At 29.4% G+C, this 461,373-nt stretch carries 385 protein-coding genes, 2 tRNA genes and 2 pseudogenes (2 of these 389 running past the window's edge); 226 read left to right on the top strand and 163 right to left on the bottom strand.

The features are described 5' to 3' along the window. The 3 genes in view from R3X25_RS05260 to R3X25_RS05250 are tightly spaced (at most 12 nt apart) and all read right to left on the bottom strand, a layout consistent with a single transcriptional unit that may run on beyond the window. Positions 1-110 carry the start of a DUF4296 domain-containing protein gene (locus R3X25_RS05260; RefSeq protein ID WP_317672567.1) on the bottom strand. The gene continues 397 nt to the left of window position 1, outside the view, so 110 of the gene's 507 nt are visible here — the first part of the coding sequence; it begins with the start codon at positions 108-110; the stop codon falls past the left edge of the window. Beyond that, on the bottom strand, positions 110-1,450 hold the full coding sequence (locus tag R3X25_RS05255) for a dihydroorotase (protein ID WP_317672565.1): 1,341 nt from the start codon (positions 1,448-1,450) through the stop codon (positions 110-112). The genes R3X25_RS05260 and R3X25_RS05255 overlap by 1 nt, the downstream gene beginning before the upstream one ends. 12 nt (positions 1,451-1,462) lie before the next feature. After that, positions 1,463-2,182: a polyprenol monophosphomannose synthase gene (locus R3X25_RS05250; RefSeq protein WP_317672563.1), complete on the bottom strand. Its 720-nt coding sequence runs from the start codon at positions 2,180-2,182 to the stop codon at positions 1,463-1,465. 69 nt (positions 2,183-2,251) lie between these two features. Here R3X25_RS05250 and R3X25_RS15230 point away from each other — a divergent pair, with 69 nt between their 5' ends. Next, positions 2,252-2,917, top strand: a complete 666-nt coding sequence (locus tag R3X25_RS15230; protein ID WP_411556562.1) for a DUF4271 domain-containing protein — start codon at positions 2,252-2,254, stop codon at positions 2,915-2,917. 16 nt (positions 2,918-2,933) lie between these two features. Beyond that, on the top strand, positions 2,934-3,680 hold the full coding sequence (locus R3X25_RS05245; protein ID WP_317672561.1) for a uroporphyrinogen-III synthase: 747 nt from the start codon (positions 2,934-2,936) through the stop codon (positions 3,678-3,680). Positions 3,681-3,729: 49 nt separating this feature from the next. On the opposite strand, the gene radA is transcribed toward R3X25_RS05245, so the two are convergent. From radA to panC, 4 genes are read right to left on the bottom strand one after another with little or no spacing between them, the layout of a single operon-like run. Beyond that, positions 3,730-5,088: a DNA repair protein RadA gene (gene radA / locus R3X25_RS05240; protein ID WP_317672559.1), complete on the bottom strand. Its 1,359-nt coding sequence runs from the start codon at positions 5,086-5,088 to the stop codon at positions 3,730-3,732. A 25-nt stretch (positions 5,089-5,113) separates the two neighbouring features. Beyond that, on the bottom strand, positions 5,114-6,103 hold the full coding sequence (locus R3X25_RS05235) for a lysylphosphatidylglycerol synthase transmembrane domain-containing protein (protein WP_317672557.1): 990 nt from the start codon (positions 6,101-6,103) through the stop codon (positions 5,114-5,116). Between the two features lies 1 nt (position 6,104). Beyond that, positions 6,105-6,455, bottom strand: a complete 351-nt coding sequence (panD, locus tag R3X25_RS05230; RefSeq protein ID WP_317672555.1) for an aspartate 1-decarboxylase — start codon at positions 6,453-6,455, stop codon at positions 6,105-6,107. Positions 6,456-6,493: 38 nt separating this feature from the next. Beyond that, positions 6,494-7,333, bottom strand: a complete 840-nt coding sequence (panC, locus tag R3X25_RS05225) for a pantoate--beta-alanine ligase (RefSeq protein ID WP_317672553.1) — start codon at positions 7,331-7,333, stop codon at positions 6,494-6,496. 108 nt (positions 7,334-7,441) lie between these two features. Between panC and R3X25_RS05220 the strand changes: the two genes are divergently transcribed. The 3 genes from R3X25_RS05220 to glmS are packed head-to-tail and all read left to right on the top strand — an operon-like array spanning position 7,442 to position 11,720. Next, positions 7,442-8,248 carry a glycogen/starch synthase gene (locus R3X25_RS05220; protein ID WP_317672551.1) on the top strand — a complete coding sequence of 269 codons (807 nt, stop codon included), beginning with the start codon at positions 7,442-7,444 and terminating at the stop codon, positions 8,246-8,248. A 23-nt stretch (positions 8,249-8,271) separates the two neighbouring features. Further along, positions 8,272-9,858, top strand: coding sequence for a DUF4270 family protein (locus tag R3X25_RS05215; protein ID WP_317672549.1), 1,587 nt, complete (start codon positions 8,272-8,274; stop codon positions 9,856-9,858). A gap of 11 nt (positions 9,859-9,869) precedes the next feature. Beyond that, positions 9,870-11,720 carry a glutamine--fructose-6-phosphate transaminase (isomerizing) gene (gene glmS / locus R3X25_RS05210; RefSeq protein WP_317672547.1) on the top strand — a complete coding sequence of 617 codons (1,851 nt, stop codon included), beginning with the start codon at positions 9,870-9,872 and terminating at the stop codon, positions 11,718-11,720. A gap of 46 nt (positions 11,721-11,766) precedes the next feature. On the opposite strand, the gene R3X25_RS05205 is transcribed toward glmS, so the two are convergent. Both R3X25_RS05205 and R3X25_RS05200 read right to left on the bottom strand, forming a co-directional pair. Further along, positions 11,767-12,375, bottom strand: a complete 609-nt coding sequence (locus R3X25_RS05205) for an FAD-dependent oxidoreductase (protein WP_317672545.1) — start codon at positions 12,373-12,375, stop codon at positions 11,767-11,769. A gap of 20 nt (positions 12,376-12,395) precedes the next feature. Beyond that, positions 12,396-12,977 (bottom strand): MarC family protein, encoded by a 582-nt coding sequence (locus tag R3X25_RS05200; RefSeq protein ID WP_317672543.1) that lies wholly within the window; start codon positions 12,975-12,977, stop codon positions 12,396-12,398. Positions 12,978-13,063: 86 nt separating this feature from the next. On the opposite strand from R3X25_RS05200, the gene R3X25_RS05195 reads away from it, so the two are divergent. From R3X25_RS05195 to R3X25_RS05100, 20 genes are all read left to right on the top strand, one after another. Then, positions 13,064-13,633, top strand: a complete 570-nt coding sequence (locus R3X25_RS05195) for a DUF3109 family protein (protein ID WP_317672541.1) — start codon at positions 13,064-13,066, stop codon at positions 13,631-13,633. 65 nt (positions 13,634-13,698) lie between these two features. Beyond that, entirely contained in the window at positions 13,699-15,279 is a 1,581-nt protein-coding gene (locus R3X25_RS05190; RefSeq protein WP_317672539.1) for a tetratricopeptide repeat protein, read from the top strand. A gap of 156 nt (positions 15,280-15,435) precedes the next feature. Next, positions 15,436-16,758, top strand: coding sequence for an OmpA family protein (locus R3X25_RS05185; protein ID WP_317672537.1), 1,323 nt, complete (start codon positions 15,436-15,438; stop codon positions 16,756-16,758). 20 nt (positions 16,759-16,778) lie between these two features. Next, positions 16,779-17,303 (top strand): hypothetical protein, encoded by a 525-nt coding sequence (locus R3X25_RS05180; protein ID WP_317672535.1) that lies wholly within the window; start codon positions 16,779-16,781, stop codon positions 17,301-17,303. Positions 17,304-17,320: 17 nt separating this feature from the next. Further along, positions 17,321-18,133 (top strand): hypothetical protein, encoded by an 813-nt coding sequence (locus R3X25_RS05175; protein WP_317672533.1) that lies wholly within the window; start codon positions 17,321-17,323, stop codon positions 18,131-18,133. Between the two features lie 63 nt (positions 18,134-18,196). Continuing rightward, complete coding sequence (locus R3X25_RS05170) at positions 18,197-19,087, top strand: hypothetical protein (protein ID WP_317672531.1); 891 nt, start codon at positions 18,197-18,199, stop codon at positions 19,085-19,087. A 10-nt stretch (positions 19,088-19,097) separates the two neighbouring features. After that, positions 19,098-19,622: a DUF3592 domain-containing protein gene (locus R3X25_RS05165; protein WP_317672529.1), complete on the top strand. Its 525-nt coding sequence runs from the start codon at positions 19,098-19,100 to the stop codon at positions 19,620-19,622. A 28-nt stretch (positions 19,623-19,650) separates the two neighbouring features. Beyond that, positions 19,651-20,421 carry a TIGR00266 family protein gene (locus R3X25_RS05160; RefSeq protein WP_317672527.1) on the top strand — a complete coding sequence of 257 codons (771 nt, stop codon included), beginning with the start codon at positions 19,651-19,653 and terminating at the stop codon, positions 20,419-20,421. Positions 20,422-20,481: 60 nt separating this feature from the next. Continuing rightward, positions 20,482-21,585 carry a hypothetical protein gene (locus R3X25_RS05155; protein ID WP_317672525.1) on the top strand — a complete coding sequence of 368 codons (1,104 nt, stop codon included), beginning with the start codon at positions 20,482-20,484 and terminating at the stop codon, positions 21,583-21,585. An 11-nt stretch (positions 21,586-21,596) separates the two neighbouring features. Continuing rightward, entirely contained in the window at positions 21,597-22,541 is a 945-nt protein-coding gene (locus R3X25_RS05150; protein WP_317672523.1) for a lipocalin family protein, read from the top strand. After that, positions 22,538-23,980: a hypothetical protein gene (locus R3X25_RS05145; protein ID WP_317672521.1), complete on the top strand. Its 1,443-nt coding sequence runs from the start codon at positions 22,538-22,540 to the stop codon at positions 23,978-23,980. Before R3X25_RS05150 ends, R3X25_RS05145 begins: the two co-directional genes overlap by 4 nt. Positions 23,981-24,014: 34 nt before the next feature. Then, the gene (locus R3X25_RS05140) at positions 24,015-24,656 is read left to right on the top strand and encodes a hypothetical protein (RefSeq protein WP_317672519.1); all 642 of its coding nucleotides are present in this window, start codon (positions 24,015-24,017) and stop codon (positions 24,654-24,656) included. Between the two features lie 34 nt (positions 24,657-24,690). Continuing rightward, a complete protein-coding gene (locus R3X25_RS05135) occupies positions 24,691-25,362 on the top strand; it encodes a hypothetical protein (protein WP_317672516.1) in 672 nt (223 codons plus the stop codon). Between the two features lie 12 nt (positions 25,363-25,374). After that, positions 25,375-27,093, top strand: a complete 1,719-nt coding sequence (locus R3X25_RS05130; protein WP_317672514.1) for a carboxypeptidase-like regulatory domain-containing protein — start codon at positions 25,375-25,377, stop codon at positions 27,091-27,093. A 45-nt stretch (positions 27,094-27,138) separates the two neighbouring features. Beyond that, positions 27,139-27,597, top strand: a complete 459-nt coding sequence (locus R3X25_RS05125) for a hypothetical protein (protein ID WP_317672512.1) — start codon at positions 27,139-27,141, stop codon at positions 27,595-27,597. A 341-nt stretch (positions 27,598-27,938) separates the two neighbouring features. Then, complete coding sequence (locus tag R3X25_RS05120) at positions 27,939-28,910, top strand: ribonucleotide-diphosphate reductase subunit beta (protein ID WP_317672510.1); 972 nt, start codon at positions 27,939-27,941, stop codon at positions 28,908-28,910. A gap of 264 nt (positions 28,911-29,174) precedes the next feature. Continuing rightward, positions 29,175-31,556, top strand: a complete 2,382-nt coding sequence (locus tag R3X25_RS05115) for a ribonucleoside-diphosphate reductase subunit alpha (protein ID WP_317672508.1) — start codon at positions 29,175-29,177, stop codon at positions 31,554-31,556. A gap of 209 nt (positions 31,557-31,765) precedes the next feature. Then, positions 31,766-34,021, top strand: a complete 2,256-nt coding sequence (locus tag R3X25_RS05110; RefSeq protein ID WP_317672506.1) for an inorganic phosphate transporter — start codon at positions 31,766-31,768, stop codon at positions 34,019-34,021. Positions 34,022-34,115: 94 nt separating this feature from the next. Further along, a complete protein-coding gene (locus R3X25_RS05105) occupies positions 34,116-35,894 on the top strand; it encodes a Na/Pi symporter (protein ID WP_317672504.1) in 1,779 nt (592 codons plus the stop codon). Between the two features lie 107 nt (positions 35,895-36,001). Then, positions 36,002-38,248, top strand: a complete 2,247-nt coding sequence (locus tag R3X25_RS05100; RefSeq protein WP_317672502.1) for an inorganic phosphate transporter — start codon at positions 36,002-36,004, stop codon at positions 38,246-38,248. Between the two features lie 68 nt (positions 38,249-38,316). Here the strand turns inward: R3X25_RS05100 and R3X25_RS05095 are convergent, their stop codons facing one another. Beyond that, positions 38,317-39,507, bottom strand: a complete 1,191-nt coding sequence (locus R3X25_RS05095) for a porin (protein WP_317672500.1) — start codon at positions 39,505-39,507, stop codon at positions 38,317-38,319. Positions 39,508-40,095: 588 nt separating this feature from the next. On the opposite strand from R3X25_RS05095, the gene R3X25_RS05090 reads away from it, so the two are divergent. After that, positions 40,096-40,443: a hypothetical protein gene (locus tag R3X25_RS05090; RefSeq protein ID WP_317672498.1), complete on the top strand. Its 348-nt coding sequence runs from the start codon at positions 40,096-40,098 to the stop codon at positions 40,441-40,443. An 86-nt stretch (positions 40,444-40,529) separates the two neighbouring features. Here the strand turns inward: R3X25_RS05090 and R3X25_RS05085 are convergent, their stop codons facing one another. The 3 genes from R3X25_RS05085 to R3X25_RS05075 all read right to left on the bottom strand — a co-directional run bounded on the left by R3X25_RS05085 (position 40,530) and on the right by R3X25_RS05075 (position 45,273). After that, positions 40,530-43,355: a TonB-dependent receptor gene (locus tag R3X25_RS05085; protein ID WP_317672496.1), complete on the bottom strand. Its 2,826-nt coding sequence runs from the start codon at positions 43,353-43,355 to the stop codon at positions 40,530-40,532. Between the two features lie 73 nt (positions 43,356-43,428). After that, the gene (locus R3X25_RS05080; RefSeq protein ID WP_317672494.1) at positions 43,429-44,718 is read right to left on the bottom strand and encodes a hypothetical protein; all 1,290 of its coding nucleotides are present in this window, start codon (positions 44,716-44,718) and stop codon (positions 43,429-43,431) included. Between the two features lie 165 nt (positions 44,719-44,883). Further along, positions 44,884-45,273: a carboxypeptidase-like regulatory domain-containing protein gene (locus tag R3X25_RS05075; protein WP_317672492.1), complete on the bottom strand. Its 390-nt coding sequence runs from the start codon at positions 45,271-45,273 to the stop codon at positions 44,884-44,886. Between the two features lie 160 nt (positions 45,274-45,433). Here R3X25_RS05075 and R3X25_RS05070 point away from each other — a divergent pair, with 160 nt between their 5' ends. Continuing rightward, entirely contained in the window at positions 45,434-46,765 is a 1,332-nt protein-coding gene (locus tag R3X25_RS05070) for a deoxyguanosinetriphosphate triphosphohydrolase (protein WP_317672490.1), read from the top strand. Positions 46,766-46,768: 3 nt separating this feature from the next. On the opposite strand, the gene R3X25_RS05065 is transcribed toward R3X25_RS05070, so the two are convergent. Both R3X25_RS05065 and R3X25_RS05060 read right to left on the bottom strand, forming a co-directional pair. After that, a complete protein-coding gene (locus tag R3X25_RS05065) occupies positions 46,769-47,710 on the bottom strand; it encodes a DUF3078 domain-containing protein (RefSeq protein WP_317672488.1) in 942 nt (313 codons plus the stop codon). 48 nt (positions 47,711-47,758) lie between these two features. Continuing rightward, a complete protein-coding gene (locus R3X25_RS05060; RefSeq protein ID WP_317672486.1) occupies positions 47,759-49,531 on the bottom strand; it encodes a 1-deoxy-D-xylulose-5-phosphate synthase in 1,773 nt (590 codons plus the stop codon). Positions 49,532-49,588: 57 nt separating this feature from the next. On the opposite strand from R3X25_RS05060, the gene R3X25_RS05055 reads away from it, so the two are divergent. Beyond that, the gene (locus R3X25_RS05055; RefSeq protein ID WP_317672484.1) at positions 49,589-50,038 is read left to right on the top strand and encodes a nucleoside deaminase; all 450 of its coding nucleotides are present in this window, start codon (positions 49,589-49,591) and stop codon (positions 50,036-50,038) included. Here the strand turns inward: R3X25_RS05055 and R3X25_RS05050 are convergent. Together R3X25_RS05050 and R3X25_RS05045 are read right to left on the bottom strand one after the other, a co-directional pair. After that, the gene (locus R3X25_RS05050; protein WP_317672482.1) at positions 50,035-50,283 is read right to left on the bottom strand and encodes a hypothetical protein; all 249 of its coding nucleotides are present in this window, start codon (positions 50,281-50,283) and stop codon (positions 50,035-50,037) included. The genes R3X25_RS05055 and R3X25_RS05050 overlap by 4 nt on opposite strands. Before the next feature lie 10 nt (positions 50,284-50,293). Next, on the bottom strand, positions 50,294-52,084 hold the full coding sequence (locus R3X25_RS05045; RefSeq protein WP_317672480.1) for a chloride channel protein: 1,791 nt from the start codon (positions 52,082-52,084) through the stop codon (positions 50,294-50,296). A gap of 376 nt (positions 52,085-52,460) precedes the next feature. On the opposite strand from R3X25_RS05045, the gene R3X25_RS05040 reads away from it, so the two are divergent. The 3 genes from R3X25_RS05040 to R3X25_RS05030 all read left to right on the top strand — a co-directional run bounded on the left by R3X25_RS05040 (position 52,461) and on the right by R3X25_RS05030 (position 54,398). After that, positions 52,461-52,847 carry a hypothetical protein gene (locus R3X25_RS05040; protein WP_317672478.1) on the top strand — a complete coding sequence of 129 codons (387 nt, stop codon included), beginning with the start codon at positions 52,461-52,463 and terminating at the stop codon, positions 52,845-52,847. An 18-nt stretch (positions 52,848-52,865) separates the two neighbouring features. Then, a complete protein-coding gene (locus R3X25_RS05035) occupies positions 52,866-53,087 on the top strand; it encodes a YwbE family protein (RefSeq protein ID WP_317672476.1) in 222 nt (73 codons plus the stop codon). Positions 53,088-53,195: 108 nt separating this feature from the next. Further along, positions 53,196-54,398, top strand: a complete 1,203-nt coding sequence (locus R3X25_RS05030; RefSeq protein WP_317672474.1) for a GAF domain-containing sensor histidine kinase — start codon at positions 53,196-53,198, stop codon at positions 54,396-54,398. A gap of 12 nt (positions 54,399-54,410) precedes the next feature. Here R3X25_RS05030 and R3X25_RS05025 read toward each other — a convergent pair whose 3' ends face one another. The 5 genes from R3X25_RS05025 to folB all read right to left on the bottom strand — a co-directional run bounded on the left by R3X25_RS05025 (position 54,411) and on the right by folB (position 59,504). Next, positions 54,411-56,243 carry a M1 family metallopeptidase gene (locus tag R3X25_RS05025; RefSeq protein ID WP_317672472.1) on the bottom strand — a complete coding sequence of 611 codons (1,833 nt, stop codon included), beginning with the start codon at positions 56,241-56,243 and terminating at the stop codon, positions 54,411-54,413. 94 nt (positions 56,244-56,337) lie between these two features. Further along, the gene (locus tag R3X25_RS05020; RefSeq protein ID WP_317672470.1) at positions 56,338-57,984 is read right to left on the bottom strand and encodes a S8 family peptidase; all 1,647 of its coding nucleotides are present in this window, start codon (positions 57,982-57,984) and stop codon (positions 56,338-56,340) included. Between the two features lie 10 nt (positions 57,985-57,994). Continuing rightward, on the bottom strand, positions 57,995-58,855 hold the full coding sequence (locus R3X25_RS05015; protein ID WP_317672468.1) for an MBL fold metallo-hydrolase: 861 nt from the start codon (positions 58,853-58,855) through the stop codon (positions 57,995-57,997). Between the two features lie 144 nt (positions 58,856-58,999). Continuing rightward, positions 59,000-59,070: transfer RNA gene (locus R3X25_RS05010), tRNA-Cys, on the bottom strand. Between the two features lie 68 nt (positions 59,071-59,138). Then, entirely contained in the window at positions 59,139-59,504 is a 366-nt protein-coding gene (gene folB, locus R3X25_RS05005) for a dihydroneopterin aldolase (protein ID WP_317672466.1), read from the bottom strand. Between the two features lie 310 nt (positions 59,505-59,814). Here folB and R3X25_RS05000 point away from each other — a divergent pair, with 310 nt between their 5' ends. Together R3X25_RS05000 and R3X25_RS04995 are read left to right on the top strand one after the other, a co-directional pair. Next, positions 59,815-61,494, top strand: coding sequence for a glutamine--tRNA ligase/YqeY domain fusion protein (locus R3X25_RS05000; protein ID WP_317672464.1), 1,680 nt, complete (start codon positions 59,815-59,817; stop codon positions 61,492-61,494). 254 nt (positions 61,495-61,748) lie between these two features. Beyond that, positions 61,749-62,642: a hypothetical protein gene (locus R3X25_RS04995; protein WP_317672462.1), complete on the top strand. Its 894-nt coding sequence runs from the start codon at positions 61,749-61,751 to the stop codon at positions 62,640-62,642. Here R3X25_RS04995 and R3X25_RS04990 read toward each other — a convergent pair. From R3X25_RS04990 to R3X25_RS04930, 13 genes are all read right to left on the bottom strand, one after another. Next, positions 62,628-64,094: a hypothetical protein gene (locus R3X25_RS04990; protein ID WP_317672460.1), complete on the bottom strand. Its 1,467-nt coding sequence runs from the start codon at positions 64,092-64,094 to the stop codon at positions 62,628-62,630. The two genes, R3X25_RS04995 and R3X25_RS04990, sit on opposite strands and share 15 nt — an antisense overlap. Before the next feature lie 30 nt (positions 64,095-64,124). Beyond that, positions 64,125-65,099 carry a DUF4837 family protein gene (locus tag R3X25_RS04985; protein ID WP_317672458.1) on the bottom strand — a complete coding sequence of 325 codons (975 nt, stop codon included), beginning with the start codon at positions 65,097-65,099 and terminating at the stop codon, positions 64,125-64,127. Beyond that, on the bottom strand, positions 65,096-66,655 hold the full coding sequence (locus tag R3X25_RS04980; protein WP_317672456.1) for a lytic transglycosylase domain-containing protein: 1,560 nt from the start codon (positions 66,653-66,655) through the stop codon (positions 65,096-65,098). The genes R3X25_RS04985 and R3X25_RS04980 overlap by 4 nt, the downstream gene beginning before the upstream one ends. A gap of 7 nt (positions 66,656-66,662) precedes the next feature. After that, a complete protein-coding gene (locus R3X25_RS04975) occupies positions 66,663-67,613 on the bottom strand; it encodes an OmpA family protein (protein ID WP_317672454.1) in 951 nt (316 codons plus the stop codon). Positions 67,614-67,625: 12 nt separating this feature from the next. Further along, positions 67,626-68,387, bottom strand: coding sequence for an exodeoxyribonuclease III (locus tag R3X25_RS04970; RefSeq protein ID WP_317672452.1), 762 nt, complete (start codon positions 68,385-68,387; stop codon positions 67,626-67,628). A gap of 53 nt (positions 68,388-68,440) precedes the next feature. Next, positions 68,441-69,223, bottom strand: a complete 783-nt coding sequence (locus R3X25_RS04965) for a sulfite exporter TauE/SafE family protein (RefSeq protein WP_317672450.1) — start codon at positions 69,221-69,223, stop codon at positions 68,441-68,443. An 8-nt stretch (positions 69,224-69,231) separates the two neighbouring features. Then, positions 69,232-71,049 carry an AMP-binding protein gene (locus R3X25_RS04960; protein WP_317672448.1) on the bottom strand — a complete coding sequence of 606 codons (1,818 nt, stop codon included), beginning with the start codon at positions 71,047-71,049 and terminating at the stop codon, positions 69,232-69,234. Between the two features lies 1 nt (position 71,050). Then, entirely contained in the window at positions 71,051-73,333 is a 2,283-nt protein-coding gene (locus tag R3X25_RS04955; RefSeq protein WP_317672446.1) for a penicillin-binding protein 1A, read from the bottom strand. 1 nt (position 73,334) lies between these two features. Continuing rightward, complete coding sequence (locus R3X25_RS04950; protein WP_317672444.1) at positions 73,335-73,814, bottom strand: gliding motility lipoprotein GldH; 480 nt, start codon at positions 73,812-73,814, stop codon at positions 73,335-73,337. After that, a complete protein-coding gene (locus R3X25_RS04945) occupies positions 73,807-75,171 on the bottom strand; it encodes a regulatory iron-sulfur-containing complex subunit RicT (protein ID WP_317672442.1) in 1,365 nt (454 codons plus the stop codon). Before R3X25_RS04945 ends, R3X25_RS04950 begins: the two co-directional genes overlap by 8 nt. Positions 75,172-75,271: 100 nt before the next feature. Next, the gene (locus tag R3X25_RS04940) at positions 75,272-75,502 is read right to left on the bottom strand and encodes a ferredoxin (protein ID WP_317672440.1); all 231 of its coding nucleotides are present in this window, start codon (positions 75,500-75,502) and stop codon (positions 75,272-75,274) included. 8 nt (positions 75,503-75,510) lie between these two features. Further along, on the bottom strand, positions 75,511-76,788 hold the full coding sequence (locus R3X25_RS04935) for a peptidase U32 family protein (protein WP_317672438.1): 1,278 nt from the start codon (positions 76,786-76,788) through the stop codon (positions 75,511-75,513). A gap of 102 nt (positions 76,789-76,890) precedes the next feature. Continuing rightward, complete coding sequence (locus tag R3X25_RS04930; protein ID WP_317672436.1) at positions 76,891-78,237, bottom strand: carboxypeptidase-like regulatory domain-containing protein; 1,347 nt, start codon at positions 78,235-78,237, stop codon at positions 76,891-76,893. A gap of 208 nt (positions 78,238-78,445) precedes the next feature. Between R3X25_RS04930 and R3X25_RS04925 the strand changes: the two genes are divergently transcribed. Next, positions 78,446-79,435 carry an aspartate-semialdehyde dehydrogenase gene (locus R3X25_RS04925; protein WP_317672434.1) on the top strand — a complete coding sequence of 330 codons (990 nt, stop codon included), beginning with the start codon at positions 78,446-78,448 and terminating at the stop codon, positions 79,433-79,435. 92 nt (positions 79,436-79,527) lie between these two features. Here the strand turns inward: R3X25_RS04925 and trxA are convergent, their stop codons facing one another. Continuing rightward, positions 79,528-79,887: a thioredoxin gene (gene trxA, locus R3X25_RS04920; protein WP_317672432.1), complete on the bottom strand. Its 360-nt coding sequence runs from the start codon at positions 79,885-79,887 to the stop codon at positions 79,528-79,530. A gap of 159 nt (positions 79,888-80,046) precedes the next feature. Between trxA and R3X25_RS04915 the strand changes: the two genes are divergently transcribed. Next, positions 80,047-80,412 carry a DoxX family membrane protein gene (locus R3X25_RS04915; protein WP_317672430.1) on the top strand — a complete coding sequence of 122 codons (366 nt, stop codon included), beginning with the start codon at positions 80,047-80,049 and terminating at the stop codon, positions 80,410-80,412. An 83-nt stretch (positions 80,413-80,495) separates the two neighbouring features. Next, a complete protein-coding gene (locus tag R3X25_RS04910; protein WP_317672428.1) occupies positions 80,496-82,637 on the top strand; it encodes a prolyl oligopeptidase family serine peptidase in 2,142 nt (713 codons plus the stop codon). Positions 82,638-82,818: 181 nt separating this feature from the next. Here the strand turns inward: R3X25_RS04910 and R3X25_RS04905 are convergent, their stop codons facing one another. Further along, complete coding sequence (locus tag R3X25_RS04905; protein WP_317672426.1) at positions 82,819-83,274, bottom strand: 3-oxoacyl-ACP synthase; 456 nt, start codon at positions 83,272-83,274, stop codon at positions 82,819-82,821. Between the two features lie 87 nt (positions 83,275-83,361). Here R3X25_RS04905 and R3X25_RS04900 point away from each other — a divergent pair, with 87 nt between their 5' ends. Beyond that, positions 83,362-84,549 carry an ATP-grasp domain-containing protein gene (locus R3X25_RS04900; RefSeq protein WP_317672424.1) on the top strand — a complete coding sequence of 396 codons (1,188 nt, stop codon included), beginning with the start codon at positions 83,362-83,364 and terminating at the stop codon, positions 84,547-84,549. Between the two features lie 12 nt (positions 84,550-84,561). Beyond that, a complete protein-coding gene (locus tag R3X25_RS04895; RefSeq protein ID WP_317672422.1) occupies positions 84,562-85,503 on the top strand; it encodes a TIGR01212 family radical SAM protein in 942 nt (313 codons plus the stop codon). Here the strand turns inward: R3X25_RS04895 and R3X25_RS04890 are convergent. The 4 genes from R3X25_RS04890 to R3X25_RS04875 form a co-directional block, all read right to left on the bottom strand. Then, positions 85,480-86,244, bottom strand: a complete 765-nt coding sequence (locus R3X25_RS04890) for a membrane metalloprotease (RefSeq protein WP_317672420.1) — start codon at positions 86,242-86,244, stop codon at positions 85,480-85,482. The genes R3X25_RS04895 and R3X25_RS04890 overlap by 24 nt on opposite strands. A 17-nt stretch (positions 86,245-86,261) precedes the next feature. After that, positions 86,262-86,936 (bottom strand): hypothetical protein, encoded by a 675-nt coding sequence (locus tag R3X25_RS04885; protein ID WP_317672418.1) that lies wholly within the window; start codon positions 86,934-86,936, stop codon positions 86,262-86,264. Between the two features lie 109 nt (positions 86,937-87,045). Beyond that, positions 87,046-87,630, bottom strand: a complete 585-nt coding sequence (locus R3X25_RS04880; protein ID WP_317672416.1) for a porin family protein — start codon at positions 87,628-87,630, stop codon at positions 87,046-87,048. A gap of 73 nt (positions 87,631-87,703) precedes the next feature. After that, positions 87,704-88,642: a DUF4382 domain-containing protein gene (locus tag R3X25_RS04875; protein WP_317672414.1), complete on the bottom strand. Its 939-nt coding sequence runs from the start codon at positions 88,640-88,642 to the stop codon at positions 87,704-87,706. A 160-nt stretch (positions 88,643-88,802) separates the two neighbouring features. On the opposite strand from R3X25_RS04875, the gene R3X25_RS04870 reads away from it, so the two are divergent. From R3X25_RS04870 to R3X25_RS04825, 10 genes are all read left to right on the top strand, one after another. Further along, positions 88,803-89,315 carry an RNA polymerase sigma factor gene (locus tag R3X25_RS04870; protein WP_317672412.1) on the top strand — a complete coding sequence of 171 codons (513 nt, stop codon included), beginning with the start codon at positions 88,803-88,805 and terminating at the stop codon, positions 89,313-89,315. A 40-nt stretch (positions 89,316-89,355) separates the two neighbouring features. Continuing rightward, a complete protein-coding gene (locus R3X25_RS04865) occupies positions 89,356-90,264 on the top strand; it encodes a FecR family protein (protein WP_317672410.1) in 909 nt (302 codons plus the stop codon). Beyond that, positions 90,242-92,743, top strand: a complete 2,502-nt coding sequence (locus R3X25_RS04860; protein ID WP_317672408.1) for a TonB-dependent receptor — start codon at positions 90,242-90,244, stop codon at positions 92,741-92,743. The genes R3X25_RS04865 and R3X25_RS04860 overlap by 23 nt, the downstream gene beginning before the upstream one ends. Positions 92,744-92,923: 180 nt before the next feature. Continuing rightward, positions 92,924-93,487 carry a TetR/AcrR family transcriptional regulator gene (locus tag R3X25_RS04855; protein ID WP_317672406.1) on the top strand — a complete coding sequence of 188 codons (564 nt, stop codon included), beginning with the start codon at positions 92,924-92,926 and terminating at the stop codon, positions 93,485-93,487. Between the two features lie 163 nt (positions 93,488-93,650). Next, positions 93,651-94,784, top strand: coding sequence for an MBL fold metallo-hydrolase (locus R3X25_RS04850; RefSeq protein ID WP_317672405.1), 1,134 nt, complete (start codon positions 93,651-93,653; stop codon positions 94,782-94,784). A 9-nt stretch (positions 94,785-94,793) separates the two neighbouring features. Further along, a complete protein-coding gene (locus tag R3X25_RS04845; RefSeq protein ID WP_317672403.1) occupies positions 94,794-94,952 on the top strand; it encodes a hypothetical protein in 159 nt (52 codons plus the stop codon). A 114-nt stretch (positions 94,953-95,066) separates the two neighbouring features. Further along, a complete protein-coding gene (locus R3X25_RS04840; protein ID WP_317672401.1) occupies positions 95,067-96,233 on the top strand; it encodes a beta-agarase in 1,167 nt (388 codons plus the stop codon). Between the two features lie 389 nt (positions 96,234-96,622). After that, complete coding sequence (locus tag R3X25_RS04835) at positions 96,623-98,002, top strand: carbohydrate porin (protein ID WP_317672399.1); 1,380 nt, start codon at positions 96,623-96,625, stop codon at positions 98,000-98,002. A gap of 51 nt (positions 98,003-98,053) precedes the next feature. After that, positions 98,054-100,075 carry a glycoside hydrolase family 97 protein gene (locus R3X25_RS04830; RefSeq protein ID WP_317672397.1) on the top strand — a complete coding sequence of 674 codons (2,022 nt, stop codon included), beginning with the start codon at positions 98,054-98,056 and terminating at the stop codon, positions 100,073-100,075. Positions 100,076-100,197: 122 nt separating this feature from the next. After that, entirely contained in the window at positions 100,198-101,268 is a 1,071-nt protein-coding gene (locus R3X25_RS04825) for a LacI family DNA-binding transcriptional regulator (protein ID WP_317672395.1), read from the top strand. A gap of 27 nt (positions 101,269-101,295) precedes the next feature. Here the strand turns inward: R3X25_RS04825 and dinB are convergent, their stop codons facing one another. Continuing rightward, the gene (dinB, locus tag R3X25_RS04820) at positions 101,296-102,390 is read right to left on the bottom strand and encodes a DNA polymerase IV (protein ID WP_317672393.1); all 1,095 of its coding nucleotides are present in this window, start codon (positions 102,388-102,390) and stop codon (positions 101,296-101,298) included. Positions 102,391-102,467: 77 nt separating this feature from the next. Here dinB and R3X25_RS04815 point away from each other — a divergent pair, with 77 nt between their 5' ends. Continuing rightward, a complete protein-coding gene (locus R3X25_RS04815; RefSeq protein ID WP_317672391.1) occupies positions 102,468-103,769 on the top strand; it encodes a M18 family aminopeptidase in 1,302 nt (433 codons plus the stop codon). A gap of 128 nt (positions 103,770-103,897) precedes the next feature. On the opposite strand, the gene gdhA (R3X25_RS04810) is transcribed toward R3X25_RS04815, so the two are convergent. The 3 genes from gdhA (R3X25_RS04810) to gdhA (R3X25_RS04800) all read right to left on the bottom strand — a co-directional run bounded on the left by gdhA (R3X25_RS04810) (position 103,898) and on the right by gdhA (R3X25_RS04800) (position 109,876). Further along, positions 103,898-105,235 carry an NADP-specific glutamate dehydrogenase gene (gene gdhA, locus R3X25_RS04810; protein WP_317672389.1) on the bottom strand — a complete coding sequence of 446 codons (1,338 nt, stop codon included), beginning with the start codon at positions 105,233-105,235 and terminating at the stop codon, positions 103,898-103,900. Positions 105,236-105,388: 153 nt separating this feature from the next. Next, positions 105,389-108,421: a PEP/pyruvate-binding domain-containing protein gene (locus R3X25_RS04805; RefSeq protein WP_317672387.1), complete on the bottom strand. Its 3,033-nt coding sequence runs from the start codon at positions 108,419-108,421 to the stop codon at positions 105,389-105,391. 111 nt (positions 108,422-108,532) lie between these two features. Then, a complete protein-coding gene (gdhA, locus tag R3X25_RS04800) occupies positions 108,533-109,876 on the bottom strand; it encodes an NADP-specific glutamate dehydrogenase (protein WP_317672385.1) in 1,344 nt (447 codons plus the stop codon). Positions 109,877-110,135: 259 nt separating this feature from the next. Here gdhA (R3X25_RS04800) and pheS point away from each other — a divergent pair, with 259 nt between their 5' ends. Beyond that, positions 110,136-111,155: a phenylalanine--tRNA ligase subunit alpha gene (pheS, locus tag R3X25_RS04795; RefSeq protein WP_317672383.1), complete on the top strand. Its 1,020-nt coding sequence runs from the start codon at positions 110,136-110,138 to the stop codon at positions 111,153-111,155. Here pheS and R3X25_RS04790 read toward each other — a convergent pair. Continuing rightward, entirely contained in the window at positions 111,107-114,931 is a 3,825-nt protein-coding gene (locus R3X25_RS04790; protein ID WP_317672381.1) for a PAS domain S-box protein, read from the bottom strand. The two genes, pheS and R3X25_RS04790, sit on opposite strands and share 49 nt — an antisense overlap. A gap of 152 nt (positions 114,932-115,083) precedes the next feature. Here R3X25_RS04790 and R3X25_RS04785 point away from each other — a divergent pair, with 152 nt between their 5' ends. Next, positions 115,084-115,485, top strand: coding sequence for a hypothetical protein (locus tag R3X25_RS04785; protein ID WP_317672379.1), 402 nt, complete (start codon positions 115,084-115,086; stop codon positions 115,483-115,485). Positions 115,486-115,503: 18 nt separating this feature from the next. Then, positions 115,504-116,562 carry a lactonase family protein gene (locus R3X25_RS04780; RefSeq protein ID WP_317672377.1) on the top strand — a complete coding sequence of 353 codons (1,059 nt, stop codon included), beginning with the start codon at positions 115,504-115,506 and terminating at the stop codon, positions 116,560-116,562. On the opposite strand, the gene hemG is transcribed toward R3X25_RS04780, so the two are convergent. From hemG to R3X25_RS04760, 4 genes are all read right to left on the bottom strand, one after another. Then, positions 116,563-117,090: a menaquinone-dependent protoporphyrinogen IX dehydrogenase gene (hemG, locus tag R3X25_RS04775; protein ID WP_317672375.1), complete on the bottom strand. Its 528-nt coding sequence runs from the start codon at positions 117,088-117,090 to the stop codon at positions 116,563-116,565. Between the two features lie 80 nt (positions 117,091-117,170). Continuing rightward, a complete protein-coding gene (locus R3X25_RS04770) occupies positions 117,171-118,040 on the bottom strand; it encodes a hypothetical protein (protein WP_317672373.1) in 870 nt (289 codons plus the stop codon). Between the two features lie 23 nt (positions 118,041-118,063). Continuing rightward, the gene (locus tag R3X25_RS04765) at positions 118,064-119,059 is read right to left on the bottom strand and encodes an NAD(P)H-dependent glycerol-3-phosphate dehydrogenase (protein ID WP_317672371.1); all 996 of its coding nucleotides are present in this window, start codon (positions 119,057-119,059) and stop codon (positions 118,064-118,066) included. A 54-nt stretch (positions 119,060-119,113) separates the two neighbouring features. Beyond that, positions 119,114-119,983 carry a fructosamine kinase family protein gene (locus R3X25_RS04760; protein WP_317672369.1) on the bottom strand — a complete coding sequence of 290 codons (870 nt, stop codon included), beginning with the start codon at positions 119,981-119,983 and terminating at the stop codon, positions 119,114-119,116. 77 nt (positions 119,984-120,060) lie between these two features. Here R3X25_RS04760 and R3X25_RS04755 point away from each other — a divergent pair, with 77 nt between their 5' ends. From R3X25_RS04755 to dut, 4 genes are read left to right on the top strand one after another with little or no spacing between them, the layout of a single operon-like run. Further along, the gene (locus R3X25_RS04755; RefSeq protein WP_317672367.1) at positions 120,061-121,518 is read left to right on the top strand and encodes a polysaccharide biosynthesis C-terminal domain-containing protein; all 1,458 of its coding nucleotides are present in this window, start codon (positions 120,061-120,063) and stop codon (positions 121,516-121,518) included. Positions 121,519-121,525: 7 nt separating this feature from the next. Continuing rightward, on the top strand, positions 121,526-121,897 hold the full coding sequence (locus tag R3X25_RS04750) for a hypothetical protein (RefSeq protein WP_317672365.1): 372 nt from the start codon (positions 121,526-121,528) through the stop codon (positions 121,895-121,897). After that, a complete protein-coding gene (locus R3X25_RS04745) occupies positions 121,891-122,727 on the top strand; it encodes an alpha/beta hydrolase (protein ID WP_317672363.1) in 837 nt (278 codons plus the stop codon). Before R3X25_RS04750 ends, R3X25_RS04745 begins: the two co-directional genes overlap by 7 nt. 5 nt (positions 122,728-122,732) lie before the next feature. Then, positions 122,733-123,164 (top strand): dUTP diphosphatase, encoded by a 432-nt coding sequence (gene dut, locus R3X25_RS04740; protein ID WP_317672361.1) that lies wholly within the window; start codon positions 122,733-122,735, stop codon positions 123,162-123,164. Positions 123,165-123,217: 53 nt separating this feature from the next. Here dut and ccsA read toward each other — a convergent pair whose 3' ends face one another. From ccsA to R3X25_RS04710, 6 genes are all read right to left on the bottom strand, one after another. After that, complete coding sequence (ccsA, locus tag R3X25_RS04735; RefSeq protein ID WP_317672359.1) at positions 123,218-124,018, bottom strand: cytochrome c biogenesis protein CcsA; 801 nt, start codon at positions 124,016-124,018, stop codon at positions 123,218-123,220. A gap of 2 nt (positions 124,019-124,020) precedes the next feature. Next, positions 124,021-125,268: a cytochrome c biogenesis protein ResB gene (locus tag R3X25_RS04730; protein WP_317672357.1), complete on the bottom strand. Its 1,248-nt coding sequence runs from the start codon at positions 125,266-125,268 to the stop codon at positions 124,021-124,023. 69 nt (positions 125,269-125,337) lie between these two features. Next, entirely contained in the window at positions 125,338-126,828 is a 1,491-nt protein-coding gene (nrfA, locus tag R3X25_RS04725) for an ammonia-forming cytochrome c nitrite reductase (protein WP_317672355.1), read from the bottom strand. Continuing rightward, the gene (gene nrfH / locus R3X25_RS04720) at positions 126,821-127,438 is read right to left on the bottom strand and encodes a cytochrome c nitrite reductase small subunit (protein WP_317672353.1); all 618 of its coding nucleotides are present in this window, start codon (positions 127,436-127,438) and stop codon (positions 126,821-126,823) included. The genes nrfA and nrfH overlap by 8 nt, the downstream gene beginning before the upstream one ends. 191 nt (positions 127,439-127,629) lie before the next feature. Next, complete coding sequence (locus tag R3X25_RS04715) at positions 127,630-128,667, bottom strand: aldo/keto reductase (RefSeq protein WP_317672351.1); 1,038 nt, start codon at positions 128,665-128,667, stop codon at positions 127,630-127,632. A gap of 104 nt (positions 128,668-128,771) precedes the next feature. Further along, positions 128,772-129,959, bottom strand: a complete 1,188-nt coding sequence (locus tag R3X25_RS04710; protein WP_317672349.1) for a phosphoglycerate kinase — start codon at positions 129,957-129,959, stop codon at positions 128,772-128,774. Positions 129,960-130,105: 146 nt separating this feature from the next. Here R3X25_RS04710 and R3X25_RS04705 point away from each other — a divergent pair, with 146 nt between their 5' ends. Genes R3X25_RS04705 through R3X25_RS04695 form a run of 3 tightly spaced genes read left to right on the top strand, consistent with a single transcriptional unit; the run spans position 130,106 to position 132,173 of the window. Continuing rightward, positions 130,106-131,242 carry a DNA polymerase III subunit delta' gene (locus R3X25_RS04705; RefSeq protein WP_317672347.1) on the top strand — a complete coding sequence of 379 codons (1,137 nt, stop codon included), beginning with the start codon at positions 130,106-130,108 and terminating at the stop codon, positions 131,240-131,242. Continuing rightward, entirely contained in the window at positions 131,243-131,638 is a 396-nt protein-coding gene (locus R3X25_RS04700; protein ID WP_317672345.1) for a DoxX family protein, read from the top strand. Between the two features lie 10 nt (positions 131,639-131,648). Next, entirely contained in the window at positions 131,649-132,173 is a 525-nt protein-coding gene (locus R3X25_RS04695; protein WP_317672343.1) for a hypothetical protein, read from the top strand. Between the two features lie 79 nt (positions 132,174-132,252). On the opposite strand, the gene R3X25_RS04690 is transcribed toward R3X25_RS04695, so the two are convergent. The 5 genes from R3X25_RS04690 to R3X25_RS04670 form a co-directional block, all read right to left on the bottom strand. After that, positions 132,253-132,762, bottom strand: a complete 510-nt coding sequence (locus tag R3X25_RS04690) for an OmpH family outer membrane protein (RefSeq protein WP_317672341.1) — start codon at positions 132,760-132,762, stop codon at positions 132,253-132,255. Positions 132,763-133,135: 373 nt separating this feature from the next. Continuing rightward, positions 133,136-133,990: a class I SAM-dependent methyltransferase gene (locus R3X25_RS04685; protein ID WP_317672339.1), complete on the bottom strand. Its 855-nt coding sequence runs from the start codon at positions 133,988-133,990 to the stop codon at positions 133,136-133,138. A gap of 33 nt (positions 133,991-134,023) precedes the next feature. Further along, on the bottom strand, positions 134,024-135,895 hold the full coding sequence (gene mnmG / locus R3X25_RS04680) for a tRNA uridine-5-carboxymethylaminomethyl(34) synthesis enzyme MnmG (protein WP_317672336.1): 1,872 nt from the start codon (positions 135,893-135,895) through the stop codon (positions 134,024-134,026). A gap of 30 nt (positions 135,896-135,925) precedes the next feature. Next, a complete protein-coding gene (ybeY, locus tag R3X25_RS04675; protein WP_411556561.1) occupies positions 135,926-136,339 on the bottom strand; it encodes an rRNA maturation RNase YbeY in 414 nt (137 codons plus the stop codon). Between the two features lie 6 nt (positions 136,340-136,345). Continuing rightward, positions 136,346-139,669: a DUF4175 family protein gene (locus R3X25_RS04670; RefSeq protein ID WP_317672334.1), complete on the bottom strand. Its 3,324-nt coding sequence runs from the start codon at positions 139,667-139,669 to the stop codon at positions 136,346-136,348. 161 nt (positions 139,670-139,830) lie between these two features. Here R3X25_RS04670 and R3X25_RS04665 point away from each other — a divergent pair, with 161 nt between their 5' ends. Then, positions 139,831-140,745 carry a glutaminase gene (locus tag R3X25_RS04665; protein WP_317672332.1) on the top strand — a complete coding sequence of 305 codons (915 nt, stop codon included), beginning with the start codon at positions 139,831-139,833 and terminating at the stop codon, positions 140,743-140,745. On the opposite strand, the gene R3X25_RS04660 is transcribed toward R3X25_RS04665, so the two are convergent. The 4 genes from R3X25_RS04660 to R3X25_RS04645 form a co-directional block, all read right to left on the bottom strand. Continuing rightward, the gene (locus R3X25_RS04660; protein ID WP_317672331.1) at positions 140,742-141,389 is read right to left on the bottom strand and encodes a response regulator transcription factor; all 648 of its coding nucleotides are present in this window, start codon (positions 141,387-141,389) and stop codon (positions 140,742-140,744) included. The two genes, R3X25_RS04665 and R3X25_RS04660, sit on opposite strands and share 4 nt — an antisense overlap. A gap of 9 nt (positions 141,390-141,398) precedes the next feature. Beyond that, a complete protein-coding gene (locus tag R3X25_RS04655) occupies positions 141,399-142,175 on the bottom strand; it encodes a sensor histidine kinase (protein WP_317672329.1) in 777 nt (258 codons plus the stop codon). 3 nt (positions 142,176-142,178) lie between these two features. After that, positions 142,179-142,361, bottom strand: coding sequence for a hypothetical protein (locus R3X25_RS04650; RefSeq protein ID WP_317672327.1), 183 nt, complete (start codon positions 142,359-142,361; stop codon positions 142,179-142,181). Between the two features lie 463 nt (positions 142,362-142,824). Further along, complete coding sequence (locus R3X25_RS04645) at positions 142,825-143,232, bottom strand: hypothetical protein (RefSeq protein ID WP_317672325.1); 408 nt, start codon at positions 143,230-143,232, stop codon at positions 142,825-142,827. Positions 143,233-143,716: 484 nt separating this feature from the next. Between R3X25_RS04645 and gltX the strand changes: the two genes are divergently transcribed. Next, positions 143,717-145,240: a glutamate--tRNA ligase gene (gene gltX, locus R3X25_RS04640; protein WP_317672323.1), complete on the top strand. Its 1,524-nt coding sequence runs from the start codon at positions 143,717-143,719 to the stop codon at positions 145,238-145,240. A gap of 143 nt (positions 145,241-145,383) precedes the next feature. Here the strand turns inward: gltX and R3X25_RS04635 are convergent, their stop codons facing one another. Together R3X25_RS04635 and R3X25_RS04630 are read right to left on the bottom strand one after the other, a co-directional pair. Further along, complete coding sequence (locus R3X25_RS04635; protein ID WP_317672321.1) at positions 145,384-145,929, bottom strand: acyl-CoA thioesterase; 546 nt, start codon at positions 145,927-145,929, stop codon at positions 145,384-145,386. 5 nt (positions 145,930-145,934) lie between these two features. Further along, entirely contained in the window at positions 145,935-146,282 is a 348-nt protein-coding gene (locus R3X25_RS04630; protein ID WP_317672319.1) for a 6-phosphogluconate dehydrogenase, read from the bottom strand. A 177-nt stretch (positions 146,283-146,459) separates the two neighbouring features. On the opposite strand from R3X25_RS04630, the gene R3X25_RS04625 reads away from it, so the two are divergent. Together R3X25_RS04625 and R3X25_RS04620 are read left to right on the top strand one after the other, a co-directional pair. Further along, the gene (locus R3X25_RS04625) at positions 146,460-147,389 is read left to right on the top strand and encodes an SPFH domain-containing protein (RefSeq protein ID WP_317672317.1); all 930 of its coding nucleotides are present in this window, start codon (positions 146,460-146,462) and stop codon (positions 147,387-147,389) included. Positions 147,390-147,392: 3 nt separating this feature from the next. Further along, complete coding sequence (locus R3X25_RS04620; RefSeq protein ID WP_317672315.1) at positions 147,393-147,710, top strand: heavy metal-binding domain-containing protein; 318 nt, start codon at positions 147,393-147,395, stop codon at positions 147,708-147,710. 75 nt (positions 147,711-147,785) lie between these two features. Here the strand turns inward: R3X25_RS04620 and tatA are convergent, their stop codons facing one another. The 3 genes from tatA to rnr all read right to left on the bottom strand — a co-directional run bounded on the left by tatA (position 147,786) and on the right by rnr (position 150,996). Next, on the bottom strand, positions 147,786-147,983 hold the full coding sequence (gene tatA / locus R3X25_RS04615; RefSeq protein WP_317672313.1) for a twin-arginine translocase TatA/TatE family subunit: 198 nt from the start codon (positions 147,981-147,983) through the stop codon (positions 147,786-147,788). A gap of 66 nt (positions 147,984-148,049) precedes the next feature. Beyond that, positions 148,050-148,724 carry a head GIN domain-containing protein gene (locus tag R3X25_RS04610; RefSeq protein ID WP_317672311.1) on the bottom strand — a complete coding sequence of 225 codons (675 nt, stop codon included), beginning with the start codon at positions 148,722-148,724 and terminating at the stop codon, positions 148,050-148,052. Between the two features lie 58 nt (positions 148,725-148,782). Then, positions 148,783-150,996 (bottom strand): ribonuclease R, encoded by a 2,214-nt coding sequence (gene rnr, locus R3X25_RS04605; protein ID WP_317672309.1) that lies wholly within the window; start codon positions 150,994-150,996, stop codon positions 148,783-148,785. Between the two features lie 110 nt (positions 150,997-151,106). On the opposite strand from rnr, the gene R3X25_RS04600 reads away from it, so the two are divergent. From R3X25_RS04600 to R3X25_RS04520, 17 genes are all read left to right on the top strand, one after another. Further along, the gene (locus tag R3X25_RS04600; RefSeq protein WP_317672307.1) at positions 151,107-152,027 is read left to right on the top strand and encodes a diacylglycerol kinase family lipid kinase; all 921 of its coding nucleotides are present in this window, start codon (positions 151,107-151,109) and stop codon (positions 152,025-152,027) included. 76 nt (positions 152,028-152,103) lie between these two features. Beyond that, entirely contained in the window at positions 152,104-152,262 is a 159-nt protein-coding gene (locus tag R3X25_RS04595; RefSeq protein WP_317672305.1) for a hypothetical protein, read from the top strand. A gap of 575 nt (positions 152,263-152,837) precedes the next feature. Next, on the top strand, positions 152,838-153,275 hold the full coding sequence (gene rpiB / locus R3X25_RS04590; RefSeq protein ID WP_317672303.1) for a ribose 5-phosphate isomerase B: 438 nt from the start codon (positions 152,838-152,840) through the stop codon (positions 153,273-153,275). A gap of 151 nt (positions 153,276-153,426) precedes the next feature. Next, positions 153,427-154,335, top strand: a complete 909-nt coding sequence (locus R3X25_RS04585; RefSeq protein ID WP_317672301.1) for a cation diffusion facilitator family transporter — start codon at positions 153,427-153,429, stop codon at positions 154,333-154,335. Next, positions 154,335-154,778, top strand: a complete 444-nt coding sequence (locus R3X25_RS04580; protein ID WP_317672299.1) for a GNAT family N-acetyltransferase — start codon at positions 154,335-154,337, stop codon at positions 154,776-154,778. Before R3X25_RS04585 ends, R3X25_RS04580 begins: the two co-directional genes overlap by 1 nt. Before the next feature lie 4 nt (positions 154,779-154,782). Continuing rightward, a complete protein-coding gene (locus R3X25_RS04575) occupies positions 154,783-155,364 on the top strand; it encodes an NUDIX domain-containing protein (RefSeq protein ID WP_317672297.1) in 582 nt (193 codons plus the stop codon). Between the two features lie 162 nt (positions 155,365-155,526). Continuing rightward, positions 155,527-156,102, top strand: a complete 576-nt coding sequence (locus tag R3X25_RS04570; RefSeq protein WP_317672295.1) for a Crp/Fnr family transcriptional regulator — start codon at positions 155,527-155,529, stop codon at positions 156,100-156,102. Positions 156,103-156,185: 83 nt separating this feature from the next. After that, on the top strand, positions 156,186-156,662 hold the full coding sequence (locus R3X25_RS04565) for a heme-binding protein (RefSeq protein ID WP_317672293.1): 477 nt from the start codon (positions 156,186-156,188) through the stop codon (positions 156,660-156,662). Positions 156,663-156,685: 23 nt separating this feature from the next. Further along, a complete protein-coding gene (locus R3X25_RS04560) occupies positions 156,686-158,209 on the top strand; it encodes a Dabb family protein (protein ID WP_317672291.1) in 1,524 nt (507 codons plus the stop codon). 3 nt (positions 158,210-158,212) lie between these two features. After that, the gene (locus tag R3X25_RS04555) at positions 158,213-158,929 is read left to right on the top strand and encodes a 3-ketoacyl-ACP reductase (RefSeq protein ID WP_317673407.1); all 717 of its coding nucleotides are present in this window, start codon (positions 158,213-158,215) and stop codon (positions 158,927-158,929) included. Between the two features lie 243 nt (positions 158,930-159,172). After that, positions 159,173-159,736 carry a TetR/AcrR family transcriptional regulator gene (locus tag R3X25_RS04550; RefSeq protein WP_317672289.1) on the top strand — a complete coding sequence of 188 codons (564 nt, stop codon included), beginning with the start codon at positions 159,173-159,175 and terminating at the stop codon, positions 159,734-159,736. A 66-nt stretch (positions 159,737-159,802) separates the two neighbouring features. Next, positions 159,803-160,237, top strand: coding sequence for a hypothetical protein (locus R3X25_RS04545; protein WP_317672287.1), 435 nt, complete (start codon positions 159,803-159,805; stop codon positions 160,235-160,237). 17 nt (positions 160,238-160,254) lie between these two features. Then, the gene (locus tag R3X25_RS04540) at positions 160,255-160,815 is read left to right on the top strand and encodes a carboxymuconolactone decarboxylase family protein (RefSeq protein ID WP_317672285.1); all 561 of its coding nucleotides are present in this window, start codon (positions 160,255-160,257) and stop codon (positions 160,813-160,815) included. 31 nt (positions 160,816-160,846) lie between these two features. Then, positions 160,847-161,680: a haloacid dehalogenase type II gene (locus R3X25_RS04535; RefSeq protein ID WP_317672283.1), complete on the top strand. Its 834-nt coding sequence runs from the start codon at positions 160,847-160,849 to the stop codon at positions 161,678-161,680. A 15-nt stretch (positions 161,681-161,695) separates the two neighbouring features. Further along, a complete protein-coding gene (locus R3X25_RS04530) occupies positions 161,696-162,364 on the top strand; it encodes a haloacid dehalogenase type II (RefSeq protein WP_317672281.1) in 669 nt (222 codons plus the stop codon). A gap of 6 nt (positions 162,365-162,370) precedes the next feature. Continuing rightward, positions 162,371-163,141: a peroxiredoxin-like family protein gene (locus R3X25_RS04525; protein WP_317672279.1), complete on the top strand. Its 771-nt coding sequence runs from the start codon at positions 162,371-162,373 to the stop codon at positions 163,139-163,141. 126 nt (positions 163,142-163,267) lie between these two features. Further along, positions 163,268-163,981, top strand: a complete 714-nt coding sequence (locus tag R3X25_RS04520) for a 3-ketoacyl-ACP reductase (protein WP_317672278.1) — start codon at positions 163,268-163,270, stop codon at positions 163,979-163,981. A gap of 46 nt (positions 163,982-164,027) precedes the next feature. Here the strand turns inward: R3X25_RS04520 and R3X25_RS04515 are convergent, their stop codons facing one another. Together R3X25_RS04515 and R3X25_RS04510 are read right to left on the bottom strand one after the other, a co-directional pair. Continuing rightward, positions 164,028-164,267: a CBU_0592 family membrane protein gene (locus tag R3X25_RS04515; RefSeq protein WP_317672277.1), complete on the bottom strand. Its 240-nt coding sequence runs from the start codon at positions 164,265-164,267 to the stop codon at positions 164,028-164,030. A gap of 10 nt (positions 164,268-164,277) precedes the next feature. After that, positions 164,278-164,619, bottom strand: coding sequence for a cupin domain-containing protein (locus R3X25_RS04510; RefSeq protein WP_317672276.1), 342 nt, complete (start codon positions 164,617-164,619; stop codon positions 164,278-164,280). A gap of 93 nt (positions 164,620-164,712) precedes the next feature. Here R3X25_RS04510 and recA point away from each other — a divergent pair, with 93 nt between their 5' ends. From recA to R3X25_RS04465, 9 genes are all read left to right on the top strand, one after another. Beyond that, entirely contained in the window at positions 164,713-165,720 is a 1,008-nt protein-coding gene (recA, locus tag R3X25_RS04505; RefSeq protein WP_317672274.1) for a recombinase RecA, read from the top strand. 2 nt (positions 165,721-165,722) lie between these two features. Beyond that, on the top strand, positions 165,723-166,145 hold the full coding sequence (locus R3X25_RS04500; protein WP_317672272.1) for a hypothetical protein: 423 nt from the start codon (positions 165,723-165,725) through the stop codon (positions 166,143-166,145). 27 nt (positions 166,146-166,172) lie between these two features. Next, a complete protein-coding gene (locus R3X25_RS04495; RefSeq protein WP_317672270.1) occupies positions 166,173-166,616 on the top strand; it encodes an ATP-dependent zinc protease in 444 nt (147 codons plus the stop codon). 2 nt (positions 166,617-166,618) lie between these two features. Next, a complete protein-coding gene (gene rimK, locus R3X25_RS04490; protein WP_317672268.1) occupies positions 166,619-167,494 on the top strand; it encodes a 30S ribosomal protein S6--L-glutamate ligase in 876 nt (291 codons plus the stop codon). After that, the gene (locus R3X25_RS04485; RefSeq protein ID WP_317672266.1) at positions 167,484-168,443 is read left to right on the top strand and encodes a succinylglutamate desuccinylase/aspartoacylase family protein; all 960 of its coding nucleotides are present in this window, start codon (positions 167,484-167,486) and stop codon (positions 168,441-168,443) included. The genes rimK and R3X25_RS04485 overlap by 11 nt, the downstream gene beginning before the upstream one ends. Before the next feature lie 3 nt (positions 168,444-168,446). After that, positions 168,447-169,379, top strand: a complete 933-nt coding sequence (locus R3X25_RS04480; protein WP_317672264.1) for an ABC transporter ATP-binding protein — start codon at positions 168,447-168,449, stop codon at positions 169,377-169,379. A gap of 136 nt (positions 169,380-169,515) precedes the next feature. Continuing rightward, positions 169,516-170,895, top strand: coding sequence for a hypothetical protein (locus R3X25_RS04475; protein WP_317672262.1), 1,380 nt, complete (start codon positions 169,516-169,518; stop codon positions 170,893-170,895). Between the two features lie 196 nt (positions 170,896-171,091). Continuing rightward, on the top strand, positions 171,092-173,491 hold the full coding sequence (locus R3X25_RS04470) for a TonB-dependent receptor (protein ID WP_317672260.1): 2,400 nt from the start codon (positions 171,092-171,094) through the stop codon (positions 173,489-173,491). Between the two features lie 59 nt (positions 173,492-173,550). After that, on the top strand, positions 173,551-174,672 hold the full coding sequence (locus R3X25_RS04465; protein ID WP_317672258.1) for a PepSY-associated TM helix domain-containing protein: 1,122 nt from the start codon (positions 173,551-173,553) through the stop codon (positions 174,670-174,672). Positions 174,673-174,747: 75 nt separating this feature from the next. On the opposite strand, the gene trpS is transcribed toward R3X25_RS04465, so the two are convergent. Together trpS and R3X25_RS04455 are read right to left on the bottom strand one after the other, a co-directional pair. Next, the gene (gene trpS / locus R3X25_RS04460; RefSeq protein ID WP_317672256.1) at positions 174,748-175,716 is read right to left on the bottom strand and encodes a tryptophan--tRNA ligase; all 969 of its coding nucleotides are present in this window, start codon (positions 175,714-175,716) and stop codon (positions 174,748-174,750) included. Positions 175,717-175,798: 82 nt separating this feature from the next. After that, a complete protein-coding gene (locus R3X25_RS04455) occupies positions 175,799-176,038 on the bottom strand; it encodes a GlsB/YeaQ/YmgE family stress response membrane protein (RefSeq protein ID WP_317672254.1) in 240 nt (79 codons plus the stop codon). Between the two features lie 81 nt (positions 176,039-176,119). On the opposite strand from R3X25_RS04455, the gene R3X25_RS04450 reads away from it, so the two are divergent. The 16 genes from R3X25_RS04450 (at position 176,120) to R3X25_RS04375 (ending at position 211,405) form a co-directional block, all read left to right on the top strand. After that, entirely contained in the window at positions 176,120-176,866 is a 747-nt protein-coding gene (locus R3X25_RS04450) for a lysophospholipid acyltransferase family protein (RefSeq protein ID WP_317672252.1), read from the top strand. 26 nt (positions 176,867-176,892) lie between these two features. After that, positions 176,893-177,549, top strand: coding sequence for a PAQR family membrane homeostasis protein TrhA (trhA, locus tag R3X25_RS04445; RefSeq protein ID WP_317672250.1), 657 nt, complete (start codon positions 176,893-176,895; stop codon positions 177,547-177,549). Between the two features lie 87 nt (positions 177,550-177,636). Beyond that, positions 177,637-183,216: an alpha-2-macroglobulin family protein gene (locus R3X25_RS04440; protein ID WP_317672248.1), complete on the top strand. Its 5,580-nt coding sequence runs from the start codon at positions 177,637-177,639 to the stop codon at positions 183,214-183,216. A gap of 127 nt (positions 183,217-183,343) precedes the next feature. Next, positions 183,344-183,712 (top strand): endonuclease domain-containing protein, encoded by a 369-nt coding sequence (locus R3X25_RS04435; protein WP_317672246.1) that lies wholly within the window; start codon positions 183,344-183,346, stop codon positions 183,710-183,712. A gap of 156 nt (positions 183,713-183,868) precedes the next feature. Further along, on the top strand, positions 183,869-186,208 hold the full coding sequence (gene pbpC / locus R3X25_RS04430; protein ID WP_317672244.1) for a penicillin-binding protein 1C: 2,340 nt from the start codon (positions 183,869-183,871) through the stop codon (positions 186,206-186,208). A gap of 67 nt (positions 186,209-186,275) precedes the next feature. Continuing rightward, positions 186,276-187,013: a LytTR family DNA-binding domain-containing protein gene (locus R3X25_RS04425; RefSeq protein ID WP_317672242.1), complete on the top strand. Its 738-nt coding sequence runs from the start codon at positions 186,276-186,278 to the stop codon at positions 187,011-187,013. A gap of 4 nt (positions 187,014-187,017) precedes the next feature. After that, positions 187,018-188,349 (top strand): sensor histidine kinase, encoded by a 1,332-nt coding sequence (locus tag R3X25_RS04420; RefSeq protein ID WP_317672240.1) that lies wholly within the window; start codon positions 187,018-187,020, stop codon positions 188,347-188,349. A gap of 114 nt (positions 188,350-188,463) precedes the next feature. Beyond that, the gene (locus R3X25_RS04415) at positions 188,464-188,694 is read left to right on the top strand and encodes a hypothetical protein (RefSeq protein ID WP_317672238.1); all 231 of its coding nucleotides are present in this window, start codon (positions 188,464-188,466) and stop codon (positions 188,692-188,694) included. A gap of 315 nt (positions 188,695-189,009) precedes the next feature. Further along, entirely contained in the window at positions 189,010-191,334 is a 2,325-nt protein-coding gene (locus tag R3X25_RS04410; RefSeq protein ID WP_317672236.1) for a T9SS type A sorting domain-containing protein, read from the top strand. Position 191,335: 1 nt separating this feature from the next. After that, positions 191,336-192,052: a DNA repair protein RecO gene (gene recO / locus R3X25_RS04405; RefSeq protein ID WP_317672234.1), complete on the top strand. Its 717-nt coding sequence runs from the start codon at positions 191,336-191,338 to the stop codon at positions 192,050-192,052. 1 nt (position 192,053) lies between these two features. Then, on the top strand, positions 192,054-194,510 hold the full coding sequence (locus R3X25_RS04400; protein ID WP_317672232.1) for a TonB-dependent receptor domain-containing protein: 2,457 nt from the start codon (positions 192,054-192,056) through the stop codon (positions 194,508-194,510). 257 nt (positions 194,511-194,767) lie between these two features. Further along, complete coding sequence (locus R3X25_RS04395; RefSeq protein WP_317672229.1) at positions 194,768-199,630, top strand: LamG-like jellyroll fold domain-containing protein; 4,863 nt, start codon at positions 194,768-194,770, stop codon at positions 199,628-199,630. Positions 199,631-199,968: 338 nt separating this feature from the next. Further along, positions 199,969-200,802 carry a hypothetical protein gene (locus R3X25_RS04390; protein ID WP_317672227.1) on the top strand — a complete coding sequence of 278 codons (834 nt, stop codon included), beginning with the start codon at positions 199,969-199,971 and terminating at the stop codon, positions 200,800-200,802. 79 nt (positions 200,803-200,881) lie between these two features. After that, the gene (locus R3X25_RS04385) at positions 200,882-203,686 is read left to right on the top strand and encodes a GEVED domain-containing protein (RefSeq protein ID WP_317672225.1); all 2,805 of its coding nucleotides are present in this window, start codon (positions 200,882-200,884) and stop codon (positions 203,684-203,686) included. A 305-nt stretch (positions 203,687-203,991) separates the two neighbouring features. Beyond that, positions 203,992-208,764: a LamG-like jellyroll fold domain-containing protein gene (locus R3X25_RS04380; protein WP_317672223.1), complete on the top strand. Its 4,773-nt coding sequence runs from the start codon at positions 203,992-203,994 to the stop codon at positions 208,762-208,764. A 16-nt stretch (positions 208,765-208,780) separates the two neighbouring features. After that, positions 208,781-211,405 (top strand): M14 family zinc carboxypeptidase, encoded by a 2,625-nt coding sequence (locus R3X25_RS04375; RefSeq protein WP_317672222.1) that lies wholly within the window; start codon positions 208,781-208,783, stop codon positions 211,403-211,405. Between the two features lie 71 nt (positions 211,406-211,476). Here R3X25_RS04375 and R3X25_RS04370 read toward each other — a convergent pair whose 3' ends face one another. Continuing rightward, on the bottom strand, positions 211,477-212,655 hold the full coding sequence (locus R3X25_RS04370) for an acyl-CoA dehydrogenase family protein (protein ID WP_317672221.1): 1,179 nt from the start codon (positions 212,653-212,655) through the stop codon (positions 211,477-211,479). Positions 212,656-212,811: 156 nt separating this feature from the next. Between R3X25_RS04370 and rnpA the strand changes: the two genes are divergently transcribed. The 6 genes from rnpA (at position 212,812) to R3X25_RS04340 (ending at position 219,513) form a co-directional block, all read left to right on the top strand. Then, entirely contained in the window at positions 212,812-213,195 is a 384-nt protein-coding gene (gene rnpA, locus R3X25_RS04365; protein ID WP_317672220.1) for a ribonuclease P protein component, read from the top strand. After that, the gene (locus R3X25_RS04360) at positions 213,185-214,810 is read left to right on the top strand and encodes a S41 family peptidase (protein WP_317672218.1); all 1,626 of its coding nucleotides are present in this window, start codon (positions 213,185-213,187) and stop codon (positions 214,808-214,810) included. The genes rnpA and R3X25_RS04360 overlap by 11 nt, the downstream gene beginning before the upstream one ends. A 75-nt stretch (positions 214,811-214,885) precedes the next feature. Beyond that, positions 214,886-216,574, top strand: a complete 1,689-nt coding sequence (locus tag R3X25_RS04355; protein ID WP_317672217.1) for a DUF6909 family protein — start codon at positions 214,886-214,888, stop codon at positions 216,572-216,574. Positions 216,575-216,583: 9 nt separating this feature from the next. Next, entirely contained in the window at positions 216,584-217,180 is a 597-nt protein-coding gene (locus R3X25_RS04350) for a sugar transferase (protein ID WP_317672216.1), read from the top strand. A gap of 17 nt (positions 217,181-217,197) precedes the next feature. Next, on the top strand, positions 217,198-218,469 hold the full coding sequence (purD, locus tag R3X25_RS04345; protein ID WP_317672215.1) for a phosphoribosylamine--glycine ligase: 1,272 nt from the start codon (positions 217,198-217,200) through the stop codon (positions 218,467-218,469). 120 nt (positions 218,470-218,589) lie between these two features. After that, entirely contained in the window at positions 218,590-219,513 is a 924-nt protein-coding gene (locus R3X25_RS04340) for a glycosyltransferase (RefSeq protein WP_317672214.1), read from the top strand. Here R3X25_RS04340 and R3X25_RS04335 read toward each other — a convergent pair. Next, complete coding sequence (locus R3X25_RS04335; RefSeq protein WP_317672212.1) at positions 219,475-220,530, bottom strand: sensor histidine kinase; 1,056 nt, start codon at positions 220,528-220,530, stop codon at positions 219,475-219,477. The two genes, R3X25_RS04340 and R3X25_RS04335, sit on opposite strands and share 39 nt — an antisense overlap. Next, complete coding sequence (locus tag R3X25_RS04330) at positions 220,520-221,221, bottom strand: response regulator transcription factor (protein WP_317672210.1); 702 nt, start codon at positions 221,219-221,221, stop codon at positions 220,520-220,522. Before R3X25_RS04330 ends, R3X25_RS04335 begins: the two co-directional genes overlap by 11 nt. 230 nt (positions 221,222-221,451) lie before the next feature. Between R3X25_RS04330 and R3X25_RS04325 the strand changes: the two genes are divergently transcribed. From R3X25_RS04325 to R3X25_RS04310, 4 genes are all read left to right on the top strand, one after another. Further along, positions 221,452-223,179, top strand: a complete 1,728-nt coding sequence (locus R3X25_RS04325) for a T9SS type A sorting domain-containing protein (protein ID WP_317672208.1) — start codon at positions 221,452-221,454, stop codon at positions 223,177-223,179. A 249-nt stretch (positions 223,180-223,428) separates the two neighbouring features. Beyond that, positions 223,429-224,316: a T9SS type A sorting domain-containing protein gene (locus tag R3X25_RS04320; RefSeq protein ID WP_317672205.1), complete on the top strand. Its 888-nt coding sequence runs from the start codon at positions 223,429-223,431 to the stop codon at positions 224,314-224,316. A gap of 77 nt (positions 224,317-224,393) precedes the next feature. After that, positions 224,394-225,110, top strand: a complete 717-nt coding sequence (locus tag R3X25_RS04315; protein ID WP_317672203.1) for a 3'-5' exonuclease — start codon at positions 224,394-224,396, stop codon at positions 225,108-225,110. 359 nt (positions 225,111-225,469) lie between these two features. Beyond that, positions 225,470-226,468, top strand: a complete 999-nt coding sequence (locus tag R3X25_RS04310) for a DUF3365 domain-containing protein (protein ID WP_317672201.1) — start codon at positions 225,470-225,472, stop codon at positions 226,466-226,468. A 153-nt stretch (positions 226,469-226,621) separates the two neighbouring features. Here the strand turns inward: R3X25_RS04310 and R3X25_RS04305 are convergent, their stop codons facing one another. Both R3X25_RS04305 and R3X25_RS04300 read right to left on the bottom strand, forming a co-directional pair. Further along, complete coding sequence (locus R3X25_RS04305; RefSeq protein WP_317672199.1) at positions 226,622-228,484, bottom strand: ABC-F family ATP-binding cassette domain-containing protein; 1,863 nt, start codon at positions 228,482-228,484, stop codon at positions 226,622-226,624. Between the two features lie 76 nt (positions 228,485-228,560). Further along, positions 228,561-232,784: a reprolysin-like metallopeptidase gene (locus R3X25_RS04300; protein ID WP_317672197.1), complete on the bottom strand. Its 4,224-nt coding sequence runs from the start codon at positions 232,782-232,784 to the stop codon at positions 228,561-228,563. Positions 232,785-232,926: 142 nt separating this feature from the next. On the opposite strand from R3X25_RS04300, the gene R3X25_RS04295 reads away from it, so the two are divergent. From R3X25_RS04295 to R3X25_RS04275, 5 genes are all read left to right on the top strand, one after another. Then, the gene (locus R3X25_RS04295; RefSeq protein WP_317672194.1) at positions 232,927-234,591 is read left to right on the top strand and encodes an ABC transporter ATP-binding protein; all 1,665 of its coding nucleotides are present in this window, start codon (positions 232,927-232,929) and stop codon (positions 234,589-234,591) included. Positions 234,592-234,693: 102 nt separating this feature from the next. Beyond that, entirely contained in the window at positions 234,694-235,611 is a 918-nt protein-coding gene (locus tag R3X25_RS04290; protein WP_317672192.1) for a hypothetical protein, read from the top strand. Then, entirely contained in the window at positions 235,612-236,385 is a 774-nt protein-coding gene (locus R3X25_RS04285) for a DUF4292 domain-containing protein (protein ID WP_317672190.1), read from the top strand. It abuts the gene before it with no gap. Next, complete coding sequence (locus R3X25_RS04280; protein ID WP_317672188.1) at positions 236,385-237,602, top strand: murein hydrolase activator EnvC family protein; 1,218 nt, start codon at positions 236,385-236,387, stop codon at positions 237,600-237,602. The genes R3X25_RS04285 and R3X25_RS04280 overlap by 1 nt, the downstream gene beginning before the upstream one ends. A gap of 7 nt (positions 237,603-237,609) precedes the next feature. Continuing rightward, positions 237,610-239,121, top strand: a complete 1,512-nt coding sequence (locus R3X25_RS04275) for a hypothetical protein (protein WP_317672186.1) — start codon at positions 237,610-237,612, stop codon at positions 239,119-239,121. 133 nt (positions 239,122-239,254) lie between these two features. Here R3X25_RS04275 and R3X25_RS04270 read toward each other — a convergent pair whose 3' ends face one another. From R3X25_RS04270 to R3X25_RS04260, 3 genes are all read right to left on the bottom strand, one after another. Further along, complete coding sequence (locus R3X25_RS04270) at positions 239,255-241,861, bottom strand: glycoside hydrolase family 3 C-terminal domain-containing protein (RefSeq protein WP_317672184.1); 2,607 nt, start codon at positions 241,859-241,861, stop codon at positions 239,255-239,257. A gap of 219 nt (positions 241,862-242,080) precedes the next feature. Beyond that, positions 242,081-242,587, bottom strand: coding sequence for an acyl-CoA thioesterase (locus R3X25_RS04265; protein WP_317672182.1), 507 nt, complete (start codon positions 242,585-242,587; stop codon positions 242,081-242,083). 69 nt (positions 242,588-242,656) lie between these two features. Next, positions 242,657-243,589 carry an SPOR domain-containing protein gene (locus R3X25_RS04260; RefSeq protein ID WP_317672180.1) on the bottom strand — a complete coding sequence of 311 codons (933 nt, stop codon included), beginning with the start codon at positions 243,587-243,589 and terminating at the stop codon, positions 242,657-242,659. A 96-nt stretch (positions 243,590-243,685) separates the two neighbouring features. Between R3X25_RS04260 and dprA the strand changes: the two genes are divergently transcribed. Next, positions 243,686-244,789, top strand: coding sequence for a DNA-processing protein DprA (gene dprA, locus R3X25_RS04255; protein WP_317672177.1), 1,104 nt, complete (start codon positions 243,686-243,688; stop codon positions 244,787-244,789). 54 nt (positions 244,790-244,843) lie between these two features. On the opposite strand, the gene R3X25_RS04250 is transcribed toward dprA, so the two are convergent. Further along, the gene (locus R3X25_RS04250) at positions 244,844-246,403 is read right to left on the bottom strand and encodes an arylsulfatase (protein WP_317672175.1); all 1,560 of its coding nucleotides are present in this window, start codon (positions 246,401-246,403) and stop codon (positions 244,844-244,846) included. A 180-nt stretch (positions 246,404-246,583) separates the two neighbouring features. On the opposite strand from R3X25_RS04250, the gene R3X25_RS04245 reads away from it, so the two are divergent. After that, a complete protein-coding gene (locus R3X25_RS04245) occupies positions 246,584-247,180 on the top strand; it encodes a beta-phosphoglucomutase family hydrolase (protein WP_317672173.1) in 597 nt (198 codons plus the stop codon). Positions 247,181-247,236: 56 nt separating this feature from the next. On the opposite strand, the gene R3X25_RS04240 is transcribed toward R3X25_RS04245, so the two are convergent. After that, entirely contained in the window at positions 247,237-248,094 is an 858-nt protein-coding gene (locus R3X25_RS04240; RefSeq protein WP_317672171.1) for a DMT family transporter, read from the bottom strand. Positions 248,095-248,098: 4 nt separating this feature from the next. Then, positions 248,099-251,431: a transcription-repair coupling factor gene (mfd, locus tag R3X25_RS04235; RefSeq protein WP_317672169.1), complete on the bottom strand. Its 3,333-nt coding sequence runs from the start codon at positions 251,429-251,431 to the stop codon at positions 248,099-248,101. An 89-nt stretch (positions 251,432-251,520) separates the two neighbouring features. Here mfd and R3X25_RS04230 point away from each other — a divergent pair, with 89 nt between their 5' ends. The 15 genes from R3X25_RS04230 (at position 251,521) to R3X25_RS04160 (ending at position 269,193) form a co-directional block, all read left to right on the top strand. Beyond that, entirely contained in the window at positions 251,521-251,961 is a 441-nt protein-coding gene (locus R3X25_RS04230) for a TerB family tellurite resistance protein (RefSeq protein ID WP_317672167.1), read from the top strand. A gap of 64 nt (positions 251,962-252,025) precedes the next feature. Further along, complete coding sequence (locus R3X25_RS04225; protein WP_317672165.1) at positions 252,026-252,460, top strand: TerB family tellurite resistance protein; 435 nt, start codon at positions 252,026-252,028, stop codon at positions 252,458-252,460. A gap of 50 nt (positions 252,461-252,510) precedes the next feature. Then, positions 252,511-253,131: a hypothetical protein gene (locus R3X25_RS04220; protein WP_317672163.1), complete on the top strand. Its 621-nt coding sequence runs from the start codon at positions 252,511-252,513 to the stop codon at positions 253,129-253,131. A 33-nt stretch (positions 253,132-253,164) separates the two neighbouring features. Then, positions 253,165-256,329 (top strand): UvrD-helicase domain-containing protein, encoded by a 3,165-nt coding sequence (locus tag R3X25_RS04215; RefSeq protein ID WP_317672161.1) that lies wholly within the window; start codon positions 253,165-253,167, stop codon positions 256,327-256,329. A 38-nt stretch (positions 256,330-256,367) separates the two neighbouring features. Beyond that, the gene (gene kbl, locus R3X25_RS04210; RefSeq protein WP_317672159.1) at positions 256,368-257,561 is read left to right on the top strand and encodes a glycine C-acetyltransferase; all 1,194 of its coding nucleotides are present in this window, start codon (positions 256,368-256,370) and stop codon (positions 257,559-257,561) included. Between the two features lie 111 nt (positions 257,562-257,672). Next, the gene (locus tag R3X25_RS04205) at positions 257,673-259,052 is read left to right on the top strand and encodes an OmpA family protein (protein ID WP_317672157.1); all 1,380 of its coding nucleotides are present in this window, start codon (positions 257,673-257,675) and stop codon (positions 259,050-259,052) included. Between the two features lie 106 nt (positions 259,053-259,158). Further along, complete coding sequence (locus tag R3X25_RS04200; protein ID WP_317672155.1) at positions 259,159-260,547, top strand: OmpA family protein; 1,389 nt, start codon at positions 259,159-259,161, stop codon at positions 260,545-260,547. Positions 260,548-260,667: 120 nt separating this feature from the next. Further along, a complete protein-coding gene (locus tag R3X25_RS04195) occupies positions 260,668-262,089 on the top strand; it encodes an OmpA family protein (protein WP_317672153.1) in 1,422 nt (473 codons plus the stop codon). A gap of 76 nt (positions 262,090-262,165) precedes the next feature. Next, entirely contained in the window at positions 262,166-264,907 is a 2,742-nt protein-coding gene (locus R3X25_RS04190) for a PD-(D/E)XK nuclease family protein (protein ID WP_317672151.1), read from the top strand. Positions 264,908-264,910: 3 nt separating this feature from the next. Further along, positions 264,911-265,753: an alpha/beta hydrolase family protein gene (locus R3X25_RS04185; RefSeq protein WP_317672149.1), complete on the top strand. Its 843-nt coding sequence runs from the start codon at positions 264,911-264,913 to the stop codon at positions 265,751-265,753. A gap of 41 nt (positions 265,754-265,794) precedes the next feature. After that, positions 265,795-266,295 (top strand): GNAT family N-acetyltransferase, encoded by a 501-nt coding sequence (locus R3X25_RS04180; protein WP_317672147.1) that lies wholly within the window; start codon positions 265,795-265,797, stop codon positions 266,293-266,295. Between the two features lie 149 nt (positions 266,296-266,444). Then, positions 266,445-267,779 (top strand): MATE family efflux transporter, encoded by a 1,335-nt coding sequence (locus R3X25_RS04175; protein WP_317672145.1) that lies wholly within the window; start codon positions 266,445-266,447, stop codon positions 267,777-267,779. Between the two features lie 11 nt (positions 267,780-267,790). Beyond that, a complete protein-coding gene (locus tag R3X25_RS04170) occupies positions 267,791-268,546 on the top strand; it encodes an enoyl-CoA hydratase/isomerase family protein (RefSeq protein WP_317672143.1) in 756 nt (251 codons plus the stop codon). A gap of 2 nt (positions 268,547-268,548) precedes the next feature. Then, a complete protein-coding gene (locus tag R3X25_RS04165) occupies positions 268,549-268,731 on the top strand; it encodes a hypothetical protein (RefSeq protein WP_317672141.1) in 183 nt (60 codons plus the stop codon). A 9-nt stretch (positions 268,732-268,740) separates the two neighbouring features. Continuing rightward, positions 268,741-269,193 carry a 6-carboxytetrahydropterin synthase gene (locus R3X25_RS04160; RefSeq protein WP_317672139.1) on the top strand — a complete coding sequence of 151 codons (453 nt, stop codon included), beginning with the start codon at positions 268,741-268,743 and terminating at the stop codon, positions 269,191-269,193. Between the two features lie 311 nt (positions 269,194-269,504). Here the strand turns inward: R3X25_RS04160 and pth are convergent, their stop codons facing one another. The 3 genes from pth to R3X25_RS04145 all read right to left on the bottom strand — a co-directional run bounded on the left by pth (position 269,505) and on the right by R3X25_RS04145 (position 271,799). Continuing rightward, entirely contained in the window at positions 269,505-270,131 is a 627-nt protein-coding gene (gene pth / locus R3X25_RS04155) for an aminoacyl-tRNA hydrolase (protein ID WP_317673405.1), read from the bottom strand. A 74-nt stretch (positions 270,132-270,205) separates the two neighbouring features. After that, on the bottom strand, positions 270,206-270,835 hold the full coding sequence (locus R3X25_RS04150) for a 50S ribosomal protein L25/general stress protein Ctc (protein WP_317672137.1): 630 nt from the start codon (positions 270,833-270,835) through the stop codon (positions 270,206-270,208). 22 nt (positions 270,836-270,857) lie between these two features. Further along, entirely contained in the window at positions 270,858-271,799 is a 942-nt protein-coding gene (locus R3X25_RS04145) for a ribose-phosphate pyrophosphokinase (RefSeq protein WP_317672135.1), read from the bottom strand. A gap of 126 nt (positions 271,800-271,925) precedes the next feature. Here R3X25_RS04145 and R3X25_RS04140 point away from each other — a divergent pair. From R3X25_RS04140 to R3X25_RS04100, 9 genes are all read left to right on the top strand, one after another. Then, a tRNA-Leu gene (locus R3X25_RS04140) sits at positions 271,926-272,007 on the top strand. 160 nt (positions 272,008-272,167) lie between these two features. Further along, positions 272,168-272,641, top strand: coding sequence for a CYTH domain-containing protein (locus tag R3X25_RS04135; protein ID WP_317673403.1), 474 nt, complete (start codon positions 272,168-272,170; stop codon positions 272,639-272,641). A 708-nt stretch (positions 272,642-273,349) separates the two neighbouring features. Continuing rightward, positions 273,350-274,750, top strand: a complete 1,401-nt coding sequence (locus tag R3X25_RS04130) for an arginine decarboxylase (protein ID WP_317672133.1) — start codon at positions 273,350-273,352, stop codon at positions 274,748-274,750. After that, entirely contained in the window at positions 274,740-275,678 is a 939-nt protein-coding gene (gene speB / locus R3X25_RS04125) for an agmatinase (RefSeq protein ID WP_317672131.1), read from the top strand. The genes R3X25_RS04130 and speB overlap by 11 nt, the downstream gene beginning before the upstream one ends. Then, complete coding sequence (locus tag R3X25_RS04120; protein WP_317673402.1) at positions 275,665-276,639, top strand: deoxyhypusine synthase family protein; 975 nt, start codon at positions 275,665-275,667, stop codon at positions 276,637-276,639. The genes speB and R3X25_RS04120 overlap by 14 nt, the downstream gene beginning before the upstream one ends. Before the next feature lie 2 nt (positions 276,640-276,641). Further along, on the top strand, positions 276,642-276,929 hold the full coding sequence (locus tag R3X25_RS04115; RefSeq protein WP_317672129.1) for a hypothetical protein: 288 nt from the start codon (positions 276,642-276,644) through the stop codon (positions 276,927-276,929). 3 nt (positions 276,930-276,932) lie between these two features. Further along, positions 276,933-277,208, top strand: a complete 276-nt coding sequence (locus tag R3X25_RS04110) for a hypothetical protein (protein WP_317672127.1) — start codon at positions 276,933-276,935, stop codon at positions 277,206-277,208. A gap of 17 nt (positions 277,209-277,225) precedes the next feature. Next, positions 277,226-277,624, top strand: coding sequence for an NUDIX hydrolase (locus R3X25_RS04105; RefSeq protein ID WP_317672125.1), 399 nt, complete (start codon positions 277,226-277,228; stop codon positions 277,622-277,624). A 176-nt stretch (positions 277,625-277,800) separates the two neighbouring features. After that, positions 277,801-278,178, top strand: coding sequence for a hypothetical protein (locus R3X25_RS04100; protein ID WP_317672123.1), 378 nt, complete (start codon positions 277,801-277,803; stop codon positions 278,176-278,178). Between the two features lie 37 nt (positions 278,179-278,215). Here the strand turns inward: R3X25_RS04100 and corA are convergent, their stop codons facing one another. The 3 genes from corA to R3X25_RS04085 all read right to left on the bottom strand — a co-directional run bounded on the left by corA (position 278,216) and on the right by R3X25_RS04085 (position 280,914). Next, positions 278,216-279,274, bottom strand: coding sequence for a magnesium/cobalt transporter CorA (gene corA, locus R3X25_RS04095; protein ID WP_317672121.1), 1,059 nt, complete (start codon positions 279,272-279,274; stop codon positions 278,216-278,218). Then, positions 279,252-279,770, bottom strand: coding sequence for a mechanosensitive ion channel family protein (locus R3X25_RS04090; RefSeq protein ID WP_317672119.1), 519 nt, complete (start codon positions 279,768-279,770; stop codon positions 279,252-279,254). The genes corA and R3X25_RS04090 overlap by 23 nt, the downstream gene beginning before the upstream one ends. 124 nt (positions 279,771-279,894) lie before the next feature. Beyond that, positions 279,895-280,914, bottom strand: coding sequence for a family 16 glycosylhydrolase (locus R3X25_RS04085; RefSeq protein ID WP_317672117.1), 1,020 nt, complete (start codon positions 280,912-280,914; stop codon positions 279,895-279,897). Positions 280,915-281,258: 344 nt separating this feature from the next. On the opposite strand from R3X25_RS04085, the gene R3X25_RS04080 reads away from it, so the two are divergent. The 31 genes from R3X25_RS04080 (at position 281,259) to R3X25_RS03930 (ending at position 324,663) form a co-directional block, all read left to right on the top strand. Continuing rightward, positions 281,259-282,278, top strand: a complete 1,020-nt coding sequence (locus R3X25_RS04080) for a T9SS type A sorting domain-containing protein (RefSeq protein WP_317672115.1) — start codon at positions 281,259-281,261, stop codon at positions 282,276-282,278. A 268-nt stretch (positions 282,279-282,546) separates the two neighbouring features. Then, the gene (locus tag R3X25_RS04075) at positions 282,547-284,814 is read left to right on the top strand and encodes an alginate lyase family protein (protein ID WP_317672113.1); all 2,268 of its coding nucleotides are present in this window, start codon (positions 282,547-282,549) and stop codon (positions 284,812-284,814) included. Between the two features lie 10 nt (positions 284,815-284,824). Further along, positions 284,825-285,202, top strand: coding sequence for a cupin domain-containing protein (locus tag R3X25_RS04070; RefSeq protein ID WP_317672111.1), 378 nt, complete (start codon positions 284,825-284,827; stop codon positions 285,200-285,202). A gap of 295 nt (positions 285,203-285,497) precedes the next feature. Next, on the top strand, positions 285,498-288,611 hold the full coding sequence (locus R3X25_RS04065; protein ID WP_317672109.1) for a TonB-dependent receptor: 3,114 nt from the start codon (positions 285,498-285,500) through the stop codon (positions 288,609-288,611). 12 nt (positions 288,612-288,623) lie between these two features. Further along, the gene (locus R3X25_RS04060; protein WP_317672107.1) at positions 288,624-290,069 is read left to right on the top strand and encodes a RagB/SusD family nutrient uptake outer membrane protein; all 1,446 of its coding nucleotides are present in this window, start codon (positions 288,624-288,626) and stop codon (positions 290,067-290,069) included. A 46-nt stretch (positions 290,070-290,115) separates the two neighbouring features. Then, a complete protein-coding gene (locus R3X25_RS04055; protein WP_317672105.1) occupies positions 290,116-291,051 on the top strand; it encodes a PKD domain-containing protein in 936 nt (311 codons plus the stop codon). Positions 291,052-291,054: 3 nt separating this feature from the next. Then, the gene (locus tag R3X25_RS04050; RefSeq protein WP_317672103.1) at positions 291,055-292,992 is read left to right on the top strand and encodes a PKD domain-containing protein; all 1,938 of its coding nucleotides are present in this window, start codon (positions 291,055-291,057) and stop codon (positions 292,990-292,992) included. 111 nt (positions 292,993-293,103) lie between these two features. After that, the gene (locus tag R3X25_RS04045) at positions 293,104-294,024 is read left to right on the top strand and encodes a polysaccharide lyase family 7 protein (protein WP_317672101.1); all 921 of its coding nucleotides are present in this window, start codon (positions 293,104-293,106) and stop codon (positions 294,022-294,024) included. Between the two features lie 526 nt (positions 294,025-294,550). Further along, entirely contained in the window at positions 294,551-297,598 is a 3,048-nt protein-coding gene (locus R3X25_RS04040) for a TonB-dependent receptor (protein WP_317672099.1), read from the top strand. 23 nt (positions 297,599-297,621) lie between these two features. Next, positions 297,622-299,145: a RagB/SusD family nutrient uptake outer membrane protein gene (locus R3X25_RS04035; protein ID WP_317672097.1), complete on the top strand. Its 1,524-nt coding sequence runs from the start codon at positions 297,622-297,624 to the stop codon at positions 299,143-299,145. 273 nt (positions 299,146-299,418) lie between these two features. Beyond that, positions 299,419-300,126 carry a FadR/GntR family transcriptional regulator gene (locus tag R3X25_RS04030; protein WP_317672095.1) on the top strand — a complete coding sequence of 236 codons (708 nt, stop codon included), beginning with the start codon at positions 299,419-299,421 and terminating at the stop codon, positions 300,124-300,126. Between the two features lie 121 nt (positions 300,127-300,247). After that, complete coding sequence (locus tag R3X25_RS04025; RefSeq protein ID WP_317672093.1) at positions 300,248-301,540, top strand: MFS transporter; 1,293 nt, start codon at positions 300,248-300,250, stop codon at positions 301,538-301,540. 31 nt (positions 301,541-301,571) lie between these two features. Next, on the top strand, positions 301,572-302,336 hold the full coding sequence (locus tag R3X25_RS04020) for an SDR family NAD(P)-dependent oxidoreductase (protein ID WP_317672091.1): 765 nt from the start codon (positions 301,572-301,574) through the stop codon (positions 302,334-302,336). Positions 302,337-302,407: 71 nt separating this feature from the next. Further along, a complete protein-coding gene (locus tag R3X25_RS04015; protein WP_317672089.1) occupies positions 302,408-303,628 on the top strand; it encodes a 6-phosphofructokinase in 1,221 nt (406 codons plus the stop codon). A gap of 10 nt (positions 303,629-303,638) precedes the next feature. Continuing rightward, positions 303,639-305,945, top strand: a complete 2,307-nt coding sequence (locus R3X25_RS04010) for a chondroitinase-B domain-containing protein (protein ID WP_317672087.1) — start codon at positions 303,639-303,641, stop codon at positions 305,943-305,945. A 151-nt stretch (positions 305,946-306,096) separates the two neighbouring features. After that, positions 306,097-307,008 carry an NAD(P)-dependent oxidoreductase gene (locus tag R3X25_RS04005; protein ID WP_317673400.1) on the top strand — a complete coding sequence of 304 codons (912 nt, stop codon included), beginning with the start codon at positions 306,097-306,099 and terminating at the stop codon, positions 307,006-307,008. A 410-nt stretch (positions 307,009-307,418) separates the two neighbouring features. Then, on the top strand, positions 307,419-309,398 hold the full coding sequence (locus tag R3X25_RS04000; protein ID WP_317672085.1) for a protein-disulfide reductase DsbD family protein: 1,980 nt from the start codon (positions 307,419-307,421) through the stop codon (positions 309,396-309,398). 9 nt (positions 309,399-309,407) lie between these two features. After that, on the top strand, positions 309,408-310,907 hold the full coding sequence (locus tag R3X25_RS03995) for an aminotransferase class V-fold PLP-dependent enzyme (protein WP_317672083.1): 1,500 nt from the start codon (positions 309,408-309,410) through the stop codon (positions 310,905-310,907). A 51-nt stretch (positions 310,908-310,958) separates the two neighbouring features. Then, entirely contained in the window at positions 310,959-311,543 is a 585-nt protein-coding gene (locus R3X25_RS03990; protein ID WP_317672081.1) for a HupE/UreJ family protein, read from the top strand. Positions 311,544-311,598: 55 nt separating this feature from the next. After that, complete coding sequence (locus R3X25_RS03985; RefSeq protein WP_317672079.1) at positions 311,599-312,021, top strand: dCMP deaminase family protein; 423 nt, start codon at positions 311,599-311,601, stop codon at positions 312,019-312,021. After that, positions 312,021-313,649 carry a S41 family peptidase gene (locus R3X25_RS03980; RefSeq protein WP_317672077.1) on the top strand — a complete coding sequence of 543 codons (1,629 nt, stop codon included), beginning with the start codon at positions 312,021-312,023 and terminating at the stop codon, positions 313,647-313,649. The genes R3X25_RS03985 and R3X25_RS03980 overlap by 1 nt, the downstream gene beginning before the upstream one ends. A 48-nt stretch (positions 313,650-313,697) precedes the next feature. Beyond that, positions 313,698-314,444 (top strand): UDP-2,3-diacylglucosamine diphosphatase, encoded by a 747-nt coding sequence (locus tag R3X25_RS03975; RefSeq protein ID WP_317672075.1) that lies wholly within the window; start codon positions 313,698-313,700, stop codon positions 314,442-314,444. 67 nt (positions 314,445-314,511) lie between these two features. Beyond that, positions 314,512-315,345 (top strand): OmpA family protein, encoded by an 834-nt coding sequence (locus R3X25_RS03970; protein ID WP_317672073.1) that lies wholly within the window; start codon positions 314,512-314,514, stop codon positions 315,343-315,345. 261 nt (positions 315,346-315,606) lie between these two features. After that, positions 315,607-316,614, top strand: a complete 1,008-nt coding sequence (locus R3X25_RS03965; RefSeq protein ID WP_317672072.1) for a MoxR family ATPase — start codon at positions 315,607-315,609, stop codon at positions 316,612-316,614. Between the two features lie 48 nt (positions 316,615-316,662). Further along, on the top strand, positions 316,663-317,535 hold the full coding sequence (locus R3X25_RS03960; RefSeq protein ID WP_317672070.1) for a DUF58 domain-containing protein: 873 nt from the start codon (positions 316,663-316,665) through the stop codon (positions 317,533-317,535). A 5-nt stretch (positions 317,536-317,540) separates the two neighbouring features. Next, positions 317,541-319,142 carry a hypothetical protein gene (locus R3X25_RS03955; RefSeq protein ID WP_317672068.1) on the top strand — a complete coding sequence of 534 codons (1,602 nt, stop codon included), beginning with the start codon at positions 317,541-317,543 and terminating at the stop codon, positions 319,140-319,142. A 4-nt stretch (positions 319,143-319,146) separates the two neighbouring features. Next, on the top strand, positions 319,147-320,151 hold the full coding sequence (locus R3X25_RS03950; protein WP_317672067.1) for a VWA domain-containing protein: 1,005 nt from the start codon (positions 319,147-319,149) through the stop codon (positions 320,149-320,151). A gap of 111 nt (positions 320,152-320,262) precedes the next feature. Beyond that, positions 320,263-321,303, top strand: coding sequence for a VWA domain-containing protein (locus tag R3X25_RS03945; RefSeq protein ID WP_317672065.1), 1,041 nt, complete (start codon positions 320,263-320,265; stop codon positions 321,301-321,303). A 3-nt stretch (positions 321,304-321,306) separates the two neighbouring features. Continuing rightward, positions 321,307-322,125 (top strand): tetratricopeptide repeat protein, encoded by an 819-nt coding sequence (locus tag R3X25_RS03940; protein ID WP_317672063.1) that lies wholly within the window; start codon positions 321,307-321,309, stop codon positions 322,123-322,125. A 5-nt stretch (positions 322,126-322,130) separates the two neighbouring features. Continuing rightward, positions 322,131-323,909 (top strand): BatD family protein, encoded by a 1,779-nt coding sequence (locus R3X25_RS03935; RefSeq protein WP_317672061.1) that lies wholly within the window; start codon positions 322,131-322,133, stop codon positions 323,907-323,909. Position 323,910: 1 nt separating this feature from the next. Then, positions 323,911-324,663, top strand: coding sequence for a tetratricopeptide repeat protein (locus tag R3X25_RS03930; protein ID WP_317672059.1), 753 nt, complete (start codon positions 323,911-323,913; stop codon positions 324,661-324,663). Here R3X25_RS03930 and R3X25_RS03925 read toward each other — a convergent pair. Beyond that, the gene (locus R3X25_RS03925; RefSeq protein WP_317672057.1) at positions 324,660-325,763 is read right to left on the bottom strand and encodes a TlpA disulfide reductase family protein; all 1,104 of its coding nucleotides are present in this window, start codon (positions 325,761-325,763) and stop codon (positions 324,660-324,662) included. The two genes, R3X25_RS03930 and R3X25_RS03925, sit on opposite strands and share 4 nt — an antisense overlap. 47 nt (positions 325,764-325,810) lie before the next feature. Continuing rightward, positions 325,811-326,329 carry a CvpA family protein gene (locus R3X25_RS03920; RefSeq protein WP_317672055.1) on the bottom strand — a complete coding sequence of 173 codons (519 nt, stop codon included), beginning with the start codon at positions 326,327-326,329 and terminating at the stop codon, positions 325,811-325,813. A gap of 129 nt (positions 326,330-326,458) precedes the next feature. Here R3X25_RS03920 and R3X25_RS03915 point away from each other — a divergent pair, with 129 nt between their 5' ends. Continuing rightward, positions 326,459-326,812 carry a hypothetical protein gene (locus R3X25_RS03915; protein WP_317672053.1) on the top strand — a complete coding sequence of 118 codons (354 nt, stop codon included), beginning with the start codon at positions 326,459-326,461 and terminating at the stop codon, positions 326,810-326,812. 157 nt (positions 326,813-326,969) lie between these two features. After that, positions 326,970-328,433 carry a LysM peptidoglycan-binding domain-containing protein gene (locus R3X25_RS03910; RefSeq protein WP_411556560.1) on the top strand — a complete coding sequence of 488 codons (1,464 nt, stop codon included), beginning with the start codon at positions 326,970-326,972 and terminating at the stop codon, positions 328,431-328,433. Here R3X25_RS03910 and R3X25_RS03900 read toward each other — a convergent pair. Both R3X25_RS03900 and R3X25_RS03895 read right to left on the bottom strand, forming a co-directional pair. Beyond that, a complete protein-coding gene (locus R3X25_RS03900) occupies positions 328,430-328,789 on the bottom strand; it encodes a YraN family protein (protein WP_317672051.1) in 360 nt (119 codons plus the stop codon). The two genes, R3X25_RS03910 and R3X25_RS03900, sit on opposite strands and share 4 nt — an antisense overlap. A gap of 167 nt (positions 328,790-328,956) precedes the next feature. Then, complete coding sequence (locus tag R3X25_RS03895; RefSeq protein ID WP_317672049.1) at positions 328,957-329,283, bottom strand: helix-turn-helix domain-containing protein; 327 nt, start codon at positions 329,281-329,283, stop codon at positions 328,957-328,959. 134 nt (positions 329,284-329,417) lie between these two features. On the opposite strand from R3X25_RS03895, the gene R3X25_RS03890 reads away from it, so the two are divergent. The 4 genes from R3X25_RS03890 to R3X25_RS03875 all read left to right on the top strand — a co-directional run bounded on the left by R3X25_RS03890 (position 329,418) and on the right by R3X25_RS03875 (position 332,316). Beyond that, entirely contained in the window at positions 329,418-330,416 is a 999-nt protein-coding gene (locus R3X25_RS03890; RefSeq protein ID WP_317672047.1) for a YhdH/YhfP family quinone oxidoreductase, read from the top strand. A gap of 238 nt (positions 330,417-330,654) precedes the next feature. Continuing rightward, positions 330,655-331,482 (top strand): helix-turn-helix domain-containing protein, encoded by an 828-nt coding sequence (locus R3X25_RS03885; RefSeq protein WP_317672045.1) that lies wholly within the window; start codon positions 330,655-330,657, stop codon positions 331,480-331,482. A 91-nt stretch (positions 331,483-331,573) separates the two neighbouring features. After that, positions 331,574-331,720 carry a hypothetical protein gene (locus R3X25_RS03880; RefSeq protein WP_317672043.1) on the top strand — a complete coding sequence of 49 codons (147 nt, stop codon included), beginning with the start codon at positions 331,574-331,576 and terminating at the stop codon, positions 331,718-331,720. Between the two features lie 47 nt (positions 331,721-331,767). Further along, on the top strand, positions 331,768-332,316 hold the full coding sequence (locus R3X25_RS03875) for a carboxymuconolactone decarboxylase family protein (protein ID WP_317672041.1): 549 nt from the start codon (positions 331,768-331,770) through the stop codon (positions 332,314-332,316). Between the two features lie 237 nt (positions 332,317-332,553). Here the strand turns inward: R3X25_RS03875 and R3X25_RS03870 are convergent, their stop codons facing one another. Genes R3X25_RS03870 through R3X25_RS03855 form a run of 4 tightly spaced genes read right to left on the bottom strand, consistent with a single transcriptional unit; the run spans position 332,554 to position 335,632 of the window. Continuing rightward, entirely contained in the window at positions 332,554-333,714 is a 1,161-nt protein-coding gene (locus R3X25_RS03870) for an iron-containing alcohol dehydrogenase (RefSeq protein ID WP_317672039.1), read from the bottom strand. Between the two features lie 19 nt (positions 333,715-333,733). Further along, positions 333,734-334,366: a nitroreductase family protein gene (locus R3X25_RS03865; RefSeq protein ID WP_317672037.1), complete on the bottom strand. Its 633-nt coding sequence runs from the start codon at positions 334,364-334,366 to the stop codon at positions 333,734-333,736. Between the two features lie 16 nt (positions 334,367-334,382). Then, positions 334,383-335,051: an NAD(P)H-binding protein gene (locus tag R3X25_RS03860; RefSeq protein ID WP_317672035.1), complete on the bottom strand. Its 669-nt coding sequence runs from the start codon at positions 335,049-335,051 to the stop codon at positions 334,383-334,385. 2 nt (positions 335,052-335,053) lie between these two features. Continuing rightward, a complete protein-coding gene (locus R3X25_RS03855) occupies positions 335,054-335,632 on the bottom strand; it encodes a TetR/AcrR family transcriptional regulator (RefSeq protein WP_317672033.1) in 579 nt (192 codons plus the stop codon). 129 nt (positions 335,633-335,761) lie between these two features. On the opposite strand from R3X25_RS03855, the gene rlmF reads away from it, so the two are divergent. Further along, a complete protein-coding gene (gene rlmF / locus R3X25_RS03850) occupies positions 335,762-336,676 on the top strand; it encodes a 23S rRNA (adenine(1618)-N(6))-methyltransferase RlmF (protein WP_317672030.1) in 915 nt (304 codons plus the stop codon). A gap of 72 nt (positions 336,677-336,748) precedes the next feature. On the opposite strand, the gene R3X25_RS03845 is transcribed toward rlmF, so the two are convergent. The 4 genes from R3X25_RS03845 to R3X25_RS03830 all read right to left on the bottom strand — a co-directional run bounded on the left by R3X25_RS03845 (position 336,749) and on the right by R3X25_RS03830 (position 341,291). Next, positions 336,749-338,923, bottom strand: a complete 2,175-nt coding sequence (locus R3X25_RS03845; protein ID WP_317672028.1) for a beta-glucosidase — start codon at positions 338,921-338,923, stop codon at positions 336,749-336,751. A gap of 291 nt (positions 338,924-339,214) precedes the next feature. Next, the gene (locus R3X25_RS03840) at positions 339,215-340,450 is read right to left on the bottom strand and encodes a DEAD/DEAH box helicase (protein WP_317672026.1); all 1,236 of its coding nucleotides are present in this window, start codon (positions 340,448-340,450) and stop codon (positions 339,215-339,217) included. A 51-nt stretch (positions 340,451-340,501) separates the two neighbouring features. Further along, on the bottom strand, positions 340,502-341,020 hold the full coding sequence (locus R3X25_RS03835; RefSeq protein ID WP_317672024.1) for a TlpA disulfide reductase family protein: 519 nt from the start codon (positions 341,018-341,020) through the stop codon (positions 340,502-340,504). Between the two features lie 34 nt (positions 341,021-341,054). Continuing rightward, positions 341,055-341,291: a VF530 family protein gene (locus R3X25_RS03830; protein WP_317672022.1), complete on the bottom strand. Its 237-nt coding sequence runs from the start codon at positions 341,289-341,291 to the stop codon at positions 341,055-341,057. A 171-nt stretch (positions 341,292-341,462) separates the two neighbouring features. On the opposite strand from R3X25_RS03830, the gene R3X25_RS03825 reads away from it, so the two are divergent. Together R3X25_RS03825 and R3X25_RS03820 are read left to right on the top strand one after the other, a co-directional pair. Further along, on the top strand, positions 341,463-342,641 hold the full coding sequence (locus R3X25_RS03825; RefSeq protein WP_317672020.1) for an HYR domain-containing protein: 1,179 nt from the start codon (positions 341,463-341,465) through the stop codon (positions 342,639-342,641). Between the two features lie 59 nt (positions 342,642-342,700). Then, positions 342,701-343,444: an NYN domain-containing protein gene (locus tag R3X25_RS03820; protein ID WP_317672018.1), complete on the top strand. Its 744-nt coding sequence runs from the start codon at positions 342,701-342,703 to the stop codon at positions 343,442-343,444. Positions 343,445-343,448: 4 nt separating this feature from the next. Here the strand turns inward: R3X25_RS03820 and R3X25_RS03815 are convergent, their stop codons facing one another. Further along, on the bottom strand, positions 343,449-344,735 hold the full coding sequence (locus tag R3X25_RS03815; protein WP_317673398.1) for a DEAD/DEAH box helicase: 1,287 nt from the start codon (positions 344,733-344,735) through the stop codon (positions 343,449-343,451). A 103-nt stretch (positions 344,736-344,838) separates the two neighbouring features. Here R3X25_RS03815 and R3X25_RS03810 point away from each other — a divergent pair, with 103 nt between their 5' ends. Further along, complete coding sequence (locus R3X25_RS03810; RefSeq protein ID WP_317672016.1) at positions 344,839-345,645, top strand: Cof-type HAD-IIB family hydrolase; 807 nt, start codon at positions 344,839-344,841, stop codon at positions 345,643-345,645. Here R3X25_RS03810 and R3X25_RS03805 read toward each other — a convergent pair. Both R3X25_RS03805 and R3X25_RS03800 read right to left on the bottom strand, forming a co-directional pair. Next, the gene (locus R3X25_RS03805) at positions 345,626-346,843 is read right to left on the bottom strand and encodes an ABC transporter ATP-binding protein (RefSeq protein ID WP_317672014.1); all 1,218 of its coding nucleotides are present in this window, start codon (positions 346,841-346,843) and stop codon (positions 345,626-345,628) included. The genes R3X25_RS03810 and R3X25_RS03805 overlap by 20 nt on opposite strands. A 10-nt stretch (positions 346,844-346,853) precedes the next feature. Next, positions 346,854-346,985: a hypothetical protein gene (locus R3X25_RS03800; RefSeq protein ID WP_317672012.1), complete on the bottom strand. Its 132-nt coding sequence runs from the start codon at positions 346,983-346,985 to the stop codon at positions 346,854-346,856. A 212-nt stretch (positions 346,986-347,197) separates the two neighbouring features. Here R3X25_RS03800 and R3X25_RS03795 point away from each other — a divergent pair, with 212 nt between their 5' ends. Genes R3X25_RS03795 through R3X25_RS03780 form a run of 4 tightly spaced genes read left to right on the top strand, consistent with a single transcriptional unit; the run spans position 347,198 to position 350,936 of the window. Continuing rightward, complete coding sequence (locus R3X25_RS03795) at positions 347,198-348,142, top strand: NADP-dependent oxidoreductase (RefSeq protein WP_317672010.1); 945 nt, start codon at positions 347,198-347,200, stop codon at positions 348,140-348,142. 10 nt (positions 348,143-348,152) lie between these two features. Beyond that, positions 348,153-348,776, top strand: a complete 624-nt coding sequence (locus R3X25_RS03790) for a putative quinol monooxygenase (protein WP_317672008.1) — start codon at positions 348,153-348,155, stop codon at positions 348,774-348,776. 1 nt (position 348,777) lies between these two features. Further along, positions 348,778-350,298 carry an antibiotic biosynthesis monooxygenase gene (locus R3X25_RS03785; protein ID WP_317672006.1) on the top strand — a complete coding sequence of 507 codons (1,521 nt, stop codon included), beginning with the start codon at positions 348,778-348,780 and terminating at the stop codon, positions 350,296-350,298. Positions 350,299-350,306: 8 nt separating this feature from the next. Beyond that, positions 350,307-350,936, top strand: a complete 630-nt coding sequence (locus R3X25_RS03780) for a 4Fe-4S binding protein (protein ID WP_317672004.1) — start codon at positions 350,307-350,309, stop codon at positions 350,934-350,936. 3 nt (positions 350,937-350,939) lie between these two features. On the opposite strand, the gene R3X25_RS03775 is transcribed toward R3X25_RS03780, so the two are convergent. The 13 genes from R3X25_RS03775 to R3X25_RS03715 all read right to left on the bottom strand — a co-directional run bounded on the left by R3X25_RS03775 (position 350,940) and on the right by R3X25_RS03715 (position 367,247). Then, positions 350,940-352,508: an NAD(P)/FAD-dependent oxidoreductase gene (locus tag R3X25_RS03775; RefSeq protein WP_317673396.1), complete on the bottom strand. Its 1,569-nt coding sequence runs from the start codon at positions 352,506-352,508 to the stop codon at positions 350,940-350,942. Positions 352,509-352,569: 61 nt separating this feature from the next. Beyond that, positions 352,570-356,157 carry a choice-of-anchor L domain-containing protein gene (locus R3X25_RS03770; RefSeq protein ID WP_317672002.1) on the bottom strand — a complete coding sequence of 1,196 codons (3,588 nt, stop codon included), beginning with the start codon at positions 356,155-356,157 and terminating at the stop codon, positions 352,570-352,572. Positions 356,158-356,225: 68 nt separating this feature from the next. Then, positions 356,226-359,522 carry a T9SS type B sorting domain-containing protein gene (locus tag R3X25_RS03765; protein WP_317672000.1) on the bottom strand — a complete coding sequence of 1,099 codons (3,297 nt, stop codon included), beginning with the start codon at positions 359,520-359,522 and terminating at the stop codon, positions 356,226-356,228. Positions 359,523-359,571: 49 nt separating this feature from the next. Then, a complete protein-coding gene (locus tag R3X25_RS03760) occupies positions 359,572-360,147 on the bottom strand; it encodes a GDYXXLXY domain-containing protein (protein WP_317671998.1) in 576 nt (191 codons plus the stop codon). After that, complete coding sequence (locus R3X25_RS03755) at positions 360,137-361,420, bottom strand: DUF2157 domain-containing protein (RefSeq protein ID WP_317671996.1); 1,284 nt, start codon at positions 361,418-361,420, stop codon at positions 360,137-360,139. The genes R3X25_RS03760 and R3X25_RS03755 overlap by 11 nt, the downstream gene beginning before the upstream one ends. 12 nt (positions 361,421-361,432) lie before the next feature. After that, positions 361,433-361,885 carry a nucleoside deaminase gene (locus R3X25_RS03750; protein ID WP_411556559.1) on the bottom strand — a complete coding sequence of 151 codons (453 nt, stop codon included), beginning with the start codon at positions 361,883-361,885 and terminating at the stop codon, positions 361,433-361,435. 65 nt (positions 361,886-361,950) lie between these two features. Beyond that, positions 361,951-362,235 (bottom strand): hypothetical protein, encoded by a 285-nt coding sequence (locus R3X25_RS03745; RefSeq protein WP_317671992.1) that lies wholly within the window; start codon positions 362,233-362,235, stop codon positions 361,951-361,953. 2 nt (positions 362,236-362,237) lie between these two features. After that, positions 362,238-363,443: a cation:proton antiporter gene (locus R3X25_RS03740; protein WP_317671990.1), complete on the bottom strand. Its 1,206-nt coding sequence runs from the start codon at positions 363,441-363,443 to the stop codon at positions 362,238-362,240. A 4-nt stretch (positions 363,444-363,447) separates the two neighbouring features. After that, positions 363,448-364,350, bottom strand: a complete 903-nt coding sequence (locus R3X25_RS03735; protein ID WP_317671988.1) for a mechanosensitive ion channel family protein — start codon at positions 364,348-364,350, stop codon at positions 363,448-363,450. Between the two features lie 62 nt (positions 364,351-364,412). Continuing rightward, positions 364,413-364,697: a hypothetical protein gene (locus R3X25_RS03730; protein WP_317671986.1), complete on the bottom strand. Its 285-nt coding sequence runs from the start codon at positions 364,695-364,697 to the stop codon at positions 364,413-364,415. A 1-nt stretch (position 364,698) separates the two neighbouring features. Further along, positions 364,699-365,142, bottom strand: a complete 444-nt coding sequence (locus R3X25_RS03725) for a hypothetical protein (RefSeq protein WP_317671984.1) — start codon at positions 365,140-365,142, stop codon at positions 364,699-364,701. Between the two features lie 57 nt (positions 365,143-365,199). Next, positions 365,200-366,660: a flotillin family protein gene (locus tag R3X25_RS03720; RefSeq protein WP_411556558.1), complete on the bottom strand. Its 1,461-nt coding sequence runs from the start codon at positions 366,658-366,660 to the stop codon at positions 365,200-365,202. Positions 366,661-366,668: 8 nt separating this feature from the next. Further along, complete coding sequence (locus R3X25_RS03715) at positions 366,669-367,247, bottom strand: hypothetical protein (RefSeq protein WP_317671981.1); 579 nt, start codon at positions 367,245-367,247, stop codon at positions 366,669-366,671. Between the two features lie 193 nt (positions 367,248-367,440). Between R3X25_RS03715 and R3X25_RS03710 the strand changes: the two genes are divergently transcribed. Then, on the top strand, positions 367,441-367,860 hold the full coding sequence (locus R3X25_RS03710; RefSeq protein ID WP_317671978.1) for an OsmC family protein: 420 nt from the start codon (positions 367,441-367,443) through the stop codon (positions 367,858-367,860). Positions 367,861-367,896: 36 nt separating this feature from the next. Further along, entirely contained in the window at positions 367,897-369,594 is a 1,698-nt protein-coding gene (recJ, locus tag R3X25_RS03705; RefSeq protein WP_317671976.1) for a single-stranded-DNA-specific exonuclease RecJ, read from the top strand. Here the strand turns inward: recJ and R3X25_RS03700 are convergent. Beyond that, positions 369,591-370,637, bottom strand: a complete 1,047-nt coding sequence (locus tag R3X25_RS03700) for an endonuclease/exonuclease/phosphatase family protein (RefSeq protein ID WP_317671974.1) — start codon at positions 370,635-370,637, stop codon at positions 369,591-369,593. The genes recJ and R3X25_RS03700 overlap by 4 nt on opposite strands. A 120-nt stretch (positions 370,638-370,757) precedes the next feature. Further along, positions 370,758-371,804 carry an endonuclease/exonuclease/phosphatase family protein gene (locus R3X25_RS03695; protein WP_317671972.1) on the bottom strand — a complete coding sequence of 349 codons (1,047 nt, stop codon included), beginning with the start codon at positions 371,802-371,804 and terminating at the stop codon, positions 370,758-370,760. A gap of 169 nt (positions 371,805-371,973) precedes the next feature. On the opposite strand from R3X25_RS03695, the gene R3X25_RS03690 reads away from it, so the two are divergent. From R3X25_RS03690 to R3X25_RS03680, 3 genes are all read left to right on the top strand, one after another. After that, positions 371,974-374,712 carry a TonB-dependent receptor gene (locus tag R3X25_RS03690; protein ID WP_317671970.1) on the top strand — a complete coding sequence of 913 codons (2,739 nt, stop codon included), beginning with the start codon at positions 371,974-371,976 and terminating at the stop codon, positions 374,710-374,712. An 11-nt stretch (positions 374,713-374,723) separates the two neighbouring features. After that, entirely contained in the window at positions 374,724-376,775 is a 2,052-nt protein-coding gene (locus R3X25_RS03685; RefSeq protein ID WP_317671968.1) for a DUF5689 domain-containing protein, read from the top strand. Between the two features lie 302 nt (positions 376,776-377,077). Continuing rightward, on the top strand, positions 377,078-377,407 hold the full coding sequence (locus R3X25_RS03680; RefSeq protein WP_317671966.1) for a hypothetical protein: 330 nt from the start codon (positions 377,078-377,080) through the stop codon (positions 377,405-377,407). A gap of 82 nt (positions 377,408-377,489) precedes the next feature. Here R3X25_RS03680 and R3X25_RS03675 read toward each other — a convergent pair whose 3' ends face one another. Next, positions 377,490-378,458, bottom strand: coding sequence for an endonuclease (locus R3X25_RS03675; RefSeq protein ID WP_317671964.1), 969 nt, complete (start codon positions 378,456-378,458; stop codon positions 377,490-377,492). Between the two features lie 231 nt (positions 378,459-378,689). Between R3X25_RS03675 and R3X25_RS03670 the strand changes: the two genes are divergently transcribed. Together R3X25_RS03670 and hflX are read left to right on the top strand one after the other, a co-directional pair. Beyond that, positions 378,690-380,699, top strand: a complete 2,010-nt coding sequence (locus R3X25_RS03670; RefSeq protein WP_317671962.1) for a tetratricopeptide repeat protein — start codon at positions 378,690-378,692, stop codon at positions 380,697-380,699. Positions 380,700-380,741: 42 nt separating this feature from the next. Next, positions 380,742-381,965, top strand: a complete 1,224-nt coding sequence (gene hflX / locus R3X25_RS03665; RefSeq protein ID WP_317671960.1) for a GTPase HflX — start codon at positions 380,742-380,744, stop codon at positions 381,963-381,965. Here hflX and R3X25_RS03660 read toward each other — a convergent pair. The 18 genes from R3X25_RS03660 to R3X25_RS03580 all read right to left on the bottom strand — a co-directional run bounded on the left by R3X25_RS03660 (position 381,960) and on the right by R3X25_RS03580 (position 400,441). After that, positions 381,960-382,673: a LytTR family DNA-binding domain-containing protein gene (locus tag R3X25_RS03660; protein WP_317671958.1), complete on the bottom strand. Its 714-nt coding sequence runs from the start codon at positions 382,671-382,673 to the stop codon at positions 381,960-381,962. The genes hflX and R3X25_RS03660 overlap by 6 nt on opposite strands. After that, a complete protein-coding gene (locus tag R3X25_RS03655) occupies positions 382,670-383,779 on the bottom strand; it encodes a sensor histidine kinase (protein ID WP_317671956.1) in 1,110 nt (369 codons plus the stop codon). Before R3X25_RS03655 ends, R3X25_RS03660 begins: the two co-directional genes overlap by 4 nt. A gap of 94 nt (positions 383,780-383,873) precedes the next feature. Continuing rightward, positions 383,874-385,343: a CotH kinase family protein gene (locus tag R3X25_RS03650; protein ID WP_317671954.1), complete on the bottom strand. Its 1,470-nt coding sequence runs from the start codon at positions 385,341-385,343 to the stop codon at positions 383,874-383,876. Between the two features lie 186 nt (positions 385,344-385,529). Continuing rightward, on the bottom strand, positions 385,530-387,833 hold the full coding sequence (locus R3X25_RS03645) for a CotH kinase family protein (RefSeq protein WP_317671952.1): 2,304 nt from the start codon (positions 387,831-387,833) through the stop codon (positions 385,530-385,532). Positions 387,834-388,015: 182 nt separating this feature from the next. Beyond that, a complete protein-coding gene (locus R3X25_RS03640; protein ID WP_317671950.1) occupies positions 388,016-389,764 on the bottom strand; it encodes a carbohydrate-binding domain-containing protein in 1,749 nt (582 codons plus the stop codon). Between the two features lies 1 nt (position 389,765). After that, complete coding sequence (locus R3X25_RS03635) at positions 389,766-390,476, bottom strand: DUF2490 domain-containing protein (RefSeq protein WP_317671948.1); 711 nt, start codon at positions 390,474-390,476, stop codon at positions 389,766-389,768. An 11-nt stretch (positions 390,477-390,487) separates the two neighbouring features. Continuing rightward, a complete protein-coding gene (locus R3X25_RS03630) occupies positions 390,488-391,045 on the bottom strand; it encodes a DUF4956 domain-containing protein (protein ID WP_317673392.1) in 558 nt (185 codons plus the stop codon). A gap of 54 nt (positions 391,046-391,099) precedes the next feature. Next, positions 391,100-391,849 carry a polyphosphate polymerase domain-containing protein gene (locus R3X25_RS03625; RefSeq protein WP_317671946.1) on the bottom strand — a complete coding sequence of 250 codons (750 nt, stop codon included), beginning with the start codon at positions 391,847-391,849 and terminating at the stop codon, positions 391,100-391,102. 197 nt (positions 391,850-392,046) lie between these two features. Further along, the gene (locus R3X25_RS03620) at positions 392,047-392,448 is read right to left on the bottom strand and encodes a hypothetical protein (RefSeq protein WP_317671944.1); all 402 of its coding nucleotides are present in this window, start codon (positions 392,446-392,448) and stop codon (positions 392,047-392,049) included. A gap of 214 nt (positions 392,449-392,662) precedes the next feature. Further along, positions 392,663-393,877, bottom strand: coding sequence for a DUF1566 domain-containing protein (locus R3X25_RS03615; RefSeq protein ID WP_317671942.1), 1,215 nt, complete (start codon positions 393,875-393,877; stop codon positions 392,663-392,665). A 219-nt stretch (positions 393,878-394,096) separates the two neighbouring features. Then, on the bottom strand, positions 394,097-395,881 hold the full coding sequence (locus R3X25_RS03610) for an FAD-binding protein (protein WP_317671940.1): 1,785 nt from the start codon (positions 395,879-395,881) through the stop codon (positions 394,097-394,099). Then, the gene (locus R3X25_RS03605; RefSeq protein WP_317671938.1) at positions 395,878-396,507 is read right to left on the bottom strand and encodes a ferric reductase-like transmembrane domain-containing protein; all 630 of its coding nucleotides are present in this window, start codon (positions 396,505-396,507) and stop codon (positions 395,878-395,880) included. The genes R3X25_RS03610 and R3X25_RS03605 overlap by 4 nt, the downstream gene beginning before the upstream one ends. 2 nt (positions 396,508-396,509) lie before the next feature. Next, positions 396,510-396,725 carry a ferredoxin family protein gene (locus R3X25_RS15225; RefSeq protein WP_411556557.1) on the bottom strand — a complete coding sequence of 72 codons (216 nt, stop codon included), beginning with the start codon at positions 396,723-396,725 and terminating at the stop codon, positions 396,510-396,512. Positions 396,726-396,896: 171 nt separating this feature from the next. After that, positions 396,897-398,003: a hemolysin family protein gene (locus tag R3X25_RS03600; RefSeq protein ID WP_317671936.1), complete on the bottom strand. Its 1,107-nt coding sequence runs from the start codon at positions 398,001-398,003 to the stop codon at positions 396,897-396,899. Positions 398,004-398,113: 110 nt separating this feature from the next. Continuing rightward, on the bottom strand, positions 398,114-399,034 hold the full coding sequence (locus R3X25_RS03595; protein ID WP_317671934.1) for a DUF3078 domain-containing protein: 921 nt from the start codon (positions 399,032-399,034) through the stop codon (positions 398,114-398,116). An 83-nt stretch (positions 399,035-399,117) separates the two neighbouring features. Then, positions 399,118-399,624 (bottom strand): DUF2480 family protein, encoded by a 507-nt coding sequence (locus R3X25_RS03590; RefSeq protein WP_317671932.1) that lies wholly within the window; start codon positions 399,622-399,624, stop codon positions 399,118-399,120. Continuing rightward, a complete protein-coding gene (locus R3X25_RS03585) occupies positions 399,625-399,945 on the bottom strand; it encodes an SUF system Fe-S cluster assembly protein (protein ID WP_317671930.1) in 321 nt (106 codons plus the stop codon). It lies immediately after the preceding gene. A gap of 73 nt (positions 399,946-400,018) precedes the next feature. Continuing rightward, positions 400,019-400,441: a SufE family protein gene (locus R3X25_RS03580; RefSeq protein ID WP_317671928.1), complete on the bottom strand. Its 423-nt coding sequence runs from the start codon at positions 400,439-400,441 to the stop codon at positions 400,019-400,021. Positions 400,442-400,537: 96 nt separating this feature from the next. On the opposite strand from R3X25_RS03580, the gene R3X25_RS03575 reads away from it, so the two are divergent. Beyond that, on the top strand, positions 400,538-401,464 hold the full coding sequence (locus R3X25_RS03575; protein WP_317671926.1) for a PfkB family carbohydrate kinase: 927 nt from the start codon (positions 400,538-400,540) through the stop codon (positions 401,462-401,464). A 63-nt stretch (positions 401,465-401,527) separates the two neighbouring features. Then, positions 401,528-403,429, top strand: coding sequence for an amidophosphoribosyltransferase (locus R3X25_RS03570; protein ID WP_317671924.1), 1,902 nt, complete (start codon positions 401,528-401,530; stop codon positions 403,427-403,429). A gap of 124 nt (positions 403,430-403,553) precedes the next feature. Here R3X25_RS03570 and R3X25_RS03565 read toward each other — a convergent pair whose 3' ends face one another. Together R3X25_RS03565 and R3X25_RS03560 are read right to left on the bottom strand one after the other, a co-directional pair. Further along, a complete protein-coding gene (locus R3X25_RS03565; protein ID WP_317671922.1) occupies positions 403,554-404,162 on the bottom strand; it encodes a superoxide dismutase in 609 nt (202 codons plus the stop codon). A gap of 102 nt (positions 404,163-404,264) precedes the next feature. Then, positions 404,265-404,795 (bottom strand): RNA methyltransferase, encoded by a 531-nt coding sequence (locus tag R3X25_RS03560; RefSeq protein WP_317671920.1) that lies wholly within the window; start codon positions 404,793-404,795, stop codon positions 404,265-404,267. Between the two features lie 146 nt (positions 404,796-404,941). Between R3X25_RS03560 and mutS the strand changes: the two genes are divergently transcribed. From mutS to R3X25_RS03535, 5 genes are all read left to right on the top strand, one after another. Beyond that, complete coding sequence (mutS, locus tag R3X25_RS03555; protein ID WP_317671918.1) at positions 404,942-407,551, top strand: DNA mismatch repair protein MutS; 2,610 nt, start codon at positions 404,942-404,944, stop codon at positions 407,549-407,551. A 123-nt stretch (positions 407,552-407,674) separates the two neighbouring features. Beyond that, on the top strand, positions 407,675-408,133 hold the full coding sequence (locus tag R3X25_RS03550; RefSeq protein WP_317671916.1) for an RNA methyltransferase: 459 nt from the start codon (positions 407,675-407,677) through the stop codon (positions 408,131-408,133). 51 nt (positions 408,134-408,184) lie between these two features. Continuing rightward, complete coding sequence (locus R3X25_RS03545) at positions 408,185-410,629, top strand: hypothetical protein (protein ID WP_317671914.1); 2,445 nt, start codon at positions 408,185-408,187, stop codon at positions 410,627-410,629. Between the two features lie 79 nt (positions 410,630-410,708). Next, positions 410,709-411,017 (top strand): twin-arginine translocase TatA/TatE family subunit, encoded by a 309-nt coding sequence (locus R3X25_RS03540; protein ID WP_317671912.1) that lies wholly within the window; start codon positions 410,709-410,711, stop codon positions 411,015-411,017. Beyond that, positions 411,018-411,584 (top strand): phosphatase PAP2 family protein, encoded by a 567-nt coding sequence (locus R3X25_RS03535; protein ID WP_317671910.1) that lies wholly within the window; start codon positions 411,018-411,020, stop codon positions 411,582-411,584. 59 nt (positions 411,585-411,643) lie between these two features. On the opposite strand, the gene R3X25_RS03530 is transcribed toward R3X25_RS03535, so the two are convergent. The 5 genes from R3X25_RS03530 to R3X25_RS03510 form a co-directional block, all read right to left on the bottom strand. Then, a complete protein-coding gene (locus R3X25_RS03530; protein WP_317671908.1) occupies positions 411,644-412,285 on the bottom strand; it encodes an O-methyltransferase in 642 nt (213 codons plus the stop codon). Positions 412,286-412,357: 72 nt separating this feature from the next. Then, positions 412,358-412,594: a hypothetical protein gene (locus tag R3X25_RS03525; RefSeq protein WP_317671906.1), complete on the bottom strand. Its 237-nt coding sequence runs from the start codon at positions 412,592-412,594 to the stop codon at positions 412,358-412,360. 13 nt (positions 412,595-412,607) lie between these two features. Then, positions 412,608-413,174 carry a sigma-70 family RNA polymerase sigma factor gene (locus tag R3X25_RS03520; protein ID WP_317671904.1) on the bottom strand — a complete coding sequence of 189 codons (567 nt, stop codon included), beginning with the start codon at positions 413,172-413,174 and terminating at the stop codon, positions 412,608-412,610. A gap of 98 nt (positions 413,175-413,272) precedes the next feature. Then, entirely contained in the window at positions 413,273-417,313 is a 4,041-nt protein-coding gene (locus R3X25_RS03515) for a PAS domain S-box protein (protein WP_317671902.1), read from the bottom strand. Positions 417,314-417,376: 63 nt separating this feature from the next. Next, positions 417,377-418,165: a HAMP domain-containing sensor histidine kinase gene (locus R3X25_RS03510; protein ID WP_317671900.1), complete on the bottom strand. Its 789-nt coding sequence runs from the start codon at positions 418,163-418,165 to the stop codon at positions 417,377-417,379. 195 nt (positions 418,166-418,360) lie between these two features. Between R3X25_RS03510 and panB the strand changes: the two genes are divergently transcribed. The 4 genes and pseudogenes from panB to R3X25_RS03495 all read left to right on the top strand — a co-directional run bounded on the left by panB (position 418,361) and on the right by R3X25_RS03495 (position 420,833). After that, positions 418,361-419,179: a 3-methyl-2-oxobutanoate hydroxymethyltransferase gene (panB, locus tag R3X25_RS03505; protein ID WP_317671898.1), complete on the top strand. Its 819-nt coding sequence runs from the start codon at positions 418,361-418,363 to the stop codon at positions 419,177-419,179. A gap of 3 nt (positions 419,180-419,182) precedes the next feature. Then, positions 419,183-420,118: pseudogene (locus tag R3X25_RS03500) on the top strand (2-hydroxyacid dehydrogenase); the annotation flags it as partial. Continuing rightward, positions 420,104-420,535, top strand: a complete 432-nt coding sequence (locus R3X25_RS15220; RefSeq protein ID WP_411556569.1) for a VOC family protein — start codon at positions 420,104-420,106, stop codon at positions 420,533-420,535. The pseudogene R3X25_RS03500 and the gene R3X25_RS15220, both read left to right, overlap by 15 nt. A gap of 28 nt (positions 420,536-420,563) precedes the next feature. After that, positions 420,564-420,833 carry a TM2 domain-containing protein gene (locus R3X25_RS03495; RefSeq protein WP_317671897.1) on the top strand — a complete coding sequence of 90 codons (270 nt, stop codon included), beginning with the start codon at positions 420,564-420,566 and terminating at the stop codon, positions 420,831-420,833. 186 nt (positions 420,834-421,019) lie between these two features. On the opposite strand, the gene R3X25_RS03490 is transcribed toward R3X25_RS03495, so the two are convergent. Genes R3X25_RS03490 through R3X25_RS03480 form a run of 3 tightly spaced genes read right to left on the bottom strand, consistent with a single transcriptional unit; the run spans position 421,020 to position 424,607 of the window. Then, positions 421,020-422,837, bottom strand: coding sequence for a lysophospholipid acyltransferase family protein (locus R3X25_RS03490; protein ID WP_317671895.1), 1,818 nt, complete (start codon positions 422,835-422,837; stop codon positions 421,020-421,022). A gap of 42 nt (positions 422,838-422,879) precedes the next feature. Then, positions 422,880-424,127, bottom strand: a complete 1,248-nt coding sequence (locus tag R3X25_RS03485) for an aspartate kinase (protein ID WP_317671893.1) — start codon at positions 424,125-424,127, stop codon at positions 422,880-422,882. A gap of 3 nt (positions 424,128-424,130) precedes the next feature. Further along, complete coding sequence (locus tag R3X25_RS03480) at positions 424,131-424,607, bottom strand: GNAT family N-acetyltransferase (RefSeq protein ID WP_317671891.1); 477 nt, start codon at positions 424,605-424,607, stop codon at positions 424,131-424,133. Between the two features lie 123 nt (positions 424,608-424,730). On the opposite strand from R3X25_RS03480, the gene fbp reads away from it, so the two are divergent. Then, complete coding sequence (fbp, locus tag R3X25_RS03475; RefSeq protein ID WP_317671889.1) at positions 424,731-425,771, top strand: class 1 fructose-bisphosphatase; 1,041 nt, start codon at positions 424,731-424,733, stop codon at positions 425,769-425,771. On the opposite strand, the gene mgtE is transcribed toward fbp, so the two are convergent. From mgtE to R3X25_RS03455, 4 genes are all read right to left on the bottom strand, one after another. Further along, a complete protein-coding gene (gene mgtE, locus R3X25_RS03470) occupies positions 425,760-427,109 on the bottom strand; it encodes a magnesium transporter (RefSeq protein WP_317671887.1) in 1,350 nt (449 codons plus the stop codon). The two genes, fbp and mgtE, sit on opposite strands and share 12 nt — an antisense overlap. Next, positions 427,099-427,875 (bottom strand): 16S rRNA (adenine(1518)-N(6)/adenine(1519)-N(6))-dimethyltransferase RsmA, encoded by a 777-nt coding sequence (gene rsmA, locus R3X25_RS03465; RefSeq protein WP_317671885.1) that lies wholly within the window; start codon positions 427,873-427,875, stop codon positions 427,099-427,101. Before rsmA ends, mgtE begins: the two co-directional genes overlap by 11 nt. 17 nt (positions 427,876-427,892) lie before the next feature. Next, on the bottom strand, positions 427,893-428,225 hold the full coding sequence (locus R3X25_RS03460) for a DUF4286 family protein (protein WP_317671883.1): 333 nt from the start codon (positions 428,223-428,225) through the stop codon (positions 427,893-427,895). 71 nt (positions 428,226-428,296) lie between these two features. After that, entirely contained in the window at positions 428,297-430,084 is a 1,788-nt protein-coding gene (locus R3X25_RS03455) for a tetratricopeptide repeat protein (RefSeq protein ID WP_317671882.1), read from the bottom strand. Between the two features lie 138 nt (positions 430,085-430,222). On the opposite strand from R3X25_RS03455, the gene R3X25_RS03450 reads away from it, so the two are divergent. Continuing rightward, the gene (locus tag R3X25_RS03450) at positions 430,223-430,372 is read left to right on the top strand and encodes a hypothetical protein (protein ID WP_317671880.1); all 150 of its coding nucleotides are present in this window, start codon (positions 430,223-430,225) and stop codon (positions 430,370-430,372) included. Here the strand turns inward: R3X25_RS03450 and serS are convergent. From serS to R3X25_RS03435, 3 genes are read right to left on the bottom strand one after another with little or no spacing between them, the layout of a single operon-like run. Beyond that, a complete protein-coding gene (serS, locus tag R3X25_RS03445) occupies positions 430,365-431,639 on the bottom strand; it encodes a serine--tRNA ligase (RefSeq protein WP_317671878.1) in 1,275 nt (424 codons plus the stop codon). The genes R3X25_RS03450 and serS overlap by 8 nt on opposite strands. A gap of 56 nt (positions 431,640-431,695) precedes the next feature. Next, the gene (locus R3X25_RS03440; RefSeq protein ID WP_317671876.1) at positions 431,696-432,244 is read right to left on the bottom strand and encodes a hypothetical protein; all 549 of its coding nucleotides are present in this window, start codon (positions 432,242-432,244) and stop codon (positions 431,696-431,698) included. A gap of 18 nt (positions 432,245-432,262) precedes the next feature. Beyond that, positions 432,263-433,201, bottom strand: a complete 939-nt coding sequence (locus R3X25_RS03435) for a bifunctional riboflavin kinase/FAD synthetase (RefSeq protein WP_317671874.1) — start codon at positions 433,199-433,201, stop codon at positions 432,263-432,265. A 156-nt stretch (positions 433,202-433,357) separates the two neighbouring features. Between R3X25_RS03435 and R3X25_RS03430 the strand changes: the two genes are divergently transcribed. From R3X25_RS03430 to R3X25_RS03415, 4 genes are all read left to right on the top strand, one after another. Next, complete coding sequence (locus tag R3X25_RS03430) at positions 433,358-437,089, top strand: reprolysin-like metallopeptidase (RefSeq protein ID WP_317671872.1); 3,732 nt, start codon at positions 433,358-433,360, stop codon at positions 437,087-437,089. 204 nt (positions 437,090-437,293) lie between these two features. After that, a complete protein-coding gene (locus tag R3X25_RS03425; RefSeq protein ID WP_317671870.1) occupies positions 437,294-440,242 on the top strand; it encodes a TonB-dependent receptor domain-containing protein in 2,949 nt (982 codons plus the stop codon). Between the two features lie 284 nt (positions 440,243-440,526). Next, the gene (gene atpD, locus R3X25_RS03420; RefSeq protein WP_317671868.1) at positions 440,527-442,038 is read left to right on the top strand and encodes a F0F1 ATP synthase subunit beta; all 1,512 of its coding nucleotides are present in this window, start codon (positions 440,527-440,529) and stop codon (positions 442,036-442,038) included. A gap of 10 nt (positions 442,039-442,048) precedes the next feature. After that, a complete protein-coding gene (locus R3X25_RS03415) occupies positions 442,049-442,327 on the top strand; it encodes a F0F1 ATP synthase subunit epsilon (RefSeq protein WP_317671866.1) in 279 nt (92 codons plus the stop codon). 222 nt (positions 442,328-442,549) lie between these two features. Here R3X25_RS03415 and rseP read toward each other — a convergent pair whose 3' ends face one another. Continuing rightward, positions 442,550-443,872 (bottom strand): RIP metalloprotease RseP, encoded by a 1,323-nt coding sequence (rseP, locus tag R3X25_RS03410; RefSeq protein WP_317671864.1) that lies wholly within the window; start codon positions 443,870-443,872, stop codon positions 442,550-442,552. Between the two features lie 158 nt (positions 443,873-444,030). Between rseP and R3X25_RS03405 the strand changes: the two genes are divergently transcribed. The 5 genes from R3X25_RS03405 (at position 444,031) to R3X25_RS03385 (ending at position 448,267) form a co-directional block, all read left to right on the top strand. Next, positions 444,031-444,702 (top strand): SCO family protein, encoded by a 672-nt coding sequence (locus R3X25_RS03405; protein ID WP_317671862.1) that lies wholly within the window; start codon positions 444,031-444,033, stop codon positions 444,700-444,702. 79 nt (positions 444,703-444,781) lie between these two features. After that, positions 444,782-445,006 carry a FeoA family protein gene (locus R3X25_RS03400; RefSeq protein ID WP_317671860.1) on the top strand — a complete coding sequence of 75 codons (225 nt, stop codon included), beginning with the start codon at positions 444,782-444,784 and terminating at the stop codon, positions 445,004-445,006. A gap of 9 nt (positions 445,007-445,015) precedes the next feature. Further along, positions 445,016-447,127 carry a ferrous iron transport protein B gene (feoB, locus tag R3X25_RS03395; protein WP_317671858.1) on the top strand — a complete coding sequence of 704 codons (2,112 nt, stop codon included), beginning with the start codon at positions 445,016-445,018 and terminating at the stop codon, positions 447,125-447,127. Further along, the gene (locus R3X25_RS03390; protein ID WP_317671856.1) at positions 447,049-447,246 is read left to right on the top strand and encodes a FeoB-associated Cys-rich membrane protein; all 198 of its coding nucleotides are present in this window, start codon (positions 447,049-447,051) and stop codon (positions 447,244-447,246) included. Before feoB (R3X25_RS03395) ends, R3X25_RS03390 begins: the two co-directional genes overlap by 79 nt. Positions 447,247-447,319: 73 nt before the next feature. Beyond that, positions 447,320-448,267 (top strand): heparin lyase I family protein, encoded by a 948-nt coding sequence (locus R3X25_RS03385; RefSeq protein WP_317671854.1) that lies wholly within the window; start codon positions 447,320-447,322, stop codon positions 448,265-448,267. Positions 448,268-448,327: 60 nt separating this feature from the next. On the opposite strand, the pseudogene feoB (R3X25_RS03380) reads toward R3X25_RS03385, so the two are convergent. From feoB (R3X25_RS03380) to R3X25_RS03370, 3 genes and pseudogenes are all read right to left on the bottom strand, one after another. Then, positions 448,328-450,538 (bottom strand): annotated as a pseudogene (gene feoB / locus R3X25_RS03380) (ferrous iron transport protein B). Next, positions 450,519-451,559 (bottom strand): metal-dependent transcriptional regulator, encoded by a 1,041-nt coding sequence (locus R3X25_RS03375; protein ID WP_317671852.1) that lies wholly within the window; start codon positions 451,557-451,559, stop codon positions 450,519-450,521. The pseudogene feoB (R3X25_RS03380) and the gene R3X25_RS03375 overlap by 20 nt, the downstream one beginning before the upstream one ends. Positions 451,560-451,563: 4 nt before the next feature. Further along, complete coding sequence (locus R3X25_RS03370; protein WP_317671850.1) at positions 451,564-452,223, bottom strand: metal-dependent transcriptional regulator; 660 nt, start codon at positions 452,221-452,223, stop codon at positions 451,564-451,566. A gap of 187 nt (positions 452,224-452,410) precedes the next feature. Here R3X25_RS03370 and R3X25_RS03365 point away from each other — a divergent pair, with 187 nt between their 5' ends. Continuing rightward, complete coding sequence (locus tag R3X25_RS03365) at positions 452,411-453,340, top strand: 2-dehydropantoate 2-reductase (RefSeq protein ID WP_317671848.1); 930 nt, start codon at positions 452,411-452,413, stop codon at positions 453,338-453,340. On the opposite strand, the gene R3X25_RS03360 is transcribed toward R3X25_RS03365, so the two are convergent. Both R3X25_RS03360 and R3X25_RS03355 read right to left on the bottom strand, forming a co-directional pair. Next, positions 453,333-454,253 carry a DMT family transporter gene (locus R3X25_RS03360; RefSeq protein ID WP_317671846.1) on the bottom strand — a complete coding sequence of 307 codons (921 nt, stop codon included), beginning with the start codon at positions 454,251-454,253 and terminating at the stop codon, positions 453,333-453,335. The two genes, R3X25_RS03365 and R3X25_RS03360, sit on opposite strands and share 8 nt — an antisense overlap. A gap of 61 nt (positions 454,254-454,314) precedes the next feature. Continuing rightward, entirely contained in the window at positions 454,315-455,085 is a 771-nt protein-coding gene (locus R3X25_RS03355) for a patatin-like phospholipase family protein (RefSeq protein WP_317671844.1), read from the bottom strand. A gap of 108 nt (positions 455,086-455,193) precedes the next feature. Here R3X25_RS03355 and leuS point away from each other — a divergent pair, with 108 nt between their 5' ends. From leuS to R3X25_RS03330, 5 genes are all read left to right on the top strand, one after another. Then, positions 455,194-458,010 (top strand): leucine--tRNA ligase, encoded by a 2,817-nt coding sequence (gene leuS, locus R3X25_RS03350; RefSeq protein WP_317671842.1) that lies wholly within the window; start codon positions 455,194-455,196, stop codon positions 458,008-458,010. 140 nt (positions 458,011-458,150) lie between these two features. Next, a complete protein-coding gene (gene ald / locus R3X25_RS03345) occupies positions 458,151-459,218 on the top strand; it encodes an alanine dehydrogenase (RefSeq protein ID WP_317671840.1) in 1,068 nt (355 codons plus the stop codon). A 113-nt stretch (positions 459,219-459,331) separates the two neighbouring features. Continuing rightward, positions 459,332-459,589 (top strand): SemiSWEET transporter, encoded by a 258-nt coding sequence (locus R3X25_RS03340; protein WP_317671838.1) that lies wholly within the window; start codon positions 459,332-459,334, stop codon positions 459,587-459,589. A gap of 62 nt (positions 459,590-459,651) precedes the next feature. Next, entirely contained in the window at positions 459,652-461,112 is a 1,461-nt protein-coding gene (locus tag R3X25_RS03335) for a sensor histidine kinase (RefSeq protein WP_317671836.1), read from the top strand. 4 nt (positions 461,113-461,116) lie between these two features. Next, on the top strand, positions 461,117-461,373 hold the 5' portion of the coding sequence (locus tag R3X25_RS03330; protein WP_317671834.1) for an enoyl-CoA hydratase/isomerase family protein. The gene runs 520 nt beyond the window's last position; the window shows 257 of its 777 coding nt (coding positions 1-257); the start codon lies at positions 461,117-461,119; its stop codon lies beyond the right edge, outside the window.

Genomic DNA, 461,373 nt, shown 5'->3' with positions numbered 1-461,373 from the left:
ATTTCCTTTTTAGAAATTAAATTATCCGGTTTTTTTAAAATGGTATTACTAGTACAAAAGGTTAAAAAAACACAAGCTATAATAACAAATATGTATTTTAAAAATTTCATTATCTATTAAACAATAAACGTTTACCTTTTATTGTATCGTTAAATTTTCCGTTGTTATAAATTAAATTACCATTTACAAACGTATGTGTAATTTTTGAATAAAATGTAGAGCCCTCAAAAGGAGACCAACCACATTTATATAAAGTATTCTCTTTTTTTACTGTCCAAGGCGAAGCACTGTCTACTAAAACTAAATCTGCATAATATCCTTTTTTAATAAAACCTCTTTTTTCAATTTTAAAGATTTTTGCAGGATTGTGACACATTTTTTCAACAATTTTCTCAATTGAAATTTTTTCTTGTCTATATGCTTGTAACATTGCTGGCAACGCATGTTGAACTAGCGGTCCACCACTTGGTGCTTTTGTATACGGTTGTTGTTTTTCCTTTAATGTATGGGGAGCATGATCTGTTGCAATAACATCAATTCTATCATCTAGCAACGCTTTCCATAATCCATCTCTATCTTTTTCAGTTTTTACAGCTGGATTCCATTTAATAAACGTTCCCTTTGTTTTATAATCTTGGTCTGTAAACCACAAATGGTGTACACAAACTTCTGCTGTAATTTGCTTTTTTTCTAAAGGAGTTTTATTTGTAAATAATGAAGTTTCTTTAGCAGTAGATAAATGAAAAACATGTAAACGTGCACCTGTTTTTTTTGCTAAAGCTATAGCTTTGGAAGAAGATAAGTAACAGGCTTCTTCGCTTCTAATTATTGGATGTTTTTCTATTGGAATATCATCTCCAAATTCTTCTTTATACTTTTCTAAATTTGCTTTAATAGTTGATTCATCTTCGCAATGAACAGCAATTAGCATTTTTGTAGAAGAAAATATTTTTTTTAAAACCTCTTCATTATCTACCAACATATCTCCAGTAGAAGAGCCTAAAAACAATTTAATACCAGCAACATCTTTTGGATTTGTTTTTAATAATTCCTCTAAATTAGTATTAGTACCTCCAAACATAAAAGAATAATTGGCGTACGAAGTATTTGAAGCGTTTTTAAATTTATCTTCAAGTAATTCTTGTGTTGTTGCTTGTGGAACTGTGTTAGGCATTTCAATAAATGAAGTAATTCCACCTGCAACAGCTGCTCTACTTTCAGTTTCAATGTTTGCCTTATGCGTTAAACCTGGTTCACGAAAGTGAACCTGATCATCAATAACTCCAGGAATTAAAAATTTCCCTTCAGCATCAATTATTTTTGTATTTGCTGATTTTGAACTTATGGTTTGGTCTATATCAACAATATACTCTCCATCAATTAAAACATCTCCCTCAAATATTTCTCCTTCGTTAACTATTTGAGCATTTTTAATAAGCGTTAGACTCATAAATTTTGTTTTTTAGTTTGGTAATCCATTAAACCGCATTTTTAAAACTCCAAAAATAGCCTCTGAAATTATAGAGCCACTCATTTTCGAAGTTCCACGTTTTCGATCTGTAAAAATTACCGAAACTTCTTTATGTTTAAATTTTCTTTTCCAAGCTTTAAATTTCATTTCAATTTGAAAAGCGTAACCTACAAACTGAATTTTATCTAAATCTATTGCTTCTAGCACACTTTTGTGATAGCACACAAAACCTGCAGTTGTATCAAAAATAGGTATTCTTGTTATTATTTTCACATATTTCGATGCAAAATACGATAAAATAAGCCTTTTAATATCCCAATTAACAACATTAATTTTATTGTTAAGGTACCTAGATCCAATCGAAAAATCTGCTCCATCTTCAGCACACGCTTTATACAATTGAATTAAATCTTTTGGATTATGTGAAAAATCTGCATCCATTTCAATTATATAATCATACCCATTTTTTAAGGCCCATTTAAATCCATGAATATATGCAGTACCTAATCCTGTTTTTTCTTTTCTATTTTCAATAAATAAATTAGAAAACTCTTTTTGAATACCTTTTACAATAGTAGCTGTACCATCTGGTGAATTATCATCAACCACCAAAATATCAAACTTTTTCTCTTGTGAAAAAACCGATCTTATTATAGCTTCAATATTTTCCTTTTCGTTAAAGGTTGGTATAATAACTAGCGTATTTAGCATATTGCAATATTAAGCGCCAAAGATAACGTAAATTATTACTAATTTTGTATTAATATTATACCAAAATTAATGATTGAAGCTCACGAAATAATTAAACAAGATGATAATTGGATTACGTTTTCTTTTTTAATTATTCTAATATTAATTGCATTATTACGATTTGTATACAATGAAAGACTTGTAAATATTAGTACGCTTTTTTTTTCAAAAAAGTATTTATTAATCTACTTTAATAAAGAAAATAATAGTGTCCGAAATTTATTTCAAATTACATTGTTTATTGTTCAGATTTTAACAATATCTATTCTAATTTATCTATCAAGCACAATTTTTCTATCTTCTGTTTTAATTGAAAAAGGTTTAAAAACATATGTTTTTATAGTTTTGGGTGTACTATTTTATTTTAGTGTTCGATATTTAATAGGTAAATTTATTTCCTTTATTTTTAATTTAAATTTCCTTCACAACAAACTAATATACGAGAAGACAAACTACCTTAACAATCTAATTTTGTGGATTTTACCTTTTTTAGTCTTATCCTTTTACAATCCCTTAAGTAATAATTTACCTTTAAAATTTACAATTATAATTACAGTTATTTTATTAATAATGCGTTACATTTTACTAGTTATTAACAACAAAAAGTTAGTTTTTAACAGCTTGTTTTATTTTATTTTGTACCTTTGCGCACTTGAAATAGCACCTCTGGTAATTATTTTAAAATTAACAATTTAAGCACAAAATTGAAGTTATGAAAGTGAAGACAATTTTGGTTTCGCAACCCGCACCAAAGACAGAAAATTCTCCGTATTTTGATTTATCTGAAAAACAAAAAGTAAAAATAGATTTTGTACCCTTTATTCATGTTGAAGGTGTAAATGCAAGAGAAGTTAGATCTCAAAAAATAGATTTTTCTAAATATTCTGCTATTATTCTTACTAGTAGAAATGCAGTTGATAATTTTTTTAGAATAGCTGAAGAAATGCGTTTTACTGTACCTGATTCAATGAAATATTTTTGTCAATCTGAAGCTGTAGCTTATTATTTACAAAAATACGTGGTATACCGTAAACGTAAAATTTATGTAGGTACTAGAACTTTTGCTGAATTAACGGTATTAATTAAAAAGTATAAAGACGAAAAATTTCTTTTACCATCTTCCGATAAATTAAAACCAATTATTCCTGAAATGTTGGATGACTTGAAAATTAATTGGGATAGAGCCATTATGTTTAAAACTGTGGTAAGTGATTTATCTGATTTAGAAAATGTTTTTTACGATATTCTAGTATTTTTTAGTCCTTCAGGAATCGATTCTTTATTCAAAAATTTCCCTAATTTTAAACAAAACGACACAAAAATTGCGGTATTTGGAAATTCAACAATTAAAGCGGCAACTGAAGCTGGTTTAAAATGTAATATACAAGCTCCAACACCAGAAACACCTTCAATGACAATGGCTTTAGAAAAGTTTATTATTGAAAAAAATAAAAAATAGTATTTATATAAATATTTCTAAAAAAAGTCGAGTTTATTCTCGGCTTTTTTTATGAAAATAAATTATTAAATACATCGTCTACCTTTGTTATTTTAACAACCTGTATTTTAAAATTAGAAAGACTTATTTTGTTAAATTTGGAAACAAATATTTTATGAAATCCGAGTTTTTGCGCTTCTAAAATTCGTTGTTCAACTCTATTTACAGGTCTAACCTCTCCAGCCAAACCAATTTCAGCAGCAAAACAAAAATCTTGTGGAATTGCTTCATCTTCATTAGAAGACATAATTGCACTAATTACAGCTAAATCAATTGCTGGATCATCTACTTTTATTCCTCCAGCAATATTTAAAAACACATCTTTTGCTCCTAGTCTAAAACCTGCGCGTTTTTCTAAAACAGCCAGTAACATATTCAATCTTTTTGTATCGTAACCTGTTGCTGAACGTTGAGGAGTTCCATATACAGCTGTGCTAACCAAAGCTTGAACTTCAATCATTAATGGTCGCATTCCTTCCAAAGTTGCTGCAATTGCGGTTCCACTTAAATTATCATCTTTTTGAGAAATTAATATTTCCGAAGGATTTTCAACTTCACGTAAACCAGTAGATTGCATTTCATAAATACCCAATTCAGCAGTTGAACCAAATCTATTTTTATTAGCGCGAAGTATTCTATATGTATGATTTCTATCTCCTTCAAACTGAAGAACAACATCTACCATATGTTCTAAAATTTTTGGCCCAGCAATAGCGCCATCTTTTGTAATATGACCTATTAATAAAACTGGAGTTGCAGTTTCTTTTGCAAATTTTGTTAATTCTGCTGTTGTTTCGCGTATTTGAGAGATAGAGCCTGGAGAAGCTTCAATATAATCTGTATGTAGGGTTTGAATAGAATCTATAACCACAACATCTGGCTGAACTTCTTCAATAGCTCTAAAAATATTTTGCGTATTTGTTTCAGTTAAAATTAAACAGTTATTGTTTTCAATATCTAACCTTTCAGAACGCATTTTAATTTGCGCCTGGCTTTCTTCTCCAGAAACATATAAAACTCTTTTTGGTATAGCTAAAGCTATTTGTAATAACAATGTGGATTTCCCAATACCTGGTTCACCTCCTAACAATAGCATAGATCCTTTAACCAAACCTCCACCTAAAACTCTATTCAATTCACCATTTTCTGATGAAATTCTATCCTCTTCGTTTAAAGAAATATCAGCAATTTTTAAAGCTTTATTTGCTTTTTTTGTTGAAGTGGTTTGCTTCCAATTACGTTTTTCCTCTTTCTGAATTACTTCTTCTACAATTGTATTCCACTCTTTACAAGATGTACATTGTCCCATCCATTTTGCATATTGTGCACCACAATTCTGACAAAAAAATGAAGTTTTTGTTTTAGCCATTTTTAAAATTTAAACACTAAAGATATTAAGAATTTTTGTTTCCTACGTATCTATTATAAACAGGAATTAAAATAAGTGACAAACAACCAAAAAGTATTACCATAATAGTTTGCGCTGTCCACATAATCCAACCGAAAGCTAACGCAGCATTGTTATCAATTTTATACAAAACTAAAGCACTTGCAACAAATACTGGATATGAACCTAAACCACCATTAGTTAGAGCCATACTTAATGCTCCAACTACAAAACTAACAATAATAGCTCCAAAAGGTAAATTAGTTGTTTCTGGTAAAGCAAATGTTACTGCATACAACATTAAAATATACATTACCCAAATAAAAAGAGTATGAAAAATAAATTGCCACTTTCTTCGCATTGATAAAATACTTGTAACACCTTCTAACAATCCTTTTATAAAAGAAATAATTTTTATGACTATCGGATTTCTAGACTTTTTTAAATATCTATACGCTATAAAACCAATAATTGGAAGTACAACAAACATAACTATTTTAATGTAGATGTTGCTATTTCCTTCATCTTCTTTAAAAAGATAACTGCTTATTAAATCTGTTTGTAAAAAGAAAGCAATAGCAATTATACCCAAAAGCATTATTACATCAGCAACACGCTCGGCTACAATGGTTCCAAAAGCTTTTTCAAAAGGAATTTTTTCGTATTTTTTTATACTAGCAGCTCTTGCTATTTCACCAGATCTAGGAATAAATAAGTTTAATAAATACGCAATTAAAACAGTCATTACACTATTTGCATATCTTGGTTTATAACCCATAGGCTCTAACATAAAATGCCAGCGATATGCTCTTGATAAATGACTTAAAATACCAAATACTAGCGATAATACTACCCACCAATAATTTGCAGTTTTAAATGAATTTACAATGGAATCTTTGTCTGAAGGAGAAAGTTTAGATATAGAGTACCAAATTAAAAATACTCCCAAGGCTATTGGGAGTATTAGTAATGCGGTTTTTTGTGTTTTTTTATTCAATTTAGTTCAATGAATTGTTTTCTTCATTTGGAAAAACAATCCAAGGTTTAAATGTCTTTGCTTCTTCAAATTCCATACGAGCGTATGTAATTAGAATTAGTACATCGCCAACAGCTACTTTACGTGCTGCCGCACCATTAAGAGTTATTTCGCCACTATTTCTAGGGCCTGGAATTGCATATGTTTCAAGGCGCTCTCCATTATTGTTGTTCACAATTTGAACTTTTTCTCCTTGAATTATATTTGCAGCTTCCATTAAATCTTCATCAATAGTTATACTACCAATGTAATTTAATTCAGCTCCTGTAACTTTAACTCTGTGAATTTTAGATTTTACTACTTCAATTTGCATAGTGCAAAAATATATTTTTTTAGTTAATTAGTTAGTTTTTACAAACTTATATTATCTATAAGTCTAATATTTCCAGCAAAAACAGCTATAAAACCTCTGTACTTTTGCTTAAGTTCTTTAGTTGAAATTGTTTGAAGCGTAGCTTCATTGGCAATTTCAAAATATTCTAATTCTAACAATGGATGTTTTTTAAACTCGTTTTGAACCCATTGTACAACATTAACTGCATTTTCTATGCCAAATTTTAACTTGGCTTCTTTTAAAGTCTTAAAAATAAATGGAGCAGCTTTTCTATGTTCTTTAGTTAGTCGCACATTTCTCGAACTCATTGCAAGTCCATCAGTTTCTCTATAAATATCACAACCGATAATTTCAACAGGTAAATTATTTTTTTTAACCATTTTTTTAATAATTTGTAACTGCTGAAAATCCTTTTCTCCAAAATAAGATTTTGTTGGCGTAACAATTTCAAATAATCGTTTTACAATAGTACCTACTCCATCAAAATGTCCTACTCTATGCTTACCTTCCATTTGATGCTCTAACCCTTCAAAATCAAAAATTTCAGACTTAATATTTTTACTGTAAATTTCCTCTGCAGAAGGCATAAAAACCAAATCGCAACTAACTGATTTTAAGAGTTCTAAATCATTATCTATAGTCTTTGGATAATTTACTAAATCTTCTTTTTTATCAAATTGAGTAGGGTTTACAAAAATACTTACCACTACTAAATCATTTTCTTTTTTAGCCTTTTTTATAAGTGATAAATGTCCTTTATGAAGTGCACCCATTGTTGGAACAAAACCAACAGAAGTGCCTTTTTTTAACGACGAAATTTTTTGTTTTACTGATTTTATTTTAGCAAAAACTAACATATTCTTTTGTTAATAAACGTTAAAAGCGTGCAAACTTACGTTTTTCATCCGTAAATCTGTATAAATTTTTGTAATTTTGCATATTCTTTAGAGTTTAGAACATAATTTATGAAAGATAAAAGAGTATTAATTGTTTCATCGGAAGTAGTGCCGTATTTACCTGAAAATGAATTATCAACCACTTCATTTGAAACAGCAAAAAAAGTTCATAGTAACAAAGGTCAAACTAGAATTTTTATGCCTCGTTATGGGTTAATAAACGAAAGAAGACACCAATTACACGAGGTTATTCGACTATCTGGAATGAATTTAGTAATTAATGATATGGATATGCCATTAATTATAAAAGTTGCCTCAATTCCAAAAGAAAGAATGCAAGTTTACTTTATTGATAATGATGAATATTTTAAACGAAAAGCACTATTTACAGATGAAGATAACAACTTATTTGAAGATAATGATGAAAGAGCTATCTTTTTTGCTAAAGGTGTTGTAGAGACTGTAAAAAAATTGAACTGGTCACCAGATATTATTCATGTGCATGGCTGGATGGCAAGTTTATTACCACTTTATATTAAAGAATATTATACCAACGATCCCTTATTTGTTAACAGTAAAATTGTAACTTCAGTTTATAATAATGGGTTTGAAGGAACGTTAAATAAAGAATTTATTAAAAAAATAAATTTTGATAATATTGACGAGTCAAAATTAGAATCAATTACACATCCAGACTATAATAATCTTTTAATTAATGCAATCGAAAATTCAGATGCCGTAATTAAAGGAAGTGAAAATTTATCTAGTGAATTAGAAGAATTTATTAAAAGCTTATCCAAACCAGTTTTAGATTACTGCGCTAATGATGAAACTAATTGTGTTGTTACAGATTTTTACAAATCCCAAGTATTATAAGTTTACCAAAAAATTAGTTTTATATGACAACTAAAGTTGTAAAGAAATTAAAGTATGCGCTTTCCTTACTTTTTATAGCAAGTGCAATTATCTCTTGCGAAAAAGATATTGAAGATATTGGAGTAAGTCTAATTGATAATAATTTATTTGATTATAGTTCCACTTTTTCAAATGTAATTGTTGCAAATGAAAACATAGAAAAAACCGAAAGTTATATTGATACAAGAACTTCAAATAAAATTGTTAGACATTTATTAGGCGTTTATAACGATACTGAATTTGGCCAACTTAAAGCTTCAATAGCTGCCCAAATAACAATTCCCAACACAGGAGATTATTATGTGAATTTATTTCAAAATAGTATAGACGATTTAGAAAGTAACACTATAATAGACTCTGTATTAATAACAATTCCGTACACTACTCAATTTGATTCAATTCTTGAAGTAGATGGAGGTTCAGATGAATTAATTTACAATTCTGATATTATTACAGGAAATAAAACAGATAAATTTAAATTAGAAGTTTTTGAACTAGGAACTTTTTTTAATAGTTTAGATCCAAACGACCCTTCTCAACCAGCTGTTTATCAAACAAATAAGGTTTATCAAAAAGAAACCTTACTGTTTTCAGATAATTTCCAATTAAATGAAAATGATACTATATTTGAAATTAAAAGGTATTTAAGTGATGGAGTAACAGTATACGAAACGCAAGTAATTGATAGTGTTACTAAAAATGATTCTAGTAGATTTTTAAAAATTCCTTTAGATAAAGAACTAATAAAATCTATTTTTATTGATAACGCAGAAAACACTACTAACTTCGATTCTTTCGAGAATTTTTCTAGATACTTTAGAGGTTTTTATTTTGAAGCAACTCCAATAAATAACAACTCTCATTTAATTTCATTAAATCTAGAAAATGCCAAAATGTCTATTTACTACTCTTATGACGAAAAAGAAGCAGAAGGCGAAGATTTAGATGGTGATGAAACAACTGGAGAAAGTTTAGTACGAACAAAACACGTAAGTGATTTCACTTTTACCTCCTTTGCAACAAATGTATATGAAAGAGATTATACCAATTCAAAAGCAAGTGGTACAGATAAAATCTATATTCAAGGTGCATCAGGTGAAGAAGCAACAGTAGAATTATTCACAGATAATGATTTAGCAAATTTCCAAGAACAAAACTTATTAATTACCGAAGCTAATTTAACCTTCTATGTAGATCAATCTGCAGATAATAATATTGTACCAAGCAAGCTGCTAATTTACAATTATGACGACAAAGAACATATAATAGACATGTATACAGAGGGTAGCGATCTTGTTGGAGGAAACCTAGAATATGATGATAATGGAGAACCATTAAAATACGTATTTAGAATTACGGACTATGTTTCCGAATTATTAAAAGATTCTGAATATGAGCAAATAAAATTTGGTATTAAAGTTTACAATACCTCTACAGATACACCTTCCTCTTATGGAGAAATAGTAAAAGATTACAGTTGGTCTCCAAAAGGAGTTGTTTTATATGGCAGCGATGAAAGTGCTGGAGATAACAGAGTAAAACTAGAAATTAAATATACCGAACTAAACTAATAAATAACATTATGTGTGGAATTACAGGCTACGTTGGATTTAGAGAAGCATACCCTATTGTAATAAAAGGTTTAGAAAGACTTGAATATAGAGGCTATGACAGTGCGGGAATTGTACTTTTAAATGATAATAAAATAGATTTATACAAAACAAAAGGTAAAGTTTCTGACTTAAAAGAAATTGCTGAAAATAAAAATTCTAAAGCAACTCTTGGTTTAGGTCATACTCGTTGGGCAACACATGGTGTACCAAACGATGTAAATTCTCATCCACATATATCTAACTCTGGAAATCTTGTAATAGTCCATAATGGTATTATAGAAAATTATGACACTATTAAACAAGAACTAATTAAAAGAGGTTATACTTTTTCAAGCGATACTGATACTGAAGTTTTAATAAACCTAATTGAAGAAGTAAAAAAGAAAAACAATTGTAAACTTGGTAAAGCTGTACAGTTAGCATTAACTCAAGTAATTGGCGCTTATGCAATTGCAGTTTTTGATTTAGAAAAACCTAATGAAATTGTGGTTGCTCGTTTGGGAAGTCCAATTGCTATTGGAGTTGGTAAGGACAATAAAGAATTTTTTGTAGCTTCTGATGCTTCTCCATTTATTGAGTTTACTAGTGACGCTATTTATTTAAATGATGAAGAGCTTGCAATTATTCGCCTTAATAGAGATATTCAAGTATTTAAAATTGAAGACGATTCAAAAGTTACTCCGAATATTCAAGAACTTCAATTAAATTTAGAACAAATTGAAAAAGGTGGTTACGATCACTTTATGCTAAAAGAAATTCACGAACAACCTGATGCTATTAGAGATACTTATAGAGGAAGACTTTTAGCCGAAAAAGGAATTATAAAAATGGGTAGTGTTGATAATAACATTACCAAATTTTTAAATGCAAAACGCATTATTATTGTTGCTTGCGGAACTTCTTGGCATGCAGGTTTAGTTGCTGAATATTTATTTGAAGATATTGCACGTATACCTGTAGAAGTAGAATATGCTTCCGAATTTAGGTATAGAAACCCCGTAATAAACAAAGGTGATATTGTAATTGCAGTTTCCCAATCTGGTGAAACAGCAGATACTTTAGCCGCTATAAAATTAGCAAAATCACAAGGAGCATTTGTTTTTGGGATTTGCAATGTTGTTGGATCATCTATTGCTAGAGAAACAAATTCTGGAGCTTATACACATGCAGGACCAGAAATTGGAGTAGCTTCAACAAAAGCTTTTACTACACAAATTACTGTTTTAGCTTTAATTGCTTTAAAATTAGGAAACTTAAAAGGTGAAATTTCAAATTCAGCATTGCATACTTATTTACATCAAATGAGTTTAATTCCTGAAAAAATAACACACTTATTAAAAATAAATGATAAAATAGAAGAAATTGCTGCTATTTATAAAGATTCTCCAAATTGTTTATATTTAGGTAGAGGTTATAATTTCCCTGTAGCTTTAGAAGGTGCTTTAAAGCTTAAAGAAATTTCCTATATACATGCTGAAGGTTATCCTGCTGCAGAAATGAAACATGGCCCAATTGCTTTAATTGATGAATCTATGCCTGTTGTAGTTATTGCAACACGCAAGGGACATTATGAAAAAGTAGTAAGTAATATTCAAGAAATTAAATCTAGAAAAGGGAAAATTATTGCAGTAGTAATGGAAGGCGATAAAACAGTAAACGAAATTGCCGATCATGTAATTGAAATTCCGGACACTTTAGAGCCATTTACACCATTATTAACAACAATTCCTTTACAATTATTATCGTACCATATTGCAGTAATGAGAGGTTGTAATGTAGACCAACCAAGAAATTTAGCAAAATCAGTTACGGTAGAATAAAAAGTAACTTAACCATAAAAAAAAGCCAGCAATAAGCTGGCTTTTTTTATACTATGGCATCATGTATCATAGTATGTTTTCCTTCATTCCAAAGTGTTAAAATATCTGTTGCTACTTGCGCTCCACTTCCTGCTGCAATTGCATATTGACTTCTCCAACCAGCTAAAACTCCCGCTACATAAATTCCTTCATCAATCAAGTGGTTGAAATTTCGTAACATAATTTTATCTTTTTCAATTGGTATTTGAATGTGAGCTTCAACAAACTGCTCCAAACCAATAATGTTAATCATTTTTGAAGGTCCAACAGCAATAACTATTATTTTGGTTTTGTACGTATTTTTATTAGTAATAACCTCTAAAGTTTTATCTTTCAATCGTTTAACCTCAATAACTTTTTCTTTGTGAATTTGCTCAACATGTGAGTAATTTTCAGCTAACTGAATTAAACCTTCACTTAAAATTACAGTTCCTTTTGTTCCCATTTTAAAACCAAGAACATTATTTAGTTCAGCAGTATTTAAAGCAGAAGTTTTTTGATGAGCAATAATGCCAATTTTTTTCTCTTCTGCAAAGGGTTTTCCTTTAGCTGAACCTAATATTAAAGCACATGACAAACCTGCAGCACTTCCTCCTAAAATTAAAACATCGAACATAATTATATTTTTAATGTGTATTAATTAAATAAACCCATAATATTGGAAGCAAATAACTTTACTGAAATAGCTAATAGAATTACTCCAAACACTTTTCTAATTATACTAATACCGTTTTCACCTATAAATTTCTCAATTTTTTCTGAAGTTTTCAAAACAATATACATAAATATTATGTTAATAATAATTGCAATAACAATATTTATGGTTTCATATTCGGCTCTTAATGATAAAATAGTTGTTAAACTTCCTGGCCCAGCTATTAATGGAAAAGCCAAAGGAAATACCGAAGCCGTATTTGGAGTTGTACTATCCTCTTTATATAGCGTTATGCCTAAAATCATTTCTAATGCTAGAAAAAATAAAATTAAAGAACCCGCAACAGCAAAAGAATTAACATCAATACCAATTAAATTTAAGATGCTTTTTCCTAAAAACAAAAAAACAATCATAATAATTCCTGCAACAATAGAAGCCCTTTCAGATTGAATAATTCCAACTTTTGAACGTAAATCTATAATAATTGGAATATTTCCAATCATATCAATTACAGCAAACAATACCATAGCCGCTGTAAATATCTCTTTAATATTTAATATCATACCTTAAAAATTTAAAAGTGGGCAAATGTAAAAATTCAAACTATATAATAAGCAAAATTAGTGTAAATTTTACTTATTTTTGCCACATGTTTCAATTAGGAAAAACCATAGTCTCTGAAGACATTATAGAAAAAGAATTTGTGTGCAATTTAAGCGCTTGTAAAGGTCAATGTTGCATTGATGGTGAAGCAGGTGCACCACTTGAAGAAAGTGAACTTCAAATATTATTAGACATCTATCCAAAAGTTAAACCATATTTACGTAAAGAAGGTATAAAAGCTATTGAAGAACAAGGCTTATTTATAACTATTGATGGCGAGTATGAAACCACACTAATTGACGGAAAAGATTGTGCTTTTGTTATTTTTGATGAAAACAAAATAGCAAAATGTGGTATTGAAGAAGCGTATAACAACGGAGATATAAAATGGAAAAAACCGCTTTCCTGTCATTTATACCCAATTAGAATTACTGATTATTCTGAATTTACAGCATTAAATTATCATTCTTGGCCAATTTGTGATGACGCTTGCTCATTAGGAAAAGAATTAAGAGTTCCTGTATACAAATTTGTAAAAGACGCACTTATTAGAAAATTTGGCAAGGAATGGTATTCTGAATTAGAGAAGGTTGCAGAAAATATTGAAAAAAAATAGCACACCTTTTATAAATTTTAGTTTTTAAATTTTGTAATTTTAGCAAAGATTTTTAATCTTTTGCTATGCACTTTTCTAAAAAGTTTTATTTATTTTTTACAATACTTATTGTTTACTCATTTGCTTATAGTCAAAAAATAACTGAAGTACAAATTGATAGTATTTTTAATGAATTAAAGGTAAAACCAAATAGTATTCAAAAAGTTGATGATTTATTTTCATTATATAAAACTTCAGACAGAAATAAAGTACTGAATGAAAATATAATTGATGAAGCAATAATTGTAGCCAAAAAAATATTATATATAAAAGGTTTAGGTAAATGTTACGATAGAAAAGGATACGTTTCAAGAAAAAATTACGACTTCAGTAATTCGCTTATATACCACAAAAGAGCTTTAAATTACTTAAATAAAACAACAGATACACTAGCTATTATAAAGTGTTTGAATAACCTTGGGGTAACTTACAGAAAATTAAATTTAGAAAAAGAAGCCTTTGATTTTTATTTTCAAGCTTTAGATGTTTCCGAAAAAATAAAACATTCACGCAGTGTTGCAATAGCTCTAAATGGTATTGGGAATGTATTTATAGATACCAAAGAATACGACAAAGCATTGTACTACTTTAAAAGAGTGTATAAATTCGATTTAAGCTCTGAAAACATTAAAGGCCAAGAATATAGTTTATCAAATATTGGTGAAGCCTATTTATATGAAAAAGAATACGATTCAGCATTTTACTACTTTAACAAAGCGCTAAATTTATCAATAAAACATAAGCATAAATTAAGCGAAGCATATAGGTATAATTTATTAGGAAGGCTTTTTCTAAAAAAGGGAGATTTTAATAAATCAATTTCATATTACAACAAAGCAGTACCAATTTTAGAAGATTTTAACGAAGTAAGATATTTAAGCAATACACTAATTAACATTGGTGTTAACCAATTAAAAACAAAAGAACTTTCTAAAGCAAAAAACAATATTAATTTAGGGTTAACCAAAGCAAAATCCATTAAATCTAGAGAAAATATAATTATTGCACATGAAGCTTTAACTGAATACTACTCACAAACTAATAATTACAAAAAAGCTTTAGAATCTCAACAAATGGCAACCACTATTAAGGATAGCGTTTTAAATGAAGCTTCTCAAAAAAGTATTATTAGCACTCAAATTGCTTACGAAACTGCAAAAAAAGACGATGTAATTCAAGAGTTAGCAACTGAAAAAACTAAAATTGAAAAAGATGCTGAAACAAATTACCATAGATTATTAATTTCAATTTTTGGAGGCTCCACTATATTAGCGGCATTAGCGGTCATGTTTTATTTATATAGAAAAAATTCAGATTTAGAAATTGAAAATAAAAATAACGAGTTACAAAAATACATTCATCAAATTAACGAACTAAAAAACAATCCAAAAACAAATACTCTTACTGCTGAAAATTTTGAAGAATTTGGACTTTCAAAAAGAGAAATTGAAGTATTTAAACATATTACTAATGGCTTAAGTAACGATGAAATTGCTGAAAAAATGTTTGTTTCTAAAAACACTATTAAAACACATATTAAAAATATCTACTCCAAATTAGATGTAAAAAACAGAATACAAGCTATTAAAAAAATTACTACTATTTAAAAGCTTCTAATTTTCAAATTACCAATAAACACAAGGCTTTAAAGCTTAAAATCACCTTTATGGGTGAATCAAATCATACTTTTTTATGAAGTAAAATACTACTTCAGAATGTAATTTAGCACTATAATTAATTGCTAAAATTTCAATTAAAAAATTATGAGAAAAAAAAGCCAAAACAAACAGATTAAAATTATTGCTAAATTAATAATTGTAGCAATCCTATTTATTTTTACACCACAGCACGTAGAAGCACAATTTTTTAAAAAACTAAAAGAAAAAGCTGAAGCTAAAATTGAACGCGAAGCCGAAAAACGTGCAGAACGTCGCATGAACAAAAAAATTGACAAAACTTTTGACGATGCAGAAGATGTTATTGATGGAAAAAACACAACTAATAAAGATTCCGAAAAAAGTAACGACAATTCTGAAAATGGAGAAAACAAATCTGAAAACAATACAAATGGAAATCAAAAAAATGGAGCTAACAATAATTCAGCACCAGTAGTAAATAAACCAAACGTTGTTTGGAGTAAGTTTGATTTTGTACCTGGAGATACCGTAATTTTTGAAGATGGTCCAAGTACCAATGAAGAAAATGGCGAATTTCCAAGCCGTTGGGATTTATATAAAGGAGGTGCTGAAATTGCCGAATTTAATGGAACACCAGTTATAATGTATCTAGACGATGGTGGTGTAATAATTCCCTATTTAAAAAATTCAAGCGAAGATTACTTACCCGAAGTTTTTACAATAGAAATGGATGTATGGTTTGGTGAAGAACAAGAGTATAAAAGATATTGGATCGAGTTTTTTGATAAAAAAAATCAAAGACGTGGTGAAACTACCGATTTAGAATTATACCCAAATGGATTAGAATATGGAAATTCAAGTAAGAGATACCCAGGTAGAGAAAATGTTAATTGGGGTGTTGTAGATGTACCTATGTGGAGACATATATCTATAGCTTATACAAAGGGTAAATTTAAAGCCTATATGGATGATACTCGATTAATTAACATTCCTCGTCTAGAAGGTAATCCAACAGGTATTTCCATACGTTCAGAATCTGGTTCAACCACATATATTAAAAATATCCGTATCGCTAAAGGTGGTGTAAAATATTATGACAGAGTGCTTTCTGAAGGGAAAATAATTGTAAACGGAATAAAATTCGACATAAATAAAGCTACGTTAAAAGCTGAAAGTATGGGTCCAATCAATAAAATTTATGATTTGATGGTAAAAAACCCAGACATCAATTTTAGTGTAGAAGGACATACAGACAGTGATGGAAGCGATACAAATAACCAAACACTTTCTGAAGCAAGAGGAAAAACCGTAATGGACAAACTAATTGCAATGGGAATTACTCCAAATAGACTTAAATCAAACGGTTTTGGTGAATCTAAACCAATAGATAATAATAGCTCTCCAGAAGGTAAAGCAAACAACCGTAGAGTAGAATTTGTAAAATTTTAAATTAATAAAAAAATTAAATTATGAAAAACACAATCAAATTTTTAACAGTATTAGTAGCAGTATTTAGTTTCACATTTACTTCCTGTGACGATGATATTTTAGATGTAGATTTTAACACAACAATTACAGCTAAAATTCCTGTTCATGTAGACCAAGATCAAGAAACCGTTAATGAAAGTACTATTTTATCACTAGATAATAGTGATACAAATAAGTATTTAAATAAAATTAAAGGTGTAGAAATCACAAAGCTAACCTATAAAATTACCAACTTTTCTGGAGATGCTACAGGAACTATTAATGTAGATTTTAAAGCTGATAATTTAATATTACAAACCGAAGGTTTTGTTGTTGAAAACGCATATAACAATACAACAATTTTTGAAGTAACAGATATTGATAAATTAAACAATATGGCAAATCTGCTTAAAAACAACAAAAGTGTTACTGTTGGTGTTTCTGGAGATTGTGTAGCAAAAGAAAATTCAATGGATTTTAATGTAGAAGTTACTGCAGAATTAAAAGTTACTGCAAATCCACTATAAACTCTAAATTATAAAAAATGAAAAATCTAAATCTTCTAGCAATAGTCTTATTACTAGCACTCACATCGTGTTCAGAAAGCAAAAAATCAGAAAAAAGTAGTTATAAAAAATATCCTTTTAAATCTGCTGTAATTGAATACACAGTTTCAGGAAATTCAACAGGGACAAAAACTACATACATAGCAGATTATGGATATAAACAAGCCGAATTATCAGAAATTACAACCAACATAATGGGTATGAAGTCTACCGAAAAAAAGGATGTAATTACAATTGGATCTAACATAAATACAATAGATCATCAAACAAAAAAAGTAATAACAACCAATAATCCTTTCGCTGAAAAATATGCTGAAAATGTAGGTGAAGATTATATAAAAACTGGAGAAGATGTTTTAATTGCTTTAGGTTTTAAAAAAAGTGGAACTGAATCTGTTTTAGGTAAAGAATGTACTATTTGGAAAGGAATGAACACCATTTGGACATGGAAAGGTTTAGTACTTAAAAGCGAAACAAATATTATGGGAATGACAGTTGCTGAAACAGCAACAAGTATTAAAACCGATATCAATGTTCCTTCAAGTAAGTTTGAAATTCCATCTAATTACAGTGTACAAGAAGCTCCAGAAATGGAAGGTTTAAACGATGTGTTTTCTGAATTTGAAGATGCAAAAGATGAGTTAACTTCAGAAGATAAGGAAATGATTAAACAGGTTCAAAACATGTCTTTTGAAGATTTTGAAAAAATGATGAAAAAAGAAGATCCAGAAGTATCTGATGAAGAAATTAAAACTGCTTTTAGAATGATGCAGTTATTGCCTAAAAATTAGAATTTAGAATTATTAACAAGCATAATTAATCCTCTTAATACTGCATATTTAATTATAAAAAACATGAAAAAATTAACCATTATAATCGCATTATTTATAGTGTCCATAAGTTGTAAAGGAAACGACACTAAATCAACAGATAAGTTATCAATTAACACTAATCAACAAGATCCAATATTAAAACGATACAACGTAAAATCGGGGATTATTAAATACAAATTAACCGTAAGCGGAGGCACAATGGGAAGCGTAGTAGTAGGCGACGGAACTGAAAATGTATATTTTAAAGATTGGGGAAAGTTAGAATTTATGGAAGAGAAATCTACAACAACTACAACTATCAATATTTTTGGTCAAAAAAAGGTGGAGAAAGCTAACGTACACAAAATTTCAAAATTAGACAATGGCGAAGTATATAACGTAGATTTTGACAAAAAACAAATTTTATTACGTAGAGATATGGGAATGGAAGTAACTAAAGCCTTTGCTAGTGGTGATGCTAATAAAACAGGAATGGAAATGTTAGAAAGTATGGGTGGGAAAAAAATTGGGAATGAAAACTTTCTTGGTTACAATTGTGAAGTTTGGAGCATTCTAGGTGGTAAACAATGGATGTACAAAGGTGCTGTTTTAAAACTTGAAATTAATGTAATGGGAATCCTAACCGTTAAAGAAGCCACCAGTGCTAAATTTGATGTAAATGTACCAGATAGTAGTTTTAATTTACCTGATTTTCCTATTGTAAAAGAAGAAGGTTTTTTAGACAATGAAGAGTATAAAGATGAAATGGAAAATATGGACGACAAAATGGATATGTTAAGTAAAATGTCCTATGAAGATTGGAAGAAAATGGCAACTAAAAACGATCCTGAAATGAAAGAAATGAGCGATGAAGAACTATATGAAACGTACAATATGATTCAGAAAATGATTAAAATGAAACAAGGAAATTAAATAAACTGTTATGGCAAATCAAAAAAACTCTCCAATAGCCACCTTTATAATGGGTATTATATTTATTGTTAGTAGTTGGATGGTGTATAGCAATTTTAGCGCACCAATGGTTAAAGAGTCTGAAGCTTCAGAAAATTGGCCAACTACTTCAGGTATGATAACGTATTCTGAACTTTCACAAAGCATGAGCGACGGAAAAAAAATGTATGCAGCTAATGTAAATTACAATTTTACCGTGGATGAGAAAGCTTACACTGGAGATAGAATATCGCTTACTAGTAATGGTACATCTACAGGTAGTGTGGGTAAAGTAAAAGAAACATTACAAACCTATCCTGTTGATGCAAACGTAACCGTTTATTACGATCCTGAATTTCCTAATAATGCTGTATTAGAACCTGGAGCCGACTTCTTTATTTATTTTGTTAAGTACGGGCCACTTGTTTTAGGTTTAATTGGAGTGTTAATGATATTACAATTGGTAAAAAAAATTGGTTTACTAATACTTGCACTTTTTTTAAGCACTAGAAATTAATTCAATAAAAATTACATAAAAAAATAGAATGAAATCACACGATATAGATTATAAAATAAAAGGACACGATATTCAATTTGTAGAAATTGAGTTAGACCCACAAGAAACAGTAATTGCTGAAGCAGGTGCCATGCTTTACATGAAAGAAGGCATTGATTTTGTTGCAAAAATGGGCGATGGTTCTGAACCAGAAAAAGGCTTGTTTGGTAAATTATTATCAGCTGCATCACGTAAAATTACGGGCGAATCTATTTTTATCACTCATTTTACACATCAAGGTACAGGAAAAAGCCACGTAGCTTTTGCGGCTCCATACCCTGGAACTATTATTCCTTTAGATTTAGACGATGTTGGAGGAACTATTATTGTGCAACGCGATGCATTTTTGTGTGCAGCACTTGGAACAAAAATTAGCCTACATTTTAATCAAAAATTAGGTGCTGGTTTTTTTGGTGGTGAAGGGTTTATTTTACAAAAACTACAAGGTGATGGTAATGTATTTATTCACGCTGGAGGAACAGTAATTGAACATCAATTAAATGGCGAAACATTAAGAGTTGATACAGGTTGTGTTGTTGGTTTTCAACAAGGAATAGACTTTAGTGTACAACGCGCAGGAAACTTAAAATCTATGGTATTTGGTGGTGAAGGTTTGTTTTTAGCAACCTTACAGGGAACAGGTAAAGTATGGTTACAATCAATGCCTATTAGCAAGTTAGTTAACCAATTATCTCCAGGCGGCTCAAACAGCAAAAAAGAAGAAAGCAAAGGTTTGTTAAATAGTTTATTGGAATCATAGATTAGAGATTCTTCAGAATTAAATAATTAAAAAGTGGAATGTTGCTAAAAATAAATTGCTATGAAAATTAAATTACTGTTTTTATCACTTATTGTAACTGTAGCAGTACACGCACAAGATTTTAAACCGTACAAAGTAAAATCAGGAAAAATAATCTATGAAAACTTAAAATATTCAACCGTTTCAGGATATTCAAATAAAAATGGTGTTGAAACAAGTTATAGCAAACAAGTGCCATATGTAGCCGAACAAGTAATTTATTATTGGGATGAATTTGGAGATGTTGCGTTTGAAGAAACATATCAGGTTTCAAAATTTGGAGGAAAACCACTTCCTGAAAAAGTAAAAATAGCAGAACGTTTATGGGCAGATGAGCATCGTTACTATTTCAGCTTTAAAGACAATAAAGTAAGTGACGATGCTTTTCATTTAAGAATAAAATGTAGAGAGCATTTTCAATACTATCAAATAAAAGATTCTTGGATTGAAACTTTGTATATGGGAGCCGAAAAGTCTGGAACCAAAGAAATACTAGGAAAACAAGCCGATTATTACAACATAAGTAGATATAATGATATCTATGCCTGGAAAGGTTTGGTTTTAAAAGACGAAAGCTTCTCTACAAAAGGATCAAATGGTCCTAGAAACACTATTGAAAGAGCAAAAGTTGCTGTAGAAATTGATACTATTTCAGCAATAAATAAAGAACTGTTCAATCCTATTTGGTTAAAACGCGAAAGACTTTATCAATCTTTAAACAATCAAAAAATTGTAGAATTATTTGATGGTCGACAAGATGTACTAATACAGGCAGATAATATCAACGGGTTTAGAATTAGAAAAAACGATATTTTACTGTTTGTAACCACCAAACTAGCTACTGGGAAGCTTCAAGTTTTAGACATTGATCAAAATAATTTAACCATTAAATATCAACTCTATAACAACAATGGTTTTGAGTTAAATTCTAGAGATTCTTACAAAATTAAAGATGGCTCAATGGTAAATATGGATAACATCACTTATAAAAAATCAACCAATACGGAACTTGATTTTAAGTATGAAAAATCCATTATAATTCCACAAAACAATATCAGCGTTTTTTTACTAAAACCAAGCAGATCAAAAACACTAAAAATTAAGAAATACATTAGAAAACACTAAAAATAAAAATTATGAAAAATTTAATAAGTGCATTAATAATCATCCTGTGTAGTTTTTCTTCAAAAGCACAAGATGCTACTATTATTGGAAACTGGCAATTAACTACAGTTGCAGGAGTTGGAGAAACCGAAACAGGATTAGAAGTCGTTTTTATTTTTGAAGATAACGGCGTTCTAAAAGCAGGAAAAAACCCTAAATCAAGAACAATGAATGTTGGTACTTGGAAATACAATAAACAAAAAAAATTACTGGTTTTAACAAGCGAAATGGATCAAGATTTTAATGGAGAAACTACTGTTTTAAAATTAAACGATAAAGAGTTAGTCTATAAAAAAGGCATTACAACATTTAGCTTTATAAAATTCGATCCTCCAGCTAAAGTTATAATTACAATGAAAAAACCAACGCTTTCATTTGAAATAGAAGAAATGTATGATGAAGAAGGGAATTTTAATTATGAAGAAGCAGAAGCTAAATTACCTTGGAGAATTACAACCATTGTAAATTTTTTAAAGGACTATACCGAAATGGTGTACAATGTTACAAGTTTCCCTGATGAACAAGAACCTTTTGCTTGGGTTGAAAGCGAAAAAATAAAGTATGATGATGCTGCGCAAACTATTGATGTTAGAAGTTTCTCTCATTCTCAAAACGATTATATAGATATGATGGAAGATCCAATTTTGATGGATAATCTTCCAGAATATGAAGAAGATTTTATGTTCTTCCCTCAAGATAATTTAGATACTTATAAAGTAGTAGGAACAGAAAAAATAGAAACACCAGCAGGCACTTTTGAATGTACCATTGTTGAAGGTTTTGGAAGGTTTAATGCAAAAGTTAAATATTGGATGGTAACTAAAAAACCAGGTGTATTTGCTAAAGTAATTAATGTAAAAGATGCACCAGCACCTTACGGAAATACAACTGTATATATTTTAAAAGAAATAAAATGAAAACTATAGTAATTTCAATTTTAACATTCGTAAGTCTCGCTGCTTTTGGTCAAAACAATGCAGAACAAACAAAAATTAAAGACTATTTAGAAAGCTCTTTACTAAACAAAAATACCTTACTAATTAGTAGTGCTTGGCAAAAAGTAACCGCTTCAGACATTTATCAAAGCGAATTACTCTTTAGCACCAATCATCACGATGGGCATAACATAGTACAATTACAGTATTTTATAAAAACTGGAAATAAACTGATTGCTTTTAAAGATCAAAACGATCTATTGGCTTCAAATGCGTTTTTAGAAAGCCTAAAATCAAAAAAATTTAAACTAACAACTGAAGATGATGGTGTTGCTTTTCAATCTTTCTTAAAATTATTAGATTATAAAAATGGTTTAGGTTTTTTCACTGAAGATAACACTTGGTATTTTATAAGAGATAAGTTTTTTGATGATATAAAAGCGTATATAGTTACCACAGATAGTAAAGGTGAAATCGTATCAATAGTTTATCAAGATGAATTGGAAAAAAACTTACCTGAAACACTTTTACAAGCAGGAAAAAATATAGATTCTACAAATTCTGAAGCTAGTATTTCAAAAGCAGATAGTGATTTTATGCGCAATTATTTGTATAAAAACACAAATTATAAATTTGAGATTACACCACTTAATTTTTATTCCATAAATAAAATTTCAAACATTTCAATTAACAAATGTAACTTAAAAGTAACCGAAGGTGAAGAGGGCAACAGCTTTACAAATAATACGCCTTTTGTGTTAGTCTCAAGTAATAATGAGTACATAAAATCTTCTATAGATGTACTTTTAGAAATACCCATATTCTTAAACAGTTTACAAGAAAAATACACACTAAAAACAGAAGATGATGCCAGACTTTTTCAATATGTATTAGACGATCTTTCACCAGTTAGCAAATTTGATATAGAATTAAAAACCTTTTACAAAAAAGACAATATGTGGTTTTTTGTTCGCGAAAAATCTTTTGATGATTTAAAAGGCTACATCTTATTAGTAGATGAAAAAAACAAGGTTTCTCATCTAGAATATGCCAAAATTTCTGAAGAAAGCATCCTTCGTATAAAAATGAAAGATCCAAACTTTAAAGCAGATTATAAATTTAAATTAGAACAACCAACTACAACTAAAGTTAAAGTTAAACAAGGCGAAGATTTATATGTCGAAATCAGTTTTGATGCCAATATGGTAAATGCAGTAGGCGCTTGGGTACTTACCCAACGAGATGGAGAAAACGCAGGTATGTATGCAGGCACATCCATAGATTCACCTTTTACCAAAAGAATCCCTGGTGCGGCTTTAGAAAATCAGTTTCATACATATGAATATTATTTACTTAAAAATGGTGAGAAAAATGTTGAAAATGCCTTAGGAAAAGTAAAAATTGAAATTGAAGTAGAGTAATTAAAATATGTTCAACTAAATAAAATTTAAAATTATGAAACGCATCCTATATTTATTAGTAGCAGTAGCCTTTTTAGTTTCGTGTTCAACAAGCCAAAAAACTACAACAGCAATAACTAAAACGAAACCAATACCTCCTGAAGGTATCACTTTTACTGAAATTAATAATTTTAAAGGTTTTGCTTCACTCCAAAAGCCGTATCAAGGTGAAGGGTTTAGCAAGCAAGAATCTAGTGCATTCAATGATGCTGGAGAGCAAGTACCAACTAGCAAATACCTAGGGCAACATGTATATCAATTTAGTAATTTATCTACAAATCCATTTATAAAAGGTGAGAATACTACTATTAATACAGCACTTGAAAGCATTAAAAAATCCAGCATTTTAAGACCAATGCTTAAAAAAGAAAATGTATTAGAACATTACAGTGATGTTGTAATAGCAGGCAAAACATGCAAAAGATTTCTTGTTTCCTCTAATTTTAGTAGAAACGATTATTCTTGTGTGTATTATAGATTAGGTTATATAATTCCACATCACAATACTACGGCACTTTTTTATATAGATCAAGCAAAAAGTAGTCCAATAAAGGCTTTTGAAGGAGATGTTAAAAAACTTGAGAGTGTATTTAAATATATGATTGAAACTGTTGAATTTAGAGAATACAAAAATTGATAAAGTTATCTGTAATAAACGAATTAGAAATATTATGAGAAATCTGTTAATACTAACAATAGTTTTAAGCACTGCTTTTGCCGGTTTTGCTCAAACGTGTAACAGCAAAGCAAAACTTCAAGAAACCATAAATACAATTTCTGAAAAACCAAAGATGTTACTTTCAAACAAGTTCTTGTACATTATTCACCCAATGATTAAAAAAGAAGATCGCGAACGTGAATATAAGATAAATGGAAATCTAATTTGGGAAGCCAATTTGTGTAAAATTACATACACTTGGTACAAACAAACCAAAGGACCAACATCAAAGTCAACTATTAAAATTGGTGAAACTTTTTCGTTTAACTATCCATTAAATACGCTTAAAAATTTATTAAGTGAAAATGAATTTAAAGGATGGGAGTTTTCCGAAAGTTTAGCGTTGGATAAGCAAAATTTCAGCGGCTACAAAAGTACCGTTGTTATGAATGGAGTTGAAAAGAATTTTCAAGTGTATTTAAAAGGCAACCAACTTTACGCAGTATCGTTGGGGTTTGCAAACACTGGAATATCACATGAAAAAAATGTAAAAGAATCAGCAGATTTCTGGTATTTTTCAAAGGTTGGTGATCAACTTCGCTTTGTAAAAAAATTTACCATTAAAGCTTCAAAAAATAATTCGGTTCCAATAATCGAAAAAACAACAGACAATTATCAATATTAAAATTCAATTTTAATGAAACAACTATTTTTTATTCTAATAGCATTCATTGTATTTAAAATTAACGCTCAAAACGAAACAACAAACATCAATTTTGAGGTTCCTCAATCTTTTTTTAATGAAATGTTTAGAGGTCCAAGCGATAAATATTTAGTAGCATGGACCGGAGGCGTTAGTACCATTGTAAAAAATAAAAATGGTCAAGAAATTCAAATTAACGGAGTTATTAATATTGTTGAAGATTATTTAAATACTGAACTTACAAATCTAGACCGTAGGTATTTTAAATTTAACTTAAACTCACCTTCAAAAAGAATTACTACACCTAATGGTAAAACTTGGGCTGGACGTTGCGGGTACAACCCTTATGAAGGAATAACTTATAAAGATATTATGAATGGAGTTATAGCAGGTTGGCCACCTGAATTAACTACAGAAGTTTGGGCGTTACATGCTTCAAAAATAACTTCAAAAAAAGGAACTTATATAAATCCTAAATCTGGAAAAACAGAAGTAATTTCCGTATATTTTAATGCCAATTCTACTTTTTACTATCATAAAATTAAACCGCAAAGCTTAAAAGGTAAAATTACCAGAGATGATGATTATAAAGCTTGTGGTGAAATTAGAATGTATCGTTTAGGTCCAGGTTACCCAAGATTCAATAAAAAAACGGATGTTATTGCTGATAAATTTGAGTTTAACAAAGAGTTATTTTTAGGCGAATATCAAGTTCAATATTTATGGGAAGATGGAACTTTTGAAGTTTTAGAACAAAACTATATCTATGATCCCTTTAGTGTATTACCTGATGATTTAGAATATGAACTTAAAACTTTTGAAGGTGAAATTAGCGGAACTTTAGTAGATAAAGAAACGCATAAACCTATAAAAAATCAAAAAGTAAAACTACAACCTGTTTGTTCAGAATCTACACTACCAGAAAAAGAAACTATAACAGATGGTGAAGGTAAATTTAAATTTTCCGAAGTTCCAAAAGGCGTGTACAATGTTGTTACAAAAGGAGCTTTTAACACATTGGCAGGTTTAACTAAAGATCCAGCTTTAAGATTAAGAGAAATTGAAGTTAAACCAAATTACAAATACGATATTTATGCTACTTACACTGCTTCTGGTTTTGCAAAAGCAGAACTTGTTTGGAGAGCTGCAACCATTAAATTTCCAGAAGAAGGTGACAAAATTCAATTTTTTGATATGATGGCATTTAAAAATAGTGGCGATTATGATAACCCAACAGGAACTGATGGTGAGCCTTTAAAAATTCCGTATACAACAATAATTCCTGGTATAGGTAAACAAACTTTATATGGTTGGCCTGAAAGTGAAACAGCAACACCCGAAGTACTTTCTGTTTCTTCACTTGGCGGATATAAAGTTTTTCCAAGCTTTAAAGTTTCTTTAGATGAAGACGCATTAAATTCTTGTAATATTTCACAAGACAATAATGGACCTATTTACCTAGAATTAAATTTTGATTTATCTGGAAGATACCCAAACTCAACTGTTTGGCAACAAGTAGATGTAGGTACTAGAGAAGATAAAGTTTGGAACGCCACAAAAGGAAATTCTGCAAACGGATATCCTCAATCTTTTAAAAGGTATTATTTTACTAAAGCTGAAATAGAGAAATTTAAAAATGGAGAATTATTAGAAATAAACTTAACGGGTAAAGCAAACTTAAAAGTTGAATTTAAACCTTTAGAAAATCAATAATATAAATATCACAAACAGTAATACTAAATTTTATAAAAAAACACTATGAAAAATTATAAAACAATTTTAATACTAATAATCGCATTTACTACTATACTTTCTTGTTCTAAAAAAGATGATGAATTAACTTTTGATGAACTAATGGTTGAAAACAGCCCTTGGAGTTTTAATGGCGTTGAGCTTTCAAATGTAATAAATAACGGAACTGAAGATTTTGATAAAGATGAATTTGAAAAAAATGTTAAAGAAGCCAACGAAAACACCTCTTATAACTTTTATTTCGATGGAACAGGAGAAATATTTTATGGAAATGAAGATGGAACTACAATAAATTGGAAAATTATTAATAACAATCAATTAATACTATCTGATGATGAATGGGAAAGTACTTTCATCAATTTAATAGTAACTCAAACAAACCTAGAATTTTTAAGTACTAATATGACAGTTAATTTAGATGTTAATGCTGATGTAAAATATCTTTTTAGCAAATCTATTAATTAATAATTGAATTAATTTAACGCATTACAATTAGGAAATATAATAATTCCCCTAGTTTCATTTACACTTTTCTAAAGGCTCAAATTTAAAAACTTGAGCCTTTTTTAGTTTTTTAAAAAAAGAAACACATTCTTATACAAATAAAATTTACAATACCACATATAACACTGATATTCAGAAAGTAATAATTAAAACTAAAAAGTATTTTTATTCAAAATGTTAAAAACTTCTTAATAACTGTTTGTAAGTACACCTTTTTTTATGTGCAAAATTTTTCAATATTTGTTTCTCTCGTTTTAAACGAAAACTCTAACTATTTTCTAACTAAAATAATACTATTGCCAATGGCTGCTATTGAACCAATTTTGCAAGAAAACAAAGACCGATTTGTAATTTTCCCTATTCAACACCAAGATATTTGGGAATGGTATAAAAAGCAAGAAGCCAGTATTTGGACAGCTGAAGAAATAGATTTACACCAAGATGTAATTGATTGGGAAACTAAATTAAATGATGATGAGCGCTATTTTATTAAACATATTTTAGCTTTTTTTGCTGCTTCTGATGGAATTGTAAATGAAAATTTAGCAGAAAACTTTGTGAGCGAGGTTCAATATTCTGAAGCAAAATTCTTTTATGGTTTTCAAATTATGATGGAAAACATTCATTCTGAAGTGTACTCATTATTAATTGATACCTATGTTAAAAACGAAGCTGAAAAAGATCAGTTATTCAAAGCTATTGAAGTTTTTCCGGCCATAAAATTAAAAGCAGATTGGGCTTTAAAATGGATTGAAAGCCCAAGTTTTGCAGAACGTTTAATTGCATTTGCAGCGGTGGAAGGTATTTTCTTTTCTGGTAGTTTTTGTTCAATTTTTTGGCTGAAAAAAAGAGGATTATTACCTGGATTAACGTTTTCTAACGAATTAATTTCACGTGATGAAGGTTTACACTGTGATTTTGCTGTACACTTACACAACCACCACATAGTAAATAGAGTTCCAAAAGAACGTATTTCAGAAATTCTTGTAGACGCATTAGATATTGAGCGAAAATTTATAACAGAATCTTTACCCGTTAGTTTAATTGGTATGAATGCCAAATTAATGACTCAATATTTAGAATTTGTAACCGACAGGTTGTTACTAGAATTTGGTTGTGAAAAAGTTTACAATTCAACCAATCCTTTTGATTTTATGGAAATGATTTCATTAGAAGGAAAAACAAACTTCTTTGAAAAAAGAGTTTCTGAATATCAAAAAGCCGGTGTAAAAAGCGGTGGAACTGGAAGTATCAGTTTTGATGCAGATTTCTAAATCTATTTAGAATTAGGTTTATACAACGTTTATTTAACGCTCCAAGCATTAAATAAATAGAAATTTTAACATTGTATCTCCTGTATAAAAAAAATTATACGATGTTAAATTTTCGTCAACCTGAACTTGTTTCAGGTTCGCAAAATAATTAATTATCTGTATGGTGAGATGCTGAAACAAGTTCAGCATAACAAACTTTTACAATTAAAATAATAAGCTAACCTGATACTTAATACCAGTTACTAGCTACTAAAAAACTAAAATATGTTTGTATTAAAAAGAGACGGAAGAAAAGAGCCTGTGATGTTCGACAAGATCACAGCAAGAGTGAGAAAAATGTGTTATGGTCTAAATAACCTTGTAGATCCTGTAAAGGTTGCAATGCGTGTTATTGAAGGACTTTATGATGGTGTTACAACTTCCGAACTCGATAATTTAGCCGCTGAAATTGCAGCGACTATGACTGTACAACATCCAGATTATGCAAAATTAGCTGCCAGAATTGCTGTTTCAAACCTTCATAAAAACACTAAAAAAACATTTAGTGAAGTTATGACGGATTTATATAATTATGTAAATCCAAGAACTGGTAAAAAAGCACCTTTACTTTCTAATGAAACGTACAATGTGATTATGGACAATGCCAATAAATTGGATTCTACAATAATTTACAACAGAGATTTTGGGTACGATTATTTTGGTTTTAAAACATTAGAACGCTCTTATTTACTAAAAATTAATGGCGAAATTGTTGAGCGCCCTCAACATATGTTAATGCGTGTTGCGGTTGGAATTCATATGAATGATATTGATGAAGCTATTGAAACGTACGAGTTAATGTCTAAAAAAATATTTACACACGCTACACCAACATTGTTTAATTCAGGAACACCAAAACCACAAATGTCATCTTGTTTCTTATTACAAATTCAAGACGATAGTATAGATGGCATTTACGATACGTTAAAACAAACAGCTAAAATATCACAATCTGCTGGTGGAATTGGATTGTCTATACACAATGTTAGAGCAACAGGTTCATACATACGTGGTACCAACGGAACATCAAACGGAATTGTTCCAATGTTGAAGGTTTATAATGATACGGCTCGTTATGTAGATCAAGGTGGTGGAAAACGTAAAGGTTCTTTTGCTATTTATATGGAACCTTGGCACGCCGATGTTTTTGATTTTTTAGATTTACGTAAAAACACAGGAAAAGAAGAAATGCGTGCTCGTGATTTATTTTACGCAATGTGGATTCCAGATTTATTTATGAAACGTGTTGAAGAAAATGGAGATTGGACGTTGATGTGCCCGAATGAATGTCCACATTTATTTGATACGTATGGCGATGAGTTTGAAAAACTATACACTAGTTACGAAGAAGTTGGAAAAGGAAGAAAAACCATAAAAGCGCGTGAATTATGGGAAAAGATTTTAGAAGCTCAAATTGAAACTGGAAATCCGTATATGTTGTACAAAGATTCGGCCAACAGAAAATCGAATCAAAAGAATTTAGGAACCATTCGTTCTTCAAATTTATGTACAGAAATTATGGAATATACCGCAAAAGACGAAGTTGCAGTTTGCAACTTGGCATCTATTGCAATTCCAATGTTTATTGATGAAAATGAAAAAGGAAAGAAATTCTTCAATCATCAAAGACTTTTTGAAGTAACTAAAAAAATTACACGAAACCTAGATACTGTAATTGATAGAAATTACTATCCAGTAAAAGAAGCTGAAAACTCAAATGTACGTCATAGACCAATTGGATTAGGAATTCAAGGTTTAGCCGATGCGTTTATTATGTTGCGTATGCCTTTTACAAGTGATGAAGCTAAAAAACTAAACGAAGAAATATTTGAAACTATTTATTTTGCGGCTGTAACCTCTTCAATGGAAATTGCTAAAGTAAAAGAACCATATTCAACATTTAAAGGTTCTCCAATGTCTCAAGGTGAATTCCAATTTAATATGTGGAATGTTTCAGAAGACGATTTAAGCGGACGTTGGGATTGGAAAGGTTTACGTGAGGAAGTAATAAAAAACGGCGTTAGAAATTCATTATTAGTAGCACCAATGCCAACTGCTTCAACTTCACAAATTTTAGGTAACAACGAAGCTTTTGAACCTTATACTTCAAATATTTATACACGAAGAGTATTAAGTGGTGAGTTTATTGTGGTAAACAAACACTTATTAGAAGATTTAGTTGAATTAGGTTTATGGAACAATGATATGAAAGAAGATATTATGCGTGCCAACGGATCTATTCAACATATTGATGTAATTCCGCAGGAATTGAAAGATTTGTACAAAACGGTTTGGGAAATGAGTATGAAAGATATTATTGATATGTCTCGCCAAAGAGGATATTTTATAGATCAATCGCAATCTCTAAACTTGTTTATGCAAGATGCAAATTACTCTAAACTAACTTCAATGCATTTTTATGCTTGGAAAAGTGGCTTAAAAACTGGAATGTATTATTTAAGAACAAAAAGTGCCGTAAACGCAATTCAATTTACAGTTTCAAAAGATAAAAAAACAGAAGAAAAGCCTTTATCTCCTGAAGAATTAAAAGCAATGCTAATTGAATCACAAAACAATCCAGATGATTGTGAAATGTGTGGCTCTTAAAACTAAAAAAAGTTAATATTTTAAAACCTCTAATTATTTTTATTAGAGGTTTTTTTATTTAGGATTAAATCGTATTATTTTTTGTAATTTTATCACTTATTGTAATATTTTTATTAGAACGTGAAATAACATTGATTTAATGTTGATAACATTAACTTAACAATTGCGTAAAATAATGACACTATTTTTGCGCAACTAATTTTTAGAAAATGGGAGATATTTATATTTTAATGCTTGTAGCATTAACCGTACTTGCAATTATTGATTTAGTTGTTGGTGTTAGTAATGATGCTGTAAACTTTTTAAATTCAGCAATTGGATCTAAAGCTGTTTCAATTAAAACAATTATGGTAATTGCCAGTATTGGTGTTGCGCTTGGAGCAATTACATCAAGCGGAATGATGGAGGTTGCTAGAAAAGGGATTTTTAATCCTTCTGAATTTTATTTCAACGAAATAATGTTCATTTTTATGGCAGTAATGATTACTGATATTTTATTATTAGATGTCTTTAATTCGCTAGGAATGCCTACTTCAACAACCGTATCCATTGTATTTGAGTTATTAGGAGCAGCCGTAGCCATATCTTTAATTAAAATTTCGAACAATGGTGAATCCATGGCCGATGTTGGAAAATATATTAATACAGCTACTGCATTGTTAATTATTTCAGGTATTCTGCTCTCGGTATTTATTGCCTTTTCCGTAGGTGCTTTGGTCCAATTTTTATCACGACTCTTATATTCTTTTCAGTTTGACAAAAAAAGAAGTATCATTAACGCAGTTTTTGGTGGTTTTGCGATTACTGCAATCACTTATTTTATTTTTGTAAAAGGTATGAAAGGAACTCCTTTTTATGGAGATGTTAAACACTTAATTGAAGGAAAAACTTTTGAAATTATATTTTTTGGATTTTTATTCTGGACTATATTATCACAATTACTAATAATGCTTTTTAAAGTAAATATTTTGAAGTTTATTGTTGTAATTGGAACTTTTTCATTGGCTATGGCTTTTGCTGGTAATGATTTGGTAAACTTTATTGGAGTGCCAATTGCCGCTTTAAATTCTTGGCAAGAATGGAGTGCTTCAGGCATACCTGCAAATGAATTCTCCATGGGAGTTTTGGCTAAAAAAGTTCCATCAAACCCATGGTTATTATTTATAGCTGGAGGTATTATGGTAGTAACACTTTGGTTCTCTAAAAAAGCAAAAATCGTTATTGAAACAGGTATTAACTTATCGCGTCAAGGTGAAGGTCACGAAAAATTTCAACCTAATGCAGTATCTAGAACTGTTGTGCGTGGAGCTATTTTATTTAATACAGGATTATCGAAAATTATTCCTGAAAAAACTTTAAAATGGGTAGATTCTAAATTTCAAAGACCCGTTGTAGATTTACCAAAAGATAAATCATATGAATTACCTGCTTTTGATATGGTAAGAGCTTCCGTAAATCTTTTTGTTGCTGGTATTTTAATTTCTATTGGTACTTCATTAAAATTACCTTTATCTACTACATACGTTACGTTTATGGTTGCAATGGGTACATCACTAGCTGATAGAGCTTGGGGAAGAGAAAGTGCTGTTTATAGAGTTGCAGGTGTATTTAATGTAATTGGTGGATGGTTTTTAACTGCTTTTTCTGCATTTACTGTTGCTGCTATTTTTGCTTACATTATTTATTTAGGGGAAATAGTTTCGGTAGCTATTTTACTAATTCTAGTTTTATTTTTATTAGGAAGAAGCTCTTATAGACACGCCAAAAAAGCAAAAGAAAAAAAAGAAAAACGTTATATGGAGCGTGCTGAATTAATTACAATTAATGAAGTAGTTGAAGAAAGCTCTGACCATATTTCTGAAGTTGTTAAACGTGTAAATAAATTATTTACTAATGTTGTTGACGATTTAGCTAACCACGATTTAAACAAGCTTTCAAAAACTGAAAAACACGTTAAAAAACTAAATAAAGAAGTTAATGAACTTAAAAGCGATGTATTCTACTTTATAAAATCTTTAGATGATTCTTCAGTAAGAGCAAGTAGATTTTACATTTTGGTTTTAGGTTATTTACAAGATGTAACACAATCAATTGAATATATTTCAACTACAAGTTTCAATCATGTTAACAATAATCATAAAAACTTAAAAAAATCTCAAATTAAAGATTTAAAGGATATTAACAACAAACTACAATCTTTATTTAATAAACTTGAAAAAGACTTTACCGAAAGAGATTTTAATAATTTAGTTTCTATTCTTGATGCTAAACAAGAATTATTTAATGATGTTTCTGAATCTATTGACAAACAAATTGCAAGAATTAGAACTGAAGATACAAGTCCAAAAAATGCAACATTGTATTTTGGAATTTTATTAGAAACTAAAGATTTAATTTCTGCCTTAATGAGTTTACTTCAATTATATGAAGAATTTAAAATTCAAGAAAACGTAAAAAAAATATAATATTTAATCTATATTTTAAAAAGCCATCAACTAGTTGATGGCTTTTTTTTATACTTAAAAATATGTATGTTTACTTATAGAAATTTAAACCTTTATGCTAAAACGGCTTTTATTTGTTTCATTTTTAATTGTATTAGCAATTATATTATTCTTCAATCCTAATTTTAAAACAATCTCTGCCGGAGTTGCTATTTTACTTTTTGGAATGATAATGCTTGAAGAAGGCTTTAAAGTTTTTACCAAAGGTCCGCTTCAAAATATTTTAAAAAACGCTACTAATAAATTATATAAAAGTATTACTGCTGGAGCATTTGTTACAGCAATAATTCAATCTAGTTCTTTAGTTTCTGTAATCACAATTTCTTTTATAAGTGCTGGTTTAATTTCACTTTCAGGTGGTTTAGGATTAATATTTGGAGCAAATATTGGTACTACTGCAACGGCGTGGTTAGTTGCCGGATTTGGTTTAAAAATAAAAATTTCAGCATTAGCAATGCCTATGCTAATTTTTGGATTAATATTTTCATTTCAAAAAAAATCTTCATTTAAAGGTATTGGAAATGTACTTGCTGGTTTAGGGTTTTTCTTTCTTGGAATTCACTATATGAAAGAAGGTTTTGATGTATTTAAAAATTATATAGATTTAACTCAATTTGCTGTATCTGGATTTTTAGGAGCTTTAATTTATGCAGGTTTAGGAATAATTATAACAACTATTTTACAATCTAGTAGTGCAACTTTAGCTTTAATACTTACAGCATTAGCGGCAGGACAGATAGAATATGAAAATGCTTTAGCATTAGCTATTGGTGCCAATGTTGGTACAACTATTACTGCTATTTTAGGATCGTTAAGCTCTAATATTGCTGGTAAAAGATTGGCTGGAGCTCATTTAGTTTTTAATGTAACAACAGGATTGGTTACATTAATTCTTATATTTCCACTAGCACGATTGGTAAATGTTATGTCCGAAATATTTAATATTGCTTCGGATGATTACACGCTTAAGTTAGCCTTATTTCATACCATATTTAATACACTTGGTGTGGTGTTAATGATACCGTTTATTAATAGTCTTGAAAGATTATTAATGAGAATTTTTAAAGAAAAAACAGGTAAAGATATTGACGAACCAAAATATTTAAACGAAGCTGTTTTAGAATTTCCAAGCACTGCTATTAATTCTTTAATTGAAGAATCTAAATATTTATTTAAAAATGCCATTTTTGAGATTGTTGCTCATGGTTTAAATATTCACAAAGCTGATATTAAATCTGATTTAAAAATTAAAAAAATTATTAAAAAATCTACTGAAGATATGGAAACCGATGTAGAAGATTTATACTATAAAAAAGTGAAAACTATTTATGGTGAAATAATAAGATATGCCACTACGGCTCAAAGCGATTTAAAACTAAATAAAAAACAAAACCAAGCAATTACCGATATTAAAATTGCAAACCGTAAAATGGTTGAAGTAATTAAAGATGTAAGAGAATTAAATAAAAACTTAACATTTTCTCGAACATTAGATAATCCACACTTATTAAAACAGTATGATAGTTTCAGAAATAAAGTTACCAAGGTTTTACGGGTAATTTATTTGTTTAGAACAGAAGCAAATCACAAAAAATATGCAGAACAGCTTTCAGAATTAAAAATTGAAGCAAAAGAGAACATTAGAAAAAGTAATAAATCAATTGATAAATTAATACGTAAAAATTTAATTTCTCCCGAACTCGCCTCATCCCTTTTTAATGATTATACCAATGTAAATGATATGATTAAAAAATTGATTGAAGTTGCTGAATTACTTTACGGATTTAAAGATTCTTTATTAGATAATGGCACAACTAAAAAACAGAAAAAATAATCATTCATGTTTTTAACATAATTATAGTGTTAAAACTCCATTCATAACATTAAATTAATATTAAGCAATTCTATTAGGATTAATTTTGCATTATTATTAATAAAATTATGGGAGACATTTATATATTAATGTTAGTTGCTCTAACTGCATTAGCAGTTATAGATTTAGTTGTTGGTGTTAGTAATGATGCCGTAAACTTTTTAAATTCTGCTTTAGGTTCAAAAGCAGTTTCTCCAAAAACCTTAATGATTATTGCTAGTTTAGGAATATTTTTTGGAGCAGTATTTTCTAGCGGTATGATGGAGGTAGCCAGAAAGGGAATTTTTATTCCAGGTGAATTTTACTTCAATGAAATTATGATCATTTTTATGGCCGTAATGGTTACTGATGTAATTTTATTAGACTTATTCAACTCGTTAGGTATGCCTACCTCAACTACAGTCTCAATTGTATTTGAATTATTAGGTGCGGCAGTAGCAATGGCTTTAGTTAAAATTGGAGCGAACAGCGAACAAACAATTTCAGATTTAGGTATCTATATAAATTCTGAAAGTGCGTTATTAATTATTTCAGGTATTTTATTGTCTGTAGTAATTGCTTTTTCAATTGGTGCTATAGTTCAATACATTTCACGATTGTTATTTTCTTTTCATTATGAAAAAAGAATGAAACATTTTGGAGCTATTTTTGGCGGTGTAGCTTTAACTGCAATTACTTATTTTATTTTTATGAAAGGGTTAAAGGGAACTCCTTTCTACGGAAATGTTGAAAACATTTTAAAAGGAAACGAAGTTTATATAATGGCTGGAAGCTTTGTATTTTGGGCATTAGTATCACAAATATATACCTCTTTATTCAAAAAAAATATTCTGGTTTTAATAATTATAATAGGAACATTTGGATTGGCTTTAGCTTTTGCTGGAAACGATTTAGTAAATTTTATAGGTGTTCCAATGGCAGCATTACACTCTTACGATGCTTGGGCAGCAAGTGGAGTTCCTGCTACAGAATTTTCAATGGGTGTTTTAGCTAAAAAAGTTCCTACAGAATCTACACTATTATTTATTGCTGGAGCTATAATGGTAGTAACTTTATGGTTTTCTAAAAAAGCAAAATCTGTTACAGAAACAGAAATTGGTTTAGCTAGACAAGGTGATGGACATGAGAAATTTAAACCAAACTATGTGTCTAGATTTATTGTTAGAGGTACCGTAAATTTAAGTAAAGTATTAGGTTATGTATTACCTGCTTCATTTATAGAAAAAATAGACCAACAATTTCTAAAACCAGTAATTGAATTGCCTAAAGATAAATCTTATGAAGTTCCTGCTTTTGATATGATTAGGGCTTCTGTAAACTTAATGGTTGCAGGTATCTTAATTTCTATTGCAACTTCATTTAAACTTCCATTATCTACAACTTATGTAACTTTTATGGTTGCTATGGGAACATCTTTAGCTGATAGAGCTTGGGATAGAGAAAGTGCAGTTTATAGAGTAGCTGGTGTGGTAAATGTAATTTTAGGTTGGTTTTCAACAGCATTAATTGCATTTACAGCTGCGGCATTATTTGCTTATTTAATGTATTTAGGTGGAGCACCTATTATTGCATTATTACTTTGTTTAGTAATATTTTTATTAATAAAAAGTTACTTAAACCACTCAAAAAAACTAAAAGAGAAAAAAGAAACACAACGCCTAAAGCGTGCTGAAATTGTTACCATTAATGAAGTAATTGAAGATAGTTCTGGCCATATTTCTGAAGTAATTAAACGTGTGGATAAACTATATACCAATGTTGTTACGGATTTATCTAGACACGATTTAAACAAATTATCTAAAACTGATAAGCATGTTAAAAAACTTAAAAATGAAGTCAATGATTTAAAATCAAATATCTTCTATTTTATTAAATCTCTAGACGAAAGTTTGGTGAAAGCAAGTAGATTCTACTTATCAGTTTTAGACTACTTACAAGACATAACACAATCTATTGAGTTTATTTCTACAACAAGTTTTAATCATGTAAACAACAATCATAAAAACTTAAAAAAATCACAAATAAAAGATTTAGTTGAAATTAATAATAAACTTCAAGAAACATTTCAGTTAATAATTACAGGTTTTGAGAATAGAGATTTTACAAATTTTGTAAGTATTCTTGAAGATAAGCAACAATTATTAAATCATGTTTCAGATTCAATTGATACTCAAATTTCAAGAATTAGAACAGAAGAAACAAGTCCTAAAAATACTACCTTATACTTTGGAATTTTATTAGAAACAAAAGATTTAATTGAAGCAACAATGAGTTTAATTCAATTATTTCAAGAGTTTGAAAGCAGTGAAGCATAACATAAACAAACTTTTATAACACTAAAAAGGGGCGATTTACATCGCCCCTTTTTTTAATATTTTTAGAATTAAAAATGAATATCAACTTGTAGTCTATACAACAGTTCATTAGTACCACCATTAACTTCTAAATGGCTAATATCTGTTTGAACCTTTAGATTATGACCTGCAATATATTTAGATAATCCTAACGTATATTGACTTTCTTGATTACTTCCTGTTATACTTTTATCTAATTCAATATTTGTATAACGACCAGAAATTTCCCAATCTTTTTTAAGCAAGTACCCAGTTTGTAAATTTAATCCATTTCCTACTTGAACTATATCCCCTGTTAAAGATCCATCAGAATTTTTAGCAATTGCATCATCAGCTGTTCTATCTGAATATTCAGCCATAAAAGAAAACCCTCTATATTTAAACATTGCATCTATAAATAATGTGTTAATGTTTGTTTCAAAAAAACCATTGTCAGTTTCCATATAAGAACCTTGGTTGCTTCTAGTTTTTACTGCGTTGTTATTATGATCGTAACTTACACCAATAGCTAATTTTGGTTTAGGTTCACGTTGTAAATCTGCACCTTTATAATCACCTTTACCAGCAAAGTTTCCAAATGGTAACAATTCAACACGCCCAGTGTATTGGTGACCTCCTAGATTACCAGTTGTTACATTTCTACCTTCACCTTGTGCAATAGAAAAAATCTCTTTTACTACAAACTTATCCGTTAAATTAAAATGATGCCTTAACTGTACACCAAAATCACGGTCTATGGTAAAACGTCTATTTAATAAAGATCTATCAACTTGTTGCAAATTAGCTGAAGATATAACACGCTCTCTGTTTCCAGGTAGTTTACCTTGTCCAAACCATAATTCAAAATTTTCATAAAAATTCCATCTCAATTGAGCATCTAAAATATATCTTGGAGCATTACTTGTATATTCTGAAGCTCCAGATTGATCTCTATTAGATAAACCAAGCTCTACTTTATATTTTAATTTCGGACTAAATGCAAAACCATCAAATTTTAATCGAGCTCTTCGTGTTAAAAAATTTGCTTCACTTTTCCCATCTTCTTCCCATGTTGAAGTACCTAGAAGTTGCATTCTTAAACCAACTTTCATGTTCCAACTGTTATCTTCGCCTTTTAAATTAAATAAACCTTTACCAAATTTAGACGAATTAGCCTCTTGAGCATAAGATAATGAAACAGCCATTAGCCATAGCATTATCAGTAATACTTTGCATTTCATGATTTTATCGTTTTTGTCGCTGCAAAAATACTAAAAATCAATAATAAAAATATCACATAAACCTCTAATATTCAAGCTTTAGTATCAAATTAAACAATCCTAAATGCCTGATTTTCAGCTATCAAGCAAAAAGAGTGAATAATTTATAATAATTCAAAATATTATTGGTCTATTTCAAAGCAGAAACAGTCTTTAAACAACACAAAAAGACCACTAAATCAATAATGGTCTTTTCCATTTCAATTTATTGTTGACAAAAACGATATTTATGAAATGTCTTATCTTCTTTAAAAGAAGTATAAATATTAGATAATAATTTAAACTAAATTTAAATTAACCATTATCTAATTATTAAGTTTTTGAAGGTAATTATATTATTTATTAATGTTAAAAAAAACAACATTTTAAAATTCCAAATTTTAAGCGTATTTCAAACCACTTGTTAATTGTTTGTTTTTCAACGTATTAAAACTTTTTTAAAAAAACTTAATGTAAACTTAATGTTAAGAAATAGTGTTTTTAAGGTTAATTCAATAAATTTGATGTATCAAAACAAAAGGAAACTATTCACCCTAAAAAATATAAATTATGAAAACATTATTAAAATTAGTTGTTTTGTTGTTCTGTGTAACAACATTTGCTCAAGAACAAAAAGTAGATTACAAAAAAATTGACAACGACCTAACTAAAGCTACCTATTATTTTACTGACAACGCTAGTATAGTTGAACGTGAAGGCTTTTTTAATAAGGAAGGTAAATTACATGGTACTTGGATTAATTATGATGTAAACGGAACTAAAACAATTATTGCTAACTACAAAAATGGTAAAAAAGAAGGCACTTGGACGTATGTTAAAAAAGATAAAATTAATTTAGTTACGTATAAGAACAATAAAATAGTTAATGTAGAATCTAAAGACATTATAATAAATTAACACAATTCTCATTCAATAAAAAGTGTTATGTAAAAAAGGGATGCCAATTGGCATCCCTTTTTTTTATTTCAAACAATTATAATTTTTTAGAACTTATAAGTATATCCTAATGAGAACTCAAATCCAGGAGTTCTTAAAGAGTAAACTTGATCCATTGCCTTGTAAGATTGGAACACACTTTCTTTATCCTGATCTAAAATGTTCTTAATTTTTAAGTCAATTTTAGACTTTTTATCTTCTCCTAAAGTTTTGTTTAAAGTAAAGTTTAAGCTATGGAAAGGCTTAATGTACACATCAGGAACATCACCAGTACCAACAACTTCTAAAGTTTCACCTTGTACGTTATAGAATAATCCAGCTTCAAAACCTAGCTCGCTGTTAGAGTAATCTAATCCGGCATTTATTAAGTAAGGAGATTGTCCTTGTAAATCTCTTGTATTTTCAATAGTTTGGCCATCTCTAGCGGCATTTAATCTACTTTGGTATTCATCCTCTTGCATTTCCAACTCCGATTTCATAATTGAGACATTACCAGATAATTTAAAATTATCGAAACTATCAGAAATAAAATCTAATCGTTGTCTAAACTCTAATTCAACTCCATACACTTTAGCACTTCCTAAATTATCAACAGTAACTTGAGTAGGTGCTTGGAGGAAAAATACTTTTTCAATTGGATCTGTAAAGTCTTTATAAAAACCACTTACCGAAACCATTTGACCTCTTTCTCTAAAAATCTCGTAACGTAAATCAAAGTTATTAACATAAGTTGGTTTTAAATCAATATTACCAATAAATAAATAACCTGTAATTGGGTCAAATATTTGAGATTTAGAAGCTTCTTTAAACGAAGGTCTTGCAGTAGTTCTATAATATGAAGCTCTAATTTTAGAATCATCATTTAACTCATAAATTAAATTAGCTGAAGGAAATAAATCGTATTCATCTAGAACAGGTGTGCTATCATAAATTACATCATCATCTTGTCCTGTATAATAAGATTGGAATAATTCGCTACGCAAACCTAATACAGATTTAAATTTATCACTTAAGCTAAATTCAGTAGAAACATATGCTGAATATATATTTTGCTTCCCTTCATAAGAATCATTAGGGTTGTACTGATCACCAAAAATTAAGTGAGTTCCCTCACCTGATTGATATGTCCATAAATTTTCATCCGCCAACATATTATCAATATTTCCATCTGCTATAAATCCGTCATCTCCAGTAATTTTAAACGTATAATCATCTACTTCAAAGTCACGAAATTTCATAACATAACTTCCACCAACTTTAAATTTAGCTGACCTATTAAACATTTCATGGTTCTTTTTAAAATCAACTTTACCAACCCAACTTTCTTCTTGTAACGTTCTCCACAAACGTATTGGAAAAGTTGAAGCACTAGGGCTAATACTATATTCACCTTCACCAGAAATTTGTAATGGTGTAATTCTATGATCTTTATCGTGAACTTTAGAAAGTGTTGGAGAAAATTTCCAATCAAAATCCCAAGCATCATCGCTTTCTCCTAATTGATGTGAACCCGAAAATAAAATATTTGTTACTGATCTTTCAGTATATGTTAAAGCATGTTTAACTAATGGTTCTTGCGCACCTCCTGTACCATCTTGAGAAATGGATTGGTTAAAAAACCCTGCAGAAGATTCACCATTTTGAATATGCAATAAGTTTACACGAAATTTTGATAAATCTGTTTTATAAGTAAGTCCAAGTAAACCATTAGCAATTATATTATTTATACCGTAAGCTCCATTAGAGGTTAGCACTGGTCTTTGCTCATTTTCACTTTTATCTTGATTTAGAACATAAGCTCCATCAACTCTATTTTCGTAAAATTCTGTTGAATTTTTATAAGAGAATGATGTTAAAAATCCAAATCTATCATTCCCTACATCGTATTGATTTCCTAATGTAAAACCAAAATCATAATTCATACCACTAGTTTCCTTTTTAGCTGCTAGTTCCTTACCAAATCTACTTGTTAATGTAGTTAATGTTCTTCTGTTTTCAAAAGTACCAGGAATTGGTTGATATCGATTTATAGGTCTATCTCTTAAACCATTATCAAAACCAAAAATATCAGTATCACTTCCACTATACGAAAGGTAATTTTTGTTAAAGTGCATATCTGGGTTATAACCTACACCAACTTTAAGCGAAGCTTCAAATTGATTTGGAAAATCTTTTGTTACAATATCCACTAAACCTCCTGTAAAATCAGCAGGATATTCAGCAGAAGCCGCTTTAATTACAATCACGTTTTCCAAAATATTAGTTGGAAAAATATCCATTTGAATAGAGTTTCTATCAGGATCTAAACCTGGAATATCAACACCATTTAACATTGATTTGGTATATCTATCACCTAAACCTCTTACATACACGTATTTTCCACCTTGAACTGAAACACCTGGTACACTTTTTACAGCGGAAGCTAAATCACTAGCTCCTGTTTTACTAATTGTTTGTGATGATAAGCCATCTAGTAATGTAGCTGATTTTTTTTGGTAGTTTAGAACAGCTGCTTCTGTATTCTTTTTAACTGAAGTTGTAATTACAACCGTATCAAGAGTATTAGTATTTAAGGTAATATCTAAGGTATTTACCGCATTTTCTTTTATAACTACTTCTGTTATTTCTTGAGTATCATAACCAATAAAAGAGTAAAGTAGTGTATACGTTCCTGGTTGTAACGCTAAAGTATACTTTCCGTCAAAATCGGTAGTTGTTCCAATTGTAGTTCCTTTTACTACAATGGTAGCGAAAGCTAAAGGTTCGTTATACTCACCATCTATTACAGATCCAGCAACTCTACCATTTTGAGCATTCATTGAAAATGAAGCAGCAATAATGATAAATGTTAGAAATTTATATATTTTTTTCATATAAAATTATTCTATTAATAACTGCTCACCTTGTGAGCAGTTATTGTTTTAAAGTATTGTGGTTTATAATAGATTAGAAGCCTAAACCTGCTACATCATTAGCATAGGTCCAGCTTAAGCTAGATGTAGTTGCTCCTAAAGTTTGATTACCTTCAGTTACAGCAGAAGCTGTATCACCAAAACCAGTTACAGTAACTGTTTCAGCTTTATTAGCAAAAATTGAAGCCACATCAGAAACACCTGTTGGTAAAACAATTTCCCAAGTACCAAATGTTAATTTTCCATTGTTGTAATTTGTAGCAACACCATCATTATCTAACTCAACATCAGAACTGTCTTTAAAGCCGTAAGCATAAATATTAGTTGTTGTACCCATTGCTAAACTTCTAAAGTCAGCATATTCACCATTATCAGTATTAGTGTTACCAATTAAGGTTACATTTTGTAAAGTAAATTGACCTTCAATTGTACCTTCTGGACCATCAATTTCTAGTCCGTGATCTGAGTTATCACCTAAAACAACTACTGCATTATCAATTGTACCAGAATAAGCTTGGTCAATATCTAAAGCATCATCTCCTTGTGCCCAAATTAATACATTAGAAACATTAACAGTCCCTCCAAAAAATTCAATTCCATCATCAACATTACCTACAATTTCAATATTACTAATTGTAGTTCCTGAACCAACACCACCTAATGTTAAACCGTTAATTTCATTTCCTTCTCCAATTAATGTTCCTCCGTGACGGATAGAAACATATTCAAGTACTCCTGAGTTATCATCATCTGTAAACACATCGTCTACAGCTCCATACAATCCAAAAGTATCATCAGCTGGAATTCCTTCAATTTGTAATTGAGTTACATCATTTTTAAAAGAACATGTAGCTTTTCCTAAAACAATAACACCACCCCAAAGACCACTGTTAGTTTCGTCTAAATTAGTTCCTGCTGTTTGGCCTGGCTCAATATTATCTACTTCAGCAGTAAAAATAATTGGGTTTGAAGCTGTACCCTGCGCCATAATTTTTCCTCCTCTAGCTATAATTAAAGCGGTAGATAAAGATCCTGTACCTGCTCTACCTTTAATTATGGTTCCAGGTTCAATAGTTAATGTTACACCTTCTTGAACAACAACCTTGCTTGTTAATACATAAATATTGTCTGCAGTCCAAGTTTCATCTAAAGCAATACCACCTGCTTTAACAATTGTTTCATAAGTATCTTCTTCACCAGTTGTGCTCTCATTGGTGATGTTATATGTAACTTCTTCAATTATTATTGGAGTATCGTCATCTTCGAAACATCCTGTAAAAATAAATGACATAGCTACTAAAGCCGTTAACAAAACTTTTTTCATTATAATCTGATTTTAATTAATTTTAAATTTAATTTGTATTGCGTTTATTTGTCGATGCAAAGAAACTGTTCCCAAGTAAATGAATAGTTAATCAGATGTTATAAAAAAACAACTATAAAGTTAATTTAACGTTAAAGAGGTTGTGAGTTTTTATTTAAAGAAGTATTACTTATTTTCAATTTGAGCTACAGAATTATCTGTAAGACTTATACTTACAACATCTAAAGTTTGATTGTAAATACTTTTTCTGTTTGAAGCTATTTCAACATTAGTTACTTCTACATTATTATAACCAACAAAAGAAAACTCTAATGTGTATTTTCCTGGTTTTAAAGATATTGAATAAGAACCATCAAAGTCTGTCTCAACTTTTTTATCTAATTCTTTTACGGTAACAGTTGCAAAAATAAGTGGGTTATTATCAGCAGCCTTATCTAAAACAACACCTTCTACAATACCATTTTTCTCTTTTTTAATAAGAGATGTCATTTCAAAAGATTGCCCCATTGAAATTAAACTTGACATAAAAAATAAAATTGTAACTAGTGCTTTCATACTTAAATATTGATTAGTACAAAGAACTAATTTCAATGTTAATTAAACGTTATTTTAAACTTATACTTACGTACCTAAATTGTTAACTTTTAAATTTATTGATGTTGTAAAAAATTATTTTTAATAACTATATTGCAGTTACTTTTATAGCAATTTTATAATGAACTGGGAAAAACTACTTTCACTAAAAAGATTTGGAGATACACAACCAAGATTAAGAATAAACCAAAACGAAACTAGACTCGGTTTTGAAGTGGATTATGATAGAATTATTTTTTCAGATTCGTTTAGAAGTTTACAAGATAAAACACAAGTAGTTCCTTTATCTAAAACAGATTTTGTACATACTAGATTAACTCATAGTTTAGAAGTTAGTGTAGTAGCGCGCTCTTTAGGAAGAATTGTTGGGGAAAAAATTCTTGAAAAATATCCCGAACTAACTGAAAAGGGTTATAAAATGAATGATTTTGGAGCTATTGTTGCAACTGCTGCTTTGGCACATGATATTGGAAATCCTCCATTTGGACATAGTGGTGAAAAAGCTATTGGAGAATATTTTAAAAGTGGTAAAGGAGTTCAGTTTAAAGAAAATTTATCCAATAAACAATGGCAAGATTTAATTGATTTTGAAGGTAACGCCAACGGTTTTAAAATATTAAATGAAACTACTGAAGGAATTTCTGGTGGGTTACGATTATCTTACGCTACGCTGGGTTCGTTTATAAAATACCCTAAAGAATCACTTCCCAAAAAACCAACTTCGCAAATAGCAGATAAAAAATATGGTATATTTCAGTCTGAAATTTCATTTTTTCAAGAAGTTGCCAATGAATTAGGTTTAATTTCAACAGGTGAAAACGGAAACATCTCTTACAAAAGACATCCTCTAGCTTATTTAGTTGAAGCTGCAGATGATATTTGCTATACAATTATAGATTTTGAAGATGGAATTAATTTAGGTTTAATAGACGAAGACTTTGCACTTGAATATTTAATAAAACTAGTTAAAAACTCTATTGATAGCAAAAAATATCATCAACTAAAATATAAAAAAGATCGATTGGCATATTTACGCGCGCTTTCTATTGGAGCATTAATTAATGAAGCTGCCGCTATATTTTTAGAAAATGAGGAATCAATTTTAAAAGGTGAATTTTCAATTTCATTATTAGATAAATGTAAGTACGAAGCTCAAATTAATGACATTTTAAAAATAAGTGTAGCTAAAATCTATAAAAATAAACAAGTTGTAGAAAAAGAAATTTTAGGTTATACCGTAATTGCAACTCTTTTAGATGTATTTATAAGTGCTGTAAACGGAAAATATAATGGAAATATGTCTAACTACGAAAAGCTAATTCTAAATTTACTGCCAGAAAACTTTTTAAATCCTAAAGCAGATTTATACAGTAGATTATTAGCTGTTAGTAATTTTGTTGCTAGTTTAACTGATGGTTACGCGCTTCAGCTTTATAAAAAAATTAAAGGTTAATTTTTAAAAATTATAAGCAAAACCTACACCTAATAATTGTTTTAATTGAATTTTAGGACCTAAAGTTTCTAAACTTCCATCATCGTCAATATCTTCTTTAGCTAAAATATCATCATCAAAAATCATTTGAGAACCTACATTTGCTGTAATATGTTTATTTATAGTTAAATCAAAAGTTAATTCCCAGTTAACATCAACGTTACCATAATCATGTAAATAATCTGTATATAAGGTTAGTTTATTTTCCATTTTTATATTCTCCATAACTTTTGCTTCCCACTCGCCAGATACTAAAGTTCCAAATTCAATTTTAGCTTTTTCACCATTTTTAATAATATTGCCATCATCATCTGTTACAGCTGCTTCAACACCAAAAGCTCCTTCATCTGCTAATGTTGAACTAAAAACAAACGTAGTTTTATTTGTAATTGGAGACAGGTAAACTTTTATTTTTTGTTCTTTTGCAGAATATTCTGATCCAACACCCAAAAACAAATACGCTGGTGCAAAAAGGCGGGAAATAGGTTTATCGGTATTTGGGTAAGTATAACCATTAGAAAATTGAGTTTTAAAATTAAACTTTGCCGAATAATACCAACTAGATTCAACATTTTTTCTAAACCCAAAAGTAGAATTTAATTCAAACTTATCTTCAGTTTTTCGAAGCTCTCGCTCTTCTTCTTTATTTAAACCATAACTTCCTTTTAACTCATTAGACCAAACAGTGTGTTTGTTTTTATAATTGCGTTTCATGTTTAACTTTAAAATCCCCGCAATAGAATTATTCCCTCCAGAACTCCAATTAACAAAAGAGTTTTGAGTAAATAATAATGATACATTATTTTTACTAGTCCAATAACTAGTAGAATCTTTTAAAAATCTATTATTTGAAAACGAATTAATTGTAATTAAAAATGTGAAAATTAGAAGGGCTTTAACTTTCATTGTATACTGTTTTATTAATTATATTATTTACAAATTATTTATTGATAGTTAACATAACAAACTTAATAAATAAGTTTTAATTGCGTTTTTAGATAAGTTTTGCTTTTCGAATAGCTCTGTTACTTTTCCATGTTCAATAAATTTATCTTGTAATCCTAGTTGCTTTATGGTTCTATTTTTATAATTATTATTTGCTGAAAACTCTAAAATTGAAGTACCAAATCCTCCAATAATTGTGCCATTTTCAACTGTTACAATAATTTTATACGTTTTAAATATTTTATGAAGTATTTCTTCATCTAAAGGTTTTATAAAACGCATATTGTAATGCCCAATATTAGAATCTGAAATTTCATTTAAAACTTCAGAAATAGTATTCCCAATTGATCCTACCGAAAGTACAGCTAACTCATCACCTTCCATTAACGTTTCAGCTTTTCCAATTTTAATTTTTTCAAAAGGTTGTTTCCAATCTATTAATACACCTCTTCCTCTTGGATACCTGATAGCTAATGGAAAATTAATTCCTAATTGTGCTGTATAGAGTATGTTTCTTAATTCAACCTCATTAAGAGGATCAAAAATTACCATGTTTGGAATACAGCGTAAATAAGCGATGTCAAAAACTCCATGATGCGTAGCTCCATCTTCACCAACCAATCCAGCTCTATCTATACAAAAAACTACAGGTAAATTTTGTAATGCTACATCATGTATTATTTGATCGTAAGCTCTTTGTAAAAACGTTGAATAAATAGTGCAAAAAGGAATGAGTCCTTGTGTAGCCATACCAGCAGCTAAAGTAACTGCATGTTGTTCTGCTATACCAACATCAAAGGCTCTGTTAGGAACCTCATCTATCATAAGTTTTAACGAAGAACCTGTTGGCATTGCCGGAGTAATACCAATAATTTTTTTATTTTTTCTTGCTAATTCTACAATAGTTTCACCAAAAACATCTTGATATTTTGGTGGTTGGACTAACTTTTCAGATGGATAAAGTTCACCAGTAACTTTATTAAATTTTCCCGGAGCATGATACTTTACCTGATCTTGTTCTGCTTTTTTTAATCCTTTTCCTTTAGTGGTAATAATATGAAGAAATTTAGGTCCTTTTACGTTTTTTAAACGTTCTAATTCTTGAACCAAAGCAACTAAATTATGACCATCAATAGGGCCAGAATAATTAAAGTTTAATGCTTCAATTATATTATTTTTTCTTACCGATTTTCCAGCTTTTACATTGGTGAAATAGTTTTTTAAAGCACCAACACTTGGGTCTATTCCCATAGCATTATCATTCAAAACAATCAACAAATTAGCATCGGTAACACCTGCATGATTTAAACCTTCAAAAGCCATTCCGCTTGCAATAGAAGCATCTCCAATTACTGCAATATGTTGTTTGGTAAAATCGCCTTTAATTTGAGATGCAATTGCCATACCTAAAGCTGCCGAAATTGAAGTAGATGAATGTCCAGTTCCAAAAGCATCATATTTACTTTCCTTTATTTTTGGGAAACCTGAAATACCGCCTAACTGTCTATTTGTATCAAATTTTTCTCTTCGTTCAGTTAAAATTTTATGTCCATACGCTTGGTGCCCAACATCCCAAATTAATAAATCATTTGGAGTGTCAAATACATAATGTAACGCAATAGTTAACTCTACAACACCTAAACTTGAACCTAAATGACCTTCTTTTGCTGCAACAGCATCAATAATAAATTCACGTAATTCTTTAGCCACTTTTGGAAGTTGCTCTAATTCTAAATTTCGTAAATCCTTTGGATTGTATATGTTAGGTAATAATTTTTGCATTCATGCAAAATTACAATTTTTAATTGTTCGTACTTTAAATTTATTTACTTTTGAAGCATGATAAATCCGTTTGATGATATTTATTTTATGAAACGTGCTTTGCAAGAAGCAGAAATAGCTTTTGAGAAAAATGAAGTTCCTGTTGGTGCAGTAATTGTAATGAACAATCAAATTATTGCTAGAGCTCATAATTTAACAGAAACGTTGAATGATGTTACTGCTCATGCTGAAATGCAAGCGTTTACAGCTGCTGCAGATTTTTTAGGCGGAAAATATTTAAATAAATGTACTTTGTATGTTACATTAGAACCTTGTCAAATGTGTGCAGGAGCAAGTTATTGGACGCAACTTGGAAAAATAGTATATGGTGCAACTGAAGAAAAAAGAGGCTTTAAAGTTATGAATACTACCCTACATCCAAAAACTGAAGTTGTAGGTGGAATTTTAGAAAATGAATGTAGTATGCTGCTTAAAAAATTCTTTATTGAAAAGCGAAACCTGAATTAGTTTCTATTTTCTTCTTTTCGATTATGTTCTTCTAAATCTTTTCTGTATTTATCAAAAGTAAAATCGTTAATATTTTTATTTTTATAACGGTGATAAATAAATAATGGCATAAAAATAAATGCTATTGCCAAAACACCAATACCAATAATTAATTCTCCACTTGAATCTCCATTATTTTTTATATAAAATCCATAGATTAAAGTTCCTAGAATTATAATCAGCAAAAATATTAAAATAGATTTCATAGTAAATAAATTAAGTGCTTACCTGTATTAGTTTTCTTCTATAAGCTGTAAGAAGTCTAGATTTTGAAATAAAACCATAATATTTTCCATTTTTAATTACAGGTAAATTCCAAGCAACTGTAGTTTTAAATTTCTCCATAATTACTTCCATAGAATCTTTATCATAATCAATAATATCAGGTACACTCTGCATTAAATTTAATACTTTTTCTTTTTCATATAAATCTGTATTAAACATAATACTTCTAATATCATCAAGTGTAATAACACCTAAAAATTCATTTTCACTACTAACAACAGGAAAGTGATTTCTAGAAGATTTTGCCACAGCATTGTTCACAATTTCACCTAAAGTCATTTTTGGTTTAAGAACAATAAAATTAGTTTCAATAACTTTATCAACATCCATTAGCATTAACACGTTTTTATCTTTATCATGTGTTAATAACTGACCTTTTTTTGCTAATTCTGCAGCGTAAATATTATGTGGTATATAACGTTTGGTTATTAAATATGAGATAGAGGAAACAATCATTAGTGGCACAAATAATTCGTATCCACCAGTAAGTTCAGCAATTAAGAAAATTGCCGTTAACGGAGCTTGTAATATTCCTGCCATTAAACCAGCCATACCAACCATAGCAAAATTAGTAGAAGACAATTGATGACTAAAAATATTACTATAATTAATAATTGAAGCAAATACAAATCCGGTAATACTACCTGTAAATAGTGTAGGAGCAAAAACTCCTCCAACTCCACCAGCACCAAAAGTTAAGGCTGTTGCAATTACTTTAAACAGTACCAAACCAATTAATAAAGCAATAATAATTAAAATGTTATTAGCTTCAATATGAAAAATGTTATTTGAAACAATAGGATCTACATTACCTCTTAATATGTTATTTATAGTTGAATACCCTTCACCAAATAAAGGTGGAATTAAAAATACCATAACACCTAGTAAAATTCCTCCAAAAAGTAACCGTTTATGCGCACCTTTAAAATCTCTAAAAAAGGCTCCTATTGCAGAATAAATTTTACTAAAATATATTGATACCGCTGATGAACAAACTCCTAATAAAATATAAAATAAAACATCGTTTAAATGAAATTTATCTTCAATATTAAAGTGAAGTAATACATCATCTCCAAAAAAGAAATAAGAAGTTAAAACAGCCGTTATTGAAGCCAATAATAATGGAATCATAGAAACCATTGTTAACTCTAAACTAAAAATTTCAACAGCAAAAATAATTGCAGCGATAGGTGCTTTAAAAATAGAAGACATAGCTCCCGCAGCAGCAGCTCCAATAAGCAATGTTCTTGTAGCCTGATTTACATGCATTAACCGCGCAAAATTAGAACCTAAAGCTGCTCCTGTTGCAACAGTTGGACCTTCCAAACCAACAGAACCACCAAAACCAACAGTTAAAGGCGCTGTTAATATTGAGGACCACATTTGGTGACGAGGTAAAATTCCTTTTAATTTTGAAATCGCAAATAATGTCGATGGAATTCCATGACCCACTTTTTTCTTAATTCCATATCTTTTAATCATTCGAACTAAAAATAGCCCTATAAGTGGAAAAATAAAATAAAAAGCTACGTGAATATCCTTAATAAACTCAATCTCTAATAAATGTTGAATAAAGTGAGTTAAGTTTTTTAAAACTACGGCGCCTAAACCGGCTAATAAACCAATTATAGCACTCGCAATTCTAACAAATTGTTTGTCAGAAATATGTTGGTATTTCCAAATTAGAAATCTTTTAAGGATATATTTTAATTTCTGCGACATTATTTTATAAGAAAAGAATGTGCAAAAGTACCAAAATATACTTTATGAATTAACTAGTTTAGGGCATTTTTTACATTTCTTTTCCCCTTTCTTCTTGTATTTTTTACAACATTCATCTTTTAAATCTGACGTAGATTTTTTATTTTTGGAGTAATTCCAATCAAATTCGTAATTGAAAATATCTATATTTTTCTTTGTCAATTTTTATACAATTTAGATTTAACAAACATACATAAAGTTTTAATATATACTTATTTATAATTTTATTTGAATACAATATTATAACTCTGACAAATACGAGTTTAACTACAATTAACAATAGAAACTACAAATAATTCACTAACTTTAATATTATTGAATATATAGATTATTTAAAATGGAATTTTCAATATTTGTTGCAAAAGTTATAGCTGTAATTTATTTATCTTTAGGTGTTGGGTTACTGTTTAACGGAGGTTACTATCAAAAGGTATTTATAAAACTTATTAATGATGCAACCTACTTAATTTTAGGTGGAATTATTGCTATTATAATTGGTTTTATAATTATTACCAACCACAATATTTGGACAAAAAATTGGACGGTTATTGTTACAATTATTGGTTGGATAGCATTAATTAAAGGTGTTTTATTATTAGCATTCCCTTCATTCTCTAAATTTTTTAAACCTCTTTTTAATAATGGAAATTTAACTAAAATTTTAGCTCCTATAGTGTTAATATTTGGTTTAATTTTTGCTTATTTTGGTTTTTTTAGTAGCTAGAAAAGCTACATTTGTAAAATGGATACTTCAAAAATTAGTGGTAAAAACAGAAAAAATATTCAGATTGGATCTGAAGTTGAAATTGCACAAAAACACCATCAACGTTCTGGTGAATTAACCGACGGATTTGTAAAAAGACTTTTAACTAAATCTTCCTCTCATCCACATGGTATTAAAGTGCAACTAGAAACTGGTGAAGTTGGACGTGTAAAATGGGTAATTAATAGTTCAGATTTTTAATTAACACCTTAAACAAACAATTATAACAACCTATATTTTAGACAATTTATTTATACATTGATTTAGACTTTTAAAAAAACTATATTGTGCGCGAAATAAATAGAAGCCATGCTTAAGCCTGATACACCTCAAAATGAAAAAGAAAGACAAAACGAATTAAATTCTTTTTCAATTTTAGATACTATTTCGGAATCTGATTATGATAATTTAACAGCTATCGCTTCTCAAATATGTAATACTCCTATCTCATTAATAAGTTTAATTGATAATAATAGACAGTGGTTTAAATCTCACCATGGTATAACAGCGACAGAAACCTCAAGAGAACTAGCTTTTTGCGCACATGCAATTAACAGACCACAACAAATATTTATGGTTAATGATGCAAGAAAAGATGAACGATTTTTTGATAACCCATTAGTTACTGGAGACCCAAATGTGGTGTTTTATGCTGGTTTTCCGTTAACTACTAACGATGGTTTTTCTTTAGGAACTTTATGCGTTATAGACCATAAACCTAAATCATTAACTGATGATCAAATTAAAACTCTAAAAGCTTTATCTCAACAAGTAATGAATTTGTTGTATTTAAGAAAAAATAAAATTGAACTAGAAAAAACGCTTTCTACATTAGAAGAAAAAAATAAAACATTAGAAAAATTCGCATCCATTACAGCTCATGATTTAAAATCTCCATTAATTGGCATTTCAAGTTTAACCAAACTATTTTCCGAAAAATATGCCTCAAAAATTGATAAAAATGGTCATAAAATGTTAAATGTTATTGGAAATGCTTCAAATAAATTATCTAGATTAATTGATGGTTTATTAAAAAATAGTAAGAGTGAGAATTTACTTAAAGAAAAGAAAACTAATTTAAATTTAGTAGCATTATTAAACGATCTTCAAACAATTTTTTCTTATGAAAAAAACTTACAACTAAAATTAAAATCTGACCTTTCAGAAATCCACATAAACAGAGAAGTTCTTGAACAAGTTTTAATAAACCTAATAACAAATTCCATTAAATATTGTGATAAAAAAAATGTAGAAATAGAAATTGGTATTGAACAAATTGATTTATACTATAAATTTTACGTACAAGACAATGGTCCTGGAATAGAATTTAAACATCATGAACAAATTTTTAAAATATTTGAAGTAATTACATTGAAAGATAAATTTGGAATATCAGGCAATGGAATTGGACTTGCTACAGTTAAAAAACTAATTTCAAAAAGCGGAGGAGAAATTAAAATTCAATCTGAAATAGGTAAAGGAGCGCGATTTCTATTCACAATTTCTAAATAAGTTTTTAAAAAATTAATTTTTAAAAATATTATTCTCTCTATTTACATCAGCCATTAAACCTGAAGTGTCAATTTCAACAGATTTTACTTCTTTATTAGCCTTAAAAGTGTAGGTTGGATTTCCCCAAGCCCAATCTTTTAAAATAGTAGCTGTTGTAGGTTTTTCTCCACGCAATAAATTTAAAGGAATATAAAATTCTTCTGAAGTTCCATCAATATATTCAACAGTAATATCAATTGGCATTGGCATTTTACCTACTCTAGCAAGTTTAATATCTTTCCCTTCAACTTTAGCAACAGCATAGTCAATAGTATGCGTAGTTTCAATCCATTCATTTAAATACCAGTCTAATTGTAATCCTGAAACTTTTTCAGCTGTACGCTTTATATCGTTTGGTGTTGGGTGTTTAAATTTAAAATCGTTATAAAATTTCTTAATAGTATTTGCGGTGTTTTCTTCTCCAATAATATAATTTAATTGCGTTAAAAACATACTACCTTTTGTATAACTTCCAATACTATACGCAACATTTGTATTAAATCTATCTGCATGTGTAGTTAATGGTTCTTCAATTTGATTTTCAACAGCATATAAATAACCTCTATAACTTCTTCCTCCTTTTGGTTTTCCATCTTCTTTTTTCAAAATTTTATTAGACGCTAGTGTAGAAATATACGTTGTAAAACCTTCATCCATCCACGAGTGTTTACTTTCGTTTGAAGCCAGTAATTGTTGAAACCAAGAATGCGCTAATTCATGAAAAGCAGTACCTACAATTTCACCTAGTGTTTTTCCTCCAGCAACTAATGTACACATTGCATACTCCATTCCACCATCTCCACCTTGTATTACCGAATATTTTTCCCAAGCATATGGTCCAATATGTTCATTAAAAAAATCTAAAGATTGCTCCATATATGGTTGCATTTCTTTCCAAGCTTTTTTGTATTTAGCTTCATTTTTATAAAAGAAATGTAATTTAACACCGTTTTTAGCTATTCTAATATCGTGTACATAATTTGAATCTGCAGCCCATGTGAAGTCTAAAACTTTTGGAGCTTTAAAATGCCACGCTAATTTATTGCCTTTTGGTAAGTTTATTTTTTTTGTTTTATCCTCGTAACCATGACCAATTTCTTGTGGGTTTTGTAAATAACCTGTTGCTGCTACTGTATATTTTTTATCAATATGAAGTGTTACATCAAAATCTCCCCAAACTTGATGGAACTCTCTTGCAATATATGGGTGAGCATGCCAACCTTCAAAATCATATTCAGCCATTTTCGGATACCATTGTGCCATTGAAAGTGCGACACCATCTTCACTATTTCTTCCTGCTCTTCTAATATGCACAGGTACCTGACCTTCAAATTCCATTTCAAAAACAACTTGTTCTCCAGATAAAATTGAAGTATTTAAAGTTACTTCTAAAATTGTTCCTTCTATAGTGTATTGGAGATTTTCTCCGTTTTGTTTTAATGAATTTACTTTTAGATAACCTATTTCATTTGGTTTTAATTTTGCAATTCTACTTTCATAAACTGGATTCTCTTTTGCACCAATATTAGTTACCATTCTACCATCAGGATCAACAATATTTTGTAGGCGTAAGTCCATTTCACTACCTGGTTGGAATGCATTAAAATATAGGTGGTAAAAAACTTTTTTCAAATCATCAGGTGAATTGTTTGTGTAAACTAATTTTTGAGTTCCTTTATATTGATAATTTTCTACATCAATATCAACATCCATTGTATAATCTACATGCTGTTGCCAATAAGAAGTGTTATTTTGCGCTGTTATAAAAGTTGATGTGACTAATAATAGTAAAAGTATTCTCTTCATTTTAATTTTTTTGAGGGTTTGCAATATAAAAAATGCTTATAAAACAAAAAAGCGCACTCTAATAGAGTACGCTTTTTTAACAGAATATTATCGTTTATTTATCACCGTTAACCATTTTATCGGCTAAAACAAGTGCATTGTATGCGTTTACTACTTTTCCAGAAACAGATAAGGTTGAAAAATGTGCTTTTTTACCTTCTCCACCAGGAATTAAAACATCCATATCAATTTCAGTACCTGAATTCATAATAATATGTTTTACTTGGCTAGCAGATAATTCTGGGTAATAACTTCTAACTAGAGTTGCAATACCAGCAACTTCTGGAGAAGCCATTGAAGTTCCATTATAACGAGCGTATTCATTATTTGGAATAGTAGAATAAATTTGAACACCTGGAGCAAAAACATCTACATTTTTTTGTCCATAATTTGAAAACGTTGCTGGTAAATTTTCATCATAACTAGAGCTCATTGCACCAACTGTTAATACGTTATCAACAATTTCTGAAATTTTGTCCATAGAATCATTTGGCCAATTTTCTTTCACGTCAATATCTTTACTATCGTTACCTGCTGCATGTACTAACAGTACATCTTTTTCTTCGGCATATTTAATAGCATCAAATACCCAATTACGGAATGGAGACCAAGATTTACCAAAGCTCATATTTACAACTTTAGCTCCATTATCAGCTGCATAACGTATTGCTAATGCAACATCTTTATCACGCTCATCACCATCTGGCACAGCTCTAACAGACATAAGCACAGCGTTATTAGCAACACCTTGTAAACCAATTCCATTATCACGTTTTGCCAAAATAATTCCAGAAACATGTGTACCGTGAGACTCTGAATCTTTTGATCCAATTACATTACCATTTCCATAAACAACATCGTTAATATTTGTTGGTTGATCTCCAACAATTGCTCTACCGTCAAAAGTTAAATCGTAACTTTTATTTTGTAATTGTGTATTGTAATACTCATAAAAAGCTTCTTCATTAAAACCTCTATTATTTAATCCAATTACAGTTCCTATTTGAGCTTGTAATTCTTTATCTTCAGTTTTTACTGCTTGCAAATCTTCAATTGTAAAAGTTTCTTTACCTAAAAGTTTTTTAACACCTTTATAACTTGCATCAATAAATTTTAAACGCTCCATCATAACAACATGATTTTTGCTTGAAGCTTCATAAGCTGTTTTATATTTTTCATATACATCAAAATCAGCTTTTTCCTCTTCACTAACATCCGCTTTTGATTTTCCATCAAAACGATCTTTGTATTTAGCATATAAACGTGTAATTTCTAATTGTTCTGGAGCTGCAACACCGTTACCTCCTAAAAAATTCCATCCATAAACATCGTCTACATAACCATTTTTATCATCATCTATTCCGTTTCCAGCAATTTCTTTTGGGTTTGTCCAAAGTACATCTTTTAAATCTTCGTGTTCAATATCAATTCCAGAATCAATAACTCCAACTACTACGGTTTCTCCTGTTTTTCCTTCTAAAAATTTATATGCTTTAACTAAACTCATACCTGGAATGGTATCTGTTGCTAAATCTGCATGCGCCCAATGGTTGAAATCTTCATCGCCAATAGTTCCTATTTTTGCTGATGAAACATCAACTTTTGTATCCATTGTTGGAACTGCCATGTTTTTTATGGAGCTACAACTTACTAAAGTAGCTGTTGCAAAAACCGCTACATAAACTGATTTTATAATTCTCATGTTAAATTATTTAATTAAATACTTCGTTAAATTTATATGTTTCGTTCAATCGAACGCCTTTTTCTGTATGTTTTACTGTGCATAAATGGTTTGCTGCATCGTGTTCCAAAAACAGTAAGTAATTTTGATCTGCAGCTTTGTTTAAAAAGGTTGCTTTTTCATCTATTGTTAATAATGGTCTTGTATCATATCCCATTACATAAGGTAAAGGAATGTGACCAACGGTAGGCAATAAATCTGCCATAAAAACTATGGTTTTATTTTTATACTGAATATGCGGAATCATTTGTTTTTCTGTATGTCCATCCGCTAATAAAATATCAAAACCTAATTCTGAATTTTTGATGAAGTTTGTTTCAGGAAGATTTACAAAATTTAATTGACCGCTAGATTCTATTGGGTTAATGTTTTCCTTTAAAAAAGATGCTTTTTCACGAACGTTAGGTTCTACTGCCCATTGCCAATGGTTTTTATTTGACCAGAATTTTGCATTTTTAAATGCTGGCTTGTAGCCTGTTCTATCTTTATTCCATTCTATTGCACCTCCACAATGGTCAAAATGTAAATGTGTTAAAAAAACATCGGTAATATCATCTCTATGAAAACCATATTTTGCCAAAGAACTGTCTAATGAAAAATCACCAAATTGATAATAATAACTAAAAAATTTATCAGATTGTTTATTTCCGCAGCCTGTATCTATTAAAATTAATCTATTTTCATCTTCAATAAGCATGCTTCGCATACTCATATCAATTAAATTATTACTGTCTGCAGGATTTGTGCGTTGCCATAAACTTTTTGGAACTACTCCAAACATGGCACCACCATCTAATTTAAAATTCCCAGTTTCAATTGGGTAAATTGTCATATTACAATTATTTTTTCTGAAAAAAAATTAAGGTTTCCTTAATTTTAAGTGTTAATTTTCTGATTTTAGCAAAGATACATTAATTTATACTTAACAAAATGTTAAAGAAAACAAAAAACCAAAGCATATGCTTTGGTTTTGTTGAGGCGTCGAGCGGATTCGAACCGCTGTAGGAGCTTTTGCAGAGCCCAGCCTAGCCACTCGGCCACGACGCCATAAATTGGATTGCAAATTTACACAAATTTAGTAAGCCTACAATTTTTTTTTTATGAATGTTGATTTCTTATAAATCCTTTCTCTTTTTAAGCATTTCAATTGTTACCATTGCTACGTTTCCGCCAATAGGTGGATTAATTTTTGAAACCTCTACTTTTGCTAACTTTACAATAGGTATTTCAATTAATATTCTATCTAAAATGCGTTTTGCAACCTGCTCTAATAGTTTAGATCTAATTGCCATTTCCTGTTTTACTATTAAGTTTAAATGTACATAATCTACTGTATCAGCTAAATCATCTGTTTGGGCAGATTTAGATAAATCAGCTTTTACGGACAAATCTACTCGATAATCAGAACCTATTTTACCTTCTTCTACTAAACATCCGTGATATGCGTATACTCGAATGTTTTTTAATTTAATAGTTCCCATTTAGTTTTGTATTATAATTTACAAAGTTAGTTGTTTTAAATTTTAAGTGTTGAGTTTTTAGTTTTGAATTACTGTTTTTTTTTAATAATTATAACTAACAACTAATTATTTGCGTTAGGGATGAAGCGGTATGTTTGAGCTCTTTTTTTGTTGTTTTTACAACTAAAAAAAGCGAGTAGCGACAGCCCGACCTGAAAGGGAACGCCCATATAATTTTTACTTTTTATAACATTTACCTACTTGTGAAGATTATTTCTAGTTGTTTTGCCAAAAAAAATCGATATTTTTGTGCCTTATTAGTTTTAATATTATGAGTGAAGAAAAAAAATCGCTGAATTTTATTGAGCAAATTATTGAAGAGGATTTAGCAAACGGATTACCGAAAGATAAATTACGTTTTAGATTTCCGCCTGAACCAAATGGATATTTACATATTGGACACGCTGCTTCTATTTGCTTAAATTTTGGGTTAGGTTTAAAGTACAATGCGCCAGTTAACTTGCGTTTTGACGATACAAACCCAACGAAAGAAGAACAAGAGTATGTTGATGCTATACAGTATGATGTAAAATGGCTAGGCTTTAAATGGGATAAGGTTTTGTATTCTTCAAATTATTTTCAGCAATTATTTGATTGGGCTGTTAAATTAATTAAAGAAGGAAAAGCATATGTTGATGACCAATCTTCTGAAGAAATGGCGAAGCAAAAAGGTACGCCTACTGAAGTTGGAACTAATAGTCCGTTTAGAAATAGATCTGTTGATGAAAACATGGATTTGTTTTTACGTATGAAAAATGGTGAGTTTGATGAAGGTTCTCATGTATTGCGTGCAAAAATAGATATGGAGCATGTAAATATGCATATGCGTGACCCTATTATGTACCGTGTTTTAAAGAAACACCACCATAGAACTGGTAATGATTGGTGTATTTATCCGATGTACGACTGGACGCATGGTGAGAGTGATTATTTGGAACAAGTTTCACATTCTATTTGTACATTAGAATTTAAAAGTCATAGAGATTTATACGATTGGTATGTTGACCAAGTTTATGACGCTTCGCTTTTAAGACCAAAACAACGTGAGTTTGCTCGAAGAAATTTGAGCTACACCGTTATGAGTAAGCGTAAATTATTACAATTAGTTGAAGATGGTGTTGTTAATGGTTGGGATGATCCGCGTATGCCTACAATTTCTGGTTTACGTAGAAGAGGTTATTCGCCAGAATCAATAAGAAATTTTAGCGATATTGCTGGTATTGCAAAGCGTGATAATGTAACCGATGTTGCTTTATTGGAACATTGTGTTAAAGATCATTTAAATAAGACTGCACCACGTGTAATGGCTGTTTTAAATCCAGTTAAAGTTGTTATTACAAATTACCCTGATGATAAAGAGGAGTTTTTAGACGCTAATTATAATGATTATGCTGAAGGTTTTGGTAGTAGACCTGTACCTTTTAGCCGAGAAATTTATATTGAAAAAGAAGACTTTAGAGAGGAAGCTAATAAGAAATTTTTTAGATTAAAACTTGGTAAAGAAGTTCGTTTAAAAAATGCTTATATTATAAAAGCTGAAAGTTGTATTAAAGATGATAATGGTGAAGTAACTGAAATACACTGTACCTACGATGAAGACTCTTTAAGTGGAAGTGGTTCTGAAGCTAGTAAACGTAAAGTGAAAGGAACTTTACATTGGGTTTCTGTAAAACATGCAGAAAAAGCCGAGGTTCGTGTTTACGATAGGTTATTCTCTGATGAAGCTCCTGACGGACATAAAGAAAAAGATTTTAAAGAATTTTTAAATCCTGATTCTTTAAATACTATTAATGCTTTTGTGGAACCTAGTTTAAAATCTGCTAAAAATTTAGATAGATTCCAATTTCAACGTTTAGGTTATTTTTGCGTTGACAAAGACACTACTGAAGATAATTTAGTATTCAACAGAACTGTGCCTTTACGTGATAGTTGGGCGAAAATGGAGAAATAATAATGGACTTAATACATAGATTTAAAAATAGCATCTTTTTATTTTTGTATCTATGTATTAATAGTCTTTTTATATACAAATACGGCATTCGACAAAATTTTGTCAATGTATTTGTTCTATTATTAGCGTATCCAATTATTCAGTTTTCAGTTTTTTTTATTCTAAAAAAAATAACGATTAAAGAACAGCTTTTAAAATGGTTGTTTTTTGGAGTTGTTATTGGTTTTTTTGTTTTCTCTATTGTACTTAATAACATGGTAGATGGAAACACTTTGATTGTTGATAGATGGTCGGCAATTGATGTTTCGGTAAACGCTGTTTTAAATAATGAATATCCTTATTCAGTTCCAAATCATTTAGGACAATACAGTTCTAATTTACCTTCGTTGGTTGTAATTGGATTGCCTTTTTACTTGTTGGGTGATGTTGGCTACTTACAATCGTTTACATTTTTACTTTTTGCTTATATTGTTTATACATCATTTTCAAATTACAAGGTTCGGTTATTTGGAATTTTACTTTTAATTTCTTCTGTTTTTTATTTATGGGAAGTGTACACTAAAAGTGAATTAATGAGCAACTTTATTTTTGTTTTAGGGTTTATAATTTTATGGCAAAAAAAATATTTAAAATCTAATTTTGAAAAACCATTTTTATTAGGAATTGTTTCTAGTTTTATTGCTCTTACAAGAATTCCAACACTTATTCCTTTAATAATATTCTTGTTCAAAGATTTTATAAAAACTTCATTAAAAAAGAAAATATACTTTATACTATCATCTTTAATTACGGCTTTTTTATTAGGGTTTATGGTATTAAAAGATTGCCCTAGTTTTGAAGTTTTAAAAACGTATAATCCATTAACTTTACAAGGAAACAAAACACCTTTGTTAATTAGTTTAGCTAGTTTAATACTGCCTATTTTTTTATCTTTTAAAGTGAACACCAAAATTATTGACACTTTAAAATATAGTATTTTAGTATTGCTGATTCCTGTATTAGGACATTTTTTATTAAGATGGTTTAATTATGGTTTTGATGCTATAATTAATAATTCTATAGCCGATATAAGTTACTTTAATATGGTTAGTCCATTTTTAATCATCTATATTCTTTTTCAATTAGAAAAAGAGTTAGTTGCTGAATAAAATTAAAATTTTATCTGATTTATTTTCAAACTTTTCTAATAAGGTGTTCATAAAATCTGGTACTCCTTTACAAACTTCCTTTAGATTATAATCGCTAATTATTGTTTTGACTTTTTGAGAATTTAAATCTGATTTTCTGACAACTAAAAAAATAGTTTCATCACTTTTTATTCTATTTACCGTAGGTTCAGAATAATTATCTAGATTATTTATTATAATATTAGATTTGTTGTAAAAATTGGTGGTTAAGTTCCAAGGTTTATATGGATTACTATCATTCAAATAATAAAGATTTGCCTTTTTAGAAGGAGCAATTTCATTAATTTCTTTAGTAATTTTAACTCTACTATTTAACATAGCTGGATTAAGATTTCCAATTCCTAAAAACACTAAATTAATTAGAATTAAAATTCCTGCAATTAATAAATTAACTTTTTTATACTTAAAAAATAAAGTTGATTTCCAGTTTATCTTTGAAATACTAAACACAATAATAAAAGGCATTAAATTAATTATAGGAAATAGAAATCTTATTTCTTTATGAGGGATTAAAGAATGAATAATTATAAAAGGGAAAACTATCCAAAAAATTAAGTTTTTTGGGTTTTTATATAGAAAAAATCCTAAACTACCTACTAGTAGTATTCCAATTGGAGGTATCGAATATATTATTGAATGTGTTAAATAATAATACCATGGAGATACTCCAAATGAAGATGCCTTACCTTCAATTAAATTTGATTTAAAATAGTTCCAGAATACTAGTTGCGGCTCGTTATAAAACCACAAATCTAGAATTCCACCTAAAAACACTATAAAGGTTCCAGCAGCAATTAAAGTTATTACATTTTTAAATTTTTCTTTTTCAATAAACAACAACCATAGTACAATACTTAAACATATAATTGCAATTTGAAATCGAACTATAAAACTCAATCCTAATATTGCTCCAATTATCGCATACTTTAAAGTGCTTTTTTTTTCATTAAACAATATTGAAGTTGCCCAAAGTATAATAAGCCCTGAAAGTGTTTCGGAAGAAAATCGAACATTAATAAATGGTAAAAACCAAGTAAAATATGACACTATTAAAAATAGTTTCCAAAACTTTGGGTGAATAAATTTTCGTACAGAATTGGTAAAAAAATAAATTGTAAATACAGCAAATAACCCAACTATAAGTCGAAGTATAAACGCCTTGTTATAAGGGTTGGTTATAGAAAATACATCGCATATTTTAAAAATGAAATAGGTTATTGTTGGTTGAAATGAAGATCTAATTTTCGCACCATATTCCCAAGCTAAATCGTTTGGAGTATTTGTTTCATCAATTAAACCCGCAAATTCAATAATTTGGTAATGCTCATCTGGATGAAGATATCCTATACTAAAATAAGCAGTTAATGAATACCAAAAAATGGCAATTAATAGTATTGATTTTTCAAATCTCATTCATTCAAAAATAGCAATTTAAAAATGAATTTAATCTATAACCAATGTTTTTAATATTGCTTCAATTTCAAACATATAATCTCTTTTATTAACACCTGGAGCATATGTTAAACCTTCAGCAATTACCAATCTATTATTTGGCTTATCTACTACTGTATAACTTAAAAAAGGTCCAGCCATAAAAACGCCTTTAACTTCCCATTTTCCTCTTGTTTCAAAAGCTTTTTTTTCTTTAAAATTAATTTCAAAAATATGCGGAGTGTAAGCTTCTTCGGTTATCATGTGTGAGCCTTCAATTTGACCTGGAACATACTTTTTCCCAAACTCATTTCTAATAGTTACAATATTATTTCCATTTAAATCGTCTTCTGAAGTAATTGGAACAGTGTAAGTGAAAATTTCCATACTTTCTCCTCCGTTTAAATGATATCTATACCAAACAATATCACCATCATCTTCCACTTTTGTATAAGATTGAGGAATTTTAATTGAATAACCTTGCTTTTCAAAAGTTTTAATTTTTGTTGGGTTCCAAAACTTTTTTAAAATTCTTCGTTGAACAGCTACTAAATCTGCATTTTTAAATACAGAAACTAACTCACTACTATTCTCTTTTATTTGAGCAATTATTTCTTCATTAGAAGTTCCAGTAATAGTAATAATTTTTTGAGGAGCAGCATAAACATCTGTATTTGTGTTAAAAGCATTTTCGTCTCCAATTCCAACTTGTAAAACACTTCTAGAGCCTCTAAACATGCTTCCAAAATTTTCTGGTGGAATTTGCGAAACTACAAATTGTGCTTCAGGTTGAGGCAATCCAACAACTGGTTCTCCTAAAATTTTTCTCAATTCGTCTCCAATTTCACCTTGCCATTCGCTATTTTTAATTACAACTAATAAGCTGTTAACTCTACCGTTAGCAGATTTTAAAATCTTTTTTTGAGGTCCTGATTCACAACTAAACAATGTTGCAATTACTACTAATAAAATTCCTAGTTTTTTCATTTGCTAAATATTTTTAATTTGGTACCTGGCTTTAAACCTTTTACGCTCCAATTATCGTTCCAATCTTTTATATCTTGAACAGAAACATTGGGAAATTTTTGAGCAATTACCCATAAAGATTCACCCGATTTAACCGTATATATTTGATGTGGACCTGTTGGTAATGGTTTCTTTTTTGTTGAAGTTGGTTTTTTTACTGTACTTTTTGATGAAGAAACCGAAACTCCATTCATTCTTCTCGGATAAACGGTTAAATACTGCCCTATTCTCAATCTGGTGCTTCGCATATTATTCCAACGCTTTAGGTTGCTTACTGAAACGCCATATCTATTTGCAATTTTCCCTAAAAAATCTCCACTTCTAACTTTGTAACGAATTCTATCATTAAGTTCAGTATACTTTGGTAAAGGCTTTTCTCTTTTTTCTTCTTGTTTTTCTACAAAAGCATAAATTTCTTCTTCATTAGATAAAAAATTTCCAATAGATTCTACAGGTAAAGAGAGTGTATAATTTCTTCCTTCTACATAAGGAATAATATCTAACTTATATTGTGGATTTAAAAATTGAAGTAACTCAATATCAACATCTAAAGTTTCATTAATTTGTTCAAAAGTCATTTGTCGTTTTACTTGCACAGTATCTGTTTTAAACAAAGGTAAAGCGCTTTTTCTAGCAACAATATTGTGCTCTTTTGCATACTCAAAAATGTACAATGTTGCATAAAATGCTGGCACATAACCTGCAGTTTCTCTAGGTAAATTATGTCTAATGTTCCAATAATTTTTACTTCCGTTTGACCTTCTAATAGCTTTACTTACATTTCCTGGTCCAGAGTTATATGCGGCTAAAGCCAAATCCCAATCTCCAAAAATTTTGTACAAACTAGCTAAATATTTACACGCTGCTTCGGTTGCTTTGTATGGATCCTGACGTTCATCTACATAAGAGCTTACTTTTAAATCGAACATTTTTCCTGTTGGATACATAAATTGCCACAACCCTGTGGCACCAACTCTAGATTTTGCTCTTGGTTTTAATGCGGACTCTACAATAGCTAAATACTTAATTTCCAATGGAATGTCGTATTTATCTAATTGCTCTTCAAACATTGGAAAATAATATCGAGCCTTTTCTAATAATCCTGAAAACGATGATTTTCTTCGTTTTAAATATGTTTTAATAATTGATTCTAGTTGTGAATTATACTCAATATGAAATGGTGTTTTACTGTCTAAAACTTTTAAACGTTTCTTTAATAATTCAGTTGGTAATTCTTCTAATTCTGTTACCAATTTTTCATCATCTCTTAATACATATTGAATGGTATCATACAAAGGTGAATTAATTAATTCCGTTAACCATAAACTATCAATTAAAGCAGCTTCTTTATTAATTTTTAAAGTTATTAATGAGTCTACTTGCTTTAAAACAATAGAATCTCCTTCAGAAAATAACGTCTTTGTATCTTCAATTGGCTCTAACTTTAGCGTATCATTTTCTACCTGTGCATATCCTAAACTAGTTAGAATTAAAAATAAAAGAGTTAGTTTTTTCATGTATATATTAGTAGTTAAGAAGTTTTGATATCTCGTCTAAATTAGGCGCTAATATAATCTCTATTCTTCTATTTTTAGCTTTTCCTTCAGTAGTTTTATTAGAATCAACAGGAACAAATTTACTTCTACCTGCTGCTGTTATTTGTGTTGGATTTACACCTTTATTTTCTAAAATTCTAACAATTGCAGTTGCACGTTTAACAGATAAATCCCAGTTATCAATTAGTGTAGTTCCTTTGTAAGGTACGTTATCCGTATGCCCTTCAATTAAAACATTAATATCTTGGTTTTCTGAAAGTACTTGTGCTAATTGTTGAACGGCTTTTGTTCCTTCTGTTCCAACAGCCCAACTTCCTGAACCAAATAATAATTTGTTTTCCATGGAAACATAAATTTTACCGTTTTTATGTTCAACCGTTAAACCTTTACCTTCAAAATTATGTAATGCTTTAGAAATTGCATCTTTTAGTTTTTGCATTTGAGCCTCTTTTGCATTTATTAATGCTTTTAACTCTGAAACTTGTTCTGCTTTGTTATTTAATTCTTTCTGAAGTTTCTCTAAACGTTGACTTTCAGCTAGTAATGTTTTTTCTTTTTCTTCTAATTTAGAAAGCAACTCTTGATTTTTCTTTGCTTGATCTGCTAATTTTTGAGAGCTTTGTGTTGAAAGTACATCATAAGATTCTTGTAAATTTTTAAATTTATTTTGAAGTGCAGAGTATTCAACATCTAAAATATCTTTCTTTGTTTTTAAAGCATTATAATTTTTTTGAAGCTCGGCTAAATCGGCTTCCAACGTTTTTTTTGCAGCTAATAAATCTTCCTTTTCTTTAATTAACGAAGCGTTTGAACTACGTAAACCATTGTATTTCGATTCTAGCTCTTGATATACTTTTTTTGAAACACAAGAACTTAATAAACTAACTACTAAAACTAATAAACTAACTTTTTTAAACATACTTATTATTTTTTATGATTCTATTTCAACTACTATTGGACAATGATCTGAATGCTTTGCTTCAGGTAAAATATAAGCTCTTTTAATTTTATCTTTCAAAGGTTCGCTTACCATATTGTAATCTATGCGCCAACCTTTATTATTGTTACGTGCATTTGCTCTATAACTCCACCAGCTATAGTGATGAGGCTCTTTGTTTAAATGTCTAAAAGAATCTATAAAACCACTATCTATAAAACTACCAATCCATTCTCTTTCTACTGGTAAAAACCCAGAAACTCCTTTCATTTTTGGGTTGTGAATATCAATTTCTTCATGACAAATATTATAATCTCCACAAATAATTAAATTTGGTAAATCTTTCTTTAATTCGTTTACATACTCTTGAAATTCAGCCATATAATTTAGCTTAAAATCCAAACGAGCATCGTTAGTTCCCGATGGTAAATACAAACTCATTACCGAAACATTATCAAAATCAACTCTTAAATTTCTACCTTCGAAGTCCATGGCTTCAATTCCTGTGCCATACTCAACATTTTTAGGTTCAATTTTCGATAAAATTGCAACACTACTGTAACCTTTTTTTTGTGCTGAAAACCAATAATGAAATGGATAACCAGCTTCTTCAAAAAGTGTTAAATCTAATTGCTCTTTATGTGCCTTGGTTTCTTGTATACAAACCACATCTGGATCTGCAGCTACCAACCAATCTATAAAACCTTTTTTTAAGGCTGCTCTTATTCCGTTTACGTTATATGATATTATTTTCATTTTTAGGTTTTAAAATTAAATAGATTTAAAGCTTGTAAAGTTAATTGAAACATTTAATGATTAAAAATATTAATAATCATTAGTATTGAAGCTACTATTTGAGTTCCTGCAAACAAATATTTTAAATTTTTAGGTTTTGATTTTAAGGCTATTTTTGCTCCTGCAAAACCTCCAATTACTCCAGCAGCTGCCAAAGGTATTGCCAAGTTATAATCAAAAAACCCAGCTCCTAAATGTCCAAAAAATCCAGCTGCAGCAGAAATAAATACTAAAGTTGTTGACGTACCAATTGCTACTTGCATTGGCACGCTCATAGTTAAAATCATTAATGGAACTAAAAAAGAACCTCCTGAAACTCCAACCATACCCGAAATAAATCCGGTTAACAAAACTATTGGCACGCTTACTAACAAATTTACTTGATAAGTTTCGTTATTAGAAGTAAGAGAAATTACCCATTTATAATCGTTTTTTAGTTTCTGTTTTGGTTTGCGCAACATAAAAAGGGCTGCAATAAACATAACTATTGCAAATATTAATTTTAACATTTTTTCATCAAAATATTGACCTAAAAAACCTCCAGCCATTGCTGATATAAAAATTAAAACCCCTAATAAAATAGTTAATTTCCAATGATTCATTTTTTGCTTACTAAACAAAATAGCGGCCATTAACGAAGAACACATTAAAATAAATTGCCCTGTTGAAGCTGAAATATTCATACTTATTCCGGCAATTACCAATGTAAGCACGTAAAAATTTCCTCCACCTCTTCCAGTCATTGTCATTACAAATGCAATTAACATAATAATGGTTGCTAAAATCCAAATATTCATTGCTTATTTTATTTATTTAAGTATAAATCTCTTAATTTTCTTCGCATTACTTTATTTGAAGCTGTTCTAGGTAGTTTTTCTATTTCAACCAAATCTACAAGTTTAAATAACGGATTTAATTGTTTTTTAATACAATTTTTAGCTTCAATATATTTTTCTTCTGAAGTTTTTTCTGAAGTAAATTCTACACTATAAACTACTAATTCACTTGGACCTCCATTTTTAGGAGAAACAGCAATGGCAGCCGATTCATTTACAAAATCTAGTTTATTTATTACTGCTTCTATTTGAATAGAGCTCACTTTTATTCCGCCTAAATTCATGGCATCATCAACACGGCCTTGTGCTTTGTAATATCCATTTTCAAGTTGCTGCATTTGATCACCATGACGGCGTAATAATTTTCCCTTATATGTTGGAGTTCCTTCGTAATACGCCTTAAAATGATCTCTATTTATTAATCTATTTGATAAACCTAAAATAGGTGGTATTAAAAAAACTTCTCCTTTATCAGCTTTATTATTTTCTTCATTTAACAACACAAATTCACCACCTAAAGCTTGGCTAGAAAATGTACTTGCTATATTTTCTTGAACTACTGTACTTGTTATATAACCTCCACCAATTTCTGTACCTCCACAATATTCAATTACAGGTTTGTTATTTACCAATTGCATTAAATATTCCATTTCTGTTGGGTTTGAAACTTCGCCAGTAGAACTAAAACACTTTATGTTATCCCAATTGAATTGCTCCATACATTTTGAAGATTTCCAATATTTTACAATACTTGGTATTACACCTAGCATAGTAACATTTGCATCTTGAACAAATTTACCAAAACCATAACCTGTTGGAATTCCATAATACAAACCAATGGCTGCTTTATTTATTAATGAAGCAAAAACCAACCAAGGTCCCATCATCCAACCTAAATTTGTTGGCCAACACACCACATCACTTTTTTGTATATTTTGATGGTAATAACCATCACTTGCACTTTTAATTGGAGTTAAATGTGTCCATGGAATTGCTTTTGGTTTTCCTGTAGTTCCCGAGGAAAAAAGTATGGTAATTACTTCTTCTGGTTTTTGAATAACTGATTTAAAAGAAGTTTTTTTAGAAAGAAAATCGTTCCAAAAAATATCATTTTCCCTTAAATCAATAGTTTCTTCTATCGTTTGAATTACAATTGCTTTTGGAGCATTTGCCTCAACAACTTTATTAAATAAATGAAGTGTTTTTCCTGCTCTTTGCAAATAATCTTGTGTGAAAATTACTTTTGGTTTAGCTATGTTTAAACGAACTTTAATTTCGCTTGGAGTAAAACTATCCGCAATTGTTACAATTGGCATTCCGGCTTTAATTCCAGCCAAATATATAGCCACAGCTTCCAAAGTCATTGGCATATCAATAGCAATTGCATCACCAACTTTTAAACCATGTTCAATAAGTGAGTTTGCTATTTTATTTACTAGATTCTCAAGTTCTTTTTGAGTAACTTTTTTAATTGATTTTTCTTCTTCCTGAAAAACTACAGCTATGTCATCATCACCATTTTGAAAACAAGCATCTACAATATTAAATTCAGCACCTTTTAACCATTCGGCATTTTCAATACCTTTTGAAGTATCTAAAATTTTATCAAAATTTTTATGAAAAGGTATTCCTAAATTTTCAACGGTTTGTTGCCAAAATGCTTCTTTGTTTTCTACAGACCATCTCCAAAAATTAGTATAACTTTGAAAACCATTTTTTTGCATCATTTTATAAATGTTGCTGTTATTTATTATTTTATTAGTAGGTTTCCAAGTGTTTTTAGCCATTTTAAAATTCTGGTTCGTCTTCTAAAATAGTATCAGTAGCTTCTGCATCTTTTTTATCACAATCAATTTCAATATCTAAATTTTCAGGTTTTTCAAATTCTTCTTGACTAATTTCTAGCTCTTTATCAGCATATAATTTTTTATGGTATAAAGCCCAAATAGGTAAAGCCATTGAGGCTCCTTGACCTTTTCCTATTCCATAAAAATGCGCTGCTCTATCTTCAGCACCAACCCAAACTCCTGTAGCTAAATTTGGTACAATTCCCATAAACCAACCATCCGATTGATTTTGAGTTGTTCCTGTTTTACCTGCAATAGGATTTGTGAATTTATATGGAAAACCAGTAACCACATTATCTGGGTAATTTCCCCACGAAGTTCTTAATCTAATACCCGAACCTGCTTGCGTAACACCTTCTAATAAATTTATTATAACATACGCAGATTCTTCACTTAAAACCTCTTTAGATGAAGGTACAAATTGCTCTAAGACTGTCCCGTTTTTATCTTCAATTTTAAGAATCATCATTGGTTCAATTTGCAATCCTTTATTAGCAAAAGTTGCATAGGCGCCAACCATTTCAAACAATGATAAATCTACCGAACCTAATGCAATTGCAGGAACTGCAGGAATTTCAGATTTTATACCTGCGCTTGTTGCTAAATTCACTACATTTTCAGGGTTTACCATATCAATTAATCTTGCGGTAATTACATTTACTGAACCTGCAAGCGCTTGTTTTAAGGTTAATTCTCCACCGTATTTTTCACTTGCATTTTTTGGTGTCCAATCTTTTGGCATTCCATATTTATCTTTTGGAATAGTATAGAGCGTATTTGGAAATTTTTCGCAAGGTGAAAGTTTTAATTGATTAATAGCGGTAGCATATACAAATGGCTTAAATGTTGATCCAACCTGACGTTTTTGTTGTTTTACGGCATCAAATTGGAAGTGTTTGTAATTAATTCCTCCAACCCAAACTTTTACATGACCTGTTTGCGGCTCTATTGACAAAACTCCTGAACGTAAAAAATGTTTATAATAGAAAATGGAATCTTTTGGAGACATAATAGTATCAATTTCTCCTTTCCAAGAGAATACTTTCATGTCTGTTTTTTTATCAAAAGAAGCTTTAATTTCCTTTTCTGAAGCTCCATTTTTTTTCATTCGTTTCCATCTATTAGAGCGTTTCATAGCTTGTTCAATGGTTATATTTATTTGTTTTTTATCTAAATCGTAGAAAGGAGCAGTTTTATTTTTTTTATGTTCTTTGAAAAAAGCGCGTTGTAAATTAGACATATGCTGTTTCATAGCATCTTCAGCATATTCTTGCATTCTAGAGTCTAACGTAACATATATTTTTAAACCATCACGGTGTAAGTTATATTCTGTTCCATCTGGTTTTGGATTATTTTTAATCCAATTTTTCATAAAATCACGTAAATACTCTCTAAAGTAAGTTGCAGAACCATCGCTATGAGTTTCTCTATGAATATCAAGTCCTAAATCCTTTTTTTGCAATGTATCTTTTTGAATTTCAGTAATAAATTCATTTTTATACATTTGACCCAACACGGTGTTTCTTCTGTTTATAACTCTTTCGGGTCTTCGTAATGGATTGTATAATGAAGCATTTTTTAACATTCCAATTAACATTGCCGATTCCGAAACGGTTAACTCTTTAGGTTCTTTCCCAAAGTATATTCTAGATGCAGAACGAATCCCTACTGCTAAATTCAAGAAATCATACTTGTTTAAGTACATAGTCAAAATTTCTTGTTTAGTATATTGGCGTTCTAAACGAGTTGCAATAACATACTCTTTAAACTTTTGACCAATACGCTGAACAATATTTTTAGAACCTTCTCCGTGAAATAATAATTTTGCTAATTGCTGTGTAATAGTACTACCTCCTCCATCTTTACCTAATTTAACTACGGCACGTAATGTTGCTTTAAAATCGATTCCTGAATGCTCATAGAAACGTTCATCTTCAGTAGCAACTAAAGCTTCTAGCAAATTTTTTGGTAAATCTTTATATTTTACTGGTGTTCTATTTTCTTTAAAATATTTACCTAGTGTTTTTCCATCAATAGAAATAACTTCGGTAGCTAAATTATTTTCTGGATTTTCTAGTTCTTCAAATGTTGGAAGCGGACCAAAAACTCCCCAAGAAGCCATTAAAAACAATAAAATTAAGATAAATGTTCCTCCTAAAATGGCTGCCCAAAACCATTTAATATATTTTAAAAAATTTGGTGCTTCTGTTTTTTTTGTTGTCATTTTATTCTTTTTCTATGCTTAAACCAACATCTGTAATTCCTTGTAAAGGATTTTTACCTTCAACATCATTAATACTTCTTGTAACTTGTTGAATGGTGAAATTATAATCACCTTTTTCGTTAAAAACTACGTTTTCTTTATAGTAGAGTTTGTTCTCTTTAATTTCAGTAAATCCAGTTCCAAGCCATTTTCCTTCTGCATTTGTCATTTCATATTCCAATGTGTCAATTACTTTAATTCCACTTGGAAATTCAATATTTCCAATCAAATAAATAGAACTAAAGGAATACTTATTATTGTTTCTAATATTTATAAACACATTTTTTGAAGAAATAGTATCAGTATTATTAATTAGAAACTGAATTTTATTTTCAGAAGACCATTTATAGTTTTCTATAGGTTGGTATTGATTATAAATTTCGTTAGAATTACACGAAACTAACAGTAATAAAAAAACTATAATGGCTGCTAAATTACGCATTGTCTGGTTTATTATTGTTGTTTTTTGGTGGTCTTCTTTTTCTTCTATTATTTCTATTACCACTTGGTTTATTATTTTCAGTATTTTGATTTTTACTGTTTTGTAGATTTGGACCTTTTACGTTTGCAGCTTTTGGTTTTGGTTTACCCTTTGGCTTTTGTTGCTGTTTTTGCGGAGGTCTTGATTGTTTTGCTCTTGGTTGATTTTGATTTTGATTTGGTCTTTTAGGTTTTGATTTGCGTTTACGTTTGTTTTTACGCTTTGGAAGATCAAACCTAGTTAAACTATCTTGACCAACTAAATCTTCAACTTTATCCTTTTTAGAAATCTCAATATCATCCGTTTCATAATCTTCAAGAGATGAAATTACTTCACCATTCTTATTCATTTCTATAATTTCTTGAACTTGCTCTAACGTTAATTTAAACCATTTTGCGCGTTCTTCTTTATAGGTATACCAAAGCATTTCTTTAAAAATATCCATTTTTATAAAAACTGCTGAACCTTTTTCAGTTTTAAGAATTACATCTTGTTTTGGAAAACCTTTTAATGAATCTAAATAGGTATCTAATTCATAATTTAAACAGCATTTTAATTTACCACATTGACCTGCTAATTTTTGAGGGTTTAATGATAATTGCTGATAACGTGCAGCAGATGTATTTACTTTTCGTAAATCTGTTAACCATGTAGAACAACACAATTCACGTCCGCATGAACCAACCCCACCTAATCTGGCAGCTTCTTGGCGCAAACCAACTTGCTTCATTTCAACACGAATGCTAAAAGCGCTAGCTAAATCACGAATTAATTGACGGAAATCTACTCGATCATCGGCAGTATAATAAAACGTAGCCTTATTTCCATCTCCCTGATACTCAACATCTGACAATTTCATTTGTAAACCTAAACGGCTTATTATTTCGCGTCCTTTATATTGTGTATCATATTCTTTTGCTCTGGCTTCTTGCCAAATGTCAATATCTTTTTGTGAAGCTATTCGGTAAATTTTCTTTATTTCTTCACTGTTGATATCAATTTTCTTTTTTCTTAGCTGAACTTTTACTAATTCACCAGTTAATGAAACTACACCAATGTCGTGTCCAGGATTACCCTCAACCGCAACAATATCTCCCATTGAAATTTTAAGTTCGTCAACATTTTTAAAAAAATGTTTACGCCCGTTTTTAAAACGAATTTCAACAATATTAAATGGTTTTTGTCCGGTTGGAATAGCCATATTAGAAAGCCAATCGAAAACTGAAAGTTTATCACAACTTCCAGTTGCGCAGTTTCCATTACTTTTACAACCTTTTGGTACAGAATTTATATCAGTAGAGCAACTATTACAGCTCATATTTATTTTTATTAAATTATTAGGTGAACATACTAAATACCTTCACTAATTTGTAAAGATATAATTATATTACGAACTATAAAACGTAAAAAAATGAAATTTAGATCTGTTTTACGTCTATTATTTTTACTGGGCAAGCTTCTTTTGCCTTTATACTATCATTAAAAATAGTTTCATCAGGATATTTTATAGTAAAAAAACCTTTTTTTTCTTTTGAATGAAGTAAAACCGACTTGCCATCTTTTTTAGACATTTGAAATTGCCCTGGAGCAACTTCTACACAATAATTACAGCCAATACATTTGGCGCGTTGTAAAGTTATAATAACCATATTTAAAATTACAATACTTTGTTATGTCCACTTTCAACAACTTCTTTTGCTGAAACTATTTTATACAATTTATCTGACGGACGAATTCTAAACTCTAAAGGAATAGTAACTGAATCTCCTTTGCTACCTTTTTCGCCTTTTTGATCATTCACAAACATTTCTTTCACTTCCATTTCTTTTGCTCCAGTTGTTGGGCCAGTTATTAAAATAGTATCGCCAACCGAAATATCATACGCTTCAATTTTAAATTCACCTATGTTTGCTTTTGGGAAAAAATGCATTCCTTTTCCTAAATACACTTTTTTTTGTGTAGCGTGGCTACCAGATCCTTTACTCCATTCACCTAATTGTTGGCCTAAATAATAACCACTCCAAAACCCTCGATTGTATACTTTCTCTAATTCTTGCATCCAAGAAACTACTTTTTCTTTGCTATAGGTTCCTTCATCAATACTATCAATAGCATCACGGTAACATTTAATTACTTTTGCAACATATTCTGGCGCTCTACCTCTTCCTTCAATTTTTAAAACTTTTACACCAGCATCCACAATTTCATTTAGAAAATCGATGGTACATAAATCCTTCGGAGACATAATATACTCGTTATCCAACTCCATTTCAACACCTGTTTCTTGGTCTATAACTGTATATTTTTTTCTGCAATTTTGTTTACAAGCACCTCTATTTGCTGAAGAGTTATGGTTATGTAAACTCATATAGCATTTTCCTGAAACTGCCATACATAAGGCTCCATGACCAAATATTTCAATCTCAACCAAGTTTCCTGAAGGTCCACGAACATTGTCTTTTGCAATTTGTTCTGTAATTTTTTTAACCTGACGTAAACTCAACTCTCTACTTAACACCATAGTGTCCGCAAACATTGCATAAAATTTAGCAGTCTCGAAATTGGTGATGTTTATTTGTGTTGAAATATGAATTTCCATTCCAATTTCTTTAGCTGTAGCAATTACCGCTTGATCCATGGCAATTACCGCAGTAATATCTGCATCTTTTGCTTTTTGAATTAAGGTTTTAACTATTGTTAAATCGTGATCGTAAACAATGGTATTTAATGTAAGATATGTTCTTACATTTTTAGCTTTACAACGGTCGGAAATTTCTTGTAAATCATCTAACGTAAAGTTAATTGATGCTCTTGCACGCATATTTAATTGCTCAACACCAAAATATATTGAATCAGCTCCATTATCTAATGCAGCTTGTAACGATTCAAAATTTCCGGCAGGAGCCATTAATTCTATTTTTCCTGTAGTAGTCATTCTTTTTTTGATTTTTTGCAAAATTACGTATTTTCTAATAACTATTAGTATTTGAACGCTATAATGGTGTTTTTATACATTTTAGAATTAGGTTAAAAGAAACTAAAGTTTTTTTGATTTGTTAACTTTGGTATTGTTAAATTCGCTTATATCAATACTAAAAAGTCCACTTGAAGGAAAAATAGAATATTTGGTTTCTTTAAATCCTCCGAGTATGTATAAGGTATTGTTGTTAAAGCATAATTTAGCTGATTTTAATGATAAATCAATTAAATATTTTTTTAATTCTTTTGTAATTATATTGTAAGTGTAAATGTTTCCTTCATCAAAAAAATAGATTGTACTGCCATTACTAGTTACAGCAAGTTTACTTATAGCGTTAAATAATTCGCCTTCTTTTTTCCAAGTTCCAGTTAATAAATCATATGTTTCTATAGTATTTAATGCTTTTTTGTTATAACCTCCAATTAAATAAATTTTATTATTTATTAAAACACCTTGGGTTTCTTTAGCAACAGGCATATTATTTAAAAGGTACCAATAACCAGATTCTGTATTGTATAAATGAACCTTGTTTGTATATTCTTTTACTCCAAGTTTATTTTTTTTTATTGAACCTCCTAAAACAATAATATTATTATTATATGTGAATGAAGCAAAATTTACAGCTTGATGTGGATTTGTATGGTCAATAGTAATAGTATTATTTTCAAGATTAAAAATTTCTATTTTATCATCTAAATATTCTAATTTTTTGCTTTTTGAAAGCCTTTTTCCTCCTAAAACATATAATTTATTATTTAAATTAATTAAATTATGATATGCTCTTTTACTAAATTTAGGTTCAGATAATGTGCTCCAAGAATTCAATTTTAGGTTGTAAATAAGTAGATCTCTTTTATAACTTTCCCAATTATGATTTCCTCCTTTAGTAATAAATTTTGCTAATGCATTTTCTGGATCAAATTCCATTAGTTTTTTAAATTCATTATATTCAAAAGAAGCATCACCTCCAAGTACATATATTTTATCGTTTACTAACCTTTCACCAAAAGAATGTATGGCATTTTTCATAGAAGCTAACTTTTTAAACTGTATTGTAGGTTTTAAGTTCCTTTTTTCTGAAAGGTTTATTTGTTTAAGTACATTATTAGCAGATTGTAGATATACAGAATAGTCGCTTTTTTTATCCTTATAAGAAGTTTTTAATTCTTTATATGAAATATGTGAAAAATAGATAGTATCGTTTGTACTACTTTTAGGTGGAATTTTTAAATAAAAATATCCTTTATCATTAGTTATAGTTCCGCTATTTGCCTTTCTTATATATACACTAACATCTTCTATAGGCTTTTTGGTAATAGCATCTAACACTTTTCCTTCAATATGTTGAGAAAAAGATAAATACGCTGAAAAAGAAAAGAATACTAATAAAATATTTTTAATCAAATTTAAGTGTTTTAAGTTTCGTTAAAATTATCAAAAATTATACCTTTTAAATACTATTTGCGATTTATTCTATTTATTAAATGTTAGAAATAAGATAATCTCTTTTTAACAAAAAAAGAATTATTTGTTATTTTCCTATAATTCTATTGGTTAGTTCAGTTTTTTTCGAATAATTTGCAGTGTTATTAAAATTTAAAACCAAATAAAAATGAAAGTAGCTGTTGTAGGTGCTACCGGAATGGTAGGAAGTGTAATGTTAGAAGTTTTAGCAGAACGCAATTTTCCAATTAGTGAATTATTATTAGTTGCCTCTGAAAGATCAAAAGGTAAACAAATGGAATATAAAGGTAAAACTTATACTGTTATAGGTTTACAAAATGCTGTTGATGCTAAACCAGACATTGCTTTATTTTCTGCAGGTGGAAGCACTTCAGAAGAATGGGCTCCAAAATTTGCAGAAGTTGGTTGTACTGTTGTTGACAATTCATCCGCTTGGAGAATGGATCCTACTAAAAAATTAGTAGTTCCTGAAATAAATGGAGATGTTTTAACTGCTGAAGATAAAATTATTGCAAACCCAAACTGTTCTACCATTCAAATGGTATTAGCTTTGGCTCCTTTACACGATAAATATAAAATGAAACGTTTGGTTATTTCAACATATCAATCAGTTTCTGGAACAGGAGTACAAGCTGTTAGACAATTAGATAATGAAGAAAAAGGTATTGAAGGTGAAATGGCTTACAACTATCCAATTTACAGAAATGCAATTCCACATTGTGATGTGTTTTTAGAAAACGGATATACTAAAGAAGAAATGAAATTGGTAAAAGAACCTAAAAAGATTTTAGGTGACGACTCTTTCTCAGTAACTGCTACAGCTGTTCGTATTCCAACTGCTGGTGGACATTCTGAAGCTGTAAATGTTCAATTTGAAAACGATTTTGATTTAGCTGAAGTTCGTCAATTATTAACTGATATGCCAGGTATTATTGTTAGTGATGATTTAGATAATAACGTGTATCCAATGCCAATTCACGCTCACAATAGAGATGAAGTTTTTGTTGGAAGATTAAGACGTGATGAATCTCTACCAAACACTTTAAATATGTGGGTTGTAGCTGATAACCTACGTAAAGGTGCTGCAACAAACACTATTCAAATTGCTGAATATTTAATAGAAAATAAATTAGTTTAACAACAACTATTATATTTATTATACTTTAAAGTATAGTCAAAAAAAAGCCGCTCAATTTTGAGCGGCTTTTTTTATTATTTTATTAAATACTATTATTTATCTACTCCTAGTACATTTTTAATAATTTCCTCAAATTGAGGTTTTGGCAAAGCACCTTGCGCCATTTGAGGTTCTGCATCTTTAGGTACAAATAAAATTGAAGGAATACTTCTAATTCCAAATGCAGCAGCCAATTCTTGCTCTGCTTCAGTATCAATTTTATAAATATTTACTTTTCCTTTATATTCTTCACCTAATTGCTCTAAAACTGGAGCAACAGCTTTACAAGGTCCGCACCAATCTGCATAAAAATCAATTACACAAGGTAAATCACCTTCAAATTTCCACTCTTTATTTTCTTCGAAATTAAAAACTTTCTTTAAAAAAGTTTCTTTTGTTAATAATTCTGTCATTATATTATTTTTTATTGTTTGTATAGCAAATTCTATACCATCCTATTTAACGACAAATTGACACAAAAACTTACAACTTAATGGTAACCTTTGTTACACCTAATATAAATTTCATAACTTAACACATCAATAATCAAACTTTTAACTAAAATAAATCTTATGAATTCAACTGTTACTATGATAGTTCGCCTTCTATTAGCCATAATACTTTTAGTATTTGGAGCTAACAAATTTTTTAACTTTATTCCTATGGAAGCTCCACCAGAAGGTAGCTTTATGGATGCACTTATTAAAACTGGTTATATGATGCCTCTAATAGCTGTTTCAGAGATTATTCCAGGGTTTTTATTACTTATTAATAAATGGAAAGGTTTGGCCTTGGTTTGGCTTGCTCCAATTTCAATAAACATTGTTTTATTTCATATTGCCTTTGATATTTCAACCATAGCTCCTGCAGCTTTAGTTTTTACTTTAAATACTTTTTTGATTTATATTAACTGGAAAAAGTTTAGAACACTATTTTAATTCATAAAAAAATATTAAAACTAAAGACTTATTCCACTAGAATATGTCTTTTTTGTTAAATTTGAAATACTAAAACATTTACAATGAAAAACTTATTTTTATTAACTCTAATTGGAATTTTTATGGTTTCCTGTAATAATTCTAATACTCAAAAAATTACCGAATTGAAATACCCAACAACTAAAAAAGTTGATACTGTTACCAATTATTTTGGTACAGACGTGCAAGATCCATATAGATGGTTAGAAGATAATATGAGCGAAGAAACAGCCGAATGGGTTGGTGAGCAAAACAAAGTTACTTTTGATTATTTAGCAAACATACCTTACCGAAATGAATTAAAATCTCGTTTAGAAAAACTATGGAATTACGAAAAAATTGGTTCACCATTTAAAGAAGGTGATTATACTTATTTCTACAAAAATAATGGCTTACAAAACCAATATGTTTTATATAGATTTAAAGATGATGAAGAGCCTGAAGTGTTTTTAGATCCAAATACTTTTTCTGAAGATGGAACAACTTCTTTAGGCGGTATGTCTTTTTCAAAAGATGGCAGCTTGGTTGCCTATGCAATTTCTGAAGGCGGAAGCGATTGGCGTAAAATTATAATTATGGATGCGCTTTCTAAAGAAATAAAAGAAGATACTATAATTGATGTTAAATTTAGTGGAATGTCTTGGAAAGGAAACGATGGAATCTACTACTCTAGTTACGAAAAACCTAAAGGAAGTGAACTTTCTGCAAAAACTGATCAACATCGTTTATTTTACCATAAATTAGGAACAAAACAAACGAACGACCCAATTATATTTGGTGACAAAAATAAAAGAAGATACGTAGGTGGTGGAGTAACTGAAGACGAAAAGTATTTAATTATTTCTGCTTCTGTTTCTACTTCTGGAAACGAATTGTATTATAAAGATTTATCGAACCCAAACAGCCCAATTAAACCAATTATTTTAGGTTTTGATAACGACACTGGCGTAATTGCTCATAAAAACGGTTATTTCTACATGAGCACAAACGTAGATGCTCCAAATAAAAGAATTGTAAAAGTATCTGTAAAAAACCCAAGTAAAGAAAACTGGGTAGATGTAATACCAGAAACTAAAAATGTATTAAACATTTCAACGGCTAGCAATTACATTTTTGCAAAATATATGGTAGATGCAGTTTCAAAAGTGATGCAATATAATTTTGAAGGAAAACTAATAAGAAATATTGAATTACCAGGTGTTGGTACTGCCGGTGGTTTTAGTGGTAAAATTGATGCAGAGACTATCTATTATTCATTTACAAATTATATCACTCCAGGTTCTATTTATTCTTTTAAACCTAAAACTGGAGAAAGTAGCTTGTATAAAAAACCTGCAATAGATTTTAATTCAGATGATTTTGAATCTAAACAAGTATTCTATACTTCAAAAGATGGTACAAAAGTTCCAATGATTATTTCATATAAAAAAGGAACAGAATTAAACGGTGAAAACCCAACTATTTTATATGGTTATGGAGGTTTTAATATTAGTTTAACACCTAGTTTTAGTATTGCAAATGCTGTATGGATGGAACAAGGTGGTGTTTATGCAGTACCAAATTTACGTGGTGGTGGAGAATATGGAAAAGTTTGGCATAAAGCCGGAACAAAGCTGCAAAAACAAAATGTGTTTGACGATTTTATTGCTGCTGCTGAATATTTAATTTCAGAAAATTATACTTCATCAGAATTTTTAGCAATAAGAGGTGGAAGTAATGGTGGTTTATTAGTTGGTGCAACAATGACACAACGTCCAGAATTAATGAAAGTTGCTTTACCTGCTGTTGGTGTTCTAGATATGCTACGTTACCACACATTTACTGCTGGAGCTGGTTGGGCTTACGATTATGGAACTGCAGAAGACAATAAAGATATGTTTGAATATTTAAAAGGTTATTCTCCTGTACATAATGTAAAAGAAGGTGTTGAGTATCCTGCTACAATGGTTACAACTGGTGATCACGATGATAGAGTTGTGCCAGCACATTCATTTAAATTTGCTGCAGAATTACAAGCAAAACAAACTGGAAACAATCCTACAATAATTAGAATTGAAACCAATGCTGGTCACGGAGCTGGAACTCCAGTTTCTAAAACTATTGAACAATATGCTGATATTTTTGGCTTTACCTTATACAATATGGGCTATAAAGAATTACCTAGCAAATCTAAAATAAAAGGATAATTTTTCTCTTAAATTATAAAAAAAGTCGCTCAAATAAGCGGCTTTTTTTATGTACTTATGGATGAAACAAAGTTGAATAAAATATAAACGTCATTGCGAGGAATAAAATAACGAAGTAATCTGTCAATAAAAGAAACAGATTACTTCAGTTTTTACAAAACTTCGTAATGACGTTTGCTAATTACACTACTTCCAAAATTTCAGCAGAATTAAATGAAATGATTTCTCCTACACGTTTTCCTAATAATTGCTTTCCTATTGGAGATTGAGTTGAAACCACAAAATAAGTATCGTTTTCAACCCTCACTTGCCCAACACTTATTGCTAAAAAATAAGTGCCTTTGGTGGTTTTTACTAAACTACCAAGTTTTATAACTTCAAAATTTTCTTCAAAGGAAACTCTTTTTAAAGTTTCCTTCATTTCATTTATCACACTTAATTGCTGGCTAGCTTTTTCCATTTCTAACTGAATCATAGCACGTCCGGTTTCGTGCTTATCGCCTGCCGAACTTTTTGTTTCAGAAAATAAATCTCTCTTATTAGATGCTATTGTTTCTAAAACTGTAGATTCCTTTTCGCTTACAAAATCAATACACTTTTGTAATAATTGCTCTTTTATTTTTTGACTACTCTTCATTCAATTTCAAAAATAGATACTTTGTACTAAATAATACACAACAAACTTTTAATAATCTTAAATTTGTGTAACTAATTTAGAATTAAAATGATTTTAATTGACCATCCGTACGTTTCAGATTTTTTAATTGAAACTATAAAAAGTAATCGTTTTCCAATTGTATCAACAAAAGCTGCAAGAGATTTAATTTCAGAAGAAAACCTAAATTGGATTTCAGAAAAAGAAGCAATTCAAGCTTTTAAAGAAAACCCAAATCAGTTAATTTATTCTAATTCTGAAAACGTAATTAGTTGGGTGGAAAATAAGTTAGATTTTACAAAATTACCTTCTCAAATAGACGTTTTTAAAGATAAAATTAAGTTTCGGGAACTGTTGAAAGATGTATACCCAAACTACTTTTTTAAAGGAATCCCGTTTGAAGATTTAGATTCATTACCTATAGATAAAATGCCTTTCCCTTTTATTATAAAACCATCTATCGGCTTTTTTAGTTTAGGAGTTCATAAAGTTGATGAAGCAAGTGAATGGCCTATAACTTTAGAGAAAATTCAGAATGAAATACATCATATTAAAGATTTTTACCCTTCAGAAGTTTTAAATACAAACAACTTTATAATTGAAGAGTGTATTGAAGGTGAAGAGTATGCTGTTGACTGCTATTATAATGAAAAAGGTGAAGCTGTAGTTCTAAACATTATGCATCATATATTTTCATCAGGAAAAGATGTTAGCGACCGTATTTACTCAACTTCAAAAGAAATTATAGAAACAAATCTTCCAATAATTCAACAACTAGTAAATACTATTGGTACTAAAACCAATTTAAAAAACTTTCCTATTCATATTGAAGTTAGAATAGATAAAAACGAAACTATAATTCCTATTGAAGTAAATCCAATGCGTTTTGGTGGTTGGTGTACAACTAGTGATATTTCTCACTATGCTTATGGAATTAATTCTTATCAGTACTTTTTAAACCAACAAAAACCTAATTGGAATGAAATTTTAAAAGCTAAAAAAGGTAAAACTTATAGCTTGGTTTTGTTAGATAATAATTCGGGTATTGAAGCAAAAAACATTAAATCTTTCAACTACAATCAACTTTTAGCCGACTTTGAAAACCCGCTACTTTTAAGAAAAATTGATGTAACTAAATTTCCAATTTTCGGATTTTTATTTACTGAAACTTCAAAAGGAAATGAGGGAGAATTAAATAGAATTCTTAAGTCTAATCTTACAAAGTATATTACGCTTAAATTGAATAATGTTTGGTAATTTTGCAATCCAATGAAAATTACAGGAAACCGATATTTAGATTATAGTTCATTTATTAAATTGAATTTTGGTGAACGCGTACAAAAAATATCGTTAGACATTGGTTTTACCTGCCCAAACCGTGATGGTTCTAAAGGTTTTGGTGGTTGTACTTATTGCAATAACAATACATTTAATCCAGATTATTGTGAGCCACAAAAAAGTATAAAACAACAATTAGAAGAAGGTGTAGCATTCTTTTCAAGAAAAGGAAAAAACAATAAGTTTTTAGCATATTTTCAAGCCTACACAAACACTTATGGCGAATTTGAAGAGTTAAAAAAAATGTACCTAGAAGCATTAAGCGTGTCTAAAGTTGTAGGCTTGGTTATTGGAACTAGACCCGATTGTATTTCAGAAGAAATTATTAATTTTTTAGATGAATTATCTAAAAACTATTTTATTTCTCTTGAGTTTGGAGTAGAAAGCACCAACGAAAAAACATTACTCGAAGTTAATCGTTGTCATACTTTTAAAGAAACCAAAGCTACTTATGAATTATGCCGTAACAAAGGTTTTCATTTAGGAGCACACATTATTTTAGGCTTACCTGGAGAAAATAAAGAAGATTTATTAAATCATGCAAAGGAACTTTCCAAGCTACCAATTTCAACTTTAAAACTGCATCATTTACAAATTGTAAAAAATTCGGTAATGGCAGTTCAATACAAACGTACTCCAGAGAAATTCAATTTATTTACTTCGGAAGATTATATAAATTTTGTTTCAGAATTTATAACACATATTCGCCCAGATATTATTATTGAACGTTTTATAAGCGAGGCGCCAAAAGATCTTTTAATTGCACCAAAATGGGGCGGTCTCAAAAACTTTGAAATTGTTGCAAAAATTGATAAAAACTTAATTGAAAAAAATCTTTGGCAAGGTAAACTATTTCCCTCCATTAGCACGTAAATCTTCAATACAAAAAGAATCTAATTCTGGGATTTGCTCACCACCTAACCAATTAGAAAACTTAAAACCATTTTCAATTTGATAATTCATTAAACAATCTTCTATTGTGCAATGAGCACCATGTTCAATATCTTGATGGCTATTAACCATAGATGTACCTACATTTACTAAACCTAATAAATGACAAAATTCATGTAAAACTACTGTAGTTTCTAATACACTTCTACTAGGTTCAAAAGTATCATCTGAAAATGAATGTACTGTTTCTTCAAAAACCACAAAAGAAGTATTTCTATATGCAGTACCTAATATAACTGACGAATCTGTATTACTATTAGAGTTGCCATTTAAAAAAATTGCCGAAATAACCAATTGATTTTCATTAGTAAACATTGTTCTATTAGCATCTTCAATATCTCTAACATCGTCAATTGAATAGGTTTCTTGAGTTATAATATTTATTAATTTTTCTTCAATAGTAATATCTAATTTATAACTTCTATCACTTATAAAATTTGTTAAATTTGTTAAAACCGTTGAAGTTGGTTTAAACCCATCAACATACATTACTTCAATTAATATAGACGTATATGTATTGTTTGATAATATATCATTTGCTGAATAACCAACTTGTTCCTTGTATGGATAACTATTATTTACATTGCTCTCTATACCATCGTTTTTAGTACAACTAATAATTAAGAAAGAAAATAATACAATATTTTTAAATATATTTTTCATTTTGATTTTAGTTTTTTCTAAATACAATCATTTATTATAGATTTAAACTCACTATCATCAATTATCTCAATTGAATCAGTGTTATTTACCAACACATTTATTGGGTAATTTATACTATAAACTTCATTATTTGATAAGCTAGAAGTAAAACCATACAACTCTTGATCGTTTATAATAGTAATAATAGAGGCCTGATCATTGCCTATATTAAATAAAGAAATTTTAATTGGATATACCAAATCTACACAAGTAATTGCACTTAAATTACTTGTAATTAATTGACCACAGTTAGTTGTTAAATCATCTAATTTTTCTTGATTTGTAATTGTTGATTGGGTATAATCGTAATTAAAAATTGTTATTGGAAAATTAAAACCAATAGTATCATCATCTATTGATGATTGATTAAATATAGTTTCAACTAATTGATAATCATTTATTTCCTCAATAGTTAATGCTATGCCATTTGCTTTTAATGAAACAGGTAATTCTACTGAAAAACAAGAAGCATTATCAATTAGATCATCAAATGAACCATCATACATTCCAACTCTTTTGTAATAATTAGTGGTTTCTGAATTATTACTATTTGTATTTGGATTGGTTCCTTCATTAATATCAATTTCTTGTTGACAACCAATTACAAGGAGCAAAATTAGATAGGAAACATATTTTTTAGCTATTAAACTCATTTTTAGTTTTGAAATTTAAAACAAAATTAATTAAATTTTAATTATTCCACTTTTGATTGATAAACCTATGGTCTAACTTTAAATAAAAAGGCTAATAGGGGAATTTTAATTAAAATACAAATCCTAATGACAGTTGTAGTACATTGTTAAACTCGTTTGTATCTTCATACATCTTTCCTAAACCATAATGATATCTTGCTCCAAAAATTATGCCTGTTTCTGATTTAAAACCAAGTCCAACATTAGCGCCCCAATCTACAGAGTGTGGATCAAAATTACTATCGCTACTACCTATAAAAGTTTCTACATTTTCTTTGTGAGAAATTAGATATCCAATTTGTGGTCCAGCCTCTAGGTAAAAAGTTTTTGTTGGATATAATTTTAGCATGAATGGGACATTTAAATAATCTAATTTTTGAGTTAATTTAAAACTACTATTTTCAATTACATATCCTTGTTGCGAATATGTTAACTCAATTTGTATAGCTAATAAATTATTAATATTTGATTCTCCAAAAAAACCAATATGAAAACCTTGACGTTGGTCAGTTTCATTTCCATCAGAATTTCTAACAGAAGCTAAATTGTATCCTCCTTTTAATCCGAATGATGAATCATTCTTTTCATTTTGATTCCTTTGTGCATTTATTGTAAACGACGCTATAAATGCCATAATTATAATTAAATTTCTCATTTTTTAAGTGGGTTTTACTGCTAGCTATGTTAACATAAATACAGAGCTAGCAGCTAGTTAAATTAATATTATTTTATACTTTTAAATTTACTGATATATTTATATTTAATGATGATTCTACTGAAACATTATTTAAATCCAGACCTGTTACTGATTCTACTTCTAAAAGTGTAGAAAACTCTAATTTACCATCATTATCCTCATCTTTATAAGATGCATAGTGTAATTCGTAATCACCTTCAGCTAAAAAGTTTAACTCATATTTCCCTGTAACACTATTTACACTTGCACTATTTAAAGCATTGGCAAATAATACTCCGCTTCCTTGTTCTTTAGTTTCTTTTGATGAATCAAAAGTTCCTTTTGCGTAAGCATATACAATAATTTTATCTGAATTACTTTCGATATCATTTACATTTCCTTTAATTTCTCCAGATTTAACTTCATTTATAATTCTAATACTATTAGCTAATTCACTTTTTGATACAAAAACAAATTCACTTGTTCCTTCAGTAACTATTGCTTTTCTCACATCAAAATCTAAAACAATATTGTTAGTAGCTGTTGCAAGTACCTCAAAAGAGTCATTAATATTTATGCTATTAGATGTGTTTTGTAATGTTTCTATTGAACCATCTGTCATTAAAACATACGATCCAGGAGCGTCTCCATTGGCGTCTAATTCATTATCTAACTCTAGCGTTATATTAGAATAAGTTCCTGTATTTAATTCTAAATTTCCTAATAATTTAGTCATACCATTTTGGTATTGCATTAAATCGATTGTTGTTTTAGAGAAAGATTCTATAGAAACACCATTTACTTTTACATCAGCAACAGTAACAATTACACCTTTTACATTTGCATTGTCAGTTGGTGCATCAGTCATATAAAAATTGGTATCACTTTTTTCTCCTGATGAATAGATTTCATCATTATCATTTGAACATGAGATAATAAATGCTGAAAGCATTAAAATACTTGCTACGATTTTTAAATTTAATTTTTTCATAATTTTAAAGTTTATTTATTATTGTTTTTAAATTAATTATAATAACTCAATTGCGAGCTACATTAATTAGACAACATACTTTTAAAATACCCTACCCTGTATTTTATTTTTTTAGTTCATAATTTTATTTCTACTTTTACCATTTACTTAATAAATATTTATGGATTTCACCAATTTATGCGATGAAAAACAGTTTGATATCTTTTATAAACAACAGATTAACAATGTTTTCCGTTTTATTCTTATAAAAAGCAAAGACAATGATGAAGCACTGGATATAGTTCAAGAGGCTTTTATAAAAGTTTGGGAAAACTGTAATAAATTTAATCTACCTAAAGCAAAATCATATTTGTTTTCCATTGCAAGTAATTTATTTTTGAATGTAAAAAAGCACCAAAAAGTTGTAAAAAATTATGAAAATAATTCAACTGACCTATATATTGATACCGAAACACCTGAAGATACCTTAAGAGGTAAACAGTTTAAGCATAAATTAGAAAAGGCACTTAATGAATTGACCGATGCACAACGTGAAGTTTTTTTATTGAATAGAGTTGAAGGAAAAAAATACAGAGAAATTGCTGAATTATTAAATATATCTGTTAAAGCTGTTGAAAAAAGGATGAGTAAAGCATTGATTGTTTTACGTTCAAAAATTGAAGAATTTAAATAAAAGGTAGGGTAAAATTTAAATTGGTTGTCAAATATATAGAATGAAAGATATTAAAAACATAACAAAATGGCTGAATAATGAAATGTCTGAAGAAGAATTAGCAGACTTTCAAACTACCAATGATTATAAATTGTATAAAGATATTGTTGAAGAAGGTTCAAAAATTAAACTAACTTCTATAAATGAAGAGGATGCTTTAAAAGATTTTAAAGCCCGAATTAAATTCAAAACAAAGAAAAAATCAAAAGTAATTTCATTAAAAAATAACCTAATATTTAAAGTTGCTGCAAGTTTTGTACTATTATTTGCAATCTCTTACTTTTTATTAAACAATAATCAAACAACACTAAAAACTAATTTTGCTGAAAACAAATCATTTACTCTACCCGATGAATCAATAGTTGATTTAAATGCAGTTTCAACCATTGTATATGAAAAATCTTTTTTAAAAAACAGAACACTAAAATTACAAGGAGAAGCCTATTTTAAAGTAAAAAAAGGAAGTTCTTTTACTGTAAAAACTAGCCAAGGTTCTGTACAAGTTTTAGGAACAAAATTTAATGTGAAAAACAGAGAAAAAGCATTCAATGTTTTTTGCTATGAGGGTAGAGTAGATGTAAAACATGGTACTGATAAAATTATTTTAACAAAAGGAGAAGGTGTTAAACTTGTAAACAATAATAAACTTATTAAAATTGATAACACAAACTTAAGTGAACCACTTTGGTTAAACAATGAAATTTATTTTAACGAAGAAATTTATGCGGAAGTTTTAGATGAGTTTGAAAGACAGTTTGATGTAAAAATTAATACAAAAAATATAAATACCAATGTATTATTTACAGGTGGATTTAAAAAGAACAATTTGGAAACCGCGTTAAAATCTATTACATTACCTTTTAATATAAAATACCAATTAAAAAGTAATGAAATTGTTTTATCGAAATAAGTATTGTGTAACATTTTTAATTCTTATTTCTTTCTTTATTAAAGTAAACGCACAACAAAAATTTTCTTTTTCAAAAGAAATTAAACAACTTGAAACAAAATTTAATGTTAAGTTTTCGTATGCTATTACAAGTGTTGAAAACATTCAACTTCAACAGAAAATTTCTACTTTAGATACATTAAATGATGTAATAACATATATAAATTCTAATACGTTTTTAAAAGCTGAAAAAATTGATGACCGCTTTATTTCTATTGCTCCAAAATTAGAAAATATAAAAGTATGTGGTTTTATAATTGATAAAGAGTCTAAACCAATAGAAAATGTTTCTATTATAATTTCAGGTAACTATTACGGAACAATTTCTACAAGTAATGGTGAATTTGTTTTAGAAAATTTAAAAATTACCGATATTATAGAATTTCGATATTTAGGTTATTCATCACTTAAAAAAAACGTAAACGAGTTAATTTCCCCAAATTTTAATTGTATTAAAATTGTTTTACTTGAAGAAGAAATTGAACTAAACGAAGTTTTTATTCAAAACTATATCACTAAAAATTTATCAAAATCTATTGATGGAACTATTAGTTTAGATACCAAATCTTTTAACACACTTTCTGGACAAGTTGAACCAGATTTATTGCAAACTTCTCAAATACTTCCAGGAATTGAAAGTCCTAACGAATCTATTTCAAATATAAATGTTAGAAATGGTGTAAGCGATCAAAATGTTATTTATTGGGATCATATTAAAATGTACAATCCAACACATTTTTTTGGCCTAATTTCAGCCATTAATCCATATTTAACAAAAAATATTTCCATCATTAAAAATGGTACAAGCGCTAAATATATAGACGGAGTTTCAAGTACTATGCTTTTAGAAACTGATAGTAAAATTTCCGATGATTTTAATGGTGGAGCAGGTTCAAATTTTATTTTTTATGATGCTTTTTTTAACATTCCTATTTCAAATAAAATTGAATTAAAAACATCTTTTAGAAATTCAAACAATAATTGGTTTAGCACACCAACATACAAATCGTATTTTAAAAAAACGTTTCAAAATACTGAAGTCAGCAATCAACAATCTAAATTTAATTTTTATGATGTAAATATCAGCTTACTATATACGCCCACAAAATTTAGCTCCATTAAAGTTAACTATATAAAAATTAATAACAATCTAAATTACAACGAGTTTATTGACAACAATTTAACCGATAAAATAAATCAAAATTCAAATGCTATCGGAATTAATTACAATTTCAAAATTAGTAAAAAATTGAATGCTACTGTTTCAAGTTATTATTCAAAGTATGAATTATTGTCTAACAATTATCAAAACAACGAACAGTTTGTAAATCACGAAAATGAAGTAATTGAAAATAACATTAAAGCTTACTTGAAGTACACTTTTAATAACAATTTAAGTTTTGAAACTGGTTATCAATTAAATGAAACAGGAGTACTTAACAAAACCTATGTTAACAATCCATTATACAACAGAATTGAAAAAAATGTAATTTTAAATCACGCTACTTTTGCCGAAGTTAATTACCAAAACAATAATTGGTTTTTACGTTCTGGTGTATGTTTCAACTACTTCAGTAAAATAAATGAAACTTCAATTGAACCAAGATTAAATATGAGTTATTCACTTAATAAAAACTTAAGTTTAAATGCTCAATTCGAAAATAAATCTCAAAACACATCTCAGGTAATTGACTATTTAGATGAATTTTTGGGTGTTGAAACTAGGCGTTGGATTATTGCTGATGAAACAATACCATTAATAAAAAGTAATCAATTTTCTGTTGGTGTTACTTACAAAAATAATAACCTTTTAATTGATTTAAGCTTATTTCATAAAAATATCAACGGCATATTAGTCTCTGGGCAAGGTTTTCAAAATCAAGTTGAAAATAAAAGGTTAAATGGAGAACAACAATCTAAAGGAATTGAAATATTGATAAACAAAAAAATAAAAAAAGCTGATTTTTGGTTAGCATATACATTTAGTAAAAGTGATCTACTATTTAAAGAAATAAATCAATTCTATTTTCCAAGTAATAATGATATCAGACACTCTTCAACTATTGGTTTAAACTATTATTTTAATAAGTACTTTAGTACTTCAATTAGTGGTATTTTAAAATCAGGAAAACCATATACATCTATAGATAATAATGAGCAAACTACTGAAAAGAATGGATCAATTACGGTTAATTATAATACATTAAACAACAAGCGATTAAAATCATATAGTCGTCTCGATTTTTCAGTAAACTATTTATTTCTAGATAAGAAAAAAATACAATCAACATTAAAATTAGGTGTTTTAAATGCACTTAACAAAAAACAAAATTTAGATTTTTATTATATTGTTGATGAAAATGATACTTCAAAAGCTACAGAAATTAACGTTAAATCACTAGGATTTACACCCAATGTTTCTTTAAGAGTTAACTTTTAAGCTTTAATTTTCTTACTAATAATTTATAAGTAATATTAGCTACTATGTTTCTAATTAAAATAGTTCTACTCAAATTGGTTTATAAACATAAAGATTGTTTCAACTAAACACTAAATTATTAAAAAAATTTGTTAGTTCAAAAAAATATGATACTTTTGTTGACTGATTAGTCAATTAAAAATGAATAAAAGAGAACAATTATTAGAAACTGCGACCCGTCTGTTTGTAGAGCATGGATTTCATGCAACACCAACCTCAAAAATTTCAAAAGAAGCTGGTGTAAGTGCTGGAATTCTCTTCCATTATTTTAAAACGAAGGACGATTTAATTGAAAACTTATATGTTGAGATTAAAAAGGAATATACAACCGCTATTTTAAAAGATAACGATAAACTTGCTGCAGGAAGAAGTAAGTTACGTTTAATTTGGCAGAATTCATGGAATTGGGGTTTAGAAAACCCAACAAAATTTCAATTTCTATTACAAGCTGATAACTCTACCTATTCAGAAAGTATTAAGAATCACCCAGAAATAGAGGCTAAATATGCTATGTTTGAAACATTGATTCAAGGGTATATTCAGAAAAGATTTGTTAGAAATACAGATACTTATTTTATTATGAGTTCTATGTTCTCTTTAATCATTACTATGGTAAATAATTTAACTTTAAATCCGGCTCTTAAAAAAGATCCTGTTTTTATGGAACAAGCTTGGGATATGTTTTATAATTACTTAAAACCTTAAAAAATTTGATTATATAATTGAGTGAATAGTCAGTCAAATATATATAGAAAACAAAAAAATTAAAAAAATGGTTTTAAAACAAATTCTTCAAATACAGGAAGTAAAATAAAAATAGATTTTGTCTTTTTGAGGAAAGAAATGACGAAATCAATGAATATAAAAAATGATAAAAACAATATTAAAAATACTTAAGAAAATGCTTATAGGAATTTTAGGAATTATTCTTTTAATAGTAATTGCAGGAACTATATTTATAAATACGAGTCCGCAATTTGGAGGAAAACCTTCAGAAGAAAGTTTAGTGAGAATTGAAAATTCAGCAAACTATAATGGAGATGGAACCTTTAAAAATTTAGAATTAACTTTAGCAAGTACAGGAATGAAATTAAGTACCATTCCAAAGTTTTTTACCAATGGCAATAACAAAGTACCAGAAAATAAATTGCCACAAAAACAATTATCTAAATCTTATTTTGATAATGAACCTGACCAACCAAGAATAACATGGTTTGGGCATTCAACATTATTTGTTGAAATGGAAGGAAAAAACATATTTATAGATCCAATGTTAGGTGAAGTTCCTGCACCTCATCCTTTGTTAGGAAATCCACGTTTTAATAAAGAATTACCAATTTCAATAGAGAACTTACCAGAAATAGATTTGGTTTTAATCTCTCACGACCATTACGATCATTTAGATTATGGCTCAATTCAACAATTAAAAAACAAAGTAAAACAGTTCTATGTACCGTTAGGAATTAAAGCGCATTTAACAGAATGGGGAGTTTTAGAAGAAAAAATAAAAGAGTTTGATTGGTGGGAAACCTCAACATTTGAAGGTATTAACCTAGTTGCCACACCAGCTCGCCATTTTTCAGGAAGAGGACTTAAACGAAACAATACGTTGTGGTGTTCTTGGGTAATAAAATCAGAAAATAATTCAATTTTCTTTAGTGGAGACAGCGGATACGGAAAACATTTTAAAGAAATTGGAGAGAAATATGGACCTTTTGATTTTGCTATGATGGAATGTGGACAATACAACGAGCAATGGGCACACATACATATGACTCCTGAAGAAACAATCCAAGCAAGTGTTGATGTGCAAGCAAAAACTATGATGCCTATACATTGGGGAGCTTTTAAGTTGGCTTTACATACTTGGAATGACCCCGTTGAGCGTGCTTCAAAAAAAGCAAAAGAGTTAAATGTTCATATTTCAACACCTAAAATTGGTGAAGCAATAGTATTAAATGAAGAAAAAATTCCATCAGAAAATTGGTGGACAAACAATTAAATTAAAATTATGGTTTTAGTATTTAAAACAAATATTTTCGAACAAATGGAAATGCATGTAAGAGCTATTTTAGATGTTTTTAGTATAATTACAACTGTTGATTTTAACTTTGAAGATTGCGATAATATTTTTAGAACAATTGAATCTACAAATTCTAAAACAACATAATACATAATTAAATTCTTTTACAATTAAACGTTAAACCAAATGTTATACTTTTTAGGCTTTTTCTTACACTAAAGTTAATTGATTATGAATAGTTTTGATTCAAAATAAAACAATATGATATTTAAAAAAGTAATTCTGTTTTTAGTTTGTATAAGTCTATTTTCATGTGGTTCTGTGAATAATACAGAAAAAAAATCAACTGAAACAAGTAAAGATAATATTGAAACTATAGCGTTGCCTAGTAATTTGCAAGATGGAACAGTTTGGGAGTTTCAATCTGACTTATCTGATGATTTTAATTACAATTTTGCACCAAGCAATGAAAAAACAAATTTTGGAGATGGTAAATGGTATAATTTTTACCAAAGCAGATGGGATGGCCCAGGAACAACATACTGGAAATACAATCATGTAGCTGTAGATGGAAATGATTTATTAATAACCTCATCACGTTGGAATGAAGATAATGAAGATGCTCCAGTAGCTTTCAAATCCAATAAAATGAATAAACCAAATGAAGGAGTAAGTGCTGGTTGTATTACTTCTAACAAACAAGTTCTATATCCTGTTTTTATAGAGTCTAAAGCTAGTGTTGCAAATATTGTATTGGCTTCAGATGTTTGGTTATTAAGCCCAGATGCTACCCAAGAAATAGATATTATGGAGTGTTACGGAGGAAAAGAACCTGGCAATTCATATTTTGCCAAATCTATTCATATCAGTCATCATTCTTTTATTAGAAAACCATTTACAGATTACCAACCAAGAGATAAAGGAGCTTGGTTTCAAAAAGATGGAATTACAGGTTGGGGAGAATATTGTTGGAATAATGGAGATAGAAAATATGTTAGAACAGGCGTTTATTGGAAAAACCCTAAACACTTTGAACATTATATAGAAGGTGAATTGGTACGTGTTTTATACGACAAAGCTTTGGTGACTAAAATAAATGGAAAATGGGAATATGGTTACCCTACAATGACTGATGGAAAATTAGATGTTGAATGGGGAAAACAAAAAATAACAAAATTTAGTACGCTAGATAAATACTCTTTTGAAGAATTAAAAAAAGCAAGTGATGCATCTTCTGTAAGTATTATTGATCCGTATGAATATCAAGGAGGTAAAGGTTTTACAAAACCATTAAATATTATTATTAATTTAGAATCTCAAGATTGGCATGTAAAAGCAGGTAGAACACCAACCGATGCTGATCTTAAAAACAAGAATAAAAACACCATGAAAGTTGACTGGTTTAGAGTATTTAAACCTAAAAAATAATACTTTTCACAACAAATTTAAATCATCCCATAATTTCACCATCAAAATGTTTTCACAAACATTCTGATGGTATTTTTTTGATAAATATTATCATTACTAATAAAATGAACTTACATTATTAAAAAATATTTAATTTAAATAAGTTAACTTAAAATCATTCAATAAAGCTTGTATCCCAATATTTTCGGTTTGTTTCGATTACACAAACACTAAATAAAGTAACATTTCATTTATTTCACAAATTAAAATAACTATTTAAACGCTTGCTAAGTAAGCTTTCAGTTTGTATGTTTGCGTAAACATTAACAAGTTAAATAATGCAAGCCAAACCAAATATCACAAAAACGAATCTAACTTTACTAAGTAAAGGAAACTATTCGAAACTAAAAGTGGAGCAGAATACTTGGAAGTATACATCTCTATTTTTATTACTGAACCTACTGCTTTTATCTTCCGTAAAAGTAAATGCGCAAACTATTTTTGAGAATGCAAATCATAAGTTTAAAACTTCAGGTTATTTAAGAACTGGAGTTGGTAAAAGTGAAGGCGGAGAAACACAAGCTCATTTTCAAATGCCTGGCGCTCAAAATAAATATAGTTTGGGAAATCAAGCAGATACTTATGGAGAGTTGGAGTTCGATTATACTTACTATTTTAATGAAGATAAGTCAAAATCTATCGATTTAATTTGGATGACTTCTATTTATGAAGATTTTGGAACAGATACCGAAATGTCTTTCAATAAAACAGAACAACTATATACTCGTTTAAATAATTTTTTAGGAAAAGATGAAGTTATCTGGATTGGTAAACTATTTTATGATAGACGCGCTGTTCATATGATGGATAGACAGTGGGTGAATCCAGGACAAAGAGGTTGGGGATTTGGTATGGAAAAACTGATTCAAAAAGGAACAAAAGAAGATATAAAGTTTGGTGTTTGGACCTTTCAAGAAAAAAATGATGATGTTTCTTATATAAACGGAAATGTAGATAAGTTAAGAGCTTATACAGCTGACGTTCGCTATGTAAATTACCCGATAAGCGAAACTTTAAAAATGAACTTGTCGCTAAACTACACGTATAGAGCAGAAAATAAGGTAATGGATTATGATGGGAAGCACGGTTTTGGTATTGTTTCTTGGTTGGATTATGAAAAAAAATCAATTACAAATAGTACAGCTTTAATTTTTAGACAAGGAGCAACAATTCCTCTGCATCACTGGACAGGAATGTCGGAAAAAGAAAATCCAGGAAACGATAATATTGTTTTAAACAATTTAGATAGTTCATATTTTTTAGAGATAAATAACAACTTTTTGTATGACGATAAAGAGAACTTTGCTTTAAACGGAATTTTATCTGCAGTTGTTAGAGATTACGGAACAGATCCTTACGAGTACAACAGTGCAACTCCAAACAATCCCACTTATTTAGAAGGTAAAGGAAGCAAGTTTTATTGGTTAACTGCGGCGGCAAGAGGTATGTATTACATAAGTGATTACTTTAAATTAAGTTTAGAATACTCCTATGAATTTATAGATAATAAGCAGTTAGATCTTTCTGGAAATTTAAGCAAAATCTCTTTTACTCCAGAATTTTCATTGTCAAAAGGGTTTTATTCTAGACCAGTATTGCGTCCATTAATTACCTATGCTTTTTGGAGCGACGATTTAAAAGGTCATATAGGAAATACACCAAACGGAGCACCTTTTGGAAATAGCACTTCAGGATTTACGTATGGCTTGCAATTTGAAATCTGGTGGTAATTCAAAATAATTAAAATACAAAAACAATCTTAACCATATAAATTATTAAAAATGAAAAATACAATAACATTAATCGTCTTTTTAGCTACTTTCCTTTTAGGTACAGCTACTATGAGTGCAGGTGACAAAAAAATAACAGTAAAATCACCTGATGGAAAAACACAAACTGAAGTAACAGTTGGTAAAACAATTTCGTATACCGTTTCTCAAGATGGAGTGTTGGTTTTAGCACCTTCAAAAGTATCAATGACATTGTCTGACGGGAATGTTTGGGGAATAGGTTCAAAAATAAAAAGTATAAAAAAGCATAGTGTAAATAATATTATTGATGCTCCTTTTTACAAATCTAAAAAAGTAAAAGACCATTATAATGATGCAGTTATTACTTTTTCTGATAGCTTTAGTTTAGAATTTAGAGCTTATAACGATGGTATTGCTTACAGATTTGTTTCAACAAAAAAAGGAAACTATCAAGTAATAAATGAACAAGCGCAATACAAGTTTACTGAAAATGCTGATGCAACTGCACCGTATGTATATTCAGCAGGAAGTATGGAGCACCAATTATTTCAAGCTTTTGAAAACAGATATACACGTTTATCTATTTCAGAATTAGATAAAAACCGTTTAATGTTTTTACCGTTAAGTGTAAAAGCACCTAAAGGAAAACGCATTACTATTACAGAAAGTGATTTACGTAATTATCCAGGCATGTACTTAACTACAAGTATTGGAGAAAACACAATGACTGGATTTTTTGCGCCTTTAAGAGATAAAGTTGAAGAACATTCAGGATATAATAATTTACAAGTAATTGTAAAAAGTCGTCATAATTTTATTGCTGAAGTTGAAGGTTCACGTTCGTTCCCTTGGAGAGCTGCCATTGTAACCCGTAACGATGTAGAATTAGCAAACACAACAATGTCTTTTAAATTAGCTGAAGAAAATGTAATTGGAGATACAAGCTGGATTAAACCAGGTAAAGTTGCTTGGGATTGGTGGAATAACTGGAATTTAGATGGTGTAGATTTTAAAGCAGGTATTGACAATAGAACGTATAAGTACTACATAGATTTTGCTTCAAAAAATAATATTGAATATGTAATTTTAGATGAAGGTTGGGCTGTAAATAAAGTGTACGATTTAATGCAAGTTGTACCAGAAATTGATGTGAAAGAATTAGTAGATTATGCAAAAGAACGTAACGTAGATATTATTCTTTGGGCTGGTTATTACGCTTTTGATAAGGATATGGAAAAAGTGTGCAAGCATTATAGCGAAATGGGTGTAAAAGGATTTAAAGTTGATTTTATGAACGGTGATGATCAAGAGTTGGTATACTTTAATGAAAGAAGTGCGAAAATGTGTGCCAAATACAATTTAATAGTTGATTTACACGGTACCTATAAGCCCGCAGGCTTACAGCGTACATATCCTAATATTTTAAATTTTGAAGGTGTTCACGGTTTAGAGCAAATGAAATGGCAACCAAAAGAATGTGATCAAGTTACATACGATGTTACATTTCCTTTTATTAGAATGATTTCTGGACCAGTTGATTACACACAAGGAGCAATGAGAAATGCAGTAAAAGCATTGAATACAATTACAAATGAAGTTGAAACACAATACACACCAAACTTTTCAAAACCAATGAGTCAAGGTACACGTAGTCACCAATTGGCAGAGTATATTATTTTTCTATCACCATTAAATATGTTGTGTGATACACCAACAAATTATGAGAAAAACCCAGTAAGTACAACATTTATAGCTTCAATTCCAACAACTTGGGACGAAACAAAAACAATTCAAGGAAAAATGGGTGAGTATATAGTTACGGCTCGTAGAAAAGGAGATACTTGGTATGTTGGAGGATTAAACAATTGGGATGCTCGTGAAATTACTATTGATGTAAAAGAAATTACAGGAAAATCTGGCGAAGTAACTATTTTTAAAGATGGTCCAAATGCTGATATGAACGGAATTGATTTTGTTAAAAAAACAAAAAATGTAAATAACAAATTAACCATTAGAATGGCTCCAGGTGGAGGATTTGTAGTTAAAATATAAATTAATATTTCTTTTTAATAGTCTGTTTTCTTGTTTAATTATGTGAAAACAGATTATTTGTTTTCGAAAACTTCTAACTATTTAATTGAACTAATTATATTTGTTATTCAAAGAACCAAAATATGAGTAAACCAGTAACGTTTAAGGAAGTTGCAGAGTTAGCAGGCGTGTCTACACAAACTGTTTCTCGTGTAACAAATGGAGGAAAAGGAGTAAAGCCAGATACATTAAAACGTGTTCAAGAAGCTATAGATGAGTTAGGTTATGTACCAAATAAAGGAGCGCAATTATTGGTTCGAAAAAAAGCAAAAATAGTTGGTGTTATTTCTTTGGAAATGACTTTGCAAGGTGCGTCAAGTATTGTTGCAGGTATTCGTGTAGAAAGTGAAAAAGCGGGTTACTCTATGTCTTTAACTGTTTCAGATTCGAAGGAAGAAAATTTAGAAACAGCAATTAAAGAATTAAAATCTCAACAAGTTGAAGCTATTCTAATAAATTTACCTGTATCTAAAGAAGTTTCTGAAAAATTAGTAGAAAAGTACAAGCGCATACCGTTTTTATTTATTGATGTTCCTTCGGAAGCAAAAGTGAATCAGGTTTCAGCAGATCATTATGAAGGTGCAAGACGAATGATAGAATTAATGTTAGCACAAGGAAGAAGAAAATTTGCATTACTTAATGGACCTTCACATTCTCACGCAGCAAATTTAAGAAGGCAGGCTTGGGAAAATGAAATTAAAAAAGCAGATGCAGAGCTAATTATAAATGTTGAAGGAGATTGGAGTGCTGAAAGTGGTTATATTGAAGCTACAAAGCTATTATTAAAACCTCAAAAAATAGATACTTTACTAGTTGCAAATGATCAAATGGCATTGGGAGCATTAAGAGCTTGTAATGAGCAAAACATTGCAGTGCCACAACAAATTGCAGTTACAGGTTTTGACGACACGTTGAATAGTGAATATTTTAATCCGCCATTAACTACAATTCGTCAAGATTTTAAAGAAATTGGTAAACAAGCGGTTCAAAATATCTTAACTCATTTAGTACATAAAGAAGAAATTTCAAAACAAGTAATACCTATTGAATTAATTGAAAGACAAAGTACTATGATTGTTCAAAAAGAAGCTAATTCCGTTAAAAAAATAGAAGATCTTCTTCAAGAAATTCAAAGGTTGTTGCCCAATGTGTAACAACTTTAATACTAATAACACTTTAATTTAAAACTCAAATTTTAATTGAACAACAATAGGTTTTTCAGTAGCTTTTTTAGCATGAATATTTAAATTAGTTACTGAAATACCTAATAATCGAACCGAGTTTAAAACTTTTTCTTGATACAATAACTCTTTAACTGTTTCTAATAAAACAGCCTTTTCTTTTATAAAATAGGGCAACGTTTTACTACGTGTTTGTGTTTTAAAATCGCTATACTTAATTTTTAATGTAATTGTTTTTCCAGATACTTTAGATTTAAATAATCGACGTTCTAATTCTTCTGAAATTTTTTCTAACTTCTCTAACATAAATATTTCTGAAGTTAAGTTTTTTGAAAAAGTATGTTCAGCAGCAACCGATTTTCTAGCTCTATTTGGTTTTACTTGACTGTTATGAATTCCTCTAACAATTTTATAATAATATTCACCTGAATTATTAAAATGTTTAGTTAAAAATTTTTCAGTTTTAGCCTTTAAATCTCTTCCATAAAAAATACCCAGTTTATACATTTTTTGGGTAGTAACTTTGCCAACTCCATAAAATTTTTCAATAGGTAACTCTTCTAAAAACTGAATCACTTCTTCTGGTGGAATAGTTTTTTGTCCGTTTGGTTTGTTAATATCTGAAGCTATTTTAGCAACAAATTTACTGTTTGAAATCCCTGCGGAAGCTCTTAAACCAACTTCGTTAAAAATACGTTCTCTTATTTCTTTCGCAACTAGTGTTGCCGATGGATTTCCTTTTTTATTTTCTGTTATATCTAAATACGCTTCATCTAAAGAAAGTGGTTCTACCAAATCGGTATAATCTAAAAATATTTTTCGTATTTGCTGTGAAATTTCTTTATACCTGTCAAATCGTGGTTTTACAAAAACAAGTTCAGGGCATAATTCTCGAGCTATTTGGCCGCTCATAGCAGATCGCACTCCAAATTTACGTGCTTCATAACTAGCAGCAGAAACAACACCACGCTCACTAGAACCTCCAACAACAATAGGTTTTCCTATTAATTCTGGATTGTCCATTTGTTCAACAGAAGCATAAAATGCATCCATATCTACATGAATTATTTTTCTATTTATTATAACTTCTTTCACTTTATAAAACTACAAATAACCTTTAATAAATTGCTATATTTGTTCTTGTACTTATCACTAAAATATACTATTTTCTTATGAAGAAAAACCTAAAATACGCTCAAAATTTAATCGACTTTATTTACGATAGCCCAAGTCCGTATCACGTAGTAAAAAATGCTAAAAAAATTCTTTTAGAAAAAGGATTTTCTAAATTAAAACTAACTGATAAATGGGACATTTCAAAAGGTGAAAAATACTTTGTTAGTCAAAATAATACTTCCCTATTTGCTTTTATTGTTGGAACCGATGAAATTGAAGAAAATGGCTTCAAAATTATTGCAGCACATACCGATTCTCCTTCATTTAAAATAAAACCTTCACCTGAAATTAATGTTGAAGATAAATATGTAAAGTTTAATACTGAAATGTATGGTGGCGCCATTTTAAACACTTGGTTAGATAGACCTTTATCAATTGCTGGTAGAGTGAGTGTGAAAAGTGATAATTTGTTACAGCCAAAATCATATTTAGTAAACATTAATCAACCAATTATTACCATTCCAAATTTACCAATTCATTTTAATAGAACTGTAAACGAAGGAATTGAGTTAAACAAACAAATTGATATGTTACCTGTTACTTCAATTATTACTAATGAAGTGAACAAAGAAGGATTGTTGTTACATAAAATTTCTGAAGAAATTAACGTTCCAAAAGAAGACATTTTAGAGGTAGATTTAAACTTATACGATTTTACAAAAGGAAGTATTATTGGTATGAATAATGAGTTTATTTCATCAGGAAAATTAGATGATTTAGCTATGGTTCACGCTGGTTTAACGGCTTTTAGTGAAGCTTCAGCAAGTAAGGCAACCAATGTTTTAGCCTTGTTTGACAATGAAGAAGTTGGAAGCCGATCTAAACAAGGAGCAGGTTCGCCAATTTTAAAAGATATTTTAACTAGAATTGTTTCGGTACAAGATAAAAACGAAGAAGATGTGCAACGAGCTGTGTACAATTCGTTTATGATTAGTGCAGATATGGCACACGCTTTACATCCAAACAGACCAGAAAAACACGATCCTGTAACAAGGCCAATTATCAATAGCGGACCTGTAATTAAAATTGAAGGAAACCAAAAATATACTACAGATAGTGATTCTGGAGCAGCGTTTGAAATGATTTGCAAAAAAGCCAACATTCCTTATCAAAAATTTGTGAATAGAAGCGATATGCGAGGTGGTGGAACACTTGGGAATGTTTCTACTGGTCAATTAGCAATACGCTCTGTAGATGTTGGAAACCCAATGTGGGCAATGCATTCTGTTAGAGAAACCAGCGGTGTTGATGATCATACGTATATAACAGACGCTTTTAAGTGTTTTTATGAGATATAAGCACTAAAAAAATATGTCAACCTGAAATCAAAGATTCAGCATAGCTAAATAAATTCAGAATGACGATAGAAATAATAAAAAAGCCTGCTTTTCAGCAGGCTTTTTTTGTTTATAAAGTTTGGTTAAATTTAGATAACTCCTAAATCTAACATAGTATCTGCTACTTTAATAAAACCAGCAATATTTGCTCCTTTTACATAGTTAATATAACCATCGCTTTGAGTTCCGTATTTTTCACAAGCAACGTGAATAGAACTCATTATTTGATGTAATTTAGCATCAACTTCATCTTTTGTCCAGTTAATTTTCATGGCATTTTGAGTCATTTCTAATCCAGAAACTGCAACTCCTCCAGCATTTGCCGCTTTACCTGGTGCAAATGGAATTGAATTATTATGAAAACTATCAATAGCTTCTGGTGTACAACCCATATTTGAAACTTCAATTACATACTGTACTCCATTTTTTAATAACATTTCAGCATCTTCGCCATTTAATTCATTTTGAATTGCAGAAGGCATTGCAATATCACATTTTACTTCCCAAGGTTTTTTACCTGCAAAAAATTTAGCTTCAGGAAACTCTTCAGCATACGGTGAAACTATATCGTTATTTGAAGCACGAAGCTCTAATAAGTAATCAATTTTTTCTTCATCTAAACCAGCTTCATCATAAATATAACCATCAGGCCCAGAAATTGTAACTACTTTACCTCCAAGTTCTGTTACTTTTAAAGCAACTCCCCAAGCAACATTTCCAAATCCAGAAACTGTTACTATTTTTCCTTTAAATGAATCATTGTTAGTTTTCAACATTTGATTTGCAAAATAAGTTGCTCCAAAACCTGTAGCTTCAGGACGAATTAAACTTCCTCCCCAGTTTAAACCTTTGCCTGTTAAAACTCCTGTATTTTCCATTTGTAGTTTTTTGTACATACCATACATAAACCCAATTTCTCGTCCTCCGGTTCCAATATCACCTGCAGGCACATCGGTACTTGGTCCAATCATACGCCATAGTTCTAACATAAACGCTTGGCAAAAACGCATAATTTCAGCATCAGATTTACCTTTTGGATTAAAATCTGATCCTCCTTTTCCACCACCCATTGGCAGTGTTGTTAATGCATTTTTAAATGTTTGTTCAAAGCCTAAAAATTTTAAAATACTTAAATTTACACTTGGATGTAAGCGAATTCCACCTTTATAAGGTCCAATAGCGTTATTAAATTGAACTCTATAACCTATGTTTACATTTACGTTTCCTGAATCATCTACCCATGAAACTCTAAAAGTTAAAATTCTGTCTGGTTCTACTAAGCGTTCTATAACTTTTGCTGCTTCATATTGAGGGTTTTCATTATAAATATCTTCAATAGATTCTAATACTTCATGTACTGCTTGTAAGTATTCTTTTTCACCTGGATGCTTTGCTTCCAGGTTGTTCATTATATCATTTACATTCATAATATTTTGGTGTATAATTGGTGTGCTTAAATTATTGTTTTAAATTATATACAAATTTAATGTTTTATTCGATTTAATATTTAAAGTTTTCTTAAAATAACACTGCGCTTTTTGTTACTTTATTAATTTGAATTTTAACAACTTATGTTTAATTTACATAAAACCATCAGGTGGTAATTCATCAATAGATTCTTCTAAAGTATCTAAATGGTTATTTATTTCAATTCCTTCTTTAAAAATTGCAGCTTTATTTGTTTTTCCGTCTACTAAAATAGTTAGAGGTTTTTCAAATTTAATATGCCTTAAATATTCGTTTTCACAAACAGCATCTATACTGTTTAAATACTCTAAATCAAAAAAACCATCGTTTATAAATGGATTTATTGTTAAATATCCCACTCTAAATGAAGTTAAATTTTGAAAAAAATGTGTTCCTTGACTTGGATCAATTCTATAATCGTGTAGACCAGCTTCCACAATTATTTTTGCTGAAGAAATTTGAGACCAAATTACTGGTATTCCTAACCATGAATCGCTTGATCCCCAACGCCCAGGACCAACTAAAATATAGTTTTCATTATTTTCTTCAAATTTTTTATTAATTTCTTCAACAGCTTTGGCAATTTCTCTAGTATTTGCAGAGTTAAATGTTTCTGGTTTTACATACACAAAATCTGTAATATCTTCATATTTTCCATTTCCTAAAGCTGATTCTGAATAAATAATAGTATCATTTTCATTAACTATTTCTGGTAAAATACTTGCAGATTCAACAGTTTCTACAATTGGTCTAATTTGTAAAAAACTAAACTCTTTTGGGTAACCTGTTTCAACATCTAATTTTACAGCAAATTCCATTTCAATTGGATTTCGCATTTCGCGTTGTCCAACACGCAATAAATCTTTTAATATTTCTGCTAAAGGAAATGTATTGTATTTTAATATATTATCAAAGGTTAAAACTCTAATACCGTCATGTAAAATTCCTGGTCGAATTATGTTATTTTGTAAATCGTACGTTGAAGCTACGTATTTTAACGAACCATGATTTTTAGCTTTACGTAAACTTATTTTCTTTTTATTAATAGACTCATTTACTGAAGCTTTGTAGCTATCCGGATTCATATCTAATCCGTAAAAATACTTTTGTGTTTCGCGTTGTGCTGTTCCTGGTGAAGAAAGTTGTAATATTTTTTTTGGATGATAGGGTGAAAATCGAAGCGTTCTTCCACCTCCAACAATAATTTCACCTAAACCTAAAGCAATTTGAGCAATTCCTTCGTTTGGTTTTTCTTCACCAATAGGATAAAAATTGATAGAACGTGCTACTCCAGAAATGTTTGGATAATAAACATCATCATATTCTTTGCCTATTACTTCTTGTAAAATTACAGCCATTTTATCTTCTTCAACAGTTCTAGAAGTGGCTTTTAGATATGATTTACTGCTTTGAAAAAATGAAGAAGCAATTACTGATTTAACAGCATTTGATATCATATCTAACATTTTATATTTTTCAGCATTTGGAATCATATAGGTGGCAAATACACCTGCAAATGGCTGATAATGTGAATCTTCTAAAACACTAGATGATCGAACAGCAATGGGTGAAGTGCAAACATTTAAAAAAGCTTCAATATCTTTTAGCACCCAACTAGGTAATGGTTTTGATACAAATTTTTCTAAAATTTCTTCATCACTTTTACAATTTGCTGCAAAATGAATTAAATCATGTCGTTCAATAAATTCATCAAAAACTTCTGTACTAACAACTACTGTTCTAGGTATTGAAATTGTAACATCTTTAAATTTATTAAATAGTTTGTTTCTTTTTAAAAACGAATCTATAAATGCTAAACCTCTTCCTTTTCCACCTAATGCACCTTCTCCAATTCTAGAAAACCCTAAATATTCATCGTAATTATTACTATCAAATTTAGCTATTACACCTCTAGATTTGTAGAGGCGATATTTTTGTATAGATTTTATTAAAAAGGTTCGGATTTGGTTTGGGTTTGCAAAATCTTCGTATTCTATTTTACTAAATAAGTTTGCTAATGGAAATAGAGCTCTTGAACGTAGCCATTTAGAATACTCGCTTCGTTTAGCGTGATAGAACAAACAATCATCTGAAACAGAGGTTAAAGCCTCTTGAAATTCTTTTAAATTTTTAACTTTTGCTAAAACTTTATGAACCTTTGGATCCCAAAATTCAAAGTCTCCAAAAGCAAAATATTTTGCTATATAGTGTTTTATATCTACACCTAAAGTTTCAGAATATTTATGTAAAAATTTTCCTTTAAGTTCTAGTGTTTTTGCTTCGTTTTTAATATCAGAAGATTGAATTAAAAAAGGGAAGTATCGATCTACACTTCTTACATGTTTTAATAAATCAAAACCTGCTTCATTATTAGAAACTCCATTTTTAAAATATTTTACATCAGAAATTACGCCTAATAAGTTATTTTTATACTTTTCAAAAGCTATTAATCCATCTTCATAATTGGTGGTTAGTAATATTTTTGGACGTCCTCTCATTAATAACATTCTTCTATGTTCATTCAATCCTTCAGACATAAAAGCTCTAGTTTGCTTTAGTATAACTTTATATATCATAGGGATATATCGAGAATAGAAACGGAGAGAATCTTCAACCAACAAAATTGCTTTTACACCAATTTCATTAATGTCTTTTTTTGCATTCATTCTATCTTCAGTAAGCTTAATAATAGCTAAAAAAATGTCTACATTTCCATTCCATTGAAATACAAAATCAATTACATTTTTTTGGTCATTTTTTAACCTTGTTTTTAATTCAGATGAATAATAACTTAATGCCGCAATTGGCACTTGCGGAAAAATATCTTTTATTTGTTTTGAAGTTTCAAAAGTTTTATAATTTCCAACATCTAACCATGTTATAACCAAATCAATTTTAACAGTTTCCATTAATTTAATGGCTCTTTTTGCTGAATTTGCATGTATAAAATTTGGTGGATAACGAAGGTTTAAAGATGTGTATTCATTAAATAAACGTTCATCTATTCTTCCATCTTCTTCTAGCATATAATAATCGTAATTAGAACATACAATTACTACTTTATGTATACGATTTTGCATTAATTGGTTGAATTCAAACTCTTCGAATTCATAAGTACGTAAGTCTGGAAGTTGTTTTTTATCCATTGTTAATTGGTTATTGTTTTTGCAAGTTAAACTATTCAAAAGATTTTTAAAAGAAGAATAAAAAAAGGTTGACTTTCGACAACCTTTTTTAGTAATAATTAAACTTATTATTTAAACAACTCCTTGAGCTAACATTGCGTCTGCGACTTTTACAAATCCAGCTATATTTGCTCCACGTACATAATCTACATAACCATTATCTTGTTTACCGTATTTAATACAGTTTTTATGAATATTAGACATTATTTTTCGCAATCTTTGATCTACTTCTTCACGTGTCCAAACAATACGTAAAGAGTTTTGAGACATTTCTAATCCAGAGGTTGCAACTCCTCCAGCGTTTGAAGCTTTTCCTGGAGCGTATAAAATTTTAGCATCTTGAAACGCGTGAACAGCTTCAGGTTCAGAAGGCATATTTGCTCCTTCACTAATAACAAAACATCCATTAGCTAGTAATTTTTTAGCATCGTCTAAATTAACTTCGTTTTGAGTTGCGCATGGTAATGCTATATCACATTTTACTCCCCATGGTCTTTCTCCTGCAACATATTTTGCGTTTGGGTACTTACTAACGTATTCGCTAATTCTACCGCGTTTGTTGTTTTTAAGATCCATAACAAACTCTAACTTTTCAGTATTAATACCTTCTTCATCATAAATATACCCACCAGAATCAGATAAAGTAACAACTTTAGCTCCTAACTGAATTGTTTTTTCAGCAGCGTATTGAGCAACATTCCCTGAACCAGAAATAGTAACAACTTTTCCTTCAAAAGAATCATTTCTTGTTTCTAGCATACTTTGTGCAAAATATACTGTACCGTAACCTGTTGCTTCAGGACGAATTAAACTTCCACCCCAAGACATTCCTTTACCTGTTAATACACCCGTGAACTCGTTACGTAGTTTTTTGTACATTCCAAATAAATATCCTATTTCTCTACCTCCAACACCAATATCTCCTGCTGGTATATCTGTATTTGGACCAATGTGTCTAAATAATTCTGACATAAATGATTGACAAAAACGCATTATTTCACCATCTGATTTTTCTTTAGGGTCAAAATCTGATCCTCCTTTTCCACCACCCATAGGTAATGTTGTTAATGCATTTTTTAAAACCTGTTCAAAAGCTAAAAATTTAAGAATACTTAAATTAACTGTTGGATGAAAACGTAAACCACCTTTATATGGACCAATTGCTGAATTCATTTCAATTCTAAATCCTCTATTTACAACAATTTCACCCGTATCATCAATCCATGGAACTCTAAACATTAAAACTCTTTCTGGCTCCACCATTCTTAATAAAATGTTTTTACCATAATAGATATCATGATCTACAATATAAGGAATTACTGTTTCTGCTACTTCTTCAACTGCTTGTAAAAATTCTGGTTCATGTTGGTTGCGTTGCTTCACCAAATCCATAAACCCTTTTATAATTGATTCCATAATTTAAGTGGTATTATTTTATATATATAGTAATTTGTTACATAAATATAGTTATATTTTATTTTTTCCTCAAAAATATTAACTTATTTAACGAAAAAAACACGAAAACTAAAACGTTTTCGTAAAATTTAAATGTATTATTAAAAATACATGTTAGAAATGGTGTTTATTTTAAAAATAACTCTTCTTTTTTCAAAAGCTGAAAATGAAACAGAAACAAAGAAAAAAATTGTAAATTTGCAGCCTAATTTTATTGAGAATGTTAGATAAGGTAAAAGAATTGATTGGAGAAGTTTCAGCTTTTAACGCTGCAACAAAAGAAGAAATTGAAGTTTTTAGAATTAAATATTTAGGAAGTAAAGGTTTATTGAAAGATTTATTTGCTGAATTTAAAAATGTAGATCCAACATTACGTAAAGATTTTGGACAGGCTTTAAACACTTTAAAAAAAGCTGCGGAAGACAAAGTTTCATCACTGAATGAAAAAATAGACAATTCTATTGAAGAAAAAGGATTTTATGGAGATTTAACGCGTCCATCTGAACCTATTGAATTAGGCTCTCGCCATCCAATTTCTATTGTTAGAAATAAAATTATTGATGTATTCTCAAGAATTGGTTTCACAGTTTCTGAAGGACCAGAAATTGAAGACGATTGGCATAACTTTACTGCCTTAAACTTACCAGAATACCATCCGGCACGTGATATGCAAGATACTTTTTTTATTGAAACAGATCCGGATATTTTGTTGCGTACACATACCTCTTCGGTACAAGTACGTTATATGGAAAATAACAAACCACCTATTAGAACTATTTCACCGGGTAGAGTTTTTAGAAATGAAGATATTTCGGCTCGTGCACATTGTATTTTTCACCAAGTTGAAGGTTTATATATAGATACTGATGTTTCTTTTGCTGATTTAAAACAAACATTATTGTACTTTACAAAAGAGATGTTTGGGAAATCTAAAATTAGACTTCGTCCTTCATACTTTCCATTTACCGAACCAAGTGCAGAAGTAGATATTTATTGGGGATTAGAAACTGAAACAGATTACAAAATTACAAAAGGTACTGGCTGGCTAGAAATTATGGGTTGCGGAATGGTAGATCCAAACGTTTTGAAAAATGCTAATATAGATCCTGAAGTATATAGTGGTTATGCTTTTGGAATGGGAATTGAACGTATTGCAATGTTGCTATATCAAATACCAGATATTAGAATGTTTTATGAAAACGATGTACGTTTTTTAGAGCAGTTTAAATCTGTAATATAAACGTTAACTTTTTTAATAACCAAATACTTTTCAAATAAAGTATTTAATTCCATTTTATTTATTGGTTTAGTTATAAAATCGTTGCAACCAGCTAGTTTTGCTTTGTTTTTATCTTCGATGGTTGAATAAGCTGTTTGAGCAATTATTGGAATATTTGGAAGTTCTTTTTTAATAATTTTAGTTGCATCTAAACCATTTAATAAAGGCATTTCAACATCCATAAGTATTAAATCTATAGATTCTGATAAAGCAAAATCAACTGCTTCTTTTCCATTTTTGGCATGTATTAAATCACAATCTAAATTTAAAACATCTCTTATTATAGTTTCAAGTAATAAATAATTTACTTCATCATCTTCAGCAATTAAAATTTTTAATTTATTATTTAAATCCTTCTCAACATCATTATTGCCGCCTTCTCCCATTTTGTTATTTTTATTGTTTTGAGTAAAGGGTATAGAGACTTTAAATGTGGTTCCTTTTTTTATTTCAGATTCTAAAGTAATATCACCACCTAAAAGTTTTACATTTTCTTTTGCTATAGCTAACCCTAATCCAAGGCCTCCCATTTTTGCTGATAGTTTTTTATGGCCTTGCGAAAATTTATCAAATATTAATTCAAATTTATCTTTCATTATTCCTATCCCAGTATCTTTTATATAGAATACTACATTTTTATTTTCAATATTATAACCAAACTCTACAAACCCTTCATTTGTGTATTTTAAGGCATTTTCTAATAAATTACTTAATATTTTATTTAATTTACTTTTATCCGATTCTATATAGCTATGCTCATCACTTAAACCGCATTTTAGGTATAATGAAATATCTTTATCTTCTGTTTTTAAATCAAAAACAGAAAATAGTTCAAACAAGAAGTTATTAAGTGAAAATTGTTCTTTATTTAATTTAACTTGTTTGGTTCCTAATCTAGATATTTCAAGTAAATCATCAATAATATTTAGTAGCTGTTTTCCGCTATTTTGAATTATTTTAGTATATGTTTTTACACGTTTTAAATCTAAATTAGATTCGTTCAACAAGTCACTAAACCCAATAATTCCATTCATTGGAGTTCTAATTTCATGAGACAAATTATGTAAAAATTCTGTTTTTAGCTTATTACTTTCTTCTGCCTTTTCTTTTGCTTCTATTAAATTTTGAGTTTGTTGTTGTAATTTTATTTCAGTTTCTTTTCTTAAGGTTATATCTCTATGTGAGCCAAATAATCTAATTAATTTACCCTCTTCATTTTTAATACCTTCAGCTCTTGAACTAACCCAAATATAATGGCCTTTTTTATGTTTAAATCTAAACTCTAATTGAAACTGACCTTGAGGGTTTTTAATATAATTATCAACTGCTTTTATAGACCTATCACAATCATCTGGATGCAGGTTATTTTCCCATGTTTGCAAATTGTTTTCTAATTCATCTTCGTTATATCCAATTTGTTTTTTCCATTGTTTGGAATAAAACATTTTATCTTCTTTAATTTTCCAGTCCCAAATACCATAATTGGTTGCGGCCACAACTAATTTGTATCTCTGATCACTTTCCTCAATACTATCTTTAGCCTTTTTTAAAGCATTGTTTTGTCTTATTAATTTATTTTTAGCTGCTTTAATTGCACTTATATCGTAAGCAGCAACAATCCCGATATTGTTTTCAAGCATACTCACCTTTAATATAATAGGTACATTATTATTTTGAATAAAAGCTTCTGTCTCGCTAACATATTCTTTTTCATTATTAGCAATTGATATTATTTGATTTTTAAAAGAATCAAAAGATTGCTTAGAAAACTTAATATCTATTGTACTTTTTATTTCATCTTTACTTTTTAGTTTTAAAAATTTTAAAGTACTTTGATTAATATTTAAAAGTTTTACACTTTTTGCACATTCGTAAACAAAGGCCTTATTAATATTTACGTAGTTTTCAAAATTATCAACTTCAGTTTTCTTATTATTAATTATCTCAACTAATTGTGAATAATCTTGCTCCCATAACGAAACTGGATTCTGTTCGAATAGTTTTTGGTAAGATAGTTTACTCTCCAATAATAATTTATTCTTTTCAGAGAGTTCATTACTAATATTAAATAATTGATCGTTTTGATGTTCAAGAATTTGTTTAGACTGTTTTGCATAAGAAATGTCTGTAACCAAAGCAAAAGATCCAATTTTTTTATCATCCTCATTTCGAATTACAGAAGTTCTGAATTTACATGGAACATTACTACCGTTTTTATGTTGTAATTCAACGTCATAAATACTAGATTTTCCTTTGTTTCTAATAGCTATTTGACGTTCAAATATTTTTGTATTCTCTTTATCAACAAATTTATAAATAGACTCACCTACAATTTGACTTGTTTTATAGCCAATAATTCTGCAAAGTTCATCGTTTACAGAAGTAGTAATTAAATTATTATTAATAACCCAAAATCCTTCTTTAGCTGTTTTTAAAATACTTGAGAGGTATTGCTCTTTTTCTTTTATTGTTAAATAAGCATTTTCAAGTTCAGAATAGGCTTTTTTCTTTGCAGTTATATCTTCTTTTATCGCAACGTAATTTGTAATTTTTCCTTCTTTATTTTTTATAGATGTAATAATTGCATGTTCCCAAAATAATTCTCCATTTTTTTTCTTATTTTCTAATTCTCCATCCCATGTTCCTCCTTTGCTTATTTCTATCCACAATTTCTCATAAAAAGCATTTGACTGATTTCCTGATTTAAGTAATCTAGTGTGTTTGCCTATAACTTCATTAAATTTATATCCTGTTACATTTTCAAATTTAGGATTCACATAAACTATATGTCCTTTTTTATCAGTTAAAACTATTGAGTTTGCACTTTGATTAACACCTGCTTTAAATAATTGTAACTCTTGCTTCCCTTTTAATTCATCTGTAACATCTCTAAAAGCCGTTACTCTATACCCTTCAGCATTTTCTACTTTCTTTGTTTCAACTCTTATTTTTATTACAGAATTATCCTTTTTTATAGCCTCAAGAATGTAAGGTTTACCAGAATCTTCTCTTCTTTTTTCATAAACAATAGATTGGTTCTTTTTATTGTAAAGAAGTTCAGCGAAATCTAAACCTACAAGCTCTCTTTTTGAATAACCAAACAATTTTTCAAAGGCTAAATTTAAATCTATGGCAACTCCGTTTTTATGAATTAATATTCCTTCAAACGTTAAATTTGAGAGTAATTTAAACTTATTTTCCTGTATAATTTCTTTTGTTTTATTCTCTTTTAAAATAAAATCAAGCTGATCTATGTGTAAGAATTTTTCAAGAATTTTTTCAGCTTTTAAAGACACAATTTTAACAATTACTTCAATTTCCTTAACATTGTTAAAGGGTTTTGTATGCATAATTGATAAAAATCCAATTGGCTTTTTTTCTAGGTTAAATAAAGGATTTCCGCTATAGGAACGCACACCATTCTCCTGTAAAAAAAAATCATCCTTGAATTGCTCTGCAACATTGTCTGGGTATAAGCAAAACTCCTTTTTTCGTATAAAATTACAAGGTGTTTTATCTATCTCGTAAGTGAAATTTGGTTGGAATTTTTGTTGATTGTAAAAAGAAATAGTTTCAGCAATACCAGGTTTTTTACAATTATATTTTGCTATAAAAATATAATCAACTTCAAGTTTTTTAGCTAAAAAATCACAAATGCTATTTAGACATTCTTCAGGTTTAATATATCTGTTTTTAGATAAAAATTCTAAAGTTTCATTAATAGATGAATAGTCCATGAGGGAAAATATTGTAGGGAATATTTAAATATCAAATTTAAGTAATATTAGTTACATAAGACATGATTTTTATCATAATCTTTTTTTGCAAATAAATTGCGCTGTAGGGAAGTATTTCAATATATTTGATTTCTATTAAAATAACTTTTTTTATGAAAAAAGACATTGAAATACCAGAAGTTAGCGATGTTTTTATGGCTATTGTTAAAGAGTTTAATAATGAATTTAAATGTGACGATTGGAATGCATATATTATCAATAACAAAAATGTAGACCTTGAAATGGTATTAATAGTTTCAAAAGGATATGATGAAGATAAATTATTAGAAACTGCTGTATTAAGACATAAAATAGAGAAACTTCCGGCAAACTCATTTGCAAAGGTGGAACTTATACAACCTGAACTTTTGAAGCTTACCAACTTTTTTAACGTAACTTTTTTTGAAGATTCAAAAATGTATGACAAAAAATTTGTGTTTGAAAAAAACTCTATAAAAGATGGCGCATTACGATTGATTTCTCAATTAAATAAAAAAGGAGTTTTAGTTAAATAATTTTATTCTGTTTTACCTATGAAACCATTAATTTTTAGTTTTTTTCTATTATTTAGTAGCCTATTATTTGCACAAAACGTTGAATTGTATGTTGGAACATATACTGTAAACACTGGTGGTGAAGGAATTTACCGTTATTATTTTAATACTAAAACCGGAGAACTTCATCATAAATTATTAGTTACTAAAGTAAAAAACCCATCTTTTATAACGCTTTCAAAAAACAAAAAAAAACTGTTTACTGTAAGTGAAAATGGGGAAAATGGAGTTGTACAATCATATTCACTAAACAAAGGGAAATCTGCTTTAATTAGTGAAACTAAAAGTAACGGAGCTGCACCTTGCCATATATCTTTAAATAAAAATAATAGCACGTTAGTTGTTTCAAATTACGGTGGTGGAACTATTGCATTGTATAAAGTTTCAAAAACAGGAAAAATAGCTACAGCTTTTCAAGTTTTTAATCACAACATTAAACAAGATAAAGCACATGCACATTCAGCAAAGTTTTTTAAAAATAATTTATTTACTGCAGATTTAGGGAGAGATTTTTTAGCTCAATATGTAGTGAAACCTGATGATAGTTATCAATTGAAAGATACTATTTTAATGAAGGATAAAGCTGGACCAAGGCATTTTGAAATTTCAAAAAAAGGAAAATTTATTTATGTTATTAACGAATTGAATTCTACAATTAGCGTTCTAAAAAACAATAATAACAATTATACTAATATTCAGAATATAAACACCTTAAACACTACCTATACTGGTAAAAACTCATGTGCCGATATTCATTTATCTAAAAATCAACAATTTTTGTATGGCTCTAATAGAGGTGAAAATAGTATTGTTGTTTTTAAACGAAATAAGAAAAACGGGAAACTTACTAAAATACAATCTATTGGTGTTGAAGGAAATTGGCCACGAAATTTCACCCTTTCACCAAATGGAAAATTTTTATTGGTTGCTAATCAATACAGTAATAATATTTGTGTTTTTAAAGTGCATAAAAAAACAGGAAAATTAAATTTTGTGGAAGATTACAAACAGGCTTCACCCGTTTGTTTAATATTCTAATTAGAGTTTCATTACTTTTTTAGCAAACTCATCTACTTGTTCCCAATTAGTGTATTCTATTTTTACATTTTTATCTGTTGGTCCTTTGGTAATCCACATAATAAACTGAATCATAGTTCTATCAAAAATACCATATTTTTTATAATCTAACATTCCAGCAAAAACTTCTTTTAACGTAGGATTCCAATTAATTTTTTTGAAGAATTTTACAACATACGGATTTGTTTCTGGAGTATTTTTTTCAGGTTTTCTCGCCACTAAATTCACAGAAAAAAAAGCAGTTTTAATTGTATCTAATTTGGGTTTATTTTTTTCAATTAACTTTATAATAACCTCGTTATGAACTCCATATCTAATACTAGAACCTATTATTAGTGTGTCAAAATCATCAATATTTCCATTAAAGTCTTCAATATTAATAACTTCCAAAGGCTGATTATTCTTATTATAAACGTCTTTAATTCTAGCGGCAATTTTTATGGTTTGACCATCTACAGTTGCAAATATTAATCCTGTTTTAACTAACATATTAGCTTTTTTAAAATCTTACTAAAATTACAAATACTTATTGAGTAGTGTTATGATATTAATCAACAAAAATTAGGCTGCTATTTTAATTCGAAATAAAAAATATTATCGTTATTATCAAAACGTGAAGTTGTTAAATAACCAGACTTTTTATCTATAAAAAGCACATCTAAATCGTCAAATTCTGAATTAAAAACATGGACTTTTATTGGAATACTCCAACGACCATTTACTTTAGTTATTTTATAAATATTAAAACTGTCTTCTTCATAAATAAGTTCATCAACTACAGGTTTTCCATCTACAACACTAGTAACTACTTTTTGTAATTCTCCTTTTTTTATATTAGATGAATAGTAAATAGTGTTTTTATCTACTAATGTTGGATTTATTATAGCAAAATTTCTAGAGGTAATAAATGCTGTTTCACTTCTAATCCACTTACCATTGCTACTTTTATTAAGTATTTGAATGTGGTAAATACCTTTTTCGTTAGTTACAATAGCCATTATTTTTCCATCCTTTGAAATTGAAGGAAATGCGTAGTTAAATTCGTTTTTACAAAACGATACCTGTTTTACGTTTTTTACTTTTAAATCTTTTATTGTTCCTTTAAAAATAGTTGAATTTCCGTTTTCTAAATTTCCAGTAAAATAAATTTCATTGTTAAAAACAGCAACTTTACCTAAATCAAATTTTGAAGTAATTCTAACTTTTTGAGGTTCGTTTTTATCATCAAAAAAATAAAGTTTACTATACCCTGCATTATTAATTGAAGTAAACAATATTCCTTTATTATAAAGTGTAGGAGCTAAATTATTTTTCTCATTTTTAGATAAATACGTGTCGTAAATTCGAATACTATCTGTTTCTATAATTAGCTCTTTTTTTTGAGCATATGAAATTAAACTACTAATTAAAATTATAAAAAAAAATAGATTGTTTTTCATAGATAATTATTGATAGTCACAAATTAATCGAGTTGATCTGTTAATTTTTTAAATACAGTTTTTGGGTTTTTATTCTGATATAAAATAGCATAAACGGCATCAATAATTGGTGTTTTAGCTTTATTTTTTTCATTCAAAATATAGGCGCTTTTAGTAGCGTAATATCCTTCAGCAATCATACTCATTTCCATCATGGCACTTTTAACGGTGTATCCTTTACCAATCATATTTCCAAACATTCGGTTTCTACTAAATGTTGAATAACCTGTAACTAGCAAATCTCCTAAATAAGCAGAATTATTAATGTTACGTTTCATTTTATGAACCTTTCTAATAAAACGTTTCATTTCACGAATTGAATTTGAAATTAAAACTGCCTGAAAATTATCTCCATAACCTAAACCATGCGCCATACCTGCAGCAATTGCAAAAATATTTTTTAACATTGCAGCATATTCGGTTCCAATAATATCATCTGAAATTTTTGTTTTAATGTAATTGCTACTTAAATACTCCCCTAATTGCTGTGCTTTTTTCATATCTCTACAAGCAATGGTTAAATACGATAAACGTTCCATAGCAACTTCTTCTGCATGACAAGGACCTGAAATAACACCAATATTTTCAAATGGTACATTATACATTTTGTTAAAATGTTCACCAACAATTAAACCTGTTTCTGGAACAATACCTTTAATAGCTGAAAATATTATTTTATCTGAAAAATCTATTGAAACTTTATCTAATTCGCTTTTTAAAAACGCTGAAGGAATTGCAAAAATTAATATATCTGCATATTCAATCATTTTATTTATAGAACTAGTAAGGCGAAGTTGATCTAAATTAAATTGAGCCGAACTAATATAATTAGGATTGTGCTGATTTTCTAAAATATAGTCTACAGCATCTTGATTTCGCATATACCAGCCAACTTCTTCTACATTTTCGCATAACATTTTTACGATGGCTGTTGCCCAACTTCCGCCACCTAAAACGGCTATTTTTGGATTTTGGTTCATTTATAAATTAAGTTTTAGTGTTCCAAATGTAAATAAATTGAAACGATTGAATACTTAAAATTCTGTTATTATATTTTCAATGCTTTCTAAATAAGACTTTCCAAATGTATTTAAATGAATTAAAAGCGGATATAGATGATAAAAATTATTACGAAGATTAAAACAAGGTTCTAGCGGATATATTTCATTATACGTTTTATAAAACTTCTCTGAAAAACCACCAAAAAGTTGAGTCATAGCAATATCTACTTCTCTATGACCGTAATAAACTGCGGGATCAATAAATACCGCTTTTTCACTTTCTGAACATATAAAATTGCCATTCCACAAATCACCATGAATTGCTGAAGGCTTTTCTACAGGGAAAATTTGAGGAATTTTAGTATACAAACCTTCAAACTGTTTTAAGTGTTTCTTTTCAATTTTGTTTGAATCAAAAGCTAATTTAACTTGAGGTTTTAATCTGTTTTCAATATAAAAATCTGAAAACTTGTTGAAATATGTGTTTTTTTGAGATAATTGTCCCATAAAATTAGCATAATCTAACCCAAATTTATCACTTTTTTGCTGATGTAAATTAACTAATTGCATTGCAAAATTTTCCCAAAATTTTGGAGTTTCCTTTTTACTTTCAATCCATTCTAAAACCAAATAAGCTTGGTTTTGAAAAGTACCATCTAGAATAATATTTGGTATTAAAGCCTTATGTTTATTCAAAAATTGAAGTCCTAAAACTTCCTCTTTAAATCCGTTTTCAAAAACCGTAGTAGTATTTACTTTTACAAAAAATAAATGTGTGTTAGATAAAACTTGATATGTATTATTTATTGAACCTCCACCAATTGCTTTCCAATTAAAGTTAGATTTGGTTTGTAATTGCTTATTTAAGCTGTTTTCTATAAAATCTTTTAAATTTGAATCCATACTACATATTTAATGGGCAAAATTAATACTAATAGCTTTAATTTTTTACATTTATACAATATTTTATAAAACCTAATTTGAGCGCACTTAAACGATTTTTTAAAGACACAATAATTTATGGTATTGCAGCAGTTTTACCAAGAGCAATTAATATACTATTGGTAAAACTTCACACATCTAAATTAACCGCAGAAAAATACGCCGTAAATACAGATTACTATGTATATGCAGCCTATTTTAATGCTTTGTTAACTTATGGAATGGAAACTGCATTTTTCAGGTTTTTTTCCAAAGAAAAAGAGAAGGGAAAAGTGGTTTCAACATCGTTTTTAAGTTTAGCAACAACTACATTTTTGTTTTTAGTTGGAATGCTTATATTTAGTGAAAACATCTCTAACTTTTTTGGCTTTAAAAATCCACTTTTTTTTAAGTTACTTATTTGGACAACGGTTTTAGATACAATGGTAGTAATACCTTACGCTTATTTACGTGTAACTAACCGACCAATTCGATTTACTTTATACAAGGTTTTAAATATTTTAATTTTTGCATTTTTTAATGTGTTCTTTTTGTGGTTTGTACCGTATGCAATTCAGCAAAATATTTCGTTACCAGAATCTATAGTTTTAAGCTATCAAAATAATCCAAAAGTTATCTTTATTTTTATTGCTGGTACCATTGCAAGTGCTTCTACATTTATTTTATTATTACCAACATTTTTTAAATTTAAAATTCAATTTGATTTTGATTTATTGAAGAAAATGCTTCGTTATTCAACACCTATTTTAATTGCAGGTTTAGCCTATGTAACCAATGAAAATTTAGATAAATTATTATTGGGTGATATGGTTGGTGAACAACAAATGGGTGTATATGCAGCTTGTTACAAATTAGGCGTTTTTATGACGCTTTTTATAATGGCATTTAGATTAGGCGCCGAACCTTTCTTTTTTAATCATTCTGAAGAAAAAAATGCAACAACTACCTATGCAACTATATTAAATTGGTTTGTAATTGCAGGAGCGTTTTTTATGATTTTTATTGTGGCATTTTTAGATGTTTTTGCTTCCATTTTATTAGGAAGTGATGAATATTTTGAAGCTTTAATAATTGTTCCTATAATTCTTTTAGCAAATCTTTTATTAGGAATTTATCACAATTTAGCCATTTGGTATAAACTAACGGACAAAACACGATTTGGAATGTATTTTTCTATAATTGGAGCACTAATTACTATTGTTTTTAACGTAGTTATGATTCCAAAAATTGGTTTTATGGCTTCTGCTTGGGCTACTTTATTAGCTTATGGAATTATGATGCTTCTCTCCTACTTTATAGGAAAAAAATACTATCCCGTTCCATATAATATTAGTAAAACATTGAGTTATTTAATAAGTGCAATTGTAATATCATTTATTTCTTTTTACTATTTTAGAGAAAATTATTTAGTTTCTGTAGGTCTTATTTTAATTTTTGGTGTTATCATCTATTTCAATGAGAAACACGAATTAAAAGCAATTTTAAAAAGAAAATAATTCTGTTATGGTAGAGCATAAATTCAACATTAAAACAAATACATTAGAAGCAAACTATACAGGAAATGTTACTGCTAATGAAATTATAGACTACATAAGCGCTACTAAAAATAATACGCAATACCCAAGAAGTTTAAAAATTCTTTCCGATACAAGAAATGCAAAATTTGATTTTACTATTGAAGAGTTAGATCTAATTGTAGCAGAGAATTATAAATCACTAGAAAATTATAATGAAATTATAGATGCAATTATTGTTGATGATCCAAAAACAACTGTTTTAACTGTTTTATACAAGCAATTTTTTGAAACTAATAAATATAAATTCGAAATATTTGCAACAAAACACGCTGCTTTAAATTGGTTAAATCAATGGTAAATATTAGAACTTTATTTAGTGTAATTGTAGTACTATTATTTTTTAAGGTTACTAAATCTCAAGAGAAAAAATCAACTGCCGCATCTAATGTTACTATTTTAAAAAAGGAATTTATAATTGAAAACTTAAATAGTATTTCACATAAAGTTTGGCTGTATTTACCTCCAAATTATACCTCTTCAAAAAAGAAATTTTCAGTAATTTATATGCACGATGCTCAAAATGTTTTTGATTCAAAAACGTCGTATGCAGGTGAATGGAAAGTTGATGAACAATTAAATGAAATCTTCAAAAAAACAGGCAAAGGATTTATTGTTGTAGCTATTGAAAATGGTGGAGCAGAAAGAATAAACGAATACACACCTTGGACACACGAAAAATATGGTGGTGGAAAAGGTGAAATTTATATCAATTTTATTGTTAAAACTTTAAAACCATACATAGATTCAAACTACAGGACTAAAAATAAGGCAAAACATACAGCATTAATTGGCAGTTCACTTGGTGGATTAATTTCGTATTATGGAGGTTTAAAATACCCTAAAACTTTTGGTAAAATTGGCGCTTTATCAACATCATTTTGGTTTTCTAATAAGGTTGAAGAATTTACTAAAGAAAACGGTGATTTAAAGTGTCAGAAAATGTATTTATTGGTAGGTGGAAAAGAAGGTGAAAATATGGAATCTGATTCAGAAAAAATGAAAGAATTACTTTTAGAAACTGGCTATAAAAAGAAGAATTTAACACTAAAAATAAACCCTGAAGGTAAACACAACGAAGCTTTTTGGAGTTCAGAATTTACAAACGTTATTAACTGGTTATATAAATAAGAATTATGAAAATACAAATCATAAACAAATCTAAACACGAATTACCAAACTACGAAACCATTGCTTCAGCAGGAATGGATTTACGTGCAAATATTGATGAGGCAGTAACTTTAAAACCGTTAGAAAGAGCCATTATTAAAACTGGTTTATTTATTGCTTTACCTGTTGGAACCGAAGCACAAGTACGTCCACGTAGTGGATTAGCAGCTAAAAAAGGAATTACGGTTTTAAACGCTCCTGGAACTGTAGATGCAGATTACAGAGGTGAAATTGGTGTAATATTAGTAAACATTTCTAATGAAGATTTTATTATTAACGATGGTGAACGTATTGCTCAATTGGTAATTGCAAAACACGAACGTGCAGAATGGGATGTTGTTGAAGTATTAAGTGAAACAGAACGTGGAGCTGGTGGATTTGGCTCTACTGGAGTTTAGTTTTTTTATACTAAAACATTACTCAACAGATTAATTTACTATCACAAAAAATATTAATCTGTATATGTATGCACACTATTATTGGCTACCGGCAAATAGTTTACTCCAAACCAACAAACCAATAAAACAACAAAAGCAAGCGCCAAAATTGTGAGTGCTTGTTTTGATTTATTTGGATGAAAATGACGGTAATGAATGTAAATTAAATAGCCCATCCAAGTTAAAAATGCCCAAACTTCTTTTGGATCCCAAGTCCAATAATGTCCCCAAGCTTCTTTTGCCCAAAGTGCTCCAAAAAGTAATCCAAGCGTTAAAAATGAAAAGCCAATATAAACAAGGTTATCAGCTAGTTTTAAGGTTTCTATTTTGAAGTTTCCTTGATAATTATCGTACCAACCTTTTATGGCAACAATACTTGAAGCTGCTAAAACTGCGTACGAAAATAAATACACCAACACGTGAGGCACAAACCAAACACTTTGCAATGCCGGCATAAGCGTTTTTGAGTAGGTTTCAGGGTTTAAATAGTTAATTGCAAGGAAAACTATTGCCATTATAAAACTATAGCCTAAAAACCACTTGTATTTCCATCTAAAAAAAGTTATAAAACCAATTAATGGTAAAAATGTTGAATACCACAAACGAGTTTCGCCTAAAGTTCTCATTGGCGGTCTATCGAGTTCGATCCATAGTTTGACTACAAAAACTATTAATACTATCCAACCTAGCGTAAATAGAATGTTTGCTGCTTTTATTAAAGGTTTCTTTTTATACGAAATAAGTAATACTATTAAACCAATAACCCAAAAAGCAAATACAATTCCGCTGTATAAAGGAAAATCTATCCAAGTCATAATTATTGATTTTTAGTTATTTTATTTCCTACCCAAAACATATAAAAAGCTCCGGCAATCATCATAAATATTCCGGTATAAATTACAGGTAACCACGGATCTCGAACCAATTCTATAACACTTAATTGAGACCATTTTCCCATCTTATCGTTATAACTTAATTGGTACAATTTCCATCCGTCATATTTAAAAGGTTTATTAACTTCTAAAATGGTTGGTGTTTTTTCTCCATTTTTTGAAACAATATCAATATCTGAACTGAATTTTTTTGCTTCAGGAATGGTCATTACAAAAGAATAGTTGTCATCTAGTTTTAAAGATTGGTAAGGATGCGCAAAACTTCCACAAGAAATCCAACCTTTTACAATAGAATCGTTTTCAATATTTTTTACTGAAATATATGCTGAAGGTGGAGAACCTAAATCGTTCACTGGCATATACCTGTCTCCTATTCTACCTGAAGTAACAAAAAATTCTTCAACTTTTACTTCGTAATTATTGTAAATGTAATCTTCGCCTTTATCAATTAAATACAAGTTCTTTCCACTATTATCGGCAATGTTTCCAGTTTCATTATCAACCAATGCCAATTTTGGATTGTATTCTTCAATTAAAAAATCGTTCAAATAAATGGCAAAAGGTAATTCAACTATATTATTGTTTGCGTCTGTAGCTATCCAGCTATGTTTGTTTTCATAAGTATTTAAAGATAAACGTTGCAAATCTCCCGTACCTAACATACCTGCAGTTAATGCTAAAAATAACCCTAAATGATTTAGAATAAAACCAATATTTCCTACATTAAATTGTGTAATTCTTTTAATAGTTATTAAACCTAAACAAGTTAAAAACTGAAAAAGTACTAATAAAAATGCCCAATTACTTGTTATTTTATTTAAGCCAAGATTTGTTACAATTCCATTTTCTGAAGGAACTTGAGGAACAATTCCCATAATCATTACCAAAGAAGTAACAAGAACTATACTTGAAATTGACGCTGGTACTTTTGTTAACCAACGCACTAGTTGTGTATTTCCAAAAACAAAATACAAAACCAATAAAAAGGCAATAAAACCAGTTAAAAAGTAAAGGTTGTATGGGTACGATATAGTAAAATTAGAACCACTACTTGAAGCAATTTCTAAAAAGAAACCCGTTAGCATTAATCCTATTCCTATAAAAAAAGATTCGACGTAACCCCAGGGAGCTTCCCATAGATTACGTCGAATTTGTGTTGTATTATTATTCATAATAAAGTAGTTAGTAGTTGTAATAAGAGTATTTTAAAATATTTTATACTTTTCTAACTACATTTAATATTAATAATTTGCTTCACGTTTTTTAGCAGCTTCATCCCATTTTGGAGCTAACTCTTTTAAGAAACGTTGTTTTTCTTCTTTTAATTTTTCTACCGGTAACCCAATAAATTTTTGAGCAGCTTCTTTAGTTTCAATAGCTGGGTAAGGAACTTCACCTTTAAATCCAAGCTCCATTAATAATTTTGCTAATTTAATTCTAGTTTCTTGTGTAATATCAATTCCTTTACCTAATACTCTACTTAATTCAACAGGTGCGTGGAACGATCCTCCGTGAGATGCTGCAACATAATCCCAACGCCATTGTCCTAAACGAATACCGTTTAAAATGTCTTTCATTTGAGCTTCAGTAGCACCTAATTCCCAACATTTACCAGCTTCTACGTGAGCACGCACTAATAAACGTTCTAATTGATCTCGGTTACCAATAATTCTATCTTGATTATCGAATACATTTTTAATTAACTCCTCTTTTTCTTCTCTATGACAAACTTGACAAGAATTTGCAACATTGTTTAAAGGAGATTGAATATGGTGATCTGTAAATTTTTGTCCGCCTTCAGTTTTATAAGGCATATGACAGTCTGAACAAGAAACACCTCTTTGTCCGTGAATACCCATTTTGTAAGTTTCATAACCTGGATGTTGTGCCTTTAACATTGGCGCTTTACTAATTTTGTGAGTCCAATCTACATGCCCAACTTTATCGTAATAAGCTTCCATATCTTCAACTGTTTGTCCATCATCCCAAGGAAATACTAAATAAGGAATTCCTTCTTTTTCAGGTAAATTTTTATTGAAGTAATACTCAACGTGACATTGTGCACAAACTAATGTACGCATATCGTTATGAGAAGATTTGGTAATATCTTTTCCTTGACGCTCAAAAGCTTCAATTAAAGCTGGTTGCGTAATTGTTAATTTCATAGACTTCTCATCGTGACAGTTTGCACAACCTATAGGATTGATTATTTCTTCACCTTTACTTGCCCATTTACCTTTGTAATAATTATCAATACCATTTTCGCTAATATAACGTGGAACATCTGGAGATTTACATGTCCAACAAGTTGAAGGCATTGGTCCATCTTCTGGTCCTGTTGGTGCACCTGTACGTAATGTATTTCTAACATCGTTAATTGCATAAACGTGTCCACGACCTTGATTGTAATCTTTAGAAAAACCATAACCTGCCCAAAGTACCACTAACCTAGGATCTTCTTCTAACATATCTATCATTGCGCTACCATTATATTTTGATCTAAAAGTAGTGTCTGCAGTTTTGTAATATGATTGATATTCACGTGGAAAATTTTCGCCCCAAACTTCGTTTCTAGGTTCTAGTTTATTAATTTCCGTCATAGGAGTATATGCAAATTTAGCCTCCATTTTACGTTCTGTTATTGAAGAAACTAAAAGTCCTAACAAAAACACAATTACTAATGATGCTATAAATAGCACCCAGTTTTTCCAAGGTTTTCTTGTATTACTCATCTTTTTTATCGTTTTGATTATCTGATTTTTTTAAATATTTACTTAACCAATCTGGCACCGTTTCTTGATGTTCTTTATCTATTTTACCATAGTATTTTACTGAAGATAAACTATGAATACTTCCGTGAGGAACTTCTTGATGGCATTCCCAACATTTGCGTTCTGTTCTAGCTTCAAAATGATTTTCTACTGAAGCAGATAATCTGGCATCGGTAACTTGATCTCCGTGGCAACGAATACAATTATTTTGAACAACTTCATTACCAGCTTCTTTCATTCTAATTACTTCAGGTTCTCCACGTGTTAAAAATACAGATGCATGGTACATTCCATCTTTTGCTTTAAAAGCATAGGTTTTAAATATATTATCATGCGGTACATGACAATCGTTACAAGTGGCCCATTCTCTGTGCGAACTATTTTGCCAAGTGGAGTATTGAGGAGTCATTACATGGCAATTTGCACACGTTTTTGGATCGTCTGACAGATAAGATATCGCTTTCGACTCAACAAGTACATACAACGTAAGACCTGTAATAGCTCCCAATAAAATAATTACTGGAAGTCTCCATTCTTTTGGTGGTATTAGTATTTTGAATAGTCTTTTCATTATGAGTCTATCAGTTTATTAAAAGATTTTAAGACTTTTTTATCCTTTTTATAATTTATACAAAAATCATATTTTTTTTTATTCTAATCTATGACAAATGTCATAATTATTGAATTTATTAACTATAGTTAATACTGTACATATATTTAGTACATTTTTAGGGTAAATAATTTAAAATTATAAGCCTAATTTTAAGGTGCAGGATTGGGTTGTAATTCTTGAATTCTATCAATTTCAATCAACGTTTCTTCAGATAGTTCCACGTGGATACTTTCTATATTTTCTTTTAATTGCTCTAAAGTAGTTGCTCCAATAATATTTGAAGTTAAAAAAGGACGTTGATTCACAAAAGCCAAAGCTAATTGAGCTAAACTTAAATTTAACTTATTTGCTAGTTCTAAATACTTTTCAGTTAAAAATATTGCTTCTTTACTACTATATCTATTGTATTGTGGATATAATTTTATTCTAGATTTTTCAGGTAAAGAATTGTTTAAATATTTACCTGATAAAACGCCAAAACCTAATGGTGAATAGGCTAACAAACCAACATTTTCTCTCATAGATACTTCAGCCAAATTAACTTCAAACAATCTGTTTAATAATGAATAAGGATTTTGAATGGTTTTACAACGTGTTAAATTATTTTGAGAACTTTCATTTAAGTGGCGCATTACTCCCCAAGAAGATTCATTAGATACACCATAGTTACGAATTTTACCTTCTTTAACTAGGTTGTCTAACGTTTCTATAACTTCTTTAATATTATCTTGCCATTCTTCATTAAAATTATGAGTGAAATTACGCTTTCCAAAAAAATTCATGTTTCTATCTGGCCAGTGCAATTGGTATAAATCTACATAATCAGTTTGTAATCTTTTTAAACTTTTATGAATTGCTTCGTGAATTGCTTCTTTTGAAAAGCCAAGATTTTCTCTTATATAATTAAAGTACGGTAATGGTCCAGCAACTTTAGTCGCTACAATTAAATCTTCACGTTTTTGATCTTTCAACCAACTTCCAATATACTTTTCTGAATTTCCTTGAGTTTGCTTATTTCCTGGAACTGAATATATTTCGGCAGTATCAATAAAATTTACACCTTGCTCAACTGCGTAATTTAATTGAGAGTGTGCTTCTACTTCAGAATTTTGCTCACCAAAAGTCATAGTTCCCAAGCATATTTTACTAACTTTTATATCTGTATTTGGAATGGTTGTGTATTTCATTATTTGGTTGGATTATTTGTTTTTATGAAAAAAAACCACTTTCTGAATTATAGAAAGTGGTTGTATATTGTGCAATTCTGAAACAAGTTCAGAACAACGGTTTCTTATTTTAAAATTGCTTCAATTCCTGGTAATGTTTTACCTTCTAAACTTTCTAACATTGCTCCACCTCCAGTAGAAACATAACTTACTTTATCAGCAAATCCAAATTGTTTTACAGCTGCAACAGAATCTCCACCACCAACTAGTGAGAACGTTCCATTTTTAGTAGCTTCAGCAATTGAATTACCTAAAGCAATAGTTCCACCTGCAAACGATTCCATTTCAAAAACACCTAATGGTCCATTCCAAAGAATAGTTTTAGATTCTTTCACTATTTTATCAAAAATTTCTCTAGATTTTGGTCCGGCATCCACACCTTCCCAACCATCAGGAATACTATTAATATCACAAATTTGCGTATTTGCGTCGTTACTAAAATCATCAGCAGCAATTACATCAACTGGGATATGAACTTGAACTCCTTTTGCTTTTGCTTGTTTTAAAATATCTAAAGCTAATTCTTGTTTATCATCTTCACAAATTGAATTTCCAATTTTTCCACCTTGTGCTTTAATAAAAGTAAAACTCATTCCACCACCAATAATTAAGTGATCTACTTTGTCTAAAATATTTTCAATCACCGTAATTTTTGAAGAAACTTTTGCGCCTCCTAAAATTGCTAAAACTGGTTTTTCACCTTCTTCTAATATCTTTTTTAAGCTAACAATTTCTTGTGCTAATAAAGCTCCAAAACATTTATCATTTGGAAAAAATTGAGCTACAATTGTTGTTGAAGCGTGTGCTCTGTGAGCAGTACCAAAAGCGTCATTTACATAAACATCACCTAATTTAGATAATTGTTTAGCAAATGTTTCATCACCTTTTTTCTCTTCATCATGAAAACGTAAGTTTTCTAATAAAAGAACTTCACCCATTTGTAATTCAGCAACAGCATTTTCTGCTTTTTCTCCAACACAATTATCTACAAACTTTACAGCTACACCTAATATTTCTGAAACTTTATCTACAATATGTTTTAAAGAAAATTTAGCTTCTACTCCTTTTGGACGACCTAAATGAGACATTAAAACTGCTGCTCCACCATCTTCTAATATTTTAATAATAGTTGGTTTTGCTGCTTCAATTCTAGTAACATCTGTTACGTTAAAATCCTCATCTAATGGCACGTTAAAATCAACTCTAATTAACGCTTTTTTTCCTTCAAAATTAATGTCTTGTATTGTTTTCATTTTTATAATAATTTGTAGCACAAATATAACTCAATTTAACTTAAAGAGTTGAGTTTTTTACGAAAGCGATTTCAACTTTGTTAACTTTTAAACTTTATAAACTTTGAACTTTACAACTTATCTAAAAATATGTTACTTTCGTTGTAATGAAATTTGAAGACGTTTTAGGACACGAGCATTTAAAAAATCACTTGATTAAAAGTACCGATAATGGTAGAATTTCCCATGCTCAATTATTTGTAGGAAAAGAAGGCTCGGGAACGTTGCCAATGGCAATTGCTTATGCGCAATATATTTTAGCTTCTTCTAGTGAAAATCCTGAAATAAGCGATCTAAAATGTGAAAAATTACAACATCCTGATTTACATTTTGCTTTTCCTGTTGCAACTAATGATAAAATAAAAAGCAAACCCGTTAGTAATAATTTTTTAGAAGATTGGAGAAATTTTATTTCTAAAAAACCATATGCAAACTTATTTGAATGGTTACAATTTATTGGCGTTGAAAATAAACAAGGTCAAATTGGTGTTGATGAAGCAGAAGAAATTGTTAAAAGTTTAAAGCTTAAAAGTTATGAAGGTGGTTATAAAGTAATGATTATTTGGATGGCTGAAAAAATGAATAGTTCAGCTGCAAATAAACTGCTAAAACTTATTGAAGAACCTCCAGAAAAAACAGTATTTATTTTAATTACGGAAAACGAACAGCAAATTATTACTACTATTAAATCTCGTTGCCAATTATTACAATTTCCGCTACTTTCTGAAGCAGATATTACAAAAGGTTTAATTGAAAAAGAAGGTACAGATTTACCAATTGCTGAACAAATTGCCAGCCAAGCAGGTGGAAGTTTTAACAAAGCTTTACACTTATTACATAATGATAATGCCGATGAACAATTTGAACAATGGTTTATTACTTGGGTTAGAGCTGCTTTTAAAGCAAAAGGAAATGCAAGTGTTATTCAAGATTTAATTTCTTGGAGTGAAACTATTGCTAAAAGTGGTAGAGAAACTCAAAAACGATTTTTAAATTATTGTCTTCAATTTTTTAGACAGGCAATGCTATTAAATTACAATGCAGATGCATTAGTATATTTACAACCAAAAACTAATTTTCAATTGGAGAAATTTGCTCCTTTTATACACGGTGGAAATATTTTAGATATAAATACAGAATTAAACAATGCTATTTACCATATAGAACGTAATGGAAATGCCAAAATAATTCTACTAGATTTATCTATAAAATTAACAAGACTTTTACATACTAAAGAAGCATAAATGGAAGTATTAAAAAATGATACTGCTGAAATTTTAATCATTGTATTTTTTATAATTACCTATTTTATGTCTGTTTTTGAAAAAATAGCAGATTGGAAAGGAACTAAAACGTATTATAAAAATCATTTTCAACAAACATTTTTATTTAAGTTTATTCCAGTATTATTACTTAAAGTTGTTGTATTTGAGTTAGTTACGCTTATTTTTTTAACAATAGGTTTATATTTTATTTTCTCGAATTCTTCTTTTGAAATAGCAAAAATTGGATTAATATTTTCTGCAATTACACTATTATTTTTTCTTTTAGCACAACGTATTGCGAAAGATTATCCTGGCGCTATGAATATAACAGTTTACTTTATATTAAACTGTTTTGGTATTTTTTTATTAACTTAAAACATTGATTATGAATTTATTAGGTATTTCATCACGTATAAAACACCCTGAATTTGGTTTAGGAGTTGTAACCAATGTAACCTCAAAACATTATTGGGTTACTTTTATAGAAAACGGATTAGAAACAATAGATATAAATAGTGAATTTGAAGTAATTGAAGCTGTTGAAGACGAAGTTGATTCAGTTAGTTTTTATGAAGTTGAAACCATTTTAAAAAATATGCTTAAAAAATGGTCCGATATTTCAGAAATTATCCCAATAGCCGACCGTTGGAAAGGTGGAAAACTTATTTTAGAACCAAAAGACACAAATTTAGCAAGTAAAGAAATTCCTATTGATACATTTTTTCATAAAATAGTAATGGTGAGAGATAGAGTACGTGTAATGGAACAAAAAATAAATTCAAGCAAAGTACTAGACGATCAAGAAAAAGTAGATTTACAGCAATATATTTCACGCATTTACGGTAGTTTAACTACGTTTAACGTTCTATTTAAAATAAAAGAGCAACAATTTTCTGGACAAAAGAAATAAACTTTAATTATAACCTTGAAAAAATAAAAAAGCCTTTTGCAAGTGCAAAAGGCTTTTTTTATATCTAATTAACTAGAATTTATTCTTTCGAAAATTCAGCATTTAATTTTTCTAATAATGCATCTGTAACATTCATAGCATCTTCACCATACATTACTGTTCCTTGAGCAGCAGTACCTAGAATTAGACTATAACCATTTGCTTTTGCATAACTCGCAACAAAACTATCAACTCTTTTAGTTAATATCTCACTTTGCTTTTGGTTTTCTTCTTGTAAAGATTTTGTAGCTTCTTGTTGCTTTAATTGTAACAATTGATTTTCTTGTTGTAATGCAGCTTCAGTTTCTTGTCTTTTTTTAGCAGACATACGTTGCGCATTTTGATAATAGTTTTGAACTTTAATTTGAAAAGGAGCTCCTAAACTATCCAACTCTTTAGCCATTTTTTCTTGTTTGGCTTTTAAGTTATCTTCTAACTGTTTTGTTGCTTCATAATCTTTCATTAAAACTTCAACATCTATATAACCAATTTTTGATTGAGTACAAGAAGCTAAAATTAAAGCAACAACTATTACTAGTAATTTTTTCATTTTTGATTGAATTTAATTTTCCATTTAAAATAGCTGCGAAGATAAAACAAAAACTGTAGTTTTTACATTAAATTATTAGTATTAGAAATATTTATAGTAATTTAAATTAAATATAAATTTTCACTATTAAAAACAACCTTAAATAAAGAGTTTTAAGCTACTTTTAAAAAATTAGAATGTATTTATGTATTTCAACCATTAACAAAGAATTAATACTATTTAAAATTGATTTTTACTTTGATTTTAATACAATACCATTTAAACACTTACATTTTGTATAAAATTATATTAAACCAAATAGTTACATGTTGAAATATTTTTTATCTAAAAATTATAAACAAGTAGTTTTAAAATCTCTAAAAACTAAAATAAATTACTTGTCTGCTTTTAAAATATAAATTAATGAGGAATATTCTTTTGAAGTTATCGCTTTTAAATTTGAACGTAAGCCAATAAAAAAAGCTTTTATAAAATTAGAATTTCCATTTTTATATTTTTCACTTAATAAGGAAACATAAAAAGAATCAAAATACATAGGCAAAACTTTCTCAACTTTTAAATTAACTTTTGAAAAAAGGATTGAAATTGATTTTTGAGAAAAATGCCAAAGATGTCTTGGAACATCAAACGCAGCCCAAAAATTTTTATAATAAGAAGCATCAAAACTTTTATAGTTTGGAACTGCAATTACTAAAACTCCATTTGGTTTTAATAAGCTTTTTAATTTAGAAATGTAATTGTCTAAATCTGGAACATGTTCTAAAACATGCCACAATGTAATTACATCAAATTGTTTTGAATTAATGTTATTTAAAGTCTCAAAAACAGTTATTACTTTTAACTTCTCTTTTGTTAAGTTTTTTGCTTTTAAGTTTGGCTCCACTCCTACTACATTCCATCCATTATTTTTACAAGTCAACAAAAAATCTCCCGTTCCGCAACCAACATCTAATAAATTTTTATCTTCAGTTTGAAAAGAATTAATCAATTTTAATTTACTTTTTAAAGCATAACTTTTTACAAATTGATATACTTTATCTTGTAAACTTTTTTTAGAATCGGTATGTGAAATGTAATCTTCACTTTCGTAATAAAAAGGTAATTTTTCTAATAAAGGTTTTGGTGAAGTTTCTAATAAATCTAATTCTGAATTATACATTAATTCAAAATTTTCACCTGAAACTGAATAATCTTTTAACGCTAAATAAATCGATTTTTTATCACTCATTTTTTAAAGTGTTCCACGTGGAACATATAAAATTTATCTTCCCATATAAACTAAAAGAACAGAAACATCACTTGGCGAAACTCCACTTATTCTACTTGCCTGTGAAATAGAAGTTGGTTTAATTTTAGTTAATTTTTGACGTGCTTCAATTGATAAAGATTTTACTTTTGAATAATCAAAACTAGATGGTATTGAAACATTTTCTAGCCTATTTAATTTATCGGCTTGATTTTTTTCTTTCTCTATATAACCTGCATATTTTACATGAACTTCCGTCTGCTCCACAATTTCATGATCTATTTTTTCAGTTTCAATAAAGGCTTTTATTTTTGGAAGCTTTGTTAACATTTCAAAATTTAATTGTGGACGTGCTGCAATTTTATACATTTTCATAGACTGTGAAATTGAAGCTGTATTATTCTCTTCTAATAAAGGATTTATCTCTTTAGGTTTTACGCTTAATTCCTTTAAAAATTTCACAAACAAATCTGTTTTTTCCTGCTTTTCAATAACACGATCCATACGCTCTTTTGAAGCTAAACCAATTTTATAAGACAAAGGAGTTAATCTTAAATCAGCATTATCTTGTCTCAACAAAGTTCTATATTCCGCTCTTGAAGTAAACATTCTATATGGTTCTTCAGTACCTTTTGTAATTAAATCATCAATTAAAACCCCAATATACGCTTCGTTTCTTTTAAGTAAAAAAGGCTCTTTTTCTTGTACATTTAAAGCTGCATTTACTCCAGCCATTAAACCTTGAGCTGCGGCTTCTTCGTAGCCTGTAGTTCCATTAACTTGTCCAGCAAAATAAAGATTCTTAACTAACTTTGTTTCTAAAGTATGCTTTAATTGCGTAGGCGGAAAATAATCATACTCTATAGCATAACCATATCTTAAAAACTTAACATTTTCAAAACCTGCTACTTTTCTTAACGCTTTATCTTGAACATCTTCTGGTAACGAAGTTGAAAAACCGTTTACATAAATTTCAACAGTTTCCCACCCTTCTGGTTCAACAAAAATTTGATGCCTTTCTTTTGTTGCAAACCTATCAATCTTATCTTCAATAGAAGGACAATATCTAGGTCCAATACTTTGTATTCTACCATTAAACATTGGTGAACGATCAAAACCAGTACGCAACAAATCATGTACTTCTTTTGAAGTATAACTCATATAACATGAGCGTTGTTTTTCTAACGATTTAGTTTCTGGTAAATACGAAAATTTTTCAGGATTTTCATCTCCAGGTTGCTCTATCATTTTAGAAAAATCTAACGATCTTGCATCTACTCTTGGAGGCGTACCTGTTTTCATTCTTCCAGATTCAAAACCTTTTTTTACCAAGTCTTCAGTAATTCCAACGGAAGCACTTTCACCTGCTCTACCTCCACCAAAAGTTTTATCACCAATATGAATTAAACCATTTAAAAAAGTACCTGCTGTTATAATTACAGTTTTAGCTTTTATCTCAATTCCAAGTGCGGTTTTAACACCAATAATTTTATCTTCATCAAATAATAATCCATTTACCATATCCTGATAAAAGTCTAAATTATCTGTTTGTTCTAACATTAATCTCCATCTTTCAGAAAAACGCATTCGATCACTTTGCGCTCTTGGACTCCACATTGCAGGTCCTTTAGATTTATTTAACATTTTAAATTGAATAGCCGTTTTATCGGTTACAATTGCACTATAACCTCCAAGCGCATCTATCTCTCTAACTATTTGTCCTTTTGCAATACCTCCCATGGCAGGATTACAACTCATTTGCGCAATGTTTTGCAAACTCATTGTAATAAGTAATGTATGTGCTCCCATATTTGCACTTGCAGCAGCAGCTTCTCCACCAGCATGACCTCCACCAACAACTATTACATCATAAACCGTATCAAACATATTCTTAAAATAAGTGTTCCACGTGGAACATTAATTAGTTAAAAGGGCTAAACAACTATCTTCTTCAGCTCTCATTTTAAATTTTTCTTCTTTTGTTTTATCTTTAAAACCACAATAGTGTAAAATACCGTGTATTATTACTCTATTAATCTCATTATCATATGTTTGTGAAAGTTTTAAAGCGTTTTCACGCACTCTTTCTATTGAAATAAAAATATCTCCAGAAATTAAACTTCCCATTGTATAATCGAAACTAATAATATCTGTTAAAGTATCATGATTTAAAAATTCAACATTTAATTTATGAAGATAATCATCATCACAAAAAATATAATTTAATTCACCTTCGCTAAAGTTATATTTTTCGATACAACTTGAGATCCAATCTGAAATTTTAGCTTCATTCTCAAGTTTAAAATCTGTTTCGTAATTAAATACAATCATAATAATTTATTCACTTTTAAAATATTCTTGCACTTTCTTTTTATAAATTGTGCGCAAAGGTAATGATTGTCTGTTTAATATTTCTGTATTATTAAAATATGGTTTTTTAAGGTTTAGCTTTTTAATATTCTTTTGCTGAAAATCTTGTTTATTTGTTTCCGACTTTCTTTTTTCATCTTTACCTTGTTCTTGCATTGCTTCTTCGAGTTTCAATAACTCATACGATAGCTTTTGCATTTTGTCTACCACTTTAGAAGAAAAACCTTTTTCTAACATCTCTTGCTCTAACTCTTCCATTTTTTTAACAACATCTCCACCGTTTCTTTTACCATTTTCACCTTTACTTTCGCCCAACAAATCTTTTAACATCTGTTTTAATTCGGCTTGCTGTTTGTAAATTTCAAACAACTCACCGTTACTCATTTCTTGTTGTTCTCCATTTTCTCCTTCACCTCCAGGTTTACCATTTTCACCTTTTTCTTCGGGTTTACCATTTTTCCCTTTCTCCTTTCCGCTTTTCATTCCTTTCTTCATTTGTTCTGAAACTTCACCTTGTTTTTTAATAATATCTGGTAACGAAAAACCTTTACCTTTTCCGCTTTTTCCACTTCCAAAACTAGGAGATGCATTCATTAAAGCTTGTAAAATATCACTTAACTTGTTCGCCAAATCGTTAGTGCTTGTTATAACAAATTGTTGATTAGAATTTCCAAGATCTACTAAATTTTCTGATAAATTTGAAATGGATTCATCAATTTGAAAATGAACTTCGTTAACATCCTGTTGAATTTGTGCACCCATTTTTACCAATCTTAATGAAAGTGCATACAAACTATCATCAATATGCTCAAAGTATTCTTTTAAAACATGTTGCTTTTTTAAATTAGATGAATACTCTGGATGTTGATTTGTAGCATTAGAGAATTTATTAAATAAGTCTTCTTGCTGAAAAGAGAACTCGATTAGATTTTCTAGTATTTTTCGTAAATCTTCAATGTTTTCATCAATTTCTTCACCTTCCATTCCCTCCATAGACTCGCCCATTTTGCTTGCTAATTGTTTCATTTTTTTTGCGGCAGACTTTTGGCTTTTAGAAGCTTTACTTTTAGATTCTGAATTTTGTTCAGATTCTTCTTTTTGAAGTTGCTCCATAGCATCTTGAAGATCTTTCTCTATGTCTTCAACTTCATCATCTGGTTTTGGCAACTTCATTGGTCTTTTTAAACCTTTATTTTCTTTATCTAAATCTTTAAATTCTTCTTTTAGTTTATCAAACTCTTTGTTAATTTCTTCTTGTTTTTCAGAAGTGTTTTCTTCATTATTTTTTGAAAGCTTATTCTCCTCTTCAGCTAACTTTTCCAGTTTTTCTTGAATTTGAGCAGCTTTTTGTTCAACATAAAACCTCTTGGTTAACTCTAAAATTCGCTCTAAACTTTGCTCGTTTCGTTTATTTTTTTTTGTGAGTTCTTTTAATTTTTTTTGAAGTTCATCTTTATCAAATTTTTTTGTAAGCTCTTCTAATTCCTTTAATAACTTTTCTTGTTCCGCAAGTTTTTTTGTTTCTTCAATTCGCTTCTCTAAATCTTGCTTTTTTTTTGCTAATTTTTCTAGTTTAGGTTGTTCGTCTAAATTTTGCTGCAGTTTATCGGTTTGCTTTTGCAGCATTTGTTGATACTGATTTTGACGTTGTAAAAACTGTTCTAATTTTTGCGTATCGTTCCAATTTATTTCTCCTTTTTTCTGAAGCTCTTCCTGTAACTTTTTGAAATCTGAATTTTCTTTTTTAGATTTTGAAAGTGCTTTTGAAATATTGGAAATTGTTTCACTTTGCTCTTTCAACAACTCTTCTTTAACTTCTGTCTCTGTTTTATTGTAATAACTAAAAACCTTACTTTTTGTTTTTTTAGAACCGTTGACTCTATCGTTGTCAAAAACCTGAAAATACATTTCGTAATCTACACCTTCTTCAATGTTGATTCCTTCCGGAAAAATATAATAGAAATTGGTAAAGGAATTGGGTTTAATATCGATATTAAATCTATTTTTTTCTGATGGATTTTGCTTGTTATAATACACCAACTCTAATTTACTTACCAAGTAATCGTCAGTTAATTCACCTGCAAAATCTATAGGTCCTCTAGAAATAGAATCTATATTAGAAATAACTGATATTTTAGGGAATTCATCATTTACTACATCTACCGAAAAATTTAATTGCTCGTGATTTTTTAACTGTTTATTTGAAGTTGAAATAGTATAGTTTAACGGCTTTAAAATTTGTTTTTTAAAGTTAAAATGATTTGTTGTTGTTTTATTAAAATCTGAAACTTCTGTACCTTGCTTTAAAGAGATTGATTCTGTTTGATGTGTTTCTACTTGCCAATTAATTTGAGTTCCCTGTGGAACAATAGCATTTCCAGTATTTTCAATTACTTCAGCATTTTTTCCAGTATAATCGGGATAATTTAAAATCATTTTTAAATTGGTAATTACTGGAGTTGCAATACTATTTATTTGAAAATCTTGAGACACAACATTGTTTGCTTCAATATAAAAAACAAACGATTTTTTTATGTTGGAAAAAGTGTATTCAAAATTACCTAAACCATTGTTTTGTAAATAATAACTTTCTCCCGAAAACATTATTTTAGCGTTATTAGGAACTACATTTCCAATAGTTTTTACTTGAACAGTTATAGAGTTACCTTCTAAAACATCTAAATTTTTATTAATAATTTGATATATAAACGGAGCTGGTGGTTGGTATACTGTATTATGGTTTACTACACGTGTTAAACTGTCATTAAAAATATTTATGTTTCCTGTTACATATACTAGTAACCAAATTATTAATGGTAACAAAGCGTATTTCAAATACTTTTTATTACTTGAAAAATTTACTGCTTTAACAAATGGTATTGGTTGTAACTGTTTTGATTTTTGCTCAATACTTGCTTCAATTAACTCCGAATGCTGTGAAGTGCTTTCTAATTGCAACATATTCAGTAACTTATCATTAACTTCAGGAAAGTATTTACCAATTAGTTTAGATGCTTCTACTTCGGATATACCGCGTTTAAAACCAATTAATTTAATAATAGGAATTGCTACATAAATTACTAAAAGTAAAACTTCAACAAGTATAAATATCCAGAATAAAATAGTTCTTAACGTAGGTTTTAACCATAAAAAATGTTCAATAATTAAAGTGAAAATAAAATACAATAAACCTATAGATACAAATAGAATTGTACCTTTAATCAACTGATTTACATAATACTTACGTATAAATTGTTGTAATTTTTGTTTTATTAAATGTATGGAGCTCAAAATTATAATTATACTTTAATTGCTAAAAATAACGAAAAAACTAGAATAGGTTAGTTAATTTTTAGATAAGACGTTAATTATACAGCAAATATAGATGAAAATAAAATTTAAACTTTACAAATTTATAAATGCAATAACTATCTTCGTTAAAAATATTCTAAATGAATTTTGATCACATTTTAAACAATCTTCACGTTAAATGTAGCGCTGAAAAAGATACTGGTAAAATCGCCAATTATATACCAGAATTAAAAAAGGTAAATGCTAATAAGTTTGGAATTTATTTAGATACATTATCCACAGAACAAGTTGGTATTGGAGATTGTAACGAAAAGTTTTCCATACAAAGTATTTCAAAGGTTTTTACATTAACATTGGCACTTAAAATAATAGGAGATAAAATATGGAAACGTGTTGGAGTTGAACCTTCAGGAGACCCTTTTAACTCTTTAGTTCAATTAGAATTGGAAAAAGGAATTCCAAGAAATCCGTTTATAAATTCTGGAGCTTTAGTAATTGCAGACCTATTAGTTAGTAAATTAAAAAATCCTAAAGAAGATACTTTAAATTTTATTCGAAAAATTAGTAATAATCAAAACATATATTCTAATGAATCCATAGCAGCTTCAGAAAAAAAATATGGCTTTAAAAATGCAGCTCATATTAATTTAATGAAATCGTTTGGAAATATTAAAAACTCAGTTGATGAAGTTCTAGATTATTACTACCAAATGTGCGCTATAGAAATGAGTTGTAAAGAACTTGCTTCATCGTTTCAACTATTTGCAAATGGAGGTGTTTTACCTTATAATAATGAAGAAATATTAACACCAAGTTATACTAAAAGAATTAATGCAACTATGCAATTATGCGGTTTGTATGATGAAGCTGGTAATTTTGCTTTTAAAGTTGGATTACCTGGAAAAAGTGGAGTTGGTGGTGGTATTGTAGCGGTTTGTCCACATAAATATGCTATCGCAATTTGGAGTCCAAAATTAAATAAAAAGGGAAACTCTGTAAAAGCTTTAAAGGTACTAGAAGAATTTACAACACAAACAGAATTATCTATATTTTAAAGTATTACTATTTTATTTTTAATAGCAAATAATACCAATCCTATTCTAGATTTTGCATTTATTTTTTGAAATAAAGCTTCTCTATAATTTTCTATAGTTTTTGGACTTAAGCACATTTCTGAAGCAATTTCTTTATAGGTTCTTTCAGAACAACATAATTTTAAAAATTCAAGTTCTCTTTCTTTTAAAGTAATACCCGATTTACTTGAATCTGAATTGTTATTTATTAATGTTTTAGCAACTTCATCTGTATAATAAAAACCATTTTTATAAACTTCGTTTATTGCATGTTCTAATATTTCAGGATGAATATCTTTTAATAAATAACCTTTAGCTCCAGCGCGTAACATTCCAAGTACATTTTCTTCATCTTCTTCCATAGATAAAGCCAGTACTTTTATTGAAGGGTAATTATTTTTTAACCAAGTACAAGTTTCAATACCTCCCATTCGTTTCATTTTTACATCTAATAAAACAATGTCTGGAACTGGATTTTTAGCTTCTAAATATTGAACTATTTCATCTCCATCACTAAAACCTTCTAGCACTTTAAAACTTGAAAAACAAGACACTAAACCTTTTAACGAAGATAAAAACAACTGATGATCATCAACAATACATATATTAATTGGGCTATTACTCATGACTATTTTTTATTTCGAACAACTAAGATATAACTTTGTTCCCTTATTTTCTTCTGAAGTTAAATTTAATTTTGCTCCAATTAGTTCTGCTCTACTTTTTATATTTATTAACCCAATTCCTTTTTCTTTTGATTGGTCTACTATATCAAAACCAATTCCATTATCTTCTGCTAAAATTTCTAATTTAGAATTTAAATAGTTAAAAGTGATTGTAAGCTTTTGTGCTTTTGCATATTTTAACGTATTGTTACAAAATTCTTGTAATATTCTAAAAAGTATTATTTCTTTTTCGTTAGATAAATCAAAAGATTCACCTTTAATAATTAGTTGAGCATCAATAACATTTAAACGGTTAAAACGCTCAATTTCAAACTGTATAGAATCTAATAAGCCTTTATTTTTAATAGTTTCTGGGTTTAATGATTTTGATAAACCCCGAAGTTCTTCTAAACTTTTACTAATAATACTTCCCGTTTCAAAAACTTGCTTTTTTTGCGCTTCTGGAAGTGCATATTGAACCATATTTAATTGCATTTTTGCAACTGATAATAACTGTCCAACATTGTCGTGTATTTCCCAACTTATGTTTTGCAAAGTTTGCTCTTGAATTTCTAATTTAGATTTGTTAATCTCTTTTTCAAAACGTTGTTGAGTTTCTTTTTGCTTTAAAATATATGTTGTTTTTTTCTTCTGAAAGTACATTAAAAACACCACTAATGTTGCTGCTAAAACAATAACTATTATAGTAACTACTAAAACTAATATTTGTATTTCTGTTTGTTCCAAAACTTATGTGTTTAATTCTTTTTTACTAACAACAAATCCAGTAATAAAAGAGGTTGCCATTAATAGATTTAAAACTAAAATTATATAATTAAAAATGCCTTGCCAATCTATTAACTCCCCAATAACAAACACAGGTATTGAACCAATATTAATTACTAAAACTCCAACACTTAACCAAAAAAACAATGATTTTTGAAATTTTAAAATTGAGTCACTATTCAGCAATTCAGTATAATAAACCATTATAGTAAAAACTATAAAAAACATACCTAAAATAGCACTATAATTTAAGTTTTCGATTCTTATATTTTTATAAAATAAAACATTAATAGTTATAAATAATATGTAAATAAGTATTAATCCAAAAACGAGCCTTTTTTTGGCTAAAATCTTTATTTTATAACTAAAAAATAGTAAGTAAAATAGTGTATTCACTATATTCCAAATATTATATATTAAATAGGCTCTAATTTTTAACGTGTAAATTACATAAACCGCTGATACTTCGGTTAAAAAAGAATAAATTAAAAAATACAACCATAGTTTTAAAAGCAAACTTTGGTTGTATTTTTTATAATTTAATAGGCCAACAATAAGAGTAAATGCATATATTAATATATAAGTATACTTATCATTCATACACTATAAACTATTGTGGATATTGAGCTGAAGGTGGATCTCCAACATGTCCATTATTCAATCCTCCTAAATCAGGAATATCAGTTCCTCCTTGTTCCTCACTTTCTATACATTCTTTTTGTTTAGCTCCAACTTTAGCTTCAGTTGGCACTATAAATACAGTAGACAAATTTTTCTTTGTTTTATCTTTCTTTCCATAAGCTCCAAAATAAACTCTAAAACCATTAACATTAGTGTTTGCTTTTTTACAATCATCAATAAAGCTTTGTAATTCTTCAATTGAAAACCAGCTAGAACATGCATCTTTTTCTTTTGGCTTTTTATTCAATTTTTCAACAATTTCATCTAGCGCATTCCCTTTTGTATTAATAAAATTTTGATTTAATTCAATAGCTTCTTCTTTAGTAATTCTTTTCATGTAGGTTAGTTTTTTAATAATTATTAAATGTAATACATTCCTTTGAAAACTAGAAATAAAAAACACTAGGGGGAAAATCCCCTTTTAAAAGCGTTAAAACACCTAATAAATAAATGCCATTTCTACATACATTTGTCAAGCATTAAAGATGAAAGTTTTAAACGATGAAATTCAATACTATCTGTAGTCAAAAAAAATTAAGAGTAATTTTATACAGTGTTTTAATAATACTTGTAGTATTTCTTAATTTATATATGATTAATGCAGTAGTATCAAATTCACATCAAAACACTAATGTTAAAACATTAACTTCATTTAATAGTAAGAATTAAATTCCACTCCCCACGTGAAACTTATTCTTTGATGCTAGTCAGAGGGTTTAAAATCAATATTGGGCTGATTTTAAGAGGCTGTTGTAACAACAGCCTTTTTTTTGTGCTAAATTCTATTAGTTAAATTATCTTTGCACTTTAAAACTAAAGAAATGAACAACGTTAGAGTACGATTTGCACCTAGTCCAACAGGTCCGTTACATATTGGTGGTGTTAGAACAGCACTTTTTAATTACTTATTTGCAAAAAAATACAATGGAACTTTTGTGTTACGTATTGAAGATACAGACCAAACGCGTTATGTAGCAAATGCCGAACAATATATAATAGACTCATTAAATTGGTTAAACATTCCTTTTGATGAAGGACCAAATAAAAACGAAAAATTTGGACCTTACCGTCAATCTGAACGTAAAGATATCTATAAAAAATATGCTGAAGAACTTATTAAAAAAGGAAAAGCGTATTACTGTTTTGATACTGCTGAAGAATTAGATGCACACAGAAAAGATCACGAAGCTAAAGGAAAAACATTTATTTATAACTGGCATAACAGAGCAAAATTAACCAATTCGGTTTCACTTTCTAAAGAAGAAGTAGAGCAACGCATTGCTAATGGCGATAAATATGTAGTACGTTTTAAAATGTACGAACCAGAAAACAACGATGCTGAAACTATTGAAGCAGATGATATTATACGAGGACATGTTTCTTTTAAAAAAGAAATATTAGATGATAAAATTCTGTTTAAAAGTGACGGAATGCCAACCTATCATTTAGCAAATATTGTAGATGATCATTTAATGGAAATCTCACACGTAATTCGTGGTGAAGAATGGTTGCCTTCGCTCCCACTTCATATTGCTTTATACGAAGCTTTTGGTTGGAACGCTCCAGAATTTGCACATTTACCACTAATTTTAAAACCAGTTGGTAAAGGAAAATTAAGCAAACGTGATGGAGATAAATTAGGTTTCCCTGTTTTCCCATTAGCATATACAAATACTGAAGGTGAAGTTTCTAGAGGTTACAAAGAAGATGGCTATTTTTCTGAAACTGTAGTAAACTTTTTAGCCTTATTAGGTTGGAATCCAGGAACTGAACAAGAATTATTTAGTTTAGAAGAATTAATACAATCGTTCGATTTAGCACGTGTAAACAAAGCTGGAGCACGTTTTGATCCAGATAAAACAAAGTGGTTTAATCAACAATATATGCAACAAAAATCGAATGCAGATTTAGCTGTTACATTTGCTGAAAGTCTTAAAGAAAAAGGTATTTCTTTAGAAGAAAAAACTATTGAAAAAGTAGTTTCTTTAATTAAAGAAAGAGCCACTTTTGTAAACGATTTTTGGGATTTAAGTAGTTTCTTTTTTGAAGCTCCAACGGAATACGATGCAAAAGCTTCACGCAAACAATGGAAAGAAGATACGCCAATTTTAATGAATGAATTAATTGCAATTATTGAAACTATTGAAGACTTTAATTCAGTAAACATTGAAACTATTGTTAAAGAGTGGATAACTAGTAAAGAAATAGGTTTTGGAAAAATTATGCAACCTTTCCGTTTAAGTTTGGTAGGCGCCATGAAAGGTCCTCACCTATTTGATATTGCAGAACTAATTGGTAAAGAAGAAACTATTAGTAGAATTAAAAAAGCTATTAATACGTTGTAATATTCAAAACGTCAACCTGAACTTGATTCAGGTTCGCATAATAATTGACCATTGTGATGAGATGCTGAAACAAGTTCAGCATGACACTAAATCAATTTACTAAAGTTTAAAAAACTAAAAAAGGAGCTTTTCAGCTCCTTTTTTTATATCTCAATTTTAACATTATAATCTTTTAATGCGTCTTTATATTTTTCTGGTTGAAAACTCTCTGCGCTAAACTCTATATTTCGTTCACGTCTCATTTTAATATGTTTTATAGAGCGCAAAAATCTTCTCATATCTGTTTCATTAGAAAGAATTAAACCAGGAACTTCTACTCCTTTTCCATTTTCATCTCTCGCTACCATAGAAAAGTAAGACGAATTACAATGTTTTATAACTCCTGTTCTAATATTTTGAGATTCTACACGAATACCAACAACCATAGATGATCTACCCACATAATTAACTTGTGCATGTAATGTTAACAACTCTCCTACTTCAATTGGATTTAAAAAATCTACTCTGTTTACAGAAGCTGTTACACAATATTCACCAGAAAACTTTGATGCAGAAGCAAATGCAGCTTTATCCATAACAGATAAAATATAACCTCCATGTATTTTACCACTAAAATTGGAATGTGATGGTAGCATTAATTCCGTTAAAATAATTTCTGATTCTTCTGGTTTTTTAAATATCTTATTCATAAAGTCTATTCTGTTATTTTAACTCCAATTACAAAATATTTAGTATCTCCTAACCAGGGAAACGTTCCAAAACGTTCTTTATAGGTTAGTTTTACATCTTTACCTTGTAAGTCTTTTAACTGTTGAATTACTTCTTTTTCATTGTCTTCAACAGAAAATTGAAATCTTTGTGCTTCAGAAACTCCTTGGCTAATTTCTCCTTCCCATGTTTTAAAAACATACCCTTTACTACTAAATTTAACCAATTCTCCTGCTCTATATCCTTCACTATAGGTTATGTAATAAATTGCTGTAAAATAAAGCACTAAACCTAAAGCAATTACACCTATAATACTAAATAATATTTTTTTCATAATTTATTTTTAAAAAACAAATATAACCAATCATGTTTTGGTTTATGAATTTAACGGTAATTTTTATAAACTGTAACATTTTTAAAAATTAGTATACAAATAGATATAATTTACTTTTAAATACTATTTAAAAACATTGTATATTTAATATTTCATTAATATTTAAAAAATTTAGAAATGATTGGTACTTATATTACTATTTTTATTGTTGTTGTTATAATAGCAACAGGATTATTTACTGTTAAACAACAAACAAATGCTATAATTGAACGCTTTGGTAAATACCAAAGTATTAGAGGTGCAGGTTTACAACTTAAAATTCCTATTTTTGATAAAGTTGCAGGTCGTGTTAGTTTACGTGTACAACAATTAGATGTAATTGTTGAAACTAAAACAAAAGATGATGTTTTTGTACACTTAAAAATATCGGTTCAATTTTTAATACAAAAAGGGCATGTTTATGATGCTTTTTATAAATTACAAAATCCACATGAGCAAATTACATCTTTTATTTTTGATGTTGTACGTGCAGAAGTTCCAAAAATGATACTAGATGATGTATTTGAGAAAAAAGAAGAAATTGCAATTGCAATTAAACGTGATTTAAAAGAAGCTATGCTTGAATATGGTTACGATATAATTAAAGCATTAGTAACTGATATTGATCCAGATGAAAAGGTAAAAATTGCCATGAACCGTATTAATGCAGCTGATAGAGAAAAAATTGCTGCACAACACGAAGGTGATGCGCAACGTATTTTAATTGTAGAACGCGCAAAAGCAGAGGCTGAAAGTAAACGTTTACAAGGTAAAGGTATTGCCGATCAACGTAGAGAAATTGCTCGTGGTTTAGAAGAAAGTGTTGACGTTTTAAACAGAGCTGGAATTAACAGTCAAGAAGCATCGGCATTAATTGTAATTACGCAACATTATGATACGTTACAAAGTATTGGATCAGATACTAAATCTAATTTAATATTACTACCAAACAACCCGAATGCAGCAAGTAATATGTTAAATGATATGGTTACAAGTTTAGTGGCGGCTAATAAAATTCAAGAAGCTTCTCACGAAGAAGTAAATGATTCTAAAAAAAATAAAAAATAATTTATGATTTTAACAACCACACATACTATTGAAACACACCAAGTAAAAGAATATTTAGGAATTGTTACTGGAGAAACTATTATTGGTGCTAATATTTTTAAAGACTTTTTTGCAAGTATTAGAGATATAGTTGGTGGACGTTCTGGTTCTTATGAAAAAGTTTTACGAGAAGCTAAAGAAACTGCTCTAAAAGAAATGGAACAAGCTGCAAAAAAATTAGGTGCTGATGCTGTTGTTGGAATTGATTTAGATTATGAAACTGTTGGTAAAAATGGAGGTATGCTAATGGTAACTGCTTCTGGTACTGCAGTAAAATTTTAGTTTTTTAAAATTTTTCAATAAAAAAAAGCCTGCAATTTTTGCAGGCTTTTTTTATGTGAGTTACATGAACATTACTTATTTTTTATCTTCAATTTTTGTATCATCAACATCTTCGTCATCTTTTGTGGCTTTCTTAAATTCTTTAATTCCACCACCAAGACCTTTCATTAATTCTGGAAGTTTTTTACCACCAAAAAGTAGTAAAATAGCTAATCCAATAATTATCCATTGCCAAGGACCAACCATTCCTAAAAAAATATATAATGCGTTCATTTGTTTAAATTTTTGAATTACAAAGATATCAAATTAGTTCTAAACTTAAAAAGTTTAAAATTCTTTTTAATTTCTAGATTGAATAGAACCTCCTAAAGTTTTCTTTGTTTTTAATACTTCTGGTGTTCCTTTATATCTTACTTTACCACCAAAACGTACTTGTGCGTTTAAAGATTCATTTGCAATAACTTCTGCTCTAGCTCCAGATGCCGCTGTAACAATTACAGTATCAGCATCTAATCCATAAGCACTATAATTTCCACCAGTTGTAGTTTCTATAGTTTGATTTTCAGCTTTTCCACTTAAATTTATAATACCACCTGTTACACATTTAACTTCTAAATGTTTAACGTTAACTTCTAAAATAATACCTGCACCTTCTTGTACCTTAACTTCTAAATGTGGTTGTTTTAATTTTTTGCTTGAAGTAATTACTGCACCTTCATTTGCATCTATAACTGAAATAGGTTCGTTGTAAAATAATTTAATTTTAACATCATCTGCTACAAAACCTTCTGGAAATTTTAAACGAATTTTTAAAGTTCCATTTGAGTTTTTAACAGTTATGTCTTCAGCTTTATTTCCTGAAATTTCAATTTTTGATTGACTCGATTTTTCTAATTCAACATTTAAACCGTTAAATACTTTTAACTCATCAAAATCACCTAAACGTTTTGTAATAGTTTCTTGAGAAAAAGTTAATGAAACAGTAAAAAATAATAAGAATGCTATTTTTTTCATTGTATAAATTTTTTATATAACTATCAAAATACACAATAATTGTGCCTTTTAGAGTTAATTATTTATTAATCTTTTCTAATAATGTAAAATCTAAATGTTTACGTTCTAAATCTGTTTGCTTTACTTTAATTAAAACATGTTCACCTAATTGATATAAATTTTGTGTTGATTGTCCAACTAGTGCATATTGCTTTTCATCGTAAATATAATAATCGTCCTTAATTTCTCTGATTCGCACCATTCCTTCACATTTATTTTCAATTATTTCAACATAAATTCCCCATTCGGTTACTCCAGATATTACACCTTCAAATTCCTGATCTTTATGATCGGCCATATACTTAACCTGCATGTATTTTATAGAATCACGTTCGGCTTTTGAAGCTAAATATTCCATTTCTGAAGAATGTTTACATTTTTCTTCATAAACTTCAGCTTTTGCAGAACTTCCACCATCTAAATAATGTTGTAACAATCTATGTGTCATAACATCTGGATATCTTCTAATTGGTGAAGTAAAATGTGAATAATAATCAAAAGCTAAACCATAATGACCAATATTTTGTGTAGAATATTCTGCCTTACTCATAGTTCTAACCGCTAATGTTTCAATCATGTTAGATTCACCTTTTCCATGCACATCTTCCAATAACTTATTTAAGGTTTTTGAAATGGTTTTTTTGTTTTTTGTATCAATTTTATTGGTGTACCCAAACTTGCTAACAATGGTTTGTAACGAAGCTAATTTTTCAACATCTGGTTCATCGTGAATACGATATACAAATGTTTTTTTACTTGCAGTTCCGTTTTTATTAGCTCCAACAAATTCAGCAACTTTTCTGTTTGCTAACAACATAAACTCTTCAATTAGTTTATTAGCATCTTTAGATTCTTTAAAATAAACACCTTGTGGCTCTGCCTCTTCGTTTAAAATAAATTTTACCTCTACTCTATCAAAAGTAATAGCTCCTGCGCTTAAACGCTTTTTACGGAGTTTTTTTGCTAATTCATCTAATTTTAAAATTGCTTCTACAATTTCTGGCTGCACTTTGTATGATTCTCCAGTAATTGAAACGTCTTTTGAAACAGTATCTCCTTTAGATTCTATTATTTCTTGTGCTTCTTCATAAGCAAAACGTTTATCGGAATACGTTACAGTTCTACCAAACCATTGGTTAAGTACATGTCCTTTTTGATCTATTTCAAAAACGGCTGAAAATGTTAATTTTTCTTCATTAGGACGTAATGAACATACACCGTTTGATAATACTTCTGGTAACATTGGCACTACTCTATCTACTAAATAAACCGAGGTTGCTCTATCATAAGCTTCATTATCTAAAATAGTATTTTCCTGAACGTAATGTGAAACATCTGCTATATGAATTCCAATTTCATAATTACCATTTTCTAGTACTTTATACGATAATGCATCGTCAAAATCTTTAGCATCTTTTGGATCTATGGTAAACGTTAAATCATCTCGCATATCTATACGCTTTGCAATTTCGTTTTCTGAAATTTCTAATGATATTTTATCTGCTTCGTGCTCTACTTTTTCTGGAAATTTATATGGTAAACCGTATTCTAATAAAATAGAATGAATTTCTGTGTTATGATCTCCTGGTTTTCCTAATATTTCTTTAATTTTTCCGAATGGATTTTTAGAATTATCTGGCCATTCGGTAATTTTTGCTAAAACTTTTACACCGTGTTCAGCATCTTTTAATTTGTTTTTTGGAATAAATATATCAGCATACATTTTTGGATCATCTGGTATTACAAATCCAAAGTTTTTATTCAATTGTAAAACTCCAACAAATTCAGTTTTGGCACGTTTCACAATTTCAACAACATCACCTTCTTCTCTACTATTTTTTTTACGTTGATATAGGTAAATTTTTACCGTATCGTTATCCATTGCTCTATTTAAATTACGAGCCGGAATGTAAATATCGTGTTCTAATTCTTCACAAATAAAATATGCATTTCCATTTGAAGTAGCATCAATAGTTCCAATATAGTATTTAGATAAAGGAATTACTTTAAACTTACCTCTTTCTGTTTCTTCAACCTTTTCTTGACCTTTTAAATCTTCAAGCTTTTTTATTATTTGATTTCTTCCATTAGCATCTTCAATATTTAATTTAGAAGCAATTTGCTTGTAATTAAAAGATTGACTGCTAGATTGATTTAAAACTTGTAATATTTTTCTAGTTAAATCTTTAATTACGTTTCCTTTCTTTTTATAAATTTTTTTTCTTTTCGACATTTATTTTTATTTAATTGTATCCAAAAGTACAAATAATTAAACTTGAAATAAGTTAATAAAGCGTTATATAAATTAGTATTTGTATTTTAGACCGTTATTAAACAGTTTATATGAATTCTAAATGGTTTGTTATTGTAAATCCTACTTCTGGTAATGGAATTTCTAAAAAATTATGGCCTAAAATTGAAAAGGAATTAATAGTACAAAATATTGAATTTAAAGTTGCATTTACTAAATATGAAGAGCATTCTAAAGAACTAGTTCAAAGTGCTTTAAATAATAATTTTAGAAAAATAATAAGTGTTGGTGGCGATGGAAGTTTACATAATATTGTAAATGGAATTTTTAATGCAACATCTACCGATTATAAATCTATAAAACTTGGCGTTATACCTATCGGAACTGGTAACGATTGGGTAAAGAGTTATAACATTCCTATAAATTATAAAAAAGCAATAGCAATTATTAAAGAAGAATACTCTTATTATCAGGATATTGGAAAAATTTTATTAATTAATTCAAATACCTATTACTATTTTAATAATCTAGCTGGAATAGGTTTTGACGGACACGTTGTTAACAAAGTGCATAAGTATAAATATTTAGGATTTTTAGCGTATTTAACTGGAGCTTTGGTAAGTTTAGTAGGATTTAAAAGAAAATATTTAGAAATAAAATTTAATAAAACTACCATTTCAGGGAAAAGCTTAATGTTACTTATAGGAATTGGAAAATATTCTGGAGGTGGAATGCAATTAACTGAAAATGTGAAAACTAACGATGGTTTATTTGATATTTCATATATAAAAGATGTGTCTTTTTTAACTGTTATCAAACATATTTCAAAACTATTTAAAGGTACTGTTACTGATCTTCCAATAATTAAAACTTACAAAACTTCAGCTTTAAAAGTATCTATAAAAAACAAAAAAAATATTTACTTACAAGCTGATGGTGAATTACTTAAAACTGATAGTTTTACAGCTTCTATTTTACCAAGAGCTTTACAATTTATAATACCAAAACCTTAAAAAGTTAAATTTTTCTTAATAAAATTGTAACAACTGTTAATTTTTTTCGTCTTTATATAAATACAAGCACTGAAAAATGAAACGGTTATATAAAATAATCATCTTCTTTTTAATCATTTTTGGAATAGGAATCTATTCCACGGTTAAAAGTATAAATACTTCTTTCACTTCTGAAGATGAAATAGAAACAGTTTCTGCTAAACCACAATTACTAAATTTAGTTACTAAACTTTAATTTTTTATTTTTAAATTATATCTAAAGTTACTTTAAATAAGTTTTGTTTAAAACTAGTTGTTAACACTAGTAATTATAATAAAAAAGAAATTTAAAAATTTTAAAAAATATTTTTTGTTATTATAGCTTGTTAATATGTGCAATAACTAATTGTGTATTTATTTTTTTACTTCACTTATTAATAATTACTAACAGTTATTAATATAATAACTACTTAAAAATCAATAATAATTTTTAGTTTATTAACAAACTGTTAATAGTAATTAACAGTAATAAACTTAATAATTTTAAGCTCTAAAAATGTTAATAAGTGTTCTAAAACCTGTGTACAATTTTAAATTAAAAATAGATAAATAAATTTGCTTAATAATTTCTTAATCTGGATTAGTTAAAAACAGTTAATAATCAAAAAATAGTTGTCTTTTTTAACTCTAAACTTATCCACAATTTTAATTAAATGTAAAATTAGTGTTAATCAGTGTTTTATAAAATGCTATTAACATTTGTTAATTTAACTGTTAATAAGCTTGATTTTGTATTTTTGTACCACTATTTAATTAACAAAATATATAAATATGACTATTGCCATAGGAAATGATCACGCAGGAACTGAATACAAGTTCGAAATTATTAAATTTTTAGAAGAAAAAGGTTATAAAGTTTTAAACTTTGGAACCGATTCAAATGATAGTATGGATTATCCAGATGCTATTCATCCTGTAGCTGAAGCTGTAGAAACTGGAAAAGCAAAATATGGCATTATTTTATGCGGAAGTGGAAATGGAGCACAAATGACAGCAAACAAACATCAAGGTATTAGAGCTGGTTTAGTTTGGAATAATGAGTTAGTTGAATTAATACGTTTACATAACAATGCTAATGTATTAACTATTCCTGCTCGTTTTGTATCTTTACAACAAGCTTTAGGTTTTGTAGATATATTTTTAAATACTGAATTTGAAGGTGGAAGACACCAAACTAGAATTAATAAAATTCCAACAGGTTGTTGTTAATTTTAAAATATAAAAATTAATAATCATTTAGTACTTATTAAAAATCTCTTGTTTATGAAAATAAGCAAGAGATTTTTATATATAAAAGTGTTCGATTTAATAGTTATATATTTAGTAACTTTGTGTATATAAATATAGCTTTTAATATTTAATGTCTCACAATCATTCTCATCATCATCCAACATTAACGGGTAAAAACTTATTAATATCTATTGTATTAAATATTGTAATTACTGTTGCTCAAATTATTGGGGGTTTTTTATCTGGAAGTTTAGCATTAATTTCTGATGCTATTCATAATTTTTCTGATGTTGTTTCATTAATAATTAGTTATATAGCAAACATTTTAACTAAAAAAAAGAAACAAACTAAACAATATACTTTTGGTTTTAAGCGAGCCGAAATTATTGCAGCTTTTATAAATGCAGCTACACTAATTGTAATTGCAATTTTTTTAGCGAAAGAAGCAATAGAGCGTTTTAATAATCCACAAGAAATTAAAAGTAATTTAGTTATTTGGATGGCTATTTTAGGTATTGCAGCAAATGGGTTTAGTGTATTATTATTAAAAAAAGATGCCGAACATAATTTAAATATGAAATCGGCTTACCTTCATTTATTAACCGATATGCTAACTTCAGTTGCAGTGTTAATTGGAGGGTTATTAATGAAATATTACCAAGTTTATTGGATTGATGCTCTATTAACCTTAATAATTTCTATTTATTTAGTGTATATGAGTTGGAGTATTTTAATAGCTTCAACAAAAATATTAATGCTTTTTGCACCAAAAGATATTAATATTGATGAAGTTGTAAAAGAAGTTTTAAAGGTTGAAACAATAAAAAATATTCACCATGTACATATATGGCAATTAAACGAGCACGAATGTCATATAGAAGCACATCTTGAATTTTCAAATGATATTAAACTCTCTGAATTTGATATAGTTTGTGAAACTATTGAAGTTAAATTATTAGAAAAATTCGATATCAATCATTGTAATTTTCAGCCTGAATTTATTCGTGATGATAAAAAGGATGTAATATTTCAAGATTAATGCTAAAAATAAACACTAAAACATATTCAAATCTTACTAAAGAAGAAGTATACCAAATTTTACAATTACGAAGCGAAGTTTTTGTAGTTGAACAAGATTGTGTGTATCAAGATATTGATTTTAAAGACCAAAAAGCAATGCATGTTTTAGGTTTTAAAAATAATAAACTAGTTGCCTATACACGTATTTTTAAAAGCGGAGATTATTTTAAAAATGCAAGTATTGGTAGAGTAGTAGTAGCTAAAAAAGAGAGAATAAATGGTTATGGTCATCTAATTTTTGAAGCTTCAATAAAAGCTGTAAATCAATTTTTTAATGAATATTATATTAAAATTTCAGCTCAAAAATATTTAAAAAATTTCTACCAATCTCATAATTTCAAACAAATTGGTGAGGAGTATTTAGAAGATGGAATTCCACATATAGCAATGATAAATTTTTAATAAAATGAACAATCCAAAAGTTAAAATAAACAGTATCAAAAATTTATCTCATGATTATTATAAACTAGATAAGGTAAATTTTGATTACCAAACAAAAGATGGTAATTGGCAAACCCAAATTCGTGAAAGTTACAATAGAGGCGATGGAGCGTGTATTTTATTATATAATCCTTCAGAAAAAAAAGTATTACTAACTAAACAATTTAGAATGCCAAGCTATTTAAATGAAAATGCAGATGGTATGATGATAGAAGTTTGTGCAGGTTTATTAGATGAAGATGATCCAATTACATGTATAAAAAAAGAAGCTGAAGAAGAAGTAGGTTACAAAATTTCAGAACCTAAAAAAGTATTTGAACTGTTTTCAACTCCAGGAGCTGTCACAGAGAAAATTCATTATTTTATTGCTGAATATTCTAGCGACATGAAAATTAGTGAAGGCGGAGGTTTAGAAGAAGAAACTGAAGAAATAGAAGTATTAGAAACCGACTTTAATAAAGCTCTTAAAATGATCTCTACAGGTGAAATTTGTGATGCAAAAACTGTTATTTTACTACAATATGCGCAAGTACATAAATTATTATAATTATGCTATTAGCAGTCACTTTTATTGGTATTAAAACAGCATTAGTAAAACATATTTCCAAAATACATTTGTTAGTTAGTAATTGATATTTAAAAAAACTTTAAACTATCAATTTGGTAATTTTAGGTTTGTATTTTATATTAGAAACTGAAAAAAATAAAAATGCCATACCAACTACTAAAACAAAATATTCAAAAAAACATTCAAATTTCCACTAATGAATTGGATGAAATATGTAATAATTTTGAACTAAAAATTATAAATAAAAAAGAATTTCTTCTTACCCAAGGAAGTATTTTTAATTACGAAGGATTTGTAATAGAAGGTTGTTTTAGAATTTTTACAATAGATAAAAATGGTAATGAAAACACATTATATTTTGCTGTAAAAGATTGGTGGTTAATGGATATTGATAGTTTTATGAATCAGTCACCATCAGATTTAAATATTCAAGCTCTAGAAAACAGTAAAGTTCTTTTAATAAACAGAACTAATAAATATTCTCTTTACAAATTATACCCTATTGTAGAAAAATTATTTAGAATAATGTCGCAAAAAGCGCTTGTGGCTTGGCAAAGAAGATTAATACGTAACCATAGCCAAACAGCAAAAGAAAGATATTTTTATTTCATAAAAAATTACCCAAACATAGCTTCCAAAATTAGTAACAAACAAATAGCAAGTTATTTAGGTATTACGCATGAGTTTTTAAGTAAAATTAAAAAATTACCTAAATAATATATTTTTATATGAAGTTGAACTTGTTCAACTATTTTGTAATAAAGTTTTAGAATTTTTGTAAAATAAAATTATAAACTTTTATGAAAAACGCATTATTTCTATTTTTAACAGTAGCTTTTGTAGGTATAAAAACTGTAAATGCTCAAAAATTTTATAACATAACAGATGAAGAAGCTCTAAAAGTGATATTAGCAGCTAAAAAAAATGCCGAAGATATAAATGTACTTGTTAATATAGCAGTTGTCGATTCAGGATCTAATTTAAAAGCATTTATTAGAATGGATAACTCTTTTTTAGGAAGCATTGATATTGCTATTAAAAAAGCAAAAACAGCAAGGTATTTTAATATAGATACAGGAAAACTAGGAGAATTAACACAACCAGGAGGTATTATTTATAATATTGAACATTCTAACAATGGTTTAATTACCTTTCCTGGAGGATTACCAATAAAAAATAAAAAAGGTGATATTATTGGAGCAATTGGAGTAAGCGGTGGAACTATAGAACAAGATAGAGCTATTGCAACTGTAGGAGCAGAATCAATTATAGATTAATTCAATATTAAAAAATTTAAATTATGAATAGAATTAAAAGCGCAATAATAACAATATTACTTATAGTAGTTCAAGTAAGCTTTGCACAAGTTTCTGATGAATTGATGTTGTACAGACAAGATTTTAAAAATATATATGGTAAAAACACAGTATCTGTAACAAGTTATCAAAAAAACGGTTCGCACTACATATATGCAGGTGGAATTGGTAATGTAGATGTATATAGCTTAAATAAAAAAGGTATTCTTACTCCAATAAGTAACCATAAACTATATATGGAAAAAGGACCTGCAAGAGGTATGGTTGCTGATAATATTAATGGTACAGACTTTCTTTTTATAGCAAACAAACATGGAAATGTAATTGAAACTTTTAAAATTTTAGATAATGGTTCTATTGAGCGAGTTTCTTTAATCGAAGATACAGATAAAACACATCTTGGTACTGCAATTACTTTACAAGTAATTCATATGAAAAAATCGTCTTATCTATTTGTTGGCGGTTTAGAAGAAACACCAGGTTTAAGTTGTTTTAAAATTGAAGACAGTGGTAAACTTACCCATGTACAATCTATGAAAGATAACGAAACTATTCATACAGATGGAATTATAGGTATGTTTACACATAAAATTAAAGGTAAAACTTTTTTATACACTGGTGGTTTTCAAGATAATGGAGTTAGTAGTTTTAGAGTTTATGAAAACGGTAAGTTTAAAAATATTAACAATATAAGCGATAATACTAAAGATAGGTATTTAACAGGAACATATCCAGTTACTGGTGTTACTTTAGGTGAAAATAATTATGTAGTTGTTGGTCATAGGCATCATAAATATTACAAAAGAGGAGGTTTTATAAAAAGACCAAATTTTGTTTATCATGGCGATGGTGTAACTGTTTTTAAAGTAAATAAAAAAGGAGCATTAATACCTCATTTTGTTTTAAAAGATGATGAAACTACAAAATTACAAGGCCAAACAAGAATTGAAATTGTTTCAACAAATAACAATGAAGCCGTTTTAGCTGTTGGTACAAGAGATGATGCTAGTATTCAACTATTAAAACTAAATAAAGAAGGTATTCTTAGTCCTATTAACTATTTAGAAACTGGTTTTTCCATTTATTATGGCTTGAGGTCTCATAAAATTGAAGACCAAAATTTCCTAATTGCTGGATCGTTTAGATTTGATTTAGGAAAAGTGGCAACCTATAAAATATCTCCAAAAATTAACAGAGACGGAAAAATTTTAAGGCACATTGTAAATCTAAAATATAAAAAAGATGCTACAGAAGCACAAATCAATACTGCTGCTAGTGCTTTTGAAAATCTCAAAAATAAAATTCCAGAAATTGCTAACCTAGAATGGGGAATAAATGATAGTACAGAAGGAGCTAGCAAAGGTTTTACACACACTTTTACCTTAACATTTAATAATGAGCACGAAAGAGAAATTTATTTATTTCATAAAGCACATTTAGATTTAGTAAGTAAAATAGGCCCAATAATAGACGATGTTTTAGTGATGGATTATTGGATTAAAAAATAAATTATAATGAAATTAAAAAATAAAAAAGCCATTGTTACTGGTGGAAGTAGAGGATTAGGAAAAGCAACAGCTATTGCATTTGCTAAAAAAGGTATTGATGTTGCAATTACTGGTAGAGATGAAGAAAAATTAAAAAAAACAGTTACAGAAATAAAAGCGTTAGGTGTAAATGCTTTTTACGAAATATTTGATGTACGCAATTATAAAGAAGTACAAGTTGGAATAAAAAACATAATTTCAAATCTAGGAACTGTAGATATTTTAGTAAACAATGCTGGTATTGCTGCTATTGGTTCGTTAAATGAAATGGAAGTGAGTGTTTGGGAACAAATTATTCAAACCAACGTATTAGGAATGTACTATGTTACTAAAGAAGTACTACCTTATTTAATAGATAAAAATAAAGGAGATATAATTAACGTAGCATCAACAGCAGGGCTAAACGGAAATCCAAATATTTCAGCTTATTCAGCATCAAAATTTGCAGTTATTGGTTTGTCACAATCGTTAATGAAAGAGGTACGTAAAAACAATATTAGAGTAAACACATTAACACCAAGTACAATAGCCTCTGATATGACATTGGAATTAGGAATGACTGATGGAAATCCAGATAAAGTATTACAACCAGAAGATTTTGCCCAACTTATTGTTGCAGGTTTACAATTACCTAGACGTGCAATGCTGGCAAATGCATCATTATGGTCTACAAATCCATAAAACAATTTTTATTTAATAAGAGTTAAAGTGATTATTTTTTTTAGAAATTTTTAGAGGTACAATATTGTTTAAATTCAAATACACAATTAACTAACCTCTATAATGTGTTACGTAATTTTGTTATAATATGCACAAATAAATAACCTTTTAAAGTGTTAATTAAAGCTTAAATTTCACTAAAAATCAATATTTATTTTTTTATTACTAACCGATTGTTTAGTTTTGCATTGTAATTACAAATTAATGGCACGAAAAAAGGAATATATAGAAGAAGAAGTAATTGAAAAAGCTATGAATTTATTCTGGCGAAATGGTTATGAATCTACATCTATGCAAATGCTCGAAAAAGAAATGGGTATTAATAAATTTTCTATTTATTCTAGCTTTGGTAATAAGCACGGTGTGTTTGTGGAGAGTTTAAAAAGCTACAAACAAAAAGTAAGTAAAATTTTTCAAAAATTAAGAGATTCAAATAATGGAGTTGAAGATATTAAAGAATTTTTCTATAATTCTGTAGATGTTACCAAAAAACCAAACAATCAAAAAGGTTGTTTAGTTACCAATACTTATAATGAATTTGCTGAAAGTGAAGATAAAATGATTAAAGAACAAATGGAAACTTTTATGAAAAATTTAAAGCAAATTTTTATTGAAAAATTAAGAATGGATCCAAATAAAAATGAAGAAACTATATTAAAACAAGCAAACTATTTATTATTATCTAAACATGGATTAGCCGCGGCAGCAAGAGTAAATACTCAAAAAGAAATTGAAGATTATATTGAAATAATTTTCAAAAATTTATAAACTTTTTTTTAAACAATAACTAAACAATCGGTTAGTTATATAACAATCAATAAAACAGAAAATAACATGAACAAAGTATTAGTATTTATTACAAACGCATTAATGGGAATTATTTTATCACGGTTTGCCATTTCAAAATTAGCAGGATGGGAAATATCGGTAAATGCCTTTATAGAAATGGCAAAACCTATAGGAATTGATCCTACCTTTTTTAGAGTATTTACAGGAATAATTATTTCGGCAGTAGTAATTGGTTATTTAGCAACAGCAATTTTTTCTTTAGTAAAAAATAATACAATAACTAAATACAATATTCCTTTTTCAAAATGGGCAACAATTACTAACCTTTTTGGCTTACTTACAATGGTAGGAGCATTAATAGCAGAGTTTTCATTAAGAATACAACCTAAATGGTTATTGGTTTACATTGCATTAGGAGTTATACTATTTTCTGTATTAAACATCTTTATTTTAAATAAAAAAAAAACAATAATAAAATAATTAAAAAACAATAAATTATGACAAAATTAAAAATTCATACAATAGAATCAGCACCAGAAGCAAGTAAACCATTATTGGAAAACTCTTTAAAATCAAACGGGATGATACCTGGATTACACGGTGTTTTAGCTGAATCTCCAGAGTTATTTGAAGCTTACCAAACGCTTCATAAATTGTTTACAAATTCATCATTTAATGCTGAAGAATTAACTGTTGTTTGGCAAACAATAAATGTTGAACACGAGTGCCATTATTGTGTACCTGCACATACTGCAATTGCAAACATGATGCAAGTAGATCCTGCATTAACAGAAGCTTTAAGAAACGGTACAAAAATGACTTCTGAAAAATTACAAGTATTACACGAAACTACGCTAACTATTGTAAGAAATAGAGGTTATATTTCAGAAGAAGAAGTACAAGCATTTTTTGCTGTTGGTTATGAGCAAAAACAATTGTTAGAAATTATTTTAGGTCTTTCACAAAAAGTAATCAGTAACTACGTAAATCATATTGCAGAAACTCCAGTTGATAAACCTTTCGAAAAATTTGCTTGGAAAAAAAACGTATCTGTATAATTATATAAACTAATATTAAAAAAAATATTCAATGGTAAAATTTAATTTTTACATATTCATAGTTATTACTTTTACTTCTGCACTAATAACAGCTGCTAGTGCTCAAAATTCAGTGATAGAAAATAAGAATATTGACACTATATCAAATATTAATCAATCTAATAATTTAACAAAACCAAGAGTTATTATTTTTGATGTGAATGAAACATTATTAAATATGGCTCCATTAAAAAAATCAGTTGGTGAAGCACTAAATGGTAGAGAAGATTTATTGCCTTTATGGTTTTCTACAATGTTACATTATTCTTTAGTAGAAACAGTAACTGAAAATTATCATCATTTTGGTGAAATTGGAACAGCAGCATTAATAATGGTTGCCGAAACACAAGGAATAGCTATTACTTATAAAAATGCAAAAGAATCCATTGTAACTCCATTAAGATCACTTCCAGCACATACCGATGTGCTTCCAGGTTTAAAAAAATTAAGTGAAAGTGGTTTTGGAATTGTAAGTTTAACTAACTCTTCAGCAAAAGGTGTTGAAACACAATTTAAAAATGCGGGTTTAACAAAATATTTCGACAATCGTTATACCATTGAAACCATTCAAAAATACAAACCTCATTTAGATACTTATGCAATGGTTATAAAAGATCTAGGTTTAAAACCTGAAGAAGTTTTAATGGTTGCTGCACACGCTTGGGATTTAGCTGGAGCTAAAAAAGCAGGTTTACAAACCGCATTTATTAAAAGACCAGGAAAAGTGTTATATCCAAATGTTGAAAAACCAGATTATGTGGTAAAGGATTTAACAGAATTAGTTAAAATTTTTCAAGAAAAAGGATATTTTAAAATTGATTATTAAACTAAACATATTAGTATGAAATACACTTTAGCTTTTGATGTTTATGGAACACTAATAAATACTTCTGGAGTTTATACTTCATTAGAAAAAATGATTGGTAACAAAGCAAAACCAGTCATGGATACATGGCGAAACAAACAATTAGAGTATTCTTTTAGAAGAGGATTAATGAATAAATTTGTTGATTTTTCAGTATGTACAAAAAATGCTTTAGATTATAGCTGTCAATTATTTAAAGTAAATTTATCTGATGCTCAAAAAAATGCTTTATTGAACGAATACAAAGTGTTGCCGAGTTATCCTGATGTTAAAAAAGGACTTCAACAATTAAAAAATCAAGAACATAAATTATATGCATTTTCTAACGGAAGCGCAACTGCAGTTTCAAACTTATTAATTAATGCAGAAATTATTGATTTTTTTGATGGTGTTGTAAGCGTAGAAGCTATAAAAATGTTTAAACCTAGCCCAAAAGTATATGAGTATTTCAACAAAAAAACAAATTCTAATAAATCAGATTCTTGGTTAATTTCAAGCAACCCTTTTGATGTTATTGGAGCAGCTTCTTATGGTATAAAAACCGCTTGGGTACAACGTACACAAGAATTAATATTTGACCCTTGGGGAATTGAACCAACAACCATTATAAATAGTATGGAAGAATTATCTACTAAATTAAAATAACTAAAAATGATTAAAAAAAACGTATCTATCTTAATTGTAATTTTTGCAATAACAATTGGGTGTCAAACTAAAGAAAAAAAAGAAGTAAATTCTAACAATCAAATTAAAATGGAATCAACAAAAAAACAAGGAGAATTAGAAGCTTTACTTACCGAAAGAGCTGAAGCTTCAAGTAAAAAGTTTTCAGAAGAAAAAAGTAAAATTTATGCAGAAGGGCTTGCAGATATTAAAAATTCTGGAATTCTAGGTAAAGCCTTAAATGTTGGTGATAAAGTGCCAGATTTTACATTAAATAATTCATTAGACAAACCAGTTTCGTTGTATAATGAATTAAAAAATGGACCTGTAGTATTAACTTGGTACAGAGGTGGTTGGTGTCCATATTGTAATATTACATTACATAGTTTACAACAAAAATTACCAGAATTTAAAAAAGCTGGAGCAACGTTAATAGCATTAACACCAGAATTACCAGACAAATCGTTAAGTACTTCAGAAAAACACAATTTAGAATTTACGGTGTTAAGTGATATTGGAAATAAAGTTGGAAAAGAATTTGGTGTTGTTTATCAATTAACAACTGCTGTAGCATCTATTTATGAAGCAGGTTTTGGATTACACGAAAATAATGGAGATGATAGTAATGAGTTACCATTGGCAGCTACTTATATTATTGATCAAAATGGAATAATTCAATATGCATTTTTAGACGCAGATTATAAAAAAAGAGCAGAACCAGATGTGTTAGTAGATGCTTTAAATAAAATTAAGAATTAATTAAAGTAGCAAAAACATTAAAGTTAAATAAAATGGATAATTTTAAAAAACTAGCCATAAAATTTAAAATTGAAATTATAAAATTGCAACTTTGAATTTTAAAATACATTAAAAAGCATATAAACAATGAAATTAAAAAATAAAAAAGCCATTATTACTGGTGGAAGTAGAGGTTTAGGTAAAGCAACTGCTTTAGCATTTGCTAAAGAAGGTATTGATATTGCAATTACTGGAAGAAATGAAGAAAAACTAAAGCAAACTACTGCAGAAATAAAAGCTCTTGGAGTAAATGCTGTTTACGAAGTTTTTGATGTAAGTAATTACGAAGAAGTAAAAATTGGGATTAAAAATACTATTGCCAATTTAGGTGGTGTAGATATTTTAGTAAACAATTCAGGTATTGCTGCTTTTGGTTCTTTTACAGATATGGAAGTTAGTGTTTGGGAAAGCATAATTAAAACAAACGTGTTAGGTATGTATTACGTAACAAAAGAAGTATTACCGTTTTTAATAGATAAAAACAAAGGCGATATTATTAACGTAGCTTCAACTGCAGGTTTAAACGGTAACGCAAATGTATCTGCTTATTCTGCATCTAAATTTGCAGTTATTGGTTTGTCACAATCTTTAATGAAAGAAGTGCGTAAAAACAATATTAGAGTAAATACATTAACACCAAGTACTATTGCTTCAGATATGACTTTAGAGCTTGGAATTACCGATGGAAATCCTGAAAAAGTACTACAACCAGATGATTTTGCAGAACTAATTGTTGCTGGTTTAAAATTACCAAGAAGAGCAATGTTAGCAAATGCTTCATTATGGTCTACAAATCCTTAATATAGTATATTTAGATAAAGTAAAACAGCCTTAACTTTTATAAAAGTTAAGGCTGTTTTTTATATTGAAATAATGAAATAAGTGAAACAAATGCCCAAACAGCTTCTAATATAATAAAAGGGATATACTTCATAAGTACAGAAGCTAAACAAGCTAAACTTGCTCCAATTAAATTAAGTAATATAAAAGATAAATCGTTCTTGGAAATTTTACCAATTACATTTAAAACATAAGCTAGTAATATTTGAAAAACACCTATAAAACCTATCCAATCAATACTATTCATTTTTAAACTTTTATTTTTCAGAAACCTTAACAACACGTTCAACAGTATCTAATTTAGAGAGTGTTAATCGAATAACACTATCTTTTACAGCAACTAAATCGTGAGGTATACTAGCTTCTAGCGAAACCAAATCACCTTTTATTAATTTGTGCACAGTACCTGCAACACCAAAATCTATAGCACCTTCAAATATTTCAACAGTTATAGGGAATGGAGTTTTATGCTCTTTCATAAGTTGTCCTTTCTTCATTACTATTCTAATTTCTTTAGTAGTTTCTGTTTCAAACAAAACCAAAATTGAAACTTTATTTTTATTGTAAGTGATATTTTCTGTTAACGAAGATTTTTTCATAAAAATGGTTAATAGAATTATAAATAAACCATAAATATACTCAATACTTTTTTATATTTTAGCCACAAACAAATTAACGTATTTTAAAAGATTATGGCAGAAGACAAAGAAAAAGCAGCAAAATTAAAAGCATTACAACTTACACTAGATAAATTAGATAAAGCTTACGGAAAAGGAACCGTAATGAAAATGGGAGATGTTGCCATTGAAGATATAGATGCAATTTCATCAGGTTCATTAGGATTGGATTTAGCTTTAGGTGTTGGAGGTTATCCACGTGGTAGAGTTATTGAAATTTACGGACCAGAATCTTCAGGTAAAACAACGTTAACGTTACATGCTATTGCTGAAGCTCAAAAAGCTGGAGGTATTGCTGCGTTTATTGATGCAGAACACGCTTTTGATCGTTTTTATGCTGAAAAATTAGGTATTGATGTAGATAATTTAATTATTTCTCAACCAGATCATGGTGAGCAAGCATTAGAAATTGCCGATAATTTAATTAGCTCTGGAGCTATTGATATTGTTGTTGTAGATTCTGTTGCAGCATTAACTCCAAAAAGTGAAATTGAAGGCGAAATGGGTGATTCTAAAATGGGATTACATGCACGTTTAATGTCACAAGCACTTCGTAAATTAACAGGTACAATTCATAAAACAAACTGTACCGTAATATTTATTAACCAATTACGTGAAAAAATTGGTGTAATGTTCGGTAATCCAGAAACTACAACTGGTGGTAATGCTCTTAAGTTCTACGCTTCAGTACGTTTAGATATTAGAAGAAGAACACAAATTAAAGATGGAGATAAAGTAATTGGTAACAGTACAAAAGTAAAAGTAGTAAAAAACAAAGTTGCTCCACCATTTCAAATTGCTGAATTTGATATTATGTACGGAAAAGGAATCTCTAAAACTGGTGAAATTCTAGATCTAGGTGTTGAATTTGGTATTGTTAAAAAAAGCGGATCTTGGTTTAGCTATGGCGAAACAAAATTAGGTCAAGGTAGAGATGCTGTAAAAGGTCTAATACAAGACAATCCCGATTTAGCTGAAGAATTAGAAGGTAAAATTAAAGAAGCAATCAATAAGGAAGAATAAAAATGATAATTAAATATCAATCCTTTATCAATAAAAACCTGTTAGTTATTAAATATGAAGGTGAGTTTTGTATTGAAAAATATAAAAATCATATTATATATTTTACTCAACAACCAGAATGGGAATTTATTGATAAAGTTTTGATAGATTTAAGATTTTGCGAACTAAATCTTAAAATTGAAGATTTATATAAGATTGCTGAAATAAAAAAGAATTTCATAAAAAAGAAACATGCATCAGCTCAATTAGTTGATAAACCAATGATTACAGCTTTAGTGCATCTTTTAAAAAATGAATTTAACTCAGACGAAATTATATCTCTTGAGTATTGCAGTACAATAAACAAATTAATTCAATTATTAAATTTAGATTCTAACCAAACAGAAATTGATTTTATTTTGAATAATTTAAAGTATACATTTTAATAAACTTAATAATTAACTTTTTATTTATTGAAAACAGAATCTCTTAAAAAGCTACTTGGTAGAACAGATATACTAGATTTTCCTGAATTGGAATTATTCGGTATCGATATTAAAGTGGATACAGGAGCATACACTTCAAGTTTTCATTGCCATCATATTGAATTAGAAAACAATATTTTAAAATGTCAATTTTTAGATCCAAAACATGAAAAATACCACGATAAATTTTTTGAATTTAATGAGTTTGTTCAAAAAAATGTAAAAAGTTCTAACGGAATTACCGAAGAAAGATTTATAATAAAAACAAACATTATTATTTTTAATGAAATTCATACCATTGAATTATCGTTAACAGAACGTGGCTCAATGACTTTTCCAGTGCTGTTGGGAAGAAAATTCTTATCAAAAAAATTTATAATAGATACGGCAAAAAAAAATTTATCATTTAAAAAATTAAACAAGACATCATAAAAATGAAAATTGTTATTTTATCAAGAAATCCAAATTTATATTCTACTAGAAGATTAGTTGAAGCTGGTAAAAAAAGAAATCATGAAATGATAATTGTAGATCACACTAAATGTGATATTATTATTGAACGAAAAAAACCAGCCATACGCTATAAACACGAACTAATTAAAGATGTAGATGCAGTAATACCAAGAATAGGTGCTTCTGTAACTTTTTTTGGAACTGCCGTTGTGCGTCAATTCGAAATGATGAAAGTTTTTACAGCTGTAGAATCACAAGCATTAATGCGTTCTAGAGATAAATTAAGAAGTTTACAAGTACTTTCTAGAGCAGGTCTAGGCTTACCAAAAACAGTTTTTACAAACTACTCAAAAAATGTAGAAGATGTTATTGATAGTGTTGGTGGAGCTCCATTAGTTATAAAATTATTAGAAGGTACACAAGGTTTAGGAGTTGTTTTAGCCGAAACACGTACAGCTGCAACATCTGTTTTAGAAGCATTTAATGGTTTACAAGCACGTGTAATTGCACAAGAATTTATAAAAGAAGCAAAAGGAGCAGATATTCGTGTTTTTGTAGTTGATGGAGTAGTAGTTGGAGCTATGAAACGTCAAGGAAAAGATGGAGAATTTCGTTCAAACCTTCATCGTGGAGGTTCTGCTGAAATTATTGAATTATCTGTTGATGAAGAAAATGCAGCTTTAAAAGCTGCAAGAGTTATGGGATTAGGTGTAGCAGGTGTAGATTTACTACAATCTGAACGCGGTCCACTTATTTTAGAAGTAAATTCTTCACCAGGTTTAGAAGGAATTGAATCAGCAACTGGTAAAGATATTGCTGGGAAAATAATTCATTATATTGAGCGTCATGCCGAATGATTTTAAAATTTTAAATCAAAAAATTGGATTAGGAGAAACAGTTACCATTAATATGGATATTGCGCGTTTAACAACGCGTTCAAAAATTGATATTCCTATTATTGTATCAAGAGGTAAAACTAAAGGTCCTTGTTTATTGTTAATAGCAGGTATTCATGGAGACGAAACAAATGGTGTTGAAATTGTACGTCAAATAATTGCTGCAGGTTATCATAAACCAGAAAAAGGAACTATTATTTGCATTCCATTATTAAATGTTTTTGGTTTTTTAAATCAATCTAGAGAATTTCCCGATGGTAGAGATTTAAATAGAATGTTTCCAGGTTCAAATAAAGGTTCATCAGCAAGTAAATTTGCCTATTATTTAATGAAAGAAGTAATACCGAAAGTTGATTATTGTATAGATTATCATACAGGTGGAGCACAGCGTTTTAATTATTCGCAAGTTAGAATAAATGGCTCTGATGAGACAAGTTTAGAATTAGCAAAAGTGTTTGGAGCTCCTTTTATTGTATTTAGTAAAAGTCAAGAAAAAACATTTAGAAATTCAATGGTGAAATTGGGTAAAAAAGTGCTGCTTTTTGAAGGCGGAAAATCATTAAATTTAGATAAAAATGTCACCAAAACAGGCGTTCAAGGCGCTATAAATGTGATGCATTATTTAGGATTTAGAGATTTCTCAAGTAAAATTTTAAAGCCTACCAATCTTATATCTCCTATTGTAATTAAAAATTCAAAATGGATTAGAGCTAAACATTCTGGAATGTATAGATCATATATTAGTGCCGGACAAAAAGTTGAAAAAGGTATTAAATTAGGAAGTATTTCTGATCCTTATGGAGAACTAGAAAAAATTTTTAAAAACCCACAAGAAGGTTATATTTTAAACTCAAATCATTCACCAGTTGTTATACAAGGAGATGCATTAATACATATTGGTTTTGAATAAATAATGTTAAAAGTAGAAAACATATCGTTTAGTTATACTTCAAAAAAAGTACTTTCAACTATTAGTTTTACTGCTAATAGAGGAGATTATATTGCAGTTGTTGGAGAAAGTGGTTGTGGAAAAAGTACGCTTTTAGAAATTATCTACGGCTTACTTCATATTGATAAAGGTGCAGTTTATTGGGACGGTGAAAAGTTACGAGGGCCAAAATTCAATTTAATTCCAGGAGAAAAATTTATGAAGTATCTTCCACAGGATTTCGATTTAATGCCTTACATAACTGTAGAAGAAAATGTTGGTAAAAACCTTTCATATTTAGATAAAAATAGAAGTAAACGTATAGTGGAATTATTAGAAGTTGTTGATATGACTGACTTTTTAAAAACAAAAGTTATAAACTTAAGTGGAGGTCAAAAACAACGTGTAGCCATAGCAAAAGTATTAGCTAAAGAACCTGAAGTTTTATTATTAGATGAACCTTTTAGCCACATAGATAATTTTAGAAAAAACAAACTGCGTAGAAGTCTTTTTAAGTATTTAAAAACTAAAAATATTCTATGTTTAGTTGCTACGCATGATACTACTGATGCGCTTTCTTTTGCAAACGAAATTATAGTTTTAAAAGATGCTAAAATTGAAGCTCAAGGAACTCCTGAAAAAATTTATAATACGCCAAAAAATGCATATGTAGCTTCATTTTTTAATGAAATAAATAAAGTTTCTTCTAAATTATCAGGAGTAAAAAATAAACAACTTTATTATCCAAATGAAATTAAAATAGTTGCTAATTCGGAATTGAAAGCAACGGTAACTTCATCTTATTTTAAAGGAAGTTATTACTTAATTGAAGTAGAAGTTAATGGTGAAATTCTATTTATAGAACACCAATTTAAATTAAATAATAACCAAATAGTTTTTATTGAATTTAATAAGTAATTTTTTCTTAATTCATTAAATAAAATTGCTTGTCCATATATTGTCCACTAATTTTTTTATAGCTTAAACGCAAGTATTAATATATTTGAAGTATCTATTTTAAAAACCTAGAATAGTTTAACCAATAAAGTATATTATGAAGAACCTATTTTTAATTTTAGTTGTAATTGTCTCGTTACAAGTAAAAGCGCAAGAAAACCAAAAAATGGAACTTTTTTTTGTTTCGTTAGAAAAAGGTAAAGCAAATCCCTTGGAAGAAAAACAAGTAATCAATTCAACAGAAAATATTAAATGGGGACACGAAATTGCCATTTACCCTGAAATTGAATATCAAACTATTGAAGGAATTGGTGGTGCATTTAACGAAATAGGAGGAGAGGCTTTATTAAGTTTAGATAAAAAACAACAGCAAGAGGTTTTAGAAAACTTATTTTCAATGAACAATGCCGGTTTTACTTTTTGTAGAACAGCAATTGGAGCAAGCGATTTTGGTATTGATGCCTATAGTTATTCTGAAAAGGCTGAAGATTATAAAATGAAACACTTCAGCATAAAAAGAGATAAAAAATACGTACTTCCATACATAAAAGGAGCTTTAAAAGTAAATCCAAATTTGTTAGTTTTTGGTTCACCTTGGAGTCCGCCAGCTTGGATGAAAAATAACAACTCTATGACTGGTTTAACTGAAAAACCAAATACGTTTAGAGACGAGAAAAAGGTTTACAAAGCGTATGCAAATTACTTTGTAAACTATGTTCAAGAATATGCTAAAAATGGCGTTAGAATTGATAGAATTGCTATTCAAAATGAGAATGATGCCAATACAAAATATCCAAGTTGTACAATGCCTCCGGCTCAAATGTTAAAGTTTGCAACTAATTATATGATTCCTGCTTTTGAAAAGAATAAAATTGAAACAAAAATTTATGCTGGAACATTTAGAACAGCAGAACAACTAGATTTAATAGAGTTTTTAAGTTTTGAAAAATCAAACCAAGTAGAAGGAGTTGGTATACAATATACCAATCCGTTTAGTATTACCGATGCTATTAAAATGAATCCAAACCTTAAAATGTTTCATACCGAAGGACATTGTTACAATGGAAAAAATAGCGTAGAACAAGCCAACCATCGTTTAGAAGAAGTTGCAGACTATATTAACAGTGGTGTAAGTAATTTTTGTTATTGGAATATGATTTTAAATGAAACTACAGAAAGTGGCTGGGAATGGCCTCAAAATTCGTTAATAAACATTAATAGAACCAATAAAACGGTACAATACAATCCAGATTATAATGCCATGTATATGATAAGCAAGTTTATTAAACCCGGCGATGTTCGTATTGCGTCTGTTAGTAAAAAACCAATGATTACTGTAAAAAGTCCTGATGGAAAAATTAAAATTTTAATCCAAAATACTGATGATAAAGATTCAGTTTTCAGACTTACAATCAATCATAAAGTTCAGAAATTTATGATTCCTTCAAAGGGAATTTCAGCAATAGTAATTAATTAAAATGCAAAAAAAGGCTTCAAATTTTTGAAGCCTTTTTTATATAATTAAAGTATCGCTTAATAAATTTATTAGTTTTTTTACATCTCACATTTCATTACAAAAACCCTTATTTAAAATTATTCTAAATAATATTTGTTTTTTAAGTAACACTTATTACATTTGCATCTTATTTATAATTAGTCTAAATAAAAATAAGATGAACAAACAACTATCAATAGTACTATTTTTTGTATTTACTAGTATCGCATTTTCTCAAAACGGAAGTGTAAAAGGTACCATTACAAATAACAATAATAACCCTTTGTATGGGGTAAATATTATTTTAAAAAACACCACAAAAGGCTCGCTTTCTAATGAAAACGGAAATTTTGAAGTTACTAATATTTCTAAAGGAGATTACTTACTATCAATTTCATATTTAGGATTTAAAACTAAAGAGATTGCAGTTAGTATTAAAAATAACGAGACAATAGATTTAGAAACAATTTTATTATATGAAGGAAATGAATTACTACAAGAAGTAGTAATTGATACCAACAGAGAAAATAAATTTTCAAGAAAACAAAGTGCTTATGTTTCTAAAATGCCACTAAAAAACATTGAAAATTCTCAAGTTTACAATACAGTAACCAATCAACTATTAGTTTCTCAATCTGTTAATAGTTTTGAAGATGCTTTAAAAAATGCTGCAGGAGTAACTAAATTATGGTCTTCTACTGGTAGAAGTGGTGATGGAGCTGGTTATTATTCAAGTAGAGGTTTTGCTGTACAACCACAATTGGTAAATGGAGTTGCAGGTATAACTAATGGATTTATAAATTCTTCAAATGTAGAGCGTGTAGAAGTAATTAAAGGTCCTTCAGGAACTTTATTTGGTAGTTCTGTAACATCTTACGGTGGTTTAATAAATATAATTACCAAAAAACCTTATAGTGGAAATGGAGGTGAAATTTCTGTATCTGGTGGTTCTAATGATTTTGCTAAAATAAATTTAGATGTAAATCTTTCTAGTAATGAAAAACTATCTTTTCGTTTAAACAGTGGTTACCAAAAAGACAATAGTTTTCAAGATGCTGGTTTTAAAAAATCATACTTTATTGCACCGTCTTTATCATACAAGTTTAATAATAATTTGGCCTTTAATTTTTCGTATGAAGCTTCTGAAAATGAGCAAACTAACGAAACTTTTTTGTTTTTAAATAGATATGGACCACTAGCTTTTAATTCTATTGAAGAATTAAATTATGACACAAATTTATCGTTTACTAATAATGATGTAACTATAGAAAATGCTACACAAAATTTTAGAGGTGAAATTGCTTGGAAAATAACTGACAATTGGTCTTCTCAAACTTTAATTGCCGGCGGAATTGCAAAATCTGAAGGGTATTATACCTATTTATGGAATGCTGCTGATTGGACTGATCCTGCAGCTCCAGTTGGTACAGAAAATTTTAGCTTGTACGCACAAGATACTGATGCTAAAACAAAAACAATTAACCTTCAACAAAACTTTAATGGAAGTTTTAAAATAGGTGATTTAGAAAACAAATTATTAGTTGGTATAGATTATTTAAATTCAAAAACTATAGATAATAGTTCTAATTGGGGTTATTTACATTCTATAAACTTACAAGGTGATTTAATTTATGGAGAACCTGAAATTAATGCAGATAATTTAAGTACAGCACTAACTGGATTAGGAAATGTAGATAGTGATATTCGTCAAAATGTATTTGGAGCTTATGTTTCAAATGTAATAAAAGTGTTACCATCGTTATCGGTAATGGCAAGTTTACGTTATGATAGGTTTAATTATAAAGGTGATCAAAAAACAGCTACAGATGATGAAACTGAATATGTAGAATCTACATTATCGCCAAAATTTGGAGTTGTATACCAACCAATACTTAATAAATTAGCTGTTTTTGCAAACTATCAAAACGGTTTTTCATATCTAAACCCTCAATACATAACAGATTATTCAACTGGTGTAACTAGTTTACAAGCTTATGATGTGGAACAAGCAGATCAATTTGAGTTTGGTGTTAAAACCAATTTATTCAACAATAAACTTGAAACTACTTTAAGTTATTACAGTATAAATGTAGATAATAAGTATTATTGGTCTACAAAAACCCAAGATCTTAAAGTTAATAGTAAAGGAGTTGAATTAGAAATAAATGCAAATCCAATTAATGCATTAAACTTACACGCAGGTTTTAGTTTTAATGATTCTGAAATAACAGATGCTCCTTCAGCAACATATTTAGAAGGAAATCGTTACGGAGAATCTGGACCAGAAATTACCTATAACCTTTGGGCAGATTACAAATTTTTAGAAAAATTTGGAGTTGGAGCTGGGTTTAATGGGCAATCAGAGTACGATACTATGGTTGACTATAAAGCTGCCACAGGTAGTTTTAATATACCAAGCTACACCATTTTTAACGCTTCAGTATATTATGAAACAGACAAGTTTAGAATTGGAATAAAGGGAAATAATTTAGTTGATAAAGAATACTATTCTGGTTGGAGTACAGTAACACCACAAAATAAGCGTGTTGTTTTAGGTACTTTTAACTACAAATTTTAATACATAATATTAAAAAAGGCAACTATTACTGTTGTCTTTTTTATTTTTAAATAGCACCAATGAAATATAGAAAAACAATACTTTCAATTCATAAAATACTTGGTTTAATTACGGGTGTAGTTGTATTTATAGTATCAATAACTGGTTGTTGTTGGGCTTTTAGAGACGAAATTGAAAGTACTTATAATGATTATAAAAAAGTTGAGCCACAAAACATAGCTATTTTAACACCAACAAAAGCAAAACTTATTGCTGAAGAAATTTTTCCAAACAATACAGTTCACGGTACAATTTTTAAAAAAGCTGATGATGCAATTGAAGTAATTTTTTACGATGCAAAACCAGAATTTTACCAAAGCGTATTTTTAAATCCATATTCAGGAGAAATAATTCAAATAGATAACCATTTAACTGGTTTTTTTGCTTTTATTTTAAAAGGTCATATGCGTTTATGGTTGCCAAAAGATATTGGTGAACAAGTAGTTGGAGCATCTATTTTACTATTTATTCTAATAATTATTTCAGGCTTTATTTTATGGATTCCTAAAAAAAGAAAAAGTTTAAAAAAACGATTGAAATTTGATTGGAAATCTACCACAAAATGGAAACGTAAAAACTTTGATTTACATACAATAATAGGATTTTACATATGCACTTTTGCGCTAGTGGCAGCTTTTACAGGTGCTATGATTTCGTACAATTGGTTAAAATATGTAGTATACGTTTCAGCAGGTGGAGATAAAATACCAGCATTTATAATTCCAGACAATAAAAGTAAAAAAACTGAAATTGATAGTAATACACTGCCAATAGATAATCTTATTGTAAAACTTCAAAAAGAATCTCCAAAAGCTAAAAGTTTTGAGCTGCATTATCCTGAAACTGAAGATGAAAGTATTTATGTAGAAGTATCAAATAGTGAAGGATTGTATTACAATTCTGATTACAGGTTTTTTGATCAAAACACACTCGAAGAAATTGAGTCTAAAGCTATTTTTGGAAAATATAAAGACGCCAAGTTTGCCGATAAAATAATACGTATGAATTATGATATTCACGTTGGAGCAATAGGTGGTTTGGCTGGTAAAATTATAGCTTTTTTAATAAGCTTAATTACAGCAAGTTTACCAGTTACAGGCATATTGCTTTGGTATGGAAAAAAGTATAAAAGAAAAAACTAAATTCTTTTATTTATAGTTCAAAAAAAACACGCATTAGATTATAATCTCTAATGCGTGTTTTTTGTTTAAAGTTGGTTAATATCCAACTTTAGCTCTAACTCGTTGTAAAACATCAGTAGCTACAGCTTTTGCTTTTGCAGCTCCAATAGCTAATGCTTTGTCAATTTCTTCCAAGTTTTCCATATAGTAATTGTAACGTTCTCTTTCTTCAGAAAATTCATCAATTAACAATTCATAAAAAGCTTGTTTTGCGTGTCCGTAACCATAATTTCCACCTTCATAATTAGCTCTCATTTCAGCAATTTGCTCATCAGAAGCTAATAATTTGTACAAGGCAAATAAATTACACGTATCTGGGTTTTTAGGTTCTTCTAACGGAGTAGAATCCGTTTGAATTTTCATAATTTGTTTACGTAACTTTTTATCTGGTAAAAATATATTGATAATATTTCCATTAGATTTACTCATTTTCCCACCATTTGTTCCAGGAACCCACATAGATCCTTCTTGAATTTTTGCTTCTGGCGGAACTAAAGTATCACCCATTTGGTGGTTAAATCTATTTGCAACATCACGCGTAATTTCTAAATGTTGTAATTGATCTTTTCCAACAGGAACAACTTCAGCATCGTACAATAAAATATCTGCAGCCATTAACATTGGATAACAAAATAAACCAGCATTTACATCATCTAACCTATCAGCTTTATCTTTAAAACTATGTGCTAATGTTAAACGTTGGTAAGGGAAAAAACAGCTTAAATACCAAGTAAGTTCAGTAGTTTCAGGAATATCACTTTGTCTGTAAAAAACAGTTTTATTAAAATCTAAACCACAAGCAAGCCAAGTTGCAGCAGTACTGTAGGTGTTTTGGCGTAATTCTTCACCATTTTTAATTTGCGTAAGTGAGTGCATATCGGCAATAAATAAAAACGATTCGTTTTTTGGATCGTTTGCCATTTTAATTGCTGGAATAATAGCACCTAATAAGTTTCCTAAATGTGGTGTTCCAGTACTTTGAACACCGGTTAAAATTCTTGACATTTATTTTTTAATTTTGAACAAAAGTAAGTATTTCAATCACATAAAAAAAGCGGCTTATGCCGCTTTTAAAATATTTATAAATTTATTTTTTCTTAATAGCTCCTGCAATTGCCATAATAATTAAAGCCCCCATAACTCCTTCTATTAAATCGCCAATAATTCCATCAATAAAAGAAATTTTAAGGGTTGTAAATAACCAACCACCTAAAATACCACCAATAATACCTAGAATAATATTTTTTAGAATTCCGTAGCCACCACCTTTCATAATTTTACCAGCTAACCAACCAGCAACACCACCTATTAAAATTGAGTATAACATAAAAAAAGTTTAATTATTAATAATAGTTGAAATTAATAATTTTTAATGAATATTAGACCAAAATATTTACTTTTGAATTCTATGAAGTTATTAAAATATCCTTTTTATATATTTTGGAGGTGTTGGTTTTATTGTTGGGTACTATTTCCAATAATACCCATAATACCTATTTTGTTAATAGTAACTTCATCAGAAAAATTGTATCCTACATTCTTTAAAATTGCGCAAGCTTGGGCAAATACTATTTTGTTTGTGATGGGTTTTAAAGTTGATTATATTGAAGAAGAACCTTTAGACAATACTAAAAGTTATATGTTTTGTCCTAATCATACTTCTATGATTGATGTAATGTTAATGCTTTCTATTGCTAAAAATCCGTTTGTTTTTGTTGGTAAAAAAGAACTGACTAAAATTCCAATATTTGGATATTTTTATAAGCGAACTTGTATAATTGTTGATAGAAGTAATTCAAAAAGTAGAAAAGCTGTTTTTGATGAAGCTAGAAGAAAATTAAGTGATGGAATGGATGTGTGTATTTTTCCTGAAGGTTTGGTGCCAGATGATGAAAGTGTAGTTTTAGCAGATTTTAAAAATGGAGCCTTTCGTTTAGCTGTTGAGTTTCAAATACCTATTGTTCCAATAACTATGTACGATTGTAAAAAACGATTTTCATACACATTTTTTAGTGGAGCTCCTGGAAAATTACGTACCAAAATTCATAAATTTTTATATACCGAAGGGTTAACTCTTAAAAATTGTGAAACTTTAAAAAAGCAAACCTTTGATGTTATTTATAACGAATTAATTTCTGATTCAAAAAATACTTAACTCAAGTAAATTTCGTTTTCAAAAGAATGAAAGAAAAGAAAATAACATATTACGATCCAAAGGAAGAAAAATTAAACGTACTTTCTCACGGTTTAGGATTGGTTTTAAGTATTGTAGCGTTAGTTTTATTAGTAGTTTATGCTAGTTTAGAAGGTAGTGTTTGGCATATTGTTAGTTTTAGTATTTATGGAGCTAGTTTAATTGTATTGTATGCTGCTTCTACATTTTATCATTATTCGAAAGCACCAAAATTAAGACATAGGTTAAATATTTTCGACCACGCATCAATCTATGTTTTAATTGCTGGAACATATACACCTTTTACATTAGTTGCTTTAGATGGTTGGGTTGGCTGGACTATTTTTGGAGTTTCTTGGGGTTTAGCGCTAACAGGTGTAATTTTAAAATTATTTTTTACTGGTAGATTTGATAGAATTTCTACAATTGCTTACGTTTTAATGGGTTGGTTAATAATTTTCGCCATAAAACCGTTAATTAACAATTTACCCTTTGAAGGTTTAATGTGGTTACTTGGCGGAGGTTTAGCTTATACAGTTGGAGCAATTTTATACAGTTTTAAAAAGTTACCCTACAACCACGCAATTTTTCACATTTTTGTATTGTTAGGTAGTTTTGCTCATTTTATGGCAGTTTTCTTCTATGTTTTGCCTATTAAAAAGTAACTAAATTTAAACTTTTTTAGGTGGAATTGCGTTCAATTTTTTAGTAACTTCAAGCAAAATTTGCTAAACACATAAAATAACTCAAAAATGAGATTTCAAAAAATCATTTTCGCCGTACTTTTTAGTATTGCGATTATTTCGTGTAAAAACGAAAAACCACAAGAATCTACCGATAATTTATTCAAATTTAAAGAGTATATAAACTACACAACTTCGGGCGTAGTTTCTATTGCTGAACCTATTAGAATTGATTTAGCTAAAGAAGTTGATGGTTGGGTTTCTAATGAAGAAATTTCGGAAAGTATATTCAATATTTCTCCAAATGTTGAAGGGAAACTTTCAGCTTTAAATACAAGAAGTTTATTGTTTCAACCTTCAGAAAATTTAAAACCTAATAAAGAATATTCTGTTACGGTGAAGTTAAGCAAGCTATATGCAAATGTTCCTTCAGAATACAAATCGTACACATTTAAGTTTAAAACACGTGAGCAAAACTTCAACATTACTACTAATAATTTACAATCATACAGTAAAGAGTTTCAATATGTTGAAGGAATTTTAAAAACTGCGGATGTTTTAGAGTTAGAAGATGCTAAAAAAATAATTTCAGCAGAGCAAAACAATAAAAAATTAAAAATTAAATGGATAGATGCTGACTCAATAAGTACAAACTTCAATTTTAAAATTGATAGTATTCAGCGTTTTGAAGACGATTCTAAAATTTTAGTCTCTTGGGATGGAAGTCCAATTAATGTGGATAATGATGGTAAAAACCAGTTAAATATACCTGGTAAAAATAACTTTTCAATTGTAAATATTGATGTTTTTCAAACACCAGAGCAACATTTAAATATCAATTTTTCCGATCCAATAAAAAAACAGCAAAATTTTAATGGATTAATAGCTATAAAAAATGCGAAGAATTTAAAATATGTGGTTGATGGTAACGTGTTAAAAGTATATCCAAATACACGTATTGTTGGTAATGTAGAAGTAGATGTTTTTCAAGGAATAAAAAGTAGCGATGGCTATAAATTAAAAAATGCTTTTTCTGAAAAAGTTGCTTTTCAACAATTAAAACCAGCTGTAAGATTAATATCTAGCGGAGTTATTTTACCAAATTCTAGCGATTTAAAATTCAATTTTGAAGCTGTTAATTTAAAAGCTGTTGATGTTAGGGTTATCAAAATTTTTGAAGACAATGTGTTGCAATTTTTACAATCTAATGAATTAGGAAGTAACGACCGATACAACATTAGACGTGTTGGTAGACGCTTTGCAAAAAAAACCATTACGTTAATTAAAAATGAACTAGAAAATAACGGAAAATGGAAAGCTTATGCCGTTGATTTATCTAAAATGATAAAAGCAGATCCTGGCGCTATTTATAGAATTGAATTAAGTATTAAACAAGCTTACTCTTTGTATAAATGCGATGGTGATGGAGTTGCTTCAAATGAAGAAGAAAATTACGATGATTATTACGAAGATGAATATTATTACAACGAACACGAATATACAACGCAACAAGCGGCAGATTTAGATGAACGTGAAGAACAATATTGGGATAATTTAATTTACAGTTATAGTAATAATTATTACAATTGGAACGATAGAAGTAATCCTTGTAAAAAGGCATATTACGATAATAATGATAGAATAATTTCCGCAAATATTTTAGCTTCAAACTTGGGTGTAATTGCTAAAAAAGGTTCAAATAAATCGTACTTTTTTGCGGTGACTGATATTTTAACAACCAATCCAGTTTCGGGTGCAAAAGTTGCTATTTATAATTACCAACAGCAAGAAATTGCAAGTTCTGTAACAGATAACCAAGGATTTACTGGAATGGACGTTGACAAAAACGCTTATTTTGCAATTGTTTCAGATAAAACTAATAAAACCTACTTAAAATTAGATGATGGTTATTCATTATCGTTAAGTAAATTTAATGTTTCTGGTAAAAAACTACAGAAAGGATTAAAAGGGTTTATGTATGGTGAACGTGGTGTTTGGCGTCCGGGAGATTCAATTCACTTAACATTTGTTTTAAATGATAATGCAAATCCGTTACCAAAATCGCATCCAGTAAAACTAGAAGTAACCGATGCTCGTGGAAAATTAACAAACAAGCAAGTTACAGCAGCTAATGTAAATGGTTTTTATAAGTTTTCTGTACCAACATCAGACACAGATCCAACAGGTAATTGGAATGCCAATATTAGTGTTGGAGGAGCAAAATTCTACAAGTCTTTAAAGGTTGAAACAGTAAAACCAAACCGTTTAAAAATTAAAATAGATTTTGATGAAGAAGTTTTAACAAACACCAAACCAATAAAAGGAGATTTACAAGTAAATTGGTTGCACGGTGCGCCTGCAAAAAGTATAAAAACTGAAGTTAAAGCGAAGTTTAGTAACAATTCAAGTGCGTTTTCAAAACAACTTCCTGGCTATATTTTTAACGATCCTACTAGAGAATTTTACAGTGAAGAAATGCTAATTTTCAATAGTAAATTAGATGCTTCTGGAAATGCAACCATTAATAAAAAAGTAAACTTAAAAGGAAAAGCTCCGGGAATGTTAAAAGTAGCTTTTTTAACCAAAGCTTTTGAAAATGGTGGTGATTTTTCAATGGATGTAATTTCAAAAAATTATGCGCCTTATAGTTCATTTGTTGGTTTAAAATCACCTAAAGAAAAACGCTATGGCTCTTTTGAAACAGATGCAAATGTTACGTTTGATATAGCTACCATTACTAAAGATGGAAAACCAATTGCTAGAAATGGAGTAGAGGTTGAGGTTTATCAAATTAAATGGCGTTGGTGGTGGAGTTCGTCGTATGATAATTTAGCTTCATACAACGGAGGTAGCTATCACAAACCTTTCAAAAAATTAAAAGTAAATACCAATTCACAAGGAAAGGGAACTTTTACCATTAATGTTCCAGACAGTAAAGGCGGAAGATTTTTAATTAGAGTTATAGACCGAAAAAGTGGTCACGCAACTGGTAGAACAGCTTATTTCTATAAAAACTGGTGGAAACGCCCAACTAACTATCCTGAAGCTTCAAAAATGTTGGTTTTTTCAGCAGATAAAGAAAAATACAATGTTGGTGAAACTGCTAAAATTACATTCCCATCAGGGACTGAAGGAAGAGCTTTAGTGAGTATAGAAAACGGAACAGAAGTATTACAAACTGTTTGGCAAAAAACACAAAAAGGAGAAACTACGGTTGAAATTCCTATTACAAAAGAAATGACTCCAAATGTGTTTATAAACATTTCATTATTACAACCACACGCAAGTACAGCCAACGATTTACCGTTGCGTTTGTATGGAGTTATTCCAATTTTGGTGGAAGATCCTGCAACACGATTAGAACCACAAATTGAAATGCCAAAAGTGTTGAAGCCTGAAGAGAAATTTACATTAAAAGTAAGTGAAAAATCAGGAAAACGAATGACCTATACAATTGCAATTGTAGAAGAAGGCTTGCTAGATTTAACTCGTTTTAAAACACCTCAAATTTGGGATGCTTTTTACACAAAAGAAGCGCTTGGAGTTAAAACTTGGGATATTTTTGATGATGTAATTGGTGCGTACGGCGGAAGTATTGAGCAAGTATTTGCCATTGGTGGTGATGGAGATGCAGTAGGAGGAAAGAACAAAAAAGCAAACAGATTTAAACCTGTAGTGCGTTATATTGGTCCGTTTGTGTTGGCAAAAGGAAAAACGGCAAAACATAATATTCAATTACCAAAATACATTGGTTCAGTTAGAACTATGATTATTGCCGGTGATAATAACAACGCAGCGTACGGAAAAGTAGATGAAACTACACCAGTTCGTAAACCGTTAATGGTATTGTCATCGTTGCCAAGAAAATTAAGTCCGGGTGAAAAAGTAACCTTACCAGTTACGGTTTTTGCAATGGAAAACAAGGTGAAAAATGTAACAGTTTCTTTAAAACTTTCTGAAGGAATTAAAGTAGTTGGAGAAAAAACTCAAAAACTAACTTTTGCAAATCCAGATGAAAAAATGGCCTATTTTAATTTAGATGTTTCCGAAGTAAAAGGAATTGGAGAAATTGAAGTAATTGCCCAAGGAAATGGTGAAAAATCTAGTTACGAAGTAGAAATTGATGTGGTAAACCCAAATCCGGTTTCTTCAAAAGCAATTGCAGTAGAATTAGAAGCAAATGCAACACAAACTATTAATTTTGAAACCTTCGGAATAAAAGGAAGCAACACGGCTACTATTGAATTTTCAACAATGCCAGCAATGGATTTTACAGGTAGATTGCAATATTTAATTCGTTATCCGCACGGTTGTGTAGAGCAAACAACTTCAAGTGTATTTCCGCAGTTGTATTTAGGAGATATTTTTGACTTACCTATTCAGCAAAAACAAAAAATGACCGATAATATTAAAAACGGAATTGAGCGTTTAGGTGATTTCCAAACTCCAAGTGGAGGTTTAAGTTATTGGATGGGTCAAAATTCGGCAAACGATTGGGGAACAAGTTATGCAGGTCATTTTATGATTGAAGCCGAGAAAAAAGGGTTTGTATTACCATTAACTTTTATGACTAATTGGTTGAAATATCAAAAACAAGCGGCTAGAAATTGGAGGCCAAGTTATAGACGTTATAATTCAGATTTGGCGCAAGCATACAGATTGTACACATTGGCATTAGCAGGCCATCCAGATTTAGGATCAATGAACCGTTTACGCGAGTTTAGAGAAATTTCTAACAATGCAAAATGGCGTTTAGCAGCTGCATACGCGTTGGCAGGACAAAAGGAAGCGGCAACTAAAATTGGAAACACAGCAAATATTAATTTTACATCATCGAGATACGATTATTACACCTATGGTTCTGTAGATAGAAACCGAGCAATGGCAATGGAAACTATGTTGTTAACAGGTGATAAACAATCGAGAGATTTAGCAAAATTAATTGCAAAAAGATTGTCGTCAAAAAGTTGGATGAGCACACAAACTACAGCGTATAGTTTACTTTCAATGGCTAAAATGGTTGAAATTAATGGCGGAAAATCTGTTAAGTTGAATTATTCAATTAATAGCGGAAAACAAGAAAATGTTAATACAAGTTATGCCATTGCACAAAGAGATTTAAAAATTGTTGAAGGTGCAAATTCAGTTACAATAACTAATACCGAAAGTAACTTGGTATTTGTAAACGTATTGAATTCTGGAATTCTTCCTTTAGGAAAAGAAATTGCTGAAAAACGTGGTTTAGGTGTTTCTGTAGTTTATACTGACGCTAAAGGTTTACCAATTAATGTATCAAAATTATCACAAGGAACTGAATTTATTGCTGAAGTAAATGTTGCGAATTTAAAACCTGAAGAAGTTCACGATATTGCCTTAACTGAAATTTTTCCTTCGGGATGGGAAATTGTAAACACGCGTTTTACAGATTTTGGAAGTACTACAAAAGGAGCAGCAAATTATACAGATATTAGAGATGACAGAGTTAACTTTTATTTTGATTTAGGTAAGAATAAGTCTAAAACGTTTAAAGTGTTGTTAAATGCATCTTATCTTGGTAATTATTACTTGTACGGAGTTCAGGCAGAGGCAATGTATGATAATGAGTATTTTACACGTACAACTGGAAAATGGATTGAGGTTGTGAAATAAACCACCTCGATTTCTTTCAGAAATCACTCCTCCTTAAAAAGGAGGAGAATAATTATTAAGTTCCTTCCCTTTGAAAGGGAAGGTGGTTTTAGCGTTGCTAAAATCGGAAGGGTAAACGTGCCACACTATGAAAAAGAGAATCCATAATTTTAAACATTTAGAAGAACGAAGAAAAAAATTAAGAAATAATCTAACTCCTGCAGAAGCCTTTTTATGGAAATGTCTTCAACAAAAAAAGCTAGACGGAAGAAAGTTTAGAAGGCAACACAGCATAAATAATTATATAGTTGATTTTTATTGTGCAGAAGAAAAACTAATAATTGAATTAGATGGGGAAGTTCATTTTAATGTTGTTCAACAAGATTATGACGCAAAAAGAACGGAAGAATTAGAAAGTTTAGGATTTAAAGTGATTAGATTTGAAAATAAACAGGTTTTTGAAGAAACAGCGTTGGTTTTAAAAACTATAAAAGGTAATTTTAGGATTAATAAATAATAACAGGTTGAGGTTATAACCACCTCTTCTTCCAACATTCGTTGGAATTCACTCCTCCTTAAAAAGGAGGAGATTAAATATTAGAATTAAAAACAATTGAGTAATATTAAACTCCTTCCCTAGAGAGGGAATGTGCCGAAGGCGGAAGGGTAGAAAATGAAATTTTTTAAAACACATAAAATCAAACTAATAATAGCCGTTATTTTACTAACGGCTTATTATTTTTCGTTACCCAAACAGTTATTTAAAAGTCCTACTTCAACGGTAATTGAAAGTGCTGAAGGTGAACTGTTAGGTGCAAAAATTGCTGAAGACGGACAGTGGAGGTTTCCTCAAAATGATAGTATTCCAACTAAATTTAAACAATGTATTGTTCAGTTTGAAGATGCTTATTTTTACAAGCATCCCGGGTTTAATCCAATTTCAATTTTCAAAGCACTTTCAGAAAATTTAAAATCTAAAAAGGTAAAAAGAGGCGGAAGTACTATTACGCAACAAGTAATTAGATTGTCTAGAAAAAATCAAAAAAGAACTTATTTTGAAAAGTTAAAAGAATTAATTTTAGCCACAAGGTTAGAACTTCGTTATTCCAAAGAAAAAATATTGTCATTATACGCTTCAAATGCGCCTTTTGGCGGAAATGTAGTTGGACTAGACGTAGCTTCGTGGCGTTATTTTGGAAGATATTCCAATGATTTATCTTGGGCAGAAAGTGCAACATTGGCGGTATTGCCAAATGCACCGAGTTTAATTTATCCAGGAAAAAATCAGCAAAAATTATTACAAAAACGAAATAGATTACTGAAAAAATTGTTTGAAGAAGATATTATAGATAAACTCACTTATGAACTTGCTTTAGAAGAAGAATTACCTCAAAAACCATATGCAATTCCGCAAATTGCCCCGCATTTATTGCAAAAAGTAGCAAAAGAATTTAAAGGGAAACGAGTTGAAACTTCCGTAGAAATTGGTTTACAACACAACATAAATGAAATTGTAAAAACACATTACAATGAGTTAAGTCAGAACGAAATTTACAATATTGCTGTATTGGTTTTAAATGTTGAAACACGACAAGTTTTAGCGTATGTTGGAAATTCACCAACTTCAAAACAACATCATAAAGATGTTGATATTATTGATAAGCCACGAAGTACAGGAAGTATTTTAAAACCATTTTTATACGCAGCAATGTTAGATGCTGGAGATTTACTGCCAAATACGTTAGTTGCGGATGTGCCAACACAATTTGCAAGTTATAAGCCCGAAAATTTTGACAAAAAGTTTAGTGGAGCAGTTTCGGCAAGTAAAGCATTATCGCGCTCATTAAATGTACCTGCGGTTAGAATGTTGCAGAGTTTTGGTTTGGATAGATTTCATCATTATTTAAAGGAATTAAAATTGACCGATATTAAATACAATGCCAATCATTACGGATTATCATTAATTTTAGGTGGAGCAGAAAGTAATTTATGGGATTTAAGTAAAAGCTATGCATCAATGGCTTCAACAATTAATCATTATGATGATACACAAGGGAAATATTATAAAAACGAATTTTTAGAACCTTCTTATTTGAAGAATTTTAAACCAAATTTTGGAGAAACTTCAACAGAGAAAACCATTTTTGATGCAGGATCAACTTATTTAACTTTTGAAAGTTTAAATAAGGTAAACAGACCAGAAGGTGAACAAAATTGGGAATTTTTTAATGATGCCAATAAAATTGCTTGGAAAACAGGAACTAGTTTTGGTTTTAGAGATGCTTGGGCAATTGGAGCAACAAAAAAATATGTAGTTGGTGTTTGGGTTGGAAATGCCGATGGAGAAGGTCGCCCAGGTTTGGTTGGTGTTACAGCAGCGGCGCCAATATTATTTGATGTTTTTAATTATTTACCGCAAAATAGTTGGTTTGAAAAACCTTTTGATGAATTGGTTAAAGTGCCAATTTGTAGTAAAAGTGGCTATAGAGCAAGTGAAATTTGTGAGCAAAAAGATTCGGTTTTTGTGCAAAGAGCAGGTTTAAAAACCAAACCTTGCCCTTATCATTTATGGGTTCATTTAGACAAAAATGAAGAATTTCAGGTAAATACTTCGTGTGAAACATTAGATAATATGGTTCATAAAAGTTGGTTTGTATTGCCGCCATTAATGGAACATTATTTTAAAAACAGCAATCCGTTTTATAGAACTTTACCTAGTTTTAGAAGTGATTGTTTAAACGAATCTAAAGCAAAAATGGAGTTTGTAACTCCTAAAAAAAACGAGACATTTTATATGGCTAAAGATTTCAATGAAAATCAATTACCTATAGTATTTAAACTTGTTCATTCCAATTCTGAAGTAAAAGTGTTTTGGTATTTAAATAAGCAATATATAGGCGTTACCCAAAGTATTCATGAGATTGAAGTTTTACCCAAAAAAGGAAAGTTTATTCTAACAGCAATTGATGAATTTGGAAGGGAACTAAATTCTTTATTTGAAATTAAAGATTAAGTTTTTGAACATGTAATCAAATGTTGTATCTTGCAAATTAAATATTAAACAAATACATCTTCCTGTTATGTTGCAAATTTTACTTGTTGATGATGAAAATGACGCTTTAGAAGCTTTAGAATGGAAATTAAATAATTATATTGAAAATGTGGAAATTACAACATGTAATTCACCACTAAAAGCAATAGATATTATTAATGAAGATAAACCAGACGTTGTATTTTTGGATATTCAAATGCCAGAAATGGATGGTTTTACAATGATTGAAAAACTAGAAAATAGAGATTTCAATCTTATTTTTACTACTGCCCACGATGAATTTGCTTTAAAAGCAATAAAAGTTTCAGCAATTGACTATTTATTAAAACCAGTTGATAAAGATGAATTATTAGCTGCAATGGATAAAATTAAAAAGTCTAAAAAAGGAGCTGTACTAGAAAATAAATTACAATTGTTGTTAAATAACTTGAATGATAATAACGATAAAATAAATATTTCTGCAGATGGTAAAGTGTATTTACTAGAAAAGGAAGATGTAATTATGTTGAAATCTGATAAAAGTTATACTACTATTTTCTTAAAAAGTGAGCAACAAATTTTAGTTTCAAAAACTCTAAAAGAGGTTGAAAAGAAATTCCAATTCTCGGAATTTTACAGAGTACATAATTCATACCTTGTAAACTTAAACCATGTAAAAGAATATATGAAAGGTTTAGGAGGTGAACTTATTATGACTAATGGACTTACTGCAAGCATTAGTAGAAATAGAAAAGCAGAACTATTCAAAAAACTATACTTAGACTAAAAGAATGTTATTAGATTTTCATTCTGAATTTTACTCATGGATTAGAGGTGGACTTTTTGTTCTGTTTCTTTATCATGTTATTATTTATTTTCAGAATAGAAGTAAACTCTACCTATATTATAGTTTATACCTTTTAGGACTTACAATATATTTAACCAAATATGTTGCTTCTGAAGCATTTATAACCTTTTATAATTATTCAAATTTTACTATTCAATTTTTAGCTTACGCAGCCTATATTGCATTTGCAAGGGAGTTACTTGAGACAAGAACTCATTTAATTAAATGGGATAGATATTTTCAAATTGTTTTTAATACGCTATTGTTTTTAGCAGTAGTTTTCTTATTAATACATGCATTATTTGGGTATGATTTTCAGATAAAAGCATTCACTATTTTTGCACCACTACTAACTTCGTTCATGTTAGTTTCATTTTATATAGTTATTAGAGAAATTAAGGATAAATTTTCAGTTTATTTTGTAGTAGGATCTTTGGTATATGTTTTATTAGCAAATATTAGTTTTCTTGAAATTTTTATTGGCGAAGATATATTTATAAGTAATGGAGTTCAGCCAATGTTTTTTGTTTATTTGGGTGCTATACTCCAATCATTTATTTTCTCAATAATCATTGGTTTTATTATTAAAAGAATCCAAGACAGAAGTAAAAATGCAGAAATTAGATTAGCGGTGAAGTTAAAAGAAATGGAAGAGTTAAAAATGACTGCACTTCAGAGTCAAATGAATCCGCACTTTTTATTTAATTCATTAAACTCTATAAATAATTTTGTATTAAAAAACGAAGTTGAAAAAGCTTCAGATTACATTACCAAATTTTCACGATTAATGAGGGTTATTTTAAATAGCTCATCTAGTCCAACGTCTACATTATCAGAAGAGTTAGGAATTTTAGCTTTATATGTAAAACTAGAGCAAATGCGTGTAGGTGGAGGTTTTGATTATGTTGTTAATGTTGATAATAACTTAATGTTAGAAGGGATTAAAGTTCCTCCATTATTTTTGCAACCTTTTATTGAAAATGCTATTTGGCATGGTATAATGAAACAAAAAGGAAAAAAACTAATTGAATTAACTATTAAAGAAAAAGATAATATTGTTTATTGTGTTGTTGAAGATAATGGTATTGGAATAAATAAATCTAAAGAAATTTCTGCGATGACTCAAAAAAAGAGATTTTTTGGAGCAAAAGCCACTGAAAATAGAATTAGAATTTTGTATCAAAACAAAAATGTTAGTATAGTTACAAAAGATATTTCTACAGAAAAAAATAAAGGTACTAGGGTAACAATAAGCTTTCCTTACATAAAAGTTTAAACTAATTATTACTTAAAACTTCCCATTTGTTAATTTAATAACGGCGTAGGTAAATTTCAATAAAAATAAAGAAAAAGTAGCTTTATATTTATAGGAACAATTCAGCCTTATTACATGACCATCGTTAATTTTACTACACCTTCTGATGAAGAGATTATAGACTCTATAGATATTTCAAAAAAAGATATCATTAAATTTATTGGTAGCGGTAGTGTTTATCAGAACTTGCAAGAAACAGTTTATGTTAGATTAATTGCGTTGAAGAAAAATTCCATTAAAAAAGTTATTTACAAAAAAAGAGGGATGATTTGGGGATTTGAATCAATTGAAGAAGCTACAATTTAACAATTTATAGTAGCTTAAAATTCAGCAAAAATTCCATTTATTACTTAAAACTTACCATTTATCTATTTTTAATAAATATTTGTTTATTTGATTCTAAAAGTATAATAATCAGTAGTATATTTGTTATGTATTAATGTCAAGAGGGGTTTTGGCACTGTACATTTAAAAACATTAAATAAGTCTTTGGGGTTGATTTATTTATTCCTTGAACATTGTCAAAACGTATGACAATGTTCGAGGTTTTTTTTTGGAATGTAATTTAACTTACCTTATTTCGTTATAGTTTTAATTTATTAGATATATTTGGACTGACTTATGAAGAAAATAATTCAAATTTTAACGTTACTAACTTTCAGTATTTCTTGGGCTCAAATTAATTACTCTTCTAATTGGGAGGATTTTTATTCCTACAATAATGTTAAGGATTTTATAAAAATAGATAACGTACTATATGCTATAGCAGATAATGCGATATTCTCATATAATATTGACACAGAAGAAACAGAAAAAATTTCCTCAATTAATGGCTTGTCAGGTGAATCAATTTCAAGTTTTTATTATAGTGAGGCTACTAATAAAATTATTGTAGGGTATGCTACAGGTATGTTGGAAATAATTGATCAAAATCAAAATATTACTATTGCTAAAGATATTGTAAACTTCAGTTATTCTGGAGATAAAAGCATAAATGCTATTACAGAATACAATGGTAAATTATACCTTTCTACTTCTTTTGCTATTATTGAATACAATATTCAAAGTTTAAATTTTGGGGATACTTTTTTTATAGGTTCAGGATCTTCAGAAATTTTAATAAATGAAATTAAAGTTTTAGACAGCTCTATTTATGCTGCTACTGAAAATGGAATTTTTGTAGCAGATGTAACCAACCCAAATTTAATTGATTATAACAATTGGAAAGTATATTCAAGTGGAGATTTTAAAACGTTAGAGGTTTTTAATGAAAAAATTTATGCGTCTAAAGATAAGAGCTTATATACTTTAGAGAATGAAGTTTTAACTTTAATCCATTCTTTTTCAAAAAATATTATTAGTTTAAAATCTTCAAGTAATATTTTAGCTGTTTCAACCGAAAGAAGCGCTTATTTTTTAGATAACTCAAATATTGAAGTTTTTAACTACACATCAAATTCTACAGACGACTATTATTTTGAATTAAATACTTCATTTTTAGAAGAAGAAAATATTTATTTTGCAACTCAAGAATATGGTATTTTAAAAACAAACATTTCAAATACTTCAAATTTAATAGAAATTCACCCAGAAGGGCCATTATCTAATGATGCCTTTTCAATTGAAGCCCAAGACAGCCAGTTGTGGGTAGTTTTTGGCCTCTACGATCAAACTTATACTCCTGGAAATGGAAAGTATGGGTTTAGTCATTTTACAGGTGAAAATTGGAAGAATAAACCGTATAAAGACTTTGGAGTTAAAAATTTAGTGCATATTACTTATGATTATGAAAATGTAAACAAAGTGTATTTAAGCTCATGGGGAGCAAGCAATCCTAACGATGTATTGAATACAGGAGGTATGTTAATTGTTGAAGATGATGAAATTGTTGATTTTTGGAATTATACAAATAGCGGACTTGAAAACATATTTTTACCTCAATACCCAACATATATAACTACAAGAATTAAAGGTTCAACTTTTGATTCTAATGGAAATCTTTGGATAACAAATTCTGGATTAGATAATAATTTAAAAAAGTATAATAATACTTGGGATGAGTTCAACTTAAATTCAGTTATGATTTCTGGAGGTTCAGAATTAATTGAAATTGATACAGATAAATCTAATACAGTATGGATTAGTACAAGAAAAAATGGAGTTGTTGTGTTTAATGAAACTGGAAATAAATTGATTCGTTTCTCAATAGAAAACACAAAAGGTTCCTTACCAGATTTAAATACAAGAGCTATTAAAGTAGATGCAAATGATAGGGTTTGGATTGGAACAAGTAAAGGACTTGTAACTTACAATAATGCTTCAAATATTTTTAATGAAACAATTTACGATGCGGAGCCAATAATTATTTTAGAGAATGGAGTAGCAACAAAGTTATTGGGAGATCAAGTAATTAATACAATTGCTATTGATGGAGCTAATAATAAATGGTTTGGAACTTCTTCTAGTGGAGTTATGCAAACTAACCCTGATGGAACTAGTACACTACAACAGTTTAACACTAGTAATTCTCCGTTACCATCTAATAACATTATTAAAATTTCAGTAGATAAGAGTTCTGGTAAAGTTTATTTTGCAACAGATAAAGGTATTGTAGCATACAACAGTAATGTAGCTACTTATAGTGATTCTTTAACAGAAGTTTATGCATACCCTAATCCTTCAACTAAAACTAACGAGTTTATTACAATTGATGGAAGAAATGGAGAACATTTACCAAACGGAACCAATGTTAAAATTTTAGATAGCGCTGGGCACCTTGTATATGAAACAAACGTAAAAGAAGGTGATGAGATTTATGGAGGAAAAGTTGTTTGGAATAAAACAAATTTAGCAGGAAGAAAAGTAGCTTCAGGAGTATATATTGTTTTATTAATTGCTAATAATAATACAGAAACTACAACAACTAAAATTGCCATTATAAACTAAAATGCTAGAACAAACTAAAGCAATAGTTTTACACTCCATAAAATACGGCGATTCAAGTTTAATAACAACCTGTTATACAGAAAAGTGTGGAGTAAAATCCTATATGTTAAAAGGAGTTTTAAAAAGCAGAAAAAGTAAAATTAAACCAGCATATTTTCAACCTTTAACACAATTAGTGTTAACAGTAAATCACAATAATAAAGGGGCATTAAATTCAATAAGAGAGGTTGAAATAGAACAATTTTACACATCTATTCATACCGATATTAAAAAACAAACAATAGCCTTGTTTTTAGCTGAAATTTTGAATTATTCTATCAAAGAAGAGGAACTAAATTCAAGTTTATATCAATATTTAGAAGCCTCATTTTTATGGTTAGATACGCATTCAAATATTTCTAATTTTCATTTATTATTTTTATTAAATTTAACCAAGTTTTTAGGGTTTTACCCAGATTTGAATACTAGTGATAATAACTATTTCGATTTATACGAAGCTAGGTTTACTACAAAACAAAACCATCACACTGTTTCAGGTGATAAAATAGTTCAATTTAAAAAGCTTTTAGGCATACATTTTGATGCAATTCATACAGTTAATTTTAATGCAGAAAGTAGGCAAGTAGTTTTATCCATTTTAATTCAATATTTTGAATTACATTTGAGCGGATTTAGAAAGCCGAAATCCTTACAAGTTTTGAAATCTATTTTTAGTTAGTATGAAATTCAAATTCCTTTTTCTTTTATCATTTTTTTATTTGCAAATTTTCGCTCAAAAAGTTGAAGTTTTAGAGTATGGCACTAATTTTCCCGTTGAAAATGCTACAATTTATAACGAAGGAAAAAACACTATAGTTTACACAAACAAAAATGGAATAGCAGATTTATCAAGCTTTAAAGAGTACGATATAATATCATTTAATCATATTTCATTTATTGAATATGAAATATTAAAAAAAGAATTAGCAGTTGTTGAATATGTAATTTATTTAACAAGAAAAGCTGAACAATTAGATGAAATTGTGCTTTCAGCTTCAAAAGGAAAAGAAAAACGAAGCAGAATTGCAGAACAAGTTGAAGTTATTTATAATGAAAATATTAAACTACTAGCACCTCAAACTTCAGCAGATTTACTCGCTGAAATACCAGGTGTAAAAGTTCAAAAATCTCAATTTGGTGGAGGTAGTCCAGTGCTTCGAGGTATGGAAGCAAACAGAGTTTTATTAGTTGTAGATGGCGTAAGAATGAATAATGCAATATACAGAATGGGACATTTACAAAATTCCATATCTGTTTCACCAAACACTATTGAACGTACTGAAGTTGTATTTGGACCTTCGTCTGTAATTTACGGTTCCGACGCTTTAGGCGGTGTTATTCATTATTACACAAGAACACCAAAAACAAGTCCTCACAACAATTTAAGTGGTGGTTTGTTTTCTAGATATAGTAGTGTAAATAATGAATTTTCTTCTGAAGGTCATGTAGAAATTAATCATAAAAAATGGGCTTCATATACAAGTATTTCTCACAGTACTTTTGGAAATTTAAAAATGGGAAAAACTAGAAATCATGGTTATAGTGATTGGGGAAAAGTTTTTGAATATTCAAATAATAGTGATGAATATTATAACGAAAATTCAGTTGTAAATTCAGATCCAAACGAACAAAAAAATACAAGTTATTATCAATCTGATTTTTTGCAAAAAATAAATATTCCACTTTCTAATAAAACAGACTTATTATTAAATTTTCAATACTCAAAATCATCAGATATAGATAGATTTGATAGTTTAAATGAATATAGCGATGGTGAATTAAAATGGGCGGAATGGCATTATGGACCACAAGAACGTATGTTAATATCAACTCAATTAAAAATTAGACCAGATAAAAAATGGTTAGAGAACGGTGTTATTACAGCTGCATATCAAAATATTAATGAGTCTCGAATTCAACGTAAATTTTCAAGTTTAGAGAAATCGTATAGAGAAGAAGATGTTGATGTTTTTAGTTTAAACGGAGATTTTTATGTACCATTAACAAATAATAATAATAGAGTTTTATCTTACGGATTAGAATTCACCCATAATGATGTTGGTTCTGAAGCCATAGGGAAAACATTAGATGTTTATAACAATAAAATTGTTGGATTTACAACTGATGATTTTAAAGTGCAATCACGTTATCCAGATGGAAGAAGCACTTATACAAGTTTAGCATCTTATGTAAATTATCGTCAAGATATTAGTTCAAAATCAACTTTAAATACGGGTGTACGATTTATTCAAACTTTTTTATCAGCAAAATGGATAGACGATACTTTTATAACCTTACCAGATTTTGATATTTCTTTAAATAATAGCTCTGTAACAGCTACCATTGGTTACGCATATAAACCTTCAAAAAATTGGCAATTAAACACGGTAGTTTCTTCGGGTTTTAGATCACCAAATATTGATGATATTGGAAAAATTAGAGAAAAATCTGGGAATGTTACTGTTCCAAATATTTATTTAAAACCTGAATATGCTTATAATTTTGAAACAGGAATTTTAAAGCATTTTAATAATAAAAAATTTCAAATTGGACTTAATGCTTACTACACATTGCTTAATAACTATATAACAAGAGATAGTTTTGAAATAAATAATTCGTCAACTATAATTTATGATGGTGAAGAAGGAAATGTTGTAGCGAATGTTAACAAAGGAAATGCTTGTATTTTTGGAGGAACATTTAGTTTAAAAGGTAAATTAAGTGAAATTTGGTTTACAAATGGTTCAGTAACCTACACTGAAGGAAAAACATACGATACAGATTTACCATTTTCTTCAATACCTCCATTGTTTGGTAAATTTGAAATAGGCTTTCAAAAAGAGAAGTTACAAGCTTCAATTAATTGGAAATTTAACACTAAAAAACCGTATAATAAGTATAATTTAATTGAAGGAATAGATAACGTAGAACAGACTCCTTTTAATGAAAACACAGGTTTGTATGAAGGAAACCCTGCTTGGAATACGTTTAATGCATCCGCAAAATATAAATTAACAAATAGTATATCCGTTTTTGCAAACCTTGATAATATTTTTGATATTCATTATAAAGAATTTGCAAGTTCAATTAGTGCGCCAGGAAGAAATGTTTCTATTTCAATTTTAGCGAACATCTAACAATTGTATTGAAAATTAGGAGGTTAATTATTTTTTTTATAATTTAGTAGCCCTAAAACCCCACAAAAATGAATACACAACTACGCAATTTCTTAAGCAAATTTATTTATAAATGGTATTTTAATTATTTCATTCTTGAAATAAAATAGAATATAAAACCACTAATTTTCTTATTTTAAAAGAAGGTTAGTAATAAATTTCTACAAAACTTATTCAAAACTTTTAATAGTTTTTATAACATCACAAACCCCTATGTTATGAAGAAAATATTAATATTATTTAGTATATTCAGTTGTTTTACATTAGTAACTTCAGCACAAACTGTTTTTTATAATTCTAATTTTGAGACATCAACTATTGATGGTTGGTCACAAAGCTCAACAGATGATTTTGATTGGACCAGACGTTCGGGAGGAACACCTTCTGGAGGTACAGGACCATATTCTGCATCAAATGGCAGTTACTATATGTATGCAGAAATGTCGAATCCAAGAGGATATGGAGATATTGCTATTCTAACAAGTCCTGCAATCGATTTATCTTCACACACTTCTAATTCTCTTACATTTGATTATCATATGTATTCTAGTGGCTATAGTTCTGAAGTAGGTGATTTAGAAGTTGAAATTAATGTTAACGGAACAGGATGGAGTACTGTAATTTTCACAAGATCAGGTAGTCAAAATTCATCTCAATCTAATTGGTTAACCGGAACAGTTAATTTATCGGCATACGATGGAGATTCAATTCAAATTAGGTTTATAGCAACTAGAGCAAATTCATGGAGAGGAGATATTGCATTTGATAATGTGGAGATATCTGGTTTTATTGCAAATGTTGCTGAAATAGATATTACAGGTCTTGGAAATTCAATTAGTAATGGAGATAATACACCAAGTGCAACAGATGATACTGATTTTGGTTCAGTAGGTTCTGGATTTTCAGTAGATCATACATTTACTATATACAATACAGGAAATAATACAACAACTTTAAATCTTTTAGGAACTCCAATTGTAGATATTTCTGGAAGTTCAGATTTTTCAATACAAACTCAACCAAGTTCAAATTCAATTATTGGAGGTAATTCACTAACATTTGTTGTAAGGTATTCTCCAAGTTCTAACGGGACTGTTTTTGCTACAATTTCAATAACAAATACAGATTCGAACGAAGATCCATATAATTTTTCAATTCAAGGTACCGGAGTTGTTCCTTTAACCGCTGGACCTGGTGGAATTACCACAGATTTACAATTATGGTTAAAGGCTAATGACGGGCTATATTTAACAGATGGTCAAAGTGTTAACTCATGGTTAGACCAAGGTAGAGGATCAAATGCAACTACTAATTTACCTGCTCAAGCACCTACTTTTAGAGATAATTCATCAGATAATGTAAATTTCAACCCTGTGGTTCAGTTTTCTAATAGTTTCAACACTTATACTGTTGATAGTGATTATTCTTATGATAATACGTCTACACAATTTTTACAGGGAACTTCCGGCTTGTATACACAAGATATTTTTTTGGTACTCATTCCTGATGATACACCAATAACAAATAATTTTGGATTTATGGATGCTTTTTGTGGGGATTCTGATATTTCAACTAATTCAACAGATGCTACTGGGATTGGTTTCGGCTATTATACGAGCAGAATTGATGGTGAAATTATTTGTTTTGCTCTTGATACTTTTACTGAAAGTGAGGCGGGAGATGGTTATGCTGTGTCTGAAATTGGAACAGGTTCTTCATATGATAATATTGGAATAATTAATGCTAGAAATAATTCATCTGAAACACAACAAGAATTATACTATAATGCGAATGATATTGAAACTGATCAAAATGATGTTGCCGAGTTTATGAATGTAAACGATGCAAAATTTTGGTTAGGAAGAAGTGAAGGATGGGAAGCCAGTTTAAACGCAAGGGTTGTAGAAGTAATTACTTTTTCATCAAGACAAGATGATTCTTCTGAAAGAAAAAAAATTGAAAGTTATTTAGCAATAAAATATGGGATAACACTTGGCGTAAATGGTACAAGTCAAGATTATGTAGATTCAAACGGAAGTTTAATTTGGGATATTTCAGCAAATAGTGGTTACAATTATGATATAGCAGGAATTGGAAAAGATAACGATTCTGAATTAAATCAAAAACAATCTAAAAGTGTAAATAGTTCAAGTATAGTAACTATTGGATTAGGTGAAATTGCTACAACAAATAATTTAAATTTAAATACGTTTGCTACAGATAGAGATTTTTTAGTTTGGGGAAGAAATAACGATAGTTTTAATACAAGTTCAGAAGTTGTGCAAACTGTTAATCTAAGTGGAACTACTACTCAATTTACAAAAGTTTCTAGAGAGTGGAAAATTATTGAAAGTCAAAACGATGTTGCTGAAGTGATTCTTTCAATCCCAACTTCTGTTTTAACAAGTAATATTCCGTTAGCGGCTAATGAAGAATACACGCTAGTTGTTGCTGATGACCCAAGTTTTGGAAATAATAATATTATTGATGTTATTCCTTTAGTTACAAATGGTTCAAACTCTGAAATTTGGTATGATTTTGATGGAACACGTTATTTCTCATTTGCAAAAGCAACTAGAAATATTGCTAAAAGACAAATAAATTTTTCATCCAATGAATTTTTAATTGGTGATAATCAATTAGAATTAAACTCAAATTTCACTGTTTCAACTTGGGTATTAAATAATGGAAATGGAGGAAGTTTTATTTCAAAAGAAACAAGTTATAATTTTAAAGTTAACGCAAGTGATTTTATAGAAATAGATTGGAATGGAAGCACAAGAATTACTTCAAACAATTCAATTTCAAATGGTATTTGGCATCATATAGCTTTAACTTTTAATGCTGGTTCAGCAAATTTATACATTGATGGTGTATTAGATAAAACGGTTAATTCATTACCAAATCCTGTAAGTAGTTCAAGTAAGTTTTCAATAGGAGCTTTATATACCAATAAAAATAATATCTCATCATTTGATGGTTCTGTTGATGAAGTAAGAATATGGAATTCGAATTTAACAGTTGATGAAATTCGTTATATAATGAATCAAGAAATAGAAATTTATGGAGCAAACGTAAACGGGGAAATTATTCCTCAAACAGTAACTAAAAATGATATTAGTTCTAGAACTTGGAGCGAATTAGAAGCCTATTTTGATATGAATTCATTTTATGGAACCACTGTAGAAGACAATTCAAACAACAACCATTGGGCTCGTATTAAATACTTAACAAAAGATAAACAAGTTGTTGAAAGCCAAACAGCACCTTTACCATACCAATCACAAAATAATGGTGATTGGGATACTGCTAATACTTGGTTAAATAATTCAGTTCAATACTTACCAAATACAACACTAAACAGCACCACTATAGATTGGAATATTGTAGAGGTTAATTCTAATGTTGATGCAAACAGAGGAATTACCTTATTAGGGCTTAAATCTAACTCAAATGAATTGTCTATTGAAGCTGATAATCATTTAACAATTTCGCATTATTTCTTATTAAATGGCGTTGTAGATTTGGTAGGCGAATCTCAATTAATTCAAACCACAGATAGTGATTTTGATGAAGCAAGTACAGGATATTTAGAAAGAGACCAGCAAGGTATTGGAAATAGATATAGATATAACGATTGGTCTTCTCCTGTTACAAAAATAGGATCTGGAAATAATAATACAACACCATTTACTATTGCTGATGTATTTAAAGATGGAACAGATGAAAATAATCCGGCAGCAATAACTTTTGTTTCAGGATACGATGGAGCTATTGGATCACCATTAGAAATTAGTGAATATTGGATGTATAAATTTGCAGATTCACCAGACGGAGATTATAGTTCTTGGCAACAAATAGGTAGTACAGGAAATTTAGTAGCAGGAGAAGGATTTTTAATGAAAGGACCTGGGGATCCGAGTTCACCAGATCAAAACTATGTTTTTGTGGGAAAACCAAACAATGGTGATATTACTTTAGCAGTTTCCGGTACAAACGATTATTTAGTAGGTAACCCTTATCCTTCAGCAATAGATTCAAAACAGTTTATTTTAGACAATGGGCCAACAGGAACAGCATCTATAACTGGAACAATATATTATTGGGAACATTATGGAGGAGATTCACATAATTTATCTGAATATCAGGCAGGATATGGAACTTATAGTTTAGGAGGAGCTGTTATGGCTTCAGCGCATCCAGGAGTTAGTTCTTTAGGGTCAGCAACTAAATTACCTCAACAATATTTACCAATTGGACAAGGATTTTTTGTGCAAGGAGATGCTGATGGTGGACTTATTACTTTTAAAAACAGTCAAAGAGTTTTTGAAACGGAAGCATCAGGAAATTCTGTTTTTATGAAAACCACAGCTCAAAGTAAAATAACTACAGTTGATGATGCTGATATACGTCCAAAATATAGAATTGGGTTTGATGGAGCAAAAATAGACCATAGACAAATATTGTTAACTATAGATGAAAATACAACTGATGCCGTTGATTGGGGTTACGATGCTGAAATTTTTGAAATTTTTGAAGATGATATGTATTGGTTAATTGATGATAAAAAATACGTAATTCAAGCAACAAATACAGTTAGTGTAGATAAAGAAATTCCACTTGGAATAGTAAGTTCGGGAGATTTAATAACTATAAGTATTGATGGATTGGAAAATGTTTCTAATGATATTACTGTTTCATTAAAAGATAAAGATTCAGGAAAAATTTACGACTTAACAGATACACCTTTTGAAGTTACATTGCCTGCAGGTGAATATCACAGTAAGTATGTGATTACTTTTAAAAGTAATGAAACTTTAAATGTTGAAGATTTAGTATTGAATAGTCAGTTAAGTGTATTCTACAATAAATCAATTAAAAGTATTATAATTAATAATATTGAAAATGAGATAAAAAAAGTATATGTATATAATACTTTAGGGCAAGTTATAAATAAATGGATAGCTCCTAATTCATATTCAGAAACTTTAACAATTCCTTTAAATGTAAAAAAAGGAGTTTATTTTATTCAGGTAATTACAGAAAATTATAAAAAATCACAGAAAATAGTAGTCAATTAAAATGTATTTATTTAAACGCTATTAATCTATATTAGATTAATAGCGTTTTTAGTTTTTTTTTAAACTTCTCTTTATACCTTTATTTATAGCACTTTACATGTTTTAGTAAAAAAAAATCATTATTTAGAATGATTATATTTTAGATTTTTATAGTGTATATTTTACATTTATTAAAATATTTTTTGTACTTTTAGTATACTTAAAACCCCTACAATAATGAATATAAAATTACACTTCGAATTACTACACCTCGTTAAAAACTTCAAAAACTATTTAGAATAGTTTATAAGTTAAAATTCAATTTTTTTTTAATACTAATAACATAAAACCCCAATGTTATGAAACACACAATAATTCAATTATTGTTAGTTTGTTGTTTATATACAACAAGTTATGCAATACCTACAACAGACGAAAACTTTAATTTAAATCAAACAACTGCAGATACATTTCCTATGATTAGGATAGGTTTTGATGCACCACAAATAGATCACAGACAATTACTTTTAGCTGCTCATGAAGCCACAACTGATGGATTAGATTGGGGCTATGATGCTGAAATGTATGAAGTGCTATTAGATGATATGTTTTGGTTAATTGAAACTAAAAAATGCGTTATTCAAGGCGTTCCAGAACTTTATGTTGATAAAGAAATACCTTTAGGAATTATCATGTCCGAACAAGGTGAAATTCAAATACAAGTAGATGAATTAGAAAACCCTATAGATAGTTTAGTTGTTTATTTAAAGGATATAGAATTAGATAAACTTTATAATATACAAGATAGTGTTTATACAACTACTTTAGATCAAGGAGAATACTCAACAAGATTTGCAATTACGTTTAAAAGTGTAGATTTTGTTAATGAACCAACTCCAGTAGACGAAATAGATGAGCCAGAAGAACCAACTGAAATTACAAAAAAATTAAAAATTCAATTATTTTATAATCATAAAATATCTTCTTTAGTTATTAGAAACAAAGAAAATATTAAAATTAATAACGCATTGCTTTTTAATAGACATGGAGTTAAAGTTAATGAATGGAGAAGAATTAATGATAGCAGTACTAGAATAAAATTACCTATTCAAGTAAGAAAAGGAATGTATTATATTATAATTGATACTGAAATTAAACCTATAAAAAGAAAAATAGTTGTACATAAATCCTAATAATAAGTACTCTAAGGGTTGCAATTAGAAGAATTATAAAAAAAATATTATTTTTGCAACCCTATAACTTTATAAATAAATGTCTATAAATCAAATTAATAAATTTTTAAGCAGTTTTCTAATACTTGTATTATTTTCTTTAAGTGCTTTTTCTCAAGTGCCAATTGTTAGTTATGATTTTAACAGTGGATACCAAGGATGGACTGATAATGGAGATGATTCCGATCATATAAATAATAATAATTGGTCTTGTAGCTCTAATGGCGTAATTTTTACAAAAGATAATGAGACTAATAAAAATAGAATAACATCACCAACAATTAATCTTTCAGGTGGATTTTCACAAATTGACTTTTCTTTTTGTCATAAAGGATCAAAGCTAGATAATGGAGAAGGATTAATAGTCCAATATTCTGAAAACGGAGTAAATGGTTGGGTAACAGTTGCTACTTTTGTTAGAAATACTGATTTTACAGGTGATGGAAACTCAAACCCCCATAGTTTATCATTTTCTATGGACAATAGCACCTATAATTTTACCACAACTGCCAGATTTAGGTTTTCGGGTACAGCAAATAAAAATAATGAGTATAATTATATTGATGATGTTATTATTGAAGGAAGTTATTATTGTGACTCTAATGGAAATAATACAGATGGTTGGGATACAGGAATAAGACAAGTAGTATTTAATACTATAAATAATTCAACACCAGTTGAAGATAATAATTATTCAGATTTTACAGCACAATCTACAGATGTTTCCATAAGTACTTCATACAATTTATCAGTTAATGTAAATACTGATGGAAATTGGACAAATTACACAAAAGCATGGATAGATTGGAATCAAGATGGTGTGTTTAACACTACAGATGAAGAATTCGATTTGGGTACTGCAACAAATGTCTCAAACGGAGCAACTTCTTTAAGCCCATTATCTATTACTATTCCAGCAACTGCTACTTTAGGCTACACAAGAATGCGTATTGCTTCTAAATATTTTTCATATCCTACAGCTTGTGAAACTGATTTTGATGGCGAAGTAGAAGATTACACTATTAATATTATTAGTAACTGTTCAACAAATACTTGGACAGGAGCCATAGATTCAGATTGGAATACTACTGCAAACTGGAGTTGTGGAAGTGTGCCTACAAGCACAACAAATGTGCTTATACCTACAGGCGTTGCTAATTTCCCTGAAATTTATAGTGCAGATGCAGCAGGGCTTTCAAATAATATAGAAATTGAAAGTGGAGCAACACTTAAAATTTATGATAATTACATTGAAATTGCGGGAACTTTATTACTAAACGGATTTATTGATTTAGTAGACGAAGGACAATTAATACAAACAACAGGAAGTATTTTTGATTCTACAAGTACAGGATATATAGAGCGAGACCAACAAGGAGAAGGAAATAGATATAGATATAATGATTGGTCTTCTCCGGTAATTAAAACAGGAACTGCACTTGGAACACCATTTACAGTTGCAGATGTTTTAAGAGATGGAACAGACCCTAATAACCCTAAAGCTATTAATTTTGTGTCAGGTTATAATGGAGCTGTTGGATCACCAATTGCAATTGCAGAATATTGGATCTATAAATATGCCAACTCACCAACTGGAGATTATAATTCTTGGCAACAAATTAAAAGTACAGGTAATTTAAAACCAGGCGAAGGCTTTTTAATGAAAGGGACTGGTAACCCAGGATCCTCTGACCAAAATTATGTTTTTCAAGGAAAACCAAACAATGGAACTATTCAATTAAGTGTTGCCGCAAATAACGATTATTTAATAGGCAACCCTTACCCATCTGCTATTGATGCTGTTCAATTTTTAATTGATAATCCAGGTGTTAATGGTGGAGCTCTTTATTTTTGGGAACACTATGGTGGTGATTCACATAATTTAGCTGATTATCAGGCAGGTTATGCTACTATTAATTTACTAGGAGTTTCAACTCCTGCATCTTCTAATCTTCCAAGTGGAGTTAGTTCAGCAGGATCTTCTGTAAAAACACTTCAACGCTATATTCCAGTAGGTCAAGGCTTTTTCTTTTGGGCTGGTGGTAGTAATACTACTATTGAATTTAACAACGGTCAACGTATATTTAAAACAGAAGCATCAGGAGAATCTGTTTTTATGAAGGGTACAAATACCAAAACTAGTAAAACAGCAACAACTGTAGATACTAGACCAATAATTAGAATCGGATTTGATGCGTCAGAAATAGATCATAGGCAGTTAATTATTGGAGCTGATGAAAAAGCTACAGACAATGTTGATTGGGGATATGATGCGATTATCTATGAAACTTTAGATGATGATATGTATTGGATAATTGAGAACGATAAATACGTTATTCAAGGTATAAATACTATTGATTCTGAAACAGAACTGCCTATAGGAATTCAATCAAAAAAAGGAGGTATTGTTAGTATTAAAGTTGATGAGCTAATAAACACACCAGATGATTTAGAAGTATATATTTTAGATAAAACAACAAACACAACTTTTGATATTAAAAACGGAACTTTTGAAACTATTTTAGAACCTAACACTACATTTACCAACAAATACTCAATTGTTTTTAAACAATATGAAGTATTAGCTATAAACGAAGAAATTTTAGATCAGAATTTATTGGTATATGTAAATAATAGTGAAAAATTAATAGTAATAAAGAACAATACAAATTTTGAAATAGAAGGCATTACTCTTTACAACTATCTTGGTCAAAATATAAAACAGTGGAATTCAAAATTTGACGAGGAAATGCTTACATTACCAGTAGAAAATAACCAAGGTGTATATATTATTAAAATACTAACCTCAAAAGGAATTTTAACGAAAAAGATAATTATAGAGTAAGAACACCTATTTTTATAAATTAATATTAAAAAGGCGCACATTTTTTTTAAAAATGTGCGCCTTTTGTTTGATTTTTAACTCTGTTTATTGTGTAAAAAGTGCATTTTATTAGCTTATTATAAATAAAAAAACTTTTATTGTTACTGTTTATTTGGTTTTTACATCAGTTTATTTAAAAAAAACATCCATTTATTAAAAAGTGTAATATATTGTTATATAGGTAATTAAGGTTGCGTAATATGTTAAATTATACACTATATTTGTTTATATTTTTACAGGAAAAGTTAAATAAACCCCACATCGATATGTTAAAAAAAATTACTTTCGTAATTCTTTTGTTAAGTATTTCAATTGAAATAATAGCTCAAGAAATTGAAGTTGAACATCCATTAGGTAGTTCTATTAATCAAAACGTTAATATTGATTTTGGCGCTAATACTTCTGAAACTTTTTATATAGATAATTCAGGTGGTAACGGATCAAATCTTAATGTTTCCAGTATAGTTTTATCAAATAATACTGATTTTTCCTTAACATCAAATCCAGCTCCATTTACTTTAAAGGGAAATGGTGGAACTACCTCATTTACTATTTCTTTAAATGCATCAGCTTGTGGTAATGTTTCTTCTACGGTTACAATTTATCATGATGGAAGTACTGATAGTGATGGTGAATGGACGTTTACAATTGAAGCCACAGGCGCAAGTACAGATCCAGAAATGGATGTTTTATTAGCTGCAGTTGCAGTTGCAGATGGCGGAACTAGCAGCCCTTCACAATTTACAAGTACAGATGTAGGTTCAAGTACATCAGTAACATATACTATAGAAAATAATGGTTGTTCAAGTTTAGATTTAGACGGTACTCCAGACTTAATAACATTAGGTAATTCAACAGATTTTTTGGTAGATTTCACCTCAACGGCGTCAAGTATCCCTATTGATGGTTCCACAACTTTTACAATAACTTTTAGTCCCGCTAGCAGTGGAGCATTATCAACAACAGTATCCATACCAAATACGGATCCCAATGAAGATCCATACAACTTTACAATTAATGGAACAGGAATTGTACCTATTACGGAAGGTCCAGGCGGTGTTACATCAGATTTACAACTATGGTTAAAATCTACTGACGGGTTAGGTTATGCAGATGGAGATGGTGTTAGTCTATGGGAAACACAAGCTAGAGGTTCTAATGCAACATTGCCAACTGGTGGTTTAGAGCCAACGTTTAAAGATAATATTTCAGATAATGTAAACTTCAATCCAGTTGTTGATTTTAATAATGATCCAACGGCTCCTGTTAAAACCTATAGCTACTCTAAAGAAGTATTAATTGGTGATTCAGGGTATAATACGCAAGATATTTTTGTAGTATTAATACCAAATGTAACTGTTAATCCAACATTTGGTTTTATGGATATTTTCTGTGGAGATGAAAATGTCTCCACCCCTCAAACTGATGGTTCAGGAATAGGTTTCGGAGATTATTCAGCAAGGTTCACCAATGAAATTATCTCATATGCGGTTGGAACAACAAGTTCAGGTGATGGTTATGGTGTTGCAGAAATAGGTACTGGGAATACGTATAGTAATGTAGGAATTATTAATGCTAGAAATAATTCATCTTCTACACTTCAAGAACTTTATTATAATTCTATAAATGTTGGAAATACACAAAATGATACAGGTGATTTTTCGAATGTTGATTCTCGTTTCTGGATCGGTAGAAGTGAAGGTTGGGATGGAAGTACAGATGCAAGAATTGCAGAAATAATAACTTATTCTTCAAGGAAAGATGATATTAATTATAATGATGAACGTAGAAAAATTGAAAGTTATTTAGCTATTAAATATGGAATTACATTAGCAGATGCTGGAGTAGGAACTACACAAGATTATGTAGATTCTGCAGGTAATATAATTTGGGATGAAAGTGCTGATGCAGGAGTTTATAATTATGATATTGCCGGAATTGGACGTGATGATGATTCAGAATTAAATCAAAAACAATCTAGAAGCGTAAATTCAGCTACAAATGTAACTATAGGGCACAGAGAGATTGCTACTACAAACTCTGGAAATGGAAATAACTTTGATAATAATTTAGATTTTTTGGTTTGGGGCCATAACAACGATGCTTTATCTGGAACTGATGATATAATTGTTGATTTAGGAGCTTCTTCTACATCTGTTACAACTATGTTTGATAGGCGTTGGAAAATTAAAGAAACCTGCTCTACTGGAGGCGATGTTTTAGATGTAAAAGTTTCAATTCCAACTAGTGCTTTTGCTTTAACAGCACCAGCACCAGATTTTATTACAACACAACCTGCATTAATAATTTCATCAACAGCTAATTTTTCAGATGTAGTAGATGTTATTCCAATGGTAGCAGACGGTAGTGGTAATTTTGAAACTTGGTACGATTTTGATGATACTCGTTATTTTACGTTTGGTATAGCAACTAAAGTTGAAGGAAAACACGATGTATCTTATACAACAGATAATTTTTTAGTAGGTGAAAATACAGTAACGTTAAATACAAACTATACAGTTTCAGCTTGGGTCAGAAATTTAGGAGGCGGAGGTACTTTTGCTTCTAAAAATGGAGCCTATGATTTTAGAATAAACGCTTCTGGCTATGTTGAAGCTTCTTATAACGGTGCAATTGCAAAAACATCATCAGTTACGGTGAACGATTCAAAATGGCATCATATTGCAATTTCAGATGATGGAAGTGGTGTTTCAATGTATATTGATGGAGTTTTAGATGGAGCAAAAGGAACTTCAGTTGCTCCTATTACTTCAATAGGGAGATTTGCTATAGGTGTTGTATATACTGATAAAAATAATATTACACCAATTTTCAATGGTGATATAGATGAGGTTAGAATTTGGGAAAGAGCACTTACACAGCCTCAAATTCAATACATAATGAACCAAGAAATGGTAAATAATTCTTCCTTTGTTAATGGTGCTACATTACCAGATTCAGTTACATTAAATGAAGTTAGTGCAGTTTCTTGGAGTGATGTGCAGGTTTACCATAACATCAATAATTTTTATGGAACTACAGTTGTTGATGGTTCAGGTAATAATAACTGGTTAAGAATTAAATATTTAGTTCCAGGAAAACAAGTTATAGACAATCAAACCGCACCATTACCTTATGTTTCTACAGCTGATACAAATTGGGATTTAAGCACTACATGGTTAAATGGAGATGAACAATATATACCTGGTTCCGCTTCAATTGTAGATTCTAGTGTTACAGTTGATTGGAATATTGTACAAATAAGCAGTAATGTTGATATGGATAATTCATTGCCAGCAATAAATAATGATACTAGAAAACTTTTAGGTTTATATATAGATAGCACAAAAGAATTAACTGTTAATGGTTCAAACCCTACAGATTATAACCCAGATTCAGGAATTGGAAATGGACTTACTATTTCTCATTATTTTGAATTGAATGGAACAATAGATTTAGAAGGAGAATCTCAATTAATTCAAACTACAGATAGTGATTTAGTTGTTGGTACAAATGGAATGTTAGAAAAAGATCAACAAGGAGAAGGAAATAGATATCGATATAATGATTGGTCTTTACCTGTTTATACAGAAACCGGTGGAAATACTGCTATTAATGGAACAGGTAATTATACAACAGTAGCTGCAGCTTTAAAAGATGGAACTACACCTAGCTCACCTTTAGATATTACTTTTGTTGGGGGGTATGATGGCGATAATACCACATCACCAATTGAAATTGCAAATTACTGGATTTATAAATATGCCAACCTTCCAGATGGAAATTATAGTGCTTGGCAACAAGTAGAATCAACAGGAGACATATATGCAGGTGAAGGTTATCTAATGAAAGGTGTTGGAGATACTGGAGAAGCTAATCAAAACTATGTATTTCAAGGAAAACCAAATAATGGAGATATTACCTTAACAATAGGTGCAGATAACGACTATTTAGTTGGGAACCCTTACCCTTCAGCAATTGATGGATATCAATTTCTTACTGATAATGCACCAGCAAGTGGGGTAACACCTATTAAAGGATCTATTTATTTTTGGAGTCATTATGGAGGAGATTCACATAATTTAGCTGATTATCAAGCTGGATATGCAACTTTAAATTTAATAGGTCCAGCTAAAGCTGCTTCAGCTCACCCTTCGGTTGATACATCTGTAAATGGAACGGTTTTACCAGAACAATATATACCTGTTGGTCAAGGTTTCTTTGTGTGGGCAGAAGATGGAGGAACAATTAAATTTAGAAATAGTCAAAGGTATTATAAAACTGAAGCTTCTGGAGAATCTATTTTTATGAAAGGGGAACAAGAAAAAACTAGTAAAACCAATTCTACTGAAGATACTCGTCCAAAAATTAGAATAGGATTTAATGCTCCTAGTATTGACCATAGGCAACTATTAGTTGGAGCAGATACAAAAGCTTCCGACGCAATTGATTGGGGTTATGATTCTAAAATGTACGAAGTTTTTAATGATGACATGTATTGGCTAATTGAGAATGATAAATACGTTATTCAAGGTATAAATACTATTGATTCTGATACCGAATTACCAATAGGTATTAAATCAAGTCAAGGAGGTTTAATAAGTATTGAGGTTGATGAACTTATTAATACACCCGAAGATATAGAAGTTTATGTATTAGATAAGCAAACAGGTTTAACATACAATATTAAAAATGAAGCTTTTGAAACTGTTTTAGAAGCCAATACAAATTTTTCTGATAAATATGCTATAGTATTTAAAGAAGCTATTGCTTTAAGTGTAGAAGAAGACGAGTTTTTAAATACTAATATGTTAGTATTTATGAATAATGCAGATAAAGAGATTGTGATAAAAAATAATACAAATGTTGATGTTGAGGGTATTCAGTTAATTAATTATTTAGGTCAAACTTCAAATGAATGGAATAAATCTTTTGACCAAAACACGATTAATTTACCAATAAATGTTGCAACAGGTGTTTACTTCATAAGAATTAATACCCCAAAAGGTGTAGTAAATAAAAAAATAATTATTAAATAAATTAACCCTTAATATTATGAAAACAAAACTACTATTAGTTTTAATAATTTCGTGCGCATTAAATATATCTGCACAAACTCAAAAAGATTTAGCAAAAAAATATTTAGATTATAGAGGTGAATTAGTTTTTACTTTTACAGCAAATAATATACAAGAGGCAAGTGAGCTTTCAAATATTATTACATTTGATCACGGTATAGACCCTTCAAACCCTTTAGTGATTAGAGCGATTGCAAATAAAAAGAATTTCCCAAAGTTTTTAGAATATAATTTAAAATATGAAGTTGATATTCAGGCAAATGAACCTAAAAATGTTGTGATGTTCAATCCAGAAATTCATAAAAAAGGAGCTTCTAGTAAAAGTAATTCATATACATTATCATTTCCTTTAAGTACATACCCTACTTATCAACAATATGCAGATCAAATGCAAAATTTTGTTGATGATCATTCTGATATTGCAGAACTAGTTGATATTGGAGGAACTGTCCAAGGTGATAAGCGATTACTATTTATTAAATTATCAGACAATGTATCTACTAGAGAAGCAGAACCTAGAGTAATGTACACTTCATCAATGCATGGAGATGAAATAGCTGGTTTTCCAGCCATGTTAAACTTAATTGATTATTTTATAACTGCTTATAAAGACACTGGACATTCAGATCATACAAGAATTAAAAATTTATTAGATAATAGTGAAGTTTGGATTAATCCAATGGCTAATCCTGATGCTACTTACTGGTTAGATAACACAAACACATCTGTGGCAAATTCTAGAAGAGAAAATGCCAATAATGTTGATTTAAATAGAAATTACCCTGATAATGTAGGTGGTACTCATCCAGATGGAGAGGTATATCAAACAGAAACATTAGCATTTATGCAGTTTGCTACCGATTATCATTTTGTGCTTTCAGCAAACTTGCATGGTGGTATAGAATTGGTTAATTATCCTTTTGATAATGCTTATGCTAGTACAACAGCTTATCATTCTGAAGATCCAAGTGATGAAGGTCCTTTTTATACACACCCTGATACAGATTGGTTTGAATATGTTTCTGTAGAATATGCATCGCAAGCACAAGATGATAGTGATGATCTAGGAGAAACTTCTTATATGACTGTAGATTACGACAGTTATATATATCCTAGCCCAGGGGTTACTCATGGAGCAGAATGGTACCGTGTATATGGCGGTCGCCAAGATTATATGAATTTTTATCATCAATGTAGAGAAATTACTGTTGAGATTTCTGATGTTAAAACCCCACCATCAACAAATACTTCTAGTGATAATGAGGTAATAGATATTTGGAATTACAATCAAGAAGCGTATATTAAATTGCTAATTCAGGGTACATATGGTTTTAGAGGTATTGTTAAAGATGTAACGACAGGAACGCCTATTGAAGCTAAAATAACTATTGTTGGTAGAGATGATGAAGAAACACCAATTACTAATTCGTGGGTAAAAACAGAAACCTTATTTGCAGGAACAGAAACAGGATTAGGTGATTTTTATAGACCTATTGAGGCTGGGACGTATGATATTTTAATTGAAGCAGATTGCTATCAATCTATTACATTAACAAACCAAACAATAGCCGATTATCAAACAGTAGATTTAGGAGATTTAAATTTAACACCAGCAAATCCAGTTCCTTCCAATTTAAGTGCATCAAGTATTGCAGCAACAACAGCAACATTAAACTGGGATGATGCTAGTGTAACATCTTACGATATTCAATATAGAATTGACGGAACATCAACTTGGACTAGTACAACGTCTTTATCAAATACTTTAAGTTTAACAGGGTTGACACTAAATACTACTTACGAGTTTCAAGTTAGAAGTGTTTGTAATTTAAACCCTTCAGCTTGGAGTACTAGTCAAAACTTTACAACAACAAGTATAACTTACTGTACTTCTTCAGGAGATACAACTGTTAGAGGTATAACAAATGTTACTTTTACTGGTGAAACGTCAATTAATCATTCAGATGCTACAAATACAAATAGTGGATACGAAGACTTTACAAGTATTTCTGCAGATGTTAAATTGGGTAGTACTTATAATGTTTCCGTTGGAGTAAATTCAGGTGGAAATAGTAGAATTCAGATTATAGTTTGGATTGATTTTAATGGGAATGGTGATTTTGATGATTCAGGAGAGGAATTTGATTTAGGCCAATTAAGAAATGTTAATGGGAGCGCAGTAAATATTGCTGTTCCTGTTCCAAGTAACGCTTTAACAGGATTAACCAGAATGCGTATTTCGGCAAAACAGAGTAACAGTATAAATCCTACAAGTTGTGAAACTGGATTTAGTGGAGAAGTAGAAGATTATTCATTAAATATTATTGATGGCACTTTAGCTGTTATAAATGAAGAGTTGAATCAATTTACAATATATCCAAATCCATCAACAGCATCAGTTGTAAATGTTAAACTACCTAATACAGTTAAAGATTTTACTATTTCTATGTCTAGTATTTTAGGGAAACAGGTTTATTCTGAAAAAGTAAATACAACAAATAGTATTCACACAATTGAAACTGCGAACTTAAATTCTGGAGTTTATTTTGTTACAATTCAAACAGAGCAAGGTAAAGCAACTAAGAAATTAATTATTCAATAATAGAATATTAAAACTCATAAAAAAAGGCTTCCAATTTGGAAGCCTTTTTTGTTACTATAAATCTTAATTTTTTATTTAAAAGCTGAAATTCCAGTAATATCCAAACCTGTAATTAATAAATGAATATCATGGGTTCCTTCATAGGTAATCACGCTTTCTAAATTCATCATATGTCGCATAATGGAATATTCTCCTGTAATTCCCATAGCACCTAATACCTGACGTGCTTCTCTGGCTATTTTTAAAGCCATATCAACGTTATTTCGTTTTGCCATAGATATTTGTGCAGAAGTTGCTTTCCCTTCGTTTTTAAGAGTACCTAATCGCCAAGTTAATAATTGTGCTTTTGTAATTTCAGTAACCATTTCTGCTAATTTTTTTTGTTGAAGTTGATAGCTAGCAATAGGTTTATCAAATTGAACACGTTCTTTAGCATATCGCAATGCAGTATCGTAACAATCCATGGCAGCTCCAATAGCTCCCCAAGCAATTCCGTAACGTGCAGAATCTAAACATCCAAGCGGCGCACTTAAACCATCTTTATTAGGTAATATATTTTCCTTTGGAATTTTTACATTGTCAAATATAAGTTCCCCAGTTGCAGAAGCTCTTAAACTCCATTTATTATGCGTTTCAGGAGTTGAAAAACCTTCCATTCCACGTTCAACAATTAAACCTTTTATACGTCCTTCTTCATTTTTTGCCCATACCACTGCAATATCAGCAAAAGGCGCATTTGAAATCCACATTTTTGCTCCATTCAACAAATAATAATCACCCATATCTTTAATATTGGTAACCATTCCACCAGGGTTTGAACCATAATCTGGTTCTGTTAATCCAAAACAACCCATAAATTCGCCACTTGCTAATTTTGGTAAATACTTTTTTCGTTGTTCTTCATTACCATAGTGATAAATTGGATACATAACTAATGAAGATTGAACAGATGCAGTGGATCTAACGCCCGAGTCTCCTCGTTCAATTTCTTGCATAATTAACCCGTAACTCATTTGGTCTAATCCCGCACCACCATATGCTTCTGGAATATAAGGCCCAAAAGCGCCAATTTCTGCTAATCCATTTATAATTGATTTAGGAAATTCGGCTTTTTGTGCTGCTTCTTCAATAATTGGTGATACGTCGCGTTTTACCCATTCTCTCGCAGCATCTCTAACTAAAAGATGTTCTTCGGTTAATAATTGGTCTAATTGATAATAATCCGGTGCTTGAAATAAATCTTGAGACATTTGGTTAAATAATTTAGGTTTAATACAAAGTTAATAATTAAAGTGATGATTTTTTGGTATTTACTTGTTAGTTTTGAATTGAAAATTACCATTTTTTAGAAACAAGTAATCATTTTTATAAACTTTAATGTACTTTAGTCACTTTAATAAATCACAATGAAATATACGCTAGGGAAAGAAGAAAAATTAAAGAGTAAAAAACAAATAGAACACCTATTTTTAAATGGAAATAGAGTGAAAAACTTTCCATTTCATTTAATCTATTTTGAAGAAAAACACTACGCAGAGTTTCCAATAAAAATTGCTTTTTCAGTTCCAAAAAGAAACATAAAATTAGCAGTAAATAGAAATAGGATTAAACGATTAATGCGTGAAATTTATAGATTAAATAAGTATAAAATTTCAGAAAATATTTCAGAAAAATATAAATTTATGATTATTTATATGGCGAAAGAGGAAATGAATTATAAAAGTATGGAACTTTCATTTCTAAAACTTATTGAAAAATTTCAAACTAAAATCAATGTTGATGAAAAATAAAATTATAGGCGGTTTAGCAGTTGTAGCAATATTAATATCAATAGGATTTCAATCTAAATTTTTCGAAATAGCCAAACAAATTGATATTTATACCACCATGTTTAAGGAATTAAACATGTATTATATAGATGAGATAAATCCAGGTGAATTAACTGAAAAATCGATAAATCACATGCTCCAAAGTTTGGATCCATATACTCGATTTTACGATGAACAAGGTGTGGAAGATGCACGTATAAGGTCAACAGGTGTATATGGTGGAATTGGTGCAGTTTCTAGATATTTTGATAAAACATTAACTATTAGAGAGATTTTAAAAAATTCTCCTGCCGAAAAATCAGGAATTAAACCAGGAGATAAAATTTTAAAAATTGATGAAACTTTAGTGTCAGATTATAATGGAGAAAGTATTACTGCCTTATTAAATGGCTTGCCAGACACTAAAGTAAATCTTCAAATTGAACGTCAAAATAAAAAAATTGAAGTTGAAGTAACTCGAAAAAAAATAGAAATAAGTCCTGTACCACATTACGCTATGTTAGATGCTGAAATAGGATATATCTCGTTTACAAAGTTTAATGAAAAAGCCGGTGCCGAAGTAAAAAAAGCATATTTAGAACTAAAGGACGAAGGAATGAAAAAGCTAATTATAGATGTTAGAAGTAATCCTGGAGGTTTATTAAACGAAGCTGTGAAAATTACCAACTACTTTATTCCAAAAGATAAAATTGTAGTAACAACAAAAGCAAAAACTAAACAATGGAGTGATACTTTTAAAACACGAAACGAACCCATAGATATAGAAATCCCTATTGTAATTTTAATAAATAATAGATCAGCTTCTGCTTCAGAAATTTTATCTGGTTCCCTACAAGATTATGATAGAGCTGTTGTAATTGGTGAACGCTCATTTGGAAAAGGATTGGTTCAGCGTTATAGAGAACTTACCTATGGAACACAAATGAAACTGACTATTTCTAAATACTATACACCAAGCGGAAGGTGTATTCAAGAATTAGATTATACCAATAGAGATGGTGAAAAAATTCCTAAATTTTCAGATTACGGCAGAGAAGAATACACAACAGAAGGTGGTAGAAAAGTTCTTGGTGGTGGAGGTGTTACTCCAGATGTTGTTATTGATAAAGCTGAAACTACAAAAACTACCGAGTTATTATTTCAATCGGATGCATTTTTTAATTACGCTACCAATTACATGTACAACCATAAAACAATTGCTAAACCCAATGCATTCAATTTAAAAGATTCTGATTTTAATGAATTTAAAAAATATTTAGAAATACATCAAAATGATTTTAAAACTAATTCTGAAAAAAAATTTGAAGCAGCACTTAAAAAGGCCGAAGAAGAGAATTTAGGAGTAAGTTTAAAAACTAATTATAAACAATTATTAGAAAGTATTCAAAAAGATAAAATACAAGAGATAACTAAAAATAAAGAAGAAATACTATCTAAATTAACAGAAGAAATTGTAAAACGTTATTATTATGCTGAAGGCGTTTATCAGCAAAAAGTAATGTTCGATAAAACTATAATTAACGCAAAAGAAGTACTAAATAATTCTAAAGAATATAATAAGATATTAGGGAAGTAGAACATAATTCTTTAATAGTAAATTGATTAATAATTTAAATTGAGTTATTGTATCTTTGCAATCCAAAATTAATATATGCAACAATCTAAAATAAAAGGAAGAACCAGATCGCAGGAATCTTCAAATGCTATAGAGCGTTTATACATAACAATGCGTCATTTATTTAGTAGAGGTTTCTACAAGCCAATGGGTATTTCAGGTGATGCTTTGCGTGAATCTTTATTGTTATTACGCCCAGAAATTTATGGATCCATTGGAGAGGAAAAAGTAGAATTAAATGGTTTAATTTATGTAATTGAACGTTTGCCAATTGGAATAGAAGAGTGCAGATTTATAAATTTAACTGCAGACGAAGGTTATTCTAAATCACATTTCAAAGCTATTGTTCCTCCTAAAAGAAGAAGAAATTGTTATAGAATAGACAAAGATCAAATGAATATTGAGGTAACTCGTGGTAGATCTGAAATCTATGATATTCTAACGCATTTAACCTTTTTATTTGTTGAATCTCATAAAATTGCGGATAAGGTTCTTATTAATGAAGATACCAATACTATTAGAGAATGGAAAAAGCTAGAAGATGTAGTTATTAATAATAGAAAATTATCTAAAAACGACCAAGATATTATGTTAGCTCATGTTGCAAGTATTTTAGGTAGAACTTTTAGAGAAACACAAAGTGTACATTTAGAATTAGGAGATAAAAATAATCCTGATAGATTTTTTCAAATTATTTTTTGGTTAGGAAATTTAGCTATAAAAGAAAGAGTTGATAATTTAAAAAGAGCCATTACTTTTAGCCCTGTTTTACGTGAACGTATTGGACATCATATTTATGGTGAAATGTGGGCAAACAACATTAAAAAAGTGTTGAGTGATAATAATTTATTAGAGCGTCCAATACATATAATTAGTGCAAATATGCACAGTGTAATGAACTCTATTTATGCTCCATCTGTTTTACCAAATCAAGTTGATAAAAATAATTCAATAGCACTGTTTGAATTGTTGAGTAAAGATGATAATGAAGATTTACGTAAACAAGTAAAAGAATTCGCTTCTAAAAATGGATTGTATTATGTAAAAGACACTTCTGGAACCAATATAAATGTTCAGGTAATTGATACTGAAAAAATAGACTTTTCAAAAACTTCATACCAATTAAATAATTATTCAGAAAATATTGAAAAGCCTGTAATTATTGTAATGGATTATGCTTTTGGAGAACAAGCATACGAAACAATGGATGAGTTGTTAAAACCTTATACTTGTGAAAACGAACATAATTACCACCTAAAAGTAGAATCAGTTTCTATAATGGGAAAAGCAGGAATTTTAGAAGGAGGAAAGGGAGATATTATGATTCCTTCGTCACATGTTTTTGAAGGTACAGCAGATAATTATCCATTTAAAAATCAATTGAAAAAAAGTATGTTTGATGGTTGTGGAGTAGATGTATATTCTGGTGCCATGGTTACTGTATTAGGAACATCGCTTCAAAATAAAGATATATTAAAATTCTTTCATGATTCTACATGGAAAGTAATTGGTTTAGAAATGGAAGGTGCACATTATCAAAAAGCAATTCAAGCAGCATCTAAAATTAGAGGAAATATTTCTGGAAAAGTAAAAGTTAGGTATGCGTATTATGCATCTGATAATCCATTAGAAACTGGAAGTACTTTAGCTTCAGGTGGATTAGGTACTACAGGAGTTTTACCTACTTATGTAATTACCGAAAAAATATTAGAGCAAATATTTTAATTTTTTTAGTTGAATAAAAAACGATACATATTTCCTAAAAGATTTTTTGATATCCTATTTTCATTAATGGTATTAGTTCTTATTTTAAGTTGGCTTACACCTTTAGTAGCCATTATAATTTGGTTAGAATCTAGAGAAAATACATTTTTTAAACAAGAAAGAATAGGGAAAAATGGTAAACCCTTCAACATTTTTAAGTTTAAAAGTATGAAAGGTGTTTGTCCTGTAAATGACCCGTTATTGTCTAAAGATGAAGAGGCTAGAATAACCAAGTTTGGGCATTTTATAAGAAAATATAGAATAGATGAATTTCCGCAGTTTTATAATGTATTAATAGGAGATATGAGTATTGTTGGTCCTAGACCAGAACGACAATTTTTTTTGGATGAAATGGTGAAATACATTCCAAAATACAAACAAATGCAATTATTAAAACCTGGAATTACATCTTTAGGACAGATAAGATATGGTTATGCAGATACATTAGAACAAATGTTAAAAAGAGCTAAATATGATTTAATTTATTTAGATAATTTAACGTTTTGGACAGATATAAAAGTAATTATTAGTACTATAAAAATAGTATTTCAAGGCAAAGGAAAATAACAACACAACTAACAACAATGAACGTATTAATTTTAGGATCGGGAGGAAGAGAACATGCAATTGGCTGGAAAATTGCACAAAGTAATTTATTAAGTCAACTGTATATTGCACCAGGAAATGCAGGAACCAAAGAAGTAGGAACAAATTTAGATTTAAACCCAACTGATTTCCCTGCTTTAAAAGAAACAATTCTATCAAAAAATATTGAATTAGTAGTTGTTGGTCCAGAAGACCCATTAGTAAAAGGAGTTTCAGATTTTATTTTAAATAATGACGAACTGAAAAACACGTTGGTTATTGGACCTGAAAAATATGCTGCGCAGTTAGAAGGTAGTAAAGAGTTTGCAAAAGAATTTATGTATCGTCATAACATTCCAACGGCAGCTTATAAAAGTTTTACGGTTAAAAATTTAGAAGAAGGTTATAATTTTTTAGAAACATTAAAAGCACCTTACGTTTTAAAAGCTGATGGTTTAGCAGCAGGAAAAGGAGTTTTAATTCTGAATAATTTGGCTGAAGCTAAACAAGAGTTAAAAGAAATGTTAACCGAACAAAAATTTGGTGAAGCAAGTAGCAAAGTTGTAATTGAAGAGTTTTTAACTGGAATTGAGTTAAGCTGTTTTGTTTTAACTGATGGAAAAAGCTATGTTACTTTACCAAGCGCAAAAGATTATAAAAGAATAGGTGAAGAAGATAAAGGTTTAAATACCGGAGGAATGGGAGCAGTTTCACCAGTTCCTTTTTTAAGCGATGAATTAATGCAACAAATAGATGCTAAAGTTATCAAACCAACTATTAATGGTTTTCAAAAAGATAACATTAACTATGTTGGGTTTGTGTTTATTGGATTGATTTATGATAAAGGAGAAGTAAAAGTAATTGAATACAATTGCAGAATGGGAGATCCGGAAACTGAAGTGGTAATTCCTAGATTAGAAAGTGATTTTTTAGAGTTGTTAATTGCTGCTGGTAAAAAAGAATTAGCAGGTAAAACAGTTAAATTTAAAAACGAAAGTGCTTGTACCGTTATGTTAGTTTCTGGTGGTTATCCTGAAGCTTATGAAAAAGGTAAAGAAATTTTTGGAACTGAAACAGTTTCAGAATCTATAGTTTTTCATGCAGGTACTAAAGAAGAAAACGGCAAAGTTGTAACAAATGGCGGAAGAGTTATAGCAATTACCTCTTTTGGAGAAGACTTTAAAGAAGCCTTAAAACAAAGCTATAATAGCATTGAAAAAATATGCTTTGAAAAAATGAATTATAGAACAGATATTGGTTTTGACTTGTAAAAAAAAATTCTTGTTGCTCCATTAAATTGGGGTTTAGGTCATGCTACGCGCTGTATTCCAATTATAAATGGATTATTAGACGCTGGTTTTGAACCAATTTTAGCAAGTGATGGTGATGCTTTGCTTTTGCTTCAAAAAGAATTTCCAACCTTAAAAAATTACCAATTATCTAGTTACAATATTAAGTATGCTAAACAAAGGAATACTTTAAAACTGAAATTGTTTTTAAGTATTCCTTCTGTTTTAAAAGCAGTTAGAGAAGAAAAAAAACAAGTTGCTAAAATTGTTGAAAAAGAACTGTTAAGTGGTATAATTTCAGATAATAGATTTGGTGTTTTTTCATCTAAAATACCTTCAGTATATATTACACATCAATTAAATGTTTTAAGTGGAATTACAACATATTTTACTTCAAAAATTCATCAAAATATAGCTTTAAAATTTACTGAAATTTGGATTCCTGATATTGAGCGTGAAAATAACTTTTCAGGGAAATTAAGCGAAATTTTACATTTAAAATCTAAAACAAAATTTATTGGAGTTTTAAGCAGGTTTAAGTTTGAAGAAAAACCTAAAAAATACGATATAACAGTTGTTTTGTCTGGTATTGAGCCACAACGAAGTTTATTGGAAAAAAAGCTTTTAAAAGAGCTGAAAAATACATCAAAAAAAGTGATGTTTGTTAGAGGTAAACTAACAAGTGAAGTTTTACATGCTTCAAAAAATATAGAAGTTGTGAACTTTCTAACTTCAGAAGAATTAAATTCTATTTTAAATAAATCGGAATTAGTAATAGCACGTTCGGGTTATTCTACAATTATGGATTTAGCTGTTCTAGGTAAAAAAGCTTTTTTTATTCCTACTCCAGATCAAAATGAACAAGAATATTTGGCCGAAAGAATACATAACTTAAACATTGCTCCGTTTTGTAAACAAGAACAATTTACCTTCAAAAAATTAAATGAAGTAGAAAATTATAATGGATTTAATAAATTAGATTGTAAGCTAAATATAGAATTTTTCAGCCTTTTCCAAGGTAAATGAAAAAGTTGAACCTTTTAAGTATTCACTTTCAACAAAAATTTGCTCACCATGAGCTTCAACAATATGTTTAACAATAGCTAATCCAAGTCCAGAACCACCTTGATCACGAGACCTACTTTTATCTACTCTATAAAAACGTTCAAATATTCTATTTTTGTGTTCTTCTTTAATTCCTTCTCCATCATCAATTATTTTAATTAAAATTTTATTTTTATTAAAACTTTCGATTTTTACAATTATTGAGCCACCAATTTTCCCGTATTTAATGGAGTTTACAATTAAGTTTGTTAAAACCTGTTCGTATCGTTCTTCATCTCCAATAACCATAATTGGATAATCATATTGTTTATCAAAAAGTAGTGTAATATTTCTTTTTTTAGCTTTAATCTCTAATAAATCGTACACACCTTTTACTAAATTCACAATATCAAAAGGTTCTTTATTAATATTTAAATCGGCACTTTCTAATTTAGAAATCATATCTAAATCTTTCACAATTGCTATTAATCTTTCAACACCTTTATTGGCACGTTCTATATACTTTTCTCTAAAATGTTTATCGTTCATAGCGCCATCAGCAAGTGTAAGTAAGTAGCCTTGAACGGTAAACAATGGAGTTTTTAATTCGTGTGATACATTTCCTAAAAATTCACGTCTATAACCTTCACGTTTGTTTAAGTTTTTAATTTGAAGTTGCTTGTCTTTTGCAAATTTTTCAACTTCTCTAGAAAGTGTAGCAATATCTGAAGTTATAGATGTTTTATTAAAATCTACAGTGTCTAAAAGAGAAACACTATCGTATATTTTTTTGATACGTTGGTATATAAATTTTTCAATTCTATATTGAGTTATTATAAATGTAAAGGCAAAAATTACACCTATAAATAAAAACCAAAACCAAAACGATATTTTTAAATTAAAACCAAAATATGAAACTAGTAGTAGCGTTCCAGTTGTAAAAATTGAAATATATAACGAGGAAAAAAAAGCAAATGAATATGTTTTTTTAATCTTCATTAATTACAAATTTATAACCAACACCTTTTACGGTTTTAAAGTTTTTTTCTCCAATTTTTTCGCGTAGTTTTCTAATATGCACATCAATAGTTCTTCCACCAACAACAACTTCATTACCCCAAACTTTATCTAAAATATCATCACGTTTAAATACTTTTCCTGGTTTTGAAGCTAATAAAGAGAACAATTCAAATTCTTTTCTTGGCAGTGATAATTTTTCACCATTTTTTATAATTACATACTCTTCACGATCTATAATTATACCTCCAACATTAATTTTTTCAGAGTTAGCAGTTTCTAATTGTACATGTTTAACTCTACGTAAAAGCGCTTTTATTTTACTTACTAAAACTTTTGGTTTAATAGGTTTGGTAATATAATCATCTGCACCAACATTAAAACCAGCAACTTGAGAGTAGTCTTCACCTCTAGCCGTAAAAAATGTAATTAAAACATTTTCTAAACCTTTTGTAGCTCTAATTTTTTCACAAGCCTCAATACCATCCATTTCTGGCATCATAATATCTAAAATAATTAAGTGAGGTGTATTTTTTTTAGCACTTTCAACAGCTTCAATACCGTTTTTGGCTGTAAAAATTTGATAACCTTCATTTTTTAAATTGTAACCAACAATTTCTAAAATATCTGGTTCGTCGTCTACAAGTAGTATTTTAATGTTTGCATTTTCCATAATTGCACAAATGTTTATTTTTTTTAAACATTCAAAAGTAAATATAAAAACAAATGTTAATACTTAAAAACCTTTACTTATTTAAATAGTAACAATATACTAACATTAAAGTTACAATTGTTTAATTTTTGATGCAGAATATTAACTTTTTAATATTAAAGACTAATTAGTTTTAATTTTTACTGTTTTATGATTAAATTTAATACTGAATTTTTTTAAATACTTTTATTATGAAACATTTTTACTTTTTATGTTTAACAATTTTAATTTCTGTTGCTTCTTTTGGGCAGGAAATGCTTTTAAACGGAAATTTTGAGTCTTGGGATGACTCAACCTCGCCTACAAACTGGACAAAAGTTGAAAACATAACGCAAGAATCTGCTACCGCTAATATTCATGGAGGTACTTATTCGGCAAAACATGTTGGTGGAACAAAAGATTTAGGGCAATCAATTACTAGTATTACTGCAGGTGCAAATTATACAATTACTTTATGGTATAAAGTTATAGAGTCTGATGGAGACGATGCTAGAATTTGGAGTTACTGGAAAGATTCTTCAGGTGATAATATTGATAATAATGATTATGATTCTGAAGATGCTATTAGAGGTCCTAATAATAGTTATTTTGATAATAATGGAGGCGTTTGGTCTGAATATACTGCTACAATTACAGCACCTGCTAATGCTGCAGAGTTTTATTTTGAGTTAAGAACTTATTCTGGAGCAATGGTCTATTGGGATGATTTATCATTTTTTAAAGAAGAAAGTTCAGAAATAACTTTAACACTTCAAGATGGTCCAGTAAGTGGAACAGTAGATACTACTTCACCCGAAGAAACACAACAAGAACTACAATTTGAAGTCACTAATTTTACAGTAGCTGCTCCATCTGCAGGAGATGGTTATATTGTATGGGAAGTAATTGATAATAGCAATGGAGATATTGTTTATGATTCTGGTGAAGAACAAGATTTATCAGATCCAGTTCAACTTTTAGAATTGGTACAAGGTGATACATACACTTTAAATGCTAAACTAGTTGATAATACTGGAGCAGATTTAGATCCAGCAGTAGAATACACCTTAACAAGTACAGTAGAAGCCTACACTCAAGTTGCTGATTTAGCAACATTAAGAGCTGGAGAAATAGGTAAATATTACGAAGTTACTAGTGAAGTTATTGCGGTTTGGGCACAAGATTATGATCATCAAAAATGGGCTAAAGATGCTACAGCAGGTATTATAATCACCGATTACGATGAAGTAATAGCAACAATATACAACGAAGGTGATGGTATAACAGGAGTTAAAGGTCAGTTAGATGACCACTATGGTTTATTACAATTATTACCTACAGTAGATCCCGGAACAGCTACTTCAACAGGAAACCCTGTAGAAGCTCAATTACTTACTATTGCGGATTTAATAGCTGATCATGAGCCTTACGAATCTGAATTAGTAGAAATAGCAGATGTTGTTTTTGAAGATGCTGATGGAACTACTGTTTTTGAAAATTTTAAAAATTATAATATTACCGATCCAAGTAGTGAAACTCCAATAGCGTTTAGTACTTACGTAATTAAGTTTGCTGATTACGATGGTGAAATTATACCTTCAGGTTCTCAAACAATTAAAGCGCTTGTTGGTGAGTATAATGGTGCTGTACAAATTGCATCTAGAAATATGACAACAGATTTAATTTTAAGTGTTTCTGAAAACAATATTGAAGGTTTTGGAATGTATCCAAACCCAGTTTTAAATGGTGAATTTAGAATTACAACCGCTTCTAGTGTTGCTAAACAAGTGTACATTTATAACATGCTAGGTAAACAAGTATATAGCAAAATGGTTAGTTCAAACCAAAGTGTAAATGTTGCTAATTTAACTACTGGAATTTACTTTGTAAAAGTAATCCAAGAAGGAAAAACTGCAACTGTAAAATTAGTAGTTAAATAAATAGAATAGCATATAATTATAAAAAAGCATTCCAAACGGAATGCTTTTTTATGTTCTATTATTTAAGTAGTTTATGTAAATAACAATATACCAACTACAAACTTACAATTGTTTAATTTTTAATGCTGAATATTAACAAAGTGTTATATTTTATATAAAATATGTTATTTGGTTTTATTATATTCTAACAAAAAGCTATTTTTGATACGAAAAATTTAAAAACAATTAATTTATTTAAAATTTTATTTTATGAAAAAACTTTACTTTTTATTTTTAACATTATTAATCTCTGGAGCATCTTTTGGGCAAGTGATTAATGAATTTCAATCTAATCCTCCAGGAGCTGATCCTGACCCTGGAAATATAGAGATTAAAGGAACTCCTGCAGCTTCGTTTTCTGGTTGGATATTAAGTGTTGAAGCTGATGCCGCGCCAGCTACAATTGATAGAGCTTCTAGTGTTTCTGGAACTTTCGATTCAAATGGTTTGCTTGTTGTTAGTATTCCTGATCTAGAAAATCCAAGTTTCACTTTAGTTTTAGTCGATACTTTTACTGGAAGTACAGGAGATATTATGGACCCTGCAAATTTATCAACTTTAGGGATAACAACAGTATATGATGCTATCGGTATTCCTGATAGCGCAGCTGATGAGGTGAGATTAATTGGTGCAGCATTAGGTGGTATGGATTTTTCTTACACAGGTGATGAACCGGAAATTGTGTTTAGAGATACAAATGATTTTTGGTATGCCGTAAATTTAATTGGAGATAATACTTCTATTTATGATATTGATGCGAATAATGTAGATGTTGCTAATTTTAGTTCTGATCCTTCTATTGGTACATCATTTGGAAGTTTAAGTCCTGAAAACACGGCAACAGCCGGTATTTCTGATAATAATATCGAAAACTTTGGAGTATATCCAAACCCTGTTGCTAATGGAGAATTTAGAATTACAACAGCTTCTAGTGTAGATAAACAAGTTAGTATTTTTAATATGTTAGGTAAACAAGTTTATAGTAAAACGGTTAAAGCTAACCAAACTATAAATGTTGCTAATTTAACTACTGGAATTTACTTTGTAAATGTTCTTGAAGAAGGAAAAACAGCTACTAAAAAATTAGTAATTAAATAAGCTAACTTATAAATAGTTAAAAAAAAGCATTCCAAACGGAATGCTTTTTTTTATTATATTTAACATAAAAATAGCTTATGAACTCTAAATTTAATTTTGAGAATATTTTATTCTTAGACATTGAAACCGTACCCGAAACTGAAAATTTCAGTGATTTATCTGAACTTAAAAAAGAACTATTTACTAAAAAAACAGAGTACCAACGAAAAGATGATTTTACTGCTGAAGAATTTTACAATAGAGCTGGAATTTGGGCAGAATTTGGAAAAATAGTTTGTATTTCAGTTGGGTATTTTATCGATTTTGAAACCGAAAACCGAAAATTTAGAGTTACTTCTTTTTACGGTAATGAAGTAAGTATATTAAAAGAGTTTAAAACGCTTTTAGACAATCATTTTAACAAACAACAACATGTACTTTGCGGACATAATGGAAAAGAATTTGACTTTCCGTTTATAGCACGTAGAATGATAATTAATCAAATTGAATTACCTTCAAAGTTAAACTTATTTGGTAAAAAACCCTGGGAAATTCCTCATTTAGATACTATGGAAATGTGGAAATTTGGCGATTATAAACATTTTACTTCATTAAAACTACTTACCGAAATTTTAGGAATTCCTTCACCAAAAGATGATATAGATGGAAGTGAAGTAGGTGAAGTTTTTTATAAAGAAAAAAACATTAAACGTATAGTTACCTATTGCGAAAAAGATACCATTGCGGTTGCTCAATTATTATTGCGTTTTAATAATAAACCATTGTTAAAGGAACTAGAAATTATACACGTTTAGTTTTTTATTTAATTGTTAGTGTTTCTGGCCTTTAATAGTAAAAAAACTAAGCCTGTCTAAAAAATATGAAATTCGTCATATTCAACTTGTTTCAGTATCTCATCATGCTAATACCTAATCACTTTGAGAACTAGAATCTAAATACTCACTAGTTTTTAAAATAATTAAACCAGTGTATTTCAAAATTATTCTATCTACAATTTAGTAGAAATTTTTGAAACCAACTTTTTTCTTTTGAAGTAGTTATTTTAATTTTAACGTAACAAAACACACAGTATTATTTTCCTTTAGGTTTAAATTTGCAACACATTTTATTTTTAATTAACCCAAAAATAAAAGTAAAATAACGCAATCCAATTATGAAAAAAGCCATTACATTTATAAAATTAAACGTTTTAATTTTAAGTATTTTTAGCACACTTTTAAGCTGTAAAAATGCAAATAAAAACGAAGTTTCTAAAATTAAAGTTCCAAAAACTAAAAAAGAGCAACTTACGTTAAGTAAAGGTTTTCAACTACTTGAATCAAATTGTTTTGCTTGTCATAGTCCAAAAAACCCTATTGAAGATCGAATTGCACCTCCAATGGCAATGATTAAAGATTTTTATATTACTAATAATAAAAACATTTCAGAAGAAGATTTTATTAAAAGCCTAATTACTTTTATAAATAATCCTAATGAAGAAAATTCAAAAATTCCGGAAGCAATTGAGCGTTATGGTTTAATGCCTAAAATGAATTTTACAGAAGAGCAGATTACACAAATTGCTAAATACATATACAATTCAAAATTAGAACAGCCAAATTGGTATAAAAATCATTTTCATAATGAAAAATTTATACATCTTGAAAATTTAAAAAACGAAGATTTAAGTTATAAAGAACTTGGTTTAAAATACGCTATGAATACAAAAGCTGTTTTAGGAAAAAACTTAATTGCAGCCATAAAAAATAAAGGTACTGAAGGAGCTGTAGCTTTTTGTAATACTAGAGCTTTTAATATTGTTGATAGTGCAGGTGTTACTTTAAATACAAAAATAAAAAGAGTTTCAGACCTTCCAAGAAATTTAGCAAACACTGCTAATAAAACCGAATTGGATTATATTTATAGTACTAAAAAAGCAATGAAGAATAATAAAAAAACTTCACCTTTAGTACAAGAAATTGACAAAAAAATGGTTGCTTATTATCCAATTGTAACTAATACTATGTGTTTGCAATGTCACGGTGTACCAAACACTCAAATTTTACCAGCAACATTGTCTAAAATAAAAGAGTTATATCCTACCGATAAAGCAACTGGTTATGGAGAAAATGAACTTAGAGGTATTTGGGTTATTGAAATGGATAAAAAGTAATGATCTAAAAATCATCACATCACCGCTATTATTGTTGTGTTCCACCAACAACTGAAAATATATTTAAAATTACCAACATAAAATGTCATGCCTGCGTAGTTAGGTATTCACACTAGAATAAATTTACAGGAATTACTATAACATTTTTTATCGCTATTCTTCTTCTAACTTACTAGAAAGTTCAAACCAACGTTCTTCTTTTTCATCAATTAGTTTTGAAGTTTTTTCAAGTTGAATAGATAAATCATTAATTTCTTCACCAGAAAGCGAACCGTCTAAAAATTTAGCTTCAATAGTACTTTTTTCTGCAGTTAGTTTTTCAATTTCACCTTCAATAGCATCAAATTCACGTTGCTCCATATACGATAGTTTTACTTTTTTATCGGTATTTACACGTGTATCTTCTTTTTTAACTACAGCTGACTCTTCTTTTGGTTTAGAATCTTCATACACTCTATAATCTGTATAATTTCCAGGGAAATCTTCTACAACACCATTACCTCTAAATACAAATAAATGATCTACAATTTTATCCATAAAATACCTATCATGCGAAACTACCAATAAGCAACCTGGAAAATCTAACAAAAAGTTTTCCAATACATTTAAAGTAACAATATCTAAATCGTTTGTAGGTTCATCGAGAATTAAAAAATTAGGATTCTGAATTAAAACGGTACATAAATACAAGCGTTTACGTTCACCACCACTTAATTTTTCTACAAAATCGTATTGACGTTTTCTACTAAATAAAAAGCGTTCTAACAGTTGAGCAGCCGAAATACTTCTTCCTTTTGTTAGTGGAATTTGTTCTCCGTACTCTTTAATAATTTCTATTACTTTTTGACCCGGTTTTGGGTTAATTCCATCTTGTGTATAATAGCCAAATTTTACTGTTTCACCAACCACAACTTTACCAGCATCAATAGGGATTTTTTGAGTAATTAAATTTAAAAATGAAGATTTTCCAGTTCCATTTTTTCCAATAATTCCAATACGTTCACCACGCTGAAATACATATTCAAACCTATCCAATATAACTAAATCGTCAAACTTTTTGGAGATATGGTGAAGTTCTAAAATTTTAGAACCCAAGCGTTCCATATTAATTTCTAACTGAACTTGGTGATTGTCTCTACGTTTATGAGCCTCTTCTTTAATTACAAAAAAATCGTCTATCCTACTTTTAGATTTTGTGGTACGTGCTTTTGGTTGTCGGCGCATCCAATCCAATTCCTTTTTAAATAGATTTTTAGCTTTATCTACACTTGCTTGCTCTTGCGCAATTCGTTCTTCTTTTTTTTCAAGAAAATAAGAGTAATTTCCTTTATAGGTGTAAAATTTTCCTTGATCTAATTCAACAATTTCATTACAAACACGTTCTAAAAAGTAACGATCGTGTGTAACCATAAAAAGTGTAATTTTTTCTTTTGAAAAATAACTTTCTAACCATTCAATCATTTCTAAATCTAAATGATTTGTAGGTTCATCTAAAATTAATAAATCTGGTTTATGAATAAGAATTATTGCTAATGACAATCGTTTTTTTTGACCACCAGAAAGCGAGCTTATTTTTTGATCTAAATCTTCTAATTTTAGTTTAAATAGAATCTGTTTGTATTGTGTTTCAAAATCCCACGCATTATGTTGTTCCATTTGCTCAAAAGCTTTTTGGTAAACTTGCTCGTTTTCAGGATTTTTTAAAGCTTTTTCATAAGCTTCAATTACTTTAAGAATAGGATTTTCAGAATTAAAAATAGCTTCTTCTATGGTACTATTTTCATCTAATTCATCTTCTTGTGATAAATAGGCTATTTTTAAATCTTTTCTCGAAATTACTTGTCCTTCATCGGGTGAATCCAAGCCTGCAATAATATTTAGCATGGAAGTTTTTCCTGTACCATTTTTTGCAATAAATGCAATTTTTTGATCTTTATTAATTCCGAAGGAAATACCACTAAAAAGTTCTAGTTCTCCAAACGACTTTGATATATTTTCTACAGATAAATAATTCATTCAAAAAGTAATTTTGACAAAACTACATAAAAAAACCCGAGAAATTTCTCGGGTTTTAAAGGTTTATAATTGATTGTTATTGTTTAATAAACTTTTTAGACATTATTTCTTCACCATCATTTACTTCAATTATGTAAACTCCAGCTTTTAATTGGCTAACATTAACAGGTTCTTTTACAATACCTACTTTAATTGTTTGCCCTAATATATTACTAATTTTATATGAAGCGTTTTGGTTGTAACTCATTCTTATTGATAAAAACTCGCCTTTTACAGGATTTGGATAAACCGTAAATTCATCAATATCAAATTCACCTTCTGCAACATCATTTAGATAGTTAATAAATTCTATTCCATCTAAATTTCTATTACTACCTGTTCCAATAATTCCAGAAATTGTTACTTGATCAATGTAAATATAATCGGCATTTCCAGAAGCATCACATTGGAATCTAAATCCAGCATTAGAAGCAAAATTAAAGTTTGTTTTGTCCAATGTAACAGTTGCTGTATAGAAGCCATTATTTTCAAAATCTGTTCCTCTAGCGTAGCTAGCTACAGTAGACCAAGATGAACCATTGTAGAAACGTACCCAAAAATCCTCTCCATTTTCCATACTTCTTGAATAGAAGTAGAAATTAATTTCAACTGAATCGTAAGCATTAACATCAACATTTGAAAGTGTCATTGCTGAAGCAGTTCCAGAATTATCTCTTAATCTAATTGAATAAGAACCTTCATAAGAACGTGTTCCAGAATATCGTGCAACATCACTTCCTCCATCAGCCCAGCCATCCCAGCCAGATTCAAAGAAACCTTGATGTAAAACAGTTGTTGAATTTGTTGAGCCTTCTAAAGTAGTTGTAGTAGCTGTATTACTATCTCCAGAAATATTTCCTGCAGCATCTTTTGCTCTTACAGTAAAACTATACGTTGTATTTGCGGCTAACCCTATTACTTGGTATGTAGTTCCGGAAGTAGAAGTTAATAAACTTCCATCTTGATATACATCATAACCAGTTACTTCAACATTATCTGTAGAACCATTCCAGCTTAAATCAATTGAATTAGACGTTTCATTATTTGCAATTAGACTTGGTGCCGTTGGTGCTTGCGTATCTGGTGCATCAGTTGTAATTGTTTCAGTATTGCTATCTCCAGAAATATTTCCAGCTGCATCTTTTGCTCTAACTGTAAAACTATAAGTTGTTCCGGCGTTTAAACCACTAGCTTGATAGGTTGTGTTAGATGTAGAAATCACTAAACTTCCATCTTGATATATATCATAACCTGTAACTCCAACGTTATCTGTAGAATCACTCCAGCTTAAATCAACTGATGTTTCTGTGATATTACTTGAAGTTAAATTAGGTGCTGTTGGCGCTTGCGTATCTGGTGCATCTGTTGTTATAGTTTCAGTATTACTATCACCAGAAGTATTGCCAGCCGCATCTTTTGCTCTAACTGTAAAACTATAAGTTGTTCCAGCAGTTAAATTGGTTACTTGATATGTTGTTCCAGATGTTGAAGTTATTAAAGTAGCATTTCTGTAAACATCGTATTCAGTTATTCCAACATTATCCGTAGCTCCACTCCAACTTAAATTCACACTAGTTTCGGTAATATTGTTTGAAGTTAATACAGGTGCTGTTGGCGCTTGTGTATCTGGAGCTGAATCCATTAATACCACAGTATAATCTTCTACTTCACCATACGTAAATGTTTCACAAGATGTTGGAACACCGTTATACTTCATAGAAACTCTCATAGTTGTTGTTCCGGTTATTGCTGAAGAAGGAACTGTAAATGTTCCACTAACTGGTGTATTTCTAGTAGCAGCTTGTGTCCATACTTGTTCACCAGAATCATTAAAATCACCATCTTTATTATAATCTATCCATACTGAATAACCTTCACTATAAATAGTTCCAGTCCAAGTTGGTGTAATGGTAATTGTAACAGCTTCATCTTTATTTAAATTTGTTGAAATGGAAGTATGATCGCTGTATCCATTTCCAGATCCAGAAGTATTATCAATGGTTCCAATTTGAACTCTGCTAATATATTCATCATTCACATTATTTCCTTGGGAGTCACAGTATGTTAAAACCTGTTCTAAAGTGGTAAAGTTTTCTGAAGTACTAAATTCAGAACTTTCGCTAGAACAAACACTTTGTACTTGCGCTTCATATTGAGTTAGTGGATTTAACCCTGTAATATCAAAAGTTTCATTTCCAGTGCTTTCTTGTGCCCAAGTTGATGTTCCTGTTTCTCTATATTGAACCACATAAGTTGCTCCAGAAACCTCATTCCATGTGAGTGTTGCTCCAGTTGCTGAAACGTTAGATGTAGTTAATCCGGTAGGTACAATAACATTACATACCACTTCTTCTTCAATAGAAAAATTAGCATTTGAAATATCAAAGAAAATATTATCTGCTGCTTCAACCTTAATTCTATTCTGTGTTCCTATGTTATTAGGAACCGTAATTTGTTGAGATCCATCATTTGCAACTCCTGAAGCTAATGAAATAGGATAGGTATTCCCTCCATCAGTAGATAATAAAATATTAACTGTTTGGCAGTTTACGGCGCTTCCAGTTGTTCCGGCAACATCCCAAGTTACAGTTTGCGCTTGCCCTACATTCCATGTTAAAGATGTATTTGGAGCAGAAACAACAAATGGTCCTGCAGAACTATTTACGGTTACCACCATATCATCACTATTATTTGCGCCATTACCAGCAACATTATCTCTAACGGTTAATCTAAAGTTTAACGTTCGTGCTACTGAAGGAACGGCTTCCCATTGTGATGAAGTACTTCCTGCTAAAACTGTTGATAATTGCGGGAAAGTTCGTGTTTTTGTAGTTGAAGGGTTGAATGATCTAAATGCTACACCTGTTGTTGCAGTTGTACTTGGGTAAGTAGTTGAAGCATTGTTTTCATCCATTTGCTCCCAAACATAAGTTAAGCTATCTCCATCTGGATCACTACCATCGCCACTTAAGGTAAAAGGTGTGCTTTTAGGAATTGTATAATCTGATCCAGCTACTACTGTTGGAACATTATTCCCTGTATTTGTGTTTGTTTGACAACTTGTAGTTTTTACATAATTAGTAACCTGTTGAATAGACATAGCGTGAAAATAAGGATCACTGTGCGCTTGTACATCAGTAGCTCCTGTAATACCAGCATAACCCATAATAGTTGAACCACTTCCAGGTTCTACTTGTGCATTTGTACCTTCATTACCATTAAAAGTCCATGTATGATTACCACCAAATTGGTGACCTAATTCATGAGCAACATAATCTACGTCAAAATTATCACCTTCAGGCACTGTATGTGATGTAAACCCACTTCCTTTACTGCCATCTACACATACACAGCCAATACAACCTGCATTACCATTATTACTACCATTATGTACTAAATGTCCAACATCATAATTAGATTCTCCAATAACGCTTGTTAAAGTAGATTGTAATTGAGAATTTAAACTAGTAGTATATGGATCACTATTTGCCGAAGTGTAAATAACATCATCTGTATTTGCTATTAATTCCATGGTAACACCAAAATCAATTTCAAAAATTCCATTTACTCTTGTCATAGTAGCGTTAATAGCAGCTAAAGCTAAAGCTTTAGTTCCTCCAAAATATTGAGTGTATTCGCCTGTTGCAGACATTGCTAAACGATAAGTTCTTAAAACGCCATCATCAGCATTTGGTCTAGCGTTTGTATCAGCGTTAATTTTACTAGAAACATTTTCTTCTACTAAACATTCAAATTCATTTAGAGATGCTGTTTTTGAGGTTTTTGAATAAACTGCATATTGTGTTAAATCTTTAGTGTAAGGTTCAATAAAAATGGCTTCTCTACCGCTAGTTAACATCATACTTTTTAATCCTAATGGTGAAACACTAAAGCGGATTGTTGAAGCTGAATTATCAATACCTTGGCCCGCATAAGATCTAATGTTTGGATATTTTGCTTGTAAATCTGGATGCATTGTTGATGCTTCAAAAATTGCAAATCGTTCAAATTCACCTTTTACATTAGGAAATTCGAGAATAGTTGATGACTTTTGTAAATAACCTCCACGTTTTGGAGATTTTTGAAGTATACTATTTAATTGTTCAACATTAAGTTCAAATACTTGAAAATTATTTGAAAGTTGTTTTTTGTTTTGTAATACTTCTTTAATGTTTTTTGATGATTTTACCCAAGGGTTAGTTTGAGCAAATCCTAAACTAAAAGAGATTACAAAAATACACACGAGTAGTTTTCGTATCATAATAAAGTTTGATTTAGGTTAGTAATTTTTAGTTGTTAATATATATATTTATATTATACATAACAAATAAGCGTTAATAATACATTTTTAATAACAATACGTTTAAAGAGTTGAAAATAAGATAAATTCAATAAGGAGAAATATGAGTTTAAAAATTCAAAATTTATCAATTTCATTTAAAGGTGCATCTGCCGTTAGAGGTGTTAATTTTGAATTGAAGCAAGGGGAAATACTGGGAATTGTTGGAGAATCGGGAAGTGGAAAATCAGTTTCTTCATTAGCTATTTTAGGGTTGTTGCCTAGTTACGCAACTATTAAAGGTAGCATTTTTTTTAATGAAGAAAACCTGCTAAATATTTCTGATAAAAAATTTCAAAAAATTAGAGGAAATCAAATTTCTATGATTTTTCAAGAGCCAATGAGCTCGTTAAATCCAAGTTTAACTTGTGGATTTCAAGTTCAAGAAATCTTATTACTTCATAAAAAAATAACTAAAAAAGAAGCTGAAAATCAGGTAATTGAATTATTTGAGAAGGTAAAATTACCTAGAGCTGAAGTAATTTATAATCAGTATCCACATCAACTTTCGGGTGGACAAAAGCAACGTGTTATGATTGCTATGGCTATTGCTTGTAAACCTCAAATTTTAATAGCTGACGAACCTACAACAGCTTTAGATGTAACAGTTCAGAAAGAAATTATTCAATTATTAAAAGAATTGCAACAGGAAACAAAGATGAGTATTGTTTTTATTTCTCATGATTTGGCATTGGTTTCTGAAATTGCTGACAATGTTTTGGTTATGTTTAATGGAGAAGTTGTGGAACAAGGCAATTCTAAAGTTATTTTTAAAAATCCAGAACATAATTACACAAAAGCGTTGATAAATTCAAAACCTAGGTTAGATCAACGTTTAAAAAAGTTACCTACGGTTTCAGATTTTATAAATGAGGTAATTAAAAATGATATTTATACTACTGAAGAGCGCGCAGTGTTTCATAAAGAAATCTACAGTAAAAAACCATTATTAGAAGTTAAAAATTTGGCTACTTATTTTGGAATTGGGAATAGTTTCTTTTTTCAAGAAAAAAAGTTTGTGAAAGCTGTTAACAACGTTTCTTTTAAATTATATGAAGGAGAAACTCTTGGTTTAGTAGGTGAAAGTGGTTGTGGAAAAACAACATTAGGTAGAACTATTCTTCATTTAGAAAAAGCAACAAAAGGAGCTATTTTTTACAATGGAATAGATGTTACTAGCTTAAAAAAACAAGCTTTAAAAAACTTCAGAAAGGAAGTTCAAATTATTTTTCAAGATCCTTTTTCTTCTTTAAATCCTAGAATTCCTGTTGGAAAAGCAATTATGGAACCTATGAAAGTACATCATATTTTAAATTCAACACAAGAACGAAAAGAATATGTGCTAGATATTTTAAAAAAAGTAGGTTTAGAGGAAGGTCATTTTAATCGTTATCCACATGAATTTTCTGGTGGTCAGCGTCAACGAATTGGAATTGCTCGCACCATTGCTTTAAACCCTAAATTAATTATTTGCGACGAGTCTGTTTCGGCTTTAGATGTATCAGTTCAAGCACAAGTATTAAATTTATTAAACAGTTTAAAACAAACGTTTGGTTTTACATATATATTTATTTCACACGACTTGGCAGTGGTAAAATACATGTCCGATCAGTTAGTGGTAATGAACAAAGGTAAAATTGAGGAAATGGGAGATGCAGATACGGTTTATAAAAACCCTAAAACAGATTATACCCAAAAGCTGATTGATGCCATTCCAAAAGGAATTTAAGTGTAAAAGGTTGTATATTCGCACCAAATGCAATTCAAAATAAAATACATATTCGTTTTTTGTTTCCTTTTAGGTTTCAGCCACTTATTGTTAGCTCAAGAAATGGCAGTTGATTCTATTGCTGCTGAAAAACAAATAGTTATTGAGGAACAGAATTATCTAAAATTTCAAGAATATTTTTTTGAAGCATTAAAACAAAAATCTATTAAAAATTATTCCAAAGCTATTGAAAGTTTGGAAAAATGTTATGAAATTTATCCAAGTGATTTATCGGTTGAATTTGAATTTTCAAAAAATTATTATTTTCTCCGAAACTTTAACGAAGCTGAACTGTTTATAAATAAAGCAATAGAAAAAGAACCTAATAATAATTATTTATTAGCTCATAAGGTTGAAATTTATAAAAAACAGCGAAATTATGTTGACGCAATTGAAATTCAGGAAAAAATTAACCAACTAGATTTTAAATATGCTGATGAATTGGTGTTACTTTATATACAAAATAAGCAATTAGACCAAGCTGAAAAATTAATTACAGAAATAGAGAATAAAGCGTTATCATCTAGACGAATAAAAAGTTTTAAAATTTATATTGAAAGAATAAAAAACCCTATTCAAAATAAAACAGTAGAGGCAACTACTAATTCAAATAATACATCGTTAGAAAGTTTAAGAGAAGAATTTAATAAAAACAAAGATTATCAAGTATTATTAAAGCTTTTGAATAAAGAAATTGAACTTGAAACTTTTGAATTTTTAGATAAAGATTCTAAATTAGGAATTGAATTATATCCAGCGCAACCAGTTTTATACAAATTGAACGGTTATGCTTTAAATAAATTAGGAAAATATAATGAAGCTATTGCCGTTTTAACAATTGGCATTGATTTTGTGTTTGACAATAATAAGCTCGAAGCAGAGTTTTGTGATTTGTTTGCTTTAAGTTATCAAAATTTAAATGAAACTAGCAAGGCTTTAAGTTATAAGAAAAAAGCAGAAGCTTTAAGAAAAGGTATTTAAATGAAGTTTAAAAAATACATAATAGCACTATTAATTATTACATTATCAGCTTGTAAAACGCAAAAAAACGTTACAAACGCTGGTATAAGTACTATTGCAACAAAAAAAATTATTAGCAATCATTATAATAATTCATTTAACCAAAAAACAATTTACGCAAAAATTAATGCTAAATACAAAGGTAAAAAAGCCTCTGCAACTGTTAGTGTAAGATTGCGTTTAGAAAAAGATAAAACTATTTGGTTAAGCGCAACAAAATTTGGAATTCCATTAGCAAAAGTAAAAATTACACCAACAAGAGTAAGCTATTACGAAAAATTAAGTAAAACCTATTTTGATGGAGATTTTACGTTGTTAAGTAATTGGTTAGGTACTGAATTAGATTATGAAAAAGTTCAAAATATTTTATTAGGCCAAGCGGTTATGAACTTGAGAAAAGGGAAATATATTTCTTCTATAGAAAACAATTTATATGAAGTAAAACCTAAAAAAGATAACGATTTGTTCGGTATTCTTTTCTTTTTAAATCCTGAAAATTTTAAAGTAAATAAACAGGAAATTAACAACCCAAAAGAAAAGCAATTACTATCGGTTTCATACCCAATTTATAATTTAATTGAAGGTGAGCAATTTCCAAAAAAGATTGATATTAGAGCTATTGATAATAAAGATTTAACAACTATAAATATTGAATACAAATCGGTTGAGTTTAATAAAGAACTCACATTCCCATTTGAAATTCCTAATGGTTATAAAGAAATTACTTTAAAATAATGCGTTTAAAACTCACCTATTTTTTCTTCATTTTTGCAATTTTTATGGCGGTGCCAACATCGGCTCAAAAAAGCAAACGTCAAGTTTTAGAAGCTCGTAGAAAACAGCTTCAAAAGGATAAAGTATATATAAATGCACTACTTTCAAATGCTAAACGCAAAGAACAAAACTTATTAGGTGAATTAAACGATATTAAGGATAAGATTAAAATTAGTGAAGAAATAATTTCTACCATTTCAAGTGAATCTAAAGAATTATCTAATGAGATCTATTTGAATCAGCTTGATATCAATAAATTTAAACGTGAATTAGTAGACTTAAAAAAGGATTACGGAGATATGATATACAAATCATACAAAAGTAAATCTCAAAATAGTAGAGTTATGTTTTTACTGTCTTCCAAAAGTTTTACGCAAGCATACAAGCGTTTTCAATATATGAAACAATACAATTCATATAGAAAAAAACAAGGTGAAGAGATTGCTAAAAAAACATATGATTTACAAGTTTTAACGGATTCACTTCAAATTAAAAAAGATTTAAAACAGCAATTGCTTTCTGAAAAACAAAGTGAGCAAAACTTAATTGAGAAGGATAAAAAATCACAAGAAGGCTTGTTAAGTCAAGTAAAGCAGAAAGAAAATAAGTATAAAAAACAGATACAAGGTTTTATTAAAGAAGAAAAAAGAATTAATGCTCAAATAGATAGATTAATTAGAGCGGCAATTGCTGCTTCCAATAAAAAAGCGGGAACTACTTCATCATCTTCATTTGCATTAACTGCTGAAGCAAGAGCATTAGCAACTAAATTTACTTCAAATAAAGGCAAATTACCTTGGCCAGTTGAAAAAGGATATGTTTCTACGTATTATGGAAAACAACCACATCCAGTTGTAAAAACATTAACTATTCAAAGTAACGGTGTTAGAATTACCACAAATAAAGGAAGTAAAGCAAGAGCTGTATTTGAAGGAACTGTTTTGGCCGTTCAACTAATGAGTGGTAATAAAAAAACGGTTCTTATTCAGCATGGAAATTATATTTCGGTATATAAAAATCTTGAAAATGTTACCGTTTCTAAAGGGCAAAAAGTAAAAACAAAACAACAAATAGGTTCTATTTTTACCGATAAAGTTACGGGAAAAACTATTTTAAGTTTTATGATTAACAATAACTTAAAAACTGAAAATCCAGCTAATTGGATTTATAAAATGTAGATATACTTTGAAAAAAAGTAACCTAATAGTGTTTATCTGTTTTATGGTTTGCAATATTTCACTTGCATTTCCTACACAAAATAAGTTAAAAAAAACAACTTCTAATATAACATTAGACTCACTTATAAATTCTGCAGAAAACAAATTAAACGAAGCCAAAGATTTTACTGGTTCTGCCAATTATCCAAAAGCATATGATAATTTATGGAGTGTTTTAAGCCTTTCAGATTCTATTAAAAATCCAACTTTAAAGTATAAAGCGTACAAGCAACTTTCAATGCTTTATTCTATTTTTCATAATTATAAAAAAGCTTCTTCTTGTATAGATTCCATGTTTTTTTATGCTGAAAAATCTAATTTTATTTCTCCAAATTCTCAAGCAAACTTGCACTTTTCGGCAGCAATTACTTATAGAATGAGTAAAAATTACAATGAAGCTTCCAAGGAATTAAAAATTAGTGAACAAATATTTGATTCTATAAAAACACCCATAACAAATAAGTTATACATATTAACAGAAAAAGCACATTTAAATACTTTACAAGGCAATTATAAAGAGTCAGAAAAAATATTAACTGATATTTCAAAACAAGTTTCACCAAATCATTCGTATGCGTCTATTTTATATTCAATGTGGGGAGATTTATATGTTGAAATGAATAATAAAAGTAAAGCTTTATATTATTTTAATAAAAGTTTGTCTGCTATTTCAGAACATAAAACCAGAATTGGGTTAAAAGTAGAATTGCTGCAAAAAACATCTAATTTAAATTCTATTTTAGGCAACCACAAAATTGCTTTTCAGCAAATGAAAGCATCAAAACATTTGGGAGATAGTTTATTTGGAAGTCAAAGTTTAAGAAACAAACAACTTTTTGAAATTAAAGATTCTCATAGAAAACTTATTGTTGAAAATCAAAAAATTAAAAAAGAACAAGAGTTAAAGCTTTTAAAAAGTAAGAAGGATAAATTAAATCAGCAATTAATTTTTTCGTTAATTCTTTTAATTACAATAATTTCAGCAGCATTTTTTGTTATTTCATCTTTAAAAAAGAAACATCTTTTAGAAAAAGAACTAATTACTGAACGTACTCGATCTGAAATTGAACTAAAGAAAAAAGAACTTACTTTAACCGCATTGCAGTTAATGGAAAAAGATAAACTGTTAGATGAAATTAAAGTGGATTTAAAAAAGATTCAGAAAGACAAAAATGTTGAATCTATCAATAAAATAAGAAGTACCATTAATGTAAGTTCCAAGAAAAATTGGGAAGAATTTGAAGCAAGGTTTGTACAAATAAATAACTCTTTTTACGATTCACTTCATAAAAAACATAACAATTTAAGTAGAAACGAATTGAAACTTTGTGCTCTAATTAAATTGAATTTTTCTAGTAAAGAAATGGCTGATATTTTAGGTGTTTCTGCTGATAGTATTAATAAAGCTAGATACAGATTAAGAAAAAAAATGAACTTAACTAGAGATGAGAATTTAGTTACTTATATCAGTTCTATTTAATTATCTATAAAAAAAAGAATCGTCATTCTGAACTTGTTTCAGAATCTCATTGAATCTTTCTTCAATTATTATGAGAACCTGAAACAAGTTCAGGTTGACGAAACCTTAACTTGTTAAATAACCGTAAAAAATATTATTCAGACTTTGCAATAACCTTGGTAATAACAAAAGGCTCTTTATTACCCGGAGGTATAATTTTGATGGACTTATGTTTTACTTCACCATTCACTGTTTTTACTTTAAGGCGAACTGGCTTACCATATTCCGGTGGAATTGGTATCTTGATTTTTAACGTTCGCTGATTGCTTAAAAGTGTATGTGTATCAATTTCTACACCCGACATAGAAGTGACAACAATAGCTTCTTTACTTGCATCAACAAAGTTCAATTCTGCATCCCATGTACTTACATAAACTCCTGGGTCAATAAATACAATTTCATACTCTACCCAATCCAAATCTTCATTCTCACCTTCATTACTTTTTTTATTTCCAAATGATTCGTCTTTATATAGGTAGTTCCATTTTTTATTACGATTCTCATCTTTTGAATCAAAGTAACCACTTTTTTGACCTACTTTAATTTGAGGAATTATACCTTCTTCTACATAAATATTTTTACTTGCAACAATCTTTTCACTCGATTGTCCAATCATAATTTCAAAGTCACCTTCTTCTACTTTAAATTCCTTCGCTGCTACATCATAATGAGAAAATGCTTCGTAAGGTAATTTAATAGAAACCGTTTTACTCTTACCTGCTGGCACATGTAATCTTTTAAATCCTTTTAAAGCTTTAGTAGCTACAATATGATTGGCTTCAAGATCACGAACATATATTTGTACAATCTCATCTCCATCCATTTCACCAATGTTCTTAACCGTTGCAGTAACAGTTATTTCCTGGCCATTTTTTACTTTTTTTCGGTTAAGCTTCATGTCCTCAATTTCAAATTGAGTATAACTTAAACCAAAACCGAATGGATATAATGGTTTCTTTTTTGCATACATGTAGGTACGTCCCACTTCTGGACCGTAATCATCTTTCCAGGTTGTTACGTTATAATCGTGAAAATGTGGCAAGTCATTCTCCGATTTAACCCAGCTAGTACTAAGTTTACCTCCTGGATTTACATCGCCAAATAAAACATTTGCTAATGCGGTTCCTTGTTCCTGTCCGTTAGGCCATGCGCAAATAATTCCTGGAAGATTTTCCTGTTCCCAACCAATAGAAGTAGATCCACTAGGTACTAACACAAGTATTACATTTTTATTAACTGCCTGAACCGCTTTGATTAATTTGTGTTGTTTTCCAGGAAGTTTTAATGAAGTACGATCCAGCGTTTCTGTTGCTGTTGACTCGTCATTACCAACAACAAGAATTACTGTGTCTGAATTTTTAGCCAAAGCCACCGCTTCGTCTATTTTGTCTTGATCATCTTTGGCTCCAGTAACCGAACATCCTTCGGCAAAACCTACTTCACCCTTAACTCTTTTTTCAATTCCCGCTAGTGGCGATACTTTACTTTTTGGATTACCCGAATAAATACCTAACCAGCAACGATTTGCAAACGGACCAATAACTGCTAGATTCTCAATATCTTTTTTTAAGGGTAATACATCATTGTTTTTCAATAGAACAATAGATTGCTCGGCAGCTTTCAGTGCCAACTGCTTATGTGTTTCACATTCAAGCACACTTGAAGGGATTTCTGAATATGGAACAAGAGAAGGATCATCTAAATCTCCAGTCATAAATCGAAGTCTTAAAAGTCTTTTTACAGAAACATCTAATTCCGCTTCGCTTAACAATCCTTGTTCAATGGCAGGTTTAAGTGCTTTTACAAATGGAGCTGATTTTGTTTTATGTCTAAAACACTCTTGGTCTACACCAGCTTTAATGGCCATAGCAGCGGCCTCTTCTTGCGTTTTCGCAAAACGCATTCTCTTTTCTATTCCTTGAACAGCAGCCCAATCGGCAATTACATATCCTTTAAATCCCCATTCCTCACGTAACACACCGTTTACCAACTCATTATGCGCTGAACATGGAGTTCCGTTAACACCGTTTAATCCAGTCATAATTCCTGTTGCTTCTTCATCAACAATACATGTTTTGTAAGCAGGAAAGTAATACTCGTACAAATCCACATCTCTTACTAACGAGTGACTAAATTCTCTTCTTTTGTCCACATTATTAGCTACATAATGTTTTACGGTAGTTACAGTTTTTACATATTTTGGATCGTTTCCTTGCATTCCACGAACGTACATACGTGCAATTTCAGACATTAAATGCGGATCCTCACTATAACACTCTTCGTTTCTTCCCCAACGAGGGTCACGCGCCATATTTACCGTTGGCGAAAACATCATTACTTCTTTTTGTCCTTTGTTTTTTAAGGCTCTAGCTTCATTAGAAATAGCTGTAGCAACATCGAACATTAAGTCTGGATTCCATGTTGAACCCATAGCTATATTTTGTGGAAATTGAGTACAGTTCCAGGCTTTTAATCCATGAAGTGCTTCTCCATACCATTCAAAATACGGAATACCTAAACGCTCAATGGCTGGAATTCTGGATCCACAATAACTAATTTTTTCGTCGAGCGTCATTTCTGACAGTAAACTTTCAACTCGGTTATCTAATTTAGCATTTGGATCTTTCCAAACTTGTGCGTTTAAAACAGAAGTACTTATAAATATAAAAAGTAAACTGTTAATTATTGCTTTTTGTATCATAAAATTTGATATTGGTTAAATTCTATTTCAAAAATAGGATTTGACAAATCAAATAGCTACAAAAGCGTATGGACAAAATTAGGACAAGGTTATATTTTGCTTAGAAATAGAATAATTAAGCTCAAAATTTTGATTTATGCGAAGGCAGATTTATATACTAATGAAATTGATTTTTTGGTGTTTGAAATGGATACCTACTTTGGTAGGTATTACAGAATACTATTTAAATAACGCTTTTAATTCTGTAGCTTCTTCGGGTAGCATTTTACCAGCTAAAATTAAGCTCAATTGTTTTCTGCGCAAAGCACCTTCAAAACGTTTTTTTTCAAGTTCAGTTTCTGGTTTAATTTGTGGAATTTTAATAGGATGTCCCATATCATCAACCGCTACAAATGTATAAATACCTTCGTTTACCTTTGTTTTATCTTGTGATTCTCTGTCTTCAACCCAAACATCTACATATACTTCCATAGAAGATTTAAAGGCTCTTGTAACCTTTGCTTCTAATGTTAAAACGCTACCAACTGAAACAGCCTTTGAGAATGCTACATGATTTACACTTGCAGTAACTACAATTTTGTGAGAATGTCTTCTAGCAGCAATACTACAAGCTCTATCCATTCTAGCTAATAACTCTCCACCAAATAAATTCCCTAACGGATTGGTTTCTCCAGGTAATACAATATCAGTTAATACCGTTAAAGATTCTTTGGGTGTTTTTATCATTGCATTCTAATTTTTGGCAAAGATAGCGCTAATAAATTAAAATTTAATTAATTGTATGTTGAAGTGAAATTAGTATGCTTTAACCAAAAGCCAAGCATCTTTGGATTCGGTTCGCTTAATTTTATTTAAGGTATTAATAGCTTCGTTTCTAGAATCAAAACTACCATAAGAAACCTGTGTTAAGTTCCATTTGTTTACACCTAAAATTCGAGCTTTAAACCCTTTAGTTATCAACTGTTGTAATTTTTTTTCAGCGTTTGCGGGTTCTCTAAAAGCACCAGCAACAATATGATAATTTTGAGTTTCTTTAGTAACGTTTAAAGTTATTGCTGGTAATGGATTTTCAATAACAAAAGTAGCTTCTTGAATTGATTTATCAACACGTTGTTGCTCAAGTTCAGTTTTAGCAACTAGATTGTTATATTCTATTTTGTTGTATTGGTTCCAACCAACAGTTCCTAATGCAAAAATAATAGCAGCAGTAGCTGCATACTTAATAAAGGCAGGTGTTTTTCGTTTATTTTCTTCAGTTGGAATAACTGGTGCAATAGTTTCTAATTCTCTTACCTTTTCTTTATAAGTAATACGTTTAACAGCAGGAGAAACATAAGAACTTAAACCAAAAGACGATGTTAAATAATTAACTGAAGAATTTGGCTCAAAAACCATTATGCCTTCTTTGGTTAAATTTAACGATCCTATATTTTCAAGTTCTAATTCATCATAAGCCAAAGTTGTTTTCCAGTCGTCTAATTCTTGATCAATAAAGCTTAATGCTTTTTCATAAGAAATATTTTGACAGGTTGAAATATAGTTAGCTAATAAACCATCGTTATTTTTTAAGTGCGAGTTAAAAGTTAATTCTTTACTTGGAGCATAAAAAGTATGAGTAAAGTGATTTACTTTAGCAGAAATAGTATTAGTAATAAATCCTCCAAAGTTTGGAATAATTACACACTCGTAACGGTATAAAAGGTCGCTTATGTATTTGGCTAGTGTCATCGAAACAAATATAGGCCAAAAGCAAGTTAATTTTAAAGAGTTATTAAAAAAATTATTAACAATAATTTTATATATTGACACTCAAATTGTTAAAATATGCTTGAAGAAGAAATTCTATACGTTTTGGCGTTACAACGTGTAAAAGGTATAGGAGATATTAATGCTAAAAAGTTAATTTCTCACTGTGGAAATGCAAAAAATGTTTTAAATGAAAAAAAACAAATTCTTGAAAAAATAAATGGTATAGGTGCTTTTACTATTCGCCATTTATTTGATAAAAAAAACTTAATTGAGGCTGAAAAAGAACTTAAATATCTTCAAAAGAATAAGGTTGAAATCAATTATTTTTTAGATGAAAATTATCCAAATAAATTAAAACATTGTATAGATGCTCCAATTCTACTTTTTAGAAAAGGAAACATAAAATTCGAAAATCAGCCAATTATAAGTATTGTTGGAACTCGGAAAATAACAAGCTATGGGAGAATTTTTTGTGAAAAATTGATTGAAGATTTAAAAGAATACAATCCAATAATTGTTAGCGGTTTTGCTTATGGAGTTGATATTTGTGCGCATAAAGCAGCATTTAAAAATAATATGCAAACTATTGGAGTTATTGCTCATGGATTTGAGGAAATGTACCCAAAATCTCATTTAAAGTATGTTAATCAAGTATGTGAGAATGGAGGTTTTATTACTGATTTTTGGCACAATGATAAATTAATTCGAGAGAATTTTTTAAAACGTAATAGAATTGTAGCTGGACTTTCAGAAGCTACCATTATAATTGAATCTGCTGAAAAAGGTGGTTCTTTAGTTACCGCAGATATAGCAAATTCATATAACAGAGATGTGTTTGCGGTGCCCGGTAGAACAACTGATAATTTTAGTAAAGGTTGTAACGATTTAATTAAAAGAAACAAAGCAGCTATTTTGAATTCAGCACAAGATTTAATTGAAATGTTGAATTGGCAATTAAAAGATGAGGAGCCTAAACTAATTCAAAAACAATTGTTTGTAGATTTAGATGAAACGGAACAATTAATTTATGATTTTCTGTTTGAAAACGGTAAAGAATTGTTGGATATAATTGCAATTAATTGTGAAATGCCTATTCAAAAAACAACATCAATTTTGTTTAGTATGGAAATGAAAGGTGTGGTAAAACCTTTGCCAGGAAAACTATTTGAAGCTATATAAAAAAAGCTGCATTTAAAAATGCAGCTTTTTTATTAATTTAAATATAGAGTTAAATTAGTGTAATTCTAATTTCTGAACTTTTGAATAATTTTCTCCTCTAATAGCTTCAAATGCAGCTATTAATTCTTTTAGCTTTTCAGGATTTGATTCGGCTAAATTATTTTTTTGTGCTCTATCTTCCTTTAGGTTATATAATTGAAATTTTTTGTTATCATGTCCTAATTCAATATTCACCTGATTATTGTAATTTTTTCCATTGTATGGAGGAATTAAAGCCCAATCTCCGTTACGGTAAGCTGTTCTTGAAGTAGCTTCTAATATTAAATCTTTTCTTCCTATTTTACTTGTTCCTAAAAAGGCATCTAATACATTTTCACTATCACTATCACTTTCAGCAATATCACTACCAACTAATTTTGAAATAGATGATAATAAATCTACTTGACAAACCAATGCGTCTGATACCGATGGTTCAATTTTCCCTTTCCAGTATGTAAAGAATGGAACATGTGTACCAGCATCGTATAAACTGTATTTTCCACCTCTTAAACCACCAGTAGGAGTATGATTTCCAATTTTAGTATCAGCATCATCAAAATAACCATCGTTTAATACTGGTCCGTTATCACTTGAAAATACAATAAGTGTGTTTTCTAATAAGCCTTCTTCTTCTAATGTTTTAATAAATTCTCCAACTGCCCAATCTGCTTCCACAATCACATCTCCTCTAGGACCTAAAGTTGTTGATCCAACAAAAAGAGGGTTTGGAGTTCTTGGAACATGTGGTTGTTGCATTGCATAATATAAAAAGAAAGGTTCATTTTTATGTTTTTTAACATAGTCTTGAGCTCCTTTTAAAAAATGATCAGCCATATCTACATCAGTCCATTTTGCTTTTTCACCACCTTTCATGTAACCAATTCTTGGGATACCATTTACAATTGTGTTGTTGTGACCATGGTGCCATTTCATTGTTGTTAATTCTGGATTGTCTTTTCCTGTAGGTTGACCTTCAAAATTTTCTTTGTAGCTAACTTCAATTGGATCATTTGGATCTAAACCTTGAACATTTCCGTTTTCTATGTATACCGTTGGAACTCTATCTTGAGTTGCTGCCATAATATATGCATAGTCAAAACCAACTTCGTTTGGACCAGGTGAAACTCGTTCATTCCAGTTTACCATTCCACTTCCTAATCCTAAATGCCATTTACCTACAATACCTGTATGGTATCCTTTAGTTTTTAACATTTTTGGAAGTGTCATTTGTTCTGTAGAAATAATTAATGGAGCAGTACCAGGTAATATTTTTGCCTGTTTGTTTCTCCAAGGGTAAACACCAGTTAGTAAACCATATCTACTTGGTGTACACGTTGCGGAAGTTGCATATCCGTTTGTGAATTTAACTCCGCCATTTGCTAGTTTATCAATGTTTGGCGTGTTAATTTCAGTAGCTCCATAAGAGCTTAAATCTCCATAACCTAAATCGTCTAAATAAATAACAACAATGTTAGGTTGTGTTTTTGTTTCTTTAACTTCAGTTGGTTTTGAATCCTTACAACTTATAGCAAGTGAAGCTAAAATAATTAAGAATAATGTATTGAAATATTTCATATTAAAAATTATAAATGTATTATTTACGTTTAATTTTATTTTGTAAAAGTAATAATTTTATTTTAAATGGTTTGTGTCAATTTAATTCAAATTTAAAAGTTATTAAGATATGATTAAGAATTTATAGTTATTCATGTTTAGAAGTATTTAATATGTATTTTTGTATTTTAAAATATTAGAATGATAGAAATCCCTAAAAATGTAAAAGGCCTAATATTTGATTTAGATGGCACTTTGGCTAATACAATGCAAAATCATTTTAAATCATGGAGAAAAGCTCTATCTCCATATGGAATAGATTTTACTTCTGAATTGTTTTTAAGTTTAACAGGAATGTCTAGATGGGCAACTATTGAAAAGTTAAATGAAATGTTTGAAACAAAAATGGATGTTGCTGAAGTTGGAAAAAATAAAGGTGAATATTTTCATGAAGTCGCTCATTTAACTGAAGAAATTAAAATTGTTGGAGATGTTGTAAGAAAGTATCACGGAATTTTACCAATGTCAATTGGAACAGGAAGTACAAGAAGCGGAGCTAAACAATCTCTAGAAATAACAAATCTGCAAAAGTATTTTGAAATTGTAATTACATCGGATGATATAATAAACCCAAAACCACATCCGGAAACTTTTTTAAAGTGTGCTGAATTAATGAATGTAAACCCAAAAGATTGTGTGGTTTTTGAAGATGGGATTTTAGGAATGCAAGCTGCTGAAGCTATAGGAATGTCTGTTATAGATGTAAATGATTATTACAAAGTTGAATTTACAGTTTAAAAACTATTTTTTAATTGAAAAAGTAGAGAACAATTTTACTTTTAATTCTATATATATTATTGTTTTCTTGATTGGATACTTTCAATAATTACAGTTGCTAAAATTAATAAACCTCCAATTATAGTGGTGTTTTTAGGATATTCTTTAAGAAAAATAATACCTAAAATAATACCATAAATAGGACTCATACTACTAATAATACTTACAGTACTTATAGAAAAATGCTTAAAACTGTTTACAAAAATGGTATGTCCAATTGCAGTTGTAATTAATCCTAAAGCAAATAATTTAGGCCATTCACTTTTAATGGGCAGATTGTCTCCAAATAAAACTGGAAAAGAAAACAATACAATAATAGCCATTTGGTAAAACATAACTTTTGAAGCGTTAAAATGTGAAAGATTTCTTTTTGTAAAAATATTTCGTAAAGCAAATAATACAGCTGATATAATTCCCATTATTACACCTTTGGTAAAGTTGTTTTTAAAATTCATTTCAGGAGTTAAAAAATAAATTCCTAGTAAAACTAATCCACCTAATAAAATATGATTTTTGTTAAAACGTGTTTTAAAAAAAAAGGGTTCAATAAGAGCAGTAATTATTGGGTATGTAAATAGCGATAACATTCCAATTGCAACATTAGATAAGTGCAAAGCATAGAAATAAGTAATCCAATGGGCACCTAAAAATAGACCGCTTATAAGCAGAGAATATGCATCTCTTTTGGAAGTGATTTTTAAATCGTATTTTTTATAAATACAAAAAATACCTAAAAATAGCGCTCCTAAAAAACATCTCCACCAAATTGTATTTTCAGGAGCTAAACCTATAGATCTTCCTAAAACACCTGATGAGCAAATAAAAAGAATAGCGAAGTTTACTTCTAATACATTTTTTAAGTGTTGATTTTTCATTGATTTATATTTTTTTTAATACACTTAAAGCAGTTTCAATAGAGTCTATTCTAATAAAAGTTAATAGTAAACGCAATCCTTTTTTAGTTTCTTTCTCTTTCATTACACAAGTTGTTGGGTTTTTTGCCGTATAATTAATTACATCTTTAAAAGTTGAAGTACTATAAAATTCGCTTTGTTGATTGGATAAGAAGTAGCAAATCATTCTTTTTTTCTTCAAAATTAAGCGTTCAATACCCAATTTTTTTGCAATCCATTTAATGCGTACACTATTTAACAAATCTACAACTTGAGTTGGTAATTCTCCAAAACGGTCAATTAATTCTTTTTCAAATTGAAGTAATTGCTCTTCGGTTTCTAAATTAGATAGCTCATTGTATTGATTTAACCTTTCTGAAATTACATTAATATAATCATCTGGGAAAAGTATTTCAAAATCAGTGTCAATTTGTATTTCTTTTACGTATTCTTTTGGTTTACCGGTAGCCTCTTCTTTATATAAATCTTTAAACTCATTCTCTTTTAATTCTTCAATAGTTTCATTTAGTATTTTTTGATATGCATCAAAACCAATATCATTAATAAAACCACTTTGTTCACCACCCAATAAATCACCAGCTCCACGAATTTCTAAATCTTTCATTGCAATGTTAATTCCGCTACCTAAATCGGTAAACATAGAAATTGCTTCAATACGTTTTCTAGCATCATCACTCATCATATGGTAAGGCGGCGTTATAAAATAACAGAACGCTTTTTTGTTTGATCTACCAACTCTACCACGCATTTGATGTAAATCTGATAGTCCAAAATTATTGGCATTGTTTATAAAAATAGTATTGGCATTTGGTACATCTAAACCACTTTCAATAATGGTTGTTGAAACCAAAACATCAAATTCATTGTTAATAAAAGCAAGCATTAATTCTTCTAACTTTTTACCATCCATTTGTCCGTGACCAATTCCAATTTTTGCATCAGGAACCAAGCGTTGCAACATTCCGGCAACTTCTTTAATATTTTCAATTCTATTATGAATAAAAAATGCTTGTCCACCACGCTGAATTTCATAACGAATAGCATCGCGAATTGTTTCTTCAGAAAAACGAATTACATTACTTTCAATTGGAACACGGTTTGGCGGAGGTGTATTTATTACCGATAAATCTCGAGCGGCCATTAAACTAAATTGCAAGGTTCTTGGAATAGGCGTAGCGGTTAATGTTAGCGTATCAACATCTTCTTTTATAGTTTTTAATTTGTCTTTTACAGCAACACCAAACTTTTGTTCTTCATCAATAATTAACAAACCTAAATCTTTAAATTGAATAGAAGAGTTGGTTAATTGGTGCGTTCCAATAACAATATCTACACTTCCATCGGCTAAACCTTCAATAACACCACGGCGTTGTTTTGCGGTTCTAAACCGGTTTAAATATTCAACGTGAACTGGAAAATCTTCTAATCGCTTGCTAAAAGTTTTAAAATGCTGAAAAGCTAAAATAGTGGTTGGCACTAAAATAGCAACTTGTTTACCGTTATCAACTGCTTTAAAAGCTGCTCTAATGGCAATTTCGGTTTTACCAAAACCAACATCACCACAAACAAGGCGATCCATTGGTTGTTGGCTTTCCATATCTTTTTTTACATCTTGTGTAGACGAAAGTTGATCTGGAGTATCTTCGTATAAAAAACTAGCTTCAAGTTCGTGTTGTAAGTAACTATCAGGGTTGTACTGAAAACCAGTTTTCATTTTACGTTTTGCATACAATTCAATTAAATTAAATGCAATATGACGTATACGCGTTTTTGTTTTTTGTTTCAGCTTTTTCCAAGCACCAGAACCTAATTTGTACAATTTTGGAGCGGTACCATCTTTACCAGCGTATTTACTTATTTTATGAAGTGAGTGAATACTTATGTATAAAATATCTCTATCTCCGTAAATTAATTTTATAGCTTCTTGTTTTTTGCCTTCGACATCAATTTTTTGAAGTCCGCCAAACTTTCCAATTCCGTGGTCAATATGTGTTACAAAATCTCCAATTTCTAAACTAGTTAGTTCTTTTAAAGTAATGGATTGCTTTTTTGCGAACCCATTTTTTAAACGGAATTTATGATAACGTTCAAATATTTGATGATCGGTATAACAAACCAGTTTGTTTTCTACATCAACAAAACCTTGGTATAATGGGAAAATAATAGCTTTATATTCAACTTTATGGTCAACATCATTAAAAATTTCATCAAATCTATCTGCTTGTTTTTGCGTATCACAAAATAGGTAGTTATTAAATCCGTTTTCAGTATTTTTTCGTAAATCTTCAATTAATAAATCAAATTGTTTATTAAAAGAAGGTTGAGGTTTTGTGTTGAATGAAACATTATTTTCTGAAGTTTTTAAAGGCGAAAACTCAACCAGATTAAAGTCTTTTAATTGTTTTTGAAACAATTCTCCATTGCAAAATAACTCGTTCGGTTTAGAATGGCTTATGGCAGTATTTAATTTTTCAAACGCTTCTTCAGCTTTTACAAAAAGTTTGTTCAATCTGCTTAAAAGTAGACTTTTATTTTTTGAAAATATTACCGTATTACTGGCTATGTATTTTAAAAAACTTTCACGTTTTTCATTTAAAGTTTTGTCTTCAACATTTGGCAGTATACTTACTTTTTTTAATTTTTCGGTAGAAAGTTGTGTTTCAATATCAAAGGTTCTAATACTATCAACTTCATCGCCAAAAAATTCAATTCTGTAAGGTTCATCGTGAGAATAAGAGAATACATCAATAATTCCACCACGCACCGAAAAATCGCCAGGTTCAGTTACAAAATCTACTCTATTAAAATTGTATTCAAACAAAGTTTCGTTTACAAAATCTAAATCTAGATTATCGCCAACACCAACTTTTAAAGTGTTTCTATTTAACTCTGCTTTGGTAACAACTTGCTCAAATAGTGCATCAGGATATGTTACAATTATTGCAGGTTTTTTTCTTGAATTTATTCTGTTTAAAACTTCAGAACGTAATAAAACATTGGCATTGTCAACTTCTTCAATTTGATAAGGTCTTCGGTAAGATCCAGGATAAAAAAGTACATCTTTTTCATTTAAAAGATTTTCAAAATCGTTTAAATAATATGCAGCTTCTTCTTTATCATTAAAAATTAAAAGATACGGTTTTTCTACTGTTTTAAAGCTTTCAGAGATAATAAAAGACAATGACGATCCAACCAAATTCGAAAGTTGAAGATGGTGATTTTGCTGTGAAAGTAAGGGAGCTAATTGTTTTTCCTTAACAACTTGCTCATAAACTTTTAGTACGGTTTGTTTACTCAAAAGTTAAAAATTTTGCCAAAGGTAGTATTTTATAGAAAACTGAAAAATATTTCGTAAATTTAAAGTACTAACACTTAAATGAATAAGTTATGTCTATTTCTGATTTATACCCAACAGGGTTACACGAACAAAATATTGGGCATTTTGCTACAATAGTTAGGTTAGCTTTACGCGATAATAAGATTGATGAAGACGAACATTTATTATTAAAGCGATTGGCTAGAAGACTTGATATATCTAAAGAAGAGTTTCAAAAGATACTTAAAAACCCAAATAATTATCCTGAAAATCCACCAGTTAGCTACGATGAGCGTCTTGAACGTTTATACGATTTAACAAAAATGTTATTTTTAGATAAAAACCCAACTATTGATAAAACATCTATTATGGATAGAATAGCAGTTGGACTTGGTTTTCCGGTTGAAAATGCTAGAGGTATTGTAAAAGAAGCCATAAAATTCTTTTTAAAAGAGCCAGATATAGATGATTTTAAAAAGAAAATTAAAAAGGTGGATTCTGTAAGTCCCTAAAAAAAAGTTTAGTACGTAATTATTTATTTGTTTGGTTATATTTGTGCAGACTAAAAAAATAAGCATGAGTATTTCAAACTACAATTTAACTGGAGATCAGAAACATAACATTAATCACTTTGCAGGAGTTGTAAAACTTGCTATGGCAGATGGAACAATAAGTGAAGGTGAAGAAAAACTACTTAAAAGAATTGCTAAAAACCTTCATATTTTAGAAGAGAAGTATGATGATATTCTAGAAAATTATGTAGATTATCCTGTTACAACTCCACATAATTACGATGATAGAATTGAGCTTTTATATGACTATGCTAGAATGATTTTTGCAGACGATAGCGCAACGGGTGACGAGGCTAAAGTACTACGTAAAATATGTGTTGGTCTAGGTTTTCCAACTGATAATGTTGATAAAGTTTCTGATGAAGCTATTCATTTAGTAATGAATGATAATGATTTAGAAGATTTCAATAAAGCCATTAAATACGTAAACAGAATATAATATATCTGTTCAAAACTCGTTTAAATTCTAACTACACTAAAATTTTCCCTATGAAAAAAGGAATTACAGTACTATTGCTATTTTTTAGCCTTATTAGCTACGCTCAAGACGAAAACAATAGATTTGTTATTGGTTTAGGTTTAAATGCTATCGATTATTTTCCTATTGAAGATATGCCAAATGGAAACGATGGAGGTTTTATGAATGAACTTTTTAACTCTAAAGATCATTGGAATGTAGGAGGTCCAAGAATAAATGCTACGTATTATTGGAAACATAAAATTTCTTTTGATGCTGCTTTTTCTTTAAATACCATTTCAAAATTTGGAGATGTTGACGTAGAGAATAGAACTTATTATGCTTTTGATTTACATGCGCAATACAGTTTTTTAAAACCTGAAAAAAAGTTTCAACCTTATTTATTAATAGGTGCAGGTTATTCTAGTGTTTTTTATGGAGGAGGAACATTTAATTCGGGAATAGGAGCAAACTATTGGATTAGTGATTCAATTGGAATCAATGCGCAAGGTTTATACAAGTATAATTCAGATGATTATAAATTGTATTCGCATTTTTATTACTCTCTAGGCGTTGTTTTTAAATTAAATTCTAATGGAGGAGGAAGTAAAAGCGGCTCTAAATGGAATAAAAGTTTAAAACATTGTAACTAATAAATTATTAACTTGCATTGCAAAATTGTTAGAATGCAAGAATCACCAACTTTTCAAGTATACAATGCTTCAGCAGGAAGCGGTAAAACATTTACGCTGGTAAAAGAATATTTAAAAATTCTTTTATCAAGTAGCAATTCGTTTAAATTTCAGCAAATTTTAGCAGTAACCTTTACCAATAAAGCGGCCGCTGAAATGAAAGAACGTGTTTTAAAAAACCTTCAATCTTTTTCTGAAGAGCAAGAAACCGATATGTTAGGTTTAATTACTTCAGAATGTAACCTTACTAATGAAGTTGTATTTAAACGAAGCAAAACTATTTTGAACGCAATTCTACAAAATTATTCAGCTTTTAACATTACAACTATAGATAGCTTTAATTATAAATTAATTAGAACATTTGCATACGATTTAAATTTACCCGTAAATGCCGATGTAGAATTAGATGCACAAACATTGTTGAATGAAGCAGTTGATGTGGTAATTTCTAAAATTGGAGAAAACAAAGAACTTACAGATTTACTAATTAAATATGCTGTTCAAAAATTAGAAGACGATAAATCTTGGGATATAGGAAACGAATTAAAATCTTTTGCAAAAATTATTTTGAATGAAAATCATTCTAACCATTTAGAGCAATTAAAAAAAGTCTCTATAAATGAAATGAACGATTTAAAAAGTGAACTTCAAAAAATAAACAAATTAATTGAAGAAGAATTTAAAGCGATTGGAGAGGAAGGTTTAAGATTGATAAGCGATAATGGATTGCAACACAACCAGTTTTCATATTCAGATCTTCCAAAATTTTTAATAAAGCTTACTAAAATTAAACATTTAAAGGTTGAAGAGATAAAATTTGAAGGAAGGTTAAATAAAACTATTGAAGAAAACAAAAATTTTTATACGGCAAAATGCGATGCTTCAACCAAAGGAATAATTGAAGCTATTTCAGAAGAATTAAGACATATTTATTATAAATCTAAAGATTTATATGAGCAAAAGTTTGGGGAATATATTTTTAATAGTTTGGTAATTGAAGGTTTAATACCGCTTTCAGTATTAAATTATATTCATAACAGTTTGCAGGAGCTGAAATCTGAAAACAACATATTATTAAATGCTGAATTCAATAAAATAATAAGTAGTTCTATAAAAAATCAGCCAGCACCTTTTATTTACGAGCGTATTGGAGAAAAATTTCGTTACTATTTTATTGATGAAATGCAAGATACATCGCAATTACAATGGCAAAATTTAATTCCGTTGGTTGGCAATGCTATTACAAGTGAAAATGAACAAGGTGATATAGGTAAATTATTACTAGTTGGGGATGCAAAACAATCTATTTATCGCTGGCGAGGAGGTAAAGCAGAACAATTTATTAATTTATCTTCTGAAGAAAAATTAAAAGAAAACAATCCGTTTTATATTCCAAAAAATGTTGAAAATTTAGGAACAAACTTTAGAAGTTGTTCTGAAGTAATTGAGTTTAATAATAGCTTTTTTACACATTTGTCTAAATTTTTAGCAAACCCAAATTATAGCGATTTGTTTTATCAGGGAAATAATCAAGAAGTAAATAAAAATAAAGGAGGATTTGTTCAGTTAAGTTTTTTAGAAAAACCAGAAGAAGAGAATGATAAAGAAAACCTTTTTCCAAAAAAAGTACATTCAATAATCCAAAACCTAGATCCAAACTTCAAAAAAAATGAAATTTGCGTGTTGGTAAGAACTAAAAAACACGGAGTTGAAGTTGCTAATTATTTAACCGAACAAGGTATTGAGATTATTTCGTCGGAAACCTTACTAATAAATAATAACCCAAAAGTAGATTTTATATTAAAAATTTTGAATGTAATTCAGAATCCTTCAGAGAAAGAATATAAAATAAAAGCACTCTATTTTTTATATAAATATTTTAATATTACAGGCTCAAAACACGTATTTTATAGTAGTTTAGTTCATTTAGATAACGAGGAGTTTTTTAAAGAATTAGAGCAATTCAACATTCTTTTTTCTGAAAATTATTTTATTCAACAACCACTTTATACAGCTGTTGAATATTTGGCTAAAGCATTTAAACTTTCAGAAAAACCCGATGCGTATATTCAGTTTTTTTTAGATGAAGTTTTTGAATTTCAACAAAAAAACCAAGCATCAATTTTAGATTTTTTAGAATATTGGGAACTAAAAAAAGACAACTTAAGTATTGTTTCTCCAGAAGCAAGTAACGCAGTTAGAATAATGACTATTCACAAAGCAAAAGGATTAGAATTTCCAGTAGTAATTTACCCTTACAATTTAGAAGTTTATCGTCAAATCGATCCAAAAGTTTGGTTAAAAAATAATGCGTCTGATACATTGAAATCGGTTTTGGTGAAATACAATAAAAAACTAAATTATATTGGAGAAGAAGGTGAACAAATTTTTAATCAAAGAAGAGAAGAATTAGAACTAGACAATTTTAATTTACTATATGTGGCCTTAACTAGAGCAGTAGAACAGTTGTATGTTATTACCGATTTTGAAAAGCCCAAAAAAGAAGAAACTTTTAATTCAACTTCATCAATTTTCATTCATTATTTAAAAGAAAAAGGACTTTGGGATGGAGAAAAAAGAGATTTTACATTTGGAAACCCTCAAAAAGTAATTTTTAACCAAAAAGAAAAAAACAATACTACTTTTCCGGTATCGTTTATAAGCAATACTATGGAGAATTTAGATATTAAAGTAGTTGCAAATTCTTCATTATTATGGGAAACAGAACAAGGAGAAGCTATAAAATACGGAAATTTAATTCATGAAATTTTATCAAAAATTAATACAAAATTCGATGTAGATGAAGTATTAAGTTCTTATGCTTTTAATGGTAGTTTAAATAAAAATGAAGTTGAAGAAATTAATAAAATAATAATTGCCGTAGTTGAGCATCCTAAACTCTCTCCTTATTTTAAACAAAACAATTTAGTTTTAAACGAAAGAACTATAGTTACTGATAAAAATGAGTTGTTAATTCCAGATAGAATTGTAATTAAAAATGGAGAAACAACGGTAATAGACTATAAAACAGGTAAACCAGAAGAAAAATATCATCAACAAATTAATTACTATGCTCAAGTTTTAAATAATATGGGTTACCAAGTAGTGAGTAAAATACTAGTATATATTGATAATAAAATTACAATTGAAGAAGTATAATTTCAGTAAATTTGATAAATACTTAACACCTAAATATTATGTACTCAACTATAAAAGAACACTTGCAAAAACAATTGAAAGAAATCAAAGATGCAGGCTTATATAAATCTGAACGTATTATAACTTCACCACAAGATGCAATAATTAAAATAAGTACAGGAGAAGAAGTGATTAATTTTTGTGCAAATAATTATTTAGGTCTCTCAAACAACCCTGAAGTTATTCAAGCAGCAAAAGACACATTAGACTCTCATGGTTTTGGAATGTCATCGGTTCGTTTTATTTGTGGAACGCAAGATATTCACAAACAATTAGAGCAAAAAATAGCAGAGTTTTTTCAAACTGAAGACACCATATTATATGCGGCAGCATTTGATGCTAATGGAGGAGTGTTTGAACCGTTATTATCCGCCGAAGATGCAATAATTTCCGATTCTTTAAACCACGCTTCTATTATAGATGGTGTTAGGTTGTGTAAAGCAGCACGTTATCGTTATGAAAATAACAATATGGAAGATTTGGAAAAACAACTGATTGAAGCAAATAAAAAACAACACCGATTTAAAATTATTGTTACCGATGGTGTTTTTTCAATGGATGGAGTTGTTGCTAGTTTAGATAAAATTTGTGATTTAGCAGACAAGTATAATGCTTTGGTAATGGTAGACGAATGCCACGCAGCAGGTTTTATTGGTAAAACAGGTAAAGGAACTATAGAATTGAAAAATGTTTTAGGAAGAGTTGATATTGTTACAGGGACTTTAGGGAAAGCGTTAGGTGGTGCAATGGGAGGTTATACAACCGGTAAAAAAGAAATTATTGAATTATTGCGTCAACGCTCTAGACCTTATTTGTTTTCAAATTCATTAGCACCTACAATTGTTGGAGCTTCTTTAAAGGTTTTTGAAATACTGTCTAGAGACACTTCATTAAGAGATAAATTAGAGTGGAATACAAATTATTTTAAAGAAGCAATGCTAAAAGCAGGGTTTGATATTGTAAAAGGAGATTCAGCAATAGTTCCAGTAATGCTTTACGATGCAAAGCTTTCTCAAGACATGTCAAATCTATTACTTAAAAAAGGAATTTATGTTATTGGGTTCTTTTATCCTGTAGTACCTAAAGGAAAAGCCAGAATTAGAGTGCAATTATCCGCTGCACATAATAAAAAACAATTAGATAAAGCAATAAATTCATTTATAGAAGTTGGGGAAAAATTAAATATTATATAGAAAAAAGCTAAAAAACATAGTTATTTAAGATTATTTTGTACTTTTGCTTTTAAGTACGTTAATTTTACGTGCTTTGTGAAAATAGAGAACATTAAATTTAAATTTTTGAAAATGAAACATTTAAAAATTGCCTTTTTGGCAGTATTATTAACAATTGGTTTTAACCAGGTTAATGCACAAGACAAAAACAACCCTTGGCAAATAGGCTTTGGAGTAAATGCAGTAGATTTTTATCCAACTAATGCAGAGGGAATGATTTCTCCAGCTGGATTTTCAACAGGTTGGGGTGATGAATTTTTTAATGCAGATGATCACTACAACATGATTCCAGCAATAACTAAAATTACTGTAGGTAAATATTTAGCAGATGGCTTTAGTTTTGAAGTAGGTGGTAGCTTAAACAAAATAGAGCATATTGGTAACGTATCTGCATCTGATTTATCATATTTCGGTGTTGATGGTGCCGTTAAATATGATTTAAATTACGCTTTCGGTGAAACTGGATGGTTTGATCCTTATTTAACTGTTGGTGGTGGTTACACATGGATGGATGATTGGGATACTGGAACTTTTAATGGTGGAGTTGGATTCAACCTTTGGTTCAATGATAATATTGGATTAAATTTAGAAACTAGATACAAACACACTTTCGAAAGTAATATTACTCAACATTTCCAACATGCAGCTGGAATTGTAATTAAATTTGGAGGTACTGATACTGATGGTGATGGTATTTTTGATAAAGATGACGCTTGTCCAGATGTATTTGGATTAGAAGAATTTAATGGTTGTCCTGATACAGATGCTGATGGTATTATTGATTCAAAAGATGCTTGTCCAGAAGTTGCTGGTTTAGCAGAATTAAACGGTTGTCCAGATGCTGATGCTGATGGTATTGCTGATAAAGATGATGCTTGTCCAAATGCAAAAGGAACAAAAGCAAATAACGGTTGTCCTGATACTGATGGTGACGGTCTAGTTGATAAAGACGATGCTTGTCCAAAAGTTGCAGGTCCAAAAGCTAACAAAGGTTGTCCTTGGCCAGATGCTGATGCTGATGGTGTTTTAGATAAAGATGATGCTTGTCCAAAAGTTGCAGGTCCTGCTTCTAACAATGGATGTCCAGAAATCACTAAAGTTGAAGTTGCTAAATTAGAAGAGTTATTTAAAACTGTATATTTTGATACTGGAAAAGATTCTTTTAAAGATGAAACAGTTGCTAAATTAGATGAAGCTGCTTCAATTATGAAAAAATACTCTACAGCTAAATTTAACATTGCAGGTCATACTGATAGTGTTGGTAGTGCTAAATTAAATTTAGAATTATCAAGTAAAAGAGCAAATGCTGTTAAAAATTATTTAGCATCTAAAGGAGTTTCTTCAAGTAACTTAACAGCTAAAGGTTATGGTGAAGAAATGCCAGTTGCATCTAACAATACAAGATCAGGTAGATCACAAAATAGAAGAGTTGAAGTAAAATTAGTTGACTAATAACTTACTAAACTTAAAAAATAATATAAAAAAAACCATAACTCTAGTTGTGGTTTTTTTTAAGTTTAAAATTAATAATATTGAAAAAAAAATACTTTAAAAAAAAATGAAACAATTTAAAATAATATTTGCTGCTTTCTTTCTTTTGATTGCAATTAATAATACTTACGCACAAGATAATAACAATCCATGGCAAATTGGCTTTGGAGTAAATGCAGTAGATTTTTATCCTACAAATGCATCCCCTTCAACAGATTTAACAACATTACATGGGTCAACAGTTTGGTACGACGAATTTTTTAATGCTGACGATCACTATAACATGATTCCTGCAATTACAAGATTATCTGTTGGGAGATATATTACTAAAGGGTTTAGTTTTGAAGCTGTAGGTTCACTTAACAAAATAGAGCATATAGGAGACAATAGTGCTTCTGATTTGTCTTATTATGGATTAGATGGAACTTTAAAATATGATATTAACAATATTGTTGGAGAAACAGGATGGTTTGATCCTTATTTAGCAGTTGGTGGTGGTTACACTTGGATGGATAACTGGGGAACTGGTACTGTTAATGGTGGTGTTGGTGCTAATATTTGGTTTAATGATAACATTGGTTTAAACATTGAAACTAAATACAAACACACTTTTGATAGTAGTATTATTCAACATTTCCAACATTCTGCAGGTATTGTAATTAAATTTGGTGGTACTGATACAGATGGTGATGGTATTTATGATAAAAATGATGCATGTCCAGATGTATTTGGATTAGAAGAATTTAATGGATGTCCAGATTCTGATAACGATGGTATTATTGATTCTGAAGATGCTTGTCCTGAAATTGCAGGGTTAGCGGAATTAAACGGTTGTCCTGATGCAGATGCAGATGGTATTGCTGATAAAGATGATGCTTGTCCAAATGCAAAAGGAACTAAAGCTAATAATGGTTGTCCTGATACAGATGGAGATGGTGTAGTTGATAAAGATGACGCTTGTCCAAAAGTAGTTGGTCCAAAAGAAAACAAAGGTTGTCCTTGGCCAGATACTGATAATGATGGAGTTGCAGATAAAGATGATAAATGTATTAATGAAGCTGGACCAGCATCTAATAATGGATGTCCAGAAAAAGCTGCTGAAGTTTTAAAAGCAATTGAAGGTGTTTTTCAAACAGTTTATTTTAATATAGGAAGTTCAGCAATTAAATCAGAAGGCGTTACTAAATTAGATGCAGTTGTTGAAATAATGAATAAATATTCAGAAATTAAAACATCTATTGCCTCTGGTTATGCAGATAGCACAGGAAGCACTAAATTTAACCAAAAATTATCTGAAAAAAGAGCAAATGCTGTAAAAGAGTATTTAATTTCTAAAGGAGTTTCAACTGATAGAATTTCTACCGAAGCTTTTGGAGAAGCTAATCCAGCTGCAGCTAACAATACTTCTAAAGGAAGAGCATTAAATAGAAGAGTTGAAGTAAAATTAGTAGACTAATTATTCTTTACCTTTTGAACATAAAAAAAAGCCATTCGTTAAAGAATGGCTTTTTTTATGCCCTTTTTTTTTGAGATTCAATAATAACAGACTAAATTAGTATAAAATAAATGTATGAAAATGAAATATTTAAAAAGATTTTTGTTAGTTTTTATAATAGTTTTAACAACTAATTTCAATAGTTATAGTCAAGATAAAGATAACCCATGGTTAATTGCATTTGGAGTAAACGCAGTTGATTTTTATCCTACAAATGTTAATGGCATAAACACAACTGATGGAGTTGGTTCAAAATGGTTTGATGAGTTTTTTAATTTAAATGATCATTACAATTATATTGAAGCACCATCAAAATTAAGTATTGGAAGATATTTGAACGAAAGTTTTAATATAGAACTTTCATTAAGTATTAATAAATTAAGTAAAATTGGTAATATAAATGTAGAAGAGTCAATATTGTTAGGCAATGATGATTTAGAAGAAAGTATATCTTATTTCGCAGTTGATGTTAATTCTAACTACGATTTAAATAGGTTAATTGGAGAAACTGCATGGTTTGATCCTTATCTTATTGGTGGTGTTGGATTTAATTCAAAAGGTTCACAAAATGGAATCTCACTAAATAGTGGAGCTGGAGCAAAAATTTGGTTAAACAATAAATTTGGAGTAAAATTTCAAACAGCCTATAAACATTTTTTTGACGATGGAAATTTTCCTCACTTTCAACATTCTGCAAGTTTAATATATAAATTTGGTGGATATGATGAAGATAATGATGGTGTTTATGATCGAAAAGATAAATGCCCAACTGTTTTTGGTTTAGCAGAGTTTGAAGGTTGCCCAGATACAGATGAAGATGGAATTCCAGATTCTGAAGATGAATGTCCAGATGTTTTTGGTGATAAAGAATTAAAAGGTTGTCCAGATGCAGATAAAGATGGTGTTACAGATAAATTAGATAGATGTGTTTATATAAAAGGATTAGCAAAACATAATGGTTGTCCAGATACAGATGGTGATGGTATTATAGATCAAAGAGATAGATGTCCGAAAACTGCAGGACCATTATCTAACAATGGTTGCCCAGAACCAGATACAGATGGTGATGGAGTTATTGATAAATTTGATAAATGTAAATTTGAAAAAGGTATTTTAAGTAATGATGGTTGCCCTGGATTTAAAAAAGAAGAACTAGAAGCAAAACTAACAGAGCTAGCTAGAAGTATTTTATTTGTTTCAGGAGGTGATGTTTATTATAAAAAATATGAGCCTCAATTAAATGAAATTGCAAGTTTAATGAAGCTTCATAAAGAATTAAGATTTCAAATACAAGGTCATACAGATAGTCAAGGTTCAGAAGAGGCTAATTTAAAACTATCATTAAATAGAGTGAATAAAGTTCTTAATTATTTAGTTTCAAGAGGTGTTAATCAATTTAATTTAAATGTAAAAGGTTTTGGTGAGTCTATGCCAATTGCACCAAATGACACTCCTGAAGGAAGAGCTAAAAATAGAAGAGTTGAAGTGAAAATATTAAATTAAATAATTGTAAAATAATTTTAGAAAAGCCGTTTCATTCGAAATGGCTTTTTTATTTTTATAGCTATAAAATAATTCTATGAAATCATTTTTATCAAAAGTTGTTGCTGATGTTTTAAAAAAGCAAACACCTACTAATAAATTAACATTTGTACTTCCAAGTCAACGTGCTTGTGTATTTATTAAAAATGAATTAATTCAACAAATAGATACAACTTCATTTTTGCCAAAAATAGTTAGTATTGAAACCTATATTCAAGAACTAGCTGATTTTTTACTAATAGACAATGTGCAATTACTTTTTGAGTTTTATAATGTATATACCAAAGTTGTTGTTAAAGAAGAACAAGTTTCGTTTGAAGTATTTTCACAATGGGCAACCATAGTTTTGCATGATTTTAATGAAATAGATAGTTATTTAATAGATGCAGAAGCATTGTTTTCAAATTTAAGTGATCTAAAAAAATTAGATAATTGGTTCCAAACCGAAGAACCAAGTCAATTATCAATAGATTATTTGCAGTTTTTTAATCAGCTAGGAGAATTATACCAAGCATTAACTGAAAAACTTAAAAAGAATAAATTTGGGTATCAAGGTTTAGTGTATAGAGAAGCAATTGAAAATTTAGAATATTATATAAACAATCAAACCGATAATCACATTGTATTTGTTGGTTTTAATGCATTAAATAAGGCAGAGGAGCAACTAATACAAGAATTGTTAAATAATGGATTAGCATCAATTTATTGGGATGCTAATAACAATATGATGCAACCTAAAAATGTATCGGGTAAGTTTTTGAGAAACTATCAAAAAAATTGGACGTATTATCAAACAAATCCTTTTTTATGGATTGATTCTAAAAATACAGCACAAGAACTAGAAATAATTGGTGCTCCAAAAAATATAAGTCAGTTAAAATATGCGGGAGAATTATTACAAAATTTTAAAAATTTTAATAAAACAGCATTGGTGTTAGCGGATGAAAATTTACTTTCATTAGCTATTAATTCTCTTCCAAATAATATTCCTGGAGTAAATATTACAATGGGTTATCCGCTAAAGGAAATTCCTTTAGCAAACTTGTTTGAGACTATTTTTAAAATGTATTTAAATCAGCAAAAATTTGATAAAAAACAGGTAAATGAGTTTTATTTTAAAGATATTTTAAAACTACTAAACAATTCATTTTTAAATAAAAATAATACTGAAATTCTTCAAAAAATAACTTCAGAAATAAAAAAAGAGAATTATATTTTTATAAATCCAGATGTAATAAAATTGTTATTAAACAAAGCTGAATTAGAAAATATAAAATTTGTAATTGAGTTGTTTAATTTCCCTTCAGAAATAAATAGTATTATAAAAAAATGCCAAGAACTAATACTTGAATTAAAACCTCATTTTGAAGGAATAGAAAAGGAATATTTATTTAGGTTTTATCAAATTTTTCAGCAACTTGAAACTTTAAACGGCACGTATAATTATATCGATGATTTAAAAACATTTAACATATTTTATAAGCAATTATTAAATAACGAAAAACTTTCTTTTCAAGGTGAACCTTTACTTGGTTTGCAATTAATGGGAATGTTAGAGACAAGAACACTAGATTTTGATAATGTGATTATAACATCATTAAATGAAGGTATTTTGCCGGCAGGAAAAGGTGAACAATCTTTTATTCCTTTTGATATAAAAACACATTTTGGATTGCCAACATATCACGAAAAAGATGCTATTTTTTCGTATCATTTTCAGCGGTTAATTCAACGTGCCAAAAAAGTGTATTTATTATATAATTCAGAAACCGACGGTTATGGTTCTGGTGAAAAAAGTAGGTTTATTACACAATTAGAAATTGAAAACAAAACCTTAAAAAAATCGACATTAAATGCTGTTGTAGAACCTATTTCTTCTGAAATTTTAGAAATTAATAAAACACCAGAGGTTATAGAAAAGTTGAAAGCTGTTTTTAAAAAAGGTATTTCACCTTCAGCGTTGGCAACATACATTTACAATCCAATACAGTTTTACGAGCAACGTGTTTTAGGTATTTATGAGCAAGATGAAGTTGAAGAGACTATTGCGGCCAATACAATGGGAACCGTAATTCACGAAGTTTTAGAACTACTTTACAAGCCTTTTGTTGGCAAAGAAATAACAGAAAAAGATATTTCAAATTTCTTTAAAAATATTGATAAATTGTTAGAGATTAAGTTTAATGAATTTTACAGAAAAGGTTCAACTAAAACGGGTAAAAACAAATTAATTTATGAAGTTTGTAAAAGTAACATTCAACGTTTTTTAAGAACAGAAAAAGAACTAATTTCTAAAGGAAATAAATTAAAAATTATTGATTTAGAACCATCATTAAAAATTAAATTTAAAGTAGATGGTATTGATTTTCCAATAAATATTATTGGTAAAATTGATAGAATTGATGAGCTAAACGGTGTAACTAGAATTATTGATTATAAAACAGGAAAAGTAGAAGCTAAAGATCTACGAATTTATGATTTTTCTATGGTAAGTGATGATTATAAATACACAAAAGCCTTGCAAGTAATGTTGTATTCGTTACTTTTTACTGCCGAAAATAGTTTTAACTTCAGCAATCAATTAGAAGCTGGAATTATTTCGTTTAAAAACTTAAAACCAGGATTTTTAAAAATGAATTTTTCTGAAAAACCTCGAGGAAAAGATTACGCAATTACTAAAGAAAAATTAGATGAATTTCAGGTTGAATTAAATAGAATTGTAAAAGAAATTTTAAATCCTGAAATTCCTTTTATTGAAAATAAAGATTTACCGTTTTAAATTATGGAGATTAATAAAAATATACTTGTAAAAAGTACAACACACCAAAAACCAATTTTAACCGATGTTTTTTACCATAAAAACAGCAAAAAAAAGCCGTTAATTATATTTTGCCACGGTTATAAAGGTTATAAAGATTGGGGAGCTTGGAATTTAGCTGCAGAAAAGTTTGTTGAAGAAGGTTTTTTCTTTTTAAAATTTAATTTTTCACACAATGGTGGAACTGTTGAAAATCCAATAGATTTTCCAGATTTAGAAGCATTTGGACATAATAATTTTGAAATTGAATTAGATGATTTAGAAGATGTAATTAATTGGATAATTTCTTCAGAATATAAAAATGAAATTGATACAGAAAACATCACCTTAATAGGTCATTCTCGTGGTGGTGGAATTGTAACAATTAAAGCTTCAGAAAACAAAAAAGTAAGTAAAGTGGTTTCTTGGAATGGAGTTTCAGATTACGGATCTAGATTTCCTTCAAAATTAAAAATTGCTGGCTGGAAGCTTAAAGGAGTTGCGTATATAGAAAACGCTAGAACCAAGCAACAAATGCCACATTATTATCAGTTTTACACCAATTTTAAAGCGAATGAAGAACGTTTTACCATACAAAACGCAGTTAAAAAAATAAACATTCCGCATTTAATTGTTCAAGGTGAATTAGATGAAGTTGTACCGCCTATTGAAGCTGAAAATTTACACAATTGGAATCCTAAAAGTGAGCTGTTAATTATTAATGGAATGCACCATCCTTTAGGTTGTACACAACCTTGGGAAAAAGATGTAATGCCAGAGCATTTGGCAGAAACGGTTGATAAAACAATAGAGTTTTTAAAGAAGTAATTTTCTATTGTCATTCCTGCGAAGGCAGGAATCTATTTAATATGATATCAAAAGCAACACAAAAAGATTTAGAAGAAATATATAAACTCACTAAAAGTTGTGCTCAACATTTAATTGAGCAAGAAATTTTTCAGTGGAATGAGCATTATCCTTCAAAAAATGTACTTCAAAACGATATTAATCTAAATCAAATTTGGACAATTAAAGTTGAAAATGAGTTAGCAGGGATTATTGTTTTAACTGAAATTGAAGATGATGAATATGAAAATGTAAAATGGTTGACAGAGAATAAAAACAATTTATACATTCATCGTTTAGCAGTTTATCCAAAATTTCAAGGAAAAGGTTTTGCGCAACAATTAATGACTTTTGCTGAAGATTTTGCTAAAAACAACAACTATAATTCTGTTAGATTAGATACTTTTGGACAAAATAAAAGAAATCTACGTTTTTATGAAAAACGAGGTTATCAAAAATTAGAAAAAATCTATTTTCCAAAACAAAGTAAGTATCCGTTTTACTGTTATGAGTTAGTGTTTTAGATTTGTAATTTTTAATTATCAATTTGAAGTTTTGTCAACCTGAACTTGATTCAGGTTCTCATAATGCTTGAAAAGTAAAGTGATGAGATTCTGAAATAAATTCAGAATGACGTTCAGAGTGATTTGTATGCGGAAAAATAGTATAAAAAATGTACAAAGAATCAAACATCACATTTGCCGGAATTAACAAATTGGCATTACCAGCTTTAATTGCCGGAATTGCCGAACCTTTGTTGTCAATTACCGATACGGCAATAGTTGGTAATATTGGTCAAAACCCAACCGAAGCTTTGGCAGCAGTTGGTATTGCAGGTTCATTTATTTCGGCTTTGGTATGGATTTTAGCGCAAACACGTTCAGCTATATCTGCTACCGTTTCAAAATATTTAGGAGCCAAAAAATTAGACGAAATAGCAACACTTCCTGCTCAAATTATTGGAATAAACCTTTTATTAAGCACAACTATTTATTTAGTCACCTTATTGTTTGCTACTCAAATATTTCAATTGTACAATGCCGATGGTTTGATTTTAGAATATTCGGTAGAATACTACAAAATTAGAGCAATTGGTTTTCCGTTAACTTTGTTTGTTTTTTCTGTTTTTGGAGTGTTTAGAGGTTTACAAAACACATTTTGGCCAATGGTTATTAGTATTGTTGGCGCTTTGCTAAATATTGGATTAGATTTTGCGTTGGTTTTTGGAATTGAAGGTGTTATTGATCCAATGAATGTTTCTGGAGCAGCTTGGGCAAGTGTAATTGCACAAACTGTTATGGCAATTATGGCGCTTATTTTACTTTTGAAAAAAACACCTTTTAACTTACGTTTATCTTTCAAACCCAATAAAGAAATTAAAAATTTACTATCCATAAGTTTTAATTTATTTATTAGAGCAGCAGCGTTAAATGTAGCGTTGTATTTAGCAAATTCATATGCAACAAAGTATGGCGAAAATTATATTGCGGCTCAAACCATAGCATTTCAAATTTGGTTGTTTTTCGCCTTTTTTATTGATGGTTATTCAAGTGTTGGAAACATAGTTTCAGGAAAATTATTAGGTGAGCGTAATTATGAGAAAATGTGGAAATTAAGCATTAAATTATGCAGATATTCTATAGTAATTGCAATAATTTTAGCAGCTATTTGTGGAGTTTTATATTATCCAATAGGAAGATTATTTTCTTCGGAAGAACAAGTTTTAAATGTGTTTTACCAAGTGTTTTGGATAGTTTTAATTATGCAGCCTATAAATGCCGTAGCTTTTGTTTTTGATGGAATTTTTAAAGGTCTTGCTGAAGCTGTTATACTACGTAATTTGTTAATTGTTGCTACTTTTTTAGGCTTTACACCAGTACTTTTAATTACAGATTATTTCGACTTAAAATTAATTGGAATTTGGATTGCATTTACGGTATGGATGTTGTTAAGATCGGGAATATTAGTTATTAAATTTAGAAATAAGTATTTGCATAAAAACACGTAACTTTGGCAATTATGAGTAACGGAAGTTTATACACAAACATACAAAACGGAATTGCAACAGTTGAGTTTTATCACGAAGCAAGTAATTCTTTTCCTTCAGAATTGTTAAATAGATTAACAAAAGCATTTAATGAATTAAGTGAGAATGAAGATGTAAGAGTTATTGTACTTAAAAGCGAAAAAGAAAAAGCTTTTTGTGCAGGAGCATCATTTAATGAGCTTATTGCAATTGATAATTTAGAAGACGGAAAACAGTTTTTTATGGGCTTTGCCAATGTAATTAATGCAATGCGTACGTGTTCAAAAATTATTATAGGTCGTGTGCAAGGTAAAGCAGTTGGTGGTGGAGTTGGTTTAGCGGCAGCTTGTGATTATTGTTTTGCAAGTGAGGCAGCTTCTATTAAACTTTCTGAACTTTCTATAGGTATTGGCCCGTTTGTAATTGAACCTGCTGTAGAACGTAAAATTGGAGTAGCAGCGTTTACCGAATTAACCTTGGATGCTACAAGTTGGCAAACTGCGTATTGGGCAAAAGACAAAGGCTTGTATGCAAAAGTTTTTGAAACAATTTCTGAAATGGATAAAGAAGTAGATTTTTTTGCTGAAAAATTATCAAATTATTCTTTGGAAGCTATAGCATCGTTAAAGAAGGTTCTTTGGAAAGAAACTGAAAATTGGGATAATTTATTAGAAGAAAGAGCCCAAATTAGCGGGAAATTAGTACTATCGGCAGAAACTAAAAAAGCACTTCAAAAATTTAAAAAATAGATATGTTAGCAAACATTATTTTAGTGCTTCAAGATGTAAATATTGAAGAAAAAATGAAAAATGCTCCAGATAGCGGTTACGAAATAGGAGTAGTAATAGGTACATATTTACCATTTGTGCTATTGGTAGGTTTAGCATATTTCACATACCATAGAGCAAAAAACAGAAAAGATTTAGACGATTAATTTATAATTATGAGCAATATTAGAATAACAAAACAATTCGATTTTGAAACTGGACATGCGTTGTATGGATATGACGGGAAATGTAAAAATGTTCACGGTCACAGTTATAAATTATCGGTCACAGTAATTGGAACACCAATTTCAGATACTTCAAACGTAAAATACGGAATGGTAATTGACTTTGGAGATTTAAAAAAGATTGTAAAATCAGAAATTGTAGATAAGTTCGATCACGCTACTGTTTTTAACAAAAATACACCTCATGTAGAGCTGGCAGAAGAGCTGGAAAAAAGAGGGCATAACGTAATTTTAGTTGATTATCAGCCAACAAGTGAAATGATGTTGATAGATTTTGTTGAAAAAATTCAAAAGCATTTACCAGAAACAATAAAGCTTCATTCTTTAAAATTGCAAGAAACCGGAACCTCTCATGCCGAGTGGTTTGCTAGTGATAATGCTTAATTAAAGGAAGGATGTAAGAAAGCTTATTTTTTGGGCGTTCCCCTACGGGTCGGGCTTTCCGCGTTACACGGTAACTTGCTTCAATCCCTAACGCATTTAAAAATTAGGATGATAATTTATTAAAAAAAGTGATTAACATTACCATCAAAACATAACTATATTTAATTAGCTTTTCACACTACGTCATGCTGAACTTGTTTCAGTATCTCATCAGAATAGTAACAAATTACTATACGAACCTGAATCAAGTTTAGGTTGACGAAAGTTTAGTGACAATAAAAAGTTTGGTGGTTTTTTTGAATTTAAATGGGCTACTTTCCGTTAAAAGCATTCATAGTATTATTTAATCCAGCAGTTCCAAAAGATTTAATTAACTCAACCGATTTTTCTAAACGTTCAGAAAGTTGTTTAGATTCTTCTTCGTCCCATTTACCTAACACATAATCTACTTGTCTTCCTTTAGAGAATTCAGCTCCTACACCAAATCTAAATCTTGGATATTTGGTAGTTTGTAAAACAGCTTGAATATCTTTTAAACCGTTATGACCTCCGTCACTTCCTTTAGCTTTTAAACGAATGCTTCCAAAAGGCAGGTTTAAATCATCGGTTATTATGAGCACATTTTCAATAGCTATTTTTCCTTTGGTCATCCAATACTTTACAGCTTTTCCGCTTAAATTCATAAAGGTTGAAGGTTTTAATAAAATAAAAGTTCTTCCTTTAAATCTAAATTTAGAAATAGAACCTAATTTTTGACTTTCAAAAGTAATGCCTTCTTTTGTAGCTACTTCATCTAAAATTTTAAAACCAATATTATGACGCGTATTCTCGTATTTTTCGCCAATATTTCCTAAACCAACAATTAAATATTTCTTCATAAGGTCTTCAATAGATTCTTTTTCTTCTTTTTTAAAAAGACGTTTAATAAATTGAATAATTCGCATTTTGCAAATGTACTAAAAAGAAAAAGCGTTGCAATTGCAACGCTTTTTTATATTTTGAAAAATATTTTTTATTCTTCAGATGCAGCAGCTTCAGCTCCTTCTTCAGCTCCTTCTTCACCTTCTTCTTCATCCTCTTCGTCTTCAGGCATAACAGCACTACGTGCAGTTCTAACTTGAACAACAACAGTGTTTTCTGGGTGTAAAATAGAAAAATGTTCATCTTCTAAATCAGTTACCACAATTTTGTTTCCAATTTTTAATTTAGAAATATCAGCATTAATAAAATCAGGTAAATCAGCAGGTAATGCTCTTACACTTAATTTACGCATTGGGAAACTTAATGATCCACCATTAATTACTCCAGGAGAAGTACCAACTAATCTTACAGGTATTTCCATAGTTACCATTTTATCATCAAATAATTGGTAAAAATCTACGTGTAAAATTTTGTCACTTACTGGGTGAAACTGAATATCTTGTAAAATTGCATGATATTTAGTTCCATCTACTTCAATCATTGCAGTATATACATTTGGAGTATAAACTAATTCTTTGAAAGAAATTTCTTCCGTTTCAAAATGTACTGGCTTTTCTCCTCCGTATAATACGCAAGGAACCTTTCCAGCATTACGTAAGGCTTTAGTCGAAGCTTTGCCCACGCTTTCTCTTTGTGATCCTTTGATTGTAATCGATTTCATTTTATATATAATTATTATTAATTTACATTAAAAATTGTCCGCTTATTGATCTGTTATCCTGTACTTTATGCATAACATCTGCGAACAAAGGCGCGCAAGATACAACTTTTATTTTAGAACTCTCTTTTTTCAAAGGAATTGTATCTGAAACTATTAATTCTTTTAATTGCGATTTTTCAATTTTATCGTAAGCATCGCCCGATAATATTGGATGCGTACATACTGCACGTACACTTAAAGCTCCTTTTTCCATCATTAAATCAGCAGCTTTAGTTAGTGTTCCTCCAGTGTCTATCATATCGTCAACTAAAATAACATGTTGTCCTTTAACCTCACCAATTAATTCCATACTTGAAATAACGTTAGCTTTTAAACGCTGTTTGTAGCAAATTACCACATCGCTTTCTAAATATTTTGAGTAAGCATAAGCTCTTTTAGAACCTCCCATATCTGGTGAAGCAACTGTTAAATTTTCAAGTTTTAAACTTTTTAAATAAGGTAAAAATATAGTTGAAGCATATAAATGATCAACTGGTTTTTCAAAAAAACCTTGAATTTGATCTGCATGTAAATCCATGGTCATAATTCTAGTAGCACCTGCGGCTTGTAATAAATTAGCAACTAATTTAGCGCCAATTGCTACACGGGGTTTATCTTTTCTATCTTGTCTTGCCCAACCAAAATATGGAATTACAGCTGTAATATGACGTGCAGAAGCTCTTTTAGCTGCATCTAACATTAATAGCATTTCCATTAAATTGTCTGAATTTGGAAAAGTTGAACCAATTATAAAAACCCTTCTACCACGAACAGATTCGACTAATGCTGGTTGAAATTCTCCATCACTAAATTTTGAAATTATTACATTTCCAAGTGGTGAACCGTAGTGTTCTGCAATTTTTTCTGCCAAAACTTTACTTTGATTACAAGCAAATAGCTTTGGTGCAAGTTGAGTATTCATCATTTTTTAGTTGTGTTGTTGAGTTGTGGTGCAAATTTAAAATTATTTATAAAGTAATTAAGCATTTCTTACTAAACTTTTTACAATTAAGTAGAAAATTATTTATAAATTTGCACACCAATAAAAAAAGCCTCGATGGCGGAACTGGTAGACGCGCTGGATTCAAAATCCAGTTCTTTCGGGAGTGTGGGTTCGATTCCCACTCGAGGTACTAAACCCAACTGATTTTTTCGGTTGGGTTTTTTGTTTAGTATTATTCAAATAGAGCTAATAATAATTTCGAATTAAATAAGGTATAGCTTTAAGTAAAAAATAATAATTATACATTGCAATTTGAAAGAATGAAATATTTATTTTTTAATAAATTATTTATGGCACAAGAAATAGAAAGAAAATTTTTAGTTAAAAATAATGATTTTAAAAAAGAATCATATAGTAATAGCAAAATTGTTCAAGGGTTTTTATCTACAGTACCAGAACGAACAGTAAGAATAAGAATTAAGGATAATAATGGCTTTATTACCGTTAAAGGCGTAACAAATAACTCTGGAACTTCGCGTTTTGAATGGGAAAAAGAAATATCTGTTGAAGAGGCTACGGATTTATTAAAAATAAGTGAGCCTGGAATTATAGATAAAACTCGTTTTAATGTAAAATTTGGAAAACACACTTTTGAAGTGGATGAGTTTTATGGGGAAAACAAAGGTTTAATAGTTGCTGAAGTGGAATTAAATTCAGAAGATGAGTATTTTATAAAACCAGCTTGGTTAGGAGAAGAGGTAACGGGACAACTAAAGTATTACAACTCGGTGTTAATGAAAAATCCTTATAAAAATTGGATGTAATTAATAGTCTATTAGTTGAAATACACAGCAAAAATATAAAAGAGTATTCTTTAACAGAACTATCTATTATTTTTTCTTTGGATTAGTGTTATAAGTATTAATTAGTTTACTAAAATTAACCTCACCATTTTTTATTGCTCTATTAGATTATATGTTAAGGATAGAATTTAGGTTTAGTTAGGTTGTTACTTAAAAATAAAAACGTTAAAAAAATCGATTTAAAATTTTGTAATAATTTCAATAATTAGAATAAATTTTAAGCATTTAATGTTAAAAAATCTATAGCAGATTAAATAAAAGATTAAAATCCAACTTTATCAGTATTTAAAACTCTGTAAATCAAAAAGTTAAATCGCTTAAAAATAATGTAAAATTTTTATAAAAAATTTGCATAAATAAAAAAAAAGACTTCCTTTGTACTGTTAATCAGGCAGTGCTTAACTGTGTGAGTAGCTGAACATTATGAAATATGTTTTTACGTTCGGGTTTTTGAATATCAGGAAGTCATTTTCAAAAACAGCTTATCGTTTAAGTAACCGAAATTTAAAGCTAACTTCTGTTTTAAATGCTTCAATTAGAAGCTTTCAACTTGTGCTACCTACAGTAACACAAATTCGAATTTAATAGTCACTTATTTTTTTGAATAAAACAACAGTAAATCAATCTGATTTATCTGAATAAATTATAACACCTTTTTATAAAATTAAAATGAATACTAAATACTTTGATTTAATCAATCAAACTTTTGATTTTCCACAAGAAGAATTTGAAGTAAAAAACAATGAACTTAAGTTTCATGGAATTGATCTAACAAATTTAATAGCGCAATATGGAGCTCCATTGAAATTTACCTATTTACCTCAAGTATCTAACAATATTAACAGAGCTAAAAACTGGTTTAGTAATGCTATTAAAAAATTAGATTATAGCGGAAGTTATAATTATTGCTATTGTACAAAAAGCTCGCATTTTAAATTTATTTTAGATGAAGCTTTAAAAAACAATATTCATATTGAAACTTCATCAGCTTTTGATATTAATATTGTTGAAAATTTAAAAAAAGAAGGCAAAATTACAGACAATACATATGTATTAAGTAACGGTTTTAAACGAGCACAATACATAACAAATATTGCTAGATTAATTAATAATGGGCACAAAAACTGCATTCCTATTATAGATAATTATGAAGAAATTAATTTATTATCTAAAGAAATTGAAGAAAACTATAATGTTGGTATAAGAATAGCTTCAGAGGAAGAACCTAAATTTCCTTTTTATACATCACGTTTAGGTATTGGCTATAAAAATATTGTTCCTTTTTATAATAATCAAATAAAAAATAACAAAAAAGTTTCATTAAAAATGTTGCACTTTTTTATCAATACAGGTATAAAAGACAATGCTTATTATTGGAACGAGCTTACTAAATGTTTAAAAGTATATACAAGTCTTAAAAAAATATGTCCTTCATTAGATAGTTTAAATATTGGAGGAGGTTTTCCAATAAAAAATTCTTTAGGTTTTGAATTTGACTATGCTTATATGGTTGAAGAAATTTTAACACAAATTAAAATATCTTGTGATGAGGCAGATGTTGAAGTACCACATATTTTTACTGAATTTGGAAGTTTTACAGTTGGAGAAAGTGGAGGCGCTATTTACGAGATTTTATACCAAAAACAACAAAACGATAGAGAAAAATGGAATATGATTAATTCATCATTCATAACAACATTACCAGATACATGGGCTATAAACAAGCGTTTTATTATGTTGCCAATAAACCGCTGGAACCATTCTTATGAAAGAGTATTATTAGGTGGTTTAACATGTGATAGTGATGATTATTACAATAGCGAACAACACATGAACGCTATTTATTTACCAAAATACAACGAAAAAGCTCCATTGTATATCGGTTTTTTTAATACAGGAGCATACCAAGAGTCCATTGGAGGTTTTGGAGGATTACAACACTGTTTAATACCAGCTCCAAAACACATTCTAATAAATAAAAATAAAAAAGGGGAGTTAACAACTCAAGTATACAAAGAACAACAAACAAAAGAAGAATTATTAAAAATTTTAGGTTACGATGAAAACTAATACCTACGCAGGAATCGAAGAAAAATTTGCCAAATTAGAAAATGCTAAAGTAGCATTAATTCCTGTGCCTTATGATGGGACAAGCACATGGCAAAAAGGAGCAGATAAAGGACCAGAAGCTTTTTTAGAGGCTTCTGAAAACATGGAACTGTTTGATATTGAAACAGCAACAGAAGTTTATAAGCAAGGTGTTTATTTAGCAAACCCAGTTACAGGTCTTGAAAATCCAGAGCAAATGGTTTCAAGTGTTCATAACACTGTAAAATCATTTATTCAGAAAAAAAAGTTTGTAACAATAGTTGGTGGTGAACATTCAGTTTCAATTGGTGCAATTAGAGCTTTTAACGAGTCTTATAACAACTTAACTGTGTTACATATAGATGCGCATGCTGATTTGCGTAAATCATACGAAGGAACACCATTTAACCACGCTTGTGCAATGTATGAAGCTAGTCAAAATACAAACCTTGTTCAGGTAGGTATTAGATCTATGGATAAAATCGAAACCACAGTAGTTGATGAAGATAAAATATTTTATGCACACACTATGGTAGACGATGAAAGTTGGATAGATAATGCGCTAGATAGTATGGGTGAAAATGTATATATTTCTTTTGATTTAGATGCGTTTGATCCTTCTATTATGCCAGCAACAGGCACACCAGAACCAGGTGGTTTATTATGGTACGAAACATTAGATTTTTTAAAACAGGTTTTTGAAGAAAAAAATGTAGTTGGTTTTGATATTGTTGAACTATGTCCAAATCCAGCGCACAAAGCTTCAGATTTTTTAGCAGCAAAATTGTATTACAAAATGCTTACTTATAAATTTTTAGATGAAGATATTGAAGACGATTTTGACAATGGAAACACCATTCAAAAAAATGAAAAAACACATTTAAATTACAACGATGATGAATTCGAATAAACACATATCAAATTTTATAGAAAAACACTTTCTTCACTTTAACGCAGCAGCATTAGTTGACGCGGCTAAAGAGTATAAAAATCAGTTAGACAGTAATACTAAAATGTTAGTGTCTTTAGCTGGAGCCATGAGTACTGCAGAAATAGGGAAAATATTTGCAGATATGATTCGTGAAGACAAAGTACATATTATTTCATGTACAGGTGCAAATTTGGAAGAGGATGTTATGAATTTAGTAGCGCATACACACTACAAAAGAGTTCCAAACTATAGAGATTTAACACCTCAAGATGAGTTTGAATTATTGTTAAAAGGATTAAATAGAGTTACCGATACGTGTATTCCAGAAGAAGAAGCTTTTCGCCGCATTCAAAAACATATTTATAAAATATGGAAAGATGCTGAAGAAAACGATGAGCGTTTTTTCCCTCATGAGTTTATGTATAAACTTTTATTATCTGGTGCACTTGAAGAGTATTACGAGATAGATTTAAAAAATTCTTGGATGTACGCAGCAGCTGAAAAAAATCTACCTATTGTTGTTCCTGGTTGGGAAGATAGTACGTTAGGAAACATTTTTGCTAGTTATGTTATGAAAGGAAATTTAAAAGCAAGTACCATGAAATCTGGTATTGAATACATGACATTTTTAGCTGATTGGTACACAAACAATTCTCAAAATGGAGTTGGATTCTTTCAAATTGGAGGTGGAATTGCAGGTGATTTTCCAATATGTGTAGTACCAATGTTGTATCAAGATTTAGATTTAGTAGATACTCCATTTTGGAATTATTTCTGTCAAATATCAGATTCAACAACAAGTTATGGATCGTATTCTGGAGCAGTGCCAAACGAAAAAATAACTTGGGGAAAATTAGATATAGATACGCCAAAATTTATTATAGAAAGTGATGCAACTATTGTTGCTCCATTAATGTTTGCCTACATTTTAGATATGTAATAATGAAAAGAGTAATTGTAGATTTTGCAAAACTAAACGATGCTATTCTAGATTTATTGGTTACTAAATTTCCCGATGGTTATGGTGTAAGAGATATTATAGAGTTTAAAAATGCACAAAACGAAACCATTCAGGCAGTTGAAGTTAAAACTGAAGACACTATTTATTTAGTGAAAATTGGAAAAAAATTAGTTGTTGCAATGGAAGATTATCAGGATTTAGATATGGAAGATGATGATGAAATTGAAACTGATTTTGAAGATTTAAATTACAATGAGCTAGTTGATTAAAAAATGAAAGAAAAAGTGTTTTTAGAGGCAAGAGATTTAAACAAAGAAATTATACAATTAATTATTGAAAAATATCCTAAGGGTATTAGAGATAATGCTATTGTTTCAATACAAAACACTGAAGGTAATTACATTAAAGTTATTGTGTTAACTTATAAAAAAGAACAACTCTATATTAAAGTTAGTTCAAAACTAAAAGATAGTATTGACCAAATTACTAGTAAAAATATTTTCCCTTTAGATACAGACTTTGATTTATATTTTGATGAATTTACCTAGTAACTAATAGTTAAATTATGGAATACATTGAGCAAAAAGAGAAAACTAAAATAATTATCTATAAAAAAGATAAAGTTTTGGTTTTGGAAAAAAACATACCTAAAAAAAGATATGTTTTGCCAGGAGGATTTTTAAAAAAGAACGAACAACCTGTAATTTGTTTACTGCGTGAAGTTATGGAGGAGACAAATGTTTTACTAAATACTAAATTTATTAAATCAATTGATGCTGTTCATACTATAGGTAATAACAATAAATTATTAAAAAAACATTACTATAGTTATAAATGCAGAGATGAAGATTTTTTAAATATTGAAATAGATAAGTTTAAAGCTATAAAATGGGTAAGTTTTAAAAGTGCTTCAAGATATATGAACGAAAGTGATACAGTAGCAATACAACATTTTTTTTCATAATAAATTAATAAACAAGTAATTGAAACGTAATAATTGTAAAAAGTAGTTAAGTAAAAATAAAATTATTTTAAACCACATGTATGCTACTTAAAGGTAGAAATACTAAAAGATACTTGGACTTGTTGTGGCTAAAATCCAAGATTTATCTAAAATAATTAATTAAATACAATAAAGAAATGAAAACAATTAGCATTAAATTTTTAAGTATTATTTGCATATTTTTAGCAACTGCAACCATGTATTCACAAGATGAAAATGATGATGATTTACAAATTGAAGAATTAACAGGAACTTTTGAAAGTTATGATGAAGAACAAAACCAGTTTCTTTTTTCAGTTATTCTTGAAGAAGATGGAGTTGAAATGGTTGAAAATTACATATTTATAATTAACAATAAAAAAGTTGAAGCTAAATATAATTTGAAATCTACTGAATTTGAAGGAAAATCATTTTTAATTAACTATACAGTTGAAGTAGTTTCTGAAACAAATGAAGATGGTGATGATGATTTTAGTGAAGTTTATACTATAAAAAATATAACATTATTAAACTAAAAGTAAAAAAAAACCACCCAAAAGGTGGTTTTTTTAGTTAAAACCATTTTTTGCGTTTAAAATAAAATAGTAGAAGTATAAATAAAACAGAAACTATAGCCCAAAAAATAAAATAAGCATATTTGTAATCTAATTCTGGAATGTATTTAAAATTCATACCATAAACGCCAGCTAAAAAAGTCATAGGTATAAAAATAGTAGCAATAATAGTTAGTACTTTCATAACTTCATTCATTCTATTGCTAACAACAGTTAATTGCATTTCCATTAATCCAACAGTCATTTCTCTATAAATATCTAAACTTTCAATAACCTGAATAAGGTGATCTTCTAAATCTGAAAAATATACAAAAGTCTCTTTAGAAATAAGTTTGTTTTCTCTGTTGTAAAATTTATTTACTACATCTTTTAAAGGGTTAGTAACTTTACGTAATTTTAATATTTCTCTTTTTAAGTTTTGAATTTCTAGAGTTAAATCATCTTCATTATTTTTATTTAGAATTTTGTTTTCATAAGAGTCAACTTTTTCACCAATAGTGTCAATAATATGGTAATAATTATCAACAATGGCATCTAACAATAGGTACAATAAATAATCTGCATTTTTTTCTCTAACAAGCCCTTTTCCGTTTCTAATTCTATCGCGAATGGAATTAAAAACATCACCTTCAGCCTCTTGAAAACTCAATAAATATTGCTCACCTAAAACAAAGCTAATATGCTCCACATTTAATTTTCCGTTTATTGAATAATGTAACATTTTAAAAACTACAAAAATATGATCTTCAGAAATATCAACTTTAGTTCTTTGGTAAGTGTTTGGTATATCTTCAGTAATTAAATGATGAAGATCGTAGTATTTTGCAATTTCTTTTATAGTTGAAGTATGGTTTAGCCCATTAACATTTAGCCATGTAACTAATTTTTTATTTTCAAATTTTTGTAAATCTGTTAAATCATCTATTAGAAACTCATTAAACTCACTTTTAGAGTAATCAAATACGTTAATAAATAAATCGTTATCTGGTTTATAACCAGTGTAAACTACAGTGCCTGGAGCTAATCCAATTTTTCTATTTTTTTTCTGTTTTTTCATGTTCTTCATATTTTAACAATTCAATTCCTTTTTGAAGAAGCACTGAATTTGGGATTGTAATTATTTTTTCATCATCTGTTTTTAATAATAAATAAAACCCTTTAATGTCTTTTACTTTTCCGGTTAAATCAAAATCTTTATCCAATATTTTTATATGATCTCCAATTCTTACTGGGTGATAAAAAAATAAAATAAAGCTTGAAGTTAGATTAGATAATAAGGACCATTGCGCAAAAAAACCTACACCTAAAACTGCTAAAATTGAAGAAATAAAAACTAGAAATTGTTTAAAATCAACACCTAATATTGCAATAATTAAAAAAATGGTTACTTGGTAGTAAATAAAATATAAGATGTTTAAAATCACCTTTTTTCTGTGAGGTTCTATAGACTTAAGTAATGTAAACCGTTTAACAGCTCTTTTTGTAAAAAAAATAAACAAAAAAAGAATTACTACTAATAATACTATTAAAATTATTTGGGTTTTAGATTCCATTTAACACTAGTTTAAATGTAAAAATAAATTATTTTTATGTAACAACAATTTATCAAAGTCTTAAAAATACTATCTTTTTTATATGCCAAAAAAACTAACAACACATTATGAAATGTGTAATTTTTTAATTTTGCCATACTCTCACATATTCAATTTCAAAGTCAACAACACCATCCTTTTTATTTTCTTCAGAACTATGATATTCTAGTTCTTCTTTGCTTTTAGGAATATCATGCCAAGGAAATATTTCATTATCTAGCCAAATATTTATAGGTGAAGTTATTACATATCCATTATAATCATCTGGTAAGTTGGCTTTTTTTCTATTTTCTTTAGCCCAAATAGTTACCTCTTCTGCAGATACTTGCGAAAATAATTTTCCGTCTATATAGTACTTTACACCATCTTTGTTCCATTCAATTCCCCATATATGCCAATCATCAGCAATTCTAAAACCTACATCTTTTTTTTCAGTAAAGGAAGGTTTACCTCTTAACTTATCCCAATCTCTTATAGACCACCACAATTGATTATCTAAATGTTTTTTAGTAGGGTCTATTGTTCCACCATAAGTTTCAAAAAAATCGAACTCTAATTTTTCACCCATTGCCCAAAATGCACTTGTTACAGGTGCATCAGCAACTTTACTTTTTATTTCAATATATCCGTATTTAAAAGCTTTTCTTCCTATAAAGCAAGCCGTAGTAATATTTTCATAGGGCAAAGGATCTCCAAAAACTGGTTTTCTAATTTCAGGACTAAATGGAAAATCTGGTTCCCAACGCGTTTCTAGTATTAATTTACCATTCTCAAGGCGATAATTTTCACCAGAGAATTGAGATGGAGCTCTTCCTTTCCAAACTTTTTTATTTGGTTTGTCTGGGTGTTTGTAAGTAGGTTTTCCATTTTCAAATTTACCAACTATGTACCATTTAGTTTCATCAATAGTTTTAGAATCGAACTCGTCACTTACTTCAGGTAGTAACTTCCAATTCCCAGAATTAGTTGGATCTGACAAAGGATTGATTTCTGCTCTAGCAACTTTTAAAACGTGTGTTAAATTTTTTTGATTTCCACAATTAATTGTTAAAACCCCAAATAATAATGTTACAAAAAGTTGTTTTAGGTTTGGATAGGATTTCATCAATATTTTTTTTTAAGTAATACATATTTTAACAGTGTAAATTTATTTTTTAAAACAAAACTAACAAGTAATTTTAGTTCCAATATAGCACTCGTTTTTTAATTAATTGCGTTAAATCGGAATAACCGAACGCATTTATAAAAAAATATAAAATAGCTTGTGAAATTCTACCCTAATATTTTAAGCTTAATCATCTTTCAAAAGTTAATCTAGTATAGTTAATTGTTAATTTAAGTAATATTTTTTGTTTTGCTGAAAATATATATATATATTTGGTAAACCAATTTGGTAAACCAGATTTAAAACTTTGATAAACAATTATTAATATATCTAAAAATAAAATTATGAAAACAACATTACTTTTTACAAAAAATTCTAAACTTGGACTTGCACTTTTAGTGTTTTGTTTATGTTTAAATTTTGGATATAGTCAAACTGAACTTGTTAAAAATGGTACTTGTGATGAGCACGGAACAGGCATACCCGAGACTGACACGTCAGATACTAGTGATAATGCAGATGCTTGGGATATGACTCCTAATAGCACATTAAATGGCGGCATTACTAGCCCTTATAGATATGATGAAGATGATAATCCAGATGGGTGGAGAAATGATGCTTTAGAGACGTATATTGAAGATACATACACTACAGATCCTGCGGATGAATATGGTACAGATGAGCAACCAGGATCTACAAGTAACGGTAATAACGATACTAGAGGAGTTAAATTGTATGATGATGCCGATGGAAAACCTGTTATAACACAATCTACACGTCGTTTATATCAAAGGGTAGTGGGACTTACTATTGGTAGCCTTTATAATTTTTCTATTGATTCAAAATCTGAAGCAGCTGGAACTCCTTCAGAAGTATATATATTAAATACGCAAATAACTACTGAAGCTGGAATTAATGCTAATGGTTACACAGATGGGTCTGTTGTTGCAGGTATGAATATTACAAATGATGAAGATGCATGGGTAACAAACACACTTACTTTTACGGCAACTACAACTGAAGTTGTTATTTATGTTAGATCGATAAATTCAATAGATAAAAATACTGAAGTGTTTTATGACAATATATCGTTAAAAGAAGATGTAACTAATTCTATTGAAGACAATGAATTATCAAAAAGCTTTAACGTATATCCAAATCCAGCTAATGGAGTATTGTTTATAAAATCTAATCAATTTGCTGTTTCAAACGTTGCAATATTTAATGTAATGGGGCAAAAAGTGTTAGAGCAACAAGAACTAGAAAACAACCAATTAGATGTTTCTAGCATTTCAAAAGGAATGTACATTTTAAAAGTTACAAGTGATTCTAAAAGTTTCACTAAAAAAATTATTATTGAGTAATCATTTATAATTAATGTTTGAATTAATAAATCCTATTCTTTACGAATAGGATTTTTTTTATGAAGTTTAAGGCATAAATTTTGACATATAGTTCGTTATCTCAAGAGTTTATAAAATATTTTAAAGCAACTTTATTAGTTTATAAATCAAATGAGATAAAATTAATTTTTAACATAAATATGTTAAAAAATTATCATTATATTGTATTTTTAATAAATTACCATATCTTTGGTAAACCAATTTGGTAAACCAATTTAGACATTTACAAATGAAATTTAAACATCTATATTTATGTACTCTTGTTTTTATATTTTTATCATGTCAAAATAAAAATGAGACAGTTAAAAATTCACAATCTGATAATGTTCAGGAGCATCCTAGTATAATTTTAACTAAACAAGGTGTAAAAGATATTAGAGCAAATTTAGGAACTATTCCAATTTTTGATAATTCATTACAAGCTGTTAAAGAAGAAATTGATGCTGAAATTGAAGCGGGTATAGAGGTGCCAATTCCAAAAGATTATTCTGGAGGATATACACACGTTAGACACAAACGTAATTGGGTAGTGTTGCAAAAAGCAGGTGTGTTATATCAAATTTTAGATGACGAAAAATACGCCAAGTATGTAAAAGATATGTTGATGCAATATGAGGAAATGTATAAAACATTGCCACTGCATCCAAAAACTAGATCGTATGCAAGAGGTAAATTATTTTGGCAATGTTTAAATGATTCTAACTGGTTGGTATATGTAAGTCAAGCTTATGATTGTATTTACAATTATCTTACAGCAGAAGAACGTAACAAATTAGAAACAAATTTATTCAGACCATTTGCAGATCATATTTCAGTAGATAGTCCACAATTTTATCAAAGAGTACACAACCATAGTACCTGGGGAAATGCAGCTGTTGGTATGATAGGATTGGTAATGAATGACGAAGAGTTAATTGATAGAGCTTTGTATGGTATAAAAGGAGTGAATTTAGATAAAACAGCAAAAGATGATGATGGTGGATTTTTAAATAAAGATGGAAAAGCAGGTTTTTTAGCAAATATTGAAGAGCCTTTTTCACCTGATGGCTATTATAATGAAGGTCCATATTATCAACGTTACGCAATGTATCCTTTTTTAATTTTTGCTGAAGGATTACACAATGTAAAACCAGAATTAAAAATTTTCGAATACAAAGAAGGCGTTCTTTTAAAATCAATAAATGCACTTTTAAATTTATCTGATGCAGATGGAGATTTCTTTCCGCTTAATGATGGACAAAAAGGAATGTCGTACTACAACAGTGCTTTAGTAACAGCAGTAGATATTTCGTATCATTATGGAGAGCAAAATCCAGGATTATTAAGTATAGCAGAAGATCAAAACAAAGTTTTGTTAGACGATTCTGGTTTAGCAGTAGCACTTGGTATAAAAAATGGAAATAAAAAGCCATTCGATAAAAAATCAATAAATCTATCAGATGGACCAGAAGGTAAACAAGGTGGAGTTGCTGTTTTAAGAAATGAAAATATAGAGCTTGTTTTTAAATATTCATCTCAAGGATCAAGTCATGGTCATTATGATAAATTATCATATTCATTATATGAAAAAGGAGAAGAAGTAATTCAAGATTATGGACTAGCTCGTTTTGTAAATATTGAACAAAAAGGTGGAGGAAATTATTTAAAAGAAAATAAAACATGGGCAAAACAAACCATTGCTCACAATACAGTTACCCAAAATGAAACCTCGCATTATAACGGTGAATTTGAAATAGGAAGTAAGTACAACCCTGAACTTACTTATTTTTCTTCAGAAAATAAAAACGTACAAGTTGTAAGTGCTAAAGAAACAAATGCATATCCTGGTACTGAAATGCATAGAACTATGGCAATAATTAAAGATAAGGATTTCGAAAAACCTTATGTATTAGATATTATGAAGCTATCTTCTAACAAGGCAAATCAATATGACTTTCCTTTTTACTTTTTAGGTCAAGTACTAAAAACTAAATTTAAAAATACAATACCTAAAAATTTAAAGCCTCTAGGAAGTAAAAATGGATATCAACATTTATATGTAGAAGGATTGGCAAAAGCGAACCATTATAACACTAAATTTTCTTGGTTAAATAAAGGTAAGTTTTATACCTTAACTACTACAACAAAAGCTAACGACGAGTTGCTTTTTACAAGAATTGGAGCTAATGATCCAGATTTTAATTTACGCCGTGAGGCTGCATTAATGTTGAGACGAAAAAATGCTAAAAACACACTTTTTGTATCAACAATAGAAGCACATGGTAGTTATACTCCAGTTTCAGAATCAGCAGTTAACTCAAACAGTAGCATAAAAGAATTAAAAGTGGTTTTAGATACAGATGCATATACCGCTATTGCTATTACTAATATAAATGAAAACACTAAATTATTTATAACAGCAAACGCAAACGCTTCAAAAGAAGCAGAGCATAAATTAACAATTAATAATAAACAATACACCTGGAAAGGTTCTTATATATTAACAGAAAACAAATAAATTAAAAATTATGAAACGACTTAGTGAAAAGTACATCGTCGCAAAAGACATGGAATGGGAAAACCTTGGAGGAGGAGTATCAAGAAAATTTTTAGGCTACGATAATCAAATTATGATGGTAAGCGTGAAATTTGATAAAGGAGCATTAGGTGCACCACATCAACATTTTCACACACAAGCTACTTATTGTGTTTCAGGTAAGTTTGAATTTGAAATTGATGGAGTAAAGCAAATAGTAGAAGCAGGAGATGGAGTTTATATTGAACCTAATTTATTGCATAGTGCAGTTTGTTTAGAAGAAGGACAATTGATTGATACATTTAGCCCTGTTAGAGAAGATTTTTTAACTGGTGATGGACCATCTTATTTCGGAGATAAAGAGGCGTAATATATATATGTTAGTCTCTATTAGAAAGGACATTATTGAATAATGCCTTTTTTTTAGTCAATTTTACGATAACGTTTTAGTAAAACGAGCGATATATTAAAAATATGTTAATATTTATTTTTTATTAACATATTTTTAATATATTTTTGTTTTTTATAAAATTGGTTAACCAATTTGGATAACCAAAAACAGGTGTTACTATTTTCATTTAAAAAAATTGAGCTGAAAAGCTATATTAAAATTAATAACTAAAAAAATATTAATAAAATAAACACTCAAAACAAAAATTAATATTATGAATTTAAAATTTAAGTTAACCATTATTGCAGTATTATTACTCAATTTTACAATAATAGCGCAAAGCAGCTATTTATTAAAAGGTACTGTGGTTTCAAGCGCTGACAATATGCCTATTCCAGGTGCCAGTGTAATTATTAAAGATTCCACAAAAGGTACTACTACAGATTTTGATGGAGTATTTTCTTTGGAAGTAAAACAAGGAGATGTTTTACAAGTTTCATTTATGGGTTTTGGTACAAAATTCATTCCTATTATAAGTCAAAATAGTTTAAATATTACATTAGCAGAAGAGCAAAATGTTTTAGATGAAGTTGTTGTAATTGGTTATGGTACTTCAAAAAAATCTCATTTAACAGGGTCTATTTCTAAAGTAGTTAATAAAGATTTAGATCAAGTAGCCGTTTCCAGAGTTGATGACGCTTTAATAGGGCAAGTATCTGGTGTAAATATACAAGCTACAGACGGTGAAGCTGGTGCTGCACCAACAATTACAATTCGTGGTGTTGGTTCTATGGCAGGTGATTCTACACCTTTAATTGTTGTAGATGGTGTAATTGTAGATTCAGATTTTTTAGGATCATTAAATATGAATGATGTTGAATCTTTTGAGATTTTAAAAGATGCTGCTTCATCATCTATCTATGGTTCAAAAGGGTCTAATGGTATTATTATGATTTCTATGAAATCAGGTGTTGCAGGTAAAGTAAGAATTAATTATTCTACATATACAGGTATAAAATCAGGTAGAAAAAGTGATGCTTATGGGCTAACAGTTGCTGATTGGGCTCAAAAACAAATGGATGAAGTAGGTTATTTATCTGACTATACTAAATTTGGTTTATCTACAGGTACTGATCGTGCTTGGCAAGATGTTTTTATTGAAGAAGGTGTTATTACAAGTCATTCATTATCAATTAGAGGTGGAAACGATAAAACAAAATTTGCTACAAGTTTAAATTATTCAAATGATGAAGGTGTTTTACTATTAGATAACTATGAAAAATTTGGAGCAAGAGCAAAAATTGATTTCGAAATTAACGAAAAACTTTCTGCTGGAGTAAATTTTTCTCCTAGTTATACTATTAGAAATAGATTTTCTGAAAATATCCATAACGTAGCCAGACATATGCCTTGGTTACCTATATATCACACAGAGCATACACTTCAATATATAGATCCTAATGGGTCTTATGCAGATGTACAAGTTGGAGATTACGCTCAAATGCGTCATTTTGAATTAACCGACCTTGATGGTGATGGAGTTTATGAAAATGAACTTACAAGTAATTTAGGAAACTCTACCAATCAGAATCCATACGCTAGAATTGTAGAAAGAGATAGAACAGACAAGAAATTTAAATTATTTAGTAGTATTTATGGTAAGTATAAAATAATGGAAGGATTATCTTTTAAATCCACATTATCAGTTTCTTTTCAAGATACACAAAGAAAAGATTATTTAGGTACTTTAGCTCGTAGAGAAGTTTCTGATGCATACATTGATGAGATAACTCAAAGAGATCAATATTTTATTTTCGATAACTTTTTTAATTATAATAAAAGTATTGGAAACCATGATTTAGGAATTACATTAGGTAACTCATTAGAACAAAGAAATTATTTCTATTCTTCTATAAGAGCGCTTGGTATTGTAAACGATAAAATACCATACTTATCAAATGCACCTATTGCTTCTGATACACAAGGTTTTGAATGGACAAAAAGAGGTGTTTCATACGTGTCAAGATTCAACTATGCGTATAATGATAAATATTTAGTTAGTTTAAGTTTAAGAAGAGATGGTAGTTCTATTTTTGGATCAGACTTTAAATATGGTAATTTCCCAGCTGCATCTATAGGATGGAATGCTGATAGAGAAAGCTTCTTAGAAGATAGTGACGTTATTTCAAAATTAAAATTCAGAGCTAGTTACGGTGTTACAGGTAACGATCGTTTAAATACAGGAAGTGTTGATCCAGATGCGCAAGGTAGTACCTCACAATTAAGTACTGGTAATATTTTAGTTGATTATTATCCACATTTAGATTTAGTATCAACAGTAAGTTATGTTGAAGATGGAACAATACAAGCAGCTTATGCACCAGTTAATATTGGTAATGCTGAATTAAAATGGGAACGATTAATTGAAATTAACCCAGGTATTGATTTTGGATTTTACAACAATAGAATTTCAGGTTCTTTAGATTGGTATCAAAGAACAAGTGATCAATTATTACTAAACAATCCTATATCAGCTACAACTGGTTTTTCAAATTCTTTAGATAATATAGGAGAAGTAAAAAATCAAGGTTGGGAAATTGAGTTGAGAACAAAAAACATTCGTTCAGAAAAATTTAATTGGGGATCAACTTTATTAGTAACAACCAATAAAAATACTTTAGTAGATTTTGCTGACTCTAACGGACAAATATCAGGTATTGACCCTAAAAGACCAACAGAATGGATTAACTTAGAAGGTATGCCAATTTCTTCTTTCTATGGTTATGTAGTTGATAGAGAAGTACCTACAGAAGAGTTCTATTCTAGTAATTTTTACAGACACGTTGGGCAACAAAAGGGTATAACATATGTAAAAGATTTAAATGGTGATGGTGTTTTAGATGAAGAAGATAAAACTATTTTAGGTAATCCATATCCAGAATTAATTTGGAGTTTTTCAAATGAATTCAATATTGGAAATGTAGATTTTTCTTTTATGTTCCAAGGATCACACGGAGCAGAAGTTAGAAACATAGCAGATCAGTACATGTTTAATCATACAGCATTTGATCAAGTGTTAAGTACTGTAGACGATGAGTTTATTGTAGAGAAAATTTATACAAATAGTATTATTCAAGATGCTTCGTATATTGCTTTACGTAACGTTAATATTGGATATGTTTTACCAGAAGATGCTGTAGCAAAATTAGGTCTTTCAAAATTTAGAGTTTATGCTACAGGTCAAAATTTGATTTATAAAACTGCAGACGATTATACAGGTTGGAACCCAGAAGCGTTAGATAAAACAAGCCCAACACAGTATGGTTACCAAAGAGGTGGTTCTCCAATATATAGTACAATTTCTTTAGGAGTTAATATTGATTTTTAAAAAATAAAAATAATGAGATATTCAAAATATATAATAATAGTTTTTTTAGGATTTCTAATTACTTCATGTGAAGAATTCCTTGATCCAGACCCTACTTCAGCTATAAAAACAGAAGATTTTTACCAAACAGTTGAAGAGTTAGAATTAGGTGTATTAGCCATATACGATGCCATTCAAGGAGTAAATGATACTCAATTGGATGAAAACAGAGGTGTACAAGTAGAGTTTTATGTAACAGAAATGTTATCAGATAACAGTAATACTAGATCACCAGACGCAAATGATTCTGCTGATGCCGGACAGTTTGAGAACTTTTCAGTTGAAGCTAATAATGGTATATCTGCTAATTACTACTCAAGTATGTATAGAGTTGTATACCTATCAAATGTTGTATTAGATGCATTAAAAGAATTAGAAGATGGAGACTCATATATAAAAATTGAAGCAGAAGCTAAATTTTTAAGAGCATATGCATATTTTAATTTAATAAGATTGTATGGTGAAGATGTTGAAAATCTTGGTTTACCATTAATAGATCACGTTTTATCTGATACAGAAAGAGCAACTCAATTCACAAGAGTTTCAGAAAAAAAAGTATATGATTTAATTATTTCTGATTTACTAACAGCAACTGAAGGATTAGACGATACCTATAAAACTAGAGCCTCTAAAAGTGCAGCGCATACCTTATTGGCAATGGTGTATATGACTATAGATAACCCAGATTATTCTGAAGCTATTTCGCATTTAGATCAGGTGTTTGGAAACTATTCATTATTAGATAACTATAAAGATATATTTGATCCAGCTAACGAATTAAATGACGAGATTATTTTTGCAATCGGTTTTGCAAACGATGCTGCTAATGATAGTCAGAATTATTCAGCAGAATTTGCTGCAACTGGTAATTCAAGTGGATTAAATTATTTAACAGAAGATTTACATGCAAAATTATTAAATTTTGGTGGAGCTAATCGTCAACTTTATGATATAGATGATGAAGACGATACTATAAAATATCAAACAGCAAAACATAAAACAAATAGTTCTGATGACGAGCAAGCTGGTGCAGATTTTATTGTATTAAGATATGCTGAAGTAATTATGCTGTATGCTGAAGCAACTTTAGCTACATCAGATCAAGTAAGTATTTCAGGTTCTTGGGCTGACGATTATAATAAAATTAGAACAAGAGCAGGTTTAGCCGCTGTAACATCAGTAACTAAAGATGAGTTAATAACAGAAAGAAGATATGAATTCTTTTCTGAAAATAAAAGATTGTTTGATTTGAAACGTTTTGGTGTTGCCACTTCGGTATTATCAGATTTTGCAAGTGCAAGTGGTTTTAATTTTAATTCTACAGAATCTACATTACCAATACCTCTTAGAGAAATTAATTTAAGCCCTATTGGAGATAACGGAGAAGCTGTTTTAATTCAGAACCTGAACTGGAGATAGAAGTTTATATTTCTTGAATATTTAAAAATAATTTAAATTTTAAAAAATGAAAAGTATTAAAAATATAAAAAAAGGTATTTTAAATTTATTACCTAAAATTGTATTGTCATTTATGGTAGTTTCTTTAGCTTCATGTGATCCAACAATAGATGGTCTTTCTTATGATTTAGCTGAAGCAAATTCAAAAGAAGATCAAAAAGCTCCTACAGCCTTTTTTGGAGCAGTTACAGGTGAAGGTGACCAATGGAACAAAGCAACTTTTGCTAATGAATCTGTTAGTGCTAGTAGTTATATTTGGGATTTTGGAGACGGTAGTGATACTTCAACAGATTTTGAACCAAAAGAACATTCTTACCCACCAGTAAGCGCTTCTTATCAAGTAACTTTACAAGTATTCGATTCTAACGGACTTACAGATACATATACCAACTCTATAACAATTATAGATAATGGAACACCTCTAGGAGACCTAGATTTATTTTACGATTTGATTAATACTGGTGACGCAGGAGAACCAGTAACAATTCATAGTTATTCATCGTATCAAGTAGAAAAAGATGCATTCCCAGAAAATACATTAGACAAAAATGCTGGTACACTTTGGACTGCTGAAGATGGTGACATATTAGCAGGAGATTATAAATCAGATGGAGAATATGTTATTTATGATTTAAGTGAAACAGTAAATTTAAGAGTAATCCAATTTACTACAAATGTTAAATCAGAATCTTATGGGTATCAAATTTGGACTTCTAATACAGGTACTGATGATGCTGATTTTACAAAATTAATTCCAGAAACAGGCGATATTATGCTTTCAGAAGCTGCAAGTGCAGAATTTCAAACAAAAATTTTGAGTACACCTGTAGATACTAGATATGTGAAATTAGTAGGTTTTGGAAGATTTAATGAAGCTGGAGATACACGTACAAGCCCATGGATGAGTTTTTCTCAAATAGAATTTTACAAAGACAAAAATTAAATTATGATGATACAAACAATTAAAAATATAAGAACAAAAGGCATTATAAAGGTATTTCTTTTTATAGCTTTAGTATCACTATTTTCTTGTGATGATGATGAAGAAGCTTTACAAGAAGTAATAAAAACAATACCAATTGCTGCTTTTACAGAATCAGCAGATGCTAACGATTGGAAAACGTATAATTTTACTGATAGATCTACAAATTCAACAGGGTATGTTTGGGATTTTGGTGATGGAAATACTTCTACCGAGGCAGAACCTTCACACTCATATTTAGAGGCAGGAGATTATGTAGTTATACTTACTGTAAGTAATGTATCAGATGTTACTGATACGGTTGAAAAAACAATTAAAGTTAGAAATCCTAGTGCACCACTTTCAGCTTTCACAGCTATAGCAGATGCTAACGATTGGAAAACGTATACATTTACAAACCAATCTCAAAACGCTACAAGTTATTCTTGGGACTTTGGAGATGGTACTTCATCTACAGATGCTGAACCTACACATACATTTACAGGAGAAGGAACTTTTACAGTTAAACTTACAGCTACAAGTGCATCAGGAGACGATGTTAGTGAACAAATACTAGAACTTATTGATCCAAATGCAGCAGTAATGCCTACATTTAAAGCTATTGTTCAAAATGGTACAGCTGATGATTTTCAGGTTGAAACTAATGATAATGCAGATGCTTGGGACATGACTCCTAATAGCACCGTTAAACTAGATGCAGATGGCGGAGCAACATCACCTAGCCCTTATAGAGATATTTGGTATAATTCAGATTTAGATAGTTGGCTTGAAGCTAGTTTTGGAGACGATAGTGAACAACCAGGTTCTTCAGGCGATGGTAATAAATTTGCAGGTTTAGGAGATAGAGGTGTTAAATTAAATGAAGCATCTCGTCGTCTTTATCAAGTATTAACTGTTGAAGCTGGGGTAGAATATACATTTACAATTGATTCTCGTTCAGAATCTGCTGGTGTAAATTCAGAAGTATTTATTTTAAATAATGAAATTGTTAGTGAAGATGCTATTAATACAGAAGCTAATCGTAATATTAATGCAGATGCATATTTTGTAATTGATAACGACTTTAATAGTTCTAAATCTTCTTCTACTGAAGATACATTTACTACAAATACATTTACATTTAAACCAACAACAGATAAAATTGTAATTTATGTTAGAGCATTAAATGCAGTTGATAGTAGTAATGAAGTATTCTTTGATAATATAGATATTATTACTCCTGGATTTGAATCTGGATCTGGATCAACAACAACTACTGCTACATTTAAAGCAATTGTTCAAAATGGTACAGCTGATGATTTTCAGGTTGAAACTAATGATAATGCTGACGCTTGGGACATGACTCCTAATAGTACCGTTAAATTAGATTCAGATGGCGGAGCAACATCACCAAGCCCTTATCAAGCTATTTGGAGTAATTCAGATTTAGATAGTTGGCTTGATACTAATTTTGGAGACGATAGTGAACAACCAGGTTCTTCAGGCGATGGTAATAAATTTGCTGGTCTAGGAGATAGAGGTGTTAAATTAAATGAAGCATCACGTAGACTTTATCAAGTATTAACTGTTGAAGTTGGTGTAGAATATACATTTACAATTGATTCTCGTTCAGAATCTGAAGGTGTAAATTCAGAAGTATTTATTTTAAATAATGAAATTGTTAGTGAAGATGCTATTAATACAGAAGCTAATCGTGATATTAATGCAGATGCATATTTTGTAATTGATAATGATTTTAATAGTACTAAATCTTCTTCTACTGAAGATACATTTACAACTAACACATTTACATTTATACCAACAACGGATAAAATTGTAATTTATGTTAGAGCATTAAATGCTGTTGATAGTAGTAATGAAGTATTCTTTGATAATATAGATATTATTACTCCAGGATTTTAATATTTTACAAGAGTAACCAACCCGATTGATAACTTTAGTAGTTATCAATCGGGTTTTTTGGCTCAACTTTTGCATAATGTTAATCTCAATAACATAATTTAAAAACTAAAAATGAAAAACTTCCGAAAAGAAATATTAGGTATTTTAATAATAACATTTCTAACTGTAAACATTTCAGCTTGTCAAGCTCAAAAAAGTGTTTCAGAATCGGATGTTAAAGTTGAAACTAAAAAGAAAAAGAAAAAGAAGAAAAAAAAATACAAGCTTCCTAACATTGATTTAAGTCATTGGAAAGTAACTTTACCAGTTACCAACGAAAAAGGGAAACCTTATGAAATTGAACCGCCAGAAATTTTAGATTTTGCAAACAATAAAGTAGCAAAACCTTATATGTATATAGATTCTACAAAGGGAGCAATAGTATTTCATGCAATGCCTACCAATTCTAAAACAACAAATACAAAATATACACGTTCTGAATTAAGAGAGCAAATGGAGCCAGGTAATAATAATAAAAACTGGACTTTTGCCGATGGTGCTTATATGAAAGGTAAGTTAGCGATGGATGCTACCACTAAAGATGCTGATGGTAAATATCACAGAACCATTATTATGCAAATTCATGGTAGATTAACCAATGAGCAACGTGATTTAATAGGTGAAGATGATAATAACGCACCTCCAATTTTAAAAATTTATTGGGATAAAGGCAAAGTTCGTGTAAAAACAAAAATATTAAAAAATCTAAATGCTTCTTACGAAGAAATGTTACACGATGACGCTTGGGATGATGATGAAGGTTTTAATTTTAAAGAAGAGGTAGGTTTTAGAAAATTTACTTTAGAAGTTAAAATATCAGAAGGTAAAATGGTTGTAATTTTAAATGGTAATGAATACAAAGTTTATGAAAATGTACACATGCGTAAATGGGGAGTATTTGAAAATTACTTTAAAGCTGGTAACTATTTTCAATCGAGAGATAAAGGATCTTTTTCAAAAGTTAGATATTACGAGCTCGAAGTAAGCCATTAAAATAATAAATGTAATATATACTAAAATACGCTAACTATTATAATAATAGTTAGCGTATTTTAGTATAGTTACTGCAATAAATACCACTAATTTTTAAGTTATAAATTATATAATAATTACTTATAGATTAATTAAAAATCAGGATGTTATTTTTTAAGTGTTAAAAAAAACGTTAAATTTTTTTATTTATAAAATTTAACATATATTTGGTAAACCAAATTGGTAAACCAGTTTGGAAATTAAAGAATATTAACTCTAAAAAATTAATCCTTAATTATTGAATTACAAAATTAAAAACTACAAAAAAGGATAGGTGCAACTATCCTTATCAAAGTTTACTTTATTTAAAAGTAAAGTAAATTACATCATTTTAAAATTACCAACAACAATTAGAGTTTAAAACAAACTGTATCTAATAAGTAGTTGGTTTTTAAAGTGAAGGAGCTTTTAAGATTAAAATCTATGCTAAAATTAATACAAAGAGAAGTATTAATAAAATTAACACTTAGAACAAAAAATTATTATTATGAATTTAAAATTTAAGTTAACCATTATTGCAGTATTATTACTCAATTTTACAATAATAGCACAAAGTGCTTATTTATTAAATGGTACTGTGGTTTCAAGCACTGACAATTCTCCTGTCCCAGGAGCCAGTGTTATTATTAAAGATTCCTCAAAAGGTACAACAACCGATTTTGATGGAGTATTTGCCTTGGAAGTAAAACAGGGAGATGTTATTCAAATTTCATTTATGGGATTTGCAACTAAATCAATCACAATTACAAATCAAAAAAACCTTACAATTTCTTTAAGTGAAGAAGCAAGTGCTTTAGATGAAGTTGTTGTTGTAGGTTATGGTGCTCGTAAAAAAAGTGATGTAACAGGTTCAGTATCTTCTTTAAAAACAGAAGAATTAACAGCTTTTCCTGTATTAGAAGCAGAGCAAGCACTTCAAGGTCGTGCAGCTGGTGTAGTTGTACAATCTAATAATGGTGGTGAGCCAGGAGCTCCTATTAAAATTAATATTAGAGGTAATACATCTATTAATGCAAGTAGTGATCCACTTATAGTTGTAGATGGTTTTGTTGGGGGTTCTATGCCTCAAGCAGGTGACATTAAAACTTTACAAGTTTTAAAAGATGCATCAGCAACAGCTATTTATGGTTCTAGAGGATCAAATGGAGTTGTATTAGTAACTACAAAAAAAGGTAGAAGCGGTAAATTAAATGTTGAGTTTAACTCTACATATGCTGTTCAAAAAACCTCAAATAGTTTAGATTTATTAAATGCAAGTGATTTTGCAGACTATCAAAATCAAATAAGAGCTAACCAAGGTATTACTAATCTTTATGTTCAAGGAGACTATGATACAGATTGGCAAGATGAAATATACAGAGCGGGAAGTACTTCAAATAATCAACTTTCTTTTTCAGGAGGTTCTGATAAAGTTAACTACTATGCTTCAGGTACTTATTTTAAACAAGATGGTATATTAGTTAATTCTGGTTACGAAAGAGTTTCATTTTTATCAAATTTAGACGCACAAGTAACAGATAAATTAAAAATTGGACTTAACTTAACAGGTGGTTTAAGTCAAAAAGATGGAGTATCTACACAGTCAGATGGTTCAGTTACAGTAGGTGGTGATGATGTTGTTTCTTTAGCAATGCGTTTTGCTCCAGATCAAGGAATTTATGATGATGATGGAACATTTTCAGTAAATAATATAGGTGACCCAGTAGATAACCCATGGGCAGTTGCTACACAAAGAGACGATGATACAGAAATAGAAAATTTCAGAGCAAATTTTTATGCAAATTATGAAATTATTGAAGGTCTTACTTTTAAAACTACATTTGGTTTAAGTAGCAAAAATACATTTAGAGGAATTTACATGCCAAGAACGTTAGAAATTACGGCAGGTGGAGCTACTGATGGTAGAGCTATTATATCTGAAAAGAAAACTAAAAGTGTATTAAGTGAAAATTATTTAACCTATAAAAAAGAAATAGGAAAAGGTGATTTAACTTTATTAGCAGGTTATTCTTATCAAAAAACAACTAATAAAGCATTTTTAAGTGAAGGTACTGGAACACTTTCAGATTCTTTCTCTTACTATGGTTTATACACAGCTACAAATCTAATTAGTCCTAGTGGTGGTGATGTATATGTAAATGAAACAGAAATCCAATCTCAATTTGGACGTGTTAATTACGATTATGATGATAAATATTTATTAACTGCTACTGTTAGACGAGATGGTGCTTCTAACTTTGCTGAAAATGAAAAATATGCAATTTTTCCATCAGCTGCATTAGGTTGGAAAATGTCAAATGAAGACTTTATGAAAGATAGTGAAACTATTTCTAGCTTAAAATTAAGAGCAAGTTATGGTGTTACTGGTAACCCATCAATTGGAGCTTACGAGTCTTTAGCAAGTTTAGCAAGTATTTACGCTTCTAGTAACGGAATAACAGTACCAGCTGTAACTCCATATCAAAGTGCAAACGCAGATTTAAAATGGGAGTCATCTTACCAAGCAAACTTTGGTGTAGATTTAGGATTGTACAATAGTAGAATTTCACTTTCGTTAGATTACTATAACATTGATACTAAAGATGTACTTATGTTTGATAATAGTATACCTTGGTATTTCGGTAATTATAATGATGAAATTTTAACAAATGTTGGAGAAATTAACAACAGAGGATTCGAAGTTTCTTTAAATACAAGAAACATTGTTAAAGATGATTTTAGTTGGTCTACAGATTTAGTATTCTCTAAAAATAAAAATACAGTAGAAAAATTAATATTTGGTGCTGATTATTTTGGTAATGGTGCTCCAAGTTATTTTAGTGTTGATAATAACTATATCTTAAGAGAAGGTGAAGAAGTAGGATTGTTTTATGGATTTGACTACGCAGGTGTATACCAAGGTGGTACTTTACCAGAAGGTACAGCTGTTATGACAGATGGTGTAGCTGGTGACCCATTATTCTTAGATTTAGATGATGATGGTGCTGTTACTAATGCAGATAGAAAAATTATAGGGAATCCTAACCCAGATTTTACGTGGGGGATTACAAATAATTTTACATATAAAAACTTTGATTTAAACATCTTTTTCCAAGGTTCTCAAGGTGGAGATATTTTTAATATGACTAATGTTCAGTTAAATAATGGTGATGCTAATACTACTTACGATTATTATAACAACGCTTGGACATCTACAAATACAGATACAAACCAACCTCGTGTAGGAAACAATAGTAATAGAGAAATTTCTTCTCGTTTTGTTGAAGATGGTAGTTATGTTAGACTTAAAAATATAGCTGTAGGTTACACATTCCCTTCAGAGAGTATTGAAAAATTAGGTATAGAAAATTTAAGATTTACTGTAAGTGCACAAAATTTATTAACATTTACAAACTACTCTGGTTTAGATCCTGAAGTAAACTATTATGGTGCTTCTGGAGATAATAATACATCAGCTAATACTGTAAGAGGATTTGACTTTGGAAATTACCCAACTGTAAAATCTGTGAATTTTAGCTTGAGCGTGAAATTTTAATCAATAATTTAAAAACATATATAATGAAAACATATAAATATTTATTCTTATTGATAGGATTATCAATAATAGGATGTTCAGATTTAGAAGAACAACCGGTTGGTATCTTGTCTCCGGACGGATTCTTTTCAACTGTAGATGATATACAAATAGCTGTAGATGGCTCATTAACACATGCTATCAATGAAGAAATATGGGGAAGAAAACTTTCTATAGCATTAATGTTACGATCTGATATGGTAAACCTTCAATCTGATGAAACAAGAAGGGTTGAGATGAATACGCATACTATTACAGGTGATAATGAAATGGTGTATGATCCATGGACACGAATTTACCTAGGAATTGCAGCGGCTAATAACGCCATTGCAGGTGCAGAAGATGTTGATGCAGAAGATGATATTAAAAATCCAGTTGTAGCGCAAGCTTATTTTGCTAGAGCTTTTTACTATTTTCATTTAGTAAGATTATTTGGAGACATTCCTTATATCGATGCTCCAATTGAAGGAGATGAAGCTTATTCTATTAATTTAACACCTGAATCGGAAGTATATGATAATATTATTTCAGATTTAGAATTTGCTAAAACATGGTTACCAAATACAGTTGCTTCTAGAGCAATACCATCTAAAGCAGCAGCAAGCTCATATTTAGCGTTGGTATATTTAACTAGAGCAGGAACAAGTGATAATGCTTATTTCAAAAAAGCTTTTGACGAAGCACAAGAGGTAATTGAAAATAAAGGAGTTTATGAGTTAGATTTAGATCCAGATTTTCAGACATTATTTAACGCTGATAAAATTGATGCTTCTTTAGAACCTATATTTGCTTTAGACTATAACGCTGTTGAGGCTGATGATAATTCATATGATCAAATAGCTCCAATGGTAGGTATTAGAAGTGATGATATTGTTGGTGGATGGTCTGTTGCCGTTCCTACTATGGCAGTTTATGAGTCATTTAATCCAGCTGATTATAGAAGAACTGTTAGCTTTAAAGAGTCAGCACTAATTAATGGTAATCTTGAACCTTATACTAATTATACTGCAAGTGGGCATAAATTTGCTGCAAACCAACCATATATTGATAAATATGGACGTTTTCCAGGAGAATATGCTAGATCAAGTACTAGAGCAACAAGTCATAATTATTCTATGATGCGTTATGCAGAAGTATTATTAATTGCTGCAGAAGCAGGAGCTGAAATAGGAAACCCTTTAGCACTTACTTATGTGAATATGATTAGAGAAAGAGCTAGACAAGGTGGTAGCACAATAACTGGTGATGGTACTGCTATAACAGTAGAGCCTAGTGAAGAACCTGCTGATTTAGAATCAGTTACGGTTGCTGACGTATTGGAAGAACGTAGATTAGAATTGGCTTTTGAATGTAAAAGATGGTACGACATTAAAAGAAGACAGTTAGGAGATCAAGTATTTGGTGCTTCAGGTTTAGAAGGTGCTAAATCAGATTGGAATTCGGCAGTAGATTATGATACGCCAATACCACAAGAAGAGATAGATAGAAATCCTAATTTAGGACTTTAAAATCTAATGATATAAAGCGATATTAATCGTTTTTAGTTTTAATTCTTGGGTTTACATTATGTAAAATGTGTAAACCCAAGTTTAAATTTTTTTAACACTATTAGCTCCAATTATTTAATTAAAGTAATAGTTTTTAATACTTTTATTTAAAAATGGAATGTTTTAACAATTTTTTTGTATTTAGTGTATAAAGTTAAAGATACTTTTGTTAGAGTAAATCATTTTACTTTTAAAGTAGTACATTAATAATAAAAGTTTACCAATTTTTTAATTATGAAATTAGAAATTTTAGCGAAAAATGATAATAAAAAGGTTCAAAATGCTATTATTTCTCAAATACGAGATTTAATTAATTTTAAAAATCTAGAGCCAGGAGATAAACTTCCTTCGGAAAGAATGCTTTCTGAAAAGTTCGGAGTTACACGAAGTAGTATTAGAGAAACTATTCAAAAATTAGAGTTTTATGGATTGTTAAAATCTATTCCACAAAGTGGAACTTTTGTAGCTCAAATTGGAAGAGTAGCTCTAAATGGAATGGTAGATGATATTTTAAGATTAGAAGATGTTGATTTTAAATCACTAGTAGAAACTAGAATTTTATTAGAATTAAAAACAGCAAGGTTAGCAAGCCTTAGAAGAACAGATCAAGATTTAATTCAAATTGAAGAAGCATTAAATGCTTTTGCTGAAAAAGTGTTAAATGGCGAAGATGCTGTTCAGGAAGATTTATTATTTCATTTAGCAATTGCAAAAGCCGCTGGAAATGGTACTTTAAATACATTAATGTTAATGATTACCCCAGAAATTATTACAAATTTTGAAAAATATCATGTTTGTGATAAGGGTAAAGCAATGTTAGGTATAAAGCAACATAAAGATATTTTTGAAGCTATTAAACAACAAGAGCCTCAAAAAGCTAAAGAAAAAATGAAAATTCATTTTAAAGAATTATACCAATATTGCTATAATATAGAAAAATAACAATTTAACTTTAACAAGTTTCAACTTGTTAAACTATTTAAAATAAAAAAGAGATTTAGTAAAGGGTTACTCAAAAGTTGATTAACACTAAAAGACAACCGAAAATTTAAAATTAGTATAAATGAAATTAAAAGGATTAAGATGGTGGATAATAGGGCTGATTTTTTTAGCTACTGTTATAAATTATATAGATAGAAGTGCACTTTCCATTATGTGGGGTGGTGAAAACGTTGAAGGTTCGATAGCTCAATCTCTTGGCTTAACAAAATATCATTATGGTTTAATATCCAATGTATTTATGGTAGCTTACGCTTTAGGACAACTTTTTTCTGGAAAGTTATTTGATAAAGTTGGTACCAGAATTGGTTATGTAATTAGTATTGGAGTTTGGGGAATATCATCGTTCTTACACTCAACAGTTCGAGGATTTTACTCAATATCATTTTTCAGAACTACTTTGGGTTTATCTGAAGCAGGTAACTGGCCAGGTGGTGTTAAAAGTAATGCCGAATGGTTTCCAATTAAAGAAAGAGCAATTGCACAAGGATTGTTTAACGCAGGAGCTTCAATTGGTTCTGTAATTGCGCCACCATTTATTGCTGCATTATTTGTGGCTTTTGGTTGGAGAATTACCTTTATGGTTGTTGGTTCTTTTGGTATTTTGTGGATTATTCCATGGTTATTAATTAACAAAGCTGGACCAAAAAAACACCCTTGGATAACAAAAGAAGAACAAGAATATATTCTTGCAGGTCAAAGTTTAGCTGATCAAAATGCAACAGAAGAAACTAAAGGAAAAAGTTTAAGAGAAATTCTTTCATTTAAAGAGTCTTGGGCTGTTGTAATTGGTAGATTTTTTCTAGAACCAATTTGGTGGGTTTTTGTTACTTGGATGCCAATATATTTATTTGATACTTATAAATTTGATGTAAAAGAAGTAGGTATGTTCTTATGGGTGCCTTACGTTGGTGCTGCATTAGGTAGTATTATAGGAGGATATGTTTCAGGTAAAATTATTGCTAAAACAAACTCAATAGATAAAGGTAGAAAAACTACTATTTTAATTGGAGGAGTAATTATGCTTGCAGGATTAATTGCAACTGTACTTATTGGTGATACTGCAGAGAAATTTGTAGCTATTGTTTTCTTTGTATTATTTGGATTCCAATTTGCTATTAGTAATGTACAAACACTTCCTAGTGATTTCTTCAGCGGAAAATCTGTTGGTTCATTAGCAGGTTTAGGTGGAATGATTGGAGTATTTTCAGTAATTATTATGAACTTTTTAGTTCCAGTAATTGTAGATAATTTCTCTTACACACCTATTTTTGTGGTAATTGGAATATTTGTACCACTAGGAGTTGGAGCAATTTATTACTTCGCAAGAAATATTCAATCGGTAGAAAAAGAATAAAATAACTAAAAAATTATAAAATTTAAATAAAATGAGTAAAGATTCATTAAAAGTAGCGGTAGTTACTGGAGCAACTGGTGGAATTGGATTCCAAGTAGCTAAAAGATTAGGACAAGATGGATATACTGTAGTTTTAAACGGTATTGAAGATGAAGAAGGAGCAAAAAGAGTTAAAGAACTTGAAGCAGAAGGAATTTCTGCAGAGTACATTGGTTTTGATGTTACAAGTGATGATGCTGTAACTAAAAATATTACTGCAATTGGAGAAAAGTATGGTCAAATAGATGTACTTGTTAACAATGCAGGTGGTTTAGGTGGAAGATCTAGATTTGAAGAAATGACTACAGAGTTTTACAGATTTGTAATGGCTTTAAACCTTGATTCAGTATTTTTTGCATCAAGAGCAGCAATTCCTTTCTTAAAAAAATCAGACAATCCATCAATCATTAACTATACATCAAATGCAGGATGGAATGCAGGTGGACCAGGAGCAGGTATATACGGAACATCTAAAGCAGGTGTACACGCAATTACAAGAGCATTAGCAAAAGATTTAGCTGAATATGGAATTAGAGTAAATGCAGTATCTCCAGGTACAATTGACACTCCATTCCATGCTCAAATTAAATCAACTAAACCAGAAGTATTCGCTTCATGGGCTAATAGTATTTTATTAGGTAGATTAGGTCAACCAGAAGAAGTTGCTTCGGTTGTTTCTTTCCTAGCTAGTAAAGATGCTTCCTTTATAACTGCTGAAACTATCCAAATTGGTGGTGGACAAGCATTAGGAATATAAACCTTTAAGCATAATTAAAAATTGGCGTAGAGGTATTCTACGCCAATTTTGTATAAACTTATTTTTTTATCATGAAAAAATCTATTGCTATAATTTGTGGTGGTGGGCCAGCCCCTGGAATTAACACCGTTATAAGTACATTGGCTAAAACTTTTTTAAAAGATGGATATCAGGTTTTAGGAGTACATCAAGGTTATCAAGGATTGTTTTCAGACAACCCAACTATTGAATTTTTAGATTTTCGTTTTGCAGATAACATTTTTAGTAAGGGAGGATCATCATTAGTAATGAGTAGGTTTAAACCTAAAGATTCAGAATTTAAAGTAGATTTTTTTGTAAAATATAATGTTAAATTATTAGTAACAATTGGAGGTGATGATACAGCTTCAACTGCAAATAGATTAACAAAGTTTTTGAAAAACAATAATCTTAATGTTTCTAATATACATGTTCCTAAAACAATAGATAACGATCTACCATTGCCAGATAGAAACCCAACATTTGGTTTTCATTCAGCAAAAGGTGAAGGGGTTAGAATTGGAAATACTGTTTATGAAGATGCTCGAACTAGTCAAAATTGGTTTGTACTATCCGCAATGGGTAGATCTGCAGGGCATTTAGCTTTTGGAATAGCTTCAGCTTGTCATTACCCAATGATGATTATTCCTGAAATGTTTAATAAAACTACTATTACTTTCGATAAAATAATTAACCTAATTATTTCTTCCATTGTAAAAAGTAAAATTTACAATATAGATTATGGAGTTGCTTTAGTAAGTGAAGGTGTTTTTCATTTCATGGACAAAGATGAAATAAAAAATTCAGGAATAAACTTTACGTATGACGATCATGGACATCCAGAACTTGGAAATGTAAGTAAATCACATATATTTAATTACTTGTTACAAGTAAAACTAAAAGAAATTGGTTTAAAAGTAAAAACACGTCCTGTAGAATTAGGATACGAATTAAGATGCTGTAATCCAATAGCATTTGACTTAACTTTATGTACCTTATTAGGTATTGGAGTGAAAAAATTATTTGATGAAGGGGTTTCTGGCTGTATAGTTAGCGCAAACTCAAATGGAGATATTACACCTTTATATTTAGAGGATTTTGAAGATGAAAATGGAAAAGTACCACCAAGGTTGGTAGAAGTAGAATCTGATATGGTGCAGTTGTTTATGAATCATCATTTACGCTACATAAAGCATGATGATTATAAACTAGCAAAAAAATATGTAGATAATCCTGAAATCTATGATTTCAAGAAAATATTAAATTGGAATTAAAATTTTAATTATGAATAAAATAATCACACTTATAGTTGCACTAGCATTTATCTCATGTACAAAGGTTTCTGTAAACACTATAAAAGTTTCAAATAACGATGAGCTTAAAAAAGCAATTTCAGATGTAAAACCTGGAGACGAAATTGTTATGGCAAATGGAGTTTGGAAAGATGTAGAAATTAAATTTGTAGGAAAAGGAACAGAACAACAACCAATAATTATAAAAGCAGAAACCGAAGGTGAAGTATTTATTGAAGGTATTTCAAATTTAGAATTTGAAGGCGAGTATTTAGTAGTTAGTGGATTGTATTTTAGAAATGGACATTCACCTACAAAAAATGTAATTGCTTTTAGAACTAGCGAAGAATCAGTAGCAAACAATTGTAGAGTTACTAATTGTGTAATTTTAGATTTTAATCAATTAGAACGTGATCAAGATGATTTGTGGGTGCAATTTTATGGAAGACACAACCAATTAGATCATTGTTATATTGCTGGTAAAACAAATGGAGGACCAACGGTAAGAGTAGATTTAAAAGGAAATCAAAGTATTAACAACTATCACCAAATAGTGAACAATCATTTTGGTCCAAGACCTAGAAAAGGTGGAGCAAGAGGTGAATCTATTCAATTAGGAAGTAGTTTTACATCAATGTCTCCAAGCTATACAACTATTGCAAATAATTTATTTGAAGAATGTAATGGTGAAGTTGAAATTATTTCAAGTAAAACCAACTTTAATATAATTAAAAACAATGTATTCTATAAAAGTGAAGGTTCTGTAGTAACTCGTCATGGAAATTATGTTACTGTAGATGGTAATTATTTTATAGGTGATGGTGTAGATAAAAATTATGGAGGTATTAGAATTGTAAATACTGGGCACAAAGTTATTAATAACTATTTTTATAATTTAATTGGTGAAAACTTTAGAAGTCCTTTAGCGGTAATGAATGGAATTCCAAAATCACCATTAAATAGATACAATCAAGTAACTGACATTGTGGTTGCATACAACACATATGTTAATTGTAAATCGCCTTGGCAATTTGGAGTAGGAACAAACATTGCACAAAAAGATGTATTACCATTATCTGAAATTCGTTCAGCTAGACCTTTAAGATCGGTAGTTGCTAATAATGTAATTTATAACAATGTTGGAGATGAAAATCCAATTATTGAGCACGATAAAGCAGATGGTGTAACATTTAAAAGCAACATTATAAACAACCAAGGAGTTAGTTTTAAAGATGAAAACCGTATAGAACCAAGCACTTTTGAATTAACAAAAATATCAGAAAACATATTTGTTCCATCTGGAATTTCAAGTGAAATTGAAGCTTACAAAGGTTTTGGGTTTGAAACTATAACAACAGACCTTTTTGGAAACTCAAGAGAAAATTCAACTTCAATTGGAGCTACACTTCCTGGTGAAGCAAAAGATCCATCTATTTTAGATAAGAAAAAATACGGAGCTAGTTGGTATTCAAATGAAGTTACTTCAAGTGAAGTTAATGTAGTTGAAGTTTCAAACGAGAATGATTTAATTACTAAAATTGCTGAAGCTAAAAAAGGAGATATCGTTTCCTTAAAAGCAGGTAAGTATACAATTTCAAAATCGTTGGTAATAGATAAAACAATTACTATTCAATCAGCAGATTCAGAAAAAGCTGAAATCGTTTTTACAGGAGTTGAAAATACACCTTTATTTGAATTAAATCCTTATGGTATTTTAACACTAAAAAATGTAGTACTTTCTGGAAACGGAACACAACAAGCTTTTGCAAGTTTAAAAGAAAATATGTCTAATCACTTCGGATTAAATGTTGAAGGTTGTGAAATCAGTAATTTTAATTATGTGCTAAAAGCATACAAACAAACATTTGCTGAAGAAATTACCTTTACTAAAAGTTCTATTTCTAATTGCGAAAATGGAATTGAGCTTTCAGAAGAAACAAATGATAAAGGAGATTATAATGTTGAATATTTAACTATTGAAAGTTGTAAATTTAACAACGTTAAAAGCAATGTAATAGATTATTATAGAGGTGGTTATGATGAATCAACTATTGGAGGAAACTTATTAGTAAGCAACAGTGAGTTTACCAGTTGTGGAGCTAAAGAGAAGAATGGAATTTTATTAAATACTCGTGGAATTGTTAATGTTAATATTAACAATAACACTTTTAAAAATAATAAAGTGAAATTAGTTGCTTTATTATGGGGAGCAAAAAATAATTCACATTCAAATAATACTATTCAAAATTCAGGTAAAATTTTAGTAGAAGAAAACTTAAAAATGAAATTAATGTATTAATACATAAAAATTAATACTTTTTTTATTGTTCAATTAAAGGTAATGGATTCAAAATAATTAGCGTTTTATAGATAAATATTAATTAAACATGTCAAATTTTGGTTGAGTTTAGTTTAATAATTTTAAAAATGCTAATAGGTACTTACCTTTTATTAATAATTATAATTTAAATATATTAGATATGAAAAAACCCACTATTGGATTTATAGGACTTGGCCTTATGGGAGGTAATATGGTTGAAAATTTACAAAAAAGAGGCTTTGAACTTACAGTAATGGATCTTAATAAAGATGAAGTTGCAAAGGTTATTGCTCGTGGTAATGCTACTGAAGCATCATCACCAAAAGAATTAGCAGAAAAGAGCGATATTATAATGTTCTGTCTAACTACTTCTGCAGTTGTTGAAAAAATTGTTTATGGTGAACAAGGTATCCTAGAAGGTATTAAAGAAGGTGCTGTTCTGATTGATTTTGGAACATCTATTCCTGCATCTACTATTAAAATTGGAAAAGACCTTGCTAAAAAAGGTGCTGGTATGATAGACGCTCCATTAGGACGTACTCCTGCTCACGCAAAAGACGGATTGCTTAATATTATGGCAGCTGGTAACAAAGAAACTTTTGATAAAGTAAAACCAGTTCTTGATGAGCAAGGTGAAAACGTATTTTATTTAGGAGCACTTGGCGCAGGTCACACAACTAAATTAATCAACAACTTTATGGGTATGACAACAGTAGTTGCTATGTCACAAGCTTTTGCTGCTGCAAAATTAGCAGGTGTAGATACACAACAATTGTTTGATATTATGTCTTCTGGACCTTCAAACTCTCCATTTATGAAATTCTGTAAGCATTATGCTGTAGATAATGTAAGTGATTTAGGTTTCTCTATCAATAATGCTAATAAAGATTTAGGATATTTTGTACAAATGATGAATGATCTTGGTACAACTTCTCAAATTGCTGAAGCTACTTCATCTAACCTTAAAGCTGCAGTTGCCGCTGATATGGGTAATGGAAATGTTCCAGAAATTTTTGATTATTTTTTGAAGTTGAAGAAATAGTTTAGACACTAATTTATAGAAAAAAATAAAATAAATTACAAATTTAATTTTTAACAAATACATCTGTAAAGCTAAATTAAAAGTTTAAAAAACATAGTAGTTTGTATAATATTGAATTTAGAAAAGCACTAATTTATTTCAAGTAATAAATTAAGTTTAGTTAATATTTAAAGTGAAAAAAACCTGTAAGAAATTACAGGTTTTTTTGATTTTATATCTTTTTTAGTAAGAAGTTTTTAGAATAAATATTTTTCACTTAAAACCTATAGAATATTTAAATACATTTAAAAAAATATAGATATAATTAACTTATTGTGAAAAATTTAACAGATTTAAATAAGGGTTTGGGCTACCATTATCGACATAATAATAATTATTGTTTAATTTTGAAAACCCAAATCTTGAAATAAATGAAGAAACTTATAGTACTACTTGTTTTAATAAGCAATACAGTTTTTGCCCAAATTCATAACCCAGTAAATTGGTCAACAAAAGTTGAAAAAGTAAATGAACAAGAATACGATTTAATTGCTACTGCAGAAATTGAGGTTAATTGGCATTTATACTCTCAAAATATTACCGAAGAAGGTCCTTATGGCGCGCCAATACCAACCACTTTTAGTTTTGATGTAACAGAAAATTTTGAGTTAATAGAAGATGTTAAAGAAGGTGAAGGTCACACTATTGACGATCCTGTTTTTCAAATTCCAATTAAATATTTTGAAACAAGTGCAGATTTTAAGCAACGAATAAAAATAAATTCAACAAAAGGATTAAAAATTACAGGAACCGTTGAATTTATGGTATGTGATGATACTAGTTGTTTACCACCTGAAGAAATAGATTTAGAGTTTGTAATACCAGAATCTTCTGCAAGTATAGCTACAATAACAGATACAGCTAAAAAAAAGGAAGACGTAAAAAAAGGACAAACATCTAAAAAACAGAAAAATAAAGGGTTGTTAAGTATTTTTCTTATCGCCTTTTTCTCTGGATTTGCAGCCTTATTAACACCTTGTGTTTTTCCTATGATTCCTATGACGGTGAGCTTTTTTACCAAACAAAGTAAAACAAAAGCAGCAGGAATTAAAAATGCAATTATCTACGGACTTTCAATAGTTGTAATATATGTAGGTTTAGGTATTGTAATTAGTTTAATATTTGGTCCAAATGCTTTAAATGCACTTTCTACCAATGTTTGGTTTAACGTAATCTTTTTCTTTTTACTTGTAATTTTTGCAGTTTCTTTTTTAGGAGCCTTCGAATTAACACTTCCAAGTTCTTGGGGAACAAAAGTTGATGCGCAAGCAGATAGAGGAGGAATGATTGGAATTTTCTTTATGGCATTGGCTTTAGCAATTGTATCATTTTCATGTACAGGCCCTATAGTTGGTACTATTTTGGTAGAAGCAGCAGCAGGAGGAAATCAAATTGGACCAGCAATTGGTATGCTAGGATTTTCATTAGCAATAGCTATTCCTTTTGCATTATTTGCAGCTTTCCCAGGTTGGTTAAATTCTTTACCAAAATCTGGAGGTTGGTTAAATACAGTAAAAGTAGTTTTAGGATTTTTAGAATTAGCTTTAGCATTTAAGTTTTTATCCAATGCAGATTTAGTATTACAATTACATTGGCTAGAACGTGAAGTGTTCTTGGCAATTTGGATTACAATTTTTGGTGTTTTAGCCTTCTATTTATTTGGAAAAATCCAATTACCACATGATTCTCCTTTAACACATATTTCAGTAGGAAGATTAAGTTTAGGACTTGTAGTTTTATCATTTACAATTTATATGATTCCAGGACTTTGGGGAGCACCTTTAAATTTAATAAGTGCATTTCCTCCAGCACAACATTATAGCGAATCGCCTTATGGAGTTGGCTTTACAAAACAAGGTTCTGCAGTAGGTACAGATTCACATGGAGATATTCCTGAAGGAGCGCATTTAATGGCTCCACACAATATTATTTCTTTTAACGATTATAATTCTGGTTTAGCGTATGCTAAAAAAGTTAATAAGCCTATTATGATTGATTTTACTGGACATGCATGTGTAAATTGTAGAAAAATGGAGCAGAATGTTTGGGCGAAAGATAAAGTATTAAATATTTTAAAGAATGATATTGTTCTTATTTCATTGTATGTAGATGATAAAAGACCTTTGCCAAAAAGTGAGCAAACAGAATCAAAATTAAAACCAGGAAAAAAGCTAAAATATATTGGGCAAAAATGGAGTGAGTTTCAAACTATTAAATATGGAGCAAATGCACAACCATTTTATGTGTTAATGGATTTAAATGAAGAAAATTTACTAGATCCTGTTGCATATACACCAGATGTTGATGAATATTACAATTGGTTAAAAGAAGGAATAGCTAATTTTAAGTAAATTTGAACAATGGCCAATCAAACAACACAACAGAATAATGAAATTTCTTCATTGGAAAAATATTTTGAGCAATTCAGAAATAATATTGTAGGTGAAAATCAAACTTTTGAATCACCTTATGGAGAGCAAGAAATTATTTATACCGATTGGACAGCAAGTGGAAGACTGTATAGACCTATTGAAGAAAAGTTATTGAATGAATTTGGTCCGTTTGTAGCCAATACACATACAGAAACGTCTATTACAGGTTCTGCAATGACCATGGCTTACCATAAAGCTAGAAATATTATAAAACAACATGTAAACGCAAGTGAAAACGATGTTTTAATTACGGATGGAACTGGAATGACAGGTGTTGTAAACAAGTTTCAACGTATTTTAGGTTTAAAAGTATCAGAAGGTTTAAAGGATTTTACCAATGTTCCAGAAGAGCTTAAACCAATTGTGTTTATTACACATATGGAGCACCATTCCAATCAAACTTCTTGGTTAGAAACTATTGCAAATGTTGTAATTATTCCTTGTCAAGAATCAGGATTAATATGTTTTAAAAGTTTTAAAAAGCTTTTGATTCAATATAAAAATAGACCTATAAAAATAGCTTCGGTAACAGCATGTTCAAATGTAACAGGAATACGAACAGATTATTATAAAATTTCAAAAATGATTCATCAGTTTGGAGGGTTGTGTTTTGTGGATTTTGCGTGTTCTGCACCATATGTAAATATTAACATGCACCCCGAAGATAAAGAAGCATATTTAGATGCTATTTTCTTTTCTCCACACAAATTTTTGGGTGGGCCAGGAACTTCAGGTGTTTTAGTTTTTAATAAGAAATTATATAAAAATATGGTTCCCGATAACCCAGGAGGAGGAACAGTAAATTACACAAATCCATGGGGAAATCACGATTATATTGATGATATAGAAACGCGTGAAGATGGTGGAACTCCTGGATTTTTACAAACCATTAGAATAGCACTAGCCATTCAATTAAAAGAAAAAATGGGAGTTGAAAATATTCTAAAAAGAGAACATGAAATAAATAAAATTGTTTTTCAAAAACTTAAAAATATTCCTAACCTTATAACTTTAGCTTCAAAACACGAAGATAGACTTGGAATTTTTTCATTTTATATTGAAGATGTTCACTTTAATTTAATTGTAAAATTATTAAATGATAGGTTTGGAGTTCAAACTCGTGGAGGTTGTTCTTGTGCCGGAACTTATGGACATTTTTTATTACATGTAGATCAACAAGCTTCAAAAAATATAGAAGGACAAATATTAGAAGGTTGTATGATTGATCGTCCAGGTTGGATTAGAATGTCTATTCACCCAACTATTTCTAATAAAAATGTACATTTTGTTTGTGACGCTATTAAACAAGTGGCAGAGAATCATAAAAAATGGAGTAAAGATTATGAATATAGTTCTGAAAAAAACGATTTTGTTCATAAGACCTCAATTCCTTCAGAAAAAACAATTGTAAATAATTGGTTTAGGTAATTTAGTGTAGAAAAAAGTTTTTCTATATTTGATACTTAAATTTAACCCCATATGGATAATCTTATTTTTTTTGTAAAAGAAGGCTTTTTTCACGTCTTAGATTGGAAAGCTTATGATCATGTTCTTTTTCTAATAGCCTTAACTGTTGTGTACGATTTTAAAAACTGGAAAAAAATATTCTGGTTAATTACATTATTTACAGTTGGGCATACCTTATCTTTAATTTTAGCTGCTTACGGTGTAATTTCAGTAAGTAGAGCTTGGATAGAGTTTTTAATTCCTTTAACCATATTTATAACAGCTTTAGTAAATATATTTTATGCTAAAACAGCATCAAAAAATACCAAAACAAATACTAATTTATTTTTTGCTTTATTTTTTGGGTTAATTCACGGATTAGGATTTTCATCTTATTTTAATATGTTAGTTGGAAAAGCGAGTAGTAAACTTTTGCCCTTATTGGAATTTGCATTAGGTGTTGAGTTAGCACAAATTGTTATTGTAATTTTAATTTTATTGTTAGGTTTTATTGCTCAAACAATTTTCCGTTTTTCAAAAAGAGATTGGATTTTAGTAATTTCATCTGTTGTTATTGGAGTTACAATCCCTATGCTCATCAATAATTGGATTTGGTAAAATTTTAACATGGAGTTAATCTAAAAGAATTATTTTAGTGTTTATTTAAAAATTTATGAATAAAAAACAATTGAAATACGATAAGGCTTATATGCGAATGGCATTGGAATGGGGAAAATTATCGTATTGCAAAAGAAAACAAGTAGGAGCTTTAATAGTAAAAGATCGAATGATTATTTCTGATGGTTACAACGGAACTCCTTCAGGTTTTGAAAATTGTTGTGAAGACGAAGAAAATTTCACAAAATGGTATGTGCTTCATGCAGAAGCTAATGCAATATTAAAAGTAGCAGCCTCAACACAATCTTGTAAAAATTCTACGTTATATATCACATTATCACCATGTAAAGAGTGTAGTAAATTAATTCATCAATCAGGAATAAAACGAGTAGTTTTTGCTGATAAATATAAAGATACTACTGGAATAGACTTTTTAGAAAAAGCAGGCGTTGAATTAACTCATTTGAAAGAAATATAATGACAAAAAGAAACTTAAATTATCCAATTTTTCTTGGTATAGCTGTAGCTATAGGAATTTTTATTGGAAGCAATTTAAACTTCAAAAATAAATCGTTATTATTTAATAATAATAGCAACGAAGCAAAAATAAAACGGCTTATAAACTATATTCAATACGATTATGTAGATGAAGTAGATACAGATAGTTTGTTAGATGATGCAATTACCAATATGTTGGTAAAACTAGATCCACATTCGGTATATATTCCTAAAGAAGAATTGCAGAGTATTACAGAAAGTATGCAAGGAACATTTGTTGGAATTGGAGTGAGTTTTATTATTCAAAACGATTCTGTAGCTGTAGCTAGCGTTATAAAAGATGGTCCTAGTGAAAAAGCTGGATTACAAGCAGGTGATAGAATTATTATTGCTGGAAATGATACTTTATTTGGCGAGTCTATAATTAAAAAAGCTGGGATAACTAAAGAGCATAAAGGAACCTATTATGCGAATAGATTAATATCTGATGCGGTTATGAAAAGTCTAAAAGGTCAACCAGAAACAGAAGTTGATATTGAAGTTTTTAGAAGAAAAACAAACCAAATTTTAGATTTTAAAATCACTCGCGGAGATGTCTCTATTAAAAGTGTTCCAGGTTATTATTTAATAAATAGTAATTTAGGTTATATAAATGTAGAACGCTTTGCTAGAACAACATATGATGAGTTTAAAGAAGCTTTAGATGAGTTAATTTCAAAAGGAATGAGTTCTCTTGTATTGGATTTAAGAGGGAACCCAGGAGGTTTTATGGATATAGCAAATTCCATAATTGATGAATTTCTTGAGGATGGAAAATTAATTGTTTTTACAAAAAACAAAAGTGGAGAAATAAATAAATCCTACGCTACCAAAAAAGGAGATTTTGAAAATGGAAATGTGTATGTGTTAATTGATGGTAATTCAGCTTCAGCCAGTGAAATTGTAGCAGGAGCACTTCAAGATAACGATAAAGGAACCATTGTTGGGCGTAGATCTTTTGGAAAGGGATTGGTGCAACAAGAAATGGATTTAGGAGATGGATCTGCAGTTAGATTAACAACATCACGTTACTATACACCAACAGGACGTTCTATACAAAAACCGTATGATCATAATAATTCAAATAAATATCAAACAGAATATTTAGAGAGAATTCAAAATGGAGAATTGGTTTCTAAAGATAGTATTAAAGTTAATGATACTTTAAAATATGTAACACCTAAAGGAAAAATTGTTTATGGCGGTGGTGGAATTATTCCAGATGTTTTTGTGCCTCTAGAAAGTATTAACAGTTTTAGAGAAAACCTTTACGGAGGATTAAATGAGTTTATTTTTAAATACGTAGATAATAACCGTGAAAAAATGAATAAATGGGAGTTAACAGATTTTGTAAACAACTTTGATAGTAATGATGAAGTTTTGAATTTATATATAGATGAATTAGATTTAAATTATCCGTTGGCACCTGAAACACGTAAAAATCTTAAAAAATATTTTAATGCAATTATGGCTCGAAATATTTTTGATGAAACAGGATATTATATGATTACTCAAAAAGAAGATCCTATGATTTTAAAAGTGTTAGAATTAGAATCAAAAGGCGATTAGTTGTTTACCAATTATTCACACACTATATTTGCCACAAGCAATTAAACTTTGAAAATTCAAAAAAAAATATATTTCGCTTCCGATCAGCATTTTGGAGCACCTACTTCAGAGAAAAGTAAACCACGTGAACAAAAATTTGTTGCTTGGTTAGATGAAATTAAAAAAGATGCTGAAGTTATTTTTTTATTAGGCGATTTATTTGACTTTTGGTTTGAGTATAAAACTGCAGTTCCAAAAGGTTTTGTTCGTGTTTTAGGAAAGTTAGCTGAACTAAAAGACAGCGGAATTCAAATTCATTTTTTTGTTGGAAACCACGATCTTTGGATGGATGATTATTTTGAAAAAGAATTAAACATTCCAATTTATAGAGAACCAACAGAGTTTGAGTTTAATGGTAAAACTTTTTTAATTGGACATGGTGATGGTTTAGGACCTGGTGATAAAGGATATAAACGTATGAAAAAAGTATTCACCAACCCTTTTTCTAAATGGTTATACCGTTGGTTACATCCAGATATTGGAATACGTTTAGCCCAATACCTTTCCGTTAAAAATAAATTAATTTCTGGAGAAGAAGACGTTAAGTTTTTAGGTGAAGAAAACGAATGGTTAGTGCTATATTGTAAACAAAAATTAACCGAAAAACATTACGATTATTTTATTTTTGGTCATCGTCATCTACCTTTAGATATTCCAATTGCTAAAAATTCACGCTACATAAATACAGGTGATTGGATTACGTATTATTCTTATGCAGTTTTCAAAGAAAACAAACTTTTCCTAGAAAAATTTTAATTAAATACCTGAAAATTAGAATGTAAGTGTTAAATTTGTAGTAAACCCCAAATTTAAAACTTATAATATGAAACCCCTAATCATAAGTTGTTTAACATTTATACTAGTATCAAATATAGTATTTACTCAAGAAAAATATACCCAAAAAATTCAAGGAACAATTTCAGATTCCTTAACAAATCAAACACTTTCTAAAGCGCAAATTGTCTTGTACGATATAAATAAAGAAGATTTTTATAATCTACAACAAGGCAATGAAATAATCCATCAGAATACTAAAATTCATCAGAAAAAAGTATACACTTCAAATGAAAGTGGAGATTATAGTTTCTCAATAGAAAGTGGTAAATATTACAATTTAATTGTAACTATTAATGGTTTTGTTACGCAAACAAAATTATTTGAAACTATAGAGTTTAAACCACTACAAACATTTAATTTTTCATTAAAAAATCAAGAAGTTTATACCGATTCTGAAAATAAATATTTAGTAAAGGTAGCACCTATTCAATTCGAAATTAATAGTAGTAAAATTGATAAAAAATCTAAAAAAGAGCTAAATAAAGTAGTAATGTTACTAAAAAAATATTCAGATTTTGAAGTTGAAATTGGAGTTCATTCTTCAAGTTTAGGTAATGATGCATTTGGTTTAAAATTAACAACTAAAAGAGCGAATGCAATTTTTAATTATATAACATCATTCAATTGGCAAAATAAAGAGCGTTTAACAGCAGTAGGGTATGGAAAAACGAACCCCATTAATAATTGCGGTAAGGAAGTTAAATGTGAGCTAAAAAAACACAATAAGAATAAGCGAGTTGAATTTGTTATAAAAAGCAACTATAAACCCACTAGTAATTTTGAATATTTAAACCGAGAAATTGGAGCGAATTATAAGTAATTTGTTAATTATTGTTCTTATTTAAGTTTATTTCATCATTTTTAGATTAATATTTAAGGTTAAATAATTAGATTAGAAATGTGATTAATTTTATATAATTTTTACAACTTTGTAATTAATTCAATTAACTCTTTAAAAAATCATAAAAAACGCTTACTTACCAAAGGTTTTAACCAATTTTTAACAGCAAATAAAATAAAAAAAATGCTACTTGCACTGTGTTTTTAAGATTGTTAAATTCACACGGTTAAAATCAAAAATATGATAGAACAAAATAATGTTTCAGTTGATATAAAAGCTATTAACGAAAAGATAGAGAAAGAGAGTGCTTTTGTAGATTTACTTATGTTGGAAATGAACAAAGTAATTGTAGGTCAAAAGCATATGGTTGAACGCTTATTAATTGGTTTGTTAGGTAATGGACACATTTTATTGGAAGGTGTTCCTGGTTTGGCAAAAACATTAGCCATTAACACATTATCTAAAGCAGTTGATGGAGATTTTAGTAGAATTCAGTTTACACCAGATTTATTGCCAGCCGATGTAATTGGTACTATGATTTATAGTGTAAAAGACAACGATTTTACAATTAAAAAAGGACCAATTTTCGCAAACTTTGTATTAGCAGATGAGATAAATCGTGCACCTGCTAAAGTACAATCAGCTTTGTTAGAAGCAATGCAAGAGCGTCAAATTACCATTGGAGACACCACATTTAAGTTAGACGAACCATTTTTAGTAATGGCAACTCAAAACCCAGTAGAACAAGAAGGAACGTATCCTTTACCAGAAGCGCAAGTTGACCGTTTTATGCTAAAAACAGTAATTGATTATCCAAAATTGGATGAGGAACAATTAATTATGCGTCATAATTTAATGGGAAGTTTTGGAACTGTTAACTCGGTAGCATCACTAGAACAAATTAATAGAGCTAGACAAGCAGCAAAAGAAGTGTATATGGACGAGAAAATCGAAAAATACATATTAGATATTGTTTTTGCTACACGTTATCCAGAAAAATACAACTTACCAGATTTAAAAGGTTTAATAAGCTTTGGAGCATCACCTAGAGGAAGTATTAATTTAGCCATGGCAGCAAAATGTTATGCATTTATTAAACGAAGAGGTTATGTAATACCTGAAGATGTTAGAGCCGTTGTACATGATGTATTGCGTCATAGAATTGGAATTACATACGAAGCAGAAGCTGAAAATGTAACTTCAGAAGACATTATCAATCAAATTGTAAATCAAGTAGAAGTACCTTAAAAGCATTTAGCCGTTAGCTAATAGCCAATTGCCAAAAGCTTCAAACATATGGATACTAAAGAAATACTTAAAAAAGTTCGTAAAATAGAGATTAAGACACGCCGATTGTCTAATCATATATTTTCTGGTGAATATCACAGTTCATTTAAAGGAAGAGGTATGACGTTTTCAGAAGTGCGTCAATATCAATATGGAGATGATGTACGCGCTATAGATTGGAATGTTACAGCGCGTTATAACGAGCCCTATGTAAAAGTATTTGAAGAAGAACGCGAACTTACCATGATGTTGGTTGTAGATATTAGTGGTTCAGAATATTTTGGTACAAAACAGCAGTTTAAACGAGATACTATTACTGAAATAGCAGCAACATTAGCTTTTTCAGCAATTCAAAATAATGATAAAGTAGGTTTGTTGTTATTTTCAGATGATGTAGAATTGTATATTCCACCTAAAAAAGGAAAAAGTCACGTGTTAAGAATAATTCGTGAATTGATTGAATTTCAGCCTAAAAGTTCTAAAACTAGTGTTAATGGAGCGCTCAAATTTTTATCGAGTGTAATGAAGAAAAAAGCAATTGTTTTTGTGTTATCTGATTTTATGGATAATCATTATGAACATACACTTAAAATAGTTGGAAGAAAGCACGATGTAACCGGAATTAGAGTGTTTGATAGACACGATGAAACAATGCCAAATTTAGGAATGGTACCCATGTTAGATGCAGAAACAGGTAAAACTGTTTTGGTAAATACTATGTCAAAAAAAATTAGAGATAACTATAATAAATATTACATAGAGAATGTAGCTTATTATCAAAAAACGTTTACTCGCAGTGGTGCAGGAACTATAAGTACGCGTATAGACGAAAGCTATGTAAAAAAACTTTTAGGATATTTTAAAAATAAAGGAGCCCGTTAAAATCAATGAAAAAAAACATAGTTTACATACTATTTTTTATAGGATTTATTTCAATCGCCCAACAAAACCCCGTAACAATTGAAGCAGACACAACTTCAATTCGTATTGGAGAACAAATACAGTATAAAATTTCGGTGAATGAATTAAAAAATGTACTGTTTTCAAAACTTCAATTAGATAGTTTAGGAATGGTAGAGGTTGTTGAAGACATTCCTGTGGATACTTTAAAAAACAGACTCGAAAAACGGTTTTTATTAACTAGTTTTGATAGTGGTCAATATGTAATTCCACAGCAAACAATTCAAATAAACAATCAAAAATATAGTACAGATTCATTATTAATTAATGTAGTAAGTGTAAAAGTGGATACTACCAAACAAAAAATGTTTGAGATTAAATCCATTAAACGCGAACCAAAAGTTTTTGATGATTATAAACCACTAATGTGGTGGTTAATTCCAATATTTATTTTAATAGTACTTGCTTTATATCTTATTTTTAGAAAAAAAGTAAAACCTTTAAAACCAAAAGTAGTAATTGCACCTATTCAAGAAGCAATGCAACGTTTAAAAGAATTGGATGAAAAAGATTTGGTACAGCAAAATAAAATAAAAATTTACTATTCTGAATTAACAGATATTGTTAGAACCTATATTGAAAAGGATATAAAAATTCCGGCTTTAGAATCTACAACAAACGAATTAGTTGAAACTATTTCAGACTTTAATGAATCTAGTGATTTAGGTATTTCTAAAGAAACCATAAAAAACCTATCTAAAGTTTTAGAAAGTGCCGATTTAGTAAAATTTGCAAAATCAAAACCAATTGTTGAAGAAATAAAAGGAGATAGAAGTTTAGTTGAAGATATTTTAAATAACACACAAACAGCTGTAGATATAAAGCGAAAGGAAAAACAAGCTGCTACAGGTGAAAACAACCAAACTTCTGAAGCGTTTACAAACCAACCTGTAAAAAAGAAAAATACATGGTTTAAGTACTTTTTAATTATTTTGGCTATTGTAGTTATTGGTTTAGGTACACTAGGTTATTTTGGTTATAAATATGTAAAGCAAAATTATATTGGAGCCTCAACAACAGAAATGTTGAGTAAACAATGGTACACATCATCTTACGGAAATCCATCAATAACACTAGAATCTCCTGAAATTTTAGAGGCAAAATCATTTCAATTGCCTGAAAATGTTTCAACAGTTATTGGAGATTTTTCTTTATATACTTATGGAAGTTTGGCAAGTGATTTTAATATTGCTGTTACCACAACAAATTTTATAAGCGGAGTTGAAAGTTTTGATATAGAAGCAGGTGTGGAAGGAGCGTTGGCAGAAATTGAGCAAAGAATTAATTCTAAAATAACAAATATTAAAAAACAACCAATTACAATTAATGGAATTGATGGTGTTAAGGTTACAGCAAATTTTAAAGCTGAAAATCAACTAGTTCAGAAAAAAATGGAGTATAGTTTAACCATATTGTTTTTTGGTGATACTAAAGCAATGCAGCAAGTTTTAGTGGCGCATTTAGCAAAAGATAAAGCTGCTAGTGAAGTTAAAGAACGAGTTATTAATTCAGTATACATAAACAGATAGAATTATGATGAACAATTTTGAGTTTATGCATCCGCAGTTTTTATGGTTACTTTTAGTAATTCCATTATTAATACTATGGTATTTTCTGAAGAGAAATTCTAACAGTGCCTCTTTAACAGTCGGAAATATTAAAGGTTTTAAAGCTGAAACTTCAATTTTAGCAAAACTAAAGCCATTTTTATATGTGTTGAGACTAGTTGCAATTTCATTATTGATTATTGCATTGGCAAGACCAAGAAACGTTTCAGTTAGTTCACGTACAAAAACAAATAAAGGAATTGATATTGTAATGGCAATTGATGTTTCTGCAAGTATGTTGGCTCGAGATTTAAAACCAAATAGATTAGAAGCTTTAAAAAAAGTAGCTACTCAATTTGTAAATCAGCGTCCAAACGATAGAATAGGAATAGTTGTGTATGCTGGAGAAAGTTTTACTAAAACTCCAATTACAAGCGATAAAAGAATTATAGGTAATACTATTTCTGAACTTAAATGGGGAGAGCTAGAAGGTGGAACTGCAATTGGAATGGGATTAGGTTCAGCAGTAAATAGATTAAAAGAAAGTAAGGCAAAAAGCAAAGTTATAATTCTACTAACCGATGGTGTAAATAATGCTGGTTTTGTAGATCCCAAAACAGCTACTGAATTAGCTGTTGGACTTGGAATAAAAGTATATACTATTGGATTAGGAACAAACGGAACAGCATCTTTCCCATACGCAAAAGATCCACGTACAGGTCAATTACTATTTCGTCCATCACAAGTTGAAATTGATGAAGATTTGTTAAAATATATTGCACAACAAACCGAAGGAAAATACTTTAGAGCAACCGATAATAGTAAGTTAGAGGCAATTTATAATGAAATTAATAAACTAGAAAAAACAGAAATAGAAGAGTTTAAATATTACAATTACCAAGAAAAATATAGATTATTAGTCATTATAGCTGGATTATTAATTCTTTTTGAAATGTTACTAAAAAATACAATTTTCAAAAGTTTTATTTAATAAAGCTGAAGAGTATAAAATTAAATATTTTGAAATAAGCACAATTAAAAAACAACTAAACAACTAAACAATTAAACAAATCGACAACTAAACGAATAAACAATAACAAAAATGTACCAAATAGAAGAACCAACATATTTTATTTATCTAGCAATTATTCCAGTAGTATTTGTGGTGTTTTTGTTGGTATTGTTGTGGAAAAAAAGAAAGCAAAAACAGTTTGCTGATACGTTGTTATTAGATAAGTTAAGTCCTGGAAAATCAACATTTAAATCTTTTTTAAAAGTTATTTTTATTTGTGTTGGATTGGCGTTTTTAATTATTTCATTAGCAAACCCTAAAATGGGAACAAAATTAGAAACCGTTAAACGCCAGGGAGTAGATATAGTTTTTGCATTAGATGTTTCTAAAAGTATGTTGGCTCAAGATATAGCGCCAAGTAGACTTGAAAAAGCAAAGCAAATTATAAATAAAATTATTGAAAAATTAGGAAGCGATAGAATAGGAATTATAATTTACGCAGGTAATTCGTATCCGTTATTACCAATAACAACAGATCATGCAGCGGCAAAAATGTTTCTTCAAAATGCAAATCCAGATATGGTTTCAAGCCAAGGAACAGCAATTAACGATGCTATTGAAAGAGCGATAACCTATTACGATAACGATGAGCAAACTAATAGATTTTTATTTATAGTTTCTGATGGTGAAGATCATGAAGAAAACACGTTAGAATTAGCACAACAAGCTTCAAAAGAAGGAATTAAAACCTATACAATTGGAGTTGGCTCAACAAAAGGATCGCCAATTCCAATTGCTAATATTGGAGGAGGAGTTAGTTATAAAAAAGATAGTAAAGGTGAAGTTGTAATGACTAAAATGAACCCGAAAGTATTGGAAGATATTGCAGATGAAGGTGGAGGAAAATACATTAATGGAAACAAAACTCAAGAAACAATAGATATTGTTGAAGACTTACTTTTGAAAGCTGAAAAAAGCGAGTTCGAAAGTAAAAAATTTTCAGATTATAAAGATCAATTTCAGTGGTTTATTGGGCTAGGTTTATTGTTTTTAATTTTTGATGTTTTATTGCTTGAAAAGAAAACTAATTGGATTCAAAAGTTGAATTTGTTTAATCAAAAAAAATCATAAATAATGAAGAAGTTTGCTGTATTATTGATTTTATGTTTTTCTATTGTTGGTTTTTCACAACAAAAAAGTGCTGAACAATTAGAGCGTGAAGCTCGTGAAAATGTTCGTGATGGAAATAAGTTATACAATCAGTTAAAATTTTCTGAAGCCGAAGTAGCGTATAAAAAAGCACTTTCAAAAAACCCTAATTACCCAAAAGCTTCATACAATTTAGGAAATGCAGTTTATCAACAACAACGAAGTAAGGAAGCGATAAGTCAGTTTGAATTGGTTGAAAAAACATTTACCGAAAAACAAGCAAAAGCGGAAGCATATCATAATATGGGGAATTCATTTATGAATGAAAAACAATATGATAAAGCAGTTCAATCTTATAAAAATTCATTAAAAAATAATCCAAGTGACGATGAAACACGGTACAATTTAGCATTGGCAAAACAAAAATTGAAAGAGCAACAAGATCAACAGAAAAAAAACGATCAGAATAAGGATAATAAGGATAACAAAGACAATAAAGATAAAAAAGACGATAAGAACCAAAAAGATAAAGACGGCGGAGATAAGGATAAAGATAAAAAGGACGATAAAAAGGACGAAAAGGATAAAGGGAAAGATAAACAAGACGATAAAGGAGATCCTAAAAAACCAAAAGATGATGAAAAGAAAGATGAGCAAAAGCAACAACCACGTCCAAACCAATTAACACCTGAACAAATGAAACAGATGTTAGAGGCAATGAATAATGAAGAGAATAAAACTCAAAAAAAATTAAACGCTCAAAAAGCAAAAGGGAAAAAAATTAAACAAGAAAAAGACTGGTAGTAAAAATGAAGTTTTCAAAAGGTTACATACTTGTATTTTTAATGTTTGCTTCGCAATTTGCGATAGCACAAATAGAATTTAAAACCGAAGTTAGTAAAAACAAACTTGGAGTAAATCAGCGCTTTAGAGTTGAATTTAAAGTAAATAAACAAGGCGCAGATAATTTTAAAGCACCAGCGTTTACTAATTTTAAAATTGTTGGTGGTCCAAGTTCATCTGTAAATCAATCTTGGATAAATGGAAAATCAACGTATTCACAATCCTACATTTATTTTATTCAGCCAAAAAATGTAGGTGAATATACCATTCAACCTGCATCTATTGAATATGAAGGCAAAACGCTAAAATCGAATCCTGTTAAAATTACAGTTACAGAAGCTATTGAAATTCCAAAAGATGCAAATAACCCAGAATATGTTGCACAACAAAATATTCATTTAGTAGCTGAAGTTTCAAATGGAAGTCCTTATGTAGGTGAAGGAATATATGTGGTTTATAAATTATATGTAAGCGAAAATATAAGTGTACACGATTGGAGAGTAACAGAATCTCCTCAATATAATGGTTTTTGGAATCAAGATATTGAAGTAAAGCAAATTAATGTACAGAAAGGAAAATACAATGGTGAAGATTATAGATATATAGTTTTAAAACGCGCCGTTTTAATTCCACAGCGAGGTGGAAAATTAAAAATTGAACCTATAAAAATGGATTTCAATGTTGGAGTTCCAACAGGTAGAGGTGACTTTTTTGGAAACATGATAACTAAAAATGTTAGTTATTCAGCACAGTCGCCATTAAAAGTAGTCAATGTTCAATCACTTCCAGAAGAAGGAAAACCAGAAGATTTTTCAGGTGCAGTTGGTGAATATGAATTTAAAGTTGTAGCAAATAAAAATGTATTAAAAGCAAATGATGCTGCACAAATAAAAGTAGAAGTTTCAGGAAGAGGAAATATGAAATTATTTGAAATTCCTAAAATTACTACACCACCAGAATTAGAAGTTTACACTCCAGAGCACAAAGAAAAAATCTCAACTGCTTTAACAGGAATGCGGGGTACAATAACCGACACCTATACTGTAGTGCCTCAATACAAAGGAAAATATAAAATCCCTGAAGTTTCTTTTTCGTATTTTAATCCGAAAGAAAAAAAATACAATACTATTAAAAACGAAGCTATTTATGTTGAAGTAACTGAAGGTAAAGAGTTGCCAGGTAATGTTTTAAATTCAAACGACTCTTCAAATGCAGTTGCTAAAAAAGCTGTAACAACAAATGGTAATAATTTTAGATTTATAGCTTTAAACGCTGAATTTGAAACTAAACAACACCAACCATTTTTTAAAACAACACCATTTTATTTATTATTGTTATTGCCGTTTTTAGTAATTCCAATAGGAATATTTGTTGGAAGAAAAAGAGCAGAAAGAGCAAGAGATGTATTTGGAAATAGAATTCGTTTAGCAGATAGATTAGCCAGAAAATATTTATCTCAAGCTAAAAAGCAATTAGGAAATCATGAAGCATTTTACATAGCTTTAGAAAAGGCATTGCACAACTTTTTAAAAGCAAAATTACAAATTGAGACATCAGATATTTCAAAAGAAAAAATTTCAGAAATATTAGAAGATAAAGGTGTAGAATCAGAAACTATTAAAGAGTTTATTGAGGTGTTAAACGATTGTGATTTTGCACGCTACACACCATCTACAAATGTAATGATGGAGCAAGAGCTTGAGAAAGCAAAAGAAGTAATTACTAAAATAGATAAACATTTGTAATATGAAAAAATTAGTTGTCGTTTTAGCAATGTTTTTAAGTTTAGTTTCTTTTAGTCAAGAAACTGAAAAATTATTTTCAGAAGGAAATACATTCTATAAAACCGAAGATTATTCAAGAGCTGTTGATGTGTATTTAAGCATAGAAGAGCAAGGTTTTGAATCGGCTGATTTGTATTTTAATATTGGAAATTGTTACTATAAAATGAACAAAGTAGCACCATCTATATATTATTATGAAAAAGCGTTAAAATTAGATCCAAATTATTCTGATGCTCAATTTAATTTAGCATTTGCACAACGTATGAGTATAGATGCAATAGAGCAATTGCCTAAAACATTTTTACAACGTTTTCAAGAGAATGTAATTTTAAAATTCACTTACGAAACTTGGGCAATTATAGCTGTTAGTGCATCATTTTTAATGGCTATTTTATTTTTAATGTATTATTTTTCTGGAGGAACAAAAACAAAATTAGCTTTTTTTAATACCGCTATTTTGGCATTTTTTGTGTTGTTAATTACTGTATTTTTTGCGTACCAAAACTATGGTGTAACCAAAAAAGATAGACCAGCTATTATTTTTGCCGAAGCTACTGAAATTAAAAATGCACCAACTCCAAGTGGAGAAGAGGTTTTTGAATTACACGAAGGAACCAAAGTTCAAATTCTAGATGAATTGGACGATTGGAAAAAAATTAAACTTACTGATGGTAAAATTGGATGGATTCCTTCAAAAGATTTGAAAGAAATTTAATTAAATAACATTTCAATTTTTTGTTTTAATTGATTGCTATGCATATTCACTGCAATAATTTTTCCGTGTTCATCAATTAAAAAATTTGTTGGTAATGCAGTAATACCATACTCTTTTGCAATTCCAGTTTTAAAACCTTCTAGTGTAGACACATTTGTCCAAATTCTATTATCAATTTCAAGCGCATTTAACCAACGTTTTTTACTATTGTCTAGAGATATTCCATAAATTTCAAAACCTTTAGAATTGTAGCTAGAATACAGCTCATTCAGTAATTTACTTTCTGTTCTACAAGGCGGGCACCAACTAGCCCAAAAGTCTACCAAAGTAATTTTGCCTTTTATAGAATCTAATGCAATTTTTTTATCTTCTGCATTTGGCAATTCAAAACTAGAAATTAAACTTCCAACGGTTGTTTTTTGTAATAATTCTAATTTATTTTTTAATAGAGTTGTTATTTGAGAATTGGGATTTAACTCTTCAAAATTGGAAACAAGCTCTTTGTAAAAAGGTAAATTTTCTTCACCACTCCATCGTATTGAAGTAGGGTAAATAGCAATGGAAGTTCCCATTTTTTCTTTGATAAATTCGGTAAGTTCTTGAATGTGTTTCTTGTAATTTTCAACTTCTAAAGCGCGTAATTCTATTATTTTAGGCTCGTTTTCAGGTGTTTTAGGTATGTTTTTAATTTTATTTCGAATCGATTTCACCAATCTATTTAAAGATTCTTTTCTAAACTTTTCATAAGAAATTAGTAATTTAGTGTCTTTTGAACCTTTAATTTTAACATGTTCTACATCTTTTCCTTTTAAAGTTAAATGCTGATTGTAATCGATAGCTAATTGAAAGGTTTTTTTAGAAATTTTTAGTGTATAAATTCCTTGTGGTAAAAAGTAAACTGAAGCAAATTCACCGCGTTCATTTAGATGTAAAGTATCAATAACTGTGCTTGAATTTTCTTGAATATTTTCAACCATTGAAAGTATTGCAGTTGTATTTTTTTCTAATGGAATAGTACCTGAAATACTAAATGAGTTTTGTTTTTTTGAACACCCAATTACTAAAATTGTGAATGCAATTAGTTTTAAAAATTGTTTCATGTAAAAAATTTGTAGTATTTGACGAATAAAATAAATAGACCTAACAATTATTCTTCTGTTATTCTTTTTTCAGCTTCATCTTCAACTACTTTTATAAAATTTGGGAATAAGGTAGGCGCAAGATTTTTAACAGGTTTATATAAAACAGATTCTTCTGTTTGTTCTTCAGAAATAAAAGGAATGGTGTTGTTTAATTTGTTAAAAACCAGCAATATAATACTTAATATAAGTGCTAGTTTTAAAGCTCCAAAAACACCGCCAAGCAATTTGTTTAGAAAACCTAAAGCAGCAAAATCAGCAATTTTGGTAAATAGTTTTCCTAATAAAGCAATTATTAAAACTATAATTGCAAATGTAATTGCAAAAGAAACTATGGTAATGTATTTTTCATCCCAATCTACTTTTTTAGCTAAAAATTCACCTACAAAATACGAGAAATGGATAGCGCCATAAATACCAGCAATTAAAGAGATTAGTGAGGCAACTTCAACAAAAAGACCTTTTAATAATCCTCTTATAAAACCAAACACTAAAATGGCTGCTATTATAATGTCAAAAGTACTCATAAATGATGTTTTTTGTAAATATAAGTTTAAGTTTAAAGCTTTGAAAGTTCTAAAGTCTAAAAGTTTAACAAAGCTTAAATAAATCACTAAAATCTAATAACTATATTTGCAGCAAACTAAAAAAATCAAATGGCTAGAGACGAAAAGTTAAAAGAAGATTGGAATCAAATTTTACAAATTTTAGCAACTAAATTTGGAGAAGGAGAAGTTCTTAATGTTGATGCTATTATTTATTTAATTGGAGTTCAGGAGTTAGGTCAAGGAGTTAAAGAATTTAAAAAAGACGATAAAGTAAATTTAATGCACATCGCAATTTGTAAATTGTTAGAGCCTTTTGGTTATTATGAATTCGATTTTTTTGATGAAGATGGTTGGCCACATTACAATGTTTTAGGTGAATTACCCGATTTAAAATCTGGTGAACAAACCGTTTTAATAAAAGAAGCTATAGTAAATTACTTTAAAAATAATGGATTGATTTAAAATTAAATAAATCTAAAAGCGATAGTTATAAAATCATCACTTTGGTCTAATTATTGAATTGTACTACAAAAAAAATATGATGCTAAAAAAAATCCTATATTTATATCTACTTGTGCCTAGTTTATTACTTGCACAGAGCGCCGTTGTAAAAGGGTCGATGAACCCTTTAGACTCAACTTTTGATGCGGCTGTTGTTTACCAATTAAATGGGGCAAAGCAACTGTACATTAATCATGGAAATATAAAAGAAGGTAAATTTACCGTTGAAATGCCAGCAACTGCCAGCGCAGGAATGTATAGATTAATGTACGATTTTGAACGTAATGGCTATGTTAATTTTATTTACAATAAAAAAAATGTTGAATTTACTTTTGATCCATCATTTCCTTCAGGAACCACAAAATTTATAGATTCTGATGAAAATGATTTGTATAATTCTTATGTATTAGAATCAGAGAAACTGCTTCAAACATTAGATTCGTTACAATTAAATTATTTCAATGTAAAGGATGCTAGTGTTAAAAAAGAGTTAGAAAAAAAATATGGAAAAAGCTTAAAAAGCTATCATAGTTTACAAGAAAAAAGCGAAAGTAAAACAAAAGGTTTTTTAGCAAATAGTTTTATAAAAGCTTTACAAAAATATTATTCAGAAAATTTATTTGAAACACCACAAGAATACTTAAATTCAACGTTAACGCATTATTTTGATTATATAAATTTTAATGATGAAGACCTAATAAAATCAACATTTTTAAGTGAGCGTGTTATTGAATACGTTTTTTATTTAAATGCTTCAGAAGATATTGAGGTTCAGCAAAAATTGTACGAGAAGTCTATAAATGAAGTACTACCTAAAATTCAAAATAATAACCTAAAACACGATATTTTACAGGCAATACTATATACGTTTGCAGAAGAAGAAAACACAACGTTGATTGATTTTGTTTTAGATGAATATTATAAAAAATTGCCAGCTGATTTACAAAGTAAAGAAATGGTTGATGATCTTATGAATAAAGTAAGACTTGCGGTTGGGAAAATAGCTCCTGATTTTTCTTGGGTTGAAAATGGTGAAACTAAAAGTTTGCATGCGTTGAATTCAGCTGAAAAATATATATTAGTTTTTTGGAGCACAAGTTGTTCTCATTGTCTTAAAGAAGTACCTCAATTATACGAGTTTATAAAAGATAAACCGAAAATTAAAGTGTTAGCATTTGCATTGGAAAATGATAAAGAAGGGTATAATTACCATACATTAAATTTTGTGAAATGGACAAATATTTTAGGTCTTGGTAAATGGGAAAATGAAACTGCTCGTTTGTATGAAATTAATGCTACACCATTTTATTTTGTATTAGATAAAAATAAAAAGATTTTAGCCAAACCAGAATTTTTTAAGGATACTAAAAACTATTTAGAAACCTTTGCTTCGGAAGATTTAAAAGCAGATCCTATAAAACCAGAAGTGGTTGAAAAAACTTTGGAACACAATGTGGAAAAAGGAGATACCTTATATTCAATCTCAAAAAAATATGGTATTTCAGTTACAGAATTAAAAAAGTTAAATAACTTAACTACTAATAGTCTTAAAATAGGTCAAAAATTGAAAATAAAGAATTAAAAATGTAGAAAAGCATCTTCTAAATGTTCAATTTTAGTCGTGTTTTTATTTTTAATAATTGCTACAATATCAAACCGAACTTCCACATCTAAATCTTTAGAAATCACATATTCATTTATAGCCTCCACTAATAATTGAATTTTTTTCTGATTTACAAAATCTTGTGGGTTTCCAAAGTAATTAGAAGTTCTTGTTTTTACTTCTACAGGAATTAAAATATCATTTTTTAAAGCAATAATATCAATTTCAGCCTTTTTAAAACGCCAATTACGTTCTAAAATTTTATAACCTTTTTGTTGAAGATATTCAACAGCAAGTTGTTCTCCTTTTGCTCCTAATTCGTTGTGTGTAGCCATTTTTAGTTAACTATAATTTAGATAAATACTTAAAAATTAGAAATAACAAATCACTAGATTTTTATTAGTATAAAAAACAGATCGAAATGTTTTTTCTTCAAATTTGAACAGCTTATTAGGCAAAAGCCTAAATGTAGAATAGATAAATTCAAAGTATATTTAAAATATTATTCATCTTCAGCATCAATCATTTTTTCAAACAAAATTCCACCTCTAAACATACCTTTTAAATATGGGTGAATTTCTCGCCCTAAATCAGTTAAACTGTATTCAACTTTTGGCGGTACTTCAGGAAAAACTTCTCGGTTAATTAATTTGTCTTCTTCTAATTCCTTCAATTGTTTAGTAACCATTCGTTCGCTAATATCGGGTAGTAATTTCACTAACTCATTGTAACGTTTATTTCCTTGAGATAAATGTAAAATTATGGTGCTTTTTCGCTTTCCTTTAATCACATTTATAAAAGTATCTATAGGACAATAACTTTTTTTCATTTTTATTTTGCGTTTAAGACCTTTAATATACTAAAAACAGCACAAAATGTTCGTTAGTGCATAAATTGTAAGCTCTTGTTTACATTAATATATTGTTTGACCTTTGTTGCAAAAGTAACAAAAAGACAATTAAAATGATGAACGATAAATCTACCTTCAAAGCATTTAGAGTTGAAGAAGAAAACGAAAAATTTGTTTCAGAAATTAAAGAAATGCCTTTTCAAGAATTGGCTGAAGATGAAGTATTAATAAAAGTTAGCTATAGCTCATTAAATTATAAAGATGCATTGTCAGCTTCTGGAAATAAAGGCGTTACTAGAAATTTCCCGCACACACTAGGAATTGATGCTGTTGGAACTGTTACATCTTCTACTTCAGAAAAATTTAAAGTTGATGAAAAGGTAATTGTAACAAGCTACGATTTAGGTATGAATACCGATGGAGGTTATGCTGAATATGTAAAAGTTCCTGCAAGTTGGGTAGTGAAATTACCTGAAAACCTTTCTGAAAAAGAAGCAATGATTATTGGAACTGCTGGTTTAACTGCTGGAATGTCGGTTTTAAGATTAATTGAAACTGTAAAACCAGAAGACGGAACTATAGTAGTTTCTGGTGCAACTGGAGGTGTTGGATCAGTAAGTGTAATGATTTTAAACAAACTAGGTTATAAAGTTGCTGCAATTACTGGAAAAGAAGCTGAAAAACAATATTTATTGGATTTAGGTGCTACTGAAGTTATTTTACGTAAAGATTTTGAAGAACTTCAAAACAGACCATTATTAAAACCTGCATTTGCTGGTGCAATTGATACCGTTGGAGGTGTAATTTTACAGAATATGATTAAATCTGTACATCCGTTAGGTGTTGTTACGGCTTGTGGAAATGCGGCCTCAATAAAATTAGAATTAACGGTATTTCCATTTATTTTAAGAGGAGTTTCGTTAATAGGAATTGACTCTCAAAATTACCCAATGAATTACAGAGAACAAGTATGGAATAAACTTGCTAAAGAATGGAAATTAGATAATTTAAAATATAACTCTACAACTATTACATTGAATGATTTAAGTGAAAAACTGAACTTAATGTTGCAAGGACAACTAAAAGGAAGAACAGTTTTAGAACTTGCTTAATAATTTTGATACTATGTTGAAAAAAACCGAAGAGAAATCTTCGGTTTTTTTTTGTAATTGTCATTACTAATTGGTAGTTGAGCGGAGTAGAAAATTTGGTTTAGAATCACATCATACTTAAATTCAACTATTTTAGGATTTGAAAAGTGCTCTAGTTTACGTAAAGTATTATTTTTCTAAATTGAAGTAATTAATCACTTTTTTTAACGACTTTTAATACTTATTAATAAGAGTTACAATGTTGTATAAAGGTCTAACAAACGAATATTTAAGAGTTGAATTAATTGATGCTGGAAACTGCCATATTTTAAAAGAAAATATTGAAAGCAGTTTAACATTGGTTTGGTGTTTAGATGATACAACAATATTAACAATTGATAATAAAAAACATTCTTTTAGAAAAAATGAAATTGTTTGCTTAACAGAGTTTCATAAAATTGAAACCACCCAAGTTGGAAAACTACAAATGGTACGTTTTAACAGAGCATTTTACTGTATTATAGATCACGACTCTGAAATTAGCTGTAAAGGAATTCTATTTTTTGGAGCATCTCAATTGCCTGTATTTAGTCTTTCTGAAAAAGAAATAGATACTTTTGAAACCTTATTAAAGGTATTTAAAAGTGAAATGGAATCTAAAGATAAGCTTCAGCTAGAAATGCTTCAAATGTTGTTAAAACGTTTACTTATTTTATGTACGCGTATTTATAAAGACCAAAATAAATATGATAAACTTGAAACAAATAACACCAATATTGTTCGCGAATTTAATTTTTTGGTTGAAACACATTTTAAAACAAAACATTCAGTTTCAGAATACGCTGAAATTTTAAACAAGTCGCCCAAAACAATTTCCAATCTATTTTTTAAACTAGATACTAAAACGCCTTTGCAGTTTATTCAAGATAGAATTATGTTGGAAGCTAGAAGGTTATTACGTTATACAGATACTTCAATTAAAGAAATTGCGTATGAAGTTGGCTATGATGATATCCAATCTTTTAGTCGTTTCTTCAAAAAAAATGAAGGAATTTCGCCTTCAGAATACAAAAAATCACCTCTTTAGGAAGAATTGCCAACTCATAAGGAAATCTTGCCTAACAATTACCTGTTCTTTCATCGCATCTTTGTACCAACAAAACGAAAAAACAGAAATTATGAAACATTCAAATCCAGTAAAAAACGCAGTATGGTTTATTAAAGAAATAGTAGCTGGTAAACCACAAGTTATAAATAGTGCTAATTCAAAAGAAGAATATTGTGAACATCACGCAATAAAGGATTATTACTGTGAAATGAATTAAGTTTCAAAATTTAAACAAAGAACTACTAACTATTAAAAAATAAAATTATGAGTAAATTTAGTGTACCAACAAAAAACGAAGTATCAGAAAACAATCAGGCAATTTTTAGCAACCTTGAAAAAGCATTAGGTTTTGTACCTAATTTATATGCTTATTATGCAAAAAACGAAACGGCTTTAGGTGATTATTTGGCTTTACAAAATCGAAAATCGACTTTAAAAGCTAAAGAGCGTGAAATTATTAATTTGGTTACAAGTCAAATAAACGGATGTAGCTATTGTCAATCTGCGCATACACAACTAGGAAAACTAAATGGTTTTTCTGAAGAAGAAATACTTGAATTAAGAAAAGGAACAGCATCATTCGATTCAAAATTCGATGCTTTGGTAAAATTTACCGCATCTGTTGTTGAAAATAAAGGAAAAGCAACACAAATAGCAAAAGATGCTTTTTTTGAAGCAGGTTATACAGAGGCAAATTTAATTGATGTTGTATTTGTTGTAGGTGATAAAATAATTAGTAATTACATACACAATTTAGCAGATTTTGCAATTGATTTTCCTTTAGCTGAAGAGTTAGAAGTGGCAAGTGTTTAATAAATATTACAAATAAAAAAACCGAAGAGAAATCTTCGGTTTTTTTATTTTAAGTTAATGTAATTCTGAATGAAATGAAGAATCTCTTGAGAGATTTTTGGACTTCACATCGTTTCGCTCAAAATGACATTTAAGTAAAAGTTTAGTATCGTCATTCTGAACTTGTTTCAGAACCTCACCATAGTAATATAAAATTATTATGAGAACCTGAAACAAGTTCAGGTTGACAAACTGTTCTTAATAACTCATTTCTACAATTTGTTCTACCATTTCAGGAGTTACTTTTCCTTTTTCTCCAATACCTTTCCAACCTCTTTCTGTAAAGCGTTTAGAAATTTCTTGTGCAGTTCCATTATAATCTTCAGTATAATCAGATAGTTTTGTATCTATTCCTAAAGATTTAAAAAATGCAGTGGTTTTTTCAATTCCTGCTTTGGCTTTTTCTTCTAAAGTTCCTTCAGTTACATTCCAAACACGTTCAGCATATTGTGCTAACTTTTCTTTTTTGTCTTCTAAATTAACGGTGTAATGGCTTTCGGTTATAATTGCCAATGTACGTGCGTGATCAATTCCGTACAAAGCAGTTAATTCGTGTCCAATTGCGTGGATAGCCCAATCATTTGGTACCCCTTTTTGAATCAATCCATTTAAAGCCATTGTACAACTCCACATAAAGTTTGAAGCCGCTTTGTAATCAAATTCATCTTTTAGCATTGTTGGAGCAATTTCAATAATAGTTTGTAAAATACTTTCTGCAAATCTATCTTGTAATTTAGCGTCAACCGAGTACGTCATATATTGCTCTAAAACGTGTGTAAAAGAGTCTGCCAAACCATTCGCAATTTGACGTTTTGGAATAGATTTTACAACTTCAGGATCTAATATTGAAAATTGAGGAAATAAACCTGGTCCGCCCATAGCGAATTTTTCTTTTGTTTCAGCTCTTGTAATTACTGCGCCCGAGTTCATTTCTGAACCTGTTGCAGGTAGTGTTAACACAGTTCCAAAAGGCATTCCTTCAAATGTTCTAATATTTTTTGTTAAAATATCCCAAGGTTCATCACCTTTGTACAATGCAGCTGAAGCTAAAAATTTAGTACCATCAATTACTGAACCGCCACCAACAGCTAATAAAAATGTAATGTTTTCAGTTTTAATAATATTTAAAGCTTCCATTAATACTTGGTACTCTGGATTTGCTGGAATTCCACCAAATTCAATTACTTCAAAGTTTGAAAGTGCTTTTGAAACTTGCTCGTAAACACCGTTCTTTTTAATACTTCCTCCTCCAAAAAGCATTAATACTTTTGCTCCTTCAGGAATTTCATTGGTAATTTTTTCAATTTCACCTTTTCCAAAGATGATTTTTGTTGGATTTTGAAAATCAAAATTATTCATAATCTCTATTTTTTATTTGTTATTCAATAACAGTTACTAAATCTTCCGTAGATTTTCTTACTTTTTTTAAGTTCACTAACCAATCGTTTTCAGTATCTCTGTAACCAATTGGAAGCAACACACAACTGCGTAAACCTTTTTCACGTAAACCTAAAATTTTATCTACCGCTTCTGGCTCAAAACCTTCAATTGGAGTTGTATCTACACCTTCATAAGCAGCAGCAATAATAGCCGCGCTAAACGCAATATATGCTTGTTTTGCAGCGTGATTAAAGTTGATTTCTGCATCTTGTTGTGGATAGAAACTCAATAATTTTTGACGGTAAGCTTCCCAACCTTCGTTTTTAAAACCACGTACTTCATTTACTAAATCAAAAGCAGTATTAATTCTATCTTCAGTATACGTATCCCAAGCGGCAAAAACCAATAAATGAGAACAATCTGTAATCATAGATTGATTCCAAGCAAAAGGTCTAATTTTTTCTTTAATTTCTTGATTTGTAATCACTAAAATTTCAAAAGGTTGTAATCCACTTGAAGTTGGAGCCAAACGAGCAGCTTCAATAATGTTATCTATTTTTTCTTGAGATACTTTCTCTCCATTCATTGCTTTTGCAGCGTATCTCCAATTTAATTTATCTAATAATTCCATATTTTATCTTAATTTTTTAGTTATTTATTTTTGAAATCTGTTTAATATAATTTGATGTAATAATTTTTCTTTTTGCAGGTTTTAAGTTTGCTAAATTTACCATTGCTTTGGCAATAGATAAAGCTTCAGTAATTTTATATTTTTTTAATTTCCCGAAGAATAAAGGTTGAAATAATTTGAAAATTATTAAACCAATTTTTTCTCCAATTCGTTCTTCTTTTCTGTTCCCTCCAATTAGTGAAGGTTGTAAAATGTAAGTGTTTTCAATTTTTGTTGAAAGTACATCTCGCTCCATTTCACCTTTAGTTTTATTGTAAAATATATTGCTTTTTGCATTTGCTCCCAATGCTGAAACAACTACAAATGTGTTGATGTTGTTTTCTTTTGAAAGCTTTGCAGCTGTAACAGGAATGCCGTAATCAATGGCTTTATAAACTTTTTTATCTGGAGTTTTTTTAGCGGTTGTACCAATGCAACAAAACACTTCATCACCAGTAAAATTGGTTTTAAAAGTATCTAATTCAAGTAAATTTCCTGTAAACTGTATTACTTTTGAAGGTAAACCTTCCATTTTACTTCTAGAAAATAATTTGATAGTTTCATAACGATCATCCTTCAATAATTTCTCTAAAAGAATTGAGCCTGTTAAGCCAGTTGCACCTAATATTATTGCTATTTTTTTCATTTTTAAAGTTTAATACTGTCCCAGGCGCATTGAAATGCTTGTTCAAAATCTTTATTAGAAAGTTTATAATCTTCTCTATGCTGCTTGGTCATTAAAAATGCCATTGGGTAAATGGTAAAACTGTATAAAAGAAACGGGCAAATAGGTTTAATTATACCTTCGGTTTTACCTTTTTCCCATAAATCAACCAAAGGTTGTAAGTGTTTTAATCCTTCTTCACTTATACTTTTATCAACTATTGGCGTGTTTTCGCATTGCGATAAAAATATAGCTTCATCATTGTTTTTCATTCTAAAATCGGCAATGTTAAACCAAATAATTTCAAAAGCTTTTTTTACTGTCAAATTTTTTAGTTCATCTTTAAAAGCAAAGTTCCAAAACGTTTCTTTAATTTCTAGGTATAACTGATTTATTAAATCTTGTTTATTTTCAAAATAAATATAAATAGTTGCAGGAGAAACATTGGCTAGCTTCGCAATTTTGCTCATTGGTGCATCGTGAAAACCATTATTGTTTACCAAACTTAAGGTTGCGTTTAGTAACGATTTTCTTTTTTCTGGACATTTTTTACGAATTGCCATTGTTTCTTTTATTTAATTATGGGGCAAATGTATAAAAATATATTTACAAAACGAACGTTCATTCATTTTGTAAATATAAAATAATGTTAAAACTTTTAATTGTAGTACTTTTGTAGCTTAAGCAATATAATGGAAAACAAAAGTAAAAGTAGTGGCAGTCTTCATAAAAATAATCTTCATAAAAAAGGTTATGATTTAGAAGCGTTGATAACAATTTGTCCTGAATTAAAAGAATTTGTGTTTACCAATAAATACGGAACAGAAACCATTGATTTTTCAAATTCAAAAGCTGTAAAATGTTTAAATGTTGCTTTGTTGAAAAAACATTACGGAGTTACTAATTGGGATTTTCCTGATGAAAATTTATGTCCGCCAATTCCGGGTAGAGTAGATTATATTCATCATTTAGCTGATTTGTTGAGCGAATCAAATATTATACAAGATGTTAAAGTTTTAGATGTTGGTACAGGTGCAACGTGTATTTATCCGTTGTTAGGAAATTCAATATATAATTGGAGTTTTTTAGGAACTGATATTGATGAATATTCTCTTGAAAATGCAGGACGAATTATTGATGAAAACAGCTTGAATTCTGAAATTAAATTACAATTTCAACCAAATGAATCGCATATTTTTCAGAAGGTTTTAAATGAAGATTCTAAATTTTCAGCAACTATGTGCAATCCACCTTTTTTTAAGTCGAAAGAAGAAGCAATGGGAGCTAATAAACGTAAATTAAAAGGCTTAAAACAAAAATCTACCGATGGAAGAAACTTCAGCGGAAACTCTAATGAACTTTGGTATATTGGCGGTGAAAAAGCATTTGTTCACACGTATTTATACGAGAGTTCTTTGTTTAAGAAACAGTGTTTTTGGTACACAACTTTGGTTTCTAATAAAGACAATTTAAAAAGTATGTATGCTTCTTTAAAAAAGTTAGGCGCAATAGAAATTAAAACCATTCCAATGCATCAAGGCAACAAAGTTACGCGTGTTGTAGCGTGGACTTTTTTAACCGAAAAGGAACAAAAAGAGTGGATTTAATTAGAAATTATATAAAAAAGGGTTGTTTTATATTAAAACAACCCTTTTTTTTGAATATTGTAATAGCTAGATTTATTTTTTAGAATACGATATTTTTTGTTGCAAAATAATATTATCAGAAGCATTACCAATTAATATATTAAAATCACCTTTTTCAATTTCCCAACTTTTAGTTTCTACATTGTAAAATGAAAAATCTTTAGCTGTAAGTTCCATTTCAATTTGAATTGTTTCACCTCCTTTTAATAATACCTTTTTAAACCCTTTTAGTTCTTTTATTGGACGAATAATTGACGATTTAATATCTTGAATATAAAGTTGAGCTACTTCAGCACCTTCAATATTACTTGTGTTTTTCACATTAAATGTTACATTTAGGTTATTATCATCAATTAAATTTGTTGTTGAAAGTTTTAAATCTGAAAATTCAAAACTTGAATATGATAACCCGAAGCCAAATGCATAAAGTGGTTTAATATTTTTAGTTTCGTACCAACGATACCCAACCAAAACACCTTCTTTATATTCAACATCAACTTGTGGATAATTCATGTCACTATCTTCTTTTGGGTAGGTCATTTTACCATTAATTAAAACTCCTGTGTATTTTTCATTTATATCCGGGATATAATTTGCTCCTGGAGAATCAGAAAATTGTTTTTCAATAGAAATAGGAAGTTTTCCAGATGGGTTTGTTTTTCCAGAAATAATTTCAGCTAAAGCTGTATTTCCATTTTGACCAACATACCAAGCATTAATAATTCCAGCAACTTTTTGGTTCCAAGGTGTCATTTCTATTCCGCTACCAGAGTTAACAACAACTATAGTATTTGGGTTTTGAGAAGTAATATTTACTATTTTAGTATTTGTTTCTGGTGTTAATTCAAATTCTTTATCCCAGCCTTCGTGGTCTATAGTTCCAATGCTTATAATTACTACGTCATTTTTAGTAATTTCTTCATCTGTTGGGTTTTTAGAATAGGTTATATTATTAAATTCTTTTTTAAGAGCGTCTAACATTGAAACATTATTGTAGCCTTCTACTTCTGCTGAGCCACCACCACGAGCTATTTCTTCTACATAGTCTCCGGTTATTAGTATTTTTTTATTTTTTGAAATGGGTAATACATTTTCATTTTTTAATAAAACTATACCTTCTTTGGCTGTATTTAAAGCAATTTTTTCATGTTCAGAAAATTTAGACAAATAGCTTTCATCCTTTACAGATCTTTTATCTAAACCCATTGCAATTGAAAGAGAAATTACATTTTTAGCCATTTTATTAATAGCTTGTTCAGTTACTTTTCCTTCATCTAATAATTTTTTTGCATTAGAACGAACGTAAACATCTCCATATTCAGCAAAGCCTTCGTTTGCTTCACCGGGCATTTCAAGATCTGTACCTGAATTTATAGTTTTTATAGGATCCCAAACAGACCACCAATCAGTCATTACCAATCCTTTAAAATCTAGTTCGCCTTTTAATACATCGCTAATAAGGTATTTGCTTTGTCCTGCCCATTCACCATTTACTTTATTGTAAGAAGCCATAACTGCCATAGCGCCAGCATCTATTCCTGCTTTAAATGCGGGTATATAAATTTCATGCATGGTTCTTTCGTCAATAATTACATTTGAAGTTCTTCTATGAAACTCATGATTGTTAGCTAAAAAATGCTTTAATGTTGCTACAGTTCCGGTATTTTGCATACCAACTACATAATTTTCTATTAAACGTGAAGCTAAATATGGATCTTCACCAAAGTATTCAAAATTTCTTCCGTTTTTTGAGACTCTGTAAATATTCATTCCTGGGCCTAAAAGTACAGCAATATCGCCAGCTCTACATTCTTCTCCTATAGCATTTGCATATTGTTGAGTTAGTTCTGGGTTCCAAGTTGAAGCTAATAAAATTGGACAAGGAAATGCTGTTGATTTTTCTAATTGACCACTTAATGCTTTACGAATATGCACACCTTGTGTGGCATCAGATAAATACAATTGTGGAATGTTAAATTTTTCGAGACCTTTTACAAAAAATAAGTTATGACCTCCTATTAACTCAATTTTTTCTTCAATAGAAAGTTGGGCTAATATTTCATCGGCTTTTGCATAAGCAATTTTACGACTTACTGGCGGTGTGAATGGTATCACAGTTTCTTCTTTTATTGTTGTAATTTCTTTTTTTGTTTCTGAACAACTCATAATTATTAGAGAACAAATTACTATTGAAATTAAGTTTTTCATGTGTTTTGTATTTATTGTATACTAAAATAGTATGTTAAATTTGTCTATTCTTTTAAAGAATATATGTTAGGTTTTGGTTTGTAGCTAAATTAAATAATTTACCTATCTTTTATGTTTTAGAAAGTGAAAAAGGATGATACAAAAATGTCAATTTCGCATACATTTTTATAATCTGATTATAAATTAAGGTTTGTAGGTAATTATAGTAAAATAAATGCGTGTAGATTTAACAATTTTTCAGGGCTGAAATTGTTTGTTAAAAATTAAAAAGAAGAGCTAGTTAGGAACTAATTAATACCAACGTTTTTTATTTTTTCTAGAACCAGCTGATTTTCTACTTTTTTTATGTTTAGAATCTTTTTTAAAGAATAAACCAGGTTTTTCGTTTTTGTCAATTGGATACGGATGTTCTTTTTCAACCGGAATTTCAGTTTTAATTAACTTTTGAATTCCAGCTATGTATGCTTTCTCGTCAGCAGAACAAAAAGAATATGAATTTCCAGTTTTACCAGCTCTACCAGTTCTTCCAATTCTATGAACATAAGTTTCAGGTATGTTTGGAATGTCAAAATTAATTACAGCATCTAGTTCTTTAATATCAATTCCACGTGAAGCAACATCAGTTCCAATTAAAATATTTATATCTTTTGTTTTAAATCTAGCCAAAGCCATTTCACGTGCTGTTTGAGATTTATCTCCGTGAATACTATCTACTTTGTAACCGTTTTTAAGTAATGATTTTTCTAATTTTTCAACACCAAATTTTGTGCGTCTAAAAATTAAAATATCTCCTTTTATAGTATTACGCAACAAGTGTAAACACAATTCAATTTTTTTTGGTTTGTGAACGTAATATAATTTTTGATTTACACCATCTGCAGTTGAAGAAGATGCAGCAACTTTAACAAGTGTTGGATCTTTTAAAATATCAGTTGCTAAATCATCTATTTTAGCTGGCATTGTTGCCGAGAATAGTAAAACTTGCTTGTTTTTAGGACACAAACGTTCAATTTTTTTAACATCGTCTATAAAGCCCATATCTAACATTAAATCAGCTTCATCTAAAACCAATGTTTCAACTTTAGTTAAGTTGATAAATTCTTGTTTATGCAAGTCTAATAAACGCCCAGGAGTAGCAATTAAAATATCTACACCTTTTTTAAGCATATCTTTTTGTGGTTCAATTGAAGTTCCACCATAAACTACGGTGCTTCTTAAATTGGTGTATTTACCGTACGTTTTAAAATTTTCATCTATTTGAATTGCTAGTTCTCTAGTAGGACTTACAATTACAGCTCTAATTTTTTTCCCTTTTTTACCAGCATCTTGTTTGTCAAACAATAATTGTAAAATTGGTAATGCAAATGCAGCAGTTTTACCAGTTCCAGTTTGAGCTGAAGCAACTACATCTTTTTTAGCTAGAACTAATGGAATGGTTTGTGTTTGAATTTCTGTAGCTTCGGTGTATTTCTTTTCAGAAATAGCTTTTAAAATAGGTTTGTTTAACTGTAAATCTTTGAATTGCATAAATGTTTTTTAAAACTGAATTTTTGCAAAGATACGGTAATAGTTTGTTAATTATTTTTTTAATTCTAAAGCTATAACTTCAATCATACTATTAAATTCTTCTTCATTATATAATCGCGTTAAAAAAATAATTTCACCTTTTTTATTCAGTACAATATTTCTTGTTACACCTGCATTTTTATTGGTAAAACTATCGAATAATTTCCCGTCAGTATCTAGAGCAAAAGGATAGGTTACTTTTGTTCTAGAAATAAATTTTTTCACTTTTTCGGGAGTTTCTTTTAAATCAATACCAATTAAAGTGAAATCTTCATTTTTAAATCGCTGCCAAACATCTTTTTCTAAATGAGGCATTTCTTTAATACAAACGCTGCACCACGATGCAGTAAATTGCAATACAGTAACTTTTCCTTTTAAACTTTCGTTTGTTAAAGAAGAACCATCTAAATATGTAAGGTCAATTTTTGGAGCTTGTTCTCCAATAGTTACTTTGTAACCTCTATTGGCGTTTTCTTGTGAATAACTGAATTGAACTATAGTTAGTGTAATAATAATTAGAAATTTTTTCATTTTTGGGATGTGATTTTCAGTAAATATAATTGATTTATTCTTCAATAGTTCTTATGTATAAGTTTTCAACTTTTGTTCTAGCCCAAGGTGTTTTTCGTAAAAATTTAAGACTCGATTTTATAGTTGGGTTGCTGTTAAAACAATTAATTTTAATGCGTTTTCCTAATTCTTCCCAACCATATGTTGAAACTAAAAATTGAATAATTTCAGCTAATTTAACTCCATGTAAAGGATTGTTTGGTTGTTTTTTACTGTTATTCTCTTTCTCCATTTTTATTATAAAAATTGATATAGACTACAAATTTATAAATGATTACAAGTTATTCTCTATAAATGAACTTAAATTTAAGAAAACCATTCATTATAGAAATGTGGATAAATGATATCTGAAATTTTAATTATCAAAACTAATTTTGTGTATCTAAAATAAAAAATTAGTAGTATGTTAAAAATTCAGTTTTATTATTTGTACGCTATAGTATTGTTTGTTGTTATTGCTTGTGGAGGAAGTTCTGATGAAAGCGAAGAGATAATTGAGCAACTAGACAATGAAAATCCAGTGATAGTTTGTGTAGATCCAATTAATATTTTTATTGAAGCTAATGAAAATGGTTCAATTGTAAATTATACAACTCCTGTTGGTACAGATAATTTATCTGGTGTTGTTACAGAACAAACTGCAGGTTTACCTTCTGGTGACGTTTTTCCTGTTGGAACAACTACAAATACATTTTTAGCAACCGATAAAGCTGGAAATTCTACTTCTTGTAGTTTTGATATTACAATAGAAAGAAATGCTCCATCTTCAGATTCCCCTTATTTTATAGAAGATAATAATCCATTACCAACTGGAAAAAAATGGGTGAAAGTTGAAGGGCTTACTGATGAGTTTAATGAAAATGCTCTAGATGAAGTAAAATGGAAAAACACAGATCCAAGTAAATGGATTGGAAGAGCTCCAGGATTATTTAAAAAAAATACAGTTTCACAAGCGGAAGGAAATTTGCAGCTTACTGCAAACATATTATCTGAGCCTGAAGTTGTAAATGACGTAACTTTTACACACGAAGGTTCAAATATTACTTCAAACACAGCAGCTGAAGTTGGTTATTATTTTGAATGTAGAATGAAAGCAAATAAAACTTTTATGTCTTCAACATTTTGGTTAATTAATGTTAGAAATGAAGGAGAAGGTTGTGATGTAAGAACCACCGAATTAGATATACAAGAATGTGTAGGACAAATTACAAGTACAGATAGTTGGGCGCAAACTACTGATAGACATATGGGATATCATATGCATAGCAGAAATACAACTTGTACTGAAACTCCTACAGGTACTGTTGGTGGAGATACTTTAATTGGAGGTATAGCTTCTGAAGATTATCATGTATATGCTGCTTGGTGGAAAAGTTCTACCGAAGTTCAATTTTTTCTTGATGGTAAAAAGGTTTATTCAGGAAGCCCAGAAGCTGAATTTAACTTAAAAATGTATTTAAGAATGGTTGTTGAAACATACGATTGGAATCCTGTGCCTGATGATGGAGGTATGACAGGTAGTGAGGAAGATAGAACTACTTATTACGATTGGGTTAGAACATGGAAATTGGAAGATGAATAATACTCTAAATTTTTACAAGAATTAGTTAGTGTTAGCATATTTCAATACCTTTATCCATTATGAAAGAAGATATAAAATTAGCTGTGCTTATTGATGGAGATAATATTCCATCAAAATATATAAAAGAAATGATGGAGGAAATTACCAAATACGGGACGCCTACCATTAAACGTATTTATGGTGATTGGACCAAACCGCACCTTTCTAAATGGAAGAATATTTTGTTAGAAAATGCGATTACACCAATTCAACAATATGGATATACAACAGGTAAAAATGCTACAGATTCTGCAATGATTATTGATGCAATGGATATTTTGTATTCTGAAAAAGTGAATGGTTTTTGTTTGGTATCGTCGGATAGTGATTTTACAAAATTAGCTACACGTTTGCGTGAAGCAGGTTTAGTAGTTTATGGTATTGGAGAACAAAAAACGCCAAACCCATTTATTGTAGCTTGTGACAAGTTTATTTATTTAGAAATTTTAGACATTTCTGATGATGATGCTGAAAATGGAAAACCAAAAACTAAAAAAACAAGTATAAATAAAATTACCCCAAAAGTTATCCGATTTTTAAGAAACTCGGTTGACGATGTTTCTGATGATGATGGTTGGGCTTTTATGGGTGATGTTGGTTCATCACTATTAAAAAAGCAACCAAATTTTGATGCGCGTAACTTTGGTTTTGAAAAATTAACGCCACTATTTAAATCGTTATCTCAATTTGAAATTGAACAACGCGATAGTCAAAGCAAAGGTAGGTTTAAACTAATTTATGTAAGAAATAAAATAAAAAAATAGAAAGCTATTTTCTTCTACCTTTAGAATAATACCTTTTCTTTTTAGGTTTAGGCTTGTTAGAATTTTCACCTTCTTTAGGTTTTTCAGCTCTTCGTTTTACTTTTTTTCGTTGGTTTTTAGTTTGTTTTTGCGGCGGAGCAACAACATCATCTACGCTTAAAGGAAACGGATGTTCTTCAATAACTGGAATTTGCTGATTAATTAGTTTTTGAATGTCTTTTAAAAATGCTTTTTCTTCATTATTACAAAAAGAAAGCGCAATTCCACTAGCTTTTGCTCTTCCTGTTCTACCAATTCTATGCACATAGGTTTCAGGAATGTTTGGCAAATCGTAATTGATTACGAGTGATAATTCTTCAACGTCAATTCCTCTTGCGGCAATATCGGTTGCAATTAACACATTTAATTCCCCTTTTTTAAAGTTTCCTAAAGCTCTTTGGCGAGCGCCTTGAGATTTGTTACCGTGAATGGCAGCTGCCTTTATATTGGCTTTACCTAACTGTCGTACAATTTTATCAGATCCGTGTTTTGTTCTAGAAAACACCAAAACAGATGTATTAGGGTTTTCTTCAATAATATGAATCAATAATTTTGTTTTGTTAGGTTTACTAACAAAGTAAATGGCTTGTTCAACTTTTTCGGCAGTTGCTTGTTTAGGTTTTATGGTAACTTTTTCTGGGTTTCCTAAAATTTTACTTGATAATTCAACAATAGCTTTTGGCATAGTTGCTGAAAAGAAAAGTGATTGACGTTTAAAAGGAAGCTTTGCAATAATTTTTTTAATATCGTGAATAAAGCCCATATCTAACATTTGATCGGCTTCATCTAACACAAAGTATTTTACATCTTTTAAAGTTATAAAACCTTGCGAAATTAAATCTAACAAACGCCCAGGAGTTGCAACTAAAATATCTGTTCCTCTTCTCAAAGCATCGGTTTGCGAGCCTTGTTTTACGCCTCCAAAAATTACGGTGTTTTTAATTCCTGTGTGTTTGCCGTAAGTTGTGATGCTTTCAGCAATTTGGATAGCAAGTTCACGTGTTGGCGTAACTATAAGCGATCTAATTTTACGTTTTCCTTTATAATCTTCCTTACTATTATACAAATGTTGGAGAATAGGAATTGTAAAAGCTGCCGTTTTTCCGGTTCCGGTTTGGGCACAACCCAATAAATCTTTTCGGTTTAACAAAATAGGAATTGATTGCTCCTGAATTGGTGTTGGATGTGTGTAGCCTTCATTATTTAAGGCTTTTAAAATGGGATCAATTATTCCTAATTCTGAAAATTTCATATGATTATTTAAGTGCGACAAAGGTAATTGAATTGTTTTCATATACTAATTTATTTAATTGAGAGTCATTTTAGTACATTTGCAGCGATTTAAATAAGCTATTATGAAGTACCAATTAGTTTGCTCTGATATTGATGGAACCTTGTTGAATAAAGATAGAGAATTGGCAAAAGCCACTATTGAGCAAGTGCAGCGAATTGCTCCAATTCCGTTTATATTAATTTCTTCAAGAATGCCAAAAGCTATGCGTCATTTACAAACTGAATTTGGTAATACATCAACACCACTAATTGCTTATAATGGCGGATTGGTTTTGGACAATGAAAAAGTATTGCATTCAACTGAAATTGATAATACTGTTTTAGCTGAAACTATTAAAAAATGTGAAGAAACTTCAATTCATTTAAGTTTATACCACGCTGATGAATGGTATGTGCCAAGTATGGATTATTGGGCAAAACGTGAAGAAAATAACACTAAAGTTACTCCAGAAGTATTGTCTAATATTGAAGTTTTAGAAAAGTGGAAAAACGAAGGAAAAGGCGCACATAAAATTATGTGTATGGGTGATGAGAATGAAATTGATACACTTTATAAAAGTTTAGAAATTGAATTTTCAGATGAAATTATGTTGTATAGATCTAAAGAAACTTATATTGAAATTTCGCATAAGTCTATTTCTAAAAAAACTGCAATTAACACTTTAATTGATGTTAATTATCCACATTTAACTATGGAAAATGTAGTAGCTTTTGGTGATAATTATAATGATGTTGAAATGCTAAAAGCCGTTGGTTTAGGTGTTGCAGTTGGTAATGCAAAAGTTGAAGTTTTAGAAGTTGCTAATTCAGTTACTGATACTAATAAAAATGATGGTGTAGCAAAAGCTATTAAAGAATATTTCCAGTAGATCCAGTATTAGTTTTTATAAGATTGTATATTTTATCGGGTTTTAAATCTTTTTCTACGGTATGAGAAACATAAATAATAGTTGTCTTGGTTTCTTTAGCTATCTTATTTATAAGCGCTACAATAAGCCTAGCATTTTCTTTATTTAAACCAGAAGTAGGTTCGTCTAAAATTAATAACGGAGGATGTTTTACCATTGCTCTTGCTATTAAAACCATTCGTTGTTGTACATAAGATAAAGAAGCAAAGGTTTTTTTAGCAAAAGCTGACATTTGTATAAGATCTAACCATTCATTAGCCAATTTAATATGAACTTCTAATGGTTTTACATATAAGCCAATTGAATCGTAAAAGCCAGAGAGTATCATATGTAAAGTAGCGTGTCTTCGGTTAAATAATTCAGTTATATTTGGTGTAAAATAGCCTATCTTTTTTTTAACTTCCCAAACGTTTTCACCTGTACCTTTTAGCTTGTCAAATAACACAATGTTTTGACCGTATGCTTTAGGGTTATCTCCCGTTATTAAGGATAATAGCGTTGTTTTTCCAGACCCATTTTCTCCAACCAAATGCCAAAATTCACCTAATTTAATTTCCCAAGATATATTATTTAGAATAGGTTTTTCTAAATAACTTATAGATACTTGATCTAGTTTTACAAAAGTGGAATAATTGTACGTGTAATTTGTAGTGGTTTTAGGAATGTTAAATTTTGAAAAAACATTTTCATTTACTTCAAAAAATGTTGATACTGGTTTTGAATAACATTTAAGTTCACCTTTTTTTAAAAAATAGAATGATTTAATAAACGGTAATAATTCTCTTTCTTTGTAAACAACTTGAATAATTGTTGTTTTATTTGAAGCTTCAATTACTAATTTTTCTAGTTTTTTTTGATTTTCAGAATCAAGGTTATCATAGAAGTTTTCAATATATAAATATTCAAAATTTAATGAGAGCAAATAGTTTAATAAACTAATTTTTCGCTCTCCATTAGACATTGATCGTAAACTTTGTCCTTCTCTTTGAAAGATAATTGAAGTGTCACGTTTAGATTCTTCTTCAATCATAGCGTTAAGTGTAAAGTGGGTAAACAATCCCATTTTATTTAGTATGTTTTCAGAAAAAATATTTTTGAAATTTAGTTGTGTAAATTCTGAACTTAATATTGCAATATGTGTTGAGATATTAAAATTCATAATAGAATGTTTAACGTAAAAGGTTTTTAGTAGCCGCTTCGGCACAGCGTTCACCATCCATAGCTGCACTTGTAGGGCAAGGAAATAACTTATCGTGAAGTTTTATCATTGGTTTTTTTTCAAACAACTCTTTTCTATCCATAATACTCTTAATAAGATTCAGTAAATTTATGAAACTATATTAAATTATACAACTATACTTTTTATAGTGTTTTTTAATTTATTTAAAAAGCTGTATTACAAGGTTTTAATATTTTTATTTTATACTATCATGTTTGACCGTTATTGTGAGAAATAGAAACTATACATACTTTTGTCACTATAAAAATGATAGTAGAATAAAAATTATAAAATATGAAAGCAATAGTATTAGAAAAAGCAGGAGGAATTGAGAATTTAATAACAACCAAAATTGAAAAGCCTATTGTAAATGAAAATGAAGTATTGGTTGAAGTAAAAGCTTTGAGTATAAACCCAGTAGATTTTAAAGTTAGAAGTGCTGAAGAAGGATTGAATATGATGTATGGCGAACAACGCCCAGTGATTTTAGGTTGGGATATTTCAGGAACTGTTGTTTCAGTTGGAAACAACGTAGCAAAATTTAAAGTTGGTGATAATGTATTTGGAATGGTAAACTTTCCTGGAGCCGGTAATGCATATGCAGAATATGTTGCTGCATCTGAAGATCATTTAGCATTAATACCTGAAAATACTTCTTTTGAAAAAGCTGCTGCAACTACATTGGCTGCACTTACAGCATTACAAGTATTAGAGACAAGAATTAAAAAAGATGATAGAGTTTTAATTCATGCAGGTTCTGGTGGTGTTGGACATTTTGCTATTCAAATTGCGAAAAATATGGGAGCCTATGTAATTTCAACAAGTTCAGCAAAAAATAAAGAATTTGTCATGTCTTTAGGTGCAGATGAGCATATTGATTATAAAACTCAAAAATTTGAAGAAGTTTTAACTGATATTGATTTTGTACTTGATGGAATGGGAGGAGAAATCTTAATTAATTCAGTAAAAGTATTAAAAAAAGATGGAGAAGTATTGTCATTACCAACGCCTCCGCCAGTTTTAGAAGAAGTTAAAAAAACGGTAAGTAATACCAATATTAAAGTTTCTACATTATTAGTTCAATCAAACGGAAATGATATGAACACTTTGAAAAGAATGTTAGAAAGTAATATTTTAAAACCACATGTTTCAGCAACGTTTCCTTTTGAAAAAATGGCAGAAGCTCATATGCAATTAGAAAGTGGAAGAACTGTTGGTAAAGTTGTAGTAACGTTATAAAAAAAACTTAATGATACATTTAATTGTAAAATTTACAACAAAACCAGAAGGTAGAGAAGCCTTTATGGAAGCGTTGTTAGAAAATAAAAAAGGTTCTCAACAAGAAGAAGGATTTAAAGGAATGAATCTTTTTGAAGACACAAAGAATCCTAATATAATTTTTGCTTATGATAGTTGGAAAGATGAAGCCGCTTTAGAAAGCCATAAGCAATCTGCTCACGCATTAAATATGCTAAAAGTAGCTGAATCTACATTAGCTTGTTCTCCGGATATTATGATTCTTGGGGAAACAAATCCAGCTCCTGTTGCTGCTAAAAAGTTAAATTCAGAAGATGAATTGTTTATCATTTTCTTCATATTTAAAATTAAAGAAGGGTATAGACAGCAATTATTAGATCGATTCGAAATTCATATTGAGAATACACGTAAAGAGAAAGGAAATATTTTATTTGACTTGTACACAGTTGAAGGACAAGATGATACTTTGGTTGTTTATGAACATTGGAGAAAGGAATCTGACGTATGGGAAATTCATATGAAACAACCATACTCTGAAATAACAGGAGCTTTAATGAATGAAGCTGTTGTAGGAGATTTAGAACCGTATATGAACTTTGTTAAAGAAATTAATTAAGATGAAAAATTTAATATTAACGTTATTTACTGTATTTATTTTAGTGGGTTGTAATTCAGAAACCGATACAATTACGCAAATGGTTAAATTCACAGTAAAACCAGAATTAGTAAAAGAATTTAGAAAAGCACAAGTTAATAGTCTAAACAATTCTTTAAAGGAAGAAGGTAATTTAGAAATGAAATTGTACGCAAATAATAACATTTCAAATGTATTTTATGTGTATTCAAAATGGACAAATGAAGAAGCTTACGAATTGCATAAAACATTACCACATAGTAAAGCTCTAGCTCCATTATTTAAGCAAGCTTTGCAAAGCGCACCAGAAATAATTAGACTTAAAGATGAAAACCTAGGTCATATAAATTCAAAACCTTTAATTTCTACAGGAGAAGAACAAGCCGTGTTTATTCCGTTTACAGTAAAAAGAGATTACCGCGAAAGAGTTATAAAACAACTTGAAAAGCATACTACTAATTCACGCAAAGAAACTGGTAATATATTCTTTGATTTTTATACTGTGGAAGGACAAGAAAACTCTTTTTATATTTATGAAAACTGGAAAAATCCATCTGTAATTTTTGATGTACATAACAATCAATCCTATACAAAAGAAACTTTAGAGCTTTTAAATGAAGCTATTGAAGGCGGATTAAACAATAAAATGGAATTAGCTAGAGAATATGATGAAGACATATTAAATGAAACTTACACCGCTGAAAAAAGATGGGAGCTTTCAGGAGGAGCAATGCCAGAATCCATTTTCGCATCAATAAACCACGAATGGATTTATGTTTCAAATGTAAATATGAAAGGCGGTGTTGGACATATTAGCAAAGTAAGTAAAGACGGAAAAGTTATTGAAGACAAGTGGATTGATAATTTATCTGGACCTTGTGGATCAGATATGTACCAAGGAAAACTATATGTTGCAGACCAAAAATTTATTAGAATTATTGATGTTGAAAAAGGAGAAGTAGTTAAAAGTATAGAATCTAAAACTGCAGTTTCATTAAACGATGTTAGTATTTCAAAAAATGGCCAGGTTTTTATTTCTGATGTTCCAGGAGGAAAAATTTATACCATTAAAAACAACCAATTAGAAATTTGGTTAGATACATCTGAAATTCACCATCCAAACGGAGTTTTAGTTCAAGGTAAAGATTTAATAGTTGTTGATTATGGTAAAGAAATGAATCCGCAATCGCCAACAAATGTATTAGGTTCAGTTTATAGAGTAAATATTGCAAGTAAATCTATAAAACCAATACCTTCAGGTCATCAATTAGGTGTGTTAGATGGTGTAGTTGCTTATAAAAACGGGTTTTTAGTAAGTGCTCCAATGGCTAAAGAAGTATATTATTTAACCGAAAATGAGAGCACTTTATTAAAGTCGTTCCCTTTTGGCCCAGCGGATATTAATATTGATGGTGACAACTTGTATTTACCATATATTTTTGCTGATAAAATTGCTTCCTATAAAATTGAAAATGAATATGAAAGTCTTTTTTTATACGATTAAGAATAAATATGAAAACAAATGAATATTTAGAGATTTTAGTTAATGAAATTCATTCAGTAGTTGTTGGAACAGTTGATGAAAATGGACTGCCAAGAACACGAGTTATTGATATGATGTTGTATGACAATGAAGGTGTTTATTTTTTAACAGCAAAAGGGAAAGAGTTTTATAAACAGTTGAAAAATAAGCCATACATTTCTTTAAGTGGAATGAGTGGAGGAAAAGACTCTATGTCAAAAAAGGCAATTTCAATTTCAGGAGCAATTAGAAATATTGGTTCTGGAAGGTTAGAAGAAATTTTTGATAAAAATCCATATATGGCAACTATTTATCCTTCTGAAGAAAGCCGTAAAGCATTGGAGGTTTTTTGTTTGTACAAAGGTCAGGGAGATTATTTCGATTTATCTACAAAACCAATCACTAGAGGAAACTTTTCTTTTGGAGGAAGTAAACTTCAAGAGTTTGGGTATTTTATAACTGATGATTGTAATGGTTGTGGTTTATGTGTTGAAAAATGCCCACAAAACTGTATTGAAGTAGGAACACAATATAAAATAATTCAAGAACACTGTTTACATTGTGGAAATTGCTTTGAAGTCTGTCCAGAAAAAGCAGTAATTAAAATAAGAAATAATTAAACTCTACTTACAATTGCCAATTATTGTTGTAGCAGCTTCTGCACAACGCTCACCATCCATAGCTGCAGAAATAATTCCGCCTGCGTAACCTCCACCTTCACCACAAGGAAATAAACCTTCAACTTCAGGATGTTCTAATTGCTCATTTCTCGGAATATTTACTGGAGAAGATGTTCTAGATTCCACACCAATTATATTCGCTTCATTAGTATTAAAACCGCGCATTTTTCTACCAAATTCAGCAAAACCTTTGCGTAATCTACCACCAATTTGTTTTGGTAAAATTGAATGTAATGATGCTGATTTTAATCCGGGTTGGTACGATGTAGCGTTTAAAGTATTGGATAATTTACCATCTATAAAATCGGTTAAGCGTTGTGCAGGCGCAGTTTGTGTTTTTCCACCAGCAACCCAAGCTAATTTTTCTAAATCTTTTTGAAACTCTAATCCTTTTAACTCGCCAAATTCCTCATATTTTCTTAAATCTTGTTCAGCGTTTATTTCAACTACCATTCCAGAGTTTGCATACAAGTTATTTCTTTTTGAAGGAGACATTCCGTTTACAACAACTTCACCATTTGCAGTTGCAGCAGGAACAATAAATCCACCAGGACACATACAAAAAGAGTACACACCTCTTCCAGCTACTTGATGTACCAAACTGTACGATGCTGCTGGCAACAATTCATCTCTTTCACCTTTACAGTGGTATTGAATAGAGTCTATAATTTCTTGCGGATGCTCTACACGAACGCCCATTGCAAAAGACTTTGATTTTATTGAAATATCTTTTCTTTTTAGTAAATAATAAATATCTCTAGCCGAATGTCCGGTAGCTAAAATGATAGCTTTAGCTTTCATTTCTTTACCATTTTGCAATTGAATTGCTTGTATTTTATTTTCTTTAATTACAAAATCTACAACTCTACTTTCAAAATGAATTTCACCACCGTATTTTAAAATAGTTTCTCTAATGTTTTTAACAACTTTTGGAAGTTTATTGGTTCCAATATGTGGATGTGCATCTACTAAAATTTGTTCTGTTGCACCGTGGTAAACAAGGTTTTCAAAAATTCTTCTAACATCTCCACGTTTTAAACTTCTGGTATATAATTTTCCATCAGAATAGGTTCCGGCACCACCTTCACCAAAGCAGTAATTAGAATCTTCGTTTACTATATGAAATTGATTAATAGCACGTAAATCTCGTCTTCTATCACGTACGTTTTTTCCGCGTTCTAAAACAATTGGTTTAAAACCTAATTCAATGCAACGCAAAGCAGCGTACATTCCCGCAGGGCCAAAACCTACTATGTGTATTTCTTTAGCTGAAGAAACATTTTTATAATTAAAAGTATATTCAGAATTTTCAGGAATAGGTTCACCAATATAAACAGCTAATTTATAATTGAAAAATATTGGGTTTTTACGTGCGTCAATGGATTTTCGAAGTACTTTAATACCTGTAATTTCACTTTCTTTGATACTCAAATTTTGTGCAACTTTTTTTTCTAAAAAACCAGCTACTTTTTCTTCCTGAAGTTGAACACGAATTTGAATTTCTTTTACCATAACGGCAAAATTAGTCAATTTTATAGGAATTTAACTATCAAGTGATTTTTGAAATCAGCAATTATTGTCTAATTAAACTAAAATGTCCACTTCTACCTCTTGTATTTCCATTTTTATCAACTAGTAGTGCTTTAAACCAATAATCTGTAGAAAGCACTTGATTGCCATTGTAAGTCCCATCCCAACCATTAGAATTAGTGCTGTCGAATTGTGCAACTAGTTTTCCAAAACGATCGAATACATATACTTGTGAAGATGTGAAAAAATTAGAAGTTGTTCCTAAAATATTCCAAGTATCGTTTGTTCCATCATAATTTGGAGTAAAATATTTAGGAAAACCAATTACTGAAACTTCAATTGAAAAAATACCACAATTGTTTTTATCTCTAATAAAAATAGTTTTAACTCCTGAAGTTACATTGTCAAAATATGGTTCATCTTGATAAAAGCCAAGTTCGTCGTCTAGAGCAAATTCATAATCTCCAATTCCTAAATTTGAAGTGTCTATTGTAATACTGTTGTTGCTAGAATCATCAACAACTGTAATGTCGTTTTCTGTAATAGTTGCAATGCTCGATTCGTTTACTTGAATTTCTAAAGTTCTTTTACACCCAAAACTATTGGTTGCAATTACTTTATATAAACCACCAACACTTACATTTAATTCAGTGGAATTTGAGGCTAATAAATTGTCGTACCCATCAGTCCAATCATATGAATACACTTCACTTTCCCAATCAATTGTTAAAGTAGTTGAAGGATTATTTAAGCAAACAATTTGAGGTGTTGTAACGTCAAATTCTGGCAATGGATTTACAATAAAATCAATAGTTGTTGAAGCAATACATGTTGAATTTAATGGGTTTTCTACTTTAGCAGTTATGGTTTGTGTTGTAGTGTTATAAGGGTTTGGTAATGGGCTTGATAAAGCATTTCCATTAGCATCTGTATACGTAACTGTCATTCCTGTTTGGGTACCTAAAAGTGTACTTTCAATTGTAGAGGTGTCAAACTCGTGGAAGCCATCAGTGTCGCTATCTCCATCATCACAAGCTGGAGCAATAATTACAGTATTTGCAATAGGAGCAACATCAACAATAAATTCAATTTCAGTTTCATCAAAACAAGCATTTGTAGTGTTGTTAGATACTCTTGCTGTTATGGTTTGTGATAATGTTCTAAATGTATTTGGGAAAACACTTGTAATTAATGAGCCATAAATATCAGTTAATGGGTTTCCTAGCGCATTATAATATGTTACAGAAACATTGGTTTGGCCGTTTAACAAATCACTTTCTAAATTAGAAGTATCAAAAGTTGTGGCTTGTTCAGTATCTGTTGGATTATCGTCACATTGCCTTGGAATAGTTATAGGGTTTGCAAAAGGTAAAGATTCAACATTTAAATTAACGTAATTGCCTAAACCTACACATTCGTTTGCAACATCACTGTCAATTCTAACATAAATATTTTGAGTGTTAGGGTAGCCTTCATTTCTATGATTTGAAATATCTGTAATAGCATTTAATTCAGCTAAAGCATCTGCTTCATTATTATAAAATGTTACCGTAATATTTTGTGTAGGAAACAAAGCATCAATTTGAGTTTCAGCATTTGAAAAATCAAAAGCAGCAATTCCGTTTCTTTTATCTCCATCAATAAGTTCATTATCACAAACTGTGTATTCTAAAGGGGTAAAAGTTGAAGGAATTTGAGAAGCTCCAACTATTAAATCTATTTGAGCAGTTCTATAACATCCATTAGCATTTTCAATTCTAGCAAATACTATACTAGTTATTGGTGTTGGGTTTTGATATGCAGTAAAATTACTTATTTGGTCTGAAACTAAACCGCTTTCAGCTTCAGCTAGTGTTAAATAATAGGTGAAAATTTCATTTGTTCCAGAAGAAATTAATTGATTTGCCTCTGTTAAATTAAATAATGAAATACTATCCGTATCATCATCACATTGAATAAGTTGAACATTGGAGCTTACAATAGGTAATTGAAAAACATTTATTTCAAAAGAAGTGTCACTAAAACAAGAGCTATTTAACTTATTTGAAACTCTAACATATATAGTTTGCCCTCCAGAAATAGTGTTAGTGAAAGAAGTGTAATCAGCTATTATTGAGCTGTATGAAGTATCAGTGTAATAATCAACATTAAAATTAGCTGCTGATTGGCCATTTAAAATTTCATTATTTTTTGTTGTGAGATCTAATGTTACAAATCCATCAGTATCCGTTCCATATGTTGTGTTATCACATAATGCTAATGGAATAATACTAGCGGGATCTAATGGAGAAGGCTCTCTGATAACTTCAACATTAAAGCTAGTAGTAGCAAAACAGTTTGAGCTATTATTATTTTCTACTCTTGCATAAATAGTTGTATTTCCAGTTTCGTAAGGATTTGGTAGCGGATTATTTCTACTGTCAGCATCTTCTGGAGAAGTATAGTAAGTAGTATTTACATTGCTTTGTCCATTTTCAATATCAGGAGATTTTATAGTTTCAAAATCAAAAAACATTAATCCATCATCATCGTCGTCGCATTGAATATAATCAGATGGCATTGTAGCGGTAGGTTGGGTGGTAAATTCAACTTCAATTTCATCATTGGCAACACATCCTACAGCTAAAGTAGCTTCAACAGCATATAAACCATCACCTAAATTTGCATTGTAAGTTTGGCTAGTTTCTCCTATTATTTCAACATTATCCTTAAACCATTTATAAGATGTTGCTACAATAGAAGCATCTAAAAGTACAGAACCTCCACAAGCGGCATTATTTGTTGAAGTTAATTTTGGTTCACCTAAATCAGCTCCTAAAATAAAACTACCCGCTTCTAAAAATACTGCAGAATCATATGAGCTATCACCTTGATCTGCAATTACAAGTTTAATTTCATAGGTTTGGTTTGGAACAACTGTTGCTTCAGCAGTTAAAACTTTAGTTCTTCCACCGTAGTTAGTATCTCCTAACTTATAGCCTTCAAAATATTCTTCATTAATAGCATCACAATCTCCAATAACCTCAGGGTGAATATTAATAGTGCTTACTGGAGTAGTTGTGCCAGGAATTACAGCTAAATTAGTATACGTTGTAGTACCTAATGGGCGTAATAAAAAAGCAAAGGCATCGGCATAGGTACACTCAAAACCATTAGAATACTCTTCTGAAGCCATTATATATCTAAAACTAATACTTGTTGAAGTTGGAACAAAGTTAAATTTTATATAGGTGGCATCGTTCGTGTTAGATTGGCTAAGTGCTGTTTCTAGGTCTAAATCACCAGCTAATGAATTATCATAATCAATAGTTGAATTAGTTGCAGTATTTCCTGCTGGATTGGCTCTACCATTTGTTAATATTATTCCTTCTTCAAATGGAAAGGTACTTAAAGCTGGTTTTTTAAAGTATCCATAACTTTTGGTATTTGTATCTGAAGGATTTCCGTAGGTAACAGAAGAAAAAGTATCAACTTGAGAACATGCACCAGAAATTAAAATATTTTCAACTAATTCTTGAGGAGAAAATAAAGATTCAGCCTGAGATGCATTGTTAATTTCTAAAATTTGTGCGTTTACACTATTAATAGTTATAAAAAGTATAAGTAATAGGCAGGCATGGAGTTTTTTCATAAAAAATTTCCTTAATTTATTTTTTTTAAGAATTTTGTAAAAGTACTAAATTAAATTGTTTCAGCTATTTAATGGCGAATTAAGCTGAAATGCCCACTTTTTTCTCGTGCATTTCCTTCGTTATCAATTAATTGAGCCTTAAACCAGTAATCTGTAGAAAGTAATTGATTACCATTGTATGTTCCATCCCAACCGTTAGAATTAGTTGTGTCGAATTTTGCTACTAATTTTCCAAAACGGTCAAAGATATATACTTGAGATGAAGTGAAAAAATTGGAAGTTGCTCCTAAAATATTCCAAGTATCGTTTGTTCCATCATTATTTGGAGTAAAATATTTAGGAAATCCAATAACTGAAACTTGAATTGGGAATGTGCCACAATTGTTTTTATCTCTTATAAAAATAGTTCTAATTCCAGGAGTTACGTTGTCAAAATAAGGTTCGTCTTGGTACAATCCAAATTCGTCATCTAAAGCAAATTCATAATCTCCTATTCCTAAATTAGTAGTGTTTAAAATAATACTGTTGTTGTTTGAATCGTCAGTAACTGTAATATCGTTTTGTGTAATAGTTGCAATGTTAGATTCAGAAATATTGATGGTTTTTTCAAAAGATTCACAACCAGCGGATGAATTAGCAAAAACTTTATATTCGCCACCTATATAAACATCAAGAGTTTCATTAGTTCCAACAGTGGCACCATTTAATTTCCATACGTAGGTGTAATTATCTAAAGCATTAAATGGTTCTAATGTTAATGGGGTATTGTTTAAGCAAACAATAGCTTCAGAAATCACTTCAAATTCTGGTCTTGGTTGAACATTTAGGGTTAAATATTCTCCAATACCAAAGCATTCTTCATTTAATTCACTTTCAACACGTACAAATAGCGATTGTGAATAAGGCGTTTCGTTTCTATAATCGTTTTGCGGTAAAATTTCATTTTGCTCTAATTCAGCATCTGTTAAGTTTCTGTAATAATGGACGGTTAATGTTTGTCCTGTTGGAGGGAATAAAGCTATAAAATCGTTTGAAACAGTTGTTAAATCAAAAGTAGCAATTCCATCATTTAAATTATCAGTATCACAAGCTTCTAGTGGAGAATGTGTGTATCCAGCAGGAAAAGAAGTTGTGGAAACTTGTAAATTTATTGTTGCTACTCGGTGACAACCAAATGAGTTTTCTACACGTGCGAACACAGTGTTTGGTGTTGTGGTTGAAGCATTGTTAAAAGGCGAAGGGTTTATTGCTCCAGAATTTGTATCAGCTTCAGCATACGATAAAAAGTAAGTTACAGTTAAGCTAGAATTATTGTTAGTTATTAAAGGTGAAGCTTGTTCTAAATTGTAATTTGTAAATCCATCTGGAATTCCATCTTCATCACAATTTTTTAATACAACAGGAGAAGTAATTACGGGTAGCGTTGTAACTTCAATTTCAAAAGATGAATCTTTATAGCAAGAAGCATCTAAATTATTTTCAACTCGAACATAAATGGTTTGGTTATTAGCTAGTGTATTACTGAAATTATAAGGATTTAGAATTTCACTTGAAGCCAAGTAAGAAGCGTCTGTAAAATAACGAATTGTAAAATCTGATATTGATTCTCCATTTAATAATGTTGATTCATTTAAAGTTAAATCAAATTCAGAAAAACCATTGGTGTCATCTCCATCTATATTTGTGTCGCAAGTTTTAATTATGGGAATAGTTGAAGGAATTGTAACAGTTTTATAAATGGTTGTGTTGACTGCTAATCTAGTTGGGCTTTCACAATTATTTACAGTTTGTGTTGCATAATATGTTGATCCATCGGCTAAAATAGTTGAAGTATCTAGAGGTGATCCACCTGAAGAATTTGCATACCATTGTATGTTAGTGCCAACTACAATTAAATTAGCTAACGTAGCATTTTCGATATCGCAAAAAGTTTGAGTTGCTGTTCCTGTTGGTGTTGCTGTATTTTGTACTGTAGCTTCAACTGGAGTTCTTGTTGTAGTAGTACAGCCATTTTCAGTTGCATCAACATAATAAGTTGTAGTTGTTGTTAAGGTTGGTGTTGTAAAACTTGTTCCAGTTGCTAAAGGTGTTCCACTTGCTAAAGAATTGTACCAATTTATAGTTCCTGCAGAGGCTGTGGCGTTTAAAATTGCACTCCCAGACTCGCAAATAGTTGCTCCAGTTGTAGTAGTTATTGTTGGTATGTTGTAAATGGTTGCTGTTACTTGCGTTCTAACTCCATTAGTACAGCCATTTACTGATGGTAAAATATAATAAGTTGTAGTGGATGTTATATTTGGTGTGGTAAAGCTTGTTCCAGTAAAAATTGGAGTGGTACTGGTAAGTGAATCAAACCATAAGATATCTCCATAATTAGATGTTGCAGATAAGGTTAAGCTTCCTGAATCACACGTGTTATTTTCAGTTATACCTGTAATATTAACCATTGAAATTGTTGTGCTTGCTGAAATATTTAAAACAGGATCTCCAGGTGTTCCTCCATATTCAACTATATAGCCTTGAATTGCAGCGTTGTAATTTGGGTAATCATTCCAACTTCCATCGTCATATACATGAAGGTAGTTTTCTTCATCAGGTACTCCAGCATTAGGCCAATCGTTAGGTTCGTTGTTTGCCCAATTTTCATATGTGAAATCAGCTCCAATATTGTTACCACCAGATAGACCAAACCAAAAGGATTGCCCAGCTTCTGGGCCTGTAACCCATCTCCAAGTTCCTTCAACAGCATCATCACTTCCTCCAATCCAGCCTTGTCCTTCTGCTTGTTCACCTGAAAGTTGTGCTTCTTCCGCAGAAGTTATTGTTGCTAGGTAGCCTTGTAAACTAAAATAAGTTCTATTTTCTGCAGCTATTTTTGCATCATTCCAAGTAATTTCAGGTGCAGGAACATATTCGTAAAAATGACCTGATGATGGTAAATAATTGGCGTCACCAATAGTTATAGAAAAAGATTTATCTACCGTTGGATTTGCTGAAGTGCTTTGAAAAACAACATTTTTAACTGCGGCTATTAAATCTATATATAATGCACTTCCAGCTGTTGAACTTTCTAAAGTTAATTTTCCTTCTGATATATTCCAAGATGCTGATATATTTGGATTACTACCTGTTAAAATTAAACTATCTTGACCATTTACATAACCTGTAGAAATTTGAATATAAACTGCCTCGATTTCAGTGTCGTCAGGGTCTATTATGTTAAAGTCTGTAACAACATTTAATTGAGTTTGTGGGCAATAATATTGATCTCCGGTAGCAGTTAATGTTGGAGGAATATTAGTTTGAGCTATTGCATATCCAAAAAACAAACTAAAAAGTATACATAAACTGTTTTTGCACATCATAAACTCAATGGAATTTTTAAAGTTTATAAAATTACAGAATTGAATTTAATTAGTTCTCTTTTTTTGAAACTAAATCTTTTATAGGAATTTTATCTATAAACACATTATTTAACACAGCTTTTCCATTTTTTATAAATACGGAAGCATAAATTGTTTTTGTAGTATCTTTAAATGTATCTGCAGCTAATAATTCTGCTTCTTTTGCTTTGAATTCTTCCATGTAAAATCGTTCAAAAGGATACTTTACAGAAATTGTTTTTTCTTTTTTGTATGCGTAAACATACTGAACTTTTGTTTTTATAAAATCTATTGATTCTAAAGGTTTTTTATGTACAATAGTATCAATTTCAGCAAATCCATTAATGTTGTTTTTTAAAATTACAAACACTTCTTCATTTCTAGCCCAATCTTCTTTATTTTCAATTGGAAAAGTATTATTTTTAAAACGCAACGAAATATATTTCCCTCTAAAAGGATCTACAGGATCTACAGGTGCTGTTTCAAATTTAAACTCTTTTCCATTAGTTAGAACGTCTTCTTCGCCTAAAATCATTTTAAGTGGTATATAAAGTTGCACTAAAACAATTAGTATAAAAAGTGAAAATAGGATTGTTTTACTTTTCATTTTTTCTCTTTTTTAACATTAAATAATTGGCTATAAAAAAACCTGCTCCAACACTTACAAATAACAAGCCTCTTAAAACAAAACTTAAATCTGTATCAAAAAATCTACAAATTACAAGAACTGTAATTAGTATAAGTCCAAAATTTAAAACACCTAAATGGTTGAGGTTACTACCTTTTTTAATGGTTAATATACCAATTATAAAAATTAAAAGGTTTATTAAAATTACTGAAATAGAGCTATATAAGCCAACTAAAAATATCGGAATAAATAATAAGAAAACATATTCGATTAACGAGCTGTTTTTAATGGATTGATATGTTTTTTGTATAAAAAATAAGATCACAGCAGCACAGGTAATTATTACAATAGTGGCTATTTCAATATAATCTAACAATTTTAAAAATATAAATTCTACTGTTTGTAGTTTACCCCAAAACTCATTAAAACTTAAAATTAATAACGTAATTAAAGTTCCAACAGAGCCTAATACTTTATAACTATTATTTCGTAATTTATTGTTTTTAAAATAATCAGTTTCACCAATAATTAGGTACAATCCAAATAAACTTATATAAACTAGGTACATAAGTTTTTCATAATTATGCGAAAGTGTTCCTAATGTAATAATTATACTTAAAGGAATAAACCAATTATGGAAAATTAAAAAATTGCCTTTAGGCGAGTTTTTAAATAAGTTATAATAATGTGGAATAATTAATATTAGTAGTAACCAAAATTCATAAGATTCTTTATTTGGGTAGGACCAATAACTACTGTTACAAGCAAAATAGGTAATTCCAATTATATAAAGTAGTGATGTTATTGAAGATTTTAGTAAATAAACTAAAGGTAAACACAGAAGCATCCATGTTAAAACAAAGGTGTTAATGTTTCCCGGTATGTTATAAATTTGACTTACTAAAGAAATACTTGCTCCTACCGAAAAAAATAGAAATGTAGAAGCACTTTCTCTCCAAGCAACATTTTTTCTTTTTGTTAGTAGTACATATCCACATATTAGTTGTCCAATTAGTAAAGGAGTAAATGCGAGAATGGTTTTAGTAAATCTAGATAAATTGTCCCAATTATGAGCAAGTATTAGAATAATTCCTAAACCAACCAAAATTGCTCCTAAAATTCCAAAAACAATAAAAAGCTTATTGGTAGAGTCACTTTTTTTAGAATTGTAATAGTTTTCAATATTAGAAGCTATTTCTTTGGTTATTATTCCATTTGAAATAAGTTCGTTTAGATCTTTGAGTACACTCATTATAAAACCGTTTTAATATTCGATTTTATCTTCTTTTTCTGCCCAATTTTTAAAGACTACTGAAGCTTCTTTTCTTAAAATATTAATAAAAGGAATTTGTCTTCCATTAATTTCTTTAGAAATTTCATTATAAATAAATTGATCATCAAAATCTATATTTGCAGCATCTTCTCTTGTACAAGCATAATAAACTTCTTTTGGTCTAGCCCAATAAATAGCGCCTAAACACATTGGACAAGGCTCACATGAAGTATAAATTATACAATCGTCTAATTGAAATGAGTTTAGTTTTTTACAAGCATTTCTAATTGCAACAACTTCGGCATGGGCAGTTGGGTCGTTTTTAGAAGTTACACTATTGTATCCTTCTGCTATAATTTCTCCGTTTTTTACAATAACGGCGCCAAATGGACCTCCAGCATTTGAATCAACTCCTTTTTTAGCTAATTCAATAGCTTTTGACATAAAATAGTTGTGTTTTTCTTGCATAAATAATTATTAATAATATGAATTTATAAAGTTACTTATTTTTAATAAAGGATGAAAATTGCTAACCCAATACTTAAAGGAATTAGAATGGTAAAAATCCAAAATAGAACTTTTTTATGTTGTTCTTGTTTAGCTTCTTTTTTTAATTTTTGTTTGAATTGTTCCAGTTCAGTTTTAGACATTTTAGGAAAATCATATTCAGTTTTTTTATTGTTAATTTTAGAATAATCATTTCCTCCTTTAAATTTTCCGCGTCGAGCATTTTTTAGAGCTGCATTTTGCTTTACTCTATTTATCATATCATATACATGTCCACCAAAACTCATAGTTATTTTTTTATTTTATGAAGTTTCATAAGTTTCTTTTTTTGAAGAATTTTCAATAATTTTTCAGTACTAGAGATGTAAAATGGACTTATTAATAATGTTAATGAAATTAAACTAATGGTAAATTTATAACCAAAACTACCTAAAATTCCAAGTGAAAATGCAGAAGAGCTTATTAAAAAACTTAATTCACCAATTTGAGCCAATAGTGCACCTCCTAAAATAGATTCGTGCCATTTACAAGAAAATAATTTTAGAATAAATGAATTTATAAAATGGTTGGTTAAATAGACTGATAATAATACTATAGAAATTACCACATAATTTTTTATAATAAATTGAAAATCGATTTGAAGCCCAATACTCACAAAAAATAAGGCTACAAACAGTACTCGAAACGAGTGCAAGGTATCGTAAATCCAGTCGGTTGCTTTAGAAACGTGCATTACCATTCCTCCAACAAAAGCACCTAGCGCAGGTGAAAGACCAAAAATTGAAGCTAAAAGTGCACCTCCAAAACACAATAAAATAGCAGCAAAAACTTGTAATTCATGATCGTTTTCAAGTTTGCTTTCAAATGGTAATTTAATACTTCTTTTAATATAAATATAAACTAAAATAGCCATTACAAGTAAGCCACCAACTACCATTAAAATAATTTTTTCTACAGGTTCTTCTTTGCCGCCAATTATAGAAGTTATAATTAATAAGGGCACAATTATAATATCTTGCATTAATAAAACACTTAATACATTTTTACCTATTCTTGTGGTTATTAGGTTTTTATCTTGAATTATTTTTATAATAACAGCAGAGCTACTTAATGCAATTACAAACCCTAAAATTACAGAGCGTTGAATATTCCAATTAAAAAAATAACCAATTCCTATTACAATTAAAACACTAATACAAACTTGTAATAACGTACCTATAACTGCTAATTTCCACTGCTTTACTAATTCAGGTAAGCTAATTTCCATACCAATAAAAAATAATAATAAAATAATTCCAATTTCACCTAAATGATGAATGGATTCAGTATCTTTTATTAGACCAATTCCGTGTTCACCTAATAAAGCACCTATCATAATATAACCAATAATGTAAGGTTGTTTAAATCTTTTAAGAATTAAACCAAATATGATAATAAGTATGGCTAAAACTGAAACAAAAGCAACAGTAGGATCTAATTGTGTATATAAAAACATTAAGTTATTTTTTTGAAATGTTAACATTAAAATCAGGAGCTTCAACTAAATGGAAGGTTGCAGAAGCAAATTTAATAGCTCCATTTGTTTTTTCAACTTCAGATAATATTTGAGTAAATAATTCAGATTTTGTAATTCTTCTTTTTTTAAAATGAACCACGTACCTTAAGGTAAATTCTACCCAATTATCATTTGCTATTAGTGTAACCATAGGTTCTGTTTGAGCGTTTTCTAATAAAAATTCCTTTTGAAGAGCGCTCCATTTTTCTTGCGAAACATTGGCTAAATCACCTAAAGTATTTTTGGCAATATTAGTAAATAAATCTTTAGCTTTTATATAATTACTACCATATTGAATGGGAATTTTAATTTCGTCCCATAAAAACGGAAAACCACCAGAATAATTAAAAACAGGTTCTTTAAAAATAAAACTATTAGCAATTAATACTATTCTTCCGTTGTATAAATCACCATCTACCCATTGTCCAATTTCCATAACAGTTGTACGCAAAACACCAATATCCATTACATCACCTTTTATTCCACCTAATTGAACTCTATCTCCAGTTTTATAAAAGCCACCAAATAAAATAGCTAACCAACCAGCAAAAGAGGCAATAACTTCTTGTAAGGCAAATGCAATTCCTGCACCTGCTACACCTAAAGCAATAGTAAAACCACCTAATTTGTTACTGTAAATTATTGCAATTAGAATAATAGAAAACAGATAACCAGCAAAAGTTGATACTTTTTTTGTTTTATGGCGGTGATTTCTATCTTTTAATTTTGAAATAAAGTTTCTTTGAATAGCTTTAATTATAAGCCAAATTATAAGTATTCCAATTAAAATAGTTGCTATTTTTATTACGGTAGGATTGTTAACTAATTCTTTTAATTGATCTTCCATATACTATAAGTTTATGTTTTAACTACCTATAAATTAAATAGTATTATAAATTTACTCAAATTTTAATAAAGTAAGAAAATTGCAAGTCCAATTGTTAGAGGAATAATTATAGTAAAAATCCAAAGTGTAATTCTTTTTTTTTGTTCTTGTTGAGACTCTTCTTTCAATTTTTTCTTAAATTCAGAGAAGGTGTAAATACTCATTTTTGGAAAATTATAAGTTGCTTTTTTTTCTTTAACGTTAGAATAATTATTTCCTCCTTTAAATTCTTTTTGACGGTTGGCTCTACGAGTTTTTGTTTCGCGAAGCCTTTCGAGGTATCCCGACATTGATCCTAGTCCAATCATTTTACTCTATTATAATTTTATAAACACCTGTAGCGTTGGATTGTTCAAATAAGTAGTTAGAAATATTAAATTGTTTAACACTAAAAAACCAACAACAGTTTTCATGTTTGCTTTCCATTTCTAAAAAAATTGTAAATTCAATAGAATCAACTTTAACGGTGTAATAATTTAAACCCATGTTCCACCCAATTTCTGAAAGTTCGATTAAGTTTAAATTGTTTTCAGAGATAAAATTAAAATTAACAGAAGTCGTATTTTCATCAACTACAGTAATTTCAGAACTATTTAAACTTCCAGTTGTAAATAAATTATCACCTGTAGTTTTATCTACTAATTCAAAAATAAAAGTTTGTGGAGGTGTAAAGCAATCAATTCCATCACATTTATCTTCTTTTTTACAGCTAATAGCAGTAAGAAATACAAAAAGTAGTACAATCTTTTTCATAGTGTTGAAATTAAAAAAAAGCAGTTTGAAAAATAATGTTTCAAACTGCTTTTAGTTTTATTCTGTTTTATTACTTGAATCCTTTTCGGGTTTTTGGATTGGTTTTTTAGATGTTTCTTCTTGTGAAGTTATATCCTCAATATCTTTTCCTTTTAAATATTCAGGTAATTGCATACCAGCCATATTAAACATTTCTTGTAATGGTGGTACAGCTTTGTACATTCCAGAAATAAAGTTAGATGTAGATGTTTTACCATCTTTTCCACCACCACCATTTTCCCAAACGGTAACTTTATCAATTTTAATATTTTTAATTGCTTCGGCTTGGGTTTTAACCAATTCTGGTAATTTATCTGCAATTAATAATAAAGCAGCATTTTGTGCGTCTTCACCTGCGGCTTTTACAATTTCGTCTAAACCTTGAGCTTGTTTTGTTAGTATTTCAAAAATACCTTTTGCTTCAGCTTCTTTTTTCATAAATATGGCATCGGCTTCACCTTTTGCAATACGTCTAATTTGTTCCGCTTCTGCTTCCGCATCAATTTCCATTTTTCTTTTAGAAATTTCAGCAGGTACAATAATATCAGCACCTTGCTCTGCTTCTTTACGTGTTGCTCTGGCATCTTCAGCAATTTTTTCAGCGGCATATGCTTCTTCTAAAGCTTTTGCAGCTTGTACTTTTTCTGAAGCAATGGCAATTTTTTCAGCTTCAGCTTCTCTAGAACGTCTATTCGCATCTGAATTTGCAATTTGAACTTTTGCTGTATTTTCTCCTTCAACAGCGTTTGCATCTGCAGCAGCAACTTGAATACGTTGGTCTTGCATTGCGTTAGCTTCACCAATAGATCCATCTCTAACTTTTTTTGCAACAGAAACTTTAGCTTCATTAATAGCTTTTGCAGCAGCTTCTTTACCTAAAGCTTCAATATATCCAGATTCATCGTGGATATCGGTAATATTTACGTTGATAAGTTTTAGACCAACTTTTTTTAATTCGGCTTCAACACTGTGTGTAATATGTGATAAAAATTGATCTCTATCTGAATTAATTTCTTCAATATCCATAGAGGCAACTACCAAACGTAATTGACCAAAAATAATTTCTTGTGCTAAATCTTGTACAGCGTCTAAACTTAAACCTAGTAAACGTTCAGCAGCATTTTGCATAACGCTAGGTTCGGTTGAAATACCAATAGTAAATCTAGAAGGTACATTTACACGAATATTTTGTTTACTTAATGCGTTTGTTAAATTTACTTCTATAGACATTGGAGTTAAATCTAAAAACTCGTAATCTTGTATAATTGGCCAAATAAATGCTGCACCACCGTGTACACATTTGGCAGATTGTCCACCGCCAGTTTTTCCGTAAACCACTAATATTCTATCGGAAGGGCAACGTTTGTACCTTCGTATCATAGCAAATATAAATACCACGGGTATAATTATTATTGCAGCAGTTAAATAAACTCCTGTTAATCCAGATTGTAAGGGTACTAAAAGTGTTAATAAATTCATAGTTATTTTTATTTAGATAAGGTTTCAACTAATAATAATTCGGCGCTCACTATTTCGGTAACTTTAACCATTGTGCCTGTTTTTAATTCTTCTTCATTATCGGTAATGGCTTCTAATTCGCGCAAACTTCCTTGTACTTTAATTTGCACTTTTCCCATTTTAGAGCGTTTAGCTCCAATTGGTAAATAAACTTCTCCAATTACACCAATTGCATTTTTTATTTTTAAAGTTCCAGATGTTGATAATTTATTCATCCAAAAAAATAATGAAGTTGTTAAAACCATCATTAATAAACCAGCAATTACTGAAAGAATTAGTGTTAATCCAATTGATAATCCGTTATCAAGGCAGGTAATACCTGTCCATCCAAAAATTGTGAAAAAAGCAACTACATTTTTAAAAGTAAAAAATTGAAAACCAACGCCACCATCATCTGCTTCAAAATCACTTGCATCTGCATCCATATCTGTATCTCCACCTCCTATAAATGTTAATATGAATATAACTAGAAATATAGCTGAACCAATTAACGCTATAATCCAATAAGTTTGTTCGAGTGTTGACATTCCGTCGAAAAATTCTAACATAGTTTTACAATTTTTATGAAGTTATCGAAGATACTAAATATTAGAAAGAAATAATATTTTAAACTAGTCAAAATTTGATTTCTTTTAAAAGACAACTTGTGTTTAATTATGTGTAGTTGATTTATGAAAAATGTTACGATTTTTAATTAATATTTCTTTTACATTTGTTAATCTTAAACAAATAAATACTATTATGACAAATAAAATTGAAGTAAGTTGGAAAGGGCAAATGTTGTTTGAATCTGTTGCGCCCGAAGGAAGCGTAATGATAGATGCAGGTGAAGATGTTGGTGGACAAGGTAAAGGTTTACGCCCAAAAGCTATGATGTTAACTGCATTGGCAGGATGCACAGCTATGGATATTGCTTCATTATTAAAAAAGATGCGCGCAGAGGTTGATGATTTTAAAATTGAAGTTGAGGCAAACCTTACAGATGAACACCCAAAAGTATATGATAAAGTAAAAGTTATTTATCGCTTTTATGGAAGTGATTTTAAAAAGAGTAAAATTGAAAAGGCTGTAAATTTATCGGTTGAACGCTATTGTGGTGTTTTTGAAATGTTCCGTAAGTTTTCGGCTACTTCTCACGAAATAGAATACATAGAGCAATAAATTATATTTGTTTACTTTTGAGGAAAAAGCTATAAAATGCGTTGGAAATTAAAACCAGAACCTAATCCTCAAATAATCTTACAATTAGCAAAAGAGCTTGGAGTAGAAATTACATTAGCAAAACTTTTAGTACAGCGTGGAATTGAAACTTTTAAACAAGCAAAAGCATTTTTTAGACCAAGTTTAGATGAATTGCATAACCCATATTTAATGAAAGATATGGACTTGGCAGTGGAGCGTATTGAATTGGCAATTGCTAACGGTGAGAATATTTTAGTGTATGGAGATTATGATGTTGATGGAACAACTTCGGTTTCTTTATTGTCTTCATATTTAAAAACATTGCAACCAAACATTGCAACTTATATTCCTGATAGATATGCTGAAGGTTATGGAGTTTCATATAAGGGAATAGATTATGCCGAGGATAATGATATTGGTTTAATTATAGCGTTAGATTGTGGAATAAAAGCCATAGATAAAGTTGAGTATGCCACAAAAAAAGGGATTGATTTTATTATATGTGATCACCACAGGCCAGGAAGTGAAATACCAAAGGCTGTTGCGGTTTTAGACCCAAAACGTGAAGACTGTGAATACCCGTATAAAGAGCTGTGTGGTTGTGGCGTTGGCTTTAAATTAATTCAAGCGTTGGCTGAAAAACGAGGCGAAACTATTGATGATTTAACTCAATATTTAGATTTGGTAGCCACTGCAATTGCAGCAGATATTGTTCCAATTACCGGAGAAAATAGAGTGTTGGCTTATTTTGGTTTGCAAGTGATTAATCAACAGCCACGAAATGGTATAAAAGCAATTATTCATCAGGTTAAAAAAACAGAATTAACAATTACAGATGTGGTGTTTATTATTGCGCCTAGAATTAATGCTGCTGGAAGAATTAAGCATGGGAATTATGCGGTTGAATTGTTAACGGAGCTAGATTTTGAATCGGCAGTTGAATTTGCTTCAGCAATAGAAAATAATAATAACGAACGAAAAGAATTAGATAAAACCATTACAGTTGAAGCTTTACAACAAATTGAAGACGCTCATGAACAACAAAACTTTTCAACGGTTGTTTATAGTGAAACTTGGCATAAAGGTGTTATTGGTATTGTGGCTTCTAGATTAATAGAAACCTATTACAAACCCACATTGGTGTTTACAAAAAGCGGTGATTATTTGGCAGCTTCGGCACGTTCAGTAAAAGGTTTTGATGTGTACAATGCGTTGGAACAATGTTCAGAATTTATTGAGCAATTTGGAGGTCATAAATATGCTGCCGGATTAACTATTAAAGAAGAAAACTACCAAAATTTTAAAAATAAGTTCGAAGAGGTTGTAGAAAATACATTACCTGAAGCATTAAGAACTCCAGAAATTAGTATTGATGCAGAAATTAACCTTTCTGAAATTACCCCAAAATTTTTTAGAATACTTCAACAATTAGCTCCTTTTGGGCCTCAAAATATGAAGCCTACTTTTATGTCGTCTGGTTTGCGAGATAATGGTTATGGTAAAAAAGTTGGTGCAGATCAAACACATTTAAAATTGGGAATTATTGATGGTGTAAATCAAAAAACTTACAATGCTATTGGTTTTGGTTTAGGTGATAAAGAAGAGTTAATAAAAAAAGGCAACTCTTTTAAAGCTGCCTTTTGTGTTGATGAAAATACTTGGAATGGAAATACTTCGATCCAATTATTATTAAAAGATCTTCAACCAGATTAATTTTCTTCTTTAATAAGGTAAATATAAACTGGGTAATGGTCACTATATCCACCGTTCCAATTACTACCTACAAAACTTCTATGTGGATACCCTTTGTATTTTCCTGATTGATTTGTTAAATATTGAGGATTAAAAATATTTGCTTTCCACATTTTAAAAGAAGAATAATCTTTTTTTGTAGTTAATAATGGAGAAGTAAACATTATTTGATCAAATAAATTTATGTTATCTCTGTACACTAAAGTATTATGTCCTCTTCTAAACATATCTTCATACGGATTGTAAATATCACCTTCTTTTACTTTTTTCTTTTTGGTTTTAGTTTTAAGTACTTTTTTTAGGCTTGAATTATAAGGGTCATCATTCAAATCTCCCATAATTAACACTTTTGGGTTTGGATCTGTCAGTTTAATTTTTTCAATTATTTGAGTAGTTAAATATGCAGCTTTCTCTCTTGAAGGTCTACTTCTTTTTTCACCGCCTCTGCGCGAAGGCCAGTGGTTTACTATAATATGTATAAGTTCATCGTCCAAATAACCTGAAACTAATAATTGATCTCTTGTGTAAACTCTAGCACCATCTGTGTCAAAAATTTTCAATTCAAAAGATTCGTGATGTGTAGGTCTAAAATATTTAGATTGGTAAAGTAGTGCAACATCAATTCCTCTTAAATCTGGTGAATTATAATGTATAATGCTATAGTCTTTACTTTTTAAGTTGTCAGTAGCAATTAAATCTTCTAAAACTTTTTTATTTTCAATTTCTACAACACCTATAATTGCAGGACTATTATTAGTTTCTTTTACACCAATTTCAGAAATTACTTTAGACATATTTTCTAACTTTTTTTGGTAGATAATATTTCGGTCTGCTTTCATTTCCATTATTGGGCTGGCTTCATCATTTATCAACGTGTCATTTTCAGTGTCAAACAGGTTTTCTAAATTGTAAAAAGCAACCGTTCTAATTTTGTATTTTTCTTGACTGAAAGTAGAAGTAACTATAAAAAAGGTTACAATAATAAGTGTAAAATATTTTTTCATTTTTTATGAATTAAATAAGGGTTTGCTAAATTAGAAACAAAAGTTGAGCCATAATAATATTTTATCTTAAAATAACCTTTATTTTCTTTTAAAGGTTTTATAAATATAGTTTGTATTTTTTTATTTAACTTCTTTAACTAAATGTATAAATACGGGAAAATGATCGCTAAAACCGCCTAAAAATTGCTCGTTTGAAAAGCTTCTAAATGGATAACCTTTGTATTTTCCAGTTTTAGTAGTTAAGTAAAGTGGTTTAAAAATACTTGGTTTATAGACCTTAAAATTGGAATAATTTTTATTTTTTGAAACTAAAGCAGAAGTGTACATTATTTGATCAAATAAACTTAAATTATTTCTGTAAACCAACGTATTATTACCTCTTCTAAATAAATCTTCGTAAGGATTGTAGATGTCTCCTTTTTGTATATTTTTTTTCTTGTTTTTTGTTTTTAGAATTTTTTTTAAGCTGGAATTGTTAGGGTTGTCATTTAAATCGCCCATAATTATAATTTTAGGGTTTGGATCGGTTTGTTTTATTTCTTCAATAATTTGAGTGTTTAATAAAGCAGCTTTTTCTCTATAAGATCTACTTTTTTTCTCGCCACCTCTTCTTGAAGGCCAATGATTTATAATTAGATGAACAAGTTCTCCGTCTAAATAGCCTGAAACCCATAATTGGTCTCTTGTGTATAAACGATATCCTTTAGTATTCCAAATTTTTAATTCAAATGTTTTAAAGTGTGTTGGTGAAAAATAGTTAGCTTGGTAGAGTAATGCAACGTCTATTCCTCTTCTATCTGGAGAGTCAAAATGAATAATCCCATAGTCTTTATTTTTTAATTTTTTATGAGTCACTAAATCTTCTAAAACTTTGCGGTTTTCAACTTCAGCAACCCCAATTAAAACAGGACTATTTTTGGATTCTTTTAATCCAATTTCTGAAATTACCTTTGCCATGTTTTCAATTTTAGAAGTGTAAACAGTATCTCTATTTGCTTTTATTTTTAAAATAGGACTTTCTTCATCCATTTTATCAGGATCGTCAAAAGTGTCGTACAGGTTTTCTAAATTATAGAAAGCAACAGTTCTAATTTTATAGTTGTTTTGGGAATAGATGGTACGTGTAAAAAACCCAACTAAAAGAAGGGTAATTAGTAATTTTTTCATAGCGGTTTTTCAATAAATATATAAAATTATTAAAAGAATAGAAGTTGTTATTAATTTTAAAAGGTTTGTTATGTTTGTAAAAAAGCCATTAAAAACCTTAATTAAAGTAAGAAATATTGGCTTAATTGATTTATTATTTTTTAAATTGCTACTTTATAAAAAATAATAAATGAAGAAGCTATTATTGTTTGGAATTTTAAGTTTACTAACTTTTTATTCCTATTCTCAAGCCGAGAAAATTAGTGGTAAAATATTGGAAGTCATCTCTGAAAAACCACTAAACAAAGTCAAAATTTCATTATTTAACACTAATTATTACACCGAAACGGATATTGGTGGAGATTTTGTATTGGATAATTTAATAAAAGGAAATTATAAACTTCAGGTGGAATTGTCTGGTTATCAGATTCAAAATATACCTATAACTTTAGAAGGGGATTTAGATTTAGGAACTGTTTATTTAGAACCTATAATAGATGAATTTCAAGACAATAGTATTATTTCGTTAACGGATGATGATTTAACGGAAGATAACAGTTCTAATTCTGAATATATTTCAGGGTTATTTCAATCTTCAAAAGATGCATACTTAAATGCAGCAGCTTTTAATTTTAGTCAGGCATGGTTTAAAGTTCGTGGATACGACTCTAGTTATGGGAAAATTTCGTTAAATGGTGTTGAAATGAACAAATTTTATGATGGTCGTCCGCAATGGAGCAATTGGGGAGGTTTAAATGACGCTTTAAGAAACCAAGATTTTAGTAGTGGAATTGCACCTTCAGAAATTACTTTTGGAAATATTTTAGGAAGCACTAATTTTAATACAAGAGCATCATTAAATAGAGAAGGAGGAAAAGTGTCGTATGCCTTAACTAATAAAAGTTATACTGGAAGAGCAATGGCAACCTATTCAACAGGTTTAAACGATAATAATTGGGTAATTACAGTTTCAGGTTCTAGACGTTTTGCAGATGAAGGCTATATGGATGGAACACCATACAATTCATGGTCTGGTTTTATAGCTGTTGAAAAAAAGTTAAATGAAAAACACAGTTTTAATTTTACAGGAATTACAGCTTTTAATAGAAAAGGGAAATCTTCACCAAGCACACAAGAAGTGTACGATTTAAAAGGGTATCAATACAATTCGTATTGGGGAGATCAAGAAGGTGATAAACGAAATTCAAGAATGAAAGAAATTTTTGAGCCAATTTTAATGCTTTCACATTATTATAAGTCAGATAAATCAACGTTAACAACTTCGGTAGCATATCAATTTGGACATGTAACTAATGGAAGAATGGGTTATTTTAACGCTCCAAATCCAGACCCAACGTATTGGAAATATTTACCGAGTAATTATTTAAGAGACAATAATTATGATTTAAGTCAGGCTTATTTGGCAGAACAAGATTTTAAAAATGATGGTCAGTTAAATTGGAACGAAATTTATACTATAAATTCAGGAAAAGAAAACGCATCTTATTATGTGTATGATGATACTGTTGAAGATTCTCAATTTAGTTTCAATTCTGTTTTAAATTCAAAATTAACTACTAATATTCAGTTAAATGCTGGAGTTTCTTTTAAAAGTTTAACTTCAAAAAACTTTGCTGAAATGACGGACTTGTTAGGTGCAAATAGTTTTTTAGATATTGACCAATATGCCATTGGAGATGCACAACAAAACGATTTAAATAATCCAAATAATATTATTGGTGTTGGTGATCAATTTCAATACAATTATAATTTAAACGCAAGTTCAATTGGAGCTTTTGCACAAGTTCAGGTAACTAGTAAAAAAGTAGATTATTTTGGAGCGGTTAACTTTAAAAATAGTAGTTTTCAACGAGAAGGATTATATCAAAATGGAACATATGCCGATAATTCATATGGAAAAGGTGAAAAGCAATCTTTTTCAGATTTTGGTTTAAAAGGTGGTTTTACGTATAAATTTTCAGGAAGACATTTACTAAATGTAAACGGAGCTTATTTATCCAATGCGCCAACAATTAGAACAATTTTTTCAAACTCAAGAGTTAATAATGAAATTACACCTAATTTAACTAGCGAAAATGTACTTACTGGAGATGTAAATTATATTTTTAGATCACCAAAAATACAAGCTCGTTTAACAGGTTATTATACTAAAATTAGTGACGCTATAGAATCTTCTTTCTTTTTTGCTGAAGGTTTAAGAGGTGATCAGGCAGATTTTGTAAGTGAAGTAATTACTGGAGTTGATAAAAAACATTTAGGAGCCGAATTAAGTTTTGAATATCAAGCAACACCAACAGTAAAATTATTAGCAGCTGGATCAATTGGTCAATACACGTACGATAATAATCCGAATTTGTATTTACAATCTGAAAGTTTTGTTGACGATGAAAGTGATTTTGGAACTGCGTATTTAAAAGATTATAAGTTGTCTGGAACACCACAAAGAGCATATTCATTAGGGTTTGAATATAGAGATCCAACGTATTATTGGTTTCAAGTTAATGGAAGTTATTTATCAAATAACTATTTAGATATTTCACCTTTATTAAGAACAGAGAATTTTTATGTAGATACAGATGGTATTCCATTTATTGATGATGAAACAGGTGTGCAAGTAACACAAGAACAAGTAGATGGTTTATTACAACAAGAAAAATTTGACGATGTTTTTTTACTAAACCTAGTGGCTGGTAAATCATGGAAAATTAGCGATTACTATTTGGGAATATTTGCCGGAGTTAATAATATACTAGGAGAAACCTATAAAACTGGAGGATTTGAGCAGGCAAGAAAATCGAATTACCCAGAATTAAAAGAAGATAAAAACTTGGACAATCCAATTTTTGGATCAAAATATTGGTACAATAGCGAAACATCATATTACTTTAATTTATACTTAAGATTTTAAAAAATTCAGCAATGAAAAACAGATATAAAAATAGCGCCTTATTAATTATAATTGCTTTAATGGCAATTAGCTGTGTGAAAGATTCAGATTTTTCAACACCAAATGTAGAATGTGTGGAACAATCATTAACGGTTACCAATACATTAAGTCAAATTAAAGATATGTACGCATTTGGTGGTACACAATTTGAAACCGATATAATTATTGAAGGTTATGTAGTTTCTAGTGATCAATCGGGAAACATTTATAAATCATTATCTATTCAAGATAAACCAGAAAATCCAACAGCAGCAATTAAAATTGCAATAGATCAAACAGATATTTATACAAAGTTTGAAGTTGGAAGAAAAATTTATATAAAACTAAATGGTTTAGCAATAGATTATAGTTACGGAAGTTTACAAATAGGGAAAATTTCTAATTCTGAATTAGAAGGAATTTCTACTTTTGAATTAGATAATCATATAATTCGTTCTTGCGAAGTTGCAACTATTGTTCCTAAAAAAGTTGCAATAGCAGATTTAACGGAAGATATGTTAGAGATGTTAATTGAACTAGAAAATGTTCAATTTGCAGCTGAAGAAATAGGAGATTCTTATGCAAATGTAGATAACACAACTACCGTTAATAGAAAATTACAAAGTTTTGATGCTAGTTGTAATTTAACAGGAGAAGTTGAGGTTAGAAATTCTGGTTATGCAGATTTTAAAAACGAGTTATTACCTGAAGGAAAAGGTAGCGTTATTGCAATTTTTAGTAATTATTACGATGATTTTCAATTGTATTTAAGAGGTACCTACGATGTTAATTTAACCGAAACACGTTGTAGCTATTCAAATGCATTAACACCAAACATTACACTTGCAGAAGTAAAAGATATGTACGCTGGAAGCGTGGTTGAATTTGGAGTTTCTAATAATTACATAGTGCAAGGTTATGTAATTTCAAGTGATGAAGATGGTAATTTTAATGAACGATTAATAATTCAAGATGCAGTAGAAAATCCAACAACAGGAATACAAATTTTAGTTGAAAGCGATGCTATTTATGAAAACTATAATGTTGGTGATAAAATATTTGTAAACCTAGATAAGCTTTATATGGATGAGGTTGATGGTGCTTTAACAATAGGTTATGGATCATCTATTGATGAAATTGATGAAGAAGATTTTAACACCTACATTATTAATAGTGGAGAAAATACAACAATAGTTCCAACAGAGATTACTATTGTAGATGTTGATAGTGAAATGTATAAAAATACATTAGTAACAGTTCAAAATGTGCAATTAGTTGAGACTGAACTAGGGAAAGCTTTTGCTGATTTTAGTGGAACCGCTGATGGAATTAGAACCTTGGAAACTTGTGGAGAGTCAAAAAAATTAGGTGTATACACTAATGGAGATGCAACTTTTGCTAATGAGCTATTTCCAGAAGGTCACGGAAGTGTTATAGGTGTGTTGGGTGAAACATTAGAAGTAAGAACTATTGATGATGTAGATTTTAATGAAGCATTTGAAGTTTGCCCAGTAATTATACCTAAAATTATGATAACTGAAGTTGCGGATCCAAATAATGATGTTTCAGCTCGATTTGTTGAATTGTATAATGCAGGTGATTCAGAAATTGATTTAACAGGTTGGAAGTTGAATAAATATGTAAATGGTGCTACAGCGCCTTCAAGTGGAGGTTATGATTTAACAGGTTATTCTATTGCTGTTGGTGACTTTTTAATAATTGCTAACACAGGTTTTTCGGCTGCATTTGCGTTAACGCCAGATATTGAAACAACATATATGTCTGCAAACGGTGATGATTCGTATGAATTGGTAGATAATGCCGGAGTAACAATGGATATGTACGGTGTAATTGGTGAAGATGGGAATGGTACTAATTGGGAATTTGAAGATGGTAGAGCAGTTAGAAATATTACCGTTGTTGAGCCAAATGCTACATTTACATCAAGCGAGTGGACTATTTATTCAGATACTAATAATACGTTAATTTCAAATCCAAATACACCGCAAAATGCTCCGGATGATTTTAACCCTTATGAGAGATAAAAAAGGCATAATTTTTAGCTAAAATCTTTTTTTGGAAATAACAAAAAAATTATAATTTTAGTCTAAATACGCAGAATTTGTTTGTTTTTGTAATTTTTAACAATTACACATATCGTAATTTGAGTATGTGTAATTGTTAAAAAATAATACATATTTCAACAAAATTAATTATTTGTTGTTAATTTGATAATTAAATTTAATTAGAGTCGTCTATCTACTAAAAATTTCAAAAAGTGAAAATTTATTACTTTTTGAAGTAAATTTGAGTAGTTAAACAAAGTAGAATTTTAATTATTAAAGTTATGAATAAATTTAGATTATTGGCAATTGCCTTCGTATTAGGAACAGCAAGTTTATTTGCAAACAACATTGTTAATCCTGAAATTTCAAAAGACGAAATTAGAAAACAAATTATTGAATTAGTTCAAGATTCTAATACAGTTCTTAATAGTAATGCAGAAGAAGTTAGAGTAACATTTACTTTTAGTTCTGAAGGTGAAATAGTTATTTTAAAAGTAAATTCAACTGACAAAGATGTTTTATTATTTGTTCGTGAGAATTTAAATGGTAAAGTATTGGCTAAACCAGGTAAAGTTCACAAACATTACACTATGCCAATTGTTATTAAATAAGTATTTAAAATAAATGAATATAAAAAGCCCAATCTTATTAAAAGATTGGGCTTTTTTATGTTTTAATATGAACAAATACGTACTACAGATTTTTTAAATAAACATAAACTGGGAAATGATCACTAAAACCACCTAGGTATTTTTTTCCAGAATAGGTTCTAAAAGGATTCCCTTTGTATTTTCCATTCCATTCTTTTAAAAAGTAAGGATCAAAAACTTCAGCATATTTAAAAAAGTGTGCACCTTCTTTTTTATTAAAAAAATTTGTTGAAAATATGATTTGATCAAAAATATGCCATTTGTGTTTGTAGCTTAATGTACCGTTACCAGTATCAATTAAACGTTGCATTGGATTGTAAAAATCTTCTTTTACTATATTTTGAATGCTTTTACTTTTTGGGTCATCGTTAAAATCGCCCATAATAATAATTTTAGCTTCTGAATTTACTTCCTTAATTTTTTCAACAATTGAAAGTACTTTATTAGAGGTTTGCATGCGTTTAGTTTCGGTTAAATCTTCACCGCTTCTTCTTGATGGCCAGTGATTTACCAATACATGTAATAATTCACCATTCAATTTACCTTTAACATGTAAAATATCTCGCGTGTAATCTCGTTTTCCGTTTTCTTCTTCTAAAAAAACCGAATGTGTTTCTGCATTTAAAAATTCAAATAATTCTTTTTTGTAAAGTAGTGCCACATCAATTCCTCGTTCGTCTGGAGAATTAAAATGTGCAAAACTATACTGGTGCTTTTGTAAACTTTTGCTATTTACCAAATCATCTAAAACCTGTTTGTTTTCAACTTCTACAACTCCAATAATTGCAGGAGTATAAAAAGATTTTTCAGTACCTATTTGGCTAATTACGCTTCCAAGTTTTCTAATTTTTTTTCTATAGCGTTTATTATTCCAATGCTTTTTACCTTTAGGTGTAAAATCATCGTCTAAAGTTTTTGGATCGTTTAAAGTATCAAATAAGTTTTCTAAATTGTAAAAAGCAATAGTATATGCATCTTTGATTTTTCCTTTATTTTTGAAAAATGAAAACATAAAAAAGTTAAATTAAATTGATAGCTAAAATACAGTTTTTATTCTTTAAGTAGTTGTCAATAGTTTACTAAAAACTATATAAATAATTGGTGTTAATTATAAAATATTCTATTGTTAATTGATAATTATCATGGGAAAAACCATATTTGGTTGTTATTTTTATAAAAATAAATTAGAGTTTCTGATATATTAAAAAAAGAATAAGATAATTATTCAATATCCCTAAAGTTAATGATTAAATATTTTTACTTTTTATTTCTATTTATCTCTAATCTAACCTTTAGCCAGGTTTTTAAAGATAGTTTATTAGTTGAATTAGCTTTAGAAAAAAATGATTCAGTAAAAGTTAAAAAATTTATTGCAGCTGGTGATAATTGCTATTATACACACCCAGACTCTTCATATGCTTTATATAAAGAGGCTCTTAAAATTTCTAGAGAAGCAAAAGACATTAAATTTGAAGCTTTAAGCTTATTAAATATTGGCTATTATTTAGATGAGAAAGAACGTTATGAAGAATCGTTAGATTATTATTTAAATGCGATTGATTTGTATAATTCTATTAACAATAAACAAGGGTTGGCTAATAGTTATAATTATATTGGTTACAGCTTTTCTTATTTAAATTCAGTTGATAAAGCTACAGAGTATTATTTTAAAGCATTACATATTTTTAAAGAGTTAAATGATGAAATGGGTATTGCCGATATTTATAATGGTTTCGGAAATTTATATTATGATATTGAAAATTATGAAGAAGCTTATAAATACTATTTAAAGGCATTTGAAATTTATAAAAAAAAGAATGATAAAGGAGGCTTATTGGCAGAATATATAAATTTAGGAAATGCAATTTCTGAATATGGTGAATTAGAAACAGGATTAGAATATTATTTAAAATCTATAAAACTATGTAAAGAATTAGATGATAAAGCTGGAGAAGTAATGTGCTATTCAAATATAGGTGAATGCTATTTATTAAAAAATAAATTTAACCTTGCAGAAAAGTATTTAGCTAAAGCTCTAAAATTATCTAAAACAATAGATTATAAGAGTATAATACCAGTTATTTATTCTAACATAGCTCACCTAAAATTAAAAGTAAAACAATTTGATTCGGTAATAAATTATGTAGATAAAAGTATAGATGCTTCAAAAGAGTTATCAATTCGCTATTTTGAGTATGAAACTCACAACTATTTAAGTGAAGCATATAGCGCTAAAGGAGATTTTGTAAAATCACTTAAACATTACAAAATTTATAAAAAACATACAGATAGTGTTTTTAAAGCTAAAAAATTTGAACAAGTTTCTAAATTAAGTGTTTTAAACAAGTTAGAGGTTCAAGATGATAAAATTGAATTAATGACTAAAAATGAAGAGATTACGTCTCTTCAAAATAAAAATCAACTGAATTTTATTTATATTCTATTAGTGTTTAGTATTTTTTTTATTGTGTTAACGTATATTTTAATAAGACAGCGAGTAGATAGAAAAAAAGCATATAATTTATTGGTTGCCGAAAAAAATAAAGCTGAAGAAAGTGATAAATTAAAATCTGCTTTTTTAGCAAATATGAGCCACGAAATTAGAACCCCAATGAATGCAATTATGGGATTTAGCGGCTTGTTAAAATCAGAAGATTTAAAAGAAGAAAAACGAAATCACTTTATTGATATTATTAATATTTCTGGAGAACGATTAATGGCAATAATTAATGATATTATTGATATTTCAAAAATAGAATCTAATCAATTAAAGATTGATATAACTGAATTTAATGTAAACAAAACCTTGTTTGAAATTGTTGAAATTCAAAACAAATCAAATAAATTACGTATTAAAAAAAATATTAAATTAGAAGTTGTGGAACCTATTTTAGATAGTAATTTTTTTATTAAAACAGATAAAAATAGATTTACTCAAATACTTGATAATTTAATTAATAATGCTATAAAATTTACTGATGAAGGCTCAATTATAATTGGTTTTAATAAAAAAGTATTTAAAGGTAAAACATTTTTAGAGTTTTATGTTAAAGATTCTGGTTGTGGAATACCACAAGATAAATTTAACACTATATTTAATCGTTTTTCTCAAGCTGGAAAAGATGATTATAAACAAGGTAATGGTTTAGGATTAAGTATTTGTAAAGGTTTAATTACCTTGTTAAATGGCCAAATTTGGCTAGAGTCCGAAGAAAAAAAAGGAACCACTTTCTTTTTTACACTTCCATATTAAAAATTTATTATTTTCTACTAAACAAATTTGTAAATTTGCCATATGATAGAAAAGAAAAAAGTAACCTCTGAAAAAGCGGTGTTAATTGGTGTTGTAACCCAAAACCAAGACGAAAGCATGTCGAATGAATATTTGGACGAGTTAGAATTTTTAACAACAACCGCAGGCGGTAAGGCTGTAAAACGTTTTACACAAAAGCTAGATATGCCAAATCCAAAAACATTTATTGGAGCTGGTAAATTAGACGATGTTAGAGATTACATGGAAGCACACCATATTGAAACTGCAATTTTTGACGACGAACTTTCTTCTTCTCAATTACGTAATATTGAAAAAGTATTAGACTGCAAAGTACTAGATAGAACTAATTTAATTTTAGATATTTTTGCTGGTAGAGCTCAAACTAGTTATGCACGTACTCAAGTTGAGTTAGCGCAATGTCAATATTTATTACCTCGTTTAACACGTTTATGGACACACCTTGAAAGACAAAAAGGTGGAATTGGAATGCGTGGACCTGGTGAAACAGAAATTGAAACAGATAGACGTATTATTAGAGATAAAATAACATTACTTAAAAAGAAACTAGCAATTATAGATAAGCAAATGGCTGTGCAACGCAAAAACCGTGGTAAAATGGTACGTGTTGCATTAGTTGGTTACACTAATGTTGGTAAATCTACTTTAATGAATGTAGTGAGTAAAAGTGATGTTTTTGCCGAAAACAAACTATTTGCCACTTTAGATACTACCGTTAGAAAAGTTGTAATTAAAAATATTCCATTTTTGTTAACAGATACCGTTGGTTTTATTAGAAAATTACCTACACAATTGGTTGAAAGCTTTAAATCTACTTTAGATGAAGTGCGTGAAGCCGATTTATTATTGCATGTTGTAGATATTTCTCACCCTAATTTTGAAGACCATATAGCTTCTGTTAATAAAATTTTAGACGAGATTAAAAGTGCAGACAAACCAGCCATTATGGTTTTTAATAAAATTGATGCTTATAAACACGAAACAATTGATAGTGATGATTTAGTGACGGAAAAAACTAAAAATCATTATACGTTAGACGATTGGAAAAAAACATGGATGAATAAAGTTGATGAAAATAATTGTTTATTTATTTCAGCTTTAAATAAAGAAAATTTAGAAGAATTTAGAGCAAAAGTTTTTGAAGAAGTTAAAAAAATTCACATTACTCGTTTTCCTTACAACGACTTTTTATACAATGAATATACTGAAGAAGGTGAAGAATTATGATAAGAAATTTTTATCAATAAACTGATGAAATTTTTCTTTATGTTGCTCACTTATAGGTATGTAAACTTTGTCAAAAACTATTCTATTTCGTTCAATAGTTGAAATTTTATTTAAATTCACAATGTAAGATCTGTGCACTCGCATAAAATTTTTATCAGGTAGTTGTTGTTCTACAGCTTTCATGCTTAACAACGTCATAATTGGCTTATCGTTTATTAAATGAATACGAACATATTCTCGCATTCCTTCAATATATTTAATATCGTTTAGCTTAACACGTACAATTTTATATTCCGATTTTATAAACAAAAAATCCTCGTTACTATTCAGTTGTTCTGGTTTTGAATTTTGTAAATCAAACCATTTTTTTGCTTTATTTGAAGCTTTTAAAAACGTAGCATAATCAATGGGTTTTAGTAAATAATCCATAGCATCTACTTTAAAACCTTCTAAAGCATATTCGCTATAAGCAGTTGTAAAAATAATTTTTGGAGGGTTATCTAACGCTTTTACAAAATCTAATCCGTTTAAATCTGGCATATTAATATCTACAAAAACAAGATCAACAGTATGGTTTTGTACATAAGAAATAGCTTCAATTGGGCTTTCAAAACTATTAGTAAGTTCTAAAAAAGGAGTTTTTTTAACGTAACTAGCAATTTGTTTTAACGCTAACGGCTCATCATCTATGGCTATACATTTAATCATAACGGAATATTTAAATTTACTTTATAAACCTCTTCAGTATCAGAAATTTCAAAATCAAAATTATCTTTAAATAATAAAGCTAATCTTTTTTTTGTATTTTCAATACCAATTCCTGAAGCTTCTTCATCTGTTTTTGGATGATTACTATTTTCTATTTCAAAATAAAGTTTATCATCAGAAAAATTCATTAAAATATTTATAAATGAAGTTTTATTATAGCTTATTCCATGTTTAAAAGCGTTTTCTAATAAAGAGGTAAATAGTAAAGGAGGAATAGTTTTATCAGGTATATTTGAAGGAATTTCAACATTAACTTTCACTTTACTTGAAAATCGAAGTTTCATTAATTCAATATAACTTTCTATAAACTCAATTTCTTTTTTTATTGGGTTTGTTTTGCCTTCAGAATCATACAGTAAATGGCGCATTAAGTTTGATAATTTAATAATAGCACTTTTAGCTTCTTCAGTATCAATATCAACCAAAGCATGAATATTGTTTAGGGTATTCATAAAAAAATGTGGACTCACTTGATTTTTTAAAAAAGCTAATTGATTTTCTACATTTTCTTTTTGAAGTTTAAACTTTTCTTGTTCCAAATTTGCCCAACGCATTGAGATTTGTAAACCAGTATCAAAACCAACTAATAATACTGCAAGTATTAAAAAATTTGCAAATAATGGTATTGGTCTTGGATTGCTATTTAACCTTTGACTATGTTGCGGAGGTAACTCTCTATCTGGAAACATTGGAGGTGGATTTCCATTCAGTCTTTCAATTCTATCTGGAGGAAGATTTCGATTAGTTGTTCTTCCTTCAAAAGTGTAAATAGTTATTGAAAGAACTAAAATAAGTATGGAGGTAGTTATAAAGTATGCTGTTTTTTTCTGCTTAAAAAATAGTTTTGGTAACAAAAAAAATCTATTCACTAAAAATAAACCTAATAATGGCAAATAATTAATCCAAACGGAATAGATTTCGTCCCATTCAATTTGATTTTCAAATCTCCCAAATAATAATGGAGAAGCAAATAATAAAGACCAAAAAGCAATTATTATAAAAGGTTCAAACGATGAGAAATTGTAATTTTTTTTTATAAGTTTCATTTTTAAATTTAGTAACTAATTTTATAACTGAAAGAAATATCTTTGTTTATACTTTTAATTAAAAATAAGTACAAACAAAGATATTAAAATCAACCTAATTTAAGTAATTATCAACCGCGTTTGCTCTACTTGAAGCGTGAGATTTTAAGGTTGAAATTGCTGAATAGAATGAATTGCTGCTACTTAAAAATGTATATCCATTAATTTCAGAAGTGGCATAAGGTTCAACCAAACTTGCATAAGTGTCATAAACACCTTGTATATAACTTGTTTCAAAAGGACCATCTATAACAGCTTGTACATAAGCATCATATTTTGCTTTGTAAACTTCGTCTTGGTATAAATATCCTATTAAAGGCCAGCTGCTACTTGAAATGTCTGAAAAGTTTAAATTTGGAGAGCCTCCTAATTTACCATCTTGTAAAGCTTCATTATTATCCCATGGAATCCATGTTAATAAACTATTATCTGGGTTGTTGTACAAATAGTAATTGTGTTCCATTAAACCATACGTATCCCAGTTTTGAATAACTGTGTTTACTGCTAAATAATTTAAAAATGTTTCAACGTCAAAAACCGCTTCTAAATTGGTTCTCCAAGTTGCAGCATCTGTTGTTCTTGTAGTTGCATGTAAAGCATCAAATAAACTTTCAATATCGCTCCAATCCGCGTCATCTTCGTTAGTTTTCTTTTCAAAACCATCTTCGTTAAAAGTTCCGTAAGCAAAACTTGCTCCGTAATCTTCAGGTTTGTATAAGTTACCATCGTCACTTGAAAATTGTGTATCAATTACGGTGTTGTCAACTTCTTCAACTAATGTGTAAAGACCAAAATATTCTGGACCATCTCCGTGATCTACATACAGTGTATAAAAACCTGTGTTTGAAACAGCTAAACCTGCACCTGCAAATACTTCTGCAGCTACTTTTTCTCTTAAAAAAGAACTATCGTCGTAATTATTTTTTAAACTAAATTTTTTAAAACCGTAAAAACGTTGATTATCTATTTGAGGATAATCGTCTTCGTATTCATCAAAATCCATTTTAAATGCTAATTTTAAAATACCTGCTTGCCAAGCACTTTCTAAACTAGAATTTCCTTTAAAACGTAAGCCTACTTTGTACCATTCTATTCCATTATAAAAAACTGAACCTGGAACAAAAATTGGATCTTCATCTGAAGAGACAGAGGTAGTTATACCTCCATTGAATGATCCTCCAGGACCGCTACTTGTACCTCCAAAAGTTCCATACAAATCAGTCATATCATCTAACATTGCTTCCCAGTTTTCTTCTGAAATAACAAAATCAAACCTTTTTACTTCTGTATTGCTAAATACTTCGTCAAAATTAGGGTCAGCACTTTTACTGTGCGTTGCTTCTGTCCAATCAATTGGGTCAAAATCTGCATCATCCACTTGCTCTTCAGTGTCAGTGTCAGTATCTTCTTCAACTTCAGTATCTGTTTCGGTTTCAGTAATTGTATCGTCATCATCGCTACAACTTACTAAAAAGTAAGTTGATAGAAATAGAATACTTGTTAGTATTAAAAATTTAGTTTTCATAATTTATTCGTATTAAAGTATTGTTATTAGTTGAGTGTAAAATTCTAGTATTTAAATGTTTTTATTAAAAAAAATCAATGAACTGGAAGATTTTATCTACTAATAAATTATTTAACAGCACTATTTTTATGATTACAACATAAAAATAGTGCTGTTATTAATGTAAATTAAACAATAAATAATGATCTAATTTTTAATAATTTTTAAGATAGAATTTTTATTTACAACAACCATATATAATCCTTTTTTAAAAGAAGAAAAATCAACCGCAATTGAGTTTTCATTGTAGTTTTCATTTTTAAATAATTTTTGCCCTTGCATGTTATATACTTCAACCGACTCAATAGTATAATTGGTATTTACTATTTTTAGATTGTTGTTTGTAGGGTTTGGATAGTATTTTAAATTGTTGTTAAAAGTAACTTCATCTATACCTAGTAACGATTCATTATCAGCATTGTAAGTTGGTTCTTGAATCACAAAATCTCCTGTTCCATTTGGATTTCTAGCGTAGCCCATATCATCAGTTTGTTCACTAAATGTTATGTTTTCTATTATTGTACCATCTGCATACGATAGAATGGCACTTTCTCCATTAGCTGAAAATTTTATATCTGCATGTAAACCATCTTGTTCATCATCTTTATCGCACCAAACTATTAGATAACTATCTGGATCTATAGTTGTTCCTGTTGGAAATTGCCAAGCTAATAAATCTTCTGAATCATCAGACAAGTATAAATTATCTAGGCTTAATGTTTCTGAACTATTATTATAAAGCTCTAACCAATCATCATATTCTCCATCTTGATCAGCTACTGTTGTTTCATTAGAAGCCATAATTTCATTAATTACTAAATCTCCTATAGTTAATGTTTCATATTTAGTTTCAATAGTATAGAATTCATATTCTGCTCTTGCAGGAGAGAATGAACCAATATTGTTATTTTCTGCATATATGTAGTATTGAATATAAGCATCGTCTGCAGTTATATCTGTGCTATATGTATTATCTCCATTATCTGTCATTAATACCTTTGTAAAAGGTAATGTTTCATCTGTTCTGTAACCTAAATAAACACTATTGGAATCGGTAACATTGGCTGTAATTGAAATAGAGCTTCCTATTATAGGATTTGTTTCAGAAGGTGTTATTTCACTTATTGTTGGTTGTGTGTTTGTAAAATCTGATTGTGACAATAAATATGTGCTTCTTGCACTCATTAAGTTTGTTAAACCAGGAGCAGTATTCATTCCTAAACTATAATCTGTATCAATGTTTCCTGTAAATTGTGTATCTGTATAGAATTTATTAGTGTCAGCTGCTACTGCTGTTGCTATAATATTTTGATAATCTTCAGCTAAAGTTAAATAGTTTGAATTACTAATGTTTTCAGTTAAAATTGTTTTATAATGTGCTAAATACATTCTTTTGTATTTTGGCACTTCCATTAATTTTGAAAATAAAGGGAAACTATCATCACTATCATGTAATAGGTAATCTAATTCAGCTTTTTCAGTTGTACTATTTAAGGTTCCGGTGTTTCCTCCAAAACCTCCAGGACCTCCACCAGAACTACTTTCTCCAGTCATTTCAAAAACTCCAAACGACATATTTAAATCCCAAATTACAGGTTTAAATTGATTGTTATCATCTTTGTATAAATAATAGTTTTGTTTAAACTCACCAATATAGCTGTCTAAATTTACCATAACATTGTCAAGTGCCATCATCCAAATAGCCATGTCTATATCTATAACTGATTCAATATTAGTAATATCACTATCTAATGTGCTGGTTAATTCTATTAAATTATCCCAATGTGCTAATGCTACAGTTGCATCATCTTCATCGTCAGATTTTATTTCATAACCATCTTCATAACTTGTGTAATTGGTGCCTAAATATTCAAGGCTAGGTAATACTGTAGAAGTTGGATCTGCTCCGTCTGGAGGGCTACAACTAAAAAAGGCATTATTGTTAGAGTTAAAATGTTTTTTCACAAATTTCTTTGAAATAGATTCGGTATTGGTGTACAAACCTATTAAAGTTCCATTTACATAAACGTTTGCATAGTTTGCTTGTGGAGCATCCATATATTGATTTACAATAGTATACATAACAGTTTCTCTTACAAATGAAGGGTCTGAATATACATTTGCTAATTTGATATCGGTATATCCTTCATAATCTTGATCTATATATGTGTCTAATTCAATATGAAATGGGTTTTTAGTATAATCTGCATTATAAGAACTGTTTCCTTTGTATTTTACGCCAACACTATAATAAATATCACCGTTTATAGTTACAGATGTTGCTTCTGTATAATTGTTGTCGCCTGCTTTTTCAGTATCTAATAATTCATCCCAGTTATCTTCTTCAAATTCAATCTCAATAGTTTGAATGGTATTTATATCATACAAATCTTGAGAATAAGTTTTAATTGTTACTACTAAAATTAGTAGTATTAGAGTAATTTTTTTCATGTGTTTTATTTTTAAATTTAAAAAAGCTACTTCAATATTGAAGTAGCTTTTTTTGATGTTTATTACTTATTCTATTTATATATAAAATAATGGTAATTACTATTAAAAATAGTGCAGACAAACTGTTAAATATGATTAATAATTTTATTACCATAATGTATTAAATTGTTTAGAATGCTAACTTAATTTACGGTTGTGGTTTTACTTGAAATTGTAAAACTTTTGTACAATGTTCCTGGTGAATATGTTCCGTTTTCATATAACCCATCTGTTTCTGTTCCTGTAGAACTTCCTCCTAAATAAATTTTGTAAGTTCCTGTACTTAATGTTGATGATGAGAATACTATTGATTTATATGTTTTTGAAGGTTCAAATGTTAAAATGTTTTCTCCTGAACTATTTTCAATATGAAATATGTTTTCTGCTGATTGCGATGAAGTTAATTTTATTAGTACTGAATATTGATCTGATGAACTACTTCCGGCTTCATCCATATTAGAGGCGTAACCTGATGCTACTATAAACCCACCATCTAAACTTAAAGTTCCATCACAATCTAATGGGCTGTTATTTTGAGCTGTAGGTCCGTTTAAAATTACTGTTCCATCTGTTATAGTTAAATTACCATTAGAATCTAATCCGTCACCTGAACAATTAATAACCATATAACCTCCATTTATGTATAAATTATTAGTGGTGTTTCCAGCTGCATTTATAGCATCGTCACTTGTATTTATGTTAAATTCACCATTATTTATGGTAATACTTGGACTTTCAATACCTTCAACAGCACTGGTAATGTTTATTTCTCCACCGTTTATTTCAATAGAATCATCAGTATGAATAGAATCATCACCTGAAGCTAGTGTAAATGTTCCAGTTTCTATGGTGATGCCGTATGATGCGTGAATGTTATCGTCTGAAGAATCTATATTAAAAACACCATCTTCTATTAAAATATCTATACTTGATTTTATACCTTTTGCTGAATCACTTGAACTTAAATAGTTATTGCTTCCTCCTCCAGTTTCAATGATAAAATCTCCATAAGTTATTTCTACATTAGATTCTGCACTAATGCCATCACCATTAGCAGTAATATCAAATTTACCAGATTCAATTATAATCCATCCGTTATTTGTGTCTTCATCATTATCAGCTATTAAACCGTCACCTTCTGCATTCACTGTAATATCACTATTTTTAATTATTAGGTAATCTTTTCCTCTTATGCCATCATCAACTGCATTTACACTTATGGTTCCACCAGCTATAATTAACCCATCTTTACTTGCAATACCATCGTTATAATTAGCATTTACAATTAGCGATCCTTCACCATAGATAGTTAAAGCATCGTCACTAAAAAGTGCAGCGTTTGGTTCGTCATCATCATCTTCAAAAACATAGTTGCTGGCATCAGTTAAATAGTTAGTTGTGTTTTCAGAAAGTATAACAATTGTTTTTGCTGCACTAGCAATATTTATGGGAGCACTTGAAGAATTTGTAACATCAATTTCATTTAAAATAAGTCGAACGGTTTCTTCATCTTCAGTATCTACAACAATTTGTCCATCATTTAAAGTTCCAGTTATTTCATAATTTCCTGCGTTATTAATAGTTACGGTTGTATTGCTAACGGTTGCGCCTTCGCCGTCTACGGTAATTGAAGATCCGTTTAAGGTTATGTAAACTATGCTAGAACTTTCCCAAACGTAATCATCATCATCTTCGTGGTTTTCACCAATTTCCGATACGCTTGAATCAGTATCGCTATCGTTATTATTATCATCGGAAGATGTGCTTGTGTCAGTTTCAGATGTTGTAGTTTCTGAAACTGTATCTGAATCATCAGAGCAATAAGTAAATAGGGAGATTATTGTAATTATAATTCCTATTAATTTTAGAACGTGAAATTTATTAGTTTTCATGTTATTTATTTTTTATGGTGTACGAGTATTTTAACCCAATAATATTAGTGGTTTCAGGATTTGTTTGGTTCAATTCCTTTTCAAGTCGATAGAATAAACCTATAGCTCCAGCATTTTTAATTTTGTATTCTGTTCCTATTGTGAGTCGGTATTTATCAAAACCGTTTTCTTCTCCTTTTTCTAAATGATTGTATATTTCACCTGATATTTCTGGATCGAGTTTCCAGTTTTTGAAATTGTATTCAACAGAAGTTTTAAATCTAAAGTGTTGGTTATCGTAATCATCTACTCCTAATTCATTTTTGTTTTGATAACGAAGTCTATATTTAAGTTTAAAATTGTTTATTTTATGCTTGTAAGAAGCGTCTGCATGAAATCTAAAATGATCTTCGTAACCTTGAATATTTCCTACATTATCATTTTTTTTTATGTACCTAATTCCACCACCAAGGCTAATTTTTTTTGTAACAGAGTAAGTAGCGTTTAATTCGCCAAAATATTGACTTATTTCAGAAATATCGTCTTTTAGTCTTAGTTGTGCTTCCAAATCAAAAGCCCACTTTTTATTTAGCTTGTATTTTATGTTTGCGGCCGTCCAACTTTCTAAATCGTTATAATCATCCTCTTCTTCTTGAGAAAAACCATTATTAATAAATAGAAAACTAATTAAAATTGTAGTAAGCCAAATATGTTTGTTTATTGCGTTTTTCATGTAGTTTTTATTTATGAATTATTGTTGAAGTAAAATATGGTAACCTTTGCAGTGTCTTTTAGAAAATCTACATCTCCAATAGTTATTTTATTTATTATTAAACCGGTTCTTTTTTCTAGATCACTTTTTAATATATCGTGATTTTCAGGTTTTATATTTTCAATATTTTCGTAAACAATAGATTTAGAAACTACTTGTTTTAATGCCCAGTATTTTTCAATAAGTACTAGTACAAAAATTATTAAAGCATTTGCTGAAAGAATTTCAGCATAACTCATTTTTTTATTTGCTAAAGAGTTTATTATAGATATTCCAATAACCACAAATAAGTAGGTCATTTCTTTAATATCAACAGGATTTGTTCTATATCTAATAATTCCAAATATGGCAAAAAGACCTAGCGCCATACCAATGTCCATTTCATATTTTTTAAGTGTAAAACACAAGAAAAACACAATTAAACTAATAAGGTAATAGGTAAATACGTAATCTTTTCTTTTAGAATCGGGGTAGTAAATAAATCGGATAACTATGGTTAGAAATATGAAGTTAAGCACAAATCTAAACATCATTTTAAAAAAGTCGTCGTCAAATAGGGGTATGTCTAAAAATTCCATAAGTTATTAAGCTGTTATTTTGTTTATTTTAATTAATTTTTCTTTAAATCGGTTGTATTTTAATTCTTTGTAAATACTAATCATTCCAATACAATACTTACTTAATTTATAAGGGTTTATTTGTTTTGTTTTTAGTTCTTTAGCTATTGGAGAGGTACGTGTAAAACGTTCTTGTTTTAATTCGATAATTACAAGGTTATCAAATGCTTTAACTGAATTATTTATGTTGAATTTAAGATTTACGTCAATAGTTAAACGTTCTTTTGCTGTTTTGTTAACTAGTGTAATTCTATTAAACTCATTCCAAATAATAGGTTCTAAATCAAATTCTTGATTCGTAGTTTTTTCGATAAATTCAATTGAATTGTCTGACAGTTCTGGCTCAAAATCATCTATTGAAATTCTAGATTTAGTTGTTTTTCCTTTACCATCTTTTTGTTTAATTTCAAGAAAACAAATACCAGATTCTACATATTTACGCATTCTAATTTTTGTTCTATTTACTTTTCTATTATGATGGTCGTTATAGAATTTTTTTGATGGCGTATCAAAATACAATGAATTGTATTTCATCATTCTATTTTCATTTATTTCAAGTATTCTATATTGATTTTTAATTAAATCTAATACTTCAATTAAATGCTTTTGATGGATAACAAATTTAGTATCCGTTCTTTTCATTAATGAAACGCCATCCATTTCTTTTAAAGAGATAGATTCAAAGTTTTCTACAATATGTGCTAATTGTTTTTTCATTGTTAAACAAAGAAATGTTAAGTTTAGGTTAAATAATAACAAAATCAATTAACTGGTATATTTTATCAACCAATACGAATTGGGTTTATATAAAAAAAAGGCTCCTTAACTCTGAAAGAATTAAGAAGCCTTACTCAAAACAAACTATTTATTTAATCCAAAGTTCATTTATGCATTTTATAAACGAACTTTTATTTTTATTGAGGTTTTTTTCTAGAATTTTTTTTCATATACGTTTTGTAAAGTTTTTGTTGATCACTAGTTAAAACCTCATTTACAGAATCTTCAAAATCTTCTTTTAATTCGTCCATTTCATCTCTATCTGGTCTTCCTCCACTTGTTAAGCTTTCTACTTCTTCAAAGTGTTCTTTATACAATTCTAATACTTTAGATTCTTGTTCTTCAGATAGTAAAATTTCACTTGCTAGGGTTTCTACCATTTCTTCAATTTGTTCATCAGTAGGTAGTGCTGGTGGTCCTTGTTGCCCTCCTTGTTGTCCACCTCTTTGTCCGCCACCTCTTTGTTGTCCACAAGCTGAAGTAGTTACTATTAATACCAACACTAAAATTTTCCAGACATTATTCATTTTTATTTTCATGTTAAATTGTTTTAAAATTATTATTTCCTTTAGAATGATTATTAAATTATACTTCAAAAGAACGAAGGTTTTGATTGTTTAAAAATAAAAATCAACAAATCAGGTAATTTTATCAATGAATAGCCTTTTATTTAAATACTATTAAATATAAAGCTCCACTAATTAGAGATTAATAGTGGAGCTTTATAACAAAACAAACAATTATTAGTTAAATTTAATTTATAGTTCTTACTAATCTAACGTAATTATAATAACGTTCAGCATCTTCTCCTGCAGGTCCATCTTCATCTTTGGTGTCAAAACGTACAGCTCCTGCACCATGGAAGTCTTCACCCTCATCATTTACAGCTCTACCAAAGGCCACATACCAAGCGTAGTAATAAGGCTCTCCACTTGTAAAAGGTGCCGATGTACCTGTCCAATAATAGCCATAGTCGTCATCATAACCAGCTTCTTGAACATCACTAGGTAATTGTGTACAACTAAACAGAGGATCTATTGCTGGACCAACATTTTCACTGTCAGTTGCTGTAGGTGAACGAGAATAATCTACAATTGTTTGAAGTTCCTTTACATTTGGTAATCTCCAATCATTGTATCCACCCAATTCAGAACTTTCGGCATAAGCCAAAGCATCTTCCCAATCTAATGTTATACCATCATCGTCTTGTGCCCACATTAATCCTGTATTGGTGTCGGATATTGTTCCATCTCCATTATCTGAAAAATTATTTGTACCATATGTTCCACCACGTACAGCTCTAACGTATTTTCCGCCTATAGGTCCATTAGAGTTTGCAGCATAAGCTTTTATATGACCTGTTACATGGTTGACTCCAAATGCAGCACTAGAACCTCCTTCAACTGTGACACCAACATAGTAATTGCTCGACCAGAATTGTTCATCTTTAGTAACTTCACCACTTGCCAAATTAAAATAGGTAGTATTTATATAAGGCCATCCTGTGTTAAAATCACTTATAGAAAATAATTCTTTTAGACTAGGGATTCTCCAGTCATCATAACCAGATAATTCTAAATCGTCACAATAATCTACTGCTTCTTGCCAAGTGTAATTGCTAGCTGAAGGAACTTGTTGCCACATTAGCCCTGTATTGTTATCTGTTACAGTTCCATCTCCATTGTCAGTATAGTCCATGGTTGCACCTTTTAAATAAGTAGCATCTTGCCCATAAAAAGAGTCTCCAGAACTTAAACTGCTTATTGTAGCTCCATCGTTATCATATAAGGTAACTTGACCTGTAGCTATTTGTAAATAATTATTTATAGTTAAGTCCTCAACAATTGTAGTTTCATTATCAGTTGTTGATGTAACATCATCATCGTCATCATTACAAGAAATTGTTGTAAATGAAAGTAGTAAGCTCAAAAATAATAAACATGGTAATTTAAGTTTTAAGGTTTTCATACGTTTTATTTTAAAATTATATAACAAATAAAGACAAGCTATGAGTACAAAAAAATAGTAATCAATGTTTAGTAGATTTTTATCTATTAAACGGATATAATTGAATAATAACTGTTATTTAACTGAAAGATCTTAAAAGTAAAATAGGTGTAAAAAAAGAAAAACCAATTAAATTAATAATTGATTCTTCTAGGGAATGAAAAAGGATAATTTTTTTTATTAAGCTGTTGGCCAACTATTAAAAGGCTGTTTTTCAAATTGCATTGTGTCATCTTCTCCTTTGAATATATTTATCCAAGCTTGCCAATTATCATTATCCATTTCAGGATAATCTAATCGGTAATGGCTACATCTGCTTTCTGTTCGCATAATGGAAGCTTTTAACTTCATTTCAGCTGTAATAACCATATTTTTAGTTTCGTGAGCCAAACGTAATTCGTGTAAATTTGAGGCTTTTAACATTGGAACGTGATGATCTCTTAATTCTTCAACATAAGCCAAAGCCGCTTTCATTAAATTTTCTTTTTTGATGTAAATAATGAAATTAGGAATCATAATTCCTTGTAAAGTTTGTGTTACCCACGCTGGGCTATATCCTGCTTCTTTTTTTAATGGTGCCAGTATTTCTTCTTCAATTTCTTTAATTTTTGAAGTTGAAATTTTAATAGACTTAATTTTTTTACTGTATTTGGCTGCAGCTTCACCGGCAACACCACCTTGTACTGCAGAACCTGCTAATGATGATCCAATTTGGGTATAAATTGCTCCAGCCATATAGGATCCTAGTGCATCACCAGCGGCATATAATCCTGGAATAGTAGATTCACATTGATCGTTTATTGGTACTAATCCTTCAGATTTATGAATGGACATTCCAGCTGATGAACCTCCAACAACAGAACCTCCCATTCCAGGAGGAGCGCCTTCACCTTTGCCTCCTTTTGGAGGTCCTCCTTTACCTCCTTTTGGAGGTCTTCTATCTTCTTTTTCTCCGTCCGGTGATCCACCAGAACCTCCATTATCTGAAAATCCTTCAGGTCTATATGGGCCACCTGTTACTGTACTATTGTTATTTGCCGTATCTGGAGGTCCCATTTTTGCTGCGCCACCATTCATATAAGCCATATAATTCATGTCAACACCTAAATCATGTCTAACACCTATTCCGGTAGTACTAGGTTTTTGCTCAAACATATCTCCCCAACCATCATAACAAGCAGCTGCATTATTTGATTTTGCAGGGTGTCCATCATTCCATTCTTTACCAGTTACTTTGGCTCCAATATTATAAGCCATTACAGTACCATCGTGAGTTAAATCACAAATAGGGAAACCATTTGGTTTAAAACCGCCAGCTCCAGTACATAAAATTACGCTTTTAGCTTCATAAAATAGTACTTTTTGTTCATCAATACTGAAACCAGCGGCACCCACAATTTTTTCATTTTCTTTTATTAAATGAGTTATAGTTATTCGTTCTTGAACAGGAATGTTTCGTTGTTCAATAGGTTTGCTAAAACTCTTATTGTATAATGAAGAATCGAAAAAGCCCCATTCTTTTAATTCATTTACACGTGCTAAAGAGTGTTCAGCCATTTGACGTGTATAAGCATTATTATTTGTGCCTAGAGCTGATTGAGAAACTTTTTCAACAAATTCGTTTAAACTTAAATCTTCTTTTTCTGGGTCAAAAGCAAAAATTCCTTTGGCAAAAGGTGTTTGTCCAGATGCTCCTAATCTTCCTTTTGAAACCATTAAAACTTTTGCTCCTGCATCGTTTGCTTTTACGGCAGCAAATAAGCCTGCCATTCCACTTCCTATTACAAGAACATCAGTATTTATTTTATCTATATCAAGTGAATCTACATCAATTTCAGGGTTGTTTAATGCCCAATCTATTGGCATTCCAATTGCAGACATTGCAGCTAAACTAGCAGCAGCTCCTCCTGCTAATGTTATAAATTTTCGTCTAGATATTTGTTTTATTTTATTTTGATTTTTCATTTTTTGGAAGTTTTAAACAGGTATGTTTTTAGTAAGTAATAAATTCCGCTTGCTACCATTAATATGTAATAAATAGAGAATGAAGTATTGCTGTGACGACCAAGATTTATTACATGCCAAGTTGCTGTAATTACAAATAACAAGGTTAAATAAGCATGAAGATTTCTCCAAGTTCTATATTTTAAATGAAGTTTAAATCTAAAAAATGAAGTTATTAAAATTATAATAATGCTTGTATAAGCTATTAACCCAAGTATAATTCCCAAACTACTAAATGTTGTAATAATTCTTAAAAAAGCATCTGTTGGTGTAACCCCATTGTCAAAAAACTTTGGAACTATAATAAAAAATGGATGTAAAAATAAGATTGAGATAAATACGTATCCAATTATTTTGTGTATTTTAAGTACGTTTACCATTCTTATACTTTTCACAAATTTTTTATTCATTCTTGTTGAAAAGAATTGAGATAAGAGTAATGTAAAGCCTAGAATAGTTATAAGTGAAAGACTTTCCATTAAAAAATCTCTTTTTTCAAAATTTCCTAAAAAATAAAGAATTGAAGGAACTGCTATAAAAGCTAAAAATAAAGCCCCTAACTTAAATATGTAGTTGTCTTTTTTCATAATTAGCCCCATGATACGATTACTGGAATAGATTTATCTGGTGTAATAGTAATGGCATCTACAGGACAATACATGCGACATAGATGGCATATTTGACAATCTTCTGGGTATAGAATCTCGGCTTTTTTTGAATCAGGATTTAACCTAATTACATCGGTAGGACAGCTTTTTACGCATTCTCCACAACCTATACAACCGTTTATACTTTTTATTGGCATAATTCCTTGTTTTTCAAATTCATTATTAATTTGAGAACAAAGTAAAAGGTTGTTATTGTGAAACTAAATAAGAATCAATTAACGTTATAAATATATCTATGAAATAGTAATTTCAATCAATAATGGTTTTGAATAAATTTGTGTGTGAAGGGTTTTAGTGATTAGATAAAATTACTCATCTAAAGGTGTCGAATCATCTTTAGTTTTCTCTTCAATTAAACCAATTTTTTTAGCACGAGATTCCCAACTTTTTCTAGCCATTAATTGTAAATCAGCCACACTGTCGCTTTCATCCATAATTTCTAATCCAAGTAGTGTTTCAATTACATCTTCCATGGTTACAAGTCCACTAGTTGTTCCATATTCGTCAACAACTAAAGCTATATGTTCGCGTTCAGATACAAATTTTTCAAATAAATCTGGAATTGGAAGGTTACGATTTGTAACTAAAATTTCACGTTTTAAGGTTTCTAAAGGTTCTTTTCCTTTTCCTTTAATAATGGCTTCAAAAGCTTCACTTTTTAATATAAAACCAGAAATAGAATCAACAGTTTCCTTATAAATTGGAATTCGGGAAAAGTGAAGTTTTGGATGTTCTTCAAAAAATGTTTGAATTGATGTGTCTGAATCGGCAGTAATTAATACCGTTCTAGGTGTCATAACATCTTTGACTAATATTTCTTTAAAAGTTAATAGATTTTTAATAATAGCGCTTTCGTTTTCTTCAAAAACACCTTCTTCATGAGCTATTTCTGCCATTGCATGAAAATCTTCTCTACTAAAAATAGAGCCATGTGCACTTTTACCACCTACTAATTTTGTTGTTAACTGAAGTATCCATAAAAGTCCTGTCCATTTTAAAGGAAACATTAAAGCAACTAATGCTTTAGAAGTAAAATTTGATAGTTGTTTCCAATAAGTTGCACCTATGGTTTTTGGTATAATTTCTGAAACTACTAATATTAGTAATGTCATTATAGTTGATACAATTCCAACAATATTAATTCCTAAAAAATTCACTTTAAAATCTAATGTTTCAGCCTGTACACCTACTAATATTGCCCCAACTGTGTGTGCAATAGTGTTTAGAGTTAAAATTGCAATTAGAGGTTTATCAACATCTTTTTTTAGGTTTTCTAATGTTTTAGCATAGGATTTTCCTTCTTGTAATTTAATATTTACAAATGTTGGAGTAACGCTTAATAATACTGCTTCTAAAATAGAACATAAGAATGAAAACAAAATTGAAATTGCTGCGTAAAATAATAGTAATGACATTAGTTTAATTGTTTAAGGCTAAATTAAGTAATTAATATTCAATAAAGAAAAAAGATGCCCTTATTAAGAGCATCTTTTTATTAATAAATATTTTTTTAGATTTTATTCTTTTAGAAAGAATAGTTTAATCCTAATAACCAATAAGATTGTAAATCGTTATCAATTGAGTCAAAAGTTGCGCTAGGTGTATCTATAATTGCATTTCCTAAAGCTTCTTGTTTATTGCTTCTAAGACCTAATTCAAATCCAACTCCAATACCTTTCCATAAAGTATATCCAAAAGAGTTTATCCAAGTCCAGTTCGATAAATCAGAGCTTTTATAACTTTGAAAAGCAGATAAGTTAGATTTTAAATTAATTGCTCCAAGAGTTGTTGTATAATCAGCTACAATTTTTGCACCCATTGAAGATTCGTAAACAGCATCTAGATCGCTAAATACAAAATTGTAGTTTAATGGGTGAATAACTACTACTAAATTGTTAATAGGTGTCCAAGTAGCACCAACCCCAAGATCTAAATATCCAGGATCGTTAAAATTATCTAAAATAGTAGTTCTGTATTCTCCTAAAGCAGAAATAGCCCATTTATCGCTTAATTTTCTTCCGTATAATGAAGAGATACTGAACACATCGGTTGCAGATTGAAAATCATCATTGTCAGTGTCATCATCCTTATCATCTATTTTTACCCAGCTTAAGTTTACATTCGCTGAATTTCTCCAAAAATATTTGTCTTGCATTAAATTTGCAAAACCATTAACAGTTATTCCTAAATTTCCTGCTGATGAATTTGGTGTTGCTTTAGAATACCAGTTGTTAAAGCCAGAAATATTACCACCAATAGTTCCAAATGCTCCTATTTTCCATCCAGGTAAAGCATCAATTTTAGCCTGTATAGCATCTACTTCAGCTTTTAAAGTTGCAATAGTTGCTTTTTTAGGAGCTTGTTCTGCTTTTAGTTCTTCTAATGTTTGAGCATACATAAATGTAGTTCCTAATACAAATACTGCTAATAAAATTACTTTTTTCATAATGATTATTTATAGTTAATTATTTTTTTAAAGTTCGCAAAAATATATTATTAAGACCACTTTTCTAATGAAAAGTCACATTTTCAGTTCTTTTTTTTAAATAAAGGTACAGTTGAACAAGCTTCACCAAACATAATAGATTTAGCAACAGGTTGTAATTTGTTTATTAATTGGGTGTATGCTGTTGAAGGGATTGGTTTGTTTGCACAGCCTTTTATAATAATTGGTTTATTTTTAAATTCAGAGATGTTAAATTTCGAAATTATTTCTGAAAATAGAATTGTTTCTAAAGTTTCTAAATTGCCAACCACTATTTTTTTTGCATTTGTTAAATAGGTTGAAATTAACATAAAAGCCCATGATGGAATAATAGCTTCGGATGAACATGTTAGTGCCACATAACTATTTTTATATTGTTCCCAATTATGGTTTTTTAAATGAGCTCTAAACTCATTTTCTTTTAAAATTAATTCATGAAACAGCCATGGTTTAATATCTAAAACAATTCTATTTCCTTTAGGATAGAATTCTTCTAAATCAATGGTTTTAAGTTGACTATTGGCAACTCTATTTACTATTTCATTACTCATCTATAAAAAACCTAATTCCAATTTAGCTTCTTCACTCATCATATCTTGAGTCCATGTAGGGTCGAAAGTAATTTCAACTTCGGCATTATTTACTTCGTCAATAGTTTTTACTTTCTCTTCAACTTCAAGAGGTAATGTTTCTGCAACTGGACAGTTAGGTGAAGTAAGTGTCATAAGTATTTTAACATCATTACTTTCACTCACAAAAACATCGTAAATTAAACCTAATTCAAATATATCTACAGGGATTTCAGGATCGTAAATTGTTTTAATTTTTTCAATTATTTTATCTCCTAAATCTTGTACGCGTTCACTATTCATATTAAAATGCTTCTTTATAATCAGTCTAAATAAGTGCAAATATACAATTATTTCAATACCAAATAGGGTATTGTTAGTTCATTTTAGATTGAAAAGCTAAAGCATATAACTTTATTTGTTTAATCATAGAAACTAAACCATTAGCTCGTGTTGGTGATAAGTGTTCTTTTAAACCAATTTTATCAACAAAATATAAATCTGCACTTAAAATATCTGCTGGTTTTTGGTTGTTAAAAACACGTAATAATAAAGCAACTATACCTTTGGTTAAAATAGCATCGCTATCAGCTGAAAAAGAAAGTGTTTCATTATTAATTTCAGAATAAATCCAGACTTTACTTTGGCATCCAGAAATTAAATTATCATCCGTTTTAAATTCATCTTTAATAACAGGTAGATCTTTTCCTAATTCAATAATATATTCATATCGTTCCATCCAGTCTTCAAACATTGAAAACTCATCAATAATTTCTTCTTGTATTTCTTTGATAGTCATTTTTTAAACTTATTTTTGCAAAAGTAACCACAATAGCTGTTTTAAAAAAATAAATGCTGAAATTAAGCTAGTTTGTGGATTTGATATATTGAAAATATGAGTAAATTATTAACAGTAGGTACGGTAGCTTTTGATGCAATTGAAACACCGTTTGGAAAAACAGATAAAATTTTAGGAGGTTCAGCTTCATATATTTCACTAGCAGCAGCTCAATTTAGTATTGATCAAGGAATTGTTTCGGTTGTTGGAGGAGACTTTCCAAAAGAGTTTTTAGAAAAATTAAATGAGCGAAATATCAACACTGAAGCTGTTGAAATTATTGAAGATGGAAAAACTTTTTTCTGGGCAGGAAAATATCATAACGATTTAAATTCGCGTGACACATTGATTACTGATTTAAATGTATTAGCCGATTTTAAACCTGTAGTTCCAGAAAATTATCAAGATTGTGATTTCTTATTATTAGGAAATTTACACCCAACAGTTCAAATGGATGTTATTAAACAAATTCCAATTAAACCAAAATTAGTAGCTTTAGATACTATGAATTTTTGGATGGATAATACATTGGATGAGTTAATGGAGGTTTTAAAAAAAGTTGATGTAATAACAATTAATGATGAAGAAGCTCGTCAACTATCTGGTGAATACTCTTTAGTAAAAGCTGCTCAAAAAATATACGAAATGGGGCCTGAATATGTGGTAATTAAAAAAGGTGAGCACGGAGCATTATTGTTTCATGAAGATAATGTTTTCTTTGCACCAGCTTTGCCATTAGAAGAAGTTTTTGACCCAACAGGAGCAGGAGATACTTTTGCTGGTGGTTTTATTGGTCATTTAGCAAAAACTGAAGATATTTCGTTTGAAAATATGAAAAGAGCTGTTATTTCTGGTTCTAATTTAGCTTCGTTTTGTGTTGAAAAATTTGGAACAGAACGTATGGAAAATTTAACCCATGATGAAATTCAAAAAAGGTTGTTACAATTCAAGCTATTAACGCAGTTTGATATAGAAATAAATTAAAAAATATGAATCCGCCTTTGTGCGGATTTTTTTGTACAAAAACTACTAAACTATCTAATAAAAATGAGTGATGCTATTAAACATGAATGTGGAATTGCAATGGTTAGGTTACTAAAACCACTGCAATATTACAAAGATAAATATGGTTCTGCTTTTTACGGTTTAAACAAAATGTATTTGTTAATGGAAAAGCAGCACAATCGAGGTCAAGATGGAGCTGGAATAGCAAGTATAAAATTTGATGTTGAGCCAGGAACCCGTTATATTAGTAGAGTACGTTCGAATAATTCACAACCAATTCAAGATATTTTCTCACAAATTAACGGTCGTTTAAATTCTTTAAATGAAGAATTTCCTGATAAAGTGAACGATGTGGAGTGGCAAAATAACAACGCTCCATACATTGGAAATTTATTTTTAGGTCACGTACGTTATGGAACATTTGGGAAAAACAGTATTGAAAGTGTCCATCCATTTTTACGCCAAAGTAACTGGAGACATAAAAGTTTGATTGTTGCAGGTAATTTTAACATGACAAACTCTAAACGTTTATTTAACGATTTGGTTGAAATAGGTCAACATCCTAAAGAATTGACAGATACGGTAACCGTAATGGAGAAAATTGGCCATTTTATTGACGATGAGGTAGCTAAATTGTATAAAACATTAAAAAAAGAAGGAGCGGTAAACAAAAAAGAAGCTTCACCAATAATTGAAGATAGAATAAATCTTAAAAAAATATTAAAACGCTCTGCAAAAAATTGGGATGGAGGTTATGCAATGGCTGGGTTATTAGGTCATGGAGATGCTTTTGTTTTGCGCGATCCTGCTGGAATTCGTCCAGCTTTTTATTACCAAGATGAAGAAGTAGTTGTGGTAGCTTCAGAACGTCCAGTTATTCAAACTGTATTTAATGTAGGAATTGATGATGTAAAAGAATTAGAGCACGGAAATGCTTTAATAGTTAGAAAAAATGGAGATGTTTTAATAGAAGAAATTAGAGAACAATTACCTAAAAAATCTTGCTCATTTGAACGTATTTATTTTTCAAGAGGAAGTGATTCTGATATTTATAAAGAACGTAAAAAATTAGGTAAATTAGTGTTTCCGCAAATCTTAAAAAAGATTAATGAAGACATGAATAATACAGTATTTTCGTACATTCCAAATACTGCTGAAACTTCATTTTATGGAATGCGAGAAGCTGCTGCTGATTTTTTAAATAAGCAAAAAACAGCAATGATTTTAGATGGTAAACGTAATTTATCTGCTGAAAAAGTAACTGAAATTTTATCTCAACGTCCTAGAATTGAAAAACTAGCAATTAAAGATGCTAAATTAAGAACTTTTATTGCTGATGATAATAGTAGAGATGATTTAGTGGCGCATGTTTATGATGTTACTTATGGAATTGTGAAACCAGATGATAATTTGGTAATTATTGATGATAGTATAGTTAGAGGAACAACTTTAAAGAAAAGTATTATTAAAATAATGGATCGTTTACATCCTAAAAAAATAATAATTGTTTCTTCTGCACCTCAAATTCGTTACCCAGATTGTTATGGAATTGATATGGCTAGGTTAGGTGATTTTATTGCTTTTAGAGCAGCTTTGGAATTATTGAAAGACACCAATCAATACCATATTGTAGACGAAGTTTACAAGCATTGTAAATCTCAACAAAATCTAGAAGATCCAGAAATTAGAAATGGAGTACAAGCAATTTATGCACCTTTTACAGATGAACAGATTTCAGATAAAATTGCTGGAATGTTGAAAACGGATGATATAAAAGCAGATGTTGAAATTATTTATCAATCAGTAGGGAATTTACACAAAGCATGTCCAGATCATTTAGGTGATTGGTATTTTACCGGAGATTATCCTACACCAGGAGGTAATAGAGTGGTAAATGATGCTTTTATTAATTTTTATGAAGGAAATAATAAAAGAGCTTATTAATATGTTTAGTCAACCTGAACTTGTTTCAGGTTCTCATAATAATTTTATATGAAAAAAACCCACTCATTTGAGTGGGTTTTCTAATTGTAGTTATTATTTAATCAGTAGTTATTTAAATGCTAAATTATTTATTTTCAGCGTATAATTTTTCAACGTGATTCCAGTTAATTACATTAAAAAATGCATTAATATAATCTGGTCTTCTGTTTTGGTAGTTTAAATAGTAAGCGTGTTCCCAAACATCTAATGCTAAAATAGGAGTTCCTCCACAAGTAATTCCAGGCATTAATGGATTGTCTTGGTTTGCAGTTGAACAAATTTCAACTTTTCCACCTTTGTGTACACAAAGCCAAGCCCAACCAGATCCAAATCTAGTTGCTGCTGCTTTTGCAAAAGCATCTTTAAATGCATCAACAGAACCAAATTCTGCAATAATAGCATCTTTTAACTCGCCAGATAAGTATCCTTTTCCTTCAGGATTCATTACATCCCAAAATAATGAGTGATTGTAAAAACCACCACCGTTATTTCTAACAGCTCCATTATTCATGTCTAATCCATCTAAAATTTCTTCAATAGATTTTCCATCTAGATCAGTTCCAGCAATAGCATTGTTTAAATTGTTTGTATATCCTGCATGGTGCTTTGTATGGTGAATTTCCATAGTTCTTGCATCAATATGTGGTTCTAATGCATCATATGCATAAGGTAATTTTGGTAGTTCGAAAGCCATAATTGTATTCTTTTAGTTGTTAATATGTTTTATCAAAGGTAACGAACAGAATTGAATTAATAAAATCGATTGTTATTATACTATCATTACTAAAAACTATGGTTAATACTTGAATTTCTTAAATAAGTCCCAAAGTACAACACCTGTACTTACTGATATATTCAACGAATGCTTGGTGCCAAATTGTGGAATTTCAATACAATAATCACTAGCGGAAACAACTTCTTGTTGAACACCTTTAACTTCGTTACCCATTACAATGGCATATTTTTGATGTTGCTTAATGGTAAAATCTTGTAGCATTGTGCTGTTTTCAGCTTGTTCAATGGAACAAACAATTACATTTTCTTTTTTAAGGTTTTCAATAAGTTCAATAGTGTTTTCAACATATTCCCAAGCAACAGATTCTGTGGCACCCAATGCAGTTTTATGTATTTCTTTATGTGGTGGTTGAGCTGTAATTCCGCACAAGTATATTTTTTCAATTAAAAAAGCATCACTTGTTCTAAAAACTGAACCTATGTTATTTAAACTTCTAATATTGTCTAACACAACAATTAACGGGATTTTATCCGTTTTTTTGAAATCTTCAACATTTAACCTTCCAAGTTCGCTATTTTTTAATTTTCTCATTGTTATTGGTTCTTTGTCATATTGAGCGTATGCTAAATATCTTATACTTCATTCAGGATAACAAAAATAATGTAATTCCTAATTCACAATTCGTAATTTTAAATATAAAATGTAACTTCGCAAAACTAACTTAATTTCCTAAAAAATTGGCAGCAAAACCAAAGAAAGTAACTCCTTTAATGAAACAATACAATGCAATTAAGGTGAAATATCCTGATGCTATGTTGTTGTTTAGGGTTGGTGATTTTTACGAAACTTTTGGTGAAGATGCTAAAAAAGCTGCTCGAGTTTTAGGAATTATTTTAACCAAACGTGGAGCTGGTAGTGAAACCGAAACTGCTTTGGCTGGTTTTCCTCATCACTCACTAAACACCTATTTACCAAAATTGGTAAAAGCTGGAATGCGTGTTGCTATTTGCGATCAGTTAGAAGATCCAAAAATGACCAAGAAAATTGTAAAACGTGGTGTTACCGAATTGGTAACTCCTGGTGTTGCTTTAAACGATGAGGTTTTACAATCAAAGTCAAATAACTTTTTAGCGTCGGTTCATTTTGGAAAAAAAATAATTGGAGTTAGTTTTTTAGATGTTTCTACTGGTGAGTTTTTAACAGCTCAAGGAAATTCAGAATACATAGATAAGTTGTTGCAAAACTTTAATCCAAGTGAAGTTTTGGTACAAAAACAGCACAAAACCAAGTTTTTTGAGTTGTTTGGAGATCGTTTTTATACATTTTATTTAGAAGATTGGATTTTTCAACCAACGTATGCGTTGGAAACGTTAACCAATCATTTTAAAGTAAAAACACTAAAAGGTTTTGGTATTGATGATTTAAATGAAGGAATAATTTCGTCAGGTGCTGTACTTTATTATTTATCAGAAACGCAACATAATAAGTTAGATCATATTGCGGTAATTAATCGTATTTCTGAAGATAAATATGTTTGGATGGATCGTTTTACCATTCGTAATTTAGAATTGTACAGTTCAACATCAGTAAATGCAGTTACACTTTTAGATGTTATAGATAAAACCATTTCTCCAATGGGAGGAAGAATGTTAAAACGTTGGTTGGCGTTACCGTTGAAAGATGTAAATAGAATAAAAAAGCGTCACGATATTGTTAAACACTTTATTGATACAGATGACTTTTTTGACTTGTGTTCTTTTCAAATAAAGCAAATTAGTGACATTGAACGTTTAGTTTCAAAAGTTGCAACGGGTAAAGTAAATCCGCGTGAAGTTGTTTTGTTGAAAAATTCGTTAAATGCCATTCTTCCTATAAAAGAAGCTGCGGAAAAAAGCAAGAACGAAAGTTTAAGAATTATTGGTGAGCAATTGCAAAATTGCAATGCGCTTCGTGAAAAAATTTCTTTTACTATAAATGAAGATGCTCCGGTAAATATTAATAAAGGAAATAGTATTGCTGAAGGTGTTTCAGAAGAATTAGACGAATTACGAAGTATTTCAAATTCAGGGAAGGAATATTTAGACAATATGCTGGCTAGAGAAACTGAACGAACCGGAATTACTTCATTAAAAATAGCTTTTAACAACGTTTTTGGATATTATATTGAAGTGCGTAATTCGCATAAAGATAAAGTTCCTGAAGAATGGATTCGAAAGCAAACTTTGGTAAATGCCGAGCGTTATATTACTGAAGAATTAAAAGAATACGAAACCAAAATTTTAGGTGCCGAAGAAAAAATAGGAAAATTAGAACAAGAGATTTTTGCTGAATTAGTTAGCTCTTTACTAGATTATATTCAACCAATTCAATTAAATGCGCAGTTAATTGGACAAATAGATTGTTTGTTGTCTTTTGCTGAATTGGCAAAACAAAACAACTATATACGTCCGCAATTAGATGAAACTACCGATTTAGAGATTAAAAATGGTCGTCATCCGGTAATTGAAAAGCAATTGCCAATTGGCGAAGAATACATTGCAAACGATGTGGTTTTGAATAGAAATCAGCAACAAATTATTATGATTACCGGTCCAAATATGAGTGGTAAATCTGCAATTTTACGTCAAACCGCATTGATTGTTTTATTAGCTCAAATGGGAAGTTATGTTCCAGCTCAAAATGCTAGAATTGGTATTGTAGATAAAATATTTACGCGAGTTGGAGCAAGTGATAATATTTCAATGGGAGAATCAACTTTTATGGTTGAAATGAACGAAACTGCAAGTATTTTAAATAATATTTCTGAACGTAGTTTGGTGTTGCTAGATGAAATTGGACGTGGAACAAGTACGTACGATGGTATTTCTATTGCTTGGGCAATTGCCGAATATTTACACGAACATCCTTCAAAAGCAAAAACATTATTTGCCACCCATTATCACGAATTGAATGATATGACCAATACATTTGAACGTGTAAAAAACTTCAATGTTTCGGTAAAAGAATTAAAAGATAAGGTTATTTTCTTACGTAAATTGGTTGCTGGTGGAAGCGAGCATAGTTTTGGTATTTATGTAGCAAAATTGGCAGGAATGCCAACAGCGGTTGTTCATAGAGCTAGTAAAATGCTGAAGCAATTAGAGAAAAATCATACCAATGATGAGGTGAAAGAAACGCTGAAAAATGCACAAGATGATGAAATGCAATTGAGCTTTTTTCAACTCGATGATCCATTGTTAGAAGATATAAAAGAAGAAATTCTTTCAACAAATATTGATACTTTAACACCTATTGAAGCGTTGATGAAGTTGAATGAAATTAAACGAATGTTGATTAAGAAAAAGTAAATTTTGCCGTCATTCTGAATTTATTTCAGAATCTCATCATTATAATCGCCAATTTTTATGAGAACCTGAATCAAGTTTAGGTTGACGAATTGATGGTTTGACAGAATAGAGAAATAGTATTTAATGATAAACAATTTAGAACAAGGCTTTTTTGGAATTGGTATTCAAAACGGAAAAACTCCTGAAAATTTAGGTGTTTTATGGCGTTCTGCTCAAAATTTAGGAGCAAGTTTTATTTTTACCATTGGTAATAGATATGCAAAACAAGCTTGTGATACACATAAAGCAACGGGAGCAATGCCTTATTTTCATTATGAAAATTTTGAAGACTTTTATAATAATTTACCAAAAGGCGCACAATTAGTTGGTGTTGAAAAAAATGATGAGGCTGAACAATTAGAAACTTTTACACACCCAAGGCGATGTGTGTATTTGTTAGGAGCAGAAGATCACGGACTGTCTAAATTAGCACAAGAGAAATCTCATTTTCTAGTCAAATTCAAATCCGAATTAAGCTTGAATGTTTCTGTTGCTGGAAGTATTGTAATGTATGATAGACAAGCGAAATTAAACTTTAGTTAGAAAAATATGTTTAGGTACGGTTTTTGTTAATATTTTGTTAAAATAAATGCTATGAAAATAAAATTATGCTACTTAACGCTTTGCCTTATTGTTTGCTTCACGTCTATTTATTCTCAAGAGACTATTTCTAAAAAATTTATCGAACCTATTCAAGAAAATAGTTTGTTTAGGGAAAAAGTATTTCTACATGTAAATAAATCTACCTATTTTACTAATGAAACAATTTGGATTAAAGCTTATGTTGCAGAAGACGCCTTAAATACTCCATCAATTTATTCAAGTAATCTAATTATAAATCTATACGATTCTGAAAGTAATTTAATTGATAAAAAAACTTTATATATCCAAAAAGGTGTAGGTATTGGTGATTTTTTATTAGACTCTGATTTAAAATCAGGAACATACTTTATTAAAGCGTTTACCAATTATATGTTGAATTTTGGTAATGAGAATGTATTTTCTCAAGAAATTGAAATTATAAATTCAAAAAAGGAAAAAGAAATAATTCAAGAAGAATACACTACTAATTTTGATGTTCAGCTATTTCCCGAGAGTGGTTATCTATTAGAAGGTGTTGAAAATGTTTTAGGAATTAAAGCTTTAATAAATGGTAAAGGGTATCCTTTTACTGGAAAAATTATAAACTCAAAAGAAAAAGTAGTAGCTACATTTACAAGTAATAGGTTTGGAATGGGAAAGAGTGTTTTCAACTATGAAGAAGGTGAAACATATACAGCTATTGTAAATATTAATAAAACTATTCAGAAGGTAAAATTACCAACAGCTAATAAAACAGGTGTTGTTTTTAGTGTAGCGTCTAATCAAGAACAAGTAATTTTAACATTAAAAACCAATCAAGAAACCTTACCGTTATTAAAAAAAGCAAATTTAGATTTAATTTTTTATAGAAATAATTATATAAGCGAAGCTCTGTCCTTAAAGTTAATTAACAGTGAGCAAACAACTCAAGAGCTTATTTTTGATAAAAGTAAATTATTGGATGGAGTAAATATTGTGACTTTATTTAAAAACAATGAGCCAATTGCTGAGCGTAAATTTTTTATTGAAAAAGAACAAAATAAAACTGCTATTTTAATTAATAAATTAAAAACAGAAAACGATTCAATAAGTTTTAAAATTAAAACTATAAACTCTAATTTAAATCCAATTGCATCCCAGTTAAGTATTTCAGTGCTTCCAAATAACTCCTCTAATTTTAAAGAAAACCAGACTATTAAAAGTGCATTTTTATTAACGCCCTACGTAAAAGGAGAAATTGAAAACCCTTCATATTATTTTAATCATACCAATCCAACTAAAACAGCTTCATTAGATTTATTATTAATGAATCAAGGTTGGAGTACATATTCTTTAGAAGAAAAAATGAAAGAAATAAACCCAACCGAACTTTTTAAATTTGAAAGCGGGTTTACTTTAAATGGGAAATTAAAATGGAACCCAAAAGGTGCTAGTATTGGAATTTTATCTGATAACGGAAGATTAGCTGCGTATAGTGAAATTAATAAAATTGATAAAAATCGTGAATTTACATTTAAAAATGTATTTGGTTTTAAAAATGATACTATTAAGGTAACTTTAATAAATAATAAATCTACATTATCTAAACCAGCTTCTATTTCCTTTAGTGAAGATACTGTAAAAAGCTATGTTTTTTATAAAAAAAAATATTCTAAAAATAATACTGTAAAGCAAGAAGAAGAAAGTTTTAATGAAGTTTATTCTATTGTAAATCAATACAATTACCCAGATGTAGAGGTTTTAAAGCAGGTAGTTTTAAAAAATGTAAAATCTAAAAGAAAGAGAACTTTTTACGATGATGAAATGGATATAGCAAGTAGGCGAAGAGTTATTGCTGCAGGTTTTTACGACAACCATAAAGTAACAGAGAGAATAAGTGAAAATTACCTTAATTTGTTGCATTATTTTCAACAATTAGGAATGGTAGCTGGGAATTGTCCTAATAATTGTATTTTAAAGTTAAGAGGTGGTACATATACATTTAATAAAGGAGGTAGAGCAATTAGCCCAAATGTTTTTATAAATGATGTTAGAATAGATGGTGAAAGTCAAATTGAAATGTTTCAATCTACTAATATGGAAGATGTAGATGAAATATTAATAAATAGAACAGGAGCTGGTGGTGGTATTGAAGGAGTTGGTGGAATTGTTAAAATTTATCTCAAAAAAGGAGATCATAAATATTATAAATATGGAAAAACACTGTATCAAAATTTAATATTAAAAACTGGATTTGATAAAGCAAGTGATTATTTTGAACCTCAATATAACATCTATTCTAAAGAAGCTTTTAATTGGTCTGAAATTACATGGATAAACAATATGCAAACAAACGTTAATGGTGAAGCGATTATTAAAATTCCAAAAAATGCTTTTTCAAATGATTTTCAATTTATAATAAATGGATTTTCTGAACAAGGATTGTTATTTAATGCTATTTATAAAACTACTGAATAAACTTTTTAACAATTCAATATAGTTTCCTTTCAGTTTTGAATATTATTTTTAACTACCTTTGTAAATTAATTAATTATTCATGTTTTTATTTATTAGCGGAGCAGAGATATTTGTAATTTTGGTAATTGTTGTAATGCTTTTTGGAGCAGACAAGTTGCCTGAAATTGCGCGTGGATTAGGAAAAGGTATGCGTCAGGTAAAAGATGCTACTAATGATATTAAGCGTGAAATTAAAAATAGCGCTGAAAAACACGATATAGATATTGATGCTGCAACTAAAGTACGCGATGAAATTAATAAGGTAAAAGAAGATTTTTCAAATCCTGTTAAAAAAATAAAAAACAAAGTTATTGACGATATTTCTGGTCCAATAAAACGTTCAAAATAAATGGAAATTTGGTCTTCCATTATAGAATACGATAAACAATTACTACTTTATTTACATTCACAAGGAAACCCTTTTTGGGATAGTTTTTGGTTGTTTATTACCACTCCAATAAATTGGATTCCTTTATTTATATTGATTTTTTATTTAGGTTTTAGAAAGTTTAAATTAAAAAAAGCATTATTAATCTCGTTGTTTACAGCTATTAGCGCTGCTTTGGCTTTGGGAGTTGTGAATTTAATTAAAAATAGTGTTGAGCGCCTACGTCCAATTAACGATTTATCAATTAATAAAGCCATTCCGGTTTTAATTGAACATACAGATTTTAGTTTTGTTTCGGGTCATTCAACAGTATCATTTACCATTGCATTTATATCATTTTGGTTGCTTAAAAAGTATTATAAATGGATGTGGCTAGTTTTTTTATTTCCAATACTATTTGCGTATAGTAGAATTTATTTGGCAGCACATTTTCCAATAGATATAACCGTTGGAATGTTACTCGGTTATTTGATTGCTAAAGTGTTTTATGTGTTGATTATAAAAGTAGTTTTTAGAAGAGATTTTTAATTAACCATATTGGTGTGATGTGATTCTAAAACAAGTTTAGAATTACGTACTAAAATAAGTTATAGAACTCTACTAATTGTTAAACCATCTCTAATAGGTAGAATAATAGTTTCAACTCTTTTGTCTTCAGCAAGTAATTTGTTGTATTCTAGTAATGCTTTTGTATCTTTATCTTTAGCTTTTAATTCTTCAGCAACTTTTCCACTCCACAAAACATTATCGCTTAAAATTACACCACCAGTATTCATTTTATTAATAATTAGGTTGAAGTAATTTACGTAGTTAGATTTGTCTGCGTCGATAAAAACAAGGTCAAATTTATCTTCTAATGAAGGAATAATTTCAACAGCATTCCCAATTTTTTGTTGAAGTTGACTTCCATATTCAGATTTATCAAAAAAAACACGAACAAAGTCTTCTAATTCCTCATTTTTATCAATAGTAATTAGTTTACCGTTTGTTTGAATTCCTTCAGCTAAACACAATGCAGAATAGCCTGTGTAAGTACCAATTTCTAAAATGTTTTTGGGATTAATTAATTTAGAAATCATAGCTAATAATCTACCTTGGTAAGCACCACTTAACATACGTGGATTCATTATTTTTTGCCAGGTTTCTTTATTTAACTGTTGTAGTAATTCTGGCTCTTTTTCCGAGTGTTGCACAACGTAAGCATCTATTTTTTTTGGTATAAACTCCATAGAAAGCAAAGGTATAAAAAACGGAACTTATCTAATAAGTTCCGAAAAGGCTTTTTGGTTTATTATTGGTGGTTAAATTTTCACCTTTATTTCTTCTTCCATTGCTGATTTTTCTTTTTCGCAAAGACAATTATTTTTACATTTTTGTTTTTGTAAGCATTTACTTAAAACAGCATTTTGTTTGGAGTATAAGCTACAATTTTTACACATAAAAATATGAAAGCTCAATTTTATTTTTTCCCAAAAACTCGCTTCACCGTATTGACTTTTGTCGCATATTGTAGTTGCTTCGTCACAAGTTAATTTCATATAGCTAGATTTTTTATTTATTGAACCAATTATCTTCCATACATTTTCTTAATTGAGTTCTGGCTCTATGGATAATTACCCAAAGATTTGACGAAGTGATGTCTAATTCCTTACATATTTCCTCTGTTTCATACTGTTGCATTGTTTTCATTCTAAATACCATTTCGTATTTTTCTGGAAGTTTGTTAATGCAAGTTTCTAAAACCTCTTTTAGCTCATCATTTTCTATGTTTTTTTCAGCTTCGTTATTCCAGTTAGTTGGTACACGTTCTTCTAACCATTCACCTTCTTTTTCTCCGTCTGTATAAAAGTTAACTTTAACTTCAGCTTTTCCTTTGGCGGAATTTATTTTACGATAATAATCTATTATTTTTCGTTTTAGAATTGAAATCAGCCACGTTCGTTCGCTGGCTTTTCCTTGAAAATTTTTCATAGCTTTTAATCCTGCAAAAAATGTTTCTTGCACTAAATCTTTAGCTATTTCATGATTATTTACTCTACTAATAGTGTAGTTAAATAGATAATCGGCATGTGCTTTAACCCATTTGTTTGGGTTTAAAGTATGCTTGTTAGTAGACATAAATTAATAGGTTTTGAGCTAAAATATGTATTTATTTAGAATAATTCTAATTAATTACAATTTTCTCTTCTATTGAAGTTTATTAATAGGATGATATTTTATTTAGTAAAATCATCTATTATTTTGAACAAAAGCTCTTTATTTATAGGTTTAGTTAAATATGAATCAAATCCTTTACTTATTGCTGTTTCTTTTTCTGATTCCATTGCAAAGGCTGAAAGAGCTATTATTGGAATTTGAATTCCTTGTTTTTTAATTTCTTTCATAGCTTCATAACCATTTAATTTTGGCATTTTTATATCCATTAAAATTAAATCTATATTAGGATTATTTTTTGCTTTTTCTACTGCTAATAAGCCATTTTCAGCTTCAATAACTTTGAATTTAGTAGTGGAAAATAATTCGTTAATATACATCATGTTGTATTCTTCGTCTTCGGCTACTAAAATTGTTAGTTCTTTATTTTTCACGTTTATTTCTTTTTCAATTGATGATCTAATTATCTTTTTTTTTATTTTTTTATTGGGGTTGTAAGGTATTGTAAAAGTTATTGTGGTTCCTTTTTGGTTCGATTCTAAATGTATTTCTCCACCAAATAGTTCAATAAAATTTTTACTAATTGCCAAGCCTAAACCAGTTCCTTTTTGTTGTTTATGAATATTAGCTTGTATAAACCTATCAAATATTACAGGTTGTAATTCTTTTTCAATACCTATACCAGTATCTTTTATATAGAATTCAAGATATTTTTCTTTTACATTGTAACCTAATTTAACACTTCCAGTATTTGTGAATTTAAAAGCGTTTGAAAGTAGGTTATCAAAAACTTGTTTAAGTTTAGTTCTATCAGTTTTTATAGTTGATTTTAAGTTTTCTAAAGATTTATTTAAAATAAATTCAATATTTTTTTCGTTGGCAGTTGGTTTGTAAAAACTATAAAGTTCATCTAATAATTCGTTTACGTTAACATTATTATTATGAATTTGAGTTAACCCTGCTTCAATTTTAGAAATATCTAAAACATCATTTACAATAGATAGTAGTTGTTTACTGCTTTTTATAACTATGTTTGCGTACGATTGACGTTCTTTTTCGGTTATATTTTGTTTAGTAAATAGTTCAGAAAATCCAATAATACCGTTCATTGGAGTTCTAATTTCATGGCTCATGTTTGCTAAAAAGGCAGATTTTAGTCTGTCAGATTCTTGAGCTTTTAACAATGCTTCTTCGAGTTCTTTTTGTGAGTTTTTAATTTGAATAGAGCTACTAATTTGGTTTGCTACAAATTCTAAAAGTTTTACATCACTATCAGAATATGCGTTTTCATTAACATAGCTTTGAACTGCAATGGCTCCAAAAACATTATTTTGATTTTTTAAAGGTGCTCCAACCCAAATTTTAGATATTGAACCTACCATATCTACTTTACCCTGATCAATTAGTTTATTGTGTTGTTCAATATTAACTTTTAATGGTTTTTTTGTTTTAATAACATATCCAGTTAAAGTTCCCTTTGCTGGTAAATTTTTAGCTGTAAAATTATATTCATCAATAATAAAGGGTGTACTTATAGTGTCATTTTCTTTATTATAAAGTGCAATAAAAAAATTGTTTGTATCAATTACTTTATGTAATTCATCTTTTATAAATTCTCCAAACTCATTAAATTCATCTATTGTTAAAGCGGCGTTTGAAATGTTATAAATTACTTTTTCAAGTTTTTCTTTCTTTTTTCTTTCGGAAATATCTCTAACTATTCCGTGAATTTTCACTCTGTTATCATTGTCTATTATTCGTGTTAAATGAATTTCAGATGGAAAAATTCTGCCGTTTTTATCTTTGTGTTGAAATTCAAATTTATAACTTCCTTTAGCAAGGGTAATTTTTGCGGCTTTATTTGAAACTTCTCCAGAAAGTTCTCCGTTGGGTTGAAATTCAGGAGAAAAGAAGGTGGTTTTTTTGCCAACTATTTCATTTTTATTGGTACAAGCGTATAATTTAAGAGCAGCTTCATTACAATCTAAATAATTGCCTTTTTCATTAACAATCATTATTGGATCGTGCGATTTTTCAAATAAATCTTTGTATTTTGATTCTGATTTTTGAAGTGCTTCTTTGGCTTTGTTTTTTTCAGTAATATCTTCAATTAATGATGCAACACCTGTTATATTTCCATTTGCATCTTTTAAGGTTACATTGTACCAATCACATGTAATAATTTCACCATTTTTGGTAATATTGTTATTGGTATTTGTATGCCCACCAGTTTGTTTTAAAATAGTTTTCCATATACTTTGAATATCATTTACAATTGGTTTTGGAATAATTAGATCTTTTGCATGTTTACCAATTGCTTCTTCTGCTTTGTATCCAAAAATTCGTTCAGCAGAATTATTCCAATCAATAACTTTAAAATCTAAATTCCACATAATGGAAGCTAATGGAGTATTGTTAAATTGATCTATTAATCTTTGTGAGCTTTCAAATAAAAGGTTATCAGCTTTTTTTAATTCTGTAATATCTTCTACAATACCTTGTAAATGCGTAATTTTTCCGGCATAATTTCTAATAGCAGAAACTTTTGTTTTAACCCATTTAATAGAACCATCTTTAGCTATAACTCTAAATGGATCTGGTACAAATCCATTAGAGTTTTTACTTTTTGCTAGTTCAAATATTTTAGTTCTAAAGCTTTCAATATCATCTAAATAAATGCAATTATGAAGAAAAACATTTTGATTTGTGAACTCCTTATATGAGTATCCAAAAAGATCTTTAATGTTTTCTGAAGCAAATTCAACAGGGAAATTGTGTTCTGCTTTGCAAAGTATTGCTACTGAAGCACTTTTATTAATTATATCGTACGCTTTTTTTATTTCATTTTCACGTTCTTTTTTTTGGGTAATTTCTTGAAAGAAAATAAGAATTCCATCTTTTGAGGGTATTATACGGTTGTTAAACCATTTACCCCAAGGTGTAAAATAATTTTCGAACGAAACGGCTTCACCTTTTTTTGTAGCTTGATGGTATTTATCGTAAAATAAATCTCCTTTTTTTTCAGGGAATTCATCCCATAAGTTTTTGCCAATTAATTTGTCCGCATCTTTTTTTAGAAGTTTTGCCGCGGCTTGGTTTACATACAAATAGTTAGATTCATAATCTAGAATTACAAATCCATCCACAATATTTTTAAGTGTGTTTGAAAATAATTTTTTAGTTGCATTTAATTTTTTCTCGGCTAAAACTCTTTCAGAAATATCTTGACCAATACCTAAAATTTTCTCAATACGACCTTCATTATTAATTATAGCACTTCTTTTTTCACTAATATATTTTACAGTGCCGTTTTTGGTTATAATTCTATATTGAAATTGTTGTATGGGTGTGTCTAAAAATTTTTTAATAGAAAAATCTTGAACATTTTTTCTGTCTTCTATATGAACAAACGATAAGTAATATTCTAAATCATTAAATTTTTTATTTGGTTCTATCTCAAGCATTTTATAGATTTCTTCGGACCAATAAAGTTTGTTTGAAGAATAATCGTATTCCCAACTGCTTATTTTTGCAATGCTTTGGGTTTCTTTATATCTATTTTTACTTTCTAAAATAGATTTTTGTATTGTTAAATTTTCTGTGATATCTTCAATAGATACAACTACATTTTCAAGAGAGTCATTTTTTTTATCAAAAGCATTAATTTTAATTTTTACATTTATAATTTCTCCTAATAATGTTTTGTTAACTGTATGTATTTCAGCTTTTTTTTCTCCAGTTAAAAGTTTTTTTAGTAGTGTAGAAAATCCAATATTAGAATCTTTTGTAAAAACTAAATTTAAGTTTTCAAATAATTCTTTTTTGCTTTTAGCTTTAAAAAGCTCTAGTGTTTTATAATTTACATCTTTAATAGCAACTAGCGAAGCTAGTTTTTCTATAATTTCAGGATTTTCTTCTAAATATTGTTCATTTGAAATATGAAGATTTTGCGTAATAGAGTCTAGATAATTTTTTGCTTTAGAAAAGTCCTCTAACCATAATGATATGGGTGCATAATTAAAAAATGCTTCGTACTTTTCAATAGGAGTATTATAATTAATATTATTCTTTGTAGAAGAATTATTTCCTCCTTTTTTTTTCATAACACAAAATTTGTGGTTTATTGCTCTACAATATACTAAAATAAAGTTATTAGAATCATTACTTTATGCAGGAATCAAAAGTTTTATGGAAGTTCCAATAGATTGATTTTTAGTTATATTAATTGATCCATTATGTGAGTTAATTATTTTTTTAACAATGGCTAATCCTAATCCTAAACATTTTTTTTGATGGACATCGTAGGTGTTTTCAATAAAAAATTCTTTAAAAAGATTTGCTGTATTCTCTGTTTCAAAACCAATTCCATTATCTGTAATAGTAGTTATAATAGCGTTGTTTATTTTTTCTACTATAATTGAAATTGGCGTATCTTTTTTTGAAAACCTAATTGCATTATTAATTAATTGATTAATGGCATATTTTAATTCTGTTTTATCAAAATTAAAATAAATATTATCTTCAATATAAATATTAAAATTTATGTTGTTATTAGCATATTTAGTTTTAGAAAATTCAATTATTTCTGAAATAAATGTAGAATAATTAGAGTTAGATATATTTAATTGAAAATTAGTTGACTTAATACTATTTAATTTTGCAAACGAATTTAAAATTTCAATTGCATAATGTGATGAGTTTTTAATTATAGAAAGATACTTTTTTGTTTTTTCAGCATCAAAACTCATACTGTTATCTATTAACATTTCTGCAAAAGAAAAACTAGAGCCTACAGGGTTTTTTAGATTGTGAATTAATTTATTAATAATCTTGCTGTTTTCATTTTTCACCGTTTCTAATTCCGTAGTAAGTTGTTTGTTTTTTAAACTAATTTCAACAATTTTATCCTCAAGATCTATTTTAGAGTTACTTGTTATATTTGATTTCTTTTTCAAAATTTTCAAAATTTTAAAGTAAAAATACTGCGAATTAACTAATTATCAAATTAAGTTAGAGTATTTATTATAATTTAAAACACACTATTGTTTTTTTTAAAAAACTTGTAAAAAAAACAGACATTAATTCACATTAAAAAAATAAGTAAGGTTGTTTTTTAGTATTTTTACCCTCTTAAATTAAACTAAAGTAAAATGTCAACTGCAAAAAAGAGTTATAAAAAAATTACCACAAAATCATTAACTGATATGAAAAACAATGGCGAAAAAATAGCCATGTTAACTGCATATGATTATACAATGGCAAAAATTGTGGATAATGCTGGAATAGATATTATTTTAGTAGGAGATTCTGCGTCTAATGTTATGGCGGGTCATGAAACTACTTTACCTATTACACTAGATCAAATGATATATCATGCAAGTTCAGTTGTTAGAGCAACAAAACGTTCGTTGGTTGTTGTAGATTTACCTTTTGGTAGTTACCAAGGGAATTCTAAAAGTGCATTAGATTCTGCTATTAGAATTATGAAAGAATCTGGTGGACACTCTGTAAAACTTGAAGGTGGAAGTGAAATTGCAGAATCAATTTCAAGAATTTTAACTGCAGGAATCCCAGTTATGGGACATTTAGGGTTAACTCCACAATCTATTTATAAATTTGGAACTTTTACCGTTAGAGCTAAAGAAGAAGAAGAAGCAAATAAATTATTAGAAGATGCTAAATTGCTAGAAGAACTTGGATGTTTTGCGTTAGTTTTAGAAAAAATTCCTGCAAAATTAGCCAAAAAAGTTGCGGATAGTTTATCTATACCAGTAATTGGTATTGGAGCTGGAAATGGAGTTGATGGTCAAGTATTAGTTACACATGATATGTTGGGGATGACGCACGAGTTTCATCCACGTTTTTTACGTAGATACCTAGATTTATACTCTGAAATGTCAGGAGCTTTTCAAAGCTATATTACAGATGTTAAAAATATTGATTTTCCTAACGAGAGCGAACAATATTAAACTATGTTTAAAGTACTTCATATAGACACTAACCATTCTATTTTAAAAGAAGGATTAGAAAAATTAGGTTGTATTTGCAATGAAGATTATTCTTCATCTAAAGAAGAAATTGAAGCAAAAATTTCGGTGTACAACGGTGTTGTTATTAGAAGTAGATTTAAAATTGATAAGCAATTTATTGATGCTGCTAAAAACTTAAAATTTATTGCAAGAGTTGGTGCTGGGCTTGAAAGTATTGATGTTGAATATGCCGAACAAAAAGGAATCCATTTAATATCTGCTCCTGAAGGAAACCGAAATGCTGTTGGTGAACATGCATTAGGAATGCTACTTTCTTTATTTAATAACATAAAAAAAGCCGATTTAGAAATTAGAAAAGGTTCATGGTTACGTGAAGAAAATAGAGGTGTTGAATTAGAAGGCAAAACGGTTGGACTTATTGGCTATGGAAATATGGGTAAAGCATTTGCAAAAAAGTTACGTGGGTTTGATGTTGAAGTAATTTGTTACGATATTTTAGATGGTGTTGGTGATGAAAATTGTAAACAAGTTAGTTTACAAGAAGTACAAAAAAAAGCAGATGTTTTAAGTTTACACACACCATTTAACAAGCTTTCTCATCAAATGATAAATAATGAGTTTATAAATAAGTTTGCAAAACCATTTTACTTAATAAATACAGCTCGTGGTTCTGCAGTTGTTACAAGCCATTTAGTTAACGCACTTAAAAGTAAAAAAATAGTAGGAGCATGTTTAGATGTGCTCGAATACGAGAAAGGTTCTTTTGAGAATTTGTTTGAGAACGATACTTTACCAGATGCATTTGATTATTTAATAAAAGCAGAGAATGTGTTATTATCACCTCATATTGCTGGTTGGACAGTGGAATCTAAAATAAAATTAGCGCAAACTATTGTTAATAAAGTGGAAGCTATTTTTTATACTGAAACTAAAAAAGTTAAAGAGGAAATAGAAGAAAAAGTTACCGGAATTGGTGGTTTGTTTTTTAAATGTGAAAACCCTTCTGAATTAAAAGAATGGTACAAAAAGCATTTAGGGTTTAATACAGATGATTGGGGTAGTACATTTTGGTGGAAAGATAAAAATGGTACGGATGCAAGTACACAATGGAGTCCTTTTAAAAAGGATACCGATTACTTTAATCCTTCCAAAAAAGACTATATGTTTAACTATAGAGTTTCTAATTTAGAGAGATTATTAGAAAAGTTAAAAAATGAAGGTGTAACTTTGGTTGGAGAAATAGAAAAATACGAATACGGAAAATTTGGTTGGATTACAGATCCCGAAGGAAATAAAATTGAACTTTGGGAACCAATTGACAAGGCTTTTAAATAAATATAATAATAAATAAATAGTTAAAAAAATGGATGTTTTAGACGAAAAAGGAGGCGTAGCTCCTCAACAAGAAAGTAAAAGAATAGTAGCTGGTGTTTTAGCAATTTTGCTAGGTTCTTTGGGTATTCACAAATTTATTTTAGGATACACAAAAGCAGGAATTATTCAAATTATAATTTCAATTATTAGCTGTGGTATATTAGGTATTATTCCTTTTATTGAAGGAATTATTTACTTAACAAAATCTGATAATGAGTTTATTGAAACTTATCAAGTTAACGAAAAACAATGGTTCTAATAAGAATTATTTAGAAAAGGCTGTTTAAAAAACATTGAAAATTGTTATTCTGAATTTATTTCAGAATCTCATTATGCTGATTATTAATTAGTGTATGAGAACCTAAAATCGAAGTTTCTCCAATTTCTTATGATACTATAAGAAATAGATGAGTAAACAAAGTTCAGGTAGACAAAAATTCACTTTTTAGACAGCCTTTTCTTCTTTTTTATCATTTTCTAATTTGCTCTCCAATTCAGCCTGATATTCTTCCATAACAGGTTTTACGGTGCTATCTGGTATATCGGCAATTCTTATATACATTAAACCGTCTACAGAATTATTAAATTTAGGATCTACATTAAAAGCAACCAATCGAGCGTTTTGTTTTACGTATTTTTTTATTAATACAGGCATTCTTAAAGCGCCAGGTTCCAACTCGTCAATAACCTTATCAAACTTATTTAAATCTGCTTTAGTAGCGTCAAAAACAAAATCTTTGTCGGCATCTTTCAGTTTAACTTTATATTCTTTTTTAGGGTTAATATATTGAGCAATATATGGATCGTAATAATGAGATTTCATAAACTCAATCATTAAACTTTTTGAGAAGTTTGAAAATTGATTGCTTATACTAACACCTCCAATTAAATATTTGTATTCAGGATAACGTAGCGTAACATGCACAATTCCTTTCCATAAAAGGAATAATGGCATAGGTTTTTGTTGGTACTCTTTAATTATAAAAGCTCTTCCCATTTCAATAGAATTTTCCATCATTGAGAATAACTCGGGCTCAAATCTAAACAGTGTATGAACATAAAAACCTTCTATTCCATGTTTTTTGTATATATTTTTTCCAAGTCCCATTCTATATGCGCCAACTACTAAATTAGTTTCGTTATCCCATAAAAATAGATGATGGTAATAACTATCAAAAGTGTCTAAATCTATAGAAAGGTTTGTTCCTTCACCAACTTCTCTAAATGTAATTTCGCGAAGCCTTCCAATTTCAAACATTATATTTGGAATTTTTTTACTAGGCGCAAAAAATACTTCGTAATTTTTACTTACCAATAACCTACCATCATTGTTGCGTAAATCATCAACTTCTTGAATCATTTTATCAACATTACGTTGTGTTACAATTTCTTTAGGAGATTTATTTATTTTTAATGAATTTGAAGTTAGTGGTTTAGATGCCTTTTCAAAAGGATTTGCTAACATGTATGTTTTTTTTCTAATAAAATCAGAAAAATCTTGTGTGTTTTTGTACTCCAATTGATCTTTTACAGAAATAGGTTTACCTATTCTTACTTTTATTACACGATCACTTTGTGATAATAATTCAGAAGGTAATTTTGCGGTTCTAAACGTATCGTGTATGCGAGATAAAAAGTAAAATAACCTACTGTTTTTAGCATGAAAGTAAATTGGAATTACTGGAACTTTGGCTTTTTGTATTAATTTAATAGCACCATCTTCCCAAGGTCTATCAATTATTAATTTTTCATCTTTATAAGTTGAAACTTCACCAGCTGGAAAAACACCTAACGGATTTCCTTCGCGTAAATGTAGCAATGCAGTTTTTAAACCAGTTAAACTCGACTTAACATCTTTCCTGTCTTCAAAAGGATTTACAGGCATTATGTAAGGTTTCATGGGTTTAATTCTATGCAGTAGAAAGTTGGCTATAATTTTATAATCAGGTCGTTTTTCAATTAATAATTTTAAAAGTAAAATACCATCAACACCTCCAAGCGGATGATTAGAAACGGTAATAAAAGCACCGTCTTTTGGAATACGTTTTAAATCCTCTTCAGGAATATCAAAAGTCACTCCAAAATCCTCTAAAATAGCATTTAAGAAATCTAGTTCTTTTAAATGCTTGTTTTTGTTGTAAATTCTATTAATTGACGAAATTCTTAAAAGTTTCATTAAAACCCAACCAATAAAGGTTCCAATAAAACCATATTTATCAAGGTTAATAGCTTTTGCAACTTCTTTAGGTGTTACTAAACTCATTAATTGTTAATTTGGCTAAATACAAAAATACGCTTTTTATTTTTATGAATTTATTACTATTTGAACAGTATTTTGTGTTATTTGTTTTAATAACACATTTCCTTTTTGTTCAATTTGTTCAATTGCATTTTTTGTAGCGTGCCTAACGGTATATAATATGGTGCTATTCCAGTAGTTAACGGTGTATTTTTGTTTAATTTCTTTTAGAAAATCTGGAAAAGTGTTAAACGTATCTTCAATACAAACAGAAAAGCTTAATGCTGAATTTTGAATTAAATTTACTTTTAGTTGATGGTTGTGAAGTATTTTAAAAACATCACTTAAATTATGTTCTACCATAAACGAAAAATCTAATGCTGAAACAGAAACTAAAATTTGATTTTGTTTTAATATAAAACATGGAACTTCGGGAACTAAAGTTTTTCCTTTTCCAACTACTGTTCCTTTTTTAGTAACATTGGTAAAAGAACGAACGTACAAAGGAATTTCTTTATTTTCTAGAGGTTTTAATGTTTTTGGATGAATAACCGAAGCGCCATAAAAAGCCATTTCAATTGCTTCAGAATAGGAAATTTGTTCTAATAATTGTGTGTTTTTAAAATAACGAGGATCGGCATTTAAAACACCGTCAACATCTTTCCAAATACTTAAACTAGTTGCATTTAAACAAAAGGCAAAAATTGCTGCAGAATAATCGGAACCTTCTCTACCTAATGTTGTGGTTTCTTTTTTTGAATTGCTACCTAAAAAACCTTGTGTAATATATAGTTTACGGTTGTCTAATTTTGAAATACAGTTTAAAGTTTCTTCCCAATTTATAGTTGCATTTCTATAAGTTGAGTCTGTTTTAATATAATCTCTAACGTCAATCCAACAATTGGTTATTCCAATTTTATTTAAGTAAAAACTAACAATAGTTGTTGAAATTAATTCTCCAAAACCAACTATTTGATCGTAAATAAAACTATAATTTTTAGATTTGTTTGAAATTAAAAAACCACTCATTTGCCCAAAAAGTTTTTCAATTTCAAAAGTAATTTCTTTAGAATTTTCGAATAACTGATTTATAATTTCAAAATGATAATTTCTAACAAACTTAATAGCATCTTTAACTTCAGGTTTGCCTTTAACATAGAGATTTATAATATTTTCAAAAGCGTTTGTCATTTTTCCCATAGCCGAAATAACAATCAATGTATTCTCAATACCTTCATGTTTTAAAACATTGGCTACATTTTTAATACTTTCAGCATCTTTAACAGATGCTCCACCAAACTTAAAAATTCTCATTTATTATAAGTCTAAATATTTTTGCATTGCTGCGCGATCAATTTGTGCCGTATCCCAATCTCTAAGTACTTGCGCACCTGTACTTTCATAAAAATTAACAGCAGGAGTATTCCAATCTAAAACAGCCCATTCTATTCGTTCAACACCAATATTGTAACCGTATTCTATAACTTTTTTATACAATTCACTTCCAATTTTTAATCCTCTTTTACTTTTAGTAACAATTAAATCTTCTAAATGAATGGTTGGTCCTTTCCAGGTTGAATATCTTGGGTAAAATAATGCCATTCCAACAATTTTATTATTTATTTCAGCAACAAAACAATTAAATAATGGTTGTTTACCAAAACCTGCTTTTTCTAAATCATTAACGGTAACTATTACCGCATTTTCTTCTTTTTCAAAAATAGCTAATTCTTTAATTAGTTTTAAAACAGAAGGCATATCTGTTATTTCAGCTTTTCTAATTGTAAAATTCATACACTTATAATAATATATAGTTGGCTAATGTAAAAAATCTAATGATATGAGTATGTGAAAAATAGGCTGTTTTTACAAAAAAAAAATACGATATTTGTATACATACTTAAACTACAATTAAAAATGGAAGAGATTAATTTAACAACACTTGGAGAATTTATTATAGAAAATCAAAAACATTACAAATCAACCTCGGGTGAGTTTTCTAGGTTGTTAAGTTCTATAAAACTTGCGGCTAAAATTGTGAATCACAGTGTAAGTAAGGCTGGTTTGGTAGATATTTTAGGTGCTGCTGGTGATACTAATATTCAAGGTGAAGATCAACAAAAATTAGATGTTTACGCGAATGATGTATTTATGAAAACGCTTGTAAACAGAGAAATTGCTTGCGGAATTGCAAGTGAAGAAGAAGATGAGTTTGTTGTAATTAAAGGTAAACAGGGAACTAACGAGAATAAGTATGTAATGTTGATTGATCCATTAGATGGTTCATCAAATATAGATGTAAATGTTTCTGTTGGAACTATTTTTTCAATTTATAAAAGAGTTACAAAAATTGGTACGCCTGTTCAAATTGAAGATTTTTTACAATGTGGAAGCCAACAAGTAGCTGCAGGTTATGTAGTTTATGGTACATCAACAATGTTAGTTTATACTTCTGGACATGGTGTAAATGGTTTTACATTAAACCCTGCAATTGGTTCTTTTCACTTATCGCATCCTAATATGATGTTTCCAAAAGACGGTAAAATTTATTCTATAAATGAAGGAAATTATGTGCATTTTCCACAAGGTGTAAAAGATTATTTAAAATATTGCCAAGAAGAAAAGGATAACAGACCATACACTTCACGTTATATAGGATCTTTAGTATCAGATTTTCATAGAAATATGATTAAAGGTGGTATTTATTTATACCCAACAAGTTCTATTGGTCCAAAAGGAAAATTAAGATTGTTGTATGAATGTAATCCAATGGCGTTTTTAGCTGAACAAGCAGGTGGTAAAGCAAGTGATGGCTATAAAAGAATTATGGATATAAAACCAACAGAATTACACCAACGTGTTCCATTTTTCTGTGGAAGTGTAAATATGGTTGAAAAGGCTGAAGAGTTTATGGCTAAACACCCTGAAGATGCTAATTATGCAAGTTTAGATTCCTAAAATCATTTTAGCAATCCAGAAATAAATTAAAATTCCAAAAATATCATTTGAGGTTGTAATAAATGGTCCTGTAGCAATTGCAGGATCTACACCTCTTTTGTTTAAAAATAAAGGAATAAAAGTACCTATTATACCTGCAACAACAATAACAACAATAAGTGAAACAGATATGGCTAAAGCTTTCATCATTTCGCCTTTATAAATCCAAACAAACGCAAATAGGAATAGTGCTAAAAACAAACCATTAAGTAAAGCTAAAAGCATTTCTTTTAAAAGCCGTTTGTTAATACTTCCTTTTATATCATCATTGGCTAAACCTTGAACAATAATAGCGCTAGATTGTACACCAACGTTACCTGCCATTGCGGCAATTAGTGGTGTAAAGAAAAATAATACGGCATATTTATTAAAAGCTTCTTGAAAACCTTCCATAATTAAAAAAGCACCAACACCACCAAGTAAACCTAAAAATAACCAAGGTAAACGTGCTCTTGTAAGTTCCCAAATAGTATCATCTGCCTCTACATCTTCAACTAAACCGGCAGCCATTTGGTAATCTTTTTCGGCTTCTTCTTTAATTACATCAACAATATCATCAATGGTAATTCTACCAACTAAACGTCCTAATTCATCAACTACTGGAATAGCTTCTAAATCGTATTTTTGCATTATTCTAGCAACTTCTTCTGCTTCTTCATGTACTGTTACAGAATCAACTTTTTTTATTAAAACATCTTTAATAGCTGTTTTAGTTGAAGTGGTTAGTAAATCTTTTAATGATAAGCGACCTTTTAATTTATCATTATCATCAACAACATAAATAGAATGTACTCTAGTTACTTCTTCTGCTTGTGCTCGCATTTCTTTAACACATGTTAGTACATTCCAATTTTCATTTACTTTTACTAACTCTTTTGCCATTAATCCACCAGCGGTATCTTCGTCGTAACGTAAAAGTTCTACAATTTCTTTGGCGTGTTCTACATCTTCAATATGCGAAATTACTTCTTCTTTTTGCTCTTCAGAAAGTTCAGAAATAATATCGGCGGCATCATCGGTGTCTAATTCGCCAAGTTCTTCGGCAATTTCTTTAGAAGAAAGCTCTTTTAGAATTTTTTCACGATCATCTTCATCTAATTCAGCAATAACTTCTGAAGTTACATCACTATCTAAAAGTCGAATTAAGTAAACACTTTCCTCAAGATATAGTTCCTCTAAAATTTCAGCAATATCCGCATAATGGATTTCTTCTAATAGCAATAATAACGATTTGTTATTTTTATCTGCAATTAAAAGCTGAACATCTTCTATAAACTGTTTTGTTATTTCAACTGACATCTTTCTCTATTTTAGAAGTGAGGCTTATAAATTCTTGAACCGATAATTGTTCTGGACGTTTTCCAAAGATACTATCTTCTCGTAAACTATCCGAAAGATTCAATGTTTTTAAACTGTTACGAAGTGTTTTTCTGCGTTGTTGAAATGCCGTTTTTACAACTCGGTAAAACATTTTTTCGCTTACTGGAATTGAATAATTTTCTTTTCTAATTAAACGTAAAACACCAGAATCTACTTTTGGAGGCGGATTAAATACTGAAGGTGGAACCGTAAATAAATATTCAGCAGTGTAAAAAGCTTGTGTTAAAACCGATAGAATTCCGTATGCTTTTGTGCCAGGTTTTTCACAAATACGTTGGGCAACTTCTTTTTGAAACATTCCTGTAAATTCAGCAATTTGTTCTTTGTTTTCAAGAGTTTTAAAAACTATTTGTGTTGAAATATTATAAGGGAAATTTCCAGTAATAGCTAATTGTTCATCACCAAAAAAATCAGATATATTAATTTTTAAAAAGTCTTTTGAAATTATTCTATTTGCTAGATTTAAGTAATGAGATTGTAAATATTCAACCGATTCTGTATCTATTTCTATTACATGTGTTGTAAATGGTTTTTGGAGCAAATACTTTGTTAAAACACCCATTCCTGGTCCAATTTCCAAAACATTTTTATACCCTTTTTCGGTTAAAGTATCTGCAATTTTTTTTGCAATATTTTCATCTTTTAAAAAATGTTGACCTAGGTGTTTTTTTGCTCTTACACTCATAAAAAGCTTTTTTATTTTTAGTTTTTTAGACTCATGCTAAATTGTTCAGCAATTACTTGTAATTCTGTTGAAAATGATAGTACTTTTTCACCAAAAAGTTGTTTTATTTCTTTTTGAATATTTGCATCGAATTTAGTGTAATAAATATCAAGCGTTTCTACACTATCGGTTGTGTATTGCACCGCATAAGTAGTTCCTCCCATTTCTTCTTGAACCATAACCTGGCTTATTTTTGCAGAAGTAAACAATTCTGTTGAAAGCATAGCAGGAATGTGTTTTGATTTCATCCATTGCAGCCATTCATCGTGTATACTTTGGTCTATATTACTTGTTACGTTGTATATGTACATTTTTATTGAAAGATTAAATTATTGTAAAATTTAAAGCTTATAGTTGATTTTAATTGTCAAAAGTAGCCAAACTAATTTACAAAGTCGCCTCGTAGTTTCCTGAATTTTTTTCGAGCTTCTACTAAATATATGCTCGAAGGGTATTCGAAAATTATTTTTTGATAATACTCTTTAGCTTTTTCCAGATTATTATATTGGTTTTTATAGAGTTCTGCTAATTTATATATGGCATCATCAACTAAAATATCTTCGGGGTTTAGTGCTATAATTTTTAGGTAATTTGTTTCAGCTTTATCAAATTCTTTTTCAAGTTGAAATAATTCAGCCTGTTTGAATAATGCTTCATCAATAATTGGATGTTCTTTTAAACTTTTTATAGATAAAAGTGCTGTTAAAGTATCAATAGCAGCAGTATTTTTATGCTGGAACGAAAGCAAATCTGCTTTAGCATACGTTTTTAATGCAATTTTTAAACTATCCATTACTTGGTTATCTGTAATTAGTAGGTTTAAATCTAAAGCATCGTTTGCTATAAGTTGTGAGGTAGAGTTTTTAAGTATTTTTAGTTGGGATTGTGCCCATTCAAAATCTCCTTTATAATATGAAGTTTTTGCTATTTTAAAACGTGCTAATTGCCCAATTACATGATTTTTTAGATTGTTTTGAACTTGTGTATAATAAATTAATGCGCTGTTAAATTTATTATCAAAAACTAATATATCTGCTATTTTAGTTTTAGCTTTTCCTTTTTCAAAATCGCTTAATGGAAGCTTTAAACAGTTTTTTAACGTGTTAATGGCATTGTTAATTTCATTTTTTTTAAACGCTAAAAAATCTGCATACGCTAGTTGAATTCCAAAAGTTTCAAAACCATTTCCGTATTGTTTAAATAATTCTAAAAATTGATTTTGAATGGTTTCAATAGAAGCTTCTTGATCCATATCTATTTGTAGTAGATATAATTTTCCAGCTAATTTATCAGAATTATCAGTTGCATTTTCAATTACATATTCAAATGCATTTTTTGCTGTTTCATAATCGTTGTTTTCAAAAGCAACTCCACCAACTTCAATTATTGTAGTTAGCGTTTCTAAAGTTCTTTTATAAATTGCTTTTTCTTGTATTAACGCTTTATTGTAATCTTTTTGTTGCATATATAACCAGCTTAACATCTCATTACAGTTAGTGTCTGGGTTATTTTGCATGCGTTTAAAAAGTAATTTTTTTAACGAAATATTGTACTTGTTTTCACTATCATCTGTAATAAATTTTCCAATATATGTTTTGGAAGAGGGTAAATAACTATCGTTTAATGAAATCATGTTTAAATACGTGTCAAACATTTTTTCTATTTCCCCTTTTTCGCCATAAATAAAAGCTAATTGAAAATAATAATTAACTGTTGGATTCACTTCCATTGCTTTTTTATAAGCTTTTATTGCATAATCTAATAAGTGATTATCTTGAAATGATTTTCCTATTAAATAGCCTAAAGCAGCATTTTTAGGTTTATTTATGTAGCTTAAAGCTTTTTGATAATAGTTTTTAGCTTGAATAGTATCTTGTTGTAATTGAAAATTATAACCTAGTTCTGCGTATAAATATTCTTTTTTTTGGTAATTATTTAATTGATTTTCAATAATGGTTTCTACATTGCTGTATTTTTCTAATTGCTGGTAACAATCAATTAAATAGTTAACATAATTAGAGTTGTAAGGGTGTTTTTCATATAAGGTTTTATAAATAGCTGATGCTTTTTCATATTCACCATTTCTAAAGTATTGATAGGCTAATTGCTGTTCTTGTGCAAAAGTTTGCAAAGAGCATAAGGCAATTAAAATAATCAAAAAAACACGCATATTTAGTGAGTTTATGTTGGTAAATATAACCAATCAAGTGTTAAAATATTTATAAAACCAATAGTTTTTGGAATAACATCTGTAACATTTTGGCACGGAAATTGTCTTAACAGTATAAAACAATCAAATTTTTTTAAAATGAAAGAACTAATCAGAAAATACGAGACAGCTAAACAAAAAGCAACAAACTTTATGAAAGCAGGAAAATTACACAAGTATTTTGAAGCTTTAGTAGAAATGAACAACTACAAAAACCAATTAAAATTAGTTGCAACACAATCTAATTAATAATATTAAAACCGCAATAAGGTATTAATACATCAGGAATTTTGATGCCTTCAGGTGTTTGACAGTTTTCTAATAAACCTGCTAAAACACGTGGTAATGCTAAAGAGCTTCCATTTAGTGTATGAGCTAATTCACTTTTTCCTTCAGCATTTTTAAAACGTAGTTTTAATCTATTTGCTTGAAAATTTTCAAAGTTAGAAACTGAACTTATTTCTAACCAACGATCTTGAGCTGTAGAAAACATTTCAAAATCATAAGTTAAAGCAGAAGTAAATCCAATATCACCACCACATAAACGTAAAATACGATAAGGCATTTTTAATTCTTGTAAAATTCCTTTAACGTGTTCTACCATTCCATCAAGTGCTTCGTAAGATTTTGTAGGGTGTTCAATACGCACAATTTCTACTTTATCAAACTGATGCAATCTATTTAAACCTCTAACATGCGCTCCGTAAGAACCAGCTTCACGTCTAAAACAAGGAGTATAAGCTGTATTGCAAATTGGAAATTCACTTTCTTTTACAATAACATCTCTATAAATATTAGTTACTGGAACTTCACCAGTTGGTATTAAATATAAATCATCTTGCGCATCGTGATACATTTGACCTTCTTTATCTGGTAATTGTCCAGTTGCAATTCCTGAAGCTTCGTTTACTAAATGTGGAACTTGAACTTCATTATAACCAGCTTCAGTGTTTTTATCTAAAAAGTAATTGATTAAAGCGCGTTGTAATTTTGCTCCTTTACCTTTATAAACTGGAAATCCTGCACCTGTGATTTTGTTTCCTAATTCAAAATCAATAATGTCGTATTTTTTAGCTAATTCCCAATGCGGTAATGCACCTTCGTGTAACGTTGGTACGGTTCCTTCTTCAAAAATAGTTACATTATCTTCTTCAGAATTTCCTCCAGGAACAATTTTGTTTGGAATGTTAGGAATTAAGTATAATAATTCTTGTAGTTCGTTTGCTTTATCTTGTAGTTTTTCACCTAAAACTTTTGAAGTTTCTTTTAATTCAACCGTTTTTTGTTTTAAAACTTCAGCTTCTTCACGTTTACCAGTTTTAAATAATTGCCCAATATCCTTTGATAATTTATTAGATTCTGCTAAAACACTATCCAATTCTGTTTGAATTGATCTTCTTTCTTCATCAGCAGCAATAGTTTTGCTCACTAATTCTTCTGCATTTGCTAAATTTCTTTTAGCTAATCCTTCTAAAACAATTTCTTTGTTTTCTCTAATAAACGCTACTTGTAACATTCTAATTTGATTTTGTTAATGCGCAAATTTAACAATATAGAATAAAACTAAAGATTTTATTTTAAGGAAATTGTTTGGTTAATGCTCGAAATAATTTGTGGAACTTGTGTAATAGTGAAATTTATATCGAAATTAAATTTGTTTTCTGAAAGCCGAGCTATTGAAAAAGAGCCTTTTTCAATAGGAAAATAACCTGTTTCACCTTTGCAATAACATAACCTTCCAAAATATAATTTTATTTGTTGAAGGTCCTGATTTATAAGAGTCATATTTTCTATTGAGCTTAATTCTGCATATACTATTTCTGTATACGAACCATCTTTTAGGCTTTTTTCTGTGTTTTTACTAAAAGTATATTTTAATAAAATCTTATTTCCATTATTAATAACTGGATAGCCAATGTTAAATTTATCTTTTTTAAATTCAATAGTTTTGTTTGGAATAATTTCAAGTGTACATGTTGAATTTTCCATACAATCTTCAATATTTTGACTGATAGTTTCCATATCAATTAATTCTTCTTGATTTATGGCTGTTGTTTTTTGTACAGGTTTACAAGACATTATAAGTAGTATTGCAGCAAGATAAATTAGAAGCTTTTTCATTTTTTGAAGATACTAATTTTAAATAACTTTTGAAGTGTCAATAAGTTGTAGAGATTTTATTTTATCGCTTTTTAATTGATGTTTTAATTCGTCAATTGAATTAAATTTTTGTTCTTCACGTAAAAATTTAAGAACTTCAATTTTAATAATCTCTCCATATAAATTTTGGTCAAAATTAAAAAAATGAATTTCAATAGTTTGATTTTTTCCACTAACCGTAGGTCTATATCCAATATTCATCATGCCGTAAACCACCTTATTGTTTATAAATGATTTTACTATGTACGCTCCAGTTTTTGGAATTAGTTTATAGGTTTCTTTAATAAATAAATTAGCTGTAGGAAAGCCTATTTTTTCTCCTAAATTTTTTCCTTCAACAATTTTACCGGTAAGCATAAAATTGTAACCTAAATAACTGTTTGCTTTTTCAATTTCTCCGTTAGAAATTGCTTTTCTAATTTTAGTGGAGCTTACTGCGATATTGTCAATGTCTTTTTGAGAAATTTCTTTTACACTAAAATCGTAGGTATGACCGTAATCTTCTAATTGTTCAAAATTTCCTTCTCTATTTTTTCCGAAATGATGGTCGTAACCAATAAAAAGTTTAGAAACATGTAACGTATTTACTAATATATTTCTAACAAATTTTAATGCTGAAAGTCTGGAGAATTCTTCATTAAATTCATACACAACTACATTATCTAAACCACTTTTTTTAAACAAATTAATTCGTTCATCAATAGTATTAATTAATTTAATGTCAATATCTTTTTGTAATACCATTCTTGGATGCGGAAAAAAAGTAAGTAAAAGAGATTCAGCATTTTTTTTAGCTGCTCCTTTAATTAATTGCTTTAAAACTTTTTGATGCCCAACATGTACACCGTCAAATGTGCCAATGGTTATAAAGGTTTTTGAATTGGAATTATAGTTGGATAAGTTGTTAAATATTTTCAATTGTATTTCTATTAATTAGAATTGTATTGATTGCAAAAATAACTTTTTAAATGAATTTAATTTTAAGAAAGGAAATTATTTAAGTTACAAGTTTAGTAAATCCTTTAAATTGATGTTATATTTGTTTGTTAGGCTTGAATTTTAAAATTTATTATAATGATATCAAGAGAGAAAAATATTTTCGCATCAATAGTGCTTATTTTTACTTTATTTTTTTCATCATATTCTCAACAGAATAATAGTTTGTGGAGCAAACAAAATAATCAAAAAAAAGAGGTAAGTGAAAAATTGTATAGAAAATCAGAACCAAAAAAGTTTGAAAGATTTGATTTGAATTATAATTCGTTTGAAAATGTATTATCAAATGCTTCAGATAAATTAAATTCTGGGAAATCTTCCACTATAATAACATTTCCAAATGAAAAAGGAGAATTAGAAGAGTTTAAAGTTTTTGAAGCTTCTATTATGGAAGAAGCACTTCAAAAAAGATTTAAAACATTAAAATCCTTTAAGGGTGTTAGTTTAAATAATTCTTCTAAAACCATTCGATTTAGTTTAACCAATTTAGGTTTACATGCCATGATTTTTGGAGGTGAATATGGAACAGTTTTTATAGATCCAGAAACTAGGTCAAAAACTGAATACATAATGTATAATCGAAACCAATTACCAGTAATTGAACCTTTTGAGTGTACATTCGATGATATTAATGAAAAGGAACTAAATCAAATTGATGATACTGAACAATTTAAAGCCGAAAATGCTGATGATGGAAATTTACGTACTTACAGATTGGCAATTGCAACTACGGGAGAATATTCTCAATTTCATTTAGATAGACAAGGTGTTAGTGATGCTGCTTCCGATGAAGAAAAAAAAGCAGCTGTGTTATCTGCTATTGTTACTACTATGACAAGAGTAAATGGTATTTATGAACGAGACGTAGCTTTAACAATGGTTTTGGTTGACAATAACACCGAAATTATTTTTTTAAATTCAGACAGTGATGGTTTTACAAATAATAGTGCTAGTGACTTAATAGATGAAAGCCAAACAGTTATTGATGCCAATATTGGTGTTGAAAATTATGATATTGGACATACATTTAGCACCGGTGGAGGAGGATTGGCACAATTAAATTCGCCTTGTACTTCAAGTAAAGCTAAAGGAATTACAGGGTCAACTAGTCCTGTTGGAGATTCATATGATATTGACTATGTTTCACATGAGATGGGACATCAATTTGGTGCAACACATACATTTAATAGTGAATCTGGAAGTTGTAGTGGAAATAGAACAGCTTCAACATCTGTAGAGCCAGGTAGTGGTTCAACTATTATGGCTTATGCAGGGCTTTGTTCTCCTGAAAATGTTCAAAATTTAAGTGATGATTATTTTCACCAAGTAAGTATACAACAGATGTGGTCTAATATTTCAGAAGGTAATAGTAGTTCTTGTGCAGAAATAACATCAATTAACAATGCAGTTCCTGTAATTGAAGATCTTTCAAATTATAATGTTCCTGTTTCAACACCGTTAATTTTAGATGTGACTGCTTCAGATCAAGATGGAGATGTATTAACATATAATTGGGAGCAATTAGATGTTGAGCTTGCAGATATGCCACCTGTTTCAACTTCATCAGTTGGACCTGCTTTTAGATCATTTAATTCTACTATATCTTCAAAAAGATATTTACCTAGTTTAGCAACCGTTATTAGTGGTGATTTATCTAGTGAATGGGAGGTGTTGCCTTCAGTTGGTAGAACAATGAAATTTGGTGTAATAGTTAGAGATAATAATGTAAATGGAGGACAAACAGCTACTGATAATTTAACGCTAACATTTAATGAGGGTTCAGGACCATTTAAAGTTACATCTCAATCAGAGGCTGAAACATGGTCTGCGGGAACAGCTCAAACTATTGTTTGGGATGTGGCAAATACAGATTCAAGCCCTATCAATTGTAATTTTGTAAATATATTATTGTCGTTAGATGGAGGAAACACATATCCTAATATTTTAGCTTCAAATGTTACTAATAATGGTCAGTACACATTAAACGTGCCTAATGTAGTTACTACACAGGGAAAAATAAAAGTGGAAAGTGTAGGGAATATTTTTTACGCACTAAATAGTGGTTTAATTTCAATAGAACCGTCTGAATTTATACTAAATTTCGATAATAATATTCAAGTAGTTTGTGAACCATCCAATGCAACTTATACCTTTACATACAATACTTATAATGCTTTTTCTGAAGAGGTAACTTTTTCAGCTTCTAGTTTACCAACTGGAGCGGCTGTTTCATTTAACCCTGTTTCTGCTTCAGAAGATGGAACTTCAGTAGAAATGATTATTTCAAACTTAACATCAACCAATATAGGAACAACAGATATTTTAGTAAATGGAACTTCAAGTGCAACGTCAGTTTCAAAAACTAGTGTTGCAATATTAGACGTTTATTCAGATACAATTGAACCTCCAATATTGTTGAGCCCTAGTAATGAAGAGTCAAATTTATTATTACCAATTTTATTGGAATGGGAAAATAACGATAATGCTATTTCTTATAATTTAGAAGTTGCTGAAGACGATTCCTTTACAACAACTGTTATTAATGAAGGTTTAATTAGTAATAATTTTCAAGTTGATAATTTAAATAATGGCACAACATATTATTGGAGAGTTAAAACAATTAATAATTGTGGAGAAAGTGATTATTCTGAAATTTTTAGTTTTACAACAGAATTTATAGATTGTGTAACCGAAGCTTCAACAGATATTCCTAAAAACATTCCTGATAATTCATCAATAGGTGTTTCATCATCAATACAAGTAACCAATAATTTAAATATTACAGATGTTAATGTTACTCTAAATATAACACATCCATGGGTTGGAGACTTAACTTTATCTTTAACAAGTCCAAAAGGTACCACAGTAGAATTAGTACAAAATATAGGTGATGAAGGAGATAATTTTGAAAACACAGTTTTTGATGATGATGCAGATGAAAGCATAGTAACCGGTATTGCTCCATATACAGGCTCTTATAAACCTCAAAATAGCTTATCTATTTTTAATAATGAAGATGCTATAGGTGAATGGAAGCTAAAAGCAGTTGATGGTGGATTAAGCGATATAGGGAGTTTAAATAGTTGGAGTTTAAATATTTGTGGTGTTTCTTATGGCGGAGATTATATATTTAAAGTTGAAACTATTGGTGAAACATGTCCAAATGAAAACAATGGAATAATTAATATTAGTACTACTGATAATTCAAATTTTGTAGCAACATTAGATGGTACAACAACTTATAATTTCACAAACAATTTAAGTATTTCAGATTTAAGTCCAGATAATTATGAATTGTGTATTACTAAAGATGGAGGAACATTTGAGCAATGTTATAAGTTTTCTATTGCTGAAGGAATTATTGTTTTAGGAAAATCATCAATTTTATCAAACAAAATAGAATTTGATATTGAACAAGGTACAGCGCCATATTATGTTTTTGTAAATGGAGTTGAAAAAATTATAACTAGTAATAAAAAAATTAATGTTGAAGTTTCTCATGGAGATTTAGTTGAATTAAAAACTAGTGTAGATTGTGAAGGAAGTTTATCAAAAAAAGTTAATTTATTAGATGAAATAACTGTGTATCCCAATCCAACAAAAGGAAATTTACAAATTAATTTACCTGTTTTAGAAGGAAAAGTAGAAGTATTTTTATTAAATACTCAAATGAAACTAGTAAAATCGATAAATTCAGAAATATCTAATGGTGTATTAAACCTAAATATTGAACACTTGCCTACAGGAGTTTATTTTGGTAAAGTCTCAATATTTAATGAGATTAAAACAATTAAAATAGTTAAACAATAGAAATATTTTATAAAAAAAATACAAAGCCAGAACATATGTTCTGGCTTTTTTGTGTTTATACATTTTCAGAAGAAAATACAATTAAAATGAACATTGCAAAATATTAATGTATTTATTGAAAATTATACTTTTATTTAACGATAATTTTGACAATTTAAAAAAAATTGTATTTTGCAGCAACTAAACAATCAATTATTAAATAATATGAAAAAACTACTAACTACATTTTTTGTGCTAATTTCGTGTACCATAATGGTGGCTCAAACCTCAATTTCTGGAACAGTGAAAGAAGCAAAAACAGGTCAGCCAATTCCTGGAGCAAATATCAAAGTTGTTGGCAAATCATTAGGAACTACAGCCGATTTTGATGGTCATTTTTCCTTAAAAGTAGCTCAAAACCCTCCATTTATTTTAGAAATTTCATTAATGGGATTTTCAATAAAAGAAGTTGAAATAACAAAAGATAACCAAGTTGTTACTGTTAATTTAGAAGAGTCAGCAACAGCTTTAGATGAAGTGGTAGTTTCTGCTTCTAGAACTCCAGAACGTATTTTAGAATCTCCAGTTACTATTGAAAGAATGGATGCTAGAGAGATTAAAAATACTTCATCAGCATCATTTTATGGTGGATTAGAAAATTTAAAAGGTGTTGATATTAATACAAATAGTTTAACTAATAAAAGTGTAAATACTAGAGGTTTTGCAACTTTTTCTAATACTAGATTTATGCAGTTAGTTGATGGCATGGATAACTCTTCACCTGCACTTAATTTTGCTTTGGGAAACCTTTTAGGATTATCGGAATTAGATGTTAGTACTGTAGAATTGTTACCTGGAGCATCATCAGCATTGTATGGAGCAAATGCATTTAATGGAATACTTTTTATGACAAGTAAAAGCCCTTTTGATTCACCAGGAATTAGTGTATATGCAAAATCAGGAATCACATCACAAGAAGCTGCTGGAGACAACACTTTTTTCGATGGAGGTATTAGAATGGCATATAAATTTAACGATAAGTTTGCTGCAAAAGCATCTATTTCATTTCTAGAAGGTACAGAATGGTATGCTACTGATTATAGAGATTATGATCATGATAATAGTATTACAGGTTCTGCAACTCCAATAAAAGATGAAACAGGACAAACATCATTCGATAGAATGAATATTTATGGAGACGAAGTTAGTTTAGCTGCTGCGGGTTTAGGAAACCTAAATTTATTTGGTCAATATTTAGAAAGTGTAGGAGCAATTCCAGCAGGTGCAAGTGCACTTTTACCACAAGATAACGTTTCACGCACAGGTTATAAAGAATCTGATTTAACCGATCATAAAGCAAGAAGTGTTAAAACAAACATATCATTACACTATAGACCTTTTGCAGATGATTTAGAAATTATTTACAATGCTAAATTTGGACAAGGAAGTACTATTTATCAAGGAACAAATAGGTACAACATTAAAAACTTTTTTATGCAGCAACATAAATTAGAAATTAAAAATGATCGATTTTTTGTAAGAGGTTATTTAACAGATGAAGATGCTGGAGATTCATATGATATGAAACTTGCGGGTGTAAATTTAACAAAGCAAACAGCTGGTCAATGGTTTGGAACATACGCAGGAGCTTATGCTACAGGAGCTAGTGCTATTCTTCAAGGTGGAGGTTCAATGTCTGATGTGCTTGCTGCATCTTCTCAACTGCATGCTGGAGCACGTCAATATGCAGATACTAATGTAACTTTACAGCCTGGAACTCCAGAGTTTAAAGCAGCTTTAGATGGAGTTGTTTCGGATCCAAATATTTTAACAGGTGCTAAATTTAAAGATAACACTAAATTATATCATGTAGATGCAAATTATAATTTTCATGGATTAATTGATGTTGCAGATATTCAAATTGGAGGATCGTGGAGACAATATTCATTAAATTCAGGAGGAACTATATTTACGGATACTGATGGGCCAATTCATTATAATGAATATGGTGCTTATACTCAAATTCAAAAGAAAATGATTGATGAAAGGTTAAAGTTCACAGGGTCATTAAGATATGATAAGGCTAAAAACTTTGACGGTAATTTTTCTCCTAGAATTTCAGTTTCTTATGCATTAGGTAAAGGAAAAACACGAAACTTAAGAGCTTCTTTTCAAACAGGTTTTAGAAACCCTACAACACAAGATTTATATATAGGTTTAGATGCTGGGGTTGGAATATTGGTAGGATCTGCACTAGATAATTTAGATAGATATACTTCATCTCCAATACCAATTAATAGTGCTACAGGTCAATATGTAGTAGGTGGTGCAACAACACAGTTGTCAGGAGCAAGAGCTTATGATAATGCATTCACAGAGTCTTCATTAATTAAATTTGGAGCAGCAGTTCAAGAAGCTGTTTTAGCTGGAGCAACTCCATTGCAAGCCGCTGCTTTAAATGCTAGTTTAATTGAGCAGTCTGAAATAGAATATGTACAACCAGAACGCGTTACTGCTTATGAAGTAGGTTATAGAGCTGGTTTCGGTAAATTCTCTTTAGATGCTAGTGCGTATTATAATAAATATGAAGATTTTATTGGGAATAAAAATGTTGCAGTTCCTTTATACGGTAATGTATCTAGTTTTAGTCCTTCAGATGTGTTAACAGACCAAAACACACAATTATTATTAGAAGCAATTTCAAGTGGAGATTTACAAGGTTTTCAGGTATATACAAATTCTTCCGCTGACATTTCTTCATATGGTGGTAGTATTGGACTTACATCTAAAATATTTGGATCTTACAATGTTGGGTTAAATTATACATTTGCAAAATTTGATTTTGATCAAGAGTCTGATCCAGATTATGAAGCTGGATTTAATACACCGGAACATAAAATTAAAGCTTCCTTTGGTAATCCAAACGTATTTGAAAATTTTGGATTCAATATGAATATTAGATGGAGCGATGAGTATTTATGGCAGTCAACAATTGCAGATGCTATAATTGATGCTAGAACAGTATTTGACGCACAAGTGAATTATTCAGTACCAAGTATGAAATCAACTTTTAAAATTGGTGGAGCAAACATAGGAGGAAAAGAATACTTTAGTGCACCAGGTAATGGAAAAATAGGTTCGCAGTATTATGTGTCATGGACTATAAACCCATAGAGGTATAAATTTACCATATATTAGAAAGAGGTTGTTTAAAAAAGACTGGAAAATTGTTGTTTTGAATTTATTTTTAGAGTCTCATATTGCTGATAATCAATTAGTATGATGGTCTAAACTTATTTTAGATTGATAAGAATTCAACTTTTTAAATAGTCTCTTTCTAGTATAATAAATTAACAAAACAAAACTTTTTAAAATTAAAATCAAAAAACTATCTTTGCGAACTAATACGTGAGTATTGACTAAACTAATTAAATATCTAAAATATAAACAGTTAAATAATGGCAAAAGTAACAGGTAAGGTTGCACAAATTATTGGACCAGTAATTGACGTTGAATTTAAGTCAGAAGCTGAACTACCAAAAATTTATGATTCTTTAGAAATTAAACGAAATGATGGATCAATATTAGTATTAGAGGTTCAGTCTCATATTGGTGAGGATACTGTTAGAACTATCTCAATGGATTCTACTGATGGTTTAAGTAGAGGTACTGAAGTAGTTGCTACTGGTAACGCTATTCAAATGCCAGTTGGTAAAGATATTTATGGACGTTTATTTAATGTTGTAGGAGATGCAATTGATGGAATTGGAAACTTACCAAAACAAGGAGATAATGGGTTACCAATTCACAGACAAGCTCCAAAATTTGAAGATTTATCTACTTCTTCTGAAGTGTTATTTACAGGAATAAAAGTTATTGACTTAATTGAGCCTTATGCAAAAGGTGGTAAAATTGGATTATTTGGTGGAGCCGGTGTTGGTAAAACTGTATTAATTCAAGAGTTAATTAATAACATAGCAAAAGGTCACGGTGGTTTATCTGTATTTGCAGGTGTTGGAGAAAGAACGCGTGAAGGAAATGATCTTTTAAGAGAAATGTTAGAATCTGGAATTATTAAATATGGTGATGATTTTATGCACTCTATGGAAGATGGAGGATGGGATCTAACTAAAGTTGATAAAAATATAATGAGAGAGTCTAAATGTACGTTTGTATTTGGACAAATGAATGAGCCACCAGGAGCACGTGCTCGTGTTGCTTTATCTGGTTTAACTATTGCAGAATATTTCCGTGATGGTGCTGGTGATGGTCAAGGAAAAGACGTACTATTCTTTGTGGATAATATTTTCCGTTTTACTCAAGCTGGTTCAGAGGTATCTGCCTTATTAGGTCGTATGCCATCAGCGGTAGGTTACCAACCAACATTAGCAACTGAAATGGGAGCAATGCAAGAGCGTATTACTTCAACTAAAAACGGTTCTATTACATCAGTACAAGCGGTTTATGTACCTGCAGATGATTTAACAGATCCAGCGCCAGCAACAACATTTGCGCATTTAGATGCAACAACAGTATTGTCTCGTAAAATTGCAGAGTTAGGTATTTACCCAGCGGTAGATCCATTAGATTCAACTTCAAGAATTTTAACAGCTGATATTTTAGGAAAAGAACATTATGAGTGTGCTCAAAATGTAAAAGAGTTATTACAGCGTTATAAAGAATTACAAGATATTATTGCTATTTTAGGTATGGAAGAATTATCTGAAGAAGATAAATTAGTTGTACACAGAGCTCGTAGAGCTCAACGTTTCTTATCTCAACCATTCCACGTAGCTGAACAATTTACAGGAATTCCAGGTGTTTTAGTTGATATTAAAGATACAATTAAAGGATTTAATATGATTATGGATGGTGAATTAGATAAATATCCAGAAGCAGCATTTAACTTACGTGGATCAATTCAAGATGCAATTGATGCTGGAGAAAAAATGTTAGCTGAAGTAGAATAATTAGTATAGTATGATTTTAGAAATTGTAACACCAGAAGCAACTTTATTAAACTCTGAAGTAGAATCAGTAATGGTTCCAGGGATTAATGGTGAATTCCAAATGCTTAACAACCACGCGCCTATTGTTTCTTTACTTGTTGAAGGAACTGTTAGATTTAAAGGTGGAGAAGTTAAAATTGAAGAGGCATTTGAAAGTAAGTTTACCAATACTAAAGAAGAATACGCTTTACCAATTAAAAGTGGTACTATTGAAATGAAAGAAAACAAGATTATTATACTTGCAGATTAAATTTCAAATAAAATATTGTAAAAAGCCTCGATATATATCGAGGCTTTTTTTATGCTTTAAATTTAATGGATAGTATTTTTACAGTACTAACTTTTTAAAACGATTTACAATTTTTAAAATATAAGTTTTGTTACAAAGTATTAATAGCACTAAAATGTTTTCATAAAAAAAGCTTTTACCTAACTATAGACAAAAGCTTTTTTAAGTATAATTATTATTTTCTTAAAACCATTTTGAAATTAGTTTTACAACATCATTTCCATTTGCTAATAGTAATAAAGCTATTAATAAAACAAACCCAGTTATTTGAGCATATTCTAGAAATTTATCGTTTGGCTTTCTTCCCGTTATCATTTCAAATAATGTAAACAATGCATGTCCACCATCTAAAGCGGGAATAGGTAATAAGTTCATAAAACCAAGCATTATGGATAAAAATGCAGTAATGCTCCAAAAAGATTTCCAACTCCATTTAGCAGGAAAAATATTTCCAATAGCAATAAAACCACCAATACTAGTAGCTCCTTTTTTAGTAAATACGTATTTAAATTGTGTTATGTAATCTTTTAAAGTCCAGATTGCTAAAGAGTTTCCTTTTGAAATACTTTCAACAAACGAATATTTTTTAGTTTGTACATCTACAACGTCTTTTAAACTTGGAGCAACACCAATTTTTCTCTCTTTATCAGGTGTAATAGTTAAAGATTTAGTTTCTCCATTTCTATCAATTTCAACAGTTAAATCACCTTCAGAAGTTACAACTTCTTTAGTAAAATCGTGCCAATATGCTACCGCTTTATTATTTACTGAAATAATTTTATCTCCTTTTAACAATCCAGCTTTAAGAGCGGGTTTATCTACTACTACAGTATCAATTATAGGAAGTGCTCTAATTCCAAATGGTTTCATAACACCATTTTTCCACATAATATCTCCTATATCTTCAGGAATAGCAATAGTTTCTGTTATACCATTCTCATGTTGAACTTCCAATGAAGTAATTCCTCTTAAAAATAAATGTTTGTTAACATCAGTTACATCTAATGGTTCTTCATTATTAAATTTTAATATTTTATCTCCATCTTTAAAGCCATACTCTTTAAATGAATCTTCAACAGCAAAACCATATTTTAAATCATTAGGTTTTATAGTTTCAACACCCCAAACAAAGGTGATCATAATATAAATTACAATCCCTAAAATAAAGTTTACAATAACACCACCAAGCATAATTATTAAACGTTGCCAAGCTGGTTTAGATCTAAATTCCCATGGTTGAGCAGGTTGTTTCATTTGTTCAGTATCCATACTTTCATCAATCATTCCAGAGATTTTTACATAACCTCCTAAAGGAATCCAACCAATACCATAAACAGTTTCACCAACTTTCTTTTTTACTAAAGAGAATTTATAATCAAAAAATAAATAAAATTTTTCAACGCGGGTTTTAAATAGTTTAGCAGGAATAAAGTGACCTAATTCGTGCAAAACAATTAAAAAAGATAAGCTTAAAATAAATTGTGCAGCTTTTATTAAAATTTCCATACAGTCTTTTCAAATTTCTAAATCGCACAAATGTACACTTTTTAATATAGTTGTAAAAACTAAAAAGTTGCTACTACTTTTATTTAACAAAGTTTTAAAAAAGAAGTGACTAACGTTGCAGATTTAATTAAATTTGTAACTTAAATTTGAAATAAAAAATGGATTTAAAATTCTTTAAAAAATCAATTCCAACATTAGCTGTTATGGCAGTGTTTTCTGTATTAATGATTTATGCAATTTATACGTTGTTAACACCAGAGAAAAAACTACCTGTTTTTAATCCAGCAGATGTAAATCCAAAATTGGTAGATGAGAGTGTAGTGCATGTTAGAAGAAACCATAAAATTGCAGATTTTGAGTTAATTAATCAAAATGGAGATACTATTACCTATGCCGATTACGAAGGAAAGATTTTTGTAGCTGATTTCTTTTTTACACGTTGTTTAACTATTTGTCCGGTTATGACAAATAACATAGGAAAATTACAAGAAGTATTTTTGAACGATGATGATGTAAAGTTTTTATCACATTCAGTTACACCTGTAATGGATAGCGTACCAATTTTAAAAGCGTACGCAATTAAAAAAGGTGTAATAGATAAAAAATGGAATATTACTACAGGACCTAAACCACACATTTACAATTTAGCACGTAAAAGTTATTTTGCTGTTTTAGATGAAGGAGATGGTGGTTTACAAGATTTTGTACATACTGAAAACTTTGTATTGGTAGATAAAAAACGACAAATTAGAGGTTTTTATGATGGTACTGACAATGAGGAAATTGAACGTTTAATAGAAGATATTAAACTACTTCAGAAGGAAAAGTAGTAAAATGACAATTATCATTGTTTAGAATCATTCTAATTTAGTATATTTGCTCTATTATTATTTATAATCAGTCTTAATAATGTTTGGAACAATTGCAGGATTACAAATAGGTGAAAAAGCTTTTATAGAAAAGCTTTGCTTGGAAAATATACCATTAAAATTATTAGAAATGGGTTGTCTTCCAGGAATTGAAGTTGAACTTATTCAACGTGCTCCAATGCATGATCCATTATATATTAAAGTGAATGGAAGTCATTTAGCTATTAGAAAAGAAACGGCTGAAAAAATAATTGTAAGTAAGTAATTTAAAGGAATGAGTGATGGCAAGGTTGTAAAAGTTGCTTTAATAGGAAACCCTAATACAGGAAAAACCTCTTTATTCAATAGACTTACCGGTTTAAAACAAAAAGTTGGAAACTATCCAGGTATTACTGTTGAAAAAAAACAAGGATTTTGCAAATTAAACGAAACTGTAAAAGCCGAAATTACTGACCTACCTGGAACGTATAGTATCAATCCAACATCATTAGATGAGACACTGGTTTTAGACACCTTACTTAATGAAGAAAATGAAACATTTCCTGACGTTATTGTTGTTGTAGTTGATGTTGAAAATATAAAACGAAATTTATTACTTTTTACACAGCTTAAAGATTTAAAAATTCCAACCATTTTAGTAATTAATATGGTTGACCAAATGAAGCGAAAAGGAATTAATATTGATGTTCCTAAATTTGAAGAAAGACTTCATACAAAAGTAGTTTTAGCTAGTGCAAGAAAAAAAATAGGTGTTGAAGAACTAAAATCAGCAATTTTAAACTATAAAGAATTAGATACAACACCAGTTAGTAAAATTTCAACTAAAATTGATAAAGATTTTTTCACAAAACTAAAAAGTGCACTTCCAGAATTTCCTTTGTACAAATCATGGTTGTTAATAACGCAAAATCAAGAATTTGATTTTTTAACGGACACACAAAAAAAATTAGTAACTAAATTTAGAGAAGATGTAGTATGTATCAGACGCTACCAACACAAAGAAACTATTTTTAGGTATAAAGTAATTAATGATATACTAAAAGATAGTTTTAATGTAGATGCTTCTAAAGCAACTAATTTACGAGGAATTTTAGACAGAATTTTAACGCATAAAATTTTTGGTTATGTAATATTTGCTCTGATTTTACTTTTTATTTTTCAAGGTATTTTTAATTGGGCATCTTATCCAATGGATATTATAGACGGAGCATTTGCAGATTTAAGTGCTTGGACTAAATCTGTAATGGCACCCGGAACTTTCACCAATTTAATAGCCGAAGGAATTTTACCAGGAATTGGAGGTATTATTATATTTATTCCACAAATAGCTATATTATTTACATTCATTTCCATTCTAGAAGAAACCGGTTATATGAGTCGTGTTGTATTTTTAATGGATAAAATAATGCGTAAGTTTGGAATGAGTGGAAAAAGTGTAATTCCATTAATTTCTGGAACCGCTTGTGCTATTCCGGCAATTATGGCAGCGCGTAATATAAATAATTGGAAAGAACGTTTAATAACCATATTAGTTGTTCCATTTACAACTTGTTCAGCTCGGTTACCTGTATATGCTATTTTAATTGCATTGGTAATTCCAAATAAGCCTATTCTAGGTTTTTTAAACCTACAAGGTTTAACCATGATGGTTATGTATTTAATTGGATTTACTGCAGCCATTGCATCCTCAATGTTACTTCATAAAGTATTAAAAGTAGAAAGTAAAAGTTTCTTTGTAATTGAAATGCCTAACTATAAAATACCTTCAATTAAAAATATTTTTTATGAAGTTGTTGAAAAAACAAAAGCTTTTATTTTTGGTGCAGGAAAAATAATATTGGCTTTGTCTATTGTGTTATGGTTTTTAGCTTCAAACGGACCAGCTAAATTTAAAAATGCGGAAGCAACTATTAAAGCTCAAACAGAGAATACATCAATTTCTAAAGAAGTTTTTCAAAAGAAAGTTGCTTCGTATAAATTAGAGCATTCATATATTGGTTATATGGGCAAAACTATTGAACCAGTTATTGCTCCAATGGGTTACGATTGGAAAATTGGAATAGCAATAATAAGCTCATTTGCTGCAAGAGAAGTTTTTGTTGGGGCATTGGCAACTATTTACAATGTAGATAGTGACGATGGTGATAATGCTACTATTAAACAGCGAATGGCTGCAGAAATAAATCCAAAAACAGGAGAAAGTATGTTCAATTTCTCTACAGGAGTTTCATTATTGTTATTTTATGCATTTGCAATGCAGTGTGTAGGAACATTAGCTATTGTAAAGCGTGAAACTAATAGTTGGAAATGGCCAATACTTCAACTTGTTGGAATGGGAATTTTAGCTTATATATCTGCTGCCGCAGCCTATTTAATTTTAAGTTAATGCAAGATATATTGGTATACATAGCGTTAGTAATTGCAGTAACTTTTTTAATAAAGAAATTTTTCTTTAAATCTAAAAGCACAAAAAAAGGAAATTGCGGTTCTGATTGTGGTTGTTAAAACGTGTTTTTTAGCTAAATTCTTTTTAATTACTTTTGTTTCAATATTTTATATGTATAAAAAAGCGTTAATTATGGGAAAGTATACGATTTTAATTTTTGTTTTAAGCGCGTTATTATTTTTACAAGCTTGTCAAAAAAAAGAAGATTCAATTATTCCTGAAACTGAAACTGTAACTGAAACTGAAACCGAAACCGAAACTGAAACCGACACAGGGGCAGAAACAGAAACAGAAACAGACATGGAAGCAAACAATGTTCTTTCTGAAATTAAATTGGAATCAGATGGTGCTGGAAATACTTATGAATTGATTAATTCTGTTTTTGCGCCAAATTACAATGTAATTGAAGCGCCAGATTGCAACCATGAAGAATTTGGTAGACATATTGATGAAGTTTTTGATACTGAATTAAATAAAAATGTATTTCGTTTTTTTATACATAAAACACCAGATAATGATAGATGTATAAATTTTGACAGACAAAGAAATGAGATTAAAACGTATGATAAATCTCCAGATGAATTATTGGGTGTAGAAAATGAAAAAGTTAAATATTCTTGGAAATTTAAATTACCATCAGATTTTCAATCTTCAAGCAATTTCACACACATTCATCAATTAAAAGCTGTTGGAGGAAGTGAAGAAAGTATGCCGTTAATTACCTTTACCACTCGTAAAGGTTCACCCGATCAATTAGAATTAAGATATGCTGAAACAACTAGCCAAGTTACATTAACAAAAGTAGATTTAACTCCGTTTAAAGGCAAATGGGTTGAGGTTGTTGAAACTGTTATTTTTGGTGAAAAAGGAATTGGGATGTATGAAGTTGAAATAAAAGATATTGTTTCTCAAAACATACTATTTAGCTATTTAAATGATACTATTAGAATGTGGAAAACAAATGCAGACTTTATACGCCCAAAATGGGGTATTTATCGGAGTCTTTTAAATGAAAGTAGTCTAAAAGATGAAACTGTTTTATTTGCCGACTTTGAAGTTGTAGAATTAAAAAACAACTAGTATTTTTAAATTAAATACTATCTAAATTCATTTAAAATATGCATCTTCTTTTAATGTATTCTACATTAGAATTCTCCAAACTTGTGCTACCAAAAAACAAACTATAAAACCTAAAATTATTGGTAATATACTTGCAACGGTAGTCCATTTTACACTTTTAGTTTCTTTATATATAGTGTAAATAGTTGTACTACACGGATTGTGTAACAAACTAAATAACATTAAATTAATAGCTGTAAGTAAGGTCCAACCTCCAGCTTTTAAAATATCACCAGTTGCAGAAACAGATTCTAGTTCAAACATAACTCCATTTCCACTTCCTACTCCAGTAATTGCTGCGCTCATTACGGTTAACATAAGTATAGTTGGAATTACAATTTCGTTGGCAGGTATCGCAACAATATAGGCTAATAAAATAACGCCATTTAATCCAATCAACAGTCCAAAACCATCTAAATGTACAATCAACCAATTTGCAATATTAGAATCTCCAATACCTACATTTGAAATTAGCCAAATTACAGCACCAGCAGGAGCCGCAAAAACACAGGCTCTCCATAATACAATTAAAGTTCTATCAATAAGAGATGTGTAAATTGTTTTCCAAAAACGAGGTGGTCTATATGGTGGTAATTCTAAAGTAAAAGAAGATACTTCTCCTTTTAGCATTGTTTTTGATAAAAATAAAGAAACCATAAAGGTGAAAAATATACCTAGTAAAGCTATACTAATAACTGCTAATGTTGAAACTGCACCTGCAAAATTTTCTGGAACTAATGCTCCAATAAATATTGATGCAATTAATATTTGTGTTGGCCAACGCCCGTTACATAAAGAAAAATTATTTGTAATAATAGCAATTAATCGTTCTCTTGGGCTATCAATTATACGTGTTGCAATAACGCCAGCAGCATTGCAACCAAAACCCATACTCATAGTTAAAGCTTGTTTACCGTGTGCACCAGATTTTTTTAATAAATGGTCTAAATTAAAAGCAACTCGTGGTAAATAACCAAAGTCTTCTAGTAAAGTAAAAAGAGGGAAAAATATAGCCATTGGAGGTAGCATAACAGCAATTACCCAAGCTAAAGCAAGGTAAACGCCATCAAATAAAAATCCGCTTAACCACCAACTAAACCCAAGTGATTCTCCTATGCTTTTTAACCACGGATACACTTGACCAATTAAAAGATCTGCTAATAAGCCTGAAGGATAGTTTGCTCCAATTATAGTAAGCCATAAAACAATCGAAAGAATAAGAATCATTATTGGAAATCCCCATATTTTGCTAGTTACAATTTTATCTAAACTTCTATCAAATCGAAAGCGTTTTTTATCTCCTTTTTTACGTACAGAATTTTGAGAAATAGTTGCAGCATCTGAATAAATTCCTTCGGTTAATTTATCGTGAAATCCTTCACCAATTTGCCACCTTAAATCGTTACTTATATTTAATATTTTATTCGTTTTCATTGTTTTATACTTCTTTAAACAATTTAATTATTCAGAAATAAATTCTCCTGTTTTTACCGCTTCAATAATACGTTCATCACCATCTAATAAACGGAGCGCTATCCATCTGCTATTTGGTACATTTGGGTATGTTTCTTGTATTTCTAAACTTAATTTTTCAATGGCATTGTTTATATTTTTAGGTACGTTTTTTATACGATGAGGTTTGCATTTAATTTCTCCTGTAGCAACTTGGTGTACAGTATTAAGCAATTCAGGTATTCCTTCTTTAGATCTTGCGCTTGTTGGTACAACTGGAATTCCTAAATCGCGCGCTAATGTTCTATCATCAATTTCAATGTCTAATCGTTTTGCTTCATCCATTAAGTTTAAACACAAAACAGCTTTATCAGTTATTTCTAATATTTGCAATACTAAATTTAGGTTGCGTTCTAATCTACTTGCATCAACTACAATTATGGTAACATCTGGTTTTCCAAAAAGAATAAAATTTCTCGCAACTTCCTCATCTTGAGAGGTAGATAATAAAGAGTACGTACCTGGAAGGTCAACTAATTTGTATTTTTTTTCGTTATAACTATATCCGCCTTCTGCTCTAGTAACTGTTTTTCCAGGCCAATTTCCAGTATGTTGTCGAAGACCTGTTAATGCATTAAAAACAGTACTTTTTCCAGTATTTGGATTTCCAGCTAGCGCAACAACATAGTTGTTATTATCTATATTTATTCCTAATTTTTTTAGATTAGATGCTTGGTTTAAGTCACAACCTTCACAAGCGCTATTTACTGCTTTTTTCATTATTTTTAATTTTTTCAATTAATATGAATTTGGCCTGTTCATTTCTTATGGCAATAGAGGTGTCACGTACTAAATATGCTCTAGGGTTTCTCATAGGACTTGTTAAATCTACTTCAATTTTAGTGTTAATTACAAAGCCTAAATCAAGTAGTCTTCTTCTTATTTCACCTCTACATTCACGTGAAATTCCAATTATTTTAGCTTGTTCATTTTCTTTTAAACTGGAAAGTCTAAAGGTGTTTTTTTCTGAAATTTCTTCTTTTTGCAATTCTGAAATTGTAATATTATTTGCTACAATTGGAGCTAAAATAAATTCTTCACTTTCTGAATGAAAAATGATTCTTTTTTCGTTTTTTTCAATAATATGTACATGCGAACCAATGTGTAAATCTTCAGCTAAAATTTGCTGATAAATAATTTCAGGTTCATCTTCAATATGAATAATTCTTCCAATGGTTCCTTCAGTAAAAGAAGGAAGCGGTTTTCCATTTATTGGCTCAATTTCACCTGCTTCTGTAGGAATTGGATCTCCGTGTGGGTCAAATCTTGGATTTCCTAAATTAATAGCCAATTCTTTTGCTTGTGTGGAATCTAGTTTATGTTCCATTTTTTCGGCTATTTCGTGCCAATCTTTTTTATCGAAACCGGTTTTTTCTGAAAGGTATTTTTCCCACAATCTATGCACTCTAATTACTTTTAGTGCATAGTCCATTCCTAAATCATTTAATTTTATGTCACCATTTTCAAAACGAATTAATTCTTTAGTTTCCATTTCAGCAATAGTTTCCAAAACTTTTTTTGGACTCATGCTTAAAGAGTTAATAATATCGTTACTATTTAAATAGTTACCATTATCTTCGGCGTGGTAGAGTTTTTTTAAAATATCTTCAATTTGTGTTTTTGAATCGACCTTAAAACTTCTTTTTACTATCCAATAAATACCTTTATTTGGGTAAAATAAAATAAAAAGAAGCAACATTGTAATTCCAAATACGATTAATGATGTGACTGGATTTGTCATAATTTTATTTTATAGTTACAAATACATTTGTACATATTTTATTTGATAATGTTAAAGTATTTCCATTACTTAATTTAGCAGTAATCGACTCGTCAAAATCTAATTTATCTACAACGGTTAGTTCAGATTCAATAGTTAAAGCATGTTTATCTAAAAATTGGAGTAAAGCTTTTGAGTTATCTTTTACACAAGATATAGTGTATAAAACATTTTTTTTAGCATTACTTAATAAAATAGATTTCTTATTTCTAATGTTACCTTTTGCATCTGGTATTGGGTCTCCGTGAGGATCTTTTGTTGGAAAATTTAGAAAAGTATCTAATTTCTCAATTAATTCATCAGATTTAATATGCTCTAATTGTTCGGCTATTTCATGTACTTCATCCCAATTAAAATTTAATTTTTCAACTAAAAAAACTTCCCATAACCTATGTTTTCTAATTATTTTTACAGCAATATTTTTCCCTTTTGAAGTTAAATTAACACCTTTATACTTTTTGTAATTAACTAATTTTTTGTCAGCTAATTTCCCAAGCATATCAGTTACGGAAGATGCTTTTGTGTTTAAACTTTTTGAAATTAAAGTAGTACTCACACTTTTAGTTTGAGATGCTTCTAAATGGTAAATAGATTTTAAATAATTTTCTTCAGTTTGCGATAGCATTAAATTATAATTTTAGACAAAGGTAATCAAATGTTTAGACTTGTCTAAAAAAATAATATATTTAGCGAAAATATTATATGTAAGAAAAGTATTGATTAGCTATATTTAAGGTTTAGATGGAAAATTCAGAACATTTTAAGAAATAAAGAGTTCTAAAATCCGTATTTTTGATAAAAATTTTATTTAAATGAACATAGTAATATACGGAACTGGTGGCGTTGGTGGATATTTTGGCGCACGTTTAGCGCAAGCAGGAAATAATGTAACTTTTATAGCTAGAGGAAAGCATTTAGAAACTATTCAACAAAAAGGATTGCAATTAAAAAGTCCGAAAGGAGATTATTTAGTTTATCCTGCAAATGCAACTAGTGATATTTCAGAAGTTAAGGATATTGATTTAGTATTGGTTTGCACTAAAACCTGGCAAGTTGCTGAAGTTTCTGAAATTTTAAAACCAGTTTTAAATGAAAATACTATGGTAATTTCATTGTTAAACGGTTGTAATAATCATGAAGTAATAACTTCAGTAATAGGTGAAAAACATGTATTAGGCGGTTTGTGTAAAATAGTAAGTTTTGTTGAAAATTATGGTGTTATAAACCATGTGGCTTATAACCCAACAATTGTTTTTGGTGAATTAAATAATAAAAAAACGGAGCGAGTACTTGCGTTAGAAACAACACTTAAAAATGCTAAAATAACATATCAATTAGCAGAAGATATTCAAAAAGAGATTTGGACAAAGTATTTATTTATAACTACTATTAGTGCTTTAGGTGCTTTAACACGAGCTGCACTTGGAGAAATGTTGGCTTCACCATATATTAAAAATATGATGCAAAAAACCGCTGAAGAAATTTTTGCTGTTGCTAAAGCTAAAGGAGTAAATCTTCCTGAAGATAGTATTCAAAAACAATTTGAAATAATTGAATCGTTGCCATTTGAAACAACGGCCTCTTTGCAGCGTGATATTATGGACGGAAAACCTTCAGAATTAGAAGCTCAAAACGGAACAATTGTTCGATTTGGACAAGAATTAAATGTTCCAACTCCTATAAACGATTTGATTTATTACAGTCTGCTTCCGCAAGAAAATAGAGCAAGAAAAGTTAAGTAGTTTTTATACGTTTATTACTGTTTTGACTAATTAGATAAACACCAGTAATTACTAATATTGAGCTTAAAATTTTAATAAAGGTTATATCTTGAGCATATTCTTTATTGCCTAAAACATAAGCGTAGATACTTACCATTATAAAACTAACTAATGGCTGAAGGTAAATATAACTGCCATTTACTCGCGGCGGGACTTTTGAAAGTGCGTAAATATTAAATAGGTAAGTCATAAATGTAGTACAAATAACTACAAAAGAAATAACTAAATAAGTGTTTAGTGTAAATGCTGAAAAATCAGTAGAAATAACATCATTAATTCCAACGGGAATCATAAATACAAAACCAATTAAAAATACCCAACTAATTACTGTAATTGGATGATATTTTTTCATTAAAGGTTTAACATATACTAAATAGAAAGCATAAAAAATGGCGTTTGAGAAAATTAAAGCATTTCCTAAAAGCGTGCTTGTTCCTTCATTCTTATTTCCATAAAGAATTAATAGCAATGCTCCAGTACCACCAATTAGAATTCCGAAGATTTTGGTTTGTGTAATTTTTTCCTTCAGCATAAAATAGCTAAAAATCAATACTAAAACTGGAACGGCCGTATAAATAATGGAAGCATCAATGGGAGAAGTCAAATTCAGTCCGTGGAAATACAACAATTGGTTAATTGCAATTCCTAAAATACCGCAAACGGCTAAACGGAAATAATCTTTTTTATCAATTGTTTCTTTAACGTAATGTTTAATTGTCCAAAATAACAAGCTTGCTCCTAAAATTCGAATAAAAATAAAAGCAGTTGGACCTAATTTTTCAGGCATTACATCTTTTGCAACAATATGATTCATTCCATAAATAACATTGGCGCTTAATAAAGCTAAATGTGCTTTGTAATTTTTATTTTTCAAGTTGAAATTTATATATTTTGAAGACTCAAAATTACAAATAACTAAATTATAAAAATGGTTTTTATTGAATAGCTTTTAAAATATTTAGCTCTTCAGCTTTAGCTAAATTATAGCCCAAATCAAAGGCTTTGTCAATAGAATCAGACTCTAAAGCTCCAATTTGTGAAGTTTCAGGTGGTGAAAACACATAATGGCACTGTTTAAATTTTTCAATATTACCAGCATCCATTCCAATATGGTATACCCGATACAGTAATTGTAAGGAAGAATTAATTTCTTCTTTTTTAATTTTTGTAAAAGGATTTACAAAACTTCCTAAAATTAAATCACATTTATTTAATAAAGGTTCCACAGGAAAGTTGTTTAAAACGCCACCATCACAATACAATCCGTTTTCAATTTCTAAAGGTGAAAAAACTGGAGGTATAGCAGAAGATGCAATTAAAGGCTTTATTAATTCACCAGTATTAAAATAAGTAAGTTTTCCAGAAATTAAATCTGTTGCGGCAACTGTTAAAGGGTATTTTAAATTTTCAAATGAATTGTTTTTAAAGAATTTCGCAAAAAAATTAGCATACTTTTCGCTATCCATAATACCAGGTTTGTGTAAAGCATACAACGAAAATTTTATAAAAGGTGTTTGTTTAAAAAATGAAATCATTTCTTCTGGGCTATAGCCGTAAGCATACAATGCAGCAACCAAAGCGCCTGCACTAGTGCCTGAAACTTGAGTAGGCCTAATATTGTTTTCTAATAAAACTTTTATAAATCCAATATGTGCAATGGCTCTAACACCACCGCCCGATAAAACCAAACCAATTTCTTTAGCCATTTTATTCTAGTTTTTAGAAAGTTACAATTTTCTTTAAACCATAAATTTACGCTTTAGATTTCTATTAATAAAACGTAACTTTGCACTTTTAAAATTTGAATAGCAAAAATGGAATACAACTTTAGAGAGATAGAGCAGAAATGGCAACAGTATTGGGCAGAAAATCAAACGTTTAAAGCTGAAAACACGTCGGAGAAACCAAAATTTTACGTGTTAGATATGTTTCCGTATCCATCAGGAGCAGGGTTACACGTTGGGCATCCGCTAGGTTATATTGCAAGTGATATTTATGCACGTTACAAGCGTCATAAAGGTTTTAACGTAATGCATCCGCAAGGTTATGATTCTTTTGGGTTACCAGCAGAACAATATGCTATTCAAACAGGGCAACACCCTGCAATTACTACTGAAGCTAATATTAAAACCTATAGAAGACAGCTAGATCAAATTGGGTTTTCATTTGATTGGTCTCGTGAAGTAAGAACATCTGATCCTAGTTATTACAAATGGACACAGTGGATTTTTATTCAATTGTTCAATTCTTGGTATAATAAGGCAAGCGATAAAGCTGAAGATGTTTCTACGTTAATTTCAATTTTTGAAGCTGAAGGAAATTCAAAAGTAAATGCAGTTTGCGATGATGATTTAACCATTTTTACTGCTGAAGATTGGAAAAACTATTCAGAAGAAAAACAACAAGAAATATTATTACAATACCGTTTAACATTTTTATCTGAAACCGAAGTAAACTGGTGTCCGGCTTTAGGAACAGTATTAGCAAATGATGAAATAGTAAACGGAGTTTCAGAACGTGGTGGACATCCAGTAGTTCGTAAAAAAATGATGCAGTGGAGTATGAGAATTACGGCCTATGCACAACGTTTATTAGATGGACTAGATAAAATAGATTGGCCGCAACCTTTAAAAGATTCACAAACCTATTGGGTTGGAAGATCGGAAGGTGCAATGGTAGATTTTAAAGTAGATGGATTTGAAAATGATAAAATTTCAGTATTCACAACGCGTCCTGATACTATTTACGGAGTAAGCTTTATGACCTTGGCTCCAGAGCACGATTTGGTGTCAAAAATTACAACTGCAGAGCAAAAAGAGGCTGTTGAAACGTACGTGAAAGCTACTGCAAAACGTAGTGAGTTAGAACGTATGGCAGATGTAAAAACTATTTCTGGTGTGTTTACAGGTGCGTATGCTTTACACCCATTTACTGGAGAAAAAGTGCAAATTTGGATTGGTGATTATGTGTTGGCAAGTTATGGTACAGGAGCTGTAATGGCTGTACCTTGTGGAGATGAGCGTGATTATGCATTTGCAAATCATTTTGGATTGGAAATTCCAAATATTTTTGAAGGCGTTGATATTTCTGAAGAAGCTTGTTCAACAAAAGAAGGTGTAAAAATTGCTAATTCTGATTTCTTAAACGGATTGACCTATAAAAAGGCAATGAAACGTATCATTTACGAAATTGAACAAAAAGGAATTGGATATGGAAAAATAAACTACCGTTTACGTGATGCCGTATTTAGTCGTCAACGTTATTGGGGAGAACCTTTCCCGGTATATTACAAAAATGGAATGCCACAAATGATTGATAAAGCATATTTACCAATTGTGTTGCCAGAAGTTGAAAAGTATTTACCTACCGAAGATGGAAAACCACCTTTAGGAAATGCAACGGTTTGGGCTTGGGATACAATTAAAAATGAAGTTGTTAATAACGATTTAATTGATAATAAAACTATATTTCCTTTAGAATTAAATACTATGCCAGGTTGGGCTGGAAGCTCACAGTATTTTAACCGTTATATGGACCCAACAAATAGTGAGGAAATTTTCTCAAAAGAAGCGGTTAATTATTGGCAAGATGTTGATTTATATATTGGTGGTAGCGAACACGCTACTGGACATTTATTGTACGCACGTTTTTGGCAAAAATTTATGTTTGATAGAGGAATGGTTCCAAACGATGAGTTTGCTAAAAAACTAATAAACCAAGGAATGATTACTGGAACTTCGGCTTTTGTTTATAGAGTTGAAGGAGAAAATAAATTTGTTTCAAAAGGATTAAAAGGAGATTATAAAGTTCAGCCAATACATTCAGATGTTTCTTTTGTAAACACTTCAGATGAATTAGATGTGGAAGCATTTAAAAATTGGAGAGAAGAATTTAAAGATGCAGAATTTGTTTTGGAAGGTGGAAAATACATTGTTGGACGCGAGGTTGAAAAAATGTCTAAATCGAAATACAATGTAGTAAATCCAGATACTATTTGTGAAGAATATGGAGCAGATAGTTTACGTTTATTTGAAATGTTTTTAGGTCCTTTAGAGCAATCGAAACCTTGGAAAACATCTGGTATTTCAGGTGTGTATAGTTTCTTAAAAAAATTATGGAAATTGTATCATCAAGGTGGAGAATTTTCAGTTTCAGAAGAAGAAGCTACAAAAGAAGAGTTAAAAACACTTCATAAAACAATTAAAAAAGTTGAATACGATATTGATAATTTCTCTTTCAATACTTCGGTTTCAAACTTTATGATTGCCGTAAATGAGTTAACAGCTTTAAAATGTAACAAACGTGCAATTTTAGAACCTTTAGCTATTATTGTTGAACCATATGCACCACATATTGCTGAAGAATTATGGAGTAAATTAGGACACTCAACGTCTGTTTCAACTGCTGATTTCCCAATTTTTGAAGCAAAGTATTTGGTTGAAAGTAGTAAAGAATATCCAATTTCTTTCAATGGTAAAATGCGTTTTAAAATGGAATTACCGTTAGATTTGAGTAAAGATGATATTGAAAAAGCTGTAATGGCTCACGAAAAAACACAAGCACAATTACAAGGTAGAACACCTAAAAAAGTAATAGTGGTACCTGGCAAAATTGTTAACATAGTTGGGTAAATGGTAATATTATATGCATTAATATCAATATCGTTGTGTTAATGTTAATTTTATCTTAAAAAGAGCTTTTTTAGCAATGAATTTGTTAAAATAAGCTCTTTTTTTGGCGTATTTTGCAAAATATTTAAAAAATCTTAAAAATGATTATTGGCCTTCCAAAAGAAATTAAAAATAACGAAAGTAGAGTAGCAATTACTCCAGGAGGAGTTTTTGAACTTACAAAAAACAATCACGAAGTTTTTGTGCAAACCAAAGCGGGATTTGATAGTGGTTTTAGTGATAGTGATTATATAGATGCAGGTGCAAAAATGCTTCCTTCAATTGAAGAGGTGTATGCTATTGCAGATATGATTGTAAAGGTTAAAGAACCAATAGAAGAAGAATATAAATTGGCTAAAGAAGGTCAAATTCTTTTTACGTATTTTCATTTTGCTTCAAATAGTAATTTAATTGATGCAATGGTTGATAGTAAATCGGTTTGTATTGCTTATGAAACTGTTGAGGTTGGAAAAACCTTACCATTGTTAACGCCAATGTCTGAAGTAGCTGGTAGAATGGCTGTTCAACAAGGAGCTAAATATCTAGAAAAACCAATTAAAGGTAAAGGAGTTTTATTAGGTGGTGTTCCAGGAGTAAGACCAGGTAAAGTATTAATTTTAGGAGGTGGTGTTGTTGGTGTTCAGGCTGCAAAAATGGCTGCTGGTTTAGGAGCAATGGTTCATATTTTAGACATTGATATGGATCGATTACGTTATATTAATGATATAATGCCAAATAATGTAATTACTCAATTTTCTAATGAGTACAATATTAGAAGACATATTAAAGATGCTGATTTAATTGTAGGAGGTGTATTAATTGCAGGGAAAAAAGCACCAAAATTAATTTCTAGAGATATGTTGAAAGAAATGCAACCAGGAACAGTTATAGTTGATGTAGCTGTTGATCAAGGTGGTTGTATTGAAACAACAAAAGCCACAACACATGACGATCCTATTTATATTATTGATGATGTTGTACATTATTGTGTTGCTAATATGCCTGGAGCCGTACCTTACACATCTACAATTGCTTTAACCAATGTAACATTACCGTATGTTTTACAAATTGCAAATAAAGGATGGGAAAAAGCTTGTGAAGAAAATGAACCATTAAAAAAAGGTTTAAATATTGTAAAAGGTGAAATTGTTTATAAAGAAATATTGTAAGAGTTTATATTTAATTCAAACAATAGTTTTATAACTATATTAATACTACTTTTAAATCTCAAAAAGTTTAAACTTTTTGAGATTTTTTGTTTAATTTATTGGATAATAAGTATATGATAGATTCTATCGAAATAATAGGTTTAGCAGCAGCAATTTTAACAACATCAGCCTATGTGCCTCAAGCATATAAAGCTTGGAAAACCAAATCGGCTGGTAGTGTTTCGTTAACCATGTATTTAATTATGCTAACAGGTGTAGTTTTATGGTTGATTTATGGAATTTATTTAAATAGTTTAGCAATGATTTTAGCAAATATTGCAACTATTGTTTTAACGGCTATTATAATTTTTTTTAAACTTAAATATAAATAATATTTCGGTATGTTTTTTGTTGAGTAAGCTCCGTAAAATAGCTGTATATTTACAATTAAGTTATGTTAAAATTAAATAAACTTTCACTTCGTATTCGAATTTTTATAGCAATGCTTGTATTGGTGTTGTTAACATCAGTATTAATTGCTGCGGTTACAATCTATCAATATAAAGAACAGACTGAAGAATACAATCAAGGTCGATTAGACCGTAAAGAGAATGCTGTAACAGCATCTATTAATTATTGGTTAAACTCTACTCAAAATTCATTCGAAATAATAGAAGAAAATCTAGCTTTTATTTTTAAAGATAAAATTTATGAAATTTCTAATATAGAGAAATTAGAAATTAATATTTATAACTTAAAAGGTAAATTAGTAAAAAGTTCTCGTGCAGGATTTATTAAAAGCGAAGCGCCAAGGCAATTAGAAAATATAGTTTTAAAAGGTTTAGAAAATAATACTGACCATAGGTTTATTGATGTTAAAGAAATTAAAAGTAATAGTTTACAATCTTCATATTTATATATAACAGACAACAAATTTAAGCCTATTGGAATTCTAAATTTACAATATGTACAAGACAATACAGTTCAAGATAAAGATTTAGAAGAGTTTTTAATCCGTATGGCGTATGTATATTTTTTAATGTTTGTATTAGCTATTTTATTAGCATATTTTCTTTCAAGTTACATTACGCGTTCTATAAAAGCAGTTACGGAAAAAATGAGGTTAACGCGTTTAAATAAACAAAATGAAAAAATTATTTTAAATAACGCTAGTACCGAAATTTATACATTGGTAAATGCATATAATTATATGGTTGATGAGCTAGAAAATAGCGCTATTAGATTGGCAAAAAGTGAACGTGAGCAAGCTTGGCGAGAAATGGCAAAACAAGTAGCCCATGAAATTAAAAATCCATTAACTCCAATGCGTTTAACTGTGCAAAGTTTTCAACGTAGATTTAATCCTGAAGATCCTGAAATTAAAGATAAATTAAATGATTTTAGTACCACATTAATTCAACAAATAGATACTATGAGTTCTATTGCTTCAGCATTTTCAAATTTTGCTAAAATGCCAACAAAAAAACCAGAGCAATTAAATGTTATTGATGTTGTAAAGCATGCATTAGATATTTTTACAGAAGATTATATTTCATATTTTTATAAAGAAGAAATAATTCAAGCCTATTTAGATAAAACACAATTAATTAGAATTGTGAATAATTTAGTGAAAAATGCCACGCAAGCTTTGAATGAAGTTGAGAATAAAAAAATTGAGGTAACTGTTTCAGAAACAAACAATAAAGTTGAAATTCTTGTAGCAGATAATGGTAAAGGAATTTCAGAAGAAGATAAAGAAAAAGTTTTTGAACCAAAATTTACAACTAAAACCAGTGGAATGGGATTAGGTTTAGCAATGGTTAAAAATATTGTTGAAGCTTATGGAGGAACTATAAGTTTTACATCTCAATTAAATATAGGAACAGTTTTTAAAGTAGTATTACCAAAAAATTAAAAAAATGAATTTCGAAAATTTATTAGTTAATCAACACAATAATATTGCAACAATCACAATAAACAGACCAACAAAATTAAATGCTTTAAATAAAAACACTATTGAAGAGTTACATCAGGCATTCAAAACTTTAGAAAGTAATAAGTCCGTAAGGGTTATTATAGTAACAGGAAGTGGTGAAAAAGCCTTTGTTGCTGGTGCAGATATAAAAGAATTTGCAGATTTCAGTATTGAGGAAGGAACAGAATTAGCACGTAAAGG

It is taken from the genome of Lutibacter sp. TH_r2 (assembly GCF_033101135.1).
Taxonomy (GTDB): domain Bacteria; phylum Bacteroidota; class Bacteroidia; order Flavobacteriales; family Flavobacteriaceae; genus Lutibacter.
Note: the sequence above shows the minus strand (reverse complement) of the source record. Positions and strands in the feature narration are given on the sequence as shown.

Bases quoted from the DNA above. Each gene is read 5' to 3' on its own strand.
- R3X25_RS05255 (WP_317672565.1), bottom strand. From the start codon at position 1,450: ATGAGTCTAACGCTTATTAAAAATGCTCAAATAGTTAACGAAGGAGAA.
- R3X25_RS05250 (WP_317672563.1), bottom strand. From the start codon at position 2,182: ATGCTAAATACGCTAGTTATTATACCAACCTTTAACGAAAAGGAAAAT.
- R3X25_RS15230 (WP_411556562.1), top strand. From the start codon at position 2,252: ATGATTGAAGCTCACGAAATAATTAAACAAGATGATAATTGGATTACG.
- R3X25_RS05245 (WP_317672561.1), top strand. From the start codon at position 2,934: ATGAAAGTGAAGACAATTTTGGTTTCGCAACCCGCACCAAAGACAGAA.
- radA (WP_317672559.1), bottom strand. From the start codon at position 5,088: ATGGCTAAAACAAAAACTTCATTTTTTTGTCAGAATTGTGGTGCACAA.
- panD (WP_317672555.1), bottom strand. From the start codon at position 6,455: ATGCAAATTGAAGTAGTAAAATCTAAAATTCACAGAGTTAAAGTTACA.
- panC (WP_317672553.1), bottom strand. From the start codon at position 7,333: ATGTTAGTTTTTGCTAAAATAAAATCAGTAAAACAAAAAATTTCGTCG.
- R3X25_RS05220 (WP_317672551.1), top strand. From the start codon at position 7,442: ATGAAAGATAAAAGAGTATTAATTGTTTCATCGGAAGTAGTGCCGTAT.
- R3X25_RS05215 (WP_317672549.1), top strand. From the start codon at position 8,272: ATGACAACTAAAGTTGTAAAGAAATTAAAGTATGCGCTTTCCTTACTT.
- glmS (WP_317672547.1), top strand. From the start codon at position 9,870: ATGTGTGGAATTACAGGCTACGTTGGATTTAGAGAAGCATACCCTATT.
- R3X25_RS05205 (WP_317672545.1), bottom strand. From the start codon at position 12,375: ATGTTCGATGTTTTAATTTTAGGAGGAAGTGCTGCAGGTTTGTCATGT.
- R3X25_RS05200 (WP_317672543.1), bottom strand. From the start codon at position 12,977: ATGATATTAAATATTAAAGAGATATTTACAGCGGCTATGGTATTGTTT.
- R3X25_RS05195 (WP_317672541.1), top strand. From the start codon at position 13,064: ATGTTTCAATTAGGAAAAACCATAGTCTCTGAAGACATTATAGAAAAA.
- R3X25_RS05190 (WP_317672539.1), top strand. From the start codon at position 13,699: ATGCACTTTTCTAAAAAGTTTTATTTATTTTTTACAATACTTATTGTT.
- R3X25_RS05185 (WP_317672537.1), top strand. From the start codon at position 15,436: ATGAGAAAAAAAAGCCAAAACAAACAGATTAAAATTATTGCTAAATTA.
- R3X25_RS05180 (WP_317672535.1), top strand. From the start codon at position 16,779: ATGAAAAACACAATCAAATTTTTAACAGTATTAGTAGCAGTATTTAGT.
- R3X25_RS05175 (WP_317672533.1), top strand. From the start codon at position 17,321: ATGAAAAATCTAAATCTTCTAGCAATAGTCTTATTACTAGCACTCACA.
- R3X25_RS05170 (WP_317672531.1), top strand. From the start codon at position 18,197: ATGAAAAAATTAACCATTATAATCGCATTATTTATAGTGTCCATAAGT.
- R3X25_RS05165 (WP_317672529.1), top strand. From the start codon at position 19,098: ATGGCAAATCAAAAAAACTCTCCAATAGCCACCTTTATAATGGGTATT.
- R3X25_RS05160 (WP_317672527.1), top strand. From the start codon at position 19,651: ATGAAATCACACGATATAGATTATAAAATAAAAGGACACGATATTCAA.
- R3X25_RS05155 (WP_317672525.1), top strand. From the start codon at position 20,482: ATGAAAATTAAATTACTGTTTTTATCACTTATTGTAACTGTAGCAGTA.
- R3X25_RS05150 (WP_317672523.1), top strand. From the start codon at position 21,597: ATGAAAAATTTAATAAGTGCATTAATAATCATCCTGTGTAGTTTTTCT.
- R3X25_RS05145 (WP_317672521.1), top strand. From the start codon at position 22,538: ATGAAAACTATAGTAATTTCAATTTTAACATTCGTAAGTCTCGCTGCT.
- R3X25_RS05140 (WP_317672519.1), top strand. From the start codon at position 24,015: ATGAAACGCATCCTATATTTATTAGTAGCAGTAGCCTTTTTAGTTTCG.
- R3X25_RS05135 (WP_317672516.1), top strand. From the start codon at position 24,691: ATGAGAAATCTGTTAATACTAACAATAGTTTTAAGCACTGCTTTTGCC.
- R3X25_RS05130 (WP_317672514.1), top strand. From the start codon at position 25,375: ATGAAACAACTATTTTTTATTCTAATAGCATTCATTGTATTTAAAATT.
- R3X25_RS05125 (WP_317672512.1), top strand. From the start codon at position 27,139: ATGAAAAATTATAAAACAATTTTAATACTAATAATCGCATTTACTACT.
- R3X25_RS05120 (WP_317672510.1), top strand. From the start codon at position 27,939: ATGGCTGCTATTGAACCAATTTTGCAAGAAAACAAAGACCGATTTGTA.
- R3X25_RS05115 (WP_317672508.1), top strand. From the start codon at position 29,175: ATGTTTGTATTAAAAAGAGACGGAAGAAAAGAGCCTGTGATGTTCGAC.
- R3X25_RS05110 (WP_317672506.1), top strand. From the start codon at position 31,766: ATGGGAGATATTTATATTTTAATGCTTGTAGCATTAACCGTACTTGCA.
- R3X25_RS05105 (WP_317672504.1), top strand. From the start codon at position 34,116: ATGCTAAAACGGCTTTTATTTGTTTCATTTTTAATTGTATTAGCAATT.
- R3X25_RS05100 (WP_317672502.1), top strand. From the start codon at position 36,002: ATGGGAGACATTTATATATTAATGTTAGTTGCTCTAACTGCATTAGCA.
- R3X25_RS05095 (WP_317672500.1), bottom strand. From the start codon at position 39,507: ATGAAATGCAAAGTATTACTGATAATGCTATGGCTAATGGCTGTTTCA.
- R3X25_RS05090 (WP_317672498.1), top strand. From the start codon at position 40,096: ATGAAAACATTATTAAAATTAGTTGTTTTGTTGTTCTGTGTAACAACA.
- R3X25_RS05085 (WP_317672496.1), bottom strand. From the start codon at position 43,355: ATGAAAAAAATATATAAATTTCTAACATTTATCATTATTGCTGCTTCA.
- R3X25_RS05080 (WP_317672494.1), bottom strand. From the start codon at position 44,718: ATGAAAAAAGTTTTGTTAACGGCTTTAGTAGCTATGTCATTTATTTTT.
- R3X25_RS05075 (WP_317672492.1), bottom strand. From the start codon at position 45,273: ATGAAAGCACTAGTTACAATTTTATTTTTTATGTCAAGTTTAATTTCA.
- R3X25_RS05070 (WP_317672490.1), top strand. From the start codon at position 45,434: ATGAACTGGGAAAAACTACTTTCACTAAAAAGATTTGGAGATACACAA.
- R3X25_RS05065 (WP_317672488.1), bottom strand. From the start codon at position 47,710: ATGAAAGTTAAAGCCCTTCTAATTTTCACATTTTTAATTACAATTAAT.
- R3X25_RS05060 (WP_317672486.1), bottom strand. From the start codon at position 49,531: ATGCAAAAATTATTACCTAACATATACAATCCAAAGGATTTACGAAAT.
- R3X25_RS05055 (WP_317672484.1), top strand. From the start codon at position 49,589: ATGATAAATCCGTTTGATGATATTTATTTTATGAAACGTGCTTTGCAA.
- R3X25_RS05050 (WP_317672482.1), bottom strand. From the start codon at position 50,283: ATGAAATCTATTTTAATATTTTTGCTGATTATAATTCTAGGAACTTTA.
- R3X25_RS05045 (WP_317672480.1), bottom strand. From the start codon at position 52,084: ATGTCGCAGAAATTAAAATATATCCTTAAAAGATTTCTAATTTGGAAA.
- R3X25_RS05040 (WP_317672478.1), top strand. From the start codon at position 52,461: ATGGAATTTTCAATATTTGTTGCAAAAGTTATAGCTGTAATTTATTTA.
- R3X25_RS05035 (WP_317672476.1), top strand. From the start codon at position 52,866: ATGGATACTTCAAAAATTAGTGGTAAAAACAGAAAAAATATTCAGATT.
- R3X25_RS05030 (WP_317672474.1), top strand. From the start codon at position 53,196: ATGCTTAAGCCTGATACACCTCAAAATGAAAAAGAAAGACAAAACGAA.
- R3X25_RS05025 (WP_317672472.1), bottom strand. From the start codon at position 56,243: ATGAAGAGAATACTTTTACTATTATTAGTCACATCAACTTTTATAACA.
- R3X25_RS05020 (WP_317672470.1), bottom strand. From the start codon at position 57,984: ATGAGAATTATAAAATCAGTTTATGTAGCGGTTTTTGCAACAGCTACT.
- R3X25_RS05015 (WP_317672468.1), bottom strand. From the start codon at position 58,855: ATGACAATTTACCCAATTGAAACTGGGAATTTTAAATTAGATGGTGGT.
- folB (WP_317672466.1), bottom strand. From the start codon at position 59,504: ATGGGAACTATTAAATTAAAAAACATTCGAGTATACGCATATCACGGA.
- R3X25_RS05000 (WP_317672464.1), top strand. From the start codon at position 59,815: ATGAGTGAAGAAAAAAAATCGCTGAATTTTATTGAGCAAATTATTGAA.
- R3X25_RS04995 (WP_317672462.1), top strand. From the start codon at position 61,749: ATGGTAGATGGAAACACTTTGATTGTTGATAGATGGTCGGCAATTGAT.
- R3X25_RS04990 (WP_317672460.1), bottom strand. From the start codon at position 64,094: ATGAGATTTGAAAAATCAATACTATTAATTGCCATTTTTTGGTATTCA.
- R3X25_RS04985 (WP_317672458.1), bottom strand. From the start codon at position 65,099: ATGAAAAAACTAGGAATTTTATTAGTAGTAATTGCAACATTGTTTAGT.
- R3X25_RS04980 (WP_317672456.1), bottom strand. From the start codon at position 66,655: ATGAAAAAACTAACTCTTTTATTTTTAATTCTAACTAGTTTAGGATAT.
- R3X25_RS04975 (WP_317672454.1), bottom strand. From the start codon at position 67,613: ATGTTTAAAAAAGTTAGTTTATTAGTTTTAGTAGTTAGTTTATTAAGT.
- R3X25_RS04970 (WP_317672452.1), bottom strand. From the start codon at position 68,387: ATGAAAATAATATCATATAACGTAAACGGAATAAGAGCAGCCTTAAAA.
- R3X25_RS04965 (WP_317672450.1), bottom strand. From the start codon at position 69,223: ATGAATATTTGGATTTTAGCAACCATTATTATGTTAATTGCATTTGTA.
- R3X25_RS04960 (WP_317672448.1), bottom strand. From the start codon at position 71,049: ATGGCTAAAAACACTTGGAAACCTACTAATAAAATAATAAATAACAGC.
- R3X25_RS04955 (WP_317672446.1), bottom strand. From the start codon at position 73,333: ATGACAACAAAAAAAACAGAAGCACCAAATTTTTTAAAATATATTAAA.
- R3X25_RS04950 (WP_317672444.1), bottom strand. From the start codon at position 73,814: ATGCGTAATTTAGCAGCCATTATAGTTTTTTTATTACTGTTAGTTTCG.
- R3X25_RS04945 (WP_317672442.1), bottom strand. From the start codon at position 75,171: ATGAGCTGTAATAGTTGCTCTACTGATATAAATTCTGTACCAAAAGGT.
- R3X25_RS04940 (WP_317672440.1), bottom strand. From the start codon at position 75,502: ATGGTTATTATAACTTTACAACGCGCCAAATGTATTGGCTGTAATTAT.
- R3X25_RS04935 (WP_317672438.1), bottom strand. From the start codon at position 76,788: ATGACTACTACAGGAAAAATAGAATTAATGGCTCCTGCCGGAAATTTT.
- R3X25_RS04925 (WP_317672434.1), top strand. From the start codon at position 78,446: ATGAAAGTAGCTGTTGTAGGTGCTACCGGAATGGTAGGAAGTGTAATG.
- trxA (WP_317672432.1), bottom strand. From the start codon at position 79,887: ATGACAGAATTATTAACAAAAGAAACTTTTTTAAAGAAAGTTTTTAAT.
- R3X25_RS04915 (WP_317672430.1), top strand. From the start codon at position 80,047: ATGAATTCAACTGTTACTATGATAGTTCGCCTTCTATTAGCCATAATA.
- R3X25_RS04910 (WP_317672428.1), top strand. From the start codon at position 80,496: ATGAAAAACTTATTTTTATTAACTCTAATTGGAATTTTTATGGTTTCC.
- R3X25_RS04905 (WP_317672426.1), bottom strand. From the start codon at position 83,274: ATGAAGAGTAGTCAAAAAATAAAAGAGCAATTATTACAAAAGTGTATT.
- R3X25_RS04900 (WP_317672424.1), top strand. From the start codon at position 83,362: ATGATTTTAATTGACCATCCGTACGTTTCAGATTTTTTAATTGAAACT.
- R3X25_RS04895 (WP_317672422.1), top strand. From the start codon at position 84,562: ATGAAAATTACAGGAAACCGATATTTAGATTATAGTTCATTTATTAAA.
- R3X25_RS04890 (WP_317672420.1), bottom strand. From the start codon at position 86,244: ATGAAAAATATATTTAAAAATATTGTATTATTTTCTTTCTTAATTATT.
- R3X25_RS04885 (WP_317672418.1), bottom strand. From the start codon at position 86,936: ATGAGTTTAATAGCTAAAAAATATGTTTCCTATCTAATTTTGCTCCTT.
- R3X25_RS04880 (WP_317672416.1), bottom strand. From the start codon at position 87,630: ATGAGAAATTTAATTATAATTATGGCATTTATAGCGTCGTTTACAATA.
- R3X25_RS04875 (WP_317672414.1), bottom strand. From the start codon at position 88,642: ATGAAAAAATTAAATTTAAAAATCGTAGCAAGTATTTTAATGCTTTCA.
- R3X25_RS04870 (WP_317672412.1), top strand. From the start codon at position 88,803: ATGGATTTCACCAATTTATGCGATGAAAAACAGTTTGATATCTTTTAT.
- R3X25_RS04865 (WP_317672410.1), top strand. From the start codon at position 89,356: ATGAAAGATATTAAAAACATAACAAAATGGCTGAATAATGAAATGTCT.
- R3X25_RS04860 (WP_317672408.1), top strand. From the start codon at position 90,242: ATGAAATTGTTTTATCGAAATAAGTATTGTGTAACATTTTTAATTCTT.
- R3X25_RS04855 (WP_317672406.1), top strand. From the start codon at position 92,924: ATGAATAAAAGAGAACAATTATTAGAAACTGCGACCCGTCTGTTTGTA.
- R3X25_RS04850 (WP_317672405.1), top strand. From the start codon at position 93,651: ATGATAAAAACAATATTAAAAATACTTAAGAAAATGCTTATAGGAATT.
- R3X25_RS04845 (WP_317672403.1), top strand. From the start codon at position 94,794: ATGGTTTTAGTATTTAAAACAAATATTTTCGAACAAATGGAAATGCAT.
- R3X25_RS04840 (WP_317672401.1), top strand. From the start codon at position 95,067: ATGATATTTAAAAAAGTAATTCTGTTTTTAGTTTGTATAAGTCTATTT.
- R3X25_RS04830 (WP_317672397.1), top strand. From the start codon at position 98,054: ATGAAAAATACAATAACATTAATCGTCTTTTTAGCTACTTTCCTTTTA.
- R3X25_RS04825 (WP_317672395.1), top strand. From the start codon at position 100,198: ATGAGTAAACCAGTAACGTTTAAGGAAGTTGCAGAGTTAGCAGGCGTG.
- R3X25_RS04815 (WP_317672391.1), top strand. From the start codon at position 102,468: ATGAAGAAAAACCTAAAATACGCTCAAAATTTAATCGACTTTATTTAC.
- gdhA (WP_317672389.1), bottom strand. From the start codon at position 105,235: ATGAATGTAAATGATATAATGAACAACCTGGAAGCAAAGCATCCAGGT.
- R3X25_RS04805 (WP_317672387.1), bottom strand. From the start codon at position 108,421: ATGGATAAAAAACAACTTCCAGACTTACGTACTTATGAATTCGAAGAG.
- gdhA (WP_317672385.1), bottom strand. From the start codon at position 109,876: ATGGAATCAATTATAAAAGGGTTTATGGATTTGGTGAAGCAACGCAAC.
- pheS (WP_317672383.1), top strand. From the start codon at position 110,136: ATGTTAGATAAGGTAAAAGAATTGATTGGAGAAGTTTCAGCTTTTAAC.
- R3X25_RS04790 (WP_317672381.1), bottom strand. From the start codon at position 114,931: ATGGACTATTCATCTATTAATGAAACTTTAGAATTTTTATCTAAAAAC.
- R3X25_RS04785 (WP_317672379.1), top strand. From the start codon at position 115,084: ATGAAAAAAGACATTGAAATACCAGAAGTTAGCGATGTTTTTATGGCT.
- R3X25_RS04780 (WP_317672377.1), top strand. From the start codon at position 115,504: ATGAAACCATTAATTTTTAGTTTTTTTCTATTATTTAGTAGCCTATTA.
- hemG (WP_317672375.1), bottom strand. From the start codon at position 117,090: ATGTTAGTTAAAACAGGATTAATATTTGCAACTGTAGATGGTCAAACC.
- R3X25_RS04770 (WP_317672373.1), bottom strand. From the start codon at position 118,040: ATGAAAAACAATCTATTTTTTTTTATAATTTTAATTAGTAGTTTAATT.
- R3X25_RS04765 (WP_317672371.1), bottom strand. From the start codon at position 119,059: ATGAACCAAAATCCAAAAATAGCCGTTTTAGGTGGCGGAAGTTGGGCA.
- R3X25_RS04760 (WP_317672369.1), bottom strand. From the start codon at position 119,983: ATGGATTCAAATTTAAAAGATTTTATAGAAAACAGCTTAAATAAGCAA.
- R3X25_RS04750 (WP_317672365.1), top strand. From the start codon at position 121,526: ATGGTAGAGCATAAATTCAACATTAAAACAAATACATTAGAAGCAAAC.
- R3X25_RS04745 (WP_317672363.1), top strand. From the start codon at position 121,891: ATGGTAAATATTAGAACTTTATTTAGTGTAATTGTAGTACTATTATTT.
- dut (WP_317672361.1), top strand. From the start codon at position 122,733: ATGAAAATACAAATCATAAACAAATCTAAACACGAATTACCAAACTAC.
- ccsA (WP_317672359.1), bottom strand. From the start codon at position 124,018: ATGACTTGGATAGATTTTCCTTTATACAGCGGAATTGTATTTGCTTTT.
- R3X25_RS04730 (WP_317672357.1), bottom strand. From the start codon at position 125,268: ATGAATAATAATACAACACAAATTCGACGTAATCTATGGGAAGCTCCC.
- nrfA (WP_317672355.1), bottom strand. From the start codon at position 126,828: ATGAGTAATACAAGAAAACCTTGGAAAAACTGGGTGCTATTTATAGCA.
- nrfH (WP_317672353.1), bottom strand. From the start codon at position 127,438: ATGAAAAGACTATTCAAAATACTAATACCACCAAAAGAATGGAGACTT.
- R3X25_RS04715 (WP_317672351.1), bottom strand. From the start codon at position 128,667: ATGAAATACACAACCATTCCAAATACAGATATAAAAGTTAGTAAAATA.
- R3X25_RS04710 (WP_317672349.1), bottom strand. From the start codon at position 129,959: ATGAAAACAATACAAGACATTAATTTTGAAGGAAAAAAAGCGTTAATT.
- R3X25_RS04705 (WP_317672347.1), top strand. From the start codon at position 130,106: ATGAAATTTGAAGACGTTTTAGGACACGAGCATTTAAAAAATCACTTG.
- R3X25_RS04700 (WP_317672345.1), top strand. From the start codon at position 131,243: ATGGAAGTATTAAAAAATGATACTGCTGAAATTTTAATCATTGTATTT.
- R3X25_RS04695 (WP_317672343.1), top strand. From the start codon at position 131,649: ATGAATTTATTAGGTATTTCATCACGTATAAAACACCCTGAATTTGGT.
- R3X25_RS04690 (WP_317672341.1), bottom strand. From the start codon at position 132,762: ATGAAAAAATTACTAGTAATAGTTGTTGCTTTAATTTTAGCTTCTTGT.
- R3X25_RS04685 (WP_317672339.1), bottom strand. From the start codon at position 133,990: ATGAGTGATAAAAAATCGATTTATTTAGCGTTAAAAGATTATTCAGTT.
- mnmG (WP_317672336.1), bottom strand. From the start codon at position 135,895: ATGTTTGATACGGTTTATGATGTAATAGTTGTTGGTGGAGGTCATGCT.
- ybeY (WP_411556561.1), bottom strand. From the start codon at position 136,339: ATGATTGTATTTAATTACGAAACAGATTTTAAACTTGAGAATGAAGCT.
- R3X25_RS04665 (WP_317672332.1), top strand. From the start codon at position 139,831: ATGAATTTTGATCACATTTTAAACAATCTTCACGTTAAATGTAGCGCT.
- R3X25_RS04660 (WP_317672331.1), bottom strand. From the start codon at position 141,389: ATGAGTAATAGCCCAATTAATATATGTATTGTTGATGATCATCAGTTG.
- R3X25_RS04645 (WP_317672325.1), bottom strand. From the start codon at position 143,232: ATGAAAAGAATTACTAAAGAAGAAGCTATTGAATTAAATCAAAATTTT.
- gltX (WP_317672323.1), top strand. From the start codon at position 143,717: ATGAACAACGTTAGAGTACGATTTGCACCTAGTCCAACAGGTCCGTTA.
- R3X25_RS04635 (WP_317672321.1), bottom strand. From the start codon at position 145,929: ATGAATAAGATATTTAAAAAACCAGAAGAATCAGAAATTATTTTAACG.
- R3X25_RS04630 (WP_317672319.1), bottom strand. From the start codon at position 146,282: ATGAAAAAAATATTATTTAGTATTATAGGTGTAATTGCTTTAGGTTTA.
- R3X25_RS04625 (WP_317672317.1), top strand. From the start codon at position 146,460: ATGATTGGTACTTATATTACTATTTTTATTGTTGTTGTTATAATAGCA.
- R3X25_RS04620 (WP_317672315.1), top strand. From the start codon at position 147,393: ATGATTTTAACAACCACACATACTATTGAAACACACCAAGTAAAAGAA.
- tatA (WP_317672313.1), bottom strand. From the start codon at position 147,983: ATGAACGCATTATATATTTTTTTAGGAATGGTTGGTCCTTGGCAATGG.
- R3X25_RS04610 (WP_317672311.1), bottom strand. From the start codon at position 148,724: ATGAAAAAAATAGCATTCTTATTATTTTTTACTGTTTCATTAACTTTT.
- rnr (WP_317672309.1), bottom strand. From the start codon at position 150,996: ATGTCGAAAAGAAAAAAAATTTATAAAAAGAAAGGAAACGTAATTAAA.
- R3X25_RS04600 (WP_317672307.1), top strand. From the start codon at position 151,107: ATGAATTCTAAATGGTTTGTTATTGTAAATCCTACTTCTGGTAATGGA.
- R3X25_RS04595 (WP_317672305.1), top strand. From the start codon at position 152,104: ATGAAACGGTTATATAAAATAATCATCTTCTTTTTAATCATTTTTGGA.
- rpiB (WP_317672303.1), top strand. From the start codon at position 152,838: ATGACTATTGCCATAGGAAATGATCACGCAGGAACTGAATACAAGTTC.
- R3X25_RS04585 (WP_317672301.1), top strand. From the start codon at position 153,427: ATGTCTCACAATCATTCTCATCATCATCCAACATTAACGGGTAAAAAC.
- R3X25_RS04580 (WP_317672299.1), top strand. From the start codon at position 154,335: ATGCTAAAAATAAACACTAAAACATATTCAAATCTTACTAAAGAAGAA.
- R3X25_RS04575 (WP_317672297.1), top strand. From the start codon at position 154,783: ATGAACAATCCAAAAGTTAAAATAAACAGTATCAAAAATTTATCTCAT.
- R3X25_RS04570 (WP_317672295.1), top strand. From the start codon at position 155,527: ATGCCATACCAACTACTAAAACAAAATATTCAAAAAAACATTCAAATT.
- R3X25_RS04565 (WP_317672293.1), top strand. From the start codon at position 156,186: ATGAAAAACGCATTATTTCTATTTTTAACAGTAGCTTTTGTAGGTATA.
- R3X25_RS04560 (WP_317672291.1), top strand. From the start codon at position 156,686: ATGAATAGAATTAAAAGCGCAATAATAACAATATTACTTATAGTAGTT.
- R3X25_RS04550 (WP_317672289.1), top strand. From the start codon at position 159,173: ATGGCACGAAAAAAGGAATATATAGAAGAAGAAGTAATTGAAAAAGCT.
- R3X25_RS04545 (WP_317672287.1), top strand. From the start codon at position 159,803: ATGAACAAAGTATTAGTATTTATTACAAACGCATTAATGGGAATTATT.
- R3X25_RS04540 (WP_317672285.1), top strand. From the start codon at position 160,255: ATGACAAAATTAAAAATTCATACAATAGAATCAGCACCAGAAGCAAGT.
- R3X25_RS04535 (WP_317672283.1), top strand. From the start codon at position 160,847: ATGGTAAAATTTAATTTTTACATATTCATAGTTATTACTTTTACTTCT.
- R3X25_RS04530 (WP_317672281.1), top strand. From the start codon at position 161,696: ATGAAATACACTTTAGCTTTTGATGTTTATGGAACACTAATAAATACT.
- R3X25_RS04525 (WP_317672279.1), top strand. From the start codon at position 162,371: ATGATTAAAAAAAACGTATCTATCTTAATTGTAATTTTTGCAATAACA.
- R3X25_RS04520 (WP_317672278.1), top strand. From the start codon at position 163,268: ATGAAATTAAAAAATAAAAAAGCCATTATTACTGGTGGAAGTAGAGGT.
- R3X25_RS04515 (WP_317672277.1), bottom strand. From the start codon at position 164,267: ATGAATAGTATTGATTGGATAGGTTTTATAGGTGTTTTTCAAATATTA.
- R3X25_RS04510 (WP_317672276.1), bottom strand. From the start codon at position 164,619: ATGAAAAAATCTTCGTTAACAGAAAATATCACTTACAATAAAAATAAA.
- recA (WP_317672274.1), top strand. From the start codon at position 164,713: ATGGCAGAAGACAAAGAAAAAGCAGCAAAATTAAAAGCATTACAACTT.
- R3X25_RS04500 (WP_317672272.1), top strand. From the start codon at position 165,723: ATGATAATTAAATATCAATCCTTTATCAATAAAAACCTGTTAGTTATT.
- rimK (WP_317672268.1), top strand. From the start codon at position 166,619: ATGAAAATTGTTATTTTATCAAGAAATCCAAATTTATATTCTACTAGA.
- R3X25_RS04485 (WP_317672266.1), top strand. From the start codon at position 167,484: ATGCCGAATGATTTTAAAATTTTAAATCAAAAAATTGGATTAGGAGAA.
- R3X25_RS04480 (WP_317672264.1), top strand. From the start codon at position 168,447: ATGTTAAAAGTAGAAAACATATCGTTTAGTTATACTTCAAAAAAAGTA.
- R3X25_RS04475 (WP_317672262.1), top strand. From the start codon at position 169,516: ATGAAGAACCTATTTTTAATTTTAGTTGTAATTGTCTCGTTACAAGTA.
- R3X25_RS04470 (WP_317672260.1), top strand. From the start codon at position 171,092: ATGAACAAACAACTATCAATAGTACTATTTTTTGTATTTACTAGTATC.
- R3X25_RS04465 (WP_317672258.1), top strand. From the start codon at position 173,551: ATGAAATATAGAAAAACAATACTTTCAATTCATAAAATACTTGGTTTA.
- trpS (WP_317672256.1), bottom strand. From the start codon at position 175,716: ATGTCAAGAATTTTAACCGGTGTTCAAAGTACTGGAACACCACATTTA.
- R3X25_RS04455 (WP_317672254.1), bottom strand. From the start codon at position 176,038: ATGTTATACTCAATTTTAATAGGTGGTGTTGCTGGTTGGTTAGCTGGT.
- R3X25_RS04450 (WP_317672252.1), top strand. From the start codon at position 176,120: ATGAAGTTATTAAAATATCCTTTTTATATATTTTGGAGGTGTTGGTTT.
- trhA (WP_317672250.1), top strand. From the start codon at position 176,893: ATGAAAGAAAAGAAAATAACATATTACGATCCAAAGGAAGAAAAATTA.
- R3X25_RS04440 (WP_317672248.1), top strand. From the start codon at position 177,637: ATGAGATTTCAAAAAATCATTTTCGCCGTACTTTTTAGTATTGCGATT.
- R3X25_RS04435 (WP_317672246.1), top strand. From the start codon at position 183,344: ATGAAAAAGAGAATCCATAATTTTAAACATTTAGAAGAACGAAGAAAA.
- pbpC (WP_317672244.1), top strand. From the start codon at position 183,869: ATGAAATTTTTTAAAACACATAAAATCAAACTAATAATAGCCGTTATT.
- R3X25_RS04425 (WP_317672242.1), top strand. From the start codon at position 186,276: ATGTTGCAAATTTTACTTGTTGATGATGAAAATGACGCTTTAGAAGCT.
- R3X25_RS04420 (WP_317672240.1), top strand. From the start codon at position 187,018: ATGTTATTAGATTTTCATTCTGAATTTTACTCATGGATTAGAGGTGGA.
- R3X25_RS04415 (WP_317672238.1), top strand. From the start codon at position 188,464: ATGACCATCGTTAATTTTACTACACCTTCTGATGAAGAGATTATAGAC.
- R3X25_RS04410 (WP_317672236.1), top strand. From the start codon at position 189,010: ATGAAGAAAATAATTCAAATTTTAACGTTACTAACTTTCAGTATTTCT.
- recO (WP_317672234.1), top strand. From the start codon at position 191,336: ATGCTAGAACAAACTAAAGCAATAGTTTTACACTCCATAAAATACGGC.
- R3X25_RS04400 (WP_317672232.1), top strand. From the start codon at position 192,054: ATGAAATTCAAATTCCTTTTTCTTTTATCATTTTTTTATTTGCAAATT.
- R3X25_RS04395 (WP_317672229.1), top strand. From the start codon at position 194,768: ATGAAGAAAATATTAATATTATTTAGTATATTCAGTTGTTTTACATTA.
- R3X25_RS04390 (WP_317672227.1), top strand. From the start codon at position 199,969: ATGAAACACACAATAATTCAATTATTGTTAGTTTGTTGTTTATATACA.
- R3X25_RS04385 (WP_317672225.1), top strand. From the start codon at position 200,882: ATGTCTATAAATCAAATTAATAAATTTTTAAGCAGTTTTCTAATACTT.
- R3X25_RS04380 (WP_317672223.1), top strand. From the start codon at position 203,992: ATGTTAAAAAAAATTACTTTCGTAATTCTTTTGTTAAGTATTTCAATT.
- R3X25_RS04375 (WP_317672222.1), top strand. From the start codon at position 208,781: ATGAAAACAAAACTACTATTAGTTTTAATAATTTCGTGCGCATTAAAT.
- R3X25_RS04370 (WP_317672221.1), bottom strand. From the start codon at position 212,655: ATGTCTCAAGATTTATTTCAAGCACCGGATTATTATCAATTAGACCAA.
- rnpA (WP_317672220.1), top strand. From the start codon at position 212,812: ATGAAATATACGCTAGGGAAAGAAGAAAAATTAAAGAGTAAAAAACAA.
- R3X25_RS04360 (WP_317672218.1), top strand. From the start codon at position 213,185: ATGAAAAATAAAATTATAGGCGGTTTAGCAGTTGTAGCAATATTAATA.
- R3X25_RS04355 (WP_317672217.1), top strand. From the start codon at position 214,886: ATGCAACAATCTAAAATAAAAGGAAGAACCAGATCGCAGGAATCTTCA.
- purD (WP_317672215.1), top strand. From the start codon at position 217,198: ATGAACGTATTAATTTTAGGATCGGGAGGAAGAGAACATGCAATTGGC.
- R3X25_RS04335 (WP_317672212.1), bottom strand. From the start codon at position 220,530: ATGAAGATTAAAAAAACATATTCATTTGCTTTTTTTTCCTCGTTATAT.
- R3X25_RS04330 (WP_317672210.1), bottom strand. From the start codon at position 221,221: ATGGAAAATGCAAACATTAAAATACTACTTGTAGACGACGAACCAGAT.
- R3X25_RS04325 (WP_317672208.1), top strand. From the start codon at position 221,452: ATGAAACATTTTTACTTTTTATGTTTAACAATTTTAATTTCTGTTGCT.
- R3X25_RS04320 (WP_317672205.1), top strand. From the start codon at position 223,429: ATGAAAAAACTTTACTTTTTATTTTTAACATTATTAATCTCTGGAGCA.
- R3X25_RS04315 (WP_317672203.1), top strand. From the start codon at position 224,394: ATGAACTCTAAATTTAATTTTGAGAATATTTTATTCTTAGACATTGAA.
- R3X25_RS04310 (WP_317672201.1), top strand. From the start codon at position 225,470: ATGAAAAAAGCCATTACATTTATAAAATTAAACGTTTTAATTTTAAGT.
- R3X25_RS04305 (WP_317672199.1), bottom strand. From the start codon at position 228,484: ATGAATTATTTATCTGTAGAAAATATATCAAAGTCGTTTGGAGAACTA.
- R3X25_RS04300 (WP_317672197.1), bottom strand. From the start codon at position 232,784: ATGATACGAAAACTACTCGTGTGTATTTTTGTAATCTCTTTTAGTTTA.
- R3X25_RS04295 (WP_317672194.1), top strand. From the start codon at position 232,927: ATGAGTTTAAAAATTCAAAATTTATCAATTTCATTTAAAGGTGCATCT.
- R3X25_RS04290 (WP_317672192.1), top strand. From the start codon at position 234,694: ATGGCAGTTGATTCTATTGCTGCTGAAAAACAAATAGTTATTGAGGAA.
- R3X25_RS04285 (WP_317672190.1), top strand. From the start codon at position 235,612: ATGAAGTTTAAAAAATACATAATAGCACTATTAATTATTACATTATCA.
- R3X25_RS04280 (WP_317672188.1), top strand. From the start codon at position 236,385: ATGCGTTTAAAACTCACCTATTTTTTCTTCATTTTTGCAATTTTTATG.
- R3X25_RS04270 (WP_317672184.1), bottom strand. From the start codon at position 241,861: ATGATACAAAAAGCAATAATTAACAGTTTACTTTTTATATTTATAAGT.
- R3X25_RS04265 (WP_317672182.1), bottom strand. From the start codon at position 242,587: ATGATAAAAACACCCAAAGAATCTTTAACGGTATTAACTGATATTGTA.
- R3X25_RS04260 (WP_317672180.1), bottom strand. From the start codon at position 243,589: ATGACACTAGCCAAATACATAAGCGACCTTTTATACCGTTACGAGTGT.
- dprA (WP_317672177.1), top strand. From the start codon at position 243,686: ATGCTTGAAGAAGAAATTCTATACGTTTTGGCGTTACAACGTGTAAAA.
- R3X25_RS04250 (WP_317672175.1), bottom strand. From the start codon at position 246,403: ATGAAATATTTCAATACATTATTCTTAATTATTTTAGCTTCACTTGCT.
- R3X25_RS04245 (WP_317672173.1), top strand. From the start codon at position 246,584: ATGATAGAAATCCCTAAAAATGTAAAAGGCCTAATATTTGATTTAGAT.
- R3X25_RS04240 (WP_317672171.1), bottom strand. From the start codon at position 248,094: ATGAAAAATCAACACTTAAAAAATGTATTAGAAGTAAACTTCGCTATT.
- R3X25_RS04230 (WP_317672167.1), top strand. From the start codon at position 251,521: ATGTCTATTTCTGATTTATACCCAACAGGGTTACACGAACAAAATATT.
- R3X25_RS04225 (WP_317672165.1), top strand. From the start codon at position 252,026: ATGAGTATTTCAAACTACAATTTAACTGGAGATCAGAAACATAACATT.
- R3X25_RS04220 (WP_317672163.1), top strand. From the start codon at position 252,511: ATGAAAAAAGGAATTACAGTACTATTGCTATTTTTTAGCCTTATTAGC.
- R3X25_RS04215 (WP_317672161.1), top strand. From the start codon at position 253,165: ATGCAAGAATCACCAACTTTTCAAGTATACAATGCTTCAGCAGGAAGC.
- kbl (WP_317672159.1), top strand. From the start codon at position 256,368: ATGTACTCAACTATAAAAGAACACTTGCAAAAACAATTGAAAGAAATC.
- R3X25_RS04205 (WP_317672157.1), top strand. From the start codon at position 257,673: ATGAAACATTTAAAAATTGCCTTTTTGGCAGTATTATTAACAATTGGT.
- R3X25_RS04200 (WP_317672155.1), top strand. From the start codon at position 259,159: ATGAAACAATTTAAAATAATATTTGCTGCTTTCTTTCTTTTGATTGCA.
- R3X25_RS04195 (WP_317672153.1), top strand. From the start codon at position 260,668: ATGAAATATTTAAAAAGATTTTTGTTAGTTTTTATAATAGTTTTAACA.
- R3X25_RS04190 (WP_317672151.1), top strand. From the start codon at position 262,166: ATGAAATCATTTTTATCAAAAGTTGTTGCTGATGTTTTAAAAAAGCAA.
- R3X25_RS04185 (WP_317672149.1), top strand. From the start codon at position 264,911: ATGGAGATTAATAAAAATATACTTGTAAAAAGTACAACACACCAAAAA.
- R3X25_RS04180 (WP_317672147.1), top strand. From the start codon at position 265,795: ATGATATCAAAAGCAACACAAAAAGATTTAGAAGAAATATATAAACTC.
- R3X25_RS04175 (WP_317672145.1), top strand. From the start codon at position 266,445: ATGTACAAAGAATCAAACATCACATTTGCCGGAATTAACAAATTGGCA.
- R3X25_RS04170 (WP_317672143.1), top strand. From the start codon at position 267,791: ATGAGTAACGGAAGTTTATACACAAACATACAAAACGGAATTGCAACA.
- R3X25_RS04165 (WP_317672141.1), top strand. From the start codon at position 268,549: ATGTTAGCAAACATTATTTTAGTGCTTCAAGATGTAAATATTGAAGAA.
- R3X25_RS04160 (WP_317672139.1), top strand. From the start codon at position 268,741: ATGAGCAATATTAGAATAACAAAACAATTCGATTTTGAAACTGGACAT.
- R3X25_RS04150 (WP_317672137.1), bottom strand. From the start codon at position 270,835: ATGAAATCGATTACAATCAAAGGATCACAAAGAGAAAGCGTGGGCAAA.
- R3X25_RS04145 (WP_317672135.1), bottom strand. From the start codon at position 271,799: ATGATGAATACTCAACTTGCACCAAAGCTATTTGCTTGTAATCAAAGT.
- R3X25_RS04135 (WP_317673403.1), top strand. From the start codon at position 272,168: ATGGCACAAGAAATAGAAAGAAAATTTTTAGTTAAAAATAATGATTTT.
- R3X25_RS04130 (WP_317672133.1), top strand. From the start codon at position 273,350: ATGAATACTAAATACTTTGATTTAATCAATCAAACTTTTGATTTTCCA.
- speB (WP_317672131.1), top strand. From the start codon at position 274,740: ATGAAAACTAATACCTACGCAGGAATCGAAGAAAAATTTGCCAAATTA.
- R3X25_RS04120 (WP_317673402.1), top strand. From the start codon at position 275,665: ATGAATTCGAATAAACACATATCAAATTTTATAGAAAAACACTTTCTT.
- R3X25_RS04115 (WP_317672129.1), top strand. From the start codon at position 276,642: ATGAAAAGAGTAATTGTAGATTTTGCAAAACTAAACGATGCTATTCTA.
- R3X25_RS04110 (WP_317672127.1), top strand. From the start codon at position 276,933: ATGAAAGAAAAAGTGTTTTTAGAGGCAAGAGATTTAAACAAAGAAATT.
- R3X25_RS04105 (WP_317672125.1), top strand. From the start codon at position 277,226: ATGGAATACATTGAGCAAAAAGAGAAAACTAAAATAATTATCTATAAA.
- R3X25_RS04100 (WP_317672123.1), top strand. From the start codon at position 277,801: ATGAAAACAATTAGCATTAAATTTTTAAGTATTATTTGCATATTTTTA.
- corA (WP_317672121.1), bottom strand. From the start codon at position 279,274: ATGAAAAAACAGAAAAAAAATAGAAAAATTGGATTAGCTCCAGGCACT.
- R3X25_RS04090 (WP_317672119.1), bottom strand. From the start codon at position 279,770: ATGGAATCTAAAACCCAAATAATTTTAATAGTATTATTAGTAGTAATT.
- R3X25_RS04085 (WP_317672117.1), bottom strand. From the start codon at position 280,914: ATGAAATCCTATCCAAACCTAAAACAACTTTTTGTAACATTATTATTT.
- R3X25_RS04080 (WP_317672115.1), top strand. From the start codon at position 281,259: ATGAAAACAACATTACTTTTTACAAAAAATTCTAAACTTGGACTTGCA.
- R3X25_RS04075 (WP_317672113.1), top strand. From the start codon at position 282,547: ATGAAATTTAAACATCTATATTTATGTACTCTTGTTTTTATATTTTTA.
- R3X25_RS04070 (WP_317672111.1), top strand. From the start codon at position 284,825: ATGAAACGACTTAGTGAAAAGTACATCGTCGCAAAAGACATGGAATGG.
- R3X25_RS04065 (WP_317672109.1), top strand. From the start codon at position 285,498: ATGAATTTAAAATTTAAGTTAACCATTATTGCAGTATTATTACTCAAT.
- R3X25_RS04060 (WP_317672107.1), top strand. From the start codon at position 288,624: ATGAGATATTCAAAATATATAATAATAGTTTTTTTAGGATTTCTAATT.
- R3X25_RS04055 (WP_317672105.1), top strand. From the start codon at position 290,116: ATGAAAAGTATTAAAAATATAAAAAAAGGTATTTTAAATTTATTACCT.
- R3X25_RS04050 (WP_317672103.1), top strand. From the start codon at position 291,055: ATGATGATACAAACAATTAAAAATATAAGAACAAAAGGCATTATAAAG.
- R3X25_RS04045 (WP_317672101.1), top strand. From the start codon at position 293,104: ATGAAAAACTTCCGAAAAGAAATATTAGGTATTTTAATAATAACATTT.
- R3X25_RS04040 (WP_317672099.1), top strand. From the start codon at position 294,551: ATGAATTTAAAATTTAAGTTAACCATTATTGCAGTATTATTACTCAAT.
- R3X25_RS04035 (WP_317672097.1), top strand. From the start codon at position 297,622: ATGAAAACATATAAATATTTATTCTTATTGATAGGATTATCAATAATA.
- R3X25_RS04030 (WP_317672095.1), top strand. From the start codon at position 299,419: ATGAAATTAGAAATTTTAGCGAAAAATGATAATAAAAAGGTTCAAAAT.
- R3X25_RS04025 (WP_317672093.1), top strand. From the start codon at position 300,248: ATGAAATTAAAAGGATTAAGATGGTGGATAATAGGGCTGATTTTTTTA.
- R3X25_RS04020 (WP_317672091.1), top strand. From the start codon at position 301,572: ATGAGTAAAGATTCATTAAAAGTAGCGGTAGTTACTGGAGCAACTGGT.
- R3X25_RS04015 (WP_317672089.1), top strand. From the start codon at position 302,408: ATGAAAAAATCTATTGCTATAATTTGTGGTGGTGGGCCAGCCCCTGGA.
- R3X25_RS04010 (WP_317672087.1), top strand. From the start codon at position 303,639: ATGAATAAAATAATCACACTTATAGTTGCACTAGCATTTATCTCATGT.
- R3X25_RS04000 (WP_317672085.1), top strand. From the start codon at position 307,419: ATGAAGAAACTTATAGTACTACTTGTTTTAATAAGCAATACAGTTTTT.
- R3X25_RS03995 (WP_317672083.1), top strand. From the start codon at position 309,408: ATGGCCAATCAAACAACACAACAGAATAATGAAATTTCTTCATTGGAA.
- R3X25_RS03990 (WP_317672081.1), top strand. From the start codon at position 310,959: ATGGATAATCTTATTTTTTTTGTAAAAGAAGGCTTTTTTCACGTCTTA.
- R3X25_RS03985 (WP_317672079.1), top strand. From the start codon at position 311,599: ATGAATAAAAAACAATTGAAATACGATAAGGCTTATATGCGAATGGCA.
- R3X25_RS03980 (WP_317672077.1), top strand. From the start codon at position 312,021: ATGACAAAAAGAAACTTAAATTATCCAATTTTTCTTGGTATAGCTGTA.
- R3X25_RS03970 (WP_317672073.1), top strand. From the start codon at position 314,512: ATGAAACCCCTAATCATAAGTTGTTTAACATTTATACTAGTATCAAAT.
- R3X25_RS03965 (WP_317672072.1), top strand. From the start codon at position 315,607: ATGATAGAACAAAATAATGTTTCAGTTGATATAAAAGCTATTAACGAA.
- R3X25_RS03960 (WP_317672070.1), top strand. From the start codon at position 316,663: ATGGATACTAAAGAAATACTTAAAAAAGTTCGTAAAATAGAGATTAAG.
- R3X25_RS03955 (WP_317672068.1), top strand. From the start codon at position 317,541: ATGAAAAAAAACATAGTTTACATACTATTTTTTATAGGATTTATTTCA.
- R3X25_RS03950 (WP_317672067.1), top strand. From the start codon at position 319,147: ATGATGAACAATTTTGAGTTTATGCATCCGCAGTTTTTATGGTTACTT.
- R3X25_RS03945 (WP_317672065.1), top strand. From the start codon at position 320,263: ATGTACCAAATAGAAGAACCAACATATTTTATTTATCTAGCAATTATT.
- R3X25_RS03940 (WP_317672063.1), top strand. From the start codon at position 321,307: ATGAAGAAGTTTGCTGTATTATTGATTTTATGTTTTTCTATTGTTGGT.
- R3X25_RS03935 (WP_317672061.1), top strand. From the start codon at position 322,131: ATGAAGTTTTCAAAAGGTTACATACTTGTATTTTTAATGTTTGCTTCG.
- R3X25_RS03930 (WP_317672059.1), top strand. From the start codon at position 323,911: ATGAAAAAATTAGTTGTCGTTTTAGCAATGTTTTTAAGTTTAGTTTCT.
- R3X25_RS03925 (WP_317672057.1), bottom strand. From the start codon at position 325,763: ATGAAACAATTTTTAAAACTAATTGCATTCACAATTTTAGTAATTGGG.
- R3X25_RS03920 (WP_317672055.1), bottom strand. From the start codon at position 326,329: ATGAGTACTTTTGACATTATAATAGCAGCCATTTTAGTGTTTGGTTTT.
- R3X25_RS03915 (WP_317672053.1), top strand. From the start codon at position 326,459: ATGGCTAGAGACGAAAAGTTAAAAGAAGATTGGAATCAAATTTTACAA.
- R3X25_RS03910 (WP_411556560.1), top strand. From the start codon at position 326,970: ATGAACCCTTTAGACTCAACTTTTGATGCGGCTGTTGTTTACCAATTA.
- R3X25_RS03900 (WP_317672051.1), bottom strand. From the start codon at position 328,789: ATGGCTACACACAACGAATTAGGAGCAAAAGGAGAACAACTTGCTGTT.
- R3X25_RS03895 (WP_317672049.1), bottom strand. From the start codon at position 329,283: ATGAAAAAAAGTTATTGTCCTATAGATACTTTTATAAATGTGATTAAA.
- R3X25_RS03890 (WP_317672047.1), top strand. From the start codon at position 329,418: ATGATGAACGATAAATCTACCTTCAAAGCATTTAGAGTTGAAGAAGAA.
- R3X25_RS03885 (WP_317672045.1), top strand. From the start codon at position 330,655: ATGTTGTATAAAGGTCTAACAAACGAATATTTAAGAGTTGAATTAATT.
- R3X25_RS03880 (WP_317672043.1), top strand. From the start codon at position 331,574: ATGAAACATTCAAATCCAGTAAAAAACGCAGTATGGTTTATTAAAGAA.
- R3X25_RS03875 (WP_317672041.1), top strand. From the start codon at position 331,768: ATGAGTAAATTTAGTGTACCAACAAAAAACGAAGTATCAGAAAACAAT.
- R3X25_RS03870 (WP_317672039.1), bottom strand. From the start codon at position 333,714: ATGAATAATTTTGATTTTCAAAATCCAACAAAAATCATCTTTGGAAAA.
- R3X25_RS03865 (WP_317672037.1), bottom strand. From the start codon at position 334,366: ATGGAATTATTAGATAAATTAAATTGGAGATACGCTGCAAAAGCAATG.
- R3X25_RS03860 (WP_317672035.1), bottom strand. From the start codon at position 335,051: ATGAAAAAAATAGCAATAATATTAGGTGCAACTGGCTTAACAGGCTCA.
- R3X25_RS03855 (WP_317672033.1), bottom strand. From the start codon at position 335,632: ATGGCAATTCGTAAAAAATGTCCAGAAAAAAGAAAATCGTTACTAAAC.
- rlmF (WP_317672030.1), top strand. From the start codon at position 335,762: ATGGAAAACAAAAGTAAAAGTAGTGGCAGTCTTCATAAAAATAATCTT.
- R3X25_RS03845 (WP_317672028.1), bottom strand. From the start codon at position 338,923: ATGAAAAACTTAATTTCAATAGTAATTTGTTCTCTAATAATTATGAGT.
- R3X25_RS03840 (WP_317672026.1), bottom strand. From the start codon at position 340,450: ATGCAATTCAAAGATTTACAGTTAAACAAACCTATTTTAAAAGCTATT.
- R3X25_RS03835 (WP_317672024.1), bottom strand. From the start codon at position 341,020: ATGAAAAAATTTCTAATTATTATTACACTAACTATAGTTCAATTCAGT.
- R3X25_RS03830 (WP_317672022.1), bottom strand. From the start codon at position 341,291: ATGGAGAAAGAGAATAACAGTAAAAAACAACCAAACAATCCTTTACAT.
- R3X25_RS03825 (WP_317672020.1), top strand. From the start codon at position 341,463: ATGTTAAAAATTCAGTTTTATTATTTGTACGCTATAGTATTGTTTGTT.
- R3X25_RS03820 (WP_317672018.1), top strand. From the start codon at position 342,701: ATGAAAGAAGATATAAAATTAGCTGTGCTTATTGATGGAGATAATATT.
- R3X25_RS03815 (WP_317673398.1), bottom strand. From the start codon at position 344,735: ATGAAATTTTCAGAATTAGGAATAATTGATCCCATTTTAAAAGCCTTA.
- R3X25_RS03810 (WP_317672016.1), top strand. From the start codon at position 344,839: ATGAAGTACCAATTAGTTTGCTCTGATATTGATGGAACCTTGTTGAAT.
- R3X25_RS03805 (WP_317672014.1), bottom strand. From the start codon at position 346,843: ATGAATTTTAATATCTCAACACATATTGCAATATTAAGTTCAGAATTT.
- R3X25_RS03800 (WP_317672012.1), bottom strand. From the start codon at position 346,985: ATGGATAGAAAAGAGTTGTTTGAAAAAAAACCAATGATAAAACTTCAC.
- R3X25_RS03795 (WP_317672010.1), top strand. From the start codon at position 347,198: ATGAAAGCAATAGTATTAGAAAAAGCAGGAGGAATTGAGAATTTAATA.
- R3X25_RS03790 (WP_317672008.1), top strand. From the start codon at position 348,153: ATGATACATTTAATTGTAAAATTTACAACAAAACCAGAAGGTAGAGAA.
- R3X25_RS03785 (WP_317672006.1), top strand. From the start codon at position 348,778: ATGAAAAATTTAATATTAACGTTATTTACTGTATTTATTTTAGTGGGT.
- R3X25_RS03780 (WP_317672004.1), top strand. From the start codon at position 350,307: ATGAAAACAAATGAATATTTAGAGATTTTAGTTAATGAAATTCATTCA.
- R3X25_RS03775 (WP_317673396.1), bottom strand. From the start codon at position 352,508: ATGGTAAAAGAAATTCAAATTCGTGTTCAACTTCAGGAAGAAAAAGTA.
- R3X25_RS03770 (WP_317672002.1), bottom strand. From the start codon at position 356,157: ATGAAAAAACTCCATGCCTGCCTATTACTTATACTTTTTATAACTATT.
- R3X25_RS03765 (WP_317672000.1), bottom strand. From the start codon at position 359,522: ATGATGTGCAAAAACAGTTTATGTATACTTTTTAGTTTGTTTTTTGGA.
- R3X25_RS03760 (WP_317671998.1), bottom strand. From the start codon at position 360,147: ATGAAAAGTAAAACAATCCTATTTTCACTTTTTATACTAATTGTTTTA.
- R3X25_RS03755 (WP_317671996.1), bottom strand. From the start codon at position 361,420: ATGAGTGTACTCAAAGATCTAAACGAACTTATTTCAAATGGAATAATA.
- R3X25_RS03750 (WP_411556559.1), bottom strand. From the start codon at position 361,885: ATGTCAAAAGCTATTGAATTAGCTAAAAAAGGAGTTGATTCAAATGCT.
- R3X25_RS03745 (WP_317671992.1), bottom strand. From the start codon at position 362,235: ATGAGTTTTGGTGGACATGTATATGATATGATAAATAGAGTAAAGCAA.
- R3X25_RS03740 (WP_317671990.1), bottom strand. From the start codon at position 363,443: ATGTTTTTATATACACAATTAGATCCTACTGTTGCTTTTGTTTCAGTT.
- R3X25_RS03735 (WP_317671988.1), bottom strand. From the start codon at position 364,350: ATGGAAGATCAATTAAAAGAATTAGTTAACAATCCTACCGTAATAAAA.
- R3X25_RS03730 (WP_317671986.1), bottom strand. From the start codon at position 364,697: ATGATTGGACTAGGATCAATGTCGGGATACCTCGAAAGGCTTCGCGAA.
- R3X25_RS03725 (WP_317671984.1), bottom strand. From the start codon at position 365,142: ATGAAAAAGATTGTACTACTTTTTGTATTTCTTACTGCTATTAGCTGT.
- R3X25_RS03720 (WP_411556558.1), bottom strand. From the start codon at position 366,660: ATGAATTTATTAACACTTTTAGTACCCTTACAATCTGGATTAACAGGA.
- R3X25_RS03715 (WP_317671981.1), bottom strand. From the start codon at position 367,247: ATGTTAGAATTTTTCGACGGAATGTCAACACTCGAACAAACTTATTGG.
- R3X25_RS03710 (WP_317671978.1), top strand. From the start codon at position 367,441: ATGACAAATAAAATTGAAGTAAGTTGGAAAGGGCAAATGTTGTTTGAA.
- recJ (WP_317671976.1), top strand. From the start codon at position 367,897: ATGCGTTGGAAATTAAAACCAGAACCTAATCCTCAAATAATCTTACAA.
- R3X25_RS03700 (WP_317671974.1), bottom strand. From the start codon at position 370,637: ATGAAAAAATATTTTACACTTATTATTGTAACCTTTTTTATAGTTACT.
- R3X25_RS03695 (WP_317671972.1), bottom strand. From the start codon at position 371,804: ATGAAAAAATTACTAATTACCCTTCTTTTAGTTGGGTTTTTTACACGT.
- R3X25_RS03690 (WP_317671970.1), top strand. From the start codon at position 371,974: ATGAAGAAGCTATTATTGTTTGGAATTTTAAGTTTACTAACTTTTTAT.
- R3X25_RS03685 (WP_317671968.1), top strand. From the start codon at position 374,724: ATGAAAAACAGATATAAAAATAGCGCCTTATTAATTATAATTGCTTTA.
- R3X25_RS03680 (WP_317671966.1), top strand. From the start codon at position 377,078: ATGAATAAATTTAGATTATTGGCAATTGCCTTCGTATTAGGAACAGCA.
- R3X25_RS03675 (WP_317671964.1), bottom strand. From the start codon at position 378,458: ATGTTTTCATTTTTCAAAAATAAAGGAAAAATCAAAGATGCATATACT.
- R3X25_RS03670 (WP_317671962.1), top strand. From the start codon at position 378,690: ATGATTAAATATTTTTACTTTTTATTTCTATTTATCTCTAATCTAACC.
- hflX (WP_317671960.1), top strand. From the start codon at position 380,742: ATGATAGAAAAGAAAAAAGTAACCTCTGAAAAAGCGGTGTTAATTGGT.
- R3X25_RS03660 (WP_317671958.1), bottom strand. From the start codon at position 382,673: ATGATTAAATGTATAGCCATAGATGATGAGCCGTTAGCGTTAAAACAA.
- R3X25_RS03655 (WP_317671956.1), bottom strand. From the start codon at position 383,779: ATGAAACTTATAAAAAAAAATTACAATTTCTCATCGTTTGAACCTTTT.
- R3X25_RS03650 (WP_317671954.1), bottom strand. From the start codon at position 385,343: ATGAAAACTAAATTTTTAATACTAACAAGTATTCTATTTCTATCAACT.
- R3X25_RS03645 (WP_317671952.1), bottom strand. From the start codon at position 387,833: ATGAAAAAAATTACTCTAATACTACTAATTTTAGTAGTAACAATTAAA.
- R3X25_RS03640 (WP_317671950.1), bottom strand. From the start codon at position 389,764: ATGAAAACTAATAAATTTCACGTTCTAAAATTAATAGGAATTATAATT.
- R3X25_RS03635 (WP_317671948.1), bottom strand. From the start codon at position 390,476: ATGAAAAACGCAATAAACAAACATATTTGGCTTACTACAATTTTAATT.
- R3X25_RS03630 (WP_317673392.1), bottom strand. From the start codon at position 391,045: ATGTTTAGATTTGTGCTTAACTTCATATTTCTAACCATAGTTATCCGA.
- R3X25_RS03625 (WP_317671946.1), bottom strand. From the start codon at position 391,849: ATGAAAAAACAATTAGCACATATTGTAGAAAACTTTGAATCTATCTCT.
- R3X25_RS03620 (WP_317671944.1), bottom strand. From the start codon at position 392,448: ATGAAAATAAAAATGAATAATGTCTGGAAAATTTTAGTGTTGGTATTA.
- R3X25_RS03615 (WP_317671942.1), bottom strand. From the start codon at position 393,877: ATGAAAACCTTAAAACTTAAATTACCATGTTTATTATTTTTGAGCTTA.
- R3X25_RS03610 (WP_317671940.1), bottom strand. From the start codon at position 395,881: ATGAAAAATCAAAATAAAATAAAACAAATATCTAGACGAAAATTTATA.
- R3X25_RS03605 (WP_317671938.1), bottom strand. From the start codon at position 396,507: ATGAAAAAAGACAACTACATATTTAAGTTAGGGGCTTTATTTTTAGCT.
- R3X25_RS15225 (WP_411556557.1), bottom strand. From the start codon at position 396,725: ATGCCAATAAAAAGTATAAACGGTTGTATAGGTTGTGGAGAATGCGTA.
- R3X25_RS03600 (WP_317671936.1), bottom strand. From the start codon at position 398,003: ATGTCATTACTATTATTTTACGCAGCAATTTCAATTTTGTTTTCATTC.
- R3X25_RS03595 (WP_317671934.1), bottom strand. From the start codon at position 399,034: ATGAAAAAAGTAATTTTATTAGCAGTATTTGTATTAGGAACTACATTT.
- R3X25_RS03590 (WP_317671932.1), bottom strand. From the start codon at position 399,624: ATGAGTAATGAAATAGTAAATAGAGTTGCCAATAGTCAACTTAAAACC.
- R3X25_RS03585 (WP_317671930.1), bottom strand. From the start codon at position 399,945: ATGAATAGTGAACGCGTACAAGATTTAGGAGATAAAATAATTGAAAAA.
- R3X25_RS03580 (WP_317671928.1), bottom strand. From the start codon at position 400,441: ATGACTATCAAAGAAATACAAGAAGAAATTATTGATGAGTTTTCAATG.
- R3X25_RS03575 (WP_317671926.1), top strand. From the start codon at position 400,538: ATGAGTAAATTATTAACAGTAGGTACGGTAGCTTTTGATGCAATTGAA.
- R3X25_RS03570 (WP_317671924.1), top strand. From the start codon at position 401,528: ATGAGTGATGCTATTAAACATGAATGTGGAATTGCAATGGTTAGGTTA.
- R3X25_RS03565 (WP_317671922.1), bottom strand. From the start codon at position 404,162: ATGGCTTTCGAACTACCAAAATTACCTTATGCATATGATGCATTAGAA.
- R3X25_RS03560 (WP_317671920.1), bottom strand. From the start codon at position 404,795: ATGAGAAAATTAAAAAATAGCGAACTTGGAAGGTTAAATGTTGAAGAT.
- R3X25_RS03550 (WP_317671916.1), top strand. From the start codon at position 407,675: ATGATAAACAATTTAGAACAAGGCTTTTTTGGAATTGGTATTCAAAAC.
- R3X25_RS03545 (WP_317671914.1), top strand. From the start codon at position 408,185: ATGAAAATAAAATTATGCTACTTAACGCTTTGCCTTATTGTTTGCTTC.
- R3X25_RS03540 (WP_317671912.1), top strand. From the start codon at position 410,709: ATGTTTTTATTTATTAGCGGAGCAGAGATATTTGTAATTTTGGTAATT.
- R3X25_RS03535 (WP_317671910.1), top strand. From the start codon at position 411,018: ATGGAAATTTGGTCTTCCATTATAGAATACGATAAACAATTACTACTT.
- R3X25_RS03530 (WP_317671908.1), bottom strand. From the start codon at position 412,285: ATGGAGTTTATACCAAAAAAAATAGATGCTTACGTTGTGCAACACTCG.
- R3X25_RS03525 (WP_317671906.1), bottom strand. From the start codon at position 412,594: ATGAAATTAACTTGTGACGAAGCAACTACAATATGCGACAAAAGTCAA.
- R3X25_RS03520 (WP_317671904.1), bottom strand. From the start codon at position 413,174: ATGTCTACTAACAAGCATACTTTAAACCCAAACAAATGGGTTAAAGCA.
- R3X25_RS03515 (WP_317671902.1), bottom strand. From the start codon at position 417,313: ATGAAAAAAAAAGGAGGAAATAATTCTTCTACAAAGAATAATATTAAT.
- panB (WP_317671898.1), top strand. From the start codon at position 418,361: ATGTCAACTGCAAAAAAGAGTTATAAAAAAATTACCACAAAATCATTA.
- R3X25_RS03495 (WP_317671897.1), top strand. From the start codon at position 420,564: ATGGATGTTTTAGACGAAAAAGGAGGCGTAGCTCCTCAACAAGAAAGT.
- R3X25_RS03490 (WP_317671895.1), bottom strand. From the start codon at position 422,837: ATGAGTTTAGTAACACCTAAAGAAGTTGCAAAAGCTATTAACCTTGAT.
- R3X25_RS03485 (WP_317671893.1), bottom strand. From the start codon at position 424,127: ATGAGAATTTTTAAGTTTGGTGGAGCATCTGTTAAAGATGCTGAAAGT.
- R3X25_RS03480 (WP_317671891.1), bottom strand. From the start codon at position 424,607: ATGAATTTTACAATTAGAAAAGCTGAAATAACAGATATGCCTTCTGTT.
- fbp (WP_317671889.1), top strand. From the start codon at position 424,731: ATGGAAGAGATTAATTTAACAACACTTGGAGAATTTATTATAGAAAAT.
- mgtE (WP_317671887.1), bottom strand. From the start codon at position 427,109: ATGTCAGTTGAAATAACAAAACAGTTTATAGAAGATGTTCAGCTTTTA.
- rsmA (WP_317671885.1), bottom strand. From the start codon at position 427,875: ATGAGTGTAAGAGCAAAAAAACACCTAGGTCAACATTTTTTAAAAGAT.
- R3X25_RS03460 (WP_317671883.1), bottom strand. From the start codon at position 428,225: ATGTACATATACAACGTAACAAGTAATATAGACCAAAGTATACACGAT.
- R3X25_RS03455 (WP_317671882.1), bottom strand. From the start codon at position 430,084: ATGCGTGTTTTTTTGATTATTTTAATTGCCTTATGCTCTTTGCAAACT.
- R3X25_RS03450 (WP_317671880.1), top strand. From the start codon at position 430,223: ATGAAAGAACTAATCAGAAAATACGAGACAGCTAAACAAAAAGCAACA.
- serS (WP_317671878.1), bottom strand. From the start codon at position 431,639: ATGTTACAAGTAGCGTTTATTAGAGAAAACAAAGAAATTGTTTTAGAA.
- R3X25_RS03440 (WP_317671876.1), bottom strand. From the start codon at position 432,244: ATGAAAAAGCTTCTAATTTATCTTGCTGCAATACTACTTATAATGTCT.
- R3X25_RS03430 (WP_317671872.1), top strand. From the start codon at position 433,358: ATGATATCAAGAGAGAAAAATATTTTCGCATCAATAGTGCTTATTTTT.
- R3X25_RS03425 (WP_317671870.1), top strand. From the start codon at position 437,294: ATGAAAAAACTACTAACTACATTTTTTGTGCTAATTTCGTGTACCATA.
- atpD (WP_317671868.1), top strand. From the start codon at position 440,527: ATGGCAAAAGTAACAGGTAAGGTTGCACAAATTATTGGACCAGTAATT.
- R3X25_RS03415 (WP_317671866.1), top strand. From the start codon at position 442,049: ATGATTTTAGAAATTGTAACACCAGAAGCAACTTTATTAAACTCTGAA.
- rseP (WP_317671864.1), bottom strand. From the start codon at position 443,872: ATGGAAATTTTAATAAAAGCTGCACAATTTATTTTAAGCTTATCTTTT.
- R3X25_RS03405 (WP_317671862.1), top strand. From the start codon at position 444,031: ATGGATTTAAAATTCTTTAAAAAATCAATTCCAACATTAGCTGTTATG.
- R3X25_RS03400 (WP_317671860.1), top strand. From the start codon at position 444,782: ATGTTTGGAACAATTGCAGGATTACAAATAGGTGAAAAAGCTTTTATA.
- feoB (WP_317671858.1), top strand. From the start codon at position 445,016: ATGAGTGATGGCAAGGTTGTAAAAGTTGCTTTAATAGGAAACCCTAAT.
- R3X25_RS03390 (WP_317671856.1), top strand. From the start codon at position 447,049: ATGGCCAATACTTCAACTTGTTGGAATGGGAATTTTAGCTTATATATC.
- R3X25_RS03385 (WP_317671854.1), top strand. From the start codon at position 447,320: ATGGGAAAGTATACGATTTTAATTTTTGTTTTAAGCGCGTTATTATTT.
- R3X25_RS03375 (WP_317671852.1), bottom strand. From the start codon at position 451,559: ATGACAAATCCAGTCACATCATTAATCGTATTTGGAATTACAATGTTG.
- R3X25_RS03370 (WP_317671850.1), bottom strand. From the start codon at position 452,223: ATGCTATCGCAAACTGAAGAAAATTATTTAAAATCTATTTACCATTTA.
- R3X25_RS03365 (WP_317671848.1), top strand. From the start codon at position 452,411: ATGAACATAGTAATATACGGAACTGGTGGCGTTGGTGGATATTTTGGC.
- R3X25_RS03355 (WP_317671844.1), bottom strand. From the start codon at position 455,085: ATGGCTAAAGAAATTGGTTTGGTTTTATCGGGCGGTGGTGTTAGAGCC.
- leuS (WP_317671842.1), top strand. From the start codon at position 455,194: ATGGAATACAACTTTAGAGAGATAGAGCAGAAATGGCAACAGTATTGG.
- ald (WP_317671840.1), top strand. From the start codon at position 458,151: ATGATTATTGGCCTTCCAAAAGAAATTAAAAATAACGAAAGTAGAGTA.
- R3X25_RS03340 (WP_317671838.1), top strand. From the start codon at position 459,332: ATGATAGATTCTATCGAAATAATAGGTTTAGCAGCAGCAATTTTAACA.
- R3X25_RS03335 (WP_317671836.1), top strand. From the start codon at position 459,652: ATGTTAAAATTAAATAAACTTTCACTTCGTATTCGAATTTTTATAGCA.